This is a genomic window from Luteitalea sp. TBR-22, from assembly GCF_016865485.1.
Taxonomy (GTDB): Bacteria; Acidobacteriota; Vicinamibacteria; order Vicinamibacterales; family Vicinamibacteraceae; genus Luteitalea.
Genome location: NZ_AP024452.1, coordinates 1 through 461,373, shown reverse-complemented (window position 1 = coordinate 461,373; position 461,373 = coordinate 1). Strand labels below are relative to the sequence as shown.

General features: G+C 70.2%; 386 protein-coding genes, 3 tRNA genes and 2 pseudogenes (1 of these 391 only partly in view). 170 read left to right on the top strand and 221 right to left on the bottom strand.

Going from position 1 to position 461,373, the window contains the following annotated elements:
• Both TBR22_RS01945 and TBR22_RS01940 read left to right on the top strand, forming a co-directional pair.
• A protein-coding gene (locus TBR22_RS01945) for a sensor histidine kinase (protein ID WP_239491268.1) crosses the window boundary here: on the top strand, positions 1 to 1,084 show its 3' portion. The gene continues 224 nt to the left of window position 1, outside the view; only the last 1,084 of its 1,308 coding nucleotides appear in the window; the start codon falls outside the window, past its left edge; it ends in the stop codon at positions 1,082 to 1,084.
• The gene (locus TBR22_RS01940) at positions 1,081 to 1,866 is read left to right on the top strand and encodes a LytTR family DNA-binding domain-containing protein (protein WP_239491267.1); all 786 of its coding nucleotides are present in this window, start codon (positions 1,081 to 1,083) and stop codon (positions 1,864 to 1,866) included. Before TBR22_RS01945 ends, TBR22_RS01940 begins: the two co-directional genes overlap by 4 nt.
• A gap of 102 nt (positions 1,867 to 1,968) precedes the next feature.
• Here TBR22_RS01940 and TBR22_RS01935 read toward each other — a convergent pair whose 3' ends face one another.
• From TBR22_RS01935 to TBR22_RS01915, 5 genes are all read right to left on the bottom strand, one after another.
• A complete protein-coding gene (locus TBR22_RS01935; RefSeq protein ID WP_239491266.1) occupies positions 1,969 to 2,511 on the bottom strand; it encodes a cupin domain-containing protein in 543 nt (180 codons plus the stop codon).
• A gap of 106 nt (positions 2,512 to 2,617) precedes the next feature.
• On the bottom strand, positions 2,618 to 3,403 hold the full coding sequence (locus TBR22_RS01930; protein WP_239491265.1) for an SDR family NAD(P)-dependent oxidoreductase: 786 nt from the start codon (positions 3,401 to 3,403) through the stop codon (positions 2,618 to 2,620).
• Between the two features lie 11 nt (positions 3,404 to 3,414).
• Positions 3,415 to 5,190 carry a PAS domain-containing sensor histidine kinase gene (locus tag TBR22_RS01925; protein ID WP_239491264.1) on the bottom strand — a complete coding sequence of 592 codons (1,776 nt, stop codon included), beginning with the start codon at positions 5,188 to 5,190 and terminating at the stop codon, positions 3,415 to 3,417.
• A gap of 64 nt (positions 5,191 to 5,254) precedes the next feature.
• Positions 5,255 to 6,394, bottom strand: a complete 1,140-nt coding sequence (locus TBR22_RS01920; RefSeq protein WP_239491263.1) for an ATP-binding protein — start codon at positions 6,392 to 6,394, stop codon at positions 5,255 to 5,257.
• A 175-nt stretch (positions 6,395 to 6,569) separates the two neighbouring features.
• A complete protein-coding gene (locus TBR22_RS01915; RefSeq protein ID WP_370651563.1) occupies positions 6,570 to 7,457 on the bottom strand; it encodes a PIG-L deacetylase family protein in 888 nt (295 codons plus the stop codon).
• A 236-nt stretch (positions 7,458 to 7,693) separates the two neighbouring features.
• On the opposite strand from TBR22_RS01915, the gene TBR22_RS01910 reads away from it, so the two are divergent.
• Entirely contained in the window at positions 7,694 to 9,808 is a 2,115-nt protein-coding gene (locus TBR22_RS01910) for a prolyl oligopeptidase family protein (protein WP_239491261.1), read from the top strand.
• Between the two features lie 121 nt (positions 9,809 to 9,929).
• On the opposite strand, the gene TBR22_RS01905 is transcribed toward TBR22_RS01910, so the two are convergent.
• The 5 genes from TBR22_RS01905 to TBR22_RS01885 form a co-directional block, all read right to left on the bottom strand.
• The gene (locus TBR22_RS01905) at positions 9,930 to 11,444 is read right to left on the bottom strand and encodes a sulfatase (protein WP_239491260.1); all 1,515 of its coding nucleotides are present in this window, start codon (positions 11,442 to 11,444) and stop codon (positions 9,930 to 9,932) included.
• Positions 11,441 to 11,887 carry a SufE family protein gene (locus tag TBR22_RS01900; protein WP_239491259.1) on the bottom strand — a complete coding sequence of 149 codons (447 nt, stop codon included), beginning with the start codon at positions 11,885 to 11,887 and terminating at the stop codon, positions 11,441 to 11,443. Before TBR22_RS01900 ends, TBR22_RS01905 begins: the two co-directional genes overlap by 4 nt.
• A 158-nt stretch (positions 11,888 to 12,045) precedes the next feature.
• On the bottom strand, positions 12,046 to 12,921 hold the full coding sequence (locus tag TBR22_RS01895) for a sulfurtransferase (RefSeq protein WP_239491258.1): 876 nt from the start codon (positions 12,919 to 12,921) through the stop codon (positions 12,046 to 12,048).
• Between the two features lie 8 nt (positions 12,922 to 12,929).
• Positions 12,930 to 14,192 carry an ABC transporter permease gene (locus TBR22_RS01890; protein ID WP_239491257.1) on the bottom strand — a complete coding sequence of 421 codons (1,263 nt, stop codon included), beginning with the start codon at positions 14,190 to 14,192 and terminating at the stop codon, positions 12,930 to 12,932.
• An 18-nt stretch (positions 14,193 to 14,210) separates the two neighbouring features.
• Positions 14,211 to 15,056, bottom strand: coding sequence for an ABC transporter ATP-binding protein (locus TBR22_RS01885; RefSeq protein ID WP_239491256.1), 846 nt, complete (start codon positions 15,054 to 15,056; stop codon positions 14,211 to 14,213).
• Between the two features lie 47 nt (positions 15,057 to 15,103).
• Between TBR22_RS01885 and TBR22_RS01880 the strand changes: the two genes are divergently transcribed.
• The 5 genes from TBR22_RS01880 (at position 15,104) to TBR22_RS01860 (ending at position 23,504) form a co-directional block, all read left to right on the top strand.
• Complete coding sequence (locus TBR22_RS01880) at positions 15,104 to 16,888, top strand: gamma-glutamyltransferase family protein (RefSeq protein ID WP_239491255.1); 1,785 nt, start codon at positions 15,104 to 15,106, stop codon at positions 16,886 to 16,888.
• Between the two features lie 195 nt (positions 16,889 to 17,083).
• Positions 17,084 to 19,579 carry a hypothetical protein gene (locus tag TBR22_RS01875; RefSeq protein ID WP_239491254.1) on the top strand — a complete coding sequence of 832 codons (2,496 nt, stop codon included), beginning with the start codon at positions 17,084 to 17,086 and terminating at the stop codon, positions 19,577 to 19,579.
• 278 nt (positions 19,580 to 19,857) lie between these two features.
• Positions 19,858 to 20,826: an NAD(P)/FAD-dependent oxidoreductase gene (locus TBR22_RS01870; RefSeq protein WP_239491253.1), complete on the top strand. Its 969-nt coding sequence runs from the start codon at positions 19,858 to 19,860 to the stop codon at positions 20,824 to 20,826.
• Between the two features lie 99 nt (positions 20,827 to 20,925).
• Positions 20,926 to 21,912, top strand: a complete 987-nt coding sequence (locus TBR22_RS01865; RefSeq protein WP_239491252.1) for a ligase-associated DNA damage response exonuclease — start codon at positions 20,926 to 20,928, stop codon at positions 21,910 to 21,912.
• A gap of 2 nt (positions 21,913 to 21,914) precedes the next feature.
• The gene (locus tag TBR22_RS01860; RefSeq protein WP_239491251.1) at positions 21,915 to 23,504 is read left to right on the top strand and encodes an ATP-dependent DNA ligase; all 1,590 of its coding nucleotides are present in this window, start codon (positions 21,915 to 21,917) and stop codon (positions 23,502 to 23,504) included.
• A 118-nt stretch (positions 23,505 to 23,622) separates the two neighbouring features.
• On the opposite strand, the gene TBR22_RS01855 is transcribed toward TBR22_RS01860, so the two are convergent.
• The 3 genes from TBR22_RS01855 to TBR22_RS01845 are packed head-to-tail and all read right to left on the bottom strand — an operon-like array spanning position 23,623 to position 26,535.
• Positions 23,623 to 24,423: a hypothetical protein gene (locus tag TBR22_RS01855; protein ID WP_239491250.1), complete on the bottom strand. Its 801-nt coding sequence runs from the start codon at positions 24,421 to 24,423 to the stop codon at positions 23,623 to 23,625.
• A 53-nt stretch (positions 24,424 to 24,476) separates the two neighbouring features.
• Entirely contained in the window at positions 24,477 to 25,949 is a 1,473-nt protein-coding gene (locus tag TBR22_RS01850) for a GH1 family beta-glucosidase (protein WP_239491249.1), read from the bottom strand.
• Between the two features lies 1 nt (position 25,950).
• Positions 25,951 to 26,535, bottom strand: a complete 585-nt coding sequence (locus tag TBR22_RS01845; protein ID WP_239491248.1) for an HdeD family acid-resistance protein — start codon at positions 26,533 to 26,535, stop codon at positions 25,951 to 25,953.
• Positions 26,536 to 26,755: 220 nt separating this feature from the next.
• Here TBR22_RS01845 and TBR22_RS01840 point away from each other — a divergent pair, with 220 nt between their 5' ends.
• Entirely contained in the window at positions 26,756 to 27,073 is a 318-nt protein-coding gene (locus tag TBR22_RS01840; RefSeq protein WP_239491247.1) for a response regulator, read from the top strand.
• A 48-nt stretch (positions 27,074 to 27,121) separates the two neighbouring features.
• On the opposite strand, the gene TBR22_RS01835 is transcribed toward TBR22_RS01840, so the two are convergent.
• Positions 27,122 to 27,721 carry a response regulator transcription factor gene (locus TBR22_RS01835; protein ID WP_239491246.1) on the bottom strand — a complete coding sequence of 200 codons (600 nt, stop codon included), beginning with the start codon at positions 27,719 to 27,721 and terminating at the stop codon, positions 27,122 to 27,124.
• Between the two features lie 88 nt (positions 27,722 to 27,809).
• Between TBR22_RS01835 and TBR22_RS01830 the strand changes: the two genes are divergently transcribed.
• A complete protein-coding gene (locus TBR22_RS01830) occupies positions 27,810 to 30,128 on the top strand; it encodes an ATP-binding protein (RefSeq protein WP_239491245.1) in 2,319 nt (772 codons plus the stop codon).
• Here TBR22_RS01830 and TBR22_RS01825 read toward each other — a convergent pair.
• From TBR22_RS01825 to TBR22_RS01800, 6 genes are all read right to left on the bottom strand, one after another.
• Entirely contained in the window at positions 30,045 to 31,550 is a 1,506-nt protein-coding gene (locus tag TBR22_RS01825; RefSeq protein WP_239493536.1) for a DUF3011 domain-containing protein, read from the bottom strand. The two genes, TBR22_RS01830 and TBR22_RS01825, sit on opposite strands and share 84 nt — an antisense overlap.
• Before the next feature lie 4 nt (positions 31,551 to 31,554).
• The gene (gene glsA / locus TBR22_RS01820; RefSeq protein WP_239491244.1) at positions 31,555 to 32,586 is read right to left on the bottom strand and encodes a glutaminase A; all 1,032 of its coding nucleotides are present in this window, start codon (positions 32,584 to 32,586) and stop codon (positions 31,555 to 31,557) included.
• 4 nt (positions 32,587 to 32,590) lie between these two features.
• Positions 32,591 to 33,820, bottom strand: coding sequence for a DcaP family trimeric outer membrane transporter (locus TBR22_RS01815; protein ID WP_239491243.1), 1,230 nt, complete (start codon positions 33,818 to 33,820; stop codon positions 32,591 to 32,593).
• On the bottom strand, positions 33,817 to 34,974 hold the full coding sequence (locus TBR22_RS01810; protein ID WP_239491242.1) for an amidohydrolase family protein: 1,158 nt from the start codon (positions 34,972 to 34,974) through the stop codon (positions 33,817 to 33,819). Before TBR22_RS01810 ends, TBR22_RS01815 begins: the two co-directional genes overlap by 4 nt.
• Positions 34,975 to 35,153: 179 nt before the next feature.
• Positions 35,154 to 38,354: a TonB-dependent receptor gene (locus tag TBR22_RS01805; RefSeq protein WP_239491241.1), complete on the bottom strand. Its 3,201-nt coding sequence runs from the start codon at positions 38,352 to 38,354 to the stop codon at positions 35,154 to 35,156.
• A 194-nt stretch (positions 38,355 to 38,548) separates the two neighbouring features.
• Positions 38,549 to 39,604 carry a hypothetical protein gene (locus TBR22_RS01800; protein WP_239491240.1) on the bottom strand — a complete coding sequence of 352 codons (1,056 nt, stop codon included), beginning with the start codon at positions 39,602 to 39,604 and terminating at the stop codon, positions 38,549 to 38,551.
• 117 nt (positions 39,605 to 39,721) lie between these two features.
• Here TBR22_RS01800 and TBR22_RS01795 point away from each other — a divergent pair, with 117 nt between their 5' ends.
• Genes TBR22_RS01795 through TBR22_RS01785 form a run of 3 tightly spaced genes read left to right on the top strand, consistent with a single transcriptional unit; the run spans position 39,722 to position 43,741 of the window.
• Positions 39,722 to 40,765, top strand: coding sequence for an AI-2E family transporter (locus TBR22_RS01795; protein WP_239491239.1), 1,044 nt, complete (start codon positions 39,722 to 39,724; stop codon positions 40,763 to 40,765).
• Positions 40,762 to 42,003 (top strand): BamA/TamA family outer membrane protein, encoded by a 1,242-nt coding sequence (locus TBR22_RS01790; RefSeq protein WP_239491238.1) that lies wholly within the window; start codon positions 40,762 to 40,764, stop codon positions 42,001 to 42,003. Before TBR22_RS01795 ends, TBR22_RS01790 begins: the two co-directional genes overlap by 4 nt.
• Positions 42,004 to 42,013: 10 nt before the next feature.
• Positions 42,014 to 43,741, top strand: a complete 1,728-nt coding sequence (locus TBR22_RS01785; RefSeq protein WP_239491237.1) for a hypothetical protein — start codon at positions 42,014 to 42,016, stop codon at positions 43,739 to 43,741.
• Between the two features lie 127 nt (positions 43,742 to 43,868).
• On the opposite strand, the gene TBR22_RS01780 is transcribed toward TBR22_RS01785, so the two are convergent.
• On the bottom strand, positions 43,869 to 44,453 hold the full coding sequence (locus tag TBR22_RS01780; protein ID WP_239491236.1) for a YceI family protein: 585 nt from the start codon (positions 44,451 to 44,453) through the stop codon (positions 43,869 to 43,871).
• A 151-nt stretch (positions 44,454 to 44,604) separates the two neighbouring features.
• Entirely contained in the window at positions 44,605 to 45,105 is a 501-nt protein-coding gene (locus TBR22_RS01775; protein WP_370651562.1) for a GAF domain-containing protein, read from the bottom strand.
• 173 nt (positions 45,106 to 45,278) lie between these two features.
• On the opposite strand from TBR22_RS01775, the gene TBR22_RS01770 reads away from it, so the two are divergent.
• The 4 genes from TBR22_RS01770 to TBR22_RS01755 are packed head-to-tail and all read left to right on the top strand — an operon-like array spanning position 45,279 to position 49,559.
• Complete coding sequence (locus TBR22_RS01770; RefSeq protein WP_239491234.1) at positions 45,279 to 46,514, top strand: efflux RND transporter periplasmic adaptor subunit; 1,236 nt, start codon at positions 45,279 to 45,281, stop codon at positions 46,512 to 46,514.
• Positions 46,511 to 47,215, top strand: coding sequence for an ABC transporter ATP-binding protein (locus TBR22_RS01765; protein ID WP_239491233.1), 705 nt, complete (start codon positions 46,511 to 46,513; stop codon positions 47,213 to 47,215). The genes TBR22_RS01770 and TBR22_RS01765 overlap by 4 nt, the downstream gene beginning before the upstream one ends.
• Positions 47,212 to 48,366, top strand: a complete 1,155-nt coding sequence (locus TBR22_RS01760; protein ID WP_239491232.1) for an ABC transporter permease — start codon at positions 47,212 to 47,214, stop codon at positions 48,364 to 48,366. The genes TBR22_RS01765 and TBR22_RS01760 overlap by 4 nt, the downstream gene beginning before the upstream one ends.
• Positions 48,367 to 48,371: 5 nt before the next feature.
• Positions 48,372 to 49,559, top strand: a complete 1,188-nt coding sequence (locus tag TBR22_RS01755) for an ABC transporter permease (RefSeq protein ID WP_239491231.1) — start codon at positions 48,372 to 48,374, stop codon at positions 49,557 to 49,559.
• 182 nt (positions 49,560 to 49,741) lie between these two features.
• Here the strand turns inward: TBR22_RS01755 and TBR22_RS01750 are convergent, their stop codons facing one another.
• Entirely contained in the window at positions 49,742 to 50,203 is a 462-nt protein-coding gene (locus TBR22_RS01750; protein ID WP_239491230.1) for a PaaI family thioesterase, read from the bottom strand.
• Positions 50,204 to 50,285: 82 nt separating this feature from the next.
• Here TBR22_RS01750 and TBR22_RS01745 point away from each other — a divergent pair, with 82 nt between their 5' ends.
• Positions 50,286 to 51,410: a hypothetical protein gene (locus tag TBR22_RS01745; protein ID WP_239491229.1), complete on the top strand. Its 1,125-nt coding sequence runs from the start codon at positions 50,286 to 50,288 to the stop codon at positions 51,408 to 51,410.
• A 7-nt stretch (positions 51,411 to 51,417) separates the two neighbouring features.
• Positions 51,418 to 52,515: a YncE family protein gene (locus tag TBR22_RS01740; RefSeq protein WP_239491228.1), complete on the top strand. Its 1,098-nt coding sequence runs from the start codon at positions 51,418 to 51,420 to the stop codon at positions 52,513 to 52,515.
• Positions 52,516 to 52,804: 289 nt separating this feature from the next.
• Here TBR22_RS01740 and TBR22_RS01735 read toward each other — a convergent pair whose 3' ends face one another.
• The 3 genes from TBR22_RS01735 to TBR22_RS01725 all read right to left on the bottom strand — a co-directional run bounded on the left by TBR22_RS01735 (position 52,805) and on the right by TBR22_RS01725 (position 59,505).
• Positions 52,805 to 53,497, bottom strand: a complete 693-nt coding sequence (locus TBR22_RS01735; protein ID WP_239491227.1) for a hypothetical protein — start codon at positions 53,495 to 53,497, stop codon at positions 52,805 to 52,807.
• Between the two features lie 113 nt (positions 53,498 to 53,610).
• Positions 53,611 to 56,013 (bottom strand): hypothetical protein, encoded by a 2,403-nt coding sequence (locus TBR22_RS01730; RefSeq protein WP_239491226.1) that lies wholly within the window; start codon positions 56,011 to 56,013, stop codon positions 53,611 to 53,613.
• 246 nt (positions 56,014 to 56,259) lie between these two features.
• On the bottom strand, positions 56,260 to 59,505 hold the full coding sequence (locus TBR22_RS01725; protein ID WP_239491225.1) for a TonB-dependent receptor: 3,246 nt from the start codon (positions 59,503 to 59,505) through the stop codon (positions 56,260 to 56,262).
• Positions 59,506 to 59,631: 126 nt separating this feature from the next.
• On the opposite strand from TBR22_RS01725, the gene TBR22_RS01720 reads away from it, so the two are divergent.
• Positions 59,632 to 60,855 carry a TIGR00300 family protein gene (locus TBR22_RS01720; RefSeq protein ID WP_239491224.1) on the top strand — a complete coding sequence of 408 codons (1,224 nt, stop codon included), beginning with the start codon at positions 59,632 to 59,634 and terminating at the stop codon, positions 60,853 to 60,855.
• Between the two features lie 75 nt (positions 60,856 to 60,930).
• On the opposite strand, the gene TBR22_RS01715 is transcribed toward TBR22_RS01720, so the two are convergent.
• From TBR22_RS01715 to TBR22_RS01630, 18 genes are all read right to left on the bottom strand, one after another.
• Positions 60,931 to 61,197, bottom strand: coding sequence for a ubiquitin carboxyl-terminal hydrolase 14 (locus TBR22_RS01715; RefSeq protein WP_239491223.1), 267 nt, complete (start codon positions 61,195 to 61,197; stop codon positions 60,931 to 60,933).
• Positions 61,172 to 62,569 carry a sensor histidine kinase gene (locus TBR22_RS01710; protein WP_239491222.1) on the bottom strand — a complete coding sequence of 466 codons (1,398 nt, stop codon included), beginning with the start codon at positions 62,567 to 62,569 and terminating at the stop codon, positions 61,172 to 61,174. Before TBR22_RS01710 ends, TBR22_RS01715 begins: the two co-directional genes overlap by 26 nt.
• Positions 62,570 to 64,255, bottom strand: coding sequence for an FAD-dependent oxidoreductase (locus TBR22_RS01705; RefSeq protein ID WP_239491221.1), 1,686 nt, complete (start codon positions 64,253 to 64,255; stop codon positions 62,570 to 62,572). It lies immediately after the preceding gene.
• A 159-nt stretch (positions 64,256 to 64,414) separates the two neighbouring features.
• Positions 64,415 to 64,711: a cytochrome C oxidase subunit IV family protein gene (locus TBR22_RS01700; protein ID WP_239491220.1), complete on the bottom strand. Its 297-nt coding sequence runs from the start codon at positions 64,709 to 64,711 to the stop codon at positions 64,415 to 64,417.
• A gap of 117 nt (positions 64,712 to 64,828) precedes the next feature.
• On the bottom strand, positions 64,829 to 65,485 hold the full coding sequence (locus tag TBR22_RS01695; RefSeq protein ID WP_239491219.1) for a cytochrome c oxidase subunit 3: 657 nt from the start codon (positions 65,483 to 65,485) through the stop codon (positions 64,829 to 64,831).
• A 1-nt stretch (position 65,486) separates the two neighbouring features.
• Positions 65,487 to 67,136 (bottom strand): cytochrome c oxidase subunit I, encoded by a 1,650-nt coding sequence (ctaD, locus tag TBR22_RS01690; RefSeq protein WP_239491218.1) that lies wholly within the window; start codon positions 67,134 to 67,136, stop codon positions 65,487 to 65,489.
• A 9-nt stretch (positions 67,137 to 67,145) separates the two neighbouring features.
• Positions 67,146 to 68,138 (bottom strand): cytochrome c oxidase subunit II, encoded by a 993-nt coding sequence (coxB, locus tag TBR22_RS01685; protein WP_239491217.1) that lies wholly within the window; start codon positions 68,136 to 68,138, stop codon positions 67,146 to 67,148.
• Between the two features lie 10 nt (positions 68,139 to 68,148).
• Positions 68,149 to 69,045: an SCO family protein gene (locus tag TBR22_RS01680; protein WP_239491216.1), complete on the bottom strand. Its 897-nt coding sequence runs from the start codon at positions 69,043 to 69,045 to the stop codon at positions 68,149 to 68,151.
• Positions 69,046 to 69,068: 23 nt separating this feature from the next.
• On the bottom strand, positions 69,069 to 69,656 hold the full coding sequence (locus tag TBR22_RS01675) for a hypothetical protein (protein ID WP_239491215.1): 588 nt from the start codon (positions 69,654 to 69,656) through the stop codon (positions 69,069 to 69,071).
• Entirely contained in the window at positions 69,646 to 70,833 is a 1,188-nt protein-coding gene (locus tag TBR22_RS01670) for a hypothetical protein (RefSeq protein WP_239491214.1), read from the bottom strand. Before TBR22_RS01670 ends, TBR22_RS01675 begins: the two co-directional genes overlap by 11 nt.
• On the bottom strand, positions 70,826 to 71,386 hold the full coding sequence (locus TBR22_RS01665; protein ID WP_239491213.1) for a cytochrome c: 561 nt from the start codon (positions 71,384 to 71,386) through the stop codon (positions 70,826 to 70,828). The genes TBR22_RS01670 and TBR22_RS01665 overlap by 8 nt, the downstream gene beginning before the upstream one ends.
• A 143-nt stretch (positions 71,387 to 71,529) precedes the next feature.
• Positions 71,530 to 72,081 carry a DUF3341 domain-containing protein gene (locus TBR22_RS01660; protein WP_239491212.1) on the bottom strand — a complete coding sequence of 184 codons (552 nt, stop codon included), beginning with the start codon at positions 72,079 to 72,081 and terminating at the stop codon, positions 71,530 to 71,532.
• Positions 72,074 to 73,456: an NrfD/PsrC family molybdoenzyme membrane anchor subunit gene (gene nrfD, locus TBR22_RS01655; protein WP_239491211.1), complete on the bottom strand. Its 1,383-nt coding sequence runs from the start codon at positions 73,454 to 73,456 to the stop codon at positions 72,074 to 72,076. Before nrfD ends, TBR22_RS01660 begins: the two co-directional genes overlap by 8 nt.
• Positions 73,457 to 73,486: 30 nt before the next feature.
• Positions 73,487 to 76,624, bottom strand: a complete 3,138-nt coding sequence (locus TBR22_RS01650; protein ID WP_239491210.1) for a TAT-variant-translocated molybdopterin oxidoreductase — start codon at positions 76,622 to 76,624, stop codon at positions 73,487 to 73,489.
• Between the two features lie 97 nt (positions 76,625 to 76,721).
• Positions 76,722 to 77,372, bottom strand: a complete 651-nt coding sequence (locus TBR22_RS01645) for a cytochrome c3 family protein (RefSeq protein WP_239491209.1) — start codon at positions 77,370 to 77,372, stop codon at positions 76,722 to 76,724.
• A gap of 374 nt (positions 77,373 to 77,746) precedes the next feature.
• Positions 77,747 to 78,541 (bottom strand): DUF2461 family protein, encoded by a 795-nt coding sequence (locus tag TBR22_RS01640; RefSeq protein WP_239491208.1) that lies wholly within the window; start codon positions 78,539 to 78,541, stop codon positions 77,747 to 77,749.
• Positions 78,538 to 79,497 (bottom strand): arsenosugar biosynthesis radical SAM (seleno)protein ArsS, encoded by a 960-nt coding sequence (gene arsS, locus TBR22_RS01635; RefSeq protein ID WP_239491207.1) that lies wholly within the window; start codon positions 79,495 to 79,497, stop codon positions 78,538 to 78,540. Before arsS ends, TBR22_RS01640 begins: the two co-directional genes overlap by 4 nt.
• 43 nt (positions 79,498 to 79,540) lie before the next feature.
• Complete coding sequence (locus tag TBR22_RS01630; RefSeq protein WP_239491206.1) at positions 79,541 to 80,284, bottom strand: SDR family NAD(P)-dependent oxidoreductase; 744 nt, start codon at positions 80,282 to 80,284, stop codon at positions 79,541 to 79,543.
• Positions 80,285 to 80,377: 93 nt separating this feature from the next.
• Here TBR22_RS01630 and TBR22_RS01625 point away from each other — a divergent pair, with 93 nt between their 5' ends.
• Both TBR22_RS01625 and TBR22_RS01620 read left to right on the top strand, forming a co-directional pair.
• Positions 80,378 to 80,803: a hypothetical protein gene (locus TBR22_RS01625; RefSeq protein ID WP_239491205.1), complete on the top strand. Its 426-nt coding sequence runs from the start codon at positions 80,378 to 80,380 to the stop codon at positions 80,801 to 80,803.
• A gap of 24 nt (positions 80,804 to 80,827) precedes the next feature.
• Positions 80,828 to 81,013 carry a thioredoxin family protein gene (locus tag TBR22_RS01620; protein WP_370651561.1) on the top strand — a complete coding sequence of 62 codons (186 nt, stop codon included), beginning with the start codon at positions 80,828 to 80,830 and terminating at the stop codon, positions 81,011 to 81,013.
• A gap of 107 nt (positions 81,014 to 81,120) precedes the next feature.
• On the opposite strand, the gene TBR22_RS01615 is transcribed toward TBR22_RS01620, so the two are convergent.
• Positions 81,121 to 82,599, bottom strand: coding sequence for a sulfatase (locus TBR22_RS01615; RefSeq protein ID WP_239491204.1), 1,479 nt, complete (start codon positions 82,597 to 82,599; stop codon positions 81,121 to 81,123).
• 154 nt (positions 82,600 to 82,753) lie between these two features.
• Positions 82,754 to 85,432, bottom strand: coding sequence for a DUF6797 domain-containing protein (locus tag TBR22_RS01610; RefSeq protein ID WP_239491203.1), 2,679 nt, complete (start codon positions 85,430 to 85,432; stop codon positions 82,754 to 82,756).
• A gap of 67 nt (positions 85,433 to 85,499) precedes the next feature.
• Here TBR22_RS01610 and TBR22_RS01605 point away from each other — a divergent pair, with 67 nt between their 5' ends.
• Complete coding sequence (locus TBR22_RS01605) at positions 85,500 to 87,764, top strand: S9 family peptidase (protein WP_239491202.1); 2,265 nt, start codon at positions 85,500 to 85,502, stop codon at positions 87,762 to 87,764.
• Positions 87,765 to 87,899: 135 nt separating this feature from the next.
• Here the strand turns inward: TBR22_RS01605 and TBR22_RS01600 are convergent, their stop codons facing one another.
• From TBR22_RS01600 to TBR22_RS01510, 20 genes are all read right to left on the bottom strand, one after another.
• Positions 87,900 to 88,256 carry a DUF192 domain-containing protein gene (locus TBR22_RS01600; RefSeq protein WP_239491201.1) on the bottom strand — a complete coding sequence of 119 codons (357 nt, stop codon included), beginning with the start codon at positions 88,254 to 88,256 and terminating at the stop codon, positions 87,900 to 87,902.
• The gene (locus TBR22_RS01595; RefSeq protein ID WP_239491200.1) at positions 88,253 to 88,801 is read right to left on the bottom strand and encodes a hypothetical protein; all 549 of its coding nucleotides are present in this window, start codon (positions 88,799 to 88,801) and stop codon (positions 88,253 to 88,255) included. The genes TBR22_RS01600 and TBR22_RS01595 overlap by 4 nt, the downstream gene beginning before the upstream one ends.
• Before the next feature lie 59 nt (positions 88,802 to 88,860).
• Positions 88,861 to 89,625, bottom strand: coding sequence for a PP2C family serine/threonine-protein phosphatase (locus tag TBR22_RS01590; RefSeq protein ID WP_239491199.1), 765 nt, complete (start codon positions 89,623 to 89,625; stop codon positions 88,861 to 88,863).
• Positions 89,625 to 91,448 (bottom strand): GspE/PulE family protein, encoded by a 1,824-nt coding sequence (locus TBR22_RS01585; RefSeq protein ID WP_239491198.1) that lies wholly within the window; start codon positions 91,446 to 91,448, stop codon positions 89,625 to 89,627. Before TBR22_RS01585 ends, TBR22_RS01590 begins: the two co-directional genes overlap by 1 nt.
• Positions 91,445 to 92,818, bottom strand: a complete 1,374-nt coding sequence (locus tag TBR22_RS01580) for an FHA domain-containing protein (protein WP_239491197.1) — start codon at positions 92,816 to 92,818, stop codon at positions 91,445 to 91,447. The genes TBR22_RS01585 and TBR22_RS01580 overlap by 4 nt, the downstream gene beginning before the upstream one ends.
• Before the next feature lie 67 nt (positions 92,819 to 92,885).
• Positions 92,886 to 93,794 (bottom strand): FHA domain-containing protein, encoded by a 909-nt coding sequence (locus TBR22_RS01575; protein ID WP_239491196.1) that lies wholly within the window; start codon positions 93,792 to 93,794, stop codon positions 92,886 to 92,888.
• 16 nt (positions 93,795 to 93,810) lie between these two features.
• Positions 93,811 to 95,772: an FHA domain-containing protein gene (locus TBR22_RS01570; protein ID WP_239491195.1), complete on the bottom strand. Its 1,962-nt coding sequence runs from the start codon at positions 95,770 to 95,772 to the stop codon at positions 93,811 to 93,813.
• Positions 95,773 to 95,782: 10 nt separating this feature from the next.
• Positions 95,783 to 96,658, bottom strand: a complete 876-nt coding sequence (locus tag TBR22_RS01565; RefSeq protein WP_239491194.1) for a type II secretion system F family protein — start codon at positions 96,656 to 96,658, stop codon at positions 95,783 to 95,785.
• A 67-nt stretch (positions 96,659 to 96,725) separates the two neighbouring features.
• Positions 96,726 to 96,977, bottom strand: a complete 252-nt coding sequence (locus tag TBR22_RS01560) for a hypothetical protein (protein WP_239491193.1) — start codon at positions 96,975 to 96,977, stop codon at positions 96,726 to 96,728.
• Positions 96,974 to 97,852 carry a type II secretion system F family protein gene (locus TBR22_RS01555; protein WP_239491192.1) on the bottom strand — a complete coding sequence of 293 codons (879 nt, stop codon included), beginning with the start codon at positions 97,850 to 97,852 and terminating at the stop codon, positions 96,974 to 96,976. The genes TBR22_RS01560 and TBR22_RS01555 overlap by 4 nt, the downstream gene beginning before the upstream one ends.
• Positions 97,849 to 99,915: an ATPase, T2SS/T4P/T4SS family gene (locus TBR22_RS01550; RefSeq protein ID WP_239491191.1), complete on the bottom strand. Its 2,067-nt coding sequence runs from the start codon at positions 99,913 to 99,915 to the stop codon at positions 97,849 to 97,851. The genes TBR22_RS01555 and TBR22_RS01550 overlap by 4 nt, the downstream gene beginning before the upstream one ends.
• A gap of 4 nt (positions 99,916 to 99,919) precedes the next feature.
• The gene (locus TBR22_RS01545) at positions 99,920 to 101,152 is read right to left on the bottom strand and encodes a pilus assembly protein N-terminal domain-containing protein (RefSeq protein ID WP_239491190.1); all 1,233 of its coding nucleotides are present in this window, start codon (positions 101,150 to 101,152) and stop codon (positions 99,920 to 99,922) included.
• A gap of 15 nt (positions 101,153 to 101,167) precedes the next feature.
• On the bottom strand, positions 101,168 to 102,010 hold the full coding sequence (gene cpaB / locus TBR22_RS01540; protein ID WP_239491189.1) for a Flp pilus assembly protein CpaB: 843 nt from the start codon (positions 102,008 to 102,010) through the stop codon (positions 101,168 to 101,170).
• A 54-nt stretch (positions 102,011 to 102,064) separates the two neighbouring features.
• Positions 102,065 to 102,733: a hypothetical protein gene (locus tag TBR22_RS01535; RefSeq protein ID WP_239491188.1), complete on the bottom strand. Its 669-nt coding sequence runs from the start codon at positions 102,731 to 102,733 to the stop codon at positions 102,065 to 102,067.
• A complete protein-coding gene (locus TBR22_RS01530; protein WP_239491187.1) occupies positions 102,720 to 103,646 on the bottom strand; it encodes a Tad domain-containing protein in 927 nt (308 codons plus the stop codon). The genes TBR22_RS01535 and TBR22_RS01530 overlap by 14 nt, the downstream gene beginning before the upstream one ends.
• Positions 103,639 to 104,073 (bottom strand): hypothetical protein, encoded by a 435-nt coding sequence (locus tag TBR22_RS01525; RefSeq protein ID WP_239491186.1) that lies wholly within the window; start codon positions 104,071 to 104,073, stop codon positions 103,639 to 103,641. Before TBR22_RS01525 ends, TBR22_RS01530 begins: the two co-directional genes overlap by 8 nt.
• A 19-nt stretch (positions 104,074 to 104,092) precedes the next feature.
• On the bottom strand, positions 104,093 to 104,344 hold the full coding sequence (locus tag TBR22_RS01520; protein ID WP_239491185.1) for a Flp family type IVb pilin: 252 nt from the start codon (positions 104,342 to 104,344) through the stop codon (positions 104,093 to 104,095).
• A 25-nt stretch (positions 104,345 to 104,369) separates the two neighbouring features.
• Entirely contained in the window at positions 104,370 to 104,561 is a 192-nt protein-coding gene (locus tag TBR22_RS01515) for a hypothetical protein (RefSeq protein WP_239491184.1), read from the bottom strand.
• Between the two features lie 185 nt (positions 104,562 to 104,746).
• Entirely contained in the window at positions 104,747 to 104,878 is a 132-nt protein-coding gene (locus tag TBR22_RS26695) for a hypothetical protein (RefSeq protein ID WP_255665306.1), read from the bottom strand.
• Between the two features lie 137 nt (positions 104,879 to 105,015).
• Positions 105,016 to 107,355, bottom strand: coding sequence for a serine/threonine-protein kinase (locus TBR22_RS01510; RefSeq protein WP_239491183.1), 2,340 nt, complete (start codon positions 107,353 to 107,355; stop codon positions 105,016 to 105,018).
• Positions 107,356 to 107,478: 123 nt separating this feature from the next.
• On the opposite strand from TBR22_RS01510, the gene TBR22_RS01505 reads away from it, so the two are divergent.
• From TBR22_RS01505 to TBR22_RS01490, 4 genes are all read left to right on the top strand, one after another.
• Positions 107,479 to 110,301 (top strand): serine/threonine-protein kinase, encoded by a 2,823-nt coding sequence (locus TBR22_RS01505; RefSeq protein WP_239491182.1) that lies wholly within the window; start codon positions 107,479 to 107,481, stop codon positions 110,299 to 110,301.
• 52 nt (positions 110,302 to 110,353) lie between these two features.
• Positions 110,354 to 111,280, top strand: a complete 927-nt coding sequence (locus TBR22_RS01500) for an ABC transporter ATP-binding protein (protein WP_239491181.1) — start codon at positions 110,354 to 110,356, stop codon at positions 111,278 to 111,280.
• The gene (locus TBR22_RS01495; RefSeq protein WP_239491180.1) at positions 111,261 to 112,589 is read left to right on the top strand and encodes an ABC transporter permease; all 1,329 of its coding nucleotides are present in this window, start codon (positions 111,261 to 111,263) and stop codon (positions 112,587 to 112,589) included. Before TBR22_RS01500 ends, TBR22_RS01495 begins: the two co-directional genes overlap by 20 nt.
• A gap of 128 nt (positions 112,590 to 112,717) precedes the next feature.
• A complete protein-coding gene (locus TBR22_RS01490) occupies positions 112,718 to 114,565 on the top strand; it encodes a M61 family metallopeptidase (RefSeq protein ID WP_239491179.1) in 1,848 nt (615 codons plus the stop codon).
• A 178-nt stretch (positions 114,566 to 114,743) separates the two neighbouring features.
• Here TBR22_RS01490 and TBR22_RS01485 read toward each other — a convergent pair whose 3' ends face one another.
• From TBR22_RS01485 to TBR22_RS01465, 5 genes are all read right to left on the bottom strand, one after another.
• Positions 114,744 to 116,273, bottom strand: coding sequence for an arylsulfatase (locus TBR22_RS01485; RefSeq protein WP_239491178.1), 1,530 nt, complete (start codon positions 116,271 to 116,273; stop codon positions 114,744 to 114,746).
• A 164-nt stretch (positions 116,274 to 116,437) separates the two neighbouring features.
• A complete protein-coding gene (gene pruA / locus TBR22_RS01480) occupies positions 116,438 to 118,084 on the bottom strand; it encodes an L-glutamate gamma-semialdehyde dehydrogenase (RefSeq protein WP_239491177.1) in 1,647 nt (548 codons plus the stop codon).
• Positions 118,085 to 118,299: 215 nt separating this feature from the next.
• Positions 118,300 to 119,592 (bottom strand): amidohydrolase/deacetylase family metallohydrolase, encoded by a 1,293-nt coding sequence (locus tag TBR22_RS01475; RefSeq protein WP_239491176.1) that lies wholly within the window; start codon positions 119,590 to 119,592, stop codon positions 118,300 to 118,302.
• A gap of 95 nt (positions 119,593 to 119,687) precedes the next feature.
• Positions 119,688 to 121,745, bottom strand: coding sequence for a PQQ-binding-like beta-propeller repeat protein (locus TBR22_RS01470; protein ID WP_239491175.1), 2,058 nt, complete (start codon positions 121,743 to 121,745; stop codon positions 119,688 to 119,690).
• Between the two features lie 185 nt (positions 121,746 to 121,930).
• The gene (locus TBR22_RS01465) at positions 121,931 to 122,848 is read right to left on the bottom strand and encodes an MBL fold metallo-hydrolase (RefSeq protein WP_239491174.1); all 918 of its coding nucleotides are present in this window, start codon (positions 122,846 to 122,848) and stop codon (positions 121,931 to 121,933) included.
• Between the two features lie 316 nt (positions 122,849 to 123,164).
• Here TBR22_RS01465 and clpS point away from each other — a divergent pair, with 316 nt between their 5' ends.
• From clpS to TBR22_RS01445, 4 genes are all read left to right on the top strand, one after another.
• A complete protein-coding gene (gene clpS / locus TBR22_RS01460; RefSeq protein ID WP_239491173.1) occupies positions 123,165 to 123,479 on the top strand; it encodes an ATP-dependent Clp protease adapter ClpS in 315 nt (104 codons plus the stop codon).
• A 5-nt stretch (positions 123,480 to 123,484) separates the two neighbouring features.
• On the top strand, positions 123,485 to 125,905 hold the full coding sequence (gene clpA, locus TBR22_RS01455; RefSeq protein ID WP_239491172.1) for an ATP-dependent Clp protease ATP-binding subunit ClpA: 2,421 nt from the start codon (positions 123,485 to 123,487) through the stop codon (positions 125,903 to 125,905).
• A 107-nt stretch (positions 125,906 to 126,012) separates the two neighbouring features.
• Positions 126,013 to 126,603, top strand: a complete 591-nt coding sequence (locus TBR22_RS01450; RefSeq protein ID WP_239491171.1) for a nucleotide exchange factor GrpE — start codon at positions 126,013 to 126,015, stop codon at positions 126,601 to 126,603.
• Between the two features lie 63 nt (positions 126,604 to 126,666).
• A complete protein-coding gene (locus TBR22_RS01445; RefSeq protein ID WP_239491170.1) occupies positions 126,667 to 127,686 on the top strand; it encodes a hypothetical protein in 1,020 nt (339 codons plus the stop codon).
• A gap of 425 nt (positions 127,687 to 128,111) precedes the next feature.
• Here TBR22_RS01445 and TBR22_RS01440 read toward each other — a convergent pair whose 3' ends face one another.
• From TBR22_RS01440 to TBR22_RS01410, 7 genes are all read right to left on the bottom strand, one after another.
• Entirely contained in the window at positions 128,112 to 129,056 is a 945-nt protein-coding gene (locus TBR22_RS01440) for a DUF5777 family beta-barrel protein (protein WP_239491169.1), read from the bottom strand.
• Between the two features lie 7 nt (positions 129,057 to 129,063).
• Complete coding sequence (locus tag TBR22_RS01435; protein WP_239491168.1) at positions 129,064 to 129,525, bottom strand: hypothetical protein; 462 nt, start codon at positions 129,523 to 129,525, stop codon at positions 129,064 to 129,066.
• On the bottom strand, positions 129,522 to 129,893 hold the full coding sequence (locus tag TBR22_RS01430; RefSeq protein ID WP_239491167.1) for a cupredoxin domain-containing protein: 372 nt from the start codon (positions 129,891 to 129,893) through the stop codon (positions 129,522 to 129,524). Before TBR22_RS01430 ends, TBR22_RS01435 begins: the two co-directional genes overlap by 4 nt.
• Before the next feature lie 259 nt (positions 129,894 to 130,152).
• On the bottom strand, positions 130,153 to 131,511 hold the full coding sequence (locus TBR22_RS01425) for a sigma-54 dependent transcriptional regulator (RefSeq protein ID WP_239491166.1): 1,359 nt from the start codon (positions 131,509 to 131,511) through the stop codon (positions 130,153 to 130,155).
• Complete coding sequence (locus TBR22_RS01420) at positions 131,508 to 133,265, bottom strand: ATP-binding protein (protein ID WP_239493534.1); 1,758 nt, start codon at positions 133,263 to 133,265, stop codon at positions 131,508 to 131,510. Before TBR22_RS01420 ends, TBR22_RS01425 begins: the two co-directional genes overlap by 4 nt.
• Positions 133,265 to 133,930, bottom strand: a complete 666-nt coding sequence (locus TBR22_RS01415) for a carboxypeptidase regulatory-like domain-containing protein (RefSeq protein WP_239491165.1) — start codon at positions 133,928 to 133,930, stop codon at positions 133,265 to 133,267. The genes TBR22_RS01420 and TBR22_RS01415 overlap by 1 nt, the downstream gene beginning before the upstream one ends.
• Entirely contained in the window at positions 133,921 to 135,138 is a 1,218-nt protein-coding gene (locus TBR22_RS01410) for a hypothetical protein (protein ID WP_239491164.1), read from the bottom strand. Before TBR22_RS01410 ends, TBR22_RS01415 begins: the two co-directional genes overlap by 10 nt.
• Positions 135,139 to 135,242: 104 nt before the next feature.
• Here TBR22_RS01410 and TBR22_RS01405 point away from each other — a divergent pair, with 104 nt between their 5' ends.
• The 6 genes from TBR22_RS01405 to TBR22_RS01380 all read left to right on the top strand — a co-directional run bounded on the left by TBR22_RS01405 (position 135,243) and on the right by TBR22_RS01380 (position 142,849).
• On the top strand, positions 135,243 to 136,367 hold the full coding sequence (locus TBR22_RS01405; RefSeq protein ID WP_239491163.1) for a saccharopine dehydrogenase family protein: 1,125 nt from the start codon (positions 135,243 to 135,245) through the stop codon (positions 136,365 to 136,367).
• Between the two features lie 143 nt (positions 136,368 to 136,510).
• Positions 136,511 to 137,755, top strand: coding sequence for an efflux RND transporter periplasmic adaptor subunit (locus tag TBR22_RS01400; RefSeq protein WP_239491162.1), 1,245 nt, complete (start codon positions 136,511 to 136,513; stop codon positions 137,753 to 137,755).
• Positions 137,756 to 137,847: 92 nt separating this feature from the next.
• Complete coding sequence (locus tag TBR22_RS01395) at positions 137,848 to 138,510, top strand: ABC transporter ATP-binding protein (protein WP_239491161.1); 663 nt, start codon at positions 137,848 to 137,850, stop codon at positions 138,508 to 138,510.
• Between the two features lie 110 nt (positions 138,511 to 138,620).
• Positions 138,621 to 139,862, top strand: coding sequence for an ABC transporter permease (locus tag TBR22_RS01390; protein WP_239491160.1), 1,242 nt, complete (start codon positions 138,621 to 138,623; stop codon positions 139,860 to 139,862).
• Positions 139,863 to 139,865: 3 nt separating this feature from the next.
• Entirely contained in the window at positions 139,866 to 141,179 is a 1,314-nt protein-coding gene (locus tag TBR22_RS01385) for an ABC transporter permease (protein WP_239491159.1), read from the top strand.
• 257 nt (positions 141,180 to 141,436) lie between these two features.
• Positions 141,437 to 142,849, top strand: coding sequence for a sigma-54-dependent transcriptional regulator (locus TBR22_RS01380; RefSeq protein ID WP_370651379.1), 1,413 nt, complete (start codon positions 141,437 to 141,439; stop codon positions 142,847 to 142,849).
• A 98-nt stretch (positions 142,850 to 142,947) separates the two neighbouring features.
• Here TBR22_RS01380 and TBR22_RS01375 read toward each other — a convergent pair whose 3' ends face one another.
• Complete coding sequence (locus TBR22_RS01375) at positions 142,948 to 145,620, bottom strand: protein kinase (protein ID WP_239491157.1); 2,673 nt, start codon at positions 145,618 to 145,620, stop codon at positions 142,948 to 142,950.
• Positions 145,621 to 145,650: 30 nt separating this feature from the next.
• Between TBR22_RS01375 and TBR22_RS26865 the strand changes: the two genes are divergently transcribed.
• From TBR22_RS26865 to TBR22_RS01330, 10 genes are all read left to right on the top strand, one after another.
• Positions 145,651 to 145,941: a peptidylprolyl isomerase gene (locus TBR22_RS26865; protein ID WP_370651378.1), complete on the top strand. Its 291-nt coding sequence runs from the start codon at positions 145,651 to 145,653 to the stop codon at positions 145,939 to 145,941.
• Between the two features lie 105 nt (positions 145,942 to 146,046).
• On the top strand, positions 146,047 to 146,835 hold the full coding sequence (locus TBR22_RS01370) for a creatininase family protein (RefSeq protein ID WP_239491156.1): 789 nt from the start codon (positions 146,047 to 146,049) through the stop codon (positions 146,833 to 146,835).
• Positions 146,836 to 146,934: 99 nt separating this feature from the next.
• Complete coding sequence (locus TBR22_RS01365; protein ID WP_239491155.1) at positions 146,935 to 147,405, top strand: VOC family protein; 471 nt, start codon at positions 146,935 to 146,937, stop codon at positions 147,403 to 147,405.
• Between the two features lie 207 nt (positions 147,406 to 147,612).
• Positions 147,613 to 148,917 carry a PAS domain-containing sensor histidine kinase gene (locus tag TBR22_RS01360; RefSeq protein WP_239491154.1) on the top strand — a complete coding sequence of 435 codons (1,305 nt, stop codon included), beginning with the start codon at positions 147,613 to 147,615 and terminating at the stop codon, positions 148,915 to 148,917.
• 111 nt (positions 148,918 to 149,028) lie between these two features.
• Complete coding sequence (locus tag TBR22_RS01355; protein ID WP_239491153.1) at positions 149,029 to 149,451, top strand: VOC family protein; 423 nt, start codon at positions 149,029 to 149,031, stop codon at positions 149,449 to 149,451.
• Positions 149,452 to 149,475: 24 nt separating this feature from the next.
• Entirely contained in the window at positions 149,476 to 149,817 is a 342-nt protein-coding gene (locus TBR22_RS01350) for an MmcQ/YjbR family DNA-binding protein (RefSeq protein ID WP_239491152.1), read from the top strand.
• A gap of 104 nt (positions 149,818 to 149,921) precedes the next feature.
• Positions 149,922 to 151,319: a glucuronate isomerase gene (uxaC, locus tag TBR22_RS01345; protein WP_239491151.1), complete on the top strand. Its 1,398-nt coding sequence runs from the start codon at positions 149,922 to 149,924 to the stop codon at positions 151,317 to 151,319.
• 134 nt (positions 151,320 to 151,453) lie between these two features.
• Positions 151,454 to 151,696 carry a hypothetical protein gene (locus tag TBR22_RS01340; RefSeq protein WP_239491150.1) on the top strand — a complete coding sequence of 81 codons (243 nt, stop codon included), beginning with the start codon at positions 151,454 to 151,456 and terminating at the stop codon, positions 151,694 to 151,696.
• A gap of 7 nt (positions 151,697 to 151,703) precedes the next feature.
• Positions 151,704 to 153,575: a M1 family metallopeptidase gene (locus TBR22_RS01335; protein WP_239491149.1), complete on the top strand. Its 1,872-nt coding sequence runs from the start codon at positions 151,704 to 151,706 to the stop codon at positions 153,573 to 153,575.
• Between the two features lie 3 nt (positions 153,576 to 153,578).
• Positions 153,579 to 154,454 carry a helix-turn-helix transcriptional regulator gene (locus TBR22_RS01330; RefSeq protein WP_239491148.1) on the top strand — a complete coding sequence of 292 codons (876 nt, stop codon included), beginning with the start codon at positions 153,579 to 153,581 and terminating at the stop codon, positions 154,452 to 154,454.
• On the opposite strand, the gene TBR22_RS01325 is transcribed toward TBR22_RS01330, so the two are convergent.
• On the bottom strand, positions 154,444 to 154,818 hold the full coding sequence (locus TBR22_RS01325) for a VOC family protein (RefSeq protein WP_239491147.1): 375 nt from the start codon (positions 154,816 to 154,818) through the stop codon (positions 154,444 to 154,446). The two genes, TBR22_RS01330 and TBR22_RS01325, sit on opposite strands and share 11 nt — an antisense overlap.
• 173 nt (positions 154,819 to 154,991) lie before the next feature.
• On the bottom strand, positions 154,992 to 155,453 hold the full coding sequence (locus TBR22_RS01320) for a MarR family winged helix-turn-helix transcriptional regulator (RefSeq protein ID WP_239491146.1): 462 nt from the start codon (positions 155,451 to 155,453) through the stop codon (positions 154,992 to 154,994).
• 46 nt (positions 155,454 to 155,499) lie between these two features.
• Here TBR22_RS01320 and TBR22_RS01315 point away from each other — a divergent pair, with 46 nt between their 5' ends.
• Positions 155,500 to 155,874 (top strand): cupin domain-containing protein, encoded by a 375-nt coding sequence (locus TBR22_RS01315; protein ID WP_239491145.1) that lies wholly within the window; start codon positions 155,500 to 155,502, stop codon positions 155,872 to 155,874.
• 138 nt (positions 155,875 to 156,012) lie between these two features.
• Positions 156,013 to 156,759 carry an exodeoxyribonuclease III gene (locus TBR22_RS01310; RefSeq protein WP_239491144.1) on the top strand — a complete coding sequence of 249 codons (747 nt, stop codon included), beginning with the start codon at positions 156,013 to 156,015 and terminating at the stop codon, positions 156,757 to 156,759.
• Positions 156,760 to 156,973: 214 nt separating this feature from the next.
• Here TBR22_RS01310 and TBR22_RS01305 read toward each other — a convergent pair whose 3' ends face one another.
• The 4 genes from TBR22_RS01305 to TBR22_RS01290 form a co-directional block, all read right to left on the bottom strand.
• Positions 156,974 to 158,797: an amidase gene (locus TBR22_RS01305; RefSeq protein WP_239491143.1), complete on the bottom strand. Its 1,824-nt coding sequence runs from the start codon at positions 158,795 to 158,797 to the stop codon at positions 156,974 to 156,976.
• Between the two features lie 64 nt (positions 158,798 to 158,861).
• Complete coding sequence (locus TBR22_RS01300) at positions 158,862 to 159,347, bottom strand: GDYXXLXY domain-containing protein (RefSeq protein WP_239491142.1); 486 nt, start codon at positions 159,345 to 159,347, stop codon at positions 158,862 to 158,864.
• Positions 159,344 to 160,450, bottom strand: a complete 1,107-nt coding sequence (locus tag TBR22_RS01295) for a DUF4401 domain-containing protein (RefSeq protein ID WP_239491141.1) — start codon at positions 160,448 to 160,450, stop codon at positions 159,344 to 159,346. Before TBR22_RS01295 ends, TBR22_RS01300 begins: the two co-directional genes overlap by 4 nt.
• Positions 160,447 to 161,451 carry a DUF2157 domain-containing protein gene (locus TBR22_RS01290; protein WP_239491140.1) on the bottom strand — a complete coding sequence of 335 codons (1,005 nt, stop codon included), beginning with the start codon at positions 161,449 to 161,451 and terminating at the stop codon, positions 160,447 to 160,449. The genes TBR22_RS01295 and TBR22_RS01290 overlap by 4 nt, the downstream gene beginning before the upstream one ends.
• A gap of 64 nt (positions 161,452 to 161,515) precedes the next feature.
• Between TBR22_RS01290 and TBR22_RS01285 the strand changes: the two genes are divergently transcribed.
• From TBR22_RS01285 to TBR22_RS01265, 5 genes are all read left to right on the top strand, one after another.
• On the top strand, positions 161,516 to 163,162 hold the full coding sequence (locus TBR22_RS01285; protein WP_239491139.1) for an alpha-N-arabinofuranosidase: 1,647 nt from the start codon (positions 161,516 to 161,518) through the stop codon (positions 163,160 to 163,162).
• A gap of 206 nt (positions 163,163 to 163,368) precedes the next feature.
• Entirely contained in the window at positions 163,369 to 163,872 is a 504-nt protein-coding gene (locus TBR22_RS01280) for a hypothetical protein (RefSeq protein WP_239491138.1), read from the top strand.
• Positions 163,873 to 164,140: 268 nt separating this feature from the next.
• A complete protein-coding gene (locus TBR22_RS01275) occupies positions 164,141 to 165,559 on the top strand; it encodes an arylsulfatase (RefSeq protein ID WP_239491137.1) in 1,419 nt (472 codons plus the stop codon).
• A 100-nt stretch (positions 165,560 to 165,659) separates the two neighbouring features.
• Complete coding sequence (locus TBR22_RS01270; RefSeq protein WP_239491136.1) at positions 165,660 to 166,775, top strand: histidinol-phosphate transaminase; 1,116 nt, start codon at positions 165,660 to 165,662, stop codon at positions 166,773 to 166,775.
• The gene (locus TBR22_RS01265) at positions 166,772 to 167,611 is read left to right on the top strand and encodes a hypothetical protein (protein ID WP_239491135.1); all 840 of its coding nucleotides are present in this window, start codon (positions 166,772 to 166,774) and stop codon (positions 167,609 to 167,611) included. The genes TBR22_RS01270 and TBR22_RS01265 overlap by 4 nt, the downstream gene beginning before the upstream one ends.
• 7 nt (positions 167,612 to 167,618) lie before the next feature.
• Here TBR22_RS01265 and TBR22_RS01260 read toward each other — a convergent pair whose 3' ends face one another.
• Complete coding sequence (locus tag TBR22_RS01260; protein ID WP_239491134.1) at positions 167,619 to 168,185, bottom strand: hypothetical protein; 567 nt, start codon at positions 168,183 to 168,185, stop codon at positions 167,619 to 167,621.
• A gap of 74 nt (positions 168,186 to 168,259) precedes the next feature.
• Between TBR22_RS01260 and TBR22_RS01255 the strand changes: the two genes are divergently transcribed.
• Together TBR22_RS01255 and TBR22_RS01250 are read left to right on the top strand one after the other, a co-directional pair.
• A complete protein-coding gene (locus TBR22_RS01255; RefSeq protein WP_239491133.1) occupies positions 168,260 to 168,799 on the top strand; it encodes an HD domain-containing protein in 540 nt (179 codons plus the stop codon).
• Complete coding sequence (locus tag TBR22_RS01250) at positions 168,796 to 170,148, top strand: serine hydrolase (RefSeq protein ID WP_239491132.1); 1,353 nt, start codon at positions 168,796 to 168,798, stop codon at positions 170,146 to 170,148. Before TBR22_RS01255 ends, TBR22_RS01250 begins: the two co-directional genes overlap by 4 nt.
• A gap of 91 nt (positions 170,149 to 170,239) precedes the next feature.
• Here the strand turns inward: TBR22_RS01250 and TBR22_RS01245 are convergent, their stop codons facing one another.
• The 4 genes from TBR22_RS01245 to TBR22_RS01230 all read right to left on the bottom strand — a co-directional run bounded on the left by TBR22_RS01245 (position 170,240) and on the right by TBR22_RS01230 (position 174,874).
• Positions 170,240 to 172,147 carry an alkaline phosphatase family protein gene (locus TBR22_RS01245; protein ID WP_239491131.1) on the bottom strand — a complete coding sequence of 636 codons (1,908 nt, stop codon included), beginning with the start codon at positions 172,145 to 172,147 and terminating at the stop codon, positions 170,240 to 170,242.
• 3 nt (positions 172,148 to 172,150) lie between these two features.
• Positions 172,151 to 172,441, bottom strand: a complete 291-nt coding sequence (locus TBR22_RS01240) for a hypothetical protein (RefSeq protein ID WP_239491130.1) — start codon at positions 172,439 to 172,441, stop codon at positions 172,151 to 172,153.
• Positions 172,442 to 172,526: 85 nt separating this feature from the next.
• Positions 172,527 to 173,873: a BamA/TamA family outer membrane protein gene (locus TBR22_RS01235; protein WP_239491129.1), complete on the bottom strand. Its 1,347-nt coding sequence runs from the start codon at positions 173,871 to 173,873 to the stop codon at positions 172,527 to 172,529.
• Positions 173,870 to 174,874 (bottom strand): hypothetical protein, encoded by a 1,005-nt coding sequence (locus TBR22_RS01230; RefSeq protein ID WP_239491128.1) that lies wholly within the window; start codon positions 174,872 to 174,874, stop codon positions 173,870 to 173,872. The genes TBR22_RS01235 and TBR22_RS01230 overlap by 4 nt, the downstream gene beginning before the upstream one ends.
• Before the next feature lie 146 nt (positions 174,875 to 175,020).
• Between TBR22_RS01230 and TBR22_RS01225 the strand changes: the two genes are divergently transcribed.
• On the top strand, positions 175,021 to 176,250 hold the full coding sequence (locus TBR22_RS01225) for a PepSY domain-containing protein (protein WP_239491127.1): 1,230 nt from the start codon (positions 175,021 to 175,023) through the stop codon (positions 176,248 to 176,250).
• Positions 176,251 to 176,560: 310 nt separating this feature from the next.
• The gene (locus TBR22_RS01220) at positions 176,561 to 177,580 is read left to right on the top strand and encodes an IS110 family transposase (RefSeq protein ID WP_239491126.1); all 1,020 of its coding nucleotides are present in this window, start codon (positions 176,561 to 176,563) and stop codon (positions 177,578 to 177,580) included.
• A gap of 280 nt (positions 177,581 to 177,860) precedes the next feature.
• On the opposite strand, the gene TBR22_RS01215 is transcribed toward TBR22_RS01220, so the two are convergent.
• Positions 177,861 to 179,408 (bottom strand): Gfo/Idh/MocA family protein, encoded by a 1,548-nt coding sequence (locus TBR22_RS01215; RefSeq protein ID WP_239491125.1) that lies wholly within the window; start codon positions 179,406 to 179,408, stop codon positions 177,861 to 177,863.
• A 396-nt stretch (positions 179,409 to 179,804) separates the two neighbouring features.
• Here TBR22_RS01215 and TBR22_RS01210 point away from each other — a divergent pair, with 396 nt between their 5' ends.
• On the top strand, positions 179,805 to 179,981 hold the full coding sequence (locus TBR22_RS01210) for a hypothetical protein (protein ID WP_239491124.1): 177 nt from the start codon (positions 179,805 to 179,807) through the stop codon (positions 179,979 to 179,981).
• A gap of 87 nt (positions 179,982 to 180,068) precedes the next feature.
• On the opposite strand, the gene TBR22_RS01205 is transcribed toward TBR22_RS01210, so the two are convergent.
• From TBR22_RS01205 to TBR22_RS01185, 5 genes are all read right to left on the bottom strand, one after another.
• Positions 180,069 to 180,686 carry a hypothetical protein gene (locus TBR22_RS01205; protein WP_239491123.1) on the bottom strand — a complete coding sequence of 206 codons (618 nt, stop codon included), beginning with the start codon at positions 180,684 to 180,686 and terminating at the stop codon, positions 180,069 to 180,071.
• A 560-nt stretch (positions 180,687 to 181,246) separates the two neighbouring features.
• Positions 181,247 to 182,416: a zinc-dependent alcohol dehydrogenase gene (locus tag TBR22_RS01200; protein ID WP_239491122.1), complete on the bottom strand. Its 1,170-nt coding sequence runs from the start codon at positions 182,414 to 182,416 to the stop codon at positions 181,247 to 181,249.
• Positions 182,413 to 183,411 carry an SRPBCC family protein gene (locus tag TBR22_RS01195; protein WP_239491121.1) on the bottom strand — a complete coding sequence of 333 codons (999 nt, stop codon included), beginning with the start codon at positions 183,409 to 183,411 and terminating at the stop codon, positions 182,413 to 182,415. Before TBR22_RS01195 ends, TBR22_RS01200 begins: the two co-directional genes overlap by 4 nt.
• A gap of 125 nt (positions 183,412 to 183,536) precedes the next feature.
• Positions 183,537 to 183,758 (bottom strand): hypothetical protein, encoded by a 222-nt coding sequence (locus tag TBR22_RS01190; protein WP_239491120.1) that lies wholly within the window; start codon positions 183,756 to 183,758, stop codon positions 183,537 to 183,539.
• A 169-nt stretch (positions 183,759 to 183,927) separates the two neighbouring features.
• Positions 183,928 to 184,398, bottom strand: a complete 471-nt coding sequence (locus tag TBR22_RS01185; RefSeq protein WP_239491119.1) for a helix-turn-helix domain-containing protein — start codon at positions 184,396 to 184,398, stop codon at positions 183,928 to 183,930.
• A 404-nt stretch (positions 184,399 to 184,802) separates the two neighbouring features.
• Between TBR22_RS01185 and TBR22_RS01180 the strand changes: the two genes are divergently transcribed.
• The 5 genes from TBR22_RS01180 to TBR22_RS01160 are packed head-to-tail and all read left to right on the top strand — an operon-like array spanning position 184,803 to position 192,450.
• Entirely contained in the window at positions 184,803 to 186,059 is a 1,257-nt protein-coding gene (locus TBR22_RS01180) for a TolC family protein (RefSeq protein WP_239491118.1), read from the top strand.
• Positions 186,056 to 187,243: an efflux RND transporter periplasmic adaptor subunit gene (locus TBR22_RS01175; protein WP_239491117.1), complete on the top strand. Its 1,188-nt coding sequence runs from the start codon at positions 186,056 to 186,058 to the stop codon at positions 187,241 to 187,243. The genes TBR22_RS01180 and TBR22_RS01175 overlap by 4 nt, the downstream gene beginning before the upstream one ends.
• The gene (locus tag TBR22_RS01170) at positions 187,243 to 190,368 is read left to right on the top strand and encodes an efflux RND transporter permease subunit (RefSeq protein ID WP_239491116.1); all 3,126 of its coding nucleotides are present in this window, start codon (positions 187,243 to 187,245) and stop codon (positions 190,366 to 190,368) included. Before TBR22_RS01175 ends, TBR22_RS01170 begins: the two co-directional genes overlap by 1 nt.
• Entirely contained in the window at positions 190,343 to 191,023 is a 681-nt protein-coding gene (locus tag TBR22_RS01165) for a response regulator transcription factor (RefSeq protein WP_239491115.1), read from the top strand. Before TBR22_RS01170 ends, TBR22_RS01165 begins: the two co-directional genes overlap by 26 nt.
• Positions 191,020 to 192,450, top strand: coding sequence for a cell wall metabolism sensor histidine kinase WalK (locus TBR22_RS01160; protein ID WP_239491114.1), 1,431 nt, complete (start codon positions 191,020 to 191,022; stop codon positions 192,448 to 192,450). Before TBR22_RS01165 ends, TBR22_RS01160 begins: the two co-directional genes overlap by 4 nt.
• A gap of 311 nt (positions 192,451 to 192,761) precedes the next feature.
• On the opposite strand, the gene TBR22_RS01155 is transcribed toward TBR22_RS01160, so the two are convergent.
• Both TBR22_RS01155 and TBR22_RS01150 read right to left on the bottom strand, forming a co-directional pair.
• A complete protein-coding gene (locus tag TBR22_RS01155; RefSeq protein ID WP_239491113.1) occupies positions 192,762 to 193,379 on the bottom strand; it encodes a PEP-CTERM sorting domain-containing protein in 618 nt (205 codons plus the stop codon).
• Between the two features lie 170 nt (positions 193,380 to 193,549).
• A complete protein-coding gene (locus TBR22_RS01150) occupies positions 193,550 to 193,702 on the bottom strand; it encodes a hypothetical protein (RefSeq protein ID WP_239491112.1) in 153 nt (50 codons plus the stop codon).
• A 391-nt stretch (positions 193,703 to 194,093) separates the two neighbouring features.
• On the opposite strand from TBR22_RS01150, the gene TBR22_RS01145 reads away from it, so the two are divergent.
• The 4 genes from TBR22_RS01145 (at position 194,094) to TBR22_RS01130 (ending at position 199,557) form a co-directional block, all read left to right on the top strand.
• Complete coding sequence (locus TBR22_RS01145) at positions 194,094 to 195,467, top strand: sigma-54 dependent transcriptional regulator (RefSeq protein ID WP_239491111.1); 1,374 nt, start codon at positions 194,094 to 194,096, stop codon at positions 195,465 to 195,467.
• Between the two features lie 77 nt (positions 195,468 to 195,544).
• Positions 195,545 to 196,408 (top strand): sugar phosphate isomerase/epimerase, encoded by an 864-nt coding sequence (locus TBR22_RS01140; protein WP_239491110.1) that lies wholly within the window; start codon positions 195,545 to 195,547, stop codon positions 196,406 to 196,408.
• Positions 196,405 to 198,027, top strand: a complete 1,623-nt coding sequence (locus TBR22_RS01135; RefSeq protein WP_239491109.1) for a carboxylesterase/lipase family protein — start codon at positions 196,405 to 196,407, stop codon at positions 198,025 to 198,027. The genes TBR22_RS01140 and TBR22_RS01135 overlap by 4 nt, the downstream gene beginning before the upstream one ends.
• Positions 198,028 to 198,030: 3 nt before the next feature.
• Positions 198,031 to 199,557: a sulfatase-like hydrolase/transferase gene (locus tag TBR22_RS01130; protein WP_239491108.1), complete on the top strand. Its 1,527-nt coding sequence runs from the start codon at positions 198,031 to 198,033 to the stop codon at positions 199,555 to 199,557.
• A gap of 9 nt (positions 199,558 to 199,566) precedes the next feature.
• On the opposite strand, the gene TBR22_RS01125 is transcribed toward TBR22_RS01130, so the two are convergent.
• Together TBR22_RS01125 and TBR22_RS01120 are read right to left on the bottom strand one after the other, a co-directional pair.
• On the bottom strand, positions 199,567 to 200,802 hold the full coding sequence (locus tag TBR22_RS01125; RefSeq protein ID WP_239491107.1) for an amidohydrolase family protein: 1,236 nt from the start codon (positions 200,800 to 200,802) through the stop codon (positions 199,567 to 199,569).
• Positions 200,803 to 200,828: 26 nt separating this feature from the next.
• Positions 200,829 to 202,565 (bottom strand): dynamin family protein, encoded by a 1,737-nt coding sequence (locus tag TBR22_RS01120; protein WP_239491106.1) that lies wholly within the window; start codon positions 202,563 to 202,565, stop codon positions 200,829 to 200,831.
• 192 nt (positions 202,566 to 202,757) lie between these two features.
• On the opposite strand from TBR22_RS01120, the gene TBR22_RS01115 reads away from it, so the two are divergent.
• Complete coding sequence (locus tag TBR22_RS01115; RefSeq protein WP_239491105.1) at positions 202,758 to 203,159, top strand: hypothetical protein; 402 nt, start codon at positions 202,758 to 202,760, stop codon at positions 203,157 to 203,159.
• A 4-nt stretch (positions 203,160 to 203,163) separates the two neighbouring features.
• Here the strand turns inward: TBR22_RS01115 and TBR22_RS01110 are convergent, their stop codons facing one another.
• Both TBR22_RS01110 and TBR22_RS01105 read right to left on the bottom strand, forming a co-directional pair.
• Positions 203,164 to 204,450: a DUF3500 domain-containing protein gene (locus TBR22_RS01110; protein ID WP_239491104.1), complete on the bottom strand. Its 1,287-nt coding sequence runs from the start codon at positions 204,448 to 204,450 to the stop codon at positions 203,164 to 203,166.
• A 47-nt stretch (positions 204,451 to 204,497) separates the two neighbouring features.
• Entirely contained in the window at positions 204,498 to 205,397 is a 900-nt protein-coding gene (locus tag TBR22_RS01105) for an SDR family oxidoreductase (RefSeq protein WP_239491103.1), read from the bottom strand.
• Between the two features lie 218 nt (positions 205,398 to 205,615).
• On the opposite strand from TBR22_RS01105, the gene TBR22_RS01100 reads away from it, so the two are divergent.
• On the top strand, positions 205,616 to 206,182 hold the full coding sequence (locus TBR22_RS01100; protein WP_239491102.1) for a DUF4255 domain-containing protein: 567 nt from the start codon (positions 205,616 to 205,618) through the stop codon (positions 206,180 to 206,182).
• 54 nt (positions 206,183 to 206,236) lie between these two features.
• Here the strand turns inward: TBR22_RS01100 and TBR22_RS01095 are convergent, their stop codons facing one another.
• From TBR22_RS01095 to TBR22_RS01080, 4 genes are all read right to left on the bottom strand, one after another.
• Entirely contained in the window at positions 206,237 to 207,322 is a 1,086-nt protein-coding gene (locus tag TBR22_RS01095) for a 3-deoxy-7-phosphoheptulonate synthase (RefSeq protein ID WP_239491101.1), read from the bottom strand.
• A gap of 80 nt (positions 207,323 to 207,402) precedes the next feature.
• The gene (locus tag TBR22_RS01090) at positions 207,403 to 208,407 is read right to left on the bottom strand and encodes an aldo/keto reductase (protein ID WP_239491100.1); all 1,005 of its coding nucleotides are present in this window, start codon (positions 208,405 to 208,407) and stop codon (positions 207,403 to 207,405) included.
• Between the two features lie 38 nt (positions 208,408 to 208,445).
• A complete protein-coding gene (locus TBR22_RS01085; protein ID WP_239491099.1) occupies positions 208,446 to 210,017 on the bottom strand; it encodes a glycoside hydrolase family 32 protein in 1,572 nt (523 codons plus the stop codon).
• A 228-nt stretch (positions 210,018 to 210,245) separates the two neighbouring features.
• The gene (locus TBR22_RS01080; RefSeq protein ID WP_239491098.1) at positions 210,246 to 213,983 is read right to left on the bottom strand and encodes a carboxypeptidase regulatory-like domain-containing protein; all 3,738 of its coding nucleotides are present in this window, start codon (positions 213,981 to 213,983) and stop codon (positions 210,246 to 210,248) included.
• Positions 213,984 to 214,207: 224 nt separating this feature from the next.
• Between TBR22_RS01080 and TBR22_RS01075 the strand changes: the two genes are divergently transcribed.
• Positions 214,208 to 215,761: a winged helix-turn-helix domain-containing protein gene (locus TBR22_RS01075; RefSeq protein ID WP_239491097.1), complete on the top strand. Its 1,554-nt coding sequence runs from the start codon at positions 214,208 to 214,210 to the stop codon at positions 215,759 to 215,761.
• Between the two features lie 113 nt (positions 215,762 to 215,874).
• On the opposite strand, the gene TBR22_RS01070 is transcribed toward TBR22_RS01075, so the two are convergent.
• From TBR22_RS01070 to TBR22_RS01055, 4 genes are all read right to left on the bottom strand, one after another.
• Entirely contained in the window at positions 215,875 to 216,657 is a 783-nt protein-coding gene (locus TBR22_RS01070; protein WP_239491096.1) for an oxygenase MpaB family protein, read from the bottom strand.
• A gap of 58 nt (positions 216,658 to 216,715) precedes the next feature.
• Positions 216,716 to 217,396: an SAM-dependent methyltransferase gene (locus TBR22_RS01065; protein WP_239491095.1), complete on the bottom strand. Its 681-nt coding sequence runs from the start codon at positions 217,394 to 217,396 to the stop codon at positions 216,716 to 216,718.
• A gap of 115 nt (positions 217,397 to 217,511) precedes the next feature.
• Positions 217,512 to 219,413 (bottom strand): LVIVD repeat-containing protein, encoded by a 1,902-nt coding sequence (locus TBR22_RS01060; protein ID WP_239491094.1) that lies wholly within the window; start codon positions 219,411 to 219,413, stop codon positions 217,512 to 217,514.
• Positions 219,410 to 220,051 carry a DUF305 domain-containing protein gene (locus TBR22_RS01055; RefSeq protein WP_239491093.1) on the bottom strand — a complete coding sequence of 214 codons (642 nt, stop codon included), beginning with the start codon at positions 220,049 to 220,051 and terminating at the stop codon, positions 219,410 to 219,412. Before TBR22_RS01055 ends, TBR22_RS01060 begins: the two co-directional genes overlap by 4 nt.
• A 259-nt stretch (positions 220,052 to 220,310) precedes the next feature.
• On the opposite strand from TBR22_RS01055, the gene TBR22_RS01050 reads away from it, so the two are divergent.
• Complete coding sequence (locus TBR22_RS01050) at positions 220,311 to 220,808, top strand: ubiquinol-cytochrome c reductase iron-sulfur subunit (RefSeq protein ID WP_239491092.1); 498 nt, start codon at positions 220,311 to 220,313, stop codon at positions 220,806 to 220,808.
• A 96-nt stretch (positions 220,809 to 220,904) separates the two neighbouring features.
• Positions 220,905 to 221,393: a Rieske 2Fe-2S domain-containing protein gene (locus tag TBR22_RS01045; RefSeq protein ID WP_239491091.1), complete on the top strand. Its 489-nt coding sequence runs from the start codon at positions 220,905 to 220,907 to the stop codon at positions 221,391 to 221,393.
• Positions 221,394 to 221,445: 52 nt separating this feature from the next.
• Here the strand turns inward: TBR22_RS01045 and TBR22_RS01040 are convergent, their stop codons facing one another.
• Positions 221,446 to 221,904 carry an SgcJ/EcaC family oxidoreductase gene (locus TBR22_RS01040; protein WP_239491090.1) on the bottom strand — a complete coding sequence of 153 codons (459 nt, stop codon included), beginning with the start codon at positions 221,902 to 221,904 and terminating at the stop codon, positions 221,446 to 221,448.
• Between the two features lie 150 nt (positions 221,905 to 222,054).
• Between TBR22_RS01040 and TBR22_RS01035 the strand changes: the two genes are divergently transcribed.
• The 3 genes from TBR22_RS01035 to TBR22_RS01025 are packed head-to-tail and all read left to right on the top strand — an operon-like array spanning position 222,055 to position 223,982.
• Entirely contained in the window at positions 222,055 to 222,765 is a 711-nt protein-coding gene (locus TBR22_RS01035) for a VIT family protein (RefSeq protein WP_239491089.1), read from the top strand.
• Between the two features lie 7 nt (positions 222,766 to 222,772).
• Complete coding sequence (locus TBR22_RS01030; RefSeq protein ID WP_239491088.1) at positions 222,773 to 223,042, top strand: hypothetical protein; 270 nt, start codon at positions 222,773 to 222,775, stop codon at positions 223,040 to 223,042.
• A complete protein-coding gene (locus TBR22_RS01025) occupies positions 223,032 to 223,982 on the top strand; it encodes an alpha/beta fold hydrolase (protein ID WP_239491087.1) in 951 nt (316 codons plus the stop codon). Before TBR22_RS01030 ends, TBR22_RS01025 begins: the two co-directional genes overlap by 11 nt.
• Here the strand turns inward: TBR22_RS01025 and TBR22_RS01020 are convergent.
• The 4 genes from TBR22_RS01020 to TBR22_RS01005 form a co-directional block, all read right to left on the bottom strand.
• Positions 223,912 to 224,388 carry a ubiquinol-cytochrome c reductase iron-sulfur subunit gene (locus tag TBR22_RS01020; RefSeq protein WP_239491086.1) on the bottom strand — a complete coding sequence of 159 codons (477 nt, stop codon included), beginning with the start codon at positions 224,386 to 224,388 and terminating at the stop codon, positions 223,912 to 223,914. The two genes, TBR22_RS01025 and TBR22_RS01020, sit on opposite strands and share 71 nt — an antisense overlap.
• The gene (locus tag TBR22_RS01015) at positions 224,378 to 224,857 is read right to left on the bottom strand and encodes a hypothetical protein (RefSeq protein ID WP_239491085.1); all 480 of its coding nucleotides are present in this window, start codon (positions 224,855 to 224,857) and stop codon (positions 224,378 to 224,380) included. Before TBR22_RS01015 ends, TBR22_RS01020 begins: the two co-directional genes overlap by 11 nt.
• A gap of 1 nt (position 224,858) precedes the next feature.
• Positions 224,859 to 225,533, bottom strand: a complete 675-nt coding sequence (locus tag TBR22_RS01010) for a hypothetical protein (RefSeq protein WP_239491084.1) — start codon at positions 225,531 to 225,533, stop codon at positions 224,859 to 224,861.
• Between the two features lie 187 nt (positions 225,534 to 225,720).
• Complete coding sequence (locus TBR22_RS01005; RefSeq protein WP_239491083.1) at positions 225,721 to 226,167, bottom strand: putative quinol monooxygenase; 447 nt, start codon at positions 226,165 to 226,167, stop codon at positions 225,721 to 225,723.
• Positions 226,168 to 226,222: 55 nt separating this feature from the next.
• Here TBR22_RS01005 and TBR22_RS01000 point away from each other — a divergent pair, with 55 nt between their 5' ends.
• Entirely contained in the window at positions 226,223 to 226,738 is a 516-nt protein-coding gene (locus TBR22_RS01000) for a DUF5655 domain-containing protein (protein WP_239491082.1), read from the top strand.
• Between the two features lie 28 nt (positions 226,739 to 226,766).
• Here TBR22_RS01000 and TBR22_RS00995 read toward each other — a convergent pair whose 3' ends face one another.
• The 3 genes from TBR22_RS00995 to TBR22_RS00985 are packed head-to-tail and all read right to left on the bottom strand — an operon-like array spanning position 226,767 to position 229,212.
• Positions 226,767 to 227,549, bottom strand: coding sequence for a sugar isomerase domain-containing protein (locus TBR22_RS00995; protein WP_239491081.1), 783 nt, complete (start codon positions 227,547 to 227,549; stop codon positions 226,767 to 226,769).
• Positions 227,546 to 228,433, bottom strand: a complete 888-nt coding sequence (locus TBR22_RS00990) for an ROK family protein (protein ID WP_239491080.1) — start codon at positions 228,431 to 228,433, stop codon at positions 227,546 to 227,548. The genes TBR22_RS00995 and TBR22_RS00990 overlap by 4 nt, the downstream gene beginning before the upstream one ends.
• Positions 228,430 to 229,212 carry an SDR family NAD(P)-dependent oxidoreductase gene (locus tag TBR22_RS00985; protein ID WP_239491079.1) on the bottom strand — a complete coding sequence of 261 codons (783 nt, stop codon included), beginning with the start codon at positions 229,210 to 229,212 and terminating at the stop codon, positions 228,430 to 228,432. Before TBR22_RS00985 ends, TBR22_RS00990 begins: the two co-directional genes overlap by 4 nt.
• A gap of 142 nt (positions 229,213 to 229,354) precedes the next feature.
• Between TBR22_RS00985 and TBR22_RS00980 the strand changes: the two genes are divergently transcribed.
• The 3 genes from TBR22_RS00980 to TBR22_RS00970 all read left to right on the top strand — a co-directional run bounded on the left by TBR22_RS00980 (position 229,355) and on the right by TBR22_RS00970 (position 234,556).
• Positions 229,355 to 230,389: a hypothetical protein gene (locus TBR22_RS00980; RefSeq protein ID WP_239491078.1), complete on the top strand. Its 1,035-nt coding sequence runs from the start codon at positions 229,355 to 229,357 to the stop codon at positions 230,387 to 230,389.
• Positions 230,386 to 231,237 carry an MBL fold metallo-hydrolase gene (locus tag TBR22_RS00975; RefSeq protein ID WP_239491077.1) on the top strand — a complete coding sequence of 284 codons (852 nt, stop codon included), beginning with the start codon at positions 230,386 to 230,388 and terminating at the stop codon, positions 231,235 to 231,237. The genes TBR22_RS00980 and TBR22_RS00975 overlap by 4 nt, the downstream gene beginning before the upstream one ends.
• Before the next feature lie 64 nt (positions 231,238 to 231,301).
• On the top strand, positions 231,302 to 234,556 hold the full coding sequence (locus tag TBR22_RS00970) for a PAS domain S-box protein (RefSeq protein ID WP_239491076.1): 3,255 nt from the start codon (positions 231,302 to 231,304) through the stop codon (positions 234,554 to 234,556).
• A gap of 36 nt (positions 234,557 to 234,592) precedes the next feature.
• Here TBR22_RS00970 and TBR22_RS00965 read toward each other — a convergent pair whose 3' ends face one another.
• The 6 genes from TBR22_RS00965 to TBR22_RS00940 are packed head-to-tail and all read right to left on the bottom strand — an operon-like array spanning position 234,593 to position 238,466.
• Positions 234,593 to 234,937: a c-type cytochrome gene (locus tag TBR22_RS00965; RefSeq protein WP_239491075.1), complete on the bottom strand. Its 345-nt coding sequence runs from the start codon at positions 234,935 to 234,937 to the stop codon at positions 234,593 to 234,595.
• Between the two features lie 5 nt (positions 234,938 to 234,942).
• Positions 234,943 to 236,181, bottom strand: coding sequence for a sulfate reduction electron transfer complex DsrMKJOP subunit DsrP (gene dsrP / locus TBR22_RS00960; protein WP_239491074.1), 1,239 nt, complete (start codon positions 236,179 to 236,181; stop codon positions 234,943 to 234,945).
• A gap of 8 nt (positions 236,182 to 236,189) precedes the next feature.
• Positions 236,190 to 237,089: a 4Fe-4S dicluster domain-containing protein gene (locus TBR22_RS00955; protein ID WP_239491073.1), complete on the bottom strand. Its 900-nt coding sequence runs from the start codon at positions 237,087 to 237,089 to the stop codon at positions 236,190 to 236,192.
• 2 nt (positions 237,090 to 237,091) lie between these two features.
• Positions 237,092 to 237,679 carry a hypothetical protein gene (locus tag TBR22_RS00950; protein WP_239491072.1) on the bottom strand — a complete coding sequence of 196 codons (588 nt, stop codon included), beginning with the start codon at positions 237,677 to 237,679 and terminating at the stop codon, positions 237,092 to 237,094.
• Complete coding sequence (locus TBR22_RS00945; RefSeq protein ID WP_239491071.1) at positions 237,672 to 238,139, bottom strand: Crp/Fnr family transcriptional regulator; 468 nt, start codon at positions 238,137 to 238,139, stop codon at positions 237,672 to 237,674. The genes TBR22_RS00950 and TBR22_RS00945 overlap by 8 nt, the downstream gene beginning before the upstream one ends.
• A 9-nt stretch (positions 238,140 to 238,148) precedes the next feature.
• Positions 238,149 to 238,466: a hypothetical protein gene (locus TBR22_RS00940; protein WP_239491070.1), complete on the bottom strand. Its 318-nt coding sequence runs from the start codon at positions 238,464 to 238,466 to the stop codon at positions 238,149 to 238,151.
• A gap of 217 nt (positions 238,467 to 238,683) precedes the next feature.
• On the opposite strand from TBR22_RS00940, the gene TBR22_RS00935 reads away from it, so the two are divergent.
• The 3 genes from TBR22_RS00935 to TBR22_RS00925 all read left to right on the top strand — a co-directional run bounded on the left by TBR22_RS00935 (position 238,684) and on the right by TBR22_RS00925 (position 244,562).
• A complete protein-coding gene (locus tag TBR22_RS00935; RefSeq protein ID WP_239491069.1) occupies positions 238,684 to 240,552 on the top strand; it encodes an ATP-binding protein in 1,869 nt (622 codons plus the stop codon).
• 49 nt (positions 240,553 to 240,601) lie between these two features.
• Positions 240,602 to 241,912, top strand: coding sequence for a sigma-54 dependent transcriptional regulator (locus TBR22_RS00930; RefSeq protein WP_239491068.1), 1,311 nt, complete (start codon positions 240,602 to 240,604; stop codon positions 241,910 to 241,912).
• A 232-nt stretch (positions 241,913 to 242,144) separates the two neighbouring features.
• Positions 242,145 to 244,562: a catalase gene (locus TBR22_RS00925; protein WP_305068763.1), complete on the top strand. Its 2,418-nt coding sequence runs from the start codon at positions 242,145 to 242,147 to the stop codon at positions 244,560 to 244,562.
• Positions 244,563 to 244,653: 91 nt separating this feature from the next.
• Here TBR22_RS00925 and TBR22_RS00915 read toward each other — a convergent pair whose 3' ends face one another.
• The 9 genes from TBR22_RS00915 to TBR22_RS00875 all read right to left on the bottom strand — a co-directional run bounded on the left by TBR22_RS00915 (position 244,654) and on the right by TBR22_RS00875 (position 255,276).
• Entirely contained in the window at positions 244,654 to 245,946 is a 1,293-nt protein-coding gene (locus TBR22_RS00915) for a hypothetical protein (RefSeq protein WP_239491067.1), read from the bottom strand.
• The gene (locus tag TBR22_RS00910) at positions 245,943 to 246,473 is read right to left on the bottom strand and encodes an RNA polymerase sigma factor (protein ID WP_239491066.1); all 531 of its coding nucleotides are present in this window, start codon (positions 246,471 to 246,473) and stop codon (positions 245,943 to 245,945) included. The genes TBR22_RS00915 and TBR22_RS00910 overlap by 4 nt, the downstream gene beginning before the upstream one ends.
• A 33-nt stretch (positions 246,474 to 246,506) precedes the next feature.
• Positions 246,507 to 246,914 (bottom strand): helix-turn-helix transcriptional regulator, encoded by a 408-nt coding sequence (locus tag TBR22_RS00905; protein WP_239491065.1) that lies wholly within the window; start codon positions 246,912 to 246,914, stop codon positions 246,507 to 246,509.
• Between the two features lie 71 nt (positions 246,915 to 246,985).
• Positions 246,986 to 250,273, bottom strand: a complete 3,288-nt coding sequence (locus TBR22_RS00900; RefSeq protein WP_239491064.1) for a DUF1553 domain-containing protein — start codon at positions 250,271 to 250,273, stop codon at positions 246,986 to 246,988.
• A gap of 62 nt (positions 250,274 to 250,335) precedes the next feature.
• Positions 250,336 to 251,553: a PTS sugar transporter subunit IIC gene (locus TBR22_RS00895; RefSeq protein WP_239491063.1), complete on the bottom strand. Its 1,218-nt coding sequence runs from the start codon at positions 251,551 to 251,553 to the stop codon at positions 250,336 to 250,338.
• Positions 251,554 to 251,556: 3 nt separating this feature from the next.
• The gene (locus TBR22_RS00890; RefSeq protein WP_239491062.1) at positions 251,557 to 252,804 is read right to left on the bottom strand and encodes a DegT/DnrJ/EryC1/StrS aminotransferase family protein; all 1,248 of its coding nucleotides are present in this window, start codon (positions 252,802 to 252,804) and stop codon (positions 251,557 to 251,559) included.
• Positions 252,801 to 253,526 carry a GNAT family N-acetyltransferase gene (locus tag TBR22_RS00885; protein WP_239491061.1) on the bottom strand — a complete coding sequence of 242 codons (726 nt, stop codon included), beginning with the start codon at positions 253,524 to 253,526 and terminating at the stop codon, positions 252,801 to 252,803. Before TBR22_RS00885 ends, TBR22_RS00890 begins: the two co-directional genes overlap by 4 nt.
• A complete protein-coding gene (locus TBR22_RS00880) occupies positions 253,523 to 254,875 on the bottom strand; it encodes a beta-N-acetylglucosaminidase domain-containing protein (RefSeq protein ID WP_239491060.1) in 1,353 nt (450 codons plus the stop codon). Before TBR22_RS00880 ends, TBR22_RS00885 begins: the two co-directional genes overlap by 4 nt.
• Before the next feature lie 158 nt (positions 254,876 to 255,033).
• Complete coding sequence (locus tag TBR22_RS00875; RefSeq protein WP_239491059.1) at positions 255,034 to 255,276, bottom strand: hypothetical protein; 243 nt, start codon at positions 255,274 to 255,276, stop codon at positions 255,034 to 255,036.
• Between the two features lie 291 nt (positions 255,277 to 255,567).
• Between TBR22_RS00875 and TBR22_RS00870 the strand changes: the two genes are divergently transcribed.
• Positions 255,568 to 256,710 (top strand): ketoacyl-ACP synthase III, encoded by a 1,143-nt coding sequence (locus tag TBR22_RS00870; protein WP_239491058.1) that lies wholly within the window; start codon positions 255,568 to 255,570, stop codon positions 256,708 to 256,710.
• A gap of 160 nt (positions 256,711 to 256,870) precedes the next feature.
• Here the strand turns inward: TBR22_RS00870 and TBR22_RS00865 are convergent, their stop codons facing one another.
• Positions 256,871 to 258,334, bottom strand: a complete 1,464-nt coding sequence (locus TBR22_RS00865) for an aminotransferase class V-fold PLP-dependent enzyme (protein ID WP_239493532.1) — start codon at positions 258,332 to 258,334, stop codon at positions 256,871 to 256,873.
• A 69-nt stretch (positions 258,335 to 258,403) separates the two neighbouring features.
• Here TBR22_RS00865 and TBR22_RS00860 point away from each other — a divergent pair, with 69 nt between their 5' ends.
• Positions 258,404 to 259,642: a mandelate racemase/muconate lactonizing enzyme family protein gene (locus TBR22_RS00860; RefSeq protein WP_239491057.1), complete on the top strand. Its 1,239-nt coding sequence runs from the start codon at positions 258,404 to 258,406 to the stop codon at positions 259,640 to 259,642.
• Between the two features lie 122 nt (positions 259,643 to 259,764).
• Here the strand turns inward: TBR22_RS00860 and TBR22_RS00855 are convergent, their stop codons facing one another.
• From TBR22_RS00855 to TBR22_RS00845, 3 genes are all read right to left on the bottom strand, one after another.
• A complete protein-coding gene (locus TBR22_RS00855; RefSeq protein WP_239493531.1) occupies positions 259,765 to 260,847 on the bottom strand; it encodes a sugar kinase in 1,083 nt (360 codons plus the stop codon).
• A 101-nt stretch (positions 260,848 to 260,948) separates the two neighbouring features.
• Positions 260,949 to 262,355 carry an NADP-dependent phosphogluconate dehydrogenase gene (gndA, locus tag TBR22_RS00850; RefSeq protein WP_239491056.1) on the bottom strand — a complete coding sequence of 469 codons (1,407 nt, stop codon included), beginning with the start codon at positions 262,353 to 262,355 and terminating at the stop codon, positions 260,949 to 260,951.
• 491 nt (positions 262,356 to 262,846) lie between these two features.
• On the bottom strand, positions 262,847 to 263,866 hold the full coding sequence (locus TBR22_RS00845; RefSeq protein WP_239491055.1) for a carboxypeptidase-like regulatory domain-containing protein: 1,020 nt from the start codon (positions 263,864 to 263,866) through the stop codon (positions 262,847 to 262,849).
• Between the two features lie 157 nt (positions 263,867 to 264,023).
• Between TBR22_RS00845 and TBR22_RS00840 the strand changes: the two genes are divergently transcribed.
• From TBR22_RS00840 to TBR22_RS00830, 3 genes are all read left to right on the top strand, one after another.
• On the top strand, positions 264,024 to 264,971 hold the full coding sequence (locus TBR22_RS00840) for an MBL fold metallo-hydrolase (RefSeq protein WP_239491054.1): 948 nt from the start codon (positions 264,024 to 264,026) through the stop codon (positions 264,969 to 264,971).
• A 112-nt stretch (positions 264,972 to 265,083) separates the two neighbouring features.
• Positions 265,084 to 265,365: a DUF1905 domain-containing protein gene (locus tag TBR22_RS00835; protein ID WP_239491053.1), complete on the top strand. Its 282-nt coding sequence runs from the start codon at positions 265,084 to 265,086 to the stop codon at positions 265,363 to 265,365.
• Positions 265,355 to 266,608 carry a glycosyltransferase family 4 protein gene (locus TBR22_RS00830; protein WP_239491052.1) on the top strand — a complete coding sequence of 418 codons (1,254 nt, stop codon included), beginning with the start codon at positions 265,355 to 265,357 and terminating at the stop codon, positions 266,606 to 266,608. The genes TBR22_RS00835 and TBR22_RS00830 overlap by 11 nt, the downstream gene beginning before the upstream one ends.
• Here TBR22_RS00830 and TBR22_RS00825 read toward each other — a convergent pair.
• Both TBR22_RS00825 and TBR22_RS00820 read right to left on the bottom strand, forming a co-directional pair.
• Complete coding sequence (locus TBR22_RS00825; RefSeq protein ID WP_239491051.1) at positions 266,577 to 268,361, bottom strand: ABC transporter ATP-binding protein; 1,785 nt, start codon at positions 268,359 to 268,361, stop codon at positions 266,577 to 266,579. The genes TBR22_RS00830 and TBR22_RS00825 overlap by 32 nt on opposite strands.
• A gap of 28 nt (positions 268,362 to 268,389) precedes the next feature.
• The gene (locus tag TBR22_RS00820; RefSeq protein WP_239491050.1) at positions 268,390 to 268,929 is read right to left on the bottom strand and encodes a hypothetical protein; all 540 of its coding nucleotides are present in this window, start codon (positions 268,927 to 268,929) and stop codon (positions 268,390 to 268,392) included.
• A 178-nt stretch (positions 268,930 to 269,107) separates the two neighbouring features.
• Between TBR22_RS00820 and TBR22_RS00815 the strand changes: the two genes are divergently transcribed.
• Both TBR22_RS00815 and TBR22_RS00810 read left to right on the top strand, forming a co-directional pair.
• A complete protein-coding gene (locus TBR22_RS00815; RefSeq protein WP_239491049.1) occupies positions 269,108 to 269,752 on the top strand; it encodes an NADPH-dependent F420 reductase in 645 nt (214 codons plus the stop codon).
• A 102-nt stretch (positions 269,753 to 269,854) separates the two neighbouring features.
• Positions 269,855 to 270,589 (top strand): DUF1080 domain-containing protein, encoded by a 735-nt coding sequence (locus TBR22_RS00810; protein ID WP_239491048.1) that lies wholly within the window; start codon positions 269,855 to 269,857, stop codon positions 270,587 to 270,589.
• A 46-nt stretch (positions 270,590 to 270,635) separates the two neighbouring features.
• On the opposite strand, the gene TBR22_RS00805 is transcribed toward TBR22_RS00810, so the two are convergent.
• Both TBR22_RS00805 and TBR22_RS00800 read right to left on the bottom strand, forming a co-directional pair.
• On the bottom strand, positions 270,636 to 271,079 hold the full coding sequence (locus TBR22_RS00805; protein WP_239491047.1) for a c-type cytochrome: 444 nt from the start codon (positions 271,077 to 271,079) through the stop codon (positions 270,636 to 270,638).
• 74 nt (positions 271,080 to 271,153) lie between these two features.
• Positions 271,154 to 271,744 (bottom strand): YhgN family NAAT transporter, encoded by a 591-nt coding sequence (locus tag TBR22_RS00800; RefSeq protein WP_239491046.1) that lies wholly within the window; start codon positions 271,742 to 271,744, stop codon positions 271,154 to 271,156.
• 53 nt (positions 271,745 to 271,797) lie between these two features.
• On the opposite strand from TBR22_RS00800, the gene TBR22_RS00795 reads away from it, so the two are divergent.
• Positions 271,798 to 272,190, top strand: a complete 393-nt coding sequence (locus TBR22_RS00795; RefSeq protein ID WP_239491045.1) for a hypothetical protein — start codon at positions 271,798 to 271,800, stop codon at positions 272,188 to 272,190.
• Positions 272,191 to 272,228: 38 nt separating this feature from the next.
• Here the strand turns inward: TBR22_RS00795 and TBR22_RS00790 are convergent, their stop codons facing one another.
• Complete coding sequence (locus TBR22_RS00790) at positions 272,229 to 273,890, bottom strand: M20/M25/M40 family metallo-hydrolase (protein ID WP_239491044.1); 1,662 nt, start codon at positions 273,888 to 273,890, stop codon at positions 272,229 to 272,231.
• Positions 273,891 to 274,128: 238 nt separating this feature from the next.
• Here TBR22_RS00790 and TBR22_RS00785 point away from each other — a divergent pair, with 238 nt between their 5' ends.
• From TBR22_RS00785 to greB, 6 genes are all read left to right on the top strand, one after another.
• Entirely contained in the window at positions 274,129 to 274,497 is a 369-nt protein-coding gene (locus tag TBR22_RS00785; protein WP_239491043.1) for a DoxX family protein, read from the top strand.
• A 138-nt stretch (positions 274,498 to 274,635) separates the two neighbouring features.
• Entirely contained in the window at positions 274,636 to 275,481 is an 846-nt protein-coding gene (locus tag TBR22_RS00780) for a carbohydrate-binding family 9-like protein (RefSeq protein ID WP_239491042.1), read from the top strand.
• Positions 275,482 to 275,505: 24 nt separating this feature from the next.
• On the top strand, positions 275,506 to 276,525 hold the full coding sequence (locus tag TBR22_RS00775) for a beta-propeller fold lactonase family protein (protein ID WP_239491041.1): 1,020 nt from the start codon (positions 275,506 to 275,508) through the stop codon (positions 276,523 to 276,525).
• Positions 276,526 to 276,533: 8 nt separating this feature from the next.
• Positions 276,534 to 277,079, top strand: a complete 546-nt coding sequence (locus tag TBR22_RS00770; RefSeq protein ID WP_239491040.1) for a GNAT family N-acetyltransferase — start codon at positions 276,534 to 276,536, stop codon at positions 277,077 to 277,079.
• 182 nt (positions 277,080 to 277,261) lie between these two features.
• Positions 277,262 to 278,476, top strand: a complete 1,215-nt coding sequence (locus TBR22_RS00765; protein WP_239491039.1) for a glycosyltransferase — start codon at positions 277,262 to 277,264, stop codon at positions 278,474 to 278,476.
• A 90-nt stretch (positions 278,477 to 278,566) separates the two neighbouring features.
• Positions 278,567 to 279,055 carry a transcription elongation factor GreB gene (gene greB, locus TBR22_RS00760; protein ID WP_239491038.1) on the top strand — a complete coding sequence of 163 codons (489 nt, stop codon included), beginning with the start codon at positions 278,567 to 278,569 and terminating at the stop codon, positions 279,053 to 279,055.
• 3 nt (positions 279,056 to 279,058) lie between these two features.
• Here the strand turns inward: greB and TBR22_RS00755 are convergent, their stop codons facing one another.
• A complete protein-coding gene (locus TBR22_RS00755) occupies positions 279,059 to 280,264 on the bottom strand; it encodes a serine hydrolase (RefSeq protein ID WP_239491037.1) in 1,206 nt (401 codons plus the stop codon).
• Positions 280,265 to 280,405: 141 nt separating this feature from the next.
• On the opposite strand from TBR22_RS00755, the gene TBR22_RS00750 reads away from it, so the two are divergent.
• Positions 280,406 to 282,868, top strand: a complete 2,463-nt coding sequence (locus tag TBR22_RS00750) for an HAD-IC family P-type ATPase (protein WP_239491036.1) — start codon at positions 280,406 to 280,408, stop codon at positions 282,866 to 282,868.
• Between the two features lie 416 nt (positions 282,869 to 283,284).
• On the opposite strand, the pseudogene TBR22_RS00745 reads toward TBR22_RS00750, so the two are convergent.
• From TBR22_RS00745 to TBR22_RS00735, 3 genes and pseudogenes are all read right to left on the bottom strand, one after another.
• Positions 283,285 to 283,713: pseudogene (locus tag TBR22_RS00745) on the bottom strand (Kelch repeat-containing protein); the annotation flags it as partial.
• Positions 283,714 to 284,054: 341 nt separating this feature from the next.
• On the bottom strand, positions 284,055 to 284,423 hold the full coding sequence (locus tag TBR22_RS00740; protein ID WP_239491035.1) for an FKBP-type peptidyl-prolyl cis-trans isomerase: 369 nt from the start codon (positions 284,421 to 284,423) through the stop codon (positions 284,055 to 284,057).
• A 46-nt stretch (positions 284,424 to 284,469) separates the two neighbouring features.
• Positions 284,470 to 285,513 carry a GlxA family transcriptional regulator gene (locus TBR22_RS00735; protein ID WP_239491034.1) on the bottom strand — a complete coding sequence of 348 codons (1,044 nt, stop codon included), beginning with the start codon at positions 285,511 to 285,513 and terminating at the stop codon, positions 284,470 to 284,472.
• Positions 285,514 to 285,660: 147 nt separating this feature from the next.
• Here TBR22_RS00735 and TBR22_RS00730 point away from each other — a divergent pair, with 147 nt between their 5' ends.
• From TBR22_RS00730 to TBR22_RS26855, 3 genes and pseudogenes are all read left to right on the top strand, one after another.
• Positions 285,661 to 286,245 carry an OsmC family protein gene (locus tag TBR22_RS00730; RefSeq protein ID WP_239491033.1) on the top strand — a complete coding sequence of 195 codons (585 nt, stop codon included), beginning with the start codon at positions 285,661 to 285,663 and terminating at the stop codon, positions 286,243 to 286,245.
• A gap of 342 nt (positions 286,246 to 286,587) precedes the next feature.
• Positions 286,588 to 287,463: pseudogene (locus TBR22_RS26860) on the top strand (ankyrin repeat domain-containing protein); the annotation flags it as partial.
• 144 nt (positions 287,464 to 287,607) lie between these two features.
• Positions 287,608 to 288,048 (top strand): ankyrin repeat domain-containing protein, encoded by a 441-nt coding sequence (locus TBR22_RS26855; protein ID WP_370651560.1) that lies wholly within the window; start codon positions 287,608 to 287,610, stop codon positions 288,046 to 288,048.
• A 45-nt stretch (positions 288,049 to 288,093) separates the two neighbouring features.
• Here TBR22_RS26855 and TBR22_RS00720 read toward each other — a convergent pair whose 3' ends face one another.
• Positions 288,094 to 288,447: a DUF3592 domain-containing protein gene (locus tag TBR22_RS00720; RefSeq protein ID WP_239491031.1), complete on the bottom strand. Its 354-nt coding sequence runs from the start codon at positions 288,445 to 288,447 to the stop codon at positions 288,094 to 288,096.
• A 171-nt stretch (positions 288,448 to 288,618) separates the two neighbouring features.
• Here TBR22_RS00720 and TBR22_RS00715 point away from each other — a divergent pair, with 171 nt between their 5' ends.
• The 6 genes from TBR22_RS00715 (at position 288,619) to TBR22_RS00690 (ending at position 293,938) form a co-directional block, all read left to right on the top strand.
• Positions 288,619 to 289,095, top strand: coding sequence for a VOC family protein (locus TBR22_RS00715; protein WP_239491030.1), 477 nt, complete (start codon positions 288,619 to 288,621; stop codon positions 289,093 to 289,095).
• 100 nt (positions 289,096 to 289,195) lie between these two features.
• Entirely contained in the window at positions 289,196 to 290,473 is a 1,278-nt protein-coding gene (locus tag TBR22_RS00710) for a dienelactone hydrolase family protein (RefSeq protein ID WP_239491029.1), read from the top strand.
• A gap of 123 nt (positions 290,474 to 290,596) precedes the next feature.
• The gene (locus TBR22_RS00705) at positions 290,597 to 291,028 is read left to right on the top strand and encodes a secondary thiamine-phosphate synthase enzyme YjbQ (RefSeq protein WP_239491028.1); all 432 of its coding nucleotides are present in this window, start codon (positions 290,597 to 290,599) and stop codon (positions 291,026 to 291,028) included.
• A 65-nt stretch (positions 291,029 to 291,093) separates the two neighbouring features.
• Positions 291,094 to 291,975, top strand: a complete 882-nt coding sequence (locus tag TBR22_RS00700; RefSeq protein ID WP_239491027.1) for an aldo/keto reductase — start codon at positions 291,094 to 291,096, stop codon at positions 291,973 to 291,975.
• Positions 291,976 to 292,094: 119 nt separating this feature from the next.
• Positions 292,095 to 292,823 carry a hypothetical protein gene (locus TBR22_RS00695; RefSeq protein ID WP_239491026.1) on the top strand — a complete coding sequence of 243 codons (729 nt, stop codon included), beginning with the start codon at positions 292,095 to 292,097 and terminating at the stop codon, positions 292,821 to 292,823.
• On the top strand, positions 292,808 to 293,938 hold the full coding sequence (locus TBR22_RS00690) for a glycosyltransferase (RefSeq protein WP_239491025.1): 1,131 nt from the start codon (positions 292,808 to 292,810) through the stop codon (positions 293,936 to 293,938). Before TBR22_RS00695 ends, TBR22_RS00690 begins: the two co-directional genes overlap by 16 nt.
• A gap of 7 nt (positions 293,939 to 293,945) precedes the next feature.
• Here TBR22_RS00690 and TBR22_RS00685 read toward each other — a convergent pair whose 3' ends face one another.
• Positions 293,946 to 294,203 (bottom strand): carboxymuconolactone decarboxylase family protein, encoded by a 258-nt coding sequence (locus tag TBR22_RS00685; RefSeq protein WP_239491024.1) that lies wholly within the window; start codon positions 294,201 to 294,203, stop codon positions 293,946 to 293,948.
• 30 nt (positions 294,204 to 294,233) lie between these two features.
• On the bottom strand, positions 294,234 to 294,512 hold the full coding sequence (locus tag TBR22_RS00680) for a hypothetical protein (RefSeq protein ID WP_239491023.1): 279 nt from the start codon (positions 294,510 to 294,512) through the stop codon (positions 294,234 to 294,236).
• A 234-nt stretch (positions 294,513 to 294,746) separates the two neighbouring features.
• Here TBR22_RS00680 and TBR22_RS00675 point away from each other — a divergent pair, with 234 nt between their 5' ends.
• On the top strand, positions 294,747 to 295,985 hold the full coding sequence (locus TBR22_RS00675) for an MFS transporter (protein ID WP_239491022.1): 1,239 nt from the start codon (positions 294,747 to 294,749) through the stop codon (positions 295,983 to 295,985).
• A gap of 245 nt (positions 295,986 to 296,230) precedes the next feature.
• Entirely contained in the window at positions 296,231 to 297,844 is a 1,614-nt protein-coding gene (locus TBR22_RS00670) for a DUF885 family protein (protein WP_239491021.1), read from the top strand.
• On the opposite strand, the gene TBR22_RS00665 is transcribed toward TBR22_RS00670, so the two are convergent.
• Positions 297,833 to 298,291, bottom strand: coding sequence for a nucleoside deaminase (locus TBR22_RS00665; RefSeq protein WP_239491020.1), 459 nt, complete (start codon positions 298,289 to 298,291; stop codon positions 297,833 to 297,835). The genes TBR22_RS00670 and TBR22_RS00665 overlap by 12 nt on opposite strands.
• 237 nt (positions 298,292 to 298,528) lie before the next feature.
• Between TBR22_RS00665 and TBR22_RS00660 the strand changes: the two genes are divergently transcribed.
• Together TBR22_RS00660 and TBR22_RS00655 are read left to right on the top strand one after the other, a co-directional pair.
• Positions 298,529 to 299,323 carry a penicillin-binding transpeptidase domain-containing protein gene (locus TBR22_RS00660; protein WP_239491019.1) on the top strand — a complete coding sequence of 265 codons (795 nt, stop codon included), beginning with the start codon at positions 298,529 to 298,531 and terminating at the stop codon, positions 299,321 to 299,323.
• Positions 299,324 to 299,380: 57 nt separating this feature from the next.
• The gene (locus TBR22_RS00655; protein WP_239491018.1) at positions 299,381 to 299,941 is read left to right on the top strand and encodes a DUF427 domain-containing protein; all 561 of its coding nucleotides are present in this window, start codon (positions 299,381 to 299,383) and stop codon (positions 299,939 to 299,941) included.
• 33 nt (positions 299,942 to 299,974) lie between these two features.
• Here the strand turns inward: TBR22_RS00655 and TBR22_RS00650 are convergent, their stop codons facing one another.
• The 4 genes from TBR22_RS00650 to TBR22_RS00635 all read right to left on the bottom strand — a co-directional run bounded on the left by TBR22_RS00650 (position 299,975) and on the right by TBR22_RS00635 (position 302,715).
• Positions 299,975 to 300,409, bottom strand: a complete 435-nt coding sequence (locus tag TBR22_RS00650; RefSeq protein WP_239491017.1) for a TA system VapC family ribonuclease toxin — start codon at positions 300,407 to 300,409, stop codon at positions 299,975 to 299,977.
• The gene (locus tag TBR22_RS00645) at positions 300,406 to 300,642 is read right to left on the bottom strand and encodes a hypothetical protein (RefSeq protein WP_239491016.1); all 237 of its coding nucleotides are present in this window, start codon (positions 300,640 to 300,642) and stop codon (positions 300,406 to 300,408) included. Before TBR22_RS00645 ends, TBR22_RS00650 begins: the two co-directional genes overlap by 4 nt.
• 75 nt (positions 300,643 to 300,717) lie before the next feature.
• The gene (locus TBR22_RS00640; RefSeq protein ID WP_239491015.1) at positions 300,718 to 301,497 is read right to left on the bottom strand and encodes a CPBP family intramembrane glutamic endopeptidase; all 780 of its coding nucleotides are present in this window, start codon (positions 301,495 to 301,497) and stop codon (positions 300,718 to 300,720) included.
• 168 nt (positions 301,498 to 301,665) lie between these two features.
• Positions 301,666 to 302,715 carry a sugar phosphate isomerase/epimerase gene (locus tag TBR22_RS00635; RefSeq protein WP_239491014.1) on the bottom strand — a complete coding sequence of 350 codons (1,050 nt, stop codon included), beginning with the start codon at positions 302,713 to 302,715 and terminating at the stop codon, positions 301,666 to 301,668.
• 131 nt (positions 302,716 to 302,846) lie between these two features.
• Here TBR22_RS00635 and TBR22_RS00630 point away from each other — a divergent pair, with 131 nt between their 5' ends.
• Complete coding sequence (locus tag TBR22_RS00630) at positions 302,847 to 304,205, top strand: dienelactone hydrolase family protein (RefSeq protein ID WP_239491013.1); 1,359 nt, start codon at positions 302,847 to 302,849, stop codon at positions 304,203 to 304,205.
• 26 nt (positions 304,206 to 304,231) lie between these two features.
• On the opposite strand, the gene TBR22_RS00625 is transcribed toward TBR22_RS00630, so the two are convergent.
• Positions 304,232 to 305,590 carry an amidohydrolase family protein gene (locus TBR22_RS00625; RefSeq protein WP_239491012.1) on the bottom strand — a complete coding sequence of 453 codons (1,359 nt, stop codon included), beginning with the start codon at positions 305,588 to 305,590 and terminating at the stop codon, positions 304,232 to 304,234.
• Positions 305,591 to 305,787: 197 nt separating this feature from the next.
• On the opposite strand from TBR22_RS00625, the gene TBR22_RS00620 reads away from it, so the two are divergent.
• Entirely contained in the window at positions 305,788 to 306,963 is a 1,176-nt protein-coding gene (locus TBR22_RS00620; RefSeq protein ID WP_239491011.1) for a serine hydrolase, read from the top strand.
• 54 nt (positions 306,964 to 307,017) lie between these two features.
• Here TBR22_RS00620 and TBR22_RS00615 read toward each other — a convergent pair whose 3' ends face one another.
• Together TBR22_RS00615 and TBR22_RS00610 are read right to left on the bottom strand one after the other, a co-directional pair.
• Entirely contained in the window at positions 307,018 to 309,753 is a 2,736-nt protein-coding gene (locus tag TBR22_RS00615) for a DUF6797 domain-containing protein (RefSeq protein WP_239491010.1), read from the bottom strand.
• Between the two features lie 226 nt (positions 309,754 to 309,979).
• A complete protein-coding gene (locus TBR22_RS00610; protein WP_239491009.1) occupies positions 309,980 to 312,466 on the bottom strand; it encodes an ABC transporter permease in 2,487 nt (828 codons plus the stop codon).
• Between the two features lie 304 nt (positions 312,467 to 312,770).
• Here TBR22_RS00610 and TBR22_RS00605 point away from each other — a divergent pair, with 304 nt between their 5' ends.
• Genes TBR22_RS00605 through TBR22_RS00590 form a run of 4 tightly spaced genes read left to right on the top strand, consistent with a single transcriptional unit; the run spans position 312,771 to position 317,495 of the window.
• Entirely contained in the window at positions 312,771 to 314,027 is a 1,257-nt protein-coding gene (locus tag TBR22_RS00605; RefSeq protein WP_239491008.1) for an efflux RND transporter periplasmic adaptor subunit, read from the top strand.
• Between the two features lie 30 nt (positions 314,028 to 314,057).
• A complete protein-coding gene (locus TBR22_RS00600; RefSeq protein WP_239491007.1) occupies positions 314,058 to 314,786 on the top strand; it encodes an ABC transporter ATP-binding protein in 729 nt (242 codons plus the stop codon).
• Between the two features lie 9 nt (positions 314,787 to 314,795).
• Positions 314,796 to 316,172 carry a sigma-54 dependent transcriptional regulator gene (locus TBR22_RS00595; protein WP_239491006.1) on the top strand — a complete coding sequence of 459 codons (1,377 nt, stop codon included), beginning with the start codon at positions 314,796 to 314,798 and terminating at the stop codon, positions 316,170 to 316,172.
• A 3-nt stretch (positions 316,173 to 316,175) separates the two neighbouring features.
• Positions 316,176 to 317,495 carry a PAS domain-containing sensor histidine kinase gene (locus tag TBR22_RS00590; RefSeq protein WP_239491005.1) on the top strand — a complete coding sequence of 440 codons (1,320 nt, stop codon included), beginning with the start codon at positions 316,176 to 316,178 and terminating at the stop codon, positions 317,493 to 317,495.
• Here TBR22_RS00590 and TBR22_RS00585 read toward each other — a convergent pair whose 3' ends face one another.
• The 3 genes from TBR22_RS00585 to TBR22_RS00575 all read right to left on the bottom strand — a co-directional run bounded on the left by TBR22_RS00585 (position 317,496) and on the right by TBR22_RS00575 (position 319,939).
• Positions 317,496 to 318,545, bottom strand: coding sequence for an esterase family protein (locus TBR22_RS00585; protein ID WP_239491004.1), 1,050 nt, complete (start codon positions 318,543 to 318,545; stop codon positions 317,496 to 317,498). It lies immediately after the preceding gene.
• A gap of 51 nt (positions 318,546 to 318,596) precedes the next feature.
• Positions 318,597 to 319,226: a PEP-CTERM sorting domain-containing protein gene (locus TBR22_RS00580; protein WP_239491003.1), complete on the bottom strand. Its 630-nt coding sequence runs from the start codon at positions 319,224 to 319,226 to the stop codon at positions 318,597 to 318,599.
• A gap of 113 nt (positions 319,227 to 319,339) precedes the next feature.
• Entirely contained in the window at positions 319,340 to 319,939 is a 600-nt protein-coding gene (locus TBR22_RS00575) for a VOC family protein (RefSeq protein WP_239491002.1), read from the bottom strand.
• Positions 319,940 to 320,052: 113 nt separating this feature from the next.
• Here TBR22_RS00575 and TBR22_RS00570 point away from each other — a divergent pair, with 113 nt between their 5' ends.
• Both TBR22_RS00570 and TBR22_RS00565 read left to right on the top strand, forming a co-directional pair.
• Positions 320,053 to 321,768: a winged helix-turn-helix domain-containing protein gene (locus TBR22_RS00570; RefSeq protein ID WP_239491001.1), complete on the top strand. Its 1,716-nt coding sequence runs from the start codon at positions 320,053 to 320,055 to the stop codon at positions 321,766 to 321,768.
• A 91-nt stretch (positions 321,769 to 321,859) separates the two neighbouring features.
• The gene (locus tag TBR22_RS00565) at positions 321,860 to 324,109 is read left to right on the top strand and encodes a transferrin receptor-like dimerization domain-containing protein (RefSeq protein WP_239491000.1); all 2,250 of its coding nucleotides are present in this window, start codon (positions 321,860 to 321,862) and stop codon (positions 324,107 to 324,109) included.
• A 27-nt stretch (positions 324,110 to 324,136) separates the two neighbouring features.
• Here TBR22_RS00565 and TBR22_RS00560 read toward each other — a convergent pair whose 3' ends face one another.
• Entirely contained in the window at positions 324,137 to 324,337 is a 201-nt protein-coding gene (locus TBR22_RS00560) for a hypothetical protein (RefSeq protein WP_239490999.1), read from the bottom strand.
• Between the two features lie 260 nt (positions 324,338 to 324,597).
• Entirely contained in the window at positions 324,598 to 327,024 is a 2,427-nt protein-coding gene (locus TBR22_RS00555; RefSeq protein ID WP_239490998.1) for a penicillin acylase family protein, read from the bottom strand.
• 360 nt (positions 327,025 to 327,384) lie between these two features.
• On the opposite strand from TBR22_RS00555, the gene TBR22_RS00550 reads away from it, so the two are divergent.
• Both TBR22_RS00550 and TBR22_RS00545 read left to right on the top strand, forming a co-directional pair.
• On the top strand, positions 327,385 to 327,879 hold the full coding sequence (locus tag TBR22_RS00550) for a hypothetical protein (RefSeq protein ID WP_239490997.1): 495 nt from the start codon (positions 327,385 to 327,387) through the stop codon (positions 327,877 to 327,879).
• Positions 327,880 to 328,077: 198 nt separating this feature from the next.
• On the top strand, positions 328,078 to 328,770 hold the full coding sequence (locus TBR22_RS00545) for a YqgE/AlgH family protein (RefSeq protein WP_239490996.1): 693 nt from the start codon (positions 328,078 to 328,080) through the stop codon (positions 328,768 to 328,770).
• Between the two features lie 154 nt (positions 328,771 to 328,924).
• Here the strand turns inward: TBR22_RS00545 and TBR22_RS00540 are convergent, their stop codons facing one another.
• From TBR22_RS00540 to TBR22_RS00530, 3 genes are all read right to left on the bottom strand, one after another.
• Positions 328,925 to 330,442 (bottom strand): ankyrin repeat domain-containing protein, encoded by a 1,518-nt coding sequence (locus TBR22_RS00540; RefSeq protein WP_239490995.1) that lies wholly within the window; start codon positions 330,440 to 330,442, stop codon positions 328,925 to 328,927.
• 177 nt (positions 330,443 to 330,619) lie between these two features.
• A complete protein-coding gene (locus TBR22_RS00535; RefSeq protein ID WP_239490994.1) occupies positions 330,620 to 332,371 on the bottom strand; it encodes a hypothetical protein in 1,752 nt (583 codons plus the stop codon).
• 57 nt (positions 332,372 to 332,428) lie between these two features.
• Positions 332,429 to 332,818 carry a hypothetical protein gene (locus TBR22_RS00530; protein WP_239490993.1) on the bottom strand — a complete coding sequence of 130 codons (390 nt, stop codon included), beginning with the start codon at positions 332,816 to 332,818 and terminating at the stop codon, positions 332,429 to 332,431.
• A gap of 32 nt (positions 332,819 to 332,850) precedes the next feature.
• Between TBR22_RS00530 and mutM the strand changes: the two genes are divergently transcribed.
• Entirely contained in the window at positions 332,851 to 333,672 is an 822-nt protein-coding gene (gene mutM, locus TBR22_RS00525) for a bifunctional DNA-formamidopyrimidine glycosylase/DNA-(apurinic or apyrimidinic site) lyase (RefSeq protein WP_239490992.1), read from the top strand.
• Positions 333,673 to 333,711: 39 nt separating this feature from the next.
• On the opposite strand, the gene TBR22_RS00520 is transcribed toward mutM, so the two are convergent.
• Positions 333,712 to 334,197: a DinB family protein gene (locus TBR22_RS00520; RefSeq protein WP_239490991.1), complete on the bottom strand. Its 486-nt coding sequence runs from the start codon at positions 334,195 to 334,197 to the stop codon at positions 333,712 to 333,714.
• A 75-nt stretch (positions 334,198 to 334,272) separates the two neighbouring features.
• The gene (locus TBR22_RS00515; protein WP_239490990.1) at positions 334,273 to 335,553 is read right to left on the bottom strand and encodes an MFS transporter; all 1,281 of its coding nucleotides are present in this window, start codon (positions 335,551 to 335,553) and stop codon (positions 334,273 to 334,275) included.
• A 100-nt stretch (positions 335,554 to 335,653) separates the two neighbouring features.
• Between TBR22_RS00515 and TBR22_RS00510 the strand changes: the two genes are divergently transcribed.
• Both TBR22_RS00510 and TBR22_RS00505 read left to right on the top strand, forming a co-directional pair.
• On the top strand, positions 335,654 to 336,607 hold the full coding sequence (locus TBR22_RS00510; RefSeq protein WP_370651377.1) for an alpha/beta hydrolase: 954 nt from the start codon (positions 335,654 to 335,656) through the stop codon (positions 336,605 to 336,607).
• Positions 336,608 to 336,616: 9 nt separating this feature from the next.
• Positions 336,617 to 337,174, top strand: coding sequence for a dihydrofolate reductase family protein (locus TBR22_RS00505; RefSeq protein WP_239490988.1), 558 nt, complete (start codon positions 336,617 to 336,619; stop codon positions 337,172 to 337,174).
• A gap of 91 nt (positions 337,175 to 337,265) precedes the next feature.
• On the opposite strand, the gene TBR22_RS00500 is transcribed toward TBR22_RS00505, so the two are convergent.
• The 6 genes from TBR22_RS00500 to TBR22_RS00475 form a co-directional block, all read right to left on the bottom strand.
• Positions 337,266 to 338,297: a DUF481 domain-containing protein gene (locus TBR22_RS00500; protein WP_239490987.1), complete on the bottom strand. Its 1,032-nt coding sequence runs from the start codon at positions 338,295 to 338,297 to the stop codon at positions 337,266 to 337,268.
• 42 nt (positions 338,298 to 338,339) lie between these two features.
• Positions 338,340 to 339,386 carry a glutaminase A gene (glsA, locus tag TBR22_RS00495; protein ID WP_239490986.1) on the bottom strand — a complete coding sequence of 349 codons (1,047 nt, stop codon included), beginning with the start codon at positions 339,384 to 339,386 and terminating at the stop codon, positions 338,340 to 338,342.
• Entirely contained in the window at positions 339,386 to 340,678 is a 1,293-nt protein-coding gene (locus tag TBR22_RS00490; RefSeq protein WP_239490985.1) for a DcaP family trimeric outer membrane transporter, read from the bottom strand. The genes glsA (TBR22_RS00495) and TBR22_RS00490 overlap by 1 nt, the downstream gene beginning before the upstream one ends.
• Positions 340,679 to 340,707: 29 nt before the next feature.
• Positions 340,708 to 341,823: an amidohydrolase family protein gene (locus TBR22_RS00485; protein WP_239490984.1), complete on the bottom strand. Its 1,116-nt coding sequence runs from the start codon at positions 341,821 to 341,823 to the stop codon at positions 340,708 to 340,710.
• 11 nt (positions 341,824 to 341,834) lie between these two features.
• Positions 341,835 to 343,421, bottom strand: a complete 1,587-nt coding sequence (locus TBR22_RS00480; RefSeq protein WP_239493530.1) for a DUF3011 domain-containing protein — start codon at positions 343,419 to 343,421, stop codon at positions 341,835 to 341,837.
• A 155-nt stretch (positions 343,422 to 343,576) separates the two neighbouring features.
• Positions 343,577 to 345,094, bottom strand: coding sequence for a sigma-54-dependent Fis family transcriptional regulator (locus TBR22_RS00475; protein ID WP_239490983.1), 1,518 nt, complete (start codon positions 345,092 to 345,094; stop codon positions 343,577 to 343,579).
• Between the two features lie 528 nt (positions 345,095 to 345,622).
• Here TBR22_RS00475 and TBR22_RS00470 point away from each other — a divergent pair.
• The 6 genes from TBR22_RS00470 to TBR22_RS00445 all read left to right on the top strand — a co-directional run bounded on the left by TBR22_RS00470 (position 345,623) and on the right by TBR22_RS00445 (position 354,572).
• Positions 345,623 to 348,688 (top strand): carboxypeptidase-like regulatory domain-containing protein, encoded by a 3,066-nt coding sequence (locus TBR22_RS00470; protein WP_239490982.1) that lies wholly within the window; start codon positions 345,623 to 345,625, stop codon positions 348,686 to 348,688.
• Positions 348,689 to 348,956: 268 nt separating this feature from the next.
• The gene (locus TBR22_RS00465; RefSeq protein WP_239490981.1) at positions 348,957 to 350,516 is read left to right on the top strand and encodes a sensor histidine kinase; all 1,560 of its coding nucleotides are present in this window, start codon (positions 348,957 to 348,959) and stop codon (positions 350,514 to 350,516) included.
• 100 nt (positions 350,517 to 350,616) lie between these two features.
• Positions 350,617 to 351,246 (top strand): response regulator transcription factor, encoded by a 630-nt coding sequence (locus TBR22_RS00460; protein ID WP_239490980.1) that lies wholly within the window; start codon positions 350,617 to 350,619, stop codon positions 351,244 to 351,246.
• 238 nt (positions 351,247 to 351,484) lie between these two features.
• Positions 351,485 to 352,060 (top strand): hypothetical protein, encoded by a 576-nt coding sequence (locus tag TBR22_RS00455; RefSeq protein ID WP_239490979.1) that lies wholly within the window; start codon positions 351,485 to 351,487, stop codon positions 352,058 to 352,060.
• 2 nt (positions 352,061 to 352,062) lie between these two features.
• Positions 352,063 to 353,466: a sigma-54-dependent Fis family transcriptional regulator gene (locus tag TBR22_RS00450; protein ID WP_239490978.1), complete on the top strand. Its 1,404-nt coding sequence runs from the start codon at positions 352,063 to 352,065 to the stop codon at positions 353,464 to 353,466.
• 80 nt (positions 353,467 to 353,546) lie between these two features.
• Positions 353,547 to 354,572: a sigma-54-dependent Fis family transcriptional regulator gene (locus TBR22_RS00445; RefSeq protein WP_239490977.1), complete on the top strand. Its 1,026-nt coding sequence runs from the start codon at positions 353,547 to 353,549 to the stop codon at positions 354,570 to 354,572.
• Positions 354,573 to 354,592: 20 nt separating this feature from the next.
• Here the strand turns inward: TBR22_RS00445 and TBR22_RS00440 are convergent, their stop codons facing one another.
• Both TBR22_RS00440 and TBR22_RS00435 read right to left on the bottom strand, forming a co-directional pair.
• Complete coding sequence (locus TBR22_RS00440) at positions 354,593 to 355,393, bottom strand: hypothetical protein (RefSeq protein WP_239490976.1); 801 nt, start codon at positions 355,391 to 355,393, stop codon at positions 354,593 to 354,595.
• 3 nt (positions 355,394 to 355,396) lie between these two features.
• Positions 355,397 to 355,921 carry a hypothetical protein gene (locus tag TBR22_RS00435; RefSeq protein WP_239490975.1) on the bottom strand — a complete coding sequence of 175 codons (525 nt, stop codon included), beginning with the start codon at positions 355,919 to 355,921 and terminating at the stop codon, positions 355,397 to 355,399.
• Positions 355,922 to 356,286: 365 nt separating this feature from the next.
• Between TBR22_RS00435 and TBR22_RS00430 the strand changes: the two genes are divergently transcribed.
• Complete coding sequence (locus TBR22_RS00430) at positions 356,287 to 358,719, top strand: hypothetical protein (protein ID WP_239490974.1); 2,433 nt, start codon at positions 356,287 to 356,289, stop codon at positions 358,717 to 358,719.
• Positions 358,720 to 358,900: 181 nt separating this feature from the next.
• Positions 358,901 to 359,689 (top strand): HAMP domain-containing sensor histidine kinase, encoded by a 789-nt coding sequence (locus TBR22_RS00425; protein WP_239490973.1) that lies wholly within the window; start codon positions 358,901 to 358,903, stop codon positions 359,687 to 359,689.
• 219 nt (positions 359,690 to 359,908) lie between these two features.
• Here the strand turns inward: TBR22_RS00425 and TBR22_RS00420 are convergent, their stop codons facing one another.
• A complete protein-coding gene (locus TBR22_RS00420) occupies positions 359,909 to 360,865 on the bottom strand; it encodes a hypothetical protein (protein ID WP_239490972.1) in 957 nt (318 codons plus the stop codon).
• Between the two features lie 283 nt (positions 360,866 to 361,148).
• Between TBR22_RS00420 and TBR22_RS00415 the strand changes: the two genes are divergently transcribed.
• Positions 361,149 to 362,081, top strand: a complete 933-nt coding sequence (locus TBR22_RS00415; RefSeq protein WP_239490971.1) for a DUF808 domain-containing protein — start codon at positions 361,149 to 361,151, stop codon at positions 362,079 to 362,081.
• A 115-nt stretch (positions 362,082 to 362,196) separates the two neighbouring features.
• The gene (locus TBR22_RS00410) at positions 362,197 to 362,757 is read left to right on the top strand and encodes a TetR/AcrR family transcriptional regulator C-terminal domain-containing protein (protein ID WP_239490970.1); all 561 of its coding nucleotides are present in this window, start codon (positions 362,197 to 362,199) and stop codon (positions 362,755 to 362,757) included.
• 145 nt (positions 362,758 to 362,902) lie between these two features.
• On the opposite strand, the gene TBR22_RS00405 is transcribed toward TBR22_RS00410, so the two are convergent.
• From TBR22_RS00405 to TBR22_RS00370, 8 genes are all read right to left on the bottom strand, one after another.
• The gene (locus TBR22_RS00405; protein WP_239490969.1) at positions 362,903 to 363,784 is read right to left on the bottom strand and encodes an alpha/beta hydrolase; all 882 of its coding nucleotides are present in this window, start codon (positions 363,782 to 363,784) and stop codon (positions 362,903 to 362,905) included.
• A 90-nt stretch (positions 363,785 to 363,874) separates the two neighbouring features.
• On the bottom strand, positions 363,875 to 364,792 hold the full coding sequence (locus TBR22_RS00400) for a helix-turn-helix transcriptional regulator (protein WP_239490968.1): 918 nt from the start codon (positions 364,790 to 364,792) through the stop codon (positions 363,875 to 363,877).
• Positions 364,793 to 365,060: 268 nt separating this feature from the next.
• Entirely contained in the window at positions 365,061 to 366,551 is a 1,491-nt protein-coding gene (locus TBR22_RS00395; protein ID WP_239490967.1) for a cell wall metabolism sensor histidine kinase WalK, read from the bottom strand.
• Positions 366,544 to 367,221: a response regulator transcription factor gene (locus TBR22_RS00390; protein ID WP_239490966.1), complete on the bottom strand. Its 678-nt coding sequence runs from the start codon at positions 367,219 to 367,221 to the stop codon at positions 366,544 to 366,546. The genes TBR22_RS00395 and TBR22_RS00390 overlap by 8 nt, the downstream gene beginning before the upstream one ends.
• Position 367,222: 1 nt before the next feature.
• Positions 367,223 to 368,605: a serine hydrolase gene (locus TBR22_RS00385; protein ID WP_239490965.1), complete on the bottom strand. Its 1,383-nt coding sequence runs from the start codon at positions 368,603 to 368,605 to the stop codon at positions 367,223 to 367,225.
• 173 nt (positions 368,606 to 368,778) lie between these two features.
• Positions 368,779 to 369,357 carry a plasmid pRiA4b ORF-3 family protein gene (locus TBR22_RS00380; RefSeq protein WP_239490964.1) on the bottom strand — a complete coding sequence of 193 codons (579 nt, stop codon included), beginning with the start codon at positions 369,355 to 369,357 and terminating at the stop codon, positions 368,779 to 368,781.
• 411 nt (positions 369,358 to 369,768) lie between these two features.
• Positions 369,769 to 369,842, bottom strand: a tRNA-Gln gene (locus TBR22_RS00375).
• A gap of 92 nt (positions 369,843 to 369,934) precedes the next feature.
• Entirely contained in the window at positions 369,935 to 370,996 is a 1,062-nt protein-coding gene (locus TBR22_RS00370) for an alpha/beta fold hydrolase (RefSeq protein WP_239490963.1), read from the bottom strand.
• 94 nt (positions 370,997 to 371,090) lie between these two features.
• Between TBR22_RS00370 and TBR22_RS00365 the strand changes: the two genes are divergently transcribed.
• A complete protein-coding gene (locus TBR22_RS00365; RefSeq protein ID WP_239490962.1) occupies positions 371,091 to 371,651 on the top strand; it encodes a dihydrofolate reductase family protein in 561 nt (186 codons plus the stop codon).
• Here TBR22_RS00365 and TBR22_RS00360 read toward each other — a convergent pair.
• Positions 371,648 to 372,376, bottom strand: a complete 729-nt coding sequence (locus TBR22_RS00360; protein ID WP_239490961.1) for a DNA alkylation repair protein — start codon at positions 372,374 to 372,376, stop codon at positions 371,648 to 371,650. The genes TBR22_RS00365 and TBR22_RS00360 overlap by 4 nt on opposite strands.
• A 63-nt stretch (positions 372,377 to 372,439) precedes the next feature.
• Between TBR22_RS00360 and TBR22_RS00355 the strand changes: the two genes are divergently transcribed.
• Positions 372,440 to 373,189: an SDR family oxidoreductase gene (locus tag TBR22_RS00355; RefSeq protein WP_239490960.1), complete on the top strand. Its 750-nt coding sequence runs from the start codon at positions 372,440 to 372,442 to the stop codon at positions 373,187 to 373,189.
• A gap of 183 nt (positions 373,190 to 373,372) precedes the next feature.
• On the opposite strand, the gene TBR22_RS00350 is transcribed toward TBR22_RS00355, so the two are convergent.
• From TBR22_RS00350 to TBR22_RS00340, 3 genes are all read right to left on the bottom strand, one after another.
• Positions 373,373 to 376,027, bottom strand: coding sequence for a TonB-dependent receptor (locus tag TBR22_RS00350; protein ID WP_239490959.1), 2,655 nt, complete (start codon positions 376,025 to 376,027; stop codon positions 373,373 to 373,375).
• 287 nt (positions 376,028 to 376,314) lie between these two features.
• Positions 376,315 to 377,970, bottom strand: coding sequence for a GMC oxidoreductase (locus TBR22_RS00345; protein WP_239490958.1), 1,656 nt, complete (start codon positions 377,968 to 377,970; stop codon positions 376,315 to 376,317).
• Positions 377,971 to 378,079: 109 nt separating this feature from the next.
• Entirely contained in the window at positions 378,080 to 379,738 is a 1,659-nt protein-coding gene (locus TBR22_RS00340) for a GMC oxidoreductase (RefSeq protein ID WP_239490957.1), read from the bottom strand.
• Positions 379,739 to 379,918: 180 nt separating this feature from the next.
• Between TBR22_RS00340 and TBR22_RS00335 the strand changes: the two genes are divergently transcribed.
• From TBR22_RS00335 to TBR22_RS00310, 6 genes are all read left to right on the top strand, one after another.
• On the top strand, positions 379,919 to 381,865 hold the full coding sequence (locus TBR22_RS00335; RefSeq protein WP_239490956.1) for an ATP-binding protein: 1,947 nt from the start codon (positions 379,919 to 379,921) through the stop codon (positions 381,863 to 381,865).
• 161 nt (positions 381,866 to 382,026) lie between these two features.
• Positions 382,027 to 382,542, top strand: coding sequence for a response regulator transcription factor (locus TBR22_RS00330; protein WP_239490955.1), 516 nt, complete (start codon positions 382,027 to 382,029; stop codon positions 382,540 to 382,542).
• Between the two features lie 78 nt (positions 382,543 to 382,620).
• Positions 382,621 to 384,639, top strand: a complete 2,019-nt coding sequence (locus TBR22_RS00325; RefSeq protein WP_239490954.1) for a hypothetical protein — start codon at positions 382,621 to 382,623, stop codon at positions 384,637 to 384,639.
• Positions 384,640 to 384,857: 218 nt separating this feature from the next.
• Positions 384,858 to 385,103: a CopG family transcriptional regulator gene (locus TBR22_RS00320; protein WP_239490953.1), complete on the top strand. Its 246-nt coding sequence runs from the start codon at positions 384,858 to 384,860 to the stop codon at positions 385,101 to 385,103.
• The gene (locus TBR22_RS00315) at positions 385,103 to 385,534 is read left to right on the top strand and encodes a TA system VapC family ribonuclease toxin (RefSeq protein WP_239490952.1); all 432 of its coding nucleotides are present in this window, start codon (positions 385,103 to 385,105) and stop codon (positions 385,532 to 385,534) included. Before TBR22_RS00320 ends, TBR22_RS00315 begins: the two co-directional genes overlap by 1 nt.
• 106 nt (positions 385,535 to 385,640) lie before the next feature.
• Positions 385,641 to 387,152 (top strand): sulfatase, encoded by a 1,512-nt coding sequence (locus tag TBR22_RS00310; protein ID WP_239490951.1) that lies wholly within the window; start codon positions 385,641 to 385,643, stop codon positions 387,150 to 387,152.
• A 76-nt stretch (positions 387,153 to 387,228) separates the two neighbouring features.
• Here the strand turns inward: TBR22_RS00310 and TBR22_RS00305 are convergent, their stop codons facing one another.
• From TBR22_RS00305 to TBR22_RS00270, 8 genes are all read right to left on the bottom strand, one after another.
• Positions 387,229 to 390,465 carry an amidohydrolase family protein gene (locus TBR22_RS00305; protein ID WP_239490950.1) on the bottom strand — a complete coding sequence of 1,079 codons (3,237 nt, stop codon included), beginning with the start codon at positions 390,463 to 390,465 and terminating at the stop codon, positions 387,229 to 387,231.
• Positions 390,466 to 390,622: 157 nt separating this feature from the next.
• Entirely contained in the window at positions 390,623 to 391,252 is a 630-nt protein-coding gene (locus TBR22_RS00300; RefSeq protein ID WP_239490949.1) for a DNA-3-methyladenine glycosylase, read from the bottom strand.
• An 88-nt stretch (positions 391,253 to 391,340) separates the two neighbouring features.
• Positions 391,341 to 392,933 carry a glycerol-3-phosphate dehydrogenase/oxidase gene (locus TBR22_RS00295; RefSeq protein WP_239490948.1) on the bottom strand — a complete coding sequence of 531 codons (1,593 nt, stop codon included), beginning with the start codon at positions 392,931 to 392,933 and terminating at the stop codon, positions 391,341 to 391,343.
• Positions 392,934 to 392,946: 13 nt separating this feature from the next.
• Entirely contained in the window at positions 392,947 to 394,419 is a 1,473-nt protein-coding gene (gene gltX, locus TBR22_RS00290; protein WP_239490947.1) for a glutamate--tRNA ligase, read from the bottom strand.
• Between the two features lie 189 nt (positions 394,420 to 394,608).
• Positions 394,609 to 394,702: transfer RNA gene (locus TBR22_RS00285), tRNA-Ser, on the bottom strand.
• 245 nt (positions 394,703 to 394,947) lie between these two features.
• Positions 394,948 to 396,981 carry a S41 family peptidase gene (locus tag TBR22_RS00280; protein ID WP_239490946.1) on the bottom strand — a complete coding sequence of 678 codons (2,034 nt, stop codon included), beginning with the start codon at positions 396,979 to 396,981 and terminating at the stop codon, positions 394,948 to 394,950.
• 232 nt (positions 396,982 to 397,213) lie between these two features.
• Positions 397,214 to 399,397 (bottom strand): M1 family aminopeptidase, encoded by a 2,184-nt coding sequence (locus TBR22_RS00275; RefSeq protein WP_239490945.1) that lies wholly within the window; start codon positions 399,395 to 399,397, stop codon positions 397,214 to 397,216.
• A gap of 13 nt (positions 399,398 to 399,410) precedes the next feature.
• Positions 399,411 to 400,862, bottom strand: a complete 1,452-nt coding sequence (locus TBR22_RS00270; RefSeq protein ID WP_239490944.1) for an aminopeptidase P N-terminal domain-containing protein — start codon at positions 400,860 to 400,862, stop codon at positions 399,411 to 399,413.
• A 167-nt stretch (positions 400,863 to 401,029) separates the two neighbouring features.
• Between TBR22_RS00270 and TBR22_RS00265 the strand changes: the two genes are divergently transcribed.
• Positions 401,030 to 401,962 carry a hypothetical protein gene (locus TBR22_RS00265; RefSeq protein ID WP_239490943.1) on the top strand — a complete coding sequence of 311 codons (933 nt, stop codon included), beginning with the start codon at positions 401,030 to 401,032 and terminating at the stop codon, positions 401,960 to 401,962.
• Here TBR22_RS00265 and TBR22_RS00260 read toward each other — a convergent pair whose 3' ends face one another.
• The 3 genes from TBR22_RS00260 to TBR22_RS00250 all read right to left on the bottom strand — a co-directional run bounded on the left by TBR22_RS00260 (position 401,963) and on the right by TBR22_RS00250 (position 404,201).
• Positions 401,963 to 402,262, bottom strand: coding sequence for a hypothetical protein (locus tag TBR22_RS00260; RefSeq protein ID WP_239490942.1), 300 nt, complete (start codon positions 402,260 to 402,262; stop codon positions 401,963 to 401,965).
• On the bottom strand, positions 402,259 to 403,401 hold the full coding sequence (locus TBR22_RS00255; protein ID WP_239490941.1) for a sorbosone dehydrogenase family protein: 1,143 nt from the start codon (positions 403,399 to 403,401) through the stop codon (positions 402,259 to 402,261). The genes TBR22_RS00260 and TBR22_RS00255 overlap by 4 nt, the downstream gene beginning before the upstream one ends.
• 95 nt (positions 403,402 to 403,496) lie before the next feature.
• Positions 403,497 to 404,201 carry a TetR/AcrR family transcriptional regulator gene (locus tag TBR22_RS00250; protein WP_239490940.1) on the bottom strand — a complete coding sequence of 235 codons (705 nt, stop codon included), beginning with the start codon at positions 404,199 to 404,201 and terminating at the stop codon, positions 403,497 to 403,499.
• Positions 404,202 to 404,298: 97 nt separating this feature from the next.
• Between TBR22_RS00250 and TBR22_RS00245 the strand changes: the two genes are divergently transcribed.
• The 17 genes from TBR22_RS00245 to TBR22_RS00165 all read left to right on the top strand — a co-directional run bounded on the left by TBR22_RS00245 (position 404,299) and on the right by TBR22_RS00165 (position 419,943).
• Positions 404,299 to 404,937 (top strand): hypothetical protein, encoded by a 639-nt coding sequence (locus TBR22_RS00245; protein ID WP_239490939.1) that lies wholly within the window; start codon positions 404,299 to 404,301, stop codon positions 404,935 to 404,937.
• A 10-nt stretch (positions 404,938 to 404,947) separates the two neighbouring features.
• Positions 404,948 to 406,087 (top strand): ABC transporter permease, encoded by a 1,140-nt coding sequence (locus TBR22_RS00240; protein WP_239490938.1) that lies wholly within the window; start codon positions 404,948 to 404,950, stop codon positions 406,085 to 406,087.
• A gap of 12 nt (positions 406,088 to 406,099) precedes the next feature.
• Positions 406,100 to 406,819 (top strand): ABC transporter ATP-binding protein, encoded by a 720-nt coding sequence (locus tag TBR22_RS00235; RefSeq protein WP_239490937.1) that lies wholly within the window; start codon positions 406,100 to 406,102, stop codon positions 406,817 to 406,819.
• Positions 406,816 to 407,871: an HlyD family secretion protein gene (locus TBR22_RS00230; protein WP_239490936.1), complete on the top strand. Its 1,056-nt coding sequence runs from the start codon at positions 406,816 to 406,818 to the stop codon at positions 407,869 to 407,871. The genes TBR22_RS00235 and TBR22_RS00230 overlap by 4 nt, the downstream gene beginning before the upstream one ends.
• Positions 407,868 to 408,311: a DUF2141 domain-containing protein gene (locus TBR22_RS00225; protein WP_239490935.1), complete on the top strand. Its 444-nt coding sequence runs from the start codon at positions 407,868 to 407,870 to the stop codon at positions 408,309 to 408,311. The genes TBR22_RS00230 and TBR22_RS00225 overlap by 4 nt, the downstream gene beginning before the upstream one ends.
• 86 nt (positions 408,312 to 408,397) lie before the next feature.
• The gene (locus tag TBR22_RS00220; RefSeq protein ID WP_239490934.1) at positions 408,398 to 410,284 is read left to right on the top strand and encodes a HAMP domain-containing sensor histidine kinase; all 1,887 of its coding nucleotides are present in this window, start codon (positions 408,398 to 408,400) and stop codon (positions 410,282 to 410,284) included.
• 2 nt (positions 410,285 to 410,286) lie between these two features.
• The gene (locus tag TBR22_RS00215) at positions 410,287 to 410,967 is read left to right on the top strand and encodes a response regulator transcription factor (protein WP_239490933.1); all 681 of its coding nucleotides are present in this window, start codon (positions 410,287 to 410,289) and stop codon (positions 410,965 to 410,967) included.
• Between the two features lie 133 nt (positions 410,968 to 411,100).
• Positions 411,101 to 413,149: a tetratricopeptide repeat protein gene (locus TBR22_RS00210; RefSeq protein ID WP_239490932.1), complete on the top strand. Its 2,049-nt coding sequence runs from the start codon at positions 411,101 to 411,103 to the stop codon at positions 413,147 to 413,149.
• A gap of 103 nt (positions 413,150 to 413,252) precedes the next feature.
• Complete coding sequence (locus TBR22_RS00205; RefSeq protein WP_239490931.1) at positions 413,253 to 413,501, top strand: type II toxin-antitoxin system Phd/YefM family antitoxin; 249 nt, start codon at positions 413,253 to 413,255, stop codon at positions 413,499 to 413,501.
• Positions 413,498 to 413,899 (top strand): type II toxin-antitoxin system VapC family toxin, encoded by a 402-nt coding sequence (locus TBR22_RS00200; protein ID WP_239490930.1) that lies wholly within the window; start codon positions 413,498 to 413,500, stop codon positions 413,897 to 413,899. The genes TBR22_RS00205 and TBR22_RS00200 overlap by 4 nt, the downstream gene beginning before the upstream one ends.
• 205 nt (positions 413,900 to 414,104) lie before the next feature.
• A complete protein-coding gene (locus TBR22_RS00195) occupies positions 414,105 to 414,353 on the top strand; it encodes a ribbon-helix-helix protein, CopG family (protein WP_239490929.1) in 249 nt (82 codons plus the stop codon).
• On the top strand, positions 414,350 to 414,757 hold the full coding sequence (locus TBR22_RS00190) for a PIN domain-containing protein (RefSeq protein ID WP_239490928.1): 408 nt from the start codon (positions 414,350 to 414,352) through the stop codon (positions 414,755 to 414,757). Before TBR22_RS00195 ends, TBR22_RS00190 begins: the two co-directional genes overlap by 4 nt.
• A gap of 506 nt (positions 414,758 to 415,263) precedes the next feature.
• Positions 415,264 to 415,899, top strand: coding sequence for a hypothetical protein (locus TBR22_RS00185; RefSeq protein ID WP_239490927.1), 636 nt, complete (start codon positions 415,264 to 415,266; stop codon positions 415,897 to 415,899).
• A 4-nt stretch (positions 415,900 to 415,903) separates the two neighbouring features.
• The gene (locus TBR22_RS00180; protein WP_239490926.1) at positions 415,904 to 416,929 is read left to right on the top strand and encodes a WD40 repeat domain-containing protein; all 1,026 of its coding nucleotides are present in this window, start codon (positions 415,904 to 415,906) and stop codon (positions 416,927 to 416,929) included.
• 135 nt (positions 416,930 to 417,064) lie between these two features.
• Positions 417,065 to 417,886: a DUF2092 domain-containing protein gene (locus TBR22_RS00175; RefSeq protein ID WP_239490925.1), complete on the top strand. Its 822-nt coding sequence runs from the start codon at positions 417,065 to 417,067 to the stop codon at positions 417,884 to 417,886.
• A gap of 25 nt (positions 417,887 to 417,911) precedes the next feature.
• Positions 417,912 to 418,655, top strand: a complete 744-nt coding sequence (locus TBR22_RS00170) for a DUF6515 family protein (protein ID WP_239490924.1) — start codon at positions 417,912 to 417,914, stop codon at positions 418,653 to 418,655.
• Positions 418,656 to 418,698: 43 nt separating this feature from the next.
• A complete protein-coding gene (locus TBR22_RS00165) occupies positions 418,699 to 419,943 on the top strand; it encodes a M14 family zinc carboxypeptidase (protein ID WP_239490923.1) in 1,245 nt (414 codons plus the stop codon).
• Between the two features lie 25 nt (positions 419,944 to 419,968).
• Here TBR22_RS00165 and TBR22_RS00160 read toward each other — a convergent pair whose 3' ends face one another.
• From TBR22_RS00160 to TBR22_RS00145, 4 genes are all read right to left on the bottom strand, one after another.
• Positions 419,969 to 422,881 (bottom strand): TonB-dependent receptor domain-containing protein, encoded by a 2,913-nt coding sequence (locus tag TBR22_RS00160; RefSeq protein WP_239490922.1) that lies wholly within the window; start codon positions 422,879 to 422,881, stop codon positions 419,969 to 419,971.
• A 171-nt stretch (positions 422,882 to 423,052) separates the two neighbouring features.
• On the bottom strand, positions 423,053 to 423,958 hold the full coding sequence (locus TBR22_RS00155; RefSeq protein ID WP_239490921.1) for an amidohydrolase family protein: 906 nt from the start codon (positions 423,956 to 423,958) through the stop codon (positions 423,053 to 423,055).
• A gap of 107 nt (positions 423,959 to 424,065) precedes the next feature.
• Positions 424,066 to 425,127, bottom strand: a complete 1,062-nt coding sequence (gene leuB, locus TBR22_RS00150; RefSeq protein ID WP_239490920.1) for a 3-isopropylmalate dehydrogenase — start codon at positions 425,125 to 425,127, stop codon at positions 424,066 to 424,068.
• A gap of 88 nt (positions 425,128 to 425,215) precedes the next feature.
• Positions 425,216 to 426,415 carry a 2-isopropylmalate synthase gene (locus tag TBR22_RS00145; protein WP_239490919.1) on the bottom strand — a complete coding sequence of 400 codons (1,200 nt, stop codon included), beginning with the start codon at positions 426,413 to 426,415 and terminating at the stop codon, positions 425,216 to 425,218.
• 121 nt (positions 426,416 to 426,536) lie between these two features.
• On the opposite strand from TBR22_RS00145, the gene TBR22_RS00140 reads away from it, so the two are divergent.
• A complete protein-coding gene (locus TBR22_RS00140) occupies positions 426,537 to 427,448 on the top strand; it encodes a LysR family transcriptional regulator (protein ID WP_239490918.1) in 912 nt (303 codons plus the stop codon).
• A 43-nt stretch (positions 427,449 to 427,491) separates the two neighbouring features.
• Here the strand turns inward: TBR22_RS00140 and TBR22_RS00135 are convergent, their stop codons facing one another.
• The 7 genes from TBR22_RS00135 to TBR22_RS00105 all read right to left on the bottom strand — a co-directional run bounded on the left by TBR22_RS00135 (position 427,492) and on the right by TBR22_RS00105 (position 436,568).
• Entirely contained in the window at positions 427,492 to 428,766 is a 1,275-nt protein-coding gene (locus TBR22_RS00135; RefSeq protein ID WP_239490917.1) for a putative sensor domain DACNV-containing protein, read from the bottom strand.
• Positions 428,767 to 428,769: 3 nt separating this feature from the next.
• Entirely contained in the window at positions 428,770 to 429,378 is a 609-nt protein-coding gene (locus TBR22_RS00130; RefSeq protein ID WP_239490916.1) for a 3-isopropylmalate dehydratase small subunit 2, read from the bottom strand.
• On the bottom strand, positions 429,375 to 430,808 hold the full coding sequence (gene leuC / locus TBR22_RS00125; RefSeq protein ID WP_255665303.1) for a 3-isopropylmalate dehydratase large subunit: 1,434 nt from the start codon (positions 430,806 to 430,808) through the stop codon (positions 429,375 to 429,377). The genes TBR22_RS00130 and leuC overlap by 4 nt, the downstream gene beginning before the upstream one ends.
• A gap of 51 nt (positions 430,809 to 430,859) precedes the next feature.
• Positions 430,860 to 432,815: a response regulator gene (locus TBR22_RS00120; RefSeq protein WP_239490914.1), complete on the bottom strand. Its 1,956-nt coding sequence runs from the start codon at positions 432,813 to 432,815 to the stop codon at positions 430,860 to 430,862.
• Positions 432,805 to 434,862, bottom strand: a complete 2,058-nt coding sequence (locus TBR22_RS00115) for a response regulator (protein WP_239490913.1) — start codon at positions 434,860 to 434,862, stop codon at positions 432,805 to 432,807. Before TBR22_RS00115 ends, TBR22_RS00120 begins: the two co-directional genes overlap by 11 nt.
• Positions 434,863 to 435,007: 145 nt before the next feature.
• Positions 435,008 to 435,664 (bottom strand): B12-binding domain-containing protein, encoded by a 657-nt coding sequence (locus TBR22_RS00110; protein ID WP_239490912.1) that lies wholly within the window; start codon positions 435,662 to 435,664, stop codon positions 435,008 to 435,010.
• Between the two features lie 814 nt (positions 435,665 to 436,478).
• Positions 436,479 to 436,568: transfer RNA gene (locus tag TBR22_RS00105), tRNA-Ser, on the bottom strand.
• 137 nt (positions 436,569 to 436,705) lie between these two features.
• On the opposite strand from TBR22_RS00105, the gene TBR22_RS00100 reads away from it, so the two are divergent.
• From TBR22_RS00100 to TBR22_RS00080, 5 genes are all read left to right on the top strand, one after another.
• Positions 436,706 to 437,440, top strand: coding sequence for a hypothetical protein (locus tag TBR22_RS00100; protein WP_239490911.1), 735 nt, complete (start codon positions 436,706 to 436,708; stop codon positions 437,438 to 437,440).
• A 19-nt stretch (positions 437,441 to 437,459) separates the two neighbouring features.
• Positions 437,460 to 437,645: a hypothetical protein gene (locus TBR22_RS00095; RefSeq protein ID WP_239490910.1), complete on the top strand. Its 186-nt coding sequence runs from the start codon at positions 437,460 to 437,462 to the stop codon at positions 437,643 to 437,645.
• A 163-nt stretch (positions 437,646 to 437,808) separates the two neighbouring features.
• Entirely contained in the window at positions 437,809 to 438,450 is a 642-nt protein-coding gene (locus TBR22_RS00090; RefSeq protein WP_239490909.1) for a hypothetical protein, read from the top strand.
• A 7-nt stretch (positions 438,451 to 438,457) separates the two neighbouring features.
• Positions 438,458 to 438,643: a hypothetical protein gene (locus TBR22_RS00085; RefSeq protein ID WP_239490908.1), complete on the top strand. Its 186-nt coding sequence runs from the start codon at positions 438,458 to 438,460 to the stop codon at positions 438,641 to 438,643.
• Positions 438,644 to 438,656: 13 nt separating this feature from the next.
• Positions 438,657 to 439,481, top strand: coding sequence for an arginase family protein (locus tag TBR22_RS00080; RefSeq protein ID WP_239490907.1), 825 nt, complete (start codon positions 438,657 to 438,659; stop codon positions 439,479 to 439,481).
• Here the strand turns inward: TBR22_RS00080 and TBR22_RS00075 are convergent.
• From TBR22_RS00075 to TBR22_RS00050, 6 genes are all read right to left on the bottom strand, one after another.
• Positions 439,478 to 439,960 carry a DinB family protein gene (locus TBR22_RS00075; protein ID WP_239490906.1) on the bottom strand — a complete coding sequence of 161 codons (483 nt, stop codon included), beginning with the start codon at positions 439,958 to 439,960 and terminating at the stop codon, positions 439,478 to 439,480. The genes TBR22_RS00080 and TBR22_RS00075 overlap by 4 nt on opposite strands.
• 82 nt (positions 439,961 to 440,042) lie before the next feature.
• On the bottom strand, positions 440,043 to 440,432 hold the full coding sequence (locus TBR22_RS00070; protein WP_239490905.1) for a DUF779 domain-containing protein: 390 nt from the start codon (positions 440,430 to 440,432) through the stop codon (positions 440,043 to 440,045).
• Between the two features lie 124 nt (positions 440,433 to 440,556).
• On the bottom strand, positions 440,557 to 442,080 hold the full coding sequence (gene adh / locus TBR22_RS00065; RefSeq protein ID WP_305068761.1) for an aldehyde dehydrogenase: 1,524 nt from the start codon (positions 442,078 to 442,080) through the stop codon (positions 440,557 to 440,559).
• A 97-nt stretch (positions 442,081 to 442,177) separates the two neighbouring features.
• Positions 442,178 to 443,461, bottom strand: a complete 1,284-nt coding sequence (gene serS, locus TBR22_RS00060; protein ID WP_239490904.1) for a serine--tRNA ligase — start codon at positions 443,459 to 443,461, stop codon at positions 442,178 to 442,180.
• 259 nt (positions 443,462 to 443,720) lie between these two features.
• Positions 443,721 to 444,017 carry an FmdB family zinc ribbon protein gene (locus TBR22_RS00055; protein ID WP_239490903.1) on the bottom strand — a complete coding sequence of 99 codons (297 nt, stop codon included), beginning with the start codon at positions 444,015 to 444,017 and terminating at the stop codon, positions 443,721 to 443,723.
• A 204-nt stretch (positions 444,018 to 444,221) separates the two neighbouring features.
• On the bottom strand, positions 444,222 to 445,886 hold the full coding sequence (locus tag TBR22_RS00050; RefSeq protein ID WP_239490902.1) for a DUF885 domain-containing protein: 1,665 nt from the start codon (positions 445,884 to 445,886) through the stop codon (positions 444,222 to 444,224).
• A gap of 106 nt (positions 445,887 to 445,992) precedes the next feature.
• Here TBR22_RS00050 and rsmI point away from each other — a divergent pair, with 106 nt between their 5' ends.
• The 3 genes from rsmI to glmS all read left to right on the top strand — a co-directional run bounded on the left by rsmI (position 445,993) and on the right by glmS (position 450,160).
• Complete coding sequence (gene rsmI / locus TBR22_RS00045) at positions 445,993 to 446,829, top strand: 16S rRNA (cytidine(1402)-2'-O)-methyltransferase (RefSeq protein ID WP_239490901.1); 837 nt, start codon at positions 445,993 to 445,995, stop codon at positions 446,827 to 446,829.
• Positions 446,826 to 448,208 (top strand): bifunctional UDP-N-acetylglucosamine diphosphorylase/glucosamine-1-phosphate N-acetyltransferase GlmU, encoded by a 1,383-nt coding sequence (glmU, locus tag TBR22_RS00040; protein ID WP_255665302.1) that lies wholly within the window; start codon positions 446,826 to 446,828, stop codon positions 448,206 to 448,208. The genes rsmI and glmU overlap by 4 nt, the downstream gene beginning before the upstream one ends.
• Before the next feature lie 107 nt (positions 448,209 to 448,315).
• A complete protein-coding gene (gene glmS, locus TBR22_RS00035; RefSeq protein ID WP_239490900.1) occupies positions 448,316 to 450,160 on the top strand; it encodes a glutamine--fructose-6-phosphate transaminase (isomerizing) in 1,845 nt (614 codons plus the stop codon).
• Between the two features lie 69 nt (positions 450,161 to 450,229).
• On the opposite strand, the gene TBR22_RS00030 is transcribed toward glmS, so the two are convergent.
• The gene (locus TBR22_RS00030; RefSeq protein WP_239490899.1) at positions 450,230 to 450,589 is read right to left on the bottom strand and encodes a four helix bundle protein; all 360 of its coding nucleotides are present in this window, start codon (positions 450,587 to 450,589) and stop codon (positions 450,230 to 450,232) included.
• Positions 450,590 to 450,775: 186 nt separating this feature from the next.
• On the opposite strand from TBR22_RS00030, the gene TBR22_RS00025 reads away from it, so the two are divergent.
• Positions 450,776 to 453,088, top strand: coding sequence for an ATP-dependent helicase (locus TBR22_RS00025; RefSeq protein WP_239490898.1), 2,313 nt, complete (start codon positions 450,776 to 450,778; stop codon positions 453,086 to 453,088).
• A 110-nt stretch (positions 453,089 to 453,198) separates the two neighbouring features.
• Here TBR22_RS00025 and gyrA read toward each other — a convergent pair whose 3' ends face one another.
• The 4 genes from gyrA to dnaA form a co-directional block, all read right to left on the bottom strand.
• The gene (gene gyrA / locus TBR22_RS00020) at positions 453,199 to 455,817 is read right to left on the bottom strand and encodes a DNA gyrase subunit A (RefSeq protein WP_239490897.1); all 2,619 of its coding nucleotides are present in this window, start codon (positions 455,815 to 455,817) and stop codon (positions 453,199 to 453,201) included.
• Between the two features lie 120 nt (positions 455,818 to 455,937).
• Positions 455,938 to 458,514, bottom strand: coding sequence for a DNA topoisomerase (ATP-hydrolyzing) subunit B (gene gyrB / locus TBR22_RS00015; protein WP_305068760.1), 2,577 nt, complete (start codon positions 458,512 to 458,514; stop codon positions 455,938 to 455,940).
• Positions 458,515 to 458,639: 125 nt separating this feature from the next.
• Positions 458,640 to 459,740, bottom strand: a complete 1,101-nt coding sequence (gene dnaN / locus TBR22_RS00010) for a DNA polymerase III subunit beta (RefSeq protein ID WP_239490896.1) — start codon at positions 459,738 to 459,740, stop codon at positions 458,640 to 458,642.
• A gap of 289 nt (positions 459,741 to 460,029) precedes the next feature.
• Positions 460,030 to 461,373, bottom strand: a complete 1,344-nt coding sequence (dnaA, locus tag TBR22_RS00005; RefSeq protein WP_239490895.1) for a chromosomal replication initiator protein DnaA — start codon at positions 461,371 to 461,373, stop codon at positions 460,030 to 460,032.

Sequence of the window (461,373 nt, the reverse complement as noted above, 5' to 3'; positions counted from 1 at the left end):
CGGCTGGGTGGTGCTCGCGGTGGTGCTGGTGGTGCTGAGCGTCGTCACGATGCCGCAGCTCGCCCTCCAGTACCGGATGCGGGGCGTGGACCTGCCGCTGGCCGAAATCGTGTTCTCAGGGTTTGCCACCTGGCTGCCCTTCCTGTTGCTGGCGCCGGCCATGTTCAGCGTGGCCCGCCGCTTTCCGCTCGAGCCCGGCAACTGGCGGCGGTCGTTCGGCGTGCATGTCCTGTCGTCGCTCGGGGTGTGCGTCGCCTACGCGGGCTGCCGCTGGGCAGTGAGCCACATCCCGCTGATCGACCCGACCCCGCTGCCCTTCTCGTGGCTGCTGGTCTCGCAGTTCTACCTGGCGTTCCAGTCCTACTGGGTGCTGGTCGCGGTGCATCAGGCCTGGCACAACTACAAGCGCTTCCGCGACCGGGCGCTGCGCGCCTCGCACCTCGAGGCGCGGCTGGCCAAGGCCCAGCTCGAGGTGCTCAAGGGCCAGCTGCACCCGCACTTCCTCTTCAACACGCTCAACGCCATCTCGACCCTCGTGCATCGGGACCCGACAGCGGCCGACGAGATGATTACGCAGCTCAGCGACCTGCTCCGCATGTCGCTCGACTCGATCGGGGTCCAGGAGGTGCGCCTGGGACAGGAAGTGGAGTTCCTGAGCCGCTACCTGGATATCCAGCGCACGCGCTTCCAGGATCGGCTGAAGGTCGACGTCGACGTCCCGGAACACCTGCTGCACGTGCTCGTACCTAATCAGGTGCTGCAACCCATCGCCGAGAACGCCATCAAGCACGGCCTGGCCACGCGGCCGGAGTGCGGGCGCATCGAGGTGAGCGCGCGTCGCAGCGGCCACTGGCTCGACCTGGCGGTGCGCGACGATGGCCCGGGCTTCCGCCTGGGCCCCGAGGGCCTGCCGGTCCGCGGGCTCGGGTTGCGCAACACCCGGGAGCGCCTGCGCGAGCTCTACGGCCCGGGGGCCGTGCTCACGCTCTCCAACCATCCCGATGGCGGCGCCGTGGTGCGGCTCCGCCTGCCGATCGGCGACGCCGCGGCCATGACCGCGTCGGTCGAAGGAGTCTCTGCATGACCTTGCGGACCCTCATCGTGGACGACGAACCCCTGGCGCGCGAGCGCGTGCGCATGATGCTCGGCATGCACGACGACGTGGCGGTCATCGGCGAGGTGGGCGACGGCGCCCAGGCCGTCGACGCGATTCGGGACCAGCGCCCCGACCTCGTGTTCCTCGACGTCCAGATGCCGGGGGTGGATGGCTTCGGGGTGCTGCGCGCGCTCGAGAGCGACGAGCTGCCGCACGTCGTGTTCGTGACCGCCTACGACCAGTACGCGCTGAAGGCCTTCGAGGTGCACGCGCTCGACTACGTGCTCAAGCCGTTCAACGCCGAGCGGTTCGGGCAGGCCCTGCAGCGGGCCCGCGCCGCCATCGCGAGGCGCCACGAGGGCGAGGCGATCGTCGACCGCGACCACCTGCGTTCGCTGGTGGCCTCGCTCACCGCCGAGCAGCGCGAGAAGCAGCGGATCGTCGTCAAGTCGTCGGGCCGCGTGTTCTTCGTCAAGGTGGACGACATCGACTGGATCGAGGCCGAGGGCAACTACGTGCGGCTGCACATGGGCGCCCAATCGCACCTGCTGCGCGAGACGATGAAGGGGATGGAGTCGGTGCTCGACACCGCGCAGTTCATCCGCATCCACCGCTCGACGATCGTCAACGCCGACCGGATCCGCGAACTCCAGCCGCTGTTCCACGGCGAGTACGCGGTCATCCTGCGCGACGGCACCCGCCTGGTGGCGAGCCGGGGGCCCGACAACCGCCTGAAGAAGCTGCTGGCCGAGGCGACGATTCACGGATAGGGGGGATCGCGGGTACGGGGACCGCCCTCCAGGACACGTGGGCGTCGAGCTCGAGCTCGGCGCTCAGCACGCAGCACTGACCGTCGACCTGAAGGTCGACGGCTACTGCGGCTGTCGGGTGAGCGCGAGAATGCGCTCGGCCTGCGTGGGCCATGCCGCGATCAGCGCCGCGCGCTCGCCCGCCTGGTAGTCGCTCACGTCGAACCCGGGCGCCATCGTCGTCCCCAGCAGCGCCCATCGCCCAGCCCTGAGCGACGTCGCAGACGGCCCGCCTGGGACCAGTCGGGTGCCCTGCCAACTGTCGCGCGGCGCGACGTGCTGCACGCGCTGCCCGGCGCGCAGATCCTGCCCGAGCACCACGACCTCGCTGCCGCCGTCCGGGTGCAGCAGCAGTTGCTCCACCGGGTCGCCCAGGTAGAAGTGGTAGACCTCGTCGGTCGGCAGCCGGTGCATCGCCGAGAAGCCGTCGGGATCGTCGGTCACCAGGTAGTAGATCGCGGTGCCGAGGGCCTTCTCGCCCGGATACCGCGCACCGAGCGTGCCACCCGCGACGCGTTCCGGCGCCTGCCACGTCTGGCGGAAGTACCCGCCCTCGCCCGGAAGCGGCGAGAGCCGCAAGAGCTGGATGAGTTCAAGGACCGTCATCTGCGCATTCCCTTTGCCCGGACCCGCTCCCCACTTGCCGACTCCCGACTCCCGACTCCCGACTCCCGACTCCCGACTCCCGATTCCCCACTCCCGATTCCCGCTCTCAATACGCCCTGTTCGTGAGCACGCCGCCATCGACGATCAGCTCCACGCCCGTGATCCAGCGCGCGGCTGGGGAGGCGAGGAACAGGCACGCATCGGCGACGTCCTCGAACTCGCCGAGGCGACCGAGGGGGGTGGCGGCCGTGTAGGCCTGCACGCCCTGCGGCCATGCCTCCGCGAGGCCCGGGCGGCCGATGAGGCCCGGCGACACGGCGTTGACGCGGATGCCCAGCGGCCCCAGCTCACGCGCAGCGGACCTGGTGTACATCACCACGCCGGCCTTCGCGGCGATGTAGTGGCTGTGCGCCGGCGCGACGTTGCTGGCCTCGATCGACGCGATGTTGACGATCGCTCCCGGGCGGCCGGCCTCGCGCAGCGCCCGGGCCGTGGCCTGCGTCACCAGGTGCACCGTCGACAGGTTCGCCGAGACGACCGCCTGCCACTCCGCGAAGTCGACGTCGATGATGGTGCCCAGTGGATACGTGCCCGCGTTGTTGACGAGGATGTCGACGGCGCCGAGGGTGCCCGTCACGGCACTCACGAGGCCCTCGACCTCGTCAGGGCGCGTGAGATCGGCGCCGAATGCACGGGCCTGTCCCCCGGCCTGCGTGATCGTGGCGACGACCGCGTCGGCGCCCGCCCGGCTGGTGTGGAAGTGCACGGCGACGCGCGCCCCGGCCTCGGCCAGGCGCGCGGCGATGCCCGTGCCAATCCCCGAACCGGCGCCGGTGACCAGGGCGGTGGTTCCCGTGAGGTCGAGGAGCGAAGCGACCGGAGGCGTGCGCATGCACGCCCATCTTACCGAGGCTCGAGCACCTCGGCGCCCCCGGAACCCGGCGCGGACTCGCGCGACGGCAGCAGCGCGCCAACGGCCCGCAACAACTGATCCGGCGTGCACGGCTTGGACAGCGACGCGGACACGCCGTCCGGCAGGGGATCGTCAGGACTGCTGCCCAGGCCGGTGAGGGCGAGGATGGGGACCGACACGGCCTGTGCGCGCAGGCGCGCCACCATCGCCGCGCCGCCCATCACGGGCATCACCAGGTCGGTGACGATGACGCGGATGACGTCGCCGTGCCGCTGCCAGGCTTCCAGGCCTTCCTGCCCGTTGGAGGCCTCGACCACCGCGTAGCCTGCGGAGGCGAGGGCCCGGACCAGGCCGTGCCGCACGGCCAGTTCGTCCTCGACCAGCAGGATCGCGCTGCCGTCGCCGGCCGGCACCTCATCGTCCGGATCGTCGTCGGCCGCCGAGTCGAGGGTCGAGGCGGGCAGGTAGACGGCAAAGGTCGAGCCACCGCCCCGCTGGCTCTCGACGGCGATCGCCCCGCCGTGGCCGCGGACGATTCCGAGCACCGTCGACAGGCCGAGGCCAGTGCCCTTGCCCGGCTCCTTGGTGGTGAAGAAGGGATCGAAGATCCGCTCGCGGTCGGCCTCGGCGATGCCCTCACCGGTGTCGATCACGGCCAGGCACACGTGTCGCCCGACACGCGGCGGCACGTCGGGCAACTCGGAGCCGTCGAGCGCGACGTTGGCGGCGCGCAGGGTCAGGCGGCCGCCGTGCGGCATGGCATCGCGGGCGTTGATGCACAGGTTCATCAGCACCTGGTGCATCTGGGTGATGTCACCCTGCACGGTCCAGAGGTCCGAGGCGATCTCGGCGCGGATGTCGATGTCGCGCGGGAAGGTCTCCTGCGCGATCTTGGCCATCTCGCGCACGAGGTGGCGCAGCGGCAGCGCCACGCGAGCGCCCGGGGCGCCGCGCGCGAACGTGAGCAGCTGCCTGATGATGTCGGCGCCGCGCCTGGCGCATTGCTCGAGGGTGTCGATGAGGGAGCGGTCCTCGGGCGACGTGAGGCTCTCGCGCAGCAGCGGCGCCATCACGAGCACCGGGGTGAGCACGTTGTTCAGGTCGTGGGCGATGCCGCTGGCCAGCGCGCCGACCGCCTCGGTCCGCTGCGACCGCAACACCTGCAGCTCGAGCAGCTTGCGCTCGGTGATGTCCTGCACCACGCCGGAAACGGCCGTGAGGGCACCGGCGTCGTCGCGCCGCACGTCGCCGACCTCGACCCAGATGGTGCGAACCGACCCGTCGCTGCGGAGCACGCGGCACTCGACCGGCCACGTCGGCTCACCGGCGCGCAGGCGGCAGCGGAGGTCGTCGAGCAACTGGCAGTCGTCGGGATGGATTGCGGCGAGGAGCCGTGCGCCGGTCAGGGCCGACGTGGCAGGGTCGAGGCCGAAGATCTCCAGCAGCTGCCCGGACCCTTCGATGCGCGACCCGTCGGCCGCCCACACCCAATGGCCGACGTGCGCGATCCGCTGCGCACGCTGCAACTGCGCGGTGGTCTCGGCCAGCGCGAGCTCGGCGCGGGCCCGGCGCCCCAGTTCAACGCGGAGCAGGCCCCAGAGCAGCGCCGCCGTGACGGCGACGAACACGACGCCCTTGAGCGTCCCGTACACCGCGTACGAGGCGTGGTCGGGGAACAGGGCGCCGAGCGCACGATCGGAGAGCAGGATCCAGAGGGACGCAAAGATCGCGTACGCGCCGACGACGCGGGCAATCGACGAGGTCACACTGCCGGAGCCAGGCGTCGAAGGCCGGTCCATCGGTCACGCCAGTATGCGGCCTACCGGCGACTCACGCGTCCATCGGCAGGTCGAGCACGAACACGGTGCCGGTGGCGGCGTTGGAGCCGAAGCGCAGCGTGCCGTCGAGATAGCGCTCGGCGAGGAGCCGTGCGCCGTAGGTCCCGAGGCCCCGTCCGGACCCGCGGGTCGAGTATCCGCGCTGGAAGACCTGCAGGCGAGCGGCCTGGGGCATGACCGACGGGTTGTGGATCGTGAAGATGGCCCGCGGTCCGGTGCACACGTGCCGCAGCGTCACCTGCTGGCCACGTGCCGTCGCCTCCAGCGCGTTCTTCACGAGGTTGCCCAGGACCCGCCGCAGGAGCATGGGGTCGGTGTTCATGGCGGGCGCCGCGGCGAACACCTCGGCGACCAGTGTCTTGCCCTCGGCGACCTCGTGCTGCGCGTAGAGGTGCCGGATGTCGTCGAGCACCGCGGCGGGACGCACCTGGACACGTTGGACCGGCAAGGTGCCCGCCTCGGCGGCCACCAGGTCGCGATGCGCCTGCAGTTCCTCCACCAGGTGACTGGCGAGCCTGGAGGCCATGGGAGCGAGGGTGGCGGCCTCCTCGGGCGCCAGGTCGGGCCAGGCGTCGAGCAGGCCCTGGAGCCCGCCAGCGGCATTGAGCGCGTCGTGGAAGAACATGCGCTCCAGGACGCGCCGGCGCTCGGCGTCGCTGGTGTCGTGCAGCACCACCATGATGGCGCGCACGCCGTCGACGTCGAGGGGCGCGCAGTTGACGTCGGCACTGAAGGCGACCTCGCCCTGCTCGCCATCGTCACGGCGAATCCGGCACTCGTGCGTTGCCGGCTTCTGCAGCAGGCGCGACTCCCGCAGCGCCTGCGCCGCGCCGCACATCGCGCACGCTTCCGTGGTGCCGCATCCGTTGGGTTGCTCGAGGGCGTGCACGCAGCCCAGGACCTCGCCGATCCGCCGTCCGGCCAGTTGGGCGCGCCCGGCGCCGGCCAGGTGCGCGAGCCGCGAATTGGCGGCGATGATCTCCCGGTCGGGATTCAACAGGGCGGCTGGCGAGGCCACGCCCTCGAGCATGGCGACCACCAGCGGGGCGGCATGGACATGGGTCGACTGCGCATCGAGGACGTCTGGCGCCGTGCGCTGGGGAGTGTCGAAGAAGGTGGCCCGGACGGTCATCGCTGCCTCGAAAGTGTGGTCGTCGCGTTTCCTCCCTGCCGCGCGTGGCAGGGGATCGGGGCGATCGAGGAGGATATCGGCCGGCTCGCGGGAAGGATGAGTTCTGTCTCGATCTGGTGCACAGGGGCGACTCGCGTGGCCGTCGGCGCGGCCACGCGTAACCGCCCCCGGTCGGCTACTGCGGCAGGAAGGGGAACAGCCGCTTGATGTCCTCGGCGGTCGGGCGCCGGCCGTACTCGCAGATCTCGAAGGCCTCGGCCTGCTGGACCTTCGCGGCCCCCTCCTTGCCGTAGTACTTCTCCAGGGCGGCGCGCACCGCGGCGTTGGGCGCGTTGGCGCGCGTCTTCTTCAGCCACTCCCGCCGCGCCTTGACGTCCTTGGGCACCTGATCGAGGTTGCCGGCGTGCCACGGCAGCCACTCGTAGACCTGCGACACGTGCGCGTCGAGGGCGTCGATCTTCTTGTCGAACGTGTCGGTGATGTCGACGGCGATGTCGGGCGCGAACGGGTTCGGCTTCTGGAAGTTGTCCTGGTAGTACAGGAACACGGGGTTCTTCTTCAGCGCCGGGACGTGCGTGAGGATGTTGGGCACGGTCACCATGAAGGCCGCGTCCTGCAGCAGCACACCCGTGTAGCGATGATCCGGGTGATAGTCGTTGGGTCGGGGACCGAGCACGAGGTCGGCGTTGACCTGCCGAATCTGCGCAATGATCTGCTCGCGCACGTCGAGCGACGGCACCAGTTCGCCGTCGTGGTTGTCGAGCACGACGTACTCGATGCCGAGGCGACGGCCGACTTCCTGGGCCTCGGCGCGCCGCCGCGCCGCGAGGATGCCGCCGCCCATCTCGTGGTGGCCGGCATCGCCGTTGGTCACCGCCACGAAGCGGACCTTGTGGCCGGCGGCGACCCACTTGGCCGCGGTGCCCGCCGACCGGATGTCGCAGTCGTCGGGATGCGCCCCGAACATGATGATGCTGAGCTTGCCGGCCTGCGCGGGCTGGGCGGAAGCGGCCGAGGCGCCTGCGAGCGCGACGACCAGCGTCGAAGACAGGATGGTTTTCAAGGACACGACGGACTCCTGGGAGAGGTGACAGGCGATGCCGCCTGACGGCTGCAGCGTATACGAAACAGGGGGAGGGCGCGGCTCCGACCGCGCCGTTGGTGTCTGGCCAACGGCGGGGTGGGGACACCCTGACCTACCGGTGACGAGCCCGGAACCCGGTCCCCGGTGCTGCTGATGTGCTATCAAGGACTTTCGGAGTTTCCCAGACGATGCACAGCCGATTGCTTGCCCTTGCCATGACCGCACCGCTCGTCGCGGCCGGATCGTCCGCCCTCGCGCAGACGACGGCGCCGCCGCCCGCCCCGACCTCCTACCCGCAGACGAAGAAGGTCGATCAGGTCGACGACTACTTCGGGACGAAGGTCGCCGACCCGTACCGCTGGCTCGAGGACGACAACGCCGCCGACACCAAGGCCTGGGTCGAGGCGCAGAACGCCGTCACCTTCGGCTACCTGTCGAAGATCGCGGGACGCGACGCCATCAAGCAGCGGCTCACGACCCTGTGGAACTACGAGCGCTACGGCCTGCCACGCAAGCGGGGCGCGCACTACGTGTTCACGCGCAACGACGGCCTGCAGAACCAGGCGGTCTACTACCGCGCCGCAAGCCTCGACGCGACGCCGGAGGTCCTCCTCGACCCGAACACGCTGTCCGGTGACGGCACCGTGGCGGTCGGCGGCACCACGTTCTCCGACGATGGCCGGTACATGGCGTACTCGCTCTCGGAGAGCGGCTCGGACTGGATCCGCTGGAAGGTCCGCGAAGTGGCGACGGGCAAGGACCTGCCCGACGAGATCCGCTGGTCGAAGTTCTCGGGCGCGGCGTGGCTGCACGACGGCTCGGGCTTCTTCTACAGCCGGTACGACGCCCCGAAGGAAGGCGCCGCCCTCACCGGCGTCAACAAGGACCAGAAGGTCTACTTCCACAAGCTGGGGACGTCGCAGGACGCCGACCCGCTCGTCTACGCCCGCCCCGACAAGCCCGATTGGGGCCTGGGCGCCGACGTCACCGACGACGGCAAGTACCTGCTCATCTACCAGACCGAGGGCACCGACCCGAAAAACCGCATCTTCGTGAAGGACCTGACGAAGGCCGACGCGAAGGTCGAGCCCTTCCTCGACCAGTACGACGCCTCCTACAACATCGTCGGCAACGACGGCGCCACGTTCTACGTGCTCACCAACCAGGGCGCGCCGCGCAAGCGGCTCGTCGCCATCACGCTCGGCCAGGCCGCGCCGTCGGCGTGGAAGACGCTGATCCCCGAGGGGCCGAAGCAGGACGTGCTCGACGATGTGACGATGGCCGCCGATCGCTTCGTGGCGACGTGGCAGATCGACGCGCAGAACAAGCTGCGTATCTACGGACGCGACGGGGCGGTGCAGTCCGAGGTGGCGTTGCCGACGATCGGCGCGGTGTCCTTCAGCGGGCGTCGCGAGCAGGCCGAGGGCTACTACGCGTTCTCGTCGTTCGCGTACCCGACGGCGATCTTCCGCCTCGACGTCGCTACCGGCCGCAGCACGATCTTCAAGCAGCCGAAGGTCGCCTTCGACCCGGCGCAGTACGAGACGACGCAGGTGTTCTATCCGTCGAAGGACGGCACCCGCATCCCGATGTTCATCACCCACAGGAAGGGGCTGGCCAGGTCGGGCGCGAACCCCACGTACCTGTACGGCTATGGCGGCTTCGACATCTCGCTGACGCCGTCCTTCTCGCCGGCCAACCTGGCGTGGATGGAGATGGGAGGCGTCTACGCGGTGGCCAACCTGCGCGGCGGCGGCGAGTACGGCAAGGCGTGGCACGACGCCGGCCGCCTGAAGAACAAGCAGAACGTGTTCGACGACTTCATCGCCGCGGCCGAGTACCTGATCGGCGAGAAGTACACGTCGACGCCGAAGCTGGCGATCGGCGGCGGCAGCAACGGCGGCCTGCTGGTCGGCGCGGCGATGACGCAGCGCCCTGACCTGTTCGGCGCGGCGCTACCGGCCGTCGGCGTGATGGACATGCTCCGCTTCCACAGGTTCACGATCGGCTGGGCGTGGAAGTCGGACTACGGCAGTTCCGAGACGAAGGAGGGCTTCGACGTCCTCTACAAGTACTCGCCGCTGCACAACCTGAAGCCCGGCACCGCCTACCCGGCGACGATGGTCACCACCGCCGACCACGACGACCGCGTGGTGCCGGCGCACAGCTTCAAGTTCGCGGCGGCGCTGCAGGCCGCGCACAAGGGGCCACAGCCGGTGCTGATCCGCATCGAGACCAAGGCCGGCCACGGCGCCGGCAAGCCGACCAGCAAGCAGATCGAGGAGGCCGCCGACAAGTGGGCCTTCCTGAAGGCGAACCTGGGATTCTGATAATTCGAAATTGGAAATTTGATATTGATCGGCGGCCGGCCTCTCGGCCTTGCCGCTCGACACATCCCGAGGGGCGGCGGCGAAGCCGCGCCCCCGCGAACTTCAAATTTCCAATTTCAAATTACGGGGCGGGCTTGAACAGCAGCCCCGTCTCCTTCAGCAGCGGGTCGTCGATCGACCGCATCCACTCCCGTAGCCGCGCCTCCATGGCGCGGCGCCGCTCGCGCTGCTCCGGCGCGTTCCACAGGTTCTTCCGCTCGCCCGGATCGGCCTTCAGGTCGAACAGCTGGTCCTTCGTGGTGGTGCCGTACGACCGCACCAGCTTCCAGCCCGTCTCGCGGATCATGCGCAGGTGCGCAATCGCGTAGTGGTGGATGTCGTACTGCCCGTACACGGTGTCGCGCCACTGCGGCACGGCCTCGCCCCGCAGGAACGGCGAGATGTCGCGGCCGTGGCGAGGCGCGTCGGCCGGCATCGGCACGCCGGCCAGCGCCAGCAGCGTCGGGTACAGATCCTCGAACGCCACCAGCGCGTCGACCACCCGCCCGCCGCCGATGCCGGGGCCGCGCACCAGGAACGGCGGCTTGAGCGACGTGTCGAACATGTTCGGCATCGTCGGGCCGTTGACGCCGCCGACGATCCACGTGCCGTTGCCCTTGGTGTGCAGCCCGTGGTGCCCGATGTTGTAGCCGTGATCGCTCGTGAAGATCACGTGCGTGGTGCGGTCGAGGCCCGACGCGGCGAGCGCGTCGAGGAGCCGCCCGATGTTGCGGTCGATCGAATGCACGCTCGCGTAGTACTCGCGCGTCCACTGACGCACCTGTGCCTGGTCGAGCCCCGGGAACACCGGGATGGCCACGTTCGCGTCGCGGAACGGCGCCATGTCCTGCTCGGGAACCGGGCCGTACGGCGTGTGCGGCGCCCGGTAGTGCACCGACAGCGCGAAGGGCCGGCCCGGGTCCGCTGCCAGGAAGCGCAGCACATCGTCGGTGACGACGTCGGGCTCCGGCCCGGTAGCGGCCTTCACCTCGCCGTCGCGTTCGAAACGCGGGTTCATCGGCTCGTTGCCACCACCGAGGAACCCGAAGAAGTACCCGTACCCGTGCCGCGTCGGATGGAACTGCGGCAGCGACCCGAGATGCCACTTGCCGATGAGCCCCGTGCGGTAGCCGGCGCGCTGCAGCGCCTCGGCCCACGTGGTGGTCTCGGGCGGCAGGCCGACACCCGCCGCGTTCTCCTCGGGATTGATCCAGTCGGTGATGCCGACCTCGGTGCCGTAGCGCCCGGAGAGCAGGGTGGCGCGGCTGGGCGAGCACACCGGTGACGGCGTGAAGACGTTGGTGAACCGCACGCCGTCCCTGGCCAGCCTGTCGATCTGCGGCGTTCGCGCGTCGGCGTTCCCGTAGGAGTTCAGCGTCCACTCCGCCTGGTCGTCGGTGACGATGACGATCAGGTTGGGACGGGAGTCGGGAGTCGGGAGTCGGGAATCGCGGGCCTGTTCACGGGAGTCGGGAGTCGGGCGTCGGGAGTCGAGGCGACCTGTGGCGCCGGCCAGCAGGCGTGCGTCGAGCCCGGAGGTCGCGAGGACCGCGAGCGCCGCGAGGACGGGAACTGCCAGGAGGGCGTGTCGCTTCATGCCTGTCGGTTCTTCAGCGCGTCGCGCGTGAGCGCCTGCACGGCCAGGACCATGGACGTGAGCCCCATCCCCTTGCCCATGGAGATGTTCTGGCGGAACACGCGCTCGACGATGCCGGTGTCGAGCGCGAGGACGTCCCCGGCAGGCTGGCCGTTGTAGACCTTCCGGAGAATCACCGCCAGCGCGCGCGCCGAGATGCCGCTCGGGTTCTCGACGGCGAAGTCGAGGTGCAGCGTGCCATCAGGGTTGATTCGCGACCACACGTACACCTCCGACTCGCACTGCGGCACCTGGTGGCTCTTCGGGAACGGCCGCGTCGCCACGTCGGCAGGCACTTCCGTGAACTTGTCCGAGAACCCGATCAACAGCTCGGCCCGGTCGGCCGGGTCGGCGAACATGTCGAGCGTCTCGTGGAGTTCGTCGAGCTTCTCTTGAGTGGTCATGCGTCGGCCTTCGTCATTCGGCCTTCGAAACGAGCGCGGCTCAGGGCTCAGGGCTCAGAAAGCATTCTGACTAGCGACTGAGGGGGTCTCCGAGCCTTGGAACTTGAGCCTCGAGCGTTCGGCGTTCGTGAACGCCAAACGTCAAACGTCAAACGTCACTAACGCTCCGGCCCCTTCTCCACCGGCACGCCCACCAGGTTGCCCCACTCGGTCCAGCTGCCGTCGTAGTTGCGGATGTTACCGAAGCCGAGCAGGTACTTCAGCGTGAACCACGTGTGGCTGCTTCGCTCGCCGATCCGGCAGTAGGCAATGGTCTCCTTGCCCGGGTCGAGGTGCTTCTCGCCGAGATAGATCGCCTTCAGCTCGTCGGCCGTCTTGAAGGTGCCGTCCTCGGGGTTGATGGCCCGCGCCCACGGCACACTCTTCGCGCCGGGGATGTGCCCGCCGCGCATCGCGCCTTCCTGCGGGTACTCGGGCATGTGCAGCTTGGCGCCCGTGTACTCGTCGGGCGAGCGGACGTCCACCAGCTGGCCGCCGGCCTCGCTGTGGGCCAGCACCTGCTCACGGAACGCGCGGTGCGACGCGTCGTCGCGGGCCGCCGGCACCGGGTAGGTCGAGGGGGCGTAGGAGGGCACCTCGCGCGTCAGCGGGCGCCCTTCCTTCTCCCACTTCAGCCTGCCGCCGTCGAGGATCCGGGCGTTGTCGTGGCCGAACAACTGGAAGACCCAGAACGCGTAACAGGCCCACCAGTTGTTGCGGTCGCCGTAGAAGACCACCGTCGTCTCCGGCGTGATCCCGAAGCGGGAGACGAGCGCCGCAAAAGCCTCGGCGGCGATGTAGTCGCGCCGCAGCGGGTCGTTCAGGTCGTTGGTCCAGTCGATCTGCACGGCCCCAGGGATGTGCCCCGAGGGGTACACGAGCGGGTCCTCGTTGGACTCGACAAGGCGCACGGACGGGTCCTGCAGGTGCTCGGCGACCCAATCGGTGCTCACGAGGCGTTCGGGGTGGGCGTAGCCCTTCTCGGCAATGGACATGACGCCCATCATGCCACCTCACTGCGTCGCGCGCCGACGATGAACGTCACGGCGGCGACCGCCAGCAGGATGGCGCAGGGCAGCAGCATCTCCGTGACGCCGAAATCCCGCCAGATCGCCCCCTCCAGCGCGAGGATGGCCCAGCGGACGGGACTCAGGACGCTGAGCTTGGCCAGCCAGGGCGGCATCACCATGAGCGGCACCATCGCGCCGCCGAGCAGGAACAACGGCATCATGATCGCCGGCGCCATGCCGCCGATGCCCTGCTCGGTGGTGGCCATCGAGGCCAGCAACAGGATGATCCCGACGAAAGCAGCGCCGGTGCAGATCATCGCCACCAGCATCAGCCCCCACGACGAGGGCCGCAGCCCGAACACGGCCACGCCGAGCACGATCAGCATCACCTCGACGATCACGATGGCGAACAGGGCGGCGAGCGACTTGCCCGCCAGGATCTGCCCGCGCGACATCGGCGACACCTGCAACCGCACCATCGTGCCGCGCACCCGTTCGGAGGCGAACGTCGTGCCGAAGGCCATGACGCAGCCGAACACGGCCCACAGGACGGCCATCGGGAACGTGACGTCGTAGCCGTTGTTCGGGCCGGTGCGCTGTCGCGCGATGTCCTGCTGCACGATGCGCAGGGGCTCCCAGCCGGGGCCGGCAGGCTGTCCGGCGGCGGGCTCGGCCGGCCGCGCGTCGGGGGTGGCCAGGAACGTGTCGAGCTGGCCGAGGAACGACTCGAGCGCGGGGCTCCGCCCGGGCGCGTCGCGGCGCAGGTCCTCGAGGGTCTTCTGCACCGACGGTCGCGCCGACGCGGGGTCGGTGAACAACGACTGGAGGCGCTCGGCGCCCTGTTGCATCAGCAGGCCCTCGAGCATGCCGCGCTCGGCCTGCCGGCTCGGGTCCGTGAACACCTCGACCTGCGGGGGCGTGCCGTGGAACAGGCGCGTCGAGGCCTCGCCGAACCCCGGGCGCAGCACGATGGCCGCCGTGCGCTGGCCCTTGCGGACCGCCTCGAGCGCCTCGGCCCGCGTGGCGCGCACGCCAGCGAACGACTCGCGGGCGACGAGCCTGTCGACGAAGGCCTTCGAGGCAGCGGTGCCGTCCTCGTCGACGACCGCCACCGGAATCTTCGGACTCGGCCGGTTCGATCCACCGAACAGGACGCCGAACAGCACGGCCACGCAGAGCGGCCAGACGAACGTGAAGAACAGCGAGATTCGCTGGCGCGAGAACGTGCGCAGGTCCTTCAGGGCGATTGCGAGCATGCCTCCCATGGCGTGACCTCAGTCCCTCAGCGTGTGGCCGGTGAGCGAGAGGAAGACCTGCTCCAGCGTCGGCTCCTCGACGCGGAACGACTCGAGCTGCCCCTCGGACGACAGGCGGTTCAGCTCCGTGAGCGGGTCGCGGGTCTCGATGACGACGTCGCGGCCGGCGACGCGGGCGTGCAGCCGCGGCGGCCCGCCGTACGTGCGCAGGAGGCCCGCCACGGTGTCGAGCGCCCGCATGCGCCCGGCGTCCATGATGGCGATGCGGTCGCAGAGGCGCACCGCCTCCTCCATGTAGTGCGTGCTGTAGACGAGGGTGCGGCCCTGCGCGCGCAGCGCCTCGATGCTGTCGAAGATGGCGTTGCGCGACTGCGGGTCGACGCCGACCGTCGGCTCGTCGAGCAGCACGAGGTCGGGCTCGTGCAGCACCGCCGCCGCGATGTTCAGGCGGCGCTTCATGCCGCCCGAGTACCCGCCGACCAGGTCGCGACGCCGCTCGGTCAGGCCGACGAACGCCAGCGCCGCGTCGACACGCGTGCGCAGGGCCTGCCCCGTGAGGCCGTACAACTTGCCGAAGAACTGCAGGTTCTCCTCGGCGCTCAGCAGGTCGTACACGGCAAGGTTCTGCGGCGCGAGCCCCAGGCGGCGGCGAGCGGCCGGCGCGCTGGGCGTGCCGTGCGTGCCGATGGCCACCTGGCCGGCATCGGGGGCCAACAGGCCGGTGGCGACGTGCATGGTGGTGCTCTTGCCGGCGCCGTTCGGGCCGAGCAGGCCGAGGATCTCCCCCGGGCGGACCTCCAGCGACAGGTCGTCGACCGCGACCCGATCGCCGTACCGCTTCACGATGTGGGACAGGACGAGCATGATCTGCTGATCGTACGGTGAACCGCGCCGTCGCGTACTCTTGCGCCATGCGCCTGACCGCCATCGCGTCCGTCGCCGCGCTCCTCGTGTCCGCGGCCGCCCCTGCCCAACCCCTGCGGCCGGAGTTCCCCGGCACCCACGCCGTCGTCGCGGCCGGACGCACGTACACGGCCGAGGCGGGCGCGGAAATGCTGGCCGGCGGCGGCAACGCCATCGACGCCGGGGTCGCCTCGATCTTCGCGGCAGCGGTCGTGGAGATCTCGCATTTCGGCCTCGGCGGCGAGGCGCCGATGGTCATCTACCACGCCGCGACGCGCGAGGTGGTGGTCATCAACGGGCAGGGCACGGCGCCCGGGGCCGCGACGCCGGCGGCCTTCGCCGGCCAGACCTCCATCCCCGCCAACGGCCCGCTGGCCGCGACCATCCCCGCCGTGGTCGACGCCGCGTCGCTGGCGCTGGCCAGGTACGGCACGAAGTCGCTGGGCGAGGTACTGGCGCCCGCCATCCGGCTCGCCGACGGCTTCCCGATGTACGAGTTCCTCAGCCGCTACCTGGCCAGCGAGCGCAAGGGGAGCGAGCCGTACGCCGACACCATGCGGACGTACTACCCCGACGGACGCGTGACACGCGCCGGCGAGATGTTCCGGCAGCCGAACCTCGCCCGCACCCTGCGCATGCTCGCCGCGGCCGAAGCCGCCAGCCTGAAGGCCGGCGAGCCGCGTGAGAAGGCGATCGGCCGGGCCCGCGACGCGTTCTACACGGGCGAGTTCGCCCGCCGCCTGAGCGCTGCCGTGCGCGCCGCCGGCGGGATGATCACCGAGGCGGACCTGGCCGGCTATCACTCGAAGATCGAGCGGCCCTACAGCGTGACGTACCGCGGGTACACGGTGCACAAGGCCGGCCCGTGGAACCAGAGCCCGGTGCTGCTGCAGACGCTGAACCTGCTCGAGGGCTTCGATCTTCGCGCGATGGGTCACCTCAGCGCCGACAGCATCCACGTGATGACCGAGGCGATGAAGCTGGCCTACGCCGACCGCGACCGCTTCTACGGCGACCCGGATTTCGTGAAGGTGCCGATGGCTGGCCTGCTGTCGAAGGCCTACGCGCAGCAGCGGCGGTCGCTGATCGACATGGCGCGCGCGAGCCGTGAGCAGCGGCCCGGCAATCCGTCGTCCTTCGAGGCGACGCCGACAGCCGATGCCGCCGACCCCCACGTCACGCGGGTAGGCGTCACCGGAGAATCCGGCGACACGACGGCCATCGAGGTGGCCGACAAGGACGGCAACCTGTTCTCCGCGACCCCGTCCTCGGGCTGGCTGCTCGGCGGCGCCTTCGTGGCAGGCGACACGGGCGTGCCCATGAGCAACCGCATGCAGGCGTTCCGGCTCGAGCCCGGCAGCCCCAACATCGTCGCGCCCGGCAAGCGTCCGCGGACGACGCTCACGCCGACCATCGTCACCAGGGACGGGGCGCCGTTCCTGGCGATCGGCACGCCCGGCGGCGACAGCCAGGACCAGCAGATCCTGCAGGTGCTGGTCAACGTCATCGACTTCGGCCTGCCGCTGCAGGCGGCCGTGGACTCGGCGCGGTTCAACACGCTGTCCATCCAGAGCTCGTTCGGCGAGCACCGGATCGAGCCGGGGGTGCTGGAGGTCGAGCGGGGTGTGGCCGAGGCCACGCGCGCGGCCCTCGAGGCGCGCGGACACGTGCTCAAGCTCTATCCGGTCGCCTCCTACCCCACCGGCATCGTCGCGGCCGGCGTCGACACGGCCACGGGGAAGCTGCGCGGGGCGGCAGACGTACGCCGGGAGCGGTCGGTGGTGGCGTGGTGAGGTGGCGAACCTGTAATTTGAAATTTGAAATTTGAAATTCCGGGCGGCTTGGTCTTCGACCTTCGCTCGCTCGGGGCAGCCCGAGGCCCGACGGCGAAGCCGCGGGCCCAACAATTTCCAATTTCCAATTTCAAATTGCCAGTGGCGGGGTTCGTGCAAGCAGGGCCATAGCCCCAGCGACGGAGTGCCGTCATCGTGTCGCCGCCCCTTTCCCGCCGCCTCGCATCCCTCGCCTTCGCCGGCGTGCTGCTCGTGCCGTGTGCGGTACCCGCACAGCCAGCCGGTCCGCTGCCGCAGCCGCTGCCGCTGTTCCCTGCCGACAACTGGTGGAACGTGGACGTGAGCCAGGCGCCGCTCGACCCCAACAGCGCCGCGTTCATCTCGTGGATCGGCACGACACGCCGCGTGCACCCGGATTGGGGCGCCTCCGCCAACGACCCCGCCGACCCGACGGCCACCTACGGCATGCCCTACGTCTCGGTGCCCGGCTCCCAGCCGCTGGTGCCGGTCACGTGGGTGGCCTACGGCGACGAGAGCGACGATGGCGCGCCCGGCCGGCCGCCCGGCTATCCGATCCCGCCAGCCGCAAGGACGACGCCGGGGTACGTCGAGGGAGGCCAACCGGGCAACATCGACCCGGGCGGCGATCGACACCTGATTCTCGTCGACCGCGACAACCGACTGCTCTACGAGCTGTATCGCGCGCACTGGAACACCGCGGCCAACCGCTGGGAGGCCGAATCGGGCGCCGTGTTCGACATGACGCGCAACGACCGCCGCCCCGACGGCTGGACGAGCGCCGACGCCGCCGGCCTCGCCATCATGCCGGGCCTGGCCCGCTACGACGAGCTGTTCGGCACCGAGCCGATCAGGCACGCCCTGCGCGTCACGGTACGCGCCACCAACGGCTACGTGTGGCCCGCGTCGCATCGCGCCGGCAGCACCACCGGCGCACTGCCGATGGGCGCGCGGCTGCGGCTCAAGGCCAGCAAGGACATCTCGTCGTATCCCGCGCACCTGCAGCGCATGTTCCAGGCGATGAAGACGTACGGCCTGATCGTCGCCGACAACGGCAGCGACATGTTCATCACCGGGACCAACGACCCTCGCTGGACACCGTACATGGACGGCATCGTCTCCGCCGTGCACTCGTTGCGCGCCTCGGACTTCGAGGTGGTCGAGCTCGGATGGCAGCCCGCCGCCGCGCCCGCCGATGGCGACGGCGACGGCTTACCCGACGACTGGGAGCGCGACTTCGGGCTCGACCCGTCCAACAGCCTCGGCGACAACGGCGGCAGCGGCGATCCCGACGGCGACGGCCGGACGAACGCGCAGGAACGCACGGCCGGCACGCATCCGCGCGGCATCGCGACGCGCCTGCTCGCCGAAGGCCTGCGGCAGGGCACCTTCAGCACCCGCATCGCGCTGGCCAACCCCGCCAGCAGCACCGCCGCCCACGTGCAGTTGCGCTTCGAGCGCGACGACGCCGTGGTGGTGCAGGCCACGCGGTTGGTGCCGGCGCAACAGAAGGTCACGGTGGACACCGCGGCAATCGCGGAGTTGCAGGGGCATGCCTTCGCGACGGTCGTCGAGTCGGACGTGTTCGTCGGCGTCGACCGCCTCGTGCAGTGGGAGTCGGGACGCGGCAGCCACGCCGAACACGGGCTTCCGGGCGCCTCCACTGAGTGGTACTTCGCGGAGGGTGCGACGTACACCGGGTTCCAGTTGTTCTACCTGCTGCAGAACCCGGGCGACCTCCCGGCGAACGTGACACTCACGTACCTGCGAGAGACGCCGCTCGCCCCGCTGGTGCGCAGGCACACCGTGGCACCGCATTCACGGCTCACGGTTTGGGTGAACGAGGACGAGAAGGGTCCGCAGACGCCGGCGACCGGTGCCGCGTCCTCGGCCGTCTTCGAATCCGACGTGCCGATCGTCGTCGAGCGGGCGATGTACCGGTCGGTGCCCGGCACCTTCGAGGCCGGTCACGCGAGCGCCGGCGCATCGGACCTCGACACGTCGTGGTTCTTCGCCGAGGGATACACGGGGCCGACCTTCGAGCAATACCTGCTGATCGGCAATCCGGGATCGTCGCCGGTGCCGGTGCAGGTGACCTACCTGCTGCCGTCAGGGCCCACGCCGCCGGTCACCTACACCGTGCAGGCGCGCTCGCGGCTGACGGTGCTCGTCAACGGCGAGCGCCCGACGCCCGGGATCTCGCTGGCATCCACCGCCGTCTCCATGATCGTGCAGGCGCAGGCACCGATCGTCGCCGAGCGCGCGATGTGGTGGCCTGGCTCGTCGGCGACGTGGCGCGAGGCGCATGCCAGCCTCGGTGCGACATCCACCTGCGCGCGGTGGGTCGTTGCCGAGGGCGAGTGGGGCGCCGGCGTCGACACGTACGTGCTGGTGGCCAACACCGGCGTGCAGCCGACGCGACTACGCGCGACGCTGCTGCGCGAGGGCACGACGCCGCTCATCGCCGACGTCGACGTGCCGGCGGGGTCGCGACAGAACGTCAACGTGCCGAGCCTGTTCCCGGCCGCCTTCGGCACCCGGTTCGGGATGCTGATCGAGCCAGCGCCGGGCTTCGCTGACGCGCCGCTCGCGGTCGAGTGGTCGCACTACGCCGATGCCGGCGGCATCCGCTGGAGCGCCGGCGCGAACGCGCTCGGGACGTGTGTGCCGTAGGGAACGGGAGTCGGGAGTCGGGAGTCGGCAGTGCCTGGGCTTGCAGCCGCCGGCCTGAAGACTCGCCGATGTGCGCCTGCGGCGCGCGGCGAGTTGGCCGGCGGTGAGCGTTTTGTCGCGGGGGCCCTGACCGTCGCCCAAGGGCGACGGCTACGCATTGCGCCCACATGCGCCCGACTTGTCCCTCGTCCCTTGCCTTCCTCGTCCCTTGTCCCTCGACGCCCTTGTGACTCGCGTACTCGTCCCTCGTCACTTGCCCCCTCCGGTAAGCTGGACGGATGAGGATCGCGATCGTCGGCGCGGGGATGGCGGGACTGTCGTGCGGGCTGCGGTTGCGTGAGGCCGGGTTCCAGGTCACGGTGCTCGACAAGGGCCGCGGCCCGGGCGGGCGGACGTCGACGCGGCGCGCGGCGGTGCCCTTCGATCACGGCGCCCAGTACTTCACCGCTCGCGACGCGGCCTTCCAGGCGGCGGTCGGCGACTGGATGGCGCGGGGCGTCGTCGCCGAGTGGACGCCGCGGATGGTGGCCTTCGACGGCCCGGCCGACCCGCGCGCCTCCTCGGATCTGCCCCGGTTCGTCGGCGTGCCCGGCATGAACGCCATGGCCATCGACATGGCGGCCCGCCTCGACGTGCGGACGAGCGTGACCGTCAGCGCGCTCGATCGTCGCGGCGACGGCTGGTACCTGGCGACGGTGGCCGACGAACCGCTGGGTCCCTTCGATGCGGTGGTGCTCACGGCCCCGCCGCCGCAGACGGCGACGCTGCTGGCAGCACACCCGTTCGTCGCGGCCCTGCGTGACGTCGAGATGGCCCCGTGCTGGGCCGCGATGACGTCCTGGGCCGACGAGGTCGACGTGGCCTTCGACGCAGCGTTCGTCAACGACGGCCCGCTGTCGTGGGTGGCGCGCGACGGCAGCAAGCCCGGCCGCCCGCATCCGCACGCCTGGGTGCTGCACGCGTCGCCTGCGTGGAGCCGCGCCCACCTCGAGGAGACGCCTGACGAGGTGCTGCCGCGACTGCTGCAGGCCTTCGAGGCGCTCGCCCGTCGTCCGCTGCCGGCGCTGGCGTTCTCGGCCGCGCATCGCTGGCGTTACGCCTCGGTGCCGCGACCGCTCGAGCAGACCCACCTGTGGGACCGCCAGGCAGGCATCGGCGTGGCAGGGGACTGGTGCGGCGGCCCGCGGGTCGAGGGCGCGTGGCTCAGCGGGCGCGCCCTCGCAGACGCGATGCTGGCCAACAGGTAGGGCGGCGTGTCCCACGCCGCCGTTGGCGGATGACGGCGCGGTCGGAGACCGCGCTCTACCCCTGAGCAGTCTGCAGCCTGCAGGCGGTAGCCTAGTCCCGTGCTCGTCTCCACTCCTGCCGGGCTTCATTGCGCCGCTGGCGGCTTCCACGTCGACCCGGCGCTTCCCGTCGGCACGGCCATCGTCACGCACGCGCATGCCGACCACGCCCGGCCTGGCAGCGCGCGCTACGTGTGCGCGGAGGCGGGCCTGCCGATCCTGCGACACCGCCTCGGACCCGACGCCGTGATCGACGCCTGGCCGTATGGCCAGCCCCGCGTCGTCGGCGACGTCGAGGTCTCGCTGCATCCGGCCGGGCACGTCACCGGGTCGGCACAGGTGCGCGTGCACGACGGCCGCTCCACGTGGGTGGTCTCCGGCGACTACAAGCGCGACGACGATCCCACCTGCGCGTCGTTCGAGGTCGTGGCCTGCGACACGTTCGTGACCGAGGCGACCTTCGCCCTGCCGATCTACCGCTGGCCATCGGTGAACGACGTCCTCGACGACCTGCGTGCGTGGATCGCCGCGACGACGGCCGAGGGCCGTCCGGCCATCCTCTTCGCGTACAGCCTGGGCAAGGCGCAGCGGCTGCTCTCGCTGCTGGCCGAGTCGCTCGATCGGCCGGCACTGGTCCATGGCGCGGTCGCCGGCATGACGGCGGCGTGCAAGGCATCCGGCGTGGCGTTGCCCGACGTCGAGCCCGTCGGCGAGGAGACGAAGGGCGCGGCGACTCGCGGCCGCCTCGTCATCGCGCCGCCGTCGGCGATGAACACACCGTGGCTCAAGCGCTTCCCTGGCGCCGCCACGGCGATGGTGTCCGGCTGGATGCGGGTGCGCGGCACGCGTCGATGGAAGGGCGTGGATCGCGGCTTCGTGCTCTCCGATCACGCCGACTGGCCGGCGCTGCTCGACACGATCGCCGCCACGGGAGCGACCCGCGTGCTCGCCACTCACGGCTACGCCGACGTGCTCGCGCGCGCCTGTGTCGAGCATGGCCTCGAGGCGGGCGTGCTCGACGCGCACGTGAACGGCGAGGAGGCCTGATCGTGCGTCGCTTCGCCGGCCTCTACGCCACGCTTGACCGGACGTCCTCGACCAACGCCAAGGTGCAGGCGCTGGAGGCCTACTTCCGCGAGGCGCCGCCGGAGGACGCCGCGTGGGCGGTGCACTTCCTGGCGGGGCGACGCCTGTTGCGATTGCTGCCGACGAAACTGCTTCGCGAGTGGGCGATGGCCCTCACGGGCGTCGCGCCGTGGCTGCTCGACGAGTCATACGCCGCGGTCGGCGATCTCGCGGAGACCCTGGCGCTGCTGCTCGACGGCGTGCCGCACGACATGTCCGAGGCTGACGTGCCGCTGCACGTGTGGATCGAGGAGCGGCTGGAGGGACTGCGCGGCCTCGGGCCGGAGGCCCAGCGCGAGGCGGTGGTGGGATGGTGGCGCGGCCTGCCGACCTTCGAGCGCTTCATCCTCAACAAGCTGCTGACCGGCGAGATGCGCGTCGGCGTGTCGCAGACGCTCGTCGTGCGCGCGCTTTCCGACGTGGCGGGCGTCGACACCGACGTCATGACGCACCGGTTGATGGGCCAGTGGGCGCCGTCGGCGGCGGCCTTCCGTGCGTTGCTGGCGCCCGAGGCGGGAGGCGACGAGCCGTCGCGGCCGTACCCGTTCTGCCTCGCTTACCCGCTCGAGCAGGACGTCGAGTCGCTCGGACCGCGCGAGGCGTGGCAGGTCGAGTGGAAGTGGGACGGCATCAGGGCGCAGTTGATCCGTCGGGGTGGGCGCACGTTCCTGTGGTCGCGCGGCGAGGAAGTGATCACCGCACGATTCCCGGAGGTCACCGCCGCGGCTGAGGGCCTGCCCGACGGGCACGTGCTCGACGGCGAGGTCCTCGCATGGGAGGGCGAGGCGCCGTTGCCCTTCGCGCGGCTGCAGCTGCGCATCGGCAGGCAGACGCTGACGCGCCAGGCACTCACGCAGGCGCCAGCCGCCTTCATGGCGTACGACCTGCTGGAACAGGGCGGCGAGGACGTGCGTGCGCGGCCGCTCGACGAGCGACGTGCCCGTCTCGAGGCCGCCGTGGCCCGGCATGCGCCCGGGTTGAAGCTGTCGCCGCTGGTGGCCGAGGCCGACTGGGAGAGCCTCGGCACGCTGCGACAGGAGGCTCGCGCGCGTGGCGTCGAGGGCTACATGCTCAAGCGCCGCGACTCGGCGTACGGCACCGGCAGGCGCAAGGGCGATTGGTGGAAGTGGAAGGTCGATCCGTACTCGGTCGACGCGGTGCTGGTGTACGCGCAGCCCGGCAACGGCCGGCGCGCGACGCTGTTCACCGACTACACGTTCGCGCTGTGGAAGGACGGCGAGTTGGTGCCGGTCGCCAAGGCCTATTCGGGCTTGTCCAACGAGGAGATCGAGGAGGTGGACCGCTGGGTGCGTGGCCACACCCTCGAGAAGTTCGGACCGGTGCGGCGGGTGGCGCCTTCGCTGGTGTTCGAGATTGCCTTCGAGAACGTCCAGCGATCGACGCGGCACAAGAGCGGCGTGGCGGTGCGCTTCCCCCGCATCGCGCGCTGGCGGCGGGACAAGTCGCCAGTGGAGGCCGATGCGATCGACAGGCTGACGGCGCTGATCAAGTAGCCTTCGGCTCAGAGCTCAGGGCTCAGGGCTCAGGGCTCAGAAGGCATGCTGAATGCTCTCCGAGCCTTGAGCCTGTAGCCTCGAGCCTGCTTCTCGTAGGCTGCGGGCTGTGGTCGGGTCAGCGGGTGGCCGTGAGCCCAGGACGACCGAATGCGGAGGCCACGGTCCCGACCGGGCCGAGCATCGACGTCCACGTGGCCGCGGCCCCTGGAGTATTCGCACCCGCAACCAGGGTGGCGACGCGCGAGGCCTGCCCGAGCAGCAGTTCTGCCTCCGAGGTCGCCGGCTGCCTGCCCTGCACGCGCTTGCGCACGGCGTCGGCGCCGCTGGCGAGTTGCCCGACCTCCCTGACCTGAGCCTCCCGGGTCTCCTTCGGCATCCCCGATGCCTTGAGTTCGCGATCGAGCATCTTCCTGAGCCGGTCGGCGCCTCGCTTGATCGCCTCGGCCGACTGCACGAGCTCACCGTCGCCGATGCGACGCGCGGTGATCTCGCCCTCGGCGGGAAAGGCCGTGCCGTATGCCGAGGCGAGTGTCGCGAGGGAGGCCGAGAGTGCGGCCCACTCGCTCGCGCCCTTGTAGCCGACCGGTCGGTCGCGCACGAACCGCTCGATCGCGCTGCCCTGCCGGAGCACGGCGGCCGCCTCGGTACTTGCGGCGTAGGTGCGGGTGAGTCGGTCCTTGAGGCGATCGACGCTGTCCTGGAAGTCGTCGAGGAAGCGAGCGACATCCACTTCGCCCTGAGGCCCCCGCAGGATGCTCCGCTTCAGGGCCGGGTCAAGGGCGTCCTCGAAGCGATCGCGCTGGTCATCGATCCGCTCGACAAGTTGCGAGAGTTCACGGTCGCCGAGTCGCTCCGCTGCCGCGAGCGGCGAGACGAGACAGCCGACCATCGCGATGGTGCAGGCATATCGGTACATGCGTCCTCCATGGATGAACGAGACGGGACGGCGCGTCGATCACGACTGGCCGCCTACACGACGGCATTGCGCTCGATGACCTCGCGGTAGAACTGCGCGCTGAGCTTCGGCGTGCGCTTCAGGGTGTCGTAGTCGACGTGGACCAGGCCGAACCGCGTGCCGAATCCCCCTGTCCACTCGAAGTTGTCGAAGGCACTCCAGTGGAAGTAGCCGCGGACCGGAATGCCCTCTGCCGTCGCGCGCTGCAGTTGCGACAGGTAACTCCGCAGGAACATGATCCGGTCGGTGTCGTAGATCCGGCCGTCGCCGGCGATCGCGTCGGCGGCGCCGCAGCCGTTCTCGGTGATGTAGATGTCGGACGCCTTCCAGAGACGGGCGACGTGCCGTGGTCCCCAGTACAGCGCCTCGGGGCCGATGTAGTGCCAGGGCGACTGCATCCGCGGGTGTGACGCCGACCAGCCCACCGCCTCGAACCCCTGAGTCTCGTCGGCCCGCACGTACCTCGGCATGTAGACGTTGATGCCGACGAAGTCGACCGGACTGCCGATCACCTTCAGGTCGTCCGGCGTGAAGCGCGGCGCGTCGGCGCCGGCGCGGGCGAGGAACCTGTCGGTGTACCGGCCTTCGAGCATGACCGTCAGGTAGCCCGCATTGGCTTCGCGCATGAACTGCTCGGTGGCGGTCACGTGCTCGGGCGACTCCACCACGGGGACGCCGACGGTGACGTTCTCGGCCGGCCCCACCCTCGTGCCAGGCCGCCCACCTGCGCGAATCGCCTGCACCGCCAACCCGTGCGCCAGTACCGCGTGATGCCGAGCCTGGTTCAGGCGCGCGGCCGGCAGCCGGAGCCCTGGAGCGATCAGGCTGTCGGGCCCGTGCCCCCACTCGATGAAGGTCGCGATCTCGTTGAGCGTGAAGAAGTGCCTGACGCGATCGCCGAGCGCACCCGCGAGGTAGCCGGCGTAGTCGGCCAGTGCCTGCGCGGTGTCGCGCGACTCCCAGCCGCCGCGCTCCTGCAGCGCTTGCGGCAGATCCCAGTGATAGCAGGTGAGGAATGGCTGCAGACCACTGCCCAGCAGCGCGTCGACGAGCCGGTCGTAGAACGCCAGTCCCCGCGCGTTGGGAGCGCCCGTGCCATTGGGGAAGATCCGGGGCCACGACACCGAGAAGCGGTACGCGGTCGCGCCGAGGTCCTGCATCAGGCGCACGTCCTCGGCCCAACGATGATAGTGGTCGAGCGCGACGTCGCCCGTGTCCCCGTGCTTGATCTTGCCGGGGGTGTGCACGTAGCGGTCCCAGATCGATTCGCCCTTGCCGTCGACGTTCCACGCGCCCTCGACCTGGTAGGCGGCCGTGGCCGTCCCCCACAGGAAGCCAGTGGGGAAGCGACGCGGGCCCTCGATCGACGCTGCCGGGCTCAGCGGCGCCGGCGCCTCGCGACAGCCCGCGGCAGACAGCGCCATCCCGAGCCCGCTGGTCGACCCGGCGGTGAGCAACGTCCGGCGAGACACGCGTTGCCCGGCCATGTCACCGCGCTCCCGCCGACACGACGTCGCGGGCCGCGGTCTTGACGCGCCCGACGAACGCGCGGGCGCGGAGGGCCAGCGCGATGAGCGCGACACCCATGACGATCGCGTACGTGCCGATGAGGGTGAGCACCGCGAGCGCACCCGCTCCCGGGCGGACCGCGACGAGGATGCCGAACAGGACCGAGGCGACGCCGGCAAGGGCCAGCCAGCCCTCCCCTTCGATCTCCCGGCGCAGGTGGATGGCAGCGGCGACCGTGAGCAGGCCGGTGGCAACGCTCCACACCGCGATGTACAGCAGCAATCCCAGCGCGGTCAGGCCGGGACTGGCCAGGCTGAGCAGGCCGACCACGATGCCGGTGATGCCGGTGAGCAGCAGCAGCCACCAGTTCTCGTAGGTCTTCCGCCCACCGACTGCGGTCACGACGGAGACGATGCCGTCGGCGAGCGTGAGCGTGCCGAACGTGATCGCGAGCGCCACCAGTGAGAGCCCCGGCTGGGCGAGCACGAGCCCGCCGAAGAGGATCCACAGGGCGCCACGCAGCAGGGTCGCCCACCAGTATCGGGACAGGATGTTGGCCAGCATTTGACGCCTCCCGTGTCAGCGCGTACCGTCTCCTCGGACGACCGCCGTGGCAGGCCGAGGATGACGGCCGAACGTTACGGATTGGGCGCGCTCCTGACCAGTCGCCTCTTGTGATTACTCGCCCCGACGAAGGGCAGGTGGATACGGTGGACCGCGCGCACATCGAGGGCGCCCCCGGGGGCCGCAGCTGACTCTCCTCCTCGTCGACGACGATCCGCACGTGCGGCGTGCGGTGGCAATGCTGCTGCGGTCACACGGGCACGACGTGCACGCGTTCCCGTCGGCAGAAGCCTGCCTTGCGGCGCCCACGGTGGCCGATTGCGCGATCGTCGACCTGACGCTGCCGGGCCGGAGCGGCCTCGATCTGGTCGCGGATCTTGCCGCGCGATCGATGTCCCTCCCCGTGGTCTTCATCACCGGGCGCGCGGAGATCGAGGTACTGCAGGCGGCACGTCGCGCCGGTCATGCGCTGGTGCGCAAACCTGTCGACGAAGGCGAGCTCATCCGTGCGATCGCGTCGGCGACATCACGCGGATGACCTGTGGGACACTGAGGAGCAGTCGAGCCAGCGTCAGCAGCCGGGGGTTCACTGCATCGACACCAGACGCACCAGTGCGGCAACCGAGTCGACCTGGAGCTTGCGCATGACGCGGGCACGGTGGACCTTGATGGTGTTCTCGCTCGACCGCAGTTCGTAGGCAATCTGCTTGTTCAGCAATCCACGGGCGATGAGGTCGCACACCTCGCGCTCGCGCGTCGTCAGGCGGGCAAGTCGTCCGGCGGCCTCACGTCGTGCGTGATGCGTCGCCTGCTGCGCATGCGCCACGTCGGTGGCGCGCGCCAGCGCGTCGAGCAGTTCCTTCTCGTCGACCGGCTTGACGAGGAAGTCGAGGGCGCCTTCCCGCATCGCGCGTGCAGCGGAAGGCACGTCTCCCTGTCCACTGAGGAAGATGATGGGCTGCGTGAACCCACGGCGCCTGAGGTCGTCCTGCACCTCGAGCCCGTTCCGCTCGCCGAGCCACAGGTCCAGCAGCACGCAGGCCGGGACGTCGCATGTCCTCGTCAGCAGCGGCTCAGCCGTTACGAATCCTTCGGACACGTACCCGTGGGACCTCAGCAGCAACTGGATCGATCCCACCACACGAGGGTCGTCGTCCACGACGAACACGTGCAGGTCTCGAGGCATGATGTGGCGTTCTCGGCCTAGGACGCGCGCAGGACGGGCGACGTCTCCACGTCACGAGGCGGGCGGTCTCGGCCTCGCCACGGCGGCGTTGACTGCCGTCTTCCTGGTGGCAGCCACGGTCGTGGAGCGTGCAGAAGCTCAGCCTTCGGAACCGCCCACGACCCCCCGAACCGTCGTCGCCATCCACATCCACACCGAAGGCGGCCTCGGCAACGAGATGTTCGATGCCGCGATCCGCGACGCCCTCGGTCAGCGTCCCGATCTCGGTGTCGACTACTTCCAGGAGTACCTGACCGTCTTCCGGCTCGGCAGCCACGATGCCTCCGAAGCCCTGCGTGACTCGATTCGCCGCAAGTACAAGGGACGTCGGATCGACGTCGTGCTCGCCAACGGCACGCCGGCGCGCGAGTTCGTCCTGCGTCATCGAGACGACCTCTTCCCGGGGACGCCGATTCTCTTCTCGGGCGTCGGTGCGCCACCCGACGAGGAGCGACGCCGCGGCGGCGGCATCAGCGGCGTCGACATCGGCGGCGGTTTTCGCGAGAGCCTCGAGCTGGCGCTCCGGCTGCATCCCGAGACCCGGCGCGTGTACGTGCTGGTGGGCGCCATGGACGGTCGCTACGTCAACATGGTGCGTCCGGCGCTCGAGCCGATGGCCGACCGCGTGCAGATCAGCTACCTGGCCGACCTGTCGGTGCCCGATCTCATCGCCGCGGTGCGCCGGGTGCCGCGCGACGGCCTGATTCTTCTCGTCGAGTACCGGCAGGACTCGCCAGGGCCGTTCCTGACACCAGAGCAGATCGGCCGGTTGATTGCCGATGCCTCGCCCGTCCCTGTCTACGGCGTCCTCGAGAGTCACGTCGGCCTCGGCCTGGTCGGGGGAGTCGTGCGGCCCTACCGCGGCGCCGGCCCGCAGATCGCCCGCATGATGACCCGGGTGCTCGATGGCACGCGGGTCGAGACCATCCCGATCGAGCGCCTCGGCTTCGTGCCGCTGTTCGACTGGCGGCAGCTGCAGCGCTGGCGCATCGCGGAGTCGAGCCTGCCGGAGGGCGCCGTGGTGCGCTTCCGCGAGCCGACGGCCTGGGAACGCTATCGCTGGCCGATCGTCGGCACCGCGACGCTCGTCACGGTCCAGATGGCGACCATCGCCGGACTGCTGGTGCATCGCAACCGCCGGCGACGGGCCGAATCGGCGTTGCGGCGCAGCGAGGAACGCTACGCGCTGGCGACGTCGGCTGGCGGCGTGGGCGTGTGGGATCTGGACGTCGCGACCGGGCAGTTGTACGTGGACGGCGGCCTCGCGACGGCGCTGGGCTACGGCCCCGAGGGACTCCGGACGACGGTCGAGGAGTGGATGCGCTTCATCCACGCCGACGACCTGCCGCGTGTGCGATCCCGCAGCCGCGACGTCGTCGAGGGCAGGGCGCCGGCACTCGAGATCGAGCACCGCCTTCGGCATCGCGACGGGTCACAGCGATGGTTCCTGATGCGCGGCAGCGCCGTGGGCGAGGCCGGCCGCCCGGAGCGCATCATCGGCACCAACACCGACATCACGGCGCGCAAGGAGAGCGAGGCGCACGTCCAGCGCCTGCAGGCGGAGCTCTCGCGGGTGTCACGCATCTCGGCACTCGGCGCGTTCGCGGCCTCGATTGCCCACGAGGTGCGGCAGCCACTGACCGCCATCATCTCCAGCGCGGCCGCCGCGGGGCGCTTCCTGGCGCAGGGGGCGATCGACGACGCGCACGAGGCCCTGGCGTCGGTGCTCGATGCCGGCAGGCACGCCGATGCGGTGATCGAGCGGAACCGCGCGTTGTTCAGCACGCACACGGTCAGCCGCGACCTCGTCGATCTCAACGCCGTCGTCGGCGACGCGATGGTCCTGGCCAACGGGCGGCTCGCCGCCGCACAGGTGGCCATCTCGCTGACGCTGCAGCCGGACCTGCCGCCCGTCGAGGGAGATGCGATCGAACTGCAGCAGGTGCTGCTGAACCTGGTGGCCAATGCCGCCGATGCCCTCGAGGGCCTCCCGCCGGCCCGACGTCGGCTCGCGATCATCACCTGGCATGCCCCTCCGGGCGAGGTCCGGGTCGCGGTGCGGGATACGGGGATCGGCCTGGCCCACGTCGACAGGACTCGGCTCTTCTCGCTGTCGTACACGACCAAGCCGTCGGGCACCGGCGTCGGGCTGTCGATCAGCCGGACGATCATCGAGGCGCACGGCGGCACCATCCATGCCGAGCAGAACCGCGAGGGTGGCGCGACCTTCACGTTCCACCTGCCCATCCCCGACGTCGAGTCGCGGCGCCGGACGGGTCGATGGTCAGAAACTGATCACGAAGTCGCTGTGGAACACGGGGCCGCTGGCGCCGACCACCAGGGGCAGCGAGAGCGCGCCGACCGGTGAACGGCGGACGTGGATCAGGCCGTTGTGCCAGCGGGCGACCGGCGTCTTCCACGGGAACAGGGTCACGCCGGCGCGGAGGTCCCATGGCGTGCCGTACTCGCCGGCGATCCGCGAGCCCGACGCGTACACCTGCAACTGCCTGGGCAGCACCATCGCCGAGGCCTGCACCTGGAAGCCGTGATCGCGCAGCTGGTCGAAGGCCAGCATCTCGATGCCTCGCCCGCGCAGCCGATCGACCCTGCGCCAGTAGTACTCGGCCTCGAGAGCGAAGCCGCGGTACTTGATGCCGCCATCCACCGCCAGCATCCGGTAGCGCGCGTCGGTGATCGTCGTCTGCTCGCCGAACAGGCCGGGCGTGAAGATGATGCTGCCGTCGGAGAGGCGGATCTGGGTGTTCTCGATGGCCTCGGTGTCGGGCTGGCTCTGTCGATTCTCGTCACTGCGCGTGGCGTGCAGCGCCAGCCGCGTCGCCACGCGCTCGTGCTGCTCGTAGTCGCCGAGCCCGACGCCGAACTCCCCGGTGGTCGGCATCCACATCAGCGAGGCCGACACCGTGTTCAGGCCGTTGCCCAGCTGGCCGGCATCGACGCCGAGCTGGCTCAGGTTGTTGCCGAGCATCGCGAAGTACTCGAGCCCCCGGACGATCCGTCCCTTGCCCCAGACGCCCTGGGTGTACGACGGGCGGAAGAACTCGTCGGCCAGGAGGCGATTGTCCACCGTGAGCCAGTTGGGAAAGTTCCCCTCCACCGAGCGCGTTCCGGGCAGGCCGCCGATGCCACCGCCCAGCGTGAGATGGTCGCTCACGCGGTACTGCAGGTTGCCGCCCACCACCACCTGCGCCGGCAACCCCTGGCTCACGTTCGCCGTCCAGACGTAGGCGAGGTACCTCAGGCGCGGGTTGCCGATCCAGCCCACGAACTGCAGGAACACCTTCTGGAAGTGGATGTCCTGCCGCGCCCGCACCGGCCGCGTGGTGCCGGATGCGTCGGTGTAGGTCTCGTCGATGCCTCGCTGGTCGAGATACCGCACGTACGTGAACAACTTGAGGTTCACGTCTCCCTGCGGGGTGTCGACGATCCGGAACCCGGTGGGGCCCAGTTCCCCGACCGGCGGCCGCGGCGGCGCGGCGACGAGGAACGCGCCGTGGCAGCCGTCGGCCACCCAGATGCCCGCCTCGTCGGTTCCCCAGGAGCGATCGCGCTCGCAGGTCGTGCCCTGCAGGGCGGTCAGCAGCGCGACGCCCGCGCTGGTGTCGGCCTCGCATCGCTGCCGCCGGCCGGCGTCGGCCTGACACACGATCACCCGCCCCTCGCGCGGCGGCTCGGATGCGGCGTCCTGGGCTGCGGTTGGCGTCGCCGACAGGGCCGCGGCCACCGCGAGCAGGGCGAATCGGATCCTGGCGCGGCGATGGGCAGGCCACATCACGTCACCGCATCGCCGGGGCGTACGGGTTGCCGCCGAGCGCGTCGGAGATGTCGGCGATGGCCTTCTGTGCGCGGACGCTGTTGCCGGCCTCGTCGAGCGGCGGCGACACGACGGCGATGCCGAACCGGCCTGGCGACACGGCGATCAGGCCACCGCCCACGCCGCTCTTGGCCGGCAGCCCCGTGCGGAACAGCCACTTGCCGGAGTCGTCGTAGAGGCCAGCGGTCGCCATCACGGCGAGCACCCGCGGCACCAGTTCGCCCTTGAGCACCCGACGACCGGTCACCGGATTGCGACCACCCGCCGCCAGTGTGCCCGCCATGATCGCGAGGTCGCGCGCGCTGACCGCCACCGAGCACTGCTCGGTGTAGATGTCGGTGGCCCGCTCCGGGTCGCTCTTGATGTAGCCGTAGGCGTACATCAGCGCGCCAATCGCCTTGTTGCGCTGGTTGGTGGCCGATTCGGACTTGAAGACCTCCTTGTCAACCGACAGCGGCCGGCCCGCGAAGTCGGAGTAGTAGCCGAGGATCGACTTCCAGATCTCGTCCCGGCTCGAGCCCCGCACCATGCTGGTGGCGGCGATCGCGCCGGGGTTCACGAGCGGGTTCATCTCCGGTCCGCCGAGCTGCTTCTCGGCCATCTCCACGGCGACGATCGAGTTGAAGCGCATGCCCGTCGCGTCGGCGCCGATGGTGCCGAGGATCGCGTCGGCGCCCTGCTCCTCCATCACGCGCGCCATCGTGAAGACCTTCGACACCGACTGGATCGACACTTCCGACGAGATGTCGCCGACGGTGTAGACCTTGCCGTCGACGGTGACCAGGGCGATGCCGAAGATGGCAGGGTCCACCCTGGCGAGCGCCGGGATGTAGTCGGCGTTCTTCCCTTCCTTGAGGTCCTTGTACTTGGCGTACGCGGCCTTGAGGGCCGCGTCGATCTCGGCGGCCGTCTGCGCGCCGGCCGGCCCCGCGCCGGTGACCAGCGCGATTGCGGCCAGAATTCCCGTCATCCGTAGCGTCGGCATCAGCGGCATCGACCTACCCTCCCAGCTTCCACGAGAAGTTGTACTTGAACGAGAACTGCAACTTGAGCCCGTCTGCACTGAACCCGTCGAACGCGTTGGTGCGCCGGCCGTACTGCAGTTCGCCGCCGACCATCACGTTCGGCGCCGGGTAGTGCAGCAGGTTGAGCAGCGCGTACTGGCCGGTACCGTAGGCGTCGGCGGTCTGTCCGTCGGTGTTGTCGATGTCGGTGCGGGAGTACCCGACCGTCGAGCTCCAGCGGTTGCTCCACTTGTGATCGAGGAAGGCGACCAGCCCCGTCACGGGCAGCGGCTTGCCGAGCAGCGGACGCCTGGGGTCGGCGAAGTTGTTCTGGATCGCGACGTCCACGGGCGCGTCGTTCATGTAGTTCTGGATGCCCTCGCCGAAGACGAACTGCAGCCGCAGCACGTCCCGTTTCCCGGCGTTGACGTTGGCGCTCAGGTTCAGGCCCCATCCCACGGCGTTGCCGCCGAGCGTGAACTGGTCCTCGAGCAGGTCGTCCCACTGCAGCCGGCGCAGCGCCCCGCCGACGCGAACGTAGCCCCAGCCGTCGCCCGTGTACTTGTACGCGCCGGTGAAGTCGGGCAGCGGATTGCGGGTCTGGACGTTCTGGACCTGGATGCGGTCGCCGTACGGCCCTTCGTCGCCGCTCGCGCCAGGACGTTCCACGGCGAGCACCACGTCGTGCGTGCCGCGGACGGGCATGTACCGCACCTGCACGTTGCGGAAGAGCACCATGCCCGTGGGCCCCCAGTACTCGATCGAGTTCGGGAACACGTCGATGTCCATGAACGCGCTCCAGGTCTGCCCCGCCCCGAAGGCGCCGAGCTCGCCATACGCGTGCCGCAGGCGGAACGTGGTCTGCCCGGCGTCGACACCGACGCCGAACATCTCGAACTCGAACCACGTCGTGAGCTCGCCGAGCGCCGTCGGCGTGCCGGTCTTGACGCCGAACCGGCTCTGTCGCACCCCCGCGTAGGTGCGACCGTCCTCGCCGAACTCGCGCGGCGACTTGGGCAACTGGGTCACCTTCATGGTGTCGAACCAGTCGGGGTTGATCTGCTTGAAGTCGTAGCCGATGTCGAGCATGGCGGCCCCGTAGATCTCGGCGTGGGGACGCGGTGGCGGCGCGTCGGCCGCGGCAGGCTGCCCGCCGACGCGGGCTGGCGCCAGCCACGAGAGCCCCGCCACCAGGAGCACGCAGGTCCGCGCGGCCGGGGTCATCGCGCGCCTCCCGTGCCCGCCGCGACGGCGACGTGCGCCGCCTCCCAGGCCCGCACCCGCCGGCGCCCCTCGTCGAACAGGCGCTCGTAGTTGCCCAGTCGCACCATCCGGCTGGCGTCGGCGTCCAGCGCCTTCCAGAGCGGCGCGTACTGCTCGTAGATGCCGAAGTACTTCGATGGCGAGTCGGGGGCGACCGTGTCGGTGCCGAACAGGAAGCGATCGGGGAAGCGGTTGACGAGGGCCGCGGTCCGTGCGACCGAGGCGGGCGAGGCGACCACGTACTTGGCGACCTCGTCCCACGAGATGTCGAAGTGCACGTGGCGGAGCGCCGGGTCGACCAGCAGCGACTCGAGGACGTCGAGGTGCGCCGGGCTGCGAACCGCCCCGGCGGCGCCGGAGGTCACCTCCGAGGGATGCACGACGCGCCCGAGCCCGGTGTGCGCCCAGATGATGCTGGCGCGCGGGTGCCGCGCCAGCAGCGCACGCGTCTGCGCCAGGTAGACCGGATCGGTGTCCGGTCGGGCAAACGGCATGTCGATGTCGCTGTGGAGGATGACGACCAGCCCGACCTCGGCCGCGAAGGCCAGGATGCGGTCCAGCGCCGGGTTGGTCAGGCTCGCCACGGAACCGGCGACCTTGGACGACACGAACTCCTTGTGGATGCTGAACTCGCCGATCCCGGTGAACACGCCGGGGAACGTCGTGAGCACGCGCCGGATGTGCTCGACGCCGTACATGTCGGCGGGGTTGAAGCCCGTGATCATCGGGTCGAACCGCGCCCGCTGCGCCTCCGGCAGCCGCAGGTACGCCGAGGCGATCGCGGCATCGGTGAACGAGTAGTAGTAGAGCGGCTCGTCGCTGTGCAGGTAGTACGTCGGCGCGAACTCGCCGGAGTTGGCGTACGTCCACGTCTGCTGCAGGGGAATGCCGAACAGCGTCGACCGGCCGGTGCGCGGGCCCATGATCGCGAGGAAGCGCTGCACGTCGATGCCGGTCTGGATGTAGTTGGTCAGGTGGAAGTGCGCGTCGTGGAACTCGGCCCCCGCCTGCGCCCGCAGTGGCGCGACGCGGCCGGCCCAGGCCAGGCATCCCATCGCCGCGCAGGCCGCGACGCTGCCGAGGACACGTCGCCACGCGAACCCGCTGGTGCTCATCTGTCGCTCCTTGCCGCCGGCAGGCGAGGCCAGGGCGATGCCGGGCCCCTCGCCACGACGATGCGCAGACGTTACCGGCCGTGCCGGAGCGGGAGAAAGTCACCTCTTGTGATTACGACGCCGCTCCGCGGCCCTGGCACATGTCAGTGCCTGCTCACGCGCCGAACGCGCCGCGTCGCTCAGAACGCGTACTTGACCGCCAGCTGCAGCAGGCGGTTGTCGTCGGCAGTCGCCGTGATGGCGCCGAAAGCGGGAGTGCCGATGAACCGGCCCGGCTGGGCGAGCCGCGCCTGGTTGAAGACGTTGAAGGCCTCGAGCCGCAACTGGATCCGGGTCGAGCCGAGCGGCACGTCCCTGGACACGGCCAGGTCGGTACGGGCGAATCCCGGGCCGCGGACGACGTTGCGCCCCTGGTTGCCGGGCCGCTCGGCGGTCTCGGCCAGCGAGCGCCGGACGAAGCACTCCGTTCGGAACCAGCGCTGCACCGTGCGTGGTCCCTGGTTCGGATCGCACTGCAGGTCCGGCCGTGGCATCAGGTACCGGATGTCCGGCGTGAGGTCGCCGACCGTCAACGGGAACCCGGTCTGGGCCTGCACGATCCCCGTGACCTGCCAGTCGCGCAACACGGCGCCCAGGAGGCGGTGCCCGACACGGGGAGCCGGAACCCGGTAGACGACGCTGACCACGCCGCGATGGCGCACGTCGTACAGCGCGTCGCCCTTCTCGCGCGCCAGGACGTCGGCGACGCTTCGGGCATCACCCGGCACGGCCGGCAGCAGTGGCTGGGCCTCGAGGCCGATCGTCAGGCCCGAGACGTGATCGATGGCATGGCTCCAGGTGTAGGCCGCGAGCAGGTCGAGCCCCCGCCACGATCGGACGCGCGCGCTGGCCTGCAGCGCGTCGTACCACGCGCGCCCCACCGAGTAGGTCGGCCGCACGAGCGAGTACGCCGGGTAGACACGGGCCCCGCGCGTGGTCTGCCCCGGCGCCGCCACGCCAGGGTTGATCTCGATGAACATCGGCAGCCGGTACGCCCGCGTGCCGACGTAGCCGACCTCGAGGGCGGCATGTCTTCCGATCTGGACCTGCAGCCCCGCGTTCGCGTGGTCGGCGTACGGGGTCTGGTAGTCGTCGCCCCAGCCGATCGCGATGAGCCCGGGCGGGAACCGTGTGGGCTGCGCGGGGAGCGAGGCAAGGGGGCGCGCCAGCGTGATCGGTGTTGGCGTGTTCAGTTGCACCAGCGTTCGGAACGGCGCCGACAGGTAGCCGCTCTGGTAGAAGTCGCCGGCGCCGGGAATGGCATCGTGAAAGCGGCCCCAGCCGGCGCGCAGGGCAACGCGCCCGTCGCCGCGCAGGTCCCACGCGAGGCCGAGACGCGGCGCCAGGTTGTCGGTGTCGGTGGGGACGAGCCCACGCGGTACGCCGGGGTCCCCGGGAAAGACGAGCCCCCGCGGCGCATCGGGATAGCGCACCGACTGCGCGCGCATGTCGATCCGCGCGATCGCGTCGTTGGCATCGACGAACGGGATGGCGAGCTCGTAACGGAGGCCGAGGTCGAGCGTGACACGGGAGGCGACGCGCCATTGGTCCTGCAGGTAGGCGCCAATCGACCACCCATGGCCGTCGAGGGGTTGCTGACCGGGCGACACGCGCACCTGCGACGGCAGGCCGAGCAGGAAGTCGGCCATCGCCTCGCCCGACAGCACGCCCGAGAACGTGAGGTCGCCGTTGGCGCGGTTGCCGACCACCGTCGTGATGCGGTCGCGACGGACCTCGCCGCCCAGCTTCACCGAGTGGGCGCCCCGCTGCCACGCCAGGTCGTTGGCGGCCTGCCACACGGTGGACCGTCGGGCGACGAACGGCTGCTGCAGGTCGCCGAGCGTGACCGGCAGCGGCGCGAAGTAGCCTTCGATCAGGATCGACGCCAGCCCGACGGCCGCCGGGTTGGTGTGGGGCAGGTCGATGCCGAACTCCTCGTTGCGGCGGCCACTGGTCACGGCGGGACTCGCGTCCACGCCGTTGACGGAGAATCGGGCGACGTTCACCGCCCGATCGCCCGCGATGTAGGTGTGCGAGACCAGCGTGTCGCGAAGCGTGGCTCTGGCCACCTGCGCCGACGGCTGGATTGTCGGCGGCGTGATCCGCTCGGTGTCGCTCCAGAAGTGGCGTGCCATCAGGCCGTGGCGCGGACCCGGGCGCCAATCGAGGCGCACGCCCGCGTGGTGGCGGTCGTCGCGCACCACCGGCGACGACACGAACCGGTCGGCGCCGGTGTTCGGCAGCGGCACGAACGTCCGCAGCAGGTCCAGCGCGATCGGGTCGAGGCGCTCCTGAGGGATGCGGTTGCCGGCGAACGGCTCTCCCGTGCGCGGATCGCGGATGGCCGCGCGTCCCGAGAAGTCGCCGGTGCGCTGGGCGGCGGTCGGCACCACGAGCACGGCGGTGGTGCCGGCCCGCTGGCGGTAGTGCTCGTAGTAGCCGAAGGCGAGCAGCGTGTCGCGCCGGAGAGGGCCGCCGATCGTCGCGCCGGACTGTCGCTGGTCGAGCAGGGGCTTCTCTGCGTCGCGCGGCGCGAACAGGTTGCGGGCCTGCCACGCCTCGTCGCGCCAGAATGTCCAGGCCTGTCCCTGCCACCGGTTCGTGCCGGCGCGCGTGACGACGTTGACGATCGAGCCGGCGTTGCGTCCGTACTCGGCCGGATAGGCATGCGTCAGGATTCGGAACTCCTGGATCGCCTCGGGCGGCGGGCGCAGGACGAACCCGGTCGCGAACGGGTCGTTGTTGTTGGCCCCGTCGAGCAGGAAGTTGTTCGACTGGTTGCGCATGCCGTTGACGACCAGCGACCCGGTCGGATTGCTCCCGAGCCCGCCGCCCACGGTCGCGTCGCCTGCGGCCCCGCCGAGCGCCGCGGGGGCGGCCACCACGCCGGGCATGAGCGCACCGAACTGGACGACGTTGCGACCGTTCAGGGGCAGCCCCTGCAGCATCGGGTCGTCGACGACCAGGCCGAGCGTGGCACTGCGCGTGTCGACGTTGACGCGCGACGCCGTCACCTCCGTGGCGTCGGCCACGGCCGACACCACGAGGGTCGCATCGGCACGCGTGGTCTCGGTCGCGAACACACGCACGCCCCTGAGCGTGACCGTGCTGAACCCGTCGCGGCGAACGCGGACCTCGTAGAACCCGGGGGGCAACAGCAGGACCCGGTAGTGGCCGTCGCTGGCCGACGCCGCCTCGCGCCGCACCCCGCTGTCGACGCCCGACACCTCGATCGAGGCGCCGGGCACGCGCGCACCCGAGGCGTCGGTGACGAGCCCGACGAGCGTCCCGGACGACTGCGCGGAGAGCACCGACGGCAGCCCCAGCAACGCAAGCGCCACCAGCAGGATGCACGTGATCCCGCTGGCGCCGGCGCGGCCTGCCCCTCGTGCAGGGGAGCAGGGCTCGTCCCGGGTGACTCCGCGCGTACCCAGACGACCTGCGGTGTGCAAGGGTGCGATATCGGTGGCCCTGATGCCGTGGACGATCCCGGGGGCCGGGACGTCCCCGTCCCGGCTGCCGCCACACCGGTGGATCAGCGCGCTTCCAGCCTGGCCTTGGTCGTCTCCAGCGCGGCGCGCATGCCCTTCTCCGCCTCGCCTCGCACCTTGCCCCGGATGATTGATCCCAGGAAGCCGCCGAGGCCGTCGGATCGGCTGCGATTGACGTTCGCGAACCAGAAGCCCTGGCCGCGTGCCGGATCGGGGACGAGCACCCGCAGCTCGATGGCGGTCCAGAAGTAGTGGCTGGCATAGAGCATCTTCGAGACGACCGCCGTGTGCGTCGGTCGCTCCGCGATGGTGAGATGGTTGATGCGCACGGTCGGCTTGAGGCCGAACTTGGCATCCTGCCAGTACAGGAACGACTCCGAGTCCGGCAGGGTGAAGGCCGGATACTCCAGCAGGTACCGCTTGAGGTCGGGCAGGTACGTCGTGAGCGACGGCATCTGCTTCACCATCGTCGCGAACTCCTGCGCGACGAACGTCGGTCGATCGGTGTCGCGGTAGGCGGCCAGGCGAGCGTTGCCCCCTTCCAGATAGCCCGTGACGTACTCGAAGGCGATCTTGCGCAGGCCGCGTTCGGCATCGGCGGTCGCGGTCGGCCGCGACCAGTCCACCCCGTTCCTCAGGCGCGTCAGGGCATTCGCGCTCAGCTTGATCTCGCAGTCGCCGACCTTGCACTGGCGGAGGTCGGCCAGATCGTCGGCGGGCAACGTCAGCCGGTCGAAGTCCTCGAGACGGGGAGGACTGCTGATCTTCTTGGTGACCAGGAAGTTGGCGCCCTTCTCGAACTGCTCGATGTCGCGCACCGCCGCGACGTAGCGCGCGATGGGGGCATCGACCCAGACCGCGCCGAAGATCGCCACCTCCTTCGAGGGGTCGCTCTGCATGAGCTTGGTCACCGGCGACCCGGCCAACAGCTGCTGCTGCTCGGCGGAGGTGAGCCGGACGTGGGCCTGGATGTACTCGGCAAGCCGCGCCGGAAGGGGTGGGGTTGCCGTCGCGGGCCGGCCCCGCGCCCGCGTGCGGTCCGAGCCGCACACGATCACGATCGCCGCAAGTGCCACCAGCAGAAGCTTCCTGCCCGTCATCGCCGACCCTCCAGTCGTCACTGATGAGAGTCCTGACGGTATCCGCGTGGCGACCGGCGGCCCAGTCACCTCTTGTGATTACTCGACAAGCTGTCCGATTGCGCTTACCAAAGCGGCATGCGCGACTTCGCCGTCGCTCCGCGCCAGCGACCGCTTCTCTACGGGCTCGTGCTGCTGGGGGTCTATCTCTCCTGGCTGGTGCTCGGCACGTTCGTCGTCGCCCTGACCTGGGCGGCCGTCCTCGCGGTGCTGTTCAGCGGCGTGCAGCAGCGGCTCGCGGCCAGGATCGGGCCGGCCCGCGCCGCCCTGGCGACGACGACGCTGGCCGGCGCGGCCGTCCTGCTCCCGACCGGCCTGTTCCTGTCGGCGCTCGCCACCGAGTTGCCGCATGCGGCCACGTACCTGCAGCAGACGGGGTCGGACGCGCCACGACACGTGCGGGAAGCCTGGGGCGCGATTCGCACACGCGTGCCGGTCGCCCTGCCGGAGAACCCGACCGCCCTGCTCGGCGACGCGGCGCATCGGGCGATCGCCCTGCTGGCGCCGAGAGTCGGCTCGTTGGCGGCAGACGCGGTCGCCACGATCGGCGACCTGCTCGCCATGCTGTTCGCGCTCTTCTTCCTGCTGCGCGACGGCGACATGCTGGCCAGGCGCCTGCAGGACGTGCTGCCCATGCGCCGCACCGACAGCGAGCGCCTGATGCGCGAGACGCGCGAGATGGTCGTCGCCAGCGTCGGCGCCGGCGCCATCGTCGCCCTGGCACAGGGGACGATCGGGGGCGTCGCGTTCTGGGCGCTGTCGATCGGGCCGCCGCTGTTCTGGGGCTGCGTCCTGGCTTTCGCCTCGCTGTTGCCCGTGGTAGGCGCCGCGCTCGTGTGGGTGCCCATCGGTGTCGTGCTGGTGATCACCGGCGAGGTCTGGCGTGGCGTGGCGCTGCTGCTGGTCGGCAGTCTCGGCATCAGCATGGCCGACAACGTGTTGCGCCCGTGGCTGCTCAGCGGGCGCACGCAGATCAACGGACTCGTGATCTTCTTCGGCCTCCTTGGCGGCGTGGCCGCCTTCGGCTTCATCGGGCTGGTGATCGGCCCGATCATCCTCGTCCGCACCCACACCCTGCTCGGCATCGCGAGGCGCCCCGCGCTGCGGGACGACGTGGCATGACCAGCGTGGCGACGCATCGCCGCGGCTCGGGCTGGAGGGCGGTGGTGCCCGGACTCGCGGCAGCCTGCGCGCTGTGGAACGCGACTCCCGTCCAGGCACAGCCGGACGGCGCGACTGGGCCGGCGGAGGCCATCGCGATCCGGCAGCGCGAGAAGGCGACGCAACTTCAGCCGCACGTTCCCGGGCGCGTCGAACGAATCCTCGATCGCGTTGAAGGTGCCCTGCTCGGCGAGCGACCATCGGCCTGGCACCCGTTCTTCGACAACGCGTACCAGGGCGGCGGACTGACGCTCGGAGCCGGGCATCGCTCGTCGGTCGGCCGCCACGGCCTGCTCGACGCGCGTGGGAGCCTGACGGTCAGGGGCTACGTCCGGGCGGAGGTCGAGTACGTGACGCCGCTGCCGGGGCCGCGGACGGAACTGCTGGCCCTGGCCGGATGGCGCCGGGCGACACAGGTGGGGTTCTTCGGACTCGGGACCTCGGCGACCTCCGAGGACGACCGTGTGAGCTACGGGTTCGAGCAGCCGTACGCGCAGGTGCAGATCGGCGCACGCCCGGTGGCCCCGCTGAGGGTGGCCGCCGGCCTCGAGTACAGCCACTGGACCGTCGTGAGCGGGTCCGGCGATGCGCCGTCTATCGAGGAGGCGTACGGGCCGCAGGATCTGCCCGGTCTCGGGACCAGCCCGGCGTACCTGCAGCCCTTCGTCCAGGTCGGGCTGGACACCCGCCGCGAGGACGGCCAGGCGCGGGCCGGCACCCTGGTCATGACCCGCGCCTCGGCGCACCACACGCGCGACGGTGCACTGTCGTTCCGCCGCATGGTGTACGAGGCCGTGCACCACCAGCCGGTGCTGCAGGACCTCTGGGTGCTCTCGCTGCGCACTCGGGTCGAGACGACGCACCCGGCCACCGGTGATGCGGTGCCGTTCTTCCTGCTCCCGTCACTGGGAGGGGGCGACACGCTGCGCGGATTCACGAGCTGGCGCTTCCGCGATCGTCACAGCCTGCTGTTGAGCGCCGAGTGGCGCGTCATGGTCAATCGCTTCATCGAGGTCGCGGCGTTCGGCGATGCGGGAAAGGTGGTGAGCGAGACGCGCCGTCTCGACCTGCAAGAGCTCGAGAGCGACTTCGGGCTGGGCGTACGGCTGCACGGCGTTCGTTCGACGTTCCTGCGTGTCGACCTGGCCCGCAGCCACGAGGGGCTCATGGTGGTCTTCGCGGCCGGCGTGCCGTTCTGATTGGTGCCCGATGTCACGCCACACTTGCGCCGCCATCCATCGCGTCGCCGCACTGGCGGCGTGTCTCGCGCTGCTCGGCGCCGCCGACAGGCCACCCGCGGCCCGCGTCCACCGCGACTCTCCCCTCACCAGTGAGCCGGAAACCCAGGACGCCAGGGGGGCACGCCCGGTGCCCCACGGTCGCTTGTACGAAGTGGCACGGGACCTCACCGTCACTCGCACCTCCACGCCCACCGGCACGCGGGCGCTGAACGTGAATTCGATCGACGACGTACCCGATTCGAGCTGGTTCACCAACCAGGCGCGCGATGTGCCCGAATCGGACGAGGTGCTGCGACCAGCGACGTGCATGACCTGTCCGGGCGCCGCCGAGGATGCAGCCCCCACGCAGGACGCGTCGCTGCAGGTCGTCGCCATCGACGCGAGCACCGCGCCACGCCTCACGGCGCGGGATGCCGATGGCGCCATGTGGGACGTCGTCTTCGACCCGGTGTCGCACCCCGAGACCGTGACCGGCACGACGGTGGTGGTTGCCACCCTGCTGCGGCAGGTCGGCTACCACCACGCGCGCTGGTCGATCGTCAGGCTGCGGCCGCACGGTCTGCAGCCTGCCGCCGGCGCCACCATCACCACGCGCACGGGCCGTGTCGTGCCGCTGCGCCCGTCCGACATCGCGGCCCTCCTGCGGGGCGCCGCGCCGCACGACGACGGAACCTACCGTGCGGCCGTGGCCCGGCGGCCACCTGGCGTGCGGCTCGGCGCGTTCCGGTTCCGCGCGACCCGGCCCGACGATCCCAACGACGTCATCCCACACGAGCACCGCCGTGAACTCCGCGCGCTGCGTGTCGTCGGCGCGTGGCTGAACCTGACGCGCCTCGGCCCGCGGATGACACAGGACGTCCTGCAACCTCGCGCGGACGGCCGCCACGTCATCCGCCACTACCTCGAGGGGGCCGGCATGGGACTCGGCGTGGCCGACGGGCGCCCGCACGGCGCACGCGAGGGCATCGAGTACCTGTACGACCCTGGCCCGATGCTGCAGCGGCTGTGGACGTTCGGCCTGCGTCGCCCCGACTGGCATGCGCGCGAGGCGCCCATCGAGCGCGGCATCGGCCGCGTGCCTGCCGACGGCTTCGACCCGCGCGCCTGGCGCCCGCTCGTCCCCAATCAGGCCTTCGTCGAGATGCGCAGCGATGACGCCTCGTGGGCCGCGCGCCGCATCGTGGGGTTCACCGATGCACGGTTGCGGGAGGTCGTCGCGCTCGCGCGCTACTCCAGCGAGGCCACGAGCAGGCGACTGGTCGACCTGCTCGCCTCGCGCCGGGACGCGATCGGACGGGCCTGGTTGACGGCCGATGCCGCGGTGACCAGACCGGCGCTGGCCCTCGACGGGACGTTGACGTACGCCGATGCCTCCGTCGAGGCTGGGCTCGTGGAGCGAACGCCCTCGCGCCGCATCCGCTGGGGACTGTTCGACAACGAGACCGGCACGACGACGCGACGTGGCGCGGCCGTCGCCGATGGCGGCGGAGTCGCGCTGCCAGAAGCGACGTCGCTGCCGGTCGGCTCGCACCTATGGGTCGGCATGCACGACGTGAACGACCCGGCCGCCGGCGACGGGAGCGTCGACGCGAATGGCGAAGAGGAACCGGCGGTCACGTTGGTCTTCAGGCGAGGTGATGAGCGCTGGACACTCGTCAGCCTGGAGAGACGGGGCCCTCACCGGGTGGAACCTTGAGAGGGCATTCCTGTGGTAGGGCGCGGTCTCCCGAGGTAGGGCGCGGTTTCCGACCGCGCCGTTAGCAGGACGATGTCACCAACGGCGGGGTGGGACACCCCGCCCTACCCATTTGGTGCGCGACGCCTTACTGCTTGATCAGCTCGAGTTCGAGCGTGATCCTGACCTCGTCGCTCACCACGTACCCGCCGCCGTCCATCGTGCGGCTCCAGCTCACGCCGTAGTCCTGGCGGTTGATCGTCGTCGTCGCGGTGGCGCCGATGCGCTGGGCGTTCTGCACGGTGACCGGATCGGTCGGGCCGTCCACGTCGAGCACGACCTCCTTCGTCTTGCCGCGCATCGTCAGGTCGCCGATCAGCTTGAACTTGCCCTTGCCGACCGCCTCCGCGCGCTTGCTCTTGAACGTGATCCTGGGGTGGTTGACCGCGTCGAAGAAGTCCGGGCTCTTGAGGTGCGCGTCGCGCTTCTCGTTGTCGGTGGTGATGGTGGTGGCGTCGATGACCGCATCGGCCTTCACGCTCGCGACGTTCTTGCCGTCGTACACGATCGTGCCTTCGAGCTTGCCGAAGCGGCCGTGCACGTTGCTCACCATCATGTGGCGGACCGTGAACGAGGCCGTGGAATGGGCGGTGTCGATCTTCCAGGTCTGGGCGGCGGCTGGGGTCGCGAGCATCGCGACGGCGGCGGCGGCAAGGGCAAGACGAGCAACCATGGGTCAACTCCTGAATCTGTGTCGAACGGGGCGACGGGTGTCCATGCCGCCCCGACTGGTGGACGCATCACGAGGCCAGCCAACCGGCCCCGTTCCCTCATCGTAGACGTTCGAGAGGCGATGCGCGTTACAACACGCATCGTTATGCGTGTTATGACACAGATCGCAGGTCCGTGCAAGCTTCGAGCGTCCGGACCAACGCCTCGAACCCTTCCTGGTCGGCCTGGCTGAACCGGGCCAGGCTCGGACTGTCGAGATCCAGGACGCCCACGACGCGCCCAGCGTGGCGGATCGGCACCACCAGTTCCGACCGCGAGTCGCCATCGCAGGCGATGTGTCCGGGAAACGCGTGGACGTCCTCGACCAGCACGGAGGCGTCGCGCGCCACCGCCGTGCCGCACACGCCCTTCCCCACCGCGATGCGCACGCAGGCCGGCTTGCCCTGGAACGGCCCCAGCACCAGCTCGCTCTCGGAGCGGCGGAGATAGAATCCAGCCCAATTCAGGTCAGGCGTGGTGTGCCAGATGAGCGCGGCGGCATTGGCGAGGTTCGCGACGAGATCACGCTCGTCGCCGAGCAGGGCCTGCAGTTGCGCACGCAGTTCCGCGTGGAACGTCGCTGGGTCGGCGCTGAGTGAGGGAACGTGGAACATGCCCCCAGTGTGAAGCGAGCCGTTCGAAATCGGAACGTCGAAACAGCCGGCCCGGCGCCCTCGCCGCTCGCCGGGCGACAGCGTGCGTTCGCCGATGAACCCGAACGTCGCGCGCAGTCTATCGTCAATGACCATCGACGACGGCACGTGCGGTGCCGTCTGGGGACATCTCCGTGAACGATCTCAGCGCCGACCTCGCGTCACTCAAGCTCGATCGGAGCGCCCGGCAGGGCGCCGGGGGACGGCGCCGCTGGCTGCTCGGCCTCGTGTTGCTGGCTGTCGCCGGCGCCGGTTGGTGGGCCTGGACGCGCCCCCGCCCGACGCCCGTGAGAACCGCGGCCGTCGTCGCGCGCCGACCGGGCACGACCGGGAGCGGCGACGATGCCGTGCTCAACGCTTCGGGGTACGTGACGGCGAGGCGGCGGGCCACGGTGTCGTCGCGCGTCACCGGGAAGGTCGTCTCGATCCACGTGGAGGAAGGCATGGCGGTCACGCAGGGACAGGTCCTCGCCCGTCTCGACGACTCCACCGCCCGCGCGCTCCTGCAGCTGGCAGAGGCTCAGCTGGCGTCGGCGCGCACGCAACTCACCGAGACGGAAGTGCGGATCCGTGAGGCAGAACTCGCGCTGGGCCGTCAGCAGCGACTCGCCAAGGAGAACCTCGTGCCCGCCGCCGACGTCGACACCGCGACGGCACAGGTCGATGCGCTGCGCGCCCGCCTGCAGGCGGCGCGCCAGGACGTGAACGTCGCCGAGCAGCAGGTCGCGGTGCGCCGCACCGATCTCGACGACACGATCATCCGCGCTCCGTTCAGCGGCAAGGCCGTGTCCAAGGACGCGCAGCCGGGCGAGATGATCTCGCCCGTGTCGGCCGGCGGCGGCTTCACCCGCACCGGCATCTGCACCATCGTCGACATGACCTCGCTCGAGATCGAGGTCGACGTCAACGAGAGCTACATCACGCGCGTGTCCGACGGGCAACCCGTGCGCGCCGTGCTCGACGCCTACCCCGACTGGCAGATCCCGGCACACGTGATCACCACGGTGCCGACGGCGGATCGCCAGAAGGCCACCGTGCTCGTCCGCATCGGCTTCGATGCCCTCGATACTCGCCTGCTGCCCGACATGGGCGTCAAGGTGACCTTCCTCAAGCCGGGGCAGGTGGCGGGGGCCGGCACGCGCGAGGCGCCGTCGCTCTGGGTGCCGACGACCGCCCTGCGTCGCGAAGGTGACCGCACGTGGGTCCTGCTCGCCAGCCAGGGCCGGGTCACCCGGCGCGCCGTCGAAACGGGCGGCACGAGCGGAGCCGACACGCAGATCACGTCGGGCCTCGTCGCGGGTGACCGCGTCGTCGTCGACCCACCGGCCACGCTGACCGATGGCGCCGCCATCGAGGAGACCACGAAATGAACGCTCCAGCCACCTCGTCGCCGCTCGTGAAGGTCCGCCAGTTGGAGAAGACGTACCGCCGCGGCAGCGAGCGCATCGCCGTGCTGCAGGGGGTCGACCTCGACATCGCACCAGGCGAGTTCCTTGCCCTGATGGGCCCCTCCGGATCGGGCAAGACGACGTTGCTCAACCTGTTGGGCGGCCTCGACCAGCCGACCGCCGGCAGCATCGAGGTGGGCGGCCAGCGCATCGATGCCCTGTCCTCGTCGGCGCTGGCGCGATGGCGCGCGGAGCACGTCGGGTTCGTGTTCCAGTTGTACAACCTGCTGCCGGTCCTCACGGCGCAGCGCAACGTCGAGCTGCCGTTGCTGCTCACGCGGTTGTCCGGGGCCGAACGTCGGAAGCGGGCGTCGATTGCGCTGTCGGTGGTGGGGCTGTCCGAGCGCGCCAGCCACTATCCGCGCCAGCTCTCGGGCGGCCAGGAGCAGCGCGTCGGCATCGCGCGCGCCATCGTCACCGATCCGACGCTCCTGCTCTGCGACGAGCCGACGGGCGACCTCGATCGCAAGTCGGGCGACGAGATCCTGGCGCTGCTCAGCACCCTCAACCGCGAGCACGGCAAGACCATCGTCATGGTGACGCACGACCCGCACGCCGCCGCGTGTGCCTCGCGCCTGGTGCACCTCGAGAAGGGCCTGCTGGTGCAGGAGGTGGCGGCGTGAAGTACCTTCACCTGGTGTGGCGGGGCCTGCTGCGGCGCAAGCTGCGCACGCTCTTCACGGCGCTGTCGATCTTCATCGCCTTCCTGCTGTTCGGCGCGCTCATGGCGTTGCGCGTCGCCTTCGGCATGGGCGTCGATCTGGCGGGTCAGGACCGGCTCGTGATGATCCAGAAGGTGTCGTTCATCCAGCCGCTGCCCCTGAGCTACATGAATCGCATCGCCGCGACGCCCGGGGTGTCTGGGGTGACGCACTCGAGCTGGTTCGGCGGCATCTACCAGGACCCGAAGAACTTCTTCGCGCAGTTTGCCGTCGATCCCGAGTCATGGCTGGCCATGTACCCGGAGTACGTGCTGCCGGACGCCCAGAAGCAGGCATGGTTTGCCGATCGGACCGGGGCGGTCGTGGGTCGGGCGCTCGCCGATCGCTTCGGTTGGAAGGTCGGCGACCGGGTTCCATTGAGGGGCACGATCTGGCGCACCGCCGACGACGCCCCCTGGACCTTCACCATCGACGGCATCTACGAGGCGGGCACCAAGGGCACCGACACCACGCAGTTCTTCTTCCATTACGCCTACTTCAACGAGACGCGCACGTTCGGCAAGGACCTGACGGGCTGGTACGTCGTGCGGGTGGCTGATCCGCGGCAGTCCGAGGACGTGGCGGCGCGGCTCGATGCGCTGTTCGCCAACTCGTCGTCGGAGACCAAGACGTCCACCGAGAAGGCGTTCGTCCAGGCGTTCGCCAAGCAGATCGGCGACATCGGCAGCATCCTGATGGCCATCCTCGCCGCCGTGCTGTTCACCATCCTGCTGGTGGCGGCCAACACCATGGCGCAGGCGGTGCGCGAGCGGACCAACGAGCTGGCGATCATGAAGACGCTCGGCTTCGGCGACGGCCAGTTGCTCGGGCTGGTGCTGATGGAGTCGGTGATGCTCGCCGTCATCGGCGGCGGTGCCGGCCTGCTGGTCGCGTGGCTCATCACGCAGCAGGGTGACCCGACGGGCGGTCTCCTGCCGGCGTTCTTCCTGCCGACGCGCGACCTCGTGCTCGGCGTCGGGCTGATTGTCGCGCTCGGCATCGCCGCGGGCCTGCTGCCCGCCTGGCAGGCCGGTCGCCTTCGCATCGTCGACGCGCTGCGGCGCCAGGGGTGATCGCCATGCAGGCACTCTCGCAGATCCTCGCCATCACGGCCGTCAACGTCCGCAGCATCCCGCAGCGCCTCGGCTCCTCCATCGTGGCCATCGTCGGCATCGCCGGCGTCGTGGTGGTGTTTGTCGCCGTGCTCTCGATCGCCCAGGGCTTCCGGGCCGCGATGACCACGGCCGGCGATCCTCGGACGGCCATCGTGATGCGTGCCGGCACCGACTCGGAGCTGTCGAGCATCCTGATGCGCGAGCACACGCAGCTGGTGAAGGACGCGCCCGGTCTCGCGCAGGGCCCCGATGGTCCCGTCGCGTCCGCCGAGCTCTTCGTGATCGTCAACCACCCCAAGCGCTCGACCGGCAGCGACGCCAACGTGCCGCTGCGCGGCGTGGAGCCGGGCGCGTTCGCGGTCAGGCCGCGGCTGCGCATGGTCGAGGGCCGGCCCTTCCAGCCGGGACGCAACGAGATCATCGTCGGGCGGGCTGCCGCGGGCCAGTTCACGGGGCTGGAGGTGGGCCGCGACGTGCGCTGGGGCGAGAACGTGTGGAAGGTCGTCGGCGTGTTCGAAGCCGACGGCGCCATCTCCGAATCGGAGATCTGGTGCGATGCACGCGTACTGCAGGGCGCGTACCGGCGAGGCGACTCGTTCCAGTCGGTGTACGTGCAGCTCGAGCGCGAGGATGGGCTCGAGGCGTTCAAGGCGGCGCTCGCGGCCGACCCGCGCCTCAACGTGATGGCGCAGCGCGAGACCGACTACCTGGCCGAACAGTCGACGGTGCTGCAGACGATCATCCGCACGATCGGCTTCGTGATCGCGGGGTTGATGGGCATCGGCGCGGTGTTCGGCGCGATCAACACGATGTACAACGCGGTGGCCAGCCGCACGCGCGAGATCGCCACCTTGCGGGCGCTCGGCTTCGGGGCCCTGTCGATCGTCGCGTCGGTGATGGCGGAGTCGGCGGTGCTCGCGCTCATCGGCGGCATCGCCGGCGGCCTGCTCGCGTGGGGCGTGTTCGACGGCTACCGCACGTCGACGATGAACTTCCAGTCGTTCAGCCAGGTGGCGTTCGCGTTCCGGGTGACGCCGGCCCTGCTGGTCCAGGGCCTCGCGTGCGCCCTCGTCATGGGCTTTCTGGGCGGCATCCTGCCGGCCATCCGCGCCGCCCGCCTGCCGATCGTCAACGCGCTCCGCGAACTCTGAGCGCGTTGACGAAGGAACGAAGGTAGAAGAGCAGAAGAGTAGAAGGCAAATCGGGAAGGCGGAAGAAAGAGCAAGCACGAAGCCCTCAAGAAGGTGAAGCCTTCAACCCTTCGGTGCTTCCCCCTTGGCCCTTCCCGCTCTGCCTTCTTTCCTTCTGTCCTTCTACTCTTCTACCCTTCGCTCTACCACCTGTGATACGCCGGGTGGCCCGGCTTGACGGCGACGAACACGCCGCGGCACGTCGCCGTCACGCGGCCGGCCGCTTCGAGCGTGCCCTCGACGGTACACCGGTCGTCGGTGGCCTCGACGACGCGTGCCACCAGGTGGAGTGGGCCGTCGATTGGCGTCGGGCGCTTCATCTCGATGGTGTAGCTCGCCGTGACGGTGCATGGCGGGTGGTCCAGCCCGAGGCGCTTCATCAGGTGCCATGCGGCCGCCCAGTTGCAGTGGCAGTCGAGGATGCTGCCGATGATGCCGCCGTTGACCATCCCGGGGAAGGCATGATGGTGCGGCGCGGGGGTCCAGTCGCACACGACCCGGTCGCCGTCGACGACGCTGCGCACCTGCAGGCCCTGCGGGTTGGCGGGACCACAGCCGTAGCAGATACTTGACGGCGCGTACTGCTCCTGCAGGCTCGTTGTCACCAGATGATGGTAGCCGCTGGTAGGTCGACCGCGTCACGTTCGGCGGGCCGGCGTCCACTCTCTCGATGGAGGACTCCAACTCATGACGTCAAGGATCGTGCTCGGCCTCGTTCTGTCGGTGCTCGTCGCCGCGCCTGTCGGCCTCGGCGCCCAGTTCGGCGGGCTGCTGAAGAAGAAGGCTGCCGACGTCCTCAAGGGCAAGCCGGCCCCCACCGAGACGACGACCGAGCCCGCGCCGACACCCGCGCCGGCCCCCGCACCGGCGACCACCGCCGCACCCGCCACGACGCCGGCGACCGGCACGTCGAGCGCCGCGGCGCCGCGCGCGGCGGCACCCGCCACGCCCTCCGACCCACTCGACCTGGCCAACTTCCGGCTGGCCGACAACGCCAACCGGGTGCTGCGTGACGAACAGCCTGGCCAACTGCCCGACGTGCCGTACCTCGGCAAGGCCACCAGCGCCGCCCTGAAGGCCCTCGACGACGGCGGGCGCGTCGCGTTCGTGCAGAAGGCCGGCGCCGCGTTGAAGTCGCTGGTGATGTCGGAGACGTTCGTCAGCGCGCACGCCGAGGCGATCAAGCGGCAGTACGACGCGGTCGACCACGGGCTGAAGGTGAGCACGCCCGACCAGATGATGAAGAAGGGCGACTTCGCCGCCTACGAGGCGTACAACAAGCGGCAGATGGCGGCCAACATCGTCGACACCGCCGAGAAGCAGTCGGGCGCGGAGATCAAGCGCATCATTCCCTTCCAGCTCGACTCGTGGCGGGAATCGGCCAGGTCGTCGACGGGACCGTCGAAAGCGCGCAGCGCCCGGATCCTGAAGGAGGCCGAAGCCATCCTGGCAATGACCGACGAGGCGGCGATACGCCGCGGCTACGCGCTGATTCGATCCCTCGAGGTGGAAGGCCCCGACACGACGGCGGCGCTGTACGCGGAGGCCGAGCAGGGCCGCAAGGAAGCCGAGCAGGTGGCGTGGAACGAGCACAACCTCAAGGGCGTGCTCAAGCAGCAGCTCACGGCCTTCGTGGCGCTGGTGCCGACCGTCGACTTCGCCGCGAAGACCGCCGACAAGAACGGACGGCAGGTGTTCGTGAGCGCCGCCCACGAGAGGCAGGGCAGCCTGTGGAAGGCCTGCTATCGCGCCGGCAAGCCGGCGGTGACCGCCGCCCAGGCCTTCGCGCAAGCCTGGCTGAAGGAACTGTGAGGACGCGATGAAGCGACGCGACTTTCTCGCGGCTGGCGCGGCGATGGCGTTGGCGCCCATGGCAGCCAGTGCCGGGGCGGCGCGGCGTTACCTGTACGTGGCGCAGCCGGGCATCAGGAACTACCAGCAGTACGGCGGTGTCGGCGTGCTCGTCTACGACATCGACGACGACTTCGCCTTCGTCCGCCGAATCCCCACGTGGGCCGTGGCCGACGGCAAGGAGGCGGTCAACGTCAAGGGCGTGGCCGCCAGCGCGCGGACCGGCCGGCTGTGGGTGACCAGCATCACGCGCCTGATCTGCATCGACCTGAACACCGACCGCGTGGTGTGGGACGTGGCGCCGGCGGGCGGCTGCGACCGGCTGTCGGTGTCGCCGGACGGCCGTACCTTGTACGTGCCCTCGTTCGAGGGACCCCACTGGAACGTCATCGACGGCCTCACCGGACGCACGATCTCGACCCTGAAGCTCGATTCGAAGGCGCACAACACGCTCTGGGGGCCGAAGGGCCGCCACGTGTACCTCGAGGGACTGGCCTCGCCGTATCTCTCGATTGCCGACGCGAGGACGCACACGGTGGTCGGGCGCGTCGGGCCGTTCTCGGCCTCGATCAGGCCGTTCACGGTCAACGCCGCGGAGACGCTGGCGTACGTGAACGTGAACGAGCGGCTCGGCTTCGAGGTCGGCGACATCCGCACCGGCAAGGTGCTGCACCAGGTGGACGTGCAGGGCGTCGAGAAGGGACCCGTGGCACGGCACGGCTGCCCCAGCCACGGCATCGGCCTCACGCCCGACGAGCGCGAGGTGTGGGTCTGTGATGGGCACAACTCGGCGCTGCACGTGTTCGACAACACCGTCATGCCGCCCCGCCAGGTGGCGACGCTGAAGGTGCGCGATCAGCCAGGGTGGGTGACCTTCAGCCTGGACGGCCGGCTGGCATTCCCGTCGACCGGCGAAGTGTTCGACGTGGCATCGAGACGGCTCGTCAAGGCCCTCCAGGACGAGACCGGCCGCCAGATCGGCAGCGAGAAACTGGTGGAGGTGCAGGTCGCCGACTCCCGCGTGGTCGCCTGCGGCGACCAGTTCGGGATCGGCAGGAAAAGGTAAGAAGAGTAGAAGAGTAGAAGGTAAAAAGGCAGAGCGGGAAGGCGGAAGGCAGGAATTCTTCAAGTCTTGAAGTCTTGAAGACGTCCGTGGACGACGGCAAGCCGACCGCCACCGGCAACTCCTTCGGCGTCGTACAAAAGGGCAAACCGCACTTGTACGGTCCGAGGCGGGCTCCGGAAGACCGGCCGGAACGCCACGTCCAGCGACGTCTTGAGGGTATGGAGCCCAAAGGAGCACCGATCGGGTGGCCGGCGGCACAGCCGCTCGCCACCCGATACACCGAGAGGAGCTACTGAGGACAGTTGGCGGTGCAGGTTACCGTTGCCGCGAACGGCACGATGTATGTCGCCTTGAACCGGTGAGTCACCTTGGCTTTCACGTTCTCCTCGAACAGGCCGGCGACGTCGCTTGTTTCCTGTGCGCACGATGAGCTGATGTCCCAGACGGCCCCTGCGACGTTGCGCCGTGTCACGCAGAGCTCGGAGCCGTAGATAGTGACGTTCTGGCTTGTGGTGTACCGGAATCCCAGCGCGTGATTGGGGTAACCCGAGCCGAGCCCGATGCGGCCGACTCTTTTGACGGTCGTGCCCTTAGGAATCGAAAGAATGTCGGGGACGAAGAAGGCTTCGTCCGCCAGCATGGTCACCCCACTGGGAACGACGACGCCGGTCGCCGTGGACTCCGGCGCGCCCAGGCGGACCGTAACGACACGGCCGGTGCTGCGGAGGTCGAGGCGGACATCGCCGGCCTCCAGACCGACCAGCGCGAGGTACGCGCCGCCACCGTCACTGGTCAGACCATCGACCGGATTTCCGCCGCTGTCGAGGCGGTCCGCGAAGGCGACTTCAGCCGTGGCGTGAGTGGGTGCGCCCCTTTTCTGGGCACTCGACGTGAGCCCCGCGGCTGCAACCAGGGCGGCAACGGCGAGGGCGTGGAGGCCGCCGTGAACGGCGCGGCGGGTGGAGAAATGACACTGGGGCATCTTGCTTACTCCTCGTGGGTGGTGGCTTGGTCCTGCAGGACAGCCAGCAGGATGGCAAGCGGCCCCGGGTCCACGTCAGTGAGGAGGGGTGAGGCGGGGGTGATGAGGTGCTTTCAGCGCCGGCCTGTCACGTTGCTGAATACCGCCGCAGGGTTGAACCCTGGTTCGGCTGCCGCAAGGGTGGCCGCGAGCATGCGTGACGACCCCGTCCCGGCCTCCGAGGTGGTTCCCTGACGTTCGAGTTGCGCCAGGCGGTCGAGACACGCCAGCCAGAAGACGACGGACGTCGGGTATGCTTCGGCGCGGCGCGACACCGCCTGCTCCAGCACGCGTCGGGCGCTTGTCACATCGCCCCTGCGCTCGAACAACACGGAGAGACGGTGCGCCGCAATGAAGTACTCCGGAGCGCCGGTCGCCTCGAGCGACGTCATGGCCCGCCTCAACTGGTCAGACCACTGCGTACCAAGCGTCTCGCCTCGAGCCACACCGAGTTCGGCTTCGGCCACTTGCCAGAAGGCCTCCAGCTGGGTGGGGCTCGCCCCCGGCACCACACTCAAAGTGCGGCTCGCCGCCATGGCAGCGGCCGACTCGCGCTCGCCTGCCCAAGCCTGCAGGATGGTCGACAAGGCGTTGGGGCGGGTGTCCTTCAGGTCCAGCGCGTGCCTCCTCAGTGCCCCGCGATCTCCCGCAGCAGCGGCGGCGATGGCCGACCACCGACTTGTGGCCACCGAATCGCCAGTGCGAAGGAAGCCGTCCGAGGCCGCGGACGGCCGGCCGGCGCTCAGCAGCAGCAAACTGACCCAAATGGCGTGCCTGCTGCTCGGCGCGACACGCGCCGCGCAGTCCACCGCGCGCAGCCATGGGCCGACATCGCCCGCGGTCCACGGATGGAACGCCTCGACGTGCTGGATTAGGCACGATGCATCCGGACCGGGATCAAGTGATCTCGCCCTGGTCAGGTACCTGTCAGCAAGCGCACGCGGCGCGCCTGAGAAGGCCAACTGCGTCGCAGTCTCGAGCGCGAGGTTGGCGTCGTTCGGCCGCAGATCGGCGTACCGCCTCCAGTAGGCGTTTGCCTGCGAGGGCCGAAGCGGAAATCCGGTGCCGGTCAGGTTACCCAGAGCCCCCGGGTGATCAGGGTGGGCCTGCACCAAAGCCTCGTAGATCTGAAGGGCCTCAGCCAGGCGACCTTCGAGATGCCGGACACTCGCCCGAATGAAGAGCCGCTCTTGTTCGCTGGCATGTGCAGCCAACGCTTCCGCCCGGCGTGCTGCGATCAAGACCTCTTCGTTGGATCTTCCCACTGCGCGAAGCGCCCACGCCAGGCGTATGTGCGCGGAAGCGAACTGTGGATCATCCGCGATCGCATCCCTGAACAGGGCTTCGGCGGCGGCCCACTTCTGCTCGTCGGCCTGCTCCAGCCCGCGCGAGTAGGCCCGCAACGCCGTTATGGAACGGGTCGCGGCAGGCTCCAGTTGCTCCCGTCGAGCATCGACATCTCGGACGAGCGACCGCACCCACGTCGCGAGGCTCGCCGCGACGGTGAATGCTTCGTCCGGCGTCTTCAGAGGCTTGCGGATGGAGGCGAGCGCACGGGTGGTGGCCGCCTCTCGCAAGCCAGCCGACACGACCAACTCGTTCCGCTGCCGTGTGACGTCGCCCGTCAGCACCACGTCGATGGCGCTGTCCCGTGCAGCAACTTCCGTCGCGAGGTCGGGCGTGAGCCGCGTCGCAGGATCGAGGCGCATCAATCGGAACGCGTCTGTGACCCGCACCCGAGGGACCGCCTGCACCATCCTCGACTCAGTCAGCGCGAACTCGATGGCGCTCTCGAGGGAGCCGACCGGCAACTCGAGCCCTGGCTCGTAGTCGAAGGGAACGATCAGGACCGACACGCGTCGTTCGCCGGGCAGAGTCGTGCGTGGCTGCTGGAGCAGCACTGCCGCAGCCAAGACCAGCACGATCGCAATGAGGCCGGCCGCGACCCAATAGGTGCGCGTCCTGGACCTGGCGGATGCTCGCCCAGAATGCTGGGGTGCTGTCGCTGGGGTCTCGGCTGGCGAGTCGCGGGCCGTGTCGTTGGAGCCCGCTCGGTCTTCGGGGAGCAGTGCCGGGGATTCGGTGCGTCGCGCGACGAACTCCGGCACGTAGCGTCCGAGCGGCAACTCGATCCGAACGTGGTCGGCGGCTCCTTCGGACTGGTAATACGCCTGCAGGCGGGCGCGCAGCCGCCTCGCCTCGGTTCGCACGATGGAGTCGAGTTTCGGGTCGAAGCTCGATGGCCGTCCGTACACCGACACGGCGATCGTGTGTTCCTTCAGCGTGTCGGCCCGGCCAGCCAGCGCCTCGTCGACGACGAACTGGAGAAACTCCTGCAAACGCGGAGACGCGCCGAACTGCTTGCTGCCCTTGACTCGCGCCACATGCGTGCCAATCGCTTCCGCGCTCACCGAGTTCCGGCAGTCCGGCATGGCTTCGAGCCGGAGTATACGCACATCGCGGAGGGTCACTGTCAAGGTGAAGCGTCGCTGCGAAGAAGACCAGCAGACCACGGAGGGAGGCGCTGGATAGAAGCCCGGTGGGCGCTGGGTTCTCGAGCGCGGCGACGTAGCGTTGACGTTGTGGGCTTCCCGGAAAAGGAACAGGGCGGGAGGGTGCAAGGAGAAGCCTTCAAGCCTTGAAGACTTCCGCCCTTCGCCCTTCCCGCCCTGCCTTCTACTCTTCTACTCTTCTACCCTTCCGTCCTTCCGAAGGTCAGGCGATCAGAAGAAGTACTTGGCCACCAGCTGGATGACCCGCGGGTCGCCGACCGTGCTGGTGATGGTGCCGAACGTCTGGCTCTGGATGTTGCGATCGGGCGGCCCGAAGTTCGGGTGGTTGAACACGTTGAACGCCTCGCCGCGCAGCAGGATGTACTGGCGGCCGAAGGTGACCAGGCGCTTGGACAGCGAGAAGTCCGCGTTCCAGTAGCTCGGCGCCCGCGCCACGCCGACGCCGGCGTTGCCGAACGTGCCCAGGGGCGCCGACTGGAAGGCCGAGCGCTCCAGCCACTTGTCGATGGTCTGGTTGGCCGGCACCGGGTCGCCGACCAGGTTCGGCCAGTCGAGCGAGCGCGTCGTCTGCCGCGACGGGCGGTTGCTGTCCTGCACCGTGATCGGGTAGCCCGTGTGGGCGGTGAAGGCGAAGCTCGTGTCCCAGCCGCCGACGATCCAGTCCAGCGCCTTGGCCATGTTGGCGCCGAACGCGCGGTCGCGACCCACCGGCAGCTGGTAGCTGCCGGCGATCGAGACGATGTGCCGGGCGTCGAAGAACGCCGGACCGTAGTTCATCTCGATGTCGTAGCTGTTGACCGGGTACGCGCCCTCGGACGCCACACCGCCGGAGCCGTAGTAGCCCAGGTTGTTCGAGTTGGCGCGGCTGAGCGTGTAGTTGGCGGTCAGGTCGAGGCCCTTCCACATCCGCTGCTTGAAGGTGGTCTGCAGCGCGTGGTAATCGCTGCGGCCACGCGACGCCGTGGTGCTGATGTCGGTGATCAGCGGGTTGAAGGCAAACAGCGGCCGCCGCGACTGCAGGCTGGGCCACGTCGCCGGGTCACCGGTGCCGGGCAGCGGCTGGTTGCCCTCGATCGGCGTCACGAGGTTGCTCGACTTGTTGCCGACGTACCCGACGTTGATCGACGTGCGCGCCCCGAGCAGGTACTCCGCGAAGACGTTCCACTGCTGCGTGAACTGCGGACGCAGGTTGGGATCCCATGCGCGCACCACCCCCGAGGGGCGGTCCAGCGCCTGCAGGCCCTGGAACCCGGTGGAGATCGTCCCGGGGTTGTTGATGTCGTAGGTCGTCTGCGACTCGAAGAAGAACGGCGGGTTCAGCGGCAGGCGCAGGTTGGCGCCCGTGCCCTCCATGTACTGCGTGATGCCGTAGCCGCCGCGGAAGACCCACTTGTCGCCGGCGCGGTAGGCGGCGCCGATGCGCGGCTCCCAGCCGTTGTAGTAGGGCTCGTAGAGGGCACGGCTGTTGCCGTTCTGCCCGGCGAACAGCTGCTGCGCGTTGGTCAGGTCGAAGTTGGCCTGCCGGTCGTCCTTCTCGACGAGCGGCGACGTGTAGCCCCAGCGCAGGCCGAGGTTCAGCGTCAGCCGGTCGGTGGCCTTGAAGTCGTCGGCGACGTAGAACGCGATGCGGTCCTGCAGGTGCGTCCAGGGCTCCGACAGCGAGCCGCGGCCCTTGCTCTGGACCTGGTCGAGCAGGAAGTCGGCGAAGGCGGCGCCCGTGAAGTTGCCGTTGTAGGTGATGAACCCGAGCTGCCCGTTGTTGCCGGAGTAGTAGCGGTCCATCACGTAGTGGTTCCAGGACCCGCCGAACTTCAGCGTGTGGCGGCCCTTCAGCCACGTGAGGCGCTCGTTGATCTGGAACACGCCGTTGTTGGTGTTGCTGCCGATGCCGATCGTCCCGATGTTGGAGACGTTGTTGCCCAGGGCGACCTGCGTCAGGCCGGGAATCGGCTGATCGCCGCCGATACCGAGCTGGTTGTTCAACGCGCCGAGGCCGCGCAGGTCGAGCGGAGCGCTGTTGAACGAGTTGTCGTTGTAGCCGATCAGCAGGTCGTTGACGATGTTGGCGCCGAAGATGCGGTTCCAGTTGCCGGCCACGCTCCAGAACGGGTTCTCGGAGATCGACCCGTACAGGAGCGGCATCGCCGTCTGCTCGGTCTCGGCAAAGTGCGTCTGGCGCGAGAAGCGGACGTACGTCTTGTCGTTGGTCGAGGCGTTCCAGTCGACCTTGAAGTCGTACTGGTTGGTGCGCTCCGAGGAGGCGGACTTGCCCAGGTAGTTCTGGCGGAAGTCCGAGATCGCCCGGTTCACGTTGGCCCGCGGATAGAGCGCCTCGTTGGCCAGCAGGTTGCGCGCGAACGTGCTGAAGCGCGAGACGGGGATCTGGTTGTTCGGGAACGGCTGCCCGGTGAGCGGGTCGCGCACGACGATGTTGCTCGCCAGCAGGCTGCTCAGGTCGCCGTTGCGCCACGCGTCGGGGATGACCGTCGTGAACGAATCGGCAGGCGGGTTCTCGAGCCGGCCGCCCTGGTAGTCGGCGAAGAAGAACAGCTTGCCCTTGGCGATCGGGCCGCCGATCGTGCCGCCGAAGATGTCGCGCGTGAAGCCGGCCTTCCTGCCCCCGAACCGGTTGGTGGCCCACGGGGTCGCCGCCAGCTCGTTGTCGCGCCAGTACCAGAAACCGTTGCCCTGCACGCGGTTGGTGCCTGACTTGAGCACCATGTTGACGATGGCGCCGGCGACGTTGCCCTGCTCGACCGAGTAGTTGTTGGTCTCGACGCTCACCTGCTCCACCGCGTCCGGACTCGGCTGGTAGGCGATGAGGTTGTCGATGGCGTCGTTCATGTCGACGCCGTCGAGCATGAAGTTGTTGCCCTGCTCGCGCTGCCCGTTCACGTACGGGCGACCGCCGCCGGTGTTCTTCAGGCTGTTGAAGGACGAGGGATTGGGCGAGGTGACCCCGGCGGTGTACAGCGTCGCCGTCGAGAGGTTGCGGCCCTGGATCGGCAGCTTCTCCACCTGCTCGCGCTCCATCTTCGCGCCGACCACCGCGTTCTCCGTCTGGAGCACCGCGCTGGTCGCCGTGACCTCGACCGACTCGGTCAGGCTGCCGACCTCGAGCGCCGCATCCACGCGCGCCGTCTGGCCCGCCGACAGGCTGACGTTGGTGGTGACCGTCTTGAAGCCCGAGAGCTCCACCTTGACCTGGTAGGCCCCGATCGGGAGGGCGTTGATGGTGTACACCCCCGCCTCGTTCGAGACGCCCGTGTAGGGGACGTTCGTGGCCGTATTGGTTGCCGTGACCGACGCGCCGGGGACCGCCGCCCCCTGGCCGTCCGACACGATGCCGGTGACGGTGGCCAGGCCCGACTGCGCCCAGGCCGCCGACCCGGTGGCCGCGAGGACGGCCAGCGCACACAGCGCTCGCGTCAACGTCCCCTTCATGATTGCTGTCATCGCACTCCTCCCGCAGGGTGAAAGATGAAGAAGGGTACGGGTAACTTCGTCACAGTTCAAGTCAAAGGGGACGACCATGACGCAGCGAAGATGCGAAAGATCGCGGAGTTGCCATAATCTGCCGTCATGAAGGGCACGACATCCGCGGTCGTCGAGGCCAGCGGCCATCTCATCGACTCGGGCTTGCTGAACACCATCTTCGATGCCGTCATCGCCCACGAGGGCGCCTTCGAGGTCCAGCGCTTCGAGATCGGCCGGACCAACAACGACTTCTCCGAGCTGGTGCTCCGCGTGTCGGCCGGGACGCCGGACGGCCTGGACCGGATCCTCGAGGCGCTCCTGCCCCTCGGCTGCGCGCCGGTCGACCAGGTCGACGCGCTGATTCGCGTCGCCGACATGGACGGGGCGGTGCCCGAGGACTTCTACTCGACCACCAACCACCGCACGGCCGTCCGCGTCGACGGCCGCTGGCTCGAGGTCGCCAGCCAGCGGATGGACGCCATCGTCGTGGTGAGCCCCGATGGGGCAGCCGCCGCCTGCCGCAAGCTCCGCGACGTCCGACGCGGGGATCGGGTGGTGTGCGGCACCGACGGCATCCGCATCGTGCCGGAGTTCCAGGAGCGCGATCGCCAGCACTTCGCGTTCATGGCCAACGACATCTCGTCGGAGCGCCGCGTCGAGGCGTCGGTGGCGCGCATCGCCCAGGTGATGCGCGACGTGCGGGCACGCGGCGAGCGGATCATCTTCGTCGCCGGGCCGGTGGTGGTCCACACCGGCGGCGCGCCCTACTTCTCCGAACTGATCCGCGCCGGCTGGGTGGACGGCCTGCTCGGCGGCAACGCCATCGCCGTCCACGACATCGAGTCGTGCTTCTTCGGCACCTCGCTCGGCGTCGACCTGGCGCAGGGCGTGCCCGTGCACGAGGGCCACAAGCACCACATGAAGGCCATCAACCGCGTCAACCGCGCCGGCGGGATCGTGCCGGCCGTGGAATCGGGCGTGCTCACCAGCGGCGTGATGTACGACCTGGTCACCCACCGGGTGCCCTTCGTGCTGGCCGGCAGCATCCGCGACGACGGGCCGTTGCGCGACACGGTGATGGACCTGATCGAGGCGCAGGAACGCTACGCGGCGCTGCTGGCCGGCGCCGGTCTGGTGGTGATGCTGTCGTCGATGCTCCACGCGATCGGCGTCGGCAACATGCTGCCGTCGTGGGTGAAGGTCGTGTGCGTGGACATCAACCCGGCCGTCGTCACCAAGCTGTCCGATCGCGGATCCGCGCAGACGGTGGGGGTCGTCACCGACGTCGGCCTGTTCCTCAAGCAGCTGGCGTTGCAGCTGCAGGCGTAGGCACCGACCGTCGACCTGAAGGTCGACGGCTACGGATCGGCGCGACGGATCGGCGCGTTGAAGGCGTGGGCGGCCTCACGCCTCCTCGAAGAACTCCTCGTCGGCGTAGCACCAGGCCCAGCGCTCGCCGCGCTCGAGCGAGCGGACCAGCGGATGCTGCGTCGCGTGGAAGTGCCTGGTGGCGTGCTTGTTCTTCGACGAGTCGCAGCACCCCACGTGCCCGCACACCAGGCACAACCGCAGGTGCACCCAGCGATCGCCGAGTTTCAGGCACTCCTCGCAGCCCTCGGTGCGGGGCGCAGGATGCGTGTCCTGGTCACGATGCCGGCACGTGATCGCCATCGGTCTCCTCCCTTGCCGCAGCCCCGGTCGGGAGCCGCACCTCGAACACCGTGTCGCCGGGCCTCGAATGCAGCAGTCGCACGCCGCCCTTGTGCCGACGCGCGATGCCGCGGACGATGTCGAGGCCCAGCCCGGTGCCCTCGCCCATCGGCTTGGTGGTGAAGAACGGCTCGAAGATCTGGCGCACCCGATCGGGCGGGATGCCCGGTCCCGAGTCACCGATCTCGACGACGACCGCGTCGCCCTCGCGGCGCGCCGCGACGCGCAGCGTGCCGCGCTCCTGCATCGCGTCGACGGCGTTGTCGATCAGGTTGGTCCACACCTGCGTGATCTCGCCGGCGTTGGCCTCGACCGGGGGGAGATCGGCCTCGTAGGCGCGCTCGATGGTGACGCCGTGCTTGAGGCGCGGCGTGAAGACGGTGAGCGTGCGCTCGAGGCTGGCCTTGATGTCGACGGTCTGCACCGGCGCCTGGTCGCGGTACGAGTACTCCTTGATCGCGCCGACCAGGTCGGCGATGCGCGTCGTCGCGCGCTCGATGTCGGTGACCAGCGCCCTGGCGCGCCAGGCCATGGTGGTACGGACCACGAGGCCGGCAATCGCCTCGCGGGGCACGCCGGCGAGGAGCTCGGTGACCTCGGCGACGCCGAGTCCCGCGTCGGCGAGCGCCGCGAGCGCGTCGCGCGGGATGTCGTGGCCCTCGGCGCGCGACCACTGCCGCAGCGCGCGCTCGTGGTCGGCACGCTCGATCGGGTCGGGATCAGCGGCCGTCGTCGAGCACAGGTGCCTGCCGATGGGTGCCTCTCCCGCGGCGGACTCCTGCAGCTCCGTCAGCAGCGTGCAGAGCTGCGCCGCGGCGCGCTGCACGGCGGCGGCGGGGTTGTTCAGCTCGTGGGCGAGGCCGGCCGAGAGCTTGCCGAGCGCCATCAGCTTCTCGCGGTGTGTCTCGCTGACGGCCTGTTCCCTGATGCGGTCGGCCATCATCCACACGAGGCGCTCGCCGACCTCGGGCAGTTCCCGCAGCAGGTCGGGGAAATGGCGCTTGTGCAGCAGGGCCGCTCGGCTGCGCTGCACCGCGCGAGCCGTGGCCCGCAGCGTCACCATGCGGGAATAGGGCAGCACGCCGCTCACGTCGCCCTCGTGCACGAAGATGAAGGGCTCCCCGGTGTCGGGACGGAGCACGTGCACCTCGCCGGCGATCATCATCGCCATCCACTCGGCGGTCTCGCCAGCGACGAAGATGTCCTGCCCGGCCTCGAAGGTGCGGTCCTCGGCCCGCTCCGCCAGCCAGGCGCGCCCGGAGTCGTCAACCGACTCGAGTATCGCCACGCGGGCGAGGGCCTCGGCGAGCGGCTGCGTGAAGGGATCGGCCATCTACTTCCCCGCGAGGTACTGGTGGACGAACTGGATGGCGACGGCGCCCTCGCCGACGCTCGACGCGACGCGCTTGACCGATCCGCACCGGACGTCGCCGGCGGCGAACACGCCCGGCACACACGTCTCGAGGAGCCACGGGTCGCGGCTCCTCGGCCATCCCTCCGGCCGCGTGCTGCCGGGAGGACGCGGGAGGTCGGGCCCCGTGTAGATGTAGCCGCGCGGGTCGCGCGCCACGACGTCGCCGAGCCAGTCGGTGTCCGGCGCGGCGCCGATCATCACGTAGAGGGAGGCTGCCTCCACCGTCCGCGCGCCCTCGCCCGACGGCGAGGCGAGGGTGAGGGAACGCAGGCGGTCGTCGCCCTCGGCGCCCACCACGCAGGTGTGCGTGAGGACCTCGATGTTGTCGCGCTGCCTGATGTTCGCAATCAGGTACTCCGACATGGTGGCCGACAGGTCGGGGCCCCTTACCAGCATCACGACCTTCCGGGCGAACTCCGCGAAGTTCAGCGCCGCCTGCCCGGCAGAGTTCGCGCCGCCCACGACGTACACGGTCTCGTCGCGACACGTGCGGGCCTCGGCCATCGAGGCGCCGTAATACACCCCGGCGCCGGTGAACCGGTCGAGGCCGTCGACGCCGGTGATCTTGCGCCACTGCACGCCCATCGCGAGCACCACGGCAGAGGCCTGCACCTCGTGCCCATCGGCCAGGCGCAGCACCTTGTACTCGTGCTCCACCCGCATCGCCGTCACGGCCTGCGGGCTGACGATCTCGACGTGGAACTTGCGCGCCTGCGCCACCGCGCGCGTGGTGAGGTCGCGCCCCGACAGGCCCGCCGGGAATCCGAGGTAGTTCTCGATCCGGGCGCTCAGGCCGGCCTGCCCGCCCGGCGCATCGCGGTCGAGCAGCAGCGTCCGCAGCCCTTCCGAGGCGCCGTAGACGCTCGAGGTGAGGCCGGCGGGGCCGGCGCCGACCACCACGAGGTCGTAGCGTTCGAGCTCGGCGCGCGTCTGCAGGTGCAGGTGGGTGGCCAGCGCCTGGACGTCCGGGCGCTCGAGGCGCAGGCCCTCCTGCGTCACGAGCAGGGGTAGCGCGGGCCACTCGTCGCCCACCAACGCGGTGAGGGCCTCACGACCTTCCGGGCTCGCCGTGTCGTGGTACCGGTACGGCGCCCGGTTGCGCGCCAGGAACTCGCGCAGCTGGTAGCACTCGCGCGACCAGCGATCGCCGAAGAGGAGCGTGCGCGCATCTTCGTGGCGTGCCTCGGCGCGCCAGGCCGCGAGGAGGTCGTCGAGCGGCGAGAACAGCTCGGTCGGGTTCCACGGCTTGGTGAGGTACAGGTCCAGGCGGGCGCGATTGACGCCACGGATCGCGACGTCGGTGTCGGCATAGGCCGTCAGCAGGACGCGCTTGGTATGCGGCGAGGCGTCGCGAACCTTCGTGAGCAGGTCCACGCCGCCCATGCCCGGCATGCGCTCGTCCGACAGCACCAGCGCGATCGGCTGCCGGCGCTGGCGCAGGCGGTCGACAAGATCGAGGGCAGCGGCGCCGGAGTCGGCGGCGAGGACCTCGTATTGCCGGTCGGCCGGGGTGTCGTCCTCGTCGTAGTGCTCGCGAAGGTCGCGCACGATCGCGCCGCGGACACCGGGGTCGTCATCCACCGCGAGCAGGACTGGATTGGGCATGGCTGCTGTCGAACTGCAGTCATGGTAGCCGGTTCGGCGTACAGGGCCGACTGGACGATCGGGCGGGGGTCGCCCGGCGCCATAGACACGACGAGCCGCCTCGAGGGGCGGCTCGTGACGCACGCGCCGGCGACGCGTGCGGCGTGATGACCGGGTACGTTAGCGGCCGGCGACGCCGAGCATGTTACGGCTGAGGTAATCCGTCATCGTGTAGAAGACGAGAATGCCGAGGAACAGGAACCCGGCGGCGGCGGTCACCTGCACCAGCTTCGGGCTGTACTTCACTTCCATGAAGATCAGCACGACGAGCAACGCCTTGGTGACGGCCACCGCCATCGCCACGGGCAGGTTGAAGTAGCCGAGGTTCACGCGCGACACCAGCACGGTGACGACGGTGAGGACCATGAGCGCCGCGAAGACGGCGAAGAGCTGCGATTTCGGAGCGACGTGGGACATTCGTTGACGCCTAACGCTTAACGCTTAACGCTTGAGGACCAGTAGCCGCCGGGTGCCCAGGGCACCGAGGCACCCGTCACGCCGAAGCCCGGAAGGGGCGAAGGCGGACCGCCCGGTTCACATCAGGTACAGCAACGGGAACAGGAAGATCCAGACGATGTCGACGAAGTGCCAGTACAGGCCGAACAGCTCGATCGGCGTGTACCACTCCGGCGTGAACCTGCCCTTCATCGCCATGACGATCAGCGGCACGAGCACGAAGCCGCCGAGGATCATGTGGGTGGCGTGCAGGCCGGTCATGCCGAAGTACAGCGAGAAGTAGATCTCGGCGCCGTTCTTCAGGTTGGCGTCGTGGAAGGCGAAGTGCTTGCCCGGCACGAGGTGGTGGGTGAACTTCTCCGAGTACTCGACGACCTTGACGCCCAGGAAGATGCTCCCGAGCACCAGCGTCGCGATCAGGAAGAACACCAGCGCCGACTTCTCGCCCGTCTTGCTGGCGCGCACCGCGAGGGCCATCGTCAGCGAGCTGCCGATCAGGACGGCCGTGTTGAACAGGCCGAGCCACACGTTGAGCTCGTGGCTGGCCTCGTGGAACGAGGCGTTGTACATCCAGCGGTACAGGATGTACGCCATGAAGAAGCCGCCGAAGAACAGCACTTCGGTGACCAGGAACATCCACATCCCGAGCGTGCTGGCGTTCTGCTGCTGCTCGAGCGTGTCGAAGTGGTGCTGCAGCGCCGGGTGATGCGCGGCGTGCGCGGACGAGTGGCTCACCTCAGTGCTCCTCGGGGGCGTAGTAGTACGCGGGCTTGGTCACGATCGGCGTGACCTCGAAGTTCGCGGTCGGCGGCGGCGAAGTCGTCTCCCACTCCAGGCCGTAGGCGCCCCACGGGTTCGGTCCGGCCGGCTGGCCCTTCAGGGCCGAGTAGGTCAGGTAGAACGCCGGGAGCAGGAAGCCGATGCCGAGGATCGACGCGCCGGCCGACGACAGGATGTTGAGCACCTGCCACGACAGCTCCTCCACCGGGTAGGCGTGGTACCGGCGCGGCATGCCGAGGTAGCCGAGCACGAACTGCGGGAAGAACGTCAGGTTGAACCCGACGAACACCAGCACCGCGGCCACCTTCGCCCATCCCTCGGAGTACAGCTTGCCGGTCATCTTCGGCCACCAGAAATGCAGGCCGCCGAGGTACGCCGTGACCGTGCCGCCGACCATCACGTAGTGGAAGTGCGCCACCACGAAGTAGGTGTCGTGGACGTGGATGTCGAGGCCGATGGCGGCCAGGAACAGGCCGGTCAGGCCGCCGATGGTGAACAGCCCGATGAAGCCGAGCGCGTAGAGCATCGGCGAGGCGAGCTCCACCGAGCCGCGGTACAGCGTCGCCGTCCAGTTGAACACCTTGATGGCCGAGGGGATGGCCACCAGGAAGCTCAGGATCGAGAACACCATGGCGGCGAGCACCGACTGGCTCGTCGTGAACATGTGGTGGCCCCACACCAGGAAGCCGACCAGCGCGATGCCGAGGCTGGCGATGGCGACCATCTTGTAGCCGAACACCGGCTTGCGCGAGAACGCCGACACCAGTTCCGAGATCACGCCCATCGCCGGCAGCACCATGATGTAGACCGCCGGGTGCGAGTAGAACCAGAACAGGTGCTGGTACAGGACCGGGTCGCCGCCCAGCGCCGGGTTGAAGAAGCCGAGGCCGAGGGTGCGCTCGAGCACGACCATCAACAGCGTCACGGCGACCACCGGCGTGCCGAGGATCATGATCAGGCTGGCGGCGTAGTGCGACCAGATGAACAGCGGCAGGCGGTCCCACGTCATGCCCGGCGCGCGCATCGTGTGGATGGTGACGATGAAGTTGATGCCGGTGAAGATCGACGAGAAGCCCGCGATGAACGCCCCGAGGCCGGTCAGCACGACGTGGGTGTTCGAGGCCGCCGTCGAGTACGGCGTGTAGAACGTCCAGCCCGTGTCGACGCCGCCCGAGACGAGCGCCGCGACACCGAACAGGCCACCGGCCATGTAGACGTACCAGCTGGCGAGGTTCAGTCGGGGGAACGCCAGGTCCTTGGCGCCGATCATGATGGGCACCAGGAAGTTGCCCAGGATGGTCGGCACGACCGGGATCAGGAAGAAGAACACCATCACCACGCCGTGCGCGGTGAAGACCTTGTTGTACGTCTCGGCCGTGAGCAGGTCGCCGCGCGGCGTCGCCAGCTCGAGCCGGATGAGCATCGCGAAGATGCCGCCGACCAGGAAGAACGCCGACACGGCGTACAGGTACAGCAGCGCGATGCGCTTGTGGTCCTTGGTGAAGAACCACGACATGGCGCCGTGCGTCGCGTTGATGTAATGCACCTCGGGCGTGGTGGGCGCCTGGCTGGCAGACGGTGCGGGTTCGGTTCTGACGTCGTGCATGGCCGTGTCCTAGTGCGTGCCCGCGGCCGGGGCCGCCTCGTGGGTGCCAGCCGCCCCTGCAGGCGCGGCGCCCGGCTTCTCGAGCGACTTGATGTACGCGATGAGCGAGACGAGGGCGTCCTCGCTGATCTGGCCCTGATAGGTGGGCATGATCGGCTGGTAGTTGGGCACCATCTTCGCCTGCGGGTTGAGGATCGACTCGCGCAGGTACGCCTCGTCGACGTGCACGCTGCTGCCGTCGGCCAGCGCCTGCGACTTGCCGAAGACGCCGACCAGCGACGGCCCGCGCCCCTTGCCGTCCTCGCGGTGGCAGGTGACGCAGCCGAGCGTGGTGAACTCCTGCTCGCCGTTGGAGGTCAGCGTCCCGGCCGGCGCGCCCGCGGCGAGCCACTGCTGGTACGCGCGCGGCTCCATCGCGATGACCTTGCCGATCATCCCCGAGTGCTGCGTGCCGCAGTACTCGGCGCAGAACAGCTGGTACTCGCCCGGCTTGGTGGCCTCGAACCACATCGTCGTGGTCTTGCCGGGCACGGCGTCCATCTTCTGGCGGAAGGCCGGGATGTAGTAGCTGTGGATGACGTCCTCGGACGAGATCAGCAGCTTCACCGGGCGCCCGATCGGCACGTGCAGCTGGTTGATCTCGCGGTGGCCCGTCAGGTGCTGCGCCTTCCACATCCAGCGCTTGCCGATGATGTACACCTCCATCGCCTCGGCCGGCGGCTTGGCCAGCGCGAAGTAGACGTTGGTGCCCCACACGAACATCACCATGGCGATGAGCAGCGGGATCGCGGTCCAGATCACCTCGAGCGCCGTGCTGCCGTGGATGTTCGCGCCCACCTGGTCCGCCTGCTTGCGACGGTACTTGAGCGCGAGGACCACCACCAGGGCCGCCACGAGCACCGTGAAGAACAGGGTGACCGCGAGCATGAAGAAGTACAGGTTGTCGACGCGACCTGCGAGCGTCGAGCCCTGTGACGGGAAGAGAGTGAAGGTGCCGCCCATATCCTCTGACTTACGCCTTGTGTGAAGCACCCGGCGGCACGCCCACCGGGGCGCCCCCGCCGTACAGGCCGCGGCGCTCACGACGCCGCAGGACCACGAAGCCCACCACCATCGCCAGCACGAACAGCGCTCCGGCCGTCCGCACCAGCTTCATCGCCATCAGCCCGTACTTCCCCGCCGCGGGGTCGTAGTGGTAGCAGTACAGCAGCACGCTGTCGATCGGCGTGGCAATCTTCCGATCGGTCGCCTCGACGATGCCGAGCCGCAGGTCGCGCGGGGCGAAGTCGATCCCGAACAGGTACCGGGCGACCTTCCCCTCGGGCGTCAGGATCGACAGCCCGGCGGCATGCGCGTACTGGTCCGTCTTCTCGTCGTAGGTGTACGAGAACCCCACGGCGCTGGCCAGCCTGTCGATCTCGGCCTTGCGTCCCGTCAGGAAGTGCCACGCGCCGGCGGTCTGCTCGCGGTCGTAGTGCGCCAGGTACGACGCCTTCTTCTGCGCCGCCAACCCCGGGCCCTCGCCCGGGTCGATGCTCACCACCACGACGTCGAACTGGTTGCCGGCGTCGAACTGCAGGCCCTTGAGGCCCGCCGTCATGCCCGACAGCACCTGCGTGCAGAGCATCGGGCACTCGTAGTACGCCAGCACCAGCACCACCGGGCGCTTCCCGAAGTAGTCGCCCATGCGGACGGGCCGGCCCGTCTCGTCGACGAACGACAGGTCGGCCGGCACCTGCTCGCCGAGCCGCTGCGCATAGCCCACGCCCTCGAGCGCCTTCGGGCGCTGGTCGGTGGGCGTGCCTGCCTCCGACGGCACCCGTCCCTGCCCCGCCGCCGGGCACACGCCCACGGTCGCGACCACGAGGGTCGCCAGGAGCGCGTGACGGAGGCAGCGGGCAGCGGGCATGTGTGACTCCTTCGACTTCCGGATTACTGCTTCGGCGTCGCGGCCGGTGCGGCCGGCGCAGCGGCAGGGGCAGCGGCGGGTGCCGCGGCGTCGGGCGCCGGCGTCGCGCCATCAGCCGGCGCGGCGGCGACGGCCGTCGCCCCCTTCACGGCTGCCATGCCGTCGGCCACGACCAGCTCCTTGGCACGTTCGATCGGCAGCCGCACCACGCCGTTGGCCTTGTCGACCCAGCCGTACGTGGTCAGGGCCTGGTGCTGCGCCTTCTTGATGTCGGCCAGCCATGCCGGCTCGTTGGTGAGCAGCTTCGGCCCGGCCGGCTGCGTGCCGGCCTGATCCATCGTGTTGGCCCGATCCATCAGCGGACGCGACCGCGCGTCGGTCCCCACGCCGCGTCCCTCGTTGATCTTCGAGATCGACGTGTCGGCGGCGGTCGCGCGACGGTCCAGCATCCGGTAGGTGCCGTACATGACGGCGGACACGACGCTGATGATGATCACGAAGCCGATGGTCAGCTTCCCGACCCCGTCGAGCGAGATGTCGGTGGTCTCGTGGTTCAGCGGCCCGGCGCCATCGTCGCCGTGCGAGCTGTGATGGTGGTGATCAGTGGCCATCTGCCAACGCCTCTGGGAGATAGGGATCGCCGACCGGCAGCAATGCGCGGCCCTTCAGCAGGTAGCAGAACGCGCCGACCCACAGGCCGAGCACGCCGAGCGTCGCGGCGATGTCCATCCAGTGCACCCCGAACGCGCCCTGCTTGACCCAGGGGGCAATCAGCCAGAACACGTCGAGGAAGCGCATCACGAGCATGAACGACGCCACGGCGACGAGCCGGCCGCGCATGCGCTTGGTCGAGCGGAACAGCAGCAGCAGCCACGGCAACACGAAGTGGCCGGCCACGATGACCAGGGTGATGCCCTGCCAGCCATTGCCGAAGCGGCGCAGGTAGTAGGGGATTTCCTCGGGCAGGTTCGCCGACCAGATGATCAGGAACTGCGAGTACGACAGGTACGCCCACAGCATGATGAAGGCGTACAGCAGCGTGCCGTAGTCGTGGAAGCGATCGGTCGAGAGCGCCTTGGCGACGTGAACGTTGTTGTGGATCAGCGACGCCACGACGATCGAGAACGCCAGGGCCGTCAGCGCCATGCCAACCAGGAACCACAGGCCGAACAGGGTCGAGAACCAGTGCGGGTCGAGCGACATCACCCAGTCCACCGACGCGAACGTCACGGTGAGGCCGAGGATGAGCACGCCGGGGCCGGCAATCTTGTTGAAGCGGTCGAGCGGGAACGACTGCGTGTCCTGCTGCGCCGACCAGCGCGCCAGCATCAGCGCCAGCCCAGACCAGATCGCGAAGTACGCGACCGCCCGGACGATGAAGCCCGACTGGTTCAGGTACGGCGCCTTGTGCCGCAGGATGGGATCGTTGGCCACCACGTCGAGGTGCGACCACTCGTAGAGGTGGTGGATGCCGAGGATGACCGGCAGGAACAGCACCGCCATCAGCGGGATCGTGCGCGCCGACGCCTCGAACGTGCGCCGGAGCGCGAGGCTCCACCGTCCGCCCGACAGGTGGTGCACCATCAGGAGCGCGAGGCTGCCGATGGGGATCCCGAGCACGAACACGTAGGCCAGCAGGTACGACTTGTAGAACTGCTCCGGGTTGCCGGCAAAGCCGACCGCCAGCGCGACGATCCCGAGCAGGCCGACGCCGAAGCCGACCTTCTGCAGCGTGTCGATCTGTGGCGGCGCCTGGAAGAGCTCCGGGTTGAGATTGGGCTCAGTCATGGGCGGCCCCTCCTCCGTGGGACGCCTCGGCCGCGTGGGCGGGCGCAGCGCCGTCGAGTTCACCGCGCTTGTCGGCCGGCACGTCCTCGATGGTCGCGTCCTGGCTCAGCTGCAGCGCGCGGATGTAGGCCGCGATGGCCCAGCGATCGGCGGGCGCCACCTGCGCGGAGTAATCCGGCATCTGGCCGAAGCCGTTGGTGATCACATCGTAGAAGTAGCCGATCGGGATGCTCATCAGCCGCTCGGTGTGGTACGACGCCGGGCGCTTGTAGCCGCGCTGCACCACCGTGCCGTTGCCGTCGCCGAGCGGCGAGTGGCAGGGGGCGCAGTAGATGTTGAAGCGCTGCTGGCCGCGGTCGAGAAGGGCCTTGTCGAGCTTCACCTCCGGCGGCAGTTCGTCGACCAGCTCGCCGTTCTCCTTGCCCGTGTAGAACACCTCGTTCTCGCGCAGGTTGCCGCGCGCGACGGTGCCCTCGGGGATGGGACGCATCGCCCGCTTGTCGGCGAAGAAGTCGCTCTCCTCGAGCGGCTCGTAGCGCGGCGTGTCGTGCATGTCCTGCCGGCAACCCGCGACGAGCGCGCCGGCCAGCAGCAGACCGCAGGCCGCGGCGACGCGAGCCGCGCGGCCGGCTCCGGTCCCGGGAGTAGGGCCGGTTCTCCGAACCGGCCGGACGGACGTCAGTACGTGACCCATGGCTACGGGGTGACCTCGTTGATCGCCTTCGGGTGCAGCCCCTCGAGGAAGGCGCGGCTGCGCGCGACGTCGAAGTGCGGATCGGTCGCCTCGAGGCACAGGAAGAAGCCCGTGCTCGAGGCCGTCTTCCGGAACGCCTCGACGTTGAACACCGGGTGATACGGCTGGGGGAACCCGCACAGCGCCAGCATGCCGAACGTCGTCGCCAGCCCGCCGAACAGGATCGTCAGTTCGTAGGTCGGGATGGAGAACGCCACCCAGCTGTTCAGGGGGCGACCGCCGATGTTGAGCGGGTACTCGATGACCGACGCCCAGTAGCACAGGCCGAAGCCGGCACAGAACCCGAAGAAACCGCCGGTGAACGTGAACTTCTGGACGCGACGGTCGTCGTGCCCGAGCGCCTCGGCCAGGCCGTGGATCGGCGCGGCGCTGTAGGCGTCCATGTGGCGGTACCCCGCCGCGTGGGCCGCCTTGGCGGCACGCACCAGCTCGGTGGCATCGGCGAACTCGGCCATCAGGCCGTACAGGGCAGGTGCCTGGACGGTCTCAGCCATGGTGCGCATCTCCCTTGGCGTGGGCCGCCGGCGTCAGCGTGCGGATCTCGAAGATCGAAATCATCGGCAGCACACGGATGAACAGGTAGAACAGCGTCAGGAACAGGCCCATCGTGCCGATGAACGTGCTCCAGTCCCAGATGGTGGGGTAGTACATGCCCCACGAGCTCGGCACGAAGTCGCGGTGCAGCGACGTCACGACGATGACGAAGCGCTCGAGCCACATGCCGACGTTGACGGCCATGCAGACGGCAAAGAGCGGCAGCAACGACGTGCGGACCTTCTTGGACCAGAGCAGCTGCGGCACGACGCCGTTACAGAAGATCAGCGCCCAGTAGTAGCCGGCGTACGGGCCCGTCATGCGGTTGGTGATCATGTAGGACTCGAACTGGTTGGCGCTGTACCAGCCGAAGAAGGCCTCCATGCAGTAGCCGTAGAACACGATCAGGCCGGTGGCCAGCGTCACCTTGGCCATGTTGTCGATGTGGCGCTCGGTGATGAAGTCGTGCAGGCCGTAGATGGCACGCATCGGGATCATCAGCGTGAGCACCATCGCGAAGCCGGCGTAGATGGCGCCGGCGACGAAGTAGGGCGGGAAGATCGTCGCGTGCCAGCCCGGGATGACCGAGACGGCGAAGTCGAAGCTCACCACCGTGTGCACCGAGAGCACCAGCGGGGTGCTGAGGCCGGCCATCAGCAGCGAGGCCATCTCGTAGCGCTGCCAGTGGATGGCCGAGCCGCGCCAGCCGAGGGCGAAGATCCCGTAGAGCTTCCTGGCAAGCGGCGCCTTGGCGCGATCACGCATCGTCGCCAGGTCGGGGATGAGGCCGAGGTACCAGAAGACGATCGAGATGGTCGCGTACGTCGAGACCGCGAAGACGTCCCAGATGAGCGGGCTGCGGAAGTTCGGCCACAGGCCCATCGTGTTCGGGTACGGCAGCAGCCAGTACGCCGCCAGCCACGGACGGCCGGTGTGGAAGATCGGGAAGATGGCCGCGCAGGCCACCGCGAACACCGTCATGGCCTCGGCCGCGCGGTTGATCGAGGTACGCCAGTGCTGCCGGAAGAGCATCAGGATCGCCGAGATCAGCGTGCCGGCGTGACCGATGCCGATCCACCACACGAAGTTGATGATCGCGAAGCCCCAGCCGACCGGGTTGTTGATGCCCCAGATGCCGGTGCCCTTGAACAGCAGGTAGGCGATCGACACCAGGAGCACCTGGAGGATCGAGAACCCGATCAGGAATCCGATGAACCAGCTGAACGGGGTGCGCCCCGTGATGATGCCGCTGATCTTGTCGGTGATCGACCCGAAGTTGTGCCCTGGCGCCAGATAGCGCGCTCCCGGGACTGCTTCCTTCGCGTGGTCTAGCACGGTTGCCTCGCGTCCTGTCCTGAGTACGGCCTAGTGCGTCGCGGCGGCCGGCTTGGCCGGTTCGCCGTGTGCGTCGGTGCCCGCGGCCGGCGCGTGACCCTCCGCCGGCGCCCCGTGGCCACCGCCGTGGGCGGGGACGTTGGCCGCCTCGGGCGAGAGCACCGGGTTGGGATTGCGCACCGCGGCCAGGTACGTGGTCCGCGGCCGCGTGTTGAGGTCCTCGAGCAGGCCGTAGTTGCGCGGCTCCTTGCGGAGCTTCGCGACGCGGCTCTCGGGGTCGTTCAGGTCGCCGAAGTGGATCGCCTGCGTCGGGCAGGCGCTCTGGCACGCGGTGCGCACCTCGCCGTCCTTGATGCGCCGGTCCTCGAGCTTGGCGGTGATGCGCGCCGAGTTGATCCGCTGCACGCAGTACGTGCACTTCTCCATCACGCCGCGGCTGCGGATCGTGACCTCGGGGTTGCGCGCCATCTTCAGCGACTTGGTGTCCCAGTCGCTGTAGAGCAGGAAGTTGAACCGCCGCACCTTGTACGGGCAGTTGTTCGCGCAGTAGCGCGTGCCCACGCAGCGGTTGTAGACCATGTCGTTCAGCCCCTCCTGGTTGTGCACCGTCGCGGCGACGGGGCACACCACCTCGCAGGGCGCGTTCTCGCACTGCATGCAGGTGAGCGGCTGGTCGTGCACCGTGGGGTTGTCGAGATCGCCCTCGTAGTAGCGGTCGATGCGGATCCAGTGCATCTCGCGCCCCGTGGCGACCTGCTGCTTGCCCACGACCGGGATGTTGTTCTCCGACACGCACGCCACGACGCAGGCATTGCAGCCGTCGCAGGCGTTGAGGTCGATGATCATCCCCCACTTGTAGCCCTCGTACTGCCACTCGTTGCCATGCAGCGTGTCCTCGTACTTGGGGACATGCGTCATGTGCTGGGCGAAGGTGGGCTCGGCCTTGTACAGCGGGAGCGCGGCGGTGCGGACCACCGCCCGGTTCTCCATCGCGAAGTGCAGCTGCGTGCTGGCGACCTGGTAGGTGTCGCCGGTGCCCTCGACCCTGGCGCCGGTGGCGAACCAGGGGCTCGACGATCGACGGATCAGGTTGGCGTTGTAGCCCAGGCCGGTGCCGACGCGGCCGGCCGCCGTGCGGCCGTAGCCGAGCTGCAGGTTGACGCTGTTGTCGGGATGCCCGGCCTGCACCCACACCGGCCCGCTCACCGCGCGTCCGTTCAGCGTCACGGTGGCGACCTGCGCCTGGTACTTGGTCAGCCTCTGCGCCCCGATGCCCAGCTTCTCGGCCGTCCGCGGGCTCATCACGATCACGTTGTCCCAGGTGACCTTGTTGAGCGGCTTGGGCAGTTCCTGCAGCCACGGGTTGTTGGCAAAACGGCCGTCGTGCACGCTCGGGTCGGCGCTGAAGGTCACCTCGAGCGCGTCAGCCGCCGGCGGCGCGGGCGCGGCGGGGATGGCCGAGGGCGCGCCGATGGCCACCGGCGCGGCCGCCGTGCCGGCGACGAAGCCGTCGTGCACGGCGCGACGCCAGAACTTGTCGAAGCTCGCAAACGGCGTCCCGTCGGCCGCCATGAGCGTGCCGCCGCCGAACGCGTTCTCCCAGTAGCCGCGCACCGTCTCGAACGTCGTGGCCGCCGGGTTGTCGCCGAAGGCCGCGAGCACCTCGTAGGGACTGCGCGCCGTGTCGTACAGGGGGTTGATCAGCGGCTGCGCGATCGACACCGTGCCGTCGACGCCGCGCAGGTCGGCCCAGCTCTCGAGGTAGTGGGTCAGCGGCACGTGCCACTGGCACAGCTCCGCGGTCTCGTCCCGGTAAAGGCCGGCGTGCACGCGGATGGTCGCCTTCTTCAGCTGGTCGGCAAACCCGAGATCCACCGGCGCGTCGTACACCGGGTTGGCGTCGAGGACCAGGAGCAGGTCGACCTTGCCCGCGGCGAGGTCGCCGACGAGTTCACCGAGTTCACCGGTGCGACCCTCCACCCGTGCCGCCTGCGACGGGTAGTAGTCGACGGTGCTGCCCACGGCGCCCAGCGCCTGGTTGATGGCCGCGGCAATGACCTGCACGCCGGCCGTCTGGTGGTCGCCGGCCACGACGAGCGCCTTGGCGCCGGCCGTCTTGAGGTCCTCGGCCACCGCGTCGATCCACTTCTGCTCGACCTTCGGCGGCAGCGCACCGGCGGTCACGCCGGCGACGCCCAGCTTCGCCGCGACTGCACGGGCGATGGCCTCGACGTCGGCAGCGCGAACCGCGAGGCGGTGGTCGGCCTTGGTGCCGGTGTTGCTGGTCCGGCTCTCGACCATGTAGAGCCGGTTCATCGTCGTGGCACCGCCCTCGAGGCGGCGGCGGTCCGCGAAGGCGCGCGCGTACTTCAGCTCGGCCGCGCCGCACTCCATGAAGTCGCCGTCGAGCGAGAGGATGACGTCGGCGTTCTCGATCTTGAGGACCGGCTCGAGGCGCTGACCGAACGCTCCGGCAAGTGCACTGGCCACCGCGTCACGGCCGAGCGGCTCGTACTGGATCCACCGCGCCTCGGGGTAGATGTTCAGCACCGCCTCGATCTGCGCGGCCAGCGACGGCGAGGTGATCGTGCCGGTGAGGATCCGGAACCCCGCGCCCGCGATGGCCTGCTGGGCCGTCAGCGCGCCGGTCATCGCGGCCTGGAAATCGGCCACGGAACGAATCGCGCCCTTGTACGTCAACGACTGGGAACGATCCGGGTCGTAGAGCCCGAGCACCGACGCCTGCGCGTAGCGGCTGGTGCCGCCGCCGTACGGGTGATCAGGATTGGGCTCGACCTTGATCGGACGGCCGTGGTGGCTCACCGCGAGAATCGGCTCGGCGAAACCGTCGCGCGGCATCGCCGTCGCGAACAGCTGCGTCTTGCCGGGCACGAAGCCCTCGGGCGGCACCACGTACGGGACGATGTGCTCGGTCGGCTGGCGCGTACAGCCCGTCACGCCGGCGAGCGCCAGCGAGGCGCCCATCAGCTTGAGGAACTGTCGTCGCCCGGCCGGATCGGCCCACTCCGCGGCGTTCTCGGGGAACTCGCGCTGCAGGTACTGCTGGAACTCCGGGGTCTCGGCGACCTCGTCGAGGCTGCGCCAGAAGGTGGGACCCGAAGCCGACGCGAGCCGCGTGCGGATGGCCGACAGATCGATATCACTCATGATTCGCAACGGAGGCTGACGGCCACGGGCCGGCAGCGGGCAGACGACCACGCGCGACGACCGGCACCGGCCACCGCGCACGCCCCACGGGTGGTCCTCACCGGTGGCACGTCGAACAGGTCGTCAGACTCTGAATCTTGTATTCCTGCACCAGCTTGCGGCCGATTTCGAGCTGATCGCCCTCGGGCTCGTACCCCATCGTGAACACCGCTTCACGCGGGCGCACGAACTTCTCGGGGTTCCGATGGCACTCCAGGCACCATTCCATCTGCAGCGAGCTCTTCTGCTGGATGCCCGGCATCTGATCGATGCGGCCATGGCAGGTCTCGCAGCCCATGCCCTTCTTCACATGGATGGAGTGGTTGAAGTAGACGAAGTCGGGCAGGTCGTGCACCCGCGTCCAGACCAGCGACTGCCCCGTCTTCCAGCTCGACCGCACCGGTTCCAGGTACGGGCTCTGCGCCCAGATCTGGCTGTGGCAGTTCATGCAGGTCTTGGTGGGCGGGATGTTGGCCGATGCCGCCACCTCGACCGACGTGTGGCAGTACCGGCAGTCGATGCCCATGCCCCCCGCGTGGTGCAGGTGACTGAACTGGACCGGCTGGTCGACGTTCGAGTTGGCGCCGGTCACGAAGTCGGACCGCATCGACATCCCCACGATGGAGGCCACCAGGCCCCCGAAGAGGAGCACCCCGACGAGGGTGAAGCGAGCGATCGCGTTGGCGCTGCGCGGAAAGATCTGGCTCATGGTTCGGAAGCGGCACACCTCGCGCCGGACGCGCAAGGCGGCGCGTATTCTGTCACAGAATCTGCGCAACAGGCGCAAATTGCGCCCGTTGTGACCGGTTTTCCCGGGACACTCGGGTCCACCGAGCCTCTCGACTGCCTTTGGATAGTCCTAGCGACACCTCGACCGCGAGACCAGAGGCCTCCCGGACGAGTCGTGGCCGGCCGCCAACCAGCCACGGCCCGATAATGTGAAAACTTTCACAAGCTGTCAATGGCAAAGCTCGCTGAACACGGACGGGCACCGGGCACCGGGTTCCGGATTCCGGATTCCGGGAGGGCGGGGTGTCCCACCCCCGCCGCCGTCGAGTGCGGCGCGGTCGGAGACCGCCCGCCCTACCCCTCGCTCAACGCCTCCTCGAACACGTGGAAGAACGGCAGCAACGGACGACAGGTCCCGACAAGCCAGGCCGGAAACTCGGCCGTGAAGAGCTCCGGCGGATGGGTAGTGAGCGTCCAGCCACCCCATCCGCCGATGAAGCGCACCGCCCGCCGCGCCGCCTCGTCGGTCAACCCACGGAACTCGGCAGGCGGACGCGCCAGCTCCCGAAGCTCCCAGGTCGGCGCATCAGGGCCCGACACGTCCATGGCGCGCAGCAGCCGCGCGGCGTGGTCGCCCTCGGCCAGCCAGCGCCGCACCGCAGGCAGACGCTCGCGCGGCACCTCGGGCAGCCCCACGCCGAGTTCCAGTCCCTTGCCGTTGATCTGCAGATAGAACGACGGCTGCGCCATCCGCACGCCCTCGGCCCACCAGATCAACGCCAGGTGTGTCTTGTAGGGCGGGGCGTCAGGCCGGAATCGCCGATCGCGCGCCATGCGGAAGATCGACCCGTTGACGCGCGGGTCGGCCACCACGCGACACCCCGCGGCGTGCAGCGCCTCGCCCACCGCCACCACGCACTGGCGGGCCGGCGTCAGGATCGCGGCCTCGTACCGTGCGCGGTTGGCCTCGAGCCACTCCTCGGTGTTGTTGCGCGCCAGCGCCCGCAGGAACGTGACGGTGTCGCGCGGAAAGCCCTCGAACTCCGCGATGCCGGCACGCCTCGCACCTGCTGGCGTGCCTGCGGTCGGTGACCGGTGCCCGGCGCCCGAGGAGCGGTGCCCGGCGGTCGAAGGCCGCGCTCGACTCATGCGAGCGCGCCTCCGCAGCTCGAACCCGCGCCCGCCGTGCAACCGAAGCAGTGCGCGGCCGTCGCGATGCGCCTCTGCAGGAACGTCTCCGGGGTGACGTCGCCGATGTGCGGCGGCACGCCGACCACCCCCATGCCGAGCGCGTAGTTGAAGTCGCAGTCGTACAACTGCCCGTCCCAGGCGACGTGCAACTGGTGCCGGCACATCAGCCCCTCGACCGTCGCGGGATTGAAGGCATCGGCGAGCCTGGCCACATACGGCTCCAGCCGATCCTCGCGCGCCAGGTCCCGCGCGAAGCGCCCGATCGGCATGTTGGTGATCGTCAGCAGGCGTGTGAACGCCAGACCCCAGTCCTCGGCCAGCCGACGACGATAGTCGGCTTCCAGCGCGGCCTGGGGACCGGGCAGGCCCGTGCCGCCGGGGTTGTACACGAGGTCGAGGGGCAGGTCCTGCCGCACGCCGTAGCCCACGGCGTTCAACGCGCGCAGGGCCGCGATCGATCCGTCGAAGGTCCCTCGCCCCCGCTGCGCGTCCACGTTGGCTGCGGTGTAGCAGGGCAGGCTCGCCACCAGGTGCACCCGTCGGGTCGCGAACCATGCCGGCAGGTCGACGTAGCCCTCTTCGAGCAGGATCGTGAGGTTGGTGCGCACCATCACCCGCGCGCCGATCCGGATCGCCTCGTCGACGAACCACCGGAAGTGCGGATGCATCTCCGGCGCCCCTCCGGTGATGTCGACCACCCGCGCGCCAGCCGCTCTCGCCACGTCCAGCACCTGCGCCATCGTCTCGCGCGACATCGCCTCGGTGCGCTTCGGGCCGCTCTCGACGTGGCAATGCAGGCACGCGAGGTTGCACGCGAGTCCGACGTTCACCTGCACGGTCTCGATCGCGGCCGGCGTCAGCGGCGCGCCGGTCGCCTCGACGAGGGCGTCATGGAAGGAACGGGAAACGTTCATGCCTGCTTGCACGATACCGCAGTGGCCACCATGAGCCCCCTGGTCACGCGCGGACGCGCGACATGCCGCCGTCGACGCCGATCACCTGGCCGGTGATCCACGAACTGGCCGGATCGAGCAGGTGCGCCAGCACCGCCGCCACATCGTCGGGTTCCCCGATGCGGCCGATCGGGTGCAGCGCGAGGGACGTCTTCAGCGCTGCCTCGCTGCCGGTGATGCGCGCCGCGAGCGGCGTGCGCACCAGGCCCGGGGCGACGGCGTTCACCCGCACACCCCGCCCCGCGTAGGTGGCCGCCGACGAGCGCACCAACCCTTCGATGCCGGCCTTGGCCGCGGCAATCGCCTCGTGATTGGGCAGCCCGATCCCGGCGGCCGACGAGGACACGAGCGCGATGGAGAGCGGCGCCCGATGCCTGGCCACGACGGCCCGCATCACGTGGAACGCCGAGGTGAGGTTCAGCAGCAGCGTGCGCGCCCAGTCATCGTCACTGGTCAGGTGGAGCGGCTTGAGCAGGATCGAGCCGACACAGTGCGCCACGCCGTCGATCCGCCCATGACGGGCCAGCACGCCGGCGACGAGCGCGTCGACCTCGGCGGCCACCGTCACGTCGACCTGGACGGGCTCGACGTCGAGCTCGGCCGCCGCTGCATGCAGGCGGTCGGCGTCACGAGCGGCGACGATCACCGTGCAGCCCTGCTGGCGCAGCCGCGCGGCCAGCGCCCGGCCGATCCCGCCGCTGCCGCCGGTGATGAGCATGACGGGCGTCGCCCCGTCGTGAGTCGTCATGGCCACGCGATTACGACGCCTCTCGCTCGCCCGAGGCCCCGCCGCCTCCCCGATCCCCGATCCCCGATCCGCGATCCCCGATAAGATGGTCCCGTGAGCTATTTCAGCGACGATGAGATGCGGGCGCTGACCGAGCGGCTGTCGGGGATGACCAACCCGGTGCGGCTCGTGTTCTTCACCCAGACCTTCGGCTGCGAGACCTGCGCCACCACCAAGCGCATCCTCGAGGACTTCCCGCGCGCCAACGCGCTGGTCAGCCTCGAGGAGAAGAACATGGTGCTCGACACCGCAGACGTCGAGCTCTACGGCATCGTCGCGGCACCGGGCGTCGCCATCGTCGGCGACCGGGACCGCGGCCTGCGGTTCTACGGCGCACCTGACGGCTACGAACTGGTGTCGCTGCTGGAGGGCATCCTCATCGCCTCGGCCGGCGATTCCGGCCTCACCGAGGAGTCACGCGGCCTGGTCGCGACGCTCTCGGAGCCGCGCGCGCTCCAGATCTTCTCGACACCGACTTGACCGCACTGTCCCCGGGCGGTCCGCCTGGGATGGCAGCTGGCGGTCGAGAGCGATCACATCACCACTGCGGCGGTCTCGGCCGTGGAGTACCCCGATCTCGTGCGGCGTTTCCGCGTGTCGGGCGTGCCGAAGACCGTCATCAACGAGAGCGCCGACATCCTCGGGGCCGTGCCGGAAGCGGAGTTCGTCGAGGCGGTGGTGCGGGGGTAGGCACGGCGGCTCAAGGGCTCAGGGCTCAGGGCTCAGGGCTCAGAAATCATGCTGAATGGGTGCTGTGCTTTCTGAGCCTCGAGCCTGAAGCCTTGAGCCGCGTGTGATCAGTGCACCGGCCGCACGTTGACGATCCCCTCGTAGACGGGCATGCGGTCGGCGCCGGCCTGCGTCGAGACCTGCTCGAGCAGGCGCTCCATCTCGCGGCGCGTTGCGGCGTGCGCGGGATCGGCGCTCAGGTTCTTCAACTCGTGCGGGTCGGCTCGCAGGTCGTACAGTTCGGCCGTGAACCGATCAGGTGACCCGTCGCCCTGCGGGTACCTGATGAACTTCCAGCGATCGGTCCGCACGCCACGCACGTTGGGCGTGTACGGGAACTGCTTCTCGAAGTTGTACTCGTAGAGGAACGCCTCGCGCCACGCCACGGCCTGCCCGCGCAGCAGCGGCAGCCACGACGCGCCTGTCACGTCGGCGAGAGGCGATGCGCCCGCGATCTCGAGCAGGCTCGGCGCCAGGTCGTGGCTCAGCACCATCCGGCTCACGACCGTCCCCGGACGGACGACCCTCGGATACCGCACCAGCAGCGGCACCCTGATGCTGTCCTCGTACATCGTCCGTTTGTCGACCCGACCGTGCTCTCCGAGCACGAAGCCGTTGTCGCTGGTGAAGACGATGACCGTGTCGTCGAGCTGCCCGCTCTTGCGGAGCGCTTCGTACACGCGGCCCACGGCCTCGTCCACCGACAGCAGCGTCGCGAGGTACGCGCGCACGAAGGCGTCGTGGGTCTTCAGGTCGTAGAGCGGCCCCTTCGCGCCGTGCCAGGTCGGGAGGCTCTCCTCGAGCCAGGCGGGCTTTCCGTCGGCGGCGCGGTAGTTGTCGTAGCTGACGGGCAGGCGCACGGGGAACGCGTCGAGGGCGTGCGCGAACCGCGGCTCCGGCTGGATCGGTCCACCGTGTGGCGCCTTCTGCCCGAGCACGAGCAGCCACGGCCTGTCGTGCGCCTTCCCGATCCACTGCACCGCGTGGTCGGTGACGACGGTCGTGTAGTAGCCGGGGATCTTCGTGCGCGTGCCGTCGATGTTGAACTCGTTGTCGAAGTAGTTCCCCTGGCCGCGGTGGCTCATCCAGTGGTCGAAGCCCGGGCGCGGCGCGTCGTTGTCCTCGCCCATGTGCCACTTGCCGACATATGCGGTCTCGTAACCGGCGTCTTTCAATCGCCTCGGGTAACTGGGCAGGTCGACGGGGTACTCGGTGAAGTTGTTCAGCACCTGGTGACGACGCGCGTAGCGGCCGCTCAGGAGCGACGCACGGCTCGGCGAGCACAGCGACGTGGTGACGAACGCGTGGTCGAATCGCGCGCCCTCGGCGGCGAGGCGATCGAGATTGGGGGTCTTCAGCCACGGGAACAGTGCCGCGTCGCCCTGTGCGCGCTGCACCACGCCGAGCGCGTCCCAGCGCTGGTCGTCGGTGAGGATCACGAGGATGTTCGGTCGGCGCGCTGGCGGGACCGGAGCCTGCGCCACCGCGAACGCGGGCACGAGCCCGAGGAAGAGCGCTGCAAGCACGGCGAATCGATGCAGGTGCATGACGGGGCTCAGTGTCTCACTGGGTGTTCGCGGTCGGGAGTCGGGAGTCGGGAGTCGGGAGTCGGGAGTCGGGAGTCGGGAGTCGGAGTCGGGAGTCGGGAATCGGGAGTCGGCGTCGGCGGTCGGCACTGGCCCAGCGCCCAGCCCCGGGATGTCACTTCAAGCTCTTGATGAAGAGGATTACCGACTCGACCTGCCCGTCCGTGAGCACGCCGGTGAAGCTGGGCATGCCGACCCCGGGCCGATCGAAGCCCTCGGCGACGGCGGCCGCGGGCTCGCGGATGGACTGTCGGAGGTAGGCCTCGTCGGCGACGACGGGTTCCGGCCGGTTCGCGAGGCGTCGCGACGTGCCGTACAGCCCTGCCAGCGTCGGGCCCATCTTGGGCGCGGCACCGCGTTCGGGCGCATGGCAGGCCAGGCACCCGTACCGCACGAACACCTCGCGTCCCTCGTCCACCGTCGGCGCCGCAGCCACGACCGGCCCGACCGGCGCCTCGCGGCGCGTGAGGTCGAGCGTGATGTCGCCGAAGCCCTCGGCGCGCGGGTTGAACGGCTCGAGCGCGTAGGGCGTCGTGTACGCCTCGCCCTTCACCTCGCGACCGTCGCGTGCCTTCAGGGTCCAGGCCACCTTCAACTGCATCACCGGTTTCATGCCGGGGATGGTCACGAACACGCCGCGACCATCGGCCGAGACGTAGGCGACGCTGGGCGACAGCGGATCGACGCCCGGCGTGCCGTCGGCCTTGTAGTTCGGCGACCCGTACCTGAAGGTCCGCTTGTAGCCCCAGCTGGCCGCCGCGAAGTTGGCAGCGTTTGCCGCGCTCGCCCTGTCGAGCGCGAGGTCGAAGCGCAGCAGCACGCCTTCCCGCATCGGCGTCAGCTGCCGAGGCACGGTGACGGGCGCGCCGGTGTAGCGCACGCGGCCGAGGCCCGCGAGCCGCGTCGCGGTCGTGCCCCAGCCGACGATCTGGAAGCCGGCGATGTACAGCTGCCCGTCCTCGGGGTTGACCGCGCCGTTCAGGGGCGGGTAATCGAAGGCCGACGTGAGGCTGACGACGGCGGCCTGCGGCACCGGCCTGTCGAGGTCGAGCAGCACCCGGAACAACTCGGGGCGGTTGTACGCGATGTGCACCAGCCCGTTGTCGAGCGGCCCCATGCGCGACTCGAGCATCCACACCTGCGACATCGCCGACGCGTTGACGTCGTGCGGAATCCACGTGAGCGGCGCGGCAATCGGCGCCGGGTAGACCTCCTTCGGCAGGATGTCGCTCAGGAACCCGTAGAACTGGCGGTCGCGCACGATGTGCAGCGGCGTGCTCGGGATGTAGTGGCCCTGCTGATCGCTGGCCGTCACCAGGCCGGTCTGCGGGTGCACCGCGAGCTGCGGCTGGCGCAGGCCGTAGCCGAGCACGGTCGCCGTACGGCCGTCGGCCGAGATCCGCAGCACGCTGCCGTTGTGCTTGCCGATGGTCGTCGCCTCCTGCCCGCCCTTGGCGATCACGAACTCGCCGCCCGGCCCGAGCCGGATGGTGCTCGGGAACTCGCGCGTGTCGGCGGTCTGCGCGAAGGCATTCGAGAAGAGCTCGTGCCGGTCGGCCTCGCCGTCGCCGTTGGTGTCGCGCAGGCGCCAGATGCCGTTGCGGTCGAAGACGTGAACCTGCTCGTCGCGGATGGCGAGCGTGAGCGGCTCGTGGAGCCCAGACGCGAACCGCCGCCACTGCACCTCCCCGTCGCGCGACCCGACGCCACGCGCGGTCCACACGTCGCCATCGAGCGTGACGCACACCGCCGTGCCGTCGGCCAGGAACTGCACGTCGCTGACGCGCACCAGGCGCTTCCAGGGGTTCGGCATGGGCAAGGCGATGTCGTCCACGACGTACGCGTCGCGGGACGACGACGGCGTCACGCGCGTGGTGACCGCCTCGCGCCAGCGGGGCGCGGCCACCGTCGTGGGCACCGGCCCGAGCGCCACGGCGGGCACGGCGTCGGCCGGATGGATGGCCACGGCAAAGCGCACCGGCGCAGCGTGCGCCGGCACGCGCACGACCTGCACCGCCATGCCCGCGGCAGGCGTGACCGCCTGCAGCGTGATCCCCCGCGCCCCACGCGACGTCGCCAGGTGCACGTCGTGACCGGGCGCGGGCACGCCGACGACGAGCCAGTGCACCTGCGTGCTCGGGGCTACCGCGAACTGCCGCACCACGACGTCGGACCGCGAGGGCACGCCCGACATCCACTCCTGCACCGCCGTGCCGGCGACCTCGTACTCGAGCACCGCACCGTCGCGCGTCAGGCGAATGGCCGAGAACCGGCCGTCTTCAGCGGCGATCGGGCCCCGCCCCACCTCCTCGGGCGAGGGCGCCGGGGCGCGCGGATCCTCGAACCTCACGCGGTCGCCGGTCTGCCAGCCCGCATACAGGCCTGTCGCGATGACGATGCGGCCGTCGGGCGCCGGCAGGTCCTTCTGCCCACCCGGAGTCTTGCGATCGAGCTTGTGGTACGAGCCGGGCGCCAAGGCGGTCGGCGTCACGCCGGCACCCTGCCAGGCCGCCACCACCCGCAGCAGGTCGGGGTCGAAGGCGACCCACTGCCCGCGGCCAGCGGGCAGCACCAGCGCGCGGGGCGCGAGGTTGGTCGCCGGCAGGGACGCACCGGCGGCGCGCGCATCGACCACCGACGAGAAGAACGGCGCATCGTCTTCGAGCCACGGCCCGGGGGTCATGGTCGCCGACTGGATGGTCTCGCGACCGGAAAGCGCACTGCCGCCCCCCGCGGTGGCCGCGGCAAGGGCACAGACGCCGGCAATCAGGCGGAGTGACGGGACACGCGGCATCGAGGTGCCGATGTTACCGCGAGGCGCTCCCCCGCTCGTGACTCGCCGAGCCCAAGTACACTCGGGCATGCTCAAGTCGACCGGCGCCGCTCGTGCCCTCGCGGCGACAGCCCTGCTGCTTGCGTCCACCGTCGCGACCGCCCAGTCGCTCACCGGGGATGCAGGCCTCGACACGCGCCTCTCCCGCATCTTCCGGGAGCGCACCTACGACGTGCCGCGCTTCGGGCCGGCCCGATGGGTCGACGAGGGTGGGGGCTACACGACGCTCGAACGCGCGAGCGGCGCGAAGGCACCCGACCTCGTGCGCTACGACACCGTGTCGGGCGAGCGGCGGGTGCTCGTGCCTGCGTCGCGCCTCGTGCCCCAGGGAGCCACCGACCCGCTGGAGATGGCCGACTACGCGTGGTCGGCCGACGGGAGGCGGCTGCTGGTGTTCACCAACACCGTGCGGGTGTGGCGACGGAACACCCGGGGCGACTACTGGGTGCTGGACGTCGCCTCGGGACGCCTGCGCAAGCTCGGAGGCGACGCAGCGCCGTCGACGCTGATGTTCGCGAAGTTCTCGCCCGACGGCTCGCGCGTCGCCTACGTCCGCGCCAACGACATCTTCGTCGAGCGGCTCGACGACGGCCGCATCACGCGCCTGACCGCCGACGGCTCGGCGACGACGATCAACGGCACGTCGGACTGGGTGTACGAGGAGGAGCTCGACGTCCGCGACGGCTTCCGCTGGAGCCCCGACGGCCGTCACGTGGCCTACTGGCAGTTCGATACGACGGAGGTCGGCCAGTTCTCGCTCGTCAACAACACCGACACGACCTACCCCGTCGTCACGCGATTCGCGTACCCGAAGGTGGGCACCACCAATTCCGCCGTGCGGGTGGGCGTGGTCCCGGCGGGCGGCGGCAAGACCCGCTGGATGCGCACCGAGGGCGACCCGCGGCAGACCTACGTCGCGCGCGTCGACTGGCGCGACGCGGACACCCTCGTGTTGCAGCAGCTCGATCGGCTGCAGCAGCGCAATGACGTGCTGCTCGCCGACGCGCGCACGGGCGACGTCCGCCGCCTGTTCCGCGACCAGCTCGACACGTGGGTCGAGCCGACCGACCGCCCCGTGTGGATCGATGCCGGCCGCGCCTTCCTGATCGCCAGCGAGCGGGGCGCGTGGCGCCACGTACTGCGGGTCGGCGTGAACGACGGGCAGGCTCGCTCGGTGACGCCGTTCGAGGCGGACGCCATGGACCTGGCGGGCGTCGACGAGCGCGGCGGCTGGCTGTACGTGACGGCCAGCCCGGCCAGCGCCACGCAGCGCTACCTGTATCGCTCGCGACTGGACGGCGGGGCCGCGCCTGAACGGGTGACGCCCGACGCACAGGCCGGCTGGCACGAGTACGACGTCGCGCCGGACGGCCGCCATGCATTCCACACCTGGTCGCGCGCCGACCGCCCGCCAGTCGTGGACGTGGTCGACCTGGCGTCGCATCGATCGCTGCGGACGCTCACCGACACGTCGGAACTCGAGGCGCGTCTCGTCGAGCCGCACCGGGCGCCGCTCGAGTTCTTCCGGGTCGAGGCCGACGGCGTGACGTTCGACGGCTGGATGATCAAGCCCGCGTCGTTCGATCCCGCGAAGCGGTATCCGATGGTCGTGTACGTGTACGGCGAACCGGCGGCGCAGTCGGTGACCGATCGCTGGGGCGGTCCGCGGACGCTGTTCCATCGCGCGCTTGCCGATGCCGGCTACGTGGTCGTGAGCGTCGACACCCGCGGCACGCCCGCGTCGCGCGGCACCGCGTGGCGCAAGGTGGTGTACGGCAGCATCGGCGACCTGTCGTCGCGCGAGCACGCGGCGGCCACACGCGCCATCCTTGCCCGCTTCCCGTTCCTCGATCGGTCACGCGTCGGACTGTGGGGCTGGAGCGGCGGCGGCACGAGCACCCTGAACGGCATGTTCCGCCATCCCGACCTGTATCAGGTGGGCGTGTCGGTGGCGCCGGTGCCTGACCAGCGGCTCTACGACACGATCTACCAGGAGCGCTACATGGGCCTGCCGGACGCCAACGCCGCCGGCTACAAGGCGGGCTCGCCGATCCACTACGCCGAAGGCCTGCGCGGGAAGCTGCTGATCGTCCACGGCACGGGCGACGACAACGTGCACTTCCAGGGCGCCGAGCGGCTGATCAACCGGCTGATCGAGCTGGGCAAGCCCTTCGACATGATGGCCTACCCCAATCGCACGCACGCGATTGCCGAGGGGCCGGGCACGTCGCTGCACCTGCACGCGCTGATCGCACGGTACTTCCTGGCGCACCTGCGGCCGGGCCCCGAGTGAACGGCAGTCTGAAACGTGAGATCTGAAACTGATCGGCGGCCGGCCTCTCGGCCTTGCCGCTCGCGGCAACCCGAGGGGCTGCGGCGCCGCCGCGCCCCGCGAGAATTTCAGACTTCGAATTTCAGATTGCCAGCCTCAGCGTTCGAAGGTCACCTGGTCGCCCACCGTCAGTGGGGTGCGCGCGAGGGTGCCGGCCCCGAACTCGAGGACCGTGCGTGCCTGGCGCGTGCCCGAGACGAGGCGCCACGCGGGCAGGGCCGGGAACACGCGCAGCACGCGGTCCTCGCCATCGAGGAACACCACGTCGATCGGGATGCGCATGAACCACGTGTGGATCGACCAGGCCGGCGCGAGCAGCAGGCCCTCGCCGACGGGCAGCGAGGTGTGCGCCAGCAGGCCCACCATGCGCCCCCACGCCGTGCGCGCCTCGACCACCTCGCCGACGAGGGCGCCGCCCGGTCCGCGCACCCGCGTGCGGCGAGCCGGGGTCACTTCTTGCCGACGGTCAGGGTGCGGGCGACCGTGTCGCAGGCGCGCGCGTGCCTGGCCGCCGTCGCACGCGTGGCGGCGCAGGTCAGGCGGTAGAGGGACGCGCCGCTCACGACGCTGTACTGCGTGACGTCGAGGTCACCGGTGAGTCCGCTCGCCCCGTAGCGGATCACCACCACCTTGTTGCCGCCGAGTTCGCTGAGCGCGCTGCTGACGACGCGCGCGTGGGGGGCGCGCTGCGTGAGCTGCTCGAGCTCGATCTCCTTGAAGGTGTCGTCGATCTCGTCGGCGGCGAGCGCGACGCGCAGGACCGTGTAGTCGAGGGCCAGGCTGGCCTCGCCCTTCTTCTGCATCAGCAGGGCGATGTTGCCGCCGGTGGCGGGCACCGCCACCCAGTCGTCCTTCGGGTAGCTGAACGCCACGTTGTACACGAGGCTCTTGTAGGGCTGCGTGTCCTTGGCCGGCAGGGGCTGGGCGGAGGCCGCGCCAGACACTGCCGCGATGGCGAATGCCGGGATGACCAACAGCAGCCGAAGTGCGAAGGCCACAGGGGCCCGAAGGGGAACTCGAAGGCCGCTGGCCGAAGGCCGATGGCCGGTGCTGTCGTTCACTGTCGCTCTCCCACGTCCACGATCAGGACGCTGACGTTGTCACGGGTGCCGGCGTCGATGGCCTGGGCGACCAGGCGGCTGGCCACGTCCTGCGGCGAGCCGTCGATGGCCGCCGGCTCGAGTTCCTCGATCCCCACCACGCCGTGCAGCCCGTCACTGCAGATCAACAGCCGCAGCCAGGCCGGCACCGGCATCTCCGCCATCGAGGGCGTGACCTCGGACTCCGCGCCGAGGGCGCGCGTGAGCGCGCGGCGCGACCCGATGCGCTCGCCCGCCGAGTCCAGCTGGTCCACCGTCGCCGCATCGTCCTCGGTCAGCAGACGCGACGGGCCGGGACCGAGGCGGTAGATGCGGCTGTCGCCGACGTTGGCAAACGACACGACGTTGCCTGCCACCAGCACGGCGGCGACGGTCGTCGCCATGCCCTGCAGGCTCGGGTCCGATTGCGAGGCGAGGTGCACGCGCTGGTTGGCCAGCACCACCGCGGTGCGCAGGCGGTTGGACGTGGTGGAGAAGCGCGGATCCCAGCCCATCGGCCACGTGTCGTCCTCGGCGTTGGCGGCCGATCGGGCGATGTAGCCGGCGAGGGTCTCGAGGGCGAGCTGCGACGCCACTTCGCCGGCGTTGTGGCCGCCGACGCCGTCGAACACGGCGTACAGGCCGAGGCGGTCGTCGCACAGGACGCGATCCTCGTTGACCTCGCGCACGGGGCCCGTGTCGGTGGCGCTTCCGCCAATGGTGATGATGAATGGCACTTGCATCAGGCAGGCACGGCGTCAGGCATGTCGACGGCGACCGTGTGCTCGAGCACCTCGGCCAGTGACGTCTCGCCCAGCAGCACCTTGGCGAGGGCGGCCTCGCGCAGCGTGCGCATGCCGTCGCGGTAGGCCTGCAGGCGAATCTCGGAAACCGACGCGCGCCGCATCACCATGTCCTCGATGGCTGCCGACATGCGCAGCACCTCGAAGATCCCCGTGCGGCCGCGGTACCCGGCGCCGCCGCAGGCGGGGCAGCCGCGTGGCTCGTGGATCGTGGCGCGGCCGTGATGGTGAAGGCGCTCGTACGGGGCGGTCAGCGGGTGGGTGCGCACGTCGATCTCGGTGGTCGTGCGGCACTCCTTGCAGAGGCGGCGCACGAGGCGCTGGGCGACGACGAGGCGGAGCGAGGAGGCGACGATGAACGACTCGAGGCCCATGTTGAGGAGGCGCAGCACCGCGCCGGCCGCATCGTTGGTGTGCAGGCTCGACAGCACCAGGTGGCCGGTGAGCGCGGCCTTGAGGGCGATGTCGGCCGTCTCGGCGTCGCGGACCTCGCCCACCATGATGACGTCGGGATCCTGGCGCAGGAAGCTCTTGAGCGCCATCGCGTAGGTCAGCTCTTCCGCGTCGCACTGCACCTGCGTCACGCCGAGGATGCGCGACTCGACCGGGTCCTCGGCGGTGAGGATGCACTCGTCCTCGGTGTTGAGCCGATCGAGCAGCGCGTACAGCGTCGAGCTCTTGCCGCTGCCGGTCGGTCCGGTGACGAGCAGCAGCCCGTTGGGCAGGTCCGACGCCTCCTCGAGCAGGGCGCGCGTCTCCTCGTCGACGCCGAGATCGCGCAGGTCGCGCCGCTGCCGCGCGCGGTCGAGCACGCGCATCACGACCTTCTCGCCGGAGATGGACGGCACGAGCGAGAAGCGCAGGTCGACCGGACGCCCCCACACCAGGTCGTAGCCGATGCGGGCGTCGATCGGCGTGGCGGCGGCGGTGAGCGGCACGTCGGCCATCGCCTTCAGGCGGGCGCCGACCCCCAGGATCACCGAGGGCGGCAGGTCGTGCAGCACCCGCAGCGCGCCGTCGACCCGCGCCCGCACGCGCAGGCGTCCCTCCGAGGGCTCCACGTGGATGTCGCTGGCGCCGGCCTCGACCGAGCGCGCGATCATCTGGTGCACGAGCCTGATGATGACCGGCTCGCGCGCCAGCAACTCCAGGCCCTGGGCGCCCGACCCGAGGCTGTCGCGCGTGCGGTTGGCGAAGGCGGCCGCGGCGTCGACACAGGCCGCGAAGGGCGCGCCGATGGCCGCGTGGTACGCAGCCTCGGCCACCTGCAGGGATGCCTCGCCGACGTGGCGCAACGGCTGGCCCTGCATGGACGCCGCGTAGTGCTTCGTGAGCGCGGCCGTCACGGCCGGCTCGGTGGCCAGCAGCGGCACCACCTGGCAGCCCGAGAGCGACTCGAGGGCGCGGCGATACCGCGCGTCGGTCGGGTTCAGCATGCAGACGTGGAGGCGATTGACCTCCATCTGCGCCGGAAAGGCCAGCATCGCCAGCCACACCTGGGCGGGCACCAGCGTGTTCACCCGATCGAGGAAATCCGGATAGACCGTCATCAGTGACGGGTCCACCGTCTTGATGCCGGTGATCTCCTCGAGCAGCATCCGCACGACCTTGTCGGTCGCCAGCGACAGCGAGAGCACGGCGCCGGCCAGCGTGCCGCCGCGGGCCTGCTGGTACACGCGGGCCGTGTCGACGCGCGCGGCGTCGAGGGCCTTCGAGGACACGAGCAGTTCCCCGAGCCGGGCGTCGAGCTCGGCGTCGGTCACTCGCCGCCTCCCTTGATGGCCGCCAGCCGCTCCTGCGCCGTGGCCTTGCGCGGGTCGCTGTCGGGCAGCCACTCGATCGCGCGCTGGTACCAGGTCATCGCCTCGGTCGGGCGGTTGCGCGCGTCGAACTGTCGCGCCTTCCGGTAGGCATCGTCGCCGGCCGCCGTCATCTTCGTGCGGGCCGCGGCCGCCTGGTCGGCAGCACCTGCCCGCTCGTACAGCGAAATCGCACGCGACCAGTCGCCGCCCTGCTCGGCGGCCTGCGCCTCGGCCAGGACCTTCTCGCGCGCCGCGGCCTGTCCCTGGCGGGCCTGCTCGAGCAGCGTCGCCGTGTCACGGAATCCCGGCTGCTGCGCCAGCACCGACTCGAACGCGCGTTCTGCCTCGGCGAAGCGCCCTGCGCCGAGGGCACGACGTCCCTCCTCGTAGCGGTTCACGACGGCCGGATTGTCCTTGGGCGTCGTCGGGGTCTGGCGCCTGGGACGCGCGCCCGGTGGAGCCGGCGTTCCCGGCGGTGTCCCGCCCGGCCTCGTCGTCGCCGGCGTGGTGCCTCCCGGCGGCGGCGCGACGACGGCAGGCGCCGGCGGCGCGACGACGGCGGGCGACGCGGGAGTGGTGACCGGCGCGGCGGGCGTCGGTGCCGGCGATGCAGGGGTGGCGACGGGAGCCCCCGGCGTCGCGACCGGTTCCGCAGGCGCGGGCGCCACGGGAGCGGGCGCGGGGGCCGGCGCCGGCTCGGGGGCCGGTTCGGGCGCCGGCGGCTCCTCCTGCTGCACGATCGTCGGCTCGACCGTGCGCGTGCCGAACAACTTCCACGCGACGGCCCCGGCCGCGCCCAGCATCGAGACCAGGAACAACACGAGGATGACGGGGTTGACGCCCTTGCGCGGCGGCTTGGCCTTGGTGGCCTGACGCACCACGGGCGGGGGCGGCGCGGCGACCACCGCCGGCGACGACGCCGCCGCCTTGCCGGGCATCATCAGCGTCTGGTCCGGTGGAATCGGGACGTCGGCGGTCGGCACCTGCACGTCGGCGGTGACCTCGGCCGCCGTCGGCACGGGTGGCGGCACGGGGATGCGCACGTCCTCGAAGGCGAGCTTGTAGTCGCCGAACAGCACCTCGTGGCCGTGCTCGAGCGGCAACCGGTTGACGCGCTGGCCATCCTTCCAGCTGCCGTTCTGGCTGTTCAGGTCGATGAAGACCCAGCGACCGTTCTCCTCGCGCAGCTCCGCGTGGAAGCGGGAGACGGACTTGCGCGGGTCGAGCAGCGTGATGTCGTTGGTCTCCGATCGCCCGATGCGCCAGTCGCGGTGGCCGGGGTCGAACTCCGTCTCGATGGCGCCGTCGCGCCAGATGATCACCTTGGGCATTCGGATCGCTCCGGCCGGCCGCAGGCCCCGCAAGGCGCCCGCGTGCGCGGCCCGCATCTGTGGACCGCTACTGCGTCGCGCGCTGGCGGAGCCGGGTCGCCTCGGCCTTCGCCCGGGCGTTCAGCGCCTCGGTCTCGAGGGTCAGCGCCTGGATGGCTTCCCACTGCTGGGCCGCCTCCTCGAACTTCAGTTCCTCTTCGGCACGCGTGGCGGCCGCCTGCAGGCTGCGCAGGCGCAGGTCGCGCTCGCCCATGACGCGCAACAGCAGTCGGCGCGACGGCTCGTGCGTCGCGTCACGCTTGAGGGCGCCGTGCAACAGGCGATAGGCGTCGAGGAGACGGCCGTTCTTGTACGCGAGTTGTCCCTCGTCGAAGAGCCAGCCGACCGGGCTGTCCTTGGCCGCCAGCGCCTGCTGCTCGATCGCCCGGGCCTGCGGCGAGTCGAACGGTTCGATCGCCGTGTCGTCGGGCAGCGACGGATCGGCACGCTGCGCCTCGGTGGTCTCGTTCTGCTCGGCCCGCGGCTTGATGACGAGCATGTAGACCGCGCCGAGGATGCCGACCATGACCAGCAGGGTGCCCAGCGCGGCCAGCATCAGCTTCAGGCCCTTGTTGCCCGGATTGGCGGGCGTGGTGGCCCCCGGCGGCGTCGCGACCATCGACTGGCCTTCCACCTCGAAGACGAGCCGCTGATCGCCGATCTGGATCACGTCGCCCGAAGAGAGCTGCGCCGCGTGCACGGTGAGGCCGTTCACGGTCAGGCCATTGGCGCTGTCCTGATCCTCGATGCGCACGCCGCGCGGCGTCCACGACACCAGCGCATGGCGCTTGGAGACGAACTGCGACGCGAGGACGATCGTGTTGCCGGCCTCGCGGCCGAGCGTGATCGAGCGACCCTGCTCGAGCGCGTAGACGAGTTCCTCGCCATCGGGGCGCTGCAGGACGAGACGAGCGGGCGAACGATCGGATGCCGACATCGGGCCTCTGTCTACCTCAACGCGCGCCCAGAGTCACGCGCACATGTCCCGACGACTCCCGGCGCAGGAGGACGGGCAGGCCGTCGGGCACGGCAACGCTGGCCTCGGCACCAGCCTGCATGCCCAGGGCGCCGAGTCCCTGCACGACCGCATTGCGCAACGGGCCGCCGTCGAGCACGTCGAGCAGGTGGCGGCCGGAGGCCGTCGCCCATCCGGCCGCGCCGCCCTCGGGTCCGTGTGCACTGCAGGCCACCACGGTGAGCGAGGGGGTCACCTCGATCCAGGGCGGCCCCGGGTCCACCACCACCGGCACGCCGGCCGAGGCCGGGTCGGCTGTCTCCGCCGGTCCGCCGGCGCCGGCAACCATGCCGGCCTGGGCGTGCCGTCGCTGCTCCAGCAGGTAGGCGACCACGCCCGGCAACCGCTCGAGCCCCGGCATGAGCGTGCCCTGCATGACCTTCGGGTTGGCTCCCGACACCGCCAGTTCCACCTGGCGCGTGAAGTGCTGGAGCACGGCGCGCGTGTGGCGCTTGACCAGCAGCGACGCCACGATCGCGCAGATCAGCGACGCCATCAGCGCGACCATCACCGCCAGGCCGGTGTCCTGCAGCGCCGGTCGCTCGTAGCGCACCCAGGCGACGTACGCGCCGCGCCCCGCTGGCGCGTAGGCGTCGGCGAACTGCTCCACGCGGCCCACCTGCGGCGCGTCGATCGCCCGCCAGGCCTCGCCCACGCCGGGCAACGCGCCGTAGGCCCTGCCCACCACCGAAGCCGGCGCGACGGCGCGGCCGGTGGCCTTGTCGAGCACCATCGCTTCCTGCACGCCCGACTGCGCCAGCACGCTGTCCATCACGCTGGCGTCCACGATGTCGCCCGCGCCGGGGTGCACGCCGGCGGCCAGCCACCCGGCCAGGGTACGTGCCTGCCGCTGCGACAGGGCGTCGATCGCCGTCGACGAGGCGAACATCAGCGGCAGGGCGCCGAGCAGCACCGCCAGGCCGCCCAGCAGCACCGTCAACAGGCCGAGCAAGCCGCCCCACGAGAACTTCGGCCCTCCGCTGATCTGCGACTCCGGGCTGGTCGTGCCGGCGCTCGCGGCCGGCGCCGCGACAGGCGGGGGCGGGGCCGTCGGAGGCGGGACGGCCACGGGCACCGCTGCGCTGGCACGGGCCGGACTCGAGACCGGCGGGGCACCAGCGACGGGGACCGCCGACGGAAGCGCCGGAGGAGATGGCGGCACCACCGGCGCCGGAACGGCTGCCGGCTCGAGACGCGCCGTGCCGAGCCCGGCCGACGCCGCCTGCCGTGGCGGCGGCAGCACGGTGGTCCGCTCGTCAGGGGCCATCGACGGAGTCGGGACCGGCGCGGGGACTGGCGTCGCCGCCACCGCTGGGGCTGGCGGCGCACTCGGGAAGACGGGCGGTGCGGCCGACGGCCCCCCGCGCGACAGGACGTTGGTCTTGTCCGGATCGGCACCCGCGACGGCGGCAGCCCAATCGGGCGGCAGTGCCGCTGGCGCCGGGTCCGAGGAGGGAACCGGCGGCGCCGACATGGGCATGGGGTCGGCAAGCGCCGGGGGCGGTGCCGCAGGCACCGACGAGGCGAGCGCTGGGGCGACCGGGCCGATGGGCGGCAGCACCGCCGTGCGGTCGTCGGTCACCGGGACGACGGTCGGCGCCGGTGCCTCGGCCACCTGCTCCTCGAAGCGGATGCGCGCGTCGCCGACGGTGATCACGTCGCCTGGGACGAGGTCGGCCGCGCCGACCTTCCGGCCGTTCACCAGGATGCCGTTGCGACTGCCGAGATCGGTGACGCGCGGCTGCACGCCGGTGGCGTCGAACTCCGCATGCCGACGCGAGATCTTCGTGTCGGCGACGCTGATGTCGCACTCGGGCGCACGCCCCACGGTGAGGCGTCCGATGAACAGCAGCTCGCGCTCGCCCTCCGGCGTCACGACGATGAGGCGACGGGTTCGCACGGGCCGGACCTCAGAAATCCGAGTAGATGAACTTCAGGGCGATGGGCGCGACGACCACCAGCAGCACCGCCGGGAAGATGAAGAGCAGCATCGGGAAGATGATCTTCTGCGTCGCCTGCCCGCCGGCCTTCTCGGCCCGCTGGAACCGCTCGGTCCGCAGGAACGATGCCTGCGACTTGAGCACGTCGCCGATGGAGGCGCCGAGCAGGTCGGCCTGCACCAGCGTCGAGACGAACGAGGACAACTGCGGGATCTCGAGGCGGGCGGCCATCGCCCGCAACGCCTCCGATCGCGTGGTGCCCAGCCTGATGTCGTTGAGCACCGCCGTCAGCTCGTCGCGCAGTGGCCCGCTCAGCCCGCGCTTGACCAGGCGCTCGAGCGCGATCAGGAACTCGAGGCCGGCTTCCACCGACAGCGACAGCACGTCGACGGCGCCGGGCAGCGCCCGCACGATCTGCGCCTCGCGCTGCTTGCGGCTGCTGCTCAGCATCACGTCGGGCAGCACGAACGCGCCGACGGCCGCCATGAGGAACACGGCCGGGTTGCGCAGCGGCGCGAACAGCAGCGCCCCGAGCAGCGGCAGCACCAGTGCGCACAGGATCTTCAGCGCGAGCAGGTGGTTGACCGTGAAGCCGTCGCCCCACCCCGACCGCGCGATCGAGACGGCGGCGCGCGACCGGTACGTCGGCCACTTCACGCCGCGGGCCGGGCGCGAGAAGGCGGCGATGACCGGAAAGAACACCTTGACGAAGGCCGGCGCGCCCTCGGGCACCTCGGAGGGCGCCGCGCTGCCTTCCCGGGCGCGCGGCGCGCCGATGCTGGTCACCAGCAGCAGCACCGCCAGGAACGCGCACGCCATCCCGGCCAGCAGCATCACGGTGAGCATCAGCCCCTGCCTTCCCTCGCGGGCCCGCGGCCCGTCGCCCTCGTGTCGTCGTGCGGCATGGTCACCTTCACTGCGCCCCCACCGGCTCGCAGTCGTCGGTCCGGACGCAATCGGCCACGTCCTCGACCGTCTCGCGCCACGGCTGGAACATCCACAGCAGGATCAGGATCCCGATGGCGGTCATGATCCCCGCAATCATCAGGTACTCGGTCGTCGTCTGCCCTCGACGCGACGCGCGACGACCCGCGATCCGCGATCCGCGATCCACGCCGGGGAGGCTCCCGACTCCCGACTGCCGACTCCCGACTCCCGTGCTCATACGTCGATCTGCACCAGCTTGAACATCAGCCAGAGCCCCATCAGGTCGAGCGCCGCGATGATGGCCAGCACCACCCACCCGAGCAGCGTGTTGAAGAGCGGCGCCGTGTAGGTGGGGTCGATGAACGAGAACAGCAGCAGCATGCCCGGCGGCATGAGGCACATGATGAAGCCCTGCGTCATGCCCTGGGCGGTCATCGACTTGATCTTGCCCGACACCTTCTTCCGCTCGACGATGGTGTTGGCCACCACGTCGAACGTCTCGCTCAGGTTGCCGCCCGTCTCGCGCAGCGTCAGGATCGAGTCGACGACGATGCGGTTGTCCTCGAGCGGCACGCGCTCGGCGAAGCGACGCAGCGCATCGTCCATCAGGCGGCCGAGGTGGATCTCCTTGACGACGCGCGCGAGCTCGTCGGCGATGGGCGGCTTGGTCTCGCGGACGGCGAGTTCGAGCGCCTGCTGCAGGCTGAGGCCCGCCTTGAGGCCGTTCGACATCAGGCGCAGCGCGTCGACCAGCTGGTCGTCGATGCGGTCGAGGCGCTGCCGCCGGCGCCAGATCACGAAGAACTGCGGCACGAAGTAGCCGAGCGCGGCGAGGAAGATCGCGAAGAACACGCGGCTGCCGAGCGAGTTGCCCAGCAGGAAGCCGATGAGCGCGCCGCCGACCGTCATGCCGGTGATGAAGGCCTGCGCGCGCTCGACCGTGATGGCCTCGAACATCGCGTCGAACTCGTCGACGATCCAGGAGCCGTACGTGCGCGTCCGCACGCGCCACCAGGCGCCCACGGCCTCGCCGCCGCCGCTCACGAAGAGCGCGGCGGCCGCAAACAGCACGCCGAGTCCACCCATCTTCATCAGGAGCAGCGTCGGGGTCATAGCGTCTGGTGGAGGAAGATCTCCTCCGGGACCTGGATGCCGAAGTTGGGCAGGCTCTTGACGAACTCCGGGACGTGCCCGGTCGGCCGGAACTGCCCGATCACCTTGCCGTCGGGCGTCAGCCCGGTCTGCTCGAAGCGGAACACGTCGCGGGTCACGAAGTCGGTGCCTTCCTGGCCGCAGATCTCGGTGACGTAGGTGATGCGGCGGCTGCCGTCCTGCAGGCGCGACTGCTGCACCACCAGCTGCACGGCCGACGCGATCTGGTCGCGGATGGCGCGGGCGGGCAGGTCGAGGCCGGCCATCAGCGCGAGCGTCTCGAGGCGGCTCAGCGCGTCCACCGGCGTGTTGGCGTGCAGCGTCGTGAGCGAGCCGTCGTGGCCGGTGTTCATCGCCTGCAGCATGTCGAGTGCCTCCCCGCCACGGCACTCGCCGACGACGATGCGGTCGGGGCGCATGCGCAGCGAGTTGCGCACCAGGTCACGGATCGTGATCGCGCCCTCGCCCTCGATGTTGGGCGGGCGGGACTCGAGCGACACCACGTGCTCCTGCGGCAGCTGCAACTCCGCGGCGTCCTCGATGGTGACGATGCGCTCGTCGTCGGGGATGAAGGACGAGAGCACGTTGAGGAGCGTGGTCTTGCCCGATCCCGTGCCGCCGGAGATGACGATGTTCTGGCGCGCGTGGACCGCGGCGCCCAGGAAGGTGGCGATCTGCTCGGTCATCGAGCCGAACCCGATCAGATCGGGGATGCCGAGCAGCTTCTTGGAGAACTTGCGGATCGTGATCGCCGGCCCCTTGAGGGCCAGCGGCGGGATGATCGCGTTGACGCGGCTGCCGTCGCGCAGGCGGGCGTCCACCATCGGCACCTTCTCGTCGATGCGGCGGCCGAGCGGCGCGACGATGCGCTCGATGATGCCGCGCAGCTGGTCGTTGCTGAGGAAGCTGACGTTGCTGAGCGTCAGATGGCCCTTGCGCTCGACGTACACCTGGTCGATGCGGTTGACCATGATCTCGGTGACCGTCGGGTCCTCGAGCAGATCCTCGAGCGGGCCGAGGCCGAGCGCCTCGTCCATCAGCTCCTTCACCAGCTGCCGGCGATCCTGCCGCGAGACCTCGGTGGCTTCCTCCTGCACGAGCGCCACCAGCTTGCCCTCGACGCGCACGTGCATCTCCTGGCGCTTGACCGGGTCGTGCAGGTAGCCGAGGTCGCCCTTGCGGAGGTCGATCTCCTCGATCAGGCGGCGCAGGATGCGGAGCTTCAGGTCGCGCCGCGCCTCGGCGGGCGTCGCCTCGCCCGACGACTCGCGGGCCTGCTCGGCGCGGTGGCGGAAGGCGCGCTGGATGAAGGCGCGCGACAGGTCGGCAAAGCCGGCCGACAGCTCGTCGTCGGGCCGCAGTTCGAGCAGCGTGTGGCCCTTGGTCTCCGCCCAACGCACGGTCTCGGGCTGGTCGGCCAGGTACGCGAGCACCTGGGGACCGAGTTGCGCGGCGCTCAGCCCCGTGTGGGACTCGGTGGTGCGGTTGACGCAGAGGCCGGTCGCGGCGATCGGCACCTGCGCCGTCCGCAGCAGGCCGAGCAGGTGCCCGGCGCGCTGCAGCCCGGCGGGGGTCGGGTCGACGACCAGGCACACCTGGTCGGTCCTGTCGATCAGGAAGGCGCCGACGTCGCCGGTCAGCAGCGACAGGTCCATGACCAGGTAGTCGAACGCCTGGTCGAGCACGCGGAAGACCTGCTCGAGCACCTTGCGGTTCAGCGCGTTGCCCTGCACGACGTCGTTGACCAGCGAGAGGCACGGCACGCCCGATGGCGCCGACATCAGGTACGAGGCCAGGAACTCCGGCGTCAGCCGGTCGAGCAGCGGCAGCAGGTCGCTGACGCTCTTGTTGCGCGGCAGCCCCATCTTCAGGCAGCCGTCGCCCGGGCACGGCGCCGACGCGTCGAGGAACAGCACGCCGCCCCGCACCTGGTGCAGGATGCCGACGGCGAGGTTGGTCGCCACGAACGTCTTGCCCGCGCCGCCCGACCCGGACGTGACGCCGATCACCTTGAGGCGTCGCATGGCCTTACCTGGGGGCCGCCGTGGTGAGGGTGGGCCGGAACACGACGAGGATCTGCGTCTTCTTGCTCTTGTAGTTGGTCGATCCGAACAGGCTGCCGAACACCGGCACGTACTGCAGGCCGACGTTGCTCGCGCCCGGCACGCTGCCGGCCGCCGAGGCGCCGCGCGTCGCCTTGCCCATCGCGCTCATGCCGCCGGCGATCGCCGGGGCGGCCAGCAGGTCGTTGCCCGACACCGCGAACGGCACGCCCTCCGACGTCGAGAACGAGTACCGCGAGCGACGCCAGACCTCCGGGTCGTACAGGTTGTACTCGAGCGGCACGTTGGTCTCGACCTCCACGGCGGTGGTCAACCCGCGCGATCCCTGCCGCGGGCGCACGGTCAGCCTGATGCCCGTGTCCTTGAGCGACTTGTCGTTCTTGTTCTTCGGGTCCACCGCCGGGCCGCCGATGAAGATCTCGTTCTCGCCGCCGATCGGCGCGGTCACCGTGCCCTTGTACAGGCTGCGCCCCGAGGGCTCGACGCCGCGTCCGTACTCACCGGTCTTGAACTGCACGCTGGCCTCGAACAGCTCGAGCTCGTAGGCCACGGCGTTGGGCGCGGCCTCGGCAACCGGCGCCGTCGCCACCGGCGCGCTGGTGGCGCCGGGCGTCGTGGTCGGCGCGCCTGGCGTCGTGGTGGTGCCGGCCCCCGGCGCGGTGGTCGGCGCCATGGGCGTGACCGCCGGCACGACGGGGCGTGCCGCCGCCTTCACGGTGACGGTCGACTGCACCTTCGCGACCCGCGCCAGGTTGTTGACCGCGGTGAGTTCCTCCTGGCTGTTCACCGTGCCCACCAGCAGCATCTCGCCACCCAGCTTCGAGATCGACACGCCTGGATACGGCGCCAGCAGGTTGCGGAGGTCGGCCTCGACGGCCTGCGCCTCGCGGGTGGTCACGATCAGCGTGATCTCGTGGCGCAGGACCTTCTTCTGGTCCCAGATGTTGAGCGTCGTGCGGCCCGGCTTCTTGCCGCGCAGCATCAACTGCTTGCGGCCGCCGACCGGCTCGTAGCCGGCGGTCAGCGGCGAGCCGAGCACGATGTCGCCCATCGCATAGCCGGGCGACCACGTGGTGACCTCGTTGACGTAGATCGTCAGTTCCTCGCGCACGGGCTGCGCGAGCGCCGCGGTCGCGCCCACGAGGAGGGCGACGAGCACGACGCCGGCGGCGCGGAGGTGACGGAGAGGGAAGAGCATCACGCCTCCTCTGGATCAGAACAGGCCACGGCCGACGTCGCGGAACGACTGCAACGGGCGCGCCTTGGGCTTGACCGGCACGGTCACGCCGAGCAACTGCATCGGGTCGAGGAACGGCAGGTTGACGGCCGTGTCGTCGAGCGAGGACCGCAGCGACAGCGTGAGGTCGCCGACGTTCTGGGCGAGGATGAGTTCCTGCACGCGGTTGGGCTCGACCAGCAGCGTCACGGTGCGCAGCGACCGCTCGCGCGTCTGCGGCGGCGCGTTGCCGGACGACCCCTGCGTCTCGCGCTCGACCCGCTCACGGCGCAGTTCCTTGTTGACCGCCACGACGAACACGTTCTGCATCATCGTGCGCACCTCGGTGCGCTCGTCGGCGTACTGGACGCGCCCGTTCTGGTAGCCGACCGGCCGCCCGAACTCGAACGTGCCGATGATGTCGACGAAGTTGCCGGGACGGATCAGGCCGCCGACGCCGGTGTCGTCGGTGACGGTGATCGCCACCGCGCGCCGGCCTCGCGGCACCTCGAACGAGAGCGCCTCGGCGCCGGCGTCGGCCAGCATGCTGCCGCTCACCTGCGTGCCGGCGGCGATGGGCACCACGGCGACGCGGCCGGCGACCTCCTCCACGGTCGGGAAGGTCTGGGGCTGGCGGTACTTGCGCGGCACGGCGATCCGCTGGATCTGGCCCTGGTCGATGGCGGTCCCGGCGGCGATGGCCTCGCGGGTGATCACCACGTTCTGCATGTCGACTTCCTCGTACAGCTGCCGTTCGATGCCGCGCACGTAGACGTACACGAGGAACACGGCGAGCAGGCCGAGGACGAGGGAGAGGAGGAGCTTTGCGCGACCGGACATAGGTGTCGTCTCAGGAAACAGGTGGCGGGCCGCCGACCGAACGCCCGGCGTGCTTCAGATGTCCCAGGGGCAGTCGCCCCAGATGCAGTCCCAGGCGCAGCCGACGGGATCGTCGATGCAGTCCCCGACGTTGTTGAGCACCTGGGCCGCGCCCTGCACGTCCTGCAGGGTCTCCTTGAGCTGGGTCATGTCGCCAAGGGCGTTGGTGCCGTTGAACAGGAGCCAGTCGTAGTAGCCGCTGGTGGCGAGTTGCTCGATGCCCTGGCCGGCCAGGTCCCAGGGCGATCCCGCATCGAGGCCGCCGCCGGCCTTGGTGCGCTTGCACGGCGGGCTCGAGGGCTCGCAGTCGTCGTCCGGATCGCCGTGCTGCTCGACCCAGTGGCTGTAGATGCGCAGGTCCTCGGGCAGGTCGTCCTGCAGCAACCCGACCCGCGGCACCCTCACCGAGTCGATGCCCTGGCTGGTCGACCAGATCACCTTCACGGTCTCCGGGTTGTACTCGGTGTCCTTGTTGTTGTACTCCCAGAACCCGCTCAGCATCTTGCCGTGCACCTCCTGCAGCGTGCGCGAGATGCTGCGGTTGGTCAGGTAGAACTGGAAGGCCACCGCGAGGAACACGACGCCCATCATGGCGATGAGCATCGTCTCGATGGTCGCCTGCCCGCGACGACCGCGCGGCGAACCGGTCACGAGGGCGGCACGACGGACGTCAGTAGAGGACACGGCGCCACTTCTCGAAGATGGGGTCGTAGTTGCCGCCGTGCAACGCCGCGCTCGGCGAGAAGTACATCGCCGCGGCACTGAGCGGCTCCATGCGGACGCGGTACTCGTCCTCGCCCTCCTCGATGGTGCCGCCGACGGGTTTGGCATGGGCGGCGGCGACCATCTCGGGGATGGCGTCGTCGCCGAACACGTCGAAGGGGTTGAAGATCGCCTTGGTCTCGGGCGCCTTGACCACCCACACGAACGAGATCTCCTCGCCCTCCTTCTCGAACCACTTCACGTACGTGTAGGAGGACGGGCAGTAGCCGAAGGGGAAGCACGGCACCACGTAGTAGACCGTGTTCTCGATCGGCGCCAGGTCGACCAGGCAGGGCAGGACGAAGAACGTGCTGGTCCAGAACGGCTGGTCCTGGCACGCCGTGGGGCGCGACTTCGAGAACGGCACTTCCTCGTTGACGGCGTCGGGATCGCCCCAGGGCCGGTAGCCCTCGTACCACTCCAGTTGCTCGCCGGGGAAGAGATCGTGCGCGTTGTACCAGGTGACGCGCGCTGCCTCGTCGTAGGGGATCTTGGCGTAGCCGACCTGGATGCCGGTGTCGACGAAGTTGATGATGATCGTGCCGACTTCCCAGATCTTCTGGACCATGCCGTCCAGGCCGATGAGGCCGGCCAGCGGCACGCCGACACTCGCGATCGGCTCGATGTCGCGGCGCCACTGGTTGACCTCGGCCAAGCCGTTGAGGCCGATCGCCATGTTGGTGGCGCCCGTCCAGGCGCCCGCGTCGGCGACGATCTGCAGCGCGATGCGCCGGTTGATTGCCTGCCCGACGTTGACCATGGTGCCGACCATCACGGTCATCAGCACCAGGAAGCAGAGGAAGAAAGGCGTCGACTGGCCGCGTTCGCTAGTCATTGTCCCCCCCGCTCGGTCGGTCGCTCTGGGTGTTGGTGGGCGCGAAGGCGACGATCTCGATCCCTTCGGGCTCGAGGTACTCGTAGATCGGGAACCCGAACGGCACGCGGGTCTTGACGTAGAAGCCCGAGGTGAAGCCCTTGAGCCCCCACTCCACCGTCACCGGCATCTCGCCGCCTTCGTCGGCGTACCAGTTCAGGTTCGCCATGACCTCCTCGGCGGCGATCTGCGGGCTGTTGCCCACCACGTCGGCGCGCACGGCCGCGAAGGCGGCGTACTGCACCATGTACCGCGTGACGGCAAACATCACGAGGTGCATGAGGCCGAAGACGAGGAGGAGCAGGAAGCCCATCATCATCATCGCCTCGAGCGTGGCCTGGCCCCGTCGCGCGCGAACGCGACGGGCGGCAGGGAGCATGGTGCGCACGGAAGGGTAGGGACCCTGCCTACTTGTCGACCGTGGACTTCTCGTTCTTGGAGGCGCCCACCGCGTCGGCCGCCTTGGTCGACCAGCTCGAGGCCGCCGGCTTGACCGTGTCCCAGAAGAAGAAGATGAACGCGATCAGGATGACCGCCGCCATGATGCCGACGATCATCAGGTACTCGGTCGGGGTCTGGCCTTCCTCCCGGCGGAGTCGCCGCGCGCTGACGTTGCGTCGAATCGTCCGGATCAGTCCGCTGTTGCTCGTGGATTCCATGCGCTCTCCTTGGCCGTGTGGGCCGTTACTGACACTCAACGCCCGCTTCGGGCTCAACGAACTCCGGGCAGGGGGGCGGCGGCGCGTTCTCGTCGCGCGGCGGGCTGGTCAGGTGCACCACCATGTGCTCCACGACCTTCACCCCCACCAGCTTCATCGTCGGGATCACGATGCCCGACAGGACGATCAGCATGGCCGTCAACAGGCCCGCGATCATCAGGTACTCGGTCGCCGTCTGGCCCCGTTGGCCACGAGCGGAGCGGCCGGTTGATGACTCGCCGAGGTGCGCCTGCGGCGCGCGGCGAGTTCCGAGAGCCGGCGCCACCCGGCCCTGCTCACGCAGCCGACCGGGGACAAGGGCTTGCCCTGAGCGAGGCCGACGCAGTCGGCCGAGTCGAAGGGTCACAGCCCCACCGTCCGCACGCTGCGCGCCAGCATCCGCACCACGCCGACCAGCACGGGCTGGAACATGCCGGTCAGGATGATGGCCACGGCCGTCAGGATGCCGGCCACCATCAACCACTCGACCGCCACCTGCCCGGACTCCGCCCTGCATGTCGTGGGTCTGGCTGCTGGCCTGCGCGTCACCTGGTCACCTCGGACTGATTGCTGCGCATCATATGCGCTTGCCGCCGCTTGTCCAGTGCCGGCGTCCCCGATCCGGCCCGGGATCATTCCCGCAGCCCGGCGATGACCCAGCCGCGACCGTCGCGCTGGAGATCGAAGACGAACGTGCGCCTGATGGTCAGCGCCTGTCCCTGGGCATAGGCCCCGGTCGTGCCGGCCTGCGTGAGCCGACAGGTCGCCACCGCGTGCTGCGCGTCGCGCGCATCGACGTCGCAGTCCCCCAGCGTGAGCGGGGCCGAGAAGGCGCTGGTGATGCGTCGCAGGTGCACCTCGTCGACCGACGGCCACACGCGGCGGATCCCCGCCGCGTGCCCGGTGTTGCGCGCCGCGACGTACGCGCGTACCAGCGACAGCCCCTCGGCCTGTGGCGCGACCGGCGCGGCCGGCGGCTCGGGCTCCCGGCGCTCGGGCGCGCGCTCGACGACGCGTGGCGCCTCGACCGCGACGGGGGCCTCCCGCGGCACGTCGCGCGGGGTCGCCGACGACGTCGGCGGGGGACCCTGTGCCTGGCGTGGCGCGGGGACGACCGGACGGACGGGAGCCTGCCTGGTCGCGGGTGGCGGCGTCCGGGCGGCAGCAGCCGGCGTCCGGGCCGGCGACGACGACACGGGGGCCGCCGGGGGCGGTTCCACGCGCGGTTCGGCCGCAGGCGGTGCGGGCGCCGCGGTGGCCGGGGCAGGTTCGGGCACCGGCGTGGCGGCAGGCATGTCCAGTGCCACTTCCGTCGACGGCGAGGGCGCGGCCGGCGGCGCCGCGGGCGGCTCGGGACGCGTCGCATCGACGCCGGTCGAGCCGGGCGTCACCGGGCCGGGATCCACCGGGCCGGCGATCTTCGGCTCCACCGTCCGCGTGAACAACCCCGACAGGCTGCCCGCGCCGATCATCCGGAACGCCACGAAGGCCGCCACGAAACAGCAGGCCAACAGCGCCATCACCGCCGTGATCAACACCGCCGCGGGGATGCCCTTGCGGGCAGAAGGCAATGGCGTGGTCGCTCCTCCGACCGACGGCACGACACCCGGAGCCGCGAGCGGGGGCGGCGCGGCGGCCACTGGCTGCCTGAGGCCTGCCATCGGCGAGGCCGGCGTCCCTGGCAGCGCGGGAGGGGGGCCGGGCACGACGGGCGGGCCATCGACGGCCGGCCGCGTGCGGTCGCGCGCTTCGGCGATCGCCGGGGCATCGACGGTGGCCCGACCGCCTGCCGAGGGCGGAATCGCGCCCGACGGCACCGACGGCAAGGGCACGGGCAGCGGTCCCTCGTCGGGCACCCCCGACGCCAACGGGACCGGCAAGGGCACTGGAGGTGGTGCCATGGGAACGACCGGAGCGAACACCGTCTCGTCCGCCGGGCGAGCCGGCGCGGGCGGCGGCACCGGCGGCGGCGTCACCGGCGACGTGCGGCGCGTCGCCAGGTGCGCCAGGGCGCGGTCCTCCTGGGTGACGGTCGCGGCCCCGCCGGGAGCAGGCGTGGGCGGCGGCGGGACCACGGTCGCGGGCGGGGTCACCGGCCGGGTGGCCGATGCCGGCACGGCGACCACCATCGTGGCGTCGTCGGCGCTGGCCTGCATCGCGCGACGACGGGCGCGCGCCAGGTCCTTGCGCATCGCCTGCAGGTCCTGGTAGCGATCGGCCGGCTGCCGGGCCATCGCACGGGCGACGATCCGGGCCAGTTCGGCGTCGATCGACGGAACGAGCTGCTCGAGGGGCGTCGGCTGGGCCGCCAGAACGCGCTGCAGCACGTCGGCGGTCGTTGCGCCGGCAAACGCGCGGCACCCGGAGAAGAGCTCGTACATCACGAGCCCGAGCGCGTAGATGTCGCTGCGGGCGTCGACCTCGGCGCCCTCGAGCTGCTCGGGCGCCATGTAGGCCGGGGTGCCGATGAGCGTCGGCCGGTCCATCTCGCCCGATTCCCGCGTCGCGACACGGGCGATGCCGAAGTCGAGCACCTTCACCAGCCCGGCGCGCGAGATCATCAGGTTCGCGGGCTTGATGTCGCGGTGGACGATGCCGCGCTGGTGGGCGAACCCGAGGCCGTCGGCCACCTCGTCGATGATGTCCAGCTTGCGGATGGGGGAGAACGGCGCGTTCTCGCGGATCAGCAGCGCCAACGTATCGCCGTCGATGTACTCCATGGCGATGTACAGCTGGCCGTCGTGGTCGCCGACGTCGTACACCGTGACGATGTTGGGGTGCTGGAGCCGTCCTGCCGATTGCGCTTCACGGATGAAGCGGCGGCGCAGGTCCTCGCCGTTGACGCGGAGGAGCTTGAGCGCGACGTGGCGGTCGATGACCGGGTCACGGGCCAGGTACAGCACGCCCATCCCGCCTTCGCCGAGCAGGCGTTCCACTTCGTATCGACCGATGATCGCGGGCACGTCGCTCATGAAGGCTCCTAGTTCCTAACGCTGCGGCGGAGGGGGCTGAACATCCCGGACACGACCCCGGACGCCTCCGGGTTCGTGCGATGCGCGGGATCGCAATCGTTTACAGTACGGTCGGACACCCGAGTGGACGAGCTTCCAGGACAGATCGGGCCCTATCACGTCCGGGACCGCCTCGGCCACGGCGGCATGGGAGTCGTGTACCTCGGGTACGACCCGATGCTCGACAGGCCGGTCGCCATCAAGGTCCTGAAGGTCCCCGACGAGGAGACCCGTCGCCGCTTCCTGCGCGAGGCGCGACTCGCCGCCAAGGTCCACCATCCCCACATCGTCAGCATCTACGCGGTCGGTGAGCACGAGGGCAACCCGTACCTGGCGATGGAGTTCATCGCCGGCCGCACCCTGTCGCAGATCATCAGGAGCGGCGAGGCCATCCCGCTGGCCCGCAAGGTCCACTGGCTCTCCGAACTCTGCGCCGGCCTCGGCCACGCCCACGAGAGCGGCATCGTCCATCGCGACGTCAAGCCGTCCAACCTGCTGATCGCCCAGAGCTCCGGCACCCTGCGCCTCCTCGACTTCGGCATCGCCCACGGCAACGAGGCCTCGGGCATGACGATGGCCGGGATGATCGTCGGTACGCCGCAGTACATGTCGCCCGAGCAGATCACCGGCCAGCCGGTCGACCCGCGCAGCGACATCTTCTCGGTGGGCGCGGTCGCCTACGAGCTGCTCACGGGCCGGCAGGCCTTCGGCGGCGACAATCTCTACCACGTCTCGCGCCAGATCGTCGGCGAGCAGCCGCGCCCCATCGAGACGTTCGTGCCCGACGTGCCGCACGCGCTCGTCAAGACCATCGCGCGGTGCCTCCAGAAGGACCCCTCGGCACGCGCCGACAGCGCCAAGGTCCTCGAGCGCGAGTTTCTCGGCATCGCCCGGCGCCTCGATCCGGAGCACACGCTGATCGTCCTGCCCGCCGAGCCGACCGTGGTCACGCCGGCCAGGGACGTCACGACGTCGCGCCGCGAGCTGATGCGGGAGGCCGAGGAAGCGATTGCGCAGGGCCAGCTGACGACTGCCTCGGGCCTGCTGCAGAAGCTGGAGTCGGGGACGTCGCCCAGTCCCGACGTCCAGATGCTGCGCCAGAAGCTGCAGGGGCGCCGACTCGAGTTGCGCATCCACGAGGCCCTCACCAGGGCCGACGACACCCTGCAGAGCGGCTCGATCGAGGAGGCGGAAGCCGCCATCGGCGCGCTGGCCGACATCGCTCCCCGCCACCCGGCGCTCGAGCGCCTCCGCGGCGCGCTGCAGCAGCGCATGGACGACCGCCAGGTGGCCGCACTCACCTCGCGTGCCCGACAGGCGCTGCAGCAGGATCACTTCGAGGAAGCCGAGGCGCTGATCGCCGAGGCGCTGACGCTGGCGCCCGATGCGGCCGACGCGCTCGCGGTGCAGCAGAAGATCGTCGAGCGCGCCCGGGCGCAACGGATTGCCCGCCTGGTCGCGCAGGCCAGCCGCGCCATCGAGCAGGACGACGTGGCGGGCGCCCGCAAGGCGATCGAGGCGCTGGCCAGGCTCGACCCCGCGCACCGCGACGTGCCACGCCTGCAGCAGCGCCTGCAGGCGCTGATCGAGGAACGGGACACGGGGTCGGCGCCAGTGCCGCACGCGGCAGCGGCGGCGACTGCCCCTGCCATTGCGCCCCCGGCCGTGACGAGGCCGACGCCCGCACCCGTTCGCCCGCCGACGCCGCCGGTCGCCCCGAGGCCCACACCGGCCGCCCCGGCCGCACCCCGGCAGGCCAATGCCGCACCGGCGCCCGCGGCAGAGGCGCTGCTGCGGCACCCGACGACGGTGACGCAGACGGCCACGCGCCCGGCGATCCCGCCAGGCGAGCCGCCCGCGCCTGCACGTTCGGCCGTCCTGCCGGCGGCGGTCGGCCTCCTGCTCCTGCTCCTGCTCGCCGGCGGCGGCTACTGGTTCGTCGTCGCCCGCCGCGCGGCACCGTCGACCGCTACCGCGTCGACGTCGACGCCACCCCCCGCGGACGCCGCACCGGCGCCGGAGAGCGGTGGCACGACGCCGCCCGAGGTGACGCCCGCAAGCACCCCGGCAGCACCCCGGCCTGCGCCACCGGCACCGGCCGCACCCGCACCGGCGGGTGACCCGGTGCCCGCAGCGCCGGTCGCGCGCGATCCCTGGGCCACCTCGCGCCAGTTGGCGTCGGCGGGCCGGTACGACCGGGCGCTGGCGGCGATCGACCAGATTCAGGGCGTGCCGGCGGCCCTGCTGCAGGAGGAACGCAACCGCGTGGTGGAGAATGCGCGGCGGCAGACGCTGGCGGCTCGCCGGGGCGCCGAGGACCTGCGCCTGACGAGCAGCCAGCGATACCAGCGTGGCAACAGCCTGCAGGAGGAGGCCGACCGACATCGCTCCGCCGGCCGACTGAAGAAGGCCGTGACCAGCTACATGGACGCCCGTGCGCAGTACCTGCAGGCGTTCAACGACAGCGGCAAGGCCGTCCCGCCCGTGGTGGTGGCCCCGCCGAAGGTCGACGAACCGCCGTCGACGGGCCCGTCGACGACGCAGACCACCCAGACACAACAGCCGCCGACCGGGCCGGACCTCTCTCTCTGGTCCAACGACGAGGCCCGCGCGACGATCTCGCAGTTCTGCGGCGCCTACAAGGGCCGTGACATGGGCGGCCTCAACCGGCTGTATCCGAACATGGGCCCGGCATGGCGCAACGAGCTCGAGGAAGCGTTCCGCACGACGGGCGAACTGGTGTGCGTGTTCGAGAACGTGACCATCGTCCGGGCGAGCGACGAGTTCGGGGTCCGGGCCAGCCTGCTCACCCAGTTGCCGGGCGGGGAACAGCGCCGGCGCTCACTGGTGCTGTCCCTCGTGCCGGCTCGCGACCGGTTGGTCATCGGGACCATCAGCGTCAGGTGAAACGGCAGTCGGCGGCCGGCAGTCAGCATTCCCTTCGTAGAAGACTCGAGCCTTGAGACCAGCCATCCTTCTCGACGCCGTCACCAAGCGCTTCGGCCACACCACGGCGGTCGATGCCCTGTCGCTGCAGGTCCCTGAGGGCACGATCTACGGGTTCATCGGCCCGAACGGGTCGGGCAAGACGACGACGCTGCGGATGATCATGAACATCCTGCTGCCCGACAGCGGGACGGTGGAGGTGTTCGGCGATCGCAGCACCGAGGTCGCCCGGGACCGCGTCGGCTACCTGCCGGAGGAACGCGGTCTGTACAAGCAGATGCCGGTCCGCCGCCTGCTCGCCTACTACGGCGAGTTGAAGGGCGGCCGGCGAGCCGACGTCGAGCGGGAAGCCGACTGGTGGCTCGACAGGCTCGGGCTGCCAGGCGTCGCGGACAAGAAGGTGCAGGCCCTGTCGAAGGGGATGTCGCAGAAGGTGCAGTTCATCGCGACGGTCGTCTCACGGCCCTCGCTGGTGATCCTCGACGAGCCCTTCTCCGGCCTCGACCCGGTGAACCGCGACGTACTCCGCGACGCGGTCCTCGAGCTCAAGCGACGCGGCACGACCATCGTGTTCAGCACCCACGACATGGGCATGGCGGAGCTGATGTGCGACCGCATCTTCATGATCTTCCGTGGCCGCAAGGTGCTCGACGGCACGCTCGACGAGATTCAGGCCACCTACGGCCACGACGCGGTGCACGTGCGCGTGGCGGGCGGCACCGAGGTGCTGCGCGGCATCGAGGGCGTGGAGGAGGTGACCGACCACGGCAACGCGCAGCAGGTCCGCCTCTCGTGCGACCCTCAGGTCTTCCTCGCGCGCCTCTCGGCGCGGACGACGGTGCAACGCTTCGAGATCACCCGCCCGTCGCTGCACGACATCTTCGTGGAAATCGCCCGGCCATCGCCGGAGGAGGACAGGCATGTCGTCGAAGGCGCCTGAGGGCGTGCCGCTGTCGCGTGTCCTGACGATCGCGGCCGCCGAGTTCGAGCAGGCGGTGCGCAGCCGCGCCTTCCTCGTGGGGCTGCTCGCCGTGCCGCTGCTGATGGCGCTCGCCTTCGGCATCCAGGCGCTCACGGCCCGACGCGACACGTCGGAACGCCGCTTCGGGGTCGTCGACAGGACCGGGGTGCTCGGCCCGGCGCTCGTCGAGGCGGCGCGCGAGCACAACGCGCGCGAGATCTCTCCGACCGGGCGCCGCACCGGCCCCAGCTTCCTGCCGGAACTCGTGCCGCCCGGCGGGCAGGATGCCGATGCGCTCCGACTGGCGCTGTCGGAACGCGTCCGGCGGGGCGAGCTCTTCGCGTTCGTGGAGATCCCGGCCGACGTGCTCACGGCGGCCGACGAGGCGCCTCACCTGCAGTACCACACGGAGTACCCCACCTATCAGGCGTTGCCGGACTGGCTGCGCCGCGAGGCGAGCCGGGCGGTGGCCGACCGTCGGCTGTCCAGCCTCGGGGCCGATCCCGCCGTGGCGCGACGCCTGCTGGAGCCGATCCCGCTCGATCGCAAGGGGCTCGTCGTCCGGACCGCGACCGGCGAGGTGTCGGTCGCCGAGAAGGTCGACGCCGTGCGCGCGTTCGCCATGCCGGCCATCGCGATGTTCATGCTGTTCGGCCTGGTGATGTCGTCGGCGCCGCAGTTGCTCAACAGCGTCATCGAGGAGAAGACGAGCCGCATCAGCGAGGTGCTGCTCGGGTCGGTGGGCGCGTTCCACCTGATGCTCGGCAAGCTGCTGGGCAGCGTCGCCGTGACCATGGTGCTGGCAGTGCTGTACGTCGGCGGCGGCCTGCTGATGGCGGCGCAGGCCGACTACTTCGGGGTCATCCAGTGGGGCCTGCTGCCCTGGTTCGCGCTGTTCCTGGTGATCGCCGTGTTCCTGTACGGGGCGATGTTCATCGCGATCGGCGCGGCGTGCAGCGAGGTCAAGGACGCGCAGGGGATGATGATGCCGGCGCTGATCCTGGCGATGTTCCCGATCTTCCTCTGGCTACAGGTCGCGCAGAACCCCGACAGCGCGATGTCGGTGGGCTTCTCGTTGTTTCCCTTCGCCGCGCCGTACCTGATGCTGCTGCGCATCGCGATCCCGCCCGGGCCGCCGGCCTGGCAGGTGGCGATCGCCCTCACCGGGTCGATCGCCGCCACGGTGGCGATGGTGTGGGCGGCCGGCCGCATCCTCCGGGTGGGCCTGCTCATGCAGGGCAAGACGGCCAACTACCGCGACATGTGGAAGTGGATTCGGGCGAAGTAGCACTGGGGCTTGGGCCTTGGGCCGTGGGCCGTGGGCCGTGGGGCCGTGGGCCTGGGCCTCCCAAGGCCGAAGGCCCAATGACCAAGGCCCAATGACGAAGGCCGACACGCAGCGGTACCCTATGCCCCATGTCGCTGCGTCGCGCTGCCCTGCTCCTGCTCACGCTGCTGCTGACCCGCCCCGCAGGCGCCCAGCAGGCCATCGAGTACACGGTGTCGGTCCCCTCGCCCGATCAGCGGTGGCTGCAGGTCGACGTCCGCTTCCCGGCCAGGGCGGGCACGCCGCTCGAGATCCGCATGGCGCGCTCGTCGCCGGGACGGTACGCGACGCACGAGTTCGGCAAGAACGTCTACCAGTTCGAGGCGCGCGGTGAGGGCGACGCGGCCCTCGCGGTGGAGCAGCTCGCGCCGGCCCAGTGGCGGGTCACGCCCCGGGGCTCGTCGGTGCAGATCCGCTACCGGCTGTTCGCCGATCACGTCGACGGCACCTACGCCGCGGTGGACGGCACGCACGCCCACCTGAACGCGCCCGCGACGTTCGCCTGGGCGCCGGCGCTGCCCGACACGCCGATCCGGGTACGGTTCACGCAGCCGCCCGGGCGCACCTGGCGCGTCTCGACGCAGCTGTTCCCGACCGACGATCCGCTGGTGTTCACGGCCCCGAACCTGCAGTACTTCATGGACTCGCCGGTGGAGTTCAGTGCGCACGCCGTACGCGAGTTCACCGTCGCCCGCCCGTCGGGCAAGCCGGCGACGATCAGGCTCGCGGTGCACCACCTCGGCACCGATGCCCAGCTCGACGCCTATGCGCAGGACGTTGAGAAGATCGTTCGCGAGCAGGCGGCGATCTTCGGCGAGCTCGCGCCCTACGACGGCGGCACGTACACCTTCCTGATGGACTACCTGCCGTGGGCCGACGGCGACGGCATGGAGCACCGCAACAGCACGGTGTGCTCGTCGTCGGGCTCGCTCGGTGACGGCGCGTCCCGCCTCGCCGGCACGGCCTCCCACGAGTTCTTCCACTCGTGGAACGTCGAGCGCATCCGCCCGGCCTCGCTCGAGCCCTTCGACTTCAGCCGAGCCAACATGTCGGGCGAGCTGTGGCTGGCCGAGGGATTCACGAGCTACTACGGCATGCTGGCGATGATCCGCGCCGGCCTGGTCGCGCAGGACGCCGGCGTGTCGCAGTTCGGGATGTTCGTCAACGGCGTGCTGCACGCGCCGGGCACGCAGTTCCGGTCGGCCGCCGACATGAGCCGCCTTGCGCCGTACGTTGACGCCGCGGCGGCCATCGACGCGACCAACTGGGAGAACACGTTCGTCTCGTACTACACGTACGGCGCGGCGATCGGCCTGGGTCTCGACCTCGCGCTGCGCGAGCGGAGCAACGGCGCGGTGACCCTGGACCACTTCATGCGGCAGATGTGGAAGGTCCACGGCGCGCCCGGCGGCAAGGCGCCGGGCTACGTGGCCCGGCCGTACACCATCGCCGACGCACAGGCCGCGCTGGCCGTCGTCAGTGGCGACGCCGCCTTCGCCGAGGACTTCTTCCGGCGCCACGTCAGGGGCACCGAGCCGCTGCCATACAAGCGACTGCTGGCCGCCGCCGGCTACGAGTTGCGCACGCGGGAGACGCCGCCGACCCTCGGCCCCGTCCGCCTGCAGGCCCGGCAGGGCCGGATGATCGTCGCCAGCAACACGCTGTCGACCAGCCAGGTCTACAAGGCCGGCCTCGGCAAGGACGACACGGTCGTGTCGCTCAACGGCACCGCCATCGCGCAGGCCGGCGACTGGGAGCGGGTGCTGTCGACGCTCACGCCGGGCACCGAGGTCGAACTGGTGTTCGAGTCGCGCGGCGAGAAGAAGACGGCGAAGGTCGTCGTGGAGAAGAACGACCGGCTCGAGATCGTCCCGATGGACGCGCGCACGCCGCAGCAGGAAGCGCTACGGTCGGGGTGGTTGTCGTCGAAGAGGTAGGGCGCGGTCTCCGACCGCGCCGTCGCGGAGTCAATGCTGCGATGCCGGGAACTCGCCGCGCGCCGAAGGCGCACATCGGCGAGCCTGCAATGCCGTCAATGTCGGAGGTGCCGACCAAGCGGACATTGTCGGCATTCGCGGCATTGCGGCATTGACGGCCGCGCCTGAGGCGGCCTGCCTACTGCCCCGCCTTGACCCTCGCCAGCTTCGCGGCCAGCGCCTGCACGCGCTCCGGCTGCTCGGCGGCCAGGTTCTTCGTCTCGCCGAGGTCGGTCGAGAGGTCGTAGAGCTGCGGGGCCGGATCGTTGGCCAGCTCGGTGTTGGTCTGGGCGCTCATGCGCGGCCCCTTGCTGGGCTCGATGTACTTCCAGCGGCCCTCGCGGATCGCCAGCGCGCCCGAGTGCTCCACCACGTGGTCGCGGCCGCGGCGATCCTCGCCGAGCAGGGCCGCCAGCTGGTTGCCCGTGTCGGGGCCATCCCCCTGCGGGATCGACTGCCGTACCAGCGCCGCGAACGACCCGAGGAAGTCCACCTGCGACACGAGCGCGTCGCTCACGCCCGGCTTGACGCGCGCCGGCCAGCGCAGGAAGAACGGCACGCGGGTGCCGGCCTCGAACCGGCTGTACTTGCCACCCCGGAGGGGTCCGGCCGGCTTGTGTGCCCCCAGCTTCTCCACCGCCTGATCCACGTACCCATCGTCGACGACCGGACCGTTGTCGCTGGTGAGGATCACGATGGTGTTGTCGGCCAGCTTCAGGCGATCAAGGGTGTCCAGCAACTGGCCGACGCCCCAGTCGGCCTGCATGATGGCGTCGCCGCGCGGCCCCATGCCCGACGACCCGACGAAGCGCTCGTGCGGCACGCGCGGGACGTGCGGCTCGTGGGTGGCGTAGAAGAGGAAGAACGGCTCGCGCTGGTGCGCCTCGACGTACGAGATGGCCTTGCGCAGGAACGTGTCGCCCATGTCCTGGTCGCGCCAGAGGGCCGCCTTGCCGCCCGTCATGTAGCCGATGCGGCTGACGCCGTTGACGATCGTCTGATCGTGCCCGTGGCTCGGTCGCTGCGTGGTGAGCAGCGCCGGGTTCTCCTTGCCGGTCGGCCAGTCGCCGACCTTCTTCTCGTAGTCCACCCTGATCGGGTCGGCCGGATCGAGTCCGACGACCTTGCCGTCCTCGACGTACACGGTCGGGACGCGATCGCCGGTCGCGGCCATGATGAAGCTGTACGCGAAGCCGACCTGGTTCGGCCCGGGCGCGATGTTCGTGTTCCAGTCGGGGCCGCCGGGGCCGCCGAGGCCGAGGTGCCACTTGCCGACCACGCCGGTGTGGTAGCCGGCCTTGCGCAGCATGGAGGCCAGCGTCGTCCGCGCCGGGTCGATGACCAGGGCGGCGTTGCCGGGCAGCACGCCCGTGCCCGCCTGCCGCCACGCGTACTTGCCCGTGAGCAGCGAGAACCGCGACGGCGTGCAGGTGCCCGAGGTGGCGTAGCCGCTCGTGAAGCGCAGCCCCTCCTTCGCGATCCGGTCCATGTTCGGCGTCCGGATCGTGGTGCTGCCGTTGGCCGACACGTCGCCGTAGCCGAGATCGTCGAGGTAGATCAGGACGATGTTGGGACGCGGGGCCGTGGCCTGCGCGCGCGCCTGGGCCGCCGCCGCGACGAACACGAGGAGGAGAAGGGCGAGGGCCCGCCCCAATCGGACTGTGGACATGGCCGAGAGGGTACCGCAACCCGCGCGCGGCAATTGGAAATTTGAGATCCGAAATTGATCGGCGGCCGCCCGACGCATCCCGAGGGGCCACGGCGAAGCCGGGCCCCACGAGAATCTCGAATGTCGAATTCCCTGACTGCCGTCTCCAATTACCAGCGCGGGCGTCACTCCTCGCCCATGAACGGGTACTGGTAGGCGGTCGGCGGCACGAAGGTCTCCTTGATCGACCGCGGGCTCACCCAGCGCAGCAGGTTCAACTTGCTGCCGGCCTTGTCGTTGGTGCCCGACCCGCGCGCACCGCCGAACGGCTGCTGGCCGACCACCGCGCCTGTGCACTTGTCGTTGATGTAGAAGTTGCCGGCGGCATTGCGCAGGTGCGTGTGGGCGAGCCGGATCGCCTGGCGATCGTTGGCGAAGATGGCGCCCGTCAGCGCGTACGGCGAGGTGCCGTCGACGATCTTCATCGTCTCCACGTACTGGTCGTCCGGGTACACGTAGGCGGCGACCACCGGTCCGAAGATCTCCTCGCAGAGGATGCGGTGGCCGGGGTCGTCGACCTTCACCAGCGTCGGCGACACGAAGTAGCCGGTGTCCCTCGACGCCTCGCCGCCGGCGACGATCGTGCCGGCCGCGCGGGCCTCGTCGAGGTAGCCGCCGATCTTGGTGAACGAGCGCTCGTCGATCACCGCGCCCATGAAGTTGCGGAAATCGCGCACGTCGCCCACCCGGATGTCGGCCATCATCGCGACCATGCGGTCACGCACGCCGGCCCACAGCGACTGCGGGATGTAGACGCGGCTGCACGCCGAGCACTTCTGGCCCTGGTACTCGAAGGCGCCGCGCACGATCGCCACGGCCAGCGCGTCCACGTCGGCCGACGGGTGCGCCATGATGAAGTCCTTGCCGCCCGTCTCGCCGACGATGCGCGGGTACGACCGGTAGCGGCCCATGTTGCCGCCGATGGTCTTCCACATGCTGTTGAAGACCGTCGTGCTGCCCGTGAAGTGCACGCCGCCGAGGTCGCGATGCGAGAGCAGCGCATCCGAGATCGGAATCGGGTCGCCGGGCACGAAGTTGATGACCCCGGGCGGCAGGCCGGCGGCCTCGAGCAGCTTCATCACGTAGTAGCCGCTCAGCATCGCCGTCTGCGCCGGCTTCCAGATGACGGTGTTGCCGGCCATCGCCGGGGCGCCCGACAGGTTGCCGCCGATCGCCGTGAAGTTGAACGGGCTCACCGCATAGATGAAGCCCTCGAGCGGCCGGTAGTCGGTCTGGTTCCAGACGCCCTTCTCGCTGACCGGCTGCTCGCCGTACAGCTCCTGCGCGAAGAGCGCGCCGAAGCGGAAGAAGTCGATCAGCTCGCAGGCCGCATCGATCTCGGACTGGAATGCCGTCTTGCTCTGCCCGAGCATCGTCGCGGCGTTGAGCGTGTCGCGCCACGTCGTCGAGAGCAGTTCCGCGGCACGGAGGAACACGGCGACGCGGTCCTCCCAGGGCCAGCGGCTCCACTCCTCGCGGGCGCTGGCCGTGGCAGCCACGGCCTCCTGGACGAGCTCGGGCGTCGCCTTGTGCCAGGTGCCGAGCACGTGCTGGTGCGCGTGCGGCATGACGACCGTGGCGGTATCGCCCGTGCGGTACTCCTTGCCGTTGACGATGACCGGGATGTCGACGTGCTCGGTGGCCATGCTGGCCAGCCGCGCCTTGAGCGAGGCCCGCTCCGGCGTACCGGGGGCGTAGCTGCGGATCGGCTCGTTGACGGTGGGCGGCACGCGGCGGCGCGCCGAGAGACTGGCGACGGTGGCGTCGGACATCCACACAGTCTACTGCCGGCCTTCGTCATTGCAGACTCGCCGATGTGCGCCTGCGGCGCGCGGCGAGTTTCGGCCGTCGGCCTTCGGAAACCGGCAGTGGGCCGTCGGCGGTCGGCAGTCCCAGGCTCAGGGCTCAGGGCTCAGAAGGCAGGAGACTTCCGAGTCGGAAGGCTCTCTGAGCCTCGAGCCTGTAGCTGCGGCCGTGCGGCGAATGACTAATGGCCGCGCGTCCGATCCCACTTGGGGTCGCCGCCACGGGCGTCTCCCGGCAGCTTTTCCCAGGGATCGGCGATGAGGCCGTTGAGGTCGTAGACCACCTTGCCGTCGCGGACGGTCAGCTCGCACTGCAGGCGCTGCGAGGCATCGATGCGTCCACCCACCGGATCCACGAAGCCGAAGCGCCCCTGCTCGAGGCGCAGCACCGCGACGTCGGCTGGCGCGCCCACCGACAGGTGTCCGAGCGACTCGAGCCTGATCTGCCGGGCCGGGTTCCACGTCGACTGCCGGATCACCTCGACGAGCGGCTCGCCCATCGCCATGAACTTGCCCATGACGTTGAGCATGTCCTTCATCGCCGAGTTCATGCTGCTGGTGTGCAGGTCGGTGGAGATCGAGTCGGGCAGGAAGCCCGCCTTCATCATCGGCACGGCCGCCGAGTAGCGGAAGCTCGCGCCGCCGTGGCCGACGTCGAAGATGATGCCCTTCTTCCGCCCCGCCACCATCGCCGCGCTGGGTCCCTTCGTGGTGGCGTCCTGCTCGCCCCGCGCGCCGCCGTACATGTGCGTGAAGATGTCGCCCGGCCGCAGGTACTTCATGAACAGGTCCATCAGCGTGCGTCCGGCACGGACGTTGCCGCCGAAGTCGATCATCACCGGCACGTTGGCCTTCGTGCCGGCGATCACGGCCTGCTCGTACGGCTTCCAGTCGGCGCCGTTGTAGTGCGCGCTCTTGATGCCGACGATCACGCCCTTGTGCTGCAGCGCCATCGCCGCGGTGGCCTCGCCGTCCATGTCGGCGGCATCCTGCTCGATCGGCCCCGATCCCATGCCGTTGCCGACGATGTTGAGGAAGGCGACGACGCGCGTCTTCGACTCGTCGATGATGCGGCGCTTGAAGTCGGGAAAGTTGCGCCAGCCCGAGGTGCCCGCGTCGTTGACGGTGGTCACGCAGCTGCGCAGCGTGAAGCCGTCGGGGAAGATGCTCCAGTCACCGCCCGCGTAGTCACGCAGCTTCTCGCCCGGGTAGACGTGCACGTGCAGGTCGATCAGGCCGGGCGTGACCAGCAGGCCCCTGGCGTTGACGGCCTTCATCGCCCGCGCCGCCGGGATGTCGGCCGAGACCGCCGCGACCTTCCCGTCCTTGATCGCCACGTCGCGCACGGCGTCGAGGCCGTTGCGCGGGTCGATCACGCGGCCGCCCTTGATCAGGAAGTCGTAGTCGGCCGGCCCCTGGGCAGCGAGGGGCGATACGAACAGCCCCAGGAGGGCAAACATCACGGCTCTGCGCATGCGCAGAGCATAGATCGTCCGGTCGCGGTAGGGCGCGGTCTCCGACCGCGCCGTCAGCCGATGGCCCCGCTCACGGCGGGGTGGGACACCCCGCCCTACCTCTGTGCCGCGCTTCCCAGCGAGAACGCGTAGATGACGCCGCCGCCGGCGATCGCGATGTGCTGGCGCTCGCGGGCCAGGTAGGTCATCGGCGACCCGCGCCAGTCGGCGTTGGCCTCGAAGCGCCACAGGCGGCGCCCGTCGGCCGCGGCGACGGCCGTGAACGCGCCGTCGTCCTCGCCCGTGAACACGAGGCCCGACGCGGTGGACAGCACGCCGGCCCAGGTGTCGCCGTCGCCGACCTGCGGCAGCTCCCACGCGATGCGGCCCGTCGCCACCTCGATGGCCCGCAGCACCTTGCCGCCGGTCTCGCCAGGCACGCGACGCGTCGTGCCGCCGTAGAACGATTGCCCGGGCTCGAACCCGCGCGACGACTTCGTGAACACGCTGCAGCGCTCGAGCGCCTGCACGAAGTACAGGCCGCGGGCCGGGTCGAACGACGGCGACATCCAGTTGGTCGCGCCCTCCACCGACGGGCAGACGGTCGTGCCGCGCACGCTCGGGGCCATGTCGAGCAGGCGCCGCGGGCGGCCGTCGGCGCCGATGCCCGTCGCCCAGTTGAGGTTGCGGACGAACGGGGTGGCCCGCAGCAACTGCCCGGTGCGGCGATCGAGCACGTAGAAGAAGCCGTTGCGATTGGCCTGCAGCAGCACCGCGCGGGTGGCGCCCTCCCACGGCAGGTCGGCGGCGATCACCGTCTGCACCGCATCCCAGTCGTTGAGGTCGTGCGGCGTGAACTGGAAGTGCCATCGCCGCTGGCCGGTCCGCGGGTCGAGTGCCAGCACCGAGTCCGACCAGAGGTTGTCGCCCTTGCGCTCGTCGCCGTTGTAGTCCGGGCACGGGTTGCCGGTCGTCCACAGCACCTGGTCCAGGGCGGCGTCGTACGACCCGGTCAGCCAGGTCGCGGCGCAGCCGTGCTCGAGTGCCGTGCCCTGCCAGGTCTCCGACCCCGGCTCACCCCGCGTCGGCACCGTCCACGTGCGCCAGACCTCACGCCCGGTGGCGATGTCGAACGCGGCGACGAACCCGCGCACGCCCTCGTCGCCGCCCGACACGCCCGAGATCGCCAGGCCGCCGACCACCAGCGGGGCCGACGTGGCGCCGTAGTGGGCCTTGAAGTCGGCCATCCGTGTTTCCCACAGCACCTGTCCGTTGCCGCGGTGCAGCGCCACGATCCGCGCGTCGTCGGTCACGAAGAAGAGGCGATCGCCCGCGACGGCGACGCCGCGGTTCACCCCGGCGCCGGCATCGCCAATCACGCCCGGCGTGCGCGGTTGGCGCACCCGCCAGATCTGCCGGCCGGTCGCGGCGTCGACGGCGTGGACCTCGTTGGGGGCGGTGACGTACATGACCCCGCCGATCACCAGGGGCGTGGTGCGCAGGTTGCGAGCGCCCGGAATCGCGTAGGTCCAGGCCGGCCTCAGCCCGGCGACGTTGGCGGGCGTGACCTGCGCCAGGCGGGAGTGCCGGTTGCCGCCGACGTCGCCGTTGTAGGTGGGCCAGTCCCCCGACGCGGGCTGCGGAGCGTCGGCCCGAGGCGCGAGGGTCGGCATCGGCGCCCGACCGAGCGCGACCTCCCGCGAGATGTCGGCGCGCTCGACCGGCACGAGGTCGCCCGACGCGGTCAGCAGCGTGAGGTCGGCCGCGCCGACGGCCAGCGCGAGCCCCTCGACCGCTCGGCCGCTCCGCAGGGCCAGGCGCACGCGTGGCCAGGTCGGCGCGACGCGTGCCGCCTCGGCCAGCGTCCGCACATGGCTGGCCACGGCGCGGACATCGTCGGGTTCGAGTGGCACGGCAGGCATGCCCCCGCCCGGGACGCCCTCGCGCACGAGGCGCGCGATCACATCGGGCGTGCGACGCGCGGCGTCCGGCGTGCTGACGATGTCGGGGCCGCGCTCGCCGCCGCGCCCGTCGGCGCCGTGGCAGGGCGCACAGCGTTCCGCGAACACTGCCGCCCCGGCCGGTGGTCGGGCCTGCGTCAGGTAGGAGGCCGACGTCGGCGCGAGGCTCGCCGACAGCAGACCGGCCAGGGCGAGCGGCCTCATGTGTGGCATGCGCGCAGCATAGTGCAGGCTCAGGGCTCAGGGCTCAGGGCTCAGGTGTAGCTGCCGGCCGCGGCCGGCAGTCAGCGAGGCCTGGCACACGACGACGGACCGTCGCCCAAGGGCGACGGCTACGACACCGTAGCGGCGTTCGACGAAGGTCGATGACCCAATCACGACGGCCAGTTGTGGCGGCCCTACGCCAAACCCTTCCGGATGGCGCGGGCCAGTCCGCCCCAGCACATGGGGAAGGGAACACCGAGCTCCAGGCGCCGCAGTTCGGTGTCGTTCAGCTGCTGCCGGAACACGCGTCGCAGTTCCTCGACGAACCGCGCCTCACGCTCCTGCTCGCTCAGCGCCGCATCATCGACCAGCCCACGGGCGAGGCCGCGCATCACCTCCAGGCGATCGAGCAGCTCGGCCATGTGTGCGACGACGGCGGTCACCGGTCCGAAATGCGTGAGGAAGAGCGCCGACGGCTGCCAGTCGAGGATGCGCCCGACGCTGCGGTGCCAGGTCGGCACGTCGATGTCGGGCGGCGGTGTCGGCGGCATCACCGACTGCATGTGGCTCGTCCGGCACCCGCCGGTGTCGCCCACGAACGCAATCCCGGAAGCGCGATGCAGGTAGCTCACGTGGTGCTGGGCGTGGCCGGGCGTGTAGGCCACCTCGATCGCATGCCCGCAGATCGTCAGCGCCTCGTCACCGCGCAGCACCTGGAGGTTGGCGGCCGGGACGGCGGCGAACTCGCCCCACAGCACGTCCATCTGATCCCCGTAGATCTGGGTCGCGCTGGCGATGAGCTTGTCCGGAGCGGCCATGTGCGTGGCGCCGCGCTCGTGGACGTACACCCGGCAGCGGGGCGCCCGCTTCACGATCGACCCGGCTGCGCCGGCATGGTCGAGGTGGATGTGCGTCAGCAGGACCGCCTCCACGTCGTCGAGGCGGAGTCCCCCCGAGGCGAGGTCGGCCTCGAGCGCCGCCAGGTCGGTGGAGGGGCCGGGGTCGATGAGGGCGAAGCCGGAGGGGCCCTCCAGGACGGCCGTGGCGATCACCCCGGACGTGCCCCGGAACCGGCCGTCGGCGTAGCGGAGTTGGTGAGCGAGGACCTGCATGGCTGAATTATGGCAATGCCCTGATGCCGGAATGCCGAGAATGTCGAGGGTGGTCGGCCTGGCGCACGTCTCCGGCACTCGACATTGCCGGCATCCGGGCGACCGAATGCTGACAATGCGTGTCGAGGCCGACGAGGTCCGACATCCCCGGCATCCCCGGCATCACGGCATCCCCGGCATCACGGCATTCGGACGCTGGGCCCGGCCTGCCCGAATGGCGGGCAGGCCCGGGGCCCAGCGTCCGTATACTGGTGGCGGAGATCAGCGAGCCGCGATCCGGACCCCTGGGAGCCCCCGTGGGCCGGTCAGCACGTCGATGACCGACACACGACAGAAATCGGGCGACCTCGTCCTCGAGCGGACCGAGAAGCAGACCAAGGAGCCCGCGCGCTTCAAGGTCCTGCTGATCAACGACGACTACACCACGATGGACTTCGTCGTCGAAGTCCTCGAGACCGTGTTCCACAAGACCCCTGCCGAGGCGTTCCGCATCATGATGCAGGTGCATACGCAGGGGAAGGGGCTGTGCGGCGTGTACACCTTCGAGGTGGCCGAGACGAAGGTGGAGGCGGTGCACGAACTCGCCCGACAGAACGGGTTCCCGTTGCGGGCGGCCCTGGAAGAGGAGTAAGACCCATGTTCAGCGCATCCGTCGAGCTGCTGCTAGGCGTGGCCTACCGCGAGGCGACCTCGCGACGCCATACGCACCTCACGCTCGAACATCTCCTCTACGTGCTCGCCCACGACACCGAGGCCGAGCGGATCCTGGCCGCCTGCGGCGCCGACCTGCCGCGCCTGCGCTCGGAGCTCGACAAGTTCCTGCAGCAGAACATCGAGCAGTTCCCGCGCGGCGCCCAGAAGGAGCCCGAGCAGACGCTCGCGTTCCGGCGCGCCCTGCAGACCGCCGTGCTGCACGTGCAGAGCGCCGGCAAGAGCGAAGTGCAGGCCGGCGACCTGCTGGCCGCCCTGCTCCAGCAGAACCGCTCCTACGCGGCGCAGTTGCTCGAGGGCCAGGGCGTGACCCGCCTCGACGTCCTCAACTACATCAGTCACGGCATCTCCAAGGTGCCGGCGCCCGACGAGCCGGTCGGCGAGGACCGCCCGGCCGCGGCCGGGCAGGGGGACGAAGGGTCCTCCACCTCGCGCACGCCGCTGGACGCCTACGCCGTCAACCTGACGGTGAAGGCGCGCTCCGGCGCGCTCGACCCGCTGGTGGGTCGCACCGCCGAAGTGCAGCGCACGATGGAGATCCTCTGCCGGCGGCGGAAGAACAACCCGATGTTCGTGGGCGAACCGGGTGTCGGCAAGACGGCGCTGGCCGAGGGCCTGGCGCAGCGCCTGCTGCAGGACGACGTGCCCTCGGTGCTCAAGGACGCGGAGGTCTTCTCGCTGGATGCCACCGCGCTGCTCGCCGGCACGCGCTTCCGCGGCGACTTCGAGGAGCGCTTCAAGGCCGTCGTCAATGCGCTGGCGAAGCGTCCCAAGCCGATTCTGTTCATCGACGAGATGCACAGCACCGTCGGCGCCGGCGCCACGACCGGCGGCACGATGGACCTGGCGACGCTCATCAAGCCGGTGCTGAGCGCGGGCGACATCCGCGTGATCGGCGCGACGACCTTCGAGGAGTTCAAGCAGGTCGAGAAGGACCGCGCCCTCGCTCGCCGGTTGCAGAAGGTGGTGATCGAGGAGCCGTCGGTCGAGGAGACCGTCACGATCCTCAAGGGCCTGCGGAGTCGCTACGAGGACCATCACCACGTCACCTACACGGACGGGGCGATCGAGACGGCCGCCAAGCTCGCCGGCCGTCACCTGCGCGACTACCGACTGCCCGACAGCGCGATCGACGTGCTCGACGAGGCTGGCGCAATGCTGCGGTTGTCCGTCTCTGCCCCGGCCTCGGCCGATGGGCAGGCGCCACCGGTGGAGGGTCGGGTTCCCGCCCCCGAGGCTCCGGCGGGCAGCGCGCCGACCGGCCTGCCTGCCGCAGCGCCCCCGGCCGACGGCGCAGTCGAGGGTCCGCGCCAGGTCGTCGACGTGCCCGAGATCGAGCGCGTCATCGCGCGCATGGCCCGCATCCCCGACAAGCAGGCCCACGCCTCCGACAAGGAACGGCTGCGGACGCTCGAGGATCAGTTGATGCGCGTGGTGTTCGGCCAGGACGACGCGGTCAAGGCCGTGGCGCGGGCGATCAAGCGTGCACGGGCGGGCCTCGGCCAGCCCGACAAGCCTGCCGGCTGCTTCCTGTTCACCGGCCCGACCGGCGTCGGCAAGACCGAGCTGGCCAAGCAGCTCGCCATCCACCTGGGCAACCAGTTCGTGCGCTTCGACATGTCGGAGTACATGGAGAAGCACGCGGTGGCCCGGCTCATCGGCGCGCCCCCGGGCTACGTCGGCTTCGAGCAGGGCGGCCTGCTGGTCGACGCGATTCGCAAGGACCCGTACGCGGTGCTCCTGCTCGACGAGATCGAGAAGGCACACCCCGACATCTACAACATCCTGCTGCAGGTGATGGATCACGCCACGCTCACCGACAACACGGGGCGCAAGGCGGACTTCCGGCAGGTGATCCTGATCATGACGTCCAACGCGGGGTCGCGCGAGATGAGCCAGGCGCTGGTCGGCTTCAGCGGGTCGTCGTCGGGCAAGGGGGCGGCCGGACGCGCGAAGCAGGCGCTCGAGCGCATCTTCAGCCCCGAGTTCCGCAACCGCCTCGACGCCACGGTCACCTTCGGGGCGCTGTCGCCGGCCGTCGTCGAGACGATCGTCGAGAAGTTCGTCCTGCAGCTCGAGGCGCAGCTGGCCGAGCGGCGCGTCGCCATCACCCTCGAACCCGAGGCGCGCGCGTGGCTCGCCGGGAAGGGGTACGACCCGGTCTACGGGGCGCGGCCGCTGGCGCGCGTCATCCAGACCGAGGTGCGCGACCCGCTCACCGACGAGATCCTCTTCGGCCGCCTGGAGCACGGCGGCAGCGTGACGATCGGCCTGAAGGACGGCGCGCTGACGTTCGACATCGTGAGCACGCCGGCGCCGGCGGCCAAAGACACGATCGATGCGTAGCGTCTGGAAATTTCACAAGTCAGGAATTCCACAATTTCATGACCACCGCCACGGGGCCGTCAACGACGCTGGTGAAATTCTGAGATCGTGCAACTCTGCGATTTGCCATGAGTGACCAACAAGAGCCCGTGAAGGTCGTCGATCGTCGCTGGTGGGCGCGGACCGTCGCCGAGGACGCGCCGGCGCAGGCCGAAGACGGTCCGACCGTCTTCGAGAGGCCGACGTACGTCCAGGAACTCGAGCAGCAGCTCGCCGAGAAGAACGAGCAGCTGCAGGAGTACGTCAACGCCGTGCACGAGGCGCAGCGCGAGTTCGAGGCGATGCGCCTGCGCGTCCGCAAGGACGCGGCGCGCGACGCCGAGCTGTCGCGTCGCGCCGTCTTCGCCGACCTTCTCGAGGTCGTCGACAACCTCGATCGCGCGCTCGGCGCGGCCCGCGCCGGCGGCAGCGCCGATGCGCTGGTCGCCGGCGTCGAGCTGGTGCGGCAGCAGTTCCTCCACAAGCTGGCCGGCTACGGCATCAGCCGCATCGAGCCGATCGGCGAGCCGTTCGATCCCGAGCGACACGAGGCGATCACCACCGTGCCGGTCACCCCGCAGTTCGGGGAGGGCATCGTGGCCGGCGTGGCCGCACCCGGCTACCTGATCGGCGAGGACGTGTTGCGTCCCGCCGCGGTCGCGGTCGCCTCCGACCACTAGGACGTCCCGGCCAGACACGCGTCGGAGCCGGGCCGGCCTTTCCGTCTCGTGTACGCTGCGGGCGTGACCAGCACGCCGGATCAGGCAGCACGCGAGGCGCGGCGCGCCCACCTGCGCGCCGAGTACGCGCGCGCCCTGCGCCCGGCGATCGAGGCGCTCTCGAGCGAACAGGCATCGCTGATGGCCGGCATGATGCCGGGCCTGGTCCTCGGCCTGGTGGGCTGGGGCACGGCGATCGCGCTGCTGGTGCGTCACCCGTGGCCGGACACCTGGTGGGGCGACCCGGCGAGCTGGCAGGTCGTCGGCCTGGCGGTGCTGCTCGTGCTCGGCGTGCGACGCGCCGCGCACTGGCTGGATGGCGGCCGCGCCGCCCGTTTCAAGGCGTCGGCCGACACCTTCGAGCGCGACGTGCTGCCGCGCGTGTTCGCGACCCTCCGTCCCCGGGCCTCGTACAAGAAGGGCGCGGCCGTCGATCGCGGCTGGATCCGCCGGTCCGCGCTCGTCCCCGGCGCCAACGAGTACGGCTGTCGTCACCTCGTGAAGTGGTCCACCGGAGGCATCCGCGTGCAGATGGCGCGCGTCGACGCCGCCGAGGTCACCACCCAGCGGGACGGCGACACGACGCGCATCTCCGTGGTCCGGGGTGTCGTGGCGATTGCGACCATGCCGGTGCAGGTGCCGGGGCACGTGCGCGTCGGCCGACGCGATACCGATCAGCTCGGGCTCGAGCCGCTACCCGGCCACAAGGACGTGACCCCGGCGATGCTGTCGCGCGTGCCGGGCAGCGCGCCCCCGGCATGGCTGCACGACGACTACGTGGCGACGACCGATTCGGCCGCCGTCGCCGCGCTCGTGCTGACTCCCGACGTGATCGGGGTCCTGAACGCCTTGCGCGAGCAGGGGCGCAGCGTCCGCCTCGCGGTGGCCCACGGTGAGGTGTTCCTCGTGCTGGAGCGCTGGGCGGCGTGGTTCGGTGACCTGGCAGGCCGCCTCGACGAGGACCGCTACGTGGAGATGGGGGAGTTCATGGACGCGGTCGATACCATCGCCCTGGCGGTGACGGCCCGCATGACCGCGCCATGAGCGCGAGCGCGTCGCAAGGCCGAAGGCGCAAGGAAATCGACGGACTGGCCTGGCTGCCGGCTGCCCAACCCACCGCCAAGATCGCCAGCCCGCCGATCCCTTGAACCACCCACATCAACAGCAAGCACCGTGCCGATCCGTGCGGGCGAGATCACCCGTGTTCCGTGATCCGTGCGGCGCCCGCCCTTACCCGACACGTAAGCCGCTTTCGTGGGATGTAAGCGATTGACGAGGCAGGGCCCGCGCCCCCCGTGAGCCGTCGAGCGATGCCCCGCAGGCAAGTGAACCGCAGCAAGGAGGGTCGGCAGGTGCGGGGACACCCGTGACCCTCCAGGCTGCGGAAGGAACCGCCGCGAGCGGACCGGCGACGGCCGGGCGCCCACCCGACCGGCCGGCCGGCCGCAACGATTCCAACCTCGGTCGCGCTACCAGAACTTGCGCGAGATGTTGAATCCGATGAACCAGTCGTCGGGCGTGCCGCCCCTGGCAATCTGGCCCATCGTCGTCTGCAGGCCGTTGGAGAAGTTCAACTGGAACGCGTGGTTGCCGGCGCGCATCTCGAGACCGATGGCGCCGTGCGTGCGGCCCTCGTCGTAGCCGCTGACGCGTGGCGCCACCTCCGCCACCAGGTAGGAGCGACGCGTCATGCGGATGCGACCGCCGATGCCGAGCAGGAACGAGCTGTTGTCGTCCACCAGTTCGCTCGGCAACGTGTTGGTGTTGTTCACCCACGTCGGCTCGACGTAGACCGCTGCACGCTTGCCGATCTCGCGCGACACGATCAGCCCGATGCCGGGCGAGTAGCTGTCCTGGAAGTTGTTGGTGCCGTCGGCCGTCAGGTTCAGCGCCAGCCCGACGCCGAACTTCTCCTGCGGCGCGATCTGCTGCTGGGCGAAGAACTGGATCGTGCGGTCGCTGGTGCGCAGGACGCCGACCTGCGTGCCCTTCAACAGGCCGTAGCGCACCTCGAGGCCGATCAGGCCGCCGGCGTCGAGGCCGAACAGGTCGGCCGCCAGGTCGCCGAAGTTCCCGTCGTCGAGCGGGCGCCCGAAGCGGTGCGTCACGCGGAAGGCGAACTTGCCGCGCGGCATGCGCAGCGAGGTCGGCAGGCCGACGATGGTGAAGTCGGGCTGCGCCGGGTTGACGTCGAGATCCGGATCGTCCTCGTCGTCCTGGACCACGGCGGTTGCATCGGCCGCGGGCTTCGGGTCCTCGGCGGTCGCGGGCGTGGTCGGCGTCGCGGGGGCGGCGGCGCCCTCGACGGCGGGCTTGGGTGTCGAGGCGGGCTCGGTGCGCGTCTCCTGCGCCGCCGCAGGCAGCGCGCCGATCGCGATCAACGTGAGCGCAGTGGCAAGGAATGTCGTCTTCATGTGCGCCTCAGTTGTTCTGCGCGCCCTGGTTGATCCAGCGGCGGATGATCAGCATCTGTCCCTCGGTGAGGAACGGCCCGGCGTTCCGGGGCATGCGCTGGCCGATGATGCCGGGCGTGCCTTCGAGCTTCTGCACCAGGTAGCTGTTGTCGGCGTCGCCGGGGATGACGCGCACGGCGCCCGGCTTCTGCACGCTGGCGACGTTGACCAGCTGGGCGTAGCCGGCCTCGGTCGTCAGGTTCAGGTTGGCCGCCGGCGTGCGTCCCTGGTTGGTGTGGCACTGCGTGCAGGCCGTGCGCCCGGACGCGTCGGTGCTGGTGAAGATGTTCTGCGAGATGCTCGAGTAGGTCGGGGTCAGGCCCGGCGACGGGCCGGCGATGTCGGAGAGCTTCTCGTCGCAGCCGCTCGCGAAGGCGAGCAGGCCGAGCGAGACGGCGAGGGCGGCGCGGCGGAGGGAGGACGCCTTCACTTGGCCACCGCCTTCACCACGAGCGTGCCGGTCATGTCGTCGTGCCCCTTGCCGCACTCCTCGGTGCACAGCACCGGGAAGGTGCCGGCCTCGGCGGCCACGAACTCGACGTCGACGGTCTCGCCCTTCGGGACCTCGGCGTTCACCTTGAAGCGCTTGATGCCGATGCCGTGCAGGCGATCGACAGAGGTGACGCGCAGCACGACGCGCTCGCCCTGCGCCACCTCGATGGTGGACGGTTCGAAGTCGTACTTCTTGGCCTTCACCTCGATCACGCGGGGCGCCTGCTGCGCGACGAGCGACACGACCAGGCCGAGCGCCAGGAACGGCATGGCCAGCGCACTGCGGCGCCAATCTGACTGGAACACGGGGCTTCCCTCCATGCCGACAGGAAGGGCAAGGCGCGTGCCGAGTCCGGATCGAGGGTTCAGGCGCAATCCGCGCGGTCGCGGCCCGGTGCTGGAGACGACCCGCGAAAGCACTTACGTATCACGTAAGCGGAACGAGGACCGGGCCGTCCGGCCCTCCGGCCCCTGAGGTACCCCGAACCGTCGGGCAGGCCGACGGCTGCGGCCGGAGACGACCGACGTGCGAGTTCGCCGTTCGTCAGACGTCAAACGTCAAACGTCAATCGATGCCGTGCTTGCCCAGGTAATGCGAGAGGGCGCGCTGGCTGATGCCGAGCGATTCGGCCGCGTCCTTCTTGACGCCGCCCGAGGCGCGCAGCGCGGCCAGGATCGACTCGCGCTCGGCCCATGACACGTTGTCGTGCAGCCGCGCGGAGGGCAGGCCGGTCCCCGTGCCCTGCGCGCCCGGCATCAGCAGCACCAGGTCGCGCGTGATGGTGGCGCCGGTGGCGAGCACCACGGCGCGCTCGATCGTGTTCTCGAGCTCGCGCACGTTGCCGGGCCACGCGTAGTGCACCAGCGCGTCGAGCGCGGCGTCCTCGACGCGGAGATCGGGCTTGCCGAGCGACGTCGCGATCCGGCGGGTGAAGTGCTCCACGAGCAGCGGGATGTCCTCGCGCCGCTCGCGCAGCGGCGGGATGCGGATCGGAATCACGTTGAGCCGGTAGTACAGGTCGTTCTGGAACTTGCCTTCGGCCGCCATCACCTGCAGGTCGCGGTTGGTGGCGGCGATCACCCGCACGTCCACCTTCTGGGTGCGCTCGGCGCCCAGCGGCTCGAACTCGCGCTCCTGCAGCACGCGCAGCAGCTTGGCCTGCACGCTCGGGCTGATCGTGGAGATCTCGTCGAGGAAAATCGACCCGCCGTCGGCGAGCGCGAAGCGTCCCTTGCGGGCGTTGACCGCGCCGGTGAAGGCGCCGCGGACGTGGCCGAACAGCTCCGATTCGAGCAGCGATTCGGGCAACGCCGCGCAGTTGACGCGGATCAGCGGCTGCGCCCGCTCGGCACTGCGGTCGTGGATGGCACGCGCCACCAGCTCCTTGCCGGTGCCGGTCTCCCCGGTGATGAGCACCGTGCTGCGGCTCCTGGCCACCAGCTCCACGCGCGCGATCACGTCCTGCACGGCGCGGCTGCGCCCGACGATGCCGTACTGGCCGAACTGCGCGCTCTGCTCGGCCAGCAGGTAGCGGAGGCCGCTCCTGGCCTGTTGCTCCTCCACGGCGCGACGCACGCCGACCAGCAGTTCGTCGATGTCGAACGGCTTCTGCAGGTAGTCGCGCACCCCGAGCTTCATGGCCTCGACCGCGTTGCGCACGGTGCCGTGCGCCGTCATCATCAGCACGGCCGGCCGCTCGGCCTCGGGCACCCCCTGCAGCTCACGCACCACGTCGAGGCCGGTCATGCCGGGCATCAGGTAGTCGATGACGAGCACGTCGAACTGCCGCGCCCCCAGCAGCCGCAGCGCCTCCTGCGGCGAGCCGGTCGTCGTGACCTCGTGCTCGTCCTCGCGCAGCGCGCGCCCGAGCGTCTTGAGGATCTTCTCCTCGTCATCGACGAGCAGGACGGTGCCGTGCGTCATCTCTCCGTCGTCTCCTGCGGGAGCGTCAGGCGGACCGTCGTGCCCTCGCCCTGGCGGCTGTCGAGGGTGATCGTCCCGCCGAGGCCCTCGACGATGTTGCGGGCGATGGCCAACCCGAGGCCGGTGCCCTTGCGGCGCGTGGTGAAGTACGGCTCGAAGACGTGCCCGGCGACCCCAGGGTCGATGCCCGTGCCCTTGTCCACCACCTCGATCATCACCGCACCCGATGCACGCCGCGTGCCGACCGTGACGAGCCCATCGCCCGGGGGGCGATCAGCCGCACGCACCGCCTCGCGGGCGTTGGCCACCAGGTTGACCAGCACCGCCCGCAGACGGTGCGCGTCGGTGCGCACCTGGTCGGCGGCATCGTCGAGCCGCAGCGTGACCGGCGGGTCGGGCTCGGCGGCCAGGCAGGCGGCGACGGCCTCGCGGCAGATGGCGTGGAGCGAGGCCGGCGACACCTCGAGCTGCACGGGGCGCGCGAAGTCGAGGACGTCGTTGACGACACGATCGAGCCGCTGCACCTGCTCCTCGATGTCGGCGGCCGCGTCTGCCACCAGCGGATCCTCCTGGCGGCGCAGGCCGCGCAGCGCGCCGCGGACGATCATCAGCGGGTTGCGGATCTCGTGCGCGATGACCGTGGACAGGCGCCCGAGCGCCGTGAGGCGATCCCGCTCCGCGGCCTGCGCCTGGAACCTGCCGAGGGCCGCCGTCAGCGTGTGGAAGGTGCCAGCCAGCAGGCGGACGTCCTCGTCGTCCCAGGCCCGGCCGCGGTCGCCGGCCCTGAGAGGCGCGAGGGTGCCGGTGCGAGCCATCTCGCGCATCGAGGCGGTGAGATCTGAAAGCGGGCGGGTGATGGTGCGCGCGACGGCGAAGCTCGCGACGCTGGCCACCAGCGCCGTCAGCAGTGCGATGGCCGCCAGCGCCACGCGGACGCTCCGGAGGGTCGCCTCGGCTTCGGTCGTCGAGTGGAGCACCACCAGCCTGGCGTCGGCTCGCCCCTCCGGGGCCTCGCCGGGCAACCGCTGCAGCGGCACGGCGTGCCACGCGTAGTTGACGCCGGCAATCGGCAGGGCCCCCTCCGTCGCCTGGCCCAGCTCCTGCGTCAGTGACGGCAGGGCCGCGGCGCCCACCGAGGCCGCCAGCACCCGGCCGCCGACCGCGAACGCGAGCTCGCTGCCGGTGGAGGCGCGCAGCGCCCGCGCCTGGGCCTCGTCGAGCAGCATGCCCACCGACAGCAGGCCGAGCTGCTCCACCGGATCGAAGCCGATCGTGATGGGCACGGTCACCAGCTGCAGGATGCCGCGCGGGTGCGCCAGTGTCACGAAACGGGGCTGCCCGTGGGGGTGGCCCGCCGGCAGCGCGAGGCTCTGCGTGGCGACCGGCCCGCGCACGTCGCCGGCCGTGAAGACGGCGCGGCCCGCGTCGTCGCTGACGATCAGCACGTCTGCGCCGATCTCCTCGCGATAGCTGGACACGATGGGGGCGACGGTGGCGGCGTCGCGGGTGGTGAGCGCGGCCTTGAGCTTGGGCAGGTCGGCCACCAGACGCGACAGGCGCGTCGACGTGTCGACCAGGAGGCGACGCTGGCGCTCGACGAGCGACACGGTCTCGGCCTGACGCGTCGCCATGGCACGGTCGTGCTCGCGCGTCAGCCTGGCACTGACGAACAGCATCGCCGCGCCGATCGAGGCGATCGACAGGGCGACGCACACCAGGAACAGACGATTGGTCAGCGACCCGAGCGCGCGCATCACGGGGCCTGCAGGTCGACGATCGCGGTCTCGCCCGCGCGGACCACCACCTGCCGCGTGGCGAGGACGTCGCCCTCGTACCAGGCGGAGACCGTATAGGTCCCCGGCGGCACGGGCGGCAACTGGAAGGTGCCGTCGGGCTGGGTCACGTCGAAGTATCGATGCGCGAACACCAGGATGAAGGCGTTCATGTGCGAGTGGATGTCGCAGAACACGCGCACCACCCCCGGGCGATCGAATCGCACCGACTTGGACCGGCCGACCGCGTAGCGCCCGAGGTCGAAGCGGCGCGTCGCCGACAGCGAGAAGACGTTGTGGTACACGCGATCGCTGTTGGGGAAGTCCACCGTCGTGCCGGTGCGCACGGCCAGCACGTGCGGGACGAAGGTCTCGTTGCGCTGGTCCATCACCTGCCGGGCCGACACGCCGTCCTCGAAGGCCGCGCTCGGCGCGACCTCGAGGTACACGACGCCGACGCGCGGCTGGCGGGTGCGCGCCGCGTTGCGCGGGTCGATCAGGGCCGGACGGCGGTCGTCCGGCCTGGGCGGCGGCAGCGTGAAGCGGCCGCGGATGGTGGCGCCCGATTGCGTCGCTGCCGGGGCCCAGGCGCCGAGCACGAGGCCGGCCACCAGGCTCGCGCACGCCAGCCGGCGCCTCAGAACCACGTGACCACCTGCACGGCGCCGAGGTCGCTGGCCCGCACGCGGCCGCCGTCGCGGCGGTTGCGCTGCCACACCCCCTTGAGGAGGACATGCCGCCAGACGGTCCAGCCGGCGCCCACCTCGAGCCGGCGCACCGGCGCGTCCCACGTGACGTCGGTACCGGTGGACGTCGTCACCCGGGAGAAGCCCAGGTGCTCGGCACGCGCAGCCACGTACAGGCCCGGAATGAGGCGATATCGACCTTCCACGTAGGAGGCCTGCGCGTCGAGATCGCGGCTGGTGTCCTGGTCGAAGGCCGGCTGATCCCAGCGGTTCCAGATCACCTCGCCCCGCACGATCCAGCGGTCGCGCGAGATCTCTGCGTCGATGCCGTAGGCGCGCTGGTGGTAGCTGCGCAGCGGCGTGCCGGGCAGGTCGGGCGCGAGCGACCGCGCGAGGTAGGGACCACGCGCCACCGAACCGCCGATCGTGACGACGGGATGAGGGGCGTACACGACCCGGGCCGCGCCCTGCGCGCCGCCGTTGTCGTCGGTCAGGCGCGGGTCGCCGAGAGTGCCCTGCGTGACCGCCGCGTACGTGGTGACCGGCCCCTTCTGCCAGCGCACCTGCGCGCCGGTGTCCCAGCGCAGCGCGTTGGCGATCGGCAGGCCGGCTTGCGGCGTCGTGTTGCCGACCGAGTAGGTGACCAGCCAGCCGCGCCCCCGCATGCGTGCCAGTTCGTCGGTCGTCGCGGGCACGGCATCGGCGCGCGTCGACGTCAGGTACTGGTACCCGAGTGGCAGCCCGATCAGCGGGTTGTCGGTCACGTACAGGCGCCGCGGAAAGGCGCCGAACGTCGGTGGGATGCGGCCGAGGTGGACGTCGAGATCCTGCGAGAGCCACGGGCGAAGGCGCACGTACAGGGCGTAGGCCTCCGGGGCGTCGAACTGCAGCGTGCGAATCTCGGTGAGCACCGCGACACGCGGCGAGAGCATCACCTCGCCGACCAGCGACAGCCGCACGGCCCGCACCGTGCTGGTCTCGTAGTCGGAGTAGTTGAACCAGCCCTCGTCCTCCGGCGCCTTGGTCGAGTAGGACGCGCTGGCCTCGCCCGAGACGCGCACGTGCGTCGTGAACCAGTTGCCCGCCGGTGCGTCGCCGGCCTCCTGCGCGGCACACGGCGCTCCGGCGCACGCGCACGCCACGAACACGGAGAGCAGGGCGCGCCGCATCGGCAGAGGATACGTCAGGCGGCGGCCGGGGGCGGCCGGACGCCCCTGGTCGTTCTCCCTTCGCCCTGAGCCCCGAGCCCTGAGCCTGATCTAGACTGCCGCCCATGCGGGTCGTGGTGTTCGGGGCGGGCGTCGTCGGCGAGGCGGTGGCGTGGGATCTCACGCACGTGCCGCCCACGGCGGACGTGACGGTGGTCGACGTCGACGCGGCGCGGTTGCAGGTGATCGCCGCCCGGCTCCGGGTGGCGGCGCAACAGGCGGACCTGTCGGACATCGGCGTCGTGCGCCGGCTCGCCGACGCGGCCGACGTGACGGTGGGCACGCTGCCCAGCACGCTGGCGCGGCCGGTGATCGCGGCGATGGCGCGCGATGGACGCCGGCACGTGGATGTGAGCTTCCTGGCCGAGGATCCACGCGAGGACCACGAGGCGGCCCGGACCGCCGGCGCGGTGGTGGTCTACGACTGCGGCGTCGCGCCCGGCCTGAGCCATGCCCTCATCGGGCACGCGGCTCGGACGATGACGCGGGTGCGACGCGGCGTCATCGATGTCGGCGGCCTGCCGGTCGATCCAGAGCCGCCGTTCTTCTACAAGGCCCCCTTCGCGCCGGGGGACGTGATCGAGGAGTACACCCGCCCTGCCCGCCTCGTGCGCGACGGGCACCCGGTGACGCTTCCGGCGCTCAGCGAGGCGGTCACGGTGGAGGTGCCGGGCGTCGGGCTGCTCGAGGCCTTCAACACCGACGGCTTGCGCAGTCTCGTCGACACGGTGCCGGCCGACGCGATGATCGAGCGCACGCTGCGCTATCCCGGGCACCTGGCGGCGATGCGCGTCCTCGCGGACGGCGGCTTCTTCGATCCGGAACCGCGCCCCGTGGGCGGCCACCTGGTGTCCCCACGCGCGCTCACCGAGGCGGTGCTGTTTCCGCAGTGGCAGTACGCGCCCGGCGAGCGCGACATGACCGTGCTCCGCGTGGAGGTCGAGGGCGAGGGGCCGGATGGCCCGGTGGGGTTACGGTGGACGATGGTCGATCGGCCCGGCACAAGCAGCCCCTTGAGCAGCATGGCGCGCACGACCGGCATGCCGGCCGCCATCACCTGCCGATGGATCGCCTCCGGCCTCGTCTCGACGCCGGGCGTGCATCCCCCGGAACGGCTCGGCCTGGACGGCCATGCTCCGGCCCTGCTCGACGCGCTCGCCGCCCGCGGGATTCACGTGGTGGCGGACTAGAAGCGGCAGGCGGGCGGCGGCGGGCGGCGGTCAACGAAGTGTCCGTTTCCGGACACCGCTTCGTCCGGGCCTGAACGGTCGCGCCCACCGGATCGCGGAAAATCGGCCGAGATCGCGGCACGCCGGTTGCTCTTTCCGGGGCCGTGGATCGCCCCATCGAAACCTCCGTCCGCAGGCGCGCCCAGCTCAGGCGCTGGCTGCCGGTCACCGCCATCCTGGTGGTGCTGGCGTCGGCGCTGGTGTGGGGCGCCGACCTCCTTCGTCCGTCCCTGCGCCGCGACCGTGTCCGCACGGCACGCGTGGAGAGCGGCCCGCTCGAGGCCTCGCTCACCGCCTCGGGCACCGTCGTCCCGGCCGTCGAGCACGTCATCTCGAGCCCGATCGACGCACGGGTGCTCGCGGTGCTGCGACGCGTCGGCGACACGCTCAAGGCGGGCGATGCCATCGTCCGGCTCGACACCAGCGATTCGGAGCTCGAGGCCGAGAAGCTCCGACAGAGCATTGCGCTCAAGGGCAACGAGCAGGCGCGCATGCGTCTCACCCTCGAGTCGCAGCTGATCGAGCTCGACGGGCAGATCAAGTCCAAGGACCTCGAGTTGCAGGCCCTGAAGGCGGCGCTGGCGAGCAACCAGGCGCTGTCCAAGGAAGGCCTCGTGTCGCAGGAGGTCCTGCGCGAGTCGGAGCTCAAGGCCGCGCAGGCGGCCGTCGACCTCGCCCGGCTCAAGCAGAGCCGCGTCAACGCCGAGGCGACCAATCGCGCCCAGCTCGATGGCCTCTCCCTCGAGATGCAGTCGCTGCGCGCCGAGGACGCGCAGCAGCGGCGGCTGCTCGACCTCACCACCACCAAGAGCGACCGCGACGGCGTGCTGACCTTCGTGCAGGACGAGGAGGGCGCGCTCGTGCGCAAGGGTGACGTGGTGGCCCGCGTGGCCGACCTCAGCGTGTTCCGCGTCGAGGCGACCACCTCCGACGTCAACGCCTCGCGCATCCGCGTCGGGCAGCCGGTGCGGGTCCGCCTCGACGACCTGGTCACCGACGGCCGCGTGAGCGTGGTCGAGCCGCAGATGCAGAACGGCGCCCTCCGGTTCCAGGTCGCCCTGGCCGATCCGGACGCCGCGTGGCTCCGCTCCAACCTGCGCGTCGACGTGCAGGTGGTGACCGACCGCAAGGCCCGCGTGCTGCGGGTCGCCCGTGGACCGTACGCGCAGGGTGGCGGTGCGCAGCAGGTGTTCGTGATGCGCAACGGCCGCGCCTATCGCACGCCCATCCGGCTCGGTGTCTCGAACTTCGACTGGTTCGAGGTCGTCGACGGACTCGCCGAGGGCGACGAGATCATCGCCTCCGACATGCGCGAGTACGAGTACGCGCCGGAGATTCGGATCAAGTAGCGGGTGCCGGGTACCGGACTGCCGGGCACCGACTGCCGACACGAGTTCAACGAAGGCCGACGGCCGCATGCCGAAGGCCGGGAGACACGACCATGATTCACCTCGAACAGATCCAGAAGGTGTACCGGACCGACCGCATCGAGACGGTCGCGCTGGCCGACATCAACCTCCGCATCGACCAGGGAGAGTTCGTGTCGATCATGGGACCGTCGGGCTGCGGCAAGAGCACGCTGCTGAACCTGATGGGCCTGCTCGACGAGCCCAGCGACGGCCGGATCACGATCAACGACAAGCACGTCGAGTCGTACCGCGACAAGGACCTCGCGCGGATGCGCAACCGCGACATCGGCTTCATCTTCCAGACGTTCCACCTCATTCCCGACCTGAAGATCGTCGACAACGTGGAGCTGCCGCTGCTGTACCGGCCGGGCAGCGCGAAGCAGCGCCGCCAGCTCGCGCTCGAGGCGCTCGACCGCGTCGGCCTCAGCTCTCGGGTGAACCACTTCCCGTCACAGCTCTCGGGCGGCCAGCAGCAGCGCGTCGCGATTGCCCGCGCCATCGTCGGCAAGCCGATCGTGCTGCTCGCCGACGAGCCCACGGGCAACCTCGACTCCGCGATGGGCGACGAGGTGATGGGCATCCTCGAGAAGCTGAATCGTGACGGAACGACCATCGTCATGGTGACGCACGACCCGCAGAAGGCCGAGCAGACGCACCGCACCGTGCGGCTGTTCGACGGACGGCAGGTGCAATAGACGGCTGACGCCTCTGGCTCAGGGCTCAGGGCTCAGAGAGCTTGCTGCACCGACTGCCGACTGCCGACTGCCGACTGCCGACAAGAAACAACGAAGGCCGAGAGACGACCATGTTGAAGAACTACCTCACCCTCGCCTGGAAGGTCCTGCAGCGCCGCAAGGTGTTCACGGCGATCAGCCTCTTCGGCACCAGTTTCACGCTCGTGGTGCTCACGGTGGCCGTGGCGCTGTTCGACCACGCGCTCTCGCCGGTGCCGCCCGAAGTGCACATGTCGCGCACGCTCGTCATGGGCCGGGCGCGCATGCAGGGCGACGGCAACACGTGGCAGAGTCCTCCGGGATACCGGCTGATTCACGACTACGCCCGCAACCTGCCCGGCGTGCAGTTGATGACGGTGCAGACGGAGGGCTCGGTCGCGACGTCCTTCGTCCAGGGCCGCAAGATCGAGTCGACGCTCAAGCACACCGACGCGGAGTTCTGGCAGCTGTACCAGTTCACGTTTCTCGAGGGCAGCCCGTACGGGGCGTCCGACGTGTCGTCGGCCCGCCTGGTGGTCGTGATCAACGAGACCAGCCGCAGGCGCTTCTTCGGTGAGGGGCCCGCCGTCGGGCGGTACATCGATGCCGACGGCCAGCGCTTCCAGGTGATCGGCGTCGTCAAGGACGTGCCGTCGCTGCGCACGCCGTCGGCCGACCTGTACGCGCCATTGACCACGCAGAAGTCCAAGGGCTGGGAGGAGGAATACCTGGGCAACTTCTCGCCGGCGTTCCTGCTGACGCCGGGCGCCAGGCCCGAGGAGGTCCGCGCCGAGTTCGCGTCTCGCCTCGGCACCTGGAAGCCTCCCGCGAACTCGAACTGGAAGACGCTGTCGGCGACGCTCGAGACCCGGTTCGAGGGCATGGGACGCAATCTCTACCCGGGTCAGACCGACTTCACGCGCACCTACGGCGGCTTCCTCACGATGCTGCTGACCGGCGCCGCGCTGGTGTTCATGGCGCTGCCGGCCATCAACCTGGTGAACCTGAACGTGAGCCGCATCATGGAGCGCGCCTCCGAGATCGGCGTCCGCAAGGCCTTCGGCGCCTCGAGCCGGGCGCTCGTGGTGCAGTTCGTCGTCGAGAACCTGGCGCTGACGGTGATCGGCGGACTGCTCGGGTTCGTGTTGGCCGGCTTCGTGCTGCGGTCGATCAACCAGAGTGGCCTGATTCCGTACGCGGACATGTCGCTCAACCCCCGCATCTTCCTGTGGGGCGTCGGCCTGTCGGTGGTGTTCGGCCTGTTGTCGGGTGTCTATCCCGCGTGGCGCATGTCGCGCGTCCACCCCGTCGTCGCGCTCAAGGGAACGAGGTAAGCCATGGCGCTGCACCTGCTGAAGCTGATCTGGAACCGCAAGCGCGCGAACTTCCTGATCGTCACCGAGATCCTCCTGTCGTTCCTCGTGCTGGCGGCGGTGACGACCGTGGCCGTGCACTACTGGCGCAACTACCAGGCGCCACTGGGGTTCTCGTACGAGCGGATCTGGGACATCGTCGTGCGCGTCCCCCGCGGGATCGACTCGACGCCCGAGGTCGATCGCGAGCGGCTGGCGCGCTTCGTGCGCCTGATGGAAGCGGTGCGGCAGGCGCCCGAGGTGGAGAGCGCCAGCCATGTGCAGATGCCCTCGTTCCGCAACTGGGAGTGGAACAGCGAGGTGACGCTGCCCGATGGGCGCCGGGTCGACTTCAACGGCAATCGTGGCGGCGACGAGCTGGCGGCCACCCTGTCGATCCCGGTCGTGCACGGGCGCTGGTTCGCGCGCGAGGATACCGGGCAGAACTGGGATGCGGTGGTGATCAACGCGGCGATGGCCCGCGCGCTCTTCGGCACGGAGCAGGCCGCCGGCCGGATGATGCCGCGCGGCGACACCCGGGCGCCGCGTCCGGGCGAGGCGCCGTCGCGGCCGCAGCGTGTCGTGGGCGTGATCCAGGACTATCGCCAGTTCGGCGAGTACTCCACGCCGGGCAACTACATGCTGGAGCGCAACGACATCGTCTCGGCCGCGCAGCCCCCGGCCGCGACGGCCTCTGGCGCCACCGGTCAGCCTGCCGGGGCCGATGGCAAGCCCACCGAGCCACGCGTGGAAGCGCAGCTGCCGGGCGCCATCATGCTGCGCCTGCGGCCCGGCGTCGACGCGCAGTTCGAGGAACGCCTCGTGAAGAACCTGCAGGCCATCGCGCCGGACTGGGGCTTCACGATGAAGCCGGTGGAAGACGTGCGCAGCGAGTACCTGCGTAACAACTACCTCACGCCCCTCATGATCATGGGCATGGTGGCCGGGTTCCTGCTGCTGATGGTGGCGCTCGGGTTGAGCGGCGTGCTCTGGCAGAACGTCACGCAGCGCATCCGCGAACTCGGGCTGCGGCGGGCCAAGGGCGCCGACCGGGCGCGCATCAAGCTCCAGATCTTCATGGAGCTGGCGCTGATGACCGGCATCGCGATCGGCCTTGGCGCGATCATCCTGGCGCAGTTGCCGATGTTCGGCTGGCTGGGACCGGTGCCGCCCGGCCTCTACGTCGCGAGCCTGGTGCTGGCGGCCCTGCTGCTCTTCGTGCTGACCTCGTTCTGCGGCTGGTATCCGAGCCTGCTGGCGACGCGAATCCCGCCGGCGGAAGCATTACGCTACGAGTAGAACGGGCACGGGGCACCGGGCCGAGGGGCACCGGGGGGCACCGGGCCGGGCTCCTGCTCCGGGCACCGGCAATGGGGCCCGGCAAGGAGGCCTGGCATCCTGACCGTCGCCCAAGGGCGACGGCTACGACCGGCCAGATGTAGTCGTAGGCGTCGGCCCTGGCCGACGCGTCAACCGCCAACCGTCGGGCGTTCGCGTTCGCGTTCGCGTTCGGCGTCAGACATCATTCAGCATTCTCGGCATCGCAGCACTCGCCCATGACCATGCCTTCTCCTGTGCGGACCGACACCGCGCCGATCCTCATCGCCGACGACGATGAGGCGGTGCGGGCGTCGCTGGCGCTGCTGCTGAAGCAGGCCGGCTACCGCACCCATGCGGTCGGCTCGCCCGATGCAGCCGTCGACTGGCTGGCGCAGCAGCCGTGCAGCCTGGTGCTGCAGGACATGAACTTCTCGCGCCGCACGTCGGGCGAGGAGGGTCTCGACCTGCTGCGCCGCATCCGCGAGGCGCATCCGGCGCTGCCGGTCGTCCTGGTCACGGCCTGGGGCTCGATCGCGCTCGCCGTCGAGGGCATGCGACTCGGCGCGGCGGACTTCGTGACCAAGCCGTGGACCAACCCGGCCCTGTTGCAGTCGGTGCAGACGGCGCTCCGCCTGGCCGGCACCGGAACCCACGAGGCCGCGCCCATCTCCCGCGAGGACCTCGACGCCAGCTACGACTTCGATGCCATCGTCACGGCCGACGCCCGCATGCTGAAGCTGCTGCAGCTGGTCGGCCGCGTCGCGGCCACCGACGCGTCGGTGCTGATCACGGGCGAGAGCGGCACCGGCAAGGAACTGATCGCCGACGCGCTGCACCGCAACAGTCACCGCCGCAGGAAGCCGTTCGTCAAGGTGAACCTCGGCGGCATCTCGGCCTCGCTGTTCGAGAGCGAGATGTTCGGCCACGTGCGCGGCGCGTTCACCGACGCCAGGCACGACCGGCAGGGCCGCTTCGAGATGGCCGACGGCGGCACGATCTTCCTCGACGAGATCGGCGACCTCGACGCGTCGTCGCAGGTGAAGCTGCTCCGCGTGCTGCAGGACCGCACCTACGAGGTGCTCGGCTCCAGCCAGCAGCGGACGGTCGACGTGCGCGTGGTGGCCGCGACCAACCGCGCGCTGCCCGAGATGGTGCGGCGGGGCGAGTTCCGCGAGGACCTCCTGTACCGCATCAACCTGATCACGGTCCACCTCCCGGCGCTGCGGGAGCGACCCGGCGACATCCCGCTCCTCGCGCGCCGGTTCGTGCAGGCACTCGCGCAGCACCAGGGGCGGGATTCACTCACCATCAGCCCCGCTGCCGTGAAGTGGCTGCAGGCCCTCCCGTGGCCCGGCAACATCCGGCAGCTCAAACAGTGGATCGAGCGCGCCGCGCTCGTCACGCCAGGACAGGTGCTCGACGTGGACGACTTCCGCGCGACCTCGGAGATGGAGGGCACGGCCGCCCCCCGCGCATTGCAGGACGCCCTGCCCCCGGTGGGCAGCATGACGATGGAGGAGATCGAGCGGGCGATGATCCTGAAGTCGCTGCGACACCACGGCGGCAACCTCAGCCGCGTCGCCGAGTCGCTGGGCTTCAGCCGCGCCGCGTTGTATCGTCGGCTCGAGAAGCATGGCATCGCCGTGTGACCCGCTCTCAGGGCTAGCCCACGACTCACGTGAGTCCAGCACGTCGTGGGCGGGCGACCGGGAGCCATGAGCCTGAAGCCACACAGGTGAGCCCGGGTCTAGGGCGTGGCCGGCGGCCGCCAGTTGAGGATCAGCGTGATGGGTGGGGCCGCGGCGTCGGTCACCGGCTGGTTGACCAGGAACCGACCGTCGGCCGCGACCGCGTACTGCGGCCGGCTCGTCGCAATCGTCCCGCCCTCCACGATCCGCGTCGGAAACAATGCCACCGGCGGGCCAGCGGCGAACGTGGCGCCCGCGGCCGTGACGGGCGCGGCCATCAGCGTCGCGTCAGGCGCCAGGAAGTAGAGTTCCTGGCCGTCGGCGCGCCAGCGCGGCGCCACGCCGCCGGCCGTGGAGACCTGCCACCGGCCGCTCCCGTCGGGAAAGGGCTGCACCACCACCTCGGAGCGCCCCGACTCGTCGGTCTGATACGCCACCCAGCGCCCGTCGGGCGAGAACTGCGCAAGAATTTCTTCCGCGGGCGTGTTGGCGACGACGCGCGGCGGGGCGGCCGGGGCCGACATGTCGAGCGCCCACACGTCGCGGCCGGTCGTGGGGTGCAGCTCGTGGTAGAGCAGCCACCGGCCGTCCCGCGACCAGGCCTGCGGGAGCTTGGGATGGGGCGAGGCCAGCACCCGCGCTTCGGCGCCTGCCCCGTTCGAGGGCTTCAGGTACAGGTCGAGCACGCCGCTGCGGTTCGAGGCGAAGGCGATCCGCGTCCCGTCCGGCGCCCAGATGGGAACGTGCTCCGACGCCGCGTCGAACGTCAGGCGGGCCAGCCCGCCGCGGAGCAGGTCCCCCAGCCAGACATCGCGGTTACCCTGCACCGTGCGTTGCATCGCCACGCGCCGGCCGTCGGGCGACAGCTCGGGATAGCCGAGATCCTGCCCGTCGGGTGCGCCGACGACACCGACGACCTTGCCCGTCCGGTCGACCCAGGTGAGCTGGCGTGCCCCGCTCCCGCCGGCGCGATAGGCCACCAGGCCTGCGCCCGCCACGTCGAAGCCCCGATGGCCAAGCAGGCTCACGCTGATGCGATCGGCCAGCCTGACGGGATCCCCCGTCAGCACCCGACGCACCAGGTCCAGGCGGCGTGCCACCAGCGTCCCCTGCTGGACGAAGACCACCTGATCCGGCGGCAAGAACGCGCCCCCCGAGTCGGCCGGCGTCAACCGCGTGGGCGGGGTGCCGTCGAGCGTCCCCAGGTAGATCCCCGCCGCCGCGGGCGTGCCGCTGACGTAGAACAGAAACTGCCGGCCATCGGGGAGGAACTGCGGCGCGCGATGGGCGACCTGGTGGGGCGCATCGAGTTGCGTCACCGCTACCGGCGTGCCGCCGGCGGCCGCGACGCGCGCCAGGGTGCCGAGCGCCCGCGGCGCGAACAGGATCGTGCCCTCCGCGTTCCAACTGCCCGCGATGGTGACCCCCGTCGCGGCCGCCAGCCCCTGTGGCGCGCCCCCGGCGAGATCGAGGCGCTGGAGCGTCCGGTTGGCGAAGAAGCCGACCACGCGGCTGTCGGGCGACCAGAACGGCCCGCGCGCGCCCTCGGTGCCGGCCAGCGGCCGCGCCTCGGCCTGATCGAACCGACGCAGCCACAGCCGCGGCGGCCCGTCGCCCGAGGCGACGAAGACCAGGGCGCGGCCGTCGGGCGACAGGGCGAAGTCCAGCGGCGCCTCCGTGGTGGGCGTCGCGATGTCCAGGCGCATCTCCGGCGGAGCGGGGGGAGGCGTCTCGCGCAGATGGCGCAGCGCTGGGACGGCCAGCGCCGCGGCCACGACGGTCGCCACGGCGGCCACCATCCAGGGGAGGCGCCCGCGCGCCGCGGCCGGCGACGGCGCGGTCGCGGGGGCCGCATCCGTCTCGAACGCACCCGCGAGCGCGAGGCGCATGTCCCCGATGGCCTGCAGCCGTTGCCGCGGGTCCTTCTCCAGACACCGTTGGAGGTGCGTGACGAGCGTGGGCGATACGCCCGGCGGCAGCCGCGTCCAGTCCGGCTCCGCCCGCACGACGGCCGCGAGCGTCTCGGTGACGTCTTCGCCCGGGAACGCCCGCTGCGCCGTGAGCATCTCGTACAGCACCGCCCCGAACGCCCAGATGTCGGCACGCCGATCGACGGCCCTGCCGCGCGCCTGCTCGGGGCTCATGTACGCCGCCGTGCCGAGGATCATGCCCATCGCCGTCATCGCGGGCGAGGTCATCGTCGGCGACATCGACGCGCTCACGCCGCCCGCCGTCGCGCTCCGCCCTTCCGGCCCGAGCGCTTTGGCGAGGCCGAAGTCGAGCACCTTCACGGTGCCGTCGCCGCGCACCTTGATGTTCGCGGGCTTCAGGTCACGGTGAATGATGCCCTGCTCGTGCGCGGCCTCGAGTGCCTCGGCGATCTGCGTCGCGAGCGGCAGCGCCTCGTCGATCGGGATCGGCCCGCGCGCGATCCGCTGCGACAGGTCCTCGCCCTCGACCAACTCCATCACGAGCGCCGTCAGGCCGTCACGCGCCTCGAGGCCGTAGATCGCCCCGATGTGCGGGTGATTCAGCGCCGCGAGCGTCTTGGCTTCGCGCGTGAACCGCGCGACCCGCTCACCATCCGCGGCGAACGCGTCCGGCAGCACCTTCAGCGCCACGTCGCGATCCAGCGTGGTGTCGCGGGCCCGGAACACCTGTCCCATCCCGCCCGCGCCGATCGGCGCGAGGATCTGGTAGACACCAAGTCGGCTGCCGGAAGTCAGGGCCACGTGCGGCGAGTATAGACGCGACGGTCAGGGGTGGGAGCGTGCGCGGTCTGTCCGGACGCGAGGAGTGAGAACGCTGTCGGTGACGCGGGGCTGGAACAGCCGGCCCTACCGCCACGGCCTGACGGCGAGACTCCGGCGAGTGCCGGCGCGTCGTTCTTCATCGTGCTTGCTCCCAGTACCGTGCTCGATGGCAAGTACACTGCGTCAGGCCGTGTGGTGGGCGGGATGCAGGTGGTTGAAGCGATCGAGCAGGTTCGGGTGAAAGGCGAGACGCCGCACACGCGGGTGGAAGTGAGACGAGTCACCGTCGAGCGCCGCTGATCCAACAGCAGAATGAGCGGTCAGGAGGGCCCTCCTGTCGATGTTTCCTCCAGGGCCCGGGTTTCCGCCAAGTGAGGTGGTATGCGATTTGTGTATGCGCCGATCGTGCTCTCCTTCGTCTCCATGGCGTCGCCGGCCTATGCGCAGCCCAGTTCGAACAGCGTGTTCCTGGAGGATCTGACGTGGGTTGAATGCCGCGATGCCATCAAGGCCGGCAAGACGACAGCGATCATCCCGACTGGCGGCACCGAGCAGAACGGCCCGCACATGGTGCTCGGGAAGCACAACTTCCTCGTGAAGTACAAGGCCGGCGATATCGCGAAGCAGCTCGGCAACGCGATCGTGGCGCCGGTGCTGGCATATGTTCCCGAAGGTGAGATACCCGGACCGAAGCCGGCGGCCGGCCACATGCGTTTTCCCGGGACGATCACAATCCCCGAAGCGGTGTACGAGGGCATTCTGGAATATGCGGCCAGAAGCCTGCGGGCTGCGGGTTTTGTCGATATCGCGTTCATTGGCGACAGCGGCGGAAATCAGGCGGGACAGAAAGCGGTGTCAGAAAAGCTGAACAAGGAGTGGGCGTCGACGAACGTCCGCGTCCACCACATCACCGACTACTATCCGGGGCGTGGCGATGCGATCGCCATGGCGAACGGCTTGACGATGGAGGAGGTGGGCGGTCACGCGGGCAGCCAGGACACGACCAGTCTTCTTTATCTCGATCCGTCGAAGCTCCGCATGGACAAGTTCTTCGCGGGCAAGCCGAACGACGGACAGGGGCACACGGGCGACCCGCGCAAGGCAACGGCCTCCATCGGCAAGCTGATTGTGGAGGCGCAGATCGAGGACGCGACGAAACAGATTCAGAGATTGAGAGTCGAGAGTCGGAAGTAATTCAACCGACCTCACGCTCGATCAGCAAGACGCGCGCTGGGATGCCCTCGAGCGCGATGACGCGGAGGCCGCCGCGCGCGCCATCCGTACGGAGGCTCCGTGACTGCCATCGACTCGCTCGTGTCCGCATTTGAATCCGGCCGCCTCACCCGCCGTCAGCTCGTGCAGGGACTGGCCGCACTCGTCGGCGCCACCTCGGCCAGCGAGGCTGCCGCGCAGGCGCCGCCGATTCCCGCCCTGTCGCTCAATCACGTGTCGCTGGCGGTGGCCGATCCCGAAGCCTCGAAGCAGTTCTTCCAGAAGACCTTCGGTATGCCGGTCGCGTCGACCCAGGGCACCGGCATCAACCTCGCGCTCGGTACGAGCTTTCTCGGGCTCTACAAGTTGCCGAACCCGGGCCGCGTCGATCACGTGTGTCTCGGCGTCGACAACTACGACGTGAACGCCATGGCGACGAAACTCGAGGCCCAGGGCATCAAGGCGACGATTCGCAAGGACAAGCCCGAGGTCTACTTCACAGACCCCGACGGCATCCGCTTCCAGCTCGAGAACAAGGACTACCGCGGCTGAAGCACGAGGATGAGTTAGCGCCTGCTGCGCCGAATCGAGTCAGCCCCGCCGGCAACAGGGCGAACAAGAGTCCCCAGGGACGGCAGGACGCTCAGAGGCCGCCCGCGACCGCAGCGATGTGACGCGACTGTCATTGGCCAGAGAGCGCGCAGGCTGCTGGCCTGGCGCGAGGAGTAAGAACATGGCCCGACACCACGGATCTCCCACGTGACACTTCGTCGACTCTTCTACGCCTACCTCCTGGTGCTGCACGGCGTCGCCGCCGCGCTGGCGTGGCACATTGCGCGCGGATCGGTGTGGGGACTGCTCGGGCTCGAGGCCGGTCTCGCCGTGTCGGTCGCTGTCGGCGCCTGGCTGATCGACCGGCTCCTGCGCGCCCACGCCCTGGTCCGCGAGAGCGCCCAGCTGCTGGAGGAGAGCGACTACACCACCCGCTTCCTGCCGACCGGCCAGATCGAGATCGATCGGCTCATCGCGATCTACAACCGGATGGCCGACGCCCTGCGCGCCGAGCGCGTGCGGGTGCGCGAGCAGCACCACTTCCTCCAGAGCCTGCTCGAGGTGTCGCCGTCGGGCGCGGTGATCCTCGACCACGACGCCCGCGTCGACTTCGTGAACCCGGCGGCCGCCCGCCTGCTCGGCCCGGACGTGCGGCCGGGCCTCCCCGCGCACGCCGAGGGGTCGGTGCTCCACGACGTGATCGATGCGGTCGCCACCGCGCCGTCGGCGCTGGTGACCCTGCCCGGCGGCCGGCGCGCCAAGGCGAGCCGCGGCACGTTCATGGACCGCGGCTTCAGCCGGACGTTCCTGCTGATCGAGGAGCTCACCGAGGAGCTGCGACAGGCCGAGAAGGCCGCCTACGAGAAGCTGATCCGGATGCTGTCGCACGAGGTCAACAACTCGGTCGCCGCGTCGAACTCGCTGCTCGGATCCTGCCTGGTGCTCGCCGAGCAGTTGCCCGGCGAGGCACGCAGCGATCTGGAGGGCGCCCTGCACGTCGTGATGAACCGCACGTCGCAGCTCGGCGCCTTCATGAAGGCCTTCGCCGACGTCGTCCGCCTGCCTGAGCCGACGCTGGCGCCCTGTAACCTCCACGACCTGCTCAACCATCTCCGGCGATTGATGGCGGCTGAGGCCGACCGGCGACGAATCGCGCTCGTCATGGAACTGGAGCCGGTGCCGCCGGTCGACCTGGATCGCACCCTGATGGAACAGGCCCTCGTGAACATCCTCAAGAACGCGATCGAGGCGGTGGACCACGACGGCCGGGTGGTCGTGCGCACGGGGATCTCGGGCGCCCAGCCGTTCCTGCAGGTCGAGGACAGCGGCCCGGGGCTCGCGCCGGAGGTCCGCGCCCACCTCTTCACGCCGTTCTTCAGCACCAAGGAGTCGGGCCAGGGCATCGGGCTCACCCTGGTGCAGGAGATCCTCACGCGTCACGGGCTGGCGTTCACCCTTGACGGCCCCGACGGCGGCCCCACCCGATTCACCATCTGGTTCGGGTCGCACTAGCGCCGATGGCGGGTGGCGCGGTGGCCCGGCCGTGGGCGCCGATGACTTCCGCGCGTCGTACTCGTCTCTATGAGCATGAGCGCGCCCGCCGCGCGCCGGAAGGAAGCCCGCATGTCCCTCAGGTCCGTGACCCCGTACCTCCACTTCAGTGGCAACGCAGCCCAGGCCATCGCCCTGTACGTCGACGCCCTCGGTGCCACCGTCGAGTTCCGGCAGCAATACAAGGACGTCCCCGGAGGGCAGTTCACTGCTGAACAGGGCGAGCAGATCATGCACGCGACGCTGAACATCGGCGGCTCGCAGCTGATGCTGAGCGACGCCTACCCCGGCCTGCAGGTCGCGCCGGGCACCAACATGAACGTGGCGGTCCACTACACGGACACCTCCATCGTCGAGGCCCAGTTCGCGAAGCTCGCCGAGGGCGGCCGGGTGGAGACGCCGCTCCAGGACACCTTCTGGGGTGCGCGCTTCGGCCAGCTCGTCGACCGTTTCGGCATCAGCTGGATGTTCAATGCCGAACTGCCTGCCAGGTAGCCTGCAGGCCGCAGCCTGTCGCCTGTGACCGCCGACGACGTCCGCGCCGTGCTGCTCGCCCTCGAGGGAGTCGAGGAAGGTGCCCACATGGGCCACCCCGACTTCCGGGTGGGAGGCCGCGTGTTCGCGGGACTGCTCGCCAACGACACGGTGGCCTCCGTCGGCCTCGACCCCGACACGCAAGCGGGCCTGGTCGAGGAAGCCCCGACGTGGTTCGCACCCGCGGCCGGCGCCTGGGGGCGCCAGGGGTGGACGCGCATCACGCTGGCCGGCGCGCCGCCCGAGCTCGCCCGCGCGGCGCTCGAGGCGGCGTGGCGGCTGGCGCGCACCCGGTCGCCCGCGCGTCCGCGGCGCCCCAAGCGCTAGCGAGGCGAGGGTGGTCGGCCTCCGCGACGGGCGTGGGGCGTCTGACGTCAGTCATCAAGCGTCAACCGTTAGGCGTTAAGCGTTAAGCGTTAAGCTGTGCAGCCATGCTGCACCCGCATCGGTACTTCGATCCGGATCCCGCCACGCGGAAGATCGCGCTCGACCTCTACACGCGTGTCGAGACGCTCCCGCTCGTGTGCCCGCACGGCCACGTCGACCCGAAGCTGCTCGCCACCAACGCGCCGTTCCCCGACCCGGCCGCGCTGCTGGTCATCCCCGACCACTACGTCACGCGGATGCTGTACTCGCAGGGCATCCGGCTCGAGCAGCTCGGCATCCCGACGCTGGACGGCACGCCGGTGGAGACCGACCCGCGCCGCATCTGGCAGCTCTTCGCCGATCACTTCCACCTCTATCGCGGCACGCCGACCGGTGGCTGGCTGAAGCACGAGTTCGAGGGCGTGTTCGGCATCACCGAGACGCTCACCGGCGCCAACGCGATGGCGATCTACGACCGCATCGAGGCCTGCCTCAGGACGCCGGAGTTCCGGCCGCGCGCCCTGTATGAACGCTTCAACATCGCGGTGTTGTGCACGACCGACGCGGCCGGCGACACGCTGGAATGGCACAAGGCGATGCGCGACGAGGGCTGGGGCAACGTCAGGCCGACGTTCCGTCCCGACATCGCCGTCACGCTCTCGCACCCGGGCTGGCGCGCCGAGATCGATCGCATCGGCGCCCTGACCGGTGAGTCGATGGGCAGCTACGCCTCGTTCATCAGGGGCCTCGAGGCGCGGCGGGCCTTCTTCAAGTCGATGGGTGCGACGGCGACCGATCACGCGGTCGTCGTGCCGTACACGGCGCGAATGGAGGATGCCGACGCCGAGGCGATCTACGCGCGCGCCCTGGCCGGCCCGGTGTCGCAGGCCGACGAGGTGCGGTTCAGCGCCCACATGCTGATGGAGATGGCGCGCATGAGCACCGAGGACGGGCTCGTGATGCAGCTGCATCCGGGAAGCTTCCGCAACCACAACCAGCAGGTCTTCGATCGCTTCGGCCCCGACCGCGGCTGCGACATCCCGCTGGCCACCGAGTACACGCGCAACCTCCACGCGCTGCTCAACGCGTACGGCAACGTCCCGGGCTTCACGCTCGTGCTGTTCACGCTCGACGAGACGGCCTACAGCCGCGAGCTCGCGCCGCTGGCCGGACACTACCCGGCAGTCGTGCTCGGGCCGCCCTGGTGGTTCCACGACAGCATCGAGGGGATGCTGCGCTTCCGGCACATGGCGACCGAGACGGCGGGCTTCTACAACACGGCGGGGTTCAACGACGACACGCGCGCCTTCCCGTCGATTCCGGCGCGGCACGACGTGGCACGGCGCGTCGATGCGACCTTCCTGGCCCAACTGGTCACCCGACACATCATCGAGGAAGCCGAGGCTCACGAGGTCATCGTCGATCTGAGCCAGACGCTGGTGAAGAAGGTGTATCGGTTGTAAAGCGCGGATCGGGCACCGGGCACCGGGCACCGGGCACCGGGCACCGGCACCGGCACCGGGCGGGAACGTCGGGCCGGGGCTGGCGCGACGACGGTATTCATGCCGTCGCAGCCGTGGTGTGTTAAGTCTGGAGGATGGCCACGACGCGCAAGGATCCGGGGGTTGCAGCAGTGCTCAGCCTCGTCGTGCCGGGAGTCGGCCAGATCTACAACGGCGACTTCCTGCGCGGCATCTTCTGGCTCATCGTGACACCCGGCTTCTGGCTCGGGACCGGCGGGCTGTTCGGGTGGGTCTGCCACGTGCTGGCCGCGTGGACGGCGCACAGGCGCGCACACTGGCACAACGGTCGACTTGCCGCCAGCGCCGCCTTCTCCTAGGGCCCCCATGATCACTCGCGGATTCCTCGTCGCGTCGCTCCTGCTGGCTGCCGCCTGCACCAGGGAAGCGGCCTCGCCTTCCATGCCCGCTCCCCCTCCTGCGCCCGACATCCACTCCTTCGCACGCCCCGCGGAGGCCCGTGTCACCCACGTCGCGCTCGATCTGCAGGTCGATCCGGCCGCCCGCGTCCTTCGCGGCACCGCGACGCTCACGCTCGTGCGCCGCGCCGATGCCGGGGAGGTGGTGCTCGACACGCGCGGACTGCGAGTGACACGCGTCACCGACGAGGCGGGGCAACCGTTGGCCCACCGCCTCCAGCCCGAGGTGACGTTCCTCGGACAGGCACTCGTCGTCGCACTGCCGGCCAGGGGCGACCGCGTGACGGTGCACTACGAGACCAGCCCCTCGGCCGCCGCGCTGCAGTGGCTCACGCCGGCGCAGACCGCCGGCAAGACGCACCCCTACCTGTACTCGCAGGGACAGGCGATCCTCACCCGCACGTGGATCCCGACCCAGGACAGCCCCGGCATCCGCCAGACGTACGAGGCCACCATCAGGGCTCCCAGGCCGCTTCGTGTCGTGATGTCGGCCGAGATGCTGACGCCCGATGGCGTCGACGCCGCCGACGGCCAGCGCGCCTTCCGCTTCAAGATGGACCAGGCGGTGCCGCCCTACCTGATCGCGATCGCCGCCGGTGACATCGCGTTCCGTTCGCTGGGGCCGCGCACCGGGGTGTACACCGAGCCCGCGGTCCTCGACCGCGCTGCCAACGAACTCGCCGATCTCGAGAAGATGGTGGCCGCCGCCGAATCGCTCGGCGGTCCGTATCAGTGGGGCCGCTACGACGTGCTCGTGCTGCCGCCCTCCTTCCCGTTCGGCGGCATGGAGAACCCGCGCCTCACGTTCGCCACGCCCACCATCCTGGCGGGCGACAGATCCCTCGTGTCGCTGTTGGCGCACGAGCTCGCGCACTCCTGGTCGGGCAACCTCGTCACCAACGCCGTGTGGAGCGACTTCTGGCTCAACGAGGGCGTCACGACGTACTTCGAGAACCGCATCATGGAGGCCCTGTACGGCAAGGACCGCGCCCTGATGCTCGCCGCACTCGGACGCGCCGAGGTGCTGCGCGACATGAAGGACATGCCACCGGCCGACACGAAGCTGGTGCTCGACCTGGCCAACCGCGACCCGGACGAGGGCATGAACCAGGTGGCGTACGAGAAGGGCGCGGCGCTGCTGCACACGATCGAGGCGGCCGTCGGCCGGGATCGGTTCGACCCGTGGCTGCGCGGCTACTTCAACCGCCATGCGTTCACGTCGATCACGTCGAGGGAGTTCGCCGGCGACCTGAGGCGCGAGTTGATCCGCGGCGACACCGCCCTCGAGGCGAAGATCGCGCTGTCGGCGTGGCTCGACGAGCCAGGCATGCCGGCCGTCGCGGTGGTGCCGCAGTCGCCCGCGTTCAGGCAGGTCGAGGCGCAGGTGGCCAGGTTCACCGGTGGCACGCCGGCGTCCGCGCTCGTGGTGGACGGCTGGGTCACGCAGCAGTGGCAGCACTTCCTCGAGCAACTGCGCACCGCGCCGCTCTCGCCCGCGCAACTGCGCGACCTCGACGCCACGTTCGGTTTCACCGCATCGGGCAACAGCGAGGTGCTCTTCGGCTGGCTCCGCATCGTCGTCGCGCGCCACCACGAGCCGGCCGTTCCTGCACTGGAGAAGTTCCTCACCTCGCAGGGCCGTCGCAAGTTCCTGCGCCCGCTGTACGACGACCTCATGCAGTCGACATGGGGACAGCCGATTGCCCGGCGCATCTACGCCACGGCGCGCCCGGGCTACCACGCCGTGTCGGCGCAGACCATCGACGGCATCGTCAAGTAGTCCATGCGGGCCCTGCTGCAGGCGACCGGTCCGGGGCGCGTGGTGGCGTGGCAGCCGTGTCCGCTGCTGAGCGGGTGCGTCGATCACTACTGGCTCGGCATCGACAGCGAGCCCGGCTCGACCACCCTGCTCCCGGACGGACGGGTCGATGTCGTGCTGGAGCTCACCGGTGCCGCAACGACGGTGCGCGTGTACGGCGCGGTCACGGCACGCGCCGAGGTCCCGCTGCAGGCAGGCGCCACCTACGTCGGCGTGCAGTTCCGACCCGGACGCAGCCGTCACTTCCTCGCGTCGAGCGCCGTCGAACTGACCGATCGCTGCGTTGCGGGCGCGGATGCCCTGGCCTGTTCGCTCGAGCGCGTGCATGACCAGGCGAGTCCCGACCGCGCCATCGCAGCGCTGGAGCAGGCCCTGGCGGCGCACCTGCACCGGAACCCGCCGCAGCCGTCACGAGTCGACCACGTCGTGGCGACGCTGGAGGCCGGATGCGGGCCCTGGCGCATCGGCGATGTGGCGCGGGCACTCGAGGTCAGCCCCAGGCAACTGGAGCGCCAGTTCCTTCGGGACGTCGGGCTTCCGCCCAAGCAGTTCGCCATGATCCGGCGCTTCAACGAGGCCGCGGCCCACCTCCGCGCCCGCAGGCCCGCGGTCGTCGCCGCCACCGACGCCGGCTATGCCGACCAGAGCGACATGTGCCGGGCGTTCCAGCGCTACATCGGCCAGACCCCTGCGGCGTACGGGCGCGGCGACGTCACGTTCCTCCAGGACGAAAAGGTCTGGCTCGACGGACCGGCAACATGCCTGCCCACCGACGCCCGGAGCCATACGGCCGCCCGGTCTTCCGGCCCGAAGGTCGGCACGGACGCAGTCACGACGTGAGGCGCTCGACGACGTCGACACCGATGCCGTTCGGATCGCGGAGCACGAAGTGGCGATCCCCCCAGGGCTCGTCGCGCAGCGGTTCCTCGATGGGTGCGTCCAGAGCCAGCAGACGCTGGTACTCCCGGCCGGCGTCCTCGACGTCGATGGCGATCCACACGCCGGCGCCGCCGAACGCGGCCCGGAAGATGGGCGCTTGGGATGCGAGGCCCGGCCGCATGAAGGCCAGTTCTCCCTCGCCAATTCCCAGCACGACGACCCAGCCGTCCTCTCCCTCGTAGATGACCCGCGCGTCGAAGAAGCGGGTGTAGAAGGCCTTCGATGCCTGCAACTGATCGGTGACGATGCCGGTCCAGAGCTTCATGTCGGTCTCCATGGCAAGTGCGTGACGCCACATCGTCGCCAGGCGGCCGGCGCGGCGTCTTGTGCAAATGCGACATCGGCGCGGGCCACCGCCGGCATTGCCCCTGGGGTGGGCGGCTGGGTCACGCAGACGCGAGGTGAGACCGCCGAAGGGCAGGCCCTGGCTGGTCCGCGCTAGGCCGGCCGCGGCACCCGGCCTCGCGGTTCCCGGACCGCCGCGGCCACTTCCTCGAGCAGCCTGCGAGTCTCGGCCACCTGCTGCGCCCCAAGCCTCCTGGCCAGCTCCCGCTCGTAACGGGCGTGAAAGGCCCTCGCCCTGCGAAGGGCGGCGCGGCCGCGGTCGGTGAGCTCCAGCCGCTTGACGCGTCGATCGTCGGGGTCGGCGTGCCTGGCCACGTAGCCCTTGTCCACCATGTCGTCGACGACCTTGAGCGCACCGGGCGAGCTCATGCCGAGTCGCGACGCCAGTTCGCTCAGGCTGCAGGGTTGGTCGGCCAGCAAGCGGAAGACGTAGCCGAACGACGAGCCGATGTCGTCGAAGCCTGCTGCCGCGAGGTCGGCGTCGAGCGCGTCCTTGAACGCGACGAAGGCCAGGTTGAGCAGCACCCCGAAGTCCAGCAAATCCGCCCTTGACATCGTTATCTCCAGTTAATTAACTTAGGTTAACAGAATGGAGAACCGCATGCCAGTCCTGTCCCGTGACAACGCTCCCACGTTCAACCTGCCCGGTATCTGCTTCACCACCCTGTCGTCGCCGAGCCGCGGTGCCCGCGAGAACGCCGTGTGGGAGGTGACGATTGCTCCTGGCGTCTCCGGGGCGCCTCATCGCCTGACGCGCGAGGAGACGTTCGTCGCGCTCTCGGGAAGCGCCATGGTCGAGCTCGACGGACAGCGCTTCGACCTTGTGGCGGGGAGCACGCTCGTCGTCGACGCAGGCCAGATCCTGAGCGTGTCCAACGTCGGGACCGAGCCATTCCGTGCGCTGGCCGTGTTGCCCGTCGGGGGGCAGGCGGTGGTCGGGGATCGGCCCGCGTTCACGCCACCCTGGGCGGCCTGACGTCCCTGGAGGAGCACGGTTCGCAGCCGGATTCGCGTGGCGTGCGCCTGGCGGTGCGCCTCGCTCGACAGGATGACGGCATGTCATGGCTGACCGTCGCAGACCGCCTGTAGCCTGTAGCCTGTAGGCTGTAGCCCGATGAAGATCGCCACCTGGAACGTGAACGGCATCCGCGCGCGCGGCGCGCAGGTCGAGCAGTGGCTCGATGCCGAGCGCCCCGACGTGCTCTGCCTGCAGGAGATCAAGGCGTCCCCGGAGCAGGTGCCGATGACGCTCGCCGCGCGCGACGACTACTGGACCTGCTGGCACGGATCGGGCGGGTACTCGGGCGTGGCCTTGCTGGTGCACCGCGATCTCGCGGGCGCCGAGTGCAGCGCCGCGCACCCGGCCTTCGACTTCGAGCATCGCGTCGCCAGCGTCACCCGTGGCGATCTCGAGATCCTGAGCGTGTACGTGCCCAACGGCGGCAAGGACCTGGCCGCCAAGATGCAGTTCCTGCAGGACCTCGGCAACCACGTGTCCGAGGCGCACCGGGACGGCCGCCGGGTGATCGTCTGCGGCGACCTGAACGTGGCGCTCACCGACCTCGACCTGCACCCGAAGGAACGCAAGCCCAACGCGATCGGCCAGCGCCCCGATGAACGCGCCCTGCTGCAGCGCGTGATCGACCTCGGCCTGACCGACGTGCACCGTGCCCTCCATCCGGCAGACGAGGGCCTGTTCACCTGGTGGGCGCCGTGGCGCAATCTCCGTCAGCGCAACATCGGCTGGCGCATCGACTACGTGCTGGCGACCGCGTCGATCGGCGTCACCGCAACGAGCGCCGTCTGCCAGCGCGAGTTCGGCACGAGCGACCACGCGCCGTTGGTGGTGGAGTTCCAGTGATTCCTGTAATGCCGGAATGCCGCGATGCCGGAATGTCGCGGCATTGCAGTCGTTCGACAACAGGTCCTCGGCATTCGGCGGCGTGAACCAGCATGATTGCGTCGACCTGAAGGTCGACGCCTACTCACCGCGGGTTGTTGCCGGTCGTGCCGAGTGCCGACCAGGCCGGGGCTAGCCCCGACCTTCGACATTCCGGCATCGCGGCATCGCTGAATTACAGGCGCGGTCTGCGCGTGTGGTAGTCCGTGCCTTCCTGGAACCGGTGCGCCAGCGACAGCAGCAGGTCGTCGGCATACAGCCGACCGACGAAGGTGCCGCAGATCGGCTGCGGCTGCAGCGGCGGCGCAGGCGTGGAAGGAGCGGCAGGCGCCGGCGCGGCAGCGGCACCTCGCCCGCCCGGCGGGCGTGACGGCGGCACGTCGAACGCGTACGGCAGCACCACGCACGGATGGCCCGTTTGCGCGTTGGCCGCGACGTCGGCCCCGGGTGCGCCGACGAACAGGTCCAGGTCCTTCATGAACTCGCCCCAGCGCTGCACGAGCACGTGGCGGCGGCGCTGCAGTTGCAGGAAGTCGAAGCCCTTCACGAGTCGGCCGTTCACGAAGCGCGGGTTCCAGTCGGCCGGCGCCATCGGGTTCTCGGGCGTCGGCGGCGGCGTCGGGGCCGGTGTCGGCGGCAGGTTCGCCAGGTCGAGGCCGATCTCCTTCGCCTTGCGCACCACGTAGGCCTCGAACGCGGCGGCGTACTCGACGTTGAGGCTGCCCTGCCCGATGCCGGGTACCGTGGGCCGCGGGCCAATCGGCTTCGGCACCACGCCCATCGCACGCAGGCGCTCCACCAGGGCCGGCGGCGCCTCGGGATCGACGCCGACGCTCAGGCGAGACACGTCGATGCCCCGGTCGTACTGGAACGGCGTGGTGATCGTCGACGGGTCCTTCTCGTCGACGCCGTGGATCACGCTGAAGACCATCGCGCAGTCCTCGGCCGTGCGGCACATCGGGCCGACCCGATCCTGCGACCAGGCCAGCACCATGCCGCCGTGCCGGCTCACGCGCCCGAACGTCGGCCGCAGCGCCGTGATGCCGCACCGGATCGCCGGCGACACGATCGAGCCCTGCGTCTCGGTGCCGATGGCGAACGGCACGCAGCCGGCCGCGACCGCCGACGCCGGGCCGGCCGACGACCCGCTCGACCCCTGCGACAGGTTCCACGGGTTGTTGGTGCGTCCGCCGAACCACTGATCGTTCTGCGCGAAGAGGCCCGTCGAGAGCTTGGCCACCAGAACCGCGCCGGCCTCGCGCAACCGCACGACGATCTCGGCGTCCTCCTCGATCCGGCGATCCTTGAAGTCGGGCGCCCCCCACGTCGTCGTGAGCCCCCTGGTCGAGAAGAGATCCTTCAGGCCGTAGGGCACGCCGTGGAGCGGGCCACGATGGCGACCCGCGGCGATCTCGCGATCGGCGCGCGCCGCCTCGGCCAGCGCCTGCTGGCCCAGCAGGATGACGACACAGTTGAGGACCGGGTTGAGGCGCGCCAGGCGCGCGAGGAACAACTCGGTGAGCTGGGTCGAGGTGACGCGGCGGGCCCGCAGCAACGCCGAGAGCCGGTGCGCCGGCAGGAACGCGAGGTCTTCCTCTGATGTCGGGACCGCGCCGTCCCACGCCAGCGGCTCGACAGGCGTCCGGGTGAACGCGGCGGCGCCGCGCTCGCGAATCAGGCTGTCGAGCAGGGCGCCGGTGCCGGCCGGCCAGGGCTGGAACTGCAGCGCCGGCGGTTCGCCGTTACCGAGCGGGAGCGGCTCCGGTGCGGCGGGCTGGGCGGGCGCGGGCCCCTGCGGGGCGGGCGCACCAGGCGCGGGGGATGGCGGCTGCGCGCGCAGGGCCTCCGGCGCGGCGAACGCACCGGCGGCCGCCGCGACGAGCGAGTAGAAGGTGAACGCGCGCCGATCGACGGGTGCGAGGCCAGATGCGGCCGCGGGTTCGTGATCGACGTCGGCCAGGTCGGACTGCAGGTGGTCGAGGTAGTCGTCGGGCGTCATGTCGGTTCCTGGTAGCGCGTCGCGCGCCGGTGCGGGTGCGCGCCACGCCGGGCGGCGCGGCGGATCAGCGCGTGCCGAGCGGCTGGCGGTCGGCGTCGCGCAGGCCCACGAGCAGCGACGTGCCGTCGGGGCCGACGCGCAGCTCACCATAGCGCGCCGGCGCGTACGTGTCGGCCGCGCCCTCCTGGAAGTAGAAGGCGTTGGTCCCGATCTGCAACCGTCCGCCGCGCAGGCGGTACGCGAGCCGCGTCTCGCCGGCCGCGAGCGGTTCACCGCCGTCGCGCCGGCGGAACTGCGCGACGCCCTGATCGTCGGGGCTCACGACGATCGCGCCGTCCCTCGGCCAGTCGTCACCGTGCGCGGTGCGGCGGGCGATCGCGTAATCGAGCTGCATGTAGTCACCCTGGATCAGCGATCGCGGATCGCGTGGCGCCAGTTCCAGGAGCACGACCTGGCCGGTCGCCAGCAGGCGCTCCTTGCCGGCCGTCTCGAACCCCACCAGCCCGAGCACGATGGCCAGCCCCACGACGATCAGGGCGCGCCTGATCATGCCTCCACCCCCTCGACATGTCGCCTGAAGAACGCCGCCGCGGCGAGGCAGACCAACCCCGAGGCGACGAGCACCCCGGACTTCTGCAGCAACGTCAGCGACAGGCTGTAGTAGTAGAGGCCCAGGAAGCCGATCAGGAAGGCGGCGCCGACGGCGATCAGCCCGGTGCGTCGTCGATCGAACCCCAGCATCACCAGCAGCAGCGCCCCGGTGATGGCAGGCGTGGACCACGTCAGCCCGCCCACCAGGCACACCGCGACGATGGCGACCAGCGTGGTGTGCGAGGCGGGCGAGCGCCGATGGTCGGCCGCAACCCGCAGCGCCAGCCATCCGAGCGCGACCACGAAGACCACCGTGAGCGGCCACGGCTGCGGCAGCAGCACCTTCACGAAGTCGGGCGAGAAGCCGACCGTGCCGGTGACCACGTCGATCACGATCTGCAGCGTGAGCAGCCCGCACGCCGCCAGGGCACAGGCCCACGCGGCCGGGTCGAGCACCCGGTGCCATCGGGGCGTCGCCGGCAGCAGGCGCCAGGCCACCACCGGCGCGAGCGCGAGCAGCGCCGTGGCGGCGCCCATCGCGTAGGGCACCCTGGCGTCCACGGCAAGGTAGACCGCCGAGCCAACCGCCAGGAGCGTCGCGCAGAACCGGTACACCCCGTCCTCGTACAGCAGGATCAGCACGAGCGAGGAGGCGATCGCGGCGAGAGCCGGCGCGCGCACGCCGTCGGTGATCGAGCCGATGGCACCGAGCAGCAGCATCTGGCCGGCGAACACGCAGACCAGCGACGACTGCCGAACCAGCTCGCCGCCCTTGCGGCCGCGCAGCGCGATACCGAGCGGCATCAACCCGATCCCGAGGACGAGGGCGGCCAGGTCGACGCGCTCCCCGAGGATGACCGAGACGATCCCGAGCCCGCTCGCCAGCAGGAAGAGCGCCCCGACCCACGCCGCGCCGCCCATCAGCACGCGGAGGTACCACGGCATGTCCTCGTGATCCATGGCGAGGACGGCCGCGCGGGCGTCCGTCTCGATGCCGGCCGGCACGAGCCCGAGGGCCGTGCCCTCCTGGAGCACCTGCGCCAGCGTGCGCCTCGCAATCATGCCGCCTCTCCCCGCGACTGCCGCCGCAACCAGGACACCACCAGGGTCACCTCGCCGACGATGAAGGCCGTGATCAGCATCAGCCCGAGCAGCCCCAGGTCGAGCGTCTCCATCAGCAGACGCGACACCGCAGTGGTCACGATGGTCATGACGGCGCCGGCGGCGAGCGTCAGCATGAAGGTGTCACGGCGGATCGCGGTGTGGTACACGCCGAACGCGACCACGAGGAAGCTGACCGCGCCGAGCGCCGCGGCGCCGAGCGTGTCGGCATCGCCCGGGTGCAGGACCCGGACGAAGGCCGGGACGAGCAGCGGCAGCACGGTGGCGGCCGCCACCATGCGGGGCGCCCACGTGTCGGTGAGCCAGGGCCGCGCCTGCAGGTGCTGCAGTTCCCAGGCCATCAGCGCGAGGACGTGCATCGCCAGCAGGCCGAGCAGCAGCGACAGCGCCCACGTCGGCGACGCGAGCACCTGCGAGACGTACAGCGCGTACGCGAGATCGACGAGCGCGAGCCACAGCAACCAGAGTGGCGTGAACGCCGCCGCGACGGTCCACGGCAGGATCAGCAGCGCCCAGACGCCGAACAGGCCCCACGGGTCGGCGCCCGTCTGGTAGGTCTGGCCGTAGACGGCGAGCAGCGCGCCGGTGAGCACCGAGGCCGCCAACAGCAGGACGCGCGACAGCAACGTCTCAGGCCGGCGCAGCGCGCCGCCGGCGGCCGCCGTGGTCGCCGCCGCAATCAGGCCCATCTTCGCGAACCTGCCGAGGGCGGCCCAGTTGAAGGCGAAGAAGGACACCACGCCCGACAGCGCCAGGCCGGCGCCGAGCAGCAGGAGCGCCGAGGCGAGGAACCGGCGCCACTCGTCGAGGTCGGGGGTGCGGGTCGCAAGGGCGATGAGCGGACCGCGGTGCGGGTCGGGGACGGGGATGGCGTCGATCACGCGCTCGAGGCGCGCGACCGTCGCGGCACGGCCCAGCGGGTCAGGAACGGACGAGGTCACGGATGAGTGGCTTCAGTATAGAGTGGCGCCGACGCGCGCTTCCTGCGACAAGAGGAGTGGGATCGTGGACCGACGTGACTTCCTGCGCACCACCATGCTGGCGGGGGCGGCGATGACCCTGGCCCCCCGGGCGACCTCGGCGGCCGATGCCCGCGTCGACGTGCTCCTCGACGAGCCGATCGCGCGCATCGATCCCAACGTCTACGGACACTTCGTCGAACACCTCGGCGGTGTCGTGTACGACGGCATCTGGGTCGGCGAGGGCTCGCGCATCCCCAACACCGGCGGCATCCGGCAGGCCATCGTCGACCACATGCGCCACTTGCCGAAGGGCGTGATCCGGTGGCCTGGCGGCTGCTTCGCCGACAGCTACGACTGGCGCGACGGCATCGGCCCACGCGAGGCACGGCCCCGCCGCACGAACTTCTGGACGCCCGAGATGGCGGCACGGCCCGACGGACCGTGGAAGTACGACCCCAACCACTTCGGCACCAACGAGTTCGTCCGGTTCGTGCGCCTGTGCGGCGGCGAGCCGTACCTGGCGGCCAACCTGCGCAGCCTCCCCGCCCGCGACTTCTACCAGTGGGTCGAGTACGCCAACTCGCCGGCCGGGTCGACGACGCTTGCCGAGATGCGCGCGAAGGGCGGCAGCGCCGAACCGCTGCGCGTGCGGTTCTGGGGGGTCGGCAACGAGTCGTGGGGCTGCGGCGGCAACCTCACGGCCGACGAGTACGCCGTCGAGTACCGCAAGTTCACGGCCTGGCTGCCGACGTACGGCGAGCCGCTGTCGTTCATCGGCTCGGGCCCGAACGGCAACGACCTGTCGTGGACACGTCGGTTCTTCACGACCCTCACGGCGAAGGGCGAGGGCGCGCTCAACTCGATCTGGGGCTGGGCGCTGCACCACTACACGTGGAATGCCAGCCGGGGCGCCACCACCGACTGGAATGCCGGCAAGGGCGACGCGCTCGTCTACACCACCGACGAGTGGTACGAGATCCTCGCGCAGGCCGCGTTCATCGAGACGCTGATCACCGGCCACTGGGCCGTGATGGGCGAGATCGACCGTCGGCATCGCGTGAAGATCGTCGTCGACGAGTGGGGCACGTGGCACAAGCCGGGCACCGAGATCCATCCGTCGCACCACCTCGGCCAGCAGTCGACGATCCGCGACGCCCTGGTCGCGGCGCTCACGCTCGACACGTTCCATCGTCATGCCGACAAGGTCGCGATGGCCAACATCGCCCAGTTGGTGAACTGCCTGCAGTCGCTGTTCCTCACCGACGGCGAGCGGTTCCTGCTCACGCCGACCTATCACGTGTTCGCGCTCTACGCGCCACATGCGGGCGGCGAGGCCGTGCGCACGCAGCTCGGCGCGCCGCGCATCGGCTACGACCGCGTGAACGACCGCGGATCGGTGGCCGGACTGGCCGGATCGGCCTCGGTGCGGGACCGCACGGTCACGCTGACCCTGGTGAACCCGCACGCGACCGACGCCACCGACGCCACGATCACCCTGCGCGGCGGACGCGCGGCCTCTGCCCGGGCCGTCACGATCGCTGCGGGCGAGATCCACGCGCACAACACGTTCGATCGACCTGCCGTGGTCGCACCGTCGGCCGAGAGCGCCGTGCCGGTGGGCCCGGGTGCCAGCTTCACGCACCGCCTGCCGCCGGCATCGGTGACGCGGCTCACGGTGGCGCTGGGGTAGGGCGAGGCACACCATCAGGTCGCCTGCGGGCTACAGCCTGCAGGCTGCCTTCGCCGCTCAGGAGTCTCGGCTCAGGGCTCAGGCGACCGTCGCCCAAGGGCGACGGCTACGACTGTTCCAGGTGTAGGCGTCGGCCTTGGCCGACGCACAGCCACCCATCAGGTAGCCTGTAGGCGGCAGCCTGTTGCCGTTCCTCGGAGGTCCTCTTGTCTCGGTTCGTTCGCGTCGTCGCTGTTGCCGCTCTCGTCGTCCTGTCATCGCTCGCCTCATTTGCACAGGCGCCTGCGCCCGGCCCGATGGTCGGCACCTGGGTGATGAACCCGGCCAAGTCCACGCCGATGACCATCAACTGGAAGGAGCGACGCATGGAGGTGACCAGGGAGGCCGACGGGCTGACCTTCTCCAGCGTGACCGTGGCCATGGACGGCACGAGCTCGAAGTGGGGCTTCACCACGAAGGGCGACGGCAAGCCGGTGCCGGTGACCGGCGCGCAACCCGCGCCCGACACGGTGGAGGCGATGATCGAGCCGGCGCTCGGCGACAGCCTCGGCGGCGCGAGCGGCCTGTTCACCTACAAGGTCGGCGACGTGGTGGTGCTGCAGTCGATCATCGAGCTGGCCGCCGACCGAAAGAGCCTGACCGTGAAGTCGGTGCGTACCATGCCCGACGGCTCCAAGGCCGCCAGCCAGACGCATTACGACAAGAGGTGATCGGGCACCGGGCACCGGGCACCGGGTTCCGGGCACCGGGCTCCGGGCACCGGGCTCCGGGCACCGGGCTCCGGGCTCAGGGCGCCGGGGCACGCGCAACGCGGCGGGAGGACGGGCACAGCCTCCCCTGATGTCCGCGTGACCGTCGGTCAAGTCCGACGGCGACGTCCGGTGATGGCCCGACCTTCCCGGTCCGGCGTCGGGTGTCGGGTGGCGGGAAGAGCCGGCAGGCTGCAGCCCGCGGGCCACCTGTGTGACGATGGCGCGCATGCGCGTCGTCCTCGCTCATGCGGTCGTCGTGGCCGGGCTGCTGGCCCTGCCGCTCTCCCAGCGCTTTCCTGCGGCGCAGGCGCCCTCGCGGGCACCCAACATCATCTTCATCCACGCCGACGACCTCGGCTGGGGCGACCTCTCCTCCTACGGGCAGCGGAGGTACCGCACGCCCAACATCGACCGCCTCGCCACCGAGGGCACCCGCTTCACGCAGTACTACTCGGGAAGCACGGTGTGCGCGCCGTCGCGCGCGGCGCTGATGCTCGGGCAGCACACCGGGCACAACCGCATCCGCGGCAACGGCGAGGTGCCCCTCGAGGATGGCGACGTCACGCTCGCCGAGATCCTGAAGGCACGCGGTTACCGGACGATCCAGGTCGGCAAGTGGGGGCTCGGGTACGAGGGGACGCCCGGGCTGCCTGAGAAGCAGGGCTTCGACGAGTCGTTCGGCTACATGACGCATCAGCAGCCGCATCGGCAGTACACCGACAGGCTCTGGAAGAACGGCGCCTGGGTGGACGTCTCGCCGACGCGCGATTTCACCAGCGATCTGTTCACGCAGGCGGCGGTCGACGCGATCGGCAGGGCCGGCGGGCAGCCGTTCTTCCTGTACCTGGCCTATCCCCTCCCCCACGCCGAGCTGCGCGCCCCTGAAGACGCCATCGCGAAGTTCCGCGGGCAGTTCCCCGAAACCCCGTTCGTGAACGCGAAGGCCGACGCGACCACGCCGGTGCCGCCGTACACGGTGAGCGGCGGGTATCGCTCGCAGCCGACGCCACACGCCGCGTTTGCCGCCATGGTGACGCGCATGGACGAGGGGGTGGGACGCGTGCTGGACGCCCTGAAGGCCAACGGCCTCGATCGCGACACGATCGTGCTGTTCACCAGCGACAACGGTCCGCACAAGGAAGGCGGCGCCGACCCGGAGTTCTTCGACAGCAATGGCCCGTTGCGCGGGATCAAGCGTGACCTCTACGAGGGCGGCATCCGCGTGCCGATGCTGGTGCGCTGGCCCGGGCGCGTCGCCGCGGGTCGCGCGAGCGACGTCGTGTGGGCCCACTGGGACGTGTTGCCGACGCTGGCCACGATCGCGGGTGCGAGGTACGACACCGCGACGGTCGACGGCCGCCCCATGGACAACGCGATCACCGGCGATGGCGCCACCGTCGCCCGGCGCGACGCCGACAGGGTGCTCTACTGGGAGTTCCACGAGGGCGGATACAAGCGCGCCGCGCGCCGCGGGACCTGGAAGGCGGTGTGGCTCTCGCCGGATCTGCCGATCGAGTTGTACGATCTGGCCACCGACCAGGGCGAGACACGCAACGTCGCCGCGACGCACGCGGCGATCGTCGAGCAGTTCCGGACGTATTTCGCCTCGGCGCGCACGCCGTCCGAGCGCTGGCCCGGGAAGTGACGGTTGACGGTTGACGGTTGACGTCTGACGGTTGACGTCTTGGTTCGTGGGTACCGGTGACGAAGCCGCAGGCCGAATGACCACGGCCGAAAGGATTGCCATGATCGGTTCGAGGCGCACCTTCCTCCATGCGGCAGCCGCCGCCCCGGCCCTCATCCTCGCGCGGGGACGGGAGGCCGGCGCCTTCGCTGGGGCGGTCGGGCGCATCGGCGGGCTCGTGCGGCTCGACAGCAACGAGAACGCGGCCGGCCCGTGCCCTGCCGCACTCGACGCGATTGCGCAGGCGACGCGCCTGTCGCACGTGTACCCCTTCCGGTACGGCGGGGCGCTCGAGGCCGCGATCGCGAAGCGGCAGGGCGTGTCCACCTCCAACGTGCTGGTCGGCTGCGGGTCGTCGGAGATCCTGCTGAACGCCGTGCTGGCGTTCACCGATGCGCGGCGCGGCCTGCTGGCGCCGCTGCCGACCTTCGAGGAGCCGGCGCGGCGGGCCCGCCAGCTGCAGCGCCCCGTGCAGGAGGTTCCGGTGCGGTCCGACCTGCAGGTCGACCTCGACGCGATGGCCCGCCTGGTGCCAGACGCCGGCCTCATCTTCCTCTGCAACCCCAACAACCCGACGAGCGTGGCCCTGCCGCTCGATCAGGTGCGGGCGTTCGCCGCGGAGGCACTCAAGCGCAACCCGGACGTCGTGATCCTGCTCGACGAGGCCTACATCGAGTACGCCGACGGCGGCGGGGTGGCCTCGGCCCTGCCGTTCGCGCTCGAGACGCCGCGCGTGGTGGTGAGCCGCACCTTCTCGAAGATGTACGGCATGGCCGGCCTGCGCGTCGGCTACGCGATGGGCCAGCTCGACACGCTCCAGCGCCTGGCCGCGTGGAGCCTCCCGATGAGCGTCAACACCGTCGGCCTGCACGCGGCCATCGCCTCGCTCGGCGACACGGCCCTCGAGTCGCGCGAGCGGGCCCGCAACGCCGAGGTGCGCGCCTTCACGGTCAGGCGGCTCGAGGCCGCCGGCGCGCGCGTGCCGGTGTCGCACGCCAACTTCGTGATGGCCGACATCGGCCGTGACGTGAACGGCTTCCGATCGGCATGTGCGGCCCGCGGCATCGCCGTCGGCCGGTCGTTCCCGTCGTTGTCCACGCACGCGCGCATCTCGATCGGCACGATGCCGGAGATGGAGGAAGCCTGCAGCGTGTTCGCCGACGTCCTGAAGGCATGACCTGCCGGCGCGCGAGCCTCGCCGCCCTGCTCCTCGCCGCCACCGTTGCGGGCGCCCATGCGCAAACGCAGGGGTCCGCGCCGCCGCCGGCCGCGCTGCCGCTGCGTGCGGCGTGGCCGGTCGTCAGGCGCTACCCGGCGGCAGAAGCCAGGCAGGCCGTCGCCGTCGATGCGACGCACTTCTATGCGATCACCAACCGGGCCATCGGCAAGTACCTGAAGGCCACCGGCGCGAAGGTGGCCGAATGGAAGGACGTCGATGGCGGTCCCTTCATCCACCTGAACAGCGGAGTGGTGCTCGACGGCGCGCTGTACTGCGCCCACTCGAACTACCCGGGCGTGCCGATGGTGAGTTCGATCGAAGTGTGGGACGCAGCGAGCCTGCGCCACGTGCGCAGCATCCCCGTCGGCACCGGGCGGGGTTCGGCGACGTGGATCGATCGGCGTGACGGGGCCTGGTGGATGATGTACGCGCACTACCCCTCGCCCAGTGGCGAACCGGGCAAGGGGCCCGAGTACTCGGTGCTGGTGCGCTACGACACCGAGTGGCGCGAGACGGGCGCGTGGGCGTTCCCGAAGGCCGTGGTGGCACGATGGGACGGGATGAGCAGTTCCGGCGGCGTGTGGCTGCCCGACGGGCGGCTCGTCACCGCAGGGCATCACGCGCCGGAGTTGCACGTGCTGCGCCTGCCGACGGCGGGCGCCACCCTCGTGCTCGACGCCGTCGTGCCGGTCGAGAGCGAGGGCCAGGGCATCGCGCTCGATCCCGCCGACCCCGGCCTGCTCTGGTCCATCCAGCGCCGCACCGGCGAGGTGCTGGTGTCGCGGATGCGCTGACGGGGCGCTACCTCCTGTCGCGGCGCGCGAGCACGACGAGCTCCTGGCCGCCCATCGCCGTCTTGCCGACCGTCATGTCGATGGCCTGGTAGCCCTTCGCGCCGGCCTCGTTGAGCTCCTTCTCGAGGGTGGACGTCTTGCTCGTGGCGATCAGGAGGTAATCCTCGGTGGGCTTGGGCGCGTCCTTGTCGCGCTCCATGATCACGACAATCTCCTCGCCGCCGAACATCGAGGAGAACACCGTCTTGCCCACGTAGTGGAAGCCCACGTCGGCCGCGTCGCGCAGTTCCTTCTGCATGGTGCCGCTCTTGTTGGTGGCCAGCAGCTTGTAGACCTTGGCCGACGGCCTGGGGTCCTTCTGCATGACGACGACGGCCTCGGCGCCTCCGAAGGCGGTCTCGCCACCCATGACCGCGGCGAAGGCGTACCCGGCCTCCGCGGCCGTGTTCATCTCCTTCTCCATGGTCGATGTCTTGGACGTGGCCAGCACCTTGTACTCCCGGGGCCCGTTGTCCTGGGCGGCGGCGGGGAGGGCGATGAGACCGAGGCAGAGGGCGAGCAGGAGCGTGCGCATGATCATTCGTGAGGTGGGCGCCGGGGAGCAGAACGTGACGCGCCGGTAGTGTCGCACGGCCTAGAATGACCCGCATGCTTGCAATCCTGCGCGCCGCGACCTATGCCGCCGCGGCGCACGTCGGCAAGACCCGGCGCAACCTGCCCGACCCCTACATCAACCACCCCCTCCGCGTCGCCGAGCACGCGGTCCGCGCCGGGCTCGACGAAGACGCCATCGTCGCCGCCCTGCTGCACGACGTGGTCGAGGACACCGACCTGACGTGGGACGACCTGCTCGCCGCGGGCTTCTCGGAGCGCGCCGTCACCCTGGCCCGCCTGCTGACCAAGTGGTGGGAGGCCGGCGACGACGACACGACCCCCGACAAGGCGACGTACTATGGCCGCATCCTCGAGGACGCCGATGCGCTGGCGCTCAAGTTGCTCGACCGGGCGGACAACCTGCGGGACGTGGCGCGCATCGTCGGCCAGCGACGGGAGTTCGCCGAGAAGTACCTGAAGAAGACGCGCCGGGAGTTCCCGCCGCTGTACGAGCGGTGCCGGAACGCCCACGCGCGCGACACGTTCGCCGAGAGCCTGGCCAGCCTGGAGCTGGCACTCGAACGGCGCAGATGACCGCCTTGTCCCTGGAGAAGTCGATGGTCCGGAAGGGTGTGCTGTCGTTGGTGACGTGGGTGCTCGTGGCGGGCCTTGCCACGGCGCAGGGCCTGCCGGCAGGGGCGCCGGAACAGGTCGGGATGGCCGGCGATCGGCTGGCGCGCATCAGCTCCACGATGCGGGCCCTGGTCGACCAGGGCCGCGTCGCCGGGACGGTGACGCTCGTGGCGCGCAACGGCAAGGTCGTGTACCACGAGGCCGCCGGCAAGCGCGACGTCGAGAAGAACGTCGCGATGACCACCGACACGCTCTTCCGCATCGCCTCGATGAGCAAGGCGATCACCAGTGTCGCCGTCATGATGCTGGTCGAGGAAGGCAAGGTCCACCTCGACGACCCGGTGTCGCGGTTCATCCCGTCGTTCGCGAAGACGACGGTCGTGGTGCCGCCCGCCACCGGGGCGCCCAGTGCCGGCACGGCGGGCACGGCGCCCGCGGCGCGGCCCATCACGATCCGTCACCTGCTCACGCACACCGCGGGCATCTCGTACGGCAACGGCAACCCGTTCGAGGCCGACTACCGGGCCGGCGGCGTGATCGGCTGGTACTTCGCCGACAAGGACGAGCCGATCGCCGCCACCATCGACCGCCTGGCGAAGCTGCCGATGGACTCGCAGCCGGGCGACAAGTACGTGTACGGCTTCAACACCGACATCCTCGGGGTGGTCGTGGAGAAGGCCAGCGGGCTCACGCTCGCCGACTTCATGCGCACGCGCATCTTCGAGCCGCTCAAGATGGGTGACACGCAGTTCTACGTCGATCCCGCCAAGGCCGACCGTCTCGCGACGGTGTACTCGATGCCGAAGGCCGGCGGCTCGCTGGAGCGCGCGCCGGAGCCGGGCATGGGCCAGGGCCACTACGTGAACGGACCGCGCAAGTCGTACTCGGGCGGTGCCGGCCTGGTGTCGACTGCCTCCGATTACGCGCGCTTCCTGCAGATGCTGCTCAATGGCGGCACGCTCGACGGGGCGCGGCTGCTGAGCCCGAAGACCGTCGAGCTGATGACGTCCAACCACGTCGGCGCCCTGTATTCCAACGGCAACTTCGGCTTCGGACTCGGCTTCGAGATCACCGAGCACGTGGGCCGCTCCGGCCGCCCCGGCTCGGTCGGCGAATACGGGTGGGGCGGCGCCTACCACACCAAGTTCTGGGTCGACCCGGTCGAGAAGCTCGTGGTGGTGTTCATGACGCAGTTGCTGCCGGCGGCCGGTTCGGACGCGCACATGACGTTGCGTCAGCTGGTCTACGGCGCCGTCGTCGACGCGCCGAACGCGACGGTCGGGAAGGTGGCACTGCGACCGGCATCGTGACCGTGCCGCGACGCCGCATGCCGGAATGCCGAAGGTGGGAGGGCGAGGGAGCGTCGAAGGCCGACGGCAGAAGGATGACGGCCGACAAGGATCACCGCTGAAGGGGTGACCGGCCCCGCGCATCGCGCGGCGGGCTGATGTCCAGAAGGTCACTCACCAGGGGCGCGACGTCGATGGCCCGCTGGCGCGGCCACGTGCCTCCGTGCGGCAATCGCGGGCCGGCGGCAATCAGGATGCCCAGCATGTCCGGTCGTGTGGGCAGGAACCCGTGCTCGCCCGTCGGGCGCGCCCTGGTCCTCACGATCGGTCCCCCGTCCGTCGAGGTGGACACCATGTAGCCGGGACGCACGTCGATGCAGGCGTCGTGCCCGTTGGGTCCACCGAACCCGAGTCTCGCGCGCTCCGCGTCGGTGGCGTACACCCCGCTCACGATCGGCGCGGCGCCCTGCGGCGGGCGTGCCGACGTCAGCACCGCGATGGTCTTCTCGATGACGGCGCGCTTGCGCGTGGCCGGCACGACGCCGCCCTTCCACTCGTCGGTGTGCACGAGGAAGCAGTTGCGACCGAAGAGCACCTGCGACCTCGCGGCATCGACCCGGCCGCTCGCATCGAGGGCGACCAGGCCCGCGTCGCGCAGCAGCTGGTTGACCCGGAGTTCGTGCGTGACCGCCGCCATGCCGTGATCGCTGACGAACACGATGTGGTCACCTGCCTCCAGCAGGCCGACGTACGTCTCCACGGCGCGGTCGACGAGCTGGTAGCCCCAGCGCCGCCACTGGTCGTAGCGCGCGTCCTGCCGCGCCTGCCCCAGCCACGCGTGGTCGAGCTCGTCGGGCATGCTGACGTAGCCCACCAGGAGACGTGGCCTGTGTCGCTGCCACAGGAACGCGGCGTGCCGGATCGTCTGCCGCATGCCGAGTTCGAGCGTCTCGAGGTACCGACGCTCACGCGTGCCGTCGCCGCCCATGCCGAAGGGGCGCCCGCTCACCCCGGGCCGCTCCCACGGCTCGCCCTTGCCGTTGCCCACGAACCCGCCGGCAGCCTCGAGGAACGCGATGGCGTCGGCCCGCGCGACCGGCTCGCCCGTTGCGTAGACGGCCTCCTGCAGCACCGACTGGAACAACACCAGTGACGAGGCATCGGGGCTGATCTCGAACAGCCGGAAGTACGCCATCACCGGCGGCTGTCCGGGCAGGTCCACGAGCAGGCCGTCACTGAAATGGCGCGCCAGGGCCCGACCTCGCGGCAGGGCCTGTTCCGTCGGAGCCTGGCCGACGACGACGTGCCGCGGGTGGCCATCGACCCTGACGACGAGCTGCCGCGTGCCCTCCGCTGCCGTCGTGAGGGCGGCGCGGAAGGACACGGGACCCGCCCTCCAGGCCAGGCACACGCCGGCATCCGGCGGGTCATCGCGGTCGCACGGTACGCGCGCCATGTCGTCGCCCCCGAGCCAACGGGCAGGCGCCACCACCGGCGCCTGGTAGCCGTGCAGGATGGTGGGCGGCTGGGCGAGCCCGGCGCCGGTCGTCTCGGCGCGCAGGGGATACACCTGTGTGGCCTGTTGGGCCACCGTCCGGACGCCCTGCCGCGCCGCCGCGATCCACAGCGGTTCGGCGCGCAGTCCCTCGGACCGATAGCCGGAGACGTGCTCGGCGACCGGGTGCGCCGACCGAGGCGCGAGCGGCATCTCGTTGGACGTGATGCCGTTCACGTCGCCCCAGGCACCGGTCCAGAGGGCCGCATGCGTGTTGGCGGTGGTGCTCGGCATGTGCGACACGAGGCCCTCGGCCATCACGCCGCGGGCCCGGAGCGCACGGAGCGCCTGCAATTCCTGGCTGACGGGATCCTCGCGGAACAGCTGCGTGCCCATGCCGTCGAGGCTGACGAGGATCACGCGGCCCTGCCGGGCCTCGGGCTGGCGAGCCGGCGCCAGGGCGGGAATGGCGACGATGGCGAGCGGGAGGATCAGCGCCCAACCCGGGCCAACCAGGCGGCGCATCGGCTACGTCTCGCCGTGCGCCAGCAATGCGGTCACGATCGCGTCCCACTCCTCGTGGAGCGACCCGCGGAAGACCGGCCGGTCGGCGCGGGTGTACCAGTACCGCGCGTTGGACGCGTCGCCTTCCTTGCGGTGGAGGTAGGCATGTACCCAGGCGGCGTCCCGTGTCTCGAGGTCCTGCACCGTGGCATGGGCGCCGTGCCAGTCGTCGCGCGCGTCCTGCCACAGCGCGACGAGTTCCTGCGGAAGCCCGGCGGGTGGTTCCTGAAGGGTGCGCAGTTCCGCAGCCGTCATGGGGGAGATGCTACCGCAGGCTCAGGGCGCGCGGCCTACGACTCAGGGCTCAGGGCTCAGGGCTCAGGGCTCAGAAGCTCAGGGCTCAGAAGCTCACGCCCGTACTCGCATGCACGCGGGTGCCGATGCCGAGACCGCGCGCCACCGACAACTGGAACTGCAGGACTGGCGTGACCAGGAACATGCCCCCTCCTACACCCTCGATCCGCTCGACATCCTGCCAGCGCTGGCCGTGGTCCCACGTCGCGCCCGTGTCGTAGAAGCCGACGATGCCGAGCCGCGCCTGGCGCAGCACCGACGTGATCGGCAGCCGAGCCTCCACGGTGCCTGCCCACTGGTTGTCGCCGACCGCGTAGCCGGCGCGGACGCCGCGCAGCGTGTCGGCCCCACCGAGGATGGGCTTGGCGTATGCCGGCAATGGCGCGTCCGCGAACTCGGCCTGCACGCGGGCCGCGATCACCAGCTGCCCGATCACGCCGGCGTACGCGCGCAGGTCGTGTCGCCACCGCGATCGGGTGCCGTCGGGCACGCCGGAGCGCTCCGGATGCGCGAAGCCGACGCGTTGCCAGCTGCTGCGCGCGTACACGGCGTTGCGTGGGAACAGCGGATCGCGGCGCGTGTCGAGCTCGGCGAACAGGCCGCCGGACGTCATCTGGTCGTCCACCTCACCGAACGACACCGCAGCCGTGCCGGCCATTGCACCGACGCCGAACATCGGCCTCGGTCGCCACGCCATCTCGCCGTCGACGTAGCGGCGGTACTGCCCCTGCTCGAAATAGGGGTGCTCCTGCCGCCACAGGCCTGCCGCACCGCGGACGCGCGTCAGCCCGCGGGAGACCAGCCCGCTGTCGCGGGTCGCGGCATCGCCGGCCGTCGAACGCGCCCGCGTGAAGGTGTGATCGGCCTCGACGGCAAGCTGTCGCGTGCCGCCCCACGAGGCCGGGATCGACACGCGCGTCGTCGAGCGCTTCCCACCGACCAGTGAGGTGCGCACGCCGTACGTGAACCCGTATCCGTCGTCGAGGCTCAGGATCGGCAGGAACATCGCCTGGCTGCGCAGACGACCGAACACGCCGGGGATCGCGGGCACGCCCGCGTCGACGGCAGGACGCACCGATGCCAGCTCGGCGACGAGGATCACCAGCGCGACGCGCGAGGGGTCGTCGATGTAGCGGCTGCGCTGCCGGATCTCGACGCTCGAGAACCGGCCGCTGCGCTCGAGGCGGAGGCGCGCGGCCTCCACGGCTCCGGGCTCGAGGGCCACGCCAACCGTGATGGCAGCCAGGCGGAGCACTTCCTCGTCGGGCGTCGAGTGGTTGCCGTGGACCCGAACCTCCTCCACCACGAATGGCACCTGTGCCCGCAGGGCGACAGGCAGCGCCACGGCGAGGACGCCCGCGACGAGCGCGAGTCTGGCGATCCGCCGGATCACTTGTCGTCGTCCTTCACGCGGAAGCGCACCTGCACGTCGGCCTGCCGGTAGTCGCTGAAGCGCCGGGCGTACTCGGCGCGGTAGGTGCCGGTGGCCAGCGTGATCGCGCCCTCCACGGCCAGCGACTCCGGCAGCCACACGCCGGGGAACGGCTGCCCCATTGTCATCGTCGCCGTGGCCGTGTCGACGCGCACGAGCGCGCGGCCGGGAAGGAAGTTGAAGTCGACGTTGTCGAACGTGTACCTGACGATCTGATCCACCGCCGGATCGACCCACAGTGTGACCAGCGAGACCTTGTTCATGGCCTGCTCGAGGCGCTCCTCGGCGTCGAGGCTGACGCTGCGCTGCTTGCCGCCAGAGTCAGCCTCGGCCTTGCGCTCGCGCCGCCCCTCCTCGAAGTCGTCGGCGAAGAGCCGCTTCGGGTAGTACTCGACGCGCAGGACCTCGCGCCCCGCGAGCCGCTCGCGCCCCGCGAAGAAGTAGTTGCCGGGCTCGAAGCGGAAGCGCAGGATCTGCACCTCCGAGATGAAGCGCGGCTCGCCGCTGCGCACGGCGGCCTCGACATCCCGTGGCGTGGCCTCGGGTGCCGCGGCCCGGCGGCTCGCCCTGTCCGCGCGCTCGTCCTCGGACTTCTGCCAGTCGGCCTCGGCCTGGCGACGGGTCTCCTCGCCGATCGCCACGCCATTGACCCGCACCGGGCTTCTCACGGCGCGCCCCTCGCGGGCCACCCACAGGAACTCCTTGTCCACCCCGACCAGTGGCCGGCCGTCGGGGCCCACGAGGCGGAACGTCTCGCGCTCGGCCAGCAGGTACTCCTGCAGGCGGCGCCACGACTGGTCGCGGTTGGCGAGCACCCGCGCCATCAGTGCATCGAGGTCGGACGGCGGCCTGGCGGCGGCCGGCGGGGGCACGGGGGACTGCGTCTGCGACGAGGCAGGCACGGCAAGGACGAGGGCCGCGAGGAGCACGGCAGGGAGGGTCGTGAGCAGCGTCTGGCGCATTGGTCCTCAGTGACATACGAGAGAACTCCGCCTTCGGGGTGCATCCCGCCCCGGACTGGCGGCACGTCTGTGGCACGCCCGTGAAGAAACGGCGACGACCCGCCGTTTCCTTGAACCGCCACCCCTGGCGCGCGTAGTGTCGGGGCATGACGTTGCCGCTTCGTCGAGTCGTGTTCTGGCTGCACCTCTGCGCGGGTGTCTCCGCCGGACTCGTGGTCGTGCTGATGTCGGTCACCGGCGTCCTGCTCGCCTACGAGAAGCAGATCACCCGCTGGGCCGACGGTTATCACGGCGCGCCGGCCACCCCGGGCCAGCCGCGGCTCCCGATCGAGCGGATCGTCGAGAAGGCGCGGGCCGCCCACGGCGCCGGCGCCCCCGCCTCGGTCACTCTGCGCAATGCGGCCGATGCGCCGGTGGAAGTGAGCTTCGGGCGCGAGGGCTCGGTATTCCTCCACGCCTACACGGGGGAGGTGCTCGGCACCGGCTCGGCCTCGGCGCGTGCCTTCTTCCGCTCGACGATGGAGTGGCACCGCTGGCTGGCGCTGAAGGACGCCGGTCGTGCGACGGGCAAGATGGTCACCGGCGTGAGCAACCTCGTGTTCCTGTTCATCGTGATGAGCGGCTTCTACCTGTGGTGGCCGCGCACCTGGACGTGGACGCAGTTCCGGCAGGTGCTCTGGTTCCGTGGCGGCCTGTCGGGCAAGGCGCGCGACTTCAACTGGCACCACGTGATCGGCTACTGGAGCCTCGTGCCGCTGGCGGTGATCGTCTGGTCGGGGGCGGTGATCGGCTACCCGTGGGCCAGCGACCTGACGTTCCGGATGGCCGGCGAGGCGCCGCCCCAGGGCGGGCCGCAGCGGCCCGGCGAGGGTGGCCCGCCGCGGCCGGGCGGTCCCGACGGCGGTGAGCGGCGCCCGGGGCCCGAGGGCGGGCGCGAGCAGCACGAGGCGCCAGCCATGGCGGACGCGACGCCCGGACTGACGCTCGGCGCGCTCGTCGCCAGGGCCGAGGCACACACCGCCGACTGGACGATCATCAGCGCCCGGCTACCGCGACCGTCCGATCCCGTCGTCCAGGTGAGCGTCGACACGGGCACCGGCGCGCAGCCGCAGAAGCGCGGCACATTGACGCTCGATCGGGCGACTGGCGCGACGAAGAAGTGGGAAGGGTTCGAGGCGCAGAGCCGCGGCCGCCAGTGGCGCACGTGGATGCGCTTCGTGCACACCGGCGAGTACTACGGCCTGATCGGCCAGACGGTTGCGATGCTGGTGTCGGCGGGCGCGGTGGTGCTGGCCTGGACCGGCCTGGCGCTGACGTGGCGGCGCTTCACTGCCTGGCGCCGCCGCTCACCACGGGTGGCCACGCGCGCGGCGTGAGCACCCGTGGTGGCAATCTGAAGTTTGAAATTCGAAATTCAGGGGCGCGGGCCTTCGGCCACGCGCCGCCCATCGTCGCCAGGCAACGAAGTCCGCGTACCACGACGGCCGGAGGCTTCACCAGCCCCCGACATTCCGGCATCGCGGCATCGCGGCATTCTCAGGGTAGGGCGGCGTGTCCCACGCCGCCGTTGGTGTGCACGGCGCGGTGGGACACAGATTGGATGAAGTGGCTGGCCCCCGCGAGCTGACGGGAGGCCCGTCGCTCACACTGACACGTGCTCGAGGCACACAGTGAGAGGAGCCAGCCATGGACCATGTTGCAATCGATCTCGGCGGAAGGGAATCCCAGATTTGCGTGCGGCGGCCCGACGGGACCGTCGTCGAGGAGCGGCGGCTGCGGACGCACGAGGTGCCGCGGTACCTGGGCGAGCGGCCCGGCAGCCGAGTGATTGTCGAGACGTGCAGTGAGGCCTTCTGGGTGGCCGACGCGGCACGGGCGGCCGGGCATGAGGTGCGGGTGGTGCCGGCGACCCTGGCGCCGACCCTGGGCGTGGGGGCGCGCCGGATGAAGACGGACCGGCGTGATGCGCAGGTGCTCAGCGAGGTGTCCTGCCGCATCGACCTGCCGTCGGTGCATATCCCGAGCGCCGAGGCGCGGGCGGCCAAGACGCTCTGCGGCATGCGCGACGGGCTGGTGCGCAGTCGCACGCTCCTGCTCAATACCGTGCGCGGCTGGCTGCGGACGCAGGGCCGCCGGCTGGCGAGTGGCAGCGTGCACACCTTCGGGGCGCGCGTCCGCGCCGCGGTAGGCGAGCCCCTCCCGAGCTACGTGGCCCGGCAGCTGCAGCTGCTGGAGCACCTGCATGCCGCCATCGCGGACGCCGACCGCGAGGTGACGGCCTGGGCCACGGGCGACCCGGTCGCGCGCCGCTTGCTGACGGTCCCCGGAGTCGGCCCGGTGACCGCCGTGCGGTTTGTGGCGGCGCTCGACGACCACACGCGCTTCGACGGCGCGCACGCGGTGGAGGCGTATGTCGGGCTGGTGCCCGGCCAGGACTCGAGTGGCGCGCGGACGCGTCACCTGGGGATTACCAAAGCGGGGAGCCGCAGCCTGCGCTGGTGCCTCGTCCAGGCCGCGCACTGCGCGAAACGGACGCTGAAGCCGGGGCCGCTCCGCGACTGGGTCGACGCCGTGCAGCACCGGCGCGGGCGCCAGGTCGCCGTCGTGGCCTTGGCGCGCAAGTTGACCGGCATCCTGTATGCGATCTGGCGGGATGGCACCCGCTTCGACCCGCACCGGACCAACGCCGCGCCGCTGGCCGGGTAACCGCGCCACGGCGGCACCGCCCTGCTGGGGTCGGCTGCCACGCGCGGGTGATCGCGAGTAGGGCGGTTCTGGCGCCTTCGGGCGACCACGAGGAACCGATGTGCGACCCCGCCCCGCAGCAACCTAGTGCGCCCCTGAGCGCGAATACTCGACTGGAGCAGCCCGATCCCCCGAGGCAGGACCGATGTATCCCCCCGCGCGGGGGCCTGCGCCCCCGCGACGGGACTGATCTGCCCTTGACCCGGCCAGCCACTTCATACTCGCGCCCTACCATTGCCCTCTACGTCAGCTTCCAGCCGGCCCGCCACTGCCGGCGCAGGAACTGCTCCGCGTCCGGCGCATTGGCGATCTTCATGTTCGCCGCGTCGTACTGGATCTTCTTGCCCGCGTTGAGGGCCACCACTCCGAGCAGCATCACCTCGGTCAGGCGCGCCGCGTAGGAGAACGGCGACGAGGCTTCCTGGCGGCCGCGGATCGCGTCGATCCAGTTGATCTCGTGCGTCGTCGGGATGCGCTTGAACTTCTGCGGCGGCTTGGGCGCGTTGGCTGCCGCACCGAGCAGGCGCGGGCGCGCGCCGTAGGTCTCGTGAATCAGCTTGCCCTTGCTGCCCACATAGAGCACGCCACCACCCTTGTCGAGCTCCTCGGCGCCGATCTCCTCGGGCTTGGGCGGCAGCAGGCCGCCGTCGTACCACGTGACCTTGACGGCCGGCATCGAGCCACGCGCCGGGAAGTCGTAGTAGGTGGTGGTGGCCATCGGGTAGGTGGCCTTGTTGTACGGCGTCGACTGCGTCTCGATCGTCGTCGGATACCCGAGTTCGAGGGCCCAGTACGCGTGGTCGATCAGGTGCGCGCCCATGTCGCCGATCGCGCCGACGCCCCAGTCGGTCCAGCCGCGCCAGTTGAACGGGTGATAGACCGGGTGATACGGCACCTGCGGGGCGGGTCCGAGGAACAGGTCCCAATTGAGCTTGTCGGGAACGGGATGCGTGCCGGCGTCGAGCGTGCCCGCGAGCTTGTCCATCACGAACCGCAGGTTGTACGGCTGGCTGGCGTCGGGCGACGCCGTCAGCTTCGACGGCTCGGGACGCGGGATGCCCTGCGGCCAGTACGCGAGCGGGCGGTTGGTCCAGATGTGCACCTCGCGGACCTCGCCGATGGTGCCCGACTGGATGTACTCGTTCACCAGCCGCGCGTCGTCGGTCGAGTGGCCCTGGTTGCCCATCTGGGTGACGAGCTTCGGGTTGTCGGCGGCCTTCTTGCCGAGCGCGCGGCACTCCTCCACCGACCAGGCCAGCGGCTTCTGCACGTACACGTGCTTGCCGAGGCTCATCGCCGCCGTCGCGATCACCGCATGCGTGTGATCGGGCGTGGCGATCACCACCGCGTCGATGTCCTTCTGCTTCTCGAGCATCTCGCGGTAGTCGACGTACCTGGCGGCCTTGGCCTGCTTGGCCGAGAGCTGCTTCTGCAGGTCGATGGTGGCCTGCGCCCGCTGGCGCTGCTCCGGCGTGCCGGTGGTCGCCTCGGCAAGGCGCTTCTCGGCCAGCGCGATCTGCTGCGGCAGCGCGTCGAAGCCCTTCTGCGCGTAGCCCCAGTCCACGTCGCACAGCGCGACGATGTTCTGGCCGGCGAGTTGGGTCATGTTCGACCGGCCCATGCCGCCGACGCCGACGCCGGCGACGTTCACGAGGTCGCTCGGCGCCGTCTGCCCCTTGCCGAGCACATGGCGCGGGACGATGGTCAGGCCGGCAGCGGCCATGCCAGCGGCGCGGACGAAGTCGCGACGCGGCAAGCCTTGTTGGTCGGTCTTTCGCTGATCACTCATGCGGAGAACTCCTGGGTGCGGCGCGCGACGCGCGCCCGGATCTAAGGCGTTGCCGCCTAGCTTACTGCCGGCGGCTGGCAGGTGGATACCGTGGACTGACCACCCACGGCCGGCGCCTGCCCGATTGACGGCGCTGCCCGCCCGCAGCCAGGCTCGAACGCATCCAATTCGAGCCGCCTCTACCGGGCGGATTGTGTTCGTTCCTCGGCGTGTCGCCGCGAAGGAGGGGGAACCATGCGTCACCTGGTCCTGGGCCTTGCCATGGCCGCTGCCCTGTCTCGCATCGTCTCGACCGCGAGTTGGCGATGACCTACTCTGGCGCGCCGACCATGCAGCCGGGTGAGCGGGTGCTCCTGTTCCTCGATCGCGAGGGCGCCGACCCCGACGGCGCTGACCGTGAGCGGCTTCTCGCAGGGCACGTACGCAATCGTGACCGACGCCTCCGGCGAGGCGTACGTGTCGCGCGACCTCACCACCCTGACGCTCGTGGGCGACGGCGTGACGTTCCAGCGGTACACCGCCAGCAATTACGCCTTCCGATTCGCGCTGACGCTCGCTCCCTGGGTGCCGTAACGCCGCGCCCTGACCGACGCAGACACGAACGCCGCGCTCCCGGGGGGCGCGGCGTTCGGCATCACCCGGCTGCCAGTCTCCCCGGCATCACGCGCGAACGGCGTCGTAGGTCGGCTGCTCCAGGTGCCCGTCCTCGCCGAAGCGCAAGGACTGCCCCTTGTGGCCGTCGAAGCGCAATGCCCGAACGTCGTGCTCGCCCGCGGCTGCCCGCAGCGCGACGTCGAAGGCCACCTTCACGGCCATCCAGCCGCGCCATGCGCGCTCGTCCATCGGGAAGCCGGCCCGACGCGCGAAGCGCTCGTTGAGCGAGGCGGCACCGTCGACCCTCAGGTCATGGCGCCAGTCGCACGAGGCGGCCCCCGGCCGCGAGGACGAGGCCACCGACCAGGCGCCGGCGCGCCAGTGCGTGAGGCGGCAGGTGTGGATGCGTGCCGGCCAGGCCGGCCCGTCCGTCCAGCCGTCGGGGCCGTCGGCGTCCTTCATCACCACGAACACCGCGTCATCGGCATCGGCAGCCGCGCCATCCCGGTGCACCCGGAGCCGCACGCCGAGGAGCCGTGCCGCCTCGGTCACGTCGTGGAGACCGAGTTCCACGCCGGCGCGCAAGGCGTCCGAGACGGGACCGACTTCCCTGGGCAGGGCGATGCTCACCGACCGTAACGCGGCCGCCGCCGGCGCCCACCCCGTGAGGAGGAGGCCGGGCACACCGAGGCTGACGGTTCGAAGATAGGCACGGCGTTGGGCCGACGCGGGAGCAGATGTTCGCATCACGACGGGCACCCTGCTTGCAGCTTTCCTGCCATATGGCGCAGCTGGCCCAGATCGACGCGGAGCGGGGGTCGATCAGGCTGCCGTCGGCTCCGACGTGGGACACCCTGGTCGGGGCTGTGTGCCGCCCGGCTTGGCGAGCCCGAGCGACGGACGGTGCGTTTGGCGGGGGTCCGACGAGGCCAGGTGTGTTCATTGATGAGACACACCGTCTCGCATCCCGACGCTTCGTGGCGCCTCAGGCGGCGCTCACGGTTGAGCTGGATGGCAGTTCGTGAGCCGTGCTGGCATCGGCGCCGACCAGGTGGGCCACCTGGACAATCCGCGCCTGCGCCGGCTGCGCATACCGCGACGCCGACCCGCCGGCCGCGGTGGGCACCGCGGTCGCACGGGGTGACGTCGACATCGCCGTCGTCTGGGGAACCACTGGCGGGCTCGGCGCTGACATCAGGCGCGGTCGGCAGGCCCGTCGGGTCCTGCCGCCGCGGTGCCGAGGCTCACGGGGTCATCACCACCTTCAGGCACTCGTCTTCCTTCATCGAGAACGTCCGGTAGCCCTCCGAGACGTCGTCGAGCGACAGGCGGTGCGTGATGATGAAGGTCGGGTCGATCTCGCCGCTCCGGATGCGCTCGAGCAGCGGACGCATGTAGCGATGCACGTGCGTCTGGCCGGACTTGATGGTCAGCGCACGGTTGACGATGGCGCCCATCGGGAACTTGTCGATGAAGCCGCCGTACACGCCGGCCACCGAGATCGTCCCGCCGCTGCGACAGTTCATGATCGCCTCGCGCAACGCGACCGGGCGATCGGTCTCCATCATCATCAGGGTCTTGGCCTTGTCGTAGGCGCCCTTGAGGCCGGGGGCGTGGCCCTCGAGGCCGACCGCGTCGATGCAGTGATCCGGTCCGCGGCCGGCCGTCATCTCGCGCAAGGCCTCCGGCACCGACACTTCCTCGTAGTTGATCACCTCGGCGCCCGCCTTCTCGGCGGCGATTCGGAGCCGATACGGGAACCTGTCGATGGCGATGACCTTCGAGGCGCCCAGCATGTAGGCGCTCTTGATCGCGAACTGCCCGACCGGCCCGCAGCCCCACACGGCCACCACGTCGCCCGGCGCGATGCCGCACGCCTCGGCCGCCATGAAGCCCGTGGGAAAGATGTCGGACAGGAACAGCACCTGCTCGTCGGTCAGTTCATCGGGCACCTTCAGCGGCCCGACGTCGGCAAACGGCACGCGGGCATACTCGGCCTGCCCGCCCGGGTAGCCGCCCATGATGTGCGAGTACCCGAAGATGCCACACGGCGTGTAGCCGTACATCTGCTCGCCCATCCACGCGTTGGGGTTCGAGTTCTCGCACAGCGAGTACTTCTCGCGCGTGCACGGCTCGCAGTGCCCGCACGCGATCGGGAACGGCACGACGACGCGATCGCCCTTGCGAAGCGTGCCGACGCCGCTGCCCGTCTCGACGACCTCCCCCATGAACTCGTGGCCGACGATGTCGCCCTTCTTCATCGCCGGGATGAAGCCGTTGTACAGGTGCAGGTCCGAGCCGCAGATGGCCGTGCGCGTGATCCGGATGATCGCGTCGCGCGGGTTGAGGATCTTCGGGTCGGCGACGTGCTCGACGTGGATGTCCTGGCGTCCGTGCCAGCAGGCGGCCTTCATGCGTGACCTCCTTCCAGTCGCGCACCGGCGCCGACCAGTTCTGGCGACACGCCGGCCAGCGCGCCGATCTCCTGCACGTCGGAGGCGGGCTGCGCCGCGCGCAGGCCCGAGCCCTCCGCCAGCGGGATCTCGCCGGTCTCCATCAGCTGCTTGAAGCGCCGCAGATCCTCCTTCACCTGCTGTCGCGGTTCCTCGCCGAAGAGCCACGCGATGCCGCGGCCCAGCGAGCCGGCTGGCGGCTTGTACTCGAGGTGCACGTGCACCTCGGTGCCGCGATCGGCTGCCGCGCGCGTGAAGCGCACCTCGCCGTGGTTGTGGACGTCGGCATTCTCGAGCGAACGCCAGGCGATACGATGCGGCGCCTCTTCGGCCACGGTCTCGGCATCCCACGACACGGCGATGCCCGCCGGGCCCGTCGCGGTCCAGCGGGTCCGCCCCTCGGCGAGTGTCTCGACAGACGTCAGGTGACGCATGAACCGCGGCAGGTTCCCGTAGTCCTTCCAGAAGGCGAACACCTCGTCGATGGGGCGCTTCACGGTCACGGCCTGGTCGACGAAGACGTGCGTCGCGCGGCGCGCCCTGTCGGTCGAGGCGGGCATCGCCCAGCTCGCATCGTCGGCGAGGGTCCGCGCGCAGATGATGTCGAGGGCCGTCACGCCCGCGACGGCAGCCGCCGCGAGGGCGACGCGCGATCGATCGGCCGAGTCCTCGTTGGCCGCCGACCCGAGGAACGCGAGGTCGATCGCATCCCCACCGACGCGGGACCACGCCCAGCCGGCCTGGCGAGGTTGAGCGAGCATGCCGAGGCCACTCGCGATCTCGCGGGCCCCGAAGGCGCGCAGGACGTTGACGAGCCGTGGATCGTCCGGGATGCCGATGAGTCGCGCCACCGTGCGGGGCGCGGCGAGTTCGGCGGTTCCCAGCGCGAGACTGAACCAGCCGAGTCCGGCGGCCAGTCGCTCGTGCGAATGACGCGCCTGCGCGTACGTTTGCATGGGTCTGCTCCACGGGCGCTCGACGTGCGGACCACCCGCACCGGACACCCGCGAGCGATGACTGCAAGGGTGGATCCCGGACGCTCCGGGAATACCCAGCCGCGCGCTCCTCGAGCGAGCGCGGCTCAGGCGTCAGGTGCCGACTCGGCGGCCCTGGAGACGCGCCTGATGCTGGCGGCCAGTTCCTGCCGGCTCGCGGGTCGCCCGAGCGGCGTCACCACGAGCGTCCCCTCCTCGCTCCACTGCACGCGCACCGCATCGCCGATCTTCAAGCCGGACAGATCGAGCAGCAGGTCGTCGAGGCCGATGGCTGCGGTGTCGCCGACGCGCATCACTGACGTGATCATGTCCACGACGATCGGCGAGGCCCGGTGGGTGCGTCAACCTGGTCCTGCACGGGCACGGCAGAGCCGACGCTCGACGGGGCCGTGAACTCGACGACGCGCGGGAAACGCTGAGGGGGAAAGTCCGGAGGAGTGCTGGCGGGGGAGGGCCGCCGGCAGTGGCGCGGAGCGCTCAGGACCGGGAGGGGCCGCCATCCCCGCCGGCCGTGGGAGAGGCCTTCGACACGTTCGGCGACACGCCCATGTCGAGGAGCACCTGCTGCACGAGGTGGCGCCCGAGGCCGGTATCGCGCGCGAGGGCACGCACGCTGAGGGACGTTCCCGGAGGTACGGCGGCCAGGCGCTGGGCGATCAGTTCGCGCGCCTGATCACGGGCCCGACGAGGCCTGCCGGGGCGCGGCGCGTCGGTGGTGAGGGCCTCGATCCCGCCGAAGCGGAAGCGGTCACGCCAGAGCCGGATGGTCGGCTCGCTGATGTTCAGGACCTGGGAGGCGCGGTGCACGGAATAGCCGGAGGCCAGTTGCAGGATGATCCGGCTGCGGCGGACGACGCGGGCGGGAGTACCGGGAGACGAGACCCAGCGGATCAACTGATCCCGTTGGTACTCGCTCAGGACGATTGGCACCTTCGGAGTGACGGACACGTAACTGGCTTCCTCCATGGGCGGTGGCAAAGCCGTTGGCGTCCGGGCGAGTGGCCCGTCCCGGCGCTCGCCGTGCGGCGGCGAACGCGTCGAACGGGAGGCGGGGAGTCGGGATCAGCGCCCGTTCATGGATTTGCAACACATTGATAACCCAAAAGACTCAACCGTGCGTGGGAAAATTGCCGGCAATCACTCGGCCACCCGAGAAGAGGCCCGACAATCGGGGCGTTCTGCCCGCGGTGTCGCCGGACCAGCGTCAACGACCCTGACTTAAGACAGCAAATGACTCCACTGCTCGCGAAGTCCCTGCATCCATCGGTGATTGCACTTACGGAGCGTCGCGTGCAGGCGCAGGCGCCTCTTCTCATGCGCGTCTCACACCGCTCTGCAAGAGTGGGGCGGTGATGGACCTGCGCATGGCGCCCGCCGTGCTGCTGGCCTGCCTGTCCCTGCCGGCGATCGCCGCAGGCCAGGTGGTGCCGGCCACGCCCCCGCCGACTTCGCCACCGGCAATTGAGCCCTTCACCCTCGCCCAGGCCGTCGCCCTCGCGCGCGGCCATGCGCCCGCCGTGCGGGCGGCGCAGGCGCGAGCCACGGCGGAATCGGACGTCGCCCAGGCCTCGCGCCGCTGGCGCAACCCGACGGTCGATCTCTCGATCGAGAACCTGGGGCCACAGGACCTGCAGCACGACGCCTTTGCGTGGTTCACGCAACCGCTCGACGTCGGCGCCCGCCGGTCGACGCGGATCGCCGCCGCGCAGGCCTCGCGCGACTACCTGACGCGCGAAGTGGATGCCCAACGCCGTGGCGCCGACGTGGCGGTGGTGGAGGCCTACCTGGCGGTCGCGCGCGCGCGACAGGCGGCGGGCCTGCTGGCGGTGCACGAACGCGCCATCGAGGAAGTCGTGGTCCTGGTCAGGCGTCGCGTCGCCGAAGGCGTCGCGCCGGAAGGCGACCTGCGCAAGCTCGAGGCCGAGCAGGCACGGACGCGGGTCGCGCACGTGCGCGCCGACCTGGATCTGCGACAACGGGCGCTCGCCCTGGGGGTGCTCATCGGGCAGGAGGGCGCCGGCCTGGCCGAGCGCGTCGTGGTGCCGCCGGTGCCGCCGGTCGTCGCCACCGACGTGGCGGCCGCCGTCGAGCAGCGCGCCGACGTGCGCGCGGCCGCCGCATGGCTCGAGGACCGCAAGACCAATGCTGCCGCGGAGCGGGCGCTGGGCTCGACGGCATTTGCCGCCACTGGTGGCTACAAGCGCACGTCGGGCTTCAACACCGGCACCGCCGGCATCTCGATCGACCTTCCGGTGGGCCTGCGCAACACGCCGGCGCGCCTGCGCGCCGAGGCCGAGGTGACCGCGGCGACGCTGGCCCTCGAACAGGCCCGCGCCGCGGGCCGGGCCGACGTGGAGCAGGCCCTGCTCGCCGCGCGCGTGCTCGGCGAGCAGGCGACGCGGGTGGCCACCGAACTGGTCGAGCCCGCCGTCGTCGCGCAGCGGGCGGCGCGCGCGGCGTTCCGCGAGGGCACCGGCGACGCGCTCGCGCTCGTCGACGCCGACCGCGTCTATCTCGACACCCAGCGTGAGGCCCTGGCGGTGCAGCTCGATGCCGCCGCCGCCGCCATCCGCGCCCGCCTGGCGCTCGGAGAGGATCCCCTGCCATGACCGTCGTGTTCTCCAGCGCCCGCGTCCGCGCCGCCCTGCTCGCCGTGACGGCGGGCGTGGCGTGTTCCGGCGCGCCCCAGGAACAGGCCGCCGCGCCGGCCGCGCCACCGGATGCCGTGGTGCTGTCGAAGACCTCGCAGCAGCTCGCGGGCGTCACCGTGGAGGCCGTCAAGGCCGAGGCGATCGGCGCTGCGCTGGAGGCGGTCGGTACGATCGCGCTCGACGACACGCGCACGGCCCGCGTCGGCGCGCTGGTCGAGGGCGTGGTGGCCGATGCCCGCGCCAACGTCGGTGACCGGGTGCGGCAGGGCGCCGTCCTGGCCGGCCTGCACAGTCACCAGGTGCACGACGGCTGGGGCGACTACCGCAAGGCGCTCGCCGACCGGAGACGCGTCGAGCAGGAACTGGCGTACGCCTCCGACGCGCTGGCCCGCACCGAGCGGCTGCTGGCCGACAAGGCCGCCTCGACGCTGGAACTCGAGCGGGCGCGCGCCGCGCGCGCCGCAGCCACCGAACAACTCGCGATGGCGCAGGCGGAGGTCCGTCGCGCCAGCGAGTCGCTGGAGCACCTCGGCATCCCCACCACCGAGACCGCAGCGGCGGCCGAGATCATCCCGGTGCGCACGCCGCAGGCAGGCGTCGTGCTGGAACGCTTCGTCACCACCGGCACGGCGGTGACCCCGGGCACGCCGCTGTTCGTGGTGAGCGACACGTCCACGCTCTGGGTGCTGGTCGAGGTGGACGAGGCCGTGCTGGCGCGCGTCACGGTGGGGGCGCCGGTGCAGGTGGCGGTCTCGGCGTACCCGACCGATCGCTTCCCGGCGACGGTCACCCTCATCGGCGACACGATCAACCCCGCGACGCGGCGCGTGGTCGTGCGGTGTCGGGTGGCCAACAGCGACGGCCGGCTCAAGCCGGGGATGTTCGCGCGGGTGCAACTCGAGGGCGTGGCGCCGCCGCCGATGGTGCACGTGCCCGTCGACGCGGTGCAGGACCTCGGGGAGCGTCGCGTGGTGTTCGTGCCGGCGTCCGAGGGGCGGTACGTGCCCCGCGAGGTCGAGACCGGCGCCGAGCGCGACGGCCGGGTGGAGATCCGGCGGGGCCTGGCCGCAGGCGAACGTGTCGTCACGCGCGGCGCCTTCCTGCTGAAGTCGCAGCTGCTCGCGTCCCCGGAAGGCGAGTGATGACGACCGGCGGCATGGGACTGGTGGAACGGTTCACCGCGGCGGCGCTGCGGCAGCGCGCCTTCGTGCTGGTGTGCGTCATCGTGCTGGTGGCGACCGGGATCTACGCGTATCGCGACCTGCCCGTCGAGGCCTTTCCCGACCTGACCAACAACCAGGTGGTGGTGGTCACGCAGGCGGCAGGCCTGGCCGCGCCCGAGGTCGAGCAGCGCATCACCTACCCGGTGGAGACGGCGCTGATGGGCACGCCGGGCGCCGAGGAGGTCCGCTCGATCTCGAAGTTCGGGCTGTCGATGGTGACGGTGGTCTTCGAGGACGCGGTGCCGGTCTACCTGGCCCGCCAGCTGGTGACCGAGCGGGTCAACGAGGCGCGCAGCCGGATCCCGCCCGGCGCCGAGCCGACGCTCGGCCCGGTCGCCACGGCGTTCGGCGAGATCTACCAGTACCTGATCGACGGCGACGGCGCGTCGGTGATGGCGCGCAAGACGCTGCACGACTGGTCGATCCGCAACCGGCTGCGGGCGACGCCGGGCGTCAGCGAGATCAACACGTGGGGCGGCCTCACCGAGCAGTTCCACGTCATCGTCGATCCGCAGCGGCTCGAGCGCTACGGCATCGCGCTCGCTCAGGTCATCGAGGCGCTGTCGAGCAACAACCTCTCGTTCAGCGGCGGCTTCATCGAGCGACGCGCCGAGCGCACCACCGTGCGCGGCGTCGGGCTGCTGCGCGGCCACGCCGACATCGAGGCGGTGGTGATCACCGCGGTCGGCGGCGTGCCCGTGCTGGTGCGCGACGTCGCCGAGGTGCGCACCGGGGCGATGCCACGCCAGGGTGCGGTGACGCGCGACGGGCGCGGCGAGACGGTCGCCGGCATGGTCATCATGCTCAAGGGCGAGAACGGCCGCGACGTCGGCGACCGCGCGAAGGTGCGCATCGCCGAGATCGAGAAGTCGCTGCCGGCCGGCGTCCGGGTGGTGCCCTTCTACGACCAGACGCAGGTCATCGACCGGACCGCGCACACGGTCCGCAAGAACCTGCTGGAAGGCTCGCTGCTGGTCGTGGCCGTGCTGTTCTTCTTCCTGCGCGACGTCCGCGCGTCGCTGATCGTCGCCGCGGTGATCCCGCTGTCGATGCTGTGCGGCTTCATCGGCATGCGGCTGTTCGGCGTGTCGGCCAACCTGATGTCGCTCGGGGCCATCGACTTCGGCCTGATCGTCGACGGCGCCGTCGTGATGATGGAGAACTTCGTCAGGCGTCGGGCCGAGGCCGAGTCGGTGATGCCCGGCGACCGGCAGGAGGCCGCGCGGATGCGAGTGGCGCTGTTCACGCCGGCGGCCATCGAGGTGGCCCGGCCGATCCTGTTCGGGGTGCTGATCATCATCGCGGTGTACCTGCCGATCTTCACGCTCGAGGGGCTCGAGGGGAAGATGTTCCGGCCGATGGCGATCACCGTGTGCTCGGCGATCTTCGGCGCGCTGCTGCTGGCGCTGGCCGCCGTGCCGGCCGCCTCGTCGCTGCTGCTGAAGATGGCCGGCGCGCACCACGAGGAGGCCTGGTTCCTGCGCCTGCGCAACCGCTACGTGCGCCACCTGGCCGACGCCATGCGGCACCGCGCACGGACCATCGCCGTCGCGCTGGTGGTCGTGTCGACGGCCATCACCTCGCTGCTGTGGATCGGCACCGAGTTCATGCCGAGGCTCGACGAGGGCGCCATCCTGATCGAGACGCGCAAGCTGCCGTCGGTGTCGCTCGAGGAGTCGGTGGGCATCTCCACCAAGGTGGAGCAGATCGTCGGGCGCTTCCCCGAGGTGTCGCAGGTGGTGACCAAGCTGGGACGGCCGGAGCTGGCCACCGAGGCGATGGGCATCTACCAGGGCGACGTCTACGTGAACCTGCATCCGGAGGACACGTGGACGACCGGTCGGGACAAGGACGCGCTGATCGAGGCCCTGGCGGAGGCGCTCGGCCAGATGCCGGGCGTGACGGTCAACTTCACGCAGCCGATGGCCATGCGCCTCGACGAGGTCGTGTCGGGCGTCAAGGCCGACGTCGCGGTGAAGATCTTCGGCGAGGACAGCACCACGCTCGAGCGGCTGGCGGCCGAGATCGAGGCCGTCCTGGCCAGGGTCCGCGGCGTCGCCGACCTGCAGGTCGAGGTCTTCTCCGGCGCGTCGCAGCTCGAGATGGTGATCGACAGGCAGGCGATTGCCCGCTACGGGCTGCACGTCGAGGACGTGCAGCGGGTGGTCGAGGCGGCGGTCGGCGGCACCGACGCCACCGAGGTGCTCGAGGGCCCCAAGCGGATCCCGGTCGTGGTCAAGTTCCCCGAGTCGGTCCGCGCCCACGAGGAGGCGCTCGGCAACGTGCTCCTCACCGCACCGGGCGGCGAGAAGGTGCCGCTGGCGCGGGTGGCCTCGATCAGGCGCACCAGCACGCCCGAGGCGATCAGCCACGAGAACAGCCAGAGGCGCCTGGTCGTGCAGTGCAACGTGCGCGGGCGCGACATCGGCAGCTTCGTCGCCGAGGCGCAGTCGAAGATGACGGCGGTGAAGCTGCCGGTCGGCTATTACGTCCGGTGGGGCGGACAGTTCGAGAACCAGGCGCGTGCCACCGCACGGCTCGCCCTGGTGATCCCCCTGTCGCTCGCCATCATCTTCGCGCTGCTCTACGTCACCTTCCACAACGTGCGCCAGGCGGCGCTGATCATCCTCAACGTGCCGTTCGCCCTCGTCGGCGGCATCGCCGCGCTGTGGCTGCGCGGCCTCAACCTGAACCTCTCGGCGTCGGTGGGCTTCATCGCGCTGTTCGGCGTCGCCGTGCTCAACGGCGTGGTGATGGTCACGGCCGTCAACCAGTTGCGGGCCGAGGGACACCAGCTCCACGAGGCCGTGCTGCGCGGCGCGGAGTCGCGGCTGAAGGCGGTGCTGATGACGGCGCTGGTCGCCGCGCTGGGGTTCGTCCCCATGGCGCTGTCGCACGGCGCGGGCGCCGAGGTGCAGCGGCCGCTGGCCTCGGTGGTCATCGGCGGCATCATCACCTCGACGCTGCTCACGCTGATCGTGCTGCCGGTGGTGTATGAAATGATCGAGGACCGCTTCCATGCGACTGCTCGTCGTCGAGGATGACCCCACGATCAGCCACTTCCTGGTGAAGGGCCTCCGCGAGGACCAACACCTGGTGGACCTGGCCGAGGATGGCGAGGCGGGCGAGGCCCAGGCCCTCACAGGCGACTACGACGCCATCCTGCTCGACGTGATGCTGCCGGTGCTCGACGGCTTCGAGGTGTGCCGTCGGCTGCGCGCCCACGGGCTGGACACGCCCATCCTGATGGTGACCGCGCGCGACACGGTCGGCGATCGCGTCCGCGGCCTGGACACCGGCGCCGACGACTACCTGGTCAAGCCGTTCGCCTTCGACGAGGTGGTGGCGCGCCTGCGCGCGCTCACCCGCCGGGGACGGACCCGCAGCCTGACGGCGGTGCTGCAGGCCGGCCCGCTCACCCTCGACCAGGAGGCGCACCAGGCGGCCGTCGACGGCGTGCCCGTGTCGCTCACCGCCACCGAGTACCGCCTGCTCGAGTACCTGATGCGCCGCGCCGGGACCATCGTGTCGCGCGACCAGCTGGCCGAGCACGTCTGGGGCGGCGACTACGATCCGTGCTCCAACCTCGCCGACGTGTACGTCGGCTACCTGCGTCGCAAGCTCGCCGGCACGGCCGCCGCCGACAGGATCCGCACCATCCGCGGCCTCGGCTACATGCTGACCCGCGGGGCGTCGTGACCCGCCGCCCCCTGTCGTTCCGCGCCCGGCTGACCCTGCGCTGGACGGCGGCGTTCGGCCTGCTGCTGGCCTGTGCCAACACCGCGGTGTACATGGGCGTCCGCACGTTCGCGCAGCGCGACCTGGACGCCAACCTGCGCACCCTGGCCTCGACCGAGATTGCCTCGTCCACCGACGCGGGCGGCACGCTGCACCTCCACGAGGTGCCCGTCGAGGACCTCGGCGGCGGCGAGTCGACCGGCAAGTTCGTGCAGTACTACTCGCTCGGCGGCGCCGTCGTGTTCGAGTCGGCGGTGCTGCGCGGCCGGCGCGTGCTCGACCAGGAGGCCTTTGCACGGGCGGCGCGCGACGAGCACGGCGTGATGACCGTGACGCTCGACGGCCGGCGCGGGCGCGTCGTGACGGCGCACATCAAGGACGCCAGCGCCCCCTACATCGCCGCGGTGGGCGTGTTCACCGACCAGCTCGACGCCCTGCTCTCGCAGCTGGCTGCCGTGCTGCTCGCCGTGTGGGCCATCGGCCTCGGCGCCACCGCGTGGATCGGGTTCCTGCTGGCCTCGCGCGCCCTCGGCCCGATCGACGAGATCACGGCGCGGGCGGCCCGCATCGCCACCGGCGACATCGACATGCGCCTCGACCCGCCGCGCAGCGACGACGAGATCGGGCGCATGACGCGGCTGCTCAACGAGATGCTGGAGCGGCTGCACCGCGTCATCGACGGCAATCGCCGGTTCGCCGCCGACGCCTCGCACGAACTGCGCACCCCGCTCACCGCCATGGCCGGCGAGATCGACGTCGCCCTGAAGCGCGAGCGTTCCGGCGACGAATACCGCGAGACCCTGCAGCGCCTTCGGGCCCAGATCGACGGGCTGGCGACGATGTCGGAGCAGTTGATGCTGCTGGTGCGAGCCGAGGAGGGCACCGGCGACATGCGCGCCGAGGAAGTGCCGGTGCGGGCGCTGGTCGAGGCCGCATGCGCGCGAGTGGAAGCCGAGGCGAAGGGCCGCCGCATCACGCTGGCGCATGAGGGACTCGACCAGTTGGTCGCCTATGGGCAACCGGTGCTGCTGGCCCGGGCGATCGAGAACGTGGTCGTCAACGCCGTGAAGTACAACCGCGACGGTGGGACCGTCCGCATCAGCGGCTGCGACGAGCCGGCCCCGGGCGACGCATGGGAGGCCGGCAGGGTGCGCATCGAGGTCGCCGATTCGGGACCGGGGATCCCGGCCGAGGAGTGGGAGCGGGTCTTCGACCGGTTCTACCGGCGGGAACCGTCGCGGTCGCGGCGGACCGGCGGGACGGGCCTGGGACTGGCGCTGAGCCGGGCCATCGCCGCATGGCACGGCGGCACGCTGCGCGTCCGCGCGTCGAGCGAGGCCGGGACCGTCTTCGAGCTGACGGTCCCGGGTCAGCGCCAGAGCGCGTGACGGTCGTCGCCAGGCATTTCCCGGCGCTCCCGTCCTTGGGGCAAAGACGAACGCCCCCCGCTCGGTGAGGAGCGAGGGGCGTCCGTGGTCCGGGAAGAGCGGGCCGCGCGGGGGGAGCCACGGCGGGGGCCGCCCTGCGGCGGACGTTTCGTCGCCGGTGCGCGATCCCGGAAGCAACCGAGGCACGAACCAGCAAGGTCTCTGCGCGGGCCGGAGACCCTCAGGGCGGGGACGTCGATGTCCGTCGCCCTGACACACGACTGCCGGGCACGCGGGGAGGCGTGTCCGGCAGTCCTCAAATCATCGACCGACTAGCGGCGGCGGCGCAGGAAGCCAGCCGAGCCGAGCGCGAGGCCGAGCAGCGTCAGCGTTGCCGGCTCCGGCACCGCGGGCGGCGACGCGATCGTGTAGGAGGCCGACACCGAGCCCTCCTCGTCGTCCTGACCGCTGCGGGTCTGGGTGGCCGAGAAGCTCAGGCTCATCGGGCCCGGCGTGAACGTGTTCAGGAGCCCCTGAGGCGTGAACGTGCCGAGCGCGAACACCGACACGGTGCGGTTGGTGGACGTGCTGCCGGGGTTGAGGCCGGCAAACGTCACCACGCCGCTGAAGTCACCCCATGCCGCGTCGAAGGTCACCGGGGTGCCCACCGTGGCGGTGAGCGACTGGGTCACGATGGCCGAGCTCGCGCCCAGACCGTCCGGGAGCCCCGAGGGAACGATGCTGAACTGGCTTCCCGGGCCGCCCGTACCAGCGAGCAGCGAGAAGCTGAACTGGAACGTCGTGCCCGTGTTGATCAGGCCAGCGGGCGTCCAGTCACTGACGCCGAGCGACACCTGGCCCGTGCCAACGATGGGAGCCGCCTGGGCGGTCGTGCTGAACGAGAGGCCGGCGACCAGGGCCGCGGCGGCAACGAGACGAGCGAGCTTCATTTCCATTTCTCCCCTGTGCAGCGAGCCCGCGGGTCCGCTGCCTTCGTGAATCAAACTGCCCGCCAGCCACTTCGCTGACGGAGCCTGCCGTGTTGCGCCCCTGACGGGTCAAAGAACGAGTGCCGTCTACCTCCCCCGAGGCGCACGGCGCAACCTTTGGTGACCCTCACCTATGCATCCGGCATGCCAGGCGCCATCGGAAGGCGGTTTTTGTGAGAAATGGCCGCATTTTTCATGATCAGCGGCCGGCTCATCAGAAACGCCGAGCTCGAGTAGTTCTCCCAGAGGTAGAAATTCATCCGCTGAAAGGGATCGACGCCCACTTTGGAGTCGCCTGGCGCGTCCTGTACACGCCCCTCGGCCCCTGAGCGCAGGGGTCCAGGCGCCGGATGCGCGGTAATGACACACACGTGGAGACCCTGGCCTCCGCAATACTAACCAAAGTTAGCCACACAAAACAGAACCGTCTCCGCCATCGTTCGAAACCAAGCCCGGCCGCTCGTTGGGAGAGTCGCCATGACGAATGACTACCCGCCAGCGGCCCCCTGCACCCGACATCACCGCCAAGCGACACGGCAGAGGTCTGGACCGGGGCAAAGCGACACGAACCTGAGGCTGTAGTCTCCCGGGGAGCAGACGTTCGATCCGGCGTGAAGGCCATCTAGACCAAGGACAGCATTTGCTCAGCCATCAGGCTCTGTACGCTGCTGAACAGTGTCCACTCGGACCGTTCTCATCGTCGACGGGGACCAGGACAACGCCGTCGTCCTGAGCCACGCGCTGGCAGGCCCCGATCGAGAGATCGAGGTAGTCAGCAGCGCGCAGGATGCCCTTGCGCGAATGGCCGAGTCCGCGCCTCCCGACCTTGTGGTCACCGAGTGCGTGTTCGGCGCGGGCGAGAACGGGGCCGACGTGATCAATGCCATGCGCCGCGCCTCGGATCACACGCGCGTCCTCGTGATCAGCAGCGCCGGCACGCTCGATGGCGCCGTCGAGGCCTTCCGGGCTGGCGCGGCCGACTACCTCGGCAAGCCCTGCGACCCGCACCTCCTGCGCGCGGCCGTTGATCGGGCGCTCGCACAGCCGACCGGTACGGGGCATCCCGCAGCGGCCGCGGCACTGGACGAACGCCTCCTCGGCCGGGCGCCGGCGACGCTGCACCTGCGCAGGCACGTCCAGCAGGCGGCCTCGGCCAGCGCGCCCGTGCTGATCGTCGGCGAGAGCGGATCGGGCAAGCATCGCGTCGCGCGTGCGCTGCACGCGGAAGGGCCGCGGGCCAGCGGGCCGTTCCTGTCGATCAACTGCGCCGCCCTCTCGGATACGCAGGCGGCGTCGGCGCTGTTCGGCCACGTGGCGGGTGTCAACTCGGGCGATTCCAGCGACACCCCGGGAGCGTTCGTGCAAGCCGCAGGGGGAACGCTGCTGCTCGACAACGTCTCGGAGCTCTCGCTCGGGATGCAGGATCGCCTGCTGCGGGTCCTGCAGGACCGCACGGTGCGTGCTGCGGGGGCTGACGCGCCCGTGCCCGTCGATGCCCGGGTGGTCGCGACCACCGGCGCAGACATCGAGGGAGCGATCGCCGCGGCGCGATTCCGCCAGGGCCTCTTCTTCCGCCTCGCCGTGTTCCTGATCCGCGTCCCGCCGCTGCGCGATCGCCGACAGGACATTCCCCTGCTCGTGGAGCACTTCTCGCGCGACGCCAGCCAGCGCGCCGGACGGGTCGTCACCTTCTCGGGCGGCGCCATCGCACGCCTGCGCCAGTTGGACTGGCCAGGCAATGTCAGGGAGTTGGAAAACGTGATCGAGCGACTCGTCGTCTCCGCCCGCAACCCCGTGGTCGACGCCAGGGACGTCGGCGTCGACGCCCCGGCAGGCACCCCGGCCGGCGCGCATCCCTTCGTCGACATGCCGACGCTCGACGAACTGGAACGCCGCTACCTCGTGTACGCGCTCCAGCGCTTCGCCGGTAACCGGACGCGGACGGCCGCCGCGCTCGGGATCGACCGGCGCACGCTGTACCGCATGTCGGCGCGCCTCGGCGTGCCGATCACGGGCGCCGACCTCCAGAGCGCCGCGCACGGCAACTGAGGCGGGCATTCCCGGGCCGGATGCCGGGTTCTCGTCGCGCGGCTGATGTGTCAGACTCGCGACGTTCCGGAGGTTCCATGCCCGAGCACGCCCGTGAGTCGCTGTCCCGACGCGGATTCCTCGCCGCGGCGGTCGCTTCCCCGTTGGTCGCCGCGCTGTCGGCGGCCGGCAAGCCCCTGGTCGGCCTCGAGCTGTTCTCGGTCCGCCAGGAACTGGCCAAGGACCTGTTCGGCACGGTGCGTGCCGTGGGGAAGGCCGGCTACCAGGCCGTCGAGTTCTTCTCGCCGTACTTCCAGTGGGACCCGGCCTATGCCCGGCAGGTCCGCCAGGTGCTCGACGAGGCCGGCCTCAAGGCGCCGTCGACCCACAACGGGGCCAACGCGTTCACACCCGAGGGCCTGAAGAAGGCCGTCGAGCTGAACCGGATCATCGGCTCGTCCCTGATCGTGATGGCCAGCGCCGGCGGCAACGTCAGGACGCTGGACGACTGGAAGCGGGTGACCGACCAGCTCGCGGCCGCGTCCGAGACGCTGCGCCCGCTCGGCATGCGCGCCGGCTTCCACAACCACCAGACCGAGTTCACGCCGATCGACGGCACCCGCCCGATGGACATCATCGCCAAGGGCACGCCGCGCGACTTCGTGCTGCAACTCGACGTCGGCACGTGCCTGCACGCCGGCCAGGACCCGGTGGCGTGGATCAAGGCCAACCCCGGTCGCATCGCCAGCATCCACTGCAAGGACTGGGCACCCGGCGAGGGGCCCGACAAGGGATACCAGGTCCTTACGGGTGAGGGCGTCGCGCCGTGGAAGGCCATCCGCGCCGCCGCCGAGTCGGTGGGCGGCGTCGAGACCTACATGATCGAGCAGGAGGGCAGCCGCTTCACCCCCTTCGAGACCATGGAGAAGTGCCTGGCCACGTGGAGGGCCATGGGCGCATGATCGGCCGGCACGCGCGACGACAGGCAACAGTGCTGCTCGCCGGGACGATCATGATGACGACGATGGGCGCGGCCATCGCGAGCGGCCAGGTGAGGACGACCAGCGGCCTGCTCGCCGGCACCACTGCCGACGATGGCCGCGTGCGCGTCTTCAAGGGCGTGCCGTACGCTGCGCCGCCGGTCGGCCCGCTCCGCTGGAAGGCTCCGCAGCCGCCGGCAGCCTGGACGGGCGTGCGCAAGGCCGATGCATTCGGCGCGCAGTGCATGCAGGGGCCCTTGTTCGACGACATCGTCTTCGACCGCCCGCCGAGCGAGGACTGCCTCTACCTGAACCTGTGGACGCCGGCCGCCGAGGCGTCGGCAAAGCTGCCGGTGATGGTCTGGATTCACGGTGGCGGCTACCAGGTGGGCGCCTCGCACGAGCCGCGGCACGACGGCGTGCCGCTGGCGCGCCGCGGCGTGGTGCTGGTGACCATCAACTACCGCCTCGGCGTGTTCGGCTTCTTCTCGCATCCCGCGCTCTCGCGCGAGGACCCGCGCGGCAGCTCGGGCAACTACGCGCTGCAGGACATGGTGGCGGCTCTGCAGTGGGTGCGCGACAACGTCGCGGCCTTCGGGGGTGATCCGGGCAACGTGACGATCTTCGGCGAGTCGGCCGGATCGTTCGCGGTGAGTACCCTGATGGCCGTGCCGTCGGCACGCGGGTTGTTCCACAAGGTGATTGGCGAGAGCGGTGCGCCGTTCGGCGCGTCGCTCACGCTGGCGAGCAGGGACGTGGCCGAGGCCAACGGCGAGAAGTTCGGCGGCAGCCTCGGCGCGACCACGGCCGAGGCGCTGCGGGCGCTCGACGCGGGCGCCGTGCTCAAGGCCGCGGCGACATGGCAGCCCTGGTTCGTGACGACGGTGGACGGCGTGGTCGTTCCCGAGCCGGTGGCCACCGCCTTCGCGGCCGGCCGGCAGGCGCAGGTGCCGCTGCTCGCCGGGTGGAACGCCGACGAGTCGCGGAGCAGCGTGACGCTCGGGCCGACGCGTCCCACGGCGGCGAGTTTCGCCGAGACGACCCGCAAGCAGTTCGGACCCGCTGCCGACGCGCTGCTGCAGGCCTACCCGGCCGCCTCGGATGCCGAGGCGCTCGAGTCGGCGGCGGCGCTGGCCAGCGACCTGTTCATCGGGTACGGCACCTGGAAGTGGATCGAGGCGCACCGCGCCACGGGCAACGCGCCGGTGTATCGCTACCTGTTCTCCCGCAAGATTCCAGTCGCGCCGGGACAGGTGCGCAACGGCAAGCCGGTCACGGCCGAGGACATCGGCGCCAGGCACGCCGGCGAGATCGAGTACGTGTTCGGCACGCTCGACACCGTGAAGGGCGTCACGTGGACCGCGGCCGATCGCGCGTTGTCGGACCGGATCGGCGCCTACTGGACCAACTTCGCGCGCCGCGGCGACCCGAACGGCCCCGGCCTGCCCGAGTGGCCACGCCTCGGACCGCTGGCCGCCGGGACCGCGCCGGCGCCCCAGCAGATCCTGCAGCTCGACACCACGACGAGCGCCGTGCCCGAGCCGGCACGCATCCGCTACGAGATACTCGACCGCCTGATGGCGGCCGTTGCCCCAAGGTAGGCGATGCCCACCCCTCGCCAGGCACACGCGCACCGTCTGTCGGCGCTCCTGGTCGTCCTGATCGCCGGCGCGCTGGCGTCCCTGCACGGGACCGCCGCGGCCCCAGGGGGGCAGGCGGCCCCGCCGCCCAACGTGGTGGTCATCCTCACCGACGACCAGGGCTACGGCGACGTGGCCGCCTTCAATCCGGCGAGCCGCATCCCGACGCCCCACATCGACCAGCTCGCGCGCGAGGGCATGCGGTTCACCGACGCCCACACGAGTTCGTCGGTGTGCACGCCGACCCGTTACGCGCTGCTCACGGGCCGCTACTCCTGGCGGACGTCGCTCAAGAAGGGCGTGTTGTGGGGCAATGGCGACGCCCTGATCGAGGCCCGGCGGCCGACCATCGCCTCCGTGCTGAAGGCGCGCGGGTACCACACCGCTGCCGTCGGCAAGTGGCACCTGGGCATCCACTGGGCAGCCAGGCCGGGCGCGCAGGTCGATCGCACGACCACGCAGGGTCCCACCGAGTGGATCGACTACACGCAGCCGTTCTCCGGTGGCCCGCTCGACGTCGGCTTCGACGAGTTCTTCGGCATCGCCGCCTCGCTCGACATGCGCGACTACGTCTACCTGGAGGGCAATCGCGTCGTCGAGCCGCCTACGGCGAACCTGCCCGGTATTCCGCAGGGTGTTCCGGGCTTCCATCGGCCCGGCGCTGCCGCCCCGTCGTTCCGTCCGGAGACCGTCATCGACGAGGTCACCGCGCGCGCCGTGCGTGTGATCGAGACGCAGGCCAGGGCGAGCACACCCTTCTTCCTCTACGTGCCGTTCGCCGCGCCGCACACGCCGATGCTGCCGACCGGCTCGTTCGTCGGCCGGACGCCACTCGGCCCGTATGGTGACTTCGTCGCGCAGACCGACGCGGCGGTGGGCACGGTGCTCGCCGCACTCGCCCGCACCGGCCAGGCCGACAGGACCCTCGTGATCTTCGCCAGCGACAACGGGCCGGCGCCGGCCGGTGGCATCGCGAAGCTGCTCGATCTCGGGCACGACGCCGCCGGCGGATGGCGAGGCACCAAGCACACCCTCTACGAGGGCGGCACGCGCGTCCCCTTCGTCGTCCGCTGGCCGGGCGTGGTGAAGGCCGGCAGCGTGACGCGGCGGACGGTCGTCATCACCGACGTGCTCCGGACGGTTGCCGACGCCGTTGGCGCGCCGGTGAGCGACGGCGCCGAGGACTCGGTGAGCTTCCTGCCGGTGCTGCGCGATCCGGAGACCAGCGTCCCGTTGCACGAGGCCATCGTGATGCAGAGCGATGCGGGCGCGTTCGCCATCCGGCAGGGCAAGTGGAAGCTGCTGCTGGCGCCCGGCGACGGCCGCGCCTCCGACATCGGCGCGCCACCCGACGGCCGCCCGCCAGTGCAGTTGTACGACCTGGACGCCGACCCGAAGGAGACCACCAACCTTCAGGCCGCCCACCCGGAGGTGGTGAAGCGACTGCAGGATCTCCTCGCCAGGTACGAGCGCCAGGGTCGCTCGCGGTAGGGCGCCCTCTCAGTACAGCCGGTCGAGGACGACCCGTCCGTCGCTGATCACGAGCAGCGGCTCGAAGAGCACCGTCATGTCGTCGAGCGGGTTCCGATCGAGCACCACCAGGTCGGCCTCGAGGCCCGCGGCAATCGTGCCCGTGCGCGCCGCGATGTCGAGGACACGCGCGCCGGTGGCCGTCGCGGCCGTGATCGCCTCGAGCGGCGTGAAGCCGCCGTGCTGCACCAGCAGCTCCATGTCGTGCGCGACGCGGATGCGTCCCGTGTCGTCGCCGTCGGCGTAGCTGCCGTCCGTGGCGGCCGCGACAGGGATGCCGAGCCCCTTGGCCTTGCGCACGGCGGCGCGCAGCGGCCCCATCATGTGGTAGGTCCGCACCTGCAGTGCCACGTCGTCGGCGCTCGTGCCGCGGGGATCGCCGAGCGGGCTCATCACGGCGAGCGTCGGCACGAAGAACGTGCCGCGGCGCTGCATCTCCGCCAGCGTGTCGTCGTCCACGTAGGTGCCGTGCTCGATGCTGCGCACGCCGGCACGGACCGCCGCCCGGACGCCGGGCCTGCCGTGGGCGTGCGCGGCCACGTGACGACCAGCCGCGCGCGCCGTCTCGACCGCCGCACGCATCTCGTCCTCGGTGAGCTCCGATCGACGCGGGTCGGTCGACGCCAGGCCGGCGCGCTCGCTCGCGCCCACCTTGATCACGTCGACGCCGCGCGCCACCTGGGCGCGCACGACCTCGGCGATCACGTCGGCGCCACGCAGCTGTCCCGATGCGAAGCGACCGAACTGCGGATACAGCTGGTAGAACGCGATGCCTGGCGACGGCCTGATGATGCTGCTCGACACCAGCAGTTCCGGGCCGGGCACGTGGCCGCCGCGAATCAGGTCGCGCGTGCCGAGCGCCTGCAGGAATGTGTCGCCGAGCACTCGCGCGGTCGTCACGCCCGATTCGAGCGCGCGGCGCGCCGCGTCGGGGGTCGCGATGTGCGCATGCGCATCGACAAGGCCAGGGATCACCGTGCGGCCGGCCAGGTCGATGCGACGCACGCCGGCGGCTTCGACAGGCGGCCCTGGCGCGACGTCGACGATTCGGCCGCCGCGGATGCGCACGTGACTGCCTGCCCGCGGCGCGGCGCCGGTGCCGTCGATGACGGTGGCGTTGACGATGTCGAGGTCCTGGGCGCGGGATGGGCGGGCGAAGGCGCACAGGGCGGCGAGGGTCGCCGCAAGCAGGAGGCGCTGACGCATGCGCAGGAGTATCACACGGGCAAGCGTCACGCGATCGCGTCGACGCGGGCGCGGAGTTCGGCGAGTGCTCGCTGGCTCTCCGCCAACGCGTCGCGTCCCGTCGCCAGCGATTGCTGCTCCGCTCGCACGAAGCGGCTGTAGGGCGCGATGCCCTCGTTGAGCCGATCGGTGCTCCGCTCCACCTCCTGCTGGAACTGCGTGCGCAGGGCCCTGGCCAGCGTCTCGCGCAGGCCCTGGATCTTCACGCGCAGGTCCTCCTTGGCCTTGCGCCTGCGGGCCGGCACGATGAACAGGCCGACGGTGGCCAACACGCCGGCCAGCACGATGCCCGTGATGTCGGCGGCAGCCGTCGACGCGGCGACGGTGACCAGCGTTCCGAGCCCGAGCGCTCCGGCGCCGACGGCCGCCGACGCCGCCACGGCATTGCGCGCGCCCTCGGCCAGCGACGCCGCCTCGCGCTGCCGGTCGAAACCCTCGACGACGCGCTGCGCCTCCCTGCCGACCGACTCCAGCAGGCGCCCCCGCTCGACGTGGAACGTCGCCAGCTCCGGATCGCCGACGATGCGGTCACGATACTGTCGCCGCCGTTCCGCCAGGTGCGCATTGACCTGCTGCCACTGTCGCAGGTCGGCGCTGACCATCCAGTCGATCAGCTCCGACACCTTCCGCTCGATCTGCACCGGCGCGTCGGCGACCACCTCGCGGACGAAGCCCTCCTGCACACGCGACCGGTTGAACAGGTCCACCACTCGACCGATGCGCAGCATCTCGTCGAAGTAGGCGTGGCCGCGCTGCTCCATCTGCAGCAGCACGTTCTCGATCTCGCCCATGCGCAGCTCGAACTGTCGGTCCATGTCCTGCCGGTACACCGCGTGCTGCTTCTCCACGTCGTCGAGCAGCCGCAGGTCGTCCTGCAGCAGCGACAGCCGGCCTTCGATCACCTCCGCGTAGCGCCCTGCGAGGGCCTGCCCGATGCCGAGGGGGTTGGACAGCTTCAATCGAAGTCGCTCGCGCTGGTCGAGCCGTCCGTGGATGTAGCGCTCGAGCGCCTCGAAGCGGCTCGGCGCCCAGTGCTCCGGCTGCCCCTGCTTGGCCCGCATCGCCAGCCTGGCGCTCACGGCGAACGTGTCGGGCGCGCTGCCGAGCGCCTCGGCCGCGTGCTCGGCGACGAAGCCGAGGACCTGCTGCAGGTCGGCCTCCGTCTCGAGCAGGTCCACCTTGTTGATCACCAGCACGATCTTCTTGCCCCAGTCGCGGATGACCGCCAGGAACTGGCGTTCGCTCTCGGTGAAGGGGCGGTCGGCCGACGTGACGAACAGCACGAGGTCAGACCGCGGGACGAAGTCGGCAGTGATCGCCTCGTGCTCGCGGATCACCGCGTTGGTGCCCGGCGTGTCGACGATGGCAATCTCGCGCAGGAAGTCGACCGGCGCGGTGAGGACGTGCAGGTGTGGCGACCGCTCGACGCGCGAGGCCTGCTCACCGTGCTGCAGCAGGTTGACCTGCGCGGTGGTCGGGGTCACGCCCTCCTTCAGGACCGGGGCACCCAGCAACGCGTTGATGAAGGCACTCTTGCCGGCGTTGAACTCGCCGACGATGACCACCAGGAAGAGCTCCTCGAGTTGCTGGATGGACCGCGCGAGTTGCTCGAGGCTGTCGGGCGTGGCCTCGAGCCGGACCAGCAGGTCGCGCAGTGTCTCCAGGACACGGCGCTCCTCGGCGACGAGGGCCTGATCGCCCGGGCGCAGCAGCGTGCTCACCATGCTGGCAGCATCGCACGTCGTTGCACGGGACGTCGATTGCGCGCTTGGCGAGAGCAGCGGCGCGCGCCCGCTGGCGCGGCTTGAGCAAGGGCCGGCGACGATGCTAGCGTCGTCGTCCCCGACGGCGGCATGGCCTTCGCACCAGTCAGGGCTGGCTGATCAGCACGGTGCTGGTCGCCAGGAGGGAGTCCCGTGCGTGCCGGATTGGACGAACGCGTGAAATCGCTCGAAGAAACGTCGGTGATGCTCCGGTCACTGCCCGACCGGATGGGCCGCGTCGAGGCTCGCCTCGACGATGTGGAGGCGCAGATTCTGCGATCACGCGAGGAGTTGACGACGGTCATTCATGCCACCGCCGACCAGATGCGGGGCGAGCTCCGCGACGAGATGCACGGCATCCGCGACGAGCTCCGTACCGAGATGTACGGTATCCGCGACGAACTCCGCGCCGAGATGCACGCCATTCGCGACGAGCTCCGCGGCGAGATGCGGGAGATGACCGAGGAGTTGAAACGACACATGGCGGTGCTGCTCGAACATGCGGTCGGCGAGATGCATGCCTTGTTCGATGCCTCGCGCAACCCTCCGCACTGATCGGTCATCGTGGCGCGAGCGCGTCGAGCGGCAGGCCGGGGATGGCCCTGCCGCGCGCCGCGGCATGCGGGTGCTGCGCGTAGTGCTGACGCAGCAGGTCCTTTCCGTAGTCGTTGCCGTTCGGCGTGCGCACCACGACGTGGATATGCTCGCGGAAGGGCACGCCGGCCGGATAGCGCCCGCGCAGGCCGGCTGGCGTCTGATGGTCGAACTCGATCAGCACCACCGGGCTGTGGATGCGGTAGTAGAAGACGCTGTCGGGCGCGGTGCCGCCGATCCACGCAAAGTGCGTCTCGGCGAGGTGCGCCTCGACCTCCGACATCTTCACGCGCGCATGGCCGTCGTCCATCCTGCCGACGTGCAGGGCCACCAGGTCGAGCAGCGCGGCCTGCTGCGGCGCGGGCAGTGACCCGGCCGGCACGCCTGCAAAGGGCATGACGACGTTGTCGCGGAATGCCTCCGTCTGGTTGTCGTTGGCAGTCTTGGTGTCGCGCAGGATGGCCCTGGCGCGATGCTCGGGGGCGAGCGCGTTGACGAGCGCGAGACCGGCGGCCTGCTCCTCCTGAAGGATCTTCGTGCCGGCGTACTTGCCCGTCGTCGCGATGACCGGCTCGGACCCGAAGAAGCTCGGCGTCATCACCACCTGGTCGCCCAGCACGAAGTAGTTGATGATCAGGTGGTGGCCGTCGACCTGCCAGCCCCAGGGCTCGGTGGCCGACGGCGTGCCCATCACGGTCACGTGGTACAGCCACTCGCCGTACGCCTCGAAGTCGTTGCCGTTCAACTCGCCGAGCGTGTGGTTCAGCCGCATGACGTCGCGGCTGAGCGCGAGGCCACGAGCGCTGAGCGAGGCCCGCATCAGCCCGAATGCCGCTTCCCGCTGCGCTGGCGTCATCTCCTCGAAGCTGACGCCGGCACGACGATAGAAGTGCTGGTTCATCCACTTGCGCCACTCGTCGTTGTCCACCGCGAACGTCGAGCGCGCGCGCTGCTCGTCGGTGAGCGCGGCAAGGAACGCCGTGGCCGCCTTCACCACCGGCGCCGTGGACACGCCCGTCGAGCGCACGGCAAAGAGTCCGGGCGCCGGCGTCCCGTCGGTGGTGATGCCGCGGAAGGGCTCGGCGGTGCCCTTCGCCTCCATCTCGCGCGACCGCTTCGCCCACTCCGCAAGGCGCGCCGGACCTGCCTGCGGCGCGGGCGCTTGCGCCGCCAGGCGCCACGCTCCCAGTCCCGCCCCCACCGCACACGCAAGCATCGTCGCAAGGACGAGCACCGAGGTTCGCCGCGCCATGTCAGCCTCTCTTGTGAGGCTGAAGCATAGCGCGGAAGCCGACGAGGTCAGAACGGCGTCTGGCCGCCCGTCGCGCCGTAGACCTCGCCTGTCACGAAGCGCGCCTCATTGGAGGCAAGGAAGACATACAGCGGCGCCAACTCCGCCGGCTGGGCAGCCCGACCGAACGACGTGTGCGCGCCGAAGGACCGCACCTTCTCCTCCGGCATCGTCGAGGGAATCAGCGGCGTCCAGACGGGGCCGGGAGCAACGGCATTCACGCGCACGCCCTGCTCCATCGCGACCTGCGAGAGTCCCTTGGTGAAGTTGACGATCGCCGCCTTGGTGGGCGAGTAGGTGAGCAGGTTCGGGCTGGGATCGTACGCCTGGATGGACGCGGTGTTCAGGATCACGCTGCCGGCCTGCATCCGCGGCAGGGCCGCGCGGCAGATCCAGAACATCGCATAGACGTTGGTGCGGAACGAGCGATCGAGCTCCTCGGTGGTGAAGGAGGCGAGGTCGTCGTGCGTGACCTGATAGGCCGCGTTGTTGACGACGATGTCGAGACCGCCGAGCTCGTCGAACGCCCGAGCGACGAGCTGCTGGCAGTGGTCTTCGTGCTGGATGTCGCCGGGCACCGGCACGATGCGTCGTCCAGCCTCCTCGACCCAGCGACAGGTCTCGCGGGCGTCGCGCTCTTCCTCGGGAAGGTAGCTGATGAGGACGTCGGCGCCCTCCCGGGCGAAGGCGATGGCCACCGCCCGGCCGATGCCGCTGTCGCCGCCGGTGATCAGCGCCTTGCGGCCCTGGAGGCGCCCGAGGCCGCGGTACGACGTCTCGCCGTGGTCGGCCTGCGGCGTCATGTCCGCGTCGAGTCCGGGAGGCGCCAGCGGGGCCTGCGGGTATTCGGGCCTGGGGCCGGCTGGCCGGGGATCGGTGGGCGTCGGGTGCTGGAGGGGTTCTGGCATACCCCGGTATGTCTGCAAGGCGGGTACCGCGATCGCTCCACGGGGCCGGGCGGGTTCCGGCTCGGACCGTACGGCCCGCTCGGCGGGAGCGGACCTGACCCACAGTGCGGGGTTGCACCGTCGGCGTCAGGCGTCAGGCGTCAGGCGTCAGGCGTCAGGCGTCAGGCGTCAGGCGTTAGGCGTTAGGCGTTAGGCGTTAGGCGTTCAGAATGGTACCCATGTCCCAGTCCGCTGCCATCGCCGCCGTCACCCTCGCCCTGCGGATGCGCTTCGAAGAGGCGCTGCGCGCCCGAGCCGCCGGAGAGCGCTGCCTGGCCGACGTGCTGGTCACCACGCTCCCGGTCGATCGGGCTCGCACGGTGCATCACCGTTGCCAGTTGAACCTGACGCTCGCCACGGTCGCGGAGAGCGCAAGCATGAGGAACACGATGGGGCTTGGCGGGCGAGGAGGCGCGGGGGTGAGCACGCCGGCGCAGCTGGTCGACCTGCTGTACCTGATCACCGCGTACGGACCCGATGACGACGAGGTGGGGGCGCAGCGCGTGATGGGGGCCGCCCTGCGCGCGGTGCACGAGCAGCCGGTGCTGCCGTCGCTGTCGATTGCGGAGCTGCTGCCCGGTGCCGGCGTGTCCGGCACGCTCGATCAGCTGCGGGTGACGCAGGCGCCGCTTGCGCGTGAACAGATCGTCGCGTGGTGGCTCGCCTTCCACACGCCATATCGCCTGAGCGTCGCGCTGCAGGTGACCGGCGTGTCCCTGACGGGCATGCCGACTCCTGAACGCTGAACGCGGAACTCCGCCATCAGGTTCGGGGCGCGCGACGCTGGCCGCGGGGCGCGATCACGCCCCCTGCGTCGCTGCGCCGACCTTCGCGCCGCGCTGCTGCTGCGCGTGTGCGAAGAGCTCGAGGAGCGGCTCGGTCTGTTCGAGGCTGAGGCAGGCGTCGGTGATGCTCTGGCCGTACACCGCAGGCTTGCCGGGCACGTAGTCCTGCCGGCCTTCCACGAGATGGCTCTCGAGCATGGCGCCGAAGATGGGCCAGGCCCCCTCGGCGACCTGCGCCGCGATGGCGTGCGCCACGTCGGCCTGGCGCCGGTGGTCCTTCTGGCTGTTGCCGTGCGAACAGTCGATCATGACCCGCTCGGGCAACCCGCACTTGCGCAGGCGCTCGCAGGTGTCCTTGACGGCAGCGGCGTCGAAGTTGGGACCGGTGCGCGAACCGCCGCGCAGGATGACGTGGCACGTCTCGTTGCCCGTGGTCTCGAAAATCGCCGACACGCCCTGCTTGGTGACCGAGGGGAACAGGTGCGGCGACCGCGCGGACAGCACCGCATCGACGGCAATCTGGGTGGTGCCGTCGGTGCCGTTCTTGAACCCGACGGGCATGGACAGGCCCGAGGCCAGCTCGCGGTGCACCTGGCTCTCGGTGGTCCGGGCGCCGATCGCGACCCACGACGTGAGGTCGGCAAGGTGCTGCGGCAGCTGCGTGTCGAGGAACTCGCAGGCGGTCGGCAGGCCGAGCTCATTGACGTCGAGCAGCAGGCGCCGGGCGAGCCGCAGGCCCTTGTTGATGTGGTAGCTCTCGTCGAGGTCCGGGTCGTTGACCAGTCCCTTCCAGCCGACCGTCGTACGCGGCTTCTCGAAGTAGCACCGCATGACGGTGATCAACTGATCCTTGTACCTGTCGGCGATGGGCTTCAGGCGCTCGGCGTACTCCACCGCGGCGCGGGTGTCGTGAATCGAGCAGGGGCCGACGATGACCACCAGACGCCCGTCCTTGCCGGCGATGACGTCGGCGATGGCTCCGCGCCCGTTGGCGACGACGTTCGAGGCAGCCTCCGAGACGGGAAGCTCCTCGAGCAGGATGGCGGGCGGCAGCAGGGGGCGGACCTGTGTGATCCGTAGGTCGTCAGTCCGGCGGAACATGGCACCCGCCAGATTACCCGACCCTCTGACAAATGCCGAGGCGCGTGAGGGTCATAGACCCGGCCGAGGCCCACGGGCCCTCATCCGTTGCCTTTCTCGCTGTCCAGCATCGCCATCTGGTGGGCGTCGTAGCGGGTGCCGGCGATGGCGTCGGGCGAGATCGCGGTCTCGAGGCGGGACAGGTCCTCGGCCGACAGCGTGACCTCCAGCGCTCCGAGCGACTCGGCCAGCTGTGCGCGGGTGCGCGCGCCGATCACCGGCACGACCCACGCCTGACGAGCGAGCACCCAGGCGATCGCCAGCTGCGAGGACGTGGCGCCGCGCTCGGCGGCCAGCTGCGCCAGCGTCTCCACGACGCGGCGGTTACGCGCGCCGTTGTCGCCGGCGAACCGGGGCAGGTGGGCGCGGAAGTCCGTGGGCCCTTTCGGTGACGAACCACTCAACAACCCGCGCGAGAGCACGCCGTACGCCGTCACGCCGATGCCGGCCGAGGCGAGCGCCGGGAAGATGTGCGTCTCCGGGCCTCGACTCACCAGCGAGTACTCGATCTGCAGGTCCACGATCGGGTGGACGGCGGCGGCGCGACGGATGGTCTCGACTCCCACCTCCGACAGCGCCACGTGACGGATGTAGCCGGCCTTCACCAGGTCGGCCAGCGCGCCGACCGTCTCCTCGATCGGCACCTGCGGGTCGAGGCGCGCGGGACGGTAGACGTCGATGTAATCCACGCCGAGCCGGGTCAGGCTGTAGGCAAGGAAGTTCCTGATCGCCACCGGCCGCGTGTCCACGCCGCCCCAGCTGCCGCCGGGCCCGCGCAGGGCGCCGAACTTCACCGACAGCTGCACCCGATCACGCCGGCCGCGGATCGCCCGTCCGACGAGCAGCTCGTTGTGGCCGGCCCCGTAGAAGTCGCCCGTGTCGAGCAGCGTCACTCCCTGGTCGATCGCCGCCTGGATGGTCGCCACGCTCTCCTGCTCGTCGGCCGGGCCGTACATGCCCGACATGCCCATGCAGCCGAGTGCGAGCGGGAAGACGGACGGACCTGTCGAGCCGAGCTGGCGCGGTGCGTGAGTGGCAGAAGGCATGTCGCGATGATGCGCGGCAGGGGCGACGGCCACAAGACCTAGCCGCGCGGCGCCCAGATCGACCGGAGCGCCATCAGCCGCGTCGAGGCGCTCACCGGGCGACGACCGTCGATCCACTCGATGTGCGTGTACGGACGGGTCGGATACATGCGCTCGGTCATCACCGTTTCCCCCTCGTTGGCGAAGACCTCGAGGACCGACCTGTCGATCAGCACGCGCACGGGCACCTGCCCGGTCGCCCGCAGCGGGCCGACGTGCCGCTCGGCGTAGCCGGTCGGCGTCGTGCCGGCACGCGAATACCGCCTGTCGATCGACAACTCGCGCCGGTCCGCGCTGACCGCGATCCGCACCTCTTCGCCCGCCTCGTTGTAGAGCCTGAGGCCAATCTCGCCCGCGTCCCCACGCCCGACGACGAAGGTGATGTCGGCTGCCTCGGGCAGCACCGCCCGCTGCGCGAGCACCTGGTGTCGGGCGCCGTCCTTCTCGAACAGGCTCGAAAGGCCGCCGGCGGGCTGCTGGACCAGACGGAGGCCGTCGGGCGTCCGCCGCAAGCGGAGCCGACGCGGCAGCGACTGGGCGCCCCGCCAGGTCTCGGTCGGTTCCTCGTTGGCGTACTGCCAGTTGCTGGTCCACCCCATCCAGACCGGGCCCGGCACGCCGGCCGGCAGGTCCGCGAAGGACATCGAGGCGTAGAAGTCCTTGCCGTGGTCCACCCACCGTGGCGTGTCGGTCGGCCCGTCGGGCACGAAGCGGGTGCCGTCGAACGTGCCGACGAAGTACTGCCCGCCAGACCCGCCGTGCGGCGCGCCGGGGTTGATGTCCACGTCGAGCACCCACCGCGACTGCCCCGGGGCGTTCTCGATGGGCACCTCCATGAGGTCGGGGCACTCCCACACGCCGCCCGTCGCGCCTGCCGGGCCGAAGTCCGACAGCGTCGTCCAGGTCTTCAGGTCGGGCGAGCCGAAGAAGCGGACCTTGTGCTGGTCGGCCAGGACGGTGACCATGACCCAGCGGCGCGTCGCGGCGTGCCAGAACACCTTGGGATCACGGAACTCCTTCAGGCCGGGATCGATGACGGGGTTGCCGGCGTACCTGGTCCAGGTGCGCCCGCGGTCCTGGCTCACCGCGAGGTTCTGCGTCTGCCGACCATGGCCGTGCCCCGTGTAGATCGCCACCAGGCACGAGCGATCCTCGCCGTGTGGCCGGCACAGGCCGCTGCTGTTGTCGCGATCGACGACGGCGCTGCCCGAGAAGACCATGACGCCGTCCTGCTCGGTGAGGGCGACGGGCAGGTGCTGCCAGTGCAGCAGATCGGCGCTCACCGCATGCCCCCACGACATGTGGCCCCACGTCGTGCCCTGCGGGTTGTACTGGTAGAAGAGGTGATACTCGCCCTTGTAGTGCACGAGCCCGTTCGGGTCGTTCATGAAGTTGCGGGGCGGCGTGAAGTGGATGCGCGGCCGCAGCGGCTCCTCGTAGGCGCGCGCAACCGCACGCGGCGCTTGTGACGAGGCAACGGGGGCAGGGGCGGCCGCGAGCCACGCACCGCCGGCCATCGCCAGCAACGCGAGTCCCGAGGCGCGGACGGTCGGCGCGGCGCGGAAGAACATGGGTCTGCGGCAAGCCTACCGCAGACCCACGATCGTCCGGGTCGGGATGGGCGTCGCCGCATCGAGCGCTCGACGAGGAGGGGCGCCGCCACCGCGACAGGACGGGTGATCATGGGCTGACGGCGAGTACTGCTGCGCCCCCATGACCACCCGTGTTCCCGGGCCCGGTCGCCTCCCAACGCCCGACCCCGGGCAACGCCATGCGTCAGCCCGGACGGGCCGACGATCTCACTTCAGGCTCGCGGTGGCCTGCGCGGCGCCAGGGCGCAGCAGCGTGCCGAGCGCCGACGTCCCGGCCGCGAACGTCACGCCGTCGCTGCTGTTGTACATGGCGCGCTCCACCACCAGCTGGACCGGGGTCGCGCCCACGCTCTCGACGATGGCGCCGAAGCGCTTGCCGGATGCGCCGGGGAACTCGGCCCGCGTCGCGACGTTGAGCCGGCTGCTGCCGTTGATCGGGAAGTCCCTGGTGACGCTTGGCGATCCGTCGTCGAAGATCAGCGTCACCCGCACGGTGCCGGCGCTGGTCGACGTGTTGGCCACCAGGATGTAGGTGTCGGTGAAGAACGGCGCGCCGCCGACCTCGCCTTCGGCCAGACCCCACTTCTCGCCCGTCGCGATCGCGCCGGCCGTGTTGTGGCCCTCCACCCACTGCGTGAAGTCGCCGGCCCACCACATCGCCCGCTCGATCACCACCGGCACGTTGTTGGTCACCCGGAACGTCGTACCCATCGCCGTGTTGGCCAGGTCGGCGCCCTCGAAGTCCACCCAGATGTTGAAGCGGCTGTTGGCCGGGGCCGTGTACGTCTTGACCACCACCGAGCCATCGGGCTTGAGGTACGTGGCCTCGACGATCGCCGGGGCGTCGTTGGGGTTGGCAATCAGGTAGAACAGGTCGAAGAACGGCCCCGTGTTGCCCTCGGCGAAGTACCACTGCAGCGCGGGCGCCTCGACGCCGGCGCTCTCGTGCCCGAGGCTGAATTGCCTGCCGCCGACCGTGCGGTACATCGCGCGCTCGACGATCACCGGCAGGTCCGAGGTGATGTCGGCCGACACCTCGGCGGCGGCCAGCGCCGGATCCTCGAGGTTCACCCAGATGTTGAAGCGGCTGCGCGGCGCCACCTGGTACGTGCGCACCAGCGGCGCGCCGGTCGGCAACAGGTAGCGCACCTGCACGTTGGCCGCCGTGTTGTTCGGGTTCTGGATCAGGTAGAAGAGATCGAACCCGTTGATCGTCGCGCCCTCGGCCAGGAACCAGCGCGTCAGCGGACGGCCGATGCTCGTCTCGGCGTGGCTGCCGTACCGCCGCGTGTCCCACGTCATGGTGCGGTCGGCGATCAGCGGCTGGTCGGAGGTGACCTCGGTGGAGAACGCGGCGTTCTCGAGGCCGGCAATCTGCTCGGGGATGATCGTCTTGCGGTCGACGCCACCGAGCGACACCTGCTGGGTCACCTCGGTGCCGTCGCCCTTCTGGAACTTCAGCGTCGCGGTCGCCGGGTTGCCCGTCGCGTTGAGTAGCGCAATCTGCGTATCGAAGAACGTGCCCGTCGCGCCTTCCGCGAAGTAGCGCGTGAAGGTGCCCACCTGCGCGACGAAGAAGCCCGCGACTTCGTCCTTGCTGATGTTCGGGAAGGTCTGGCTCGCCGGATTGAACGCGAACGTCGCTCGGGTCGGCGTGACCGTCACCGTACGGCCGTTCACGATGCCCGTGAACTCGTAGTTGCCGTTCAGGTCGGTCGTCGTGGTGGCCGCCTGGTCACCACTGAGCGTCATCGTGACGCCGGGCACGCCGGTGTCGTTCAGGTCACGGACCTGCCCGGTGATCTTCCACACCAGCCGGCCCACGAAGTCCACGCCGGTCTGGTTGACGGTGGCGGCCGTGAGCGTGCGGGCGCCGGGCTCGAACACGCGGCCCGCGATGCTCGGAGTCACGGTGTAGGTGCCCTGCGGCAGGTTCGTGAAGCTGTACGTCCCGTTGTTGCCCGACGTCGTCGTGGCATTCACCGGGCCGGTGAGGGTGAGCGTGGTGCCTGGCAGGGCCGTGTTGATGCCCGTGCGGACCGTACCCGAGATGGAGATCACCTGCGGGACCGTCACGGTCGTGGTCGCCGAGGCGCTGTTGTTGGCCGGGACGCTGTCGGTGACGGTGCTGGTGACGGTGACGGTGGCGGCCTTGGCGCCCGTCGTCGCGTACCGCACCACGACCTGTCGCTGCGCCGTCTGGCCCACCGCCAGCGCGCCGAGGTTGAAGCTGAGCGTCCCGCCGGAGGGCGTCACGCCGCCGGTCGCGGAGACGAACGTGGCGCCCGCGGGCACCGCCATGGACATGGTCACCACGCCCGACGCCGACACGGACCCGAGATTGGTGGCCACCAGTGTGTACGTCACGTCGGCGTTGGGTGCGGCCGGATCCGGCGTGTCGGTGATCGTCACCGACAGATCTGCCGTGAGCTGCGAGAACTCCGACGTGTCGTTGGTGGTGAGGTCGGTGGCCGTGGCGGTGATGAACTGGGTCGCGACCAGGCCGCTGCCGAGCGCCGGTGTGGTGAACGAGGCGTTGCCGCTGCCGTTGGTGGTGACGTCGATGGCGCCGAGGAAGATCTGGCCCTCGCCGAAGCTCGAGGCGTCGGCCGCATCGTTGGCGAAGAACTCGAGGCGATATGTCCGGTTCGCCGCGCTGTTCAACGTGCCGCCAATCGTCACCGCGCCACCCGTGAACGACAGGCTCGTGACCACGGGGAAGTTCTGGCGGGAGACGTCGGTGTCGCCGGCGTCATTGACCAACGGGGTGATGTTGGCCTCGAGGTCGATGCCGAGCTGGCCGTTGCCGAAGATGCGATTGCCCAGGATGCGGTACCCGTCGTTGTTGCCGCCCGGGGCGAAGTCCTGCGAGACCTTGAGGCCGGCGCCGAGGTTCCCGCTGATCAGATTGCCCTCACCCGGCCCCGTGCCACCGACCAGCGTCGATGTCGAGCCGTTCAGGATGATGCCGTGGAAGTTGGGCACCGCTCCCGTGCCATCTGCCGTGGTGCCGATGAAGTTGCCCTGGATGGTCACGCTGTTGGCGCGGCAGGTGAAGCCGCCGCCGCATCCACCCACGGAGATGCCGGCAGAGCCGCCGTCACCGGAGAAGCTGATGCCGCTGATGACGTTGCGGTGCGCGGGCGTGTTGCCGCCGATGACCGCGTTCGGCTCCGGACCGCCCACGATCGCGTTGACGCGCACGCCGGCCTCGTCGAAGGGCAGCGCCACGGTGCCGGTCTTGTCGATGCCAATCAGGTTGCCGACGATGAGCACCGACGCGCCGCCGCTCACGACGATGCCGTTCTCGTTGTTGATGCTGTCGATGCCGCCGCCGATGACGTTCCGGTCCTGCGGCAGCAACCCGCCGACGGTGCCAGAGGCGTCCTGGAACCGGATACCGGACTGCACGGCCGTGGCGCCGCTGGCCAGCCCGTTGGCCGTGGTGCCGATGAAGCTTCCAGCGACGACGACGTTGGTGCCGGCCAGGACCTGGATGGGAGTGAAGCTGCCGTTGACGACGAGGCCGCGGATGGTGACGTTCGAGGTCAGGACCTGAATCGCCGGGTTGGCGCCGCCGCCGTTGATCTCGATGAGCGGCACGGCATTGATCGCGCCCGTGGCGTTCGTGTTCGGCGACGCCCCCGGCTGCGTGAAGCCGTCGATGGTCACCGCCTGGATGATGTTGGGCAACGCGCCGGTGAGCGTGATCGTCTGGACCCCGCTGCCCGGGATGTTGAAGGCGATGGTGTGGGGGCCCGACGATCCGTTGGCGGCGGTGATCGCCTCGCGCAGGCTGCAGTCGGCGTTGCAGGTGCCGTCGTTGGTATCGGCGGTCTTGGTGACGGTGAACGTGGCCGCGCTGGCAGCGGTCGCCGCGAGCGCCAGCGCAACGGCGGCCGCGGCGGACCGCAGCGCGGACCACGGGAAGAGACGGGTTGGCATCGGGAGGCTCCGGACGCCCGGGCGTCCCCACCGCGGGGACGCCTCTCGGCGCGTGGCGCGCAGAAGTAGCAGAGCCGAGCGGCCAGAATCGATGCCGGGGTGCACATATTTGTCTCCATGGGATCTCATCGCGCAAGTGGCTGCGTCCGAGGCCTTTGCGCAAGTCCGAGAGTCGCCGACCGAGCCGTTCAGGTAGGGCCGGTGCCATCGTTAGAGATAGGTGCATGCCCATGAGGCCCCCCGGGACACGCGTCCGGTTCGGCCGCTTCGAGCTCGATGCGGCCAATGTCGACCTCCGCAAGGACGGCCGCCGCATGCGCCTGCGCCCCCAGGCGCTCACCCTGCTCGGCCTGCTCGTGGACCGGGCGGGTGAGCTGGTCACGCGGGAGGAGGTCAGGGCGGCGCTGTGGCCGAACGACACGTTCGTGGACTTCGACCACGGCCTGAACTCGACGATCGCCGACGTCCGCAGGGTGCTGGGCGACTCGGCGGCACGCCCCCGCCTCATCGAGACGATCCCGCGCAAGGGCTACCGGTTCATCGGGACGGTGGAGGTGATCGACGACGCGCCGTTGCGTCGGGGACGGAGCGACCAGGCGAGCACGCCGGCCGACGACAGCGGCGGCGTGGCAATATTGCCCGCCCCGGTCGGTCCGGCGGTCCCGGCCGCAACGGAAGCGTCGACTGCCGGTCCGGGCCCGTCGGCCCGCGTGAAGGAGACCGTCCCCTCTGCCGGCAGCCATGAACGGCGACGCGTGATCGCGGGCGCTGCGGTGGCGGCGTGCCTGCTGCTGGCCGTGCGGTCGATGGCCGACTACCTCCCGTGGCGGGCACCCGCGACCGCTGCCGTCACCGTGGCGGCCCGGAGCCGCGACACGGAGCGCCCGGAAGCCTGGCAGGCTTACGCACGCGCCCGGGTGTACTGGAGCACGCGCAGTGACTGCGCCCGCGCGACGGTGGAGTATCGCGAGGCCGCCCGGCTCGATCCGGCGTTCGCCCTCCCGTGGGTGGGCATCGCCGACTGCTTCACGGTCAACGGGAACCGGCAGGAGGCGCAGGCGGCACTGGGCGAAGCCGAGCGCCGCGCCCCGAACCTCGGCGAAGTGCACGCGAGCCGTGGCTTCATCCGCATGTTCCTCGCCTGGGACTGGGTCGGCGCGGAGGAGTCGTTCACCACCGCGATGCGCCTGGCGCCCGAGTACGCGAGCGCCTGGCAGTGGGCCGGCCTGCTGTCCCTGTTCCGGGGCGATGTCGCGACGGCGCATTCGCGGTTGGCGCACGCCGTCGCGCTCGACCCCGCCTCGGCGGTGATTGCCTCCGACCTGGCGTGGGCGGAACTCGCGCGTGGTCGCCCTCGCGAGGCGCTCGACCTGTGCCGGCAGGCGCGGCGACTCACGCCCGAGATGGTGTTCAACGGGACGTGCCTCGCGGCGGCCTGGCAGCGGCTGGGGCGCCCCGACGAGGTCCTTGCGGTCCACACCGGGCAGTCACCGTCTCCGGGTGCGGACGCGGCGGCCGATCTGCAGGCCTACTACCGGACCCGCCTCGCCGGCGCGCTGGCGCGCCCGTCGATCCCGGCGCACACCACGTCGGCGCTGTATGCCGCGCTTGGCGACACGGACCGCGCGCTGTACTGGCTCGAGGTCGCGGTCCACAACCAGGAGTTCATGACGCCGTTCACCGTGCTCGACCCGAAGTTCGACAGCCTGCGCGGCCATTCGAGGTTCCGCGAGCTCATGGATCGCGTCGGGTTGGCGACGGGCGAACCGCACAGTTGAGCGCAGGACTCACGGCTCACGGCTCAGGGCTCAGGGCTCAGGAGCCAGCGGATTCGGCCACCGGCGGCACGACGCACGGACGCGCACCCGCGCGGGCACGCCGAGCGGCAGCGTCACGTCCTGCGTGCATCCGGCCAGTGTGCCAGCGCCGTCGGCGTCACGCGCCGGGCCGTGCGAAGCATCCACAGCGCGCGCGAGAGACGCCGGTCGTCGGCCGGGGTCCACGCAAGTCCGTACTGCTCACGGACATGCCGCGGCAGCAGGCCGATCGTGACGGTCGTGTTGAGCGTCCGTGCCGGCAGCACGAGCCATGAGCGTGGCGGGGTGAGCACGTCGCGCGCGAGGTCCCGCGCCGTGTCGCCGACGACGATCTGCCCGGAGGCGTGCATGCGGGCGACGTAGGCCTGGAGACTGCCCCAGTCACGCGGCACGTCCGCCTCGTGCGCGCCGAGGGAGAGCGCGGTCGGCGCCGACTCGCGGCACCAGGCGTCACGCTCGTCGTCGGCCAGCGGACGCACCACCCGATCGAACACGAGCGCCAGGGAGTCGAGCAACGTTGCGTGCACCCACAGCACGAGCGACGGATCCTCGGCCGAGTACGCCGTGCCCGCCGGCCACACGCCCACGCTTTCGCGCAGCTTCCCGTTCACTCGTCGGTGGATCGCGAGGATTCCCGCCAGCGCCCGACGGCGCGTGTCGTCGTCGCCGAACGTGAGGTGCCGCATCGCCGCCACGGTGTGGTGCAGCCGCACCGCGGCGCGCAACAGGCCGCCGCGAAAGGCGCTGTGGTCGGCCACGCCCTGTGCCACCAGCGGGTGGGCCAGTTGCAGCAGGATGGCCCGGCTCCAGCCAGCCAGCACGAGGCGCTCGGCGTTGATCCGCTCGGCGATCAGCATAGGTCCGGCGTACGGCTCAGGGCTCAGGGCTCAGGGCTCAGGGCTCAGGGCTCAGGGCTCAGGGCTCAGAAAGCATTCTGATGGGTGAGGCGAGCAGCAGGCGGTTCTTCGGGGTGATCGACGCCGGAATCGTCTGCGTCCAGACGGTGTAGCCGGCCTGCTCGAGACGCGCCGCTCGGCGCACGTCAATCGCCAGCGCCGGGTCCAGCCAACCGGTGAGCGGGCCGACGTCGCACGTATCCACGTCGTGACAGCACGGCAGCACGGCAACTCCCGTTCCGGCAGCGATGACGCGGTCGAGGATGAGGTCCGTGAGTTCGCCGCACGCGTGGCTCGACACCACCACGTCGTCCTCGTGCAGCGACACGTCATCGAGTGGCGACGACACGACCTGCACGCGGTCGCGCAGCCGGGGCCACTCCTCGACAAGCACGTCGTGCAGGCGCGCGGCGGACGGAGGCACCACCGTGTCCACGGCAATGGCACGCGGCGAGGTGTCGTCGAGCAGCAGCATCACGTGGGCGAGCAGGCCGTGGCCCGCCGCGAGATCGACGACGCGGCCGCCGCGGAAGCGCCGACGGGCGCGGCGCGCCACTTCCCAGGCTTCGTAGAGCTCCTTGCGAGGGAGCACGCCGGCGCGACACACCGCGCGCGCCAGGCGATCGAACAAGGACCCGGACGGGAAGCGTCCGAGGTCCTTGTCGGTGAGGCGGGACTTCGAGCCGTGGGAGAACGACACGGAACGGCAGTCGGCGGTCGGCAGTCGGAAGTCGTAGAGCTCAGGGCTCAGGGCTCAGAAAGCACAGTGACAGGATGATCTCCGAGCCTTGAGCCTGAAGCCTTGAGCCGTCGGCCTACCTGATCGCGGTGAGCACCGCCGACAGCGCCTTCATGCGCGCCGCGTCGGCGCCGGTCATGGTGGCGGCCCGTTCGCCGAGGCGCCCGGCAATCATCGTCAGCTGCGACGCATCGCCACCCTTGACGGCACCGGTGAGCATCGGCGCGCGGTCGGCTGGCACGGCACCCGAGCGCACGAGCTGGTCGACGTACGCCAGCGCCACCGCGCGATTGGCGGGCCAGCTCACCTTGTCCTGGTGCTGCACGTTGAACGCCTTGGCCTGCACGGCCGACGCGGCATCGAGTTCGTTCTGCGTGAGCAGGTCGCCCGGCGTGAGGCGCAGCACGTCGACGCCGCGCGACATCTCCGAGCCGAACACGTAGCCGTTGAACCAGTACGCCGACCAGTACCCGCCCGTGATCAGGTTCTTCTCGTCGAGCGGCCCGCGGTCGAAGAAGGCGATCTCCTTCGGGTTGGACGAGTCGGTGAAGTCCATCACCGAGATGCCGCCCTGGTACCAGGCCTGCACCATCAGGTCGCGGCCCGGGACGGGCACCAGCGATCCGTTGTGCGCCACGCAGTTCTCGGTCGCCGTCTGCGGCGCAGGCAGCTTGTAGTAGCTCTTGAACACCAGCTTGCGATCGACGATGTCGAAGATGGCATTGGCGCCCCAGTTGGGCTGGTCGGTGGCCTGGCAGCGCGGACGCATGCCGCCGCCCCACTCGTCGGTGAACACGACCTTCGTGCCGTCGTTGTTGAACGTCGCCGAGTGCCAGTAGGCGAAGTTCTTGTCGGCGACGTAGTCGAGCCGCTTCGGACTCGCCGGCTGCGAGATGTCGAGGAGGATGCCGTTGCCCGAGCACGCGCCCGCCGCGAGGCCGACCTCGGGGAACACCGTGATGTCGTGGCACTGGTTGGTGACCGACGTCTTCTGCGTGCCAGGACCATGATCGCCACCGGCCCAGAGCCCGGCGATGTTGCCGGTCTTCTCGTCGGCGAAGATGCGCGGCCGGGCCACGACCTTCGCATCCTGCGGACGCGCCACGGGCACCTGGATCACGTCGATGCTGAAGAGCGCCGTCTCGGGATCCTCCTTCGGATCCTTGCCCGAGCAGCCGGCCAGTTCCTCGGCCGAGCGCGCCGTGGACGTGCCGGATCCGTACACGTACACGTTGGCCGGATCCTTCGGGTCGGTCACCAGCGTGTGGGTGTGCGAGCCGCGGCAGGTCTGCACCGCCGCGACCTGCTTCGGCGTGCGGATGTCGCTGATGTCGAAGATGCGCACGCCGCGGAAGCGATCCTTGCTGACCGGATCCTCCACGCCGTTGACACCGCAGTCGAGCCTGCCGCGCGTCTGCTCGACCGACATGAAGAGCAGGTTGCCGTGCACCGAGACGTCGCCCTGCCCACCGGGGCACACGACCGACGTGATCAGCGTCGGCTTGGTGGGCGTGCTGACGTCGTAGATGTTGAACCCGCTGAAGTTGCCGACGAAGAGGTGCGTGCCGCTGAAGGCGAGGTCCGAGTTGGCGAAGTTGAGGCCGCCCCAGGACCGCTGCGGCCGCTTCACCGCGGCATCGGCGGCCGGCTTGGGCGACGGCTTGGGCGCCGGCTTGGCGGCCGCGTCGGCCTTCTTCTCGCCGTCTTCGTCCGGCATCCGCGGGTTCGGCTCGCCGGCCGGGAACTTCGGGTCGAAGAACCCCTCCGGCTTGGGCAGGTTGGCCAGCAGCTCGAGACCCTTGGCCGCCACGCCGGCATCGCGCAGCCCGGCCTTCAGGCCGACGCGCGGATCGGAGGACGCAGGCCCTGGTGTCGCGGCGGGAGCCGCGGGCGCCTGCTGGGCCTGCTGGGCGGCCGCCGGCACTGCCAGCGCCACCACGAGGGCCGGGGCGGCCCACACACGAACGACACGCTTCATTTGCCGAGCTCCTTCAACAGCGCGCGCATGCGCGCAATCTCCATCGCCTGATCCGCCTCGACATCCGAGGCGAAGTCGAACATCTCCGCTTCCTGTCCCCCGCCCGGCGTCGCGAACAGTTCCTTCACCATCGTCAGCGCGCCCTCGTGGTGCTGGATCATGCCGGCGAGGAAGAGGCGGTCGAACTCGGGGCCGCTGGCCGCGGCGAGCTGCTGCATCTGCGCGGCCGTCAGCATCCCGGGCATCTGCCCGTGCGCCGTGTGGTGGGCGTGCGGGTCGGGCAGCGCCTCACCGCGGCGCATCAGCCACTCGCGCATCATCTGCATCTCGTCGCGCTGCGAGACGTCGATCCGGAGCGCCAGCCGCTTCAGGTCGGCGTTCCGGCTGCGCGACTCGACGAGGGCGACCATCTCGAGCGCCTGTGCATGATGGCCAATCATGCCCTGCATGAATCGCGTGTCGGCTGCCCCATGGGCGACCCGTGAGGTGTCGGTGGCCTCGGCGGCCGAGATCTCCCGGGTGGGCTGCCCGGGGGCGCCGGGCTGGACCAGGCGGGGCGATTGGGCGCGGGCGACGGCACCTGCGGCGAGCAGGCACGCGATCACCTGGGCGGCACGGGCGGTCGGGCTGGGGCGCACCACGCGATCATCACACACCGTTGCTGCCGGAAACATGCCCTGACGCCGCGCCGCGACGAGGCCGGGCCGCGGGCGCCCGGTGGGTCGCGGGCCGACGGGCGTCGACGCGCCGCCTGCACGGGACGCCGTGTCCCCGCTCGGAGGCACTCGGATGGCTGGTCGTGGCCGCCACAGTTCTGCCAACGCTCTTTCTCGAACGCATGAATATTGCAGAGCAAACTTCCTCAGGGTGGCAGGTGTCACCCACAGGAGGTCCCTCGTGAAGGAACAGGCTACCCCGCCGCTCGATCAGACACGTCGTACGTTCTGCGCCCACACCTGCCTTTCGGCGGCAGCGGTCGCCCTCGGCGCGCTTTCCAGCGCCTGCGGCGGCAGTGGCAGCTCCTCGACGAGCCCGGGAGGGTCCGGCAGCACGGGCACCGGCCTCGGCACGGCCAACGCGACGGTCTCAGGGCGCACCGTCACCGTGGCGCTCGACGGATCGCCGCTGACCGGCCCGGGCACGGCCGCCCTGGTGCGCACCGGGGTCGGCAGCTACCTGGTCGCGCGGACGGGAGCCGACACGTTCACGGCCCTCACGGCCACGTGCACGCACGAGAGCCAGACCGTCAACAACTGGACCGGCAGCCAGTACGTGTGCACCGCGCACGGCGCGATGTTCAACACGTCGGGCACCGTGGCCAGAGGACCCGCCAACCGGGCGCTCACCGCCTATCCCACGACGTTTGCCAACAACACCGTGACGTTCACGGTGTAGACCAGGGTCCTGGCCGCAGGCTCCGGGCCGGGCCGCCCGGCGGATGCCGGGGCGAAGTCAGGCAACCGCTCGCCGCCACCCGGAGTCTCACAAACGGTGACCGACATCTCCCTGCCGACCGACCCGTCCCGCCGCGCCTTCTGCAGCCTCGGCTGCCTGTCGGCCGCCGCCACGCTCGCGACGCTCACCGCCGCGTGCGGGGGCGGTGGCAGCAACAGCACGAGTCCGGGCGGTTCTGGAAGCACCGGGTCGCCGCTGGCCAGCGCGACGGGGACCGTGAACGGCCGCACCGTGAGCGTGCCGCTCGAGGGGGCGCTCGCCACCGTCGGTGGTGCGGCACTTGTGCGCACCGCCATCGGCAACTACCTGGTGGCGCGCACCGGGCAGGACACCGCGACGGCGCTCACGGCCACCTGTACCCACGAGAGCAACCTGATCACCAACTTCACCGGCAGCCAGTTCGCGTGCACGTTCCACGGGTCGCTGTTCACTACGAGCGGCAGCGTGGCCCGCGGCCCGGCCACCAGGCCGCTCACCAGCTTCCCGACCACGGTGGCCGGCAACGCGGTGACATTCACCGTGTAGGAGCCGGGAACTGGCCGCTGGGAGCCGGGACGTGAGTCCTAAGCCGTAAGCGCTACTCGCTCGGCCGCATGTTCCTGATCGCGCTGATGCGCCAGCCGACCGCGCCGCGCACCATGACGAACGTCGTCCACATGCGTCGCGCCGGCGTCGACGCCGTGGCGGCAATCTCGTAGCGGCCATCGACGATCGCCACGTCGAGGGTGGGAAATCGCACCGATTCCACCTCGATGGTCCGCACGCCGCCGCTGCGCGCCGAGGAGGCGAGACCTCCGGTCACCACGGCCTCGCGTCCCCGCCGCCACTCGCCCGTCGACACCAGTTGGTCGGCGTCCTCCATCAACAGCGCCGCGAGGCCAGCGGCGTCGCGGGCCTCGCGCACGGCGACGTACCGGGCGACGACCGCCTTGACCGCCGCCACCTGATCGGCCGACGGAGCTTGCGCCGCGCCGACGCGGTTGGCGGGGACCACGATGATCAACGACAGCACGAGACCGGCGAGCAGGTGACGCATGGGAGTGGCTCCTCGACGCAACGGGGTGATGGTCGAAGCATAGCGGACCGGCGCGCTGCCGACCGGCGAACTGGTGTACGTTCACGAGGTCGTCGCGCCGCGGGGCGTGACGCGCCACCGCGCCGCCGCGGCGCTTCTGCGGAGACTCCCATGGACGCTCCCGTACCCGATCTCGCGCATCGCGAACGACACCGCACCGACCGGATCGGCTGGCTGCGCGCCGCGGTGCTCGGCGCCAACGACGGCATCGTGTCCACCGCCAGCCTGGTCGTGGGGGTGGCGGCGGCCGAAAGCGGCCGCCAGGGAGTGCTGGTCGCCGGGGTCGCGGGACTGGTCGCCGGAGCCCTGTCCATGGCCGCCGGCGAGTACGTGTCTGTCAGTTCGCAGTCCGACACCGAGCGCGCCGACCTCGATCGCGAGCGCCGCGAACTGGCCGCAGCGCCTGCGGCCGAGGAAGATGAACTGACGGGCATCTACGTCGCACGCGGGCTCGCTCCCGACCTGGCCCGCGAAGTCGCCCGCCAGCTGACCGCGCATGACGCGCTCGGCGCGCATGCGCGCGACGAGCTCGGCCACTCGGTGGAACTGGCGGCCCGGCCGTTGCAGGCAGCGGTCACGTCGGCCGCGACCTTCGCGGTCGGCGCCGCACTCCCCCTGGCGGTGGCAGCGCTCGCGCCGGTGCCGTGGCTCACCGCGGCCGTGTCGGGCGCGTCGCTGGTGGCACTGGCGCTGCTGGGCGGGCTGGCCGCGAGCGCCGGTGGCGCCTCACCGGTGGCCGGGGCCACCCGCGTCGCCTTCTGGGGCGCCCTCGCGATGGGTGTCACGGCCGCGGTGGGCGCCTGGTTCGGCGCCGTGGTATAGCACCGGCATGGGCATCGACGTCGTCGCCGAATCCGGCACCACCTTCCGCGTCGTCGTCACCGACGACCGTGGCAGCAGCACGCACCTGGTCACGGTGATGCCGAGCGACGTGGAGCGCTACGCGCCGGGCTCGACGCCCGAGGAACTGCTGGAGGCGGCGTTCGGCTTCCTGCTCGCACGAGAGCCGAAGGAGTCCATCCTGGCGCGGTTCGACCTGCCGGTGATCGAACGGTACTTCCCCGAGTTCGCCGCGGCGATGCACCACCATGGCCAATAGCGTCGGCCTGCGACGGGCGCGCGTGCCCGCCGCGCACCTGCCGGAGGGGCTCGACGTGATCGCCTGCTATCCGTCGATCGGCGACGAGCAGGCGATCGCCTTCGGTCCGTACACCCTCGATGCGGTCGAGCAGGGGGTGCCGACGCCCGGGCCCTGGCCCGTGGTGGTCGTGTCGCACGGATCGGGAGGCTCGCCGCTGACGCACCGCGGGCTGGCGCGCCACCTGGCCAGCGCCGGCTGGCTCGTGCTGCTCCCGACGCACCCCGGCAACAACCGCGACGACAACTCGCTGGCCAACGGCACCGAGATCCTGGTGCAGCGCCCGCGGGACGTGTCGGCGGTGATCGACTGGGCCGCGTCGCCCGACGGCTTCGCACGCCATGCCGAGACGCGCGCCGTGGGCGTGGTGGGCCACTCGATGGGAGGGTATACGGCACTGGCGTTGGCAGGAGGGCGACCGTACACCGTCGCGCGCGACACGCCAGGGATGGCGGCGGAGCCGATCCCCGTCGACGCCGACCCGCGAGTGACCTGCGTCGTGCTGCTGGCGCCCGCGGCGCCGTGGTTCATCCCGGAGGGGTCGCTGTCAGACGTGACGGTGCCGGTGCTGCCGCTGACCGGTGCCCTCGACGCGATGACCGGCAGTCACGGCGACATCGTCAACGCTCGCCTGCCCGCCACGACGCCGATCACCAGCCGCGTGGTGCCCGGCGCCGGCCACTTCTCGTTCCTGACGCCATTTCCCGCGCACATGACCAATCCGGCGTTCCCGCCCTCGCAGGATCCCCCGGGTTCGACAGGGAGGGGTTCCACGCGACTCTGTATCCAGAGGTCGCCGCGTTCCTGCGGCAGGGCTAGGATCCGGCACTTCACGCCGGTACGTTGGCGCCGTTCCACCCGTTGGCGTCCTTGTCGGACTGGAAAACGCGGTCGATGGTGACCACCACCTGCGCGCCCTCCTTCCGGATCGGGAAGCGATCCATGTTGCGCGTCGCGCGTCCCGACGTGAAGGTGCCGTCGGGCGTGTAGCGCGAGGTGTGCTTGGAGCACTGGAAGCGGCCGTCCTTGGGCAGCCAGCGCACGGCGGCGTTCTCGTGCGGGCACACGAGCGACATCGCGTAGACCTTGCCCGCGTAGCGCACGAGGATGACCTGCGACGCACGATCGATGCTCGCGCCGTCGGCCGACGGGATCGGGTACTTGCGCTCGTTGCCATTGCCCTGCGCCTCGATCTCCGACACGGGCAGGGCGGCGACGTCGCCAGGAAGGCCGAGCGCGGCGAGCGTGAACACGCCGCAGGCGCTGCCGGCGATGAAGCCGCGACGACTCAGGCGGTCACAGGGCATTGGGCACCACGGTTCCCGCCAGGGTGGTCGCCAGCCAGAGGATCAGGCTGGCGATTGCGGCCAACCGCAGCAGACCGTGACCATTGCTGCCGCGCGCCGCGACGCGCGACTCGGCCCACATGATCAGCAGGCCGTTGCACAGCAGCGCCACGAACAGCCCCATCTTGATCCAGAAGGGCCGCGACTCGAGCAGCGCGTCGAGGTCCTTGAGCAGCAGCAACGCGCCACTGGCGACGATGACGGCCAGGCAGGCGATGACGAAGCGGTGCAAGGCGTGCACCCGCGCGATCTCGTGCGATACCGCGTCGTCGTCGCGGCGCAGCGCCGACAGCATCGCGAGATCCGCGGTGACCGCCGCGCCCCCGCCGCAGATCAACCCGCCGAAGTGCGCAAACGACACGGCACTGCGGATCGCGACCGAGTTCGAGTAGACCGACGCCCAGGTCTCTGCCAGTTCCCTGATCGCCACGTCAGTCTCCGAACAGCATGATGAGGTACGCGGTGGTCGACATCGCGATGGCCGAGATGACCACCGCCCGGTGCGTGGACTTCTGGCTGTCGTAGTCGCCGCCCTCGCCAGGGCCGGTCGCGGCGGTCGCGACGAAGCCGACGTCGGCGCCCATCATCAGGAGTGCGTGGGCCCACTTCCGCTTGCCGAAGGTCGGATCCTTGCGCGCCTCGAGCAGGTTCCACACGCCGGTCACGGTGTTGACGGCGAAGAGCGCGCCAATCGCGCCGCCAATCACCAGGTGCGCGTCCTTCTTGCCCTCGGTCGGGCTCGAGTAGAGCGAGCTGCCGATGATCGCCTCCGCCCCGAACAGTGGCAGCGTGGCCCAGCTCGCCAGCTTGTGAATCTTCGCCCGCTTCTGGTAGCCCTCGCTGTACTCGAACGCCAGCTTCGGGGCGGGCGTGGTGGCCACCGGCTGCGCATCGACCGGCAACAGGGCGGCAGGGTCGGACAGCAGCGGGGTCACCGAGGTGGGCGCCGAGGCGTCCCCTGCACCGGCAGGCACGGCTGCGGCCAGCGGCACGGCCAGCAGCGGAATTGCAGGTTCGGTGTCGAGGGTCGCGGCAATCTGTGCCGAGACGGGGGACCCCATCGCCATCGCGGCGACGAGGAAGGCGGACAGGGCGGGTAGGCGCATCGACGGACCCTTTGACTCGGCGGCGATCGGGGATCGCCAGGGACATCAGGCGGTGCAAGACACCGGGGCCCTGATCATCGACGTCGCGGTTAAGGCTCGGATGAGAAAACCTTGTGGAATCTGTGGCAGAGCCCGGTCCGGTGGCGCCCGACGTGTCGATGGCCAGGACACATCGCGGCATTTCGCCTCAACCAGCGCGGTTTGCCGCCAGCCCGATGCCGCCCAACGGACGGGTCACCACCCGGTCGCTGAAGCCGGCAATCAGCGGGCGGGCCCTGCTGATGGCCTCCCGGACGGCCGGCAGCGACAAGGACGCCTTGTGGCTCGCTTCGCTGTCCCAGACCTCGGTCACCCACAGCGCGTCGTCGACGCTCGGGTCGCGCGCGACGATGTAGCTGAGACAGCCGGGCATGCCCGCTACCGAGAAGTCGAGGAGGATGGCGGCGAGTGCCTCGCGATTGCCGGGCGTCGCCGTGATCTTGCCGATGAGTCCGTACATGCCTGATGGCTCCTGCATGCGGCGCGCCAATCCGACCCCGACAGCGGCGCAGAGGAAGCCCCTGCGGTCCACGCCCGGATCACCCGGTGTCGACGAGGCGGCGCCACGCGCCGTCGGCCCGGCAGGCGTGTCCATCGCGGCACCGTACCACAGGCCCGCCCCTGTACCATGCAGGGCATCCCCGAGTGTCATGAGCCGCTCAAGTTCGAACACGCCGCCAGCCGTCACGGGGCGCGAGTGCTACCACTGCAAGCAGTGGATCGCGCCAGGCGAGACCCACGACTGCTGGACCACGACCGAGGCTGCACTGCTGCGGGACCTTGACGAGGACCTGCGCGAGGCGTACGACCGCATCCGGGAGGAAGCGGTGGCGTGCGGTGACCAGCGGATCTACGCCTCCCACCATTCGATCATGTTCTCGCGGCGCGCCTGCTTCTGCTTCGTGCGGCCGCGCCGCCGCTGGCTCGACGTGTGCGTGTTCCTCGGTCGCGGCGTCACCAGTCCACTGCTGTGGAAGGCGATGCCGAGTTCGCGCACCAAGATTGCGCACCTCTTCCGCATCACCCACCGGGATCAGGTCGAGGCGCCGTTGACCGAGTGGTTGGCCGAGGCCTGGGCGATGTCCGGGCAGCCTGCGCCGCGCGGCGCCGCCACGGCCGCCGACGAGCCGGCTTCGGCACGCAAGCGAGCCGCGAAGAAGCGGTGAGCGTCGGGATCGCGACTGCGCGCCGCGATCAGGGCTCCCGCACGTCGGCGTAGAGCCGCGCCAATCGGTGCGCGTGTTCGTCGTAGGCCGCCTCGAACAGCTGCGTGGCCCGGTCTGGCCCGACGATGGCGCTCGCGGTGAGCACGGTCGGCGGGCGCCCGGCCGCCGTCAGTCGCAGGGCGACCTCGGCCTTGAGGCAATTCACCAGCGCACAGCCGCCGATGGTCGAACCGGGCGCGACCGGCGTGTCCAACCGGTCCACTCGCACCATCGCGTCGCCGACCGGCGCGCCCGTGTCCAGGACCAGGTCGGCGAAGTCCTGCAGGCGACGGCCGTCGGCCCGGCGGCTCGCGCTCGCTTCGCTGTGGGCCCGGCTCACGATCGCCACCACGCGCACGCCGCGCCGCTGGAACTCCTCGGCGATCTCGATCGGCACCACGTTGCAGCCGCTCGAGCTCACGACCAGCGCGGCGTCCTGTGACGAGGTCGAGAAGTTGCGCAGGATGCGCGCGGCAAGCCCTGACACGTTCTCGAGGAACATGGCCTGCCGCTGCCCGTTGGCGCCGACCACCGGGTTGTGGAAGGTGAGCGAGAGCTCGACGATCGGGTTGAAGCCCGGGAACGAGCCATACCGCGGCCACAGTTCCTCGACCATGATGCGACTGTGGCCCGATCCGAACACGTGGACCATCCGGTCCGCGAGGATGGCGTCGGCGAACCAGCCGGCCGCCGTCTCGATCGCCGCCTGCTGTGCGCGCACCGTCGCGAGCACGCGCTCGCACGCCTCCAGGTACTGCCCTGACGGGGTCATGCCGTCGACTCCCTTGCGTGGGCGGCCGCGCCGATCGCGCCCGCCTCCTCACCCAGTTCGGCGAGCACGATCTCCACGCCCTCGCCGAGCGGGCGCCATTCGTACTCGTCCATCCAGCGGCGCAGCGGCGCCAGCAGCGATTCGCCGGCGTGCATCGCGATGCCGCCGCCCAGGATCACCCGCGCCGGATCGACCGCGTTGACGATCGACACGATGCCCGCGGCGAGCAGTTGGACGCTGGACTCCCACACCGCGCTCGCCCATGCCTCGCCCTGCCGGTGCGCCGCGACGAGCGCTGCCGTGTCGGAGCATCGTCCCGCGGTGCGACGCACGATGGAGCAGTTGCCGATAGCCTCCTCGAGGCTGCCGGGCGTGTTCACGATGTCCTTCTCCCCCGGCGCGCTGACCGCCATGTGCCCGAGGTGGCCGGCACGGCCGACATGGCCGCGCAGCACGCGGCCATCGCACATCACCGCGCCGCCGACGCCGGTGCCGATCGTCAGCAGGACCACGTCCCGACAGCCGCGCCCGGCGCCGAGCGCGACTTCGCCGGCCAGCGCCGCCTGCGCGTCGTTGATGACCGGCACCCGCGCGGAACGTCCGAGCGCCGCGGCCCAGTCGAGCCCCTGCAACTCCTCGAGGCGACCCCGCATCCAGACGACCGTGTCGTCGCGCACGAGGCCGGGGCACGCCACGCCGACGCGGGCCGGCCCGTGCAGCATCTCGAGCCGTGCCAGTTCGCGCGCCACGTCGGCGGCCAACTGCCGCGCCGGCGAGTCGTCGGTCGGGATGCGCGAGCGATCGACGGGCGTCCCCGCAGCGTCGAGCACCACGAGCTTGGTGAAGGTGCCGCCGACGTCGATGCCGATGACCGGGCCGCTCACGCGGTGACGCCCCAACCGCCGTCCACGGCGATGACCTGCCCGGTGACGAAGCGCGATTCGTCGGAGAGCAGGTAGATCACCGCGCCGTCCACGTCGGAAGCCCGGGCCGGGCGCCCGCCGTCGAGCGGCTGCCTGGCGGTCACGTAGGCGACGATCTCGGGATCGCTGATGGCGCGGGCGGCCATCGGCGTGTCGACAAGGCCCGGCGCGATCACGTTGAAGCGGATGTCGCGGCCGGCATAGTAGGCAGCGCAACTGGTGGTGAGGCCGATCACGCCGGCCTTGGCGGCCGCGTAGGCGTGCGTCGCGAAGTGGCGTGGCGCCGGCGACCTCGCAAGCACGGAGGCCATGTTGACGACCGAGCCGCCATGACCGGCCTCGAGGAAGTATCGGGCCGCGGCCCGATTGGAGAGGAACAGGGCGGTGAGGTTGATGTCGAGGGTGTGCTGCCAGCCGGCGTCCGACACGGCATCGAGCGGACCATCGCCCGCCCGTCGTCCGCTGCCGCCGGCGACGTGGAAGACGCCGTCCACACGGCCGTGCGCGGCCACCGCGGCGTCGATGAGTCCGGTCGCGAACCCGCTCGTCGTCGCATCGCCGCCCAGGCAGGGCACGTCGGCCCCCAGTCGCGCGCGCGCCTCGTCGAGCGCGGCATCTTCACGTCCACCCACCACGACGCGGGCGCCCGCACGCCGGCAGGCGAGCGCGGCCGACAGACCCATGCCCGACGTGCCACCGACGATCACGATGGACCGTCCTGCGAGCCGCCCCGTCTGCATGCGCGACAGTGTACTCGGACGGCTCAGGGCTCAGGGCTCGGGCTCAGCATGCTGACAAGGTGAACGCTCTCCGAGCCTCGAGCCTGTCGCCTCGAGCCATTCCGGCATCGCGGCATTGCTGCGTTCCTCTACACTACGCCCCATGCCCGCGGCCCTGCGCACCACCGTCATCGGCAGCTATCCCTTCCCCGCCTGGCTGGAGTTGGCCGGCGCGCACCTCGACGAATTCGGCCCCGACGACGTCGCCGAACTGCTCGACGACGCGGTGGCGGCAGCGGTGCGCGATCAGGTGGTGGCCGGCCTGGACGTGATCAGCGACGGCGAGCAGACGCGCCTGGACTTCAACCTCTCGTTCTACGGCTTCCTCGAGGGGCTCGCTCCCGAGCCTCCGTCGCGACGCCGGTTCGGTCCTCCTGGGCACGACCAGCGCGGCAAGCACGAAGTCGTCGGCACCCTGGCCGCACCGCGCGGACTGGGCACCGTCGCCGACTTCGAGCGCCTGCTGCGCCTCGCCCCGCCGGGCGTGGGGCTCAAGGCGAGCGTGCCGGGTCCGTACACGCTCAGTGGCCGTCTGCTGTCCAACCGCCAGTATCCCGATCGCTGGGCGCTCGCCGAGGCCCTCGTGCCGATCGTGCGGTCCGAACTCGAGGCGCTGGTGGCGGCCGGATGCCGCGATGTCTGCGTGGACGAGCCGTCGATGAGCTGCTACGCGCACCGCGAGGACCCGGCGCGCTTCGTGCGGCTCTTCAACGACACGGTCGAAGGCGTCAGGGGCCGCACGCGCCTGTCGACCCACCTCTGCTTCGGCAATTACAAGGGGCGGGCGATCGCGCCGCGTCGCTACGCCGCGCTGTTCCCCGCCTTCCTCGACGCCCATGTGGACGAACTGCACGTGGAAATGGCCAGCCGCGAGTTCGCCGAGATCGAGATCATCGAGCCGATCACGCAGCGGATGGACGTCGCCGTCGGGGTGATCGACGTCAAGAGCTACTGGATCGAGACGCCGGAGGAAGTCGCCGCGCGGGTGCGCCGGTGCCTCGCGTTCGCGGCGCCGGAGCGGCTGGCGTTCGCGCCCGACTGTGGCCTCAGCCAGACCGCCCGCTGGGCGGCGCGCCCCAAGCTGGCCAACATGGTGGCCGGCGTGCGCCGCGTCCGCGAGGAGCTCGGACTGTCGTGATCGTCCCGTACCAGCAGGACGACGCGCTGCTGCTCGACATCGGCGCGGCCGCCGACCACGACGGCCACGCCCACCTGTGGTGGCTGGGGCAGAGCGGCTTCCTCGTGCAGTTCGACGGCTGGCACCTGTTGCTCGATCCGTACCTGTCCGACTCGCTCACTGCAAAGTACGCGGCCACCGACCGGCCGCACATCCGGATGACCGAGCGCGTCATCGACCCCGGACGCCTCGACTTCATCGACGTCGTCACCTCGAGCCACAACCACACCGATCACCTCGATGCCGAGACGCTGAAGCCGCTGCGCTTCGCCAATCCCGCCATCACGCTCGTGGTGGCCGAGGCCAACCGGGCGTTCGTCGCCGAACGGCTCGGCGTGGCCGCAGAGGTGCCCGTCGGCGTGGCTGTGGGCGAGCACGTGGACGTCGGCCCCTTTCGCATCGAGGCCGTGCCAGCCGCGCACGAGGCGTTGTCGCCGGAGTTCGTCGGGTACGTGGTGCGCTGTGGCGAATGGACGCTGTACCACAGCGGCGACACCGTGCGCTTCGAGGGCATGGCAGACCTGCTGCGGCCCCACCAGGTCGACGTCGCCCTGTTGCCGATCAACGGGCGGGCGCCCGAGCGGCGTGTCGCCGGCAACCTCGACGCGCGCGAGGCGGCGGTCCTCGGGCGCGACATCGGCGCGCGGGTGGTCATCCCCTGCCACTACGAGATGTTCACGTTCAATACCGCCGATCCAGCGACCTTCGTGGAGGCGTGCCACGAGGTCGGGCAGCAGTGCCACGTGCTGCGCTGCGGCGAGGGATGGACCACCGCCGCTCTCGGTGAGGGCACGCCAGGCACTCCCTGATCGTCGGCCGCGCACTCCACCACGCAGCAGGTCTATACTCGGGCTAGCGTCCTCCCCAACGCGTATGGACAGCCCTCCGCAGGCACCGCGCTCCCAGGTCGCCGGCCCCGGTTCCGAGGTGGCCGGGCTGGGGATTGCGTTGATCCAGCAGATGCGCGATGCCGTGATCCTCACCGATCGCGACGGCGTGATCACGTTCTGGAACGACGGCGCCGCCCGTCTCTTCGGCTGGACGGCGGAAGAGCGCCTCGGGCACCCGCTGGTGGACCACCACGACGAGGGCGCCCGCGACGACGTGACCGACGTCCTGCGCCAGGTCCTGGCTGGCGCCGACTGGGACGGCGAGCGCGAAGAGGTCCGCAAGGACGGATCGCATGTGTGGGTCGACCTCCGCGTCAGGCCGCTCAGGGACCACGAGGGGCACGCGGTCGGGGTGCTCGGCGTGTTCCAGGACATCTCGGCCCGCAAGGAGGCCGAGCGCGCCAAGCTCGTCGCGTCCGAACGCCTGCGGGTGGCCCTGGAGGCCGTGGGGGCCGTGGCCTTCTCGTGGGACGTGGGCAGCGACCAGGTCGTGCGGTACTTCAGCATCGAGCCGGCCCTGCCGGTCACCCCGCGTCCCGAGCGCGTCGCCGACGTGCTCACCCGCGTGTACCCGCCGGACCGCGAGGCCTTCAAGGCCGCAATCGCCGCCTGCCTCGACGGCGGTGGCCACGAATACCACAGCCTGTATCGCGTGCAACGCGACGATGGCTCGTTGGCCTGGCTCGAGGAGACGGGTCGGCTCGAGCGGGCGGCCGACGGGACCCCCATCAGGCTGACCGGCCTGTCGGTGGACGTGACCGAACGTCGTCGGAGCGAGGAGGCGCTGCGCTGGAACAACCGCGTGCTCGAGCAGATTGCGCGCGGGGCGCCGCTCGGCGAGGTGCTCGACTCGATCGTGCGGCACGTGGAAGGCCAGTTGCCAGGGTCCACGTGTTCGATCCTGCAGGTCGAGGAGGCCCGCCTGCGCGTCCTGGCAGCGCCGAACCTGGCGGCGTCCTGCAACGACGCGGTGGAAGGCATGGAGGTCGGCCTGCTCGCGGGCGGCTGCGGCACGGCCGCGTACCTCGGCGAGACCGTGGTGAGCCACGACATCGCCACCGACCCGGGCTGGTTGCCGCAATACAGGGCCGTCGCGCTGGCGCACGGCCTGCGTTCGTGCCTGTCGGTGCCGATCGTCGCCAGCGGCAACGTACCCGGCATCGAGGCCGGTCGCGTGCTCGGCACGTTCGCCGTCTACCGGCGCGAACCGGGGCCGCCCGATCCGCACGCGTTCGGGATCGTGACCGGCGCACTGGAGAGCGGTCCGCAGGTGGATGCACCCCAGCCCTCCACGCAGCAGCTGGCGATTGCCGGCGCCGCCCACCTTGCCCGCGCCGCCCTCGAACGGGAACTGGCGCAGGCCGCCCTGAAGGCGAGCGAAGCACGGTTCCGCGACGTCCTCGACGCCTCGCCGGCGGTGGTGTACCTCAAGGGACTCGACGGCCGTCTGCTGTTCGTCAATCGCCGCGTCGTCGAGGTCTTCGGTGTCCCGGCCAGTCGCTGGATCGGCCACACGGCGGCCGAGGTGCTGCCGGCCGACGTCGCGGCGACATTCGCACAACGTGAACGCGACATGCTGGAGACACTGCAACCGGTCAGCGTCGAGGAGTCCATCCGCCGCGCCGACGGCACGCAGGCGTCGTTCCTCAATCTGTTGTTCCCGCTCTTCCGGGAGAACGGCGAGCCGTACGCCATGTGCGGCATCGCCACCGACATCACCGAGCGTCGGGCGGCACAGGAGGAGCGCGACTTCCTCTGGAATGCCTCCCCGGACCCGGTCTGCATCGCCGGCTTCGACGGCTACCTGCACCAGGTGAACCCGGCATGGACCGAGCGGCTCGGCTGGACGGCCGAGGAGTTGCGAGCACGGCCGTGGCTCGACTTCGTCCATCCCGACGACGTCGAGGCGACGATGGCTGCAGGGACCAGGGTTCGGAGGGGTGAACCGGTGATGAACTTCGTCAACCGGTATCGCACCAGGGACGGCAAGTACCGGTGGTTCCTCTGGAACACCGTGTCGCTGCCGGAACGCGGGCAGCTCTTCGGCTTCATCCGCGACATCACCGAGCAGCGGCGGCTCGAGGAGCAGGTCCGGCAGGCCCAGAAGATGGAGGCCATCGGCCAGCTCGCCGGTGGCGTGGCGCATGACTTCAACAACCTCCTGACGGTCATCAACGGCTACACGGCCCTGCTGCTGGCCGACGTGGCGACGCCGGCGACGCAGAAGGAGTCGCTCACCGCCGTCCGGGAAGCCGGGGAGCGGGCGGCGGCGCTCACCGCGCAGTTGCTGGCATTCAGCCGAAAGGCGATCGTCGAGCCTCGCGTCCTCGACCTCCGTGAGGCCGTCGAGGGCTCCTTGCGGCTGCTCCGGCGGCTCATCGGCGAGGACGTCAAGCTGGAGACGTCCTTCGAGCCGAACCTCCCGAAGGTGCGCATCGACCCCGGACAGCTCGAGCAGGTGCTGCTGAACCTGGCGGTCAACGCGCGCGACGCGATGCCGACCGGAGGCCTGCTGCGGGTGACTGCCACGGAGGCGCAGGTGGCGATCGGCACGAGCGACCTGACCGACGTGCCGCCGGGCGCGTATGTCCGGCTGACCGTGAGCGACAGCGGCGCCGGCATGACCGAGGCGGTCAAGTCGCACATCTTCGAGCCGTTCTTCACCACGAAGGGCATCGGCAAGGGCACGGGCCTCGGGCTGGCCACGGTGTACGGGATCGTCCGGCAGGCCGGCGGCACGATCCTCGTCGAGACGGCCCTCGGCCAGGGCACCAGCTTCCACGTGCTGCTGCCCGCGCAGACGCTCGCGATACCCGAGGGCGACCAGACGGCGGCGGCCCACGCCCCGCACGGCACCGAGACGCTGCTGCTGGTGGAGGACGAGGAGGCGGTGCGGCGGTTCGCGCGCCTGGCGCTGGAGATGCACGGCTACGTGGTGCACGAGGTGGCGACGGCACGACAGGCCCTCGCGCTCGACGTCGCGGCGCTCGCCCACGTGAGCCTGCTGGTGACCGACGTGGTGATGCCGGGGATGGGTGGCCGCCAGCTGGCCGACCAGTTGCGGCGCCGCCATCCCGGCATGCGCGTCCTCTACATGAGCGGCTACACCGACGACGCGGTGGTGCGGCACGGGCTGGAGGCGTCGAGCGACGCCTTCATCCAGAAGCCGTTCACGCCGCAGGGCCTCGCACGCAAGGTGCGCGAGGTGCTCGACGGCGACGCGGCCACCACGCACTGAGCACCCCGGCGACCGGGCGCCACGTGGCGGGTCGGGCTACTTCTTCTGCGTCGCCAGGAAGGCGACCAGCACGTCCACGTCGGCGGCCGACATCGGCTTCTTCTTCATGGCCGGCTTCCGCGTCGAGGCCGGCTGGCGCTTGGCCGCCATGGCCACCGGATCGACGATCCACGCCTTGATCTCGGCGGCGCCGAGCCGGCTTCCCACGTCGTCGAGCGCGCCGTTCTTGTTGCCACGGCCGGCCAGCGCGTGGCACTGCGTGCACTTCTGTTCGACGAAGATCGCCATCCCCTTGTCCTGGGCCTGTGCCGCCGCCTGCGTCGGCACGATGACCGGGCAGGCCAGGACCACCGTCACCACCAGTGTTCTCGTGATCGTCATGTCGCTCACTCCAGGGCCTGCGTGCCGGTGCCAGCCAGTCGGACCTGCCCGAGCAGGATCGGCACGGCCACCCGGAGCAGGAAGGTGAAGACCAGGAACCCGATGGCGAACACCCCGGCCGCCACCCGCAGTTCGTGCATGGTCGGCGAGTACTCGTAGATCTCGCCGAGCGTGTCCGGGGTGAACCCGGGGATGATCAGGCCCATCCCCTTCTCGATGTAGCCGCCGGCGTAGGTCGCGACGGCCCCGACGTTCAGCGTCACGCTGTTGCGGCGCGCCGCCGGCACGATGAACAGCACCAGGGCGAGCAGTTGCAGGCCGACGGCGGTCCAGGCGTAGGGCACCAGCGTCGTGTGCGTGCCGATGCCCTCGAACCAGTAGCGCGTGTAGAGCGAGTGCTCGGTGTTGGAGTAGTACTCCTTGAAGACCTCCGCGCCGTGGAAGAACAGGTTCAGGAAGATGGCGTACGCCATCAGCTCGGCGATCTTGCCGATCGCCTCGTCCTTGATCTCGAAGTCGGTGAAGCGGCGGAGCAGCTGCAGCACCACCAGCAGGATGGCCGGCCCCGAACTGAACGCCGAGGCGAGGAACTGGGGCGCCAGGATCGAGGCGTTCCAGTACGGGCGCGACGCCATGCCGCTGTACAGGAAGGCGGTCACCGTGTGGATGGCGATGGCCATCGGGATCGAGAGCAGCACCAGCGGGTACACGAGCCGCAACGAGTAGTGCCGGCCGCGGAAGGCGCTGAACACCACGTGGGTCACCACGACGAGGTTGATCAGCAGGTACAGGTTCAGCACGATCACGTCCCAGGCCATCACCGAGCGCGGGAAGTTCAGGAGGCCGACGCCCGGAATCAGGTGCCAGAACCGCTCCGGCCGGCCGAGGTCCACCATGACGAACAACAGGCAGATGAGAATCGCGCTCACGGCCAGCAGTTCGCCGATGATGACGACCTCGCGGATCGGCTTCCAATCGTAGACGTAGGCGGGAATCACCAGGACCACCGCGGCGGCGGCCACGCCCACCATGAACGTGAAGTTGCCGATGTAGAAGGCCCAGCTCACCGGATCGCGCATCGCGGTGAGCGACAGGCCGACGCGGAGCTGGTCGACGTAGGCAGCCAGCCCCGACGCGATGAGCAGCAGGAGCAGGCCGATCCACGACCAGTAGAGCACGTCGCCGCGCAGCACCAGCCGGCCGCTGCTGCGCGTGAACGCCAGGAACGCGTGCAGGGTGGTCACCGGCGGCCTCACGTTCCGTAGAAGTAGAAGAACTTCGGCATGGTGTTGAGTTCTTCCTTCAGCACCATGACGCGCTCGTGCTCGATGATGTAGCGGATCTCGCTGTCGGGATCGAGCAGGTTGCCGAACTTGCGAGCGCCCACGGGACACACCTCCACGCACGCCGGATAGCGGCCCTCGCGCACCCGCTGGATGCAGAAGGTGCACTTCTCGACCACCCCCTTCGGCCGCGGCCGGTTCCCCAGGTAGTGCATGTGCGGATTGACGTCCGTGGCGGCCACCGACGGCGCCTTCCAGTTGAAGTGCCGCGCGCCGTACGGGCAGGCCGACATGCAGCACCGGCAGCCGATGCACCAGTCGTAGTCGATGACGACGATGCCGTCCTTCTCGGCCCAGGTCGCCCCGGTGGGACAGACCTTGGTGCACGGCGCATCGCGGCACTGCTGGCACGAGACGGGCACGTAGAACTTGCCCTCCTCGGGCACCTGCGCCGGCTCGTAGTACTGGTCGGCGTGCGCGAAGTCGACGCCATGCTCCTTGTCCATCTGCAGCACGCGGATCCAGTGCACCTGCGGATCGCGCGACTGGTTGTTCTCCTCGACGCAGGCATACACGCAACGGCGGCAGCCCGTGCAGCGGGAGATGTCGAGGGCGTACCCGAAGAGGACGCCCGGCTGCGGCCCCGCGGCCGACACGGTGACGTCCTTGCCGTAGGTCGCCGAGTACTCGCGCTCCACGTCGCCGACCAGCTCGCGAAGCCGCTCGCGCGACACGTCGTACAGGCGCTTCGGTCCGCACGCCGTGAGGATCCAGCCGGCGGCCGCGGCGGCGGCACACGTGGTGAACGAGCGGCGCGTGAGCGACGTCGGGTGGTCATCCACGTCGTGGGCAGTGCGGGGAGTGGCCATGGCTACCGCGTCATCGGGCCGGGGTGCACCGGCGCCGGTCTGGGAACGAGGGGCTTGAAGCGTGGCGCGTGCGGATCGTGACAGTGCACACAGAGCAGGTACTCCTTGCGGCCGTTCCAGAACCCCGTCCGTCGTCCGTGGATGCCGGCGCGCCAGTCACGGTGCTTCTCGCCGTGGCACTGCCCGCACAGTCGGTACGACTCCGAGAAGGGCACCAGCTCGCCGCCCGCGAGGTGCAGCTGGTCGCGGTCGACGGCGTCGTGACAGTCCAGGCACCAGCGGTGTTCCTCGTCGTGCTTCAGCACGATCTCGTCGTGCGCATCCACGAGCACGCGCCGCGTCCGGTTGGGCGGGAGGTCCGGCTGGGCGTGACAGTCCGAGCAGGGGAAGACGCCATCCGAGAAGGGCGGCGGCGGCACCTGCACCAGCTCCGGCTCGCCGCTGGCCCGCGCCGGGAGCACGACCTGCGTGCCTCCCCACGGCGCGTCGTCGGCGCTGGTGTCGCGTGACGGGCCGGCATGGCATCCACCGAGCGCCAGCACGGCGACCGTCGCCACGCCCGCCGCCAGCGCCGCGGTGTTCCTAGCCATGCGCGAGGTCCACCACGTGCTGCATCTGGCGCAGCCACATGGCCTGGAAGACCTGCAGGCGCTGGCCGAGCACGGTGGCGAGGTTCCGCATCACCGCGTAGCCGACCTCCGGGTGGGCGGCGAAGTGGGCCAGCAGCGCCTCGCGCGGCAGCGCCAGCACGTGGGCGGGGGCCGGCGCGGTGGCATTCAGCGTGAACCGGTGCGGTGGCACGAGGGTCGACCAACCGACGGTGTGCCCCGGGCCGCACTCGTCGATGCGCACGTCTTCGTCGTGGTGGTCGACCTGCATCGGCATGGTGAGCGACACCAGGCCCTGGTCGACGACGTACAGGTGCGTGGCGAGGTCACCAATCCTGAACAGGACGTCGCCGGGATGCAGCGTCAGGGCGGTGCCGAGCGACACCAGGCGGTCGACCTCGCTGGTGGCGAGACCGGCGAACAGGTCGGGGTGCGAGTGCATGGCGACGCCTCAGTGCAGGACGAGCGGCGAGTCGGTGTGCCGATGCAGCGCGTCGGCGGTGGGCGCGAGGTGGTACGACTCGGCAGCGGCCTGCTCGAGGCGGATGTGCTGTTCGAGCTGCCGCAGCAACCGGTCGACGCGCGCGTCGCGATGCGCCGGGGCGCCTGGCGCCGCGGCGATGAAGAACTGCGGGGGAGGCGCGGGCGCCGTGTGCGGCAGCGTCGGCGGCTCACCCGCGGTCGACTCCCGCCACATGTACACGATCGCCACGACCTGCGCCGTGGTCAGGACGATCGACAGGCCGAGCAGCATCAGGATGAGTCCCATCACGCGCCTCCTCGCAATCCTGCCGGCTGCAGTCGCACGATCGGTGCCACGCGAGAGGAGTTCAGAAGGCAGCCGTTTACCGATCGCCGCGACGCGCGCCGGGGCGCGCCTGACAGCCTGTCAGGTCGGCGCCTGACGTTCCGTCAGTCCGTTGACGACGTGCACGGGTTCTGCCACGATCCGCCGCAGTCGGTCCTCTTCCAGTCGCAGGTGGCCCATGAATCCGCGGTTGACCGGCACGACGGTTGGTCTGGCCCTGGGCATCACGATCGCGGCGAGCCTCGCGTCCGCCACCGGTGCGTACCTGTATTCCCTGCGGCATTCCGACACCCTGATCGACACCGCCCGCCGCGACGCGCTGGCCCAGTCCGAGTTGATCCGCAGCGCCCTCGAGCACGCGATGCTCGAGGACGATCACGCCCTGATTGCCGGCATGCTGACCACGTTCGGCCATGAGCCGAGCGTGCTGAACGTCGTCCTGCTCGATCGCGCCGGCAAGGTGCAGGCGACGGCGCGCCCGCTGGCTGCCGACGACAGCCTGCGCCCCGGCTCGCCGACCTGCCAGGCCTGTCACCAGTACCCGGCGGCGCAGCGCACCACCAGCCGGGTGATCGACGTCGCCGGCACGCGCATCCTGCGCACGGTGCTCCCGATCCGCAACCGGGCCGAGTGTCGCGAGTGCCACGACCCGCGGCACGCCATCAACGGCGTGCTGATCTCGGACATCGACACGAGTCCGATCCACGCCGCGGCCGCCCGCGACCTGCAGTGGATGGTCGCGGTCACCGCGCTGATCACGCTGCTGCTCGTCGCGGCGATCGGCCTGCTGGTGCGACTGATCGTCCTGCGCCGCCTCCAGCGCTTCGAGACGGCCGCGCGCCAGATCGCACAGGGCGACCTGACCCGCCGGGTGTCCGAGTCGGGCAGCGACACCATCGCGTGGCTGGCGCGCGAGTTCAACGTGATGGCCGACTCGGTGAGCTCGCTCGTCGGCCAGGTGCAGAACGAGCGCGAGCGGCTCGAGGTGATCATCAACAGCATCGAGGACGGCATCGTCGTGCTCGACCGGCAGCGGCGCGTCGTGGCGGCCAACAACGCGTTCCTGGCGCGGACCGGCGCCTCGCGCAACGAGCTGCTCGGGTGCTCGTGCCATCGTGACGGATCGGCGCCCTGCAGCGTGTCGGACTGCCCTGCCGTCGCGTGCCTGGACGCCTCGTCCACGCAGACGCGGATCTGCGAGCGGAAGCGGGCGGACGGGACGGTGGCGTGGGAGGAGGTGCAGGCCTCGCCCGTCTCGCGCCTGCCCGACGGCAACGTGCACGTGGTGGAGGTCTGGCGCGACATCTCCGAACGCCGCGCCGCCGAGGCACGCATGGCCGAGTCGCACAAGCTGGCGTCGCTCGGCCTGCTGGCGTCAGGGTTCTCGCACGAGCTGAACACCCCCCTGGGCACCGTGCTCGCCTGCGTCGAGGGCATCGGCCGCGAAACGGCCGACGACACCGCGACGCCCGACTGGGCCTACGTGCGGGAGACGGCGCTGACCGCCCGGGAGCAGGTGCTGCGATGCCGCGGCATCACGCAGCAGTTCCTCCGCATGTCGCGTGGCGCGCCGTCCACGCCGCAGTTGGTGGACGTGCAGGACGCCGTGGCCACGGCCATGCGGCTCGTGGCGCCGACGGCGCGCGAGCGCGGCGTACGCCTCGCCCAGCGCGGCACGACGACGCTCCGCCTGCGCGTGAAGGCCGACGAGTCCGAGCTGCAGCACGCCTTGATCAACCTCATGCTCAACGCCGTGCAGGCCTCGCCTCCCGACGGGGTGGTCGACGTGGAGATCCAGTCGGGACCCGCCGTGCGCGTGGCGATCACGGACGCCGGCGGCGGCATCGCCCAGGAGCACCTGGCGCACATCTTCGAGCCGTTCTTCAGCATGCGGCCCGGCGGGACCGGGCTCGGGCTCTTCATGTCGATCAACGCGGTGCGCCGGTGGGGCGGCGACATCACGGTCCGCAGCGGGCTCGGCGCCGGGTCCACGTTCTCCATCACCTTGCCCGTCGTCGATGACACCGCCGCCGCCATCCCAGCCTAGGGCGTCCGCCACCCTCCTCGTCGTCGACGACGACGTCGCATTCCGGGGCGTGCTCGCCCACGAACTGAAGCGGATGGGATACGCCGTGTCTGCCGTCGGGTCAGCGGCCGAGGCATTGGCGTGGCTCGAGGCCAATGAGCCGGACGTGATCCTGCTGGACCTCCGGTTGCCGGACGTGACGGGCCTCGAGGCGCTCCGGTCGATCCGCCAGGCGAATGCGACGCCCGACGTGATCATGCTCTCGGGTCACGGGTCGGTCGACGAGGCGGTCGAGTCGATCCGGCTCGGGGCGTTCGACTTCGTCACCAAGCCGTGTCCGCTCGACGAGCTCGACATGCGGATCCGTCGGGCGCTGGAGCGCCAGGCCCTGCGGCGACGGACGCACCTGCTCGAGCGGGGCCTCACGCCACCCGATCTCGGCGATGCCTTCGTCGGCGAGAGCCCGGGGTTCCGCCGCGTCCTCGACCTCATCGAGCGGGTCGCGCCCACCGATTCCACCGTCCTCATCGGCGGCGAGACCGGGACCGGCAAGGAGATGGTCGCCAAGCTGCTGCATGCGCGGAGCGCGCGGCGTCAACGGCCGTTCGTCGTGGTCGAGTGCGCCGCCCTCCAGGAGACCCTGCTGCACAGCGAGTTGTTCGGGCACGAACGCGGCGCGTTCACGGGCGCCGACCGCGCCAAGGCGGGCCTGTTCGAGGTCGCCCATGGCGGCACGATCTTCCTCGACGAGATCGGCGAGATCAGCCCGGCCACACAGGTCTCGCTGCTGCGCGTCCTCGACACCTCGACGTTCCGGCATGTCGGCGGCACCGCCGAGATCCGCGTGGACGTGCGCGTGCTGGCGGCCACCAACCGCAACCTGCCCGACATGGTCGCGCAGGGCGTCTTTCGGGAGGATCTCTACTACCGGCTGCGCACCGTGGGCGTGGTGCTCCCGCCGCTGCGTGAACGCGGCGGCGACGTGGCGATCCTGGCGAGGCACTTCGTCGCACGGATGTGCGCGCGTACGGGACTGGAGCGTCGACTCGCCCCGGCGGCGCTCGAGGCGCTCGCGCAACACGACTGGCCGGGTAACGTGCGCGAGCTGATGCATGTGATCGAGGCGGCGGTCGTGGTGTCGGAGGGCCCGGAGATCCTGCCGGAGCACCTCTCCCTGCGGTCGAGGCGGGTCACTCCCCCTTCCCCCGGTGCATCGCCGACCGCCCCCGACGACCTGCCCACGCTCGAGGCGCTCGAGCGGGCACACATCACGACGGTGCTGCAGGCGACGCACGGGCACCGCAGCCACGCCGCCAGGATCCTCGGCATCAGCGAGCGCAACCTGTATCGCAAGCTCCACGAGTACGGACTCCTCCCCTAGGAGGCCCAGGGCTCACGGCTCCCGGTCGGGCGCTGCGGCAAGGAATCGAGCCACCGCCGGGCTGGACCGGGCCGTGCAGCGAGGTCGTACGCACGGGTCACGAGCGGTGCGCTCGCGTGATGCTGCTGCGCGCGCCGGGCCGCAGGGGCGGGCCCTCTTCACTGGCATCCGCGTTGCTGAAGGCTGCGTGTCCACCTCCGTACGTCACGCGATCAGCCACAGCACCAGACCGATGCCCAAGACACCTCGTCCTGCCCCCGAACACGGCCGTCCCGTCGACTCCAACAGCCGCGCTACCGTCTCGGGCCCGGCCGACACGCCGTCGTTCGCGCACTCCAGCGACGATCTCACCGCGAAGCTCGCCGCCACCAACGAGCTGGCGGCGATGATGCCGGCCAATGCCAACAAGCCGGCCGAGTACGATCCCGCCACCGCGCTCGACCCGCCGGCGGGTCGGGCGTTCGTGCCCGACGACCCCATCGTCGGCTCCAGCACGGTGCAGGAGTCGCAGGGCAGCGACAAGGTCGGCAGCGGCTCGCCGGTGGTCGGCGTCAACAAGACGAATGCCCCGCTGGACCGCGTCCGCGCCGACTCGACCGGGCGCATGCTGACGACCAACCAGGGTGTCCCGGTCGCCGACAACCAGAACTCCCTGAAAGCCGGCCTGCGCGGGCCGACGCTGCTCGAGGACTTCATCCTCCGCGAGAAGATCACCCACTTCGATCACGAGCGCATCCCCGAGCGGATCGTGCACGCGCGCGGCTCGGCCGCGCACGGCGTCTTCGAGTGCTACGCGCCGCTCACCGAGTTCACGCGCGCCCACCTCTTCTCCGAAGCGGGACTGCAGACACCGGTGTTCGTCCGCTTCTCGACCGTGCTCGGCGAGCGCGGCTCCACCGACACGGCGCGCGACGTGCGCGGCTTCGCGGTGAAGTTCTACACGCAGCAGGGCAACTGGGATCTCGTCGGCAACAACATGCCGGTGTTCTTCATCCAGGACGCGATGAAGTTCCCCGATCTGGTGCACGCCGCCAAGCCAGAACCGCACTTCGCGATGCCGCAAGCGGCGAGTGCCCACGACACGTTCTGGGACTTCGCGTCGCTGATGCCCGAGATCACCCACATGCTCATGTGGGCGATGTCCGACCGGGCGATCCCGCGCAGCTACCGCACGATGCAGGGCTTCGGCGTGCACACGTTCCGCCTGGTGAACGCGGCCGGCGTGTCGCACTTCGTGAAGTTCCACTGGACGCCGACCGCCGGTACGCACTCACTGGTGTGGGACGAAGCGGTGAAGATCTCGGGCGCCGATCCCGACTTCCATCGCCGCGACCTCTGGGAGGCCATCGAGGCTGGCGCGTTCCCCGAGTGGGAGCTCGGCCTGCAGATCTTCACCGAGGAACAGGCCGAGGCGTTCACGTTCGACGTGCTCGACGCGACCAAGATCGTCCCCGAAGAACTGGTGCCAATCCGTCCCGTCGGTCGGATGGTGCTGAACCGCAATCCCGACAACTTCTTCGCCGAGACCGAGCAGGTAGCCTTCTGCACGGCGCACGTCGTGCCGGGCATCGACTTCAGCAACGACCCGCTGCTGGCCGGCCGCATCCACTCGTACGTGGACACGCAGATCTCGCGGCTCGGCGGGCCCAACTTCCACGAGATCCCGATCAACGCGCCGGTCGCACAGGTGCACAACAACCAGCGCGACGGCCTGCACCGCCAGACGATCAACCGCGGGCGGGTGTCGTACGAGCCGAACTCGCTGGCCGGAGGATGTCCCTTCCAGGCGGGCGCCTCGGCCGGCTTCGTGTCGTTCCCCGAGCCCATGGCGCAGGACGCGCACAAGGTGCGGGGCAAGCCGGAGAAGTTCGCCGACCACTACACGCAGGCGCGGCTGTTCTTCCACAGCCAGTCCCCGGTCGAGCAGCAGCACATCGTCAACGCGTTCCGCTTCGAGCTGTCGCGCGTGCAGGTACCGGCGATCCGCGAGCGCATGGTGGCCGGGCTCAGGCACGTCGACAACGCGCTGGCGCTCGCCGTCGCAGCGGGGCTGGGCATGAAGGCACTGCCGGCGCCGCTGCCGAAGGTGCTCGAGAAGGACCCGACGCCGGAGGTGACGCAGTCGAAGGCGCTGTCGCTGCTCGCGCGTCCCGGTGACGGCAGCGTGCGCGCTCGCCGTGTGGCGCTGCTGGTGGCCGACGGCGCCGACGGCGCGTCGCTCATGGCGGTGGCGCGCGAGCTGCTGGCGCAGGGCGCGGTGCCGCGCTGGGTCGGCTCGCGCCTCGGCACCGTGGAGACGACGACGGGAACGCTCGAGGTCGACGTGACAATGGAGGCGATGCCCTCGGTGCTGTTCGACGCGGTCGTCGTGCCGGACGGCGAGGCGGCCGTCGCCGCGCTGGCCGAGGACGGACGGGCGCTGGAGTTCGTGAAGGACCAGTATCGGCACTGCAAGCCACTGCTGGTGTTCGGCGCGGGCAGCAACCTGCTCACGAAGGCCGGCATTCCCACCACCCTTTCCGACGGCGCAGCCGATACGGGCCTGCTGATGGCCGGGGCCGGCGAGGCCGACGCCGCGAGCACCGCCTTCCTCGCGGCGCTGGCGGCGCACCGGCACTTCGCACGCGAGACCGATCCGCCACGCGTGTAGGAACGGGCTGAGGCTGGGGGCTGTGGCCCTGCGTCGCAGGGTTGCCGGCCAACGGCGGCGTGAGGCACGCCGCCCTGCCGTGTGCGCCCGCTCAGCGCGTGGCGGGCGGTGCGCCCGGCTCTGGCGGTGCGCCCTGTGGCCTCGGGGCGGGTGACGGCTTCATCAGGCGCCACACTCGTCGCGCTTCGACAAGCGCGGCAGCGACGGTCGTGCGGGTCACGCGCCACTGGGGCGGCGGCGACGTCATGTCGGCCATCAGCCGATCGAGGGTCGCCCGGTCCACATCGCCACGGCTGATCAACTGCCGTCCCGACTGGCCGAGCACGACGCCGTCGCGCGTCACGCGCCTGATGACGCGGCGCTCGTGCATCAGGCTGCTCGCCGAGAAGGTGTCCTCGACGACCGCCAGCAGCTTGTCGGGGTTGTTGCGGTGGGGCTCCACCGTGGCGACGATGCGATAGCCCGCGGCGTCGCTGTGGAACTCCGCGGGGCCCTGCATGGTCCCGAACGCGCGCATGAAGTAGGCCACGCCCCCGGTGAGGACCTCGGCCTGGCTCGCCGCCTGCTCCTGCGGGCGGACCTGCCAGAGGCGGATGCGTATCCAGAACCGCAATGCCTCGGCGTCCTCGCCCGTGAGCGTGGCCAGCATCTCCTCCAGATCGGTCGACGACGGGTCGAGGATCAGGTGCGGGCCGTTGCGCGTGTCGAAGGTGGCGCCCCACCCGTCCGTGCGACGCCACGTGGCGCTGATCAGCGCCCCGGAAGCATCCGTGATCCGGCTCGTCGTGGCCTCGGCGCCTGGGATGGTGGAGAAGACCGTGGTCTGGCGCTGGTGGATCGCCGGCTTGCCCGTTTCCTGCTCGAAGGTGTCGTAGATCTCCTGCCGAATCTTCCCGGGCTGGGTCCGCCACGAGCGGCTGCGCACCTGCGACTCGGAGATCACCCAGTCGGCCGATGCCTGCACCGGTTGCAGGTCGAGAACCGCGATGCCGGCCAGCACCAGCCCGATCAGCACGGTGGCCGCCGTCCCGAGGCGCCACGACATCGCGAGCATGCCGGCAGGTACACGTGGTCGCCCGCGCGATGGACTGGTGGCGGTCACGGTGGGTACGGCCTCGCCCAGGGGGAGCGACGCCAGCCGCACGCGCACGGCCTCGAGCGTGGCCTCCGTCTCGCCGACGCTGGCCTTCTCCTCGTCGTCGAGCACCGCCATCACGGACGCGTGCTGTTGCCGGAGTTGGTCGACAGCCGCGCGGCAGGCCGCGCAGCTGCGCACGTGCGCCTCGACGTCCCCCGGCGCGTCGAGGGTGTCGTCGGCGTCCAGCCAGCGTTGCAGCCGCAACAGGTCAGGACAGCCCGTGGGCACGACCGTCGGCGTGGTCATGGCGTCGACTCGCCGCGAGGACGGAACTGGTCCCTGCCGCGCTGGATCAGCACGCCCACATGGCCCGGCGCGAGGTCGAGGATGCCGGCGATCTCGCGGTACGTGAAGCCTTCCGCAAACAGCAGCAGCGCCCGACGCGCCCGGACGTCGTCGATGCTGGCCAGCGCACGCTGCACCTGCGCCTGCGCGTCGAGGCGCGCGACCGGGTCCTCGAGCGCCGCATCGGGGGCGACGACCGCCTGTTCACGATGCCTGGAGCGCTGCATGTCACGCCGCCGGTTGTGCGCCACGTTGGTGGCCACGCGGAACAGCCAGGCACGGAGGTTGGCGATGGCTTCGGGTGCTGGCTGTGTCCACAGCCGCAGGAACGTCTCGTGCAGCAGGTCCGCGGGATCGTCGTCGGCCCCGGCCAGGCGCCGGAGGTACCGGAACAACGATGGCCCGTGTTCCTGGTAGAGGCGGTCGAAGAGGGTCCGCTTCGCCTCGTCCGCGGCGTCCCGGTGTGGCGGCGACTGGCCTGCGTGCAAGGCGGCCGAATGCTACCACGGCACGCATGCGTCCTACTGGCCAGAAGGTAGGGTCGGCGCCAGCGCGGCCCCCGGCGCGCCAATCGCCTCGCGCGCTCGTCGGAGGGTCGCCGACGGCGGCTCGCCGAACGCGGCGGCGTACTCCCTGGCGAATCGGCCCAGGTGTGTCACCCCGTGGCGAATCGCCACGGTGGTGACCGTCAGGCCGGGCCGCGCGACGAGCAGGTCGGCGCGGATGCGGTCGAGGCGACAGCGCCGCAGGTATCGCTTCGGCGACAGCCGGAACTCGCTGTTGAAGTTCCGGTACAGCGTCCTCACGTGCAGTCCGCAGGCCGACGCGATGTCGTCCACCGACATCGGCTGCTCGGCATTGGCCTCGACGAACGTCGCGGCCTGCCGGACCGCTGCCTCCACCGCCTGCGCCGCTCGTTCTCGTCCCATCGATAGGCAGGACACCGGCGCGGGCGTATTTGTAACAGGGGCAAGTCCGCCCCACTCGTGAGGCCGTGTCTTCAGCGGAGGAACACGGCGTCGTCGAGGTTCATGATCGTGCTGGTCACGATCGTCCACGCGGCCAGTTCCACCGGGTCGAGCGAGGGATCCCGCGGGTGCTCGCCGGTGGCGAGGAGCGCGACGGCGGCCTCCTTCGACGAGGCATAACGCGCCTGCTCGCGCTCGAGCAGGCGCGTCAACGTCGCGACCTCGTTCGACGAGGGACTCCGCGTCAGTACCTGCCGGTAGGCCTGCGCGATGCGGTCGGCGGGGCTCGAGGCGCCGCGCACGACCTGCTCGGCCAGGACCCGCGCGCCCTCCACGAACTGCGGATCGTTCAGCAGGATCAGTGCCTGCTGCGGCGTGTTGGTGCGCTGCCGCGTGACGATGCAGGTGAGGCGCTCGGAGGCGTCGAACCCGATCGCCGAGGGTGGCGGCGCGGCGCGCTTCCATGCGGTGTACAGGCTGCGTCGGTAGAGGCCCTCACCGGTCGACTGCGGGTACCTGGCGCCGGCCGCCAGTGATTCCCACAGGCCGGCGGGCTGGTACGGATAGACGCTCGGCCCGCCGATGCGCCGCACGAGCAGCCCGCTCACGGCGAGCGCGGCATCGCGCACCTGCTCGACCGACATGCGGTAGGCGGGACCGCGGGCCAGCCAGGTGTTGTCGGGGTCGGCGGCGCGCGCCGCGGCGTCGACGACCGACGCCTGCCGATAGGTCGCCGAGGTGACGATCAGTCGCTGCATCGCCTTGGCGTTCCATCCGTCGCGCACGAAGGTGGTGGCGAGCCAGTCGAGCAGCGCCGGGTGCGTCGGCATGCGCCCCTGGCTGCCGAAGTCCTCGGCCGTGGCCACCAGGCCCCGCCCGAACGCCATGGCCCAGTACCGGTTCACGAACACGCGCGCCGTGAGCGGATGCGACGGCGACAGCAGCCACTTCGCGAGTCCGAGGCGGTTCGGGGGGAGGTCCTTCGGGAACGGCAGGAGCGCGGCAGGCGTGCCGGGCTGCACGCGGGTCGTCGGCGCGTCGTAGGCGCCCCGCGCGAGGATGAACGTGGGACGCGGTGTCGGCAGCTCGCGCATCGCCATCACGCTCGGCTGGGCCGTGAGGATCTCGTTCTCGCGGCCGCGGATGGCGGTGACCCTGGCCAGCGTCGCGCGATAGTCCGCGTCGACGTCGAGCAGGTAATGCTCGCGCAGCGCGGCGAGGGATGCCGGCGTCCGCTGCGCGAGCGCGGCGGCACGCGTGTCGACCCCGGTGGCGAGCGCGCCGATCTCGAGGGCGCTCAACTGCCGGCCGTAGGCGCGGAAGTCGTCGACCGACACGTCGCGGATCGACTCCTTGGCCAGCTCGCCGACGCTGCCGATGCGCAGGCCGAGCGGCGCTCCCGACATCTGGCGCCCCTCGATGCCGCTGTTGATCAGGCTGCGGTGCAGGTTGTCGACGATGGTGCGGGTCGGCAGCGGCGCGCCGTCGAGGAAGAGGCGCAGGCCGGCGGCGCGGCTCGACCCGTCGTAGGTCAGCGCCAGGTGGTGCCAGGCCGACGGCGCCACGGCGGTCGTGGAGCGCACCTCGATCGAGTCGTCCGGGGCGACGTGGTGCAGGGCGGCGGTGACGGTGCCGTCGGCCTCGAGGCGGATCAGGTACCCGCGGTAGCCGTTGGCGAAGCTGCCCGACCGCGCGATGAAGGGCCCGGACGTTCCCTTCACGTCGATGCGCATCCACGTGGCCAGCGAGAACGGCTGGTGACGGTCGAAGAATGCCGCCTCGTCGGGCGCCTTGATCTCGCTGTCGCCCCGCAGTCGCTGCGCCTTGCCGATGCGGCCGTCGACCGTGACGGGCGCGCGGTCCTCGTCGCCCCCGAGGTAGGCCGGGCCTCGCACCCTTCCGACGTTGGCGAAGATCCGGGCGGGCACCATCTTCGGCCCGGTCTTCTTGTCGACCATGCGGACCTCGCCCTCGCGCATGTCCTCGAGCGGCAGGTGGACCTCGAGGGCCTCGGTCGAGGGAAACGTCCCGGTGCGACGTGGCGCCTTCAACCAGGCCTCGAAGCCGGCGTCCCAGGTCGGCGAGTCCGGGGCGAGCGCCCGCTCGAGCGGCTCGCGTTCGGCGCGCAGCGCCGCGAGCGTGGCCTCGGCCTCGGCCGACGGCAGGATCACGGTGGGACTCGCCATCCCCGAGTACGGCGCCTGTCCGGCTTCGTTGATGCTGTTGAAGAAGGCGAACAGCTGGAAGTACTCCTTCTGCTGCACCGGGTCGTACTTGTGGTCGTGGCAGCGCGCGCACTCCAGCGTCACGCCGAGGAAGGCGCGGCCGAGGGTCTGCACGCGATCGGCGACGTACTCGACGCGGTACTCCTCGGGGACGATGCCGCCCTCCTGCGACTGCATGTGGTGACGGTTGAAGGCCGTGGCGAGGCGCTGCTCGCGCGTCGCGCCTGGCAGCAGGTCGCCGGCGAGCTGCCACGTGACGAACTGGTCGACGGGCATGTTGCGGTTGAACGCGCCGATCACCCAGTCGCGCCACGGCGACATGTCGCGCGGCACGTCGTCCTGGTAGCCGTGCGTGTCGGCGAAGCGGGCGATGTCGAGCCACTCGGCGGCCATGCGCTCGCCGTAGGCGGGCGAGGCCAGCAGGCGGTCGACGAGGCGCTCGTAGGCGTCGGGTCGCGTGTCGCGGACGAACGCGGCCACCTCCTCCGGGGTGGGCGGAAGGCCGGTCAGCGTGAAGGTGACCCGGCGGATCAACGTCTCCTTCGGCGCTTCGGGCTGCGGCGCCAGGCCACGCGCCTTCAGTTCGGCGTGCACGAACCGGTCGATGGGATTGCGGGCCGTCCAGGCGGGCGAGACCGGGGCCGGGATCTCGGGGCGGGTGGGCGCGCTGAAGGCCCAGTGCGGCTTCCACTCGGCACCCTGGTCGATCCAGCGAATGAGGATCGCCTTCTCGTAGTCGCTGAGCTCGAGGTGCGAGTCGGGCGTGGGCATGACGACGCCAGGGTCGTCGCTGAGGATCCGGCGGACGAGTTCGCTCTTGCGCGGTCGGCCCGGCACCACGGCCGTCGCTCCGGAGGTCAGGCGCGAGAAGACGACCTCCTTCTGGTCGAGTCGCAGGTCGCTCTTGCGCGCCGCGCCGTCGGGTCCGTGGCACTTGAAGCAGCGGTCCGACAGGATCGGCCTGACGTGGAGCGCGAAGTCGACCCGCTCCGGCAGGTCGGGGACGGATGGGCCGGGCACGCTGCACCCGGCGGCGACGCCGAGCAGGAGGGCGCCGAGCAACGCCCGCCATGCGAATCCTGTGGGGATGGGCATGTCTGCCCCGATTCTATGCCGAGAGGACAGGGGCAGGGCGGGGTGTCTCACCCCGCCGCGCCCTAGCGGCGGCTGCGCTCTGCCGCTTTCGCGAACGGGTAGTAGATCCCGACCGCGATCAGGAGCGACACCACGCCCCACACCGCGGCTCGCCAGTCCCCGCCGGTCACCAGGTAGTGCCCGATGATCGGCGGCGTCGTCCACGGCACGTTGATGAAGGGGCGCTGGACGAGCCCCCACGCCATCAGCAGGTAGCTGCCGGTGGTGAGCACCAGCGCGCTGATCACGTACGGCACCATGAACACCGGGTTCAGCACGATCGGCAGGCCGAAGAAGATCGGCTCGTTGATCTGGAACACCTGCGTCGGCAGCGACACCCGCCCGACCCGCCTGAACGCCTCGTCGCGCGAGAAGGCCAGGATGATCGCCAGCGCCAGCGTCGCGCCCGTCCCGCCGACGTTGACGAACGTGGTGAAGAAGCCGTTGGCCGTCACGTACGGCAACGGCTGCCCGGCCTGCACGGCCGCGACGTTCTCGGCCAGGTACTGCAGGAAGATCGGCGCGACGATCGCGTCGAGCGCGTTGTCTCCGTGGATGCCCACCGACCAGAGCAGGCTCACCAGGCACGCGTACACGAGGATCCCCGGCAGGGTGTTCAGCGCGAACACCAGCGGCGAGAACGCCTGCTGCACCACGTGGTTGATGTCGACGCCCGCCACGAAGCGGACCAGCCAGAACCCGATCACCAGCACGGCCAGCGGGATCAGCGACAGGAACGACTGGTACACCACCGCCGGCACCGTGTCGGGCATCGTGATGACCAGCCCGCGATCGGTGAAGACCTTCTGCGTGCGCACGACCACGAGCGCGACGATGATGGCGGTGAACAGGCCCTGCGACCCGAGCGCCGGCGTCCGGAACGTGAGGTCGGCCGGCTCGATCTGCACCAGCAGGAACACGACGACGGCCATGGCGGCGCTGACGATCGCTTCCTGGCCGAGTCGCGTGCCGAGATCGTGCGCGATCGCGAGGCACACGACGAGCCCGAGCAGGCCGAACGTCGCGGTGACGGGAACCTGCAACAGCGGCAACCACGGCGCGACGATCGCATCCCACCCCGGCACGGGGAGGTACGACACCACCATGAAGAGGCCGCCGATGATCGTCAGCGGCACCACCGACACCATGCCGGCCCGGATCGCCGACATGTACGTGTTGTCGCTGATGGCCGCGAGGGCCGGGGCGAGGCGGGCGTCGACGAAGGTCGTGAGCCGCGTCACGCGTCAGCGCCCTGCCGAGGCGTGCGGCGACAGCGCGTCGCGGTGCGCATGCACCTTCTCGAACGCCGCGGCGATGTCGTCGATGTCGGCGCGGCTGCCGAGCATCGTCGACTGGTCGAGCCAGATTGCCTGTTCGGCGCAGATCAGGCGACTGTTGGGACAGGCCACGCGCGTGTAGTCGAGGCGATCGCGGTCGGGAAGGTAGGGGCCGAACGCCTTGTTGCGGAACAGCGGCTGGTCGGGCAACGGATAGCCGTAGCCACCCACCGCCGGCACGCCCTCGGCCTGCAGCGCCTCGAGCACGGCGGAGCGCGGCGCGCCGAAGGCCGCCGCGTCGAGCCGCAGCATGAAGAGGTGCCGGCTGTGCCGGGTGCACCAGGAGGGACGCGCCTGCGGGTGCAGGCCCGGCAGCGACGAGAGGCGCGCGGCCAGGTAGTCGCCGTTGGCGTCGCGCGTGGCGGTCTGCGCCTCGAGGCGATCGAGCTGGCTGTTGAGCAGCGCGCCCTGCAGTTCGCCGAGCCGGTAGTTGCCCGAGATCACGTGGTGCTCGTACCAGACCCCGCCGGGCACGCGGCCGCAGTTGTGGATCGAGCGGCAGGACTCGGCCAGCGCCGCGTCGTTGGTCGTGATGATGCCGCCCTCGCCCGACGTCAGGTTCTTGCTCGACTGGAACGAGAACGAGCCGACGTGGCCGATCGAGCCGCACGGCCGGTCGCGCCACGTGGCGCCATGCGCGTGCGCGGCGTCCTCGAGGACGAAGAGGCCGTGGCGCGACGCGATGGCGAGGATCGCGTCCATGTCGGCCGGCTGGCCCGCGAAGTGGACCGGGATGATGGCGCGGGTCCGCGGCGTGATGGCTGCCTCGACCTGCGTCGGGTCGATGTTGAACGTGTCGAGGTCGACGTCGACGAACACCGGAACCGCGTTGGCCTCCACGACCGCCGTCGCCGTCGAGAGGAACGTGTAGGTGGGGACGATGACCTCGTCACCGGCCTGCAGGCCGGCGGCCATCAGCGCGATCCGCAGCGACACGGTCCCGTTGACCACGGCGATGGCGTGCGCGCAGCCGTGCATCGCGGCGAAGCGCCGCTCGAACTCGGCCACCTGGTCGCCGGCGAGACGTCCCCACTTGCCGCTGCGCAGCGCCGCGAGCACGCGCGCCTCGTCGGTCGCATCGAAGATCGGCCACGAGGGGAACGGCCTGGTGCGCACGGGGGCGCCGCCGTGGAGTGCCAGGGGTGATGTCGTCATGGCGTCGGTTCCATGTCCTGCGTGCCCGCGGATGCAGCCGTCGACGCTGGTCGGCGGTCGACGTCCTGCAGCCTCCGGCCCATGTAGAGGCTGCCGTCCTCCGGCGAGCCGATGCGTGTCAGCTCCGTGAATCCGAGGCGCGTGTAGAAGGCGTGGGCCTTGTGGTTGCGGGCCCACATGCCGAGGTGCACGCCCGGCGAGCCGGCGTCGCGGAGGCGATTCATCAGCGTCTCCATCATGCGTCGCCCGTGGCCCTGCCCCTGTGCACGCGGCAGCAGGTCGATGTGCAGGTGCGACGGATACAGATCGTACGGCTCCGGGCAGAAGTAGTCGGCCGCGTGATACCAGCCGTACACCTCCTGCACCCTCGACCAGTGCTGCGGATCGCCCTCGGGCTTCGGGTAGCGTGCGCACAGGTCGGGCCGCCACTCGGCGTCGTACCGCGCGTAGAAGGTCCGCGAGTCGAGCGCGCCGAGCGCGTAGCCGCATACGCCCCCGGAGTCCTCGAGCACCAGCGCGAACGCCGGTTCGAGTGCCAGGTACGGGCCGACGAACAGCCGACCGAGCGCATCGGGATCGTCGCGGTAGATGGGCTCGCCATCTCCACCGGCATCGCCGGTCTTGAGGCACACGTGGTACGCCGCGGCGCGATCCTCCGGCCGAGCCGACCGGATGACCACCGACGACCGTGGCGTTCGACCTTCAGGCCAGCCGGCGCTCACGGATGGTCCTCCGAGCAGGCCGTGAACGTGCCATCGGGATGCTGCTGCAGGAGGCGTTGCAGGCGGGCAACGGTGCCACCGCGGAACGTGCGCGGCTGGTGGAAGTCGGACCGCACGCGCACCTGCCCGTCGCTGGTCGCCAGCCGGGCCTGGGCCGCGCGGATCAGCAGGTCGAGTTCCTCGCGCAGGTCCCAGATGCGGCGCGACAGCGCGTTGAACAGCGGCCGGTCGCGCAGGGTCGCGAGGCGCGCGCACATGTCGCGGCGACGTGTCGCCTCCTCGAGGAACCGCTGCGTGACGTCGCGCCAGTCGTCACCGGTGCCGGTGAGGGCTGCACGTGCCAGCGCCAGCAGGGCCTCGGCTTCGGGCCCCTCCTCGTACGGCAGGTAGTAGCAGTCGGCCAACCACACGAGATCCTCGAAGGCCATGGGTCCGGCCACGGTCTCGAAGGCCGGCAGCCACTCGCCGAGCGCGTCGAGATACGCCCGGCGCGGGTCCCAGGTCGGACCGGGCTCGTGCACGAACCTGCCGAGCGTGCGCAACGCCATGTGACCGAGCGGGAACTCCGTGTTCGGGTTCGTGAGGATGCCGCGCACCTCGTCGCGCAGGTCCAGCGGTCGCCCTGCGTACGGTCCGAGGATGATGCGCCGGCCGTCGTAGTCGTTGGCGTGGAGGTTGTCCCAGATCAGCGGCTTGCGTCGCAGGCGCCTGGCCACCTCGCGCACGTGGTCCACCGTGATCTCGCGCGAGACGATGTCTGGACCGGTCCAGAAGACGTCGATGGCGGAATCGAGCGCCGCGCCGAGCGCCTCGAGGTAGCCGCGACCGCCGTGGCCGGCAGCGACCATCCGCTCACAGTAGGGAGTGGGGCAGAACGCCGCGATCAGGCCGGGCGTGCGGGCACGCAGCGCGGCGACCACGTCGTTGGCCACATCGGCCTGGGCGGCCGCCAGCGAGCCCCAGCGCGCGAGGTCGCCAGGGTCGAGGGCATCGGGGATGTCGTCGAACAGCAGCGCGAGGCCGTCGCAGCCCAGATCCACCATCTGCGTGCACCGCGTCAGCAGCGCGGCCCGATCGGCGGGATCGCCGTACCGGATGTCGAGGCCCGGCCCGATCCCGTACAGGAAGCGCAGGCCGTGCGCATGGCAGGCCGCGACGAGCGCTGCCATCGCGCGCGCCTCGGCCTGGCCGTACGGCTCCCGCCAGATCGCGCGGTGGTGGAGGTCGTCCTTCGGGCAGTACAGGTAGGTATCGAGCCCCCACGACGCCATGCGCGCAAACAGCGTCGCGCGCTCGTCGGCTGTCCACGGCGGGCCATAGAAGCCCTCGATCACGCCTGAGAGGAACATCGCCGCCCGACAGGATACTTCCGCTGGCAATTCGAAATTTGAAATTTGAAATTGATCGGCGGCCGGCCTGTCGGCCTTGCCGCTCGATGCATCCCGGAGGGGCGGCGGCGAAGCCGCGCCCCCCGAGAATTTCAGATTTCGAGTTTCAAATTGCCAGGTCAGAAGCGGATGCGCACCGACAACGCCGGTCGCCGCAGGGGCGCCACCGGACGGACCGGCACCACGATCGCAGGCCGGGCGACGACGACGGGCCGCAAGGCCGGACGGACGACCGCAACAGGTACCGCGACCGGCCTCGCGGGGACGACGACGTGACGATGGGGGCCGCGGCCGACGTGGGCGGCAGCGGGGGTGGCAGCGGCCAGCGCCAGGACGCTGGCAAGGGCAAGAGCGAGTCGCATACGGGTGAATCCTCCTGCGACCCACAGTGATCAAACCGCGTGCCTGGCACCAGAGCGCGGCCCTTCACGGTCGTGCCATCGATGCCGATGGCGATTCACAGTCCTGTCACAGGGTGTCTCCCGGGATGGCCAATCCGCTGTCCTCCACAATTTGAAATCGGACAATTTGAAACTCGGGGGCGAGGGCCTGCGGCCGCTCGCCTCGATGCGCCACGAGGCGGCCCGCCGAAGGCCGGCTGCCTGCAATCTCAAATTTCCGATTTCAAATTGCCGCGCACATATACTCCGGCTATGACGGCACTGCATGCGGCCATCACGGGCTGGGGGGAGGCCCTCCCGCCGGCCATCCTGACCAACGAGGACCTCTCGACGTTCCTCGACACCTCCGACGAGTGGATCACGCAGCGCACCGGCATGAAGGAACGGCGGGTGTCGCACGTGTCGGCCGTGGAGATGGCGACGGTGGCGGCGGCGCGCGCGATCGCGTGTGCCGGCCTCACTCCGGCCGACGTCGACCTGATCGTGTACGGCGGGTGCACCAACGAAGAGGCGGTGCCCAACAGCGCGTCCGGCGTGCAGGTGGCGCTCGGGGCGACGCGCGCTGCGGCGATGGACGTCAACACCGCGTGCACCAGCTTCCTCTACGGGCTGTCCACGGCGACGGCGATGATCCGCACCGGCATGGCGCGGACCGCGGTGGTGATCGGCGTCGAGTTGATCACGCAGTACATGGATTGGACCAACCGCAACGTCGCCGTGCTGTTCGGCGACGGCGCCGCGGCGGTCGTCGTGCAGGCCAGCGATCGGGCAGAAGGGCTGATTGGCAGCGTGCTCGGCTGCGACGCCGAGGCACGACAGAGCCTGCGCGTCCGCGGGCTCGGCTGCAGTTACGCCAACAAGGCGGTCTCGCTCGGCGACACCATCTGGGACTTCGACGGGCAGGTCATCTTCAAGCGCGCGGTGCACGGCATGGCGGCCGCCTCGGCGCGCGTCCTCGCCGAGGCCGGCGTGACGGCCGACCAGGTCGACCTCGTGGTGCCGCACCAGGCCAACCTGCGCATCATCGAGGCGGTCGCCCGGTCGGCGGGCATCGGCATGGACCGCGTGATGGTCACCGTCCACAGGTACGGCAACATGAGCGCCGCCACCGTGCCGGTGAGCCTGGTCGACGCGCTGAAGGAAGGGCGCGTCAAGCCCGGTAGCCTGCTGCTGATGCCCGGGTTCGGCGGCGGCCTCACCTACGGCGCCGTGCTCGTGCGCTGGGGCGATCGCGTGACGCCGCTCGGCGAGTCGTCGATGACGTTGCCGCCCTGTGACCGCACCGCCCTGGAACTGGTCCACGAGATCAGGGCACGCCAGGACCCGCACGGCCGGTCGGCCGCCGGCCTGATGGCCCCGGTCTTCGCCGAATCCCGCGTGCCACACCAGGGGTAGGGCGCGGTCTCCCCTTCGACGTCGCTCAGGGCAAGCGACCGCGCCGTGAGGCGATCACGGCGGGGTGGGACACGCCGCCCTACCAGGGCAAGCCGTGCGTCGACCTGAAGGTCGACGCCCACGAGGACGGGTCAGATCGCCGGCGGCACGATCGCCCTTCCTACGCGCCGTCGCGGATGACGCGACACGACCGGATGTCGAAGGTCACCTCGCCGATGGCCAGGCGCGACTGATCGCGCAGGCCGCGCACGAACGCCAGCAGGCGGAAGGCGTCGGCGAAGTTGCTGACGATGCCCAGCGAGACCCGCAGCGCGCCGGCGCTGCGGCCGCCGCGGTGCTGGATGAACTGCATGAAGCGCGGCAGCGACATGTCCTCGCCGCTGTCCAGCGCCGCCTGCACGTCCTCGTCGGTGATGCCCTCGGCGGTCTCGCCAGCGCCGGGATTGCAGAAGCATCCCGTGCGCAACGAGATGCCCGCCTCGTTGGCAAGTTCCTCGACGCGACGGTAGTCGAGCAGGTGGCCCTCGGGGTCGTACAGGTTGAACGTGATCGTCCCGCCCCGCGCCTCGGTGGTCACCGGCCCGTAGATGCGACACATCGGCGCGCCGTTGTCGTGCCGCATCGCCAGCAGTTCACGCAACAGGTAGCCCGCGAGGCAGCGGACCCGCGCCTTGATCACCGGCAACCCCACGGCGCCGAGGTGCTCGAGCCCGATCTGCACCGCGGGGATGCCGAGGTAATCGACGGTGCCGTCCTCGAACCCGGCCTCCCGGGGCGCGAGCAGGTGACGACGGGCGTGGACGGTGGCGAAGTTCACGGTGCCGCCGGCGAACCACGGGCGACGGAGCACGGCCAGCGAGGACAGGCGAGCCAGCAGGCAGCCGACGCCGGTCGGGTAGCCGAACATCTTGTAGAACGAGACCGACACGAAGTCGGCGGGCACCTGCCGCAGGCTCAGGCGATTGGTCGGCGCGAAGGCGGCCGCGTCGAGCAGCACGTGCCAGCCGCGCGCCCGTGCCTCCTCGACGAAGGCCAGCGGGTGCTCGACGCCGCTGAAGTTGGACTGCGCAGGATAGGCGAACAGCCGCGGCCCGTCCGTGCGTGCCTCGAGGCGCGCGAGCAGTGCCGCGCGATCGATTCGCAGGTCGGGCATCGTCAGCGGCGCGTAGTCCACCGACGCGCCGCGGCAACACGCGTACTCGCGCAGGCCGTTGACCGAGTTGTGGTTGTCGTAACTGAGCAGCAACGAGGCCTCGGGGCCGAACGGGTACGCTTCGCCGACGAGCTTGATTGCCGCCGAGGCGTTGGCCGTGAAGACGACGGTGTGCGTGCCGGGATCGGCATCGAACCAGTCGAGCACCGCACGGCGCGCCCGCTCGACGAGCCGCGTCGAAGCCTGCGACGCGGGATTGGCCGAGTGCGGATTGCCGAAGACCTCGCTGCCGAGCAGCGCGGCATGCGCCCGCACCTGCGAGTCGGCATACAGGCCGCCGCCCGTGTAGTCCAGGTAGACGTGCCCGGTGGCGTCGAGGCGAGCGTACTCGCGCGCCCGCAGGTCGTCGAGCGCCATCGTCTCGCGGTACGCCGGCCATGCCCCGAGGAACTCCCGGAAGGCCTCGTCCATCGTCACCAGGCGATTATCCCAGCAGTGGACCTTTCGGTGCCGGCCGGGTTTGGTCGATACTGCGCCCTCATGGACCGACGCGCGTTCCTCACCACCCTCGCGGCAGCCCCCGCGCTGGCGCTCGCGCCACGCCGGGCTTCCGCCGCACTGCCGAAGGCGAAGGTCACCCGCGTGCGGATTCATCGTCCGCCCGACCTGAACCCGCTCTTCAACCAGAGCAACATGATCGTGACCGTCGAGACCGACATCGGCATCACGGGCATCGGTGAGGGCGGGGCGAAGGACACGCTCGAGCAGGTCGCGGGCACGCTGATCGGCAAGAACCCCTTCCAGATCGAGCGGATCTGGCAGGAGGCGTACATCGCGTGGTTCTACCCGCCGGGGCGCGAGAAGACGCACGCGCTCGGTGCGCTCGACCTCGCGCTGTGGGACATCAAGGGCAAGGCGCTCGGCGTGCCCGTGCACGAACTGCTCGGGGGCGTGGCGCGCGACTACTGCGAGTGCTACGCGACCAGCAGCGTGCGGCCCGCGGGCGTGCCGGCCAACGCACCTCTTGGGGTGAAGGAGCGGGCGCAGGCGACGATGGAGGCCGGGTTCCGTGCGTATCGCATGGGCGCCGGCGACTTGCCGATCGGCGAGGTGTTCGACACGCGCGCGGTGATCCGCCGCATCGAGCGTGACGCCCGCGACGCGCGCGACGGCGTCGGCCCGGACGGCAACTGGTGCATCGACCTGCACCAGCGGTTCGACCTGAACGACGCGCTGCGCGCCTGCAAGGTGATGGAGCCGTTCGATCCGTTCTTCGTCGAGGACCCGGTGCGCGACGAGCACGCGCTGATGGACCTGCCGAAGCTGCGGCAGATGACCGGCGTGCCGCTCACGCACGGCGAGGAGTGGGGCCTGCGCTGGGACTTCAACCGACTCGTGGAAGCGCACGACGTCGACTACATCCGCGCGACGCTGCCCAACGTCGGCGGCATCACCGAGATGATGAAGGTCGCGGCGATGTGCGAGACGCACGCGGTGGGCATCATCCCGCACTTCACGGGCCCGATCGCGACGGCGGCGCTGGTGCACTGCCTGTCGACGTTCTCGGGGCCGGTGCTGCTCGAGTATGCGTTCGGCGGGAAGACGTTCGACTACCTGCCCGAGTGGGCTGACTTCAAGGCGGGCAAGTTCTACCCGAACGACCGTCCGGGCCTCGGCATCACGCTCGATCCGAAGCCGCTCGCCGTCATCGGCGAGGTGACCGAACCAGGGCGACGGAACGTCTTCAAGCGCCCGGATGGGTCATTGACGCACTGGTAGAACAAAGGCTTACGGCTCACGGCTCAGGGCTCAGAAAGCATCTTTCGACCAATCGGAACGCTCTCTGAGCCTTGAGCCCGAAGCCTTGAGCCTGGTGCTGAGCCTGAAATCCTGAGCCTGCTTTACCGCTGAATGCGCGCCGACCCGCCCTTGGCCAGGGCGCGCACGTCCTCGACGGTGGCCATCGTGGTGTCGCCCGGGAACGTGGTGATCAGCGCGCCGTGGGCCCAGCCGAGGCGCACGGCCTGCTCCGGCGACTCGCCCGTCAGCAACCCGTAAATCAGCCCTGACGCGAAGCCGTCGCCGCCGCCGACGCGGTCGAGCACGTCGAGCTGCATCACCGGGGCGCTCACCTTCTCGCCGCCGAACCACGCCACCGCCGACCAGCTGTGGCGATTGGTCGTGTGCACCTCGCGCAGCGTCGTCGCCACCACCTTGATGTGCGGGTACTTGTCGACCACCTGCTGGATGGTCTCGAAGAACGCCGCGGTGTCGAGCGCCGAATCCTTGCCGGCCTCGGGCCCCTTCACGCCGAGCGCCTTCTGCAGGTCCTCCTCGTTGCCCACCAGCACGTCGACGTGCTCGACGATGCGGGAGAAGACCTTGGGGGCACGGGTCACGTCGCCCTGGGCCTTCCAGAGCTTCTCGCGGTAGTTCAGGTCGAACGACGTCACCGCGCCGGCCTTCTTGGCCGCCTGCAGGGCCTCGATGATCACCTCGGCGGTCGACTCGGACAGCGACGCGAACAAGCCGCCGCTGTGGAACCAGCGGATGCCCTTGCCGAAGATGGCGGGCCAGTCGAAGTCACCCGGCTCGAGCAGCGCCGCCGCCTCGTTGGCGCGGTTGTAGAACACCACCGGAGGACGCACGCCCATGCCCTGGTCGCTGTAGACGGTGGCCATGTTCGGGCCGCGAGCGCCGTCGTGCTCGAAGTGCTTGTAGAACGGCGTCACGCCCATCGCGCGGACGCGCTCGGCGATCAGGTCGCCGACCGGGTACTTCACCATCGCGGTGGCGATGCCGGTGCGCAGCCCGAAGCAGTCGGCGAGGTTGGCCGCGACGTTGAACTCGCCGCCGCTCACGTGGACCTCCAGGGTGCGCGCCTTGCGGAAGGGCACGCGACCGGGATCGAGCCGGTGGATGATGGCGCCGAGCGAAAGGAGGTCGAGTTCGCCGTGTTGCGGGATGGTCAGGGTGTTCGACATGTCGTCCACGGGGGCTGGGGGCTAGGGGCTGGGCTGGACCTGAGCGCGAACGCCGAGCACGGGTCGTCAGACGTCAAGCGTTGATCGTTAAACGTTAAACGTTATCTGCTGTTCCACTCCGTGTGGAAGCTGCCGTCGCGATCGGTGCGGCGGTACGTGTGGGCGCCGAAGTAGTCGCGCTGGCCCTGCGTGAGGTTGGCGGGCAGGCGGGCGCTGCGGTAGGCGTCGTAGTAGGCCAGCGACGCGCCGGTGGCGAGCACCGGGATGCCGAGGCCGATGGCCACCTGCACGAACTCCCGCCACGCCTGCTGCCGCGCGCCGACCGCGGCGCTGAACGACGGGTCCATCAGCAAGTTGACCAACTGCGGGTCGCGCGCGAAGGCGGCGCGGATGTCCTCGAGCAGCGTCGCGCGGATGATGCAGCCAGCGCGCCAGATGCGCGCCACCTCCCCGGGATCGACGTCGTAGCCGTACTCGGCCGAGGCCATGCGCAGCAGCGCCATGCCCTGCGCGTACGAGCACACCTTGCTGGCGTAGAGTGCCTGGCGCGCCGCGTCGATCAGGGCGGCGCGATCGCCCGTGAAGGTCGGCGCCGGACCGGTGAGCACGCGGGCGGCCGCGAGACGCTCGGTCTTCTGGGCCGACAGCAGGCGAGACTCGACGGCGGCGTTGACCGTCGGGATCGGCGCGCCGACGTCGAACGAGTTCTGGCTCATCCACTTGCCGGTGCCCTTCTGCTGGGCCTCGTCGAGGATCACGTCGACCAGCGGCATGCCCGTGTCGGTGTCGCGCTGTGCGAGGACGTCGGCGGTGATCTCGACGAGGTAGGACTTCAGCTCGCCGCGGTTCCACTCGACGAACACGTCGGAGATCTCGCCGGCGGTCATGCCGAGGCCGCGACTGAAGACGTCGTAGACCTCGGCGATGAGCTGCATGTCGCCGTACTCGATGCCGTTGTGCACCATCTTCACGTAGTGCCCGGCGCCGCGTGCCCCGACGTGGCCGACGCACGGCTGGCCGTCGGCGGCGCGCGCCGCGATCGCGTTGAAGATCGGCGCCACCGCCTCCCAGGCCTGCCTCGAGCCGCCCGGCATGATGGCCGGCCCGCGCAGCGCGCCTTCCTCGCCGCCCGACACGCCCGTGCCGAGGTACAGCACGCCCTTCTCGGCGAGTGTCGCCTCGCGGCGGTCGGTGTCCTTGAAGAACGAGTTGCCGGCGTCGATCAGGATGTCGCCGGCCTCGAGGTGCGGCAACACGTGCGCGATCACGTCGTCCACCGGCTTGCCGGCGGGCACCATGAGCAGCACCTTGCGGGGCCGCGACAGCAGCGCCGCGAGATGCTCGGCCGAGGTGGCGCCCGCCACCGCGCGGCCGGCGCCGGCGGCAAAGGCGGTCGTCTTCGCGGGATCGAGGTCGTAACCGACCACCGAGAACCCGCGGCTCTCCATGTTGCGGGCGAGGTTGCCGCCCATCACGCCCAGGCCCACCACTCCGATGTCGTACGTCATCGTGTTCCTCTCGGACACCAACCGGACACGCCCGAGCGGACCCGCCGCTTCCGGCGGGCCCCCGAGCAGCCCCGTATTGTGTCCTGATGCCGTACGAAATTGCGAGATGGGCGAAGGGCCGCGCAGGGAGCGCGGCGTGTGGGGGGCGGAAAGGACCCACGGCAGCACTTCCCCACCGCAGGCCCGCCAGCCGCGTCAGCGGCGGCGCTCGTTGCCGTCGTCGCCGTCCTCGCGCTCGTGACCTCGATCGTCGCGCGGTTGGCGAACACCGAGATGGGCTGCGACGACAGGTGCAGGCATACACCTCATTGCAGGCATACCCATCGAAGGTGACGAGGCGGCCAAGGCGGCGTGACGCTCGGGTGATGCGCCGGAACGCTGCGGGGAAACACGACGGGCGGGACCGGAGTCGCGCCCGTGGGTGGCATGAGGGGTGCGGTCACTGCCCGCCGAAGCCCGGGCTCGGCGAAGAACGCCCGGCCGCAGGCACGTCAGTACACGTCGGCACGCAAGGTGATGGTGCGACCGGGCTGGACGTCGACGTCGAAGGTGACCGGGGCGAATCCGGGATGGTGGATCTCGATGCGGTGCGGCCCCGGCTCGAGGTTCAGGTGCTGGAACGCGCCGTCGAAGTCGTCGACGATGCCCACGTAGTAGCCGTCGGCGAACACCTGGGCGTCGCGTGGCGCATCGACGATCCGGAGGCCTCCGTAGGCGATCCCCGGCGTCGGGTCGTAGAACGCGGGCGGGATGGTGCCGAAGGGATACAGGCCGCCCGTCCCGTAGTAGATGCCGAGGCCGAGGCTCGGGCGATACGCGTACGGCTGCCACACCCCGTAGCTGATGACGCTCGGGTAGATGTAGCGCGGTGCCACGACCGCGACCCCGCCCCAACCACCAGCCCAGCCCCCGTGCCAGTAGGGCGAGACGTAGCCGCGCGGCGCGTAGTACCGCGGCGTCACATGGGCGTACCCGCGATAGCTGCCGTAGGCGTAGTAGCGGGGCGCCGGGCGCGGCACGGCGTACGAACGGCCCGGGTTGTAGTAGCCCCGGTTGTAGCCGGGATCGACGTACCGGCCCGAGTAGCCGCGGTTGGCGTAGCCGGGCGACTGGTATGGGGGGACGGGTCGAGGGCCGCCAGGGTACCCCGGCGCACCGTAGCGGTTGCCTGACGCCTGATCGCGCGGCACCGCGTACCGCCCTGTGTCGCCGCTGCCACGGTAGCCGGATTGCTGCTGGGGTTGCCGGTACTCAGGGGGCGGTGCGGCGTACTGCCGTGGCGGCTCGTACCCGCCGGGCCGGCCGCCACGCCCCTGGGCCTCGCCGCGGGCGTTGCCGCCCCCTTGAGGCGGGGGTGCTGGACGTCCGCCGCGCTCCTGGGCCGGGGCGCCTCCGCGCTGCCATCCCCCTTCGCCGCCCCCGCCACCTGGGTGACGCTGGCGCTGCGCGAGAGCGGGTGACGCCACCAGCGTGGCGATCACGAGGGCCGAGGTGACCAAGGACCTGGACATCGTTGACACTCCTCGCTCGACAGCCATTCAATTGCCAGGCCAGTGCGTCATCAGCATATTCCCGCGATGTCCTGCGCTTGACGGCACGCCGATCCGCCGGGGAGGACAGCGGGCCGCGGAACACGTCGTCCTCCGATGGCGTCAGTTGAAGGAGATCATGCCCAGCCGCCGCACCTTCCTCGCTTCAGGCCTCGCCGCCGGCGCCGGCGCCACAGCCTGGGCCAACTGGTCCTCGTCCTGGTCAGCCCGGTTCCTTCGCGAGCGCTGGGATGAGATGGGCCGCGCCATCCCGCCGGCCCCTCACACGCCCACCCCGACTGGCTGGGCCGAGAACGCCGTCACGCTCGCCTGGCTCGGGCACGCCACCGTCCTGATCAACTTCTATGGTCTGCGAATCCTGACCGACCCGGTCTTCTTCCGGCGGATCGGCGTGAGCCTCGGCCTCGGCACCCTGGGGCCCCTCAGGCTCGTGCAATGTGCGCTGCCGCCCGCGGAGGTGCCCGACATCGACCTGCTGCTGGTGACGCACGCCCACTTCGACCATCTCGACCGGCCGTCGCTGGCCGCCGTGCCGGGGCGGCCGGCGGTCGTCATGGCCCACGGCACGGCCGACCTGCTCCCGTCGCGCGACACGGCGTCGGTCCAGGAGCTTCGCTGGGCGGAGACCACGCGGGTCCGCACGCCCCGCGGCGATGCGCAGGTCCGTGCCATCGAGGTGCGCCACTGGGGCGCGCGGGTGCAGCGCGACACCTGGCGCGGCTACACCGGCTTCATCGTCGAGCGCGAGGGCCATCGCCTGCTGATCGGCGGTGATACGGCAGACACCCCCGTGTTCCGCAGCCACCGCGCCCACGGGCCGTTCGAGGCGGCGGTGATGCCCATCGGGGCGTACGACCCGTGGATTCGCCACCACTGCACCCCCGAGCAGGCCATTGCCATGGCCGACGCGGCGGGCGCGCGCCGGATCGTCCCCGTTCACCACCAGTCCTTCCGCCTGAGCCGCGAGCCGTTCCTCGAGCCGATCGAACGGGCCGAGAAGATGCTGTCGGCCGAGGCCGGCAGGCTCGCCCTGCGGGCCATCGGCGAGACGACGGTGCTCGCCTAGGCGAGTCGGGCGCATGGCGCCGTGCTCCTTGTCGGCCGCGAGGCGCGACCGGCGAGAGGGGGGTGGCCCGCCATCACGCGTCCGTCGCGGGTATCCTGACGCCGCAGCCCACATGCCCGCCCCGCGTCGTCGATCGTTCACCGCGCCCCTGCAGCGCATAGAGGGCAAGGGCGGCTGGTTCTACGTCACCGTTCCCCCGGGGCTCATGCCAACCAGCGCGGGCGCGTGGGGCCGTGTCCCGGTGCGCGCCCGGCTCGACGATCTCGCGTGGGACACCAGCGTGTGGCGCACCAGGCGCGGCGACGGGTTCCTGCCGATCCCCCGCAAGATCCGCGGCGCACGAGTCGAAGGCGCCGCCTTGCGCGTCGCGTTCGAGTTGCTCGATGACGACTGACGAGTCGACACGCGCCACTCCCGACGCCAGGCGGACCGGCACGACGTCCGTGCTGTTCATCCAGCCGTCGCTCCAGCCGCCGGGCGGCGGCAACGGCCTGGCCGCGTGGATGCTGCAGGCGCTGCGGCGCGATCATCGCGTCACCGTCTTCACGTGGCGCCCGTTCGACGTGCGGGGCATCGACACGTTCTGGGGCACGTCGCTGGCCTCGCTCGACCTCGAGGCACGGTCGGTACCGACCTGGATCCGGCGCCTCGTCGAGGCCATCCCGCTGCCCCTGAGCCTGCTGAAGTCGTCGATCCTGCTGCGCCTGGCCAAGCGGGCGATGCCGCACTACGACCTGGTGGTGTCGGCCAACAACGAGGTCGACTTCGGCAGGGCGGGCATCCAGTACGTCCACTTCCCCGCCTACCAGCGCCCGCGCCCGCAGGTCGACATGCGCTGGTACCACGGCCTGCCCGGCGTGTTGCGGGCGTACTACTGGATCTGCGACCGCTTCTTCGACGTGTCGAGCGAGGCCGTCAACCGGAACCTCACGCTGGTCAACTCGGACTGGACCGGCGCTCAATACAGGCGTACCCATGGCGGCGATCCGCGAACGCTGTACCCACCGGTGGCCGGCGGCTTCCCCGACATCCCCTGGGCGGCCCGGCGCAAGGCCTTCGTGTGCCTCGGCAGGATCGCCGAGGAGAAGGACCACGACACCATCATCGACGTCCTCGAGGGTGTCCGCCGCGTGCATCCCGACGTCCACCTCCACGTCGTCGGCAATCCGACGTCGGGCGCGTACTTCGAGCGCATCATGGCGCGCATCCGCGAGCGCGCCGACTGGATCACGCTGCACCTCGACATGCCGCACCGGGACCTCAAGCGCCTCATCGCCGAGAACCGGTACGGACTGCACGCCATGGAGAACGAGCACTTCGGCATGGCGCCGGCGGAGATGGCCACTGCCGGCTGCATCGTCTGGGTGCGCGACGACGGTGGGCAGACCGAAATCGTCGGCGGCGACCCGCGCCTGATCTACCACTCGGTCGAGGAGGGCGTCTCGAAGATCCTGGCGGTGATGGACGACGAGGCGGCGCAGGACGAGTTGCGGGCGATGCTGGCGGCGCGCGTACCGCGCTTCGCGCTCGAGCGCTTCATGGCGGGCGTTCGCGAAGCCGCCGCGGCGCAGCTGGCCCGGCAGGGGAGCGCCGAACAGCCCGCCTTCAGGATGTCGCCGCAGCGACCAGGGACTTGAACGCGTCCGACGTCTCGAGCAGTGCCTCGTAGGCGCCCTCGGCGACGACCCGGCCCTCCGCGAGCACGACGATCCGCGAGCAGCCACGCACCGTGGAAAGGCGGTGCGCGACGACCACCAGCGTCTTGACGCCGCGCAGGTGGTCGATGGCCGCGACGATGGCCTGCTCCGTCTGGCTGTCGAGGGCCGACGTCGCCTCGTCGAGGATCAGGACGTCGGGATCCCGGTACAGCGCTCGCGCGATCGCGACGCGCTGTCGCTCGCCGCCCGACAGCCGCGCGCCACGCTCGCCCACGACGGTGTCGAGCCCGGACGGCAGGCCTGCGACGGTGGCATCGAGCTGCGCGAGCCGCAACACCTCATGGACGCGAGCCTCGTCGATGTGGCCGTCGGGCAAGCCGAACGCCACGTTGCGACGCAGGGTGTCGTCGATCAGCGTGACCGACTGAGGCACGTAGCCGATTCGCCGTTGCCAGGCGCGCTCGTGCCCGCGCACGTCACGGCCGTCGACCCGCAGTCGCCCCGACGAGGGTGGCAGGAGGCCCAGGAGCACGTCGACGAGCGTGCTCTTGCCGGATCCGGTCGAGCCGACGATGCCGATCGAGTCGCCGCGAACGATGTCGAGCCTGATGCCCTGCAACGCCGCGCCCCGGTCCCCCTCGTACGCGTAGGCCACGTCCTCGAACGCGATGCGCTCGGTGAACGGCAACGGCGCGTCGTCTGTCGCGGCGCGCGTCTCGCCCGGCGTCGCGAGGCGCGCCAGGTCATTGCACACGATGGCGATGTGTGGCCGGGCGCCCTGCAGCAGCGAGTAGTTCAGCGACAGGCGGTTGGCCGCCGGCACGATGCGGAAGCCCGCGTACGCGTACAGGGCCATCAGGCCGACCAGGCTGCCGCCCTCGGCACCGGCGCGCGTGGCCACCACCACCACGACGAGCACCGCGACGATGAGGATGGTCTCGATCGACAGGCGGACGCCCGTCGAGAGGGCCGCGGTGCGGCCGCGGAGCACCGCGTGCCTGCGCCGGTTGCGGTCGACGACATCGACGAAGTGCGCCTCCGCGCCCGCGACCCGGACGTCGCGGAACATCGCGAGCGCCTGCTGCACATGCCGCAGGACGTCCTCGTTGAGGCGCCTGACGGACTCGCCCAGTCGCGGCGCCAGGTGTCGCGTCAGGCCGAGCGGTGCGAGCAGCAGCAGGCCAATCACGACCACGGCGCCGAGCGTGGGACCGGGCGCCGCCACGGCCAGCACGGTCACCAGCCCCGTCAGGGTGATGGCCTCGGTCGTCAGGTTCACGAGCGACCCCAGGCCCAGGGCGACGGCGTTGTCGGCCGACTGCGTCGCGGCCTGGATCAAGGCGGCCGAGTTGCGCCCGAGGTGGAACGCGTATGGCGCCGCCAGGTACGCACGCACCAGCCGCGTCGTCGTGCTCGCCACCGTACGGTGCACGATGCGCTCCTGTGCCCAGGCGAAGGCAGTCAGCAGGACGGCGCGAAGCAGGTAGAAGGCCACTGCGGCCAACGTGATGGCGAGGATCGAGTCGCGCGGGTCGCCGCTGGCCGCCGGCGCCCAGCGCGACAGCAGCGGGAGGGACGCGGCGCGCCCAGGCTCGGCAAGCGCCGTGCCGAGCGCGAGCGCAGCGCCAGCGCCGACACCCTCGACGACCGCGGCCACGCAGGCCATCGGCGCCAGGGCGGCCCAGGACCAGCGTTGGGCCGGCGGGATGAGTTCGAGCGCGCGGCGCAGCATCGGATGGCCGGATCTTACGCGTGAACGGTCACCACGACGGATCGGTTGCCTCGTCGCCGGCCAGCAGCAGGCGCACGCCCCACGCCAGCGCCAGGAGCATGAGCAGGGCGCCGAGCGCGTGCAGCACCCAGGCGAGCCGATGATCCTGCGCGAGCAGGCCCAGCCGGCCGAGCAGGTACTCCCAGTCGTGCCCCTCGACTTCCGCGCCCGTGCGCCCACCGAGCAGCACCAGCCGGAGGGCCCGCGCATCGTTGACGTAGAGCGCGACGTCACAGGCGTTCTGGCCGGTCCACCAGGCCGACACCACGCGTCCCCAGGGATCGGGATGTCTGGTCGAGAAGGCAATCCAGCAGGCGACCGGCACCAGCACCTGGAAGAGGCTGCCCCCCAGGACGCTCACGAAGCGCCCGAACGGGGCGAGGATGACGTGACCGGCCTCGTGGAACGGCAGGCTCACCAGGTGCAGGAACGACGCGCCGATGACGTCCTGGCGCATCGGCCACACGAGGAACAGCCAGGACCATCGCGCCAGCAGGAGCAGCAGCACGAGGCGGGCGACGCGCGTCATGGGCAGGATGATACTCAGGCACACCGGGCACCGGGCACCGGGCACCGGGGGCCGGGCAGCGGGGGCCGGGCAGCGGAGAGCCGGCAGCGGCGCCAGGCTCGCCGGACGCATCTCGGCAGGAGAGGCCGGGCGTCAAAGAGGTGCACGCCATCCAGGACGACAGACCAGGAGCACTCAGGTGACCATCGGCTTGATTGGAGCAGGACACATCGGCAGCCAGCTCGCGCGCCTCGCGGTCGCGCACGGGCACGACGTCGTGCTGAGCAACTCGCGCGGACCCGAGAGCCTGCGCGACCTCGTCGAGGAGCTCGGGCCGCGCGCCCGGGCAGGCACGCCCGAGGATGCGGCGCACGCCGGCGATCTCGTGGTCGTGACGATCCCGCTGAAGCACTACCGCAGCGTCCCGGTCGCCCCGCTGGCCGGCAAGATCGTGGTGGACACCAACAACTACTACCCGCAGCGCGACGGCCACATCGCCGCGCTCGACGACGAGTCGACGACCACCGCGGAGTTGCTGCAGGCCCACCTGCCGTCGTCCCGGGTCGTGAAGGCCTTCAACCACATCCAGGCATCGCACCTGACCGAGCACGCGCAGGCCGCCGGCACGGCAGGCCGCCGCGCGCTGGTGATTGCCGGCGACGATCCGGAGGCCAGGGCGCGCGTGGCGCAGTTCATCGACCAGATCGGCTTCGACGTCGTCGATGCCGGCCCGCTGGCCGAGGGCTGGCGCATCCAGCGCGACACGCCCGGGTACGGTCCGCGCCGTACCGCGGAGGAGCTGCGCCGCGACCTCGCGGCCGCCAAGCGCTATCGCGACATGTAACGGGCTGGAGTTCCGATTAGTCGTTAAGCGTCAAGCGTCAAGCGTCAGACGTTAGACGTCAGACGTCAGACGTCAGACGTCAAAGGCGTTACACTCCGCCGCATGCGCATGCACAGCTGGGTGGTCGTCGCCGCAATTGCGGTGACGTGCGGGTTGCCGGTCGTCGCCTCGGGCCAGGGCGCTGCGGAAACGCACAAGGCGTACATCGACGGCACGGGACCGGGGTGGAGGACGCTCGGGCCGGCCGACTTCGCGCCGGTGAACGGCTACCCGGACACGTGGAAGTGGGAGGGCACGCTGCTCAAGTCGACGGGCGTGCCGATCGGCGTCATGCGCACGCGCGACGAGTTCCTCAACTTCGAGCTCGTCGTGGAGTGGCGGCACCTCAAGTCGGCGGGCAACTCCGGCGTGTTCGCGTGGGTGCCGATGAAGGCGCTCGACGGCCTGCCGCCCGACCAACTGCCCAAGTGGGGCATCGAGGTGCAGATGCTCGATCACGGCTACCGGCAGTGGTTCAAGGAGACGAGCGGCGGCAAGCCGGATGGGTGGTTCACCACCAACGGCGACATCTTCGCCGTCGGCAACTCGAAGCTGCAGCCGTTCGCGCCCCTGTCACCCGACGGGTCGCGCAGTTTCCCGCGCGCCGAGCGCAGCAACGGCGTCGGCGAGTGGAACCACTACTACGTCCGCGGCATCAACGGCGAAATCCGGCTGTGGGTGAACGGCGAAGAAGTCTCGGGCGGACGCGGCGCAGAACCCCGGTCGGGTTTCCTGTGCCTCGAGGCCGAGGGCTCGCCCGTCGAGTTCCGCCTGATCCGCGTCCGCGAATTGCCGTGAGGGTCGCGAGGGTAGGGCGCGGTGTCCCACCGCGCCGCTCACGACGTCACTTGACCTGAATCGTCTCCAGGTAGCGGACGAGCGCGTCGATGCGCGCCTTGATAGCCGCCTCGTCCGAGCCGCCGCCGGCCTCCTTGAAGGCGTCGCCCCACACCGGCATGTCCTTGCCGCCGTGACCGTCCACCTGCTTGCGGCCGTCGATGATCCGGCCGACGAGCTCGGCGGGGAACGTGCCGCCGTTGTTCTTGCTGAACATCGTCAGGTCGGCCGGCCGCTTCTTCAGCATCGAGGCGAGAGGACCATCGCCCTTGGCCGCCTCGCCGTGGCAGGTCGCGCAGTAGGAGCGGAACAGGTCGCTGCCCACGAAGGCCGCGGCCTTGCCGGTGGAGGCCACCTCCTGCTGCTGCGCCCGCGGGAAGGCCCTGGCCGCCGGAGAGAGGGCCAGCACCGCCACCACTCCCATCCACACGTAGTTCATCGTCTTGCGCATGTCGGACTCCCCCGCCCTGGCGCGCCCGTTGCGCGCGATGGGGCCGATTGTACACAGCCACCGCGACTGTCGCGTCACTGCTGGCGGAGGAAGGTCGCGATGCCGTCCATGAGCATCTGCACCGACACCATCACGAGCAGCATGCCCATGAGCCGCTCCATCGCGATGAGGCCACGCTGGCCGAGCACCCGATAGAAGAACGTCGAGGAGAGCAGGATGGCGCCACTCAGTGCCCAGGCCACCGACACGACGACGAGCAGCGACAGGGTCGCTCCGGGCGCGGACCGGTCGAGCAGGAGCAGCGTGGCGAGCGTCGACGGCCCGGCCACCAGCGGGATCGCGAGGGGAACGACGAAGGGCTCGCCCTCCGGACCGCCCTCGGTCAGCGACCCGTGGTCCGGAAAAATCATCCGGAGCGCGATGAGGAACAGCACGATGCCGCCGGCGACGCTGACGGCCTCCTGCCCGAGGCCGAGGAACCGCAGGAAGGCGCCGCCCATCAGCAGGAACAGGACGAGCACGACGTAGGCGATCAGCAGCTCGCGCACGAGCACCCGCTGCCGCCGCTCCGGGGGCACGCCCTTGAGCACGGCCAGGAACAGCGGCACGTTCCCGAGCGGATCCATGACCAGGAAGAGCGTGACGATGGCCGACGGCAGGTCCACGCGTCGAGGATCGCACGACTGGCGCCGGCGTCCCGGCGAGCCGATACACGGGTGTGGCTTCTCGATTCTCGTCGGCGGCGTTCCGCGGCCGGGTCCGGACCCGCGTGCTCCTCGGCCTGTTGATCCTGTCGGTCGCCCTCTCCTACGGCACGTGGTCGACCCGCCGCTTCGGGTCGCGGGGGTCGGAGCGACAGACCTTCGACCAGCCGGTCGTGGAGATGGCCGGCCGCATGGTGCGACGGCCGGACCGCATCCCCGACGTGCCCGTGACGACGCTGGCGGAGATGGAGCTGGCGGCGGTCGCGCGCGACCAGCAGGACCTGCTGTTCGGGATGACCGTCCTGCTGATGCGGCTGCTCGCGACCGGCACGGTCGCCGGAATCGGACTGGTCCTGCTCACGGCGGGCTCCACCGAGTGGGAGATCCGCAGCGAGGCCCAAGGGTAGGGCGGGGTGTCCCACCCCGCCGTTGGTCGTGCAGGTGGCTAAGGCCGCGTCGCCGCAGGCGAGGCGGTCGGAGCAGGTGTCGCGCCGGGCGCCGGCGGCGGTTCGGGCATCTCCGCTTTCGTGAAGCGCGGCAGCATCTCGTCGCGCATCGCCAGGTGGTAGAGCGCCGAGGCGATCATCGCCGCGCTCTTCTTCACGTCGGCCTCGACCACGCGCTCGTACGTGTCGAGGTTGGTGTGCCAGGTGTACGACCCGTACTCGATGGGGTCCTGCATCAGGCCGATGCCCGGCAGGCCCGCCGCGTTGAACGACGTGCTGTCGGTGCCGCCCGTGCGACGGCTCCTGGTGGCCGTCGCGCCGACGAACCCGAGGTCCTCGAAGGGCGCGAAGATCTCGCGCAGGATGCGCGCGGCCTCGTCGGGCCCGAACACCGTGGCGCCGCGGACGCGCCCCGTGCCGGAGTCGACGTTGAGGTACCCGGCAAAGGTCGCGTACTCGGGCAGCGGGCTCTCCGCCGTGCCGAAGTGCTTCGCCACGTAGGCCTTCGAGCCGAGCAGGCCCTGCTCCTCGCCACCCCACAGCGCGACGCGAATCGTGCGGCGCGGCTTGACGCCAATCGCCTTCAGGATGCGCGCCGCCTCCATCATCACGGCAACGCCGACGGCGTTGTCGGTGGCGCCGGTCGCGGCGTGCCAGGAGTCGAGGTGACCGCCGAGCATCACCACTTCCTGCGCCTTGTCGGTGCCCGTGATCTCGGCGATGGCGTTGTAGGAGGTGCGTCCCTCGGGATACCAGCGATTGACGACGTCGACCTCGAGCTCGACCGTGCGGCCGGCGGCGATCAGCCGCGCGAGCCGGCCGAAGTCCTCGTTGCGCAGGATGATCGTCGGCACCGTCTTCGCGCCGTCGAAGCTCGGGTTGTTGAAGGCGCGGATCTGCCCGTGATCGCGGCCGCCGTCGTTGATCCGGACCAGGGCCTTGTTGGCCACCAGGAACGCGTCCACCTGCTCGGCGACCTGCCGGGGCGTGAGGCGCGACGGGTCGGGGGCCTGCGGCCCGCGGCCGGGACCCGCCGCCGGGCCGCCCGGGAACTGGGGCGCGCGCGGGTTGACCGGGTCGAACATCGCCGCCAGGTCGTCGTAGTCGCGGCGCAGCGGCGCCGGCGAGAAGTTCACCGGCACCTGTGTGACCGCGCCCACCATCACGATGCGGTTGGCCACGGCGGCGGCCTTGTCGGCGAGGAAGGCCGTGAGCGTCGCCTGGGTCGGCCGTTCGGGCAGCACCAGATGGGCCACCTGTGCCTTGACCGGACCGTTCGTGCCGTTGGTCCAGGCAAGCGCCTCGGCAACCAGCGCGTCCTTCACTGGCGCGATGACGTGCGCGGTGAGCCGCTCGTTGAGCCAGCCCGGGTGGCCGAAGTCCCATTCCTCGAGGCGACCGGCGTCGAATCCCCACCGCTTCATCTCGGCGATGGTCCACTCGGCGGCAGCCTTGTGGTTGGGCGAGCCGGTGAGGCGCGGGCCGTACACGTCGGTGAGGACGTGCAGGGTCTGCATGATCTGCGAACGATCGCGGGCCTCGGCCCTGATGCGGGCGTTGACCGCATGGTCGATGGGTTCGGGGCCGGCGGCCACGAGCACGGCAGCCGAGCCGGCCACGGCGAGGAGGGCGGGAATCACCCGGGATCCGAGCAGGGACATGGCGGGAAACGCTAGCACAGGGTGATCGAGGGACAAGGGACGAGTACGCAAGTGACGAGGGGGACAAGGGACAAGGGACGAGTGCCCAAGGGACGAGGGACAAGGGACAAGGGACGAGGGACACGGAAGGGTCGGGACAAGGGATGAGAAGAACGCCCGGGAGTGACGCGACCGACGACCGACGGAGTGGCGGCCAGCGCCGGCGATGACTTCCGGGGCGGGCCGCTGTCCAATGGCCATGAACGTGCTCCTGTGGGCGCTCCAGATCCTCCTCGCCGCGGCGTTCCTCGCGCACGGCCTGATGTTCCTGTTCCCCTCGCCCGAGCTCGCGGTGCTGATGGATGCGTCGCTCTGGCGTCCGTTCCGGTACTTCCTGGGCGTGGCTGAGGTCGCCGCCGGTATCGGGCTCATCGTCCCGGGGGTGACGCGCATCGCCCCCTGGCTCGTGCCCCTGGCCGCGGCCGGCCTGGTGCCGATCATGATTGGCGCCACCGTCACGCACGTCGCGCGCGGCGAGTACCAATCGTCGGTGACGACAACGGTGCTGCTCGCCATGATCCTGGTGGTCGCCTGGGGCCGCTGGCGCGTACGGCCGATACGGGGATGAGACGTGCGGCCGGGCATGTCACACCCTGCCTTCCTCGTCCCCTCCTCCCCGTTCTATCCTCCTCCCTTGTCCCTCGCCTCCCTTGTGACCCGTCCCTGGTCCCTGGTCCCCTGGGCTGCCCTGCTAGCATGCGTGCCGATGGCGACGCACGCGCAGCCGTGGCCCTTCCCGTGGCCCGAGGACCGGATTGCCGAGTACACGGCCAGGCGCGCCACCGGGCCGCTGGTCATCGACGGCCGGCTGGACGAGCGCGACTGGCAGGCTGCGGAAAGGTCGCCGCGGTTCGCGCACCTCGTGGGCGGCGCGCCGGGCATCCACGACACGCGAGCCGCCGTCCTGTGGGACGACCAGTACCTGTACGTCGGCTACTGGGTGGAGGAGCCGTTCGTCGAGGCGACGCTCACCACGCGTGACTCACTGATCTACACGAACAACGACGTGGAGCTCTTCATCGCGGGTCGCGACGCGTACTACGAGTTCGAGATCAACGCGTACGGGACCATCTACGAGGTCTTCTTCATCTGGGAGCGCGCGTTCGAGTCGTCGGGCTACGCGAGTCGCCCCGAGTTCGAACGCGGCCGCCCCGGCGTCAGGCCCTTCAACGGCGTCGGCCTGAAGAACCATCCGAGGGGCCCGCGCATCGGTTACTGGAACTGGGACATGCCGGGGCTGGAGACGGCCGTGCACGTGGACGGCACGATCAACGATCCCCGCGACCGCGACCGCGGCTGGACCGTCGAGCTCCGCATTCCCTGGGCGTCGCTCGAGCCGCTCGCGATGCCCGACCGCCGCGCCCTCCCGCCGCGCGACGGCGACGAGTGGCGCATGGATTTCTCGCGGTTCAACACGTACAAGGAAGCGCCGCCGTCGGCCGATCCCGGCGGCTGGGCCTGGAGCTCCCACGGCGTGTGGGACTCGCACGTCCCCGAGCTCTTCACGAAGGTCCGCTTCTCGACGCAGCCGGTCAGCGGCCCGCCTCGCTGATTCGTTCACGGAGACACGCCCCCGATGTCGCACACCACTCCCGCCTTCCGCCTCCTGCGGCCCCTCGTGGCAGCCGGCGTCGCGCTCGCTGCGACCGCCTCCGTCGCTTCGGCCCAGGTCGCCGGACTCTCGGGCACGCTCGTCGTCACCAACAAGACGCCCTCGACCGCCACCATCGTCGACGTCGGATCCGGGCGCACCCTGGCCACCTTGCCCACCGGCACCAACCCGCACGAGATCGTCCTGTCGCCCGACGGTTCGCTGGCCGTGATCACCGACTACGGTGGCGAGCGGAAGACACTCACGGTGATCGACGTGCCCGGGCTCAAGGTGGCGCGGACGATCGACCTCGGCGAGCATCGGGCCCCGCACGGCATCGTGTTCCTGCCGGGCAACCGCCTCGTCGCCGTCACCTGCGAACAGACGCGGGCCGTCGTCGTCGTCGACGTGGTCGAGGGCGTGGTGCGGCACGCCATCGCGACCGACGCCGGCGGTTCGCACATGGTCGGCGTGACCGCCGACGGCACGCGCGGCTACACGGGCAACATGCGTGACCACACCGTGACCGCCCTCGACATGACGGCGAAGCGCGCCGTGCGCAGCTATCCCGTTCCCGAGGTCCCCGAGGCGATCAACGTGACGCCCGACGGCAAGGAAGTGTGGGTAGGCAGCAACAAGACCGGCCAGGTGAGCGTGCTCGACCCGTCGACGGGCGCCGTGACCAGGGCCGCCGAGGGCCTGAAGTGGCCCTACCGGATGCTGTTCACGCCCGACGGTCGCCAGGTGATCGTCCCTGACCCGACGCTGAACGAGGTGCGCTTCATCGACCGCGCCGCGCGCCGCGTGATCGGCATCCTGCCGCTGCCTGGCGCGCCCCAGGGGGTCACGATCACGCCCGACGGCCGTCACGTGTTCCAGTCGCTCAGCGCCGAGACGCGCGTCGCCGTGATCGACCCCGCCACGCGCACGGTGCTCGGGCACCTCGCGGTGGGTGGCACGCCTGATGGCGTCGCCTACACGACGCGGGTCGTGGCGCGCCCCTGATGCCCCGCATGAGGCACCGCCTCGTACTGCGGCGGCCACGACTGCAGGACGAGGCGGAACTCCTGCGGGCGCACGCCGCCACGTCGCTCGACGTGCCGACCTTCCTGCACCTGTACCAGGACGGCATGTCGATGCCGCAGTACCTCGACGCGCTGGCTGCGCGGGAGCGCGGCGAGCACCTCGGCGTCGGCCAGGTGCCGTCGACGTTCCTCTTCGCCTTCGTCGGTCGTCGCGTCGTCGGCCGCGTCTCGCTACGACACGAGCTCACGCCAGCGCTCGAGCGGGTGGCCGGTCACATCGGCTATGCCGTCGTTCCGGAGTTCAGGCGTCGGGGCTACGCCACCGAGATGCTCCGGCAGGCGCTCGACCTCGCCCGGATGCAGCTCGGGCTCTCGCGCGTGCTCGTCACCTGCGACGACGACAACATCGGCTCGATCCGGGTGATCGAGAAGAACGGCGGCGTGCTCGAGAACATCATCGAGGGCACGGAGCTTCGCGCGCCCAAGCGTCGCTACTGGATCGACACGCCGCCCGCGCCGCGACGACGGGGCTAGCCCCGGCATCATCGGCCGCGGTGTGCCGAGGCGGCGTCGCCGCGTGGATGTCGAGGGTGCCACGAGGATCGTACGCCGTACGTCAAGCACGGAAACAGGCTCCCGCACTGGTCGTCAATCCGGTACGGTGCTCCACGTCCGACCGCGGAAGGACCGCGTGTCGCCATCGAGGAGGCCAGCTGATGCGTGCTCTGTTGACGACGATCGGATCGCGAGGTGACGTGCAGCCGCTCGTGGCGCTCGGCGTGCAGTTACGCAGGCGCGGACACCAGGTGCGCGTGTGCGCACCGCCGGACTTCGGTGACTGGATCGCGGCGCACGAACTCGCGTTCACGCCCGTGGGGCCGTCGGTGCGAGCGTTTGCCGCCGCTCGGCCGATGGGCGCGCCGCCGGCGCCGCCGGCGCCGGAGCAGGTGAGACAGATGGCCGCCGGCACGGTCGGCACGCAGTTCGATGCCTTGCTCCCCGTCGCCGTGGACTGCGACGTCATCGTCGCGGCCAGCGCCCTGCAGGTGGCGGCCCGATCCGTGGCGGAGCACGTGGGCGTGCCGTACGTGTTCGCGACCTACTCGGCCACGGTCCTGCCATCGCCCCACCATCCCCCGCCAGCCGTGCCGGGCCGCAGGGCGGCACCCGGCGACGTGGCGGCCGCATGGGCCGAGGACGCCGAGCGGATGACGACGCTGTTCGGCCAGGCCCTCGACGAGCGTCGGGCCGGGCTCGGCCTGCCGGCGGTCGGCGACGTCCGCGCGCACATGTTCACGGACCGACCATGGCTCGCCGCCGACCCGGTGCTCGGACCCTGGCCGGGCGAGGCGCGCGAGGTGCGACAGACCGGCGCCTGGATGCTCGAGGACACGCAACCGCTCGCGCCGGAACTGGTGGCCTTCCTCGACGCCGGCGCGTCGCCCGTCTACATCGGCTTCGGCAGCACGCGCGCCGGCGGCGACGCGGCAGGCGCCATCCGCGCGCTCACCGCCTCGCTTGGGGTGCGCGTGGTCGTGTCGCGAGGCTGGTTCGACGACGCGCTCGCCGACGCGACGACGAGCTGCCTGCCGATCGGCGACGTCAACGTCATGGCGCTGTTTCGACGGGTCGCGGCGGTCGTCCACCACGGCGGCGCGGGGACGACAACGGCGGCGGCGCGAGCAGGAGTGCCGCAGGTGGTGGTGCCGCATCAGTACGACCAGCACTACTGGGCCGGCCGCGTCGCCGCGCTCGGGATCGGAGTCGCGCATCCGGCGGGGCCACCCAGCGCGACGTCGCTGCAGGACGCGGTCGAGCGCGCCCTGGCTCCGGACGTCGTCGGGCGCGCCGGCGCGCTGGCGCCGACAATCAGGCTCGACGGTGTGGAGGTCGCCGTCGAGGCTCTCGAGCGCCTCGTTGCCGGCCCGTAGCGGCCTGGCGCCTGGCCGACGGCAACGCCTCCGCGCAAACACGCTACCCTGTGCGCTGAGCGGAGCGACCCGGGCGTCGCTCGCACGGACATGGCTGACGAGGTCAAGAACTACATCACTCCCGGCGGGTACAAGCGACTCCAGGACGAGCTGGCGCGCCTGTGGAAGGAAGAGCGCCCGCCGGTGGTGAACACCGTGGCCTGGGCGGCCGCCAACGGCGACCGCTCGGAGAACGGCGACTACATCTACGGCAAGAAGCGGTTGCGCGAGATCGATCGGCGCATCCGCTACCTGTCAAAGAGCCTGGACAAGGCCGTCGTGGTCGACAACGCCGGCAAGGGCCTGACGCAGGTGCGCTTCGGCGCGACGGTGACCATCGAGTACGAGTCCGGGCAGGCGCGCGAACTCACCATCGTCGGCGTCGACGAGATCGACAACGGCGACGCGCGGATCTCGTGGCGCGCACCGCTGGCGCGGGCGCTGCTCGGCGCGAAGGTGGGCGACGTCGTCACGTTGCGTGCGCCGAAGGGCGACGAGCGCATCGAGGTGGTCGAGGTGAGGTACGAGACGCTGGGGTAGGGCCTACCTGACGAACGCCTCGGCGACGTCGCGCGCAATCGCTGGCGTGTCGGCATACGACGTGTTCGACACCACCGCCACCACCAGCCCCCGCTCGCGCCACACGAGCAGCGTGCTCACGATGCCGCCGAGCAGGTCGCCGTCGTGGCCGACGACCTGCACCGGCGCGCCACCCAGGGTGTAGGTCTCGACGTCCCAGCCCAGTCCGTAGCCGGTGTCCTTCCCGTCGGCCAGGCGGAGCGGGGTCTGCAACAGGGTCACGGTCTCCGGCTTCAGCAGCGTGCCGTCGTTGATGGCGAGGCCGAAGCGCACCAGGTCCGTCGGCGTCGACACGAACACGCTCGAGCCCGCGTAGCAGGAGTAGTCGAGCGATCGCATCGAGTCGACGCCGTAGCGCGGGTCGGCCGAGTATCGAGGGAAGTACGACACTGCCTGGCCCGCGCCGTGTTCATCGCCGGGGTCGGGACGCGTGCTCTCCATGCCGAGCGGCTCGAAGACGCGATCGCGCATGAACCGGAGGAACGGCTGCGCCGCGGCCGTCTCGATCGCTGCGCTGACGAGGATGAACCCGTAGCGCGAGTAGCGGTACGCGCTGCCGGGCGCGACGCGCGGTGAGGGATCGCCGATGTGCGCGAGGGCGTCGGCCGGCCGCTCGCAGTGCTGGCCGAAGAGTGGACCCTCGTCGCCGCTGTCGGTGCGCAGGCCCGCGACATGGCCCATCACCTGCCGCAGCGTCACGGGCGACGTCGTCTTCGGATACTCGGGCACGTACACCTGGATGGGCGCGTCGAGCGTCAGGCTGCCGCGGTCGATCAGCAGGCCGGCCGCCGCGGACGTGAGCGGGATCGAGGCCGTGCCGATCCGGAAGCGCGTGTCGGGGGACACGACGGCCCGCGTCTCGAGGTCGGCCCAGCCGAAGCCCTCGGCCCAGACCACGTGGCGGCCCGTGCCGACCGCCACCGACACACCCGGCAGGTTCTGCGAGACGATGCGCGCCCGCACCGCGGCCTGCGCGCGTTGGGCGGCGCTCACCCACTCGGAGGCAGGCGCGGCCGCGGCCGTCGACGGGATGCGTCGGGCATCGGGATGAAGCGTCTCGGCCGTCGAGGTGACGTAGACGTGCAGGCCGAAGACGAAGGCGATGACGGCGCCGACCGCAAGTGCGATCAGCGCCAGCACGGTTTCGAGACGCTTCCAGGGTCGTGCCACGGGTGCTCCGCTGCGACCCGTGGCTCCATGCCGCGTCATCGCGGGGCCCATCATGGCGCACGATCGTGGCGGGAGTGAGGCGGCTGCGAGCCGTGGGCGGTGGCGCGGCACGCGGACGTGACACACTGCATCGGGTGCCGCATGCACGGTCTCTCGACGACTGACGCAACGCAACGCCTGGAGCGCTTCGGGCCGAACGCCCTGCCGGAGACCGCGGGTCCACCGGTGTGGCTGCGGTTCGCTCGGCAGTTCGACAGCCCGCTCATCTTCATCCTGCTGTTCGCGCTCGCGTTCGACCTCGGCCTGTGGGCCTACGAAGGTCGGCATGGCTGGCCGGTCGAGGCCACGGCCATCGGTCTCATCCTCCTGTTCAACGCCGGCCTCGGCCTGTATCAGGAGCGACGATCGGAGGCGGCGCTGGCGCGCCTGAAGGCGCTATCGGCCGCGCAGGCCTGGGTGCTGCGCGACGGCACGCTGGTGCACCTGCCGACGCAGGCGATCGTGCCCGGCGACTGGGTGCGCCTCGAGGCAGGCGACCGCGTGTGCGCCGACGGCTCGCTGCGCGACGCGCACGGCGTGCTGCTCGACGAGTCCATCCTGACCGGTGAGTCGGTGCCGGTGGACCGCGGCACCGGTGACGAGGCCTTCAGCGGCACCCTGCTCGTGCGGGGCCGTTCCTTCCTGGAGGTGACGCGCACCGGCGCGGCGAGCGCCATGGGACGGCTGGCGACCATGCTCGGCGACATCGCTGCCACCCGCACGCCGCTCGAGCGGCGCGTCGACGCGTTGGGCCGGCGCATCGCCCACGCCGTGCTCGCCCTGGCCGCCGTGCTCGGCCTGCTCGGCGTGGCCGCCGAGGGACTCGCTCACGCCCCCCAGATGATCGTCTTCGCCGTGGCGCTCGCGGTGGCGGCGGTGCCCGAGGGCCTGCCGGCGGTGCTGACCGTGGCCCTGGCGCTGGGCGTCGAGCGGATGGCACGGCAGCGAGCGGTGGTACGCCGCCTGGCCGCGGTCGAGGCGCTCGGTTCGGTGACGGTGATCGCCACCGACAAGACCGGCACGCTGACCGAGAGCCGCATGGACGTGCACGCGCTCGACGCCGTCGACGCGCGACGCGCGCTGATGGCGATCGTGCTCGCCAACGAGGCCGACGCCGCGACGGGCGCCGGCGATCCCCTCGACCTCGGCCTGTTGCGGCATGCCGAGGCCCAGGGAGTCGACGTGACGTCACTGCGGCGCGAGCATCCGGTGGTGTCCGAGCGGCCCTTCGACAGCGCGTGGAAGTTCTCGCGCGTCACGGTGCGCGAGGGCGATCACCTGGCCAGCTACGTCAAGGGCGCGCCGGAGGTGCTGCTGGGTCGATGCGCCCTGTCCACCGGGAATCATGCGGCGTGGAGCGCCAGGGCCGACGCCTACGCCCACGAGGGCTTCCGTGTCGTCGCCGTCGCCTGGGGGCCGGGCGACGTCGAGTCGGACCTGTCCTGGCTCGGCCTGGTGACGTTCTGGGATCCGCCGCGCCCCGAGGTGCCCTCGGCGGTCGGCACCGCAATCGCGGCCGGCATCCGCGTCGTGATGATCACCGGCGACCATCCGTCCACCGCGCTGGCCGTCGCACGGCAGGTCGGCATCCCGGCCGGGTCCGCCCTCACCGGGGCGGAGCTCCTGGCACGAGCGGGCGGTGCGCAGGACCTGCCGGCCGACACCCATGTCTTCGCGCGCATCCGCCCGGAGCAGAAGCTGGAGCTCGTGGAGGCGCTGCAGGCGAGCGGGCACGTGGTCGCGATGACCGGCGACGGGGTCAACGACGCGCCGGCGCTGAAGCGCTCGGACGTCGGCGTGGCGATGGGGCAGCGCGGCTCCGACGTCAGCCGGGAGGTCGCCGACCTCGTGCTGCTCGACGACAACTTCGCCACCATCGTCGGCGCCATCGAGGAAGGGCGCGGCATCTACGAGAACATCCAGAAGTTCCTGCGCTTCCTGTTCTCGACCAACCTGTCCGAGGTGCTGCTGGTGACGGCGGGCGCGCTGATGGCGTTCGCATCGGGCATGCGCGACGCGGCCGGCGCGCTGGTGTTGCCGCTGACGGCGGCGCAGATCCTCTGGATCAACCTGCTGACCGACGGCCTGCCCGCCCTCGCGCTGGCGCTGGACCGCACCCCCGGCGTCATGCAGCAGGCGCCGCGGCCCGCCGATGCGCCCCTGCTCGATCGTGGCTCGGTGCGCTTCGTCGTCGCGGTGGGCACCATGAAGGCCTTGCTGGCGTTCTCGTGCCTGGTCGCCCTCCCCCGACTCGGCTACGGCACCGAGGTGACGCGGGCCGCCGCCTTCCACTTCATGGCGATCGGTCAGCTCCTGCTGACGTACCCAGCCAGGCACACGTCGCTGCGCCCGCTGCCCAACCCGTGGCTCCACGCCGCGGTGGCGGGCGGCGTGGCCGTCCAGGTGCTGGCCGCGTCCGTGCCGGTGGTGTCGACGATGCTGGGCGACGCCTCGCTGCCGCTGGAGCTGTGGGCGGCGGTCGGCGCTGGGGCGCTGGTGGCGTGGGCGCTGGCCGAGGCCATCGCGCGCGTCGTGTGGCGCGAGCCGCGCGCCGGCGGCGTGTAGATCCACGCGGCGCGGGCCGGCGCCCGGCCGGGTCCGTACCCGCCGCTGATGAGCACGCCTCCGTCGTCGAGTGGGGCCACCGCCGAGAACAGGCCGGTCAGGCTCGACGAGGCGGGCACCTCGGTGAAGGTTCGGGTTCGCGGGTCGAACAGCTCGGCGACCTCGCTCCCGCCAGCGATCAGCACTCGGCCGTCGCCCAGGACCGTGGAACTTCCGAGGTGCTTGTAGCGGGCCCGACGCATCGACGGGCCGGCCGCGAAGGTGCCGGTGGCGGGGTCGAACACCTCGGTCGAGGCGTACGCGCCCTCGCCGTCGCGCTCGTCCGATCCGCCCGTCACGAGCACGCGGTCATCGCCGAGCCGGACGGCATCGTGCTTGTGACGCCGCACCGTCATCATTCCCGTCGGGCTGAACGTGCGTGTCCGCGGGTCGAAGATCTCCGCCGTCCGGTGCAGCGTGAGATTGCGACGCGGCCCGTCGTGGCCGCCGACGACGAGCGCGCGGCCATCGGCGAGCAGGGCGACGGCGTGGCCCTCGCGCGGCACCGACATCGGCGCGACCGACGCGAACGTGCCCGAGGCAGGATCGAAGAGCTCGGCGCTCGCCAGGTAGGTCCAGTCACGGCCGAGGCCGCCGACCAGCAGCACCCGGCCGTCCTCGAGTCGCGTGGCCACGTGGTTGGCGCGTGCCGTGTGCAACGCGCCCACCGGCGTGAAGACGTTGCGGCGCGGATCGAAGATCTCGGCGCTGGCCAGCGTCTGTCCACCCTCACCGTAGCCGCCGGCGATCAGCACCCGACCATCGCGCAGGCGCGTGGCCGTGTGGCTGTGCCGCACCGCCTGCATGCGTGGACCGGCCACGAAGCGGCGACGACTCGGTTCGTAGAACTCGACGTCGGGCCGTGCGGCCCGATCGGTGAATCCCCCGACGACGAGCACCCGGCCATCGGCGAGGCTGGTGGTCGTGTGGGCCGCACGACTGGCCAGCATGGCGGCAGCCGCGCTGAGGGTGCCGCCCTGGGTGACGGGTTGGGTCGGCGCACCTCTCAGTACGGCGATCAGCGCCAGACCCACCGCCATCGGCTTCCACACCTCCATCGATCCTCCTCGTTCCCCGGGGACGTCCCGATGGTCAGGAAGGACGACAGGCGACGGCGTCCGTTAACGCACGGGCGAGGATGCGTCGCTCAGGACTCGATGCGGATGAGCTCGACGTCGAACACGAGCATGCCGGCAGGCGCTCCGGGGCGGCCACCGTAGGCGAGGTTCTCGGGGATCCAGAAGCGGCGCTTCTCGCCCTCGACCATCAGTTGCACGCCTTCGGTCCAGCCGGAGATCACCTGGTAGAGGCCGAAGGCAATCGGCTCGCCGCGGGCGACCGAGCTGTCGAACATCTTCCCGTCGGTCGTCCAGCCCGAGTAGTGGACCAGGACGCGGGATCGGGGGCCGGGATGGGTCGTGCCCGTGCCGGGCACGAGTTGGCGAGTGGCAAGGCCGCTCGGGGTGATGGTGGCGTCGGCGGGCGGCGCGGCGACATCGGAAGGCGCAGCAATCATGCGCACCACGGTACCATCGCGCCTCCGGAGCCGGACTTGCCCAGGCTCAGGCTCGACGTCGGCCGGCGATCGGTGATGCCCGCTGGACCGGCTGGAACACGCGACGGTACCGCGCCGGCGTCACGCCCGTCTTCCGCTTGAACAGCCGCCGGAAGAACGACGGATCCTCATAGCCGACGGCATATCCCACCTCGTCGGCGGGCTCGTCGGTCGTCTCGAGCCGCCGCTTGGCGGCCTCGATGCGGACGTTCTGCACGTAGTCGATGATCGCCATGCCGGTCGCCGCCTTGAAGCGACGCTTGAGGGTGCGCTCGGGCACGCGGGCGTGCGCCACGACGCCGGCGACCGCGCCGGGCTCGCACCCGTGCTGCGCGAGCCAGCGCTCGCACGTCCGAACCAGCGCATCCCCGTGGCTGCCGGCCCGCACCAGCGGCTCGTACGGAAGTTGGCCCTCGTCGTGCCACTTGAGGAGGTACACCTGCGCGATGCGCAGCGCCTCGCCGGGACTGGCGTGCCGCGCGATGATGTGCAGCGCCAGGTCGTGCCACGAGGTCGTCCCGCCGGCGGTCACGATCCGCCCCGTGGCGTCGGCAAAGCACAGGTTCGGCTCGGGATGGAACCGCACCTGCGGGTACTCGCGCCGGAACAGCTCCTGATAGCCCCAGTGCGAGGTCGCGTCGCGGCCGTCGAGCAGCCCCGTCTCGGCCAGCAGCACGGCGCCGGAGCAGGCCGAGTACAGGTGCGCGCCATCGGCATGACGCGCGCGCATCCAGTCACGCAACGCCGGGTAGCGCCCCTTCAGGTGCTCGTCGGGGCCCAGCCACAGCTCGGGCACGATGACCAGGTCGGCGCGGACGATCTCGTCGATCGCCGCGTGCGGCTCGACGGGAATCCCGTAACCGCACCTGAACGGATCTCGTGACGGGCTGACGATCCGCACGCGGAACGGCGGCGCGTCGGTCGGCGTCCGGGTCAGCGTGTGCCACACGCTGCCGGTGGCGCTGAGCACGTCCACCATGCCGTAGAGGGCCGACCCGGCGGTCTCCGGGATGGCGACGATCAGGGTCTCGAGCGGCGTCGACTGCGGCATCGCGGTGTCCTCGCGCGAAGTGGCACGAACGGCCTGTTTCTGGCACGGCGTCCTCTTACCGGCGGCCCGTGCGCCCGATATCGTCGCTCCATCGTCGCGGCGCCCCGGGCATCACGCCCGCGCCAGCGACGGGAAACGAGGAGTTCCATGGCCAGCACGATGTCCCCCGCCATCCCCCAGGTCGAACGCAACGGCCTCGACGTCGCCCGCATGACCGCCACGGTCGCTGCGCTCAAGGCCGACCCCGCGCTGGCGCAGTTCGAGTTCCGCGCCCGCAACCGCTGGGTGACCGGCGGCGAGAATCGGTCCACCATCCAGGACTTCCGCGGCGCCGGCGCCGAGGACACCTCGCGAACGGTGGCCTTCGAGTTCACCAACGGCGAGCCGCCGGTGCTGCTCGGGCGTAACGAGGGCGCCAACCCGGTGGAGTTCCTGCTGCACGCGCTCGCCGGGTGCGTGACCACCACGACGGTGCTCCACGCCACCGCACGAGGCATCGAGCTCGAGTCGATCCGGACGCGCCTCACCGGCACGATCGACCTGCAGGGCCTGCTGGCGCTCGCCGACGTCCCGGCGGGCTACGAGGGCATCCGCATCGAGATGGACGTGCGGGCCAAGAATGCCACGGAGGCCGAGCTGGACGAGCTCATCGGTTTCGCGAAAGCCCACTCGCCGGTGTGCAACACGGTGTGCCGTCCCGTGCCCGTCATCGTCGAACGGATGCGCCTGTGAGGCCCCCGCCGGGCGGCGCGAGCGAACGAGTCCGCTCGCCCGTCCGGCTTTCACTTCCCTGGGCTGACCTTGACCCGGGCCCGGGTCGCTCCTACGCTGTCGGCAGGCGCTCCCCGGCGCCTGCGGGTTCGCGCGAAGGGCCAAGCCCACGGTCGATGCAGTCCCCGAGGCCGGTCGTCCACAACCGTGCCCCCTGCTTGCGAACCGCAGGAGAAGGCATGGAGGTGGTACGTGCCGCGCCCGCTCCCCGATCGCCCGAATCTCGAACACCTCAAGCAGCAGGCCAAGTCGCTCCTCCGCGACGCAAGAGCCGGCGATGTCGAGGCGCTGCGGCGCTTCGCCATGCTGCCTGCGTTCGCCAGGCGGCCCCCTTCCTCCCCCGACGACCTCGCCCTGCACGACGCCCAGTCGGTCATCGCCCGCGAGCACGGCCTGGCGTCCTGGAGCGCCCTGCGCGAGGAGGTGCAGGCCCGCACGCTGACCTTCGCGGAGGCGGCTGATGCCTTCCTGCGCCTGGCCACCGGTGGCGCGGGCGCTCGCGCCGAGCGCCTGCTCGCGCTGCACCCGGCCATCGCGTCGTCCTCGGTCCACGCGGCGATCGTCCTCGGCGACGAAGCGCGCGTGCGTGCGGCGCTCGCCAGGGATCCGGGACTCGCGACGCGGAAGGGTGGCCCACGCGACTGGGAGCCGCTGCTGTACGCGTGCCAGACCACCCTGACTGCCGACCAGCCCGTACGGCAAGAAGGTTTGGTGGCCGTGGTGCGCGCGCTGTGTGCCGCGGGCGCGAACCCCGATGCGGAGTACCACTGGGACTGGCACCCGGAACTGCCCCGCACCGCGCTCTGGGGCGCGTGCTGCGTGGTCGGCTCGCTCCCGCTCGCCGAGGCGCTGCTGCAGGCGGGCGCGACCCCCACCGACGGGGTGACCGCCCACATCGCCGGCGGTGGCGGCAACGTCGCGGTCCTCGAGCTCCTGCTCCGCCATGGCCTCGACGTCGACGGCAGTCCACGCGCGGTGCCGCCGCTGCCCTACATGCTCACCTGGGCGACCGACCCCACCGGGCCGCGCTGGCTGCTCGAGCACGGCGCCGACCCGAACCTGACCGTGGGTGCCGAACAGGAGACGGCCCTGCATGTCGCGGCCCGGCGATGGGACGTCGCGATGGTCGACCTGCTGCTCGCCCACGGTGCCGACCCGCGTCGTCGACGTGCTGACGGGCGCACCGCATACGCCCTCGCGGCGCTCAACGGCCGCGGCGCGATCGCGGCGCGACTGGCGGCGCTCGGCGGTGGCGAGACGCTGTCGCCTCTCGACCGCTTCGTCGCGGCCTGCGCCAGCGGTGCCCGCGCCGAGGCCAGCGCCATGCTGGCGGCGCGGCCATCGCTGGCCAGCGAGTTGCTCCCCGAGCACCATCGACTGCTGCATCGCGCGGCAGAGGAGGACGACGTGCCGGCCCTCGAGGCGATGCTCGCGTGCGGCTTCGCCGTCGAGGCGCGCGATGGCGATGGCGTGACGCCCTTGCACCGTGCGGCGATGGCCGGACGCCGGGCGGCGACAGCCGTGCTGCTGACGGCGGGGGCCGACGTCCACGCCACCGACCCGACCTTCAACGCCACGCCGCTCCTCTGGGCCGCGGAGGGGCGGGATCACGCGGCTCCGGGAGCGGACCACGTCGCCGTGGCGCGCCTGCTCATCGAGGCCGGGTCGCCGGTCGACTGGCAGGCGCCCGACGGTGCGCCGCATCAGGAGCACACGCACGACGCGCTGCAGGCGCTGGCCAGGGAGGCCGCGCTCTCGTCCTGAACCGCGGCGTCACGCTGCGCCTGTCAGAAGCTTCCGGCCGGTTCGTCAGCGATCGCGGTACAACCGCAACGCGACCCGCTGCGGGTCGGCCGGATCGACGGCCACGGGCACCACGGCGCCGGGCTGGATGCGCGGGACGTCGAGGCGCCCGACCACACCGCGCGTCCTCGCCTCGTACGGTGCACGGCCCGCGGGCCGCACCTCGAGGTGGAAGGCGACGACGGGGTTGTCGTTGAGGGTCACGCCGGTGTCCTCGATGCCGAGGACGAGCGCCTCTGCCGACGTCCCGACCCGCCGGATGCGCTTGGCCTCGCCCTCACCGGAGAGCTTGTCGACGACGGCACAGCCGGCGAGCAGGGCGACCAGCAGGCACGGCAGCAGGCGGGATCGGTGGCGCACGAGCAGTCCTCGGCTGGATCAACGTCGTCCAGTCGAGGGACCGCACGAAGGACGAGGGGCAGCCGGGACGTGGACCGATGATTCGGCCTCGCCCCGCCGGTCCAGTGCAAGGTGCAGGACGTGCGCGCCGGGCCGTTGGCGGCAGGCGACGCACCAGCAAGGGAGACACGCATGGTTGCCAAGAACACGATCTGCCTCTGGTACGACAATGACGCCCTCGGCGCGGCGCAGTTCTACGCCGCGACGTTCCCCGACAGCGCCGTGACGGCGGTGTTCCGCGCCCCCACCGATTTCCCTGGCGGCAAGGCGGGGGACGTCCTGACGGTCAACTTCACGGTGCTCGGCATCCCGTGCATGGGCCTGAACGGGGGCCCTGCGTTCAAGCAATCGGAGGCGTTCAGCTTCCAGGTGGCCACCGACGACCAGGAAGAGACCGACCGTTACTGGAACGCGATCGTCGGCAACGGCGGCAAGGAGAGCGACTGCGGCTGGTGCAAGGACAAGTGGGGCCTGTCGTGGCAGATCACGCCGCGGACGCTGAGCGAGGCGCTCGCCGCGGGCGGCGACGAGGGCAAGCGGGCGTTCGCGGCCATGATGACGATGCAGAAGATCGACGTCGCCGCGATCGACGCTGCCCGGCGCGGCTGAGTGCCGACGGGCAGGTTCGCGCGCGACTCCCGACTCCGACTCCCGATTCCCGATTCCCGATTCCCGACTCCCGACTCCCGACTCCCGCTATAGTCCCTTGATGCCGCGCGCCTCACTGGTCAGCCGTCGCAGGTTCATGGACACGATGGTCGCCGCGCCAGCGGCGGCCGCCCTCACCGGCCGCGCCGAGGCCAGGCAGGACGCGGCCACGGCAGGCGCGGCGCCGCGCGACCTCCCGCGCGACCTTGCCCCGACTCGGGCGGACCTCGGCTCGAACTTCGAGCTGGTCGGCCGCCTCGACGCGTCGCCTGGCTATCCGGCCTCGTTCCTCTCCGGCCGGTTCTCGTCCATCGATGCCTTCGTGGCGAACGGCCGGCAGCTCGTGCTCGATGGCTACCACTACCGCCCGGCCGCCGTCGATCCGGCGCCGGAGGTCGTCGACAGGTACGAGGGGCCCGACTACGTGCGGGAGAAGGTGGTGTTCTCGACGACACCGGCCTTTCGTGTCCCGGCCTACGTGTTCATCCCGAAGGGACTCCGCGGACGCGCCCCGGCCATCGTCGACCTGCACTCCCATGGCGGCATGTTCCTGTTCGGCAAGGAGAAGGTGATCGACTTCGGCCGCAACCACCCGGCGATGGTGAAGTACCACGCCGACAACTACGAAAGCCGGCCGACCGCCACCGCGCTCGTGAAGCGCGGGTACGTCGTCATCACCATCGACGCGTTCATGTTCGGCGAGCGACGGGTGCTGATGGACGGCGACCTCGGCGCTGGCTGGGAGCGGTCCGCGTACACGCTCGACGACGTCACCCGCCTGAACCGGGTGTGCGCGGCCAGGGAGTCCACGCTCGCCAAGTCGCTGACCGTCCTCGGCACGAGCTGGCCGGCCATCGTCGCGTGGGACGACATGCGCACCGTCGACTACCTGGCGTCGCGGCCCGAGGTCGACGCGGCGCGGATCGGCTGCGTGGGGGTGTCGTTCGGCGGCTGGCGCTCGCTGTTCCTGGCCGCGCTCGACACGCGCATCGCGGCCGGCTGCGTCGTCGGCTTCATGTCGACGATTCGCTCGATGCTGCAGCGGCACGTCGACACGCACTCGTGGGTGCACTTCCCGCCGGGGCTCTACCGTCAGCTCGACTTGCCTGACGTGGCCACGTTGACGGCGCCGCGCCCCCTCCTCGTGCAGCAGTGCCGCCGCGACGGTCTCTACCCGCTCTCGGGCATGGAAGCCGCCGTGCGCGGCATCGAGGAGGTCTACCGGCGGGCGAACATCGCCGATCGCTTCACGGCCATGTGGTACGACGTGCCGCACGAGTTCAACAAGCGGATGCAGGACGACGCGTTCACGTGGCTGGACAGGCAGCTGCGCCCCTGAAGACCGTCAGCGGGGCGGCTCGCGTGGAGGCATCGGCCCTGGTCGGTGGGTGTAGGCGTCGGCCTTGGCCGACGCGAGCAACACTGACCGTCGTGCCAGCGCGACGGCTACACTCGCAAGCAGATGATCCGCCAATCACTCGACACGCTGAAGGTCGCCACGCGCACGCGGGGCTTCACGGACATCACGCGCGAGGTACAGGCGCGCGTCACGCAGGCCGGCATCCGGACGGGCCTGTGCACCCTGCACCTCCAGCACACCTCGGCGTCGCTCCTGATCCAGGAGAACGCCGATCCCGACGTGCGCCGCGACTTCGAGCGCTTCTTCGCGCGCCTGGTGCCTGACGGCGATCCGCTGTTCATCCACACGGCCGAGGGCGACGACGACATGCCGGCGCACGTCAGGACGGCGCTCACGACGGTCAACCTGAGCGTGCCCGTCGCCGACGGGCGCCTGTGCCTCGGCACCTGGCAGGGCATCTACCTGTGGGAACACCGGCGCGTGCCGCACAACAGGTCGGTCGTCGTCCATGTGATCGGCGACGAGCAGGGGTAGGGTGCGGTGTCCCCACCGCGCCGCTGTCTGCTACCATCGCGCCAGTTGTACGCGGGAGGCGACCGATGACGCAGTTCACTCGACGCGCGTTCCTGAAGACCGGCCTGGCGGCAGGCACGCTGGCCGTGACCGGCCCGGTCCCCGTCGCCGCGCGGCGCGGCAGCGCCACCGACATCGTCACGCTCGGGCGTTCCGGCGTGAAGGTGACGCGGCTGGCGTTCGGCACGGGCAGCTTCAGCGGCCGCGTCCAGCGCGAGCTCGGGCAGGACGGGTTCACGCGGCTGGTGCGCCACGCCTACGACAACGGCATCCGCTTCTTCGAGACGGCCGAGTCGTACGGCGAGATGCACCGGATGCTCGGCGTCGCCCTCAAGGGCATCCCGCGCGACACCTACCAGATCATGTCGAAGGTGACGACGCGCGACGGCGTCGATCCCCGGCAGAAGCTCGACGAGCTGCGCACGCTGGCCAACACCGAGTACTTCGACATCATGCTGCTGCACTGGCAGCACACGGCCACCTGGCCCACCGACAGCGCGCGCTGGCAGGACGGGATTCTCGAGGCGCAGTCACGCAAGGTCGTGCTCGGGCACGGCGCGTCCATGCACGGCCTGCCGGCGCTGCGGCGGGCGCCGGGCAACACGTTCCTCGACGTCGCGATGGTTCGCGTCAACCACACCGGCAAGAGCATGGATGCCGAGGACTACGCGACGTCCGGCCTCGGCAACGTGCCCGAGGTGGTGTCGCACGTGCACGCCGTCAAGGCCCAGCGGATGGGCGTCATCGGCATGAAGCTGGTGGGCGAGGGCGCCTTCGGCCGCGAGGACCGCCGAAAGGCGATGCGCTTCGCGTTCCGCGACGCGGGCGTCGACTGCGTGACGGTGGGCTACAAGAGCCCGGCCGAGATCGACGAAGCGATCGAGAACCTGAACGCCGCGCTCGCCTAGCCGCCACCGTGCCCGAGCGCCGGGGGCGCCGCATGCTACGCTCCGGACTCGTGGCTTGCGACGCCGGCGGCAGCGCCGCTCCCTTGCTGTGCATCGGTCATCCCGGCCATGAAGTCCGCGTGCACGGCTGGCTCACGGCCGCGCGGCCCCTGGTGTGCGTGCTGACCGACGGTTCGGGCCACCACGGGATCTCGCGCCTCGCCTCGACGTCGCGGCTGCTCGCCACCGTTGGGGCCGAGCCGGGTCCGGTGTTCGGCCGCTTTTCCGACCGCGCCCTCTACGCGACGCTGCGGCGGGGCGACGTCCAGGCCTGGGAGCGACTGGCCCGGGAGCTCGCCGAGCTGCTGGAACGCCGATCGATCAGGCTCGTGGTGGGCGACGCCGCGGAAGGATTCAACCCCGGTCACGACGTCTGCCGCTTCGTGATCGACGCAGCGGTCGCGCTGGCGGCCCGTCATGGGCATCACGTCGAGAGCCTGGAGTTCGCGCTGGAGGCGGCGCCAGGGGGGGGCACAGGGCCGCTCGGGCGGCGGCTGATCCTCGACGACGAGGCGCTGGACCTGAAGATTGCCGCAGCACGCGCGTACGTCCAGTTGCGCCCGGACGTGGACAGGGCGCTCGAGCGGTTCGGCCGGGAAGCCTTCCGGGAAGAATGGCTCGGGCCGCCTTCCACGGCACGGGTGGTGGCCGAGTGTGACGGCGCGGCACCCGGCTACGAGCGGCACGGGAGCGACCGCGTGGCCAGCGGGCTCTACGACGAACCCCTCACCTGGCGCGCGCATGTTCGCCCGGTGTGGGAACACCTCGCGGCACTGGTGCCGGAGATCACCACGTGCGCGTGCTCCTGACCGCCGCCTCGCTCGACGCCCGGACAGGCGCCGAGCTCTACGTGTACGACGTCGCCACGGGACTGCTGGCGCGCGGTCATCGACCGGTGGCGTTCGCACCGCAGCTCGGCCACGTCGCCGAGCACCTGCGCGATGCGACCGTGCCGGTGGCCCGGAGCCTCGACGACCTCGGCGAGCCGCCCGACCTGATCCACGGCCAGGACAACCACGTGTTCCTCACGGCGCTCCTCCGCTTCCCTGGCGTACCGGGAGTTCGCGTCTGCCACGGCTGGGAGGACGAGCGGCCGACGCGCTTCCCTCGCATCCGCCGCTACGTGGCTGTGGACGACACCGTGCGCGATCGCATGACCGGCGAGTGGGGTCTCCCGGCGACCGCCGTGTCGACGGTGCGCAACTTCGCCGACCTGCGCCGCTTCGTGCCAAGGGCTCCCCTTCCATCGTCACCCTCGCGCGCCCTCCTCTTCAGCAACTACGCGGCCGCACACGCCGCCGTCGTTCGCCAGGCGTGCCTGGGCGCGGGCCTGCCGCTCGACGTGGCCGGTTCGAGCGTCGGCGTGGCTGCCGACCACCCGGAAGCGCTGCTCGGCCAGTACGACGTCGTCTTTGCCAAGGGTCGCTGCGCCATCGAGGCGATGGCCGTCGGAGCGGCCGTGATCCTGTGCGACGCCAGCGGCGCCGGGCCGATGGTCACCACCACGAACATCGCCGACCTGCACCGCGTCAACTTCGGCTTGCGGGCACTGTCGTCGCCACTGTCGCCGGCCGTGCTCGCCCAGGAGCTGGCGCGATACGACGCGGGCGACGCCGCGCGGGTCAGCGCGCACGTCCGGGCCGTGGCGTCGATGGACGACGCAGTGGACCGGCTGGTCGAGGTGTACGAGCAGGCATGGCACGACCAGGCGGCCTCACCCGCGCCGGCCGATGACGACCTGAGAGCTGCGGCAGCCTACCTGACGTCGCTCGGCCCGCGGTTGTCCTGGACGCAGTCCACCCGGGCCATCACCTACCAGATGCTGCGACGGGCCTACTTCCGCCTCCAGCGCGTCCCCGTCGCCCGTCGGCTGCTCGCCGGACGACGGGGCGCCCAGCGGCTGCAGCGCCGGTTGCGCCCCTGAGCCGCCCTCAGCCCTCGCGGCCGACGCCTAGCGCGTCGGCGACGCGGTTGATGTAGTTGAACCACGAGGCGATCAGCGTGATCTGCAGGATCCCGCGGTCGTCGAACCCCACCGCGCGCAGCCGGTCGTGGAAGGCCGGCGAGATCCGTGTCGCATCACGCGTGATCTGCTCGACGTACTCGAGCATCACGCGATCCTGATCGGACAGCGGCACCGACCTGAAGTCCCGCTTCAGTGCCTCGACGAACTCGTCGTCCAGCGTCACCCTACGCAGAAACTCTGCGTGCGACTCCAGTCAATACTGGCACCGGTTGGTGGCCGAGACGACGGTGGTGATCATCTCGTGCTGCCGGCGGCTCAGCGGCAGGTCGGGCGACATCAGCGCGCCGAATGCCGAGAACGCGTGGTACAGCACGTCGGGGAACAGCGAGTGCGACGCGACGATCCCCTCGGTCTGCGCGTGGTGCGGGTGCGTGGGCGTGGCGTACTCGATGGGATAGAGGTGCCGCTGCGCATCGCGCGCCCGCTGCAGGGCCTCGTCGTCGTCGAACGGCACCACCTTGATCCAGGTCATGGAAGCAACTCCTCGAGAAACGGCGCGGCGTCCCTGCGCCCGCGCCTGCGCCCGCCGGCGGCAACCGCGGCACGTGTCTCCCGCGCATCATGGCAGGTTCGATGGACGCACAGGATGCACTGCATCAGCCCGAAGCGGGAAGTGGTCGATCCACTAGCCGGGTGATTGAAACGCAGTATGGCGACCTGGCGCAGCACGTGAACGGCGGGTCGACCCTATGCTTGTGCACCTGCCATGAACGACTCCATCTCGCGCCAGGTGCGCGCGCCGTGGCGCACGTGTGCCGTCCTCGGTCTGGGCGGCCTCTTTGCCGGCGTCACCGGCCCACTGCTCAGCACTTTCGTGCCCGTCGTGGTGCGCGCCACGCTGGGTGACGCGCGCACGCTGATTGGCCTGGTGATGGCAATCGACAACGTGCTGCTCCTGCTGCTGGTGCCGTGGGCCGGCGCGTGGTCGGACCGCGCCGTCGCGCACGGGGCACGACGCACGACGTTGATCGTCGCAGGCTTCCTCCTCGCGGCACTGGGCATGGCCCTGTTCCCATGGGCCGGACGAGGCGGGCTCGTCGGCGTCATCGCAGCCATGGTCGTGCTCTACGCAGGCATCAACATCCAGCGATCGCCGTTGCAGGCGCTGTTGGCCGACGCGGTGCCCTCCCGCTACCGCTCGCTGGCGACCGGGTCGGTGACGTTCCAGATGTGCGTCGGGGCCATCGCGTTCCTGATGCTCGGTCGTGCGCTCGGCATGCACGCCGCCTTCCTCGCGGCGGCTGCCACCGTCGTCGGCATCGCGGCCGCGCTGCGTGCGTGGGTGGTGGAGCCCGCCGCACCGAGCACACCGGCGATCGAGGCGACGGGCCGCTCGCTGTTGGTCCTGGCGCGCGACGTGCTGGTCGGATCGACCCCTGGCCTGCGCCCCGTGTTCGTCGCGTCGCTACTGCTGCAGCTCACCTTCCAGACGTTCACGACATGGTTCGCGCTGCACGGCACGGAGCGCTTCGGCGTGTCGCCCGGCGACGTGACGATCGGCTTCATCGCCTGGGCCATCGGCGGGGTGATCGGCGCCCTGCCCGCAGGCCTGCTCGGCGTGCGGCTCGGGCGTCGCGCGACGATGCTGGCGGGCTTGACCGTGATGGCGCTGGCGCTCGTCGCGCTCGATCGCGTGACGACGCTCGGGCAGGCGGTGCCGCTGCTGATGCTGACGTCGGCCGCGTGGACGCTGCCGATGGTCAACGCGTACCCGATGTTCGTCGAGCCGATCGGCCGCGGGCAGCGGGGCAGCCTGTCGGCCGTGTTCCTCCTGAGCATGGCGCTCGGCGGCGCCATCGGCGATCCGCTCAACGGACGGGTGTTCGATCTGGCCGGTAGCTACCGCTGGCTGTTCCTGGTGATGGCCGCCTATGCGGCGCTCGCCGCAGTGGCCGTGTGGCTGGTGCCGCGCGGATGCGGTGAGGCGGGCGCTTCCGGCTCGTGACCGAGGGGAGGACGGTAGGCGACGGTGAACGCTGATCCGTCGTTGGCCAACCACGGACGGGTTATGCTCTGCGCATCGTGACAGCATCCTCTTGCGCTTTCAGGCGCGGCGCTGGCCGCCTGCCTGCGTTCGTGCTCGCCGCATACGCCCTGACAGCCGGCTGCGGTGGCCCCGACGAAGGGCAGCCAGCCGCCGCCGCGAAGCCCTCGCCGACGACAGCGCTCGCCGACGACTACCTTCGCTCCATGGCTCGCGCGTTCCCTGAGTCGGCCACCCAGATGGACCTGCCGGGCGCCGATCACGGCGCCCTGCGCGACAACACCGAGGCCGGCTTCGCGCGATGGGATGCCGAGGCGGACCGGTTGCTCGCGGCGGTGCGCGCGGTGAAGGTCGGCCCGGCCGACGCCGATCGCGTGCTGCACGGCGTGCTGCTCGACGAACTCGAGCGCGACGCCGCCATGCGCGTGTGTCGGCTCGAGCTGTGGGGCGTCTTCTCCTACGTCAACGGCTGGCAGGCCTCGCTCACCGACCTGGCGCGCATCCAGCCGGTCGGCACCGACGCGCTCCGCGAGGCCGCGCTCCGGCGGGCACGCGCCGTTCCCGGGTACATCGACAACGAGATCGTCCTGCTGCGCCGCGGACTCGCGGCCGGCTACTCGTCGCCCAGGGTCATCGTCGAGGAAGTGATCGCCCAGCTCGATGGCCTGCTGGCCGGCGACCCCGCGCGTTCGCCCTTTGCCGCGCCGACCCAACGCGACACGACCGCGGCGTTCGTCGGGGCATTCACGGGGGTCGTTCGCGACGCGATCAACCCGGCGATTGGCCGGTACCGCGACTTCCTGAAACGTGAGTACCTGCCGGCAGCCCGGGAAGCCATCGGGGTGTCAGCCAATCCGGAAGGTCGCGCCTGCTACGACGCCGCTCTCCGTCAGTTCGCGACCGTCGCGATTCCGGCCGACGAGGTGTACGAGATCGGCTGGCGTGAGCTCAGGCGGCTCGACGAGGAGATGCGCCCGCTCGCGAAGGCGCTGACCGGCCAGGACGACGTGGCGCGAGCGATGCGGATGGTGACGACCGAGCCGCGATTCACGTTCAGGAGCGCCGACGAGATCATCGCCACCGCGCAGGCGGCACAGGATCGGGCGCGCGCCGCGATGCCGCGCGCCTTCGGCCTGCGCACCGACGTCGCCGTGCAGATCCAGCCGTACCCGGAGTTCCGCGCCCGGGCCGGCGCCCCCGGCCAGTACCAGCCGCCGTCGATGGATGGCCGTCGGCCGCCCATTCATCTGGTCAACACCTGGGATCCGACGCACAAGAGCCGGACGGGCATCGAGAGCACCACCTTCCACGAGACGTGGCCGGGCCACCATCAGCAGGCGATGGTGTCGCGCGAGGCGCGCAACCAGCATCGCCCCCTGCGGCTGCTCTACAACTCCGGCTTCGGCGAGGGCTATGCGCTCTACGCAGAGCGCGTGGCCGACGAACTCGGCCTCTACTCCGGCGACATCGACCGGTGGGGCTACCTGGCCAGCCAGAAGTTCCGCGCCGCGCGCATGGTGATCGACGCGGGCATCCACACGCGCGGCATGCGCTACGACGAGGCAATCGCGCTGCTCACCGAGCACGGCACGCTCTCGCCGACCGAGGTGCGTGGCGAGATCAACCGGTACATCTCGTGGCCGGGGCAGGCGCCGTCGTACATGATCGGCAACCTCGAGATCCTGCGCCTGCGCGAGCAGGCACGGAGCAGGCTCGGCGCCCGGTTCGACATCAAGGCCTTCCACGATCAGGTGCTCGGCCACGGCACCGTCACGCTGGCGCTCCTGCGCGCGCTGGTCAGCGAGTGGTCAGGTCGCTGAGCGACGGTCCGCGGAGCGCTTCTCCAGGTCGGCGCGATCGAACAGGGCATTGCACTCCCGTTCGAGCACCCCGCCGATGACGGTGCAGGGCCATCCGGGACTTCGACGCGCCACTTCGTCGGCGAGGATGTCGATCTGTCGCCAGCCGTGCTGCTGCAGGTGGCGGATCGACGTGCCGTAGACGACCGCGCCGATGCCACTCCACAGGATGGCCCCCATGCACATCGGGCACGGCTCGGCCGTCGTGTAGAGCACGAGGTCGGGGCCGCGGTCGCCCCAGCCGTCGGCGGCGAGGCGATTGATCGCGTCGATTTCGCCGTGCCACGTCGGGTTGGTGCCCGACCGGTTCCAGCCCTCGGCCACGACGTCGCCGGTCGCGGCGCGCACGATCACCGCGCCGAACGGCAGTGCCGGGCAGTTGGCCGTCAGCGCGATGGCGCGTCGCATGAAGTGCTCGTGATCGGGGCAAGGCGCCGTGGGGTCGGGGTGGGCCGCAACCTGGGTCATGCACGGTAGGACGCGGGAACCGGACACACGGGCCGCCCGGTGGCGGGGCGGCCCGCAGGGTGTGTCGGGGCGTGAGCGTGCCCTTCCAGCGCTGAGCAGTGATCGCCAGCCCTTGCTTTTGCCGTCGAGCCGGCGCCCGGGCAGGAGTCGGTGCCCGGCGCGAGATAATGGCGGGCCATGCGCGCTGCCGTGCTGTTGGTGACGCTTGCACTGCTTGCCGGCGGGAGGCCAGCGACGACCGTACCTGACCTGTCGAGCTTCTTCGACGGCCTCGATGCAACCTTCGTCCTGCTCGATGGCGCGACGGGGGCGTACACGCGTCACGCGCCCGCGCGTGCCGCGCGGCGCTTCGCTCCGTGCTCGACGTTCAAGGTGCCGCACACCGCGATGTTGCTGGAATCGGGCATCGTGCCGGCGACGACCGGGCATGCCCTCGAGTACGACCCGTCCCTGAAGCAGCCTGAGCAATGGGCCCGCGACTTCGACCTCGCGGGCGCGTTCAAGGCGTCGGCCCTCTGGTACTACCGCGCACAGGCGCGGCGGCTCGGGATGGACGCGGAAGCGCAGTACGTGCGGCGGCTCGGCTACGGCAACATGGTCACCACCGGCGGCCTCGACGGACCGAACGGTCCCTTCTGGGTGGACGGTTCCCTGCGCATCTCGGCCGACGAACAGGTGGCATTCCTTCATCGCCTGCACGAGGGGCGACTCGGGCTGTCACCGCGCACCACAGCGCTGACGCGCGAGGTCATGCTGGTCGAGGAGCCCCCCCGCTGGAAGCTCTTCGCCAAGACCGGCGCGTGCCGTCCTCAGGGCGAGCAGACCTCGAACTGGTACGTGGGCTTCGTCGAGAAGCGGACGACCACCTGGTACTTCGCGCTCCAGATGGGCGCCGACGACTACGGGCGGGCGTTCACCGAGCGTGTGCCGACGACCCGCCGCGTCCTCACGGCGCTTGGCGTGCTGGACTGATCCCCGGCGGCACGAGGGTGCGAGGACCGTGACGCCAGGCGGTGGCGTCAATCCAGCATGAGCCAGGACGCAACACGCACTCCACCGGGCTTCGGGCCAGGCGGCTGGCGCTACTACGGGCAAGCACGCCCTTCCTTTGCCGTCGAGCCGGCGCCCGGGCAGGAATCGGTGTGGGACTACCCGCGGCCGCCACGCATCGTCGCCGATGCACGTGAGGTGGTGGTCCGGGTCGGCGACGTCGTGGTCGCCCGATCGCGCCGCGCCGTGCGCGTGCTCGAGACTGCGAGCCCACCCACGGTGTACATCCCGCGCGAGGACGTGGTCACCAAGTACCTGCAGGCGGCGCCAGGCGCGTCAGGCTGCGAGTGGAAGGGCACGGCCCGCTACTGGACCGTGCGGGTCGGGTCCGTCGTGCTCGAGTCGGTGGGCTGGTCCTACGACGACCCGCTGCCGGCGTTCGAGGCCATTCGTGGGCACCTGTCGTTCTACCCGGGCCGGATCGCGTGCGAACTCGGCGGCGTGCGCGTCGAGGCTCAGGCCGGCGGGTTCTACGGCGGATGGGTCACGCCCGAGATTGTCGGGCCCTTCAAGGGAGGTCCGGGCACGGGCGGCTGGTGAGGCTCGCGGCCGGGCAGCGCCACGTTCCTGTCGTCAGGCGAAGGGGTCGCGCACGTCGAGCGACTCGAATTTCCTGAAGTCCCGATCGTTCGAGTACAGGGTCCTGACACCATTCTGGAAGAGCAGCGCGGCAAGGTGCGCATCGGGCACGAGGTTGGCGCGCACGGTCGTGCCGGCGGTCACGTGCCGATAGGCGTCGGGAAAGCCGTCCTGCTCGGTGACGACGCGCACGTGTGGCAGCGACAGCAGCGCGTCGATGTTTGCCCACGCCTCGTCCGGTGAGAGCGGCGACGTGAAGATGCCTGGATGAGTCGCGATCCGGAGGTAGCCCATCAGCGTCTGCCACGTCAGGCACAGCACCTCGGGGCTCGACGCGCAGGACTCCAGGAACGCGCGGGCGGCGCGATGCCGTGCGCTCGAGCGGTCCGAGGCGAAGAGGAGCACGTTGGTGTCGAGCGAGTAGCTCACGATCGATCGGCGTCGAGTGCCGCGTACACGGCGTCCTTGTCATCGAGATCGATGCGCGCGGTCATCGGGCGCGACGTCCACCGGAACGCGGGGCGCCCACGGGCCGAGCGACGACGGGCGAGCGCTTCGGCGAGCAGTTCGGAGACGATCGCGCCCATGGAGCGGCCTTCCTGCTCCTGGATCGCCTTCACTTCACGGAGAAGCGGGTCGTCGATGTCGACCGTGGTGCGCATGATGCGGGATGTTATCACCCACCGCATCTGATGCGCCAGGGCGTCGACTTGACGCCATCTCCCTGGTTGCTCGACTCAATCCCCCGGCAGCGGCGTGTCGTTGCCCACGCCTCGCAGCAGGAAGAGCGCGTAGAGGAAGTTCGGCAGCACGGCAGCCATCGGCATCGCCCACGTCCAGCCCTGCGTGAAATCCACCGGGGCCGCCGTCGGTGGTGCGCCGCTCGAGGCGACGAAGGTCCCCAGGTCCCACAACGCGTGGTAGGCGATCGGCACCCAGATCGACCCGGTGCGGATCAGCAGGGCGATGAACACGACACCGCTCATGAACGCCGCGCCCGACTGCACCGCGGACTCGAGCAACCTGCCGGTGACGAACACGTTCATCACGTGCACGCCGCCGAACAGCAGCGAGGTGCCGACGATGGCCGGCCACGCGGTGAGCCGGGACCGGAGTCCCTGGAAGACGACCCCCCGGAACATCCACTCTTCCGACAACCCCACGAGCGCCGTGTTGAGCGCGATGAACAGCAGCGTGCCGAGGGGCGGCATCCCCAGCAGCGCGGGCAACAGCGCGAACGCCACGAGGTACAGGCCCGGGAACCAGAGGATGGCCAGCGAGCGTGCCGATCGAGGCGCCACGAAGCCGAGATCACGCCACCGCATCACGGCGGTCACGGCCGCCAGCACCGCAATTGCCATCACCAGGTTCCAGCTGACGCCGTGGCTCACGGTCTCGATGAGCGGCTTCTTGCTGCCGTCGCCTGCCCACCGCATGCCGAACACGGTGACCAGCGTCCAGGCGATGTAGGTGAGCAGCGCCACGGGGAGCCGTGCGGATCCCTGCCGGACAGTCATCTGGGGAGTCTCCCGTCGAGTGCGGCCTATCTCTGCAGTGAGCCTGCAGAGTAGCGGCACCGGGAGAAGCGCCGCTATCCCATTTGCGTCATCGCCGGACAGCGCGACGTCGCGGTCGCGGTGTGCCCCCACCCGCGGGCGCGGGCAGGGACACGACCCCGTTCTCGATCAGGCCTGAAGCGCCGCCTGGCAGTAGTCCAGGCACTTCCGGATCTCGGCCGCCCGCGTCGAGCCTTCGGGCACTCGGTACTCGAACTCGATGATCGGCCGGACGTTCCACTTGTTGTCGCGGATCGCCTGTAGCGTCTGGCGGACCGGCGTGTCGCCCTCGCCGAACGGCTTGTTCTGGCCGCCGTTGGTCTTCGACTGCCGATCCTTGACGTGGATGTGCGGGATCCGGTCGTGGTGCGTGGCGATGAACGGCAACACCGACTCGTCGTGCGTGGCCATCCAGTGGCCGATGTCGATGTTCGCGCCGTTGTACTTCGCTTCCGTGAAGATCTCCTCGTACAGGGCGACCGTGCCCTGCGCGTGGTGGTGGTAGGCCGCGAAGATCTTGTGCTTGTCGGCAAACGCCCCGATGCGCTTGGTGTCGGCCCGCTGTTGCGGCAGCTCCGACGAGATCGCCCGGGCACCCAGATCGCGCGCCATCTGGAAGAAGTAGTCGAGCTCCTCGTTGGACACCGTGTAGAGATCGTCGACCTTCAGCACGTCGACGATCACCCCGGCCTTCTCGTACATCTTCCGCAGGTCCTTCACCTTCGCCGACGAGGCGGCGAGGCGCCACGCGCGCACCTCCTTCTTCCGCGCGTCGGCGGCCGCGGCCTGCTCGGGCGTGGGCGTGCGGTTGCCGCCGAGCCCGCCCTGCGCCATCTGTTGCGGCGTCGGCGCGGGTTGTCCCGCGGCACGCGCCGCCGCCCGCGCCTTCTCGGCCTCCGCGGCAGCGCGCACCGTCGGCGAACCGAGGAAGTTCTCGACCGGCTGGGCCCGCAGTTCGACCGAGCCGATCCCGAGGTCGACCAACTGCTTCAGCACCTCCTCCGCGGCCAGGTTGTTCCCCAGGCCGAGGCTGTAGGGCACGTTGAGCCCGACACGGACACCGCCCCACGTCGAAGGATTGGCCGACGCCTGTGCGGGCAGCGCCGCCGACCCGCGCCACGCCACGCCCAGTGCGGGGAGGCCGGCGATGGCCACCCGTCCGAACTCTCGTCTTGTCATCGACATGTCTCGCTCCGCTGCTTGGTTCCGGATGGGAACGGCGCCAGTGTACGGCGGCCCGCCTCCTCTCCGCACCTCATCGGGAGCGGCAGCGGCGTTAACGGCAGGCCCTTCGAGCTCGTCCTCCCGCCATGAGTCATCCATCCCTGTACCTGGCGGCGCTCGTCCTGTACCTCGCGTGGGGAACCACGCCGCTCGCACCACGGACGGATGCGGCAGCCACGAAGGGCCCGTTCGATGTCGGTTTCAGGGTGGAAGCCGTGCGCGATCGGTCGCGCACGCTGGGTCCCGCGACCGACTTCGAGGGCCGGCGGCACCTGGAATCGCGCGAGTGGCCCGTGCAGGTCTCGGTGTGGTACCCGTCGCACCGCGCCGTGGGTCCAGTCATGAGCGACGGGGAGTATCGCGCATGGCACGGGGTGCGGGAGACACTCGGCACGCCGGGTGCACCGGAACGCGGGCAGGCCGCCAGCGATCTGCTGTCGCTGATGACCGCCGCCGACATCCCCGGTGGACCGGAGGACGCACGCCTCGCGATGGACGCACGTGGCGTCGCGGTTGCTGATGCGCCACCCGCGCCCGGCCCTCACCCGCTCGTCGTCGGCGGTCTGGGGAGCGCTGGGATCGCGTGGCCGCTGGCCGAGCGCCTCGCGAGCCACGGGTATGTCGTCGCGACCGCGGCGACCCTCGGCCGCACGGCGAGCGACGAGGCGACGCGGCCGCAGGTAGCGCTCGAGACCCGCGCGAGGACCCTGGAGTTCGTGATTGCGCACGTGCTGTCGACGCGCGAGGTCGATGCGGAGCGCATCGGGCTGGTCGGAGTGAACTTCGACGGTGCGGCGGCTCTGCTCTCGCAGTCACGCATGATGCGGGCACGCGCCGTCGTGTCGATCGACGGACGTGAAGGCAAGCCGGGCGGCGGCGACCTTCTCGACAAGGCCACCGGGTTCGACGTCGTGCGACTCCGGGTCCCGTACATGACCGTTCAGTGGGACGAGCCCACCTTACCGGCCCTCGATGCGGCGCTGTTCGAGCGTATGGTCTACGCGCCTCGCGACTGGCTGATCTTCCGCGGACTGCGTCATGCGCATCTGGTCGGCAACGTGGCGTCGGTGCCGACCCTCCCGGGTGCACAGCGACAGGCGATTGGTCGCATGCACGCGCTGGTGCAGAGCTTCCTCGACACGCACGTCCGCGGCATCGTCGCGTCGCCTCCACCGATCGAGCCCGCACTCCTGGCAGCGACTCGTCACCTGGACGCGCTGCCAGCCGCCCCGACGCGCGAGGAGTTGGAGGAACTCCTTTGGAACACGGGCGACGTCCTCCGAGGCCTGGAGATCGTGCGCCAGGCGCAGGCCCGCCAGCCTGGCCTCGTGCTGCTCGATGCGGCAACCGCACGCCTGTACGCGTTCAGGCACGAGGCGGCCGGTCGGCCCGACAAGGCCGCTCCCCTGCGTCGCTATGCCGAGGAGACCGCTGAGGCGAGGTGATGCGATTGGCCTGGATGCCGGGCACCTCAGGGCGCCACGCGGAGCGCTGCAAGCATGTCGTCGAGCGCGGCCCGGTCGTGCCACGTGCCCTCGTGCACGACGCCGAACCGATCCTGCGTGCGCGACACGTCCTGCAGGGGATTGGCATTGACCACCAGGAGATTGGCGCGCATGCCCGGCGCCACGGTGCCGCCATCGGTGTCGGTCCCGAGGTACACCGCGACGTTGCGCGTCCCCGAGGCGAGCGCCTCGTAGGGCGTCAGGCCGGCCTTCACGACGGCGACGAGTTCCTGGTGGGTGGCGATACCCGGCACGTTGAGGATCTGCGGAGAGTCGGCGCCGAGGAGGATCCCGACGCCCGCATCCTGCATCTGCCGCAGCAGCCGCGACCGGAATGCCATGAGGCGGGCGCGGTCCTGCGCATTCGGGTTCTGCGGGCCGCCTCGGAAAGCCTTCAGGCCGTTCTCCCACTGTTGCCGCATGTCGGCCGTGATGTAGGCGAGCTCGGGCCGCTTCATCATCGCCGTCACCGGCTCGTCCGACAGGAAGTTGACCATCAGGGTCTCGGTGGGCACGAGCCACACCCCGGCCGCCTTCGTCTCCTGCACGAGCGCCGGGATCTTGCGATCGTCGAGGTGCGGCGCAATCGACGACCCGAAGAACCCGCTGCCCGAGGCCGGCATCGTCACACCGTCGCGAAGGGCCGCCTCGGCATACCCGTCGAGGTGCTCGATGGTGCGGTAGCCCGCCGCGATGGCGCGATGCACGCCCACGTCCGCGGGCACATGGCCCGCGATCGGGATGCCGACCTGTCGCGCCGTGCGGGCCAGGGCTTCGAACGCCGCCAGCGGCACGCCAGGGTGGATCTTGATCAGGTCGTACCCGGCCGCCTTCTGGTCGCGCGCCATCTGCTCGCCAGCGGCCGCGGTCGTGACCGATTGACCGTTGGCTGAAGGACCCGACGTGTAGATCCGCGGCCCGAGCACCTCGCCCCTGGCGACCCGGTCGCGCAGCGTGAGCTGGGCCGGGTGGCCGAGCATGCTTCGCACGGTGAGCACGCCATGGACGACGTTGAGCGCGAGGATGCGCTCGTTGAGCGCCGTGTTCGGACCGGCCAGGTGGCCATGCATCTCGCCGAGCGCCGGCAGTACGTACTTGCCGGCGCCGTTGACGATGCGCGCGCCGGCGGGCGGCTTCACGGTGGCGGTGGGCCCCATCTCCACGATGCGGCCGTCGCGAATCACGAGGGTCTGCCGTTGCAGCACGCGCTCCCGATCCATCGGGATCACGTCGACACCGACGAGCGCCAGGGCCGGCGACTGGCCGCGAACGGCGAGACCGAGGGCGACGACCGCCGCGAGGGTCGCGGCGATCCCATGTCTCATGGGAGAAGGCATGCGCAGGAGGATACGCCCGTCGCCGCCCGTCGCCTGAATCGGCGTTGACGAACCGGTGCGGCCCGCGGATGAGCCGGTGGGCCTCCCGGCTGACACGAAGAGCCATGTCGTCGAGGGCGACGCCCTCGTCTTCGACTGGGATCCCACCTTGACGAGGGGCCACTCCGGGCGTACACGTCGTCGGCATGACCCTGCCGAGAATCGCTGCCCTGGTCGTCGCCGCCACGCTCGCCGCGCCCGCCCCCGCGCCGAGGATTGCTTCCGTGAGTGCCGCCATGCAGGACCTGGTGGCCAGGCAGGAGGTGTCCGGCGCGGTCACCGTCGTCGCCACCAGGGGCGGGGTCGTGCATCTCGACGCCACCGGCCTGGCCGACCTCGCGACGAAGCGGCCGATGACCCCGGACACGCTGTTCTGGATCGCGTCGATGACCAAGCCGATCACCGGTGCGGCCATCCTGATGCTGCAGGACGAAGGCAAGTTGAAGGTGTCCGATCCGGTGGCGAAGTACCTGCCGGCCTTCGAGACGCTGAGGACGCCATCGGGGAAGCCCGCGAACCTGACGATCACGCAGGTCCTCACGCACACGTCCGGGCTCGGTGAGGCGGACCCGGTCGCGGCGCGCGAGGCGCGCACGCTCACCGACATGGAGCGGCTGTGGCTCGCGGCGCCGATGCAGTACGAGCCGGGGACGCAGTGGAAGTACACGCAGAGCGGCATCAACGTCGCCGGCCGGATCGTCGAGGTGGTGAGCGGCAAGCCGTTCGATGTGTTCGTTCGGGAACGCCTCTTCGACCCGCTCGGCATGAAGGACACGACGTTCTCCCCGTCGGAGGCGCAGCGGGCCCGCCTGGTGACGGCCTACACGAAGCACAAGGACACCGGCGTGCTCGAGGCGACGCCGCACCGCGCCGACTACGGCGTCGGCCGCCCGCCATTCGGCAACGGCGGACTCTACTCGACGGGGCCCGACTACGCGCGCTTTGCGCAGATGCTGCTCAACGGCGGCACGCTCGACGGCAAACGCTACCTCAGCGCCGAGGCGATGCGGACGCTCACGACACCGCTCACCGGCGACCTGCCCACCGGCTTCTTCCAGGGCGAGGCGTGGGGCAATCGCGGCGCCAACTACGGGTGGGGGCTGGCCACGTGCATCCTGAAGACTCCGCACGACGGCGTGGCGTCGATGCTCTCCCCTGGCACGTTCGGGCACGGCGGTGCGTGGGGGACGCAGGCGTGGATCGACCCGGTGAAGGGCGTGGCCTACGTCCTGATGATCCAGCGCGCCGGGCTCCCCAACAGCGACGCGAGTGACGTCCGCCTCGCGTTCCAGCGGGCCGCGGCGGCGGCGCTGCCGCAGTAGGCAGACACGCTGACGGCCTGACCCGTCCCTCGGGCGGGTCGCCCGTGGCCAACGTCAGCGCTGCGGAGGGACCGCCGGTTCTGGCGTGGCCCCCGTCGCCGGCGTCGGCGCTTCGAGCGCGTGGATCGTGCCCTGCACCACACCTTCGACCGCGGCGCCGTCGGCGGCGCGCAGGTCGTAGGCGACCTCGACGACCCACGTCGGTCCGAGGCCCGGCACCTGGACGGTCACGGTACGGCCGTCGGCGCCGAGCGAGGCTCGATCGGCGCGCAACGTGCGCACGTTGTAGCGCTTCGATCCGTACCCGCTCGACCGCTGCAGGTCCCACACGCTCACGGTGAAGGCCTCGGGGCGCACCGCCGCCCGGGCCAGCGACGACGCGAAGGTGAGTTCCAGGCCGGTGGTGCGCGCCTTCATCGCGATCGGCAGGCGCAGCGGGCGGCCGGTGTAGCGGACCCGGTAGAAGCCGCCCACCTGCGTCATCTGGTTGGTCGCCCAGGCCGACAGGCCGAGCACGTAGAGCTGGCCATCCTTCTCGTTGAAGCGGCCGCGGATGATGCCGGTCGGGAACTGCGGGATCGGCAGCGCCACCACCGCACCCTGCTTGGTGCGGTCGAAGAACTGGGTCAACACCGCGAAGATCCGACCGGTGCCGTAGGACAGGCTCAGCAGGCTTCCGTCGAGCGGCCCCCAGCGGCGGCTGTCGGCCCAGAGCAGTTCTGCCGGCGATCGATCGAACTTCGAGTCCAGCCAGAGCAGGGGCGGACGCATCGCCTGGTCGGACGCGTCGGCCGGCGCGCCGTAGCCGTACATGTTGCCGTAGAACCCGCCCGGCTCCACCCAGTTGATGCGGTTCATCGGCGTCCAGTACCCCTCCTGGTCGGTGACGATGAAGGATCCGTCGGGATTGACGAGGACGCCGTTGGCGGCCCGGAAGCCGGTCGCGACGATCGCGGACGTGCGCCCGTCAGGACTGACGCGGATCAGCGTGCCGTGCTGGGGAATCAGGGCCGTTCGTGCGTGGCGAGCGCTCTTGGCGTAGTAGAAGTTGCCGGCGGCGTCGGTCTGCAGTCCCATCGCGAACTCGTGGAAGTGCTCGGTGACCTGGTGGTCGCTGTTGAAGCTCTCGTAGAAGTCCGAATGCCCATCGTCGTCGAGGTCGCGCAGGACGACGATCTGGTCGCGGCAGCCGACGTAGATGGCGCCCTGGTGGTACTTGACGCCGAGCGGCTCGAACAGTCCCGTCGCGATGCGATGCCACTGGAGCACGCCCTGCGGCTGCGTGAGTCCCTCGACGCGCCACACCTCGCCGTCGATTGTGGACACGATCGCCGCGTCGCCACCGGGCAGGAAGTCGATGCCGGTCGGGCGCATGCGGCTCTTCCAGGGGTTCTCCTGCGGCAGCGTGAGGACGTCGACGGCGTACGCGTCGCGATCGACGCCGCGAACGATCGGCGAGGAAAGCACGGCGCTGTCGCGGGCCGGTCCACCGCGGGTGAACTGGCGCAGGTCCAGGGGCGGCGCGGCGGCGCGAATGGCCGACTCGACGTCCACGCCTGGCGCGGCCATCCACAGGGCCACGTGCGCCGGCGTGCCGGCCGGCACCTTCAGCACGTGGAAGCCGGACTCCTGCGCCAGCGTCGCCCCGTGGCCTGCCAGGTGCACCGCGGCGCCTGCCGGCGCGACGCGCATGGTCAGCGGCGTGCTCGACGAGGCGATGTCGAGGGTGCGACTGACGATGGGCGCGTCGCCGCCCCGCTGCAGGTCGTACGACTCGAGGACCGCCGCGTCGCCTACGGTGTAGGCGATGACCACGCGACTGCCGTGGCGGTAGAGGCCCGTGTAGTGCGCCCACTGGCGGGGAAGCGGACCGAAGGGCCTGCCGTCCACCGCCACGAAGCGTGGATCGGCGAAGTCGCCGGTCGCCGGATTGGCCCAGCCCGGCGTGATCGGGTTCTCGATGCGGATGGTGCCGACCGTGCGGGGATAGATGTTGTGCCGGTCGTTGAGCAGGATGCCTTCGTAGTCGATGAACCCGGCACCCGTCCAGAAGCCGGTCAGGCGCATCAGGTCGTGGTCGAACAGCACGAAGGCCGTGCCGGCCGCGACACCGCCGGGGCCGTCGTCGAGGCGGATGGCGATCCCCTTGTAGGCGAAGTTGACGTCGCGCAGGTCCTCGTTGGGTAGCGGACTGCGGCCACCAGAGATGCGGCGCGGCGGATCGTCGGAGTTGGCGAGTTCGTAGGTGTGGATCAGGAAGTCGCCGTAGTCCATCTCGGCCCACGGGCGATAAGGCTGCGGATCGGGCCCGATCGAATCACCCGTCGGCAGGCCCGCAAGATACGCCTCGGTGACCGGGACCAACTGTCGGGGGTTGCGCGTCCTGAGGTACTCCTCGCGCAGGAAGTGGATGACGTCGTACTTCTCGCGCGGCGTGAGACGCACCTGCGGCGGCATGAGGCCGAAGCCGCGCGTCAGCGTCTGGTAGAGCGCGTAGGGATCGGCCCCGTTGCGGAACGGTTCCTGCCAGAACCGGCGGGACGTGGGAATCGATCCGGGGTTGTCGGGATCGCCGTGACAGGTGTAGCACGCGGTGCGGTAGGTCGCCTGACCCCGACGGTACGACGCGTCGTCCCAGCCCGACACGAGGCGCGCATGATCGATGGTGCGCTCGTACTCGGGCAGCGCCGGCCGGTCGAGGAGATACGTCGTGTGCGGCCGGGGCGGTCGGCAGGCCGCGCACAGCACCAGGAGCAGGAGGACGCGCAGCGTCGTCGCGGAAATGGGCATCGCGGAAGGGGTGGCCGTAGTAGATACGCTTCTGCCACCCGGTGACAATGCCCGTCCGCGGCGGGGCCGCCCCGACGACCTCCTGCCTCCCCTGACGTATCCCTGACCGTCGGCCAAGGCCGACGGCGACGCCCGGGGGCCTAACGGCGCGGTCTGAGACCGCGCCCTACCCTGTGCCACGCCACGCCGGGCGCAACGCGAGCAACGCCGTAGACGACGGACCGCCCTAGTCCACGTGCAGCGCGGCCCAGGGGTCGATGCGCGTCGCTCGTCGAGCCGGCACCCACGCCGCCAGGAGCGCCACGACCAGCAGGATCGCCGTCACGACCCCGAAGGCGGCCGGATCGGTGGGCGTGACCCCGAACAGGAACCGCTGGAGCACGCGCGTCATCACGGTGGCGCCGACCAACCCGAGCACCAGCCCGGCCCCGACGATGCGGAGCGCGCGGGCCAGCACGAAGAGGAGCACGTCGCGCCGCTCCGCGCCGAGCGCCATGCGCAACGCGATCTCCCGCCGACGCTGCGCCACCGCGTAGGCCATCAGGCCGTGGATGCCCAGCGTCGCGATCAGCATGGCCGCCGTCGCGAACAGCACGAGCAGCACCATGCGGAACCTCGGCGGCGCCACCGATGCCGCCACCGCTTCGTCCATCGTCGCCGCCCCCTGAATCACGAGGTCGGGCGCCGCGCGACGCACCTCCGCGCGCATCGCCTCCGACACCGGGCCGGGCGTTGGGGTGCGCGCCACGAACGACACGAAGCGCAGGAAGAGCGCGCCGGTCTCCTGCTGGTAGGGCACGTACAGCATCGGCTGCACGTCGCGGTCGAGGCCCATGTGCCTGATGTCGGCGACCACGCCCACCACCGTCATCCAGTCTTCCTCGTCGACCACGCGCACCCGCCTGCCGATCGCCTCGCCGGGCCCGCCAGGGAACGACTCGCGCACCAGGCGCTCGCTGATGATCGCCACCTTCGGCGCCTCTGGCGTGTCGCCCGACGAGAAGTCGCGGCCGGCCAGCAGCGGAATCCCCATCGTCGCGAAGTACCCGGGATGGATCTTCGGCAGGCCGGCAAACAGCTTCGGCTTCGGCAGGCCCTCGATCTCGAAGTCGCTCTGGATGTACATCATCCCGAACGGCGCCGAGTTGACCACGCTGGCCGACTTCACGCCGGGCAGCAGCCGGATGCGATCGAGCACGCTGCTGGTGAAGGCCTTCATGGGCGCGGGCCGGTCGTAGAGGTGCTCGGGCAGCACCACGCGCACGGCCTGCACCACGCCGTCGCGGCCCTCGAGCTCGAAGCCGGGCGACACCGACGAGAGTCGCACGAAGCTGTGGACCAGCAAGCCGGCGCCAATCAGCAGCACGAGGGTCACCGCCACCTGTCCGGCGACCAGCAGCGCCCGTAGTCGCTCGCCCTGGCGATCGCTCGTGGTGCGCGCGCCGCCTGCCTGCAGGGCCAGTGCCTCGCTGAAGGCGGCCGCACCGAGGCGCGTGGCGGGCAGCAGCCCGATCAGCATGGTGGACGCGATCGACACACCGAGCGCGAAGGCCAGCACCCGCCCGTCGATCAGGATGCCGCCGGTCCGCGGCAGCAGGAAGGGCGGCACGAACGGCAGCGTCATGTCGAGGGTGATCCGCGCCAGCGCGACGCCGAGCGCTGCGCCGAGCACCGACAGGATCGCCGCCTCGGTGAGCAACTGGCGCACCAGGCGCGCCCGGCTCGCGCCGACGGCGAGCCGCACCGACAGCTCGCCACGCCGCGCCGTGAGGCGGGCCATCTGCAGGTTGGCCACGTTCACGCACGCGATGAGCAACACGAAGGACACCGCGCCCAGCAGGACCAGCAGCAGCCTGCGCACCGGTTCGGTGCCGCGCTCCTGAAGTCCCGTGACGTGGGCACGAGACCGCCCGTTGGCGACCAGCGCGCCCTCGGGTGCCATCGCGCCGGCGGCCGCAATCGCCGGGTCGTTGACCAGCGACGTGAGCTCCGCCTCCGCCCGCGCCCGCGCGACCCCGGGCTTCAGGCGACCGAGCAGGAACAGGAAGGCGCTTCCGCCCGTGTCGTTCGCCCAGCGATTGGGGAAGTAGACGTCCGGTTCCGGCAGCGCGCCGATGCCGATGACCGGGCGGAAGCTGAAGTCGGCCGGCAGCACGCCAACGACCGTCCTCGGCACGCCGTCAATGGTGATGGCTCGCCCGGTGATCGCCGGATCGCCCCTGAACGCCGTGCGCCACAGGCGATCGCTCAGGATGGCGCTGCGGTCATCGTCGCTGGAGCCATCGGAGAGGAACCTGCGGCCGTACGGGGGCGTGACACCCAGCAGCGCGAGGAAGTTCGGGCTGACGTCGAGCGCGCGCAGTTGCTGCGGCTCGCCGCGTCCCGTGAGCGACACGTCGGAGGAACTGTAGGCCGCGATCTGCTCGAAGGTGTCGGCGTTGTCCCGCAGGCCCTGGTAGGACACGGGCGCCCACGTCCAGATCGTCCTCGGTCCGCGCTCGGACTGCTGCAAGGAGGACAGCACCACGAGGCGGTCGGGATCGGCAAAGGGCAGCGCGCGCCACAGGACGCCGTAGGCCACCGAGAAGATGGTGGTGGTCAATCCGATGCCGACCGCGAGCGTGGCGAGGGCGGTGAGGGTGAAGCCCGGGTCGCGCCGCAGCAACCGCACGCCATGACGGACGTCGCGCACGAGTGTCTCGGCCGTGGGCATGGTTGGTGACCTCTGACCCGGTTCGGGCGATCGACGATCGGACTGCGGTTCGGACCCCACGTACCCTCCTGCGTGACGCGCTGCTTCCGTGACCCCGCCGATGCGCGCCGCGTCCCCCTCTACAAGAAGCGGTCCACACCCGCCTCGCCGCCCATTCCTCGCGTGACCGGCCGACAGCGTAGCGCGCCCGTCCCACCCGCGACACGGCCCGTCCCGGATCCGGGACGCGGGGACGCGACAGGGCACCCCGACCCAGAAATTCCGCCGGCTTTCGTTGGCCCGTCGTTTGCTCAGTGTGAGGATCGTGCCCGATGTATCCCTCACCCCGCGGGAGCGGCGACAGCGGCAGTGGCGTCGCCTGCGCATGCCGGTGATCCTCCTGGTGCTGGTCGCCATCGCCGGCGTGGCGTCCATGCGCCTGGCGCCCGCCGCGCCGACCGTGGACGGCGCCCCGCTGTGGTTCGACACCGTGATGCGCGGCGAACTGCTGCGCGAGGTGCGCGGTACCGGCACGCTGGTGCCGGTGGACACCGCCTGGATCCCGGCGACGACCGACGGCCGCGTGGTGCGCATCCTGCTCCGTCCCGGCGCACAGGTCCGCCCCGACGACGTGATCCTGGAGCTGCAGAACCCGGCGCTCGCCCAGGAGGTCCTCGACACGCGCCTCCAGTTGCAGGCCGCCGAGGCCCGCCTGCGTCGTGCCGACGCCGACGCGACGACGGCGCTGCTGGCGCAGCAGGCGCAGGTGGCGCAGGCGGAAGCCCAGTACGAAGAGGCGCGGGCCGACGCGGAGGCCGACCAGGCGCTGCTCGGCGACGGCCTGGTCTCCGAACTCCAGCATCGACGCAGCACGTCGCGCGCCAGGTCGCTCGCCGCCCAGGTCGCCGCCGAGCGCAAGCGGCTCGAGGTGGGCACGAGCATGCGGCCCTCGCAGTTGGCCGAACAGCAGGCCGACGTCGAGCGCATGCGCGCGCTGCTCGCGCTCAAGACGTCCCAGCTCGGCCAGCTCATGGTACGGGCCGGCATGGCCGGCGTGCTGCAGGCCGTGCCCGTCGAGGTGGGCAGCCAGGTGACCGCGGGAACCAACGTGGCCCGCGTCGCCGACCCGGCGTTGCTGAAGGCGCAGGTGCGCGTGCCGGAGACCCAGGCGCGCGACGTCCAGGTCGGGCAGTCGGCGCGCGTCGACACGCGCAACGGCATCGCGGCGGGTCGCGTGTCGCGCGTCGACCCGGCGGCGGTCAACGGCACCGTGCTGGTGGACATCGCCTTCACGGGCGCGACCCCCGACGGCGCCCGCCCGGACCTCTCCGTCGACGGCATCGTGGAGGTGGAGCGGCTTGCCGACGTGCTGTACATGGCGCGTCCGGCTGCGGGCCAGGAAGGCGCCACGATTGGCCTCTTCGCCGTCGCGCCGGACGGCACGGCGCAACGGCGGCAGGTCAGGCTCGGCAAGGCGTCGGTGCGTCACGTGCAGGTGCTCGACGGGCTGCGCGCCGGCGAGCGCGTGATCCTGTCCGACATGGCCGCGTGGGAGCAGGCCGACCGCCTGCTCATCAAGTAGAGTCCGTTCCAGGGAAGCGAGCAGATCGACATGACCCAGCCCCTGATCCGCCTCGAAGGCATCCGCAAGGTCTTCGAGGGTGACGAGATCCAGACCCACGCGCTCGACGGCATCCACCTCACCATCGACGTCGGCGAGTACGTCGCGATCGAGGGCCCGTCGGGCTGCGGCAAGTCCACGCTGCTGTCCATCCTCGGGCTGCTCGACACGCCGACCGCCGGACGGTACTGGCTGAACGACCGGCCGGTGGAGAGCCTGTCGGCGACCGAGCGCGCCCGCACGCGCAATCGCGAGATCGGCTTCATCTTCCAGGGCTTCAACCTGATCGGCGACATGCCGGTGTACGAGAACGTGGAGCTGCCGCTCACCTACATGGGCATGGACCGCGCCGAGCGGCGCCGACGCGTGGAGCGGGCGCTCGAGCGCGTCGGCATGGGGCACCGGTCGCGCCACCTGCCCGGACAGCTCTCCGGCGGCCAGCAGCAGCGCGTCGCCGTCGCCCGGGCGGTGGTGACGCAGCCGTCGATCCTGCTGGCCGACGAGCCCACCGGCAACCTCGACTCCCGCAACGGCGAGCTCGTGATGGACCTGTTGCGCGACCTGCATCGCGACGGCGCGACGATCTGCATGGTCACCCACGACCCGCGGTACGCGGCGCACGCGAGCCGCACCGTGCAGCTGTTCGACGGACGGGTGGTGCAGGAGGAGATCCAGGGCCAGCGCGACGCCCACGTTGGCGCGCAGGAGTCCGCTCGGTAGACTCGGCTCATGACGGCACCCGCATCGTCCCGGGCCCGCGCGCGCGTGCTGGTGGCCGACGATCAGGCCGACGTGCTCGAGGCCGTGCGCCTGCTCCTCAAGCTGGAGGGCTACGACGTGGACGGCGTCGGGTCGCCGGCCGCGGTGCTCGACGCCGTGGAACGGGGGCACTACGACGTCGCGCTGGTCGACCTGAACTACGCGCGCGACACCACCTCGGGGATCGAGGGCCTCGACCTGCTCTCACGGCTCAAGCAGGTCGACCAGACGCTGCCGATCGTGGTCATGACTGCCTGGGGCACCGTGGACATCGCAGTCGATGCCATGCGGCGAGGCGCCGGCGACTTCGTGCAGAAGCCCTGGGAGAACGCGAGGCTCCTCGCGGTGCTGCGGTCGCAGGTGGAGCTGGGGCGGGCGGTGCGGCGCGCCCGGCGGCTGGAGGCCGAGAACGCGAGCCTGCGCCCGGCGCACGTGGGCACGCTGGTGGCCGAGTCGCCGGCGATGCAGCCGGTGCTGCAGGTGCTCGCCCGCGTCGGCGCATCGGATGCCCACGTCCTGATCACGGGCGAGAACGGCACCGGCAAGACGCTGTTCGCCCGCGCGCTGCACGAGGCGTCGTGGCGCGCCTCGGGTCCGTTCGTCGCGGTCAACACCGGCGGGCTGTCGGAGACGCTCGTCGACAGCGAGCTGTTCGGGCACGAACGCGGGGCCTTCACCGACGCACGCGCCGAGCGGCTCGGCCGCTTCGAGATCGCCGACGGCGGCACGCTGTTCCTCGACGAAATCGCCAACATGCCGGCCTCGGTGCAGGCGCGCCTGCTGCGGGTGCTCGAGACGCGCGAGTTCGAGCGGCTCGGCTCCTCGCGCACCCGTCGCGTCGACGTGCGATTGCTGTCGGCCACCAACGCCGACCTGCAGGCCGAGGTCGAGGCCGGCCGTTTCCGTCGCGACCTCCTGTTCCGCCTCAACACCGTCGAGGTGCGGATGCCGCCGCTGCGCGAACGACGCGAGGACATCCCGGTGCTGGCGATGACCTTCCTGGAACGGTACGCCCTGCGGTATCGGAAGACCCTCGACGGATTCCAGCCGTCGGCCGTGCAGGCGATGCTCGAGCACGACTGGCCGGGCAACATCCGCGAACTCGATCACGCCGTCGAGCGCGCCGTCCTGATGACCGACGGGCCGCGCGTCACGACCGAGGCGCTCGCATTGAAGGCCGGTCGCGAGGGTGGCCCGCGGATCGACGACATGAGCCTCGAGGACGTCGAGGCCTACCTGGTGCGGAAGGCGCTGGAACGGCACGGCCGCAACGTCAACGCGGCGGCCGAGGCACTTGGACTGAGCCGGAGCGCCATGTACCGGCGCATGCAGCGGTACGGGCTCTAGGCCATGTCGCACGGCGCACGCATCACCCTGTGGGCGGCGCTTGTGGCGGTGCCGCCGATCGTGCTCGCGATCGTCGCCTGGCTCGTGCGGCTGCCCGTGGACCGGGTCGGGGCCATCGCCGTCGTCGCGGTGCTGGCCTGGTCCGCGTACGCGATGTGGCAGCTGCGGGCCGCGACCTCGGCGCCGCTGCGCACGACGGCGGCGCTGCTGCAGGGCCTGCGCGAGGGGAACTTCTCGGTGCGGGCGCGCGGCGACGCGGCGCACGACGACGTGGGGGCGCTGCTCGGCGAGTACAACGCGCTCGCCACGTGGCTGCAGGCACGCCGGCTGTCCGACGTCGAGGCCAGCGCGCTGCTGGCCACGGTGATGTCCGAGCTCGAGTCGGCGGTGCTGGCGTTCGACGGGGCGCACGTCCTGCGATTGGCCAACCCTGCCGCCGCCCGCCTGCTGGCGCGGCCGGTCGAGGCGCTGCTGGGCCAGTCGGCGACGTCCCTCGGGTGCGAGGCGCTGCTGCAGACGTGGGCCCCGGGACTGGTCTCGCTCGACTTCCCCGGCGGATCGGGTCGATGGGAAGTGCGCCACTCCTCGTTCCGGCAGGACGGCCTCGCCCATCACCTCGTGGTGCTCCACGACGTGAGCCGGGCGCTGCGCGAGGAGGAGCGGCTGGCGTGGCGGCGGCTGATCCGCGTGCTGAGCCACGAGTTGAACAACTCGCTGACGCCCATCACCTCGATTGCCAACAGCCTCGGGCGCTTCGTGGCGCGCGCCGACATGGACGAGGCCTCACGCGAGGACGTGCAGCGCGGGCTTGGCGTCATCGAGGCCCGTGCCGACGCCCTCAACCGCTTCCTCAAGGGCTACGCGACGCTGGCCCGCCTGCCCGCGCCGGTGCTGCGCGAGGTGCCGCTGGCGCCGCTGGTGGCACGCGTCGCCGCGTTGCAGCCCGCCGAGGGCCTGCGCGTCGACGAAGGCCCCGCGGTCTCCGTGCGTGCCGATCCCGATCAGCTCGAGCACCTGCTGATCAACCTGGTGCGCAACGGGCTCGATGCCGTGCAGCAGACGGGCGGCCGCGTGCGCGTGGAGTGGGCGACGCAGCCGTCGGGCGACCTCGAGCTGCGCGTGGTGGACGAGGGCCCGGGCGTGGTCGCCGGCGCCGACGTGTTCGTGCCGTTCTTCACCACCAAGCCGGGAGGGACGGGTATCGGCCTGGCCCTCTGTCGCCAGATCGCCGATGCGCACGGGTGGCAGGTGACCCTCGAGAACCGCGACGACGCGCCGGGGTGCATCGCGCGGCTGCGGATGCCCGCCGCGCAGGCGGCGTGATCAGCGCGCCTTCGGCGTCCGGTACGAGCGCTCCACGGTGTCGTTGGGATCGGTCGAGACCGGGTGGTCGCGCCAGAGCCAGCGCAGCATCTCGGGAATCATCGGGCCGCCCATGCGCTGGCCGTGCGTGTTGATGCCCCAGATGTAGTTGAGGTCGTAGCCCTTCTCGGTCAGCGCCTGCGACATCCGGACGTTCTGCAGGAACCAGTCGCGACGCGGGTCGTACGTGCCGTCGCGGCCGACACCGCGGTTGTCGTTGCGGCCGCCGTTCAGGAAGATGCGCAGCGGCTTCTTCTCGCTGGCGCGGATCATGTCGGGATAGGCGTCGCCGCCGCGGATGTTGGTGAAGCTGCCGACGATGCTGAGCACCTTGCGGAACTGATCGGGGCGATGCCAGGCAACGGTGAAGGCCGCGATGGCGCCACTGCTCGCGCCGCCGATGCCACGCCGCGCCGGGTCCTTCGTGATGGTGTAGTCCTTCATCAGCGCCGGCAGCAGCTCGTCGACGATCACCCGCGCGTAGCGGTCGTCGAGCACGTTGTACTCGGTGGGACGGTTGGTCGTGCGATCGCCCCACTCCTTCGGGTTCGGTTCCGGCTGGTCGGGCGTGCGGCCGGGATTGATGAACGCGGCGATCATCACCGGCAGTTCGCGCCGGTAGATCAGGTTGTCGAGCACGTTGGGCACGCGCGCCGACCCGTTCATGTCGATGAACGCCTGTCCGTCCTGGAAGATCATCAGGTCGGCTTCCACGGCCGGGTCGTACTGGGCCGGCACGTACACCCAGTACGTGTGCTGCGTGCCCGGATACGCCGGGCTGTTGGGCAGCACGAACGGGCCGCGCAGCGTCCCCTTCGGCACGCCCTCACGCTCGAGCGAGTCGGGCCCGAGCGTGTAGTAGGCGTTCATGTCGGGGCCGGCCGGCGCGGCTGGCGTCGTCGCCGGCGGCGCGGGTGCAGCGGGCGTCTGCGCGGTCGAGGTGTGTGTCCAGGCGGCCAGGGCGCAGATCGTCAGCGCGGCCGCCCGGAGCGGGAACATCGGTGTGGTCATGCGTGAGGCCCCTGGCGCGCCAGAAGGTAACACGCATCGGATGTCGACCGGCTACCGCAGACGACGCCGGCGGGCGACCAGGCCGATGAGACCGGTGCCGAACAGGACCATCGAGGTGGGCTCGGGCACGGGCGAATCGACGATCTCGCGGCTCCAGGATCCGGGGCTGTCCATGATGACGGCGCGGTTGTCGTAGTACGGCTCGTCTTCCAGGACGCACGCGAGACCGTTGGAACCGGGTCCGCAGAGAATGTCGAAGCCACGGTCGGCCACTTGCACGGCGGAGTTGTTGGTGATGATCTGCCTGATGACGCCTCCCCCGACGGCCACTGCCCGGATCTCGGCCTGCATCTGCCACGCCACGATGTTTCCCGCGCCATCGGTCGACACCTCGAACTGGCTGAACGTGGCGTTGGCCTGCGTCACCACGCTGACGCCATCCGTGAAGGTGAAGGTCGACGGGGCGACGGGCACCATGTCCAGGTTGCCCTGCAGGGCCACGGGCAGTTCCAGGACCACCGAGACGCGATCGCTCGTGGTGTAGGGGTCGGCCGGCGCCGTGGGGCCCTGGACACTGACGAAGCCGAATGTGTTGCCCGTGTAGGTGTAGAGCGCCGATGCGCTGGCCTGCGAGGCGATCAGCGTGAAGGCGAGGGTGATCAGGAGTTGCGGGTTCTTCACCAGAGGTGCTCCATGTCTGTCGGCGTTCGCCGCGGACTGATGAGGTGTGTTCACGAGACGGTCCTGCGTGGTGGCGCGCGTCCACGGGGCCGGCGCCGGAGTCGCGGCGGAGGTCATGACGGGACGCCGACGAACGGCTGCGCGTCGACGATCTCGCCGTTGACGACGCGGAAGACACCGACCCCCTCGGTGCGGCGGCCGTCGATGTCCAGCGAGTACTGCACGGCCGCGTGCTCGCCGTCGACGATGACCTGCTGCACACGGGGTCGGCGATCGGGCGGGAGCGCGTCGTAGTAGGCCACCACGGTGTCGCGCGTGGCGTCCGGGGCCATGTAGTACTCCCACGCGATCCCGTCCGGGTCCTTGAAGGCCACGTACTCGCGATTCAGCGTCGGGTCGACCTTCACGCCGGTGTTCGGCACGCCCGCCCGCGCCAGGCCCGACGTCACCCGTCGAAGCTCGGCCGCGCTGCTGCACGCGATCGCGAGGTGATCCAGGCCGACGCGGTACGGGTTGAAGGCATCGCCGGAGGGCGTCTGCCCGTCCGCGCCACGCACGCCGATGGCCGTGCGCCCGGCCAGGAACAGGAAGAGCCCCGGGCCCTCGAGGATGACGGGAAAGCCGAGCGTGGTGCCGTAGAAGTGGCGGCTCGCACCCAGATCCGTGACCCTCAAGGCCAGGTGGTGCAGTCCGGGTGTCTGGATGTCCATCATGATGTCGACTCCTGCTGCTGTGGTGCGCTGCGCGACCGGAATGGCCAGACGATAGCGAGGGCGGCTTGACGTCGTCCTCAAGAACGGCGAAAAGTTCCCCAAACGATTTCCAAATGCCCGCCGCCGCTTACAGGTTTGGTCCGTTCGAGCTGCGTCCCGGCGAGCACATCCTGCTCAAGGACGGCGCCCGTGTGCCCCTGAGCCCGAAGGCCTTCGACCTGCTGCACCTGTTGGTGGAGCGGCGCGGGGCGCTGCTGGAGAAGCAGGCGCTGCTGGCCGCGCCCTGGCCGGACACCTTCGTGGAGGAGGCCAACCTGTCGGTGCAGGTGGCGGCGATCCGCAAGGCGCTGCAGCCGGACGCCGACGGCGTGATCGAGACCGTCTCGAAGCGGGGCTATCGGTTCACCGCGCCCATCGAGGAGGTGCTCCCGGACCAGGACGAGTCATCGCAGGTGGTCCGTCTGCTCGTCCTGCCGCTGCGGGTGCTCGCGCCCAACCTCGAGGCGGAGTTCCTCTCTCGGAGCCTGCCCGACGCGATCGCCTCGACGCTCACGGCGATCCCGTGGCTGTCGGTCCGCGCCCCGTTCGACCTGTACGGCCGCAGGCCGCAGGACGGCACGTCGATCGCGGCCGATGCCGACGTGGTGCTCGAGGGCTCGCTCGGCGAGCTGTCGGGCCAGACCTGCGTGATGCTGCGGCTGCTGCGTGCCCCGTCCGGCGTCGTGCTCTACACCGAGCAGGCCACGGTCGGCCCCGGCACCCTCCACGACCTGCAGGGGCGCGTGTCGCGGGAGCTGGCGCGACAGCTCTCGTCCCACTTCGGCCGCGTCGAGCCGGCCGGCAGCAGTTCCGGCGGCCCGGCGACGCCGGGCGCGTACGTGCTGTACCTGCGCGCGAACCAGCTGGCCTACGAGACGAGCCAGTGGGCGGCGGCGCAGGAGTTGTACGAGGCGGCGCTTCGCGAGGACCCGCAGTACGCGCCGGCCTGGGCGCGGCTCGGGCGATGCCATCGCGTGATCGCGAAGTTCGAAGCGCCGGCGACGGAAGCCCAGGACGCCTTCTCGCGCGCGGAAGCGGCCTTGACTCGCGCGCTGGCGCTCGATCCGGACCTGTCGCTCGCGCACAACCTGTACGCGCAGCTCGAGGTGGACCTGGGGCGTCCCGAGCAGGCGATGCTGCGATTGGTCAGCCGCCTCGGGGCGCACCCCCATGCGCCCGATCTCTTCGCCGGGCTCGTCCACGTGCTCCGCTACTGCGGCCTGCTCGATCTGTCGATTGCCGCACACCGCTGCGCGCGCGCCCTCGATGCGACAGTGCCGACCAGCGTCCATCACACCTGGTGGATGAAGGGCGATCCCGAACGGGCCCTCGGCGAGACCTTCGGCGACATCGGCTACATGCCTGGCCTGGCGCTGGCCTCACTGGGGCGTGATCGCGAAGCCGTCGCGGCGTTGCGATGGCGCGAGCGGGAGACCACCGACACGCGGGTGCGGTGCTACCTGGTGTCGTTACGGGCGCTGCTCGAGGGGCAGCGCGACGAGAGCCTCGAGGCGCTGCAGCGACTGCGCGTGCCGGTCGACGCCGAGGCACGCTACTACGTGGCGCGCACGTACGCCGCGCTCGGCGAGCACGACCTCGCGATGGAGGAGCTGACGCAGGTGGTCGATGGCGGGTTCCTGTGCCACGAGACGTTTGCGCGCGACCCCTGGCTCTCGGTACTGCACGCCGACGCCCGGTTCGCTCCAGTGGTCGCCAGGGCCCGTGCGCGGTCCGAACGCGCGGCCGTGGAGTTCGCGCGCGCGGGGGGGACCACGCGGCTGCGCGCGTGACCATCGAACGTCACTCCCGGCAGACTCCGCGAGCGTGTGCGGCATCGGCCCCCGATGGTCCTGTCAGCCGGGTCGTGCTTGAATGACGCGCATGCGACCTGCGCTTCCCCTGCTCGCCGCCCTGCTCTCCCTGTCTTCGCTCGTGGGTCATGCCCAGGACCGGCCCGCGTCGCCCATCCACGGGTTCTCGCCGGCGCGCCTGCAGGCGCAGCGCGATCTCGAGCGGCGCTTCGACGCCGAGGTCTCCACGGCCAACCTCACGGCGTGGTTGAAGCAGCTCGCGGGGCGCCCGCACCACGCCGGTTCTCCGCACGGCAAGGCCAACGCCGAGTTCATGGCGCGGCTGCTGCGCGAGTGGGGCTACCAGGTCGAGATCAAGCGGTACGACGTCCTGTTCCCGACACCGAAGACGCGGCGGCTCGAGCTCGTCGCACCGACGTCGTTCACCGCGCGCCTTGCCGAACCGCCGCTGGCCGATGACGCGCTGTCGAAGCTGCAGGCCGAGGCGCTGCCGACCTTCAACATGTACTCGATCGACGGCGACGTCACCGGCGAGCTCGTGTACGTGAACTACGGCGTGCCGGCCGACTACGAGGCGCTCGAGCGTCGCGGCATCGACGTCAAGGGCAAGATCGTCCTGGCGCGCTACGGCGGCTCCTGGCGCGGCATCAAGCCGAAGGTCGCCGCCGAGCACGGCGCCATCGGCTGCCTGATCTACTCCGATCCCCGCGACGACGGGTACGGGCAGGGCGATGTGTACCCCAAGGGCGGCTACCGCAACGAGCACTCCGCGCAGCGCGGCTCGGTCTCCGACATGCCGGTGTACCCGGGCGATCCGCTCACCCCCGGCGTCGCCGCCACCAGCGACGCGCCGCGCCCGGAGTTCACCAAGGCGCAGTCGCTTACGAAGATTCCCGTCCTGCCCATCTCGTACGCCGACGCGCGGCCGCTGCTCGAGGCGCTCGGCGGCCCCATGGCGCCCGCGGCCTGGCGCGGCGGCCTGCCCATCCCCTACCACCTCGGACCCGGTCCGGCGCGCGTCCACCTGCAGCTGGCCTTCGACTGGAAGCTCGCGCCGGCCTACAACGTGATTGCGACGCTGCCGGGCGGCGAGTTCCCCGATCAGTGGGTGGTGCGCGGCAACCACCACGACGGCTGGGTGGCCGGCGCCAGCGATCCGGTGAGCGGCATGGTTGCCGTCCTCGAGGAGGCGCGCATCGTCGGCGCGCTGGCCCGCACGGGGTGGAAGCCGCGTCGCACCCTCGTGTTCGCGGCATGGGATGCCGAGGAGCCCGGGCTGCTCGGCTCCACCGAGTGGGTCGAGGACCTGGCCGACACGCTGAGCGCGAAGGTCGTCGCCTACGTGAACTCCGACAGCAACGCGCGCGGCTTCTTCGATGCGGGCGGGACGCACAGCCTCGAGCGCTTCGTGAACGAGATTGCCCGCGACGTGCCGGATCCGAAGGTGAAGGGATCGGTGGCCGACCGCCTGCTGGCGCGCACGATCCTGCAGGGATCGGCGGCCGAACGCCGCCTGGCGCGCGAGGAGCAGCGCTTCGAGATCGACGCCCTGGGCTCGGGATCCGACTACACGCCGTTCCTGCAGCACCTCGGCATCGCCTCGCTGGACATTGGCTTCGGCGGCGAGGGCGAGTACGGGCAGTACCACTCGGTGTACGACTCGGTGGACCACTACCTGCGCTTCCAGGACCCCGATCTCTCGTATGCCGCCGCACTGGCAAAGGTCGGCGGACGCGCCGTGCTGCGCCTGTCGGAGGCCGACCTGCTGCCGTTCGACTTCACGCGCGCCGCCGAGCGCATCAGCCGCTACGTCGACGAGGTGGGCGACCTGGTCAAGGCGATGAAGGCCGAGACCACCGAGCACAACCGCCGCGTCGACGAAGGTGCGTTCACGCTGGCCGCCAATCCGACCGAGACGTGGATCGTGCCGAAGAAGAAGGACGAGGTGCCCGAGGTCGACCTCGAGCCGCTGCGCCAGGCGGTGGAGCGGTTGCGGGTGGCGGCGCGCCGGTTCGACATCGCGGCGAAGGCGACCGGCGAGGTGCCGGCGAGCACCCTGGCGACCGCCAACGCCATCGTCTTCAAGGCAGAGCGGACGCTCACCCGCGCCGACGGCCTGCCGCGCCGGCCGTGGTTCCGGCACCAGGTGTACGCGCCGGGGCTGTACACCGGCTACGGCGTGAAGACGCTGCCGGCGGTGCGCGAGGCGCTCGAGCAGCGCGCGTGGGACGAGGCGCGCGCGCAGGTGCCGCTCGTCGCGCAGACGCTCGAGCGGTACGCCGGCGAGATCGAGCGGGCCGCGTCGGTGCTGGCGCCCTGACGCCGGCCGCGCGACGACCAGCGGCGCTCAGGCGGCGTGGTGGTGGCGCCGGACCGGGGACGGCGAGTCGTCGTGCGCGGCCTGCTCCAGTCGCCAGAGTTCGGCCACCGCCTCCGCTTCACGGTCGCCGGCGTCGGAGGCCTCGGCCTCCTCGATCGACAGGTTCCTGTAAGCGTCGATGATCGCGCGAAGCTCCGTCATCCGCGTGCTGTGCCGAATCGGATGCATGTGCGGTCTCCCGTCAGCGTCCCGTCACCGCCGGTTGGCCGGTCGACACCCGAGCTTCGACCCGGCCGCCTCGCTGGTGACATCTCGGCCGCTCCCCTGACATTCCTGTCATCGGCGGGGCGCCGGCCGCTGTCGCTGCTTGCACGTAAGCATGCGCCGTGCCAGACCACAACATGATGACGACGAAGCAAACACGGCATCAACTGGTGGTGGGCCAGGGTCGATTGCGGACATTTCCGCGATGACCGTACGGCCCGACCTCACCGCGGCGACAGCACGATGCGCAAGCGCGTCTCGCGCTCGACGGCCTGCCGCGAGTACACCAGCGGGAAGTAGCCGCCCTTCACCCAGAGCGGCGCGAGATCGCGATAGTGGCTGCTGGCCGGGTCGCCGGACTGGCCAGGGGTATTGATGGCCATCGACGCATCCCACTGGCCGACATCGGCCACCATGCGGAAGGATGCCCCCGACGTGAGGCGGTAGTCGGTGGTCCCGTACGCGGCGGCCATGGGCGTGACGCTCGACCCGTCGAGCGGCCCCGCGCCGACCGTGAGGCGGGACCGCGTCGCCGCGTCCGCGCGTTCGGCCAGCGGGTGATCGAACACGGCCTGGTGCAACCGGCCCCATTGCCAGGTCGCCATGTCGGCACCGAGCCGGCGCTCCAGCTCCGCGAGGGCCTGGGCCAGCGAGTCGACGATGAGGCGATCGCGACGTGCGACCGGCAACCACCCGCCATGCCCCTCGAGCACCTGCAGGATGCGGCTGGCATCGGCCGCTCCCAGGCGCGCCGCCGCGGACGGCGGCAGGACCGCCCGCGTCACTGCTGGCCGCAGATGGTTCGTGAACCACACTTCGAACACCGCGGCCGCGGCACTGTCGGCGCGCACGTGGCCATCCCAGGCGCGCAGCAGGCCGAGCGCGCGAGTCACTTCTGGACGTGCGTCCCGCACGTCCCGTAGCAGCGTCACCACCCGCTGCGCCGGCAGCGAGCGCGTGTCGAGCTGGAAGGCGCGTGAGTCCTCGAGCCGGTGCCGCGCCGACGACGCGAGCAGTTGCTTCAGGCGTCGAGCCCGGGAGTCGTCGCTCCACTCGTAGCCGATGCCCTTGCCGGCGGCCGGGTGATCGGCCGGGATGTTGTTCTCGTTGGCCGTCACCAGGTAGCCCGACGCCGGGTTGGAGGCGCGCGGCAGTTCGTCCATGTCGCGGAAACCGGCCCACTCGTAGCGGCCGTCGCCGGGCACCGGCGTCAGGCCGTCCCAGGTGGCCCGGATCGGCGTGAGTCCGGCGGCAATCCACCCGATGGTGCCGCTGGTGTCGGCATATACCTGGTTCTCCCCGGGCGCGCCCCACCGATTCATCGCGGCGGTGAACTGGTCCCAGTTGCGGGCCCGCATGTACTCGATGGATCCGAAGTACGGCGCCATCCCTTCCTCGAGCCACGCGGCGCGCAGCGCGAAGGCACGGTGCCCGTCCGGATCGGCCGCCAGCACCGGGCCATGCCGCGTGAAGGCGATCGTCACGTCGCGAGGCGCCTCGCCGCGCACCTCGATTCGCTCGGTGATCGTCTCCATCGGCTCCCAGCGGTCCTTGTAGCGGTACTCGGTCGGCGCCGACGGGTTGGTCTCGTAGAGGTAGAGGTCCTCCTGGTCCATGTAGAACCGCGTCAGCCCGAACGCGATGACGTCGGTGTGGCCGACCGAGATGCCGGGCAGGAACGGCTCGCCGGCGCCGATGACGTCGAGCCCAGGAGCGACGAGATGGCTGATGTAGCGCAGGCTCGGCGCGCCATGCGCCCGATGGGGATCGCTGGCCAGCACGGGACGTCCCGTCGCCGTGCGCGACGGCGCCACCACCCAGTTGTTGGAGCCCTGCACGAGCGATGCGTCGGGCGCCGGGACTCCGGACGACGGATCCAGGGGAATCAGGCCCGGCGGAGACATCGGGGCGGCAGCCGGCGGGATGGCCGGGAAGCGTGGGCGAGCGGTGGCGTCCTCGTATGCCGTGCGCAGTCGCGCGAACGGCAGGACACACGGGTCGAAGCCGGGCACGAGCGTCGGCGTCACGTCGGGCACGAGGGCACGCCGCAGCCAGTCCACGCGCGCGGCATCCGAGCCATCCTTGCAGTAGGCCTCGGCACGGTCGATCTCGCTCGTCAGGTTGAGCGTCAGCCCGTGATGACGGATGCGGACGAGATCGGCGGCCTGCCAGCGCGACGGCCGGTAGCCGAGCAGCCGGAACTCCTCCGGGAGGCGTTGCGGCTCACGCTCGGTCAGCGCGACGTAGGCATTCACGCCGGCCACGAAGGCCTCGGCAATGCGCTTGGCGTCCGATGCATACGCCAGCCACTCGCGCTGCAGGGATCCGCGCCACAGCACCGCCCGCGCCATGCGGTCGCTCTCGACGTAGGCAGGGCCGAAGTCCTTCGCCATCTCGCCGAGCCCACGCTTGCGCCAGAGATCCATCTGCCAGAGTCGGTCGCGCGCCGCCACGAACCCCTGCGCGGCGAACGCGTCGTAGAGCCGCTCGGCGTAGATGTGCGGAACGCCCCAGGTGTCGATACGCACCTCGACGGGACGCTCGAGTCCGGGGAGGACCGTCGAGTCTCTCGACGACTGGCCGACGAGCCCCTGCGGCGAGGCGCCGAGCAGGAGGGCGCCGGTGATCAGCACGGGAAGCGTGCGAGGCATGCGCGATTCTATGCGCCGCGCCGACGATGCACGCTCCGGGGTGGGCACGCTGGCCACGACGCGCGACGACGGAATGCCTTGCCGGCACAGTCGACAGACGTGAAGCGAGCGGCTCGAAGGCCCCACGCGCCTGTCGCGGACGCCGCGGCAGCAGTTGCGCTTCACCGCGACTTATATTTCAGCAAAGAGAGACTTGCGTCCTGCGGGAGCAGTCGATGCGGAGCCGCATCCAACGATGCTGACGATCCCCTGTCGGCACCGGTCTTGCTGATTGGGTCCTGCACGCCAGAACCCGATCGCCCCCTGTGTCGCCGTGACACGCGGTGGCGACCACACGCGGGCGGCGCGCAGGGAGATTGCATGCGAAAGACATTACTGGCCGCCACCATCGCGGTGGCAGTGACCTTGGCAACGGGACAGGCACAGGCGGCACCGATCACGACGGCTGGCGATTACGTCTTCACCGGTGGGCTGACGGGAACGTTCACGAGTGACGGCACCAAGCTGACGAAATGGTCGTTCACGGGGAACGCCGGGATCCTGTGGGACAACACCCTGATCTTCGGCGCCGGCGGCGGGGGATCTCAGGCGATCGGGGAGAACTCGACCACCCGTTTCATAAGCGGGATTGTGTTGACCCGGGCCTTGGTTCGGGTCAGTTGGGCCGACGGGACCTGGGGCGAGCAGGGCCTCGGCTTCTGTAGTCCCTTCAGTCCGTGTGGTCAGAACGGGACGTTCACGGCCGAACTCGTGACCTCGCCGCCGCCCCCACCGCCCGTGCCCGAGCCAGTCGCGCTCACCCTCATGGCCTTCGGCACGCTCGGCCTCGGCGTGCTCCGCCGACGCACGGCGTAGTCGCGTCCAGTCCGCCATCCGAAGCCCGGCCCCCGTGCCGGGCTTCAGGCCGCTCGAGCAGGTGGCCGAAAAAGCCCGCCACCTCGATGCAGCATTCGAGATGCCGCGCGTGACGATGCGCTCCAGAATCGACACGGTCTGGCCGACGCGAACGAATCCTGCGATGCTGGTGCGCGGATGCTTGGCCGCCCGCGCGTCTTGCGGCTTCGTACGAGTCGTTTCGGGCTGCTCGCGGCCGGTGGGTGCCTCGTGCTGGCTGCCGCGCTGGCCGTACCGATCGAGCAGGCGGTCACGGCGCGTCAGCCCGGGCGCGAGGTGACGGTACGCCAGTTGGCTGCGGGCAAGATGCTCGTCGCAAGCCGCCGCCTCGCCGATCCGAACTTCACCGAGACCGTGCTGCTGCTCATCGAGTACCGCACCGACGGCGCGGCGGGGCTCGTGCTCACCCGCCAGTCGGAGCTGCCGTTGGCGCGCGCCCTACCCGACCTCGCGCCAGTGGCCCCGCTGGCCATGCGACCGTTCGTCGGCGGTCCGGTGGCGCACGAAACGGTGCTCGCGTTGTCACGGACGGCGTGCCCGGGGTGCCGCATGGTGACCCGCGGCGTGCACCTGGTGAACGACGGCGACATGCTGCGGCAGCGCCTCGCCTCGGGCGACGACGATCGCACGCTGCGCGTGTACACCGGTTATGCCGGCTGGAGCGCGGGTCAACTGGCCGCGGAGGTGCGCGAGGACGCCTGGCGCGTCGTGCCGGGCGACGCCGCAGCCGTGTTCGATGGCGAGCCGGAGACGCTGTGGCGGCGCATGCTCGCGCGCGCGGAGTCGGTGCTGGCGGACCGGGGTACCGGCGGCGAACCATCGGGCGCAGACGTCGTCGACGGCTTGCGGTAATGGCCTGGCCGGGATGCATGCGGGTGGAGCGCGTGCTCGCCCAGCACGCGCTCGTCGCCCGACTGATCGATCGACAGCAGCCCGCCACCCCCGGTCGCGTCACACGCATGCTCGACGACATGCTGGCGAGCGTTGCGAGACGTCGATGTCGGGCCTACCTTGCGCCGTGGCGCCGCAGTGCTTCCTGCGTGGCCGGGTCGCCCGCGGCCATCTCCAGCAGGGACATGCCCCTGACGTTGCCGACGGCGTGGATGTCGGCGCCGGCCGCCACGAGACGATCGATCACGCCGGGGTAGTCCGCGCCGCGAGCCCGTCGGTGCACCGAGCCGAACGCCGCCCAGCCGAGGGGCGGGCTCTGGTGCACGGGATCACGCAGGTCGAGCGGCACGCCGCCGCGCCCAAGCAGGCGCTCGACCATCGCCACGTTGCCCACCCAGCACGCCGCATGCAGCGCGGAGCCGCCATCGATGCCGGGCGCCATCGGATCGAACCCGACGCGCAGCATCAGCGACGCCGCCGCGAAGTGCTCGTGGAAGATGGCGTGTGCCAGGCGACCATGATCCTCCCTGGACAAGCCGGAAAGGAGCCCGGGATCGCTGGCCAGGATGGCGTCGACCGCCGCCTCGTCGACTGCGAGCAGCGCGCTGAGCAGCCGCACCCGGCGGGGACTCGATGCGTCGAGCAGCACGGCGACGGCGGTCTGACCGAACCTGCGCGCGACATCGTGCGGCGACAGCCCGAAGCCCAGCGACCAGCAGTAGCTGTTGAACGGCGGCACCAGCGCGTAACCGGGCTCGTTGATCCGAGCCTCGAGGCACGATGGCTCGGCGGCGATCAGGCGCGTCGCGAGTTCGACGTCGCCGAGCCGCGCCGCCATGAAGATGTCGGGCGTCGCGCCGCGCGCGAGGAGGTGGCGACACACCTCGGGTCGATCGCCGAGCGCGTACTGCGCAGGTGTCGACTTGTGGTCGATGCAGCGCGCGTCGATGTCGGCGCCACGTTCGAGGAGCAGGTCGGCGATCGCGATCGTGCGCGCCTGGTGCAGCGGCTGCTGGCCGTCGCCGCCACGCGCGTGGACGAGCGTCGCGTCGGCGTCGAGCAGTGCCCGCAGCCGATCGAGCCAGCCCAGTCGCGCCGCGACGTGCGGGGTCAGCGTCGCTCCCCGTGCGAGCAGGTACGACGCGGTCGACTCGGTGGCGTTGTCGAGCACGGTGTAGGGCCCGTTCTGCCACGCGCTCCGCAGGTTCAGGTCGGCGCCGGCGTCGATCAGCGCCCCGAGCATCCCCTCGTGGCCCGCCGCGACGTGCGCAGCGCGCTGGCCGAAATCGAACAACGGTTCGTTGACGACCGCACGCACGTGGCGCGAGGCGAGCAGGTGGCGTGCGCGGGGCACATCGGCGGCGCGCACGGCGTCCTTGAACGCGGCGACATCTCCCGCGTGCGCGGCGGCGACCAGCTTCGGCCACGACGGGTATCCCGCCTCTCGGGCGACCACGTACTGGGCATCGGCCAACGCGAGGCGCGGCGACTCGCCTGCCGCCTGGCGCCTGCCGGCACTCAGGCGTGCGAGGGCCTCAGAATCACCGGCGCGCGCCGCGCGCAGCAGATCCTTTGCGCGCTTGCGCTGCTGCTCGAGGTTGAAAGAAACGGACGGGGGGACGGGCGTGGACACGGACGACCTCCTTCACCTGGCGCCCGCGTCCGCACTTGGGCTGAAGAAAGTCGGCGTTGTGGACCTTCGACGTACTGACAGGTGGGCGCGGCCCTTCCCGCGGACGGGTGGCGCCCTGCACGCGCCAGTCGCCACGGTAAACCATGCGCGCGGTCGCGGCAAGGTCCGAGGCTGACGCTACCAGCTCACCTTCACGAACGACACGCTCTTGCGGGGCAGGTCGAAGGTCTCGGTGACGCGCCCGCGCTGGTCGATCCGCACCTGGCGCGGCGGCCGCAGGGGCTGCAACGCGCTGGCCCGCTCGAGGGTCGCCAACTGAGCGGCTGTCGGAGATTGCGGTGAGCCCATCTGCAGCCAGGCCGCATACGAGTTGCTGTGGGTCTCGTCGATGCGCATGTGCGAGACGGTGGCGCGCCCGGCCGGCAGGCCCTCGAGGGTCAGCGTGACCGCCGCCGCAGGCGCCGGCAGGTCATCGTCGTGGTAGTTCCAGATCAGGACGGTGGCCGAACGTGCCGAGCGCGCCGCGAGCGCCGAGATGTCGGGCGCGCCGCGAACGCCCTGGTCGCGGATCTGCTCGACGGTGAGGCCGGCCGAGCTCACGGCCTTGACGCGATCGCCCGACATCTGGCCGAGCATGCGGAACGTGTTCAGGACCGGCTTGGCGATGCCGTTGGTGGCCAGGTCACGGAACCCGTCGAACCAGCGCTGGTCCTCGAACAGGAACGCCCACGTGACGGCCCCGAGCAGGTTGACGCCGTGCAGGTCGGCAAGCTCGTAGGTGCGCGCGATCTGCAGGGCCGTGTAGGTCGGGAACATCGTGCCGTTGCGGTAGCCGTTCTGCGGATAGTGGGTGACACCGCAGGCCGCGCATCCCTCCGGATCGGACTCGCCGATCACCAGCGGCGTCTTCGCGTACATGGGGAACTCCCGAACGACCGAGAAGTGCGCGTCGATGCTGCGCAGGTGGTTGGCCACGCCCATCCGCACGCGGTTGTCGACGAAGGTCGGGCTCCCCTTGGCGTGGAAGGTGATGACGTCGAGTGGCGTGCCGGTGCGTCCTGTCGCGTGGTTGGTGCCGGAAGACGTGTGCTGCAGGAAGCTGCGGAGCATGCCCTGCGCGCCGCCGGTGACCTCGGGGCCGCCGATGCGTGCCGTCGGCAGCGCCCGGCGCACGCCTTCCACGGTGAAGTCGTACAGCTTCTCGAACTCCTCACGCCGCGCCTTCTGCTTCTCGGTCGCCAGCGGGTCGGTCCGGGAGGACGGGCCGACCGATCCGCTCCAGTAGCCGATGTCGGGCTCGTTCCACAGCTCGAACCACCAGCGCTCGACCTCGGCGCGTCCGTACCGGCTGACGAAGTGGCGCGTGACTTCGTGACAGAGGGCTTCCCATTTCGCGTAGTCCTTCGGCGCGTAGGTCCAGCCCGTGTAGATGTCGTTGTAGGGGTCGCCCGGCTTCCAGAAGTGGCGATAGGGAATCCCCGGCGGCGCCGACGACAAGGCCTCCGGCATGAACCCGAGCTGCACGAAAGGCCTGATGCCGCGGGCCCGATAGGTGTCGATGATCCGATCGAGGATCGTCCAGTCGTACACGGCCCGGCCCGCCGCGTCTTCGCTGTAGACGTTGGTCGACCCCCACTTGAGGGCGGCCGTGCCGTCGCCCGAGGTCAGCAGGTTGTGGACCCGCATGAACACCGGCACCGGACTCAGCTCCTGGAGTGACGACAACAGCTTCCGGCCGTTCGGGGTGTACGTGTAGTTCGGCTCGTCGTGGCCGAACCAGGCCCAGAACGGGTGCATCGGCCCGAGTCGGTTGGTCGTGTCGACGTGGATGGTGACCGGCTCCGGTCGACTCGCCTGGCCCGACACCAGGCTGCCGGCGATCACGATCAGGCACACCGCGGCCACAAGGTGGTGCACGCGAGTCGTCATGGGTGACGGCTAGTGTCACACGTCGGCGGGCCGTCGCCCAGCGTCACGGGCCGACGGTCAGCCGCGGGCCAGCGTGTGTCGATGCCGCCATTCGAGCGCCGCCAGGCCACCGACGAACAGCGACTCGCCGACGAGTGTCGCAACGCCGAGGCCGCTGGCGTCGTGCCAGTAACGGACGACCAGCGCCAGGCAGACGACGCTCCACGCGGCATTCGCGCAGACCAGCAGGACGAGCAGCCGCATCGGCCGCCCGGCTCGACGCGCAAGCGAGAACGAGTACGAAGCGTAGAGCAGGTTGGCGGCGGCGTTGACCCGAAGCAGACCGAGCGGGAGCCCGTACAGGCGGGCGAGCCACGGGCTGAGCAGCAGCAGGAAAACACCGACGAGTGCGCCGGCGGTGCAGTCGATCCACAACAGCCGCGCCTGCCACGAACGTATCCTCGCCATACCCCTACTGTACGGTGTGGTAGCGTCGATTCGTGCCCGAACTGCCTGAGGTCGAGGCGGCGCGTCGGTTGCTGACGCCGGCCATGAAGGACGCGCGGTTCGAGCGCGTGTTGCTGCGTCGCGCCAATCTCCGGCGCGCGTTCCCGCCCGACTTCACGGCCAGGCTGACCGACGCCACGGTGCTCGACGTCGAGCGCCGCGCCAAGTACCTGCGGCTGCCCCTGTCGACCGGCGAGGTGCTGGTGATGCACCTCGGGATGTCCGGCGACTTCAGGGTCGAGCGTCCCGGCGAGGACGACAGGGTGCCACCCGGCCTGCATGATCACGTCGTGTTCGAGATGTCCTCGGGCGCCATCGTCACGTTCACCGATCCGCGCCGCTTCGGGTCGATGGACCTGCTGGCGCGCGGCGACGACGGGCCGGACGCACTGCGCACACTGGGACCCGAGCCGTTGTCGGACGACTTCGATACGGAGGCGCTGGCCCGCGCCTGTGCCGGCCGCAAGGCGCCACTCAAGGCAGCCCTGCTCGATCAACGCGTGGTGGCCGGCCTCGGCAACATCTACGTCGTCGAGGCACTGCATCGCGCCGGCCTGTCGCCGCGTCGCCGCGCCTCCACGATCGCGACGCCGCGCGGCGCGCCCCGGCCCACCGCACGCGCACTCGTCGCAGCCATCAAGGCGGTGCTGACGACGGCGGTGGCCCGCCAACTGCAGCCCACGTACCGCGACGCGCGCTTCCGGGTGTACGACCGTGCCGGCGAGCCCTGCCCGAAAGCGGGCTGCGACGGCACCATCCGGCGGATCGTGCAGGCCGGCCGGTCGACGTTCTACTGCCCCACCTGTCAGCGGTGAGCGACTCGCCGGGCTCGGCGTGCCGTGTGCGGGCCCGCGTCACCGCTCCCAGAAGGGAGGCGGTTCGATGCCCAGCGCGCGCAGGTAGACATAGCCCTGCCCGCGGTGGTGAATCTCGTTGTCCACGATGTAGAGCACCTGCCAGTAGCCCGGGCCGGTGTACTGGCCGAACGAGGTCAGCGTCTCCTGGAACCGCTCACCGGGGATCTGCGCCCAGAACTCGCTGATCTTCGTCGTGCTCTCGTCCCACAGCCGGAGGATCTCGGCCTTCGACGTCGCCTTCGGGGGCGCGTACCCGCCCCACTCGAGCGTCGCCAACCCGTGGGCCATCGGTCCGGCCATGCCGAGCAGTTCGTTGGCGAGTTCCCCGAACGTCCTCATCCCGCCGATCGAGAACGTGAACAGCTGGTCGTCCGGGAACAGCTCGATGACTCGCCGCGTCAGTCGGCGGTGCCCCTGCCAATGCTCGAGCAGTGCATCCGTCGAGATGAACGAGGTCGGGTGGGGTGTGTTCGTGCTGGCCATGCGTCCTCCACGGAATCGAGTGAGGACGGATATTCGCCTTGTCTTCGCCCCCATGTCAAGGGGTGCATGACGGCGTCACGACGGATGAGCGAGCGCAGTCTCGTCGAACACCGCGCGTTCGGGATCGACCACGAGCCAGCACGCCGCGCCGAGCAGGAACAGGAGGCCCATCAGGTACAGCGGCACGTTCCAGTTGCCGAACCATTGCACCGAGTACGCGACGATCAACGGATTGAGCATCGCCGCCAGGTTGCCGACCGAGTTCATCGTCGCGCCGACAACGCCCACCTGGTTGCGGCCGACCTCGATCACCGTCGCCCACGCCGCACCCAGCGTGAACATCGTCATGCCGGTGGCAACGGCGATCAGGACCGCCGCCGCGACGGGCGACGATGACCGCGCTGCCAACACCAGCGCCGCGCCGGCGACCAGGTACGACACGGCGCCGAGGCCGCAGCGACCGGCGCGCAGCCCGAAGCGCGACGCGAGGCGGTCGGTGACCACGCCGCCCAGCAGGTCGCCGGGCATGCTGACGATCAGCGGGAGACCCGCGAAGAGGCCGAGGCTCGCCGCCTCGAACCCGTGGCGTTGCCTCAGGTACGTCGGCAGCCACGTGATGCAGAAGTAGAAGATCATGCAGTTCGGGATGTACATGATGCTGAGCGCGATCATGTTCCGACTTCGGGCGAGCGCCCGCCAGTACTTCAGGCCCGACGGGTGATCCGCCTCGGCCGAGCGGTCGGCGACGATGGCCTGCAGCTCCGCTGCGTTGACGCCGGGGTGCTCCGCGGGATCGTTGCGGAACCAGGCCAGCCAGACCGCCGTCCACACGAAACCCAGCATGCCGAAGGCCACGAAGATCTGTCGCCACGACAGGAACTGCAGCAGCCACAGCACGAGCGCCGGGGTGAGCCCGCCGACCATGTGGGCGCCCGCGAAGAAGATGCCCTGCACCGTGCCGCGCTCGCGCCTCGGAATCCACCGCGAGAAGGTGCGCGCCACGCAGCCCCACGCGCCGGCCTCGCCGACCCCGAAGAAGAATCGCGTCGTCAGCAGGCCGACGTAGCTCGTGGCCGCGCCGGTCGCGGCGGTGAGGAGCGACCACCACACGACGATGCGCGCGAGCACCAGCCGGGTGCCCTTGCGGTCGGCCCAGCGTGCCGTGGGGATCTCGAACAGCGCGTACGCCAGCTGGAAGGACGTGAACACGTACCCCATCTGCACGGTAGTCAGGCCCAGGTCGCGCATGATGCCCGGCGCCAAGGTGGCGATGCACGCGCGGTCGAGGTGCGTGATCACCGCCAGGCACGTGGCGAGCGCCACGACCTTGTACCGCACGCGTGTGGGAGCTGGCACGCAGCGCACTATATGCGAACGCCGTGAACGCCCGGTTCAGGCAATTCTCGGGCGTGCCGTGCGACTTGGGTAGACTGCACCTGAATCCCTGGAGGACCTCATGACCATGGCGTCGCTTTCGAATGTGGCCGGCGCGGCCGCGCTCGCCGGCCTGCTCGCGCTCGGCTCGCCTGCCAGCGCCCAGGACGGCACGATCTACCCGCTCGCGGCTCCTCCCGAGCCCAACGCGATTCCGCTCGGCACCGGCGGCGTCGAGGGACAGACCGCGCAGGAGAGCTGGTTCCGTCAGTGGGGCGACCCGATGGCGCGCAACGTCTCGAAGGCGACCCTCACGCCGTTCCTGCCCAAGCCGGGGACGGCAAACGGCGCCGCGGTGATCGTGGCGCCTGGCGGCGGGTTCCGGTGGCTCTCGATGGGCAACGAGGGCTGGGAGGTGGCCGAGGCGCTCAATGCGAAGGGCATCGCCGCCTTCGTGCTCAAGTATCGACTGCAGCCGACGCCCGAGTCGCTCGATGGCTTCAAGGCGTCGATGGAGCGCACCTTCGCCGCGGCAACGCCACCTGCTGGGGCCGGCGAGGGCGCTCCCCGGCCGGCGCCGCCGCGCTGGGACCTCTCCAATCAACTCCAGGATGCGGAGGCCGCGTATGCGTTGATCGTCGCGCGGGCGAAGGAATGGGGCGTCGACACCAGCCGTATCGGCATGATCGGCTTCTCGGCGGGCGCGGGCCTCACGATGCACAGCACGCTCAACTCGAAGACGATGAAGCTGGCGTTCATCGGTCCCATCTATGGCGGCATGGGGCCGGTGGACGTGCCGAAGGACGCGCCGCCGATGTTCACGGCCATCGCCACCGACGACTTCCTGTTCCGTGGCCAGTTCGGCGTCGTGAAGTCGTGGTTCGACGCGGGGCGGCCGGTCGAGTTCCACCTCTATCAGAACGGCGGCCACGGCTTCGGTCTCGGCAACCCGAACCGCACGAGCAACCGCTGGTTCGACGCCTTCATCCACTGGCTCGACGTGAACGGCTTCCTGGCAAGCAAGACAGGTAAGTAGAAGGCGACCATGGGCCTGCTCACCTTCAGCATGAACGTCACCCTCGATGGCTGCGTCGATCACCAGGAGGGGATTGCCGACGATGAGACGCACGCGTTCTACACGCGGCTCATGGACGAGAGCGAGGCGATGCTGTGGGGCCGCGTCACCTACGAGATGATGGAGGCCTACTGGCCCGCCGTCGCGCGCGGCGACGTGGACGCGCCACCGGCCACGCGCGAGTGGGCGGTCAAGCTGGAGGCCAAGCCAAAGTACGTGGTGTCGTCGACTCGCCACGCATTTCCCTGGACGAACAGCCACCACGTCGCCGGCGATCTAGGCACGGCCGTGCAGGCGCTCAAGGACGCGACGCCCGGCGGCGTGCTGCTCGGCAGCGGCCGACTCGCCACCGCGCTCGATCGGTTGGACCTCATCGACGAATACCGGCTCCTCGTCCATCCGAGGATTGCGGGCCACGGTCCCACCCTGTACGAGACAGGGCTGCCGGCCACCCGACGGCTCGCGCTGATCTCGGCGCAACCGCTCCACAACGGCGCGGTGGCGATGCACTACCGGCGCCTCGTGTGAGTCACGCGACGGTCGTCGCCTCGAGGTGTGAGTTCCTTCGATGCCAGGGGGGCGCCGGCACGGGCGCCATGGTCATGCTCGCGCCCCGCCGCTAGTACGTCCACCCCACCGACAGGACCACGCCGATGTCATTGCGTTCGGCGGCCGGATTCGGAGGTCGATTGTCGTAACTGTTGTAGACATTGACGGCCACGAACAGGTCCTTGAACAGTTCGCGCTTGGCGCCGGCGTTCAGCGACAGCCGGTGTCGCCCGGCGTTGCTGAGGCTCGGGTAGTACTGGACGTTCACATCCAGGGTCGTCCTGGGGCGGTCGTAGGTGAAGAACTCGGCGTCGAAGACGAACACGCCCTCCACGTTCTGCACGCGCTCGACGTCGACGCCGACCTCGTCGTTGAGCACGACTCCCGCGCCGATCGAGAGGTGCCCACGATTGCTGTTGATCAGCCTGGGCCCGGTCATGACGCCGATCTGCGAGCGCAGTTGCACGCCGAGACTCTCGTTGCTCTCGATGCGGCCGGCGCCTGCCACGAACCACTCGCGCCACGGGTAGCGCAGGTACGACAGCTCCAGGAGCGCGCGGTCGTCGCGTCCGTCATCGTCGTCGGTGGCGGTCGCCGTGAGGGACGCGGTCAGGCGGACCTGCGAGCCGAACTTCCTGTACAGCGTGTCCGAGTTGACGTTGAGCTGCGCGATGCCGCTGGACTGCGTGTAGTTGAAGCCGGCATCGAACGACCCATCGAGCTTGGCCCAGAAGCTGGCGCCGATCGGTCGGATGATGGTGACCTCCGTCATGCTCAGCACGACGACCCCCTCGCTGCCGCCGACAGCCAGGGATCGCGGGACTGCCGGCACCAGCCTGCCCAGGTACCGGCGCCCGTCCTCGGTCACCACCTCGACCACCCGCATTCCCGCGACCACGCTCGTCAGCTTGTCCCACTCGAGATACAGCGTCCCGGCATCGTCGGTGCTGAACTCGAGCCGTCCACGATCGAGCAGCTTGACCTCCCCCGTCAGCCGATCGCCATTGGCCAGCGTGACGACATCGGTCTTGGGCTGGCCCGACACGCTGACCGCGACGGCCAGCGCGAAGGCGGCCGCGATCAGCACCTGTGCGGGACGCATGGCTGGCGAGAGGGCCGGACGCTCCTGCAGGCGTCGTCGCGCCTAGTTGCTTGCCTTCCTGGTCGCGTACGGGTTGCCGCCGAGCGCGTTGGAGATGTCGGCAATGGCGCGCTGCGCCCGCACGCTGTTGCCCGCGTCGTCGAGTGGTGGCGAGATGACCGCGATGCCGAACTTGCCGGGGGAGACGGCGATGATGCCGCCGCCCACGCCGCTCTTGGCCGGGAGGCCGGTGGCGTAGAGCCACTTGCCGGAGTCGTCGTACAGGCCCGCCGTCGCCATCACCGCGAGCACGCCCGGCACCTTGTCGGCATCCATGACCTTCGTCTTGGTGACGGGATTGGTGCCGCCGGACGCCAGGGTGGCGGCCATCGTGGCCAGATCCTGGGCGTTCACGCCGATCGAACACTGGCGGGTGTACAGGTCGACGGCCTGCTGCCAGTTCTCCTTGATGTAGCCGTACGCAAGCATCAGCGCGCCGATCGCCTGGTTCCGCTGGTTGGTGTCCGACTCGGACTTGTAGACGTCCTCCAGGACCTTCAGCTCCCGACCGGCCGAGGCGTTGTGGAACCCGATGATCTTCTTCCACACCTCGTCGGAGCTGCCGCCCTTGACCATGCTGGTGGCCGAGATCGCGCCCGGATTCACCAGCGGGTTCATCTCGGGCGCGCCGGACCCGATCACCGTACGGACCCCTTCCACGGCGATGATCGAGTTGAACCGCGCCCCGGTGGCATCGACGCCGATCCGCTTGGCGATAGAGTCCACACCCTGCTCCTGGATGACCTGGGCCATCGTGAACACCTTCGAGATCGACTGGATCGAGACCTCGGTCTTCACGTCGCCGGCCGTGTACACCTTGCCGTCGGTCGTCACGACGGCGATCCCGAACAGGCCGGGGTCGACCTTGGCCAGCGCCGGGATGTAGTCGGCGTTCTTGCCTTCCTTGAGCGTGCGGTACTTGGCGTAGGCCGCGTCGACGGCCTTCTGCACGTCGGCAGGAGCCTGCGCGTGGATCGCCGGCGAGCCGGCCAGCGCCACGAAGCCGAGCGCGCACGCGCCGAGCGAGAACCACGTCCTGATGCGTGTCATCACTGACCTCCGATGGTGTGGGAGAAGTTGTACTTGAACGAGAACTGGATCTTGACGCCGTCGCTCTTGAAGCCGTCCGAGAAGTTCTCGCGCCGCCCGTACTGCAGCTCGGCGCCGATCATCACGTTCTTGACCGGGTAGTACAGCAGGTTGGCGAGCGCGTACTGCCCGTCGCGGAACGCCGAGGGCGACTGGGCCTCGAGGTTGTCGTTGTCCTGGCGCGAGTAGCCGACGGTGCTGCTGAAGCGCTCGTTCCAGGTGTGATCGAGGAAGAGCACGAGCCCGGTGATCGGGATCGGCTTGCCGAGGATCGGCTGCACCGGGTTGCCGAAGTTGTTGACGATGCCGATGTCGACCGGCGAGTCGTTCATGTAGTTCTGGATGCCCTCGCCGAAGACGTACTGGAACCGCAGGACATCGCTGGCGCTCGGCTTGAAGTTGGCGCTCAGGTTCACGCCCCAGCCGGTGGCGTCGCCCGAGAGGTCGACGGCGTCCTCGAGCGTGTCGTCCCAGTTGATGCGGCGCAGCATGCCGGCGGCCCGGACGTAGCCCCACTTCTGCGCGTACTTGTAGGCGCCGGAGAAGTCGGGCAGGGGCGTCCGCGCCTTGATTCCCTGGAGCTCGACGCGGTCGGCGTACACACCGGCGTCGCCGCTCGCCCCTGGCCGCTCGACGCCCAGGATGGCGCTGTGTCCCTCGGGAAGCGACGGCATCCAGCGGACCTGGACGTTGCGGAAGAACACCATGCCCGTCGGTCCCCAGTACTCGAGCGAGTTCGGGAACACGTCGATGTCCATGAACGGGCTCCAGTACTGACCGGCGCCGAACTGTCCGAGCTCGCCGTAGGCATGCCTGAGGCGGAACGTGGTCTGGCCCTCGTCCACACCGACGCCGAACAGCTCGAACTCGAACTGTGTCTTCAGCTCACCGAGGTCTGTCGGCACCGAGGTCCGCACGCCGAGCCGGCTCTGGCGGACACCCGCGAAGGCGTTGTTGTCCTGCCCGAACTCGCCCGGGAACGACGGCAGCCTGGTGACCCGCATGGTGTCGGACCAGTTGGGGTTGATGGTGTTGAAGTTGTGGCCGATGTCGAGCATCGCGAAGCCGTAGATCTCCATGCTCGGCTTGGCGGCCGGCTGCGGTTGCGTCGCCGTGGTGCTGACGGCGCTGCCTGCCGCCGTGTCGCCGCCCGGCGTCTGGTCCTGCGCCAGGGCGGTGCTGGAGGCAGCGACCGACAGCGCGGCGACGATGATCCCGATCGCCGCCGGGCGGTTACTCCGTGTGATGGCCATGATGCCTTTCTCCCTTTCGATGCGCGGGTTCACTTGACGGCGGTCTGTTCCCACGCGCGGACCCGCCGGCGGCCTTCATCGAAGATCCGCTCGTAATTGCCCTGCCGGATCCTGCGGCTGGCGTCCGGCGCCAGCGCCTTCCACACCGGCTCCCAGAGATCGAAGACCGCGTAGTACGGCTGTGGGCCCGATGGGGCCACCGTGTCGGTCCCGAACAGGAAACGATCCGGATACCGGTTGAAGAGGTCGGCGACGCGCGCGACGACCTCGGGCGAACTGACCGCGTACTTGGCGACCTCGTCCCACGAGATGTCGAACGACACGTGCGCGAGCGCCGGGTCGGTCAGCATGCTCTCGAGGATCTGCAGATGGTTCGGGTGGCGCTCGGCGGCGTCGGCGGTGACCTGTACCGGGCGGACGATGCGGCCGAGGCCGGTGTGGGCCCAGATGATCGTCGCCTTCGGGTGACGCTTGAGCAGCGCCCTGGCCTGCGTGAGGTAGACCGGATCGGTGTCGACCTTGCCGAACGGCATGTCGATGTCGTTGTGCACGATGACCACGAGCCCCGACTCGGCGGCGAACTCCAGGATGCGGTCGAGCGCCGGGTTGATCAGGCTGGCCGTCTCACCGGCGATCTTGGACGAGACGAACTCCTTGTGGATGCTGAACTCGCCGATGCCGCTGAACACGCCGGGGAACGTCCGCAGCACGCGCTTGATGTGGTCCACCGCGTACATGTCGGCGGGGTTGAAGCCGGTGATCATGGGATCGAAGCGGCGCCGATCGGCCTCGGGCAGCGCCAGGTACGCCGTGGCGATGTAGGCGTCGGTGAACGAGTAGTAGTAGAGCGGTGCGTCGGTGTGCAGGTAGTAGGTCGGCGCGAACTCGCCGGAGTTGGGCCACGACCACTGCTGCTGCAGCGGGATCCCGAACAGCGTCGAACGGCCGACGCGCTCGCCCATGATCGCGAGGAACTGCCGCAGTCCGATGCCCTCCTGGACGTAGTTGGTGAGGTGGAAGTGGGAGTCGTTGAAGCGGTCGGCGCCCTGCGCGAACGCCGGCGCCGTGCCAGCCGTGGCGCCGCCCACCACGGCCACGACGGCCGCAAGGGGAAGCCAGACGCGAGAGATCAAGGTGCGAGTCATGCTGGCCTGCGTCAGAAGTTCATCTCGAAGTTCACGTGAAAGACGGTGCCCCGTGCGCCCACCGGGTAGGGGTAGGCGGTGTAGCCGACGGGCGAGCCCTTGACGTACATCCACTCGCCGTTGAGGCGGAGGCCGCGCTGCCGCATCACGAACCAGTTGGCGCCGCCACGCACCTCCCAGGGATCGCCGTGCTGGCCGAAGATCTGCGAGCCGCTGAAGTACACCTGCACGGTCTTCGGGATGGCCATCGCCGAGGACTGCAGCTGGTAGCCGTGGTCGCTGATGTCGGGGACCCGGCTGGCGTTGACGCCCTTGTAGTCACCGAGCCATCGCCAGTAGTACTCGCCTTCGAGCGACAGCCCGCGGTACTTGACGCCGGCGTCGACGCTGGTCATCCGGTAGTCCACCTCGTTGACGGTGATGCCCTGCCCGAACAGATTGGGGGTGAAGATCACACTGCCGTCGGTGAGACGGATCTGGGTGTTCTCGATGGCCTCCGATCCTGGCTGACTCTGCCTGTCCTCGAGGCTGTGGGTGTAATGCAGGCCCACACGCGTGGCGAGTTTCTGATGGCCCTCGAAATCGCCGAAGCCCGCCCACGGGCCGAACTCGCCGGTGGTGGGCATCCAGGTGAGCGAGTACGACTGGGTGTCGAGCCGGTTGTCGAGTTGCGCCGCGCTGACGCCCAGCGTGCTCAGGTTGTTGGCAAACATCGCCATGTACTTCAGCGTGCTGTGAAGCTCGCCCTTGGCCCACACGCCCGACGTGTACGAGCCCCTGAAGAACTCGTCGGCGATGAGTCGATCGTCGACCCCCAGCCAGTAGGGAAACTGGCCCTCGGTGCTGCGGACCGACGGCAGTGACGTGATGCCGACGCCGACGTTGACCCACCGGTTGAAGTTCCAGGAGATGTTGCCCGCGCCCACCACCTGCGCCGGGTCCCCCTGCGAGGTGTTGGCCGACCAGACGTACAGGTAGTAGCGGAACTTCGGCGTCAGGAACCATCCGGAGAACGGCAGGAAGAACTTCTGCAGCTGGATGTCCTGCCGTCGTTCGATGGTCTTCGTGTTGCCGAACGCATCGACGTAGGTCTCGTCCAGATTGCGCTGGTTCAGATACCGACCGTAACTGAACAAGCGCATGTAGATCTGCGCCTTGTCGCCGTCGAACAGCAGGAACCCGACGTTGGGAACGTGGCGCGGCGCCTTCGGGGGCGCGGCCTCTTCCTTGGGAGTGGCGGGCCCGGTGGCGAACTCCCCCGCACACCCGTCCGAGACCCACACACTCGCCTGGTCGTACCCCCACGTCTTGCCGAGCAGGCAGGGCGCGTCACCGTTCGAGCGCAGGAGCACCACCCCCGCCGAGGTGTCGGCGGCACAGGTGCTCCGCTGGCCGGGCGCCGAGATGCAGGAGACCGTCGGCGGCGATTGTGGTGTCGCGGCCTCAGGCGCGACGGGGTCCGCTGCAGTCGCCGGTGGCTGACCGCGCGCGACGCCCGTCGCAAGGAGCAGGGTGATGACGAAGACGACCGTGCCGAACGAGTCGGGCCGTCGGTGACCTGAGCTCCATCCTGCCCTTGTGCGTCGCACGCAGCGCATGCCCATTCGGAGAGCACGCGAGATGCCACGACCGTCGTGACGTCTCAATCGTCGCGATTGCTGACGATTTCCGCACCGGGGAGGCCGTCCGGTGGACTCGATGGTTCCGTGACGACTCCGATATTCCGGAGTGCCTCCGGAAACGCGTGGCGTACTCACCCGACCCTGGGCCGGGTCAGTCCGAGCTTGGCCATGCGTGTCTCGAGCGTCGTCGGCCGCAGACCGAGCTGGTCGGCGGCGCCGGCTGATCCGCGAATGCGCCAGCGTACGCTCTCCAACACCGTGCGGATGTGCTCGCGTTCGACTTCCTCGAGCCTCACCCGCCCCGGGAGAGCCGACGACGGCGTCGCCGGCAGCGTGATCGTCAGGCACGGCCCCGGGGCCACGATCATCGCCCGCTCCACCACGTTCCTGAGTTCGCGGATGTTGCCGGGCCAGTGATGGTGCTCGAGCGCCGCCATGCTCTCACGAGCGATCGTCTCGATACGCTTGCCGAAGATGCGCGAGAACTCGCTCACGAAGCGCCACACCAGCAGCGGGATGTCCTCGGCTCGCTCGCGGAGGGCGGGAACGCGAATCGGGAAGACGTTCAGGCGATAGAACAGGTCCTCGCGGAATGCACCCTCGGCGATGCGCTTCTCGAGGTCGCGGTGGGTGGCGGCGATGATCCGTACGTCCACCTGCACCGACCTGGGGCTCCCCAGACGCTCGACGCACCGCTCTTCCAGCACGCGCAACAACTTGACCTGCACGTCGGCGGACAGATCGCCGATCTCGTCGAGGAACAGGCTGGAGCGGTCGGCAGTCTCGAAGCGGCCAATCTGACGGGTGAGCGCGCCGGTGAAGGCGCCCTTCTCCCGGCCGAACAACTCGCTCTCGATGAGCGTGCTCGGGATGGCGGCACAGTTGACACGCACCATCGACCTGACGCGCCGGGCGCTCGACTCGTGGATATGCGTCGCGAGCAGTTCCTTGCCCGTGCCGGTCTCGCCGAGCAACAGGACCGTCGAGTCGGTCGGTGCCACCTGCCGTACCTGTTCGAGCACGCGCTGGAGTGTGCGGCTCCTTCCCAGGATGGGCGACCTGCCGACGTGGTCCTGCATGAACTCGCGACGGCATTTGTCGTCGAGCTCGCTGCGGCTGATCACGGTTGGCGCCTTCGCCCCGACCTCGGCGACCCCGACACGAGGAGCCGGATGAGGCCGTGAGTCGGCCAGTTGCCGCTCGCGCGCCTGATGGTGGCGGTGCACCGCGAGTGCCTGGCCGAACACGGCGGCCGCAATGCGCAGCTGGACGGTGATGACCGGCGACAGGGCGCACTCGCGTGTCGCCGACAGGGCGAGCACGCCGCACGACGAGGGGTCGTCACCGGCAAGCGCCACGGGCAGCGCTGCCGCGACATGGAGTCCACCGACGCAGGGATCGGCGTCGGCGTCGAGGACTGCATCGTCTGCACGCGCGATGTCCCGATCCCGTCGCCATTCGTATACCTGGACGGCGCCTGACGCCCCGGCCGCCGGGGCGCGCAGGGTCACGAGGTCCATCTGCGTCGCCACGCCCAGTCGTCCCAGACCGTCGATGATGACGTCACGGAGGTCCTCGGGGGCGACCACCGACACGCGTTCGGCGAGGTCGGCGACGATGGACGACATCGCCCACGCGCCGAGGGACACGACCTCCGCGCGCTCGAACGCATTCGCCGTCCGTGCCGGACCTGAACGGCCTGAGGACTGAGCGCTGTCACTGGATGCGGGCTGCGCAATCATGGTGGTTCCCTTCGCTGCAGGGCTTCGAGCCGCAGCGGCCGCGTGCCGACGATCGAGACTGCATGACGAAAGCCCGACCGGGACTGGTGGCCGGTCGCGGTGAGGTCGTCGCATCGCCGGCGCGCCGGCGCGGCGCGTATCAGCCGTCGCCGGTAGCCAGCCCAGGCAGCCACATCATGCGCACCTGAACCGGAGAGCGTCCGGTGACACGCTTGTGGCCTGCCGGGAAGACAACTACCTCAGCCGAGACGTCGCCAACATTTGTAAGTCGAGGGTCACGGTAGCCGGGTCGCCATGCGCTTGGGAATTGCGGATGTACCAGCGTGGATGCTAATTTCTTGCAGTCTTCCGTCAATTGAACAATAGAAGAGCTCGACGAGCTCCGAAGGAACGCCTCGTGTCGCCTATGGGACGCAGAGAGACCGGAGGAGTCTTGTGAGCCTGTTCCGCCTGGCCCTTTCAGGCGTCCTGGCCGGTTGCGCCCTGACGCCCGAGACGGCTTGGGCACAGAGCCTCGCCGGCCGGGTCATCGATCCGGCTGGAAACCCGGCGCCGGGAGTGGTCGTCGAAGCGAGCAGCCCGGCCCTGCTCGAGCGAAGCCGTAGCGCTCGCACCGACGATGCAGGCCGGTATCACCTCGAGCAGTTGAGCGTTGGGGTCTACTCCGTGCGCTTCACGCTGGATGGCCTGCAGATGTACCAGGTGGACGGCGTCGAGTTGCGTGGCCCTGGCGCGGTCGTCCTGAATGCAGCCATGACGGTCGAGCCCGTGCGGCTCGACGTCACCGTCAGCGGTGCCACGCCGATGGTGGACGCGGCGAGCGCGTCACGCGACGTCGTGGTGAGTGGAGAGCTCATCCGCAATTTGCCGACGGCGCGCAGCTACAACGCTCTCCTGCCGCTGATCCCGGGGGTCGTCACCAGCGACAACGGCATCGTCGTCAACACGTCGACGGTCACCTTCCCCATTCACGGGGGCCGCACGAACGAAGGTCGCCTGACGCTCGACGGGTTGACGGTGGGGAGTCCGCCGAGTGGCAACTCGGCGGCCAGCTACGTCGTGGACGTCGGCCGCGCCAGCGGGATCACCTTCACCATCGACAGCACGCTCGGCGAGAGCGAGACATCGGGACTGGTCATGAACGTCGTCGCCGACAGTGGCGGCAACGCGACGCGCGGGTCCTTGTTGGCCAGCGGCAGCAATGTCGCCCTGCAGTCCGACAACGTGACGCCAGCCTTGCGGGCGCAGGGCGTGACCACAGCACGCCCTTTCACGCATCTCCATGACTTCTCGAGCACCGTGGGTGGCCCGATCCTGCGAGACCGGCTCTGGTACTTCGCCAGCGGGCGGGTCGGCGGCAGCACGCTCGAGAGCCCCAACATCTACTACAACCGCCACGCCGGCGATGCCTCCCAGTGGCTCTACGCCCCGGACCCGGCCAGGGCGGCCTACTCGGATCGCACGTTCGAGAACGCCAGCGCTCGCCTGACCTGGCAGATCACTCGCCGCAACAAGCTCAGCGTGTTCTGGGACGCGCAGGCGCTCTGCCGTACCTGCACGGGCGCGACGGCCGGGCTGTCGGAGCCGCAGCGGGTCACGCCGGAGGCCGTGGGCGTGCTCGGCAGGAGGCTCGACGTGACGCAGGTCACGTGGTCGTCGCCCGTCACCTCGCGTGTGCTCCTCGAGGCGGGCTACGGCGGCACGTACTTCGGCGTCGGCAACTTCGAGCGGGTGCCGAACCCCACACGTGGGCTCATCCGCGTCGTGGAACAGTGCGCGAACGGGTGTGCCGCCAACGGCAACATCCCCAACCTTGTGTACCGGTCCCAGGACTTCAGCGATGCGCACGCCGGTTCCTACGTGTGGAAGGCAGTGCTGACGTACGCGACCGGCAGTCACACGCTGAAGGTGGGGTACCACCACGGGTTGATGACCGACGACCGCACCTGGTTCACCAACGACCAGGGCCTCACGTACCGGGTCAACAACGGCGTGCCGAACCAGCTCACGCAGTCGATCTCACCCTGGGTCAACGACGCGCGGGTCGGCACCGACGCGGCGTACCTCCAACAGCAGTCGAGGCTCGGGCGCCTGACCCTGCACGGTGCGGTGCGGTTCGATTGGGCGCGCAGCTGGTTCCCGTCGCAGACGCTCGGTCCGTCGCGATTCCTGCCGCAGCCGATCGTGGTGCCTGCCACGCGCGGCGTCGACAGCTACAAGGACGTGACCATCCGGGGCGCGGCGGCGTACGACGTCACGGGCTCCGGTCGCACCGTCCTGCGCGTCAGCCTCGGCAAGTATCTCGAGGGCGCCGGCGCATCGGGCATCTACGCCACCACCAACCCGACGCTGCGCCTGCCGCAGACCACCGGGCCGTTCGGCCCGGCCGGCGTCACCCGCGCCTGGACCGACGCCAACGGGAACTACGTCGCCGATTGCGACCTGAGCAACCCGGCGTCTCAGGATCTGCGCGGCACCGGGGGCGACCTGTGTGGCGCTCTCTCGAACGCCAGGTTCGGGCAGTACGTGCTGACCAACAGCTACGGGCCTGAGGTCGTCAATGGTTGGGGCGTGCGGCCATCGGACTGGAATCTGTCGGCGACCTGGCAGCAGCAGCTCGGACGAGGGTCGTGGCTGTCGGTGAGTTACACGCGCCGCTGGTTCCAGAACTTCTTCGCCGTCGACAACCTGGCGCTGACCCCGGCTGATCTGACGCCGTTCAGCGTCACGGCGCCGACGGACCCACGTCTTCCCGATGGCGGCGGGTATGTCGTCTCGGGGCTGTACGACGTGGTGCCCGAGAAGGTTGGCCAGGTGAACAACCGCATCATCGATGCGGCCAGCGCGGGGGAGTGGCGGCAGCGGTTCGATGGCGTGGACGCGCTGCTTCACCTGCGCATGTGGCACCGGTTCGAGCTCGTCGGCGGCACGAGCACCGGGCAGAGCGTGTCCGACAACTGCGCGGTGCGCGCCTCTGTGCCTGAGCTTGCCACGACCACCACGGGCACCAGCGCGTTCGGCCCGGGGCTCAATGCATCAGCCGTCACGCCGACCAGCCCGTATTGCCGCGTCGCATACGGAGTGCTCACGCAGTTCAGGGGGCTGGTGACGTATCTCATCCCGCGGCTCGACGTGCAGGTGTCGGCCACGATGCAGAGCAAGCCCGGTCAGATGCTCGCCGCGCAGTACACGGCCTCCAACGCGGAAGTGGCGCCCTCGCTGGGCAGGAACCTCGCGGGCAATGCCGCGAACGTGACGGTCAACCTGATCCGGCCGGGCACGCTTTACGGCGACCGGATCAACCAGTTCGACCTCCGCGTCGGCAAGATGCTGAGGTTCGGCGGCATTCGCACCACATTCGGCCTCGAGGTCTACAACGTCCTGAACTCGAGCGCGGTCTTGACATACAACCCCGCTTTTGTCCCGGGGGGCACGTGGTTGCAGCCGCAGACGATGCTGGCGCCACGCTTCGTGCGCCTGTCGGCCGAGATGGACTTCTAGCCGAATGACTTGTCTCGAGAGCAGTCGCGTCCGGCGCTGGATGGTCGTCGTGGCCTCGGTGGTCGCCGCAGCGGTGCTGGCGCCGGCGCCCGCGGCTGGTCAGACGCAAGTCCTCGTGTTCTATGCCACGCGACGGGATGCCCAGATTGCGGTCCTCGGCGACACCGAACTGCCGCGCATCCTCGAACGCGGTGTCGATGGCCCAGTGGACTACTACAGCGAGTACCTGGACTTCGGCCGCTTCGGTGAACCGGGCTATCAGGCGGCCGTGAGCGCCTTCCTGCAGCGGAAGTACCAGGATCGCCGCTTCGACCTGATCGTCACCATGCACGACGTGGCATTGCAGTTCGTCGGCTCGCATCGCGACGAACTGTTCCCGAATGTCCCGGTCGTCTTTGCCTCGACCGATCGCAACGTGAAGCGACTTCCCGACTCGACGGGGGTGATCGCGCCGAATGCGCTCGGTGGAACGCTGACGCTCTCGGCAGCACTCCAGCCGGAGCGGCGGCACGTCTTCGTGGTCAGCGGGGCTGACCGGCGCGACGCCGCGTTCGAGCGCGAGGCGCGCGGTCAGTTCGCGGCGTTCACGGACCGCTTCACGTTCACGTATTTGAGCGGCCTTCCGCCCGATGAACTCCGGACACGCGTCTCGGCGCTTCCTGCCGATGCCCTCATCTATTACCTGCTCGTGAACCGCGACAACACCGGGGTGAGTCATCACCCGCTCCACTACCTGGATCTTCTCGCGGCCGCGGCCAACGCACCCGTGTACTCCTGGGTGGAGTCGGCCATGGGGCGGGGCATTGTCGGCGGCGGTCTGCGCAGCCAGGCCAGGCAGATCGAGATACTCGGAGACCTTGCGGTGCGCGTCCTTCGCGGCCAACCGGCCGGCACCATCCCGCTCGTGTCGGCCGACCTGACCGTGTCACAGGTGGATTGGCGGCAGCTCCGGCGATGGCACATCGACCAGGGCCGCCTGCCGGTGGGCACCGTCGTGAAGTTCGAGACGCCGTCCGCCTGGGATCGGTACAAGCCGTACATCGTCGTCTCGATCGTGCTCATGCTACTGCAGACGACTCTGATCGGGGCGCTGATGGTGCAGCTGCGCCGCCGCTGGCGCGCCGAGCAGCACGCGACCGAGAGCCAGACCGCGCTAAAGCAGAGCTATGACCGCATTCGCGACCTGGCCGGGCGCCTGCTGACCGCGCATGAGGAGGAACGGGCGCGGATCGCCCGTGAGTTGCACGACGACATCAGCCAGCAGCTCGCCCTGTTGTGGAATGACCTCGAGTTCGCGGGTGGCGTGGCGGACGCGGGACTCGGCGCGGCCAACGAACATGCGCTCGTGCGGCTGCAGGGGATCACCAGAAGCGTGCGCGACCTGTCGCATCGCCTGCATCCTGCGAAACTCCGCCTGCTCGGCCTGGTCCCGTCGCTGCACGCGCTCGCCCGCGAGATGTCCATGTCCGGCTTGAAGGTCACGGTTCACGCCGAGCACATGCCGCTGCGACTGGCGCCGGAGTTGGCGCTGTGCCTCTATCGAATCGTGCAGGAAGCGTTGCAGAACGCCGCCCGGCATGGACAAGCCCACGAGGCACGGATTCACCTGGCAGCCCACCAGGGCGAGATGACCCTGGAGGTGCAGGACGACGGAATCGGGTTCGATCCGCACAGTGTGCAGAGCAGTGGTCTCGGGCTGATGAGCATGCGCGAGCGTCTCGACGCCGTCGGCGGGCACCTGGAGTTGCACTCGCGGCGCGGTGCCGGCACCACCCTTCGCGTGCTCGCGCCGGTCCGACCCGCAGACCCTGAGGCTGCGGCCGGTTGACACATCACTTGTCCACCGCAATCCGGCTCTTCTCGTCGGTGCCGCCGCTGGCCGGCGAGCACCGTGCGACACTGCCGGCGATCACCCCGGCCACACGACGATGTCGAGACCACGAGTCCTCCTCGCAGACGACCACACGCTGATTCTGGATGCCCTGGAGCAGATGCTCGCGAAGGACTGCGAGGTCGTCGGCAAGGTCTCGGACGGGCGCGCCCTCGTCGTTGCGTTCACCCAGCTCAGGCCCGACGTCGTCGTGCTGGACGTGACGATGCCGCTCCTGAACGGGCTCGACGCGGCACGTCAGATCAGGCACCGCGCTCCCGACGCAAAGATCGTGTTCGTCTCGATGAACGAAGAGCCCGACATCGCCGCGGAAGCGTTCCGGGCGGGTGCGTCGGCGTACCTGTCCAAGCGCTCGGCGGGGTCAGAACTGTTGGCAGCCCTGAAGGAAGTGCTCAACGGACGCTCCTACATCACGCCGCTGATCACCGAGAACCTCCTCGGCACACTGCTGCACTCTGGCGGGCAGCACGACGCGACGCCACTGACCGAGCGGCAGCGCGAGATCCTGCAATTGCTGGCCGAGGGGCGCTCCATGAAGGAGGTCGCCGGCCTGCTCGACCTCACGCCGAGCACCATTGCGTTCCACAAGTACCGGATGATGGAGCAGCTCAACGTCAAGTCGACGGCCGAACTGATCCAGTACGCGGTCAGGCACCGCATCGTCTGATCGACGGCGAGGCTGCTAGGTCGTCGCGCGCGCCATCGGCGCCGCTGCCCTGAGGGCCAGACGCCGCCTCCGGCATTCCGTACCTCCTCCGGCCCACCGTAGTCGCGAACCGGTGCCGGCAAGCCCCCTCCTGCACGAACTGGGCGCGGATCGCACCCTGAACGGCGTCGCACGCCCGTCGACCGCGGCGGTACGGACGGTGCTTGAGGCGTGGAGCGTGACCATCAGGAGGCACCAGATGACAAGGCTGAGCTATGCGGGAGCGGCGCTGGCAGTTGCTCTCACGACATTCACGGGCACGCCTGCGCGACTGCAGGCGCAAGGCGGCGAGACCTTCACGGCGACGGCGACCGTGAAGACGGCCGCCGGGGCTGCCGCCTCTGCTCCGGTGACGATTGTCATCGACCGGAAGATGCCGGAATCCGAGGTGGCGACTCTGGTGTCGGCCTTCGCCAAGGGCGGCGCGGCGGCGCTGCGCAAGGCGCTCGTCGGGGTGCCGCCGACCGGCTCGATTCGCATCGGCAAGGGCGAGGCCACGCCCGCACGAGTGACCCTCGAGCGGACGACCGACAAGGGGCGACTGCTGACGATCGTCACCGATCGGCCCATCCTCCACCTGGGGGCGGGACTACCCGGAGCCAAGCCCAGGGAGGGATACGACTTCGCGGTGGCGGACCTCGAGATCCCGGCCTCGGGTCAGGGGACCGGGACGCTGTCGCCGGCGGCCAAGCTGCGCCACGCCAATGGGGCGTTGGTCGTGGAGGACTACGGCGCCGAGTCGATGACGCTCAGCGGTGTCAAGAAGGCTCGGTAGCCTTGCCGCGGTCTCTGGAGCGGCTCGAGCAGCGACCATCAGGGGTGGCGACCGCGCCGGCCCCGGTGCTGCTGGCCCACGCGGACGGGACGGTCGTCGACGCCAGCGAGGCGCTCGGACGAATGTTCGGCTACTCGCGCGAGGAACTCGTGGGCCGGCCGGTCGATCTGCTGTTCCCACCAGGCATGGGATCGATCGTCCGGCAGGCGCTCGCGGGCGCCGACGGGCTGGCCGTCGAGACGCGGCGCGAGATGCTCGGGCGGCACCGTGAGGGCACGCTCCTGGCCATCGAGGTTCGCCTCGAGCCGCTGCCCGGCGAGTCTGGCGTCGTCTCGCGGATGTCGGTGGCCGACCTGAACGACCGCCTGCACATCGGGGCGGCCGGTCGCCCGGCGCGCGTGGACCACCCGACATGGGAGGTGAACGAGACAACCGAGCACGTGCCCCTGGCTCGTGAGGGTCGACGGCACTCGGGTGCGAGCCGCATCATCGGCCAGAGCGCCGTCGCCCAGCGGGTCGTCAACCAGGCGCGGCAGGTCGCCGCGACCGACTCCACGGTGCTCCTGCTCGGCGAGACGGGCACCGGCAAGGAGCTGTTCGCCACCGCGATCCACGAGCAGAGCGCGCGGCGCGGCCGGGCGATGGTCCGGGTGAACTGCGGCGCGATCCCGGCGACCCTCATCGAATGCGAGCTGTTCGGCCGCGAGAAGGGCGCGTTCACGGGTGCCCTGGCCCGCCAGGTAGGTCGGTTCGAGCTGGCCGACACGTCCACGATCTTCCTCGACGAGATCGGCGACCTGCCCCACGACGTGCAGGTCAAGCTGCTGCGTGTGCTCGAGGAGCGGACCATCGAGCGACTTGGCAGCTCGCGCCCGATCGCGGTCGACACTCGCATCATCGCCGCCACCCACCGGAACCTCGAACAACGCGTCCAGGCCGGCCTGTTCCGGGAAGACCTGTACTACCGGCTGAACGTCTTCCCGATCCACGTCCCGCCGTTGCGAGAGCGGACCGAGGACGTGCCCGCACTGGTGTGGCACATGGTCGAGGAGTTCTCCAGGGCCTTCGGCAAGCGCATCGACGCGATCGACCAGGACTGCCTGGCGGCGCTCCAGCAGTACCACTGGCCCGGCAACCTGCGCGAGCTCCGCAACCTGGTCGAACGCGCGATGATCGTCGCGACCGGGCGGCGACTGACGATCCCGCTTCCCGCCGTCACTCCGACGACGCCGCGGCGCAGTGCCAGGCTGGTGGACGTGGAGCGTGCGCACATCCACAGCGTGCTCGAGAGTGCGCGCTGGCGCATCCGGGGCGCTGGAGGCGCGGCCGAGCGGTTGGCGCTGAAGCCGACGACGCTCGAGACCCGGATGGCCAGGCTGGGACTTCGTCGGCCCAGGGAGAGCTGAACGACAGGGTGGGCACGTCAGGTGCTCGATGACCAGCACATCATCGCGAGACCGGTCGACAGGGCAAGGGGACTGACAACATGGACACGACTCTGGACCGTGCAGACGGTGCGACGCCGATCGCCCCGCATGGCGCCGACCGGTCTGCCGCACTGGTCGCCCTGCCGGCGACAGGCGCGCGCGCCATCGTCGGCAGCAGCGACGCCCTTTGTGCGGTGCGCACGCTGATCGCGCAGGTGGCGCAGACCGACTCGACGGTGCTGTTGCTCGGTGAGACCGGCACCGGCAAGGAGCGTTTTGCGGAGCTGATTCACCAGTCGAGCGCGAGGCGCCATCGCCCCATGGTGCGCGTGAACTGCGCCGCCATCCCGGCGACGCTGATCGAGAGCGAACTGTTCGGCCACGAGCGCGGAGCGTTCACCGATGCGCTGACCCGGCAGATCGGGCGGTTCGAGGCAGCCGAGGGGTCGACGCTCTTCCTCGACGAGATCGGCGACCTGCCGGCCGAAGTGCAGGTGAAGTTGCTCCGGGTCTTCGAGGAACGAGCGATCGAGCGGCTTGGCAGCGCCGCTCGGATACCGGTGAACGTGCGGATCGTCGCCGCGACCCACCACGATCTCCAGTCCCGGGTGGCCGAGGGAGCGTTCCGCGAGGACCTGTTCTATCGGCTGAACGTCTTCCCGGTGCGGGTGCCGCCGCTTCGCGAGCGCCCCGACGACATTCCTGCGCTCGTGGCGCACTTCGTCGCCGAGATCGCTCAGGCACTGGGGCGACCGACGCCGACCATCGCGGCGGCGACGATCGAGGCCCTCCAGCGGCACTCCTGGCCCGGCAACGTCCGCGAGTTGCGCAACATCGTCGAGCGCGCGATGGTGCTGTCGGACGGCGGCCGCCTGGTCGTGCCCGTGCCGGCGGCGCGCGCCCATAGCGGCAGGCGCAGCGAGCGACTGGTGGACGTCCAGCGGGACCACATCCGCTCGGTGCTGGACAGCGTCAACTGGCGCATTCGCGGCACCGGCGGAGCGGCCGAGCAACTCGGGCTGCCGCCCACCACACTCGAGACCCGCATGGCGAGGCTGGGACTGTTCCGCCCGAAAGTCCCGTGAGCCCGCGCCCGGACGTCGCCTCACGTGATGGTGACGGCCGCGGTCAACTGGAACTGGACGCGGGTCTCGGCGGGGATCTTGAGGTGCTCCTCGCCACCTGACGAGACCGCGGCGCCGGTCACCCCGCCGATGGCCGCGCCGATGGCCGCCCCTTCCCCGCCGCCCGCGATGCCGCCGACGATGGCACCCAATCCGGCGCCACCGCCGATCTTGCGGGCCGTGCGCCGCCCCTCGCCCTTGCCCTTGGTCTCGACATAGGCGCTCGTCACCTCGTACACCATCCCGCCGAAGCCGACGGCATTGAGCTTCAGCGTGATCTTGTCGCTCCCCTTCATGGCGCCGGACTGCGAGACCTGCACGGCCTGCAGGAAGGCAGACGCGCCGCGAGGGATCACGATCACGCCGTTCACCATCACGGGGTCGTCGACGATGCCCTTGAAGTTCTGGCCGGCGCGCGAGACGTCCACATCGATTGCCTGCGTGAGGCGGACGTTGATGGGCGTGCCCGCGGGCACTGTGCGGGCGGGGGCGGCAGCGGCTTTCGGGGCGGCCGCGGGCCTGGCCGGCGCTGTCGTGCGCGGCGCCGGCGCCGGCGACCCGCTCGTCTTGCGCGAATCGAAGGTCACCGAGGCTGCCTCGGTGATCGGGATCTCGCTGACGGTGCCGTCATCGAGCAACAGGCGCACGCTGCGGCTGTCGGCGCCGACGAAGACGCCCTCGATCAGCTTGCCGGACCTCAGCTTGACGCTGTCGGCGTGGAGGCACACGCTGCCGACTGCCGCGAGCATCATCGCGAGCACGTGGATCGTTCGGCTGGGCATCGTTCACTCCTTGACGATGGGGGCGACCGGCAGTGAGGCGGCAATCTGCAGGTCGATCAGCAGTTGCAGCTGGTGCTCGACCTGCAGGAAACGTAGCGCCGTCCGCGCCGACAGGGCGGACTTCACCTTGTCGTGGCAGCGCGCCAGTGCGGCGCTGCGGCGCGCGTCGAGGTCGATTGCCTTTGCCGCGATCCGTGCGGCGCCATCCTCGGTGAGCGTGTCGAAGGTGGTCGCGAACTGCTGGATGTTGGCCAGCCGCTCGTCACCGAGCCGCGCCATGTCGGCTTCATATTCCCGGTAGATGGGCCAGAATGCCGCGTCCTCTTCCGGAGTGAAGCCCATCACCTCGGTGAGGATCGCGACCTTCTGGGCACGCACGTCGCTGCGCAGGAGCTCGGCGTAGGCGCTGAGGTTCAACGCCTTGTCGGCAGACCCCGCGGCTGCCTGGGCCGAGCCCCCGGCCTGCGCCACGGCCGGCGCCGGCGCGAGCAGCAGCGCGATGACCAGCCACGCGTTCTTCATGGGCATACCCCACCTCCTGTCGGTGGCAGTCTCTCTGACACGAGGAGCCAGTGCAAGCCGCGAGCCGTTGCCCGCCTGCGGATCGAGCGTCCGATGACGTTGCGTGACGGTTGCCGACCTCCATGACAGTGGCGTCGTCCTGCCGCCATCGCGACAGGCGCCTCGCGCGCGTGGCCGCGACGGCCCACGTCCGGCATGTCGTAGAAGCTCCGGTTCAGCGGAGCCGGGACGCATGGTGCCGCACGGCCTCGACGCGCCCGGTGAGGGAAATCACGGCGCTGACGCGGCCTGCGACCCAGCCCGGTCCCGGAGCCGGTCCGGGCACGGTCCATGCTCATGCCTTCCTCGACAACGACATCGAGGACTGCGACATGCGTCGAAAGAAGCCCGCCGAATCCGCCGTAGCCGCTGTGGCCGCAGTCAGCCTCCTGCTCGATCCCTCGATGCTGATTGTCGCTGCGGCGCAATCGCCGCCCACGCCCACACGTTCGACGGCCGTCGCAGCGGGCGCACAGGGCGCGGGGCAGAGGCCGCCGACGGGTGCAGCCGCCGCGACGCGTCCGCCCGGGACCGGCGCCGCCGACGCGACGTCAATCGACGGCGGCTGGCCGCGCACCTACCCGCTCGCGAGCGGCGGCAGCATCGTGGTGTACCAACCGCAGATCGCGAGCTGGCGAGACCAGCGACAGATGGTGGCCTACAGCGCAGTGGCCTACCGGGCGTCGGCACAGGCCACCGGCAAGCCGGTCCTGGGAACGATTCGACTCGAGGCGAGGACGCGCGCCTCGGTGTCCGACCGTCTGGTCAAGTTCGACCCGATCGACATCGCCGAGGCGAACTTCCAGACGCTTCCCAGGGAGCAGGTGCGGGATCTGACGGCGGCGATCGAGAAGGCGATCCCGAACGACGAGCGGGTCATCGCGCTCGACCGCGTGCTGGCGTACATCGACAAGAGCCAGGTGGTGCCCAGGAACGTCGAGGGCCTCAAGGCCGACCCGCCGACCATCTTCTTCAGCACGACCCCGGCGGTGGTGGTCAACCTCGACGGCGATCCGATCTGGAGTCCCATCAAGGACAACGACCTGAAGTACGTGGTCAACACCAACTGGGACCTCTTTCAGCACACGCCCACGAAGACGCTCTACCTCCGCAACGACGACGCGTGGCTCACCTCGACCGACATCAAGGGTCCCTGGCTGCCTGCGGGCACCCTGCCGAGCAGCTTCGGGAAGTTGCCGGCCGACCAGAACTGGGCTCAGGTGAAGGCGGCGCTGCCGGGGCGAAAGCTCACCGCGGCGCCGAAGGTGTTCCTGGCCACCACACCAGGCGAGCTGATTCTGCTGACCGGCGCGCCCCGCTACGTCGCCGTCCCCGGCGCGTCGCAGCTGCTGTGGGTCAGCAACACCGAGAGCGACGTCTTCCGGGTGGGCAAGGCCGGCACTGTGTACTACCTCGTCGCAGGCCGCTGGTTCTCGGCGCCGGACTTCAGCGGACCATGGTCGTTCGCGACGCCGTCGTTGCCGGAGGACTTCAAGAAGATCCCGCTCGAGCACGAGCGCTCGCGCGTCCTGGCGTCGGTGCCGGGCACCGATCAGGCAGCCGAGGCGGTCCTGCTCGCGTCGGTCCCGGAGACGGCTCGCGTCAACAAGAAGACGCTGGTGGCACCCGAGGTGACCTACAACGGCGACGCGGCGCAGTTCGCGCCGATCGAGAAGACGACGGTGACGCGCGCCGTGAACACGGACAAGGACGTGTTCAAGGTCGGCGATGCCTACTACATGTGCTACCAGGGCGTGTGGTTCGTCGGCAAGACCGCGACCGGTCCGTGGCAGGTCGCCGAGTCGGTGCCGGAGGCGATCTACCAGATTCCCGCGAGTTCGCCCGCGCACCACGTCACCTACGTCACCGTCGAGGACGACGATGACGATGACTGGGTGGTGTTTGCCGCGGCGGCCGGATACACCGGCATGATGGTGGCGTGGGGCTGCGCGGTCTGGGGGACCGGCTGGTACTACCCGCCGTACTGGGGGTACGGCGGGATGTATCCGTACTACTACCCGCACTTCCCCACCTACGGGTACTCCGCCTGGTACAACCCGTGGACCGGTGCCTATGGGCGCAGCGCCGCGGTCTACGGACCCTATGGCGGGGCCGGCGTTGGTGCGCGCTACAACCCGCGCACCGGCACCTATGCGCGCGGCGCCGCAGCCTATGGTCCCTACGGCGCGCGTGGGGTTGCTCACGCCTACAACCCTCGGACCGGGACGTACGCCGGGACGCGCCAGGGATCGAACGTCTACGGCAGCTGGGGATCGACGGCGGTCCAGCGCGGTGACGACTGGGCGGCCACCCAGCGCTATACGAACCGTCGTACCGGCACCACCACCCGGACGATCCGGACCGACGATGGCGCGGCAATCACGCGGCGCGGCGATCAGGGCGCGGTGGGCGTCGGCAGCAGCGGCGACGTGTATGCCGGTCGGGATGGCAACGTCTATCGTCGCCAGGACGGCACATGGCAGAAGTACGACAACGGCGACTGGTCGAACACCGACAGGCAGCCGGGGCCCCGCCCCGACCAGCAGCCGCGGACCACCCGACCCGAGACGAGCCCGTCCCCGGCGCCCGCCGATCGCGCCACCACCAGCCAGCTCGATCGTGACGCGCGGGCGAGGGCCGAGGGTAGCCAACGGACGCGCGACCAGGGCAGCTACAGGAGCGGCGGCAGCAGCGTGCCGCGCAGCGGCAGTTACGGCAGCTACGGCGGTGGCATGCGTCGCGGCGGTGGTGGGCGACGGCGCTGAGCACTGCCTGGTCTGCGCGGCGACGGCGTTGGCAGCCGGCACGCCGACCGCACCTCCAGGCACGGCCCACCGATCGCCCGGCAGGCCGGCCCGCAGCGGGCAGCATCGGTGAGGCCTCGACACGCACCGTGCCACGCCACGTCCTGTCGACGCACGCGGCGCGGACGCGAGGAGACGTCTGATGACGACAGAGGCCCGTTCGGCCGCCATCGGGGCGATCGAGGTTGCGGTCGCCCACCTTGCCGACGCGCTCGAGGAACTCGACCGCATTCCGGTCGGTGACCCGTCCACCTCGGGCCTGATGGCGCACGCGCTCACGAGCTATCTGTCGGTCGGCAACGCCACCCTCGATCTGCTGGCCGACACGCTCAAGGAGCATCCGGACCCGGAGGTGCCGATCTGGATCGCCGGTCTTCGGCACCTCGGCAACCTCATGCAGCACACGTTGGGCCGGTTGTTGCAGGTGTCGCCGCCCGGCAAGTTCCCGCTGCGCTTCGAGGCCGTCGACATCGCCAGGCTCATGAAGCGCGCCTGTGACTACTACGCGAGCGGGGCGGAGCGGAAGCGCATCGGCATCGTCTACAGATCGGCGGACAACGTCCCGCCGGTCTGGGGCGACCGCGTGGCGATCGCCGTGCTCGCCGACAACCTGCTCTCGCAGGCCCTCAGTCACTCGCGGGAAGATGGCATCGTCCTCGTGCAGCTGGTCACTGGTCCTGGCGGCGTCGTCTGTAGCGTCTGCGATGCCGGGCACTGCCACGATCGAGCGTCGGACGTGCGACGACCGAGCGCCGCAGCCCTCCAGGAGCCCCCCGACGACGGCGCGTCGATGTTCGGACTCTCCATCGCGAGCGAACTGCTCGGACGCATGGGCGGGCAACTGTGGTTCGAAGCGCAGGCCGGTGGTGGCGCGTGCTACTCGTACCGCATCCCGTACGCGTCATCCGAATCAGGCACCCGCTTCATCTGAGTCCGACGACGCAAGGCGTAGGCACATCCAGTCAGCATCAGAAGCCCGGCCCCGTGCCGGGCTTCGTGCTTCTGGCGTGTCGATGGCCGTCCTGGACGCCGCCCGCAGCCCGTCCCTTCAGGCCCCGGCGGTGCATGCGCTCGAGGCAGGTCTCGTACGGCAGCCACGCGTACTCGGCGTGCGTCTTCACTCTCCGTCGCCACGTCGGCGTGGCCAGTCTCAGTTTCCATGGCCTTGCGGAGCGTCGTACATCGACGGCAGCAACCGTAGCCGCCGCTGGACCAGCGGCGACGCCATGGGCTCGTACACCAGCACGTCATGCCCGCGTTCGCGCACGAGAATGCGATACGGCTGCTTCAAGCGACTCGTGAGGTGGTGCCATGCCACGAGCTCGGCCACATCGTCGTGCCAGTTGCTGCTGCCGTACAACGATGCGAAGGGCGTGCGCCGCAGCGCGGCGTACACCTCGTGCGCGTCGGACGCCGCCACCGGACGACCGCCTCGGCGATAGGCCAGCCCGTCGAGCAGCGGGTTCGCATACGGACCCGCGATGGTCAGCCTGTCGGTCCACACGCCGGTGGTCAGCAGCGCGCCCTCGCTGGCCCGAGGCGCGGCTTCACGGGGGGTGAGTCCCATCGCGCCGTCAACCATGTGCGTCGCTTCATGAAGCAGGACGTACACGATGGCATCGAGCGTGCCCGCCTCCACCGCCACGGTCCGATCGGAGCCGCTGAAGTCGAAGCAGGTGCGCTCCTTGGTCGTGAGGAACTCCGACACGGTCTCGCGCAACACGCCGGCGCGAATCGTCAGGTCGAACGCGGGAGTGCCCGCCTCGGTGTCGACCGTGGAGGTGAGCGCCGTGTTGGGCATCCCGTCGAGGAAGCTGAGGCGCCGCAGGCGTTCGCGCAGGACGCGCTGGTGCACCGGCGGCAGCACTGCGAACGCCCGCGCCAATGCCTGGCGCTCGACGTCGGTGAGCGTATGCGCGATGGGCGTCGGCATCCCTGCGTCGGCGAACATCTTCAGCACCGATGGGTCCGTCGGGCCGACCCGTGACTCGAGCGTCGACGTCGGGTCGATGCGAATCCGAACGGCGGGCGGCGCCTGCGCGATCGCGACGGGCGCGGCCGTGAGCAGCAGGACGAGCAGCATGGCAGCGGTGCGAGTGGTGGTCATGTCTGTCGGGTGGCGGCTCGGCCAGGGCGTGTCGTGAGGTCAGGACTCTCCGGGACCTGCGCGGTCAGGACCGTCGTGACGGGCCGATCACGGCAGCGGAGCCCTGGATGGTAGCCCGAAGGGACGTCGCCGACCGCATGCCGCTTATCATGGCCAGAGTCTCGGCCCGACGCTCGGGCCCGCGTGCCTGACGGTCCCCGAGGCACGGGCGGGTGCTGGTCGAGCGATCGCCCACGGCGTGACCGTCGCCACGCCACATCACTTCACGCGCATCGGGAGTTGCATGGCATCCGGTTTCTTCGCCCTCCTCGACGACATCGCAGCAATCGCGAAAGTGGCCGCCGGCTCGCTCGACGACGTCGCGCTGCAGGCACTGAAGGCCGGCAAGAAGACCGCCGGCATCGTCATCGACGACGCCGCCGTCACGCCCCGGTATGTGGTCGGATCCGCCGCGGCGCGTGAGCTGCCGATCATCGCGAAGATCGCGTGGGGTTCGCTCAAGAACAAGACGCTGTATCTGCTGCCAGGCGCGCTGGTGCTCAGCGCATTTGCGCCCTGGGCGATCACGCCGCTGCTGATGGTCGGCGGCGCGTACCTGTGCTTCGAGGGCTACGAGAAGGTGCACCACCTGCTGCACCCTGCGCCTGCTCCGGCGCCGGGGGCGACGGCTAAGGGGCCGGTCGACGAGGGCGCCACGGTCGCCAGCGCGATCCGCACCGACTTCATCCTGTCGGCCGAGATCATGGCGCTCACCCTGGCGTCGGTCACCACCCCGTCGCTCCTCAACAAGGCCGTGGTGATGGGCCTGGTGGGCCTGGTGGTGACTGCGGCGGTGTACGGCGCGGTGGCGCTCATCGTCAAGGCCGACGACGCCGGGATCCATCTCGCGGCGGAAGGCGAGAGCGCCGCCGTCCGCTCGCTCGGCGTGGGGATCGTGCGGGCGATGCCGGTGCTGTTGAAGACGTTGTCCTTCGTGGGGATGCTGGCGATGCTCTGGGTGGGCGGCGGCATCCTCCTGCACGGGCTGGAGGAGTACGGTCTCGGCACGATTCCGCACGCGATCCACGAATTCGCGTCGCACGCCGGCGCGCCACTCGGCGCCGCGTCGGGCGTCGTCACCTGGCTGATCGACGCGACGGCGGCTGGTGTGGTGGGCCTGGCGATCGGCTGGGTGGTCGCGCGCGTCGCGGCTATCGCGGCACCGGGGAAGCACTGAGTAGGAATTCGCACGGCACGGAACCGTGGTTCCAGGTCGCGTCGGTGGCTGCCATCTGCCGCGACCAACCTCCTCCGAGGCCGGGCGCGGCCACGGCTCGACACCCTGGCTGTCGATGCGGAAGCTGGCCGTGGCGCTGAAGGTAGAGGCGATGTCGCTCTACCACCACGTGGCCAATCGCGACGACCTCCTCGACGGCATGGTCGAACGGGTCGTGATGGAGATCGAGGCACCCGAGCCTGGCGTGCACTGGAAGGACGCCATGCGACGCCGGGCCATGTCGGCCCATGCCGTCCTGCGGCGTCACCCGTGGGCCACGGCCCTGCTCATGTCACGGATCAACGTCAGCCCGGCGATGCTGCACTACATCGATGCCACCGTCGGTTGTCTACGCCAGGCGGGCTTCTCGATCGCGTTGGCCGATCGCGCGTGGAACGCCCTCGACTGCTACGTCTACGGGTTCACGCTGCACGAACAGAAGTTCCCGTTCGAGCCCGAGGAGTACGCCGGCGCCGCGGCGCACTTCCTGCCGATGCTGGAACCGTATCCGTACATGCGCGAGATGTCCGAGCAGGTGGCCGACGGCTCGTACGATGGGCTGATGGACATCGGGTTCGGGCTGGAGCTGCTGCTCGACGGCCTCGAGCGACTGCTCGATACGTCGCGCGCCGACTGACGCCGGCGACAACGCCTCGCCTGGGCACCGTCGGCGACGTCCCGACCTACCCCGACCTCGCGAGTGGGCCGCTGGTCCGCGTGCTCGAGGGCTGGACCGTGTGCGTATGCACGGCGCCCTGGAGAGACCTCGTGACGTTGCGCCTCTACAAGTGCCGCCTGAAGTACGCGACAATCTTGTCGACGGTCGCGTCGATCAGGTCATCCTGGTCGTAGTACGCCAGGTGCGGGGTCTGGCCCTCCCAGGAGAGCTGCTTGTGCACAGCCGGTGCGGCGTCGAAGTGCCGGCGTGCCGCCTGCGGCAGGAAGCTCTGGTCGCTGTGGATCATCAGCCATGGCGTCTGCAGTGAACGAGCCGCGGTGATCGACTCGAAGGCGAGGAGGTCATCGTCGCTCATCACCGCGTACCGGTTCTCCCACTGCCCGCGATCGGCCCAGTGGTGGTACCAATCCCAGACGAACTTCCCTGGCATGCCGACCGTCGGGTCGGTCGGATCGACCGCCGCGACGTACTGGACTGCGCCACCGGCCAGGAACTGTGCCTTGGCTTCCCGGCCGCGGGCTTTACGCTGCTCGAGGCCTGCGTCGCCGAGCCACGCGACATCGCCGTCGTGATCCCTGTAGTGACCGGCCACGGTCGCGAGGGCGGCGATGCGGCCGTCCTCGGCTGCCGCAACCAGCATCGCGGACGAGCCCTGGCAGATCCCGAGACCAGCCACGCGTCCGGCCATCGTCGACGGCTGTGTCGCGAGGAAGGACACGGCGCTGCGCACGTCCTCCACCTTGGCCACGGGATCTTCCCAGCATCGGGGTTGCCCGCCGCTCTCCCCGCGGAATCGCGGATCGAAGACGAGCGCGGCGAATCCGGCCGCCGCGAGCCGCCACGCATACGCGGTCGGCGCCTGCTCCTTCTGGAATGTCATCGGGCCTATCAGGACAACGCTGTCCAGACGCCCATCCACCTTCGACGGTAGGTATAGCTGTCCTACCAACGTTTCGGACCCGCTTTGAAACGTCACGCGCTCCACGTTCTGGCCTCCATGCACGCAGGCGAGAGTACGCGCCCACACGGCAAGTGGCATGGAAGCGACCTGCTGCCTCTGGAATGGGCTTGCCCTTCAATCCCCGGGGACTGACCTGACCCGCCCGCCGTGCGAACGCCATTGCCCGGGCGTGACACCGAAGCGGCGCCGGAACGCGCGGACGAGATGCGAGGGATCCGAGAAGCCGCAGTCGACCGAGATCTCCGACACGGGGGCCGCAGTCTGAAGGAGCATCTGTCGTGCGCGCTCCAGTCGGCGGTGGAGCACGTACTCGTGAGGTGCCTTGCCTGTCGTCACCTTGAACTGACGGGCGAAGTGACTCAGGCTGAGCTCTGCCAACGCCGCCAGCTCCTCGAGCGAGAGGCGACGCTCCAGGTGCGCATCAACGTAGTCTTCGATTCGCCGCAGACGCTGCGGTGTGATGCCGCCACGCGACGAACGAGGACCCATTCGCCCCGTCGCGTGGCAGGCCGCCAGGCGCAGCGCCAGCGCCGCGCCGAGATGCTCGGCATACAAAGCCCCGGTCGGGCCGCCGGTCACCGTCTCGTCCACGAGCGCGTTGACGATGGACACGACCTGCGGGTCGCGGGCCCCGAATGCCGCGGGCATGTCGAGCCGGCCTCCGAGCGTCAGCTCGACGAGTCTCGGGGCAAGGACCACGCCGCCCCAGCGCGATCCTTGCGCCACGCGGAACGAGAACGACTCACCCACTGGATGAATGACAAGGGTGCCTGGGGGCACAACTTCTTTCCGAAAGACGGAGCCTACCTTTCGTTCGATGACCAGCGCCTGCGCGTCCATGTTCAGGGCGAGATAGGGAGCGTCGACCTGCACGTCATCAACCTCCCAGCCGTCGTGAGAGGCGAGCTCGACGTGGAGGCCGCTCCAGCCAAGGTCCCTGCTCGAGTGCTGGACCACCGCGTGATTCAGGGGATGGACGCGCCGCCGCGAGCGGGCATCGACGAATGGCACCAGACTTCGCGACGTGGACATGTCCATACGCTCCCCGTTCGACCAGACGCGCAGTGTACTGGACTTGAGACGGCCCCAAGAGGGCGACCGTCGGGGAGGGAACGGGGCCGACTCAGCGACAGTGAATCGCGGTGCCGGACATGGCGAATGGGCAGCTGAAAGATTCAGTTCGAAATCGCGTTCTACGGCGCGTCGCGCAGGCTCAAGGTAGAGCTGGGCCTGGACCTGGAGGCCGACGAGTTCGGGGCCCGCCGCATCGAAGGACGCCGCGTCGGAACCTCTCGAGTCATCAATCCTCGACGTCGTCGCCAGCGGATGGCGACGGTCGGTCGCCGCTGGCAGCGGAATCCGACCCCATCGGTAACGCGAAGCCGACGGTCACGCTGTCTGCCGTGGCGCTGGCCCACACGCGCCCGCCCTGCGCGTTGACGAGCGTCCTGACGATGGCCAGGCCCAGCCCGGTGCCGCCGGTGGAGCGCTGTCGCGATGGATCGACGCGGTAGAAGCGATCGAACACGTGCGCGAGCTGATCGTCGGTGAGGGTGCTGCCGGTATTACGCACCTCGATGTGGACCTCTCGGTCCTGCCCTGTGGCGCTGAGGACCATCGAGCCGCCGGCCGGCGTGTGACGCGAGGCGTTGGTCAGGAGGTTCATCACCACCTGCCGGGCGCGTACGGGGTCAGCGCGCACCACGAGACCGTCGCCGCCTTCCGTTTGCAGGCGCGGATCGCCGTCGAGCGCCGTGCCGCGCACGGCGGAGGCGAGCAAGGGGCCAACGTCGACCTGGCCGACGTCCAGCCGAAGCTCGTTCGCTTCGGCCAACGAGATCTCGTGCAGGTCGCCCACCAGCCGAGTCAGGTGGCTCACGTCTTCGCTCGCGCCCTCCAGCGCCAGCCGCGGGTCCGGCGCCATGCCATCGACCATCGACTCGATCCGGCAGCGCAGGCCGGTCAACGGCGTCCGAAGCTCGTGGACCACGTCGTGTACCAGGCGTTCCCGCAGCGCCTTCTGCCGCTGCAGCTCGCCGGCCATGGTGTTGAAGCCGCGAGCGAGTTCGGCCAACTCGTCGGGACCGGCGGTCGAGACGCGCGCCGTGAAGTCCCCGCGGGCGATTGCGCGGGCCGCCTCCTGCAACGCTCGCACCGGCCGCAAGGCGCGCCGCGTGACCAGCCAGGTCGTGGCGACCGCCAGGATCCCGATGAGCGCCGTGGCCAGCACCAGCCGGCGATCAACGGACTGGAGGAAGACCTCCGCGCTCGACGGTTCTGGCGTCGGCACGGGAAGCACGTACAGGCGCGCGCGTCGACCGTCGGCGAGCGTCACCGATGTCGGCGGTCGGCGGTACTGAAGCACGAGGTGCTCGAGCGCGGCGCCCTTTTCGCTGAGCGCACTCAGCGTGAGCACGTCGCCGGTGACGGTCACCTGGAGCTCACGCATGGCAGCGGCAACCGTGCCAGCGGTGATCGCGACCTGTCGCCCTTCCGGGTCGAAGACGACGAGCACTTCGCGGGGCTGGAGCAGCGTCGCCGCGGTCGCGAGACGCTCGGCACCGCAACAGGTGCCCTCCAGGATGGCGGCGGGCGCCGCGGGATCGGTGGAGGGGACGCGTGCCGCCGACAAGGCGAGGTCCTTGCGCAACTTCACGAACTCGCGGCGCGTGCCAAGGCGGGCGGCGAACGCGACGGCGATCACCGCCGCGACGGCAAGGACGCAGGTTGCCAGCATCAGGCGGGCCTGGAGGCTCGAGACCGGCCGCAGCACACGCAGGCCCTCAGGCATCGTCGGTCGACGCGAGGCGATAGCCGATGCCGTGAACCGTGACGATGAGGACGCATCCGGCCGGCAGCTTGCGGCGCACGTTGGTGACGTGCACGTCCACGGTGCGATCGGTGCCCTCGAAGTCTGCGCCGAGCACGCGCCCGACGAGTTCGTCGCGCGTGAAGACGCGGCCCGGAGACGAGGCCAGGGCCGACACGAGGCGGAACTCGGTCGGCGTGAGCGGCACGGCCTGCCCGCTGACGCGCACCTGGCGAGCCCAGGTGTCGATGGCGATCGGGCCGAGGCGCAGCGGCTCGGCCGCGGCAGTCGCCCCTTCGCCGGCGCGACGGAGCAGCGCCTGCACGCGCGCGACGACCTCGCGCGGGCTGAACGGCTTGGCGACGTAGTCGTCGGCACCCAGTTCGAGGCCGGTCACCCGATCGTCCTCGGACGTGCGGGCGGTCAGCATCATGATCGGGACGCGTGACAGCGCGCGAATCTCGCGGCAGATCTCGCGGCCGTTCATGCCCGGCAACATGAGGTCGAGGATGACGAGCCGCACGTCGGGCGTCAGGGCGCGCGCCAGCCCGTGACGGCCGTCGGCGGTGCACTCCACCGCGAATCCGGCCTGCGTCAGGTAGTGCGCGAGCGTGTCCGAGACGATCCGATCGTCCTCGACCAGCAGAATCACGTCAGTGTCGCAGCGCGGCCGAAATGGCCACCCCGATCGATTCTCCCGCATCGGGGTCGAGGTTGGTGAGGACGATGACCGTCCAGATGGGACCCGACTCCATCACGGCATTGGTGCCCGGTGCGCCGCCGGCGATGCCCCGGCCGGCATAGAAGGTGGCGACCCGCGCCGGATCGAGGAGCTTACCGGCCTTCATGGCCGTGTCGAACGCGAGCAGGTCCGCGGCAGTTGCGTAGCCGCCACCGGCCGCGCTGCCCGAGGCGCCACGCATGAACACGTTGCTCCGCAAGGGCCCATCGCGGCGCGTGTAGCCCTGCGCGACGTCGGGAACGATGGCGTCCGACTGCAGCATCCCGGCACCCGTCATGCCCGCGACGCGGAAGATGTGCTCCGTGACGTAGTCCTCGTAGCTCCGGCCGGACACCTTCGCGATGACCTGTCCGAGCGTGATGTAGCAGCCGTTGCAGTACTGGTTGCGCGCGCCTGGCGCGAAGAGCGGCGGCCTGGACGCGACGAACTGGTAGTAGTCGGCATTGCTGCGGAAGCGCGCCTTGGGCGTGTTGCCGAACTCTTCCCCGAAGAAGTCGGGCACTCCCGCTGTGTGCTCGAGCAGCTGATCGATGGTCGCGGCCCGGGTGACCTCCTGCGGATGATCCTGGAGCACCGACCCGAGCGTCGTGCCACGTGTGATCCTGCCCTGGGCGATCAGCTGCTCGATCGCCGTCTGCGTGAAGATCTTGTTGATCGACCCCAGGTTGAAGCGTGTGCGCGTCGTGTTCGGAATCGCGTTGGACCGGTCGGCGAGGCCGTAGGCGCGGTGGAACACGGGCTCGCCGCTCCTGGCGACGAGCGCGACACCCGAGAACACGTCGGCGGCGGTGAGCCTCGCCAGGTACGCATCGAGCGCGCGCGCGAGCTCCCCGTTGGTCATCTTGCCGTTGATGGGGACCGGAGGAAGGTCTCCGCCGCGATCAGCGGCCCGGCCGACGTCGATGCCGATGCCGGCGATTCGGAAGGGTGCGGCCGACTCCAGCGTCAGCTCGATCACGCCCTTCTGCCCCTTGCTCCCTGTGACCGCAAGCCGCAATGGCGCGTCCGGGCCGTCGCGCGTCACCGCGCCCACCGAGATCGTGCCGAAGTCCGCACGCAGTCGGTCGTGCATCGCCCGGCGCTCTTGCGCCGGACGCGCCTCGAGCAGCGAGGGGGCGAAGTGTGCCGTCGCCATGCGTTCCCATTGATCGGCGGTGCCGTTCAACGCTGACACGAAGGCGTCGATGTGCGCGCGGACCTCGGGGCGGGGCCCGCCCTGGCGCGCCAGGGCGGTGTGGCCGAGGGCGCCGACCATGACGAGGAACGCCAGGAGCTTCGCGAGTCGGTTCAGCATGCGCGCCAGTCTAGGGCGCGGTTGCTAAGGAATGATGAAGGCGCCGACCGACGTGGGGCCCCGACCGGCGCCAACGCGCGGTCGGTGTGACCAGGCGTTTGTAGGGGCCGGCGGGAGGGTCGGGACGTTCGGGGACGGCACGTCGGCGCCGGGATACTCGAGGGGGCGGTCCCTCAGCGCTTCATGCCCGCCAGCAGTGCCTTCAGGCGCCGCCTGGGATCGCTGACGACGACCTCGCGCGGGTCGAAGTGTGTCGGGTCGAACCCCTTCGGCACCCAGTCCTTGACGTCTCGGTGCAGCGGATGGCGCTGGTCCTTCGCCGCGGCCAACGTGTCGTAGTACCCATGGATGCCGCCGGAGTCCTCGAGGGGCGCCGCGCACGCGCCGGCGACACACCGCGACCATCGAAAGGACGCGTCGGGAGCGACGCGTTGTTCGTACGTGAGCGACACGCGCCAGTCGTCGCCGAAGTCGTACAGGTACAGGCATGTCTGCAGGCCGGCCTCGATGTCGGGCGTGAGAAGCCGTTCCCATCCAGGGATGATGGCATCGTCCTCGAATGGCAACCCGACGCGCAGACGCTCGCCACGCCTGCCGCCCCCGAGATGGAACTCGTGCAGGTGCCTGTCCTCCCACGCGAACGCGTCCTGCAACGCCACGTGGAGGTCCCACCACGAGGCGGCGTGCGCTACCTGGATGCGCCGCCAGATCAGCGGGTCGCTCTCCGCCACGACGGCCAGGAACTGATGCATCGACGAAGGCGAGCGCCGGGCGCCGGGCCTGGACGGCGGAGTCACGAGGGTGAGTCTGGCCATGCAGGACCCACTGTACCGTCGCAGCTAGGAGCGATGTCCTCCACGGGACAGGTCCTGCTGCTACGAGCGAGGAGAGAGCGTCCGGGGGGTATCACCGACCGTCGACCTGAAGGTCGACGGCTACGGCCCAGGTCAGGTGTCGACGGCGACGTACAAGGGCACGTCGACGGAGGCGCCAGGGTCAGGTCGCGACAGCGGCGCACAAGGTCAACACGACGGCTGAGCCGGCGGCACGGCTGGCCGTAGTCTCAGGGCAGGGATTCGAGCGTGGCCGGACGAGCGGTACGCGAGTGCGGCCACGCCTGAAGGCATGCCGACCAGCCAAACGACGAGCGAAGCGAGGAAGTTTGGCTGGGAGGCAGGGATTCGAACCCCGATAACCGCGTCCAGAGCGCGGTGTCCTACCGTTGAACGACCTCCCAGCACAGGGCGCGAACGCCCAGGAGGAACCCGTAGTGTAGCCAGAACCGGCCGGATCCGGCAACCCCCCGCCCCGGCCTGCCCCCGCCCCCCCTCACCGCGCCGTCGCGGCCAGCAGCGCCACCAGGTGCTCCTTCCACACCGCCGCCAGCGTGTGGGTGCCATGCCCCGCCGTCTTCTCGCTCAGGGGCAGCACGACCGCCTTGCCGCCCTTGACCCGACCGATTTCGCGCTCGAGGACGCCGAGCTCCGGCGGGTTGATGATGTCGTCGGCCGAGTTGATCGCCACCAGCGGCGCCACGATCCTGTCGAGCCCCGGCTTCGGGTCGTAGTCGCGCGACGCCTCGATCGCGTACAGCACGTCGTTGGCGTCGTTGGCCTTCACGTATGCGACCACGTACTCGTCGAGCACCCGGTCGGCGTCGGCCAGCGTCGGCGCCTGCTTCAACCGGATCACCGGGTTGCTGCTCATCAGCCAGAGCATCTGAGCGACGGTGCGGAGCCCGCGGGGCTGCGCCGCGTAGTCCCCGCCCTTCCACTCCGGATCGGTGCGGATGGCGTCGATGGCGACGCGCCGCCACGCCCGGTTGCGCGCCGAGACCTGGTCGGGCAGGCTCGCCAGCGGCATCAGCGCGTCCATCGCGTCCGGATACCGCTGCCCCCAGAGCCACGTGTGCATGCCGCCCATCGACGTGCCCATCACGAGCCGCAGCCGGCCCGCGCCGAGCCCCTCGGTCATCAGCCGGTACTGCGCCCGCACCATGTCGCCGTAGCCATAGCGTGGGAACTTCGCGCGCCGGCCGTCGCTCGGCTTGCTCGACTTGCCGTGCCCGATCGCGTCGGGCATGACCACGTAGAACTTCGCCGCGTCGAGCGGCTGGCCCGGCCCGAACAGCTCACCGGCGAACGTCGGCCCGACGAACTGCGCCCCGGTGCCGCCGGTGCCGTGCATCACGATGACCGCGTTGCGCACCTTGCCGGCCGCATCGCGCTGCGGCGTGCCCACGGTGCGGTAGTGCAGCCGGAGCTCCGGGAGCACCTCGCCGGAGTCGAACCGGAAGTCGCGGATGACGAAATCGCCCTCGGTGAACACCGGGGCCTGGGCCGATGCGACGCGCACCAGCAGGAACAGGACGATCAGGGTACGGACGAGCATGGGGGATGGTACTCAGGAATGCCGGAAATGAGCGCCATGGCGGAGATACGGCAGAGCGAACCGGGCGACTCGCGCCACCGTAGACTCTCCTCGCATGTCCACGACTCCCCTGCGACGCGTCGTCTACCAGGTCGCCTCGAGCCTCGACGGATTCATCGCCACCGAGGACGGCGGCTACGACTGGATCCCGATGGATCCCGACATCGACTTCACCGCCCTGGTCGCCCGCTTCGACACCCTGGTCATGGGTCGCCTCACCTACGACGTGATGCTCCGCCACGAGGGCGGCGTCTCGGAAGGCGGCGTGTACGGCAAGCCGACCATCGTGTTCTCGCGCACGCTCGATCCGGCGGCACACCCGAACGTCACCGTGACGGCCGAGGATCCCGCAGCGGTCGTCGCGCGACTGAAGCGGGAGCCCGGCGGCGACATCTGGCTGTTCGGCGGCGGCGCGCTCTTCCGGCAACTCGCCGACGCGCACCTCGTCGATGTCGTCGAGATCGCCGTGATCCCGGTGCTTCTCGGTTCGGGCATCCCGCTGATGCCCAGGGGCAATCGGATGAAACTGGCGCTGCGCGCCTCTCAGCTCTACTCGGGCACCGGCACGGTGCTGCTGACCTACGACGTGGTGCCGGCCGCCAACACGCCCGGCTAGCGCTTCTTCGTCGCCCGCCGCTGCAACAGGCGGGCGACGATGGGGCCGGTCAACTCGCGGGCCGCATCCTTGCCGACCCATCGGCTGCCGGCGTCGGCATCGGCCGCCAGTCGCCGTGCCACCGCGAGCGCCGCGGCGTGGAGCCGCGCATTCCGTCGTCCAATCGCGCGCAGCGCCCAGCTCACCCCCTTGCGCACGAGGGGACGATCGTCGTCGGCCGCCGCGACGATGAGCGGCAGGCGGTCGAGGAACGGCGCGTCCGGGGCCGCCTTGTCGTGCAGGGCCAGGCTGGCCAGCAAGGCGAACGCGGCCCGGCGGACGAACTCCTGGCGAGCCCCGGCCCACCGATCGACCCGCCCCCAGGCGTGCGGTGTGCGATCGAAGAGCGTGAAGCACAACGTGTCGCACACGCCCCAGTTGTCGAAGTCGCGGCACCACCGGTTCATCTGCGACACCGTGACGCGCGCGGGGTCGTCCACCTGGGCCGCCAGCAATCGCGCCTCGTAGACACCGGTCTCCCAGAGCGCGACGGCCGTCGCGTGGTCGCGCCCGACCTGCCGCGCCACCTTGTGCACGTTGGCCATCGACACCCCGAGCGGATTCGAAGCCGTGATGCCGAACCGCGGCAGGTTGGCGAGGTCGCGCGGGGTGGCCAGCGCCTCGAGGGCGCGCATGATCTCACCGAGCGGCGGGGCGGGAGGACTCGGCGGGCGGGATCCGGCCATGGCACTGGCATCCTACGCCGCCACGGCGCACCGGCCGCCCGCATTCGGTACAGTGCTGCCGTCATGTCTTCTCCCGTCCTGCTCATCACCGGCGGCAGTCGCGGCATCGGCGCGGCCACGGCCAGGCTGGCCGCGGCGCGTGGCTACCGCGTCGCATTCACGTACCTCGAGCGTTCGGCGACCGCGGATGCGCTGGTCACCGAGATCGAGGCGGCCGGCGGCACGGCGATCGCCCTGCAGGCCGACGTGGCGCGCGAAGACGACGTCCTGCGCGTGTTCGCGGAGGTCGATCGTCGGTTCGGTCGGCTCACCGCACTCGTCAACAACGCGGGCATCCTCGAGCCGCAGATGCGACTCGACCAGATGGACGTGCGTCGCTGGACGCGCGTGCTCGCGACCAACGTGATCGGCGCCTTCGTGTGCGCGCGAGAGGCCGTGTTGCGGATGTCCACCCTGCACGGCGGCACCGGCGGCGCCATCGTCAACGTCGGATCGATGGCCAGCTTGATCGGCGGCGCCCGCGAGTACATCGACTACGCGGCCTCGAAAGGCGCGCTCGACTCGATGACTGTCGGCCTGGCCCGCGAGGTGGCTACCGAGGGCATCCGCGTCAACGGCGTGCGCCCGGGCCCGATCCACACCGAGATTCACGCCAGCGGCGGCGAGCCGAACCGCATCGAGCGCCTGAAGCACTTCATCCCGATGCAGCGCGGCGGGCACGTCGAGGAGGTCGCGAGCGCGATCCTGTGGCTGCTGTCCGACGAAGCGAGCTACGTGACCGGCGCGCTGCTCGACGTCAGCGGCGGGAGGTAGGCGAAGCGCCGCGGGGCGGCGATGCCGTGAATGATCGCTGACCGTCGACATGAATGTCGACGGCTACGGAAGGCTCTTGCGATGTCGACGGCTACGGATCCGCGATCCGCGATCCCGATCCCCGATCCCCGATTCCCGATCCGCGATTCGCGATCCCCGATCCGCGAACCCGATCCGCGCGGCTTAGAAGAACACCCGCGTGCCGAAGTCGAAGCGGCGGGCCGGGGCGGCGGCGGTGGGCTGCATGAAGTACGGCGACGTCATCACGCCCGAGAAGCGCGTGAAGTTGGTCTCGTTGAGCACGTTCCAGGCCTGCGCGTAGAACTCGACCCCACGCGGGGCGGTCGACGGCGCGGGCGCGCTGCCCGCCCCGGACGGCGCCGGCGGCGCCGACTGCCAGAAGTCCGGCTTCCAGCCGATGCGCAGGTTCAGCGTGTGCTGCCAGGTCCCGCGCTCCGTGTTGCGTCCGACGCCAGCCGGCCGGTCGGTGAACACCGTGTCGCCGTTGTCGTCGAAGCCGGTGCGAATCGTGTACGGCGCGCCCGATGCGACGTCGCCCCAGGCATTGGCGCGCAGCCCGTGCGGCAGTTCCATGCGCACGAAGCCGAAGATGCGGTGCCGCACGTCCCACGACGCCGGGCCCCACTCCGCGTCCATGTCCCGGCTGTCGGCCGGCAGCGTCGTCGGGCCGTCCGAGTCGTTCCACGCCTGCCCGTACTGGTAGCGCAGGAGCCCGGACGCCTTGCCGTCCTGCCGCGACAGCCTGACGCTCGAGTCGAAGCCCGCCGAGCGGGCGCGCCCCGACGCCTCGACCTGCGTGATGCGGTCGTACGCCGGATCGGGGAAAACGCCGTTCAAGGGCGCGTTGGCGTTGTAGGAGCGCAGGCGATCCTCGACCGCCTGCCCGTACACGTTCAACTGCACGCGCAGTTGCTGCGAGAACCGGTGCTCGATGCCGATCGACCCGCGCGTCGCGTACTGCATCGCCAGGTCGTCGTCGTAGGCCCTGACGATGCTGGGTGGGGGCAGCGCGGCGAGCCCGCCGCCGTCGAGCGGGTCGGGGTAGCCGGGGTCGCGCACGATGAAGTCGCGCTGCCGGATGCCGTCGAGCAGCAGCGACTGCTCGTACACCCATGGCTGGTACCACTCGTTGAAGACGCCGACGCCGGCGGTGAGCGTCGTCTTCTTGTGCGCCTGCGGCGTCCACGACAGGCTGGCGCGCGGCGCGAAGTTGTCGCCGTCCTTCACCAGCGACTGCCAGTCGTGGCGGAAGCCGAACCCGAAGCGCAGGCCCTCGCGCAGCTCGACCTCGTCGTAGGCGAACCAGCTGAACTCCTGCCGGTCGTACTCGATCAGCGGGTTGCCGACGCGCCGGGTGAACTGCTGGGGGCGGAGGGCGTCGTAGTCGGCCAGGCTCGCGAACGTGAACGTGCCGACGTAGTTGTCGATGCGGTCCGACCGGGTCCACCCGAGCTCGGTCTCGAAGCCGAAGCGGACCTTGTGGCGGGCGCTGCTGATCAGGTCGACCGTCTGCGCGATCTCGATTTCCCGGTCGCGGCGGCCGCCGGCACGCTGCGCGCCGCCGGCGCGGAACGCGTTGGGCACGTTGATCCCGACGGCCTCACTGAGCGACGAGACGGCATTGGTGATGTCGACGTACTCGAAGCGGACGTCGTTGAGGAAGTGCCGGCCGATCGTGCCGACCGCCGAGAGGCGCGTGATGTGACCGCGGCTGTCGTCGCTGAAGGCGCGCTCGGGCAGCTCGAACTCGCCGACGCCCAGGTTGTCGCCCGCGGCGTCCCAGCCCTGGTACTCGGCGCGCAGGGTCTGCGTGCGCGTCAGCGCGTGCTCGTAGCGTGCCTCGCCCTCGACCCGGCGGTACTCGGAGTTCACCAGTGACGGGAAGGTCGTCGGCGCGCCGGTCGCGATGATGGCTTGGGCGTCGTAGGCATCGCGCATCGACAGCCGGCCGGAGAGCGACGAGGTGCCCTTCACCACCGGGCCGTTGAAGCTCCAGCTGAGGCGACGGGTCTGCCCCTCCGGCTGCACGGTGGAGAACGGCGGGCGGGCGTCGATCGACTGGTCGCGATAGCCGGCGTTGACCTCGTGGCTCCACAGGGAGCCACCGGGCCGCGTGATGATCTCGACGCGCACCTGCCCGGCGCCCATGCTGTCGGTGCTGTAGGGGTCCTTGCGGATACGCACGACCTGGATCTGGTTCTTCGGGGGCAGCGCCCCGCCCTGGAACCCGTTCACGCGGATCTCGGCTCCCGCGCCGGCGAGCGCCTCGATGGCGAACGCGAGCTCTTCCGGATCGTCGGGGAGCTGGTCGATCTCCTGGGCGCTCAGCGTCTCGATCTGGCCGTCGCTGGTGGGTGGCACGAAGACTTCGGGCTGCGCCTTCACCGAGACCTGCTCGGCGTACCCGCCGAGGGACAACGTGGCGGTAGACTCGGCGGTCTCGCCCGCCCTGACGATCGCCTCGACGGTGGCAGGCTCGAAGCCCGGCAGCTCGACGACGAGCCGGTACTCACCGGGCGCGATGTCGAGCGAAGCCTCCCCAGACGCGTCGGTGACCAGCACCCGCGGGTTGCCGCTCACCGGGTCGGCGCCCGGGCTGGAGAAGACGATGGTGGCGCCGGGCAGGCGGCCGCCTTGCGCGTCCTTGGCAATGATCAGCAGGTGGCCGAGGGCCTCCCGGGCGGGCTCGTGCTCGCTGGTCGGCGGTGACTGCGGGACCTGGCCGGCTGCCGGGACGGCGACGGCGACGAGGGCCGCGAAACAGGTCGCGAGGAAGCAGCGGGGTGCACGCCCTTGGGGCTCGACGAGGCGGCGCATGGGTCCAGCATAAACATCGGCATCGCCTGCCGGCACCCCAAGATTGCGGCATGACGTGATGTCGCGCTCGGCACAGCAAGTGACAAAGTGGCACGGACGGCCGTCGTCGGTCGGCCCTCGGCGACCCGCCGGTTCGTAGGCGTCGGGCTCGCCCGACGCGAAGTGAGGCGTCACTGACCGTCGGCCAAAGCCGACGGCTACGGACCGGAAGGGGTTTTGCGGCGCCCGGCGTCATCGCGGCAACGTCAAGCGTTAACCGCCAAACGTCAAACGTCAAACGTTAAACGTTACAGATTCCCCCGCTTCATCTCCTCGGCCAGATAGTCAGTCGCCCGCCAGGCGATGGCCAGGATGGTGATGGTGGGGTTCTTCTCCGACGCGCTGGTGAACGACGAGCCGTCGACGACGAACAGGTTCTTCACCTCGTGCATGCGGTTGAACCTGTCGAGGGCCGATCGCTTCGGGTCGTCGCCCATGCGGCAGGTGCCGTGCTCGTGGATCGCCGAGCCATTGCGATCCACCGCGCCGCGCTTGTAGTCGACCAGCTCGATGCCGGCTTCCTTTGCCAGCGCCTCGACGCTGTCGCACATGTGCTCGAGCATCGTCCGCTCGTTCTCGCGGATGCGATAGTCGATTTTCAGCAGCGGCACGCCGTAGCGGTCGGTGCGTGAGGGGTCCACGGTGATGCGGTTGTCGCGGTACGGCAGCACCTCGCCGTACGGGTGCATCTCCACCCACGCCGGGTAGCGCCGCCGTACCTCCTTCTTGAAGCCCGCGCCGAAGCCGCCCAGCCTGCCGGCGACGTGCCCGGCGCCCTCGGCGCTGCAGCCGGTGTTCCACATCTGCATGCCGAAGCCGCGGATGTAGCCGGTGCGCCGATGGCCGTCGCGGTGGTTGAAGCGCGGCATGTAGGTGTGCTCGCCGCCGATGCCGCGGTCGTCGCGCGTCGCCGACCCGTACAGCGACGGCATGAAGCCGCGGGCATGGAAGCGCACCTGCTCGCACAGGTAGCGGCCGATGACGTCGTTGCCGTTGCCGATGCCGTTGGGATGCTGGCGCGATGTCGAGTTGAGCAGGATGCGCGTCGTGTCCACGCAGCTGGCGCCCATCACCACGACCTTGCCGAGCACCTGCCGCTCGGCGCCGGTCTTCCGGTCGAAGTACTGCACGCCCTTCGCAAGCCCGTTGTCGTCGACGAGGATGCGCGCCACGACGGCGTTGGATCGGATCTCGAGCTTGCCGGTCTTCAGGGCGTCGGGGATCAGGTGGTCGGCCGAGCAGAAGAACGAGGCGGTGTCGCAGCCGCGGCCGCATTGCCCGCAGTGATGGCACGCCGGGAAGCCGTTGTGCGCCACGGTCTTCACGGCGCGCCTGATCCTGACGAACGGCATGCGCAGTCGCTCACCGGCGCGCGAGATGGCCACCTCCGCGCATCGCATCGCCGGTGGCGGGAGGAAGTGCTTGCTTCCCGGCAGTGAGTCGTAGTCGTCGTCACCACCGCATACGCCGATGAGCTGATCGACCTTGTCGTAGTACGGCGCCACGTCGCTGTAGTGGATCGGCCAGGGGATGTCCCAGCCATCGCGTTCGCCGGCGCGGAAGTCCATCTCGCTGTAGCGCAGCGACACGCGGCCCCAGATGTTCGTCTTGCCGCCGAGCCCCCACACGCGGATCAGCTCGAAGTCCTGCCCCTCGCCGGTGAGGTACGGCTGCTCCTTCGTGCTCAGCTGGAACGGCGGGGGCTGCTCTCCACGCGCTCGCCGCGCCCGTGCTTCCCAGGGGCTCACGTGGGTCCAGTACGTGGCGCGGTCGAACTTCTCGCCGGCGTCGAGCATCAGCACGTCGACGCCCTGCCGCGTGAGGTTCCACGCGGCCATTCCTCCGGAGGCGCCGGAGCCGACGACAATCACGGGGTACACCTTCTGAGCCGCCTGGATGTGCACGGGGGGATTCTACGCCGACCCTGCCAGCCGACCTGAAGGTCGGCTGCTACGCCCTGGTGTCGTAGGCGTCGACCTTCAGGTCGACGCGAAGTGCGTCAGACGTCAGACGTCAGACGTCAATGCTCCCGCGCTTCATCTCCTCGGCGAGGTAATCGGTCGCGCGCCAGGCGAGCGACAGGATGGTGATGGTGGGGTTCTTCTCCGAGGCGGCGGTGAACGACGATCCGTCGACGACGAAGACGTTCTTCACCTCGTGCATCTGGTTGAACCTGTTGAGCGCCGACTTGCGCGGGTCGTCGCCCATGCGACAGGTGCCGTGCTCGTGGATGGCCGACCCGTTGCGATCGGCTTCCATCCGCCGGTAGTCGAACAGCTCGATCCCCGAGGCGTGCGCAAGCTCCTCGATCGCATCGGCCATGTGCGCCAGCATCTTCCGCTCGTTCTCGCGCGTCGTGTAGTCGATGCGCGGCAGCGGCACGCCGTACCTGTCGGTGCGATCCTTGTCGACGGTGATGCGGTTGTCGGCGTACGGCAGCACCTCGCCGAACGGGTGCAGCTCGACGTAGGCCGGGAACCGCTTGCGGACGTCGTCCTTGAACGCGCTGCCGAAGCCCTTGATCCCGCGGGCGTAGTGCCCGGCGCCCTGATCGCTCGTGCCGGTGTTCCAGAACTGCATGCCGAAGCCGCGCAGGTAGTCGCGCTTGCGCTCGGGGCGATGGTTGAAACGCGGCATGTACACGTGCTCGCCGCTGATGCCCTTGTCGTCGGTGGCTTCCTTGCCGTAGAGCGACGGCATGAACCCGCGCGCGTTCAGGCGGATCTGCTCGCACAGGTAGCGGCCGATCACGTCGCTGCCGTTGCCGATGCCGTTGGGGTGGCGGGTCGACGTCGAGTTGAGCAGGATGCGCGTCGTGTCGACGCAACTGGCGCCCATCACCACGACCTTGCCGAGCACCTGTCGCTCGGCGCCGGTCTTCCTGTCGAAGTACTGCACGCCCTTCGCGAGCCCGTTGTCGTCGACGAGGATGCGCGCCACGACAGCGTTGGAGCGGATCTCGAGCTTGCCGGTCTTCAGGGCGTCGGGAATGAGGTGGTCGGCCGAGCAGAAGAACGACGCGGTGTCGCAGCCCCGCCCGCACTGGCCGCAGTAGTGGCAGGCCGGGAAGCCACGCACCGGCCGCGTCATGTTGGCGCGGCGCCCGCGCACGAACGGCATGCCGATCTTCTCGCCGGCGCGCCACATGGCGACCTCGGCGCAGCGCATCTTCGGCGACGGCAGGAAGTACTTGCTCCCCGGCAGCACCTCGGAGTCGTCGTCGCCGCCGGTCACGCCAATAAGCTGGTCGACCTTGTCGTAGTACGGCGCCAGGTCGCTGTAGTGGATCGGCCAGGGGATGTCCCAGCCGTCGCGCTCGCCGGCGCGGAAGTCCATCTCGCTGTAACGCAGCGACACGCGGCCCCAGATGTTGGTCTTGCCACCGAGCCCCCACACGCGATTGAGCTGGAACGGACGTCCTTCAGGCGTGACGTAGGGCTGCTCCTTCGTGTCGAGGAAGAACTCGGGCGGTCGCTCACCGCGGGCCCGGCGCGCCCGCTCTTCCCACGGCGTGACGTGCGTCCAGAACGTCGCGCGATCGAACTTCTCGCCGGCGTCGAGCATCAGCACGTCGACGCCCTGCCGCGTGAGGTTCCAGGCCGCCATGCCCCCGGAGGCGCCGGAGCCGACGACGATCACGGGGTAGACACGCGGAGCAGCCTGGATGTGCACCGGGAAATACTACGCCGACCAACACGATCAATCGATAACGGCGCGGTAGGGACACCGCGCCCTACCTGCGCGCCACGTCGTCGTGCACACCGTGCCCTATGTCAGACACGATCCAGACACACGCCCGACGGCAATCTGACCGCCAACTGCCGTACCCTGCGGAGCGGTGGTGACCCACGCATGACTCGGACAGGGTGGCTGCCGCTTCGGCGCTGGATGGTGGTGTCGCTCGCCATCGCGCTCCTGCTCGCCGGTACCTTGCTCTGGCTCGGGTGGCGCCTGGCGGTGCAGGACCGGCAGGTGGCCGCGCAGCGCATGCACGAGCAGCGGGAGAATGCCGCAGATCTTGCCGTGGCCGCTCTGCAACGTGCCGTGTCGCAGGTCGAGGAGCGGTTGGCCATCCTCGCTGCCGGGCAGGACTCCGCGGCCGCCGAACGAGCCGCGGCGATTGCCGGGGAGCTCGGCGACGACAGCGTCGTCCTGCTCATGCGTGAAGGCACCGCGAGCGCCTACCCCGCGGGCCGTCTCGTCTTCTCCCCCGTCGCGCCTGCGCCGCCAGAGCCGACGGCCGCGTTCATCGAGGCCGACGCGCTCGAGTTCCAGCAGCAGGATCTTCGGCGAGCCCAGGTCATCCTGCAGGGCCTGACCAACAGCCCCGACCTGTCGATCCGCGCGGCGGCCGTGCTGCGCATCGCGCGGATACAGCGCAAGCAGGAGCGCGTCGACGAGGCACTCGCGTCGTACCTCGCCCTGGGGCGGTTGGGCCAGGCGCGCGTGGGCGACCGGCCCGCGCCGCTCGTGGCGCTGCACGCGCGCATGAGCCTGCTCGAGCGTGCCGGGCGCAGGGCGCCCGCGGAAACGGAGGCACGGTCACTGAGGGACGCGCTCGACGCGGGGACCTACCGCCTCGATCGGGGTGCGTACGAGTACTTCATCCAGGAGTCCGAACGGCTCGTCCGCCGCCCGCGGAACACGCGCGCGGAGGCGTTGAGTGCCGTGGCCGGGCAGGTCGCGGACATGGCGCGCAGCACCGGGGCCGGATCGAGGCGCGCCGTGGTGCACGAGAGCGGACTCGCCTTCCTCGCGGCGTGGCGCCACGACGCGGGTGTGGTCCTCGGTCCGCAATGGCTCGAGACGCAGTGGCCCGCGGCGCTGAAGGAGACACTCGAGGAGCAGGGGCTGGCCCTTCGACTCACCGATCCGGACGGACGCCCGGTGTGGGGAGGCGCAACGACCGACGCCGGCAGCGAGGCCGTGCGACTCGCAGCGACCACCTCCCTGCCCTGGAACGTCCACGCGCGGACCGTGCGGCCCGAGTTGGTCCTGGGCCCGACGGCAACGCGACAGCGCCTGCTGCTCGCGGCCCTCGCCATCATCGGCGTCCTCGTCCTCGGCGGAGGCGTGGTCGTCGCACGGGCCGTGACGCGGGAGATCGAGGTGAGCCGACTGCAATCGGACTTCGTGTCGGCCATCTCGCACGAGTTCCGCACGCCGCTCACGTCGCTGTGCCTGCTGTCGGAGCAACTCGACTCCGGCGCCGTGGTCAGCGAGCAAGCGCGGCGGGAGTACTACGGCACGCTGGCGCGGGAAAGCCAGCGCCTGCGACGACTCGTGGAGGGCCTGCTCGACTTCGGGCGGATGGAGGCCGGTGCCGAGCAATACAGGTTCGAGGAGCACGATCCCGTGGAGATCGCGCGCGACGTCGTCGCCGAGTTCCAGCGTGAAGTGGAAGCGCAGGGCTACCGCGTGGAGTTCAGCTCAGGCGACCGCGTGCCCCTGATTCGCGGGGATCGCCCTGCCCTGGCAAGCGCCTTGTGGAACCTGCTCGACAACGCGGTGAAGTACTCGCCGGCGACGCGGACGGTGTGGGTGGAAGTTGGCGACGAGCGAGGGCGCGTGGCCCTTCGCGTGCGAGACGAGGGGCTGGGGATTCCGAAGAGCGAACAGGCGCGGGTGTTCGCGAAGTTCGTTCGCGGCGAGGCCGCGCGAGCGCGGGGGATCCGCGGCACCGGCATCGGCCTCGCCACCGTGCGTCACATCGTCGAGCGGCACGGGGGCGAGATCCGCCTCGAGAGCGAGCCTGGCCACGGCACGACGTTCACGATCCTGCTGCCGGGAATGGAGTGAGATGCCGAGCATCCTGATCATCGAAGACGAGCCCGGCATCGCGCTGGGATTGAAGAACGAGATGGCGTCCGAGGGGCACGTCGTCGAGGTGGCGAGCGACGGCCAGGCCGGGTACGAGCGCGCGGCGAAGGGCGGCTTCGACGCCATCCTGCTCGACGGTGATGCTACCCGGGAAGGATGGGTATGCCATCTGCCGCGAGCTCCGGCAGGCAGGCGTACGCACGCCGATCCTCATGCTCACCGCGAAGGCGCTGGAGGCCGAGAAGGTGCTGGGCCTCGAGCTCGGCGCCGACGACTACCTGACCAAGCCGTTCGGTGCGCTCGAACTGCGGGCGCGGGTGAAGGCGCTGCTCCGGCGTGCCGCGCCCGAGACCGCAGACGTCTACGCGTTCGGTGACGTGGAGGTGGACTTCACGCGGGGCGAGGTCCGCCGTGCAGGCGCCGTGCTGGACACCACGCCACTCGAGTGGAAGCTGCTGACGACGTTCGTCAGGCGTCGGGGGCGGCTCATGACGCGCGAGCGGCTGATGGACGAAGTGTGGCGGCCCGACAGCGCCCCCACCGACCGCGTGATCGACAACCACGTGATGAACCTGCGCCGGAAGATCGAGCCCGACCCGCTGCAGCCGCGCTACCTGACGAGCGTGCGCGGCATGGGCTACCGCTTCGACGGCTGATCACTCTGACCAACATCAGACAGTCTTCCAAACAGGGTCAGATGGCGCCTCCCTAGGCTGTGCCCAGAGGTGATCGACATGCGACCAACGACGACGATGATCCTGGGACTTGCGCTGGCGGTGGCATCCGTGGCGGTGGAGGCACAGCGGAACACGCAGGCGGAGGTGCGGCTGCAGGCCGCCATCACCAAGGAGACCGTGGAGGGCGACCTGGCCGGCGCGATCGCGCTCTACAAGCAGTTGGCCAGTGCCGCGGATCGCACGGTGGCCGCCCGGGCGTTGGTGCGCCTGGGGGCGTGCTACGAGCGACTCGGCGACAAGGACGCGCGCGCGGCGTACGAGCGCGCGGTGAGGGAGTTCGGCGACCAGGCGGATGCGGCGGCACAAGCACGCGCACGCCTGGCGGCGATGGGCGGTGCGAAGGCGGTGAGTGGACCGAGGACGCGTCTGCTGTGGGATGAGGCCACCAACGAGCAGGCGTCGGCGTCGGCCGACGGGCGATATCTGTCGTTCGTGAACTGGACCACCGACGACGTGGTGATCAAGGACCTCGTGACCGGTGACGAGCGCCGCATCACCAACACGGGCGGATCGGTCAAGGCGCAGGGCCAGGTCGAGCACACGGCACTGTCGCCGGATGGCAAGCGGATCGCGTTCGTGTGGGACGGCTGGGACGAGGCCTCGGTGAAGACGGGCGACTTCTTCCAGGCGCGCGTGATCAACGCCGACGGCACCGGCGAGCGGACGTTGCGCCGGGCACCAGGACTGTCGGTGCAGGCGTGGTCGCCTGACGGCAAGTGGATTGCCGGGTGGGTGCTGCAGGGGGCGGAGCCTCGGTGGATCACCGCACTCGTGCTGTGGTCGGCCGACTCCGGGCAGGAACGCGTGCTCAAGACGACCGCCGGGCCCAAGAACCGGATCCGCTTCTCCCCGGACGGCCGTTGGCTGGCCTATGAAGAGAGCGCCGTGGCCGGTGGACCAGCCTCCGTGCACGTCGTGCCCGTGGATGGGTCGGTATCGTCGGAGACCGCCGCCAGCGACGCGCAGATGATGGCGTGGACCCCGGACGGCAAAGCGCTGCTCGTCTCCCGAGAGCGGGAGGGCACGACCTCGTTGTTCAAGGTGCCCATCACGCAGGGCAAGGCTGCCGGGACACCGCAGCAGATCTTCGGCGTGTCGAACGTCGGCGAGCCCCTGGGCATGACGTCTGATGGGCGTCTGCTGTACGGCCTCCGCAACCGTCGCGCCGACGGCTGGCTTGGTGCCGTGGACCTCGGAACGGGAACGTTGGGCGCCACGGTGGCCGAGTTCCCCGCTGACGAGGCCGCCGTCGGCATGGCGAGTGGCAGGTTGAAGTTCTCGCCCGACGGAAGTCAGGTCATGTGGACGGTCAGGCCGAACCGCGTCGTCGTGCGCTCGGCGGCGGGCAGCAGGCAGTCGTCCATCACCGTTCAACTGGAGGAAGTGCGCCGCGCCGAGTGGAGCCACGACGGCACGTCGTTTCTGGTGGCAGGCCTGAGTGCCGACGGCAAGGAGGGACTGTATCGGGTGGATCCGGTCAATGGTGCTGCCACGTTCCTCACGACGCCCCTTGGCGCGAGCTGGAACGCAGCGTTCGTGCCGTCGCACGACGGGAAGACCATCTACGGTCGCACTCCTGCGGGCAAGCTCGTCGCGTATTCGTTCGAGACCGGCACGGAGCGCGTACTCCATGAAGACTTCACTCGGGTCCCGAACCTGATCCTCTCGCGCGACGGCACGAAGCTGGCCGTGCGGTCGGGCCCCAATCTCGGCGTCGTCGACCTGGCCAGCGGCGCGTACACGCGGCTCTACTCCCGCGACTTCCGCACGGATCGAAACGTGATGTGGGGACTCGACTGGAGCCCGGACGACAAGCATGTCGTGGTGCTCGCCAGGGAGTTCCCGACGGGGCGGACCGAACTGTGGACGTACCCTGCGACCGGCGGGGCACGCGTGAGCCACCGGTTGCCAGCGGAGATGCTTGGGCTGAGCATCAACAAGGATGGGCTGATGTCGACGGTGCGCGTCCAGAAGCGCCCGCAGGTGTGGGCGTTGGAGAACTTCCTGTCCAAGTAGGGCGGCGCTCATCACGCCGCCGCTATCGAATGGCTGACAACGGCGCGGTGGGGACCACCGCGCCCCACTTTGCGCGCGATGTCGGCGCACACGCTGCGCCCCACCACACAGGTAGGGCGGATGCCTGGCTCGCCGAAGCCGGTAGGCGGAGCGGCCTCCGCCACAGCGACGCGGGGTTTGTGGACCATGATGCTGATGCGATAGCATCAGATCATCAGATGCGAACCACTCTCGACATCGAAGACGACGTGTTGGCGGCGGTGAAGGCGCTTGCGAGGAAAGAGGGCCTGACCGCCGGCGAGATGCTGTCGTTGCTCGCGCGACGGGCCCTCACCAGCCCGCCGGCCGAACTCGGCGACATCCGCGACAGGCCCGTCGTCTTCGGATTCCGCCCCTTTCCGCCGGGCAAGACGCTCGTCACCAACGAGGTCATCGACGACCTGCGCGACCGCGACGGGGTCTGATGCGGGGGTTACTCGACGTCAACGTCCTGATCGCGCTGCTCGACGCGGCACACGTCCACCACCACCTGGCGAGCCGGTGGCTGGCCGATCACATCGGGCACGGCTGGGCCTCCTGCCCGCTCACGCAGCTCGGCTGCATCCGGGTGATGGCGCAGTCGGCATATCCGAACATGCAGCCGGCCGCACAGGTCGCCGAGCGCCTGCAGGCCGCGGCCGCAACGCCCCACCACGAGTTCTGGAGCGCCGACACCGACCTGCTCGCGGCCGACACCGTCCGCTGGTCGGAGCTGTTGACCTCGCGCCACGCCACCGACGCCTACCTGCTCGCACTCGCAGCCGCGCGGGGCGGGCGCTTCGTGACCTTCGACCAGCACGTACCGCTGCGCGCCGTACCGTCGGCAGACGCAGGGCACCTGACGGTGATCGGCTGACGGGAGACGGCGCGGTGGGACACCTTCGCGCTATGCGCTTCGGCGCCCAAGGACACCGCGCCCTACCTCTCGAGAAGCCCGGACGCTGATAGGCTTCCGGGCACGCATGCCGCTCCTCCATCGGACCGTCGCCTGCCTCGTCGCGTCGTGGCTCTGCCTCGGCGTGGTCGCCGCAACCAGCACCGCCTTCGCGCAGGGCACGACGCCCGTGCCAACGCCGCGCCTGAACATCGTGGTGTTCGTCGCCGACGACCACGGGCAGGACACCGGCGCGTACGGCAACCCCGCGGTGAAGACCCCGCATCTCGACGCGCTCGCGGCCGAGGGCGTGCGCTTCCCGCATGCGTACGCGACCACCGCGAGTTGCAGCGCGAGTCGATCGGTGCTGTTGACCGGGCTGCACAACCACCGCACGGCGCAGTACGGACACGAGCACGACTACAGCCACTTCCAGAGCTACGCCAACCTGCGCCCGCTGCCGGTGCTGTTGCAGGAGGCGGGCTACCGCACGGCGCGCATCGGCAAGTTCCACGTCGCCCCCGCCGACACCTACAGGTTCGAGCAGGTGCTCGGCGCCGACGGACGCAACACCGTGGACATGGCCGAGCGTACGCGCGCCTTCGTGAGTGCCCGCGACGCGCGGCCGTTCTTCCTGTACATCGCGACCTCCGATCCGCATCGCGGCGGAGGCACGACGGACGGCACGAAGACCGGCCCCGACCGCTTCGGGAATCGCCCGGAGGGCTACCCGGGCGTGCAGACCGTGACGTTCGATCCCGCGAACGTCGTGGTGCCGGCCTGGCTGCCGGATACGCCGGCCACGCGCGCCGAACTGGCGCAGTACTACCAGTCCATCGCGCGCCTCGATCAGGGCGTGGGCCGCATGGTGCAGGTGCTCAAGGATGCCGGCGTGTACGAGCGGACGCTCCTGGTCTACCTCTCGGACCACGGCGCCGCGTTCCCTGGCGCGAAGACGACCGTCTACGAGCCCGGCCTCCGATCACCACTGATCGTGAGGCATCCGCAGGCGCAGCGACGGGGCGTGACCTCCGATGCCATGGTGAGTTGGGTGGACATCACGCCGACGATCCTCGAGGCGGCCGGCGCGACGTCGCCGACGTACAAGCAGCACATCGCCAGCGGCGAGGTGCGGGCCACCGCCACGCTGCCCGAGACGCACGGGCTGCACGGACGATCGTTCCTGCCGGCCATGCGCGGCGAGCCGCTCACCGGGTGGGACGAGGTGTATGCGTCGCACACCTTCCACGAGATCCAGATGTACTACCCGATGCGCGTGGTGCGGGACAGGCGCTACAAGCTGATCTGGAACGTAGCCTGGCAACTGCCCTTCCCGTTCTCCACCGACCTGTGGTCGTCGGCCACCTGGCAGTCGGCGTGGAAGGGCGGCGCCGAGGCCTCCTACGGCAAGCGCACCGTCGGGCGCTACGTGCAGCGCGACGAGTTCGAGCTGTACGACCTCGAGCAGGATCCCCACGAGTCGCGCAACCTCGCGAACGACCCCGGGCACGCGCAGACGCTGGCCACCTACAAGGCCCGGCTCCGCGCCTTCCAGGAGCGCACGTCGGACCCGTGGGTGCTGAAGTGGACGTATCAGTAACTGACGTTTGACGTCTGGCGTCTGGCGTCTGGCGTCTGGCGTCTGGCGTTGCACGTTACACGTTAAACGTTAAACGTTAGTTACGCTCCCAATACAGCTTCGGGCGCTCCTGTGCGACGGGTGCGAGCTGGTTCAGCGTCGCGGCGTCGTACAGCCGGCCGTTGACCATCACCATCCGCACCGTCTGGCTCTGGCGGATGTCGACAAGCGGGTTCCCGTCGAGCACCACCAGGTCGGCGAGCTTGCCGGCCTCGAGCGACCCGAGGTCCTTGTCCAGCCCGAGGTACTGCGCGCCGGCAATCGTCGCCGCCTGCAGCGCCTCGTGGTTGGTCATGCCGCCCTGCTGCAGCATCCACAGCTCCCAGTGCGCGCCGAGCCCCTGCAACTGGCCGTGCGCCCCGAGCTGCACCTTGCCGCCGGCGTCGAGCACCGCCTTGGCGCCCTTCGACACGAGCACGTGCGCGTAGTCGTCCTCCGACGACATGCCGCGGCGCCGGGCGCGCGGCAGCACGACCTCGCGCGGCACGAACGTCAGCAGCCGCTCGTTCCTGAACACGTCGTCGCGCTGGTACCAGTAGTTCTCGCCGCTCTGGGATCCGTACGACACGATGAGCGTGGGCGTGTAGCCGAGGCCGCTCCGGGCGAAGAGCGTGGTGACGTCCTTGTACAGGTTCGGCACCGGCAGGTTGTGCTCGATGCCCGTGTGGCCGTCGAGCATCATCGTCTCGTTGTAGTACAGCAGCGAGCCGCCCTCGGGCACCACGAGCATCTCGTGCTCGCGCGCTGCCTTGATGATCATCTGCCGCGCGTCGCGCCGCTGCTGGTTGTAGCTCTTCACCGAGAAGGCACCGGCCGCCTTCATGCGACGCATGTGCGATCGCGCGTCCTCGAGGGACGCGACCACCGCCTTGAAGGGCGTCTCGGCGCCGTAGAGGATGGTGCCCGTCGAGAACACGCGCGGGCCGACGATCGCGCCGCTGCGCACCATCTCCGCCACCGTGAAGATGGTCTCGGTGTCGTTCGAGGGGTCGTGCGAGGTGGTGACGCCGAACGCCAGGTTGGCCATCAGCGGCCAGTTGGCCTTCGGGATGAGGCCGTCGCCGGGGCCGCCGAGGTGCGCGTGGGCGTCGATGATTCCCGGCATGATGGTCTTGCCGGCGGCGTCGATGCGCCTGGCCCCCGCCGGGATCGACACCTTCCCCGCTGCGCCGACCGCGACGATGCGATTGCCGCGGACCACGACGGTGCCACGCTCGATCACCTCACGACGATTGTTGCCGGCCATCGTGATCACGCGCGCGTCGGTGAACGCGACCTCGCCCGTGGGGACGTCGGCGGCCGTGGTGAAGGCGATGTTCACGCCGGCGGTCTCGGGCGGCGCCGGCGTGGCGTCCCCGCCCTCGATGAAGGCGTAGGTCTTCGTGAGCTCGCGGGTGAAGAGCTCCGGGCCGAGCGTCCAGTGCACGCGACGGCTGTCGGCCGACCAGTGCAGCGAGAACCCGGCGTCGCGCGACACCTGCGCGATGGGATACGCGGTGCTCCCGGCGGCGATGGTCGCGGGGCGGCCGGTCGCCGGGAACGGCATCACCCACGTCTTGAAGCGCTCGGTGAACGCCACCCACTTGTTGTCGGGCGAGGGCACGATCTGAATCGCATTCTCCGACTGCACGTGGACGATCTCGTCGCCGCCCTCGAGCGTCACGCTGCGGAGCACGCTCTGGTCACCACGACGATCGCGCAGGAAGATGCGGGTGCCGTCGCGGTTGAACAGGGGCTCCTGCCCGCCGTCGGTCACCTTGCGCGGCGTGCCGCCGGCGGCCGGCACCACGAAGATGCCTGGATCCACCGCGTAGGCCAGCTCACGGTCGACGTCGGCGCCGGTTGCGCGATAGACGATCGACGCGCCGTCGGGCGAGAACGACGGCGAGGCGTAGTGGCCGGGCGTGGCGACCACGTCGCGCGCGCCCTGCCCGTCGACGCCGATCACCCGCACGCGTCCCTTCGCCTGGTCGTCCCACGTGACGTAGGCGATCGAGCGACCGTCGGGCGAGAACGACGGCCACGCCTCGTGGGCGGCGTCCTGCGTGAGGCGACGCGGCTCGCCGCTCGGCAACGCGCGGACGTAGAGATGCCCGAGCGCGCTGTACACGACGCTGCGGCCGTCGGGCGACACCTTCACATGGCGCAGCATGCGCACCGCGAATCGCTCCGGGTGCACCTCGCGCTGGAACCGGAGCGCCTCGTTGACCGTTTGCTCGACGTTCGCGCGGAACGGGATTGGCGTGCCCGCCTTCTTCGCGAGGTCGACGCGCCAGATCTTTCCCTTGCCCCAGATCACGAAGCCTGAGCCGTCGGGCAGCCACGCGTACTGTGCGTACACGCCGTGGACGGCCCACGCCTCCTGCAGGTCCTTGTCGAGGCCATCGAACACCGGCGTCTCGAGGCCGGTGGCCAGGTCGCGCACGAACAGGCGGCTCCCGGTGTCGACGCGACGGATGAAGGCGAGCGACTTGCCGTCGGGCGAGACGCGCGGGGTGATGGCGCCCCCCGTGCCGCCCGTGACGGTGCGTTCACGGCCGGTCTTCAGGTCGCGGCGCAGGATCGCGTAGATGGTGCCGAACGGGTTCTTGTTGTACTCGAAGGTGTCGCCGGGCGTGACGTCCTTGCTGAAGTACAGCACCTGCCCGTCGGGCGACACGGCCGGCTCGCCGGTGTCCTTCTGCCAGCCGTTCTTCTCGGTGACCTGCAGCCCCTCGCCACCGGCGACGTGGAACTGCCAGATCTCGCCGGATCCGAGCGACCGCTGCCGCACGAAGTGCTTGCGTGCGTAGATCGACAGACCGTCGGGCGCCCACGTCGGGCTGTTGACGAACCACCGCGCTTCCTTCGACACCTGCGTCGCGCCGCTGCCGTCGGCCTGCATCACCCAGATGTTCCAGAGGCCGTTGCGGTCGCTGCTGAAGGCGATCCGCTTGCCGTCGGGGCTGAAGCGCGGCTGCATGTCGAAGGCCGGCCCGCTGCTGATCCGCGTGGCCAGGCCGCTTCCCGTGCCGGCGATCGGCATCGTGTAGAGGTCGCCGAGCAGGTCGAACACGATCGTCCTGCCATCGGGGCTCACGTCGACGTTCATCCACGTGCCCTCGTCGGTCTCGAACGAGAGCACCTGCGTCGGGCCGAGCGGTGCAGCCACGTCCCACGGCGCGTCCTTCTTCGACGCATCGGCCGCGGCCGGCTGGGTCTGCTGCGCGGAGGGGGCGACGCCGAGCGCGAACAGCACGGCGAGGGAGAGGACGAGGGGACGGGTGGGGATCATGCGGTTCACTGTCGGCCTTCGTCATTCGGCCGTCGGCCTTCGTACTTCATCCTTCGAACTTCAGGGTTCACGCCAGCGGCATTGCGGCGAGGGCCTGACGCTCCTCGACATCACGGCATCGCGGCATCGCCAGGCGCGCTGAGAAATGCGGGCGCGCTTACGCTTCCAGCGCCCGCCACATGTACCAGCTCCCGATGCTGCGGTACGGACGCCAGGTCTCGGCGATGGCGGTCATCGCATCCGGCGTCAGCTTCGTGCCGCCACCGTACACCTTCGCGAACCCGGTGACCACGCCGAGGTCGCCGAGCGGCAGCACGTCGGGCCGTTGCAGGTGGAACATCAGGAACATCTCGGCGGTCCACCGGCCGATGCCCTTCACCTGCGTGAGCATCGCGATCACCGCTTCGTCGTCGAGGCGATGGATCTGGCGCGTGTCGAGCGTCCCGTCGGTGACGTGACGGCACAGGTCGAGGATGTAGCGCATCTTCTGGCCGCTCAGGCCGGCTGCCCGCAGCGTGGCTTCGGGCGTCGCCAGCCAGGTCGCCGGCGGCGGGCATCGTCGCACGCCCATCGACGCCATCACGCGATCGTGGATCGTCGTCGCCGCGGCCGTGGCCAGCTGCTGGTAGATGATCGACCGCACCAGCGCCGAGAAGCTGTCGCGGCGGGCCCTCGTGCCGAGCGCGCACGGACCGTGGACGCGGACCAGCCGCGCCAGCGCGGGGTCGCGACGGGCCAGCACTCGCGTCGCCGCCTGGCACGTTTCCGGGGTGAAGCGTACGGGCACGGGCAGATCCTTGCACAAGTGAGGAGGGACAAGGAGACGAGTCACAAGGGAGGCGGGTGACTCGTCCCCTTGTCCCTTGTCCCTCGCCTTACCCGATGTCGGCAAACGTGTCCGGGCCGCTCGGCCTGTCTCCGTCAGTCCGCGCGAGCAACCTGCGGACGTGCGCCAGTTCGTCGGCGGTGCGCTGGTCGGACCACCCGAGCTCCTCGCGCATCAGCGCGGCGATGCGGGCCAGCGCCGGGCGGCCACGGTGCGATGTGAACGTGAGGCACGAGCGCCGGAGCACGAAGTCGGCGACGCGCTCGCAGGCCTCGTGACGCACGGCATGCACGACTTGCGCGGCGACGTCGGGGGCGCCCTCCATCAACGGCCGCCCGAGCTCGGGCCGGTCGCGCACGAGCTCGAGCACCTCCCGGCGGCGGCTGCCGTACAGCTGCGTGAGGCGGTCGCGTTGCGCCGGCGAGAGCAGGTCGGGATCCGCCCCTTCGGCAGGGCGCGCACCCGGGAGCGGCGTCGTCGCGGTGATGGAACGCGTCGACACGTCGAGCAACCGGCACACGCGCTGCGTCGCCTCCTCGGCGATGGCGCGATAGCCCGTGAGCTTGCCGCCGATGATCGACACCAGCCCCACGGGATCCTGCTCGGCGATGATCTGGTGCGATCGGGTGACCGCCGACGCGTGCCCGTCGCGACGCACGAGCGCCCGCACGCCGGCGTTGGTGAACAGCACCTCGCCGAGCCCGCCCACGTACGGCTCCACCGACCGCCGCAGGTAGTCGATCTCCCCTGGCGTCGCCACCGCCTCCGACGGATCGGTCTCGTGGTCGATGTCGGTCGTGCCGACCCAGGTGTACCCGAGCCACGGGATCACGAACGTGAGCCGCCCGTCGACCGCCGACGGCAGCGCCAGCGCGTTGGCCGGCGGATTGGGGCACGCCAGGTGGATGCCGCGCGTGGTCCGCACCCGGGGACGAGCGGCCGACTGCAGCACGCCCGCCGCGCGATCGAACCACGGGCCGGCCGCGTTGACGACGACGCGCGCCGAGACCTCGACCTCGCGCTGCGCGATGAGGTCCTGCACGCGCACGCCGCGGATGCGCCCGTCGCTGACCACTGCGGCGACGACCTTCGAGTGGTTGCAGGCGACCGCACCGGCCTCCATGGCGTCGACGACGTTCTCCATGCAGAGGCGTTCGGGAAGGGCGACCTGGGCGTCGGAATAGGCAGCCGCGCCCTGCAGGCCCTCGCCAACCAGCTTCGGCTCGGCGGCGAGCGCCTCGTCGGCCGACAGCATCGCGTGACCTTCGAGGCTGCGGTCGTAGCTGAGGGCGTCGTACAGCAGCATGCCGACGCGCATGCGGAAGCGCTGGTAGGCCGACTGCCGGTAGAACGGCAGCAGGAATCGCAGCGGCGTCACCAGATGCGGTGCGATCCGGAGCAGGATCTCGCGCTCGCGCAGGTCGAGGCGGACCAGCGCGAAGTCCAGCATCTCGAGGTACCGCAGGCCGCCGTGGATCAGGCGGGTGGAACCCGAGGACGTGCCGCTGCCGAAGTCGTCCTGTTCGAGGATGGCGACGCGCAGGCCGCGCCGCGCGGCGTCGCGGGCGACGCCGCAGCCGATCACGCCGCCCCCCACCACGAGGACATCGAACGCCTGGCGATGGAGATCTGCGGCTCTCATGGCCTTGCTCCGGTCAGGCGGGCTGGGCTTGCCGGGCCCCCGCGCGGATGCGGGCGAGGCTTTCGTCGAGGCCGAGGAGCTCGATGGTCTCGAACAGCCCGGGGCTCACGGTGCGCCCGACCAGCGAGACGCGCACCGCCTGCATGAAGGCGCCGGCCTTCACGCCGCCAGCTTCGGCCGTGCCGCGCACGACCTGCTCGATCGAGGGCGCGTCGAACGTCGGGAGCACGGCCAGCCGTTCGGCAAGCGTCTCCAGGTGCTGGGCCATCTCCGCCGTCAGGTGCCTGGCAACCGCCGCCGGATCGAACGTCACCGGGCGGACGAGCGGGCCGAGGCCCTCCGGGATGTCGCCGAGCCGCTTGGCGCGTGGGCGCAGCAGCGTGAGGGCACGCACGAGCCAGGGGCGCGCTTCACCGTCGTAGGCGTCGCGCCACAGCCCTGCCTCGACGAGCCACGGCCGCGCATGCGCAATCAGCACATCGTCGGGGAGCAGCATGATGTGCTGGTTGTTCATCCACTCGAGCTTCTCGGGGTTGAACACCGCGTTGCCGCCGCTGATCCCCTCGAGGTCGAATCGCTCGACGAGCTCGGCGGCGCTGAAGAGTTCCTGATCGGTGCCGGGCGACCAGCCGAGCAGCGCGAGGAAGTTCACCATCGCCTCGGGCACGATGCCCTGCGCGGAGTACTCCATCACCGACGTGGCGCCGTGACGCTTGCTGAGGCGCTTCTTGTCTGGCCCGAGGATGAGCGGCACGTGCGCGAAGCCGGGCACCGGCACGCCGAGCGCCTCGTACAGCAGCACCTGCTTGGGCGTGTTCGAGATGTGGTCGTCGCCGCGGATCACCTGCGTGATCTGCATGTCCATGTCGTCGACCACGACCGACAGGTGGTAGGTCGGGTAGCCGTCGGAACGCAGGATGACGAAGTCCTCGAGCCCGGCGTTGTCGAAGCCGATCTCGCCGTGTACGGCATCGGGGAACACCGTGCGGCCCTCGGCCGGGACGCGGAAGCGGATGGCCCGCGGCATGCCCGCGGCCTCGCGCGCCGCGACCTCATCGGCGGTGAGCGTGAGGCTCGTGTCCTCGTACGACTTGGTGCCGAACGTGTCGGGCGTCTCCTCGCCGTCGGCCGTCTTCGTGCGCGGCGCGGCGGTGCGGTAGTCGTAGTACGCGTGTCCGCTGGCCACCAGCTGCGCGGCGACCGCGCGGTACCTGTCGAGGCGTTGCGACTGGAAGTAGGGCGCGTGCGGCCCGCCGACCTGTGGCCCTTCGTCCCAGGTGAGGCCGAGCCAGCTCATCCCGTCGAGGATGCCCTGCACCATCGCGTCGGACGACCGCTCCATGTCGGTGTCCTCGATGCGCAGGACGAACGTGCCGCCGGTGCGGCGCGCGAGCAGCCAGTTGAACAGGGCGGTGCGAGCGCCTCCGACGTGGAGGTAACCCGTCGGCGACGGCGCGAAGCGGACGCGTAGCGGAGCAGTCGACACTGGAGAGAGATGTTACTCGCGAGAGACGGCGGGGTGGCACACGGTGCACCGCGCTTGTGGCCCGAGGGCGCGGCCGGCCACATTCGCGCCACGCGCTTCGGTGCCCGAGGAGACTGCGCCTTACCTCTGTGGTTCGGGGCCTGCCCAGCCGAAGCGTTCGCGTGAGCCTGTCGAGGCGAACGCGAAGGCTGGCGGTGAGGGAGGGATTCGAACCCTCGGTACAGGTTTAAGCCCGTACAACGGTTTAGCAAACCGCCGCCTTCAGCCTCTCGGCCACCTCACCAGCAAGCGGGCGATCCGCGATCGGACACCCGGTGCGACGAAGAAGCATAGCATCCGCGTGTGGTCTCCGCCACGACGCCCCTGCCTCCGGCACAGCCCCCTCAGCATATCGCGGCCATGTGCCTGGCACCCACCCCAGGTAGCGTGCCCAGGATCGACAGGGGGACGGCGATGCCGCCGGAGGTCGTCGGGCCGACCGCGACGGGCCCCCGAAAACAGGGACCCGTCATGCGGCTGTTCCCGGGCCTACTTCGTCGCGGCCGCCTTGCCACGCCGCTGCACCGCCTCGAGCAGGCGACCGTAGACGAAGCTGTCGGTCCGCGGGCTGTCGCTCCAGACGTCGATGTGCAGGTCGCCGCGCGCCGGGTCGTCCACGTAGAGGCTGCTCTCCCCACGCATGTAAGGACCCGGCTGCTCCATGAACGAGTCGGCCCAGCGAATGAGGTATGGCAGCGGATTGCTGGCCGGGACGAAGAAGTACTCGAGGTACTGCTCGATGTACGCCTCGAAGTCGTTCATCCCCCACACCGCGCCGCCGCGCGCGATCCCGAGCACCGGCGGCTGGCCCAGGAACCCGCCCGAGGTGACGATGGTGGCGTCGGGCCGCATGAGAGCGGGCCAGAAGTAGCCGGCACTGGCACCCGTGCCGTTCGAGTAGATGATCAGGTTCTCGCCCGAGAACTTGCCGGGGCACGCGATCGGCTCCGCCATGCCCTGCCAGTCGCGGAAGAGGAACCTCTGGGTGAGCAGCTCTGACTGTCCGCCCCGCTCCTCCGTCTCGTTGCCCTGCGTGTACCAGCCCGCGGCGAGCGGCTGCTCGGTGGCGGGGTCGACCATGCACCCGCCTTCGTACCCGAACGAGCAGTCCGACCCGTTGGCCGCGCTCCAGTCCTCCATGCGCGACACCAGTTCGTTGCGGCCGGGGTTGGACGCGAGGAAGCGGCCGCCGAGCCCTCGATCCTTCAGCCGGGTCCGGTCGGGGAGCACGTGGCTCACCAACCACGACATGGAGTCGACGTACCCGCCGCCGTTGTTGCGCATGTCGAAGACGAGCCGGTCGCTGTTCTGGCAGGCATTGGCGGTGGCCGCGACGACCTCGTCGCGCCAGTCCTGCACGAAGTCGTCGAGCCTGATCACCGTGGTGCGCCCGCCCAACTGGTAGGCCGCGGCGCCGTCGCTCTTGGGCACGATCACCTGGAGAGGCTGCCGTGCGAGCCCGGGTGCCACCTCGAAGTAGTCCGCGCGCCGGCCGTGGTACTCGCGGTCGAGGCGCGCAGCCATCTCGCGCTTCTCCATGAGCTCGTCGCGGAACTGGGCCGCGCCGCGTCGGAAGGCGTCGCCCCGGCTGGAGGCACCGATCGAGCCAGACGCTGCGCCGAAATCACCCGAGATCCACGCGGTCTCGCTGATCCACGAGCACTGCGCCCGGAACTCCTCGGTGGAGAACACCCAGTCGAGGGGCCACTGCCACACCCCGAACGCCTCACGGGGCGCGAACACCCACGGGATCTCGACGGTGAGGCGCCTGCCGGTTCGCGTCTCGAGGACGAACGTGTCGGCCGGGCGGTCCGGCGGCACGTCGTGCGTCACCGAGGTGCGGATCGAGTAGGCCGCGTTCTGAAGGATCTCGTTGAGTCCCTGACTGGCGTCCTCGTCGAAGCGGAAGGTGCCGAGGGCGTACTGGCGGAAGTACTCGAGCGCGGGCGTGCCGTTGATCGACACGACCCGGGCGCCGACATACGCCTCGGGGTCGATGCCGGTGAACTGGCGGTAGAGGTCGGGCAGGTAGGCCGCCGACTCGATGAAGACGATCTGCTCCGGCCGGCCGCCCTTCCGAACCGTCGTCACCGTCGATCCGAAGTCGAACGGGATGAAGGCGCCCAGGTACGCCGTGTAGCAATAGGGCCTGCGGTACCGCCAGTGCGGGTTGTAGAACTTCTTGTGGTTGTCGACCAGCGCCAGCTGGAAGTCGTGATCGTTGTCGAAGGTGCGCGAGGCGAGTGCGGACAACTCCTCGCGCCAGCCGTACCTGGCCTGGAACACCTCGCGGAGGTCGCTGCGCTCCCGGGATGCGCCGAGGAACGCCACGGCGTTGGCCAGATCGGCCGGGTTGAACGGCACGCGCTCGTAGCAGGACATCACGCGCTCATAGGAGAACGCGGCACTGCCATCGGCGAAATTGCAGGGATCGGGAGGCTCGTCGGCCGAGGCAAGGGATGCCCCGCAGGCGACGGCGACCACGGCCATCACGAACGCGCGAGCCAGGCGCGAGGCGCGCACGGCACGATGACGGAACACGACGACGCAGCGAGGGGCTGCGTCCAATTCACGACGACTCATGGACCCTCCAGGCCCGGTCAGCGTCGGCCAGCGCTGGCAGACGCGTAGTCCACACGGCTCGGCAGCGCGAGCCTCCTGAACCCGCACGCGGCAGATGAGTTGCGTGGGCGAACAGTCGAGCAAACTACTCGAAGGCGGGGCCGATGTCGATTGTCGCTTTCGCCAGGCCCGGTCACCTTGCCCGGCCAATCTCCTCCCGCGCCCATTCGGCGGCGAGGCGAATCACGTTGCGCGGCGAGGGTGTCGCGGCGGCCTGCTCGAGCAACGGCAGGCTGGCGCGGTCGCCCGCCATGCCGATCGACCGCAACGCCTCGGCCTGGGCGAGGTAGCTGTCGTCGCGCTCGAAACGCTCGCGGTAGAACGGCAGCAGGGTGGCGTCGCGGCGAGCGCCGAGGGCCTTCAGGGCGGCCACGCGCACACGGCTGCTCGGGTCGGTCGCGAGTGCCCTCAGCTGGTCCACGCCGAACGACCGATCGCTCGCCGCCAGTACCGTGAGCGCTCGTTCCCTCACCGCCCAGGACCGGTCGCCGGTCGCGGCGTGCAGCGCCTCACGGACCCCCGACTCCGCCAGTCGCCCCCCGAGCTCCGACGCCGCCCACACCCGCCCACTCACATCGTCGTGGCCGAGCTGATAGAGGAGTTCGGTCGTGTCCTTCGCGAAGGTGAGCTCGTCGAGGAGGTGGTTGCCCTTGTCGAACCTGACAAGCAGGGGCTTCTCGACGGCCTCGAGCGAGAACGACTGGTCGGCCGACTCGAGCTGGATCCGGTGCCGCGTGGCGCCGCGCGACGTCACGATTTCCACGTCCACCGGCATCCGGAAGATCGGGATGCCCTTCGACGTGTCCTGTGTCTGCCGGACGCGCAGCGACAGGCGACGCGCGGCCTCATCCCATGACTGCGTGACCACGAGGACCGGGTGGCCCGGCTTGCGCACCCACTGCTCGAAGAACCAGTCGAGGTTCTGGCCGGTGGCCTCGTGGATGGCCACCACCAGGTCGTTCGTGTCTGCCGATCCGAAGGCGTGCGCGTGCAGGAAGCGCGAGACGGCGCGCCAGAACGGCTCCTCGCCGAGCACGAAGCGCAGCATGTCCAGCACCACCGCGCCCTTCTGGTACGTGTGCCGATCGAAGTTCTCGTTCGGGTACTCGTACCGCTCGAACACGATCGGCCTGGCGTAACGGGTCCTCGCCTCGGCGAAGTAGCTGTCCTGCTTCTGCCGCAGGTCGAGGGCGCACTCGTCGGGGCCGCGCGCGTGACACGTGTAGACGTGCTCGCTGAACGTCGCGAAGCCCTCGTTGATCCACGTCTCGCTCCACGTCCGCATCGTCACGAGGTCGCCCCACCAGTGATGGGCGGCCTCGTGCGCCACCAACCAGTCCGACGGGAAGTCCTGCATCGCCCGGTCGTCGGGCACGATGGCGCTCTCGCCGATGACGGTCGCGGTGGTGCTCTCGGCGCCGCCGCCGATGCCGGGGATGATCACCTGGTCGTACTTGGCCCACGGGTACGGGTAGCCGAAGCGCTCGTTGAAGAAGCGGATCACGTCCGGGGTGCGGCCGAACGTCCGTCGCGCATGGGGCTCGTCCTGCGGGTACACCCAGTAGGCGATCGGCAGCGTGCCCAGCGTGTCGCGGACGACGACGTACGGGCCGGCGGCCAGCATGAACAGGTATGTGGAGTGGGGCTGCTCCTGTGCCCAGTGGAAGGTCCGCGTGCCGGCCTGCTCGTCTGCCGTGACGCCGACCAGGCGGCCGTTGGACACGACGCTGTGGTCGCGCCGCACCGTGACGATGATGTCGGAGGTCGCCTTGTCGTCGGGGTCGTCGTACGACGGGAACCAGTGGCGCGCGCCCTGCGGGAACGAGAGGGTCGAGACCATGGCCGGATTGCGCGGCCCGGGTTCCTTGAAGTCGAGGCCCAGCCGGTACGACGGCTCCATGCCGTACGCCTTGGCGTCGACCTTCGGATTCACGAGCCGGTAGCTCACCGTCACGACGACCGTCTCGTCGTGGCGGTAGGGCCTGGCGAGCTCGATGCGCAGCGACGTCGGCGTCTGCCGGAACTCGAGGTTGCTGCCCGACGCGTCGCGGACGGCCGACACGGTGAACGTCTCGGCATCGAGCACGCACGTGCGGAAGTCGTCCTTCAGAGGCCGCAGCGTCACCGTCGTCTCGCCGTCCACCGTGCGGCGCTCGTCGTCGATGGCCAGCCGGATCCGGTAGTGCTGCACGTCGAAGTCGTGGCTGCGCAGCGACCGTACCGGCCGTCGGGTGAGGTCGACGGCCTGGGTGCCGGCCGACGCGGGCGCCGGCCCGGCCAGCAGCAGCGCCAGCAGGGAGACCTTGATGAACCGCATGCTGGTGTCGACCTCAGCGCTGGAGCGGCAGCGGCGTGGCGCCGCGCCACTGCAGGATGCCCGGCTCCCGAACGATGGCCTCGAGGGCGTCGGGCGCGACCGGCACGAAGTCGCTGAAGTTCTCCACCCCGGTCTCGGTCACCACGACGACGTCCTCGACGCGCACGTAGAGGCGTTCCTCGGGCACCCAGAGCATCGGATCGATCGAGAACACCTGGCCGGGGCGCAGCGGGCCTGTCCGGTACGTCCCGACGTCGTGCACGGTCAGGCCGACCGGGTGCGAGAGATGGCCGCGGAACTTCAGCGCTTCGCGCGCCGCGCGCTCGTGGTTGGCGTTGCCGAAGGTGGTCCGCGCGAGCACGGTCGCCATGTCGGCGGCGGCGCGATCGAGGATCTCGTCGGCGGTCAGGCCGGGGCGGATGTGCCGGACCAGGGCGTCGCGATAGGCGGCGATGAACCCGTACAGCGCGCGCTGCGCCGGGCTGAACCGGCCGTTGACCGGCCACATCCGCGTGACGTCGCTCGTGTAGTAGCGGTAGTCGGGCGCGTAGTCCATCAGCACCAGGTCGCCGTCCTTCAGCGCGCTGTCGTTGTGGAAGTAGTGTCCCCACCAGGCGTTGGTGCCGCCGGCGGTGATCGAGGCGTAGCCCTCGTCGCGGGCGCCGTTGACCTGGAACACGTAACGGGCCGCAGCGTCGAGCTGATACTCCATGACCCCCGCCTGCGTGCTGCGCATGGCTTCCAGCAGCGCCAGGCCGGCCAGCTGTGACGCCTGACGGATCAGGGCGATCTCGCGAGGACTCTTGACGAGGCGGAGGTCGTCGAGGATAGGGCTGAGGTCCTGCAACGCGAACTGCGGGAACCGCGTGCGCAGGTGGTTCAGGAAGACACCCTCGCGCGACGGCCGTCCGTCCCACGGGTCGCTCACGTTGCCGGCGGTGCCGGTCAGGATCTCGTCGCGGCTCGCCACCCGGCCCTCGGCGGGGCTGAACGGCGTGTACAGCTGCGGCACGGGTGTCTTGATGAGGGGGCGCGACAGGTGCTGGGCGAGCAGCTCGACGCCGTGGACCTCGTCGACGCCCGTCGAGGCGACGATCGCCGGCGCGTCCTCGGCCGAGAGGACCTTGCCCTCGTTCCGCTCACGCGCCTCGTTGCGGTGGGGCACGTACAGCGAGGTCCGGCGGTTGCGGCCGTCGAGCACGAGGTAGGCGTGCGGGATCTCGACGCCGGTCAGGTAGTAGAACTCGTTGGACTGGCGGAAGCGGGCGAAGGCGCCGACGTTGGCCGCGCCCTGCACCACGGCGATGGCGTTGCGGCCGATGCGTTCGAAGACCGCGGTGCGACGCGCCGCGAACTCCTCGCGCGGGAAGTCGGTCTGTTCACGCGTCCGTTCCTGTGCCGACGCACCAGTCGCCAGGACGAACGCCAGCAACATCCCGGTCCGGATCATCTCGGCGCTGTTCATGGCGGCCGAGGTTAGCACGCTGGCTCAGAACGGCTGCATGCCGAACATCAGCCGGAGGTTGTCGCGGTCCGATCCGACTGTACGGGGCGCCAGGCTCGAGCGTTCTTGCCCTTCGAGGCATCCTCGCCACGGACGCCCTGCCCGCCCTTGCCCGAACGGAGCGTCCCATGCTCGAAGCCGACCGGTTGATCGCATCCACGGATGTCGAACTCGATGCCCTGTTCAGGCAGGCGACGACGCTGCCCCTCGCGTCCTTCGTGAACACCGGCGCGCACCGCATCGACGTGTCGCGTCGCGAGATCGTCAACGACGCGCGCTGGAAGGGCTTCCTGCCGAAGGGACTGCCCCTCGACGAGGTCGCGGCACGCCTGTCGACCGGATACGCCAAGCGTTTCTGGATGCAGCGGGCACGGTGTCTCGGCGAGACGCAGTACCTCGATGGCCGCGTGAACCTCAAGCACGTCCTCGAGGAAGTCACGCTCGAGCAGCCGGTGAACGACCTCGACGCGGGTCGCTACATCCTGCTGCGCTATACCGATCCGGTGTTCGAGCACATCTTCTACGACACGATGAAGATGGTCAGCACGGACGTGATCCTGTATCGCGGTTACACCGGGCAGTTCCCGGGCGGGCGTCGCGGCTGGACGGCGCCATTGCTCCGACGGTACGGGTTCGGGCAAGCGGGCGTCGACGATCACGAGGCGCTGGTCCGACGCGCGACCGCGGTCAGCAGACGTCACCTGCTCGGCCGGTGGCGCATGGACCTGGTGCATGGGCGACAGAGCGTCGGCGTGGCGCACCTGACGTGCTCGTCAAGCACTCGGGGGCCGGTGGAGAGTCGCCTCGAGCCCACCGATGCCGGGCGAGGCGTCCTCCCACCGGCGCTCGTCGATCATCTCACCGGGCCCGACCTGGTCGCTGCGGCGCCGGAGCTGCGCCGCCTGGACGACGACCTCCTTCTCGGCACGTGGGTGACCGATCTCACCGGCCCGTACGCCCGTCTCGTGCTGGGGGGATCGCTGCCGCTGTTCCGGCCGACGAAGGACGCGCGCGGGCGACGTCGATTCGCCCTGCACTACATGCTCACGCGTGACGCCTGACTAGCGGTACAGCGTGTAGCCGAACCGGCCGGCGAGCCAAGCCTCGCCCGTCGCGTCGTTGTGGCGCGAGTCGATGTGCTCCTCGCGCACGTGCGCGTAGCGCCCGCCGAGCCGCGCCATCTCCTCGCGGATGCGCGCCTCGACCTTCGTCATCAGGTCGACCTCGCAGCGGGTCCACAGCTCGTCTCGACGGTCCATGCGGCCGGACACGTGCAGGCTCGTGGCCTCCACGATGTGGTCGCCGATGATCTCGGCGTCGAGGGGCGGAAGGTCGCGGTGCCAGAAGATGGTCCTGGTCACTTGCCGTACGCGATCCTGTAGATGACGTCCGACTTGTCGTCGCTCACGAGCAGGGAGCCATCGGGGAGGGGCTGCACGTCGGCCGGGCGGCCCCAGGCGTCGCCGCCCTGCAGCCAGCCCTGCGCGAACGGCTTGTAGCCGGTCACGTTGGCCTTGTCGTCCATCGTCACGACCGACACGCGGTAGCCGACCGGCGTGCTGCGGTTCCACGAGCCGTGCTCTGCGACGAACAGCTGGTTCCGGTACTCGGCGGGGAAGGCCGTGCCGGTGTAGAAGCGCGCGCCGATCGACGCGACGTGCGCGCCGAACTTGTGCGCCGGCTTCGTGAACTCGCTGCACGGGCGCTTCGACCCGAACTCGGGATCGGCGATCTCGCCGGCGTGGCAGTACGGGAACCCGAAGTCGAGGCCCTGCGTCGGCGCGTGGTTCAGCGTGTCGGGCGGCACGTCGTCGCCAAGCATGTCGCGGCCGTTCGAGGTGATGAAGATCGTCTTCGTGCCCGGGTGCCAGTCGAAGCCGACGCTGTTGCGGATGCCGTGCGCCCAGATCTCGCGACCGGTGCCGTCGGGCCTGATGCGCGTCACCGTGGCGAACACCGGATTCTCGGACCGCTTGTCGCACACGTTGCACGGCGCGCCGACCGGCACGTAGAGCCAGCCATCCGGGCCGAAGGCGATGAACTTCCAGCCGTGGTGGCCCTCGGTCGGGTAGGTGTTGGTGACGAGCACCGGCTTGGGCGGAGCCGCGAGCTTCGCCTCGATATCGTCGAACCTGTAGATCTTGCTGATGTCGGCCACGTAGAGCGCGCCGTCCCTGAAGGCGACGCCGCTCGGCTGGTCGAGGCCTTTCGCGATGACGTAGACCTTGTCGGCCTTGTTGTCGCCGTTGCTGTCGACCACGGCGTGCACCAGGCCCGCCTGACGACTCCCTACGAACACGGTCCCCTTGCTGCCGACGGCCATCTGGCGGGCGTTCTTCACGCCCTGCGCCCATATGCTGATCGTGAAGCCCGGCGGCAGCATGATCTTCTCGAGGGGTAGCGCCTTCGACGAGGTCCGTGCCTGCTGCGCGTGGAGCGCGACGAGGGTGACGCCGACGACGGTCGCGGCGATGGTGGCCAGTCGAGCGATGAGGGTCATTGAGGGACTCCTGCGCTTCGGCATCCTGGTTCGTTGGGGGGTCGGGTTGCACGCCAGCGGACGACACCAGTGTTGATCGGCCATCGTGCTGCTGATCAGGGGCGTGATGGCGGGCCCTGCTGGAACCCCACCACCAGGCGGTCGAGCAGCGCGTCGATGAGCACCGGCGGGTTCACCCAGGGCGAGTGCGCGTGGATGATCAGGAAGCTCGTCAACCCATGGATGGCGGACATCCAGGCCGGGCTCAGGACGTCGGGCGCGCCAGCCGCGAACGCACCGGCTTCGACGCAGTCGGCGATGAGCTGACGGAACAGCGAGAACTGCTCGCGGCCGATCTCGCCGATGAACTCGACCCGGTTCTGCCCGATCAGTTCAGATGACGGATCGAAGACCAGCCGGTAGTGGTGCGGGTGCTCGCGACCGAACTGGATGTAGGCGCGAGACATCTTCAGCAGCCGCTCCAGTGGGTCCGGCAGTTCGGCGAGCAGCGCGGCGGAGATCTTCGACAGGCCCTCGAAGGTCTGCACGCACAGCGCCTTCACCACCTCTTCCTTGTCCTTGAAGTAGTAGAAGAGCGCGCTCTGCGAGTAGCCGACCTCCTCGGCGATCCGGCGGAAGGTGACGTTCTGGTAGCCCTCTGCCGAGAACAGCCGTCCGGCGGCGTCGAGGATGTCCTGCCGGAGCCGCTGCTTGTTGATCTCCCGGATGCTGGGGCGGTTGGCGTTGGCCACGAGCCTGGTCGACCTCCGCCCCGATGATGCATCAGGAAACTGCCCGCAGGCGAGAACCGAATCGAGCACCAGTCGATGTTTAGTGTGCTGATCGAATTTTTGAATCTTACACGAAAACGAGCGCGTCCGAAGGGCTGGAGTGAGTCTTCAGACAAGGACCCCGCTGGTGATCAACCCCATCATCCTCTTCACGTGCATCGCGTTTCTCGCTGCGCTGGGCGTCGCGAACGCCCAGGAAGCCCCGCCGGACCCCGGCGTGGTTTCGAGTGACACTCCACGAAAAGATGCGCCGCCCGTCACCCGCGACGAGCGGTGGCGCAACTACGTCAACGACGCCTTCCTGTCGCCGGGGCCGTACTTCGCAACGGTGATGCCGGCCCTGGGGGAGCAGCGGCGCAACCAGCCCGCAGAGTACGGCGAGGGTTGGAGCGGCTTCGGCAACAGGCTGGTGCGCCGTGCGGCCCAGTACCAGTTGCAGACCGCGCTCTACCACTCGTCGGCGGCAGCGCTGGGGACGGAGACCGGGTACCGCCGCTGCACGTGCACGGGCGGCGTGAAGCGACTCGGATACGCACTGTCGCGGACGTTCCTGACCCGGACCGGCTCGGGCAGGACGGTGCCCAACGTCGCGTACATCGGTGGCGTGTTCGGTGGGGGCGCGATCGCGACCGAGACCTGGTATCCGGACCGCTACCGCGCCACGGGAGAGGGCGTTCGGGCGGGCGCCATCCAGGTCGGCGTCAACACGGCAGTCAACGTGGTGCAGGAGTTCGGACCCGAGCTCAAGCGGTTCTTCCGTCGCTGAGGGGTGTGCCGTGAACCACATCCCGCTGAAGATGCTGACGGGCGACCGCGCCAAGTACCTCGGAATCCTCTCGGGGATGGTGTTCGCCTCGCTGCTGCTCAGCCTGTTCGGCTCGATCTTCGTCGGGCTGGTCGGGCGCATGACGGCGCCCATCACCGATGCCGGCATCGCCGACGTCTGGGTGATGGACCCGACGGTGACCGCCATCGACAACACCGTCGGGATGCGTGAGGTGGAGCTCTCGCGGGTGCGCGGCGTCGATGGCGTGCGCTGGGCGGTCCCGATGCTTCGGGGGAAGGTGAAGGCCCGCCTCGCCAATGGCGACTTCCAGACGTGCACCCTGGTGGGCATCGACGATGCGACGCTGACCGCGGGCCCGCCCGTCGTGCTGGAAGGGAGGTTGGCGGACCTTCGCAGGGCTGATGCCGTGTTCGTCGATCGCGCCGAGGCGGCCGGCAAGCTGTCCCGGCCCGACCGTCCCCTGCGCCTCGGAGACACGCTCGAGTTGAACGATCGCCGGGCCGTGATCGCGGGCTTCGTGCGCATCACGCCGAGCTTCGACACGGTACCGACGCTGTTCACCACGTACCAGCGGGCGATCGCGTTCGCCCCGCCGGAGCGCAAGCCGCTGACGTTCATCCTGGTCAAGGCAGCCGATGGCGTCGACCCTGTCGACCTGGCACGCCGCATCGAGCGCGAGACGGGCCTCGGCGCGCGAACCGGGCCGGAGTTCGCTCGCAGCACCGTGCGCTACATCTTCGGCGCCACAGGAATCGCGCAGAACTTCGGACTGACCCTTGGCCTCGGCTTCCTGATCGGCCTGGCGGTGGCAGGACAGACGTTCTTCGCCTTCATCCAGGACAACTTGCGCTACTTCGGCGTGATGAAGGCGATGGGGGCGACCGACCGACGGATCGTCGGCATGGTGGCCTTGCAGTCGGCCACGGTGGCCCTGCAGGGATTCGGCATCGGCGCCGGCATCGCGGCCTGGATTGGCTACCTTGCGCGCAACTCCGCGCTGACGATTCGCACACCGTACTGGCTGATCGGCGCGGTGGGCGCGGCGATCCTGCTGATCGCCGTGGTGAGCGCGCTGCTCAGCGTGCGCCGCATCCTCAGGCTGCCGCCGTCGGCGGTCTTCAACGGCTGACGGAGGACGGCCATGAACCAATCCCTGCATCCGGCGGTGTCCTGCCGCGCCCTGCGCAAGCAGTACTGGATGGGAGGACAGCCCGTGCACGCCCTGCGCGGCATCGACCTGGAGATCCCTGAGCGCCAGTTGGTGGTGCTGTCGGGGCCGTCCGGCTGCGGCAAGACGACGCTCATCTCGATCATCGCGGGGGTGATGGACGCCGACGAGGGTGACTGCCTGGTCGGCGGCCGCAGCTGGCGCGACGCCCGACCCGAAGAGCGCACACATCGGCGCGGGGTCGAGATCGGGTTCGTGTTCCAGGCATTCAACCTGATCCCGGCGCTGACCGCCGTCGAGAACGTCTCGCTGCCGCTGTTGCTCAACGGCGCTCGACGTCGCGATGCCGAGCAGCGCGCCGCCGCCATGCTCCGCCGTGTGGGACTCGGCCAACGGCTCGACAACCTGCCGAGGCAGCTCTCGGGCGGGCAACAGCAGCGGGTCGCGATCGCCCGCGCCCTCGTGCACGACCCGCACCTGGTGGTGTGCGACGAACCCACCAGCGCGCTCGACGCGGAGAACGGTCGCCTGGTCATGCAGCTGCTGCGCGACCTGGTGACCGTGGACGGCAGGACGCTCATCGTGGTGACGCACGATTCCCGCGTCTTCGGATTCGCCGACCGCATCGTCACCCTGAACGACGGCCTGGTCGTGGCCGACGACACACAGGTTTCCCCGGAGAACCAGCCATGAAGTTCATTCGCCTCGTCATTCCGATGCTCGCAGCCGCCGGGCTCGTCTTCGCGCTCGTGCGCGTGCCTGCGACGTCGGCAAACGTGCCGACAGCGATCCCGGTGGAGGCGCCACCCGCGAACGGGTTCGACCGTGCCGTGAGCGGCACCGGACTCGTGGAGCCGAGCTCGGAGAGCATCTCGATTGGCGCTCCGGCATCCGGGCTGGTAACGGCCGTCTTCGTCCGGGTGGGGCAGGCGGTTCGCGCCGGCGACCCCCTGTTCCAGTTGGACGACCGCGCGCTGCAGGCCGAGGTGTCGGTGCGACGGGCCGCCGTTGCGAACGTGCGGCAGAAGCAGGCCAGGCTGTCCAGCTTCCCTCGCTCCGAGGAGGTCGACCCGCTCGTCGCCCAGGTGCGCGAGGCCGAAGCGAGCCTTGCCGATCAGCGCGCCCAGCTGACGCGCCGTGAGGCAACCCCCGACCTGGTGCCGGCCGATGAACTGGAGAGCCGGCGTCATGCGGTCCGCAGCGCCGAGGCGCGTCTCGAGGCCGCCGAGGCTCAGCTCAGGCTGGTTCGTGCCGGCAGTTGGATGGCGGATCAGCAGGTGCTCGCCAGCGAGTTGAAGCTGGCCGAGGCGGAACTGGCCCGGGCCGAGGCGGAACTCGCGCGACTCACCGTGCGGGCCCCGGCCGCCGGGCAGTGCCTGCAGGTGAAGGTCAGGGCCGGTGAGTCCGCGGATCCGGCACGGGGCGGCGACGCGTTGATTCTGCTCGGCGCCACCGACGACCTGCACGTGCGGGCGGAGATCGACGAGTACGACGCCCCGAAGGTCCGGCCACAGGCGGCCGCCTACGCCCTGCTGCGCGGCGACGGCAGTCGCCGGCTGCCCCTGCGCTTCGTGCGCTTCGAGCCCTATGTGGTCGCCAAGCGCTCGCTGTCGAGCAATGCTGCCGAACGCGTCGACACACGCGTCCTGCAGGTGATCTATCGGATTGACGCGAAGGAGAACCAGCCGTTCCCGGGACAACAGGTGGACGTCTTCATCGACGCCCGTACTGGAGGTCGCCAGTGAACGCGCGGCAGAGGGCCATGTTCGTGAACACGATCACGCTCCTGTGCCTGCTCGCCGAGGTCGTCCTCTCGGCCGAGCCCCTCACCCTCACCGTGAACCTGAGGGGATTCAGGTCGGACAAGGGCGCGGTCGAAGTGGCGCTGTTCGATCAGGCCCCTGCGTTTCCCAAGGATCCGGAGAAGGCGGTTGCCAGACAGCGGGTCTCGATCGTGGGCGGATCGGCCACGGTGGCGTTCCGGAACCTCGGGCCCGGCACCTACGCGGTGTCGGCGTATCACGACGTCAACGGCAACGGTCGGATGGACACGAACTTCATCGGCATCCCGAAGGAACCGACCGGTGCGTCCAACGACGCGAAGGGGCGCATGGGCCCGCCCTCGTTCAAGGATGCGCAGTTCACCGTGAAGGCGGAGATGTCGATCACTGTCACCATGCAGTAGGCGTGGGTCCGGAGCTGACACAAACCTGACGGAGTCGGGAGGCAGGTCGGAGCGGGCGGCCCTACCGTAGACTCCTGTCGTCACCCGTGCCACTCCGACAGCGCTCCCTCGCAGGCGGCCTGCTGGCCACGTCGCTGATCGTGTCTGCGGTGCTCCTGTGGTCCGGGTGGCGCCTGGTGACCCAGCAGCGAGAGCTCGACGCGCGGCAGGCCCGCCAGGCGGTCGAGGCGGCCGCCGACGCGCTGGCCGCCGACATCCGCGAGGCCCTCGCCGAGCAGGGCGACAGGTTGAGCGCGCGGCTCGACGGCGACGCCGGGCAGGCGTCGCCCGCCGGTACGGTGACCGCCACCTGGCGCGCGGGACTCGACCGCCAGGTCTCATCGGGCGGATTGCCGTTCGTGCCGTGGCCGACGTCGGCAGCGGGCCAGGCACACGTCTTCGCCGACGCCGAGGCGGCGGAGTTCAGGCAAGGCACGCTCGACACCGCCGCGCAGCGCTACCGCTCGCTGGCGGCTCACCCGGACGACGCTGTGCGCGCCGGTGCCCTGCTCCGCCTGGCGCGGGTGCTCAGGAAGCAGGGCGACATCGCAGGCGCGATGACCGCGTCCGAGGCCCTCGCCGCCCTTGGCGACGAAGACGCCGAGGGTGTGCCCGCCTCGCTCGCAGGGCTCGACGGACAACGCCTGGCGCTGACGCTTCGCGGCGACGGCACCGGTGCACGGCGGGTGGCCGACGACATCCGCGCCCGACTCGACGCCGGTCGGTGGATGGTGGACCGCGGCACCGCCGACTTCTATCGCGACGAGGTGTCCGACATCCCGCGCCCCGAGACGTGGCTCCTCGCGGCCGCTGTCGCCGAGACGTGGACCTCCCATGGCGGGCCCCCGCTGCCGGCGCGTGGCCTGGCAACGCTGGCGCCCGGTGGGCGCTCGGTGCTCGTCGCGTGGCGCGCCAACGCCGATGGCGCGGCCTTCGAGACGACGTTCGCGGATCGCTTCGTGGCCTCGGCGTCGCGAGACGATATCGCCTGGCGACTCGCCGACGCCGACGGCCGGCACCTGGCCGGCGCGGCCGGCCCACTTCCAGTTGGCACCGTCGATCGTGTGATCGGCGGCGGCTCCTCGTGGTTGCTGCGGGCGTGGGCCCTGCCTGGCGCCGCCACGTCGCGCGGGCGCCAGGAACCGCTTCTCATCGCGGCCACAGCCGGCACGGTGCTCTTCGTGTGGGCGGCCGCCGGCCTGATGGCGCGAGCCCTCACCAGGGAGGCACGCGTCGCGCAGCTGCAGACCGACTTCGTGGCCGCCGTGTCGCACGAGTTCCGGTCGCCGCTGACGACGATGCGGCAGATGGCGGAGATGCTGGAGTCGGACCGGGTGCCCGACGAGGCGAGGCGGAAGCAGTACTACGCCGTGCTCGCCGGCGAAACGACGCGCCTGCAGCGCCTGGTGGAGCGACTGCTCGACTTCGGGCAGATGGAGGCTGGCCAGGGCGCGATTCGGCGGGAGCGTCTCGACCTGGCGGCACTCGTCGACGACGTGGTGAAGGAGATGCGGCCGAGCGCCGAGGAGCGTGGCGGCCGTATCGACGTGGCGTGCGACGGCGTGGCTCGCGTCGAGGCCGATGCGGCATCGCTGCGCGTGGCGATCCGCAACCTCGTCGAGAACGCCGTCAAGTACTCGCCGGCGACCCCGGCGGTCACGGTGCGCATCGCCGCCGATCGCGGGCACGCGTCGGTCGCCATCAGCGATCGGGGGCTCGGCATCCCGCGCAATGAGCAACGCGCGATCTTCGGCAAGTTCGTGCGCGGGCGCGGTGCGGTGGCGGCGCGCGTGCAGGGCACGGGCGTCGGGCTGGCTGCCGTGAAGCATGTGGTGGATGCACACGGCGGCCGGATCGACGTCGAGAGTGAACCCGGGCGCGGTAGCACGTTCACGATCCGGCTGCCGCTGACGGCACGCGATTCGGAGGCCTAGGTATGGCGCGGATTCTTGTGGTGGAGGACGAACCGGGCATCGCGCTCGCGCTCGAGGACGATCTCCGGCTCGAGGGACACGATGTCGAGGTGACCGGCGACGGCACCGTCGCCATCAGGAAGGCACGCGAGACCGCCTTCGACCTCATCCTCCTGGACATCATGCTGGCGGGCAAGGATGGCTTCGACGTGGTGCGCGAGTTGCGGCGCACGAAGGTGATGACGCCCATCGTGATGCTCACCGCGCGGACGCAGGACGCCGAGAAGGTGCTCGCGTTCGAGTCGGGCGCCGACGACTACGTGACCAAGCCGTTCAGCCCACGGGAGCTGCGCGCGCGCATCGCGGCACACCTGCGCCGCGCCGCCCGCCAGGCGACGCCATCGACGACGCTCCGAATCGGCGACGCGGAGGTGGACTTCGATCGCGGCGAAGTGCGGCGCGCGGGGACGGTGACGCCGTTGACGCCGCTGGAGTTCAAGCTGCTACAGGTGTTCGCGGCTGCGAAGGGGCGCATCCTGACGCGCGATCAGTTGATCTCCGGGGCGTGGGGTCCGGGCACCTTCGTGAGCGACCGCGTGGTGGACAACCACATCGGCAGCCTGCGCCGGAAGCTGGAGCCAGAGGCCGACGAGCCGCGCCACCTGCTGAACGTGCGCGGCCTCGGCTACCGGCTCGACGCGTGAGCGAGACCTGACGCGAACCTGACACATGCGGTGGCGTGAACCGGAATCGCACTCCCTACCGTGGGTTGTACGACTTCAGAGGTAGGGCCGGGTGTCCCACCCGGCCGTTCTCCCATTACCGAGGCTCCCCACGATGAAGCGACTCTCACTCGTCCTCGCCGCACTGCTCGCCACGGGAGCGCTGCACGCCCAGACTCCCGCAACGGCCGAGAAGCTGTTCGCCAGCGCACGGCACCAGGAGACGACGCAGGGCGACCTGCGGGCGGCCATCGAGACGTACCGGAAGGTCGTCGCGCAGGCAGGCGCGAACCGCGCGCTCGCGGCGCAGGCGCTGCTGCGCATGGCCGAGTGCCACACGAAGCTCGGCGACGTGCAGGCGCGCCAGGCGTACGAGCGGTTGGTGCGTGAGTTCGGCGACATGCCGGAGGCGAGCACCGCGCGCGCGCGCATCGGCACGGCGGGCACGGCGATAGCCGAGGCCGCCGTCGCCATCGATCGGATCGTCAAGGCTGGCGAGGACATCACATGGGGTGATGGCCGGGTATCACCGGATGGCCGGTACATCTCCTACACGGACTTCTCGGGCTCGGGCAACCTGATGCTGCACGATCTCGTGTCGGGCGCCGAGCGGGCGCTGACGGGCAACAAGGACGGGGCCTGGCGGCCTGGGAGCAGTTACGGGTCGACGTTCTCGCCGGACGGCAAGTCCGTGGCGTACGGATGGCGAACCTACCGGCAGGCCCCGGCGCTGAACGAGAACGAGTTGCGGATTGCGGTCGTCGATGCGCCACCCGGGACACAGGCGCGCACCGTCCACGCCGATGCCGAGATCGAGTTCTACGACGCGATGGACTGGTCGAGGGACGGCCGGTGGATCGCCGTGCTCGCCACCCGGCGTGATCGCACCGCGCAGATCGCGCTGGTGGGTGCGAAGGACGGATCGTTCCGCAGCCTGAAGACGGTCGGCTGGCGCGGCCCTCGCAAGATGTTCTTCTCGCCCGACGGAAAGCATCTGGCCTACGACCTTCCCTCGAGCGACACCGCCACGAACCGCGACGTGTTCGTGATGGCGACCGACGGAAGCCGCGACACGGCCATCGTCGACCACGCGGCCCAGGACGTGGTGATGGGTTGGTCGCCGGACGGGAAACAGTTGCTGTATGCCAGTGATCGTAGTGGTGTGGTGGGCCTCTGGTCGATGCCCGTGGCCGACGGCAGGTCCGCGGGAGCACCCACGCTCGTGAAGAAGGAGATCGGGTCGATCCAGTCCCTCGGCCTCACCGCAGCTGGCACGCTGCACATCGTCAAGGACACGAGCACCTTGAGCCTGCAGCTCGCGCCGTTCGATCGCGCAGCCCGGCGGCTGGCTGGACCGCCGGTGCTCGAGAACTTCCGCAGTGCGCGCCCGTCGTGGTCCCGAGACGGCAAGCGCCTGGCCTACGTCGTCACCCGATTCGATGGCGTGAGGAGCATCGCGGTTCGCGACCTCGAGACTGGCCGGATCCGGGAGATCCCCATGGCGTTGGACTACCTGTTCGAGCCTGCCTGGCTTGCCGACGGGCAGTCACTGGTGGTGTTCGGTCGGGACTTCAAGGGCAAGGGTGGGATCCATCGCGTCGACGTCACGCGCGGCACATCCTTGCTGGTTGCTGCGTCTGATGCCAGCAGGGTCAAGGTATCGTCCGACGGGAACAGCATCTTCCACCAGATCGGACGCGCCACGCTGGGACCTGCCGAGAGCGCGCGACTCGTCCAGCACGATCTCGCAACCGGTGCATCGCGTGAAGTCAGGCGAGGCGACGGCATCGGCGGCGACCTCTCTCCGGATGGACGGCTGCTGGCCGCGATCAGCCCGAGCAGCGACGGGAAGACCTCGACTCTCGTGCTCGCGCCGATCGCCGCGGACGAACCGGTTCGTCGCGTCGAGTTGCGGGACAGGTTCTTCGAACGGGTCACGTGGTTGCCCGACGGAAAGGCCGTGGTGGCCTCCAAGCGAGGGAGCGGGCTGTGGGCCGTGCCGATCGACGGTTCGGCGCCGACTCGGCTCGACATCGACATCCGGGATTGGTCGATCGAGGAAGGTATCCGGTTCGATCCATCGGGTACGCACATCGCGTTCTTCACCGGCAAGAATGGGCGCGAGGTGTGGGCGCTCGAGAGCCTCGCGACAGGCTCCAGGTAGGGCGCGGTCGGACCGCGCCCCCTCCCCGCTGACACAGCACCGAGGCGCTGGCCACGCTGGCTGGCCGCCTGGCCCGATCTGCAGACTAGGCTACAATCTGGTCATGAAACGGGTCAGCCTTGCGGAGGCCAAGGCGCGTCTCTCCAGCCTCCTGGACGATGTGGAGCAGGGGCACCCGGTGACGATTACCCGCCACAACGTTCCGGTGGCGGAAATCCGTCCCGTTGCCCGGCCCGAGGACCGCCCGCGGCCCTGGGGTCTGGCGCGCGGCACGTTCGACGTGCCGGACGACTTCGACGCGCCTCTCCCAGACGATGTCCTTGCCGCCTTCGAGGGTCGCGCGAGCCGATGAGGCTGCTGCTGGATACGCAGGTGTTCCTGTGGATGGTCGCCGGGAGCCACCGCATGCCCGGGGCGCTGCGCGAGCGGGTCTGCGCTCGCGATGTCTCTGTGTGGCTCAGCGCGGCGTCGGTCTGGGAACTGGCCATCAAGCAGGGGCTCGGGCGGATCGATCTGCCTGGCCCTGCCGCCGAGTTCGCCATCGCGGAGCGGACGAGGCACCGCATCACGGCGCTGCCGATCGACGAAGCGGCGATTGCGCACCTTCCGAAGCTGCCCGACATTCATAGCGATCCGTTCGACCGTCTGCTCGTGTGCCAGGCGATCGAGCACGAACTGACGCTCGTCTCTGCAGACCGCATCCTGCGGCGCTATCCCATCAAGACCCTGTGGGCCGGAGAGGAGTCGTGACAGCGGCGGACACAGCGCAGACGCGTTGCCCAAGGAGCGTTCCTATCTGTTTCAGGTGCCATCCGACGATTCGGTACAGGAAGACACCCGGCGTCCAGGGCCCCGGCCGCCGGGCTGGCGTCCGCCCGAGGAGCAGCTGTTCTAGGGTTTGCGCCGCGATCGCGTGACACCGGCAGTCCGCGCTGATATATTCGCGAATGTATTCATGCCGACCACCGTGCACATTCCCGATCCGCTGCTGAAATCGGTCGACCGCCGGGCGAAGGCCCTCGGCATCAGCCGGAACAGGCTCGTGATCCGCGCGCTGGAGCAGGCCGTTGCCCCGCAGGCGACCTGGGCGCCGGAGTTCCTCGAGCGTCTCAGGCAGGTGAACCGCGATACCGCCGATGCCGTGGACGACATGCTGGCGGCGGTCACGGTGGCGCGCCGCTCGAAGGCCCCGCTCGACCTGTGACGTACGTCCTGGACACCAACGCGGTCTCGGCCCTCATGAAGGGCAACCCGGCGGTCGTCGAGCGACTGGTCGCCACCGCGCCTGCCGACGTCGCGATCCCGCAACCCGTGCTGGCCGAGATCGCGTACGGCATCGAGCGGCTGCCGCGATCGAAGCGCCGGGCGGCGTTGCAGGCGCGCTTCGAACTCGTTGTCGGCGAGGTCCCACGCGTTGAATGGACCGATGACGTGAGCGTCGCATTCGGCCGCATCAAGGCCACCCTCGAACGGCGTGGAACGCGGATCGAGGACTTCGATGCCGCCATCGCCGCACACGCCGTCGCTCGCGACGCGACCCTCGTGACGGCAAACCTCACCCACATGACGAGGGTGCCCGGGCTGCGCGTCGAGGACTGGGGTCGCTGACACAACGCTGACACAGCGCCGACGCGTTGCCCAGGGAGCCGTTCCTGTAATGGCGCCTTGCTCGGCCTGCACCCTCGCCTCAGGCGCTGGATCGAGCCGCCACGCCACCTGCTGGTGGCTCTGGCAGCAGTGACGGTCGCCTCGGCCATCGCCTTCGGCTGGCTGGGGTGGGAGATGCTGCGCCGCGACGAGGCGGTCGAGGCGCAGCGCGAGCAGGAGCGACTCGCCTACCAGGCCGACCGCACGGTCAAGGCCATCCAGCGCCTGCTCGCCGCCACCGAAGAGAGGCCTGGCAACTGGCTGAACGGCCCGCTGGGGCCTGCTCCTGAGGCGAGTGACGGGTTGGTGGTCGCGTTTGGCTCGAACTGCGCGGTCGCTTGCCCAGAGCGAAGTCGAAGGGGAGACCGCGTCCTGCCTGGATGCGTCGCCCAGGCCGGTCGCCGACCGGTGATATCGTGGCCGGGCTTCAAGACGAGTCAGCGGGTTGCGGTGTCTCGGGAGGCCCCATGCCCCAACGTGAGAGGTCGCGCAGGGACGTCCTGCGGGAGTGCCTGGCTGCCGGCGTGTTGCTCGTGCCGGCCCGGTGGACCGAGGCCGAGGTCCTGCACGCGTGGATCGACGCGGAAGCCGAGCGCCAGCCCACGGCGCACGTCGAGATGGGCCCGTTCTACAAGCGCAAGGCGCCCGCGACCACGGCGTTGCGGCGGCCCGGCGACCCCGGGCTGCCGATGGCCGTGAGTGGCCGCGTGATCTCCGTGCACGGCGAGCCGGTGCGTGGCGCGACCATCGAGATCTGGCAGGCCGACGACCACGGGCTGTACGACCTCGAAGGCTACCGGTTCCGCACCTCGCTGGCGCCGCCACCATCAGGCGCCTACGCCTTCGAGTCGATCATGCCCGGCCACTACCCGGCGCGAGTCGCCAGGCACGTGCACTACTTCGTGACCGCGCCAGGCTTCAGGCCGCTCAGCACGCAGCTGTACTTCTCGACCGACGAGGTCTTCGAGGGCAACGTCGACAAGAACTTCTCGAGGGATCCGCTGATCACGTCGCGCACGCTGGTACGTCCGGTGACGCTGACAGGGAAGCCCGAGGCCGCGCTCGCGTCGGTGGAGTTCGAGCTGGTGCTCGAGAAGGCCTGACGTCATGCCCCGTATCCCCGTGGTGTTCTCGCTGCTCGCCGCGGTTCACGTCGGCGCCGGGTGCTCCGCTCCGCGCGAGGCCGCACCGCCGGTGGCGTCGGTGGCCGCCGGCGGCACCAGTGCCGGGGCCGTCGTGCACTCCGCCACAGTGACCCTTCCGACGCGAGTCACGAGCCTGGTCGCCGTCAACGGCTCCTCGTCGGTAGCCGTGGGCCTTGGCGATGGCCAGGTGGCCATCTGGACGACGACCGGCGCGCCCGTGCTGATGAAGCCGCACGACAGGAGCGTGCTCGCGGTCGGATCCTCCAAGGACGGCACCGAGGTGTGGAGCCTGTCCGAGGACGGCTCGCTCGCGCGGACACGAACGGCTGCTGGCGCATCGCCCGTGGTCGTGAAGGTCGATCTCGGCCCCGCGCCGACGCGCGCCGCGGCATTCTCCGCCGACGGCGCGATCCTGCTGACCGGCGGAGAGTTCGGCGACGTGCGGGTCTTCGACACCGCCACCGGCGGCCTGCGGCACACGCTGCGCGGCCACCGGACCGAGTTGCAGGCGCTGGCGGTGCGTCCCGGTTCGACAGTCGCCGCGACGGCGAGCGCGGAAGCCGACCTGCGCCTGTGGGACGTCGCCGCCGGCACGGCGATCACGGCCATCGCGCAGGATCTCTCGCTATTCGCCGTGGCCTTCAGTCCGCGCGGGGGCACGCTCGCGTCTGGTGGCGTGGACAGGCGCGTCACGCTGCGTGACGCAGCCTTCGCCAGCACCGCCACGGTGGATCTGAAGGCGCCCCTGATGGTCGGGGCGCTGGCCTGGTCGCCTGACGGCCGGTTCCTTGCCATCGGCGACATCGACGATGGCACCCTCGCCAGGGGCGGTCTTCGTATTGTCGACGCGACGACGCGGGCAGCGGTCGCGACGTTCGACACGGGAGGCGTGCCGCCGTCCGCACTCGCGTTCACCGGCGACGGCAAGGTCCTCGTCGGTGTCGTGGGTCGTGACGTCCGCGCGTGGCCCGTGTCGCAGCGGAACTGAACGGCGCGTTGTCGCGAAGGCGGCCGAGCCGACTGGTGGATGGCGACCCGGTTGCGGTTGTGAGATGCTGGCGCCTTGCCCCGGCTGACCTCACCGGATGGACGACGGCGTCCCCGGGGCCAAGGGGAGACCCCCATGAGTACATTCACGGCCGCCGGGCGCGCCCGGACCGGCATCGTGCTGCTGGCATGTGCGGCATGGCTCGCTGCGGCGGGTTGCTCGCGCGAACCCACCACCCCCGAGGCACGGCGACAGCGCGGCGACGAGATCGTCCGCCGGATGAGCGAGCACCTCGCTGCCGCCCGGACGTTCACGGTGGAGACCACCGACACCCGCCCGCGCATGCGGGGCGGCAAGGAAGTCGCCCTGCGCACGACGCGCCAGCTGACCGTGCGGCGGCCGGACCGGCTCGCGTTCCGCGTCACCGGTGACGTGGAGTTCAGGGGGTGGTTCGACGGCAAGAAGCTGACCTTCGTGTCCGACCCCAACAAGGTGTGGGCCAGGACCGACGGCGCCGCCACGATCGACGACACGCTCGACCGCCTGGCCGAGCGACTGGCGATGCCGCTGCCGATGGCCGACTTCGTCTACAGCTCGCCGTTCGACGCCTTGATCGGTCCCGACTCCAAGGGCGGCTACGTCGGACGTGAATCCATCGACGGCATCCCCTGCGTGCACGTCGCCTACCAGCACCCCGCCGTCGACTGGGACCTCTGGGTCGCAGAAACGGGCGACCCGCTGCCGAAGAAGTTCCGCGTCACCGACAAGACCGGCCGGCCGCGGACCACCGACGTGACCTTCACCGCGTGGACGTTGGGCGTGGCGGTCACCGACGCGACGTTCACCCCGGAAGTGCCCGCAGGATTCGAGCGGATCAAGCTCGTGGTGGCGGTCGACGACGGGCCCGCGTCGACTTCGTCTTCCTCCGAACCGGCGGCGACTGCTCCGCGGCCGTGACGATGCCGCGCACCGAGGTTTTCTGATGAACACCACATCGAGTCGCTGCAACTGGATCCGCCCGACGATGGCCCTGGCGCTCACCGGCGCGCTGGTGCTGCAGGCCATGCCGGACCTTGGCGCGCAGGTGCGCACGGCGCGTCGCGGCGGTGCCGTGAAGACCGAGGACGGTGGCGCCGCCGTCGGCCGACGCGGAGCGGCCGTCAAGACCGAGGACGGCGCCGCCGCGGTGACGCGGCGGGGCGCCGCCGTCAAGACCGAGGAAGGCGTGTCGACCGTGTCCAGGGGGGCGTATGGCGTCCCGCCACGCGGCGCCGTCGCCGTCGGAGAAGAGGGCGCAGCCGCGGTCACGCGTCGGGGCGCGGTCGTCGTGGGTGAAGAGGGCGCGGCGGCGGTCGGCCGCTATGGCTATCGGGGCGGGGTCGTCGTCTACGAGGACAACGACGCGTGGCGAACGGCGGCCGGCATCGCGGTCGGCGTGGCGGCCGGCATCGCGATCGGCACGATGTTGGCCAAGCCACCGAAGCAGGCGACGACCGTCGTGGTCAGCAGCACGACCTACTACTACGACGCCGGCACGTTCTACACCAAGGCGATGCACGAAGGACAGGTGGTCTACCAGGTGGTCGCCCCGCCGGTCGGCGCCGTCATCACCACCCTGCCGGCAGGCTGCACCTCGGTCACGTCCGGCGGGGTCACCTATTCGCAGTGCGGCCAGACGCGCTACCAGCGCGTGTCCTCCGGGTACCAGGTCGTGGTGGTGCAGTAGCGGTCGCGGCACGAGTCGGGTCCGGCGGCATATCCTTGCCGGCATGCGCCGCCGCGACCTGCTCTCCGCCCCCCTCGCCGCTGCCCTGACGACGGCCCGACCTGCGACCGCGCGAACGACCGTCGCGCAGCCGACGTCTCTCGACGCGTCCGACATCGCGTTCGACGGGCCCCTCGGTTCCCAGGGCGCGACGGCCACCCTCGTCGGCCCCGACCACTTCCGCATCGTGCTGGGCGCAGCGCCCAATCAGCCCGGCTGGCCCAACAAGCTCAATGCGCGCATCCTGCGCCACGCGCGTGGGCGCGCCCCGCGGCTCGACGTCGTGTTCCCGCAAGGCACCGACTACGCGTTCAACGAGTACCACCAGTCGTTCTCGTACGACGGCGTGCACTGGCACCCGCTGGCGTGGGAGCGCGGATACCTGGCCTCGCCTCTGGCCGACACGTTGCAGTTGCCGCCGCTGCAGGCCGACCAGGTGTGGATCGGCACGCAGACGCCGCTGTCGTGGGACGGCGATGCCCTCGGGCTGATCGCGCGGTGGCGCCAACACCCCGACGTCACGGTGCACACCGTGGGCAGGACGCTCGGGGGGCGTGACATGCTGCGGCTCGAGATCACGACCGCCACCAGCCCGCACCCACGATCGCGGCGCTGGGTGCACTACTTGGCCAACCAGCACCCGGGCGAGCACAACTCGCAGTGGCGCCTCGTGGGATTGGTGGACTGGCTGCTGAGCGATGCGGGCGCCGACGTGCGAGCGCGCCAGATCGTCCACGTCGTGCTGATGATGAGCCCGGACGCGCCGGCCAACGGCTGGTACCGCGTGAACGCGCAGGGCGTGGACATGAACCGCAGCTACAGCCCCGGCGGCGCGAACACCAGGCAAGCGCACGAGGCCTACCTGTGGCAGCGCGACCTCGAGGCCTTGATGGCGTCGGACGCGCCGGTCACCACCATCTGGGCCATCCACACCTGGTCGGGCATCGTCGAGCCGCAGCTGATCCCGGGGCCGGAACTGCAGGCCGGGTCGCTAGGCGACTGGACGGCACTGCGGCAGGCGCTGGCCTCGGCCGATCGACTCGGCCTGATCGAGCCCGTGACGCTCGCCAAGGTCGGTCAGTACGAGAACCGGACGTGGACCGACGGCCCGCACAAGCAGTTCGGGATCACGGCGATGCTGTGCGAAGGCGGCGCCGTGCTGCAGACGCGTCAACTCAATGAAGCGTCTGGCGCGGCGATCATCCAGGCGCTCGGGCGGTTCTACACAGGCGTCAAGCCCGCGCCGTGACGGGCGCGATGGCGGCGCGGGTCGGTCAGAACCGCACGCCCACCGAGAACGAGAACTCGCGCGGTGCCTGGTAGTCGCCCACGCCCGTGGGCTGGCCGAAGATGGGGCCGAGGTCGTAGTGCACGCCCTGCACCGGGGTCTGCGTGAACGGGTTGAACAGCTGGTACGACGAGTCGTTGGTGCGCGTGAGCACCGTCTCGTTGCCGCCGGTCTGCGCCGAGTGGTTGAACAGGTTGGTGACGATGCCCCGGAAGAAGATCTCCGAGCCGCCGAGCCCGGCGATCTTCTTGCCCCAGTACACCGACAGGTCGCTGCGGAACACGTTGTCGTAGCGCAGGTCACCGCGATCGCCGAAGAAGTACGGCACCGTCGAGGGCGGCGTCTGGTAGCCGGGGTTGGTCACGTACGGCCGCGGGTCGATCGTGCCATCGATGCTCGAGGCATCGGACGTGTCGAACCGCTCGAGGAACCCGAGCTCGAGGCGCCCGAGCGGTTCCGGCACGGGCACGCTGTACTGCACCCACGCACGCACCTTGTGGCGCTGGTCGTTGAAGTACCCGGTCGGGTAGCTCCACGACTCGCCGCGATACTCGGGCTGGTCGAGCCCGGAGAACCGCACCGGCCCGCTTCCCGTGTCCTCGCCCTCGAAATTGCCGCGCAGCCAGGACAGCGTGTAGTTGCCCCCGACCGTCACGCGGCTGCTGCGATAGCTGGCCTGCGCGACGAGGCCCTTGTAGCTGCGGTTGGCCACGTCCGTGTTGCCGACCACCGTGAGGTCGTACACGCGACCCGTCGGGTCGGTGACCTTGCCGGTGCTCATGTCGCGGTAGTCGCCGTAGAAGTCGGTGAACTCGCGATGCACCCAGTCGAGGCGCACGGTGGCACGGCTGCCGAGCTGCCGCACGAGGCCGGCGGTCCACTCGGTCGAACTCGGGGCCACCAGGTCCGTGCCCACCATCGTCGTCACACCGGGAATGCTGGGCGCGTTGCGCGTGGTCCGGTTGATGCCACCGTTGGCCTCGAACCAGCCGAAGATGATGGGCAGGGCCTGCTCTGCGGTGAGCAGCGGACGCGTCGGGTCGGCGTTGACGTTCGGGCCCTGGTAGAAGTAGCTGAACGTCGCCGTGCGGCCACCGGCAGAGCCGGCATCGACGATGGCGGTGCTCATCCCGGTGACGTAGCGCGCGAACCCGGCGTTCGCTACCCACCTGGCGCCGTCGTCGATCGACCACGTCGCGCCGAGGCGCGGGCTCCAGGCCGAGTCCTCCACCACCTGCGTCCCCGCCTGGTCCTTCGAATTGTTCCGGTCGTAACGCAGGCCGACGTTGAACGTCAGCCGCGTGTTCAGACGCCAGGTGTCGTTGGCGAACAACGACGTGGTGCGGATGTCGTTGCCCTGTGTCGGCGCCACCAGCGGCAGGTACTCGATGAAGGTCGTGTTGTCGCCGCGGAAGATCGGGTAGATGTCCTGCCCGTTGATGACCGCGCCGGTCGACTGTACGCGGAAGTTGCTGCCCGACTGGTAGTTGTCGTTCTCGCGCGTCTCGCGGTACAGGTCGGCACCGACGACGAGCGTGTGCGACCCGAACCGGGGCGTCGAGAGGAAGTAGCTGGTCTTGAGCAGCACGTTCCAGTTGTTGCGATCCTCGACGCCGCTGCCGCACACGGCGCAGAACGTCGCGGCGTTGAAGCGCGCCTGCCCGCGCGAGCGATCCCAGATCGGGGTGCCGTTGGGGATGTCGGTGAGGCGCCCGCCCGACCCGATGATGGCGTAGTCGCGCGCCGAGTACTGGCCCTCGACGAACCACGAGTCGGTGAGCACGCCGGTGTAGTTCAGCGACAGCAGGTCCTCGTCGTTGGCGTTGTCGTACAGGGACCGCGCGTCCATGATCGTGCCGAAGCTGTTGTTGATCGTGTCGAGCCGGCGCTTGGTGTAGGCCGCCTTGGCCGTGTGCTTCGTGGTGAGCGCGTACGTCAACTTGCCCTCGTAGCGCTTCTCGTCGTCCTTGCGTGTGTAGTTGTAGGCGGTGTAGCTGGTGGTGAGGTTCTCCTCGTTGTTCTCGAAGCGGCCGGCGGTGAAGAACCAGAGCCGCTCGCGGAGGACGGGGCCGCCGAAGGTGATCTCGTAGGTGGGCACCGTCTTGTCGACGGCCGCGTCGCCCTCGAACGGCGTCAGCGAGCCCCAGCTGTCGTTGGCGAACGAGGTGCGGAACGACCCGCTGAACCGGTTGCCGCCGGACTTGGTGACCATGTTCACGACGCCGCCCTGGAAGCGACCGTACTCGGCCGACAGGTTGCCGGTCGAGACCTTGGTCTCCTGGATCGCATCCTCGATGAAGAGGTTGCGGGCCTGGCCGCGCAGGTTCTCGTTGACCACCACGCCGTTGATGAGGAACTGGTTCTCGTACGACATGGCGCCCGAGATCATGATGTTGCCGCCCGGCCCGTTGTCCTGCACGCCAGGCGCCAGCAGCACGGCGGAGTTCAGCGTGCGCCCGACCGGCAGCAGCTCGATCTGCGAGGCCTTGAACGTCGTCGCCACCGTGAGCGCTGGACCGATCTCGGTGGCGGCGCTGGCCTGCACCTCCACTGTCTCGCTGACCGCCGACGGCGCGAGCGTCGCGTTGACCGTGACGGTTTCGGAGATCACCACGCCAACGCCGTCACGCCGTTGCGTCTGGAACCCCGCCAGCTCGATGACGACCGAGTACGTGCCCGGCGGGAGGAACGGGACGATGTAGTCGCCGCTCTCGGATGTCGTCACCGTTCGCGTGCCCTGCAACGCCGGCGACGAGGCCGTGACCGTCGCGCCAGGCACTGCCAGGCCGCCCGTGTCGGTGACCTTGCCGGAGATGGCCCCCGTGGGATTGCCCTGCGCCAGCGCGAGGACGGGAATCAGGACGACGCACGCGACGAGCGCGAACAGCCTGGCAGACATGGCCACCTCCTCGGCGGGCGAACTCGGCGATGACGGAAGCGGCTCGATTGTACGCGGGCAGGCCCGACCGCGGGCAAGGCGCCCGCAGTCGCGTGTGACGAGGATGGGACGAGACGGCCGGGAACCGGCCATTCATCGCAGGCGAACGGCTCCGACCCGCACGCCCTGAGCCTACTTCGGCGTGATGCCCAGCAGCCGCGCCATCGTCTCGCCGTAGATCTTCCTGCGGCTCGCCTCGGGGACCTTGTTGGCCTCGAGCATCGCCTCGTACCGCGCCAGCACGCTGTCGAGCGCCTCCGGGGCTTCGTCGGTGCCGAACACGAGTTTCTCGAAGGCGTAGACCGCCGTCGACGGGCTGTGCTCGGCCGGACCGTCCCACCAGAGGTACTCGCGGAACACCGTCAGGTTGTGCTGCTTCTTCTGCAGCGTCGAGCCCGTCACGTCGAAGTACAGGTTCGGCGACCAGCGCGCCGCCTCGGCCGCCTCGTCGTACCAGGGGTTGCCGAGGTGCGACCCGTGGATCTTCAGCTTCGGGAACGAGCGCGCGATCGTGTGCAGGAACGACGGCCGCATGCGCGCCATCGACGAGGGCTCCGGCTCGCCGCTGCCGCTGCCCGAGACGATGCCCGTGTGGAAGAGCGCCACGAGGCCGAGTTCCTGCATGCGCGCGTAGAGCGGGAAGTAGCCGAAGTCGTCCCAGTTGTACTTCGGCGTGTGCATCTTGATGCCCTTCACGCCAGCCTTCGCGAACGCCTCGACGTGCGCCCTCGCCTGCGGATGGTCGACGTCGAGGTGCCCGTACGGGATGATCACGTCCGGATACTGCTTCGCGGCGGCCATCAGCGCGTCGAGGTGCTCGATGCGCGTCAGCACGCACGCCATCGCGTTGCGCGCCCGATAGGTCTTCACGAGCGTCGGGATGTAGTCAGGCGTGTTGCGCCAGTGCTGGTGCGCGTCGATGACGAAGCGCTTCGGCACGGCCTGCTGCGCCGAGACGGGCTGAGTGCCCGGCCAGAGGAGGCACGCAGCGGCGATGGTCGTTGCGACTGTGACGGTGATCGAGCGGGCGAGGGGCATGGGGGTAGTCTGAGGGGCTTGGGGCTTGGGCCTCGGGCGTTGGGCCTTGGGCCTTGGAAAGGGCGCTCCCCAAGGCCGACGGCCGATGGCCCAGGGCCGGCGTGTGTTCAGATCCGTTCGGCGACCAGTTGCGCGAACTTCGAGCACGAGGTCGCGGCCTGGCCAGCGGTCACGAGATCGGCGGTGCGGTGGCCTTCGCGAATCGTGCGCGCCAGCGCCGACTCGATCGCCCGCGCCTCGTCCTCGAGCTGCCAGCTGTGGCGGAACACGAGCGCGAGCGAGCCGATCGCGCCTGCCGGATTGGCGACGTCACGGCCCGCCAGCGTCGGCGCCGACCCGTGCACCGGCTCGTAGAGCGCGCCGCCGTCTCCCAGGCTCGCCGACGGCAGCAGGCCCAGCGAGCCGCACACCGCGCCCGCCTCGTCCGACAGGATGTCGCCGAACAGGTTCTCGGTGAGCACCACGTCGTAGCGCGTCGGGTTGAGCGCGAGGTTCATCGCGAAGGCATCGACGTACTGGTGCTCGAGCGCCACGTCCGGGTAGTCGGCCGCCATCGCGGTCACCGTCCGGCGCCACAGCTGCGAGGTCTCGAGCACGTTGGCCTTGTCGACCGACAGCAGCCGCTTGCTCCGCGCACGTGCCAGCCCGAAGGCGACGCGCGCCACGCGCTGCACCTCGCCCACCGAGTACTTCATCGTGTTGTACGCCGACTGCCCGTCGGCCGCGATGGCGCGCGGCTCGCCGAAGTACAGGCCGCCGAGCAGCTCGCGCACGATGATGAGGTCGGTGCCGGCGGTGCGCTGCGGCTTGAACGGCGTCGCGTCCTCGAGGCCTTCCCAGGCCCGCGCCGGACGCAGGTTCGCGTACACGCCCATCGACGACCGCAGCGCCAGCAGGCCGGTCTCGATCTTCTGCTCACGCGGCAGGTGATCGAACGCCGGGTCGCCGACCGCGCCGAGCAGCACGGGATCGCCGGCCGTGCAGGCGGCGCGCGTGTCGTCGGGATACACCGGCAGGCCTGCGCGCAGCGCCGCGCCACCGATGGCGAAGCTGCGGGTCTCGACCTGATGGGAGAAGCGTTGGCAGACGGCCTTGAGGACGACCTCGGCAGCCGCCACCACTTCGGGGCCGATGCCGTCGCCAGGAAGCAGCACGAGCGAGCGAGTCATGCGGGGATTGTAGTTTGGAGCGGCGGATCGCGGATCGCGGATCGGGGATCGCGCCGGACGTCAGACGTCAGACGTCAAACGTCAAACGTCAAACACCATGCCCGTAGCCCACTGGGTGCGCCATGTGGGCGTGCTCGGCCTTGACCTGCGCGGCGATCGCCGCCAGTTCCTCGTCCGAGACGTGCTTCTGGGTGTCGGCCAGGGCGATCATCTGGCGGTACACCTGATCGAGCTCGCGCTTGCTGAAGGCGAAGCCGAGCGCCTCGCACTTCTGCGCCACGGCGTGGCGGCCCGAGTGCTTGCCGAGCACCAGCGTGGTCTTCGGCACGCCGACGCTGTCGGGCGACATGATCTCGTAGGTGCGCCGGTCCTTGAGCATCCCGTCCTGGTGGATGCCCGACTCGTGCGCGAACGCGTTGCGGCCGACGATCGCCTTGTTGGCCTGGACGGCCTCGCCGGTGAGCTCGGTCAACAACTGGCTGGTGCCGAACAGCTCGCGCGCGTCGATGCGCGTGCTGAACGGCGCCCGGTCGGCGCGCACGCGCGTGATCATCACGATCTCTTCGAGGGCGGCGTTGCCGGCGCGCTCGCCGATGCCGTTGATCGTGCACTCGACCTGCCGCGCGCCGCCATGCAGGGCCGCGATGCTGTTGGCCACCGCCAGTCCGAGGTCGTCGTGGCAGTGGGTGCTGAAGATCACCTGGTCGGCGCTCGGGACCGCGGCGCGGATCGCCTTGAAGAAGGCCTCGATCTCGTCGGGCGTCGAGTAGCCCACCGTGTCAGGCAGGTTGATCGTCGTGGCGCCGGCGTCGATCACCGCCTGGATGACCTGCGCGAGGAACGGGATGTCGCTGCGGGTGGCGTCCTCGGCCGAGAACTGCACGTCGTCGGTGTACTTGCGGGCCAGCGTGACCGCCTTGACGGCAGTCTCGAGGCATTGCTCGCGGGAGATGCGGAGCTTGCGCTCGAGGTGCAGGTCCGACGTCGCGATGAAGGTGTGGATGCGGCCCTTGCGAGCGGGGGTGATCGCCTGCCCGGCGCACTCGATGTCGGCCGTCGTGCAGCGGGCCAGCGCGGCAATCGTCGGCCCTTGCAGCTCCTGCGCGATCCGCTTCACCGACTCGGCGTCGTCGGCCGACGCGATCGGGAAGCCGGCCTCGATGATGTCGACGCCGAGCGCCTCGAGCCGGCGCGCCAGGGTCAGCTTCTCGGGGACGCGCAGCGAGAAGCCGGGCGCTTGTTCGCCATCCCGGAGGGTCGTGTCGAAGACGAGGACGTCGGTTGCCATGCGGACAGGTCTCCCTGTGTGCCACATTCCTCGGAGCGAGACCTGTTAGTCAAGGTTATAATCTTTCTGGAAATATAATCGGTTGCGCCACGCCCCATCGTCGGCAGGGGCAGGGAACCCCATGGATCTCGCTGAACTACAGGTATTTCTGACCGTTGCGTCCGAGCGGAGCTTCTCCAAGGCCGCCGCCCGGCTCCACCGCACACAGCCGGCGGTGAGCCAGGCCATCAGGCGCCTGGAGGACCACCTGGGCGAGCGCCTGTTCGACAGGGCGGCCAAGGACGGCAAGCTGACCGAGGCCGGGCGGGTGCTGCTCGACTACGCACAGCGACTGATGCGGCTCGCCGAGGAGGCCGACAGCGCCGTGCGCGAGCTCCGCGACCTGCAGCGCGGGCGCGTGCTCGTCGGCGCCAACGAGGCGGCGGTCCATGTGGTGCTGCCGGTGGTCGAGCAATTCCGGTTGGCGCATCCGCGGGTGCAGGTCGACATCCGCCGCGTGCCCAGCCGGCAGATCGGCGTCGAGGTCCTGCAGCGCAGCCTCGACGTGGGCGTCCTCAGCTTCCCGCCCGCCGAAAAGGGACTCGCCTCGGTCCTGATCGGCGACGACGAGCTCGTGATGCTGACCTCGCCCGACCACCCGCTCGCCGGGCGCGCTCAGGTGACGATGGCGGAGTTCGGCAGGCAGGACGTGATCGCGCACAACGAGGCGTCGCCGGCGCGTGAGCGAGTCCTCAGGCTCTTCGAGCAGCGGCACGAGCAGCTGAACATCACGCTCGCCCTGCCCAGCCTGGACGGGATCAAGCGGGCCGTGGAGATGGGCCTCGGCGTGGCCCTGCTGCCCCGTCGCTGCGCCATCGCCGAGATCACCAGTGGCCGGCTGGCTGCCGTGCCGGTCGCGCAGGTACGGCTCCCCCGCCACCTGCGGCTGGTCTACCCCGAGCAGGCGCAGCTCTCTCATGCCGCCCTCGCGTTCATCGAGGTGGCGCGCAAGTTCGAGAAGGACGTGTCGAAGGAGATCGCCGCCGCGGAGTAGGTAGGCTCGAGGCTACAGGCTCAAGGCTGAGCCGTACGCCGCGTCAGAGCCCGAACGTCTGCTGGTCCCAGCAGATCACCTTGCCGTCGCGGGCATGCACGACGGTGACGGCTCCGTCCTGCGAGACCACGTAGGCCAGCGTGGCGGGGTGGGCCTGACAGAGTCGGTACACCGATCGATGGCGGGTGCCGACACCGTCCACGACCTCGGCGACCGTGACCTCGGCTTCGAGGTCGATCGCGCGGTGGATCTGCAGCACCGTCTCGGCGACCGTGATCTCGCCGCCGAATCCGAGCAGCTCGAAGCGGCGATTCATCACCAGGGCGCCGTCCACCGACGCCAGCGACGCCATCAACTGCGCCAGCTCCACCACCGCATCTTCGAGCTCCCGCAGCTCGCGATCGTCGCGCTGGAGGTAGTACGCCCAGTCCACGTGCCCCACGCCGTCGCGGGCGGCCAGGGTCTGCAGGGTCTCGACGATGGAGAGAATGAGCTGGCGGAACCGTCGCCGGGTGTCCTGGTCGGCGAACCGGTACTTCAGCGTGACCCCGGGAATCTCGAGGTTGCCCTGGTCGTCGGGCGGCACGAGGAGCAGCGTGCCGCCGTGCCGGGCCCGCCGAATCGCCGCCAGCGCCCGGCGCAACAGGTGCTGCGCCACGGCACGCACGACGTCGTCGGAGACCGTCGGGCGGCCGGGGGACGAGGCGTCCGGAGCCCGGAGCCGGACGACCTCGGCGCGCACCGGCGCGAACAGCCGCGGCATCCACGTCGATCCGAAGACGTCGTGGCCGCTGTCGAGGACCTTGCCGCCCTGCAGCTCGAACAGCGGGATGGAGCCGCGGCCGAGCAGCAACTGTCCGGGGCCGAGCACGTGGACGACCAGCGCCTCCGGCAGCTTCGGTCCGTGGGTCGCGCGCCCGCTCTGGATGTCGCGCAGCCACTGCGCGCCCGACGAGGCGAGCCCCCAGATGTAAGGCGCACCCTCGCCCTCGGCGTGGATGCCGATCAGCGTGCGTTCGAAGTCGGCGGCCGGGGCGAGGCGGCGGAGTTCGCTGTCGGACAAGCGCCGCGACGGGTCGAACTCCAGCACCTGCAGGTGCAGGTCGCGGGGCGAGCACGCCGGCAACGCCGCCGGCGGTCCCACGAGCAGGCGGAACCGCAGCGGCCGCTGCTCCTCGGACAGCAGGCTGGCGTGGTAGGCGGTCTCGACGATCTCGCGCAGCGCGGCGTCGTGCGGCAGGCGGATGCGGGATGGACCGGCCTCGGCCCATCGACGGCCCAGCCGCGCCGACACGTCCGGCGGGTAGGCTCTGGTCACGCGTCAGAAACCGCTGACGTATGGCAGCCGCTCGGCGGTCGCCTGCACCGCCGCCTGGTCCTCGAGCAGCAGGCCGGTGGCGTCCCACGCGCCGGTCACGAAAGCCTCGATGGCGGCCCTGGGGCCGCTGACCGGGATGTCGCGGCCACCCGCCCGCAGCGTGAGCGTGGTCAGGTCGAGCGTCGCGCTGCCCTGCGGATCCTGCTCGCCGAGGGCCTGCAGCCACTCGAGATCCTCCGGCGACGCGGTGACGCACGCCAGGCCGATCGCCAAGCTGTTGCCGAAGAAGATCTCCGAGAACGACTCGCCCACCACCGCGGCGATGCCCCACCGCTGCAGCGCCTGCGGGGCGTGCTCACGCGACGACCCGCACCCGAAGTTGCGGTTCACCACGAGGATCCGCGCGCCCGCGAAGCGCTCCTGCGCGAACGGGTGCGGATCGCCTGCCGCCGCCCGCGACGCGATGTCGTCCTCGAAGGCGTGCTTCTCGAGCCCCTCGAACGTGATCACGCGCAGGAACCGCGCCGGGATGATGCGGTCGGTGTCGATGTCGTGCCCGCGCAAGGGGAGGAGGCGCCCCTCGACGCGCTCGATGCGGACGATGGCGCTCATGCGCGGCCTCCGGCGAGCGCCGCCTCGGCGGGCTCGAACGAACGGATGTCGACGACTTCCCCGGCGACCGCCGCGGCCGCCACCATCGCCGGGCTCATGAGCAGCGTGCGGCCCGTGGGACTGCCCTGCCGCCCCTTGAAATTGCGGTTGGACGAAGAGGCGCTCATCTCGCGGCCCTGCAGCTTGTCGGGGTTCATCCCGAGGCACATCGAGCAGCCCGAACCGCGCCAGTCGAAGCCCGCCTCCATGAAGATCTCGTGCAGGCCCTCGGCCTCGGCCTGGGCACGCACGTTCTGCGATCCGGGCACGACCATCGCCCGCACGCCCCTGGCGACCTTGTGGCCCCTGACGAACCTGGCCGCCTCGCGCAGGTCCGACAGGCGCGAGTTGGTGCACGACCCGACGAACGCCACGTCGATCGGCGTGCCGGCAATCGGCTGGCCGGGCGCGAACCCCATGAACTGCAGCGCCTCCTCGACCAGCGGCCGGTCCTCGGCGGGCACCTCGCCCGGCGTCGGCACGCGCTCGTCGACGCCCACCGACTGTCCCGGGTGCAGCCCCCACGTCACCACCGGGCTCAGCGTGTCGCCCCGCAGTTCCACGTCATCGTCGTAGCGCGCATCGGCGTCGCTGGCCAGGCCGCGCCACCAGGCCTTGGCGCGCTCGAACGCCTCGCCCTGCGGCGCGAACGGCCGGCCCTCCATGTAGGCGAACGTCGTCTCGTCGGGATTGACGTACCCGACGCGCGCACCGCCCTCGATGGACATGTTGCACATCGTCATGCGCTCGTCCATCGACATGGCGTCGACGGCCGATCCCGCGTACTCGTACGCGTAACCGACCCCGCCCTTGACGCCGAGCACCTGGATGATCTTGAGGATCACGTCCTTGGCGTAGACGCCGCGCTGCAGCGTGCCCTCGACGCGGATGCGCCGCACCTTGAGCGGCTCCATCGCGAGGCACTGGCTGGCCAGCACGTCGCGCACCTGGCTGGTGCCGATGCCGAACGCCACCGCGCCGAACGCGCCGTGCGTGGACGTGTGGCTGTCGCCGCAGGCGATCGTCATGCCCGGCTGCGTGAGCCCGAGTTCCGGTCCTATCACGTGGACGATGCCCTGGCGGCCGGTGGAGTGGTCGTACAGCGGCACGCCGAAGTCGCGGCAGTTGCGCTCGAGGGCCGAGAGCATCGCCTCGGCCATCACGTCCTGGAACGGGCGCGCGAGGCTGCCGGTGGGCACGATGTGATCGACCGTGGCGAACGTCCGCTGCGGGAAGCGCACCGGCCAGCCGCGCTGCCGCAGGTCGTCGAACGCCTGCGGCGAGGTCACTTCGTGCACGAGGTGCAGCCCGATGAAGAGCTGTGTCTGCCCGGTGGGCAGGGTCCGCACCGTGTGTTGATCCCAGACCTTTTGAAGAAGGGTGTGTCCCACGCCGAGAGTATAACTCCTGACAGCCGCTCTGGCCCACCCCAATAAGCGAGACTAATGCGTCCCCGGGGCCTCGTCGTGGGTGATGACGCGATGCTGGCGCCGCTCCATGAGTTCGTGGACGCGCTGGATCTCCAGCGGCTTGACCAGGTGCACGTCGAAACCGGCCGCCAGCGCCCGGGCCCGGTCCTCGGGACGGCCATACCCGGTGAGGGCCACGAGGTAGACCGAGCCGCCCTGGTCGGAGCGCCGGATGGTCCGCGCCACTTCGTAGCCGTCCATGCGCGGCAGCCCGATGTCGATGAAGGCGACATCCGGGGGATGCGACAGCACTTCGGTCAGGCCGGCGATGCCGTCGCGGGCGACGCGGGTGGTGTGACCGACCGCGGTGAAGAGCGCGCGCATGAGATCGGCGGCGTCCTCGTCGTCCTCGACGATGAGGACGTCGAGCAGTGCGGGCGGGCGGTAATCGCGGAGGTAGCTGTCGAGGGCGGTCGCCTGCGGCGGAGTTGCCAGGTTCAGAGGCGCCAGGGGGAGCGTCACGCGGAACTCCGTGCCGGCACCGAGGCCCGCGCTGTGAGCGGTGAGCTGACCTTCGTGCAGCTCGACCATCCGCTTGGCGATGGTGAGGCCGATGCCCAGGCCGCCCTCCGATCGCGCCAGCGTCGTCTGGCCCTGCACGAACGGCTCGAAGATGCTGTCGATGCGCGCCGGATCGATGCCGATCCCCTCGTCGACGACCCGGATCGTCACCACCGGGTGCGCCTCGTCGGCCCGATCGATCTCGCAGCGGAGCAGGATGCGCCGGCCGACCTCGGAGAACTTGCTCGCGTTCGACAGGAGGTTGGCCAGCGCCTGCCCCAGGCGCAGGCTGTCGCCGTGCACGGGCAGCGGCGAATCCGGCAGGTCGAGGATCAGCGGCTGCCGACGCGCATCGAGGTACGGCCGCGCCATCTGGACCACCTCGTGGATGACCGACGAGAGATCGAGGCTGTCCTTCTGCAGCTGGACGCGACCGCGCGTCAGGCGCGACACGTCGAGCAGGTCGTCGATCAGGCGCGAGAGCTGTCGCACCTGCCGCGCCACCGAGGCGCGCACGTGGCCGAGGTGTTCCTCCGGCACGTCGGTGCGGTCCTGCAGCGCCGTGGCCGTGGCGATGGCGTTGAGCGGGTTGCGCAGTTCGTGGGCAAGCATCGCCAGGAACTCGTCCTTGCGGCGGTTGTCCTCGAGCAGTTCGTCGGCGCGCCGGCGCTCGGCGTCGGCGAGGTCGCGCAGGCTGGTGATGTCGGTCATCACCAGCACGTGGCGATGGGCGTGCCCGCGCTCGTCGAGGATCGGGTCGGTGACGATGCGGTACGAGCAGTCGCCGGCACGGACCTCGGCGACCCGTCGCTCGAGGTTGCCCGCCTCGAGTTCGAGGATGGGGTCGTCGATGCCGAGGCGCTGTCGGAAGACCTCGCGCACGGGACGTCCGTCGACCTCTTCGGCAGAGGCGCGGACGAGGGCCAGCAGCGCGCGGTTGGTGCGCAGGATGGTGCCGTCGGCGCGCAGCACCGCCGCCGACTCGGCGATCGCGTTGAACGTGCGCTGCCACTCCAGGCCGGCTTCGCGGAGGTTGGCCTCGGCATCCTGGGCCCGCAGCAGCGCGCGCACGGTGGCGATGAGCTCGGCGGGCTCGACCGGCTGCACGAGGTAGCCGTCGGCGCCGCTGTCGAGGCCCTGCGCCTTGCGCGCCGCCGACACGAAGGTGGCCGACGTCTGCAACACCGGGATCGTCGCGGTGCGCGGGTCGGCCTTCAGGCGGCGACACACCTCGAGGCCGTCGAGGTCGGGCAGCTTGATGTCGAGCACGATGAGGCGCGGGCCTTCGCGGGCCAGCATCAGCGCCTCGTATCCCGACGACGCCTCGCGCACGTCGTACCCGGCGCGCCGCAGCGTCCGGCTGAGCACGTACCGCGTCGCCTCGTCGTCGTTGACGTTGAGGATCACCCCGGACCGATCAGCCCGCACGGCTCGCCTCCCGGTCCTGGGCCTCGGGCCTCAGCCCTGCGGCCACGAGCGCATCACGGATGCGGGCGATGGCCACCTCGCGCGACAGGCTCTGTTTCGGGAGGATGGCCGCGGCCTGCTGCGAGAGGCGCGACTTCTCCTCGTCGGCCAGCGACTTGGACGTGTGGATGATCACGGGGATGTTGCGGGTGGCCGGGTTGGCCTTCAGGTCGTCGAGCAGGTCGAAGGCGTTGGTGCCCGGCAGCACGAAGTCCAGGAAGATGACCTGCGGCCGCTCGAGCTGCGCCAGGCGCAGGCCCTCGATGCCGTCGGCCGCCTCGATGATCCGGTACTCGCTGTCGGCCAGTTGCCGACGCAGCATGTACCGCGCGACCTCGTCGTCGTCGACGACCAGGACGGTGCGAATGGGCCCGGAGCGATGCGCCAGTTGCTGGAGCTTGCGGGCGATCCACTCCTGATCGAGCGGCTTGACGAAGAACTCGTCGGCGCCGAGCGCCCGGGCGCGATCCTCCCGGTTGGTGATGGTCACCACGAGCGCGGGGATGTCGCGCGTGTCGGGCGAGGCCTTCAGCTCGGCGAGGAAAGCCCAGGAGGTCTCGCCCTCGAGCATCACGTCGAGGACGATGGCGGCCGGGCGCATCCGTCGCATCGCCTCTCGCGCGTCGTCGATGGTGCGGGCCGGCACGATCTGGAAGCCGGCGTCGCGCAGGTAGCGTTCGTAGAGGAAGAGCGTCTGGCGGTCGTCCTCGAGCACGAGGATCGGCGCGCGGCGGGGATCGAGAGCGCGGCTGCGCTCCTCCATCGCCGCCATCTCGGTGACTTCGGGATGGACGCGCGGGATGCGCAGCTCGAACGTGGTGCCCTCGCCGGGCGCCGAGCTGGCCACGACGAGGGTGCCGCCGAGGATGCCCGCCAGGCGCCGTGACAGCGCGAGGCCGAGGCCGGTGCCCTTGACGCGGCGCTGGATCGGATTGTCCAGCTGCGTGAACTCCTCGAACACGCGCTCGTGATCTTCGGGGGCGATGCCGATGCCCGAGTCGGCCACGGCGAACACCACCTCGTCGCCCTCGGCGCGCACCTGCACCCGCACGTCGCCCTCGGGCGCGAACTTGATCGCATTGGAGAGCAGGTTGCGCATGATCTGCGACACCTTGCCCTCGTCGGTCTCGAGCGCGACCTCCTCGTCGGGGGTCTCGAAGGTCACCTCGGGGGACGGGGGGGCGACCAGTGGCCGCAGCATGCCCCGCAAGGCGCCGAACAGTGAGGCGACGGTGAAGCGTGTCGGCCGGAACGCCACCTTGCCGGCCTCGATGCTGGAGAGGTCGAGCAGGTCGTTCACCAACTCGGTGAGGCTCTCGGCGGAACGCCGGATGAACGTGATCTGCTTCTCCTGCTCGGGCGACAGCTCGCCATCGACACGCGACAGCAGGATGTTGGTCAGTCCGATGATCGAGTTCAGCGGGGTGCGGAACTCGTGGCTCACGTTGGAGACGACGCGCGACTTCACCTCGGAGAGGCGCCGGAGCGAGTCGGCGTTCTCCTGCACCTCCGCGTGCAGCGCGGCCATGCCGCGTGCCGAGTCGTCGAGCTCGACGTTGAGTCGCGCGAGGTCGTCGTGTCGGCGCTGCAGTTCCCGCTGCTGCCGATCGGACTGCCGCTGCAGTTCGCCGAGCTCGGCCACCGCCTGGCTGACCTGACTCACCATGCGGCTGTACTGCTCCGGGACGAGACTGCCGACCAAGAGGAGGCGCTGCCCGGGGTAGTCGAAGACCGAGCAAAGCACCGTGCGTGGCGCCCCGGCGACCATCAGGCAGATCTCATAGTCCTTGATCGGTCCGCGCGTCGCCTCGTCGAGCAGGCGCGCCAGCTTGGCTTCCGTACCTGGCACGGCGTGCGTCGTGAGGATGTCGCCGGGAGCGATGCCGAGCACGCGAGCGGCCGAGTCGTCGGCCCATGTCACCCGTCCCGTGGCGTCGCAGAGCAGCGAGGCCTCGCGCCTGAGGGCGCTGATGTCGGGTGCCTCGCGTCCCCCTGGTTCGCCGCGCATTCCAACTGCAAGGGAGCAAGCCGGATGCCAGACCGCCTGGACGGACCGCTTTCCCGTACGCTCTCGGGGGACGCCAAGAAAAGGCGACAGCTGTAGCGGAACCGAACAGCGGCGTCGCGGATGCAGTCTCTGCGGAGGCCCGTGTTCAGGCGTCGAGCAGTCGCTCGATCTCCGCGCAGACTGCGGCGCGCGGCGCCGTGAGGTGAGGCAGGCCGTACTCGGCGAGGTTGCGATCGGCACACCCCCGCCCGCCCACCAGGACAGGCAGGTTCGGAAAGCGAGCCTTCAGGGCGCGGACTGCCGTCGTGAGGGCCGGCGCGTGCACGTCCATGGTCATGGAGAGGAGGACGATGTCGGGCGCCTCGCTGGCGACGCGCTCGAGGAGGGCGTCGACCGGAACACTGGGGCCCAGCAGCCTGACCGAGAAGCCATGATGCTCGAGGACATCTGCCGCGACGCGCGCCCCCATGTCGTGCCACTCGCCGTCGACACACGCGACAAGGACGTGCTCCCGGCGGATGTCCGTCGGCAACGCTCGGCCGTACAGGTGTGACATCGCCAGTTGACTGATGGCGGTGGCGACGTGCTCGTCTGCGACCGACACCGCGTTGGCCTCCCAGAGCCGCCCGATCTCGCGTTGTGCCGGCGTGATGACCCGCAGCAACAGGTCGGTCGCCGACAGCCCGGTGTCGAGGCCCTGCTCCATCAACAACCGCACGGCGCGTCGACGGTCCCCCTTCAACTGCGCCTCGAGAAACCGGGCACAGAGCGACACCAGCAGGTCATCCGTTGACGCACGCACGCGCGGAAGAGATGCAAACGCGCCGCCAGAGATCGAAGCCCAGGCCCCCCTGCCGAGATGCGACCAACCAGAGCCCAGCCCTGAGGCCGTGCCCGAGACGCACAAGCCGAGGCGAAGCCGACGGCCTCTGCCGAGATGCTCACGACCCACGAGCGCCAGCCCTGAGGCCATGCCCGAGACGCACGCGCCGAGGCCAAGCCGACGGCCTCTGCCGAGATGCTCACGACCCACGAGCGCCAGCCCCTGAGGCCATGCCCGAGACGCACGGGCCGAGGCCAAGCCGACGGCCTCTGCCGAGATGCTGGCGACCCACGAGCGCCAGCCCTGAGGCCGTGCCCGAGACGCACGGGCCGAGGCCAAGCCGACGGCCTCTGCCGAGATGCTGGCGACCACGAGCGCCAGCCCCTGAGGCCATGCCCGAGACGCACGGGCCGAGGCCAAGCCGACGGCCTCTGCCGAGATGCTGGCGACCCACGAGCGCCAGCCCTGAGGCCGTGCCCGAGACGCACGGGCCGAGGCCAAGCCGACGGCCTCTGCCGAGATGCTCACGACCCACGAGCGCCAGCCCTGAGGCCGTGCCCGAGACGCACAGCCGAGGCGAAGCCGACGGCCTCTGCCGAGATGCTCTCGACCCACGAGCGCCAGCCCTGAGGCCATGCCCGAGACGCACGGGCCGAGGCCAAGCCGACGGCCTCTGCCGAGATGCTCACGATCCAGCGCCAGAGTGGGATTCGAGCTCGCGGGCACGAGCCGCAGGCGAGTGGCCGCGAGCCTGAAGACGGCTCTCTCCGCCCCGTTCGCCACCGGCGAACGGTGGCGGAGAGAGTGGGATTCGAACCCACGGTACGGTTACCCGTACGGCGGTTTTCAAGACCGCTGCCTTAAACCCCTCGGCCATCTCTCCAGCCCGTGAGTGTACCCGCCCCGGTTGCCGCGCGCGAAGTGGCGGGTCACGCTCCACACCCCCGGCATCGCGGCATCGCAGCCGTCCCGTCAGATCCTCGCCCGCCCGCCCGTCCTCCCGGGGTCGGCTGCTCCACCATGCCCATCCCAGTCCGCGCGAGCTGGACCCGCACGATTCTCCAGGCCAGCCAGACGTGGGACATCCTCATCGCCTGCACCGCCCTGCTGGCCGGCACCACCGGGGTGGCGGGCCTGGCCGCCGCCGGGCGCACGCAGGCCGCGTGGCTCGCCGCGACCTGCGCGCTACTGAGCTGCGCGCTCACGATCACGCGGGCCGGCGTCGCCTGGACCCGCGACGCACGGCGGGAGTCGATCCACGAACTCCGCGGCTGCCTGATGACCCTGCACGCCCTCCTGGTCGAATCCGATCGCGCCGGAGAGGAGGCCCGCGTCGGCCTCCGGCTCACCGTGCACGTGCCCACCGCCGACCATCGGGAGCTCGTGCAAGTGCTGGACTACGTCGGCGATGGGCGCGGCGGACGCACCGCGGGTCGTCGCCTACCCGTCCACTGCGGCATCGCGGGACACGTCTATCGGACCGGCGACGCCTACCACGCCCGACGTGAGGACGCCGACTACGAAGCCTACGTGCGCGACCTCGTCGAGCAGTGGGCGTACTCCGAGCCACAGGCGCGCAAGGTCGACGCTGCGTCCATGAGCTGGATGGCGGTGCCGCTCGGCGCCGGCCGACGCCTCGAGGGCATCCTGTACCTCGACTCGCGCGACCCCGGCTTCTTCAACGAGGCCCGCCAGGACCTGATCCTCCGCGCCGCTGTCGGCGTTGCGCGCTATGTGGCCGAGCGCTACGCTTGACGCCACGCGAGGCTTTCACGTGACCCACAACGAATCGTCCGCCGCGTCATCGTCGCCGTCGGTGACCCAGCGGCGCGTCGTGTCGCAGGTCGGCGCGCCCATCCGGCTCGAACGACTGACGTTGTCGCGCCCCATTCGCGACGCCATCGCCCGCCAGTTCGTGCGCGTGTCCGACCCGCGCGCCACTCCATCCCCCGCGCAGTAGCCGCGCCAGGAGCGGCGCCTCCAATGGGGCCGGGCGCTCACCGTGTCTCAGGTCCCGCGCCTTCTCAGGCCGCTCCCGCGGTGTTGCGCTCGCTTGTGCCCGGAAGTACCCTGTCGAGTACCGCGCAGGAGTCCTGTCGAGGGCCATCGCAGGAGGACGGTCCATGTGCCGGCGCTCGTGGCTGCTCGTCGTGATCATCTGCACCTTGGCCGGTCACGCGACCGCCGCGCCTGTCACGCTGAGGTTCAAGGGCACGACAGACCTGTCGTCGGTCGGCGGCAAGGTCGATAGCACGTTTGCCGGCGAGGTCACGTGGGACCCGACGATGCCGTGCAACGCGAACGGGCAAGAGTACAGCTCCTGTCGGTTCGATCCCGACTACTCTGACGGCGCCGAACCAACCGGGCACTTCTCCATCGACGGCATCGATTTCACCGATCGGATCGCGCCGTACTCGCGGCTCGAGGTGTTCCCGTACGACCTGTTCCTCGAGTTCTGGTTCGAACCTGTCGGCGGCCCTCACATCATGGGCATCGACAGGGCGTATCTGTCCCTGTGGAGCCCGCGTAGTTGGGCGGCCGGAACCCCCGTGTTCGATGGCTCCCTTCCTGAGCATCTCGGCTTCCTCTCGCGCCTGGAGCGGAAGGAATTCGTACTCACAGGGCCCTGGGATCCGGACGGAGAAACGCCGATGTTCCGCGCAGAAGCGAGCACACTGCTCGTCGGCGAGCCCGGACTGCTGACGATGCTCGAGGTGAGCCTGTGCGCAGCACTCGCCCACCGCTCACGACGACGGAGACACTGAGCCCCACATGAACCAACGCGACTCTCCCGCCCCCACATCGTCTGCAGCCGTGAGCCAGCGGCGCACCGTGTCGCGCGCCGGAGCCCCGATCACGCTCGAGCGGCTGACGCTCTCGCGGCCGTTGCGCGACGCCATCGCACGCCAGTTCACCCGCCCGCACGACACCCGGCCGGCGCCCACGCCAGGCCGGTAGCGCCACCTGCCGCATGACCTCGATCGCGCTGACCGTGTACGAGGGGCGCGCCGGCGACCGCAACGATCTCGCGGTGCCCGGGGCGGCCGCGATGGCAGGCCACCTCGCGACCCGGCTCGGCGTGCACATCGCGCGCGTCGGCCACCAGGCGCCAGCGCTGGCCGCGGCGTGGGACGTGGAGCTCGCCGCCGCGTCGGCCGACCTCAGGACGCTGGCGGAGGTGATCGATCGCGCGATGACGCGGGGCGCCACCCCGATCACGGCACTCACCCGCTGCGCCGCCGCCCTGGGCACCGTGCCGATCGTCGCGCGGCACCGGCCAGACGCCTGCCTCGTGTGGCTCGACGCGCACGCCGACCTCAACACGCCGGCCACCACCTCCAGCGGGTATCTCGGCGGCATGGCAGTGGCAGGGGCGGCAGGGCTCTGGAACTCCGGACTCGGCGCCGGGATCGCGCTCGCCAACGTGGTCCTGGTCGGGACGCGCGACCTCGACCCCGCCGAACAGGAGGTGATCGAGACCAGCGGCATCCGAGTGGTCAGGATCGGCTCACGCGTCGCCCAGGATCTCAGGGCCGCGCTGATGGGGCGACCGGCCTACGTACACCTCGATTGCGACGTGCTCGAACCGGGGATCGTCCCGACCGACTACTCGGTGGCAGGCGGACTCACGCTCGCGCAGGTGCACGACCTGTCGACCGCGGTGGCAGAGGGCGAGGTGGTCGGCGTCGAGATCGCCGAGTTCCAGGGAGCCTGGCACCCGGGAGGCCAGGCGGTGTCGCCCGCCCCCGTCGTGGAGGCACTCGAACCCCTCTGGCGGCGGCTCCTCGGCGACTAGCCCAGGACGATCTTCCGCATCGTCGCAATCTGCCCGGCGTGCCGCGTGGCGTGCTCGGCCGCATGAAACAGCAAGCCGAGAACCGTGGTGGGCAGCCTGGCCCGTCCCACGCCGCGCGCATCGAGCAACCTGGCCACGTCGGTGCCGCGCACCTGCGCGAGCGCCCGATCGATGGCGGCACAGGCGACCTCCAGCGTTTCCCTGGCGCCGGCTGGCGGCGCGCCAGGATCGGCCTCCGCCTTCAGCCACGCGAGTTGCTCGGCGGTGAGGGCCTCGTCGCGCGCGTACGTGAGGAGACGGTCGGTGGCGCCCGCGATGTGGCGCAGGTGGAAGCCGATCGAGCCGGCGCCGCCCGGCCGCGCCCACAGCTGCGCGGGCGTGAGGTCGGCGGCGAATCGTTCGATCTCCTCGCGCACCTGCAGGAACGAGTGCGCAACCGGTTGCAGTTCGGGCGCGACGCCCTCGACAGGGCCGCGCATCCACACTTCGGGAAGATTGTCGTTGCTCAAGGCTCGGGGACTCGGGCTCAGGGTTCGGGGCTAGGACTGGGAGATCCGGGACTCAGGCGCCCGTCGTGACGGGCGCGAGCGACGCGGCCTCCTGCTCGTCGAACAACCGCGATCGCGTGAGGAAGCGCACTTCCCTGCCGTTCTCGAGCGAGAACATGCCGCCGCGGCCCGGCACGACGTCGATGATCAGTTGCGTGTGCTGCCAGTACTCGAACTGCGATGGACTCATGTAGAACGGCGCGTCCGCGATGGTGCCGAGGCACACGTCGCGGTCGCCGACGATGAAGTCCGATTGCGGGTAGCACATCGGCGACGAGCCGTCGCAGCAGCCGCCGGACTGATGGAACAGCACCGGGCCGTGCTCGGCCTGCAACGTGCGGATCAGATCCTCCGCGGCAGGTGTGCACGTGACGCGAGGGACGGTCGCCGCCTGTTCGGGCATTCGGTGACTCCGTGGCAGGGCGGGGTGTCCCCTTCGACTTCGCTCAGGGCAAGCCACCCCGCCGTCATCGGTGCGCATCAGCCAAGGGCGCGGTCCGGGACCGCGACCTACCCCATGCTGCGCTTCAGAAGAAGCCCAGCTTCTTCGGACTGTAGCTCACCAGCAGGTTCTTGGTCTGCTGGTAGTGCGACAGCATCATCTTGTGCGTCTCGCGGCCGATGCCCGACTGCTTGTAGCCACCGAAGGCGGCGTGCGCCGGATAGGCGTGGTAGCAATTGGTCCACACGCGACCCGCCTGGATGCCGCGGCCCATGCGGTAGCAGGTGTTGGCATCGCGGCTCCACACGCCCGCGCCGAGCCCGTACAGCGTGTCGTTGGCGATCGCCAGCGCGTCGTCGGCATCCTTGAAGGTCGTGACCGAGACGACCGGTCCGAAGATCTCCTCCTGGAAGATCCGCATCCGGTTGTGCCCCTCGAACACCGTCGGCTGCATGTAGTAGCCACCCGCGAGGTCGCCGGGTTGCTCCTTGCGCGCCCCGCCGATCAGCACCTTCGCGCCTTCCTGCTTGCCGATGTCGACGTAGCTCAGGATCTTCTCCAGCTGCTCGCTCGACGCCTGCGCGCCGATCATCGTCGACATGTCGAGCGGGCTGCCCTGCGTGATCGCGGCCACGCGCTTCAGGGCGCGTTCCATGAACCTGTCGTAGATCGAGGCCTCGATCAGCGCGCGGCTCGGGCAGGTGCACACCTCGCCCTGGTTGAGCGCGAACAGCACGAAGCCCTCGATGGCCTTGTCGAAGAAGTCGTCGTCTTCGCGCGCCACGTCGGCGAAGAACACGTTGGGCGACTTGCCGCCGAGTTCAAGCGTCACCGGAATCAGGTTCTGGCTGGCGTACTGCATGATCAGCCGCCCCGTGGTCGTCTCGCCGGTGAACGCGATCTTGGCGATGCGCGGATTGGATGCCAGCGGCTTGCCGGCCTCGAGGCCGAAGCCGTTGACGATGTTGAGCACGCCCGGCGGCAGGAGGTCGCCGACCAGTTCGGCCCACATCAGGATGCTGGCCGGCGTCTGCTCTGCCGGCTTCAGCACCACGCAGTTGCCCGCGGCAAGCGCCGGCGCCAGCTTCCACGCGGCCATCAGTAGCGGGAAGTTCCACGGGATGATCTGGCCGACGACGCCGAGCGGCTCGAGGAACTGGTAGGAGACGGTGTCGTGATCGAGCTCGCCCATGGTGCCTTCCTGGGCGCGGATGACACCGGCGAAGTAGCGGAAGTGATCGATCGCGAGCGGCAGGTCGGCGGCCGTGGTCTCGCGAATCGGCTTGCCGTTGTCCCAGGTCTCGGCGGCGGCCAGCTGCGGCAGCGCGTCTTCCATCCGTTGCGCGATCCGGTTGAGGATGATCGAGCGCTCGGTGACGCTGGTGCGGCCCCACTGCTCCCTCGCCTTGTGAGCGGCGTCGAGGGCGAGCTCGATGTCGTCCTTGTCGCTGCGCGGCACCTCGCACAGCGGCTTGCCGGTCACCGGCGAGAGGTTGGAGAAGTACTTGCCGTTCACCGGCGGCACCCATTGGCCACCGATGAAGTTTTCGTAGCGCGCCTTGTACGGCGGAGCGGCCAGCGAGACCAGCGGATCCATCGACGTCGTCATGTACGTGCCTCCAGGGATGGAGGCGAGTATCCGGCGCGGTGGCGACGCCGATCCATCGGCGCCGCATCACCGCATGCGGATGCGCCGAACGGCGGGATCAGGGGCGAATCGCCGTCACGCCACCCATGTAGGGCACCAGCGCGTCGGGCACGCGAATGCTGCCGTCCGCCTCCTGGTAGTTCTCGATGATGGCGATCAGCGTGCGGCCGACGGCGAGACCCGACCCGTTCAGCGTGTGCGCGAACGAGAGCTTGCCGCCGCCTGCCGGGCGGTAGCGGATGCCGGCGCGACGGGCCTGGAAGGCTTCGGTGTTGCTGCAGGAGGAGATCTCGCGGTACACACCCTGGCTCGGGAGCCACACCTCGATGTCGTAGGTCTTGGCCGACGCAAAGCCCATGTCGCCCGTGCAGAGCAGCATCGTGCGATGGGGCAGGCCGAGCAGCTGCAGCACCTTCTCGGCGCAGCCGGTGAGGCGCTCGAGCTCGTCGAACGAGTCGTCGGGCCGGGCGAACGACATGAGCTCGACCTTGGCGAACTGGTGTTGCCGGATGAGGCCCCGGACATCGGCGCCGTAGCTGCCGGCCTCGCTGCGGAAGCAGGGCGTGTAGGCGACGTAACGTCGCGGCAGGTCGCCGTCCTCCAGCGTCTCCTCCCGGTGCAGGTTGGTGAGCGGCACTTCGGCCGTGGGAATCAGGAACAGGTCCCACTCCCCTGCGACCTTGAAGAGGTCCTGCTCGAACTTGGGCAGGTTGCCGGTGCCGGTGAGCGCGGTGCGGTTCACCAGGTAGGGCGGCTCGACCTCCGTGTAGCCGTGCTCGCGCGTGTGCAGGTCGAGCATGAAGTTGATGAGGGCACGCGACAGGCGGGCGCCTTCCTTCATCAGCACCGCGAAACGGGCGCCCGACATGCGTGCGGCGCGCTCGAAGTCGATGATGCCGAGCGCCGGGCCCAGGTCCCAGTGCGCCTTGGGCTCGAAGTCGAACACGCGCGGCGTGCCCCAGCGGCGCACCTCCACGTTGTCGTCGGCGCTGCGCCCGACCGGCACCGAGGCGTGGGGGACGTTGGGCAGCGCCAGCAGGAGCGGGGTGCGCTCCTCCTCGAGGCTGGCCAGCTCCGCGTCGAGCGTCTTGATCTCCTCGGCGCGCTGCTTGTTCTGCGCCAGCAGCTCGGTGGCGTCCTGACCCGCGCGCTTGGCCTGCGCGATCAGATCGCCGGCCCGGTTGCGCTCGGCCTTCAGCGCTTCCACGCGCGGCAGGAGGTCGCGACGGCGTCTGTCGAGTTCCTGCAGGCGGTCGAGCACGGCGTCGGCCGCCGGTCCCCGGGCCTGCAGTCGCGCGCGGGTGTCGTCGAAGGCGTCCCTCAGTTGGGCGGTATCCAGCACGCCCTCATTGTACGGATTCCGGCGACCGCGGCGATTGGATCAGCAGCGTTCGCGACCTGCCGCAGCAGCGCCCATCGAGGCCGGCGAGGAGACAGCCGCCCGGCAGGACACGGGCAGGGTGGTGGGCGACCTGATGGCGGTCGACTGTGCGCGAAGAGGCGGGCGGTCGGAACTCGGCGCGTGCCTGGTGACGCTGCGCGCGTCGCCGCAGGCGTGGGGGGCGGCGCGGCGGGAGCGCCGCGCCGGAACGTGCGGTGGACTAGGTGGTCCCGCCCGACGGCTTGGCGCCGGCGTCGGTCTTGGGCGCCGGCGAGTCGGTGCTCTTGGACTCGCTCGAACCGCCTTCCGACTTCGTGTTGCCGGCTGCCGTGCCGCTCTTCTTGGCGTAGTCGGTGATGTACCACCCCGACCCCTTGAACTGGATGGCCGGCGACGACAGGAGCTTGCGAACCGGTCCCTGGCACTTGGGGCACTCGGTCAGCGGGCCGTCAGAGAACTTCTGGATCACCTCGAAGCGGTGACCGCACGTGTCGCATTCGTACTCGTAGAGAGGCATGCTGCGTGTGACTCCAACCCTTGATTATACCGACCGGGCACCGGGCACCGGGCACCGGGCTGGTAGGGCGGGGTGTCCCACCCCGCCGTGAGCCACCCACGTCGCCCAATGGCGCGGTGGGCCCCTTCGGTGCCCAGGGAGACCGGGCGCTACCGTGACGACGCTCGGGCGGGCCGGAAGACCGCGCCCGCCCTCACAGGCGCGCTACGCCAGGACCACGCCGTCGTTGGCCTCGCCGGGCAGCATCTGCTGGCGGAGGACGTCGAACGGCTGCAGGCCCAGGCCCAGGAACTCGTCGTGGAAGCGACGCGCGTCGAACGCCGACCCGCGGTGGGCCTCGACGTCCTTGCGCAGCTTCAGCAGCATCAGCTTGCCGAGCGCGTAGATGACGTAGCTGGGATCGAAGGTGCCCCGCTCGGCCTCGCGGCGGGCGCTGCCCTCCTCGAGCATCGCCTCCTCGCGGAAGAACCGGACGCCCTGCTCCACCGACAGGTCCTCGGCATGCAGGCGGAGGCCGACAATCAGGCGGCACAGGCGAACGAGCGACTCGGCGAGCTGACCGAGCTCGATCGCCGGGTCCTTCTTCGCGAAGCCCTCGTCGATGACCAGGTGTTCGGCGTAGTGCGCCCAGCCCTCGAGCACCGACAGCGGCGCCAGCACGGTGGCCTTGCGCCACGCCGCAGGGATCTTGCGCAGGTGCTCGAAGTGCAGGAAGTGCCCCGGCAGCGCCTCGTGCATCGAGATCGCCCAGAGCACCGCGTCGTTCATGTCGCGCAGGTGCTCGTCCTGCCGCTCCTGCGGCCACGACTGGTCGGCGTCGGTGACGTAGTAGAAGGACCGCTGCTGGCGGGCCTCGAGCGGCCCCGGGGCCCACAGGCTCGCGAAGGTCCAGCGATAGAAGGGCGGCGTCGGCGCGATGACCAGCGCGTCGGCGTCGGGGACGGTCACGATGTTGCGGTCGCGCAGGAACGTGTACAGCGCCGCGCACTGCTCGCGGACGCGCGTGACCAGTCCGCCGGGCTCCACGTGGGTCTGCTTGACCCTGGCCCACACCTGATCGGGCGCGTCCTTGCCCAGCTTGCGAGCCACCTCCGCGAACCGCTCGCGCGTCGCCGCCAGCTCACGGTCGGCGATCCGCAGCAGGGCGTCGGTGTCCAGCGTCACGCCGTCACCGAGCTTCAGCTTCTGCTCGATCCGCTCCTTGCCGAGGCGGAACGTCGCCTTGGCGCGCGGCGCCTGTTCCTCCTCCAGGTCGCGCACGTACCGCTCGATCGACGTCCGCGCCAGCGTCGCCGCATCGTCGAGGTCGGCCAGCAGGGAGAGGTCGTCGACCTCGCGGAGGGCGCGCGGCAAGTCGCGATTGAGGAAGCTCACCACGCCACGCAAGGTCTCGGTGGCGGTCTTGATGAAGATGCCGGCCGGTTCCCGCACGTTGGCGCGAGCCGCATCGAGGACGCCGGCCACCTGCCGCAGCTTGGACAGCAGCCGACGCGCCCGTTCGGCAGCCGGGGCGTAGGTGAAGATGGCCTGCGCCGCCAGGCTCGTGGCGATCGTGTCGGCGTACAACTGGGGGTCGCGTTCCCAGGTCCTCACGACCTCCAGTTCGTGCAGGCGCGCCTGGGCGCTGGCCATGAGCGCCGAGTGATCGGGACGCTCGGCCGCTGGAATCTGGTCGACGGGCATGGAGGCCAGCCGACGCGCGAAGCCGTTCAGGTCGCGCACCTGCCGGTCGATGGCGGCGCGACTGAAGTCCTCGAGCAGGTCGTCGTGGACGTGGACGCCGTCGAAGGTCGCCGCCGTCGGTTGCACCTCGTGGCGCCAGGACAGGTAGTCGGCCGCAAAGTGCGGAAGGGTCTCAGCAGATCGCATGCGCTCGCACGGACAAGGATGGTGGCCGGTGGGCCTGTGGGGCCCAATCTCCCAATGTACAATACCTTCCGTGCTCTCCCGGCCGGCGCCCGGACGTTTGTTCGTCGTGGCGACCCCCATCGGCAACCTGGAGGACATCACGCTCCGCGCGTTGCGGGTCCTCCGCGAGGCACGCGTGATCGCCGCCGAGGACACGCGTCGGACCGCCAAGCTCCTGGCCCACGCCGGGATCGAGACCCCCATGGTGAGCGTGCACGCCCACAACGAGGTCTCGCGACTGCCGGGCTTGCTCGAGAAGCTCCGCGCCGGCGAGCCGGTCGCCCTGGTGACCGACGCAGGCACGCCCCTGCTGTCCGACCCCGGTGATCATCTCATTCGCGCCTGTCTCGACGAGGGCATCCCCGTGGAACCCGTGCCGGGAGCCAGCGCCGTCCTCGCGGCGTTGACGATGAGCGGTGTCCCGGCGAGCGCGTTCACGTTTTTAGGGTTTCCACCCGTAAAGAACGGCCCCCGCCGCCGGTGGTGCGAGGAAGCCGGCGCGTACCAGCACCCGGTCGTCTTCTTCGAGGCGCCCCACCGTATCGCCGGGACCCTGGGAATGCTGGCCGAGATCGTCGGTGGCCAGCGACGAATCGCCGTGTGCCGGGAGATCACGAAGAAGCACGAACAGCTCATCCGCGGCGCCATCGGTGAAGTCGTCACCCATCCAGCCATCGCCGAGCCCATCGGCGAGTTCACCTGCATCCTGGAAGCCCCTCTCCGCACGGAAATCCCCGCCGCCATCGTCGAACAGGACTTGCTTGACGAATTCGACCGAATAACCGAAAAGGGGACCTTCGAGCGGCGCGCCGCCATGAGCGAGGTCGCGAGGCGACTGCACGTGCGCACCCGTGACGTGTTCGATGCCCTGGAGCGGCGCAAGGCCGCCGAATTCGAAGGATGAGCCGCTCCGTGCCTTGCGTCATCGTCATTCTTGCCGGCGGGCGCGGTCTCCGCATGGGGACCCGAAGGCCCAAGGTGCTGTTGCCCGTCGCCGGCCTTTCGATGATCGAGCGAGTCCTTCGGGCGTCGGACGACCTCGAGGCCGCTCGGCGCGTGACCATTCTAGGTTATTCAGCAGATATCATCGCGTCCACCCTGATGGCGCGCCAACTGGACGTCGCGACGCTCGAGCCACTGCTCGGACCGGTCCACGCGCTGACCGCCCTCGACCTCGCCGACGAACCGGACCGGTCGGTCGTGGTCCTGCCCGCGGACGTCCCCCTGCTCCGCCGCGAGACACTGCGCGCCCTGCTGGCCCACCGAGTGACCTCATCGGCCGCCCTCACGATGGTGACGGCGGTCTCGGAACGCCCGTACGGACTCATGCGGGTGCTCAGGAGTGACACGGGTGAGGTGATGGGCCTGGTCGGCGAGAAGGACGCCTCCCGACAGCAGCGCTCCATCAAGGAGTGCACCAGCGGCGTGTTCGCCTGCTCGGCACAGGCCCTGCGCGCCGCCCTGGCCACCTTCTCCTGGGACAACGTCGAGCGCGAGCGGACGCTCGGGGAACTGGTGTCCGCACTCCGGCGAGCGGGCCACGAGGTGGACACCATCAGCGCCACGGTGCCGCACGAGATCCGCGGCATCAACAGCCAGACGGAGCTGGCCGAGGCAAGCGCCATCATGCGACAAGCCAAGTGCGAGGAACTGATGTCGGCGGGGGTCACCATCATCGACCCCGCCACGACCTACGTCGGGCCTGACGTGGAGGTGGGCCACGACACGGTGCTCCACCCCAACGTCTATCTCGAGGGGCGCACCAGGGTGGGCACCGCCTGCGAGATCCACGCCGGGAGCCGGTTGGTGGACGCCACGCTCGAGGACCACGTGGTGATCCTCAACTACTGCGTCGTCACCGACTCGGTGGTGCGTTCACGCGCCCAGCTCGGGCCCTTCGCGCACATCCGCCCCGGCAGCGACGTGGGCGAGGACGCGCGCGTCGGCAACTACGTCGAGTTGAAGAAGACCACGCTCGGACGGGCCTCCAAGGCCAGCCACCTGACCTACCTGGGCGATGCCACCATCGGCGCCGACGTCAACGTCGGCGCGGGCGTGATCACGTGCAACTACGATGGCGTCAACAAGCACCCCACGGTGATTGGCGATGGCGCGTTCATCGGCAGCGACTCGCAGTTGGTGGCGCCGGTCACGGTCGGGCGCGGCGCGTTCGTGGCCGCAGGCTCCTCCATCACCCGCGACGTGCCCGAGGAGTCCCTGGGCATCGCACGCAGCCGCCAGGAGAACAAGGACGGCTGGGCGAAGCGCCGGAACCGCGGCTGACGTCCGGCCTCCCCCGCCCGGCCCTGCGCTGCGGGGCCGGCGGACTCCAGCCCAACAGTAAGGTTCGGCTTGCGCCTGGTGCGGGCCACGGTGTCTGATCCCGTGGCATGTGCGGCATCATCGGGTATATCGGTCAGCAGGACGTCGTGCCCGTGGTGCTCGACGGCCTGAGGCGCCTCGAGTATCGCGGCTACGACTCGGCCGGCATCGCCGTCGTCGGCCCCGACGGCATCGACGTTCGCAGAAGTGCCGGCAAGCTCGGGAACCTCGAGCGCGCCCTGCACGAGCAGCCGCTGCGCGGCACCTACGGCATCGGGCACACCCGGTGGGCCACCCATGGTCGCCCCACCGAGGAGAACGCCCACCCTCACCGCGACCAGTCCGGGCGCGTGGTCCTCGTCCACAACGGGATCATCGAGAACTACCTCGAGCTCAAGAAGGAGCTGCAGGGCCGCGGCATCGTGTTCCGCACCGAGACGGACACCGAGGTCGTGGCGCACCTGATCGGGCTCGAGCTCCGTGACGATGGGCTGCATGCGGCGGTGCGGAGGGCGCTGGCGCGGCTGCAGGGCCTGTTCGCGCTCGTCGTCATCTCGAGCGCCGACCCGGGCACCATCGTTGCCGTGCGGAACGGGCCGCCGGTGGTGATCGGCCTCGGTGAACAGGAGTGGTTCGTCGCCTCGGACATCCCGGCCATCCTCGCCCACACGCGCGACGTCGTGTTCCTCGAGGACGGGCAGGTGGCGGTGCTCACGCGCGAGGGCGTGCGGTTCTTCGACGCCGACGGGCGACCGGTCGTGCGCCAGGCGCAGCGCATCACCTGGGATCCGGTGATGGCGGAGAAGGCCGGGTACAAGCACTTCATGCTCAAGGAGATCTTCGAGCAGCCGTGGGCGATCAAGGAGACGCTGGTCGGGCGGCTGTCGATGGAGCAGGGCGACGTGCACCTGCCGGAGGCCAACCTCGACACGGCGGCGATGACCGGGTTCTCTCGCGTCGTGCTGCTGGCCTGCGGCACGTCGTGGCACGCGGCGCTGGTGGGGAAGTTCCTCATCGAGCAGCTCGCACGCATCCCGGTGGACGTGGACTACGGCTCGGAGTACCGCTACCGCCAGCCGATCATCGCGACGACCGACCTGATGGTGGCGATCACGCAGTCGGGCGAGACCGCCGACACGCTCGCCGCGCTGCGTGAGGCGCGTCGGCAGGGCGCGCGGACGCTGGCCATCTGCAACGTCGTCGGCAGCATGGCGACGCGCGAGGCCGAGGGCACGATCCAGACGCACGCGGGACCCGAGATCGGCGTCGCGTCCACCAAGGCGTTCACGACGCAGCTCGTGGCGCTGACGCTGCTGGCGCTGAAGCTCGGACGCGCCCGCGGCGTGCTCGACGCCGACGCCGTGCGGCCCATCCTGCAGGCCCTCACCGAGCTGCCGCGTCACGTCGAGCAGGTGCTCTCGTGCGCGCCTTATCTCGAGGACGTGGCGCGTCGCTTCTACCAGTGCTCCGACTTCCTCTTCCTCGGGCGCGGCATGCACTACCCGATCGCGCTCGAGGGCGCGCTGAAGCTGAAGGAGATCTCGTACATCCACGCCGAGGGCTATCCGGCCGGCGAGATGAAGCACGGCCCGATCGCGCTCATCGACGAGAAGATGCCCGTGGTGGCGCTCGCGCCGCGCGATCACGTGTTCGAGAAGATGCTGGGCAACGTGCAGGAAGTGAAGGCCCGCGGCGGCTCGGTGATCGCGATCACCGAGGAGGGGGAGCCGCACCTCTGGTCGCTGCTCGATCCCCGCCGTGACGCGCGCCTCGTGCTCCCGCCGATCCACCCGCTGCTGTCACCGATCACGATGACGGTGCCGCTGCAGTTGCTCGCCTACCACGTCGCCGTGCTGCGAGGCTGCGACGTCGACCAGCCGAGGAATCTCGCGAAGTCGGTCACGGTCGAGTGACGGCAGTCGGGAGTCGGCAGTCGGCAGTGCCAGCTCCATGGCGGGGCAGTGGCAGCACTGTCGGCTGCGTCACGACTCCAGCCTCGAGACGAGCGCGTTGAGCATGCGGCCCACACGGTGGCAAAGTGCTGCCATCTCCGAGACCCCCTCAGGGTCTCCGATGCCGAGTTCCCTGACGAGGTCCAGTTGCGTCTCCAGTTCAGCGTTGCTGCCCGCAGCGATGTTCAGATACCGGGCATAGGCATGCCGGGATCTCTGTCGGTATCCCTCTGCGATGTTCGAGGCGACCGACACGGATGCTCTCCGCATCTGTGAGCCGATCTCGATGCGATGCATGTAGGGGTAGGTGAGGGTGGCGTGGTACACGCACTTGGCCAACTCCTTCGAGAGTTGCCACACCTCGAGGTCCCTGAATGAGCGTGGGTGCACACGGCGGGCATTGCACGGCAAGGGCCAGACGGTGCTTCGAGCGTGGCGACGGTATAATCGAGGTTCCTGAAGTGATCGTGCAGAAACTGCAACGACGCTACAGCCACGCCTGGCGCACTCTCGGCCTCGAGTCCTCCGTCAATGAGTCACACGAACGCACAGGGCGCTTCTGGTCGCGCTGAGACAATGACTGCCGACCGCCGACTGCCGACTGCCGGCGAGGATTTCCTCTCCTCCCTCAACCCCGAGCAGCGCGACGCCGTCCTGCACACCGACGGACCGCTGCTGATCCTGGCCGGGGCGGGCTCTGGGAAGACGCGCGTCATCGCCTATCGCATCGCGTACCTGATCGGCAGCGGGCTCGCCCGGCCGTTCGAGGTGCTGGCGGTCACCTTCACCAACAAGGCTGCCGAGGAGATGCGGGAGCGGGTCGGGAAGCTGATCGGCGCCGACGCACGCGACGTGTGGGTGTCGACGTTCCACTCGCTGTGTGCACGGCTGCTGCGGCGCGAGGCGCCGGCCATCGGCCTGTCGCGCGACTTCGTGATCTACGACAGCAGCGACCAGCAGGTCGCGGTCAAGCAGGTGATGCGCGAGTTGCAGATCGACGACAAGTTGATCCAGCCGCGCCAGGTGCTCGGGCGCATCAGCCAGGCGAAGAACCGCATGGAGGCCCCCGACAAGGTCGGCAACGGCTCCTACCGCGACGAGCAGATCGCGAAGATCTACGACGGCTACGTGAAGGCCCTCGAGCGAGCCAACGCGCTCGACTTCGACGACCTGCTCCTCAAGACCGTGGAGCTGTTCGAGCACGAGGGCGTGCGCTCGAAGTACCAGCGGCAGTTCCGGTACGTGATGATCGACGAGTACCAGGACACCAACAGGCCGCAGTACCTGCTGATCAAGCACCTGGTGGGGGCCCGGCACAACCTCGCCGTCGTCGGCGATCCCGACCAGTCCATCTACAAGTGGCGCGGCGCCGACCTGCGCAACATCCTCGACTTCGAGCAGGACTTCCCCGAGGCCGCGACCGTCCGCCTCGAGCGCAACTACCGCTCGACCCAGAACATCCTCGACGCGGCGTCGGCGGTGATCGCCAACAACGCGGACCGCAAGGAGAAGCGCCTCTGGACCGAGCAGGGCCGGGGCGACCTGATCACGTACTTCCGCGGCGAGGACGAGCTCGAGGAGGCGTCGTTCATCGCGCGCGAGCTGCGCAAGGAGGTGACCGCGCGGCGCGACGCGACCGTCGCCATCCTGTATCGCCTCAACTCGCAGTCGCGCGCGCTGGAAGATCAGTTGATGCGCGACGGCACGCCGTACCGCATCATCGGCGGCGTCCGCTTCTACGAGCGCAAGGAAGTGAAGGACGCGCTCTCGTACCTGAAGCTGATCATCAACCCGCACGACGATGTGAGCTTCAGGCGCGTGGTGAACGTGCCGGCGCGCGGCATCGGCAAGTCGGTGATGGACGCGCTCGAGCGCGACGACCCCGGCGCGGGCGGCAGCGCGCCGCCGATGATGGCGGCCGGCCTGTTCGAGGTCGCGGCGTCGCAGTCGCTCTGGGCCAGGGCGACGCACCTGATTGCGTCCCGCACCCTGCCAGGTCGCGCCCACAACGCGCTCAAGCAGTTCGTCGAGTTGATCGACGCCCTGGTCGGCATCGCGAAGCACGAGCCGGTGTCGACGCTGATCGGCAAGATGCTCGATCAATCGGGCTACCTCAAGGCGCTGCGTGAGGAGAACACCGAGGAAGCGGAGAGCCGCATCAACAACCTCGCCGAATTCGTCTCGACCGCGCGCGAGTACGAGGAGCGGGAGGCCGACGCGTCGATCGGCGGCTTCGTCGATCGCCTGTCGTTGCTGTCGGAAGCCGACGAGTCGCAGGGGTCCAACAGCGCGCGCGTGTGGCTGATGACCATGCACGCCGCCAAGGGCCTGGAGTTCCCGGTCGTCGCCCTCGCCGGCATGGAAGAGGGCCTCTTCCCGCACAGCCGGGCAGGGGAGGACCAGGAGCAGATCGAGGAGGAGCGCCGGCTCTGCTACGTGGGCATGACCAGGGCGCAGTCGCGCCTGCTGCTCACCAGCGCCGCGCGCCGACGCGTCTTCGGCGAGTACCAGGCGACCGAGCCCTCACGCTTCCTCGACGAGATCCCGAAGGAACTGGTGCTGGAGACCCCGTCGTACACGCGCGCCCGCTCGTTCGGCACCTCGTCGTACGGCGGCCGCGCTGCCTACGAATCGCGGCCGAACCCGTACGGACGCCGGACGCCGGCGCGTGAGGAGGCGCCGGCGACCACGTACAAGTACGAGGACGAGGACCAGTCGAGCGACGGATCCCGGCCGAAGGCGGGGCAGAAGGTTCGCCACGCGCAGTTCGGCGTCGGCACGGTCAAGGAAGTGGACGGCAAGGGCGACGACATGAAGCTCACCGTGTACTTCCAGACGGTGGGCACCAAGAAGCTGATCGCCAAGTACGCGCGCCTGCAGCCGGTCTAGGCGCGGTGCGCCGACCTGAAGGTCGGCGCCTACGAGATGGAGCGCCTGCGAGATGGAGTGGCGTAGCCGCCGACCTTCAGGTCGGCGGTCTCGCTACGTGCGTGACGACCTCAGGCCTCGCCGTCCGTGTCGTCGGCGTCGTCGGACTCGTCGACGACATCCTCGATCGGCTCGTCGAGCGGCTCCTCGACGGCGCCCTCGGTCTCGAGCGGCGCCACCACCTCGGACGTGTCAGCAGCGACCTCCGCGATGTCGAGCCGGGCCAGCGCTTCGACGCGGTCCCCCTCGTCGAGGCGGATGAGGCGCACGCCCTGCGTGTTGCGGCCGATGGGCCGCAACGGCGCCACCGCCATCCGGATCACCATGCCGTCCTTGGTGATGATGAGGACCTGGTTGTCGTCCTCGACGTGCGTGACGCCGACCACCGGGCCGTTGCGGTCCGACGGCTGGATGTTGCGGATCCCGACGCCGCCGCGACCCGTGATGCGGTACTCGCTGAGCGGCGTCCGCTTGCCGTACCCGTTGGCCGTCACGGTGAGCATGGCGCCCGACTCCGACACCACCTCCATGGCCACGACCTCGTCGCCCTCGCGCAACGAGATGCCGCGCACGCCGTAGGCCGTCCGGCCCATCGCCCGCACGCGCGACTCGGGGAAGCGGATTGCCGTGCCACCGCGGGTGCCGATGAACACCTGCTGCGTGCCGGTCGACAGCTGCACCGCGATCACCTCGTCGTCGTCCTCGACGCCCATCGCGATGATGCCGCCGGCGCGCGGGTTCGAGTACGCCTTGAGGTCGGTCTTCTTGATGACGCCGCGGCGCGTGCCCATCACCACGAAGCGCTGGCCCTCTTCCGACGGGAACTCGCGCACCGCGACGACGTCGGCGACCTTCTCGCCGGCCGTCATCTGCACCAGGTTCGCGATCGACTTGCCGCGCGCATCGCGGCCGGCCTCCGGGATCTCGTGGACGCGCAGCCAGTAGGCGCGACCGCGGTCCGAGAAGACGATCAGGTACGCGTGCGTCGACGCCACGAACAGGTGGTGCACGTAGTCGTCGTCGGGCAGGCGCATGCCGATCGTGCCGGCGCCGCCGCGGCCCTGGAACCGGTACTCGTCGAGCGACGTGCGCTTGATGTAGCCCTTGTGGCTCACCGTGATCGCGATGTCCTCGTCGGCGATCAGGTCGAGGATGTCGATGTCGCTGGTGTCCTCGACCAGCTGCGTCCGCCGCGCGTCGCCGAAGCGGTCACGGGCATCCTTCAGCTCGTTGATGACGATCTCCATCACCAGCCGTTCGCTGCCGAGGATGGCACGCAGCCGCTCGATCTCCTTGATCAACTCCGCGAGCTCGTCGAGGATCTTCTGCCGCTCGAGGCCGGTGAGGCGCTGGAGCTGCATGTCGAGAATGGCCTGCGCCTGTAGCTGCGACAGCCCGAAGCTGGACATCAGGCCTTCGCGGGCCTCGCCCGGGCTCTTGGCAGCGCGGATCAGCGCGATCACCGCGTCGATGTGATCGAGCGCGATCTTGAGGCCCTCGAGGATGTGCGCACGCGCCTCGGCCTTGCGGAGCTCGAACTCCGTGCGCCGACGCACCACCTCGCGCCTGAACTCGATGAACCGCTCGAGCATCTCGAGCAGCGGCAGCACCCGCGGCCGGCCGTCGACGATCGACAGCATGATGATGCCGAACGACGACTGCAGCGGCGTGTGCTTGTAGAGGTTGTTCAGCACCACATCCGGCATCTCGCCGCGCTTCAGCTCGATGACGACGCGGATGCCCTGGCGGTCCGACTCGTCGCGGATGTCGGAGATGCCCTCGATCGTCTTGTCGCGCACGAGGTCGGCGATGCGCTCGATCAGCTTCGCCTTGTTGACCTGATAGGGCACCTCGGTGATGACGATCGCCTGGCGATCGCCGCCGCGGCCGATCGTCTCGACCTCGCTCTTGGCGCGCACGATCACGGTGCCGCGACCGGTCGCATACGCCGACACGATGCCGGCGCGGCCGACGATCACGCCGCCGGTGGGGAAGTCGGGGCCGAGCACGTGCTGCAGCAGCCGGCGACGCTTCTCGTCGCGGGTGAGCGGCTGCGGACGGCCCTCCTCGTCGATCGTGAACGCCTGTTCGGGATCGGCGATGGCGATGATCCCGTTGACCAACTCCGTGAGGTTGTGCGGCGGGATGTTGGTCGCCATGCCGACGGCGATGCCCGTCGACCCGTTCACCAGCAGGTTCGGGATCGGGGTCGGCAGGACCGAGGGTTCGGTCGTCGTCTCGTCGAAGTTGGGCACGAACTCGACGGTGTCCTTGTCGAGATCGGCCATCAGCGCCTCGGCGAGCGCCTCGAGGCGGGCTTCCGTGTAGCGGTAGGCCGCCGCCCGGTCGCCGTCCATGCTGCCGAAGTTCCCCTGGGGATCGACCAGGGGATAGCGCATGTTGAAGTCCTGCGCCAGGCGCACCAGCGTGTCGTAGGCCGACGCGTCGCCGTGCGGGTGGTAGTTGCCGATGACCTCGCCGACGATCTTGGCGCACTTGCGATAGGCGCGATTGCTCGCCAGGCCCATCTGCCGCATGGCGAAGAGCACGCGCCGGTGCGCCGGCTTCAGGCCGTCGCGCACGTCGGGCAGGGCGCGCCCGATGATCACGCTCATCGCGTAATCCATGTACGAACGGCGCATCTCGTCTTCGATGGTGACGGGCACGCGGGTCGGCGGAGGGGTGCTCATAGCGATATCGGGTCTTGTGTCTCACGCGGTCGACGACCGGGTGAGAGCGCCGCGCTGCCTGCCCCGAGCGACGTCGAGGGGGAACAGCCGGCCCTGCCTTGCAGACGTGGGGAACCGCGCCTACACGTCGAGGTTCTTCACGTCGAGGGCGTTGTCCTCGATGAACTTGCGGCGCGGCTCGACCTGGTCCCCCATCAGGGTGGAGAACATCAGGTCCGCTTCGGCCTGATCCTCGGCGCGCACCTGCAGCAGCGTGCGCACTTCAGGCTTCATCGTGGTCTCCCACAACGTCTCGGGGTTCATCTCGCCGAGGCCCTTGTAGCGGTTGATGGCCACGCCCTTGCGCCCGACCTCGAGGAAGTAGTCCACCAGGTCCGAGAGCGACTGCACCTCGTGGTCGGCGTCCTTGCGGGCGACTCGACGCACGGGTTCGGCCGCAGCCTCGCCACCGGCATCGGCAGCACCCGGCTCGGCGGCGACCTCCTCGGGCTCCTCGGCCTGCGGGGCCCCGACCTGCGTCACCACCATGCGGCCGTGGATGCCTGACACGTCGCGGTAGCTGTTCACCAGCGCGCGGAAGTCGGGCGTCTGCGCGAACTCGATGCCGGCCCGTGACACCCGCGGGTAGCCGGCGCTGCGGTCGTCGATCTCGAACAGCAGCGCGTTGTGCTCCTCGTCGACGACCACCGAGACGATCCGCTGCTCGTGCGAGAGTTCCGCCGCGAGCGCGTCCATGCGGCCGCGATCGCTGAAGAACGTCCGGTCCCGCGCCCCGGCGTTCAGCAGCGCCCGCACCACGTCCTGCGGCACGCCGCGGCGCTCGACGTGACGGAGGTTGCGGTCGAACGCGATCAGCTTGTGCAGCAGCGTCTCGAGCGCCTCGCCGCTGTACTCCTGGCCGCTCTCGACCAGCCGCAGCACGCGCGAGTCGGTCGCACGCTTGATCAGGTATGCCTCGAGGTCCGCATCGTTCTTGATGTAGACCTCCTGCTTGCCGCGCTTGGCGCGGTACAACGGCGGCTGCGCGATGTAGATGTGGCCGTTGTCGATCAGCTCGCGCATCTGCCGGTAGAAGAACGTCAGCAGCAGCGTACGGATGTGCGATCCGTCGACGTCGGCGTCCGTCATGATGATGACGCGGTGATACCGCAGCTTCGCGATGTCGAAGCCGTCCTTGTCGCCTTCCTCGCGCTTGCGGCCGATGCCGGTGCCGAGCGCGGCGATCATCGTCTTGATCTCGTCGCTGCTCAGCATCTTGTCGAAGCGGGCCTTCTCGACGTTCAGGATCTTGCCCTTGATCGGCAGGATGGCCTGGAAGCGGCGGTCACGACCCTGCTTGGCCGACCCGCCTGCCGAGTCGCCCTCGACGATGTAGATCTCGCTCTGCGCGGGATCGCGCTCCTGGCAGTCGGCCAGCTTGCCGGGCAGCGAACTGCCGTCGAGCACGCCCTTGCGCCGGACCAGGTCGCGCGCCTTGCGCGCCGCCTCGCGGGCCCGCGCCGCGTCGGCGGCCTTCTGGATGATCGCGCGCGCGACGGCCGGGTTCTCCTCGAAGAACGCGCCGAGCCGTTCGTTGACGATCGTCTCGACGATCCCCTTGACCTCGGTGTTGCCGAGCTTGGTCTTGGTCTGGCCCTCGAACTGCGGGTTCGGGATCTTGACGCTGATCACGCCCGCCAGGCCCTCGCGCGCGTCGTCGCCGCTGATCGGGGTGTCCTTGAGATCCTTCGGCAGGTTCGCGCTCGACAGGTACGCGTTCACCGTGCGGGTCAGCGCCGCCTTGAAGCCGGAGAGGTGAAACCCGCCCTCGTGCGTGTTGATGTTGTTGGCAAACGTGTACAGGTTCTCGTCGTACGAGTCGTTCCACTGGAGCGCGATCTCGACCTCGATCTCGTTCCGCTCGCCCCGCATGTGGATGGGCGCCTCGTGCACCGCCCGCTTGGCGCGGTTCATGAACTGCACGTACTCGACGATGCCGCCCTTGTACTCGTAGCGCGCGTGCCGTCCCTCGCCACGCTCGTCCTCGAGCGTGATGATCAGGCCGGCGTTCAGGAACGCAAGCTCGCGCAAGCGGTTGTTGAGCGTGTCGAAGCTGTAGACCGTCGCCTCGAAGATCGTCGGGTCGGGCTTGAAGTGGACCTTCGTCCCGCGCTTCTTGGTGGTGCCGGTCTCGACCAGCGGTGCCATCGGCACGCCGCGCGCATAACTCTGCTGGTAGACCTTGTCGTTGCGCCAGATCTCGAGGTCGAGCTGCTCCGACAGCGCGTTGACCACCGACACTCCGACGCCGTGCAAGCCACCGGAGACCTTGTACGCGCTGCCTTCCTGGTTGAACTTGCCGCCGGCGTGCAGGACGGTGAGCACGACTTCGGCCGCGCTCTTGCCGCTCTCGTGCATGTCCACCGGGATGCCGCGTCCGTCGTCGATCACCGTCACCGAGTCGTCGACGTGGATGGTGACGTTGATCTCGGTGCAGTGCTTGGCGAGCGCCTCGTCGACCGAGTTGTCGACGACCTCGTAGACGAGGTGGTGGAGGCCCGCTTCGCCCGTGGTGCCGATGTACATGCCCGGCCGCTTGCGGACGGCCTCGAGGCCTTCGAGCACCTTGATGGCATCGGCGCCGTACTCTTCGGCCGCCCCGTTGGCGGGGCGCATCGGGGTCTCTGACTCGGTGTTCGGGCTGGTGGTCGGTTCCATCGGGACTCGCAAGGGACGTTCACCGGGTGGGGGCGGCGCGTCGATGCCACCCACCTCTCCCGGTCTCGCGCGGCGTCGGCGGCGTCGGCCGGCGGCAGCCGCGTGATGCGTGCGGCGCGGCGCGCCTACGGACGCATCGGCATGATCACGTACGTGTAGTCGTACCCGTCGGCGCCCACGGGCTTCATCACCGCCTGGCTCATCTCGTCGCGGAACGAGAGGCTGACCTGCTCGGTCTCGACCGCCGCCAGGAAGTCGGTGACGTACTGCGCGTTGAAGCAGATCTGGACGTCGGGCCCCTCGTAGGTGACCAGGAGCTCTTCCTTGGCCTCGCCGAGGTCGGGACTCTGCGACGTCACCTCGACCTTGCCGTTCGAGATCAGGAAGCGCACCGCCCGCGACCGTTCGTTGGACAGCAGCGACACGCGACGAATGGCGCTGGTGAGGCGATCGCGCTCGAACTCGATCTGCTTGTCGTTGTTCTTCGGGATGACGCGCTCGTACGCCGGGAACTGCGCGTCGATCATCCGCGAGAACAGGCGGCGGCCGCCGACCGTGAAGAACAGGTGGTTCTCGGCGCGCTCGTACAGGACGTCGCCCTCGCCGTCGGCGAGCAGCCGGCTCAGCTCCTGCATCGTCTTCTTCGGCAGCAGCGCCTTGCCCTCGGCCGCGCCGGTCTCGCCGGTGACCGTGACCAGCGCCAGGCGGTGCCCGTCGGTCGCGACCAGGCTCATGCTGTCCGGCTTGAGCACGAACAGCGCGCCGTTGAGGTAGTAGCGCGTGTCCTCGCCGGTGATGGCGAACATGGTCTTGGCGACCATCTGCTTGATCGGCTCACGCGGCAGGGTCGCCACCGTGTCGCCCACGGTCGGCAACTGCGGGAAGTCGTCGGCCGGCAGCGTGGAGAGGTGCGACTCGAAGCGCTCCGCGGCGACGGTCACCCCCGAGCGGTTCTGCTCGATGCGGATGTCGGTCTCGGGCAGCGCCTTGACGATCTCGAACAGCTTCTTGGCCGGCAGCGTCAGCGTGCCCGGCTTGGCCAGGCTCTGCGCCACACAGGTGCTGCGGAGCCCCACGTCGAGGTCGGTAGCCACCAGCTCCACCTGGTTGCCATCGGCACGCAGCAGCACGTTGGCGAGCACGGGCATGGTGTTCTTGCGTTCCACGATGCCTTGAAACAACTGCAGTTCGCGGAGCAGATCGTTCTTGCGGACCACCAGTTCCATGCAGCCGATACCTCGTGTACGGGAGCGAGCCCCTTGGCGCGTGCGACGTCCCTAGGAGGTGTTCTCCATAGAGATCGCAAGAAAAGAAGTATAACAGAGATCAGAAGGGCGTTTGAAGCTGTGTGGGCAGCATCTAAACCCATTTCCTACAACCATTTACCCTGTGCAGGGATGGTGTGCAAAAACGGCCCCGATCCTGTGGGCGCCAGCCCTGCCGCCCGGCCTCCACACGTTGTCCACAGGGTCGCCTCGCCCGGGTTGTGGAAAACCTCGTCCGCCGCCGGTCCGCCTAGCGGAAATTGTCCAGCATGGCGTTGATCTGGCTGTTGAAATCGCTGTCCTTGCCCCGCTCGTCCTCGACCTTCCGGATCGAGTGCAGCACCGTCGAGTGGTGCTTGCCGAACGCTCGTCCGATGTCGGGCAGCGACGCCGACGTCAGCGACTTGCACAGGTACATCGCGATCTGGCGCGGCATCACGATGTTGCGCGAGTTGCTGGCCGCCTTGAGCTCGCTCGGGCGCACGCCGTAGAAGTCGGCGACGAACTTCAGGATCGTGTCGATCGTGATCGCCTTCTCCTCGGTGCCGATGATGCTGCGCAGGACGTCCTGGGCCAGCGCCAGGGTGATGTCCTTGCCGGTCAGCGAGGCGTAGGCGACCAGCCGGATCAGCGATCCTTCGAGGTCGCGGATGTTCGACTTGATCTTTGTGGCGATGAACAGCGCGACGTTGTCGGGCAGCGGCACGCCGTCGGCGTCGGCCTTCTTCTTGAGGATCGCGACCTTGGTCTCGAGATCGGGCGGCTGGATGTCGGCTATCAGGCCCCAGTTGAAGCGCGAACGCAGTCGCTCCTCGAGCGCCGGGATCTCGTGCGGCGGTCGGTCGCTGCTCAGGACGATCTGCTTGCCGGCGTCGTAGAGCGCATTGAACGTGTGGAAGAACTCGTTCTGCGTCGCTTCCTTGCCGGCCAGGAACTGCGCGTCGTCGACCAGCAGCACGTCGACGTTCCGGTAGCGCTCGCGGAAGTCGATGATGCGCTCGTAGCGGATGGCGTTGATCATCTCGTTCATGAACCGCTCGGACGAGATGTAGGTGAGCATCGCCTGCCGGTGATGGCGGTCCACGTACTGCCCGATGGCGTGCATCAGGTGCGTCTTGCCCAGGCCCACGCCCCCGTACAGGAACAGCGGGTTGTACGATCGCCCCGGCGCCTCGGCCACCGCCCGGGCCGCGGCGTTGGCGAACTGGTTCGACGGCCCGACCACGAAGGTCTCGAAGGTGTAACGGTGGTTCAGCCCGGAGGGGCCCTGGGTGGGACTCGCCGGGAGGGAGGGGTCGTCGGCCTGGCGGATCAGCAGATCCTCGGCCGGCGAGGGTTCCACCGGCGCCGAGCCATCGGCTGGGACGAACGACACCACGGCGCCCGGTCGCCCGGCCTCCGCGACGGCCTCGGCCAGGATCGACCCGTAGTGGCGCAGCAACCAGTCGCGCACCGTCCCGTCGGGGACCTCGACGATGAAGGTGTCGCCGTCCTCGCGGATGAAGCGGGTCGGCTTGAACCAGGTCAGGAACGTGTGCCGGTTCAGTTTCGCCTCGACACGGGCGAGGACGCGTTCCCAGATGTGTTCACTCAT

Bases quoted from the DNA above. Each gene is read 5' to 3' on its own strand.
- TBR22_RS01710 (WP_239491222.1), bottom strand. From the start codon at position 62,569: ATGGCCGATCCCTTCACGCAGCCGCTCGCCGAGGCCCTCGCCCGCGTG.
- TBR22_RS01255 (WP_239491133.1), top strand. From the start codon at position 168,260: ATGCTTGCAATCCTGCGCGCCGCGACCTATGCCGCCGCGGCGCACGTC.
- TBR22_RS00925 (WP_305068763.1), top strand. From the start codon at position 242,145: ATGCCCAAGACACCTCGTCCTGCCCCCGAACACGGCCGTCCCGTCGAC.
- TBR22_RS01275 (WP_239491137.1), top strand. From the start codon at position 164,141: ATGCGCGTCGTCCTCGCTCATGCGGTCGTCGTGGCCGGGCTGCTGGCC.
- TBR22_RS01405 (WP_239491163.1), top strand. From the start codon at position 135,243: ATGCGGGTCGTGGTGTTCGGGGCGGGCGTCGTCGGCGAGGCGGTGGCG.
- TBR22_RS00945 (WP_239491071.1), bottom strand. From the start codon at position 238,139: ATGCACTCGCACCCCGACCTGTTCGCCGGTCTCGCCACCAGCGAGGTC.
- TBR22_RS00680 (WP_239491023.1), bottom strand. From the start codon at position 294,512: ATGACCTGGATCAAGGTGGTGCCGTTCGACGACGACGAGGCCCTGCAG.
- TBR22_RS00810 (WP_239491048.1), top strand. From the start codon at position 269,855: ATGCGCATGCACAGCTGGGTGGTCGTCGCCGCAATTGCGGTGACGTGC.
- TBR22_RS00170 (WP_239490924.1), top strand. From the start codon at position 417,912: ATGAACACCACATCGAGTCGCTGCAACTGGATCCGCCCGACGATGGCC.
- TBR22_RS01740 (WP_239491228.1), top strand. From the start codon at position 51,418: ATGAAGCGACGCGACTTTCTCGCGGCTGGCGCGGCGATGGCGTTGGCG.
- TBR22_RS00575 (WP_239491002.1), bottom strand. From the start codon at position 319,939: ATGATGGACATCCAGACACCCGGACTGCACCACCTGGCCTTGAGGGTC.
- TBR22_RS01765 (WP_239491233.1), top strand. From the start codon at position 46,511: ATGAACGCTCCAGCCACCTCGTCGCCGCTCGTGAAGGTCCGCCAGTTG.
- TBR22_RS01890 (WP_239491257.1), bottom strand. From the start codon at position 14,192: ATGCTCGCAATCGCCCTGAAGGACCTGCGCACGTTCTCGCGCCAGCGA.
- TBR22_RS01170 (WP_239491116.1), top strand. From the start codon at position 187,243: ATGACGACCGGCGGCATGGGACTGGTGGAACGGTTCACCGCGGCGGCG.
- TBR22_RS00620 (WP_239491011.1), top strand. From the start codon at position 305,788: ATGACCCTGCCGAGAATCGCTGCCCTGGTCGTCGCCGCCACGCTCGCC.
- TBR22_RS00585 (WP_239491004.1), bottom strand. From the start codon at position 318,545: ATGACCACACCGATGTTCCCGCTCCGGGCGGCCGCGCTGACGATCTGC.
- TBR22_RS01880 (WP_239491255.1), top strand. From the start codon at position 15,104: ATGCGCCTGACCGCCATCGCGTCCGTCGCCGCGCTCCTCGTGTCCGCG.
- TBR22_RS01510 (WP_239491183.1), bottom strand. From the start codon at position 107,355: ATGAGCGACGTGCCCGCGATCATCGGTCGATACGAAGTGGAACGCCTG.
- clpA (WP_239491172.1), top strand. From the start codon at position 123,485: ATGTTCAGCGCATCCGTCGAGCTGCTGCTAGGCGTGGCCTACCGCGAG.
- TBR22_RS00645 (WP_239491016.1), bottom strand. From the start codon at position 300,642: ATGCGCACCACGGTCGACATCGACGACCCGCTTCTCCGTGAAGTGAAG.
- TBR22_RS00215 (WP_239490933.1), top strand. From the start codon at position 410,287: ATGGCGCGGATTCTTGTGGTGGAGGACGAACCGGGCATCGCGCTCGCG.
- TBR22_RS01310 (WP_239491144.1), top strand. From the start codon at position 156,013: ATGAAGATCGCCACCTGGAACGTGAACGGCATCCGCGCGCGCGGCGCG.
- TBR22_RS01845 (WP_239491248.1), bottom strand. From the start codon at position 26,535: ATGCTGGCCAACATCCTGTCCCGATACTGGTGGGCGACCCTGCTGCGT.
- TBR22_RS00790 (WP_239491044.1), bottom strand. From the start codon at position 273,890: ATGTCCCTGCTCGGATCCCGGGTGATTCCCGCCCTCCTCGCCGTGGCC.
- TBR22_RS00410 (WP_239490970.1), top strand. From the start codon at position 362,197: ATGCGGAAGCTGGCCGTGGCGCTGAAGGTAGAGGCGATGTCGCTCTAC.
- TBR22_RS00275 (WP_239490945.1), bottom strand. From the start codon at position 399,397: ATGCGGTTCATCAAGGTCTCCCTGCTGGCGCTGCTGCTGGCCGGGCCG.
- TBR22_RS01565 (WP_239491194.1), bottom strand. From the start codon at position 96,658: ATGCTCACCGTGATGCTGCTGGCCGGGATGGCGTGCGCGTTCCTGGCG.
- TBR22_RS01195 (WP_239491121.1), bottom strand. From the start codon at position 183,411: ATGCAAACGTACGCGCAGGCGCGTCATTCGCACGAGCGACTGGCCGCC.
- TBR22_RS01905 (WP_239491260.1), bottom strand. From the start codon at position 11,444: ATGAAGCGACACGCCCTCCTGGCAGTTCCCGTCCTCGCGGCGCTCGCG.
- TBR22_RS01650 (WP_239491210.1), bottom strand. From the start codon at position 76,624: ATGAGTGATATCGATCTGTCGGCCATCCGCACGCGGCTCGCGTCGGCT.
- TBR22_RS01700 (WP_239491220.1), bottom strand. From the start codon at position 64,711: ATGTCCCACGTCGCTCCGAAATCGCAGCTCTTCGCCGTCTTCGCGGCG.
- TBR22_RS01315 (WP_239491145.1), top strand. From the start codon at position 155,500: ATGCCAGTCCTGTCCCGTGACAACGCTCCCACGTTCAACCTGCCCGGT.
- TBR22_RS01040 (WP_239491090.1), bottom strand. From the start codon at position 221,904: ATGCGTCACCTGCTCGCCGGTCTCGTGCTGTCGTTGATCATCGTGGTC.
- TBR22_RS00350 (WP_239490959.1), bottom strand. From the start codon at position 376,027: ATGCGCCGCCTCGTCGAGCCCCAAGGGCGTGCACCCCGCTGCTTCCTC.
- TBR22_RS00950 (WP_239491072.1), bottom strand. From the start codon at position 237,679: ATGGCTAGGAACACCGCGGCGCTGGCGGCGGGCGTGGCGACGGTCGCC.
- TBR22_RS01135 (WP_239491109.1), top strand. From the start codon at position 196,405: ATGATCGGCCGGCACGCGCGACGACAGGCAACAGTGCTGCTCGCCGGG.
- TBR22_RS00055 (WP_239490903.1), bottom strand. From the start codon at position 444,017: ATGCCTCTCTACGAGTACGAATGCGACACGTGCGGTCACCGCTTCGAG.
- TBR22_RS00090 (WP_239490909.1), top strand. From the start codon at position 437,809: ATGTGCCGGCGCTCGTGGCTGCTCGTCGTGATCATCTGCACCTTGGCC.
- TBR22_RS01060 (WP_239491094.1), bottom strand. From the start codon at position 219,413: ATGAAGCGTGTCGTTCGTGTGTGGGCCGCCCCGGCCCTCGTGGTGGCG.
- coxB (WP_239491217.1), bottom strand. From the start codon at position 68,138: ATGGGCGGCACCTTCACTCTCTTCCCGTCACAGGGCTCGACGCTCGCA.
- TBR22_RS00210 (WP_239490932.1), top strand. From the start codon at position 411,101: ATGAAGCGACTCTCACTCGTCCTCGCCGCACTGCTCGCCACGGGAGCG.
- TBR22_RS00735 (WP_239491034.1), bottom strand. From the start codon at position 285,513: ATGCCGCAGTCGACGCCGCTCGAGACCCTGATCGTCGCCATCCCGGAG.
- TBR22_RS00335 (WP_239490956.1), top strand. From the start codon at position 379,919: ATGACTCGGACAGGGTGGCTGCCGCTTCGGCGCTGGATGGTGGTGTCG.
- TBR22_RS01545 (WP_239491190.1), bottom strand. From the start codon at position 101,152: ATGCTCTTCCCTCTCCGTCACCTCCGCGCCGCCGGCGTCGTGCTCGTC.
- TBR22_RS00900 (WP_239491064.1), bottom strand. From the start codon at position 250,273: ATGCCCATCCCCACAGGATTCGCATGGCGGGCGTTGCTCGGCGCCCTC.
- TBR22_RS26855 (WP_370651560.1), top strand. From the start codon at position 287,608: ATGCTGGCGGCGCGGCCATCGCTGGCCAGCGAGTTGCTCCCCGAGCAC.
- TBR22_RS01785 (WP_239491237.1), top strand. From the start codon at position 42,014: ATGTCACGCCACACTTGCGCCGCCATCCATCGCGTCGCCGCACTGGCG.
- TBR22_RS00145 (WP_239490919.1), bottom strand. From the start codon at position 426,415: ATGGCAACCGACGTCCTCGTCTTCGACACGACCCTCCGGGATGGCGAA.
- cpaB (WP_239491189.1), bottom strand. From the start codon at position 102,010: ATGTCCGGTCGCGCAAAGCTCCTCCTCTCCCTCGTCCTCGGCCTGCTC.
- TBR22_RS00355 (WP_239490960.1), top strand. From the start codon at position 372,440: ATGTCTTCTCCCGTCCTGCTCATCACCGGCGGCAGTCGCGGCATCGGC.
- TBR22_RS00660 (WP_239491019.1), top strand. From the start codon at position 298,529: ATGCGCGCTGCCGTGCTGTTGGTGACGCTTGCACTGCTTGCCGGCGGG.
- TBR22_RS00860 (WP_239491057.1), top strand. From the start codon at position 258,404: ATGGACCGACGCGCGTTCCTCACCACCCTCGCGGCAGCCCCCGCGCTG.
- arsS (WP_239491207.1), bottom strand. From the start codon at position 79,497: ATGAACGTTTCCCGTTCCTTCCATGACGCCCTCGTCGAGGCGACCGGC.
- TBR22_RS00865 (WP_239493532.1), bottom strand. From the start codon at position 258,334: ATGGACGAGGCCTTCCGGGAGTTCCTCGGGGCATGGCCGGCGTACCGC.
- TBR22_RS00185 (WP_239490927.1), top strand. From the start codon at position 415,264: ATGCCCCAACGTGAGAGGTCGCGCAGGGACGTCCTGCGGGAGTGCCTG.
- TBR22_RS01795 (WP_239491239.1), top strand. From the start codon at position 39,722: ATGCGCGACTTCGCCGTCGCTCCGCGCCAGCGACCGCTTCTCTACGGG.
- TBR22_RS01895 (WP_239491258.1), bottom strand. From the start codon at position 12,921: ATGTCCATTGCCGAGAAGGGCTACGCCCACCCCGAACGCCTCGTGAGC.
- TBR22_RS00415 (WP_239490971.1), top strand. From the start codon at position 361,149: ATGGCATCCGGTTTCTTCGCCCTCCTCGACGACATCGCAGCAATCGCG.
- TBR22_RS01220 (WP_239491126.1), top strand. From the start codon at position 176,561: ATGGACCATGTTGCAATCGATCTCGGCGGAAGGGAATCCCAGATTTGC.
- TBR22_RS00765 (WP_239491039.1), top strand. From the start codon at position 277,262: ATGCGTGCTCTGTTGACGACGATCGGATCGCGAGGTGACGTGCAGCCG.
- TBR22_RS01410 (WP_239491164.1), bottom strand. From the start codon at position 135,138: ATGCGGCGCGCCCTGCTCTCCGTGTTCGTGGCGTGCGCGTGCGCCGGA.
- TBR22_RS00995 (WP_239491081.1), bottom strand. From the start codon at position 227,549: ATGACCCCGTCAGGGCAGTACCTGGAGGCGTGCGAGCGCGTGCTCGCG.
- TBR22_RS01725 (WP_239491225.1), bottom strand. From the start codon at position 59,505: ATGACAGCAATCATGAAGGGGACGTTGACGCGAGCGCTGTGTGCGCTG.
- TBR22_RS00710 (WP_239491029.1), top strand. From the start codon at position 289,196: ATGCCGCGCGCCTCACTGGTCAGCCGTCGCAGGTTCATGGACACGATG.
- TBR22_RS01100 (WP_239491102.1), top strand. From the start codon at position 205,616: ATGTCCCAGTCCGCTGCCATCGCCGCCGTCACCCTCGCCCTGCGGATG.
- TBR22_RS01660 (WP_239491212.1), bottom strand. From the start codon at position 72,081: ATGGCTGAGACCGTCCAGGCACCTGCCCTGTACGGCCTGATGGCCGAG.
- TBR22_RS01900 (WP_239491259.1), bottom strand. From the start codon at position 11,887: ATGACCACTCAAGAGAAGCTCGACGAACTCCACGAGACGCTCGACATG.
- TBR22_RS01320 (WP_239491146.1), bottom strand. From the start codon at position 155,453: ATGTCAAGGGCGGATTTGCTGGACTTCGGGGTGCTGCTCAACCTGGCC.
- TBR22_RS00430 (WP_239490974.1), top strand. From the start codon at position 356,287: ATGCGTCGAAAGAAGCCCGCCGAATCCGCCGTAGCCGCTGTGGCCGCA.
- TBR22_RS01200 (WP_239491122.1), bottom strand. From the start codon at position 182,416: ATGAAGGCCGCCTGCTGGCACGGACGCCAGGACATCCACGTCGAGCAC.
- TBR22_RS01095 (WP_239491101.1), bottom strand. From the start codon at position 207,322: ATGTTCCGCCGGACTGACGACCTACGGATCACACAGGTCCGCCCCCTG.
- TBR22_RS01630 (WP_239491206.1), bottom strand. From the start codon at position 80,284: ATGACGACTCACGACGGGGCGACGCCCGTCATGCTCATCACCGGCGGC.
- TBR22_RS01825 (WP_239493536.1), bottom strand. From the start codon at position 31,550: ATGTGGCCTGCCCATCGCCGCGCCAGGATCCGATTCGCCCTGCTCGCG.
- TBR22_RS01645 (WP_239491209.1), bottom strand. From the start codon at position 77,372: ATGAGCCAGATCTTTCCGCGCAGCGCCAACGCGATCGCTCGCTTCACC.
- TBR22_RS00675 (WP_239491022.1), top strand. From the start codon at position 294,747: ATGAACGACTCCATCTCGCGCCAGGTGCGCGCGCCGTGGCGCACGTGT.
- TBR22_RS01815 (WP_239491243.1), bottom strand. From the start codon at position 33,820: ATGACCCCGGCCGCGCGGACCTGCGTGCTCCTGGTGGCGGGGCTCTCG.
- TBR22_RS01530 (WP_239491187.1), bottom strand. From the start codon at position 103,646: ATGACTAGCGAACGCGGCCAGTCGACGCCTTTCTTCCTCTGCTTCCTG.
- TBR22_RS01775 (WP_370651562.1), bottom strand. From the start codon at position 45,105: ATGTTCCACGTTCCCTCACTCAGCGCCGACCCAGCGACGTTCCACGCG.
- TBR22_RS01910 (WP_239491261.1), top strand. From the start codon at position 7,694: ATGACCGCACCGCTCGTCGCGGCCGGATCGTCCGCCCTCGCGCAGACG.
- TBR22_RS00435 (WP_239490975.1), bottom strand. From the start codon at position 355,921: ATGCCCATGAAGAACGCGTGGCTGGTCATCGCGCTGCTGCTCGCGCCG.
- TBR22_RS00630 (WP_239491013.1), top strand. From the start codon at position 302,847: ATGAGTCATCCATCCCTGTACCTGGCGGCGCTCGTCCTGTACCTCGCG.
- TBR22_RS00380 (WP_239490964.1), bottom strand. From the start codon at position 369,357: ATGCATCAGTTCCTGGCCGTCGTGGCGGAGAGCGACCCGCTGATCTGG.
- TBR22_RS00555 (WP_239490998.1), bottom strand. From the start codon at position 327,024: ATGCCTCGCACGCTTCCCGTGCTGATCACCGGCGCCCTCCTGCTCGGC.
- TBR22_RS01270 (WP_239491136.1), top strand. From the start codon at position 165,660: ATGATCGGTTCGAGGCGCACCTTCCTCCATGCGGCAGCCGCCGCCCCG.
- TBR22_RS01385 (WP_239491159.1), top strand. From the start codon at position 139,866: ATGGCGCTGCACCTGCTGAAGCTGATCTGGAACCGCAAGCGCGCGAAC.
- TBR22_RS01140 (WP_239491110.1), top strand. From the start codon at position 195,545: ATGCCCGAGCACGCCCGTGAGTCGCTGTCCCGACGCGGATTCCTCGCC.
- TBR22_RS01745 (WP_239491229.1), top strand. From the start codon at position 50,286: ATGACGTCAAGGATCGTGCTCGGCCTCGTTCTGTCGGTGCTCGTCGCC.
- TBR22_RS01495 (WP_239491180.1), top strand. From the start codon at position 111,261: ATGTCGTCGAAGGCGCCTGAGGGCGTGCCGCTGTCGCGTGTCCTGACG.
- TBR22_RS01085 (WP_239491099.1), bottom strand. From the start codon at position 210,017: ATGTTCTTCCGCGCCGCGCCGACCGTCCGCGCCTCGGGACTCGCGTTG.
- TBR22_RS01305 (WP_239491143.1), bottom strand. From the start codon at position 158,797: ATGACGCCCGACGACTACCTCGACCACCTGCAGTCCGACCTGGCCGAC.
- TBR22_RS00595 (WP_239491006.1), top strand. From the start codon at position 314,796: ATGACGGCACCCGCATCGTCCCGGGCCCGCGCGCGCGTGCTGGTGGCC.
- TBR22_RS00440 (WP_239490976.1), bottom strand. From the start codon at position 355,393: ATGCCCAGCCGAACGATCCACGTGCTCGCGATGATGCTCGCGGCAGTC.
- TBR22_RS00835 (WP_239491053.1), top strand. From the start codon at position 265,084: ATGCCCGCCCCGCGTCGTCGATCGTTCACCGCGCCCCTGCAGCGCATA.
- TBR22_RS00205 (WP_239490931.1), top strand. From the start codon at position 413,253: ATGAAACGGGTCAGCCTTGCGGAGGCCAAGGCGCGTCTCTCCAGCCTC.
- dnaN (WP_239490896.1), bottom strand. From the start codon at position 459,740: ATGGAACTGGTGGTCCGCAAGAACGATCTGCTCCGCGAACTGCAGTTG.
- TBR22_RS00395 (WP_239490967.1), bottom strand. From the start codon at position 366,551: ATGCCTGAGGGCCTGCGTGTGCTGCGGCCGGTCTCGAGCCTCCAGGCC.
- TBR22_RS00510 (WP_370651377.1), top strand. From the start codon at position 335,654: ATGACCATGGCGTCGCTTTCGAATGTGGCCGGCGCGGCCGCGCTCGCC.
- gyrB (WP_305068760.1), bottom strand. From the start codon at position 458,514: ATGGAACCGACCACCAGCCCGAACACCGAGTCAGAGACCCCGATGCGC.
- TBR22_RS01130 (WP_239491108.1), top strand. From the start codon at position 198,031: ATGCCCACCCCTCGCCAGGCACACGCGCACCGTCTGTCGGCGCTCCTG.
- TBR22_RS00155 (WP_239490921.1), bottom strand. From the start codon at position 423,958: ATGCCCCTCGCCCGCTCGATCACCGTCACAGTCGCAACGACCATCGCC.
- TBR22_RS01475 (WP_239491176.1), bottom strand. From the start codon at position 119,592: ATGCGCAGAGCCGTGATGTTTGCCCTCCTGGGGCTGTTCGTATCGCCC.
- glmU (WP_255665302.1), top strand. From the start codon at position 446,826: ATGAGCCGCTCCGTGCCTTGCGTCATCGTCATTCTTGCCGGCGGGCGC.
- TBR22_RS01340 (WP_239491150.1), top strand. From the start codon at position 151,454: ATGGCCACGACGCGCAAGGATCCGGGGGTTGCAGCAGTGCTCAGCCTC.
- TBR22_RS00700 (WP_239491027.1), top strand. From the start codon at position 291,094: ATGACGCAGTTCACTCGACGCGCGTTCCTGAAGACCGGCCTGGCGGCA.
- TBR22_RS01940 (WP_239491267.1), top strand. From the start codon at position 1,081: ATGACCTTGCGGACCCTCATCGTGGACGACGAACCCCTGGCGCGCGAG.
- TBR22_RS00565 (WP_239491000.1), top strand. From the start codon at position 321,860: ATGCGACCTGCGCTTCCCCTGCTCGCCGCCCTGCTCTCCCTGTCTTCG.
- TBR22_RS01590 (WP_239491199.1), bottom strand. From the start codon at position 89,625: ATGCAAGTGCCATTCATCATCACCATTGGCGGAAGCGCCACCGACACG.
- TBR22_RS00890 (WP_239491062.1), bottom strand. From the start codon at position 252,804: ATGACGACATCACCCCTGGCACTCCACGGCGGCGCCCCCGTGCGCACC.
- TBR22_RS00400 (WP_239490968.1), bottom strand. From the start codon at position 364,792: ATGTCCACGTCGCGAAGTCTGGTGCCATTCGTCGATGCCCGCTCGCGG.
- glsA (WP_239491244.1), bottom strand. From the start codon at position 32,586: ATGCCGCTGATGCCGACGCTACGGATGACGGGAATTCTGGCCGCAATC.
- TBR22_RS01175 (WP_239491117.1), top strand. From the start codon at position 186,056: ATGACCGTCGTGTTCTCCAGCGCCCGCGTCCGCGCCGCCCTGCTCGCC.
- TBR22_RS00165 (WP_239490923.1), top strand. From the start codon at position 418,699: ATGCGCCGCCGCGACCTGCTCTCCGCCCCCCTCGCCGCTGCCCTGACG.
- dnaA (WP_239490895.1), bottom strand. From the start codon at position 461,373: ATGAGTGAACACATCTGGGAACGCGTCCTCGCCCGTGTCGAGGCGAAA.
- TBR22_RS00370 (WP_239490963.1), bottom strand. From the start codon at position 370,996: ATGCTCGTCCGTACCCTGATCGTCCTGTTCCTGCTGGTGCGCGTCGCA.
- glsA (WP_239490986.1), bottom strand. From the start codon at position 339,386: ATGACACGCATCAGGACGTGGTTCTCGCTCGGCGCGTGCGCGCTCGGC.
- TBR22_RS00235 (WP_239490937.1), top strand. From the start codon at position 406,100: ATGAACCAATCCCTGCATCCGGCGGTGTCCTGCCGCGCCCTGCGCAAG.
- TBR22_RS00320 (WP_239490953.1), top strand. From the start codon at position 384,858: ATGCGAACCACTCTCGACATCGAAGACGACGTGTTGGCGGCGGTGAAG.
- TBR22_RS00550 (WP_239490997.1), top strand. From the start codon at position 327,385: ATGCGAAAGACATTACTGGCCGCCACCATCGCGGTGGCAGTGACCTTG.
- TBR22_RS01080 (WP_239491098.1), bottom strand. From the start codon at position 213,983: ATGCCAACCCGTCTCTTCCCGTGGTCCGCGCTGCGGTCCGCCGCGGCC.
- TBR22_RS00670 (WP_239491021.1), top strand. From the start codon at position 296,231: ATGGCTCGCGCGTTCCCTGAGTCGGCCACCCAGATGGACCTGCCGGGC.
- TBR22_RS00050 (WP_239490902.1), bottom strand. From the start codon at position 445,886: ATGCGATCTGCTGAGACCCTTCCGCACTTTGCGGCCGACTACCTGTCC.
- TBR22_RS00560 (WP_239490999.1), bottom strand. From the start codon at position 324,337: ATGCATCCGATTCGGCACAGCACGCGGATGACGGAGCTTCGCGCGATC.
- TBR22_RS01010 (WP_239491084.1), bottom strand. From the start codon at position 225,533: ATGCGCCTACCCGCCCTGTCCGCCTTCCTCGTCGCCGCGATGGCGATG.
- TBR22_RS00935 (WP_239491069.1), top strand. From the start codon at position 238,684: ATGAATCCGCGGTTGACCGGCACGACGGTTGGTCTGGCCCTGGGCATC.
- TBR22_RS01005 (WP_239491083.1), bottom strand. From the start codon at position 226,167: ATGGACACGCCTGCCGGGCCGACGGCGCGTGGCGCCGCCTCGTCGACA.
- TBR22_RS01575 (WP_239491196.1), bottom strand. From the start codon at position 93,794: ATGTCGGCATCCGATCGTTCGCCCGCTCGTCTCGTCCTGCAGCGCCCC.
- TBR22_RS00840 (WP_239491054.1), top strand. From the start codon at position 264,024: ATGCCCAGCCGCCGCACCTTCCTCGCTTCAGGCCTCGCCGCCGGCGCC.
- TBR22_RS01885 (WP_239491256.1), bottom strand. From the start codon at position 15,056: ATGCTCGTCCTGTCCCACATCGTGAAGCGGTACGGCGATCGGGTCGCG.
- TBR22_RS01550 (WP_239491191.1), bottom strand. From the start codon at position 99,915: ATGCGACGCCTCAAGGTGATCGGCGTCACGTCCGGGTCGGGCGGCGCG.
- TBR22_RS01035 (WP_239491089.1), top strand. From the start codon at position 222,055: ATGGACGCTCCCGTACCCGATCTCGCGCATCGCGAACGACACCGCACC.
- TBR22_RS01155 (WP_239491113.1), bottom strand. From the start codon at position 193,379: ATGAAGCTCGCTCGTCTCGTTGCCGCCGCGGCCCTGGTCGCCGGCCTC.
- TBR22_RS01425 (WP_239491166.1), bottom strand. From the start codon at position 131,511: ATGACGCACGGCACCGTCCTGCTCGTCGATGACGAGGAGAAGATCCTC.
- TBR22_RS01850 (WP_239491249.1), bottom strand. From the start codon at position 25,949: ATGGCCGGGCAACGCGTGTCTCGCCGGACGTTGCTCACCGCCGGGTCG.
- TBR22_RS01870 (WP_239491253.1), top strand. From the start codon at position 19,858: ATGAGGATCGCGATCGTCGGCGCGGGGATGGCGGGACTGTCGTGCGGG.
- TBR22_RS00855 (WP_239493531.1), bottom strand. From the start codon at position 260,847: ATGTCGAACACCCTGACCATCCCGCAACACGGCGAACTCGACCTCCTT.
- TBR22_RS01025 (WP_239491087.1), top strand. From the start codon at position 223,032: ATGGCCAATAGCGTCGGCCTGCGACGGGCGCGCGTGCCCGCCGCGCAC.
- TBR22_RS00455 (WP_239490979.1), top strand. From the start codon at position 351,485: ATGACAAGGCTGAGCTATGCGGGAGCGGCGCTGGCAGTTGCTCTCACG.
- TBR22_RS00305 (WP_239490950.1), bottom strand. From the start codon at position 390,465: ATGATCCCCACCCGTCCCCTCGTCCTCTCCCTCGCCGTGCTGTTCGCG.
- TBR22_RS00985 (WP_239491079.1), bottom strand. From the start codon at position 229,212: ATGCAGACGGGGCGGCTCGCAGGACGGTCCATCGTGATCGTCGGTGGC.
- TBR22_RS01120 (WP_239491106.1), bottom strand. From the start codon at position 202,565: ATGGTGAGCACGCTGCTGCGCCCGGGCGATCAGGCCCTCGTCGCCGAG.
- TBR22_RS00570 (WP_239491001.1), top strand. From the start codon at position 320,053: ATGCCCGCCGCCGCTTACAGGTTTGGTCCGTTCGAGCTGCGTCCCGGC.
- TBR22_RS00505 (WP_239490988.1), top strand. From the start codon at position 336,617: ATGGGCCTGCTCACCTTCAGCATGAACGTCACCCTCGATGGCTGCGTC.
- TBR22_RS01680 (WP_239491216.1), bottom strand. From the start codon at position 69,045: ATGCCCGCTGCCCGCTGCCTCCGTCACGCGCTCCTGGCGACCCTCGTG.
- TBR22_RS00905 (WP_239491065.1), bottom strand. From the start codon at position 246,914: ATGGGACGAGAACGAGCGGCGCAGGCGGTGGAGGCAGCGGTCCGGCAG.
- TBR22_RS01330 (WP_239491148.1), top strand. From the start codon at position 153,579: ATGCGGGCCCTGCTGCAGGCGACCGGTCCGGGGCGCGTGGTGGCGTGG.
- TBR22_RS00025 (WP_239490898.1), top strand. From the start codon at position 450,776: ATGACTGCCGACCGCCGACTGCCGACTGCCGGCGAGGATTTCCTCTCC.
- TBR22_RS00520 (WP_239490991.1), bottom strand. From the start codon at position 334,197: ATGGCCAGCACGAACACACCCCACCCGACCTCGTTCATCTCGACGGAT.
- TBR22_RS01555 (WP_239491192.1), bottom strand. From the start codon at position 97,852: ATGACCCCGACGCTGCTCCTGATGAAGATGGGTGGACTCGGCGTGCTG.
- greB (WP_239491038.1), top strand. From the start codon at position 278,567: ATGGCTGACGAGGTCAAGAACTACATCACTCCCGGCGGGTACAAGCGA.
- TBR22_RS00480 (WP_239493530.1), bottom strand. From the start codon at position 343,421: ATGCGCTGCGTGCGACGCACAAGGGCAGGATGGAGCTCAGGTCACCGA.
- TBR22_RS01720 (WP_239491224.1), top strand. From the start codon at position 59,632: ATGAAGGGCACGACATCCGCGGTCGTCGAGGCCAGCGGCCATCTCATC.
- TBR22_RS01670 (WP_239491214.1), bottom strand. From the start codon at position 70,833: ATGACTGAGCCCAATCTCAACCCGGAGCTCTTCCAGGCGCCGCCACAG.
- TBR22_RS01075 (WP_239491097.1), top strand. From the start codon at position 214,208: ATGCCCATGAGGCCCCCCGGGACACGCGTCCGGTTCGGCCGCTTCGAG.
- TBR22_RS01790 (WP_239491238.1), top strand. From the start codon at position 40,762: ATGACCAGCGTGGCGACGCATCGCCGCGGCTCGGGCTGGAGGGCGGTG.
- uxaC (WP_239491151.1), top strand. From the start codon at position 149,922: ATGCTGCACCCGCATCGGTACTTCGATCCGGATCCCGCCACGCGGAAG.
- TBR22_RS00635 (WP_239491014.1), bottom strand. From the start codon at position 302,715: ATGACAAGACGAGAGTTCGGACGGGTGGCCATCGCCGGCCTCCCCGCA.
- TBR22_RS00805 (WP_239491047.1), bottom strand. From the start codon at position 271,079: ATGCGCAAGACGATGAACTACGTGTGGATGGGAGTGGTGGCGGTGCTG.
- TBR22_RS01930 (WP_239491265.1), bottom strand. From the start codon at position 3,403: ATGCGCACGCCTCCGGTCGCTTCGCTCCTCGACCTCACGGGAACCACC.
- TBR22_RS00785 (WP_239491043.1), top strand. From the start codon at position 274,129: ATGAACGTGCTCCTGTGGGCGCTCCAGATCCTCCTCGCCGCGGCGTTC.
- TBR22_RS00615 (WP_239491010.1), bottom strand. From the start codon at position 309,753: ATGCCCATTTCCGCGACGACGCTGCGCGTCCTCCTGCTCCTGGTGCTG.
- TBR22_RS00255 (WP_239490941.1), bottom strand. From the start codon at position 403,401: ATGACCCTCATCGCTCGACTGGCCACCATCGCCGCGACCGTCGTCGGC.
- TBR22_RS00965 (WP_239491075.1), bottom strand. From the start codon at position 234,937: ATGACGATCACGAGAACACTGGTGGTGACGGTGGTCCTGGCCTGCCCG.
- TBR22_RS01485 (WP_239491178.1), bottom strand. From the start codon at position 116,273: ATGTCCACAGTCCGATTGGGGCGGGCCCTCGCCCTTCTCCTCCTCGTG.
- TBR22_RS01705 (WP_239491221.1), bottom strand. From the start codon at position 64,255: ATGCCCAATCCAGTCCTGCTCGCGGTGGATGACGACCCCGGTGTCCGC.
- TBR22_RS00830 (WP_239491052.1), top strand. From the start codon at position 265,355: ATGACGACTGACGAGTCGACACGCGCCACTCCCGACGCCAGGCGGACC.
- TBR22_RS01780 (WP_239491236.1), bottom strand. From the start codon at position 44,453: ATGGTTGCTCGTCTTGCCCTTGCCGCCGCCGCCGTCGCGATGCTCGCG.
- TBR22_RS01450 (WP_239491171.1), top strand. From the start codon at position 126,013: ATGAGTGACCAACAAGAGCCCGTGAAGGTCGTCGATCGTCGCTGGTGG.
- TBR22_RS01030 (WP_239491088.1), top strand. From the start codon at position 222,773: ATGGGCATCGACGTCGTCGCCGAATCCGGCACCACCTTCCGCGTCGTC.
- TBR22_RS00820 (WP_239491050.1), bottom strand. From the start codon at position 268,929: ATGACGCGCGTCGCCCGCCTCGTGCTGCTGCTCCTGCTGGCGCGATGG.
- leuB (WP_239490920.1), bottom strand. From the start codon at position 425,127: ATGACTCGCTCGCTCGTGCTGCTTCCTGGCGACGGCATCGGCCCCGAA.
- TBR22_RS01225 (WP_239491127.1), top strand. From the start codon at position 175,021: ATGACGTTGCCGCTTCGTCGAGTCGTGTTCTGGCTGCACCTCTGCGCG.
- TBR22_RS01580 (WP_239491197.1), bottom strand. From the start codon at position 92,818: ATGCCCAAGGTGATCATCTGGCGCGACGGCGCCATCGAGACGGAGTTC.
- adh (WP_305068761.1), bottom strand. From the start codon at position 442,080: ATGACGACGTCGATGGATCCGCTGGTCTCGCTGGCCGCTCCGCCGTAC.
- TBR22_RS00715 (WP_239491030.1), top strand. From the start codon at position 288,619: ATGGTTGCCAAGAACACGATCTGCCTCTGGTACGACAATGACGCCCTC.
- TBR22_RS00385 (WP_239490965.1), bottom strand. From the start codon at position 368,605: ATGCTGAACCGACTCGCGAAGCTCCTGGCGTTCCTCGTCATGGTCGGC.
- TBR22_RS00705 (WP_239491028.1), top strand. From the start codon at position 290,597: ATGATCCGCCAATCACTCGACACGCTGAAGGTCGCCACGCGCACGCGG.
- TBR22_RS00160 (WP_239490922.1), bottom strand. From the start codon at position 422,881: ATGTCTGCCAGGCTGTTCGCGCTCGTCGCGTGCGTCGTCCTGATTCCC.
- TBR22_RS00665 (WP_239491020.1), bottom strand. From the start codon at position 298,291: ATGCGACGCGCCATCGCGCTGACGGCCAACTGCCCGGCACTGCCGTTC.
- TBR22_RS00195 (WP_239490929.1), top strand. From the start codon at position 414,105: ATGCCGACCACCGTGCACATTCCCGATCCGCTGCTGAAATCGGTCGAC.
- TBR22_RS01380 (WP_370651379.1), top strand. From the start codon at position 141,437: ATGACCATGCCTTCTCCTGTGCGGACCGACACCGCGCCGATCCTCATC.
- TBR22_RS01300 (WP_239491142.1), bottom strand. From the start codon at position 159,347: ATGATCAGGCGCGCCCTGATCGTCGTGGGGCTGGCCATCGTGCTCGGG.
- TBR22_RS01335 (WP_239491149.1), top strand. From the start codon at position 151,704: ATGATCACTCGCGGATTCCTCGTCGCGTCGCTCCTGCTGGCTGCCGCC.
- clpS (WP_239491173.1), top strand. From the start codon at position 123,165: ATGACCGACACACGACAGAAATCGGGCGACCTCGTCCTCGAGCGGACC.
- TBR22_RS00080 (WP_239490907.1), top strand. From the start codon at position 438,657: ATGACCTCGATCGCGCTGACCGTGTACGAGGGGCGCGCCGGCGACCGC.
- TBR22_RS01240 (WP_239491130.1), bottom strand. From the start codon at position 172,441: ATGACGGCTGCGGAACTGCGCACCCTTCAGGAACCACCCGCCGGGCTT.
- TBR22_RS00180 (WP_239490926.1), top strand. From the start codon at position 415,904: ATGCCCCGTATCCCCGTGGTGTTCTCGCTGCTCGCCGCGGTTCACGTC.
- TBR22_RS01605 (WP_239491202.1), top strand. From the start codon at position 85,500: ATGCTCAAGTCGACCGGCGCCGCTCGTGCCCTCGCGGCGACAGCCCTG.
- TBR22_RS01855 (WP_239491250.1), bottom strand. From the start codon at position 24,423: ATGTACCGATATGCCTGCACCATCGCGATGGTCGGCTGTCTCGTCTCG.
- gyrA (WP_239490897.1), bottom strand. From the start codon at position 455,817: ATGAGCACCCCTCCGCCGACCCGCGTGCCCGTCACCATCGAAGACGAG.
- TBR22_RS00640 (WP_239491015.1), bottom strand. From the start codon at position 301,497: ATGACTGTCCGGCAGGGATCCGCACGGCTCCCCGTGGCGCTGCTCACC.
- TBR22_RS00530 (WP_239490993.1), bottom strand. From the start codon at position 332,818: ATGGCGAGGATACGTTCGTGGCAGGCGCGGCTGTTGTGGATCGACTGC.
- TBR22_RS01110 (WP_239491104.1), bottom strand. From the start codon at position 204,450: ATGGCGCGGCGAACCTCGGTGCTCGTCCTTGCGACGATGCTTGCGTGT.
- TBR22_RS01190 (WP_239491120.1), bottom strand. From the start codon at position 183,758: ATGATCACGTCAGTGATGCGCGTCGGCGACACCGCAGCCATCGGCCTC.
- TBR22_RS00740 (WP_239491035.1), bottom strand. From the start codon at position 284,423: ATGATTGCTGCGCCTTCCGATGTCGCCGCGCCGCCCGCCGACGCCACC.
- TBR22_RS00365 (WP_239490962.1), top strand. From the start codon at position 371,091: ATGTCCACGACTCCCCTGCGACGCGTCGTCTACCAGGTCGCCTCGAGC.
- TBR22_RS01250 (WP_239491132.1), top strand. From the start codon at position 168,796: ATGACCGCCTTGTCCCTGGAGAAGTCGATGGTCCGGAAGGGTGTGCTG.
- TBR22_RS01490 (WP_239491179.1), top strand. From the start codon at position 112,718: ATGTCGCTGCGTCGCGCTGCCCTGCTCCTGCTCACGCTGCTGCTGACC.
- TBR22_RS01470 (WP_239491175.1), bottom strand. From the start codon at position 121,745: ATGCCACACATGAGGCCGCTCGCCCTGGCCGGTCTGCTGTCGGCGAGC.
- TBR22_RS01735 (WP_239491227.1), bottom strand. From the start codon at position 53,497: ATGCCCCAGTGTCATTTCTCCACCCGCCGCGCCGTTCACGGCGGCCTC.
- TBR22_RS01800 (WP_239491240.1), bottom strand. From the start codon at position 39,604: ATGACGGGCAGGAAGCTTCTGCTGGTGGCACTTGCGGCGATCGTGATC.
- TBR22_RS01935 (WP_239491266.1), bottom strand. From the start codon at position 2,511: ATGACGGTCCTTGAACTCATCCAGCTCTTGCGGCTCTCGCCGCTTCCG.
- TBR22_RS01755 (WP_239491231.1), top strand. From the start codon at position 48,372: ATGCAGGCACTCTCGCAGATCCTCGCCATCACGGCCGTCAACGTCCGC.
- TBR22_RS00915 (WP_239491067.1), bottom strand. From the start codon at position 245,946: ATGACCACGCCGACGGTCGTGCCCACGGGCTGTCCTGACCTGTTGCGG.
- TBR22_RS01465 (WP_239491174.1), bottom strand. From the start codon at position 122,848: ATGCAGGTCCTCGCTCACCAACTCCGCTACGCCGACGGCCGGTTCCGG.
- TBR22_RS00310 (WP_239490951.1), top strand. From the start codon at position 385,641: ATGCCGCTCCTCCATCGGACCGTCGCCTGCCTCGTCGCGTCGTGGCTC.
- ctaD (WP_239491218.1), bottom strand. From the start codon at position 67,136: ATGCACGACGTCAGAACCGAACCCGCACCGTCTGCCAGCCAGGCGCCC.
- TBR22_RS01665 (WP_239491213.1), bottom strand. From the start codon at position 71,386: ATGCACGACACGCCGCGCTACGAGCCGCTCGAGGAGAGCGACTTCTTC.
- TBR22_RS01260 (WP_239491134.1), bottom strand. From the start codon at position 168,185: ATGCGCACGCTCCTGCTCGCCCTCTGCCTCGGTCTCATCGCCCTCCCC.
- TBR22_RS01520 (WP_239491185.1), bottom strand. From the start codon at position 104,344: ATGGAATCCACGAGCAACAGCGGACTGATCCGGACGATTCGACGCAAC.
- TBR22_RS01395 (WP_239491161.1), top strand. From the start codon at position 137,848: ATGATTCACCTCGAACAGATCCAGAAGGTGTACCGGACCGACCGCATC.
- TBR22_RS00075 (WP_239490906.1), bottom strand. From the start codon at position 439,960: ATGCGCGGCCCTGTCGAGGGCGTCGCGCCCGAACTGCAACCGGTTGCG.
- TBR22_RS01215 (WP_239491125.1), bottom strand. From the start codon at position 179,408: ATGAGTGATCAGCGAAAGACCGACCAACAAGGCTTGCCGCGTCGCGAC.
- TBR22_RS00115 (WP_239490913.1), bottom strand. From the start codon at position 434,862: ATGCGCGGCGAACCAGGGGGACGCGAGGCACCCGACATCAGCGCCCTC.
- TBR22_RS00500 (WP_239490987.1), bottom strand. From the start codon at position 338,297: ATGCGTCCCGCACAGGTGCTGATCGCGGCCGCCTTCGCGCTGGCCGTC.
- TBR22_RS00420 (WP_239490972.1), bottom strand. From the start codon at position 360,865: ATGACCACCACTCGCACCGCTGCCATGCTGCTCGTCCTGCTGCTCACG.
- TBR22_RS01810 (WP_239491242.1), bottom strand. From the start codon at position 34,974: ATGAGCACCAGCGGGTTCGCGTGGCGACGTGTCCTCGGCAGCGTCGCG.
- TBR22_RS01125 (WP_239491107.1), bottom strand. From the start codon at position 200,802: ATGCGTCAGCGCCTCCTGCTTGCGGCGACCCTCGCCGCCCTGTGCGCC.
- TBR22_RS00775 (WP_239491041.1), top strand. From the start codon at position 275,506: ATGTCGCACACCACTCCCGCCTTCCGCCTCCTGCGGCCCCTCGTGGCA.
- TBR22_RS01675 (WP_239491215.1), bottom strand. From the start codon at position 69,656: ATGGCCACTGATCACCACCATCACAGCTCGCACGGCGACGATGGCGCC.
- TBR22_RS01355 (WP_239491153.1), top strand. From the start codon at position 149,029: ATGTCCCTCAGGTCCGTGACCCCGTACCTCCACTTCAGTGGCAACGCA.
- TBR22_RS00360 (WP_239490961.1), bottom strand. From the start codon at position 372,376: ATGGCCGGATCCCGCCCGCCGAGTCCTCCCGCCCCGCCGCTCGGTGAG.
- TBR22_RS01560 (WP_239491193.1), bottom strand. From the start codon at position 96,977: ATGAGCACGGGAGTCGGGAGTCGGCAGTCGGGAGTCGGGAGCCTCCCC.
- TBR22_RS00295 (WP_239490948.1), bottom strand. From the start codon at position 392,933: ATGAGAGCCGCAGATCTCCATCGCCAGGCGTTCGATGTCCTCGTGGTG.
- TBR22_RS00100 (WP_239490911.1), top strand. From the start codon at position 436,706: ATGCCCATCCCAGTCCGCGCGAGCTGGACCCGCACGATTCTCCAGGCC.
- TBR22_RS01020 (WP_239491086.1), bottom strand. From the start codon at position 224,388: ATGCCCTGTGACCGCCTGAGTCGTCGCGGCTTCATCGCCGGCAGCGCC.
- TBR22_RS00845 (WP_239491055.1), bottom strand. From the start codon at position 263,866: ATGTCCAGGTCCTTGGTCACCTCGGCCCTCGTGATCGCCACGCTGGTG.
- TBR22_RS00445 (WP_239490977.1), top strand. From the start codon at position 353,547: ATGGACACGACTCTGGACCGTGCAGACGGTGCGACGCCGATCGCCCCG.
- TBR22_RS00485 (WP_239490984.1), bottom strand. From the start codon at position 341,823: ATGACTCGCACCTTGATCTCTCGCGTCTGGCTTCCCCTTGCGGCCGTC.
- TBR22_RS00085 (WP_239490908.1), top strand. From the start codon at position 438,458: ATGAACCAACGCGACTCTCCCGCCCCCACATCGTCTGCAGCCGTGAGC.
- TBR22_RS01245 (WP_239491131.1), bottom strand. From the start codon at position 172,147: ATGCGCCGCCTGGTTGGCCCGGGTTGGGCGCTGATCCTCCCGCTCGCC.
- TBR22_RS00330 (WP_239490955.1), top strand. From the start codon at position 382,027: ATGCTACCCGGGAAGGATGGGTATGCCATCTGCCGCGAGCTCCGGCAG.
- TBR22_RS01105 (WP_239491103.1), bottom strand. From the start codon at position 205,397: ATGCCAGAACCCCTCCAGCACCCGACGCCCACCGATCCCCGGCCAGCC.
- TBR22_RS00980 (WP_239491078.1), top strand. From the start codon at position 229,355: ATGCCCGCGGCCCTGCGCACCACCGTCATCGGCAGCTATCCCTTCCCC.
- TBR22_RS00610 (WP_239491009.1), bottom strand. From the start codon at position 312,466: ATGCCCACGGCCGAGACACTCGTGCGCGACGTCCGTCATGGCGTGCGG.
- TBR22_RS00175 (WP_239490925.1), top strand. From the start codon at position 417,065: ATGAGTACATTCACGGCCGCCGGGCGCGCCCGGACCGGCATCGTGCTG.
- TBR22_RS00535 (WP_239490994.1), bottom strand. From the start codon at position 332,371: ATGACGACTCGCGTGCACCACCTTGTGGCCGCGGTGTGCCTGATCGTG.
- TBR22_RS00140 (WP_239490918.1), top strand. From the start codon at position 426,537: ATGGATCTCGCTGAACTACAGGTATTTCTGACCGTTGCGTCCGAGCGG.
- TBR22_RS00070 (WP_239490905.1), bottom strand. From the start codon at position 440,432: ATGCCCGAACAGGCGGCGACCGTCCCTCGCGTCACGTGCACACCTGCC.
- TBR22_RS00875 (WP_239491059.1), bottom strand. From the start codon at position 255,276: ATGCGACTCGCTCTTGCCCTTGCCAGCGTCCTGGCGCTGGCCGCTGCC.
- TBR22_RS00590 (WP_239491005.1), top strand. From the start codon at position 316,176: ATGTCGCACGGCGCACGCATCACCCTGTGGGCGGCGCTTGTGGCGGTG.
- TBR22_RS01000 (WP_239491082.1), top strand. From the start codon at position 226,223: ATGAGCCGCTCAAGTTCGAACACGCCGCCAGCCGTCACGGGGCGCGAG.
- TBR22_RS00750 (WP_239491036.1), top strand. From the start codon at position 280,406: ATGCACGGTCTCTCGACGACTGACGCAACGCAACGCCTGGAGCGCTTC.
- TBR22_RS01610 (WP_239491203.1), bottom strand. From the start codon at position 85,432: ATGCCGCGTGTCCCGTCACTCCGCCTGATTGCCGGCGTCTGTGCCCTT.
- TBR22_RS00730 (WP_239491033.1), top strand. From the start codon at position 285,661: ATGGCCAGCACGATGTCCCCCGCCATCCCCCAGGTCGAACGCAACGGC.
- TBR22_RS01640 (WP_239491208.1), bottom strand. From the start codon at position 78,541: ATGAGTCGAGCGCGGCCTTCGACCGCCGGGCACCGCTCCTCGGGCGCC.
- TBR22_RS00955 (WP_239491073.1), bottom strand. From the start codon at position 237,089: ATGGCCACTCCCCGCACTGCCCACGACGTGGATGACCACCCGACGTCG.
- TBR22_RS00655 (WP_239491018.1), top strand. From the start codon at position 299,381: ATGAGCCAGGACGCAACACGCACTCCACCGGGCTTCGGGCCAGGCGGC.
- TBR22_RS01835 (WP_239491246.1), bottom strand. From the start codon at position 27,721: ATGCCTCGAGACCTGCACGTGTTCGTCGTGGACGACGACCCTCGTGTG.
- TBR22_RS00460 (WP_239490980.1), top strand. From the start codon at position 350,617: ATGTCGAGACCACGAGTCCTCCTCGCAGACGACCACACGCTGATTCTG.
- TBR22_RS00770 (WP_239491040.1), top strand. From the start codon at position 276,534: ATGAGGCACCGCCTCGTACTGCGGCGGCCACGACTGCAGGACGAGGCG.
- TBR22_RS00940 (WP_239491070.1), bottom strand. From the start codon at position 238,466: ATGGGACTCATCCTGATGCTGCTCGGCCTGTCGATCGTCCTGACCACG.
- TBR22_RS01615 (WP_239491204.1), bottom strand. From the start codon at position 82,599: ATGCACCTGCATCGATTCGCCGTGCTTGCAGCGCTCTTCCTCGGGCTC.
- TBR22_RS01715 (WP_239491223.1), bottom strand. From the start codon at position 61,197: ATGGCGATCACGTGCCGGCATCGTGACCAGGACACGCATCCTGCGCCC.
- TBR22_RS01390 (WP_239491160.1), top strand. From the start codon at position 138,621: ATGTTGAAGAACTACCTCACCCTCGCCTGGAAGGTCCTGCAGCGCCGC.
- TBR22_RS01515 (WP_239491184.1), bottom strand. From the start codon at position 104,561: ATGATCGCGGGCCTGTTGACGGCCATGCTGATCGTCCTGTCGGGCATC.
- TBR22_RS00270 (WP_239490944.1), bottom strand. From the start codon at position 400,862: ATGAACAGCGCCGAGATGATCCGGACCGGGATGTTGCTGGCGTTCGTC.
- TBR22_RS01295 (WP_239491141.1), bottom strand. From the start codon at position 160,450: ATGATTGCGAGGCGCACGCTGGCGCAGGTGCTCCAGGAGGGCACGGCC.
- TBR22_RS00265 (WP_239490943.1), top strand. From the start codon at position 401,030: ATGCTCGAAGCCGACCGGTTGATCGCATCCACGGATGTCGAACTCGAT.
- TBR22_RS00130 (WP_239490916.1), bottom strand. From the start codon at position 429,378: ATGAGCGCCATCGTCCGCATCGAGCGCGTCGAGGGGCGCCTCCTCCCC.
- TBR22_RS00870 (WP_239491058.1), top strand. From the start codon at position 255,568: ATGACGGCACTGCATGCGGCCATCACGGGCTGGGGGGAGGCCCTCCCG.
- pruA (WP_239491177.1), bottom strand. From the start codon at position 118,084: ATGTCCGACGCCACCGTCGCCAGTCTCTCGGCGCGCCGCCGCGTGCCG.
- TBR22_RS00600 (WP_239491007.1), top strand. From the start codon at position 314,058: ATGACCCAGCCCCTGATCCGCCTCGAAGGCATCCGCAAGGTCTTCGAG.
- TBR22_RS00425 (WP_239490973.1), top strand. From the start codon at position 358,901: ATGACGACAGAGGCCCGTTCGGCCGCCATCGGGGCGATCGAGGTTGCG.
- TBR22_RS01090 (WP_239491100.1), bottom strand. From the start codon at position 208,407: ATGCCTTCTGCCACTCACGCACCGCGCCAGCTCGGCTCGACAGGTCCG.
- TBR22_RS00780 (WP_239491042.1), top strand. From the start codon at position 274,636: ATGGCGACGCACGCGCAGCCGTGGCCCTTCCCGTGGCCCGAGGACCGG.
- TBR22_RS01920 (WP_239491263.1), bottom strand. From the start codon at position 6,394: ATGACCGTCCGGGCCACCTTCTTCGACACTCCCCAGCGCACGGCGCCA.
- TBR22_RS01440 (WP_239491169.1), bottom strand. From the start codon at position 129,056: ATGAAGACGACATTCCTTGCCACTGCGCTCACGTTGATCGCGATCGGC.
- TBR22_RS00625 (WP_239491012.1), bottom strand. From the start codon at position 305,590: ATGAGACATGGGATCGCCGCGACCCTCGCGGCGGTCGTCGCCCTCGGT.
- TBR22_RS01265 (WP_239491135.1), top strand. From the start codon at position 166,772: ATGACCTGCCGGCGCGCGAGCCTCGCCGCCCTGCTCCTCGCCGCCACC.
- TBR22_RS00825 (WP_239491051.1), bottom strand. From the start codon at position 268,361: ATGCTGCGCCGCGCGCTCGAACTCATCCCGCCGGCCCAACGCTGGTCC.
- TBR22_RS00200 (WP_239490930.1), top strand. From the start codon at position 413,498: ATGAGGCTGCTGCTGGATACGCAGGTGTTCCTGTGGATGGTCGCCGGG.
- TBR22_RS00325 (WP_239490954.1), top strand. From the start codon at position 382,621: ATGCGACCAACGACGACGATGATCCTGGGACTTGCGCTGGCGGTGGCA.
- TBR22_RS00880 (WP_239491060.1), bottom strand. From the start codon at position 254,875: ATGTTCCTCTCAGGCGTGATCGAGGGCTTCTATGGCCCGCCGTGGACA.
- TBR22_RS00230 (WP_239490936.1), top strand. From the start codon at position 406,816: ATGAAGTTCATTCGCCTCGTCATTCCGATGCTCGCAGCCGCCGGGCTC.
- TBR22_RS01180 (WP_239491118.1), top strand. From the start codon at position 184,803: ATGGACCTGCGCATGGCGCCCGCCGTGCTGCTGGCCTGCCTGTCCCTG.
- TBR22_RS01230 (WP_239491128.1), bottom strand. From the start codon at position 174,874: ATGCGCCAGACGCTGCTCACGACCCTCCCTGCCGTGCTCCTCGCGGCC.
- TBR22_RS00970 (WP_239491076.1), top strand. From the start codon at position 231,302: ATGGACAGCCCTCCGCAGGCACCGCGCTCCCAGGTCGCCGGCCCCGGT.
- TBR22_RS01420 (WP_239493534.1), bottom strand. From the start codon at position 133,265: ATGCGCGCGCTCGGGTCGCTGACCAATCGTCTGTTCCTGGTGTGCGTC.
- glmS (WP_239490900.1), top strand. From the start codon at position 448,316: ATGTGCGGCATCATCGGGTATATCGGTCAGCAGGACGTCGTGCCCGTG.
- TBR22_RS00490 (WP_239490985.1), bottom strand. From the start codon at position 340,678: ATGGCCATCACACGGAGTAACCGCCCGGCGGCGATCGGGATCATCGTC.
- TBR22_RS01325 (WP_239491147.1), bottom strand. From the start codon at position 154,818: ATGAAGCTCTGGACCGGCATCGTCACCGATCAGTTGCAGGCATCGAAG.
- gndA (WP_239491056.1), bottom strand. From the start codon at position 262,355: ATGACGTACGACATCGGAGTGGTGGGCCTGGGCGTGATGGGCGGCAAC.
- TBR22_RS01070 (WP_239491096.1), bottom strand. From the start codon at position 216,657: ATGCTGATCGCCGAGCGGATCAACGCCGAGCGCCTCGTGCTGGCTGGC.
- TBR22_RS01165 (WP_239491115.1), top strand. From the start codon at position 190,343: ATGCGACTGCTCGTCGTCGAGGATGACCCCACGATCAGCCACTTCCTG.
- TBR22_RS00315 (WP_239490952.1), top strand. From the start codon at position 385,103: ATGCGGGGGTTACTCGACGTCAACGTCCTGATCGCGCTGCTCGACGCG.